The organism is Nocardioides iriomotensis (assembly GCF_004168035.1).
Classification (GTDB): domain Bacteria; phylum Actinomycetota; class Actinomycetes; order Propionibacteriales; family Nocardioidaceae; genus Nocardioides_B; species Nocardioides_B iriomotensis.
The window spans coordinates 113819-550998 of sequence record NZ_SDPU01000020.1 but is presented as its reverse complement, the minus strand read 5'-3'; the positions used below and the strand labels follow the sequence as shown (position 1 = coordinate 550998).

Here is a 437180-nt window from a genome sequence, read left to right as displayed (position 1 = left end):
GGCGCCCTGCTGACGTCAGCAGGGCGCCCCTCGAGGAAGACTTGCGGAGTCTCTAGGAAGCCGAGCTCACTCCGCGGTCGGGATGATGTTGATGACGCGACGGCCGCGCTTCGTGCCGAACTCGACGTTGCCGCCGACCAGCGCGAACAGGGTGTCGTCGCCGCCCCGGCCGACGCCGGTGCCCGGGTGGAAGTGGGTGCCGCGCTGGCGGACGATGATCTCGCCGGCGTTGACGAGCTGGCCGCCGTAGCGCTTCACACCGAGACGCTGCGCGTTGGAGTCGCGACCGTTCTTGGTCGAGGCCGCGCCCTTCTTGTGTGCCATGAGTTCAGTCCTTCAGACGGTGTGTGACGAGTGGGGAAAGCCGTGGGAGCCCAACGCCTCAGGCGTTGATCTCGGTGACCTTGACCTGGGTGTACTTCTGGCGGTGGCCCTGGCGCTTGCGGTAGCCGGTCTTGTTCTTGTACTTGAGGATCGTGATCTTCGGGCCCTTCGTGGCACCGAGGACCTCGGCGGTGACGGACGCCTTGGCGAGCGCGTCGGCGCCGGAGGTGACCTTCTCGCCGTCGACGAGCATGACCACGGGCAGGGTCACCGAGTCACCGACCTCGGTCGGAACCTTGTCGATCTCGATGACGTCACCGACAGCAACCTTCTGCTGCTGGCCGCCACTGCGCACGATCGCGTACACCGCGGACTCACTCTCATTCGTCGGACTACAAGACTTGGCTGCGTACTCGCCTGCCAGGCAGCTGCCGGCGGGGCCGGGCGCACGCAAGAGGACGCAGTAAGCGCCGAGGATCTAGTTTACGGACGGCCACCGGCCCGGTCAAAACGAGCCGGTGGCGTCGAGACCCGGGTCGGCCGCGGGCTCAGCGCTTGCGGCTGCCCTTCTTCTTCACCGGCACGTGCGCGGCGGCCGGCTCGGGGTGGCCGACCTCCCCTGGCTCGGTCTCCGCGTCGGCGCCCGGGGTGCCGGCACCGTCCTGGGCGGCCGGGCCGGCGTCGGCCACGGCCGTCGCCGGCGCGGTCGTGCTGGGCGGACCGGCGGGGCGGCGGGCGACCCGGCGCCGCGACGACGTCACGACCGTGGGCGCCGCCGGCGGGGCCGGGGGCTGCTCGGGCTCGGGCTCGGGCTGCGGCTCCGGTTCCGCGGCGGCCGGTGCGGGCTGCTCTGCCTCAACGGGCTGCTGCGGCTGCTCGGGCTGCTCGGGCTGCTCGGGGGCCGGCGCCTGGTCCGGGGTCTCGGGCGTCGGGGGCGCGTCGTCGGTGGGCGTCTCGGGTGCCTCGCCGACAGGCTTCTCGCCGCCCTGCTTGCCCGCCATCGCCGCGAACTCCGCGGGAGACGGGCCGTGCTTGCCGTTGCCGCTCGACCCGTTGCCGCCCTGGCCGCCCGAGCCGTTGCTCTGACTGCCGGAGTCCTGGCCCTGCTGCGCGGCACCGTCGCCGTCGCCCTTGCCCCGCCGCGAGCGCCGGCTGCGGCGCGCCGTACCACCGCCGCTGCTGTCGTCGTCGGCCTTCTTCCTCGGCTCGACCGGCTCGTGGTGCACGATCAGGCCGCGGCCCTGGCAGTGCTCGCAGCTCTCGCTGAACGCCTCCAGCAGGCCGGTCCCGATCCGCTTGCGGGTCATCTGCACCAGGCCGAGCGAGGTGACCTCGGCGACCTGGTGGCGGGTGCGGTCGCGGCCCAGGCACTCCACCATCCGGCGCAGCACGAGGTCGCGGTTGCTCTCGAGGACCATGTCGATGAAGTCGACGACGATGATCCCGCCGATGTCGCGCAGCCGGAGCTGGCGGACGATCTCCTCGGCGGCCTCGAGGTTGTTCTTGGTGACCGTCTCCTCGAGGTTGCCGCCGGAGCCGGTGAACTTGCCGGTGTTGACGTCGACGACCGTCATCGCCTCGGTGCGGTCGATGATCAGCGAGCCGCCGGAGGGCAGCCAGACCTTCCGGTCGAGGGCCTTCGCGATCTGCTCGTCGATGCGGTACGCCGAGAACGCGTCGTCGCCGTCGTACTTCTCGAGCCGGTCGGCCAGGTCGGGCGCGACGTGCTCGACGTAGCTCTCGACCATGTCCCACGCGTCGTCTCCGGAGACGACGAGCTTGCCGAAGTCCTCGGTGAACAGGTCCCGGACGACCTTGAGGGTCAGGTCGGGCTCGCCGTACAGCAGCTGCGCGGAGCCGCCCTTCTCGCCGCCCTCGGCCACCTTGGCCGAGATGTCGTCCCAGCGAGCGGTGAGCCGCTCGACGTCGCGGGTCAGCTCCTCCTCGCTGGCGCCCTCGGCGGCCGTGCGCACGATGACTCCGGCGGTGTCGGGGACGATCTCCTTCAGGAGCGTCTTGAGCCGGTTGCGCTCGGTGTCGGGCAGCTTGCGGGAGATGCCGCTGGTGGTGCCGTCGGGCACGTAGACGAGGAAACGGCCGGGCAGGCTGACCTGGCTGGTGAGCCGGGCGCCCTTGTGGCCGACCGGGTCCTTGGTGACCTGCACCAGGACGTTCTGGCCGGACTTGAGGACCTGCTCGATCTTGCGGGGGCCGTTGCCGGCGCCGAGCGCGTCCCAGTTGACCTCGCCGGCGTACAGCACCGCGTTGCGGCCCTTGCCGATGTCGATGAACGCCGCCTCCATGGAGGGCAGCACGTTCTGCACCTTGCCGAGGTACACGTTGCCGATCAGCGACGTCTGCGACTCGCGCGCGACGTAGTGCTCCACCAGGACCTTGTCCTCGAGCACCGCGATCTGGGTGAGGTCCTCCCGCTGCCGGATCACCATGACCCGGTCGACGGACTCGCGGCGGGCGAGGAACTCCGCCTCGCTCACGATCGGGGCGCGGCGGCGGCCGGCCTCGCGGCCCTCACGGCGGCGCTGCTTCTTGGCCTCGAGGCGGGTCGAGCCGCTCAGCGCGGTGATCTCGTCCTCGGGGCTGCGGGCCTTGCGGACCCGGGTGACGGTGTTCTCCGGGTCGTCGGAGGCGGTGGAGTCGCCCTCGTCGCCGGCCCGGCGGCGGCGCCGCCGGCGGCGGCTGGACGACGACGTGCCGCCCTCGCCGGACTGGTCGTCGCCGCCCTGGTCGCTGGTGCCGCCCTTGTCGTCGGCCTTGTCGCCCTTGTCGGCCTTGTCGGTCTTGTTGCCCTCGGCGGAGTCGTCGGCGTCGGAGTCGTCGTCGGACCCGTTGTCGGAGGACTGGTCGCCGTTGCTCTTGCGACGACGGCGTCCGCCCCGGCGACGGCGCCGCCGGGTGGAAGCGCCCTCCCCCTGCTCGGACTGCTCGGACTGGTCGGACTCGTCGGTCCGCTCGGCCTCGTCGGCCTTCTGGTCGTCGGCGAGAGCGTCGGCCTGCGCCGCGGAGTCGTCCGCGGGAGCCTCCGCGGCCGGGGCGGTCTTGGCGGCCGCGGCCTTCTTGGTGGTGCGCTTGCGGGCCGGCTTGGCCTGGCTCACGTCGGGAGCCTGGAACAGCGGCGCTGCCGTTGGCGCCGCGTCCGCTGGCTGCTCGGTCTGCTCGGCCGGCTCAGCAGCGTCCGCCGCGGTGGCGTCGCTGTCGGTGGGGGCGTCGGGTGCGGCGGCCTTCTTGGTGGTCCGCTTCGCCGGGGTCTTCTTGGCGGCGGTCTTCTTCGCGGTCGTCTTCTTGGCCGCGGCCTTCTTGGCGGTCTTCTTCGCGGCCGGCGCAGACGCGTCCGCGGCGGCCTCGCTCGGACCCTCGACCGGGAGCGTCGGCTGGTCGGCGTCCGGCGCGGCGTCGGCGGGGGCGGTCGCCTTCTTGGTGGTCCGCTTCGCCGCGGTCTTCTTGGCGGCGGTCTTCTTCGCGGGCGCCTTCTTGGCGGCCTTCTTCGCCGCCGTCGTGGCGGCGGGGGCGGCCTCGGTCGGCGTGTCGCTCGCCGGGGCCGGAGCCTGGGTGGTGTCAGTGCTGTCGGGGGTGGCCGGGTTCTCGGCCGGGGTGTCGCTGTCGAGCATCTGCTCTCCTCGGCTCCGACGGGTACGCCGGGCCGGTGACACCGGCCGTGCGCACGTGGAGCGTGTCAGTCGCCCGAGCCCGACCGGGTCGGGTGGACGCAAGCTTGCGATGGCGGCGACGCCCGACGGAGGTCGTCCGCCTCACGCGGTCCGCGGTCACCGGCCTGCGCGACCGAAGCTGTCACCTTCGATCAGGCCGTGTCGCGGTCGGGCGCGAACGGGTCTTCCACCGTGCCGAGCTCCGTGTCGAGGGGGCCCTGCGCCAGGCGCTCGTGCAACGGAGCCCCTGACACCTCGAGCCCGGCTGCCGCACGCAGTCCGGCCAGGATGTCGTCGGGTCTCACGGACGGGGTTCCGTGCCGCAGGACCACGTCGAGTATCGCACACTCCCCCGATCCCCCGTCGGATGCCGACTCGGACGGCGACACGGCGAGCGACACCACGGCGGCGCGGCAGTCGAACGTCCGCAGCCCCTTCTTGGTCATCCGCTCGACCGAGACCTCGTCTGCGGCCAGGAACGTGGCGACCGCCGCGGACGCCTCGTCGACGGGTACGTCGACCGTGATCCGCCAGTGGCTGGCCTCCAGCCGGTCCGCCAGCGAGCCGCCCGGCGAGACCACCACCTCCAGCACGTCCAGGCCCGGCGGCAGCGCCTCGTCGAGCGCCGTACCGAGGACCGCGGGGTCGACCTCGGCGGCCATCCCGATCTCGAGGTACTCCGCCTCGCTGGCTGCGCCGGTCGGCGAGGCGCCGGCGTAGGAGATGCGCGGGTGCGGGTTGAAGCCCGAGGAGTACGCGACCGGCACCTGCGCCCGCACGAGCGCCCGCTCGAACGCCCGCGAGAAGTCGCGGTGGCTGGTGAACCGCAACCGGCCGCGCTTCGCGTAGCGCACGCGCAGCCGCTGGACCGGCGGGGCCTGCTGCTCGGGTTGTTCGCGCACGCCAGAAGCGTAGGCGGCGACCGCCCGCGTCCCGACCTCCGGTCCCGGCCGGTACGGCGTCCGGGGCGGCTGCGACGATGGCGCCCGTGGAACGACCGGGGGAGCACCAGGACACCCGGCTGGAGCGACTGCTCGTCCTCGTCGGCATCGTCGCGGTGTCGTTCAACCTGCGACCGGCCGCCGTCGCGGTGGGCCCGGTGCTCGCGGAGGTCACCGACGAGCTGGGGATGAGCTCGACCGTCGCCGGCCTGCTCACGACGCTGCCGGTGCTCGCGTTCGCCACCTTCGGCATGCTCACCCCCGGCGTGGCGGCCCGGGTCGGCCTGCACCGGGTGACGCTCGGCTCACTCCTGTTCGTGGTCGTGGGCCTCGGACTGCGCTCCCGCACCGACGACGTACCGGCGTTCCTGCTGCTCTCGCTCCTCGCGCTCGCGGGCATGGCGGCGGCCAACGTGCTGCTGCCGTCGCTGGTCAAGCTGCACTTCCCGGAGCGGATCGGCCTCCTGACGTCGATCTACACGACGTCGATGGCCGTCGGGCTCACCCTCGCCTCGATGACGACCGTGCCGCTGAGTGAGGCGACCGGCAGCTGGCGCAACGGCCTCGGCGTGTGGGCGCTGACGGCGCTGGTCGCGGCCGTGCCCTGGCTGGTGCTGCTGCGCCACGACAGCGCGCTCGAGCGCGGCGCCGTCGAGGTGCGGCTCGGCCAGGTGGCGCGCACGAGGCTGGGCTGGCTGATGGCGGTCTTCTTCGGGCTCCAGTCGATGCAGGCGTACTCGCTGTTCGGCTGGTTCGCGCAGGTCTACCGCGACGCCGGCTTCTCGCCGACCACCGCGGGCCTGCTGCTCGGGGTCATCACGATGGTGAGCATCCCGCTGTCGCTGTGGCTGCCGACGCTGACGGCGCGGCTGGCCAACCCGGCCCCGGTGATCCTCAGCCTGGTGGCCCTCTACCCGGTCGGCTACCTCGGGCTCGTGGTCGCCCCCGTCGGGGGTGCGTGGCTCTGGGCGCTGGCCCTCGGCACCGCCACGGCCGTCTTCCCGGTCGTGCTCACGCTGATCGGCCTGCGCGCCCGGACCAGCGGCGGCACGGCGGCGCTGTCGGGCTTCACCCAGGGCGTCGGCTACCTGCTGGCCACCGCCGGGCCGTTCTCCGTCGGCCTCGTCCACGACCTCACGGACGGCTGGACGGTCCCCCTGGTGCTGCTCACGCTCCTGGCCCTGCCCCAGGCCGTCACGGGCTGGATGGTGTCCAAGCAGCGGTACGTCGAGGACGAGCTGCCCGCCCGCCCGTGAGCCGCTCCGGCGCGTGGGCCGCCCTGTGCCAGAATCTGCAGGCTGTCCCCGACCCGCACCGGTCCTCATCGTCGAAGGCACGCCCATGCACCGCACCGTCACGTCCGCCCTGGTGGCGCTGCTCAGCGCCCTCGCCCTCGTCGTCGGCGCGCCCACCGCGGCCAACGCCTACACGCCGGCGCCCGGGGCGATCTTCAACAACCCGCGCGGTCCGCTCGAGTCGAAGGACCGGATCCTCACCCACATCGTCAAGACGATCGACAGCACGCCGCGCGGCAGCGAGATCCGGATCGCGGCCTACTCCAACGACCGGCCCGACGTCGCCGAGGCGCTGATCCGCGCGCACCAGCGCGGTGTCGACGTGCAGGTCGTGCTCAACGACAACTGGACCTCGGGCGCGACGCGCCGTCTGGTCAAGGTGCTCGGCCAGGACGTCGACCGGCGCAGCTTCGTGTCGATCTGCGCGGGCTCGTGCCGCGGCGGTTTCGGCAACCAGCACATGAAGTTCTACCTGTTCTCCAAGGCCGGCCAGGCCTCCGACGTCGTGATGGTCGGCTCGGCCAACCTCACCGGCTACGGCGCCCGCGTGCAGTGGAACGACCTGTACACGACCAGCGAGGCGCCGCAGCTGCGCGAGCTCTACACGACGCTGTTCGAGCAGCTCGTCCGCGACCGCCGGGTCGCCTCGCCGTACGTCCACAAGGTGGTCGGCGACTACGAGAACGAGTTCTTCCCGATGCCGTCGATGGACCAGGCCAACGACCCCGTGATGCACCGCCTGGACGAGGTGCGCTGTGCCGCGTCCGGCGGCACCGGCATCAACGGGCACACGATGATCCGCGTCGTGATGTACGGCTGGGTGGACAGCCGCGGCCTGTACCTCGCGAAGAAGATGGCCGACCTCGACCGCGCCGGCTGCGACGTGCGCGTGATCCTCTCCTCCCCCGGCGGCCGCGTGGTGCGCAACCTGATCGCCGGCGGCGTGCTCGTGAAGACCGCCGACCTGGACCTCGACCACAACAAGGACACCGGGTTCGACGACACGCCGTTCGAGGTGTTCACGCACCAGAAGTACATGACGCTCAGCGGCTCGTTCCGCGGCGAGATGAGCAACCAGGTCTGGACCGGGTCGGAGAACTGGTCCAACCTCGGCCTCCGCAACGACGAGGTGACGATCCGGATCCCGGGTGCCGCGACGCACAAGTCGTACGTCGCGAACTTCGACTACCTCTGGAAGAACTGGACCAAGTGGCTCGACCCGAGCGACGACAAGACCAGCTGATTCCGGCCCTCCCGGGTCGTGGACCCGCGGCCGACGACCGATCGCCGATGCCCTAACCTCGTTCGGGCAATCCGCGCGCACGCACCACCACGGGGGACTCCGCCCCGCGCGCATGGCCACTCGGGACCAGGAAACGGGGACACCCTCTCGTGATCAAGAAGCTCCTTGCCGCGCTCGCGGCGGCTGCCCTGCTCGTCGGCGCGACTGCCACCGGCGCGGCGGCGTACAAGCCCGAAGACGGCGCCGTCTTCAACAACCCGTGGGGCTCGTTCCCCGAGAAGGACCGGCTGCTGGTCAAGATCGCCAGCACGATCGACGCCGCCGTCCCGGGTTCGACGATCCGCATCGCGGCGTACTCCAACGACCGCAAGGACATCACCGACGCCCTCATCCGCGCCAAGAAGCGCGGCGTGAAGGTGCAGGTCCTGCTCAACGGCAACTGGACGTCGCGCCAGACGGTGCGGCTGCAGAAGGCACTCGGCAAGAACACCGACCGCAAGAGCTTCCTGCACATCTGCCAGCGCTCCTGCCGCGGCACGACGGGCAACCTGCACTCGAAGTTCTTCCTGTTCACCGACATCGGTACGGCGCAGAACGTCGTGATGTTCGGCTCGGTCAACCTCACCGGCTTCGGCGCGAAGACGCAGTGGAACGACCTGTACACGACCACGAACCGAAAGTCCCTGCACGCCGTGCTGCGCGGCGTCTTCGACGAGATGAGGCGCGACCGACCCGTCAAGCGCCCGTACATGAACCGGCCCGTCGGCGACTTCGACGTCACCGTCTACCCGCGCGTGAACAACACCAAGGACAACGACCCGGTGATGAGCCGGCTCAAGCGCGTGCGCTGCAACGGCGCCACCGGCGCGACCGGCCGCGGCGGCAAGACGATCATCCGGGTCAACATGTACGGCTGGAACGGCACCCGCGGCGTCTACCTCGCCAAGAAGGTCGCCGACCTGTCCCGCAAGGGCTGCAACATCAAGGTGCTCGAGAGCGACGCCGGCGGCCGGGTCGTGCAGATCCTGGCGCGCAACGGGGTGCTGATCAAGAGCCCCGACTACGATCGCAACAACAACGGCGAGATCGACATGTTCACGCACTCGAAGTACATGATTCTGGGCGGCCGCTACGGCAAGGACACCTCCGGCTGGCACGTGTGGACCGGCTCGCAGAACTGGTCCGACCGCTCGCTGAACGGCGACGAGCTCACCGTGCACATCCCCCGCCGCGGCGCGTTCTGGGACTACCGGCAGAACTTCGACCACATCTGGCAGCAGCGTTCGAAGTGGGTGGCCGACACGCGTCCGGACGACTCGTCGACGTCGACCGCCACGCGCACGCGGGGTCTCGCGCTCGACGGCTTCTGAGCCACATCCGGTCCCCAAGGGCTGTCCGGCTCCTGTCGTGCACAGGGTCCGCCGCCGTCGGCTGACGATGGCGGCGGACCCGGCCAACCTGGAGCCGTGGACGACGTCGCGCGCCGAGGACGGGTCCGGTCGAAGGGCTGGACCCGGCTCAGCCACGGCCTGTACGTCGTCGACCTCGACGACCTGCACGCGTCGCTGGCGGCCTGGCAGCGCGTCCTGCCGCCGCGCGCGGCGTTCACGCACCTGACCGCCGCGCGGCTGCACGGCTGGTGGCTGCCGCCGGTCCCGGCGGGCACCCCGACCTTCGCGGCGGTGCCGCACGCCGGCTCACGCCCGCGGCGGGCCGGCCTCCGGGTGACCCGGCTGCCGCAAGCCTTCCGCATCGGCCGGGAGTCCGGCCTGCCGGTCACGTTGCCGCCTGAGACCCTGCTGGCCTGCGCGCACGACATCGGGCTGCTCGACCTCGTCGTGCTCGTCGACGCGGCGCTGCACCACGGCCACACCACCGTCGAGGAGCTCGCGGAGGCCGCAACCGCCCGCCGCCGCGGGGCGCCGCGGCTGCGGGAGGCGTTGCAGTGGTGCGACAGCCGGTCCGAGTCGGCCTGGGAGTCGCTCCTCCGCGTCCTGCACGTCTCCGCCGACGTGCCGGTCGTCCCGCAACACGAGGTGCGCCACCACGGCAGGTTCGTCGCCCGGGGTGACCTCTGGCTCGAGGGCACCACGACGCTGCACGAGTACGACGGCGTCCACCACCGCTCCCCCGCCCAGCAGCGCAAGGACCTCGCGCGCGACCGGCGCCTCGCCAACGCCGGCTGGACCCGGCGCGGCTACACCGCCGTCGAAGTCCTGCACGAGGCGACTGCGATCATCCGCGACTGCGACCAGGCGCTCGGCCGCGCGCACGACCCTCGTCGGGTGGCCCGCTGGCACTGGCTCCTCGCCGAGTCGACGTTCACGACACGCGGACGTGCCCGCCTTCTCGCCCGGGTCGCCAAGCCGCCGCGCTGAGGGTCGGCCCGGCCGACCCGGAATGGGTCACGAACGACACTCGACACGCCGGCAGACCTGTCGTTCGTGACCCATTTGCTTCGGGCTCGAGCCCACACGAGGCCTCAGCCCAGCGGCTTGACCAGCAGGCTCGTGGCGGGCACGAAACCCGCCCGAGTGTAGAGCGGCACGGACCGCTCCGAGGGGCTCAGCACGATCCGGGCGAACCGCTCGCGCTCGGCGTACGACGCCGCGGCGTCGAGCAGCAGCCGGCCGAGGCCGCGGTCGCGGTGGCCGGCGTCGACGTACACGTTCGCCACGTAGCCCCATCGCGTCGGCCGGCCGGAGGCGACGTCGCCGGGGCGCGGCATCCGCTCGAAGACCAGCATGTTCAGCATCCCCACGTCCGCACCGTCGACGTCGACGAGCCAGGTGACCCGGCGGGACTCCTCCCGCTCGGCCCAGCCGGCGAAGACGCTGTCGAAGTCGGGGTCGTCGATGACCTGGCCGGCCTTCTCCTCCGCCCACGCGCGGCTCAGCCCCGCCACGGCGGCGCGGTCGGCCGAGGCGGCGACGCGCACGCGCGCCGGTGACGAGTCGGGCACGTCAGACGACCGAGAGCGGCAGCAGCTTCTTGCCGGTGGGGCCGATCTGGATCTCGGTGTCCATCTGGGGGCAGACGCCGCAGTCGTAGCAGGGGGTCCAGCGGCAGTCCTCGACCTCGACGGTGGAGTCGGGGTCGACCGCGTCCTGCCAGTCCTCCCACAGCCAGTCCTTGTCGAGACCGGAGTCGAGGTGGTCCCAGGGCAGCACCTCGGCGTGCTCGCGCTCGCGGACGGTGTACCAGTCGAGGTCGACGGGCGTGTCGGCGAGGGCGCGCGCGGCGGCGGACTCCCAGCGGTCGAAAGAGAAGTGCTCGCTCCAGCCGTCGAAGCGGCCGCCGTCGCGCCAGACGGCCTCGATGACGCGGCCGACGCGGCGGTCGCCGCGCGAGAGCAGTCCCTCGATGATGCCGGGGCGGCCGTCGTGGTAGCGGAAGCCGATCGCGCGCCCGTAGCGCTTGTCGGAGCGCACGTCGTCGCGCAGCTTCTGCAGGCGCGCGTCGGTGGTCTCGTGGTCGAGCTGCGCGGCCCACTGGAACGGCGTGTGCGGCTTCGGCACGAACCCGCCGATCGACACCGTGCAACGGATGTCGTTGCGGCCGGAGACCTCGCGGCCCTTGGCGATGACCTTCTTGGCCAGGTCGGCGATCTCGAGGACGTCCTCGTCGGTCTCGGTCGGGAGGCCGCACATGAAGTAGAGCTTCACCTGCCGCCAGCCGTGGGAGTACGCCGTCGCGACGGTCCGGATGAGGTCCTCCTCGGTGACCATCTTGTTGATCACCTTGCGCATCCGCTCCGAGCCGCCCTCGGGGGCGAACGTCAGGCCGGAGCGGCGGCCGTTGCGGGAGAACTCGTTGGCGAGGGTGATGTTGAAGGCGTCGACGCGGGTGGAGGGCAGCGACAGCGAGACGTTGCTGCCCTCGTAGCGGTCGGCGAGGCCCTTCGCGACGTCGCCGATCTCGGTGTGGTCGGCACTCGACAGCGAGAGCAGGCCGACCTCCTCGAAGCCGGACTTCTTGATCCCGTTGTCGACCATGTCGCCGATCGTGGTGATCGAGCGCTCGCGCACCGGCCGCGTGATCATGCCGGCCTGGCAGAACCGGCAGCCGCGGGTGCAGCCGCGGAAGATCTCGACGGAGTACCGCTCGTGCACGGTCTCGGCGAGCGGCACGAGCGGCTGCTTGGGGTACGGCCACGCGTCGAGGTCCATCAGCGTGTGCTTGTGCACGCGCCACGGGACGCCGGAGGTGTTGGGCGCGACGCGCTTGATCCGGCCGTCGGGGAGGTAGTCGACGTCGTAGAACGCCGGCACGTAGACCGCGCCGGACACCGCGAGGCGGTAGAGCAGCTCCTCGCGCGGGGTGCGGCCCCCGAGGCCGGGCCGCCCCTCGGCCTTCCACTCGCGGACGACCTCGGAGATCTTCAGCACGATCTCCTCGCCGTCGCCGAGCACGGCGGCGTCGAGGAAGTCGGCGATCGGCTCGGGGTTGAACGCCGCGTGACCGCCGGCGAGCACGATCGGGTCGTCCTCGCCTCGGTCACGCGCGGGCAGCGGGATGCCGGCGAGGTCGAGGGCGGTCAGCAGGTTGGTGTAGCCGAGCTCGGTCGAGAACGAGATGCCGAAGACGTCGAAGGCACGGACCGGTCGGTGGTTGTCGACGGTGAACTGCGGGATCGCCCCCTGCTCGTCACCGGCCCGCATCACCTTCTCCATGTCGGGCCACACGGAGTAGGTGCGCTCGGCGACGATCCAGTCGCGCTCGTTGAGCACCTCGTAGAGGATCTGCACGCCCTGGTTGGGCAGCCCCACCTCGTAGGCGTCGGGGTACATCAGCGCCCAGCGGACGGTGGCGTCGTCGTCACCCCACTCCTTCGGGGTGGAGTTCAGCTCGCCGCCGACGTACTGGATCGGCTTCTGCACGGACGGCAGCAGCGGCTCCAGGCGTGGGAACAGCGACTCGGCCGACGGGGCCTGGGCGGCCGCGGTGGCGGTGGGCACGGTGCAACCTCGCAGAACATTGGGGGTGCTGGGGTGAGGGAACGACCTCCAAGGGTACGTCGTCAGACGGCCGCCGCCCACCGCGCGTCCCGGCCGAACGCCGCGAGCAGCATGGTCTGCGCGTCCCCCGTCACCTCGACGCGGGGCGCGACCACGCCGGCCTCGCGGTACATGTGCTCGCGCTCCTTGAACCACGTCGACACGCCGAGGACGAGCTCGGGCGCGAGGTGGGTGTCCGCGCCGACCGCGACCGCGAGGTCCCAGCCGTGCACCAGGTGGTCGGCGCTGAGCTGCAGGACGTACTCCTCGACGTTCTCGCGCCCGTAGGACAGGTGCACCATGCCGCCGAGCGGGGCGTAGCGGTCCACGGCGGCCACCGCCGCGAGCGCCGCGTCGCTGGCCCGGCGGGCGGCGGTCACCGGGTCGCCGAGCAGGTCGCCCTCGAAGCTGTCGCCGACGTCCTCGATGGTCGCGCCCTCGAGCAGCGGGACGGTCCACAGCTCCTCGCCGACCACGTGGTTCACGAGGTCGTGGACGTTCCAGCCGGCGCACGGGGTGGACCTCCCCCAGTCGTCCGGCCCGACGGCGGCCAGTGCCCGCTGCCAGTGGTCCACGGTCCCGCGGTGCAGGGTGGCGACGTCCATGGGGCTGCTCCCTCCCGGTGTCGAGCGAGGTGCGACGGCTCGCTACCAGCGTCCTCCCCCGTGCGGTGCCGCGGCAGACCCGGACGCACTAGACCGAGCAGCACACCGGGGCCCGCGCGATCGCGCGGGCCCCGGTGGGTGGGGAGAGGTTCGGCGGTCAGCTCGTGGTCAGCGACGTGTCGTCGATGACGAAGCTGGTGGCCAGGCTCGAGTCCTCGGTGCCGGTGAACGTGAGCGTGACCGACTTGCCGGTGTAGGCCGACAGGTTCAGCGTGCGCAGCACGTAGGACGAACCCTTGTTCAGGTTCGAGTACGTCGCCAGCGTGGTGGTGACGCCACCGGACGTGGCCTGCACCCGGAGGGTGTCGTAGGCGGTGCTGGTGGTGGTCTCCTGGCTGGAGACGTACAGGTAGAACGACAGCGACGCGCTCGACGCGGCCGGGACGGAGACCGTCTGCGACAGCGTGTCGGTGTGCGTGGTGCCGTAGCCGTCCAGCCACGCCTTCCAGGTGCCGGTGCGGGCCGCGGCGCCGGAGTCGTTGGTGATGACGCCGGACGAGGCGGACCAGCCGGTCGCGCCGGACTCGAAGCCCGGGTTGGCGAGCAGGTTGCCGCCGGTCGGCGGCGGGGTGGTGCCACCGGAGAGCAGCGAGTAGAGCAGGCGGTTCGGCGAGCCGGTGCCCGCACCGGTCACCACGCCGGAGGTGGCGCCGTTGACGACCGCGCTGCCGACCGTGGCGGCCGACGCGGTCGGGTTGCCCTGGAGGTACAGCGCGGCGACACCGGCGACGTGCGGCGTGGCCATCGACGTGCCGTTGATCGTGTTGGTCGCCGTGTCGCTGGTGTTCCAGGCCGAGGTGATGCTGGAGCCGGGCGCGAACAGGTCGAGGCAGGAGCCGTAGTTGGAGAAGCTCGACCGGGCGTCGGTGCTCGTGGTCGCGCCGACGGTGAGCGCGGCGCCGACGCGCGACGGCGAGCCGTTGCAGGCGTTGGTGTTCTCGTTGCCGGCGGCGACCGCATACGTCACGCCGTCGTTGATCGAGTTGGTGACCGCCGTGTCGAGCGCGGACGAGACGCCCCCGCCGAGGCTCATGTTCGCCACTGCCGGGGTGCCCGCGGCGTGGTTCGAGGTCACCCAGTCGACACCGGCGATGACGCCGGAATTGGCGCCGCTGCCGGCACAGTCGAGCACCCGCACGGGCTTCAGCGTGACCTGCTTGGCGACGCCGTACGTCGACCCGCCGACCGTGCCCGCGACGTGCGTGCCGTGGCCGTGGCAGTCGTTGGTGCCATTGCCGTCGTTGATCGCGGTGTAACCCGAGGTCACCCGGCCGCCGAACTCGCTGTGGGTGGCGCGGATGCCGGTGTCGATGATGTACGCCGTCACGCCGGAGCCGGTGGCGTTGTAGGTGTAGCTGTTGCTCAGCGGGAGGTTGCGCTGGTCGATCCGGTCGAGACCCCAGGTTGCCGGCGACTGGGTGGCGTCGATGCTGAACCGCTGGTCGGCCTCGATGAAGGCCACGTCCGGGCTGGTCCGGAGCCGCTCCACCGCCCGGTCCGGGAGCTTGGCCGAGAAGCCGTTGAGGACCTTGCCGTAGTTGTCGAGGATCTTGCCGCCGTTCTCCTTGGCGACTGTGCGGGCGTCCTTCTCGTCGGCCGCGGTGACCCGGTCGTTCATCACGACGATGTAGCGGCCGTCGATCGCGGTGGGCTTGGCGGTGCCGATGAGCGGCGCCTTGTCGGGCTTGCCCGCCTGGGGCACGGCGGAGGCGGCCGTCGCACCGAGGGCGGTGGCGGTGACGGTCGCCGCGGCGACCGCCCCGAGGAGGGCGGCCCGGAGCCGCCGGTGCTGCGCTGAGTGACTCTGATGCGTCACGAGTTCTCCCGAGAGGTGGAGGGTCCGGCCGGTTGCCGAGACCCGGTCCTGGTACCTGCGGCCGGTCCTGCGTCACTCGTGGCGACCGGGTCCGGTTGACCGAGGAACGTAGTGACAGCAGACGATTGCGGTCACCGAGAGCGGACGTTCATGTTCGTGCAGCGCACGAACCTGCAACCCGCGACAGCCTTGACGGCGCTGGTCTAGACAGTGGTTGGGTCGACCCTCGTGAGGATGCGCATCGGGGCGCGTCCTCCCGAACAGGGAGATCCCCCTATGAAGAAGATCCGTCCGCACCGCCGATCGGCGGTCGTGCTCGGTGCCGCGGCGCTCGCCACGGTCATGACCGGCTTCGTCGCCGCTCCCGGCTCCGCCGCACCCTCCGGCGGGCCCGAGGCCCGTACGGCGGCCGCGCCCGGCCAGGCCGCGGTCGCCGAGCAGCAGCGCACGGTCGAGGCCGCCCAGGACGCCCGGGCCGTCGCCCGTGACCTCGGCGCCGACGCCGCCGGCGTCTACTACGACAAGGCGGCCGACGCGATGGTCGTGGCCGTCTCGAACCGCGCCGCCGCCGACAAGGCCCGCCGCGCCGCCGGTGGCGAAACCGTCGTCAGGGTGGTGAAGCACAGCAAGGCCGACCTCGCCGCCGTCACGAGCGACCTCGAGCAGGAGGTCGCCACGCCCGGCAGCGGCTGGGCCGTCGACACCGCCGCCAACCAGGTCGTCGTGACGCTCGACTCGAGCGTCTCGGAGGCCGACGCCGCCCGGATCAAGGACGTCGTGGCGTCGTACGGCGACGCCGCCCGGGTCGAGGAGGTCAGCGGCACGTTCAGCACCCGCCTGTCCGGTGGCCAGGCCATCTGGACCAGCGGCGGCCGCTGCTCGCTCGGCTTCAACGTGCGCAGCGGGTCGTCCTACTACTTCCTGACGGCCGGCCACTGCACGAACATCGGCAGCACCTGGTACGCCGACTCGGCAGGCTCGACCTACGTCGGCAGCACGGCCGGCAGCAGCTTCCCGGGCAACGACTACGGCATCGTCTCCACCCCGTCGGCCGGCACCGGTAACGTCTACCTGTACGGCGGCGGCACGCGCGACATCACCGGCGCCGGCAACGCGTTCGTCGGCCAGTCGGTGACCCGCAGCGGCAGCACGACCGGCGTGCACAGCGGCACGGTCCAGGCGCTCAACGCGACGGTCAACTACGCCGAGGGACAGGTCCGTGGCCTGATCCAGACCAACGTCTGCGCCGAGGGCGGCGACAGCGGCGGCTCGCTGTTCTCCGGCAACACCGCCATCGGCCTCACCTCCGGCGGCAACGGCAACTGCACCTTCGGCGGTACGACGTTCTTCCAGCCGGTCACCGAGGCGCTCGGCGTCTACGGCGTCAGCGTCTACTGAGCCACCCGCTCGCTGGCCGGCGTCCCGACGGGGCGCCGGTCAGTAGCGCGAGCGGACCAGCCGCGACGGCGCCGCGCCGAGCCCCGAGCCGGAGCGGCGGGCGATGTTCTGCAGCAGGCCGACCGCCATCAGCGTCGCGAACATCGACGAGCCGCCGTAGGAGACGAGCGGCAGGGGCACGCCGGTGACCGGCATGATGCCCAGGCACATGCCGATGTTCTGGAAGGCCTGGAAGCCGAACCAGCAGGCGATGCCCGCCGCGGCGAGGCGGCCGAACAGGTCGTCGGCGCGCGCCGAGATCGCGAGGGCGCGCCAGATGAGGACGCCCAGCAGGAGGATCAGCACGCCGGAGCCGACCAGGCCGAGCTCCTCCCCCGCCACCGTGAAGATGAAGTCGGTGTGCTGCTCGGGCACGAAGCCGGCATGCGTCTGCGACCCGTGGAAGAGGCCCTGGCCCGTGACGCCGCCGTTGCCGATGGCGATGCGGGCCTGGGTGGTGTTGTAGCCGGCGCCGCGCGGGTCGAGCGACGGGTCGGTGAACGCGAGGAACCGGTCGAGCTGGTAGTCCTCGAGCAGCCCGACCTGCACCGCGACCACGGCCGCGACCACTCCCCCGGCGAACAGCCCGCCGAGCCAGGCGCGCGGTGCGCCGGACACGGCGATCACCCCGAACACGGTGGCGGACAGCACCAGCATGGTGCCGAGGTCCGGCTGCAGCAGGATCAGCACCGCCGGCAGCCCGGCGATCGTCAGCATCCCGACCACGTCGAGCCAGCGCACCTCGCGCGAGCGCAGCGATCCCTCCGTGCGCTCGGCCACGAGGAGCGCCATGCCGATGACGACGGCCAGCTTGGCGAACTCCGCCGGCTGGATGGACAGCCCCGCGAGCACGATCCACGACCGCGAGCCGTTGATCGTGCTGCCCATGACGAGCACGAGGACCAGCCCGACCACGCTGGCGACGTACACCAGCGGTGCGAGGATCCGCACCCACCGGTGGTCGGTCGCCATCACGAGCAGGCCGAGCACCACGCCGATCGCGATGTTGACCAGCTGCTTCTTGAGGTAGGCGCGCGGGTCGTCGCCGACCAGCAGCTCGCGGCTCGACGTCGCCGACCAGACCAGCAGCGCGCCGAGCACGAGCAGGCCGGCCGCGGCGAGCACGAGCAGCCAGTCGACGCGGCCGTCGCGCACGCGCGAGGTGGTCTCGACGCGGACGCGGGGACGGGTGGCCGTCGTCAGGCTCATTCCTTGCGTCCCTCCCTGCGTGAACGGGGGGCGACGGGCGGCAGGATCGCGCCGTCCTTGGCGAACGTCGGGAGCGCGGCGGGCGGGACGGCGCCGGGGATCGCGGCCTTGCGGCGGTCGACCTTCATGCCGTCGATGCCGTAGAGGGTCTCCCAGATCTTGCGGACCGCCGGACCGGACGTGCCGGAGCCGGTGCCGCCCTGCGACACCATCATCACCACGACGTACCGCTTGTCGTACGACGCCACCCACGACGTGCTCTGCTTGCCGTAGACCTCGGCGGAGCCGGTCTTGGACCGGATCTTGACCTGGTCGAGCGGGAAGTCGATCAGCCGCCAGGCCATCGTGCCGGTGCGCGAGGTGCCCTGCAGCGCGGTGTCGATGTAGCGCAGGTCAGCCTGGGAGACCTTCACCTTCGAGGCCTTCTTCGGCTTGATCCGCTTGACGACGTTGCCCTGGGGGTCGACGACGGCCTTCGCCACCCGCGGCTCCCACAGCGTGCCGCCGTTGGACAGCGCGGCGTACGCGCGGGCGAGCTGGAGCGGGGTGACGATCGTGTCGCCCTGGCCGATGGCGAAGTTCACGGCGTCACCGGCGCGGTAGGCGAAGCCCTCGAGGCAGAACTCGCGGGCGAAGCGGTGCAGGAAGTCGGTGCCAGGCTTCCTGCCGAGCTTGCAGTAGTAGTTCCTGTTCGACTTCCAGTAGGCGAGCTTCCACGTGCGGTCGGCGATCCGCCCGGACGCCTCGCCCGGGACGTCGATGCCGGTCTCCTTGCCGAAGCCGAACATCTTCGCCGTGCTCACCAGCGGGTCCTTGGCGTTCACGTCGTCCACGTCGGAGCCGAAGCGCTGCCAGAACGAGTAGCCGACCCGGTAGAAGAAGGTGTTGCAGGAGACCTGCAGCGCCTTGTCGAAGCCGATGTAGCCGTAGGCGCCGGACTCGTAGTTCTTGAAGTCGCGGTTGCCGACGCGGAACGCCGAGGAGCAGTTCAGCCGGGTGTCGGTGCCGAAGCCGTTCGACAGCGCGCCGGCGGTCATCACCGGCTTCCACGTCGAGCCGGGCGCGAACTGGCCCTGGGTCGCGCGGAACAGCAGCGGGGTGCCGGCCTTCTCGGAGTACAGCCGCTTGAGCGCCTTCGAGGAGATGCCGCCGACCCACACGCTGGGGTCGTACGTCGGGAAGCCGGCCATCGCGACCACGCGGCCGTTGGTGGCGTCGAGCACCACCGCGGCGCCGGAGTCGGCCTCGTAGTTGCGGTTGGTCACGGTGTCGCGCGTCTGGCGGGCGGTCCGGATCGTCTGCTCGAGCTGCTGCTCGACGACGGCCTGCACGCGAGCGTCGATCGACGTGACGAGGGTGTCGCCGACCTTGCCGGCCGTCTCCCCGGTGGTGCCGAGCACGCGGCCCATCGAGTCCACCGCGACGCTCTTGTAGCCCGGGTAGCCGCGGAGGTACTTGTCGTACTGCTTCTCCAGGCCGGCGCGACCGACCACCGACGCGCCGTGCACGGACTGGTCGTCCTTCGCCTCCGCGTCGTCCAGCTCGGACTCGGTGATCGGGCTGAGGTAGCCGAGGAGGTGCGCGGCGTTGATGCCGTACGGCGACGGGTAGGCGCGGACGTTCTGCTGCTCGACGAGCACGGCCGGGAAGTCCTCGCCCTGCTCCATGATCGAGATCGCGACCTGCTGCCGGACGTCGTCCGCGACCGGGACGGGCTGGTACGGCGAGCCGTTCCAGCAGGTGCCGGTGACCGAGTCGGGCTCGCCGCAGAGCAGCGTGCGCGCGTGGATCCTCTTGTACTTCCCGCCGACGGCGTGCGCCAGCCGGCGCAGCAGCGCCTCCTGGCCGGCCTCGTCCATCTTGTGCAGCAGGGTGCGGTCGACGCTCACCACCCACGACTGACGGCTGGCGACCAGCGGACGGCCCATGTCGTCGACGATCAGGCCGCGCGCCGGCTGCACGACGAGCTCGCGCACGGACTGCTCGGCCGCCTGGGCCTGGTAGGACTCGCCGCCGAGCACCTGGAGGTACCAGAGGCGGGCGAACAGGGTGAGGAACAGCGAGAGCACCAGCGCCTGCACGACGACCAGGCGCAGGGTGCCCTTGGTCGCCGAGCTCGCGCGGACTCGGGGCGCGGCCATCAGTACGCCACCTGGGGCGGGCGGAGCCGCCGCAGCAGGGCCATCGCCGGCGGCAGCACGAACGGGGTGAGCAGCAGGTCGTAGCCGACGGCCAGCGGAATCACCGTCAGCGCCTCGGCGACGGGCACGGCCGGGTCCTGCAGGACCATCCCGGACAGCGCGAACACCGACGTGCCGATGAACGACGACGCCGCGACGGTCACCAGGGCCGCGACGGGCGAGGACCCGGCGTCCTGCCGGACCCGGCCGGCGACGTACCCGACGACGACGAGCGCGAGCGCCCAGCGGCCGGCGACGTGGTCGGCCGGCGGGGCCAGGTCGACGGCCAGGCCGGCGAGGAATCCGAGGACGGCCGCGAAGTCCGGACCGCGCACCAGCGCGGCCGCCACCACGACGAGCAGCGCGAGGTTGGGCACCACGCCGTGGATCGACAGCAACGAGAAGCCGGCGACCTGGAGCACGACCGCGAGCGTGACGACGACGGCGAGGATCGCGGCGCGGACGGCGGTCATCGGGTCTCCTCCTGCCGTGCTCCGGCGCCGAGGACCGGCCGGTCGCCCTCGGTGTTCGGGTCGACGACCACGCCGACGAGGTCCAGCGAGGTGAAGTCGACGAAGGGCTTGATCACGGCCTGCGCCGACAGCGAGCCCGGGCTGCTGCGCACGTCGGTGACGCGGCCGATCGGGATCCCGGCGACGTACGGCGCGCCGTTGCGGCTGCCCCAGGTGACCAGGACGTCGCGACGTGCCGGCGTGACCGACTGGTCGGCCAGGTCGAGGTCGAGGCGGGCGTCGTCGCCCTGCTCACCGCGCCCGCGCAGGAAGCCGACCTCCATGGTCGAGCCGATCCGGCCGCCGACCACCGACTCCTGGTCGACCACCAGCAGCACGGTGGCGGTGCTGCGCTCGGCGCGGATCACCCGGCCGACGAGACCGTCGTTGTTGATCACGGTCATGTCGGGGCTGATGCCCGAGGACGTGCCGGCGTCGATGGTGACCGCGCGGCTGAACGACTGGGCGGGACCCATGGCGACGACGCGGGCCGGGACGACGGCGTACCCGGTGTCCTTCGCTCCGGCGAGCAGGCCGTCCAGCTCGGCGGCCCGGTTGCGGTCGACCTCGGAGGTGGCGAGCCGGCCCCGGAGCTGGGCGTTCTCGGCCTCGAGCCGGGCGACCTCGTCCCGCAGCCCGCCGGTGGTGCGGAAGAAGCCGGGCACGCCGATCACGGGACGCAGCACGGCGGACGTGCCGGTCTCGACCGGCCCCACGACCGCGCCGACCGCCGAGCGCAGCGGGTCGACCGGCGAGTCGTCCCCGCCGCGGGCGTCGAGGGTGATCACGGTGAGGCCGGCGAGCAGGAGCAGCACCACGACGGCGCGGCGCGGCCGCTGCTGCGGGGAACCCGGGGAAGGAGGTCGCATGGTTCGGTCGGTCTCCGTGGCTACCGGCGCCGCGGCTCGGAGACGAGCACCTGCTGGAGCGCCTCGAACTCCTCCACGCACTTGCCGGCGCCCATGGCGACGGAGTGCAGGGGGTCCTCGGCGACGTGGACGGGCATGCCGGTCTCGTGACGGATCCGCTCGTCGAGCCCGCGCAGCAGCGCTCCCCCGCCGGTCAGGACCACACCGCGGTCCATGATGTCGCCGGCGAGCTCGGGCGGGGTCTGGTCGAGCGTGGTGCGAACCGCGTCGACGATCGCGTGGAGCGGCTCCTCGAGCGCCATCCGGACCTCGGCGGACGAGACGACGACGGTCTTCGGCAGGCCGGAGACCATGTCGCGACCACGGACCTCGGCCTCGGGCTCGTCGGGGAGCGGGAAGGCGGAGCCGAGGGTCATCTTGATCTCCTCGGCCGTGCGCTCCCCGAGCATCAGGGAGTGCTCCTTCTTCATCCACGCGATGATCGCCTGGTCGAGGGTGTCGCCCGCGGTGCGCACCGACAGGCTGGTGACGATGCCGCCGAGGGAGATGACCGCGACCTCGGTGGTGCCCCCGCCGACGTCGACGACCATGTTGCCGGTCGCCTCGTGCACGGGGAGCCCGGCGCCGATCGCGGCGGCCATCGGCTCCTCGACGATGTAGACCCGGCGGGCGCCCGCCTGGTAGCCGGCCTCCTTGACCGCGCGCTGCTCGACGGCGGTGATCCCGCTCGGCACGCAGATCACCAACCGCGGCTTGGTGAAGTAGCGGCGGCGGTGCACCTGCTGGATGAAGAACCGGAGCATCTGCTCGGTCGACTCGAAGTCGGCGATCACGCCGTCCTTGAGCGGTCGGATCGCGGTGATGCTGTCGGGGGTGCGGCCGATCATCCGCTTCGCCTCGTGGCCGACCGCGACGATCTCGCCGGTGCCGGCGTGCAGCGCCACGACGGAGGGCTCGTCGAGCAGCACGCCCTTGCCACGCACGTACACGAGCGTGTTGGCGGTGCCGAGATCGACGGCCATGTCGCGGCCGATGATGCTGTTCGCCATGTGCTGGAGACCCTCGCTGCCCTGGCCGGCGGCTGCCGGCCCGTGAACCGTCGGGCGAGCACCGCGTGAGTCACACGCGTCCCACCCTTCACAGAAGGCTATGCGGGCACCAGCGCCGGACCCGGCAGGACACTCCGCGGGTCGCGCCGGAATTGGGGCGCGCGGTCGTCAGCCGCCCGTCGGCGCGGCGCGTCAGCGCAGCTCGTCGGCGCGGGCCGCCACGTGGGCGGGCACGGCCGTGCCCGGAGCGTCGGCGGAGGTCACCACGTCCCCCGCCCGCAGCCGCAGCGGCACGACTCCCGCCCAGTAGCCGGCGGCAACGTCCTCGGGCTCGTCGTCGGGATCGCCTTCGCGCACCTTGACCGACGCCTCGTGCAGCGGGAGCGCGAGCACGGTGGTCGCGGCGAGCTCCTTGCGGGTCGGCCGGCGCAGGGCGGCGGCGCGGCCGGGCACGACGTGGTCGACGAGCAGGTCCAGCGCGTGCGACAGCTCACCGGGCTCGGCGACCACGCGGGGACGGCCGATCACCACCGCGGAGCGGTAGTTCATCGAGTGGTTGAAGCCGGAGCGCGCGAGCACCATCCCGTCGAGCACCGTCCAGGTGACCGAGACGTCCTGGTCGGGGGCCTGCACCAGGCTGCGCGACGCCACGGACCCGTGCAGGTAGACCGTGCCCCCCTCGTCCGGGCCGTCGGGGTCGACGCCGAAGACGGTCGGGAGGGCCAGCGGGACGCCGTCGACGACGACGGCCAGGTGGCAGATCACGGAGGCGGCCAGGACGTCGTCCAGGCTCTCGCGCCCCGATCGGGCACGCTCCTTCTCGCGGCGCGGACTGCTGCGCTCCGTGGGCGAGAGCGGTGTCCCGGGCTCCACGGGCGGACCGGGGACGCTCAGGAGGAGAGCCGGATCTCGAACACGTCGTCGAGCCCGGTGATCTGGACCAGGCCGACCACCATCTTGCTCGGGTGGCGCAGCTCGAGGACGCCGCCGCGCTCGTCGAGCGCCTTGTGGGCGCCCAGCAGGGCCGCCAGGCCGGTCGAGTCGATGAACTCGAGGTCCGAGAGGTCCACGGCGACCCGACGGGGCGCGTCGGTGAGGTCGGCCAGCACGTCCTGCAGGTCCGGCGACGTGCTGATGTCCAGCTCGCCCGCCAGGTGCACGACGGCGTCGTCGCCCTCGCGCTGCACGTCGATGGACAGCTCCACCCGGGTCCTCCCCTTGATCCTGCGTGTGAACCGCGCGCACCATGCGTACGCCGGCCGATCCAATCTAACCCACCCTGGCGCAGCGGCCGGTGGTAGGTTCGGCGCCGGAACGGAAGGGGGTCTGTCGACGCGTGGAGGATGTTGTGCTGCCGGTCGAGCCCCCTGTGGGCGACACGACGTGGGAGGTCGTGCTCGACGCACCCCGCCAGGACGTCGGCCAGATCCTCGACATCGAGCTCAGCGGCTCCCTCAACCTCCGCCGCACCGTGATGCGGACGCTCGAGGTGACCCGGTCCCGGTTCGCCGACTGGGCCCTGGTGGTCGTGGCCGACCCCCGCTCCGACTCGCTGACCCTGTACGGCGGTGAGGACCCGCGGGCGACGACGACGGTCCGTCGCGCGGCCTCCGCCGACCTGCTGCAGCAGGTGATCGAGAGCGGCCAGCACGAGCTGCTCTCCGTCGACTCCGACGCGGTGCCGTTCGACGCGCTCACCGCGCTGATCCCGCACGAGCCGTTGCGCGACGAGGCCGCCCGGCTGCGCCCGGCCGACGTGCTCGCGCTGCCGATGGCCGCCCGGGGCGCCCCGCTCGGCGCGCTCATCCTGGTCCGCCGCTCCGGCCGCGGCTTCGACGAGACCGACGTCGCGCTGCTCGGCCAGTTCGCCGCCCGCGCCGCGCTCGCGCTCGACTCGGCCCGCATCTACGAGGACCACGCCCGGGTCACCCGCGTCCTCGAGGAGAACCTCCGCCCACCGGGCCTGCCCGTCATCCCGGGCGTCGAGCTCGCCACCAGCTTCCGCTCCGCCGCCGAGCACCTCGAGATCGGCGGCGACTTCTACGACGTCCACGGCGACGACGACTCCTGGCTGGTCGTGCTCGGCGACGTCTGCGGCAAGGGCGTCGACGCGGCCGTGCTCAACAGCCGCGCCCGCCAGAGCATCCGCACCGCGGCCCGCTACGACCGCTCTCCCGGCCGGATCCTCAGCACCCTCAACGACGTGCTCTACGACGACGCCTCCGACAAGTTCGTCACTGTCGTGTGCGCGCTGCTCACCCCGCGCGACGACGGCTCGGTGCTGGTCCAGGTCGCGGTCGCCGGGCACCCGGCTCCGCTGGTCGTCCGCGCCGGTGGCGAGGTCGAGCAGCCCGCGATCTCCGGGCGACTGGCGGGCGTGATCCGCCACGACGACCGCTACCAGGAGGTCGGTTTCGACCTGCTCCCCGGCGATTCGATGGTGCTGTTCAGCGACGGCATCTACGAAGCCAAGGGGCCGCGCGGCCTCTACGGCATGGACCGGCTGCGCACGGTGCTGGAGCGCTACGCCGGCAGCGGCGCCGTCGCGATGTGCGAGGCCGTCGAGCAGGACGTCGTCGAGCACCTCGGCGGCCACGGGCACGACGACATGACGGCGCTCGTCGTCGCGCCCCGACGGACGGGCGCCGGACAGGGGTGACCGGCCGATGACCGCCACGACACTCGATGACGTCGAGCGCTTCGACGCGGCGGTCGCCCGTGCCGACGTCGACGCCGCCCTCTCGGTGGTGCAGGACCTCCTCGACGGCGGGCTCGACCCGGTGGGCGTGATGGTGGACGTGATCGCCCCGGTGCAGACCCGGGTCGGCCGGCGCTGGCAGAGCGGGGCCTGGTCGGTCGCCCAGGAGCACGCCGCCACCTCGGTCGCGGTCTCCGCGCTCGAGGCGGTCGCCCGCGCCACCCAGCCGCAGGGCCGCGCCCGCGGACGCGTCGTGATCGCCTGCGCGGAGCGGGAGTGGCACGCCGTGCCCGCGATGATCGTCGCCGGCGCGCTGCGCACCCAGGGCTGGCAGACCATGCTGCTCGGCGCCTCCACGCCGACCGCGCGGCTGAGCCGCTACCTCCAGGACCTCGGTCCCGACGTGACCGCCGTGAGCTGCTCGGTCGCCGCCGGGCTGCCCAACGCGCGCGGCTTCATCGAGGCCAGCACCACCGCCGGCATCCCGGTCCTCGCCGGCGGCGCCGCGTTCGGTCCCGACTCGCTGCGCGCCGACCGGCTCGGCGCCACCGCCTGGGCGGCCGACGCCCGCGGCGCCGCCGCCGCGATCGAGGGCCTGCCGCTCGTCGTACCCGCGGTACCGCCGCTGCCGGGCGACCTCACCCGCGAGGTCGCCGCGCTGCGCACCGCCCACGACGCGGTCGTCGACGAGGCGCTACGCCGGACCGGCGTCGCGCCCGCCGCCGTCGACGGCGAGGACCCGATGCGCGAGTCCCTCGACCAGGCCGTCCACTCGGTCGCGGGCGCGGTGCTCACCGACGACCCGCGGTTGCTGGGCGACACCGCCGGCTGGGTGTCCGACGTGCTCCGGGCGCGCGGCTTCGACGACCCCGACGCGGCCGTCCGGGACGCGCTCGTGCACGCGATGCGGGAGTACCCACGCGCTGCGACCATGGTCGGGGACCACTGGCCCGACGTGGCGCCGCGGTCGGCCTGACCGGGCCAGGCTGCTCAGAGGTTCGGGAACCAGAGCGCGATCTCGCGCGACGCGGACTCGGGAGAGTCCGAGCCGTGCACGAGGTTCTCGCGGTTGGAGAGCGACAGGTCGCCGCGGATCGTGCCGGGAGCGGCCTTGCGGCCGTCGGTCGCGCCGTTGATCGCGCGGACCACCTCGACCGCCTCGTCGCCCTCGAGCACGGCGGCGACGAGCGCACCGCTGGTGACGAACTCGCGCAGCGGCGGGTAGAAGTCGCGCTCGACGTGCTCGGCGTAGTGAGCGTCGGCCTGCGCCGCGTCGATCTGCCGCAGCTCCAGCGCAGCGATGGACAGGCCCTTGGCCTCGAAGCGGGAGAGGATCTCCCCCACGAGTCCGCGCCGGACGGCGTCGGGCTTGAACAGGACGAGCGTGCGCTGGGTCTGCGTCGACATGGCGCGCAGCCTATCCAGCCTCAGGCGCGTCACCGTGCTCGGCCCGGTAACGCTCCTCCAGCACCGCGCGCTCGGCCTTCTCGCGGTCGATCCTCGCGCCGAGGAAGTACGACGCCGCCCAGAGCGCGCCGAACACGGCGCCGAGGAAGAACATCATCGGCACCACGAGGCCGAGCGCGACGGACACGACCTGCACGCCCCAGCCGAGGGCGTAGCCGCCGCGGCGGCCGAGCATGCCGGCCGCCAGCAGGCACAGCACCGCCAGCCCGAGGCCGATGCCGAAGGACGCCGCGAAGCCGAGGTCGGTCACGCCGGTCATCACCAGGCCGGCGAGGAACAGCACGACCGCCTGCAGCGTGAGCATGCCGGCGCACATCGACCGCTGGATCGAGCGGGTCACTCGCCACCGTCCCGCCCACGGCCCTTGAGCAGCGTGCGCGCCTCACCGACGGTGACCACCGAACCGGTGACCAGCACGCCGCCCGAGCCGTAGACGCCCTCGGTCTCGGCGAGGCCCGCCGCGACGTCGATGGCGTCGACGAGGCGGGGCGCCACGTGCACCCGGTCCTGGCCGAAGATCCCGGCGGCGACCTCGGCGAGCTCCTCGGCGGGCATCGCCCGGTCCGTGGAGTTCTGGGTGACCACGACGTGCGCGAACGAGCTCTCGAACGCCGCCAGCACGCCTTCGTAGTCCTTGTCCGCCATCACGCCGACCACCCCGACGAGCGGGTTGAACGCGAACGAGTCCTCCAGCGCCGCCGCCGTCGCCTCGGCGCCGTGCGGGTTGTGCGCGGCGTCGAGCACGATCGTCGGGCTGCGCCGGATCACCTCGAGCCGGCCCGGCGACGTCACCTGCGCGAACGCCTCGCGCACCAGCTCGACGTCCAGCGGCTCGCTCGAGTCGGGTCCGTTGAACGCCTCCATCGCGGCCAGCGCGAGCGCGGCGTTCTGCGCCTGGTGGGCGCCGTACAGCGGCAGGAAGACCTCGTCGTACTCGCCGCGCAGGCCGCGCAGGGTGAGCATCTGCCCACCCACGGCGGCGACCCGGTAGGCGACGCCGAAGTCCTGGCCCTCGGCGAGCACCGTCGCGCCGACCTCGGCGGCGCGCTCGGCGATCACCGCGGCGACCTCGGGCTCCTGCTCCGCGACGACGACCGTGCTGCCGGGCTTGATGATCCCGGCCTTCTCGCGGGCGATCTCCTCGGGCCGGTCGCCGAGGTACTTGGCGTGGTCGACGGCGATCGGCGTGATCACCGCGACGGTGGCGTCGGCGACGTTGGTGGCGTCCCACGAGCCGCCCATGCCGACCTCGACCACGGCGACGTCGACGGGCGCGTCGGCGAACGCGGCATACGCCATCCCGACGACGGTCTCGAAGAACGACAGCGGGTGGTCGACGCCCGCGTCACCCTCGGCGAGGGTGAGGTACGGCGCGATGTCGTTGTAGGTCTCGAGGAAGCGCTGCTCGCTCAGCGGCTCGCCGTCGACGCTGATCCGCTCGGTCATCGACTCGACGTGCGGGCTGGTGAACCGGCCGGTGCGCAGGCCGGTCGCGCGCACGAGCGTGTCGATCATCCGCGACGTGCTGGTCTTGCCGTTGGTGCCGGTCAGGTGGATCACCGGGTAGGCGCGCTGCGGGTCGCCGAGCAGCTCGCACAGGGCGGCGATCCGGTCGAGGGTGGGGTCGAGCTTGGTCTCCGGCCAGCGGGCGAGCAGCTGCTGCTCGGCCTCGGCGTAGGACGCGGCCCCGGTGGCGGCAGAGGGGGTCTCGGACATCGGGGCGAGTCTACGGGCGTCCGCGTCGTCGAGCCTGTCGAGGCCACGCCGGCGCACGAAGGAGGAATGCCTTCGCAGCCACGCGGGCGCGAACCGTAGGATTCCGGGTTATGACGAACCAGCCCAGTCCGCGCGACCTGTCCGAGACGACCGCACCTCCCGCGGTCGTCGTACCGGACAAGCCCGCACTGGAGGGGCTGGAGGCCCGCTGGGTCGAGCGGTGGTCGACCGACGGGACCTACGCGTTCGACCGGAGCAAGACCCGCGACCAGGTCTACTCGATCGACACCCCGCCGCCGACCGTCTCGGGGTCGCTGCACGTCGGCCACGTGTTCTCCTACACGCACACCGACCTCGTCGCGCGCTTCCAGCGGATGCGCGGCAAGGAGGTCTTCTACCCGATCGGGTGGGACGACAACGGCCTGCCGACCGAGCGCCGGGTGCAGAACTACTACGGCGTGCGGTGCGACCCGACGCTGCCCTACGACGCCGACTTCACCCCGCCGGAGAAGCCTGACGCGAAGAAGCAGGTGCCGGTCAGCCGCCGCAACTTCATCGAGCTGTGCGACGAGCTGGTGCAGGAGGACGAGAAGGTCTTCGAGTCGCTGTGGCGGACCCTCGGTCTGTCGGTCGACTGGTCGCAGCAGTACACGACGATCGGCCGCCGGTCGCAGACGGCGTCGCAGCGCGCGTTCCTGCGCAACTACGCACGCGGCGAGGCCTACCTGCAGGAGTCTCCGACCCTGTGGGACGTCACCTTCCAGACCGCGGTCGCCCAGGCCGAGCTCGAGGCGCGTGACTACGCCGGCGCCTACCACCGGGTCGCGTTCCATCGTGCCGACGGGCAGCCGGTGCACATCGAGACCACCCGCCCGGAGCTGATCCCGGCGGTGGTCGCGCTCATCGCGCACCCCGACGACGAGCGCTACCAGCCGCTATTCGGCTCGACCGTCACCTCGCCGGTGTTCGGCGTCGAGATCCCTGTGCTGCCGCACGCCGCCGCCGAGATGGACAAGGGCGCCGGCATCGCGATGTGCTGCACGTTCGGCGACCTGACCGACGTGATGTGGTGGCGCGAGCTGCAGCTGCCGGTCCGCACGGTCATCGGCCGCGACGGCCGGCTGCACCGCGAGACGCCCGAGTGGCTGTCGTCCGAGCGGGCCGCGGCGGCGTACGCAGAGCTGGCGGGCAAGACCACGTTCAGCGCCCGCGAGGCGATGGTCGCGGCCCTGCGGGAGTCCGGCGACCTCGACGGCGAGCCGAAGCCCACGCAGCGCATGACGAACTTCTACGAGCGCGGCGAGAAGCCGCTGGAGATCGTCTCCACGCGCCAGTGGTACATCCGCAACGGCGGCCGGGACGCCGAGCTGCGCAAGGAGCTCATCGACCGCGGCGGCGAGATCGACTGGCACCCCGACTACATGCGGCACCGCTACACCAACTGGGTCGAGGGCCTCAACGGCGACTGGCTGATCAGCCGGCAGCGGTTCTTCGGCATCCCCTTCCCGGTCTGGTACCCGCTCGACGACGAGGGCGAGCCCGACTACGACCACCCGCTGCTGCCGGCCGAGGCCGAGCTGCCGGTGGACCCGTCGGCGCAGGCGCCGCGCGGCTACGACGAGGCGCAGCGCGGCAAGCCGGGCGGCTTCATCGGCGACCCCGACGTGATGGACACCTGGGCGACCTCGTCGCTGTCGCCGCAGATCATCTGCGGCTGGGAGGACGACCCCGACCTGTTCGAGCGGACGTTCCCGATGGACCTGCGCCCGCAGGGCCACGACATCATCCGCACCTGGCTGTTCGCCACGGTCGTCCGCGCGCACCACGAGAACGGCGTCATCCCCTGGGCGCACGCCGCGATCTCCGGCTTCGTCATGGACCCCGACCGCAAGAAGATGTCGAAGTCCAAGGGCAACGTCGTCGTCCCGACCGAGATCCTCGAGAAGTTCGGCTCCGACGCCGTGCGCTGGCGGGCCGCGATGTCGCGGCCGGGCCTCGACTCGCCGTTCGACGAGACCCAGATGAAGGTCGGCCGGCGGCTGGCGATGAAGGTGCTCAACGCCTCGAAGTTCGTCCTGGGCAGCGTCGGCGCCACCTCGCTGCAGCCGTCGCTGGTCAGCGAGCCCGTCGACTGCGCGATGCTCGGCGGGCTGGCGAACGTGATCGACAAGGCGACCGACGCGTTCGACGCCTACGACTACACGACGGCGCTCGAGGTCACGGAGAAGTTCTTCTGGGAGTTCTGCGACGACTACCTCGAGCTGGTCAAGGAGCGGGCGTACGGCGCGCGCGGTGACGACGCCGCCGCGTCGGCCAAGGCCGCGCTCGCGATCGCGCTGCACGCCCAGCTGCGGCTGCTCGCGCCCTTCCTGCCCTACGTGACCGAGGAGGTCTGGTCGTGGTGGCAGGAGGGCTCGATCCACCGGGCGTCCTGGCCGACCGTGACCGAGCTCGGCTCCGCGGCCTCCGCCGAGCCGTCCATGCTGGCCGCCGTCGCCGCGGTCCTCACCGGCGTCCGCGGCGCGAAGTCGCAGGCGAAGGTCAAGATGCGCACGGCGCTCTCGTCGGTCACGGTCACGGGGCCGTCCGCGCAGCTCGCCGCTGCCGCGAAGGCCACCGAGGACCTGAAGGCCTCCGGCAACATCGTCGGCGACCTAGCGTTCACCCCGACCGACGACGCCGAGATCGCCGTCGCCGCGGAGATCGCTCCGGAGGACGCCGGGGCCTGAGGCCCCACCCCGATTCGTCCGTGAAACTGCGTCCGTCTCACGCGGAGGCATCGCGGACGAATCGGGTTTGGCGCGTGAGACGGCGCCTTGTGGCGGTCGTCACGCATGCGATAGACCCGATGTAACCGGTTTCTGGACCGCTTCTCGGGAGGTTCCAATGCGCGGCGTCCGCTCGACCCTGCTCTCCGTGACCCTGCTCCTCGGCACGCTCGTGCTCGTGCCGCCCCTGCCGGCGTCGGGCGCGGCGAGCGACGGGCCGCCCCGCTTCGCCGGTCCGCGCGAGACACCGTTCTTCTGCGAGTCGGCCGAGTTCCGCACCGCTGACGGGTCGATGCTCCCGCCGGCGACCGGGCCGGAGTGCGCCGTACCCACGGAGACGGACTACGTCTACCGCACCACCGGCGGTGGCTGGACTCCCCTGCCGGCCGACAAGCCGCGGCCGGCCGACCTGGCCTGGACCGACGTCGGGGGCGAGCGGGTGCCGTTCATCGTGCGGGTGCAGACCGGCACGGCCGACCGCGGCATCTACGAGATCGCCGTGCTCGACGACCCGAGCGACGGCGTGGAGCCGGACGCGACGACGCCCTCCCCCGGCTGGAACGAGCGGCTCGTCTACACGTTCGGCGGCGGCTGCCGCGGCGGCTGGTACCGCCAGGGTCCCGGCACCGGCGGCGTGCTGGTCCCCTCGATGCTGGAGCGTGGGTTCGCGGTGGCGTCGAGCTCGCTCAACGTCTTCGGCCACAGCTGCGACGACCTGCTCGCCGCCGAGGTGATGGCGCAGACCAAGCACGTCTTCGAGCAGGACTTCGGCGCGCCGCGCTGGACGATCGGCTGGGGCTGCTCGGGCGGCAGCTACCAGGGCCACCAGATCGCCGACAACTACCCCGGCCTGCTCGACGGCGTGATCGCGGGCTGCTCGTTCCCGGACGTCGGGTTCGGGACGTCGCAGATGCTGTTCGACAGCCGGGTGCTGAAGAACTGGTTCGACGCCCACCCCGGGTCGTTCACCAGCGCGCAGCAGCAGGCCGTCGCGGGCTTCGGCGTGCCCAACGCGCTGGCGTCGATGAGCGACGGCGCGAAGCGGCTCGACCCCGACGCCGAGTTCGACGGCTCGGTGCCGCCGGAGGTGCGGTACGACGCCGCGACCAACCCGACCGGCGCCCGCGGCACCGTCTGGGACCACGGCCGCAACACCTACGGCGTCGACCCGGCGACCGGGTTCGCGCGGATCCCGAGCGACAACACCGGCGTGCAGTACGGCCTGCAGGCCTGGCGCGACGGCGCGATCACCGCCGACCAGTTCCTCGACCTCAACGCCGGAGTCGGTGGGCTCGACGTCGACGCGAACCCGACCGCGAGCCGGACCACGGCGGACCCGGTGGCGCGGCACAACGCGTACGCCACCGGCCGCATGCTGTACGGCGGCAACGGGCTGGGCGACGTACCCCTGATCGACTACCGCGCCTACACCGACCAGCAGAGCGGCGGCGACATCCACATGCGCTACCAGTCGTTCAGCACCCGGGCGCGGCTGGTCGCGGCGAACGGCGACGCCGGCAACCAGGTGATGCTGACCGAGAGCGACGCGCGGGGCCTCTTCGACTCCGAGGCGCCGGTGATGACCTACGCGCTCGACGCGATGGACGAGTGGATCGCCAACGTCCGCCGGGACACGCGCCCCGGCTCCGCGCACGCCCGGGTCGCGCGCAGCAGGCCGGCGCACCTCGTCGACTCGTGCTGGACGCGCGACGGGGAGCGGGTCCGCGAGCGGCAGGTCTACCGCGGCGACACGCGCTGCAACCGGCTCTACCCGTCCTACGCCTCGCCGCGCATCGTCGCCGGCGGCCCGGTCGCGAGCAACGTGATCACCTGTCGCACCACCGCGCCGACCCGCTCGACGTACCCGACGACGACGGACGCCCAGTGGGCCCGCCTGCGCGAGGTGTTCGCGGGCGGGGTGTGCGACTACGGCCGGAAGGGTGTGGACCAGGCACCGCCCGACGGCACCTGGCTGGAGTTCACCGCGCCCGGCGTCTGGACGCGCTGACCCGACCCGATTCGTCCGCAATCGCTTCGCGTGCAACGCACGCCGTTCTGCGGACGAATCGGGGTCGGGTCGCACCTGTGGACGACGGCCGACGCCGCTGCGCCGGTCGGTGGACGATGCCGTCATGCCCACGTCCCGACGCCTCCCCGATTCGTCCGCGGACGCGTCGCCTGGCGACCCCGCGCTGTGGCGGACGAATCGGTACCCAGAGCTGCGTGACGCCGCCACTCGTCAGCTCGGCGTCCTCTCACGCGCCCAGCTGCGCGATCGCGGTTGGACCCGCCACCGGGTCGACGCCGAGCTGATGGCAGGTCGGTGGACAGCGGCCGCCCCCACGGTCGTCGCTCTGCAGAACGCCGCGCTGACCCGCGCGCAGCGCATGTGGCTCGGGGTCCTCCACGCCGGTCCGCTGTCCGCGCTCAGCCACATCACGGCGTGCGAGGTGGCCGGGCTGCGGTGGACGGTCGACCCGGTGATCCACGTGATCACCGCAAAGAGCGACGAGGTGTCGAAGCTGCCGGGATTCCACTTCAGGCAGACCCGCCGGCACTACCGCGACTGGATCGAGCGCGACTCGGCTCTGCCGCGTCTGCGGGTCCCGCACGCGGCGCTGCTCACTGCCGAACGCGACCGCTATCTTCGCCGCGCCATCGGTCTGCTGGCCGCCACCGTCCAGCAGGGCTTGGCGACCCCTGACGAGCTGCTGCTCGGCATCGACCAGATCCGCAAGCTGCGCCACGGGCGCACGTTCGCACTGACACTCGGCGACATCGCCGGAGGGGCCGAGTCGTTCGCCGAGATCGACATCGCCCGACGGTGCGAGGACGCGGGACTCGAGGCCCCGACGCGTCAGCGCATGCGTCGCGACGCAACCGGCCGGTGGCGCTTCCTCGACTGCGAGTGGGTGCTGCCCGACGGGCGGGTGCTCGTGCTGGAGATCGACGGGTCGTTCCACATGCGCAGTGACCACTGGTGGCGCGACATGCGCCGCGAGCGTGCCGTCGTGCTGACCGGACGCGCCGTCCTCCGATGCGCGAGCGTGGAGCTCCGCCTCGATCCGTCGGGCATCATCGACGACCTCCGGCAGTTCGGCGTACCGACCCGATTCGTCCGCAACCGCTCCGCGTAGGACGACCGCAGTTTCGCGGACGAATCGGGGTTGTCAGCCCGGAGGGCGCTGCAGCCAGGCCTCGAAGGCGTCGAAGTGGTAGGGGCGGCCGAGGAAGTCGGCGACGAGGTCGGCGGCGTCCTTGCTGCCGCCGGCGGCGAGGATCCGGTCGCGGTAGCGGTGCGCGACGGTGGTGTCGAACATGTCGTCGGGGTCGAAGGCCGAGAACAGGTCCTTGGCGATGACCAGGCTCCACATGTACGTGTAGTAGCCCGAGCCGTAGCCGTGCAGATGGCCGAACGACGTGTGGAAGTGCGTGTCGGGGACGTAGCCGAAGAGGTCGTACTTCGCCTGCAGCTCGACCATCAGCGCGGTGAGGTCGGCGGGCACCCGCTGGTGCAGGTAGTACGACGTCGCGGCGTAGAACATCTGGGTGCGGGCGTAGTAGCCCTTGCCGAACTCGTTGGCGGCGCGCATCTTGGCGACCAGCTCGGCGGGGATCGGCGCGCCGGACGCGTCGGTGGCGAACGTCTTCAGCACGTCGTGGTCCCAGGCCCACTCCTCGAGCATCTGGCTGGGCGCCTCGACGAAGTCCCACTCGGTCGCCACGCCGCTGAACCGGGCCCAGTCGTGGCCGCCGGCGAGCACGTGGTGGACGAGGTGGCCGAACTCGTGGAACAGCGTGACCACGTGGTCGTGCTCCATGAGCTGCTTGGAGAAGTTGCAGACCAGCACGCCCTGCGGCAGCTGCCGGCCGCGGATGCCCGGGACGAGGTCGAACTGCGCGGCGTGGGAGTACTTCCCCGGGCGCGGGTGCAGGTCGAGGTGGATCCGGCCGAGCCGCTCGCCGTCGCGGAGCACGTCGTACGTCGCCACGTCCTCGTGCCAGACGGGCACGTCGACCGGGACGTACTCGATGCCGAACAGCCGGCCGGTCACGTCCAGCAGGCCGGCGCGGACCTTCTGGAAGTCGAAGTAGGTGCGGACGAGCTGGGCGTCGACGTCGAAGTTCTCGCGCCGGATCACCTCGGCGTAGAACGACCCGTCGCGACCGTCGACCGCGGTGGCGTCGGGGTGGTCCTGCTGGAGCCGGGCGAGCAGCACCGCGACGTCACGCCGGCCGGGCGCCTCGGCCGCGTCGGCGATCCGGTCGATGAACTCCGGGATCGCCGAGCCCTTCCCGATCATCTTGACCTCGGCGTCGTACGACGGCCAGTCGGCGTAGCCGAGCAGCCGGGCCTGCTCGGCGCGGAGGGTGAGCAGCTCCTCGAGCACGCCGTCGTTCTCGGGCCAGGCGCGGTTGCGGAACTCGTGGAGCAGCGCGGCCCGGGCGTCGCGGTCGGTCGCGAACGTCATGAACGGGACGTAGTCGGGGTACTCCGTCGTGATCGTCACCTGACCGTCGTCACCGGGTGCGTGCGCCTCGACGTAGTCGGCCGGCAGCCCGTCGAGCCGGCCCGGGTCGAGGCTGATCGTGAGGACGCTGTTGCGGATGTTCTTGGAGAACTCCTGACCGACCTCGGTCTGCCGCTCCGACAGCTCCTTGAGCCGCGCTCGTACGTCGTCGTCCTGGTCGACACCGGCGCGGCGGAAGTCGCGCAGGGTCAGGGTGAGTACCCGGCGGCCGGCGTCGTCGAGCCCCTGCGGGTCGACGGCGTCGAGCACCTCGTACAGCTCACGGTCGAGCCCGATCTCGGTGAGCAGCTTCGACGCGGCCTGCTCCGCCGCCTCGGCGCGGTTGCGGACGGCCTCGTCGGGGTGCACGTTCGACATCAGCGACGCGACCGCGAAGGCGTTGCCGAGCGCGATGTTGACGTCGTTCCACAGCTCCAGCGCCGAGCCCTCGTGGCCGCCGGCCTTGATGGTGGCGACCAGCTCGGCCGCGCGGGCGAGCTCGGTGTCGGTCCGGTCGGCGACCCACGCCTCCGCGTCGCTCTCGGGCAGGGTCAGGGGGCTGAGGTTCGAGTCCGTCACGCGGCGAGCCTAGTCACGGCACGCCCCCGAGCCAACGCGATTGAAGACGCGGCTCGCGCCGGAAGTCGCGTCAGGCGGACTTCTTCTTCTTGGCCTCGGGCTCGCGCGGGATCAGCGTCGGGTTGACGTTGTCGGAGACGACCTCACCGGTGACGACGACCTTGGCGACGTCCTCGCGGGACGGCACGTCGTACATCACGTTGAGGAGGACCTCCTCGATGATCGCGCGGAGGCCACGGGCCCCGGTGCCGCGCATCATCGCGAGGTCGGCGACGGCCTCGATGGCGTCGTCGCTGAACTCGAGCTCGACGCCGTCGAGGTCGAACAGCTTCTGGTACTGCTTCACCAGCGCGTTGCGCGGCTCGGTGAGGATCTGGACCAGCGCCTCGCGGTTGAGCTTGTCGACGGTCGCGATGACCGGGAGGCGGCCGATGAACTCGGGGATCAGGCCGAACTTCAGCAGGTCCTCGGGCATGACCTCGGAGAAGATCTTGTCCATGTCGCGCTCGATCTTCGAGGGCGGCTCGGCGCCGAAGCCGAGGGTCTTCTTGCCGATCCGCTGCTCGACGATGTGCTCGAGGCCGGAGAAGGCACCACCCACGATGAACAGGATGTTGGTGGTGTCGATCTGGATGAACTCCTGGTGGGGGTGCTTGCGGCCCCCCTGCGGCGGGACGGAGGCGGTCGTGCCCTCGAGGATCTTGAGCAGCGCCTGCTGGACGCCCTCGCCGGAGACGTCGCGGGTGATCGAGGGGTTCTCCGCCTTGCGGGCCACCTTGTCGATCTCGTCGATGTAGATGATCCCGGTCTCGGCCTTCTTGACGTCGTAGTCGGCGGCCTGGATCAGCTTGAGCAGGATGTTCTCGACGTCCTCGCCGACGTAGCCGGCCTCGGTGAGCGCGGTCGCGTCGGCGATCGCGAACGGGACGTTGAGCATCCGGGCCATCGTCTGGGCGAGGTAGGTCTTGCCGCAGCCGGTCGGGCCGATGACCAGGATGTTGGACTTGGCGAGCTCGACGAGCTCGTCCTTGCCGTGCCGCTGGCTGCCAGCGGAGACGCCGGCCTGGACCCGCTTGTAGTGGTTGTAGACGGCCACGGCGAGCGACTTCTTCGCGGTCTCCTGGCCGATGACGTAGGAGTTGAGGAACTCGAAGATCTCGCGCGGCTTCGGCAGCTCCTCGAGGCCGACCTCGGTCCCCTCGCTGAGCTCCTCCTCGATGATCTCGTTGCAGAGGTCGATGCACTCGTCGCAGATGTAGACGCCGGGGCCGGCGATGAGCTTCTTCACCTGCTTCTGGCTCTTCCCGCAGAACGAGCATTTCAGCAGGTCGCCACCGTCACCGATGCGTGCCACAGGTGAGACTCCTCACGACTCGAGCCGGGCCGCGGCCTTGCCGCGGGGCCGGGGGCGGAACTGCGCCCCACCGGCTGGGTTGCGTTTGTACGTCGAACTCGAAGGTACCCCGTCGCGCCCCCAAATGGGACAGGACACGGCGAGTCGCCGGGCCGACCCGGTCCGGCCCGCGGGGGACGCGGTCCGGACCGGCTCGGACGGGTCAGATCTGGGCCGGCTGGCCCTTCAGCGACTCCAGCACGGTGTCGATCAGGCCGTACTCGACGGCGGCGGCCGCGGTGAGGATCTTGTCCCGCTCGATGTCCGCGCTGACCTCCTCCGGAGTCTTGCCGCTGTGCTCGGCGAGCATCGACTCGAGCAGCTCGCGCATGCGCAGGATCTCGTTGGCCTGGATCTCGATGTCGGAGCTCTGGCCGTAGGTGCCCTCGGTGTAGGGCTGGTGGATCAGGATCCGGCTGTTGGGCAGCGCCCGGCGCTTGCCGGGCGTGCCGGCGGCCAGGAGCACGGCGGCCGCGGAGGCGGCCTGGCCCAGGCAGACGGTCTCGACGTCGGGCTTGAGGAACCGCATCGTGTCGTAGATCGCCGTCATCGCGGTGAACGAGCCACCGGGCGAGTTGATGTAGATGCTGATGTCCCGGTCGGGGTCCATCGACTGCAGGCAGAGCAGCTGGGCCATCACCGCGTTGGCGATGTCGTCGCTGATCGGCGTGCCGAGGAAGATGATCCGCTCCTCGAACAGCTTGGCGTAGGGGTCGATGCGGCGGAAGCCGTAGGACGTCCGCTCCTCCCACTGAGGGATGTAGTAGTTCATGTCGGCACTCGCGTGCGCCGGGGCGCGGCCCGTGAGGCCGGGGATGTTGGTCGCAGTCATCGCGCGTCCCCTCAGTTCTCGTGGGCCGGACGGCCCTGGTCGGCGACCTGGCCGGCGTTCGCGACGACCTTGTCGATGAAGCCGTACTCCAGCGCCTGGTCGGCGGTGAACCAGCGGTCGCGGTCGGCGTCCTGCTCGACCTGCTCGAGCGGCTGGCCGGTGTGCTCGCTGATCAGCTTGAAGAGCACCGCCTTGATGTGCAGCGACTGCTGGGCCTGGATCTTGATGTCGGAGGCCGAGCCGCCCATGCCGCCCGAGGGCTGGTGCATCATGATCCGCGCGTGCGGCAGGGCGTAGCGCTTGCCCTTCGCGCCGGCGCAGAGCAGGAACTGGCCCATCGACGCGGCCAGGCCCATGCCCACGGTGGCCACGTCGTTGGAGATGTAGTTCATGGTGTCGTAGATCGCCATACCGGCGTCGACCGAGCCACCCGGGCTGTTGATGTACAGGAAGATGTCGGCCTTCGGGTCCTCGGCGTTGAGCAGCAGCATCTGCGCGCAGATCGCGTTGGCGTTCTGGTCGCGTACCTCGGAGCCGAGGAACACGATGCGCTCCTTGAGGAGCCGCTGGTAGATGTGGTCGTCGAGCCCGTAGGACTGTCCGGCCCCGTTCATCTGCGGAGTCGTCTCGATGTCGGTCACGCACCCGACCCTAGCCGCAACCCTCCGCCCAGCCACGGGGTATCCGGCCTTGTTCGCCAACAGCGGACGAGCGCCCACGTAGGGTGCGGCGGGTGACCCGCCCGCCCGCGCCGCTCCGCCTCCGGCCTGCCGTTCGCGTCGTCCTCGTGGACCCCGACGAGCGGGTGCTGTCGATGCGCTGGATGCTCGCCGACGGGGACAGCGTGTGGGGCATGCCGGGCGGCGGCATCGAACCCGGCGAGACCCACGTGGACGCCGTACGGCGGGAGCTGCGCGAGGAGGTCGGGCTCGACCTGGAGCCTGCGGAGATCGGCCCGTGCGTCGCGCACCGGACGCACGTGTTCGACATCGGGGAGCCGTGGGACGGCCAGGAGGAGTGGTTCTACCTGGCCCGGGTGCCGGCGTTCGAGCCACGCGGCGAGCTCGACGACGACGCGCTGGCCGCCGAGGGCATCGTCGAGGTGCGCTGGCAGACGCCGGCCGAGCTGCACGCGATCCCCACCGACGGACCGCTGCGGCTGCGCGCCGGTGCGGCCGCCTTCACCGAGCGGCTGGTCCGCGACGGCCACCCCGCCTCCCCCGTCGAGCTCGACTTCTGAGCGACGGGAACGACGAACGGCGCCGGGAGTCCCTGACTCCCGGCGCCGTCCGGTCTCTCAGGCACCCGCCGGGGGACGGCGGATGCCGGGTCTCACTTCTTCGACACCCTGATCTTCATCGTGGTGCCGTTCTGCTCCTGGATCTTGATCTCGGTGCCGGTGTTCGGCACCTTGACGCTGGCCGCGGGCTGCGCGGCGTCCCAGTAGGACTTGCTGTCCAGGAAGGTCGGCTGCGGCGCCTGGCCCCGGATGTAGTTGGCCTGGCCGTTCACGTGCAGCGTGAACGAGTCCGACTTCTCCAGCGAGAACGGCATGTCGTAGCCGGCGACGCGCGGACGCCAGAGCTGGCCGTCCAGGCGCACCAGCGGACGCGGGTTGGCGTCGATCGGCAGGATCAGCCCCTCACCCGGGTGGGTGCTGGTGTTGTTGTCCGACTGCGAGGTGTCGTAGTAGGAGATCAGCAGGCCGTCCTGGTACGGGAACCGCTCGACCCAGTCCGGCTTGGTGTTGAGGAAGCCGAAGTTGTACGGGCCGGACTGCAGGTACTTGTCGAACGACACGTAGTCGCGGTGCGACGCGAGGTAGTAGTTGTCGTACTGCTGCGTGACGGACGAGCCGACCGACGAGAAGCCGTTCAGGGTCCAGCCGTTCGGGCTGGTCTCGGCGCCGTCGGCGAGGACCGTCGTGCTGCCCGAGGTGACCTTCAGGTCGTCGGCGAAGAGGCCCGGCACGAGCGCCGGGTCGTTGCCCTGCACGCCGCCGTCGGTGACGTAGCGGAGGCGCAGGCCGATCGTCTTGCCGGCGTACGCCGACAGGTCGTAGGTCACGGGGACCCACTTGCCGTCGGTGTCACCGTCGACGCCGTTGTTCACGGCCGGGTCGGTGCCCGTGCCCGGGACGCTCTTCCAGCCGCTGCCGTCGTCGACCTCGACGTAGTAGTAGTCGAAGCCCTCCTCGATGCTGTAGTTCGCCTGGAAGGACAGTGCCGCGGAGGGACCGGCGGGCAGCGCCACCTGGCGGGCCATCGAGGCGGTGTAGTCGTCGGCCGTGCCGCTCCACCAGGACTTGGCCCCGGCGTACGGCGTCACCAGCGGCGAGGTGACCGCCTTCTTCGGCAGCACGACGACGGCGGCCTGCGCCTTGTCGGTGTTGTACTCGTGCGGGCCGATCTCCAGCGACCGGTTCTGCGACGGCAGCATGGTCTCGTAGTCGAGCCACCCCAGCATCAGCTTGTCCCACGCGCCGAGGTCCGCGGCGCGGGTGCCGAGGGCGTCGTCGTTCGGGCCGTCGACGCGGCTCTGCGCCATCAGCGACCAGTAGTTGACGCTGTTCTCGCCGCCGGCGGTGTCGTAGAGGTCCGGCAGGCCGAGGTCGTGGCCGTACTCGTGGGCGAACACGCTCATCCCGCCATTCTCCGGCTGGATGGTGTAGTCGCCGACCCAGATGCCGCTGTCACCGATCTGGGAGCCGCCCAGGCCGTGCTGGCCGCCGGTGCCGATCGGGGTGGTCTGGGTGTACCAGCGGTGCGACCAGATGGCGTCCTCGCCCTGGATCGGGTCGCCGTCGGCCTCGTCGCCGCCGGCGTGCACGATCTGGAAGTGGTCGATGTAGCCGTCGGGCTCGTTGAAGTTGCCGTTGCCGTTGTAGTCGTAGCGGTCCCACTGGTCGAACGTCGCGAGGTCGGCCTTCACCTGCTCGGGTGTCTTGCCCGCCGCGATCTGAGCGTCCCACCAGGTGTTGACGGCATCCTGCACGAGGTTCCACGTGTTTTGGCAGACGTGGCCCGAGCACACGGCCGGGTCGTTGCCATTGGTGGCGGGGTTGTCGCTGGAGCGGCCGTAGCGCGCCTCGTTGTAGCGGACCTTGACCCAGTCGGTCACGGTGCCGGCGATCGAGTAGCGGCCCGAGGACTGGCGCTCGTAGTACTGCTTGACCGACTCGTGCTCGGCGCCGGCGCCCTCGGCGCCGCCCTCACCGAAGTAGAGGTCCTGGTAGTGCTGCCGGCTGTAGTCCGGCTGCCAGACCGTCGAGTTGTCCTGGGTGCGGTCGGGCTGCGGGATCGCGTTGCGCGCCGGACCGTTGAAGGTCGTCGGGCCGGGGATGCTCGGCTCGAGGTCCTTGTCGGGGTACGACGGGTGCCGCTCGTTGCCGAACTCGGCGAGCACCACGAAGATCCGGTCGGTCTTCTCCCGGCCGAGCTCGACGTACTGCGAGTCCGTGCTCGCGGCCGCGGTGGTCGTGCCGGCGGCGTTCACGGCCGTGGGGCTCTTGACGTTGCTCACCTTGACGACGGTGCTGCCGTTGCGCCGCACCGGCGTGGCCTCGCCGTTCAGCACCTGGGTGAGCGCCTCCTCGCGCAGGGCGCGGCGCTTCTCCTCCAGCGGGTTGGGCAGCTCGTGCCCGGCGACCTCGTCGGGGTGGTCGGCGGTGACGGCCGGAGACTTCATGATGGGCGAGGCGTTGGCCGTGACAGCGGGTGCTCCGAGGGTTGTCCCCAGACCCGCAGCCAGGACCAGGCTCAACAGCCCGGCTGACTTCTTGCGCACAGTTCCTCCGTGGAATCAGCGATCGTGTCGCATCTGCGCAGCCAGAGAGGTCGGGAGGCTCAGCACCGTGGACCCGTGGACCACGACGAAGCGTTGCGGACCACGGGGTCGGAGGACCGGGTCCACGCCGAGAGACGCGCAGGGACGACCCGAGACTCACCTTGTTGCGCGGCCGCGACTTGCGGCCGACCGGAGTCAAACCCGGGGGGCGAATCCAGGCAAGACCGGACGAAGCGCCAGAGACCTCACATTTGTGCAGTGCAGAAACATGCACGGCACCGCGTCCGCTGACCGGACGATCCGCGGGTCCGCCGGCTAGCGCTCCACAGGATCCACGGCCGCGGCCGCCGCAGGCCGAGAGTCCTCCACCACCCGCTTGATCCGCGTCAGGGTGGCGGCGATCCCCGCCGCAAGCTCGCGGTCGTGTCCCTCCGCGCCGCCGATGATCGGTGCGAGCAGGGTGGTGCCGACCGTGAAGGCCGGCAGGTCGCGGCGACCGGTCAGCCGCGTGCGCCGGCCCTCGTCGAGCGCCTCCAGCCGGTAGCTCCACGTCGCGCCGCTCTCGCGGGTGCGCCACGCCACGGCTCGTTCCTCGTCGAGCACGGTCACCGTCGAGGTCGTGGGCCACGCGACGAGCCCGCGTCGGTTGAGCCCGACGAGCGTGCTGCCGACCCGGGGACGGCCGCCGCCGACGACGTACAGGCGGCGGAGCTCGGGGCTGAGCTCCGGCATCCGGAGCAGGTCGCCGACGACCGCCCAGACGGCGTGGGGCGGTGCGTCGACCTCGACGGTCGACTCGATCGGCAGCGGTGTGGGCACAGTGGGATCCTCCGGGTCAGGCGAGCCAGTCGCGGAGGGCGGCGTCGACCTCCGGGTGGTTGAGCAGGTCGAAGTGGTCCCCGTGGACGTGCAGCACGTCGGCCTCGGGGAACAGCGGGCGACCACGCCGCGGGCGGCCGGTCGCCGAGGGGAACCGCACCAGCATGTCGCCGAAGACGGCGCTGACGGGGTGTCGCGGCGAGCGGGCCAGCGTGGCGGCGACGAGGCGGTAGCGGGCGTGCGGCAGGTGCTGCAGGTCCGGTGCGAGACCGCCGCGCAGGTCGAGGATGCCGACGGAGCGGTACTCCAGGATCCGCGCGAACGGCGCGGACTCCGGGAGGACGCCGAGCGCGCGGGCGCCCGCGTGGACCGTGCGCTCCAGCGGGGCGCCCAGGTGCGGGGTGCCGAGCGTGACGACGTCGGTGACCAGCTTCGCCCACGGCTTGCGCGCCTCGGTGCGCACCGCGCAGGCGGCCCGGACGATCAGCCCGCCCATCGAGTGCCCGACGAGGGCGATCCGTCGCACCCGGACCGGCCAGGCGGCCACCAGGTCGTCGAGCAGCGACGCGAGCGCGACGCCGTTGGCGCTGATCGGCAGTCCGGTGTTGGCGCGCAGCACGACCGGCGACCAGGCGCCGTCGCGGGCGATCCGGTCGGCGTAGCTGCCGCCCCGCTCGTCGGCGTCCCGCCGCCAGGAGTCGTCACTCTCCCCCAGCCCGTGCAGGAAGACGACGACCTGGTCCGTCGCGTTCGGGTACGCCGCCGCCAGGGACGCGCGGTCGCACGGGACGTCGCGGCCCTCGACGCGCACGGACATCGTGATCGCGAGGTCCGGGGCGTCGTCGACGAGCCGGTCGCCGATCAGGCCGTTGACCGCGGAGACCAGAAGGCGGCCGCGCGGCGAGGCGTCGAGCCGCCCGCCCCAGCCGCGCTGGTCGGCGGCGCGCAGGGCCCGGGAGGTGAGCGCGAGGCCGGCGCCGACACCGGCGTACACGGTCCACGACACGGGTCCCGTCCCCGCGCCGGGAGCGCGTCCGCTGAGCCGGCGCACGCGGCGGGCGACGGCACCGTGCACGTCGCGGACGGTGCCGACGACGAGCTCGTCGGCGACGTCGGCGGCGAGCGCCGCGGCGCCGAGCAGGCCGGGTGACCCCGTCGCGGAGGGCATCCGCCGATGATGGGTGACATACCCGCGGTATGTCAACGCCGTGGCTACGGTTCGGACATGCACGACATCGTCCTCGTCGGGGTCGTCGACGCCCGCGGCCGGCTGCTCATGCAGGAGCGCGACGAGCACGCGCCGATCGACCCCGACCGGTGGAGCCTCCCCGGGGGCGGCATCGAGCCGGGCGAGACACCCTCGGCGGCGGCCGTCCGCGAGCTGGCCGAGGAGACCGGGCTGACCGGGCTGCCGCTGACGCTGCTCGCGACCCGGGTGCTGCCCTGCGAGGTCGACGGGGGCGAGGACCGCGTGAGCGTCTTCGCCGTCGCCACCGACGCCACCGACGACGACGTGGTGTGCGGCGAGGGCCGGCAGATGGTGTTCGTCGACCGCGACGCCGTGCCCGGCCTGGACCTCACCCACGTGACGCGCGACGTGCTCGCGCTCGTGCTCGCCGCGCACCCCTAGAACGGCGGCAGCCCCCGCCGGGGGCGGGGGCTGCAGCGCGTCGTGCGGGGGGGATCAGGCCTCGGCCTTCTCCTCGGTCGCCTCGCCGGCCTCGTCGACCTGCTCGGCCTCGTCGGCGGCGGCCTCGTCGGCCGGGTCACCGATGGTGCCGTCGGGACGGAGCAGCTTGAGCTCGACGTGGTTGCCGGAGGCGTCGGTCACGGTGGCGGACTCGACGATCAGGGCGAGCGCCTTGCCGCGGACGACCTCGGCCACCATCTCCGGGATGTGGTTGTGCTCCAGCATGTGCTGGATGAACTCCTGCGGGTTCTGGCCGGACTGCTGCGCGCGGCGCATCAGGTGCTCCTGGAGCTCGCCCTCGTTGACGGCGATCTCCTCCTTCTTGGCGACCTGGTCGAGCACGAACTGCGCGGCGACGGCGTCGCGGACCCGCTTCTCGAGGTCGGCCTCGAACTCGTCGACGGTCTGCTCCTCGGAGTCGAGGTACTGCTCCATCGTCATGCCGGCGAACGCGAGCTGCTGGGTGACCGAGTCGCGGCGGGCCTGGAGCTCGGCGTCGACGACGGCCTCGGGAAGCGGCACCTCGACGAGGTCGAGGATCTTCTCGAGGACGGCGTCGCGGGCCTCGGCGGCCTGCTCGAGGCGCTTGCCGTTGGCGAGGCGGGTGCGAACGTCGTCGCGCAGCTCGTCGACGGTGTCGAACTCCGAGGCGGTCTGGGCGAAGTCGTCGTCGAGCTCGGGGAGCTCCTGCTCCTTGACGGAGGTGACCTTGACCTCGACCTCGACGTCCTCGCCCTTGGCGTCGCCGCCGACCAGCTGGGAGGAGAACGTGGTGTCGGCGCCCGGCTCGAGACCGGTGAGCGCCTCGTCGAGGCCGTCGAGCATGCCGCCCTTGCCGACCTGGTAGCTCATCCCGCTGACCTCGGCGCCCTCGACGACCTCGCCGTCCTTGCGGGCGACCAGGTCGAGGGTGACGAAGTCGCCGTCGGCGGCGGCGCGCTCGACCTCGGTGAGGGTCGCGAAGCGCTCGCGGAGGTTCTGCACCTGGGCGTCGACGTCCTCGTCGGTGACGGCGACGTCCTCGACCGAGACCTCGAGGCCCTGGTAGTCGGGCAGCTCGACCTCGGGACGCACGTCCACCTCGGCCGTGAACTCGAGGGTGTCGTTGTCCTCGAGCCGGGTGATGTCGATCTCCGGCTGGGCGAGCGGCTCGAGCTCGTTGGCCTGGAGCGCGTCGACGTACAGCTTGGGCAGCGCGCTGTTGATCGCCTCGTCGAGCACCGCGCCACGGCCGACCTGGCGGTCGATGACCATCGGGGGCACCTTGCCGCGGCGGAAGCCGGGGACGTTGATCTGCTGGGCGATCTTCTTGTACGCCGCGTCGAGGCTCGGCTTGAGCTCCTCGAAGGGCACCTCGACGGTGAGCTTGGCCCGCGTGGGGCTCAGAGTCTCGACGGCGCTCTTCACAGGTGGTACTCCTCGTTCGGGGGAACAGCTTCGGTTGACGTGCTCGGACGTGCTGGGACGTGCGGGCGAGCGCCGATCGCTCGGCGGTGTGCTGCACGCGGTGTCGGGGCGACAGGACTCGAACCTGCGATCTCCTGCTCCCAAAGCAGGCGCGCTAGCCACTACGCTACGCCCCGCGGTCGGCCCCTCCAGGGGCCCCGGGCAGTCTAGAGGACACGCGGTGCACGTCCGAAATCGCCGTCGCAGCCGGACGGCCGGGCCGGGCCGCGTCGCGTGGTGCGCGTGTCATCGGCTGGTGCGCCGTGTGACAGAATGGGCGCGCTCTTCCGCACGGGTCTCGAGACCCGCGGAGCGCACGCGGATGTAGCTCAATGGTAGAGCCCTAGTCTTCCAAACTAGCTACGCGGGTTCGATTCCCGTCATCCGCTCCACGTCCCCCGTACGCCGGTCGGGCCGGCCTTCGAGCCGGCCGGTGAGCGGCGTCAGCGGCGGTGCAGCAGGAACAGCGCGCGGTCGTCGTTCATCGAGTCGTTCTGCACGATCAGCCGCCGGGCGCCGCCCTCGAAGCCGCTGCGCAGCAGCCGCTCTCCCTGGCCGAGCAGCTTGTCGATGCCGAGCGAGATGTCCCGCGTGGGTGTCTCGACCAGGCCGTCGGTGAACATCAGCAGAGCGTCGCCCTTGTTGAGCGTGCCGGTGACCGTGGTGAACTCGGCGTCGGACATCAGGCCGAGGATCGGTCCCTCGGCCTCGTGGACGGCCCAGCGGCCCGAGCCGGCCTTCATCTGCACGGCCGGCGGGTGGCCGGCGGAGCGGATCTCGAACTGCCCGGTGGCGAGGTCGAGCGACATGTGCACCGCGGTGGCGAAGCCCTCGCTCCAGTCCTGCCGGAGGAGGTAGTCGTTGGCGGCCGGGAGGAAGTTGGTGGCCGGCATCGAACCGAGCAGCCCGCCGAAGGCGCCGGACAGCAGCAGCGCGCGGGTGCCGGCCTGCTCGCCCTTGCCGGACACGTCGACGACCGCGACCTCGAAGTGCCGTCCGTCGCGCGAGAGCGAGGCGACCATGAAGTCGCCGGCGAACGACGAGGCGCCGGCCGAGCGGGTGACCGCCTCGGCGTACCAGCCCTCGGGGAGGTTCGGGATGTGGCCCTGCTTGGTGATCCGGTCCCGGAGGTCGACCAGCATCGACTCGCTGCGGGCGCCGGCGACGCCGAGCTGCGACCGGCGGAACGAGGACACGAGGATGATCAGGCCCACCGCGAACGAGACGACGACCCCGCCGACGCGGCGGCCGTCGAGCTGGTCGTTGGCCGTGGCCGCGACGACGATGACCATCACGCCGAGCACGTAGACCACGAACCACGGGAGGGTGCGCGGGTTGAGGGCGCTGCTGGCGAGCACCATCGGGATCATCAGCGAGGTGACCGGCACGACGTCGCTGCGCCACAGGGCGAACCCGAGCAGCAGGGTCACCAGCCCGAGGAACAGCAGCCAGGTGACCTCGGCGTTGCGGTAGCGCCGCAGCACCAGGCTCCACCGTCGCGACAGCGCCTGGCGTACGGGCACGGACGACAGGCGGTCGGATGCGGGGGCTGCGACCACGGTTGAACCATAGTGGCCACGCGGGTGCGACACGCTGGTTTCGCCCGGTGGCCCCGCAGCCGTCCGGGTCAGCGGGACGCGCGGGAGCGGAAGCGCGGCTGGCACCGCGGGCACCAGAACAGGTTGCGCCCCTCCAGCACCTCGGTGCGGACCTTGGCACCGCAGACCAGGCAGGGCAGGCCGTGCCGCCGGTAGACGTAGACCTCGCCGCCGTGGTCGTCGACGCGCGGCGGCCGCCCCATCGCCTCGGGCGTGTGCTCGGGCCGGACGGTGTCGATGCGCCCGGTGCGGACGCCCTCGTGCATCAGCGTCACCAGGTCGTCCCACATCGCCTGGAACTGGCCGCGCCGCAGCGTGTTGCCCGGCCGGTGCGGGTGCATCCGGTGCCGGTAGAGCAGCTCGGCGCGGTACACGTTGCCGACACCGGCAAGCACGCCCTGGTCCATCAGCAGCGCGCCGATCGGCTTGCGGCTGCGGCTGACCTTGGCCCAGGCGGCGGTCCAGTCGGCGTCGTCGCGCAGCGGATCGGGACCGAGCCTGTCGAGCACGGCCTGGCGCTGCTCGGCGGTGAGCAGGGCGCACGTCGTCGCGCCGCGCAGGTCGCCGTACGACGCCGGCGGCTCGACGCTCTCCAGCCGCAGGCGTACGGCGCCCACCGGAGGAGGCGCGGGCCCGTCGGCCAGGTCGAGCTGCCCGATCAGGCCGAGGTGCACGTGCACGAAGCGGCCGGCGTCGAACTCGACGAACAGCTGCTTGCCCCACGCCTGCGCGTCGAGAAGCGTCGTGCCGTCGATCAGCCGGGCGGCGTCGGCGAACCGGCCCTGGGGCGAGGAGGCGCGCACGGGGCGGCCGCCAAACCGGTCCCGCAGGCCGCCGGCGAGGCGGTGCAGGGTGTGGCCCTCGGGCACGGGCGGCCGCTCAGCCCTGGTCCGGACCGTGCCCGAGCGCCGAGGCGGGCAACGGCGGCAGGTTGCCGGTCTTCTCGTAGTCGGCGAGCATCCCGATCCGGCGGACGTGCCGCTCCTCGCCGGTGAACTCGGTGCCCAGGAAGACCTCCACGAACCGGGTCATGTCCTCGACCGTGTGCATCCGGCCGCCGACCGAGATGACGTTGGCGTCGTTGTGCTCGCGGGCGAGCACGGCGGTCTCCTCGCTCCAGACGAGGGCCGAGCGCACGCCCTTCACCTTGTTGGCCGCCATCTGCTCGCCGTTGCCGGACCCGCCGACCACCACCCCGAGGGCGCTCACGCCGTCCTGCTGGTCGGCGGCGACCGCCTCGGCGGCCCGGAGGCAGAACACCGGGTAGTCGTCGACGGCGTCGTAGACGAAGGGCCCGTGGTCGACGGCCTCGTGACCGTGATCGGCGAGCCAGTTGAGGAGGTGCTCCTTGAGCTCGAGGCCGGCGTGGTCGGAGCCGAGGTGAACGCGCATGGCCGGGATTCTCGCACCCGGGGTCGTCGATTCCGTCCGGGCCCGTCCGTCATCGGGGTGGAAGACTCACCCCACCGAGAGAGGAACCACCCATGACCAAGTCGACGACCTGCGCGGCCCTGCCGGCCGAGCGCGGGCACTCCGGCGACCCGGGCCAGGCCCGGTGAGGTACGTCGTCCTCCTGACCGAGACCGAGCCGGAGGCGTGGGACCACGCGACCGAGGCGGAGCGGCAGGCGGTGCTGGTGGCGCACCGGGCCTTCGACGACGAGGTGGCGCGCCGCGGCGAGGTCCTCGGCGGCCGCGCGCTCGACCGGTCCGACACCGCGACCACGCTCCGGTCCGTCGACGGCACCTGGACGGTCACCGACGGCCCGTTCGCCGAGTCGGCCGAGCAGCTCGGCGGCTTCTACGTGGTCGACATGCCGGACCTCGACGCGATGATCGCGGCGGCCAGGCTGCTGCCGACGGGCTACACGATCGAGATCCGTCCCGTCGTCGACGTCCCGGACTACTGAGCGGACCCGGTCGGAACGTGACGGCGCTCCTCGACGAGGTCTGGCACGACCACTGGGGCCGGCTGCTGGCCCTGCTGGTCGCGCAGTACCGGCGGCTCGACCTGGCCGAGGACGCCCTCGCCGACGCGTTCGAGGCGGCGGCGCGCACGTGGGGCGACGAGCCGCCGCGCAACCCGCCGGCGTGGCTGCTCACCACCGCGCGGCGCAAGGCCGTCGACCGGCTGCGCGCCGAGGCGATCGCCGCGCGCAAGCAGCCGCTGCTGGTCGTCGACGCGCGCACCCAGGAGGAGGCGGAGCGGCACATGGCCGATCCCGGCGAGCCCGTGCTCGACGAGCGCCTGCGCCTCGTGCTGATGTGCGCGCACCCCTCGCTCGCACCGGAGTCGGCGGCCGCGCTCACCCTGCGGCTGGTCCTCGGCGTGGCCACCGACGACGTCGCCCGGCTGTTCCTGGTGCCCCGGGCGACGATGGCGGCGCGGCTGACCCGGGCGCGCAAGAAGCTCGCGGCGACGGGCGTGCCCTTCGCGGTGCCCGGTCCCGACGACCTGGCCGCGCGGGTCCCGGTCGTGGCGCACGTGGCCTACCTCGCCTTCACCGCGGGCTACGCGCCGACCTCCGGCGACCAGCCGCTGCGGGCCGACCTCGCGGGCGAGGCGGTCCGGCTGGTGCGCGTCGTGCGCGAGGTGCTCCCCCGCGGCCCGGTGCTCGACGCGCTGCTGGCGCTCGTGCTGCTCCAGCACTCCCGCCGCGACGCGCGGGTGGGGCCCGACGGCGGCCTCGTGCTGCTGCCCGACCAGGACCGCTCGCGCTGGCGGCACGACGAGATCGCGGAGGCGCTGGCCCTGCTCACCCCGTGGGTCGCGGACGCACCGGCCGGGACGCCGTACCTCCTGGAGGCGCTGATCGCCGCCGAGCACGCCGTCGCGCCGACGGCGGAGGACACGGCGTGGCCACGGATCGCCGAGCTGTACGCCGAGCTGGAGGCGGTCACGGGCTCGCCGGTCGTCCGGCTCAACCGCGCGGTGGCCGTCGCGGAGGCGGAGGGACCGCTCGCCGGGCTGGCGCTGCTGGACGGGCTCGGCCTGCCCGGCAGCCACCGGCTCCCGTCGGTGCGGGCGGAGCTGCTGGCGCGGGCGGGCCGGGACGACGAGGCGCGGGCGGCGTACGACGAGGCGCTGGCGCTGTGCGGAAACGAGGTCGAGCGGCAGCACCTGGCCGCGCGGCGGTCAGCCCTCGAGGGTGGCGCGTAGGAACCTCGCGGCCTCGGCCAGCGCCTCCTCCGCGGCGTCGAAGGCCTGCGGGTGCCGCCAGAACCCGTGCACCATGCCGGGGTAGAGCGTCGTGCTGACGGTGCCGCCCGCCTCGGCGACCAGTCGGGCCAGCTCGACGTCCTCGCCGGCCAGCACGTCGTGCTCGGCCACCTGCACCAGGGTGGGCGGCAGGGTGCCGAGCCGGTCGGAGCGCAGTGGCGCGAGGTCGGGGTGGGACAGGTCGTCGGGGGTGGCGGCGTACTGCTGCCAGTACCAGGCGCACTCGTCGGCGGCCAGGCTCGCCAGCGACTCGGAGGCGTACGACGCCGCGGCCGCCTCGGGGTCGAGGAACGGGTAGACGAGCACGGCGGCCGCGAACAGCTGCGGGTTGCGCAGCGCGGCGACCAGCGCGAGGTTGCCGCCCGCGCTGTCGCCGATCACCGCCAGCCGGGTCGGGTCGACGCCCCACGACGCGCCCTGGGTGACGAACCAGGCGACAGCCGTGTCGACGTCGTCGGGCGCGGCCGGGAAGCGGTGCTCGGGCGGACGGCGGTAGTCGACGGCCAGCACGGCCATCCCGGTGCGGTTGGCGAGCCGGCGCGACTGGCCGTCGTGGGTGTCGAGGTCGCCGAACACGAAGCCGCCGCCGTGCACGAACACCAGCCCGCCCAGCTGGGCCGGCGTCCCGGTCTCGGGCACGTAGAGCCGGCAGCGCACGCCGTCGGCGTCGACGTCGACGACCTGCCCCACCGTCTCCCGGGGCTCCTCGGCCGCCACCGCGACCGCCTCGGCGCGCAGCCGGGCGATCTCAGCGGCACCGAAGCGGGGGTCCGTCACGTGCGGGCCGGCCGCCCACTGGGCGAGGACCGCCTCGGCCTGCGGGTGCAGCGCCACGTCAGCGACCGAGCCGCTCGAGCTCCTCGTCGACCACCGACGGATCGAGCTTGGTGAAGATCGGGGTCGGCTTCTCGACCGTCGTGCCGACCTCGACCGGGCGGCGCCCCCAGCGCGGCGTGCCGGAGTACTCCCCGGTGATGATCGGGTAGGTGCCGATGCCCGCCCCGTCGTCGGGGTCGAGGTCCTGCACGTGCTCGATGCGCGGCATCGGCATGAACTCGCCCTCGCCGCCGAACGTCGCCCACACCTTGTTGGAGGAGTGCGGCAGGAACGGCGCGAGAAGCACGTTGCAGTCGAGCACGCACTGCGCCGCGACGTGCAGCACGGTCGCGAGCCGGTCCCGCTGGTCGTCGCCCTTCATCTTGTAGGGCTCGGTCGCGGTCAGGTAGCGGTTGACCTCACCGACGACGCGCATCGCCTCGGCGATCGCGGCACGCTGGCGGTGCCGCCCGATCAGGTCGCCGACGGTCTCGAAGCCGGCGGCCACCGCGGCGAGCACCTCCTCGTCGACGGGCTCGAGGGCGACCGCCGCGGGCACCTCGCCGAAGTTCTTGGCGATCATGTTCGCGGTGCGGTTGACCAGGTTGCCCCAGCCGGCGACCAGCTCGGAGTTGGTGCGCTGCACGAACTCCGCCCAGGTGAAGTCGCTGTCGGAGGTCTCCGGCCCTGCGGCGCTGATGAAGTAGCGCAGCGCATCGGGCTGGTAACGGGCCAGCACGTCGTGGACGAAGATCACCACGCCGCGCGAGGACGAGAACTGCTTGCCCTCCATCGTCAGGAACTCGCTGGAGACGACCTCGGTCGGCAGGTTCAGCGCGCCGTACTCCCCGGGCTCGCCGCCACGGTCGCCGCGGCCGTCGTACGCCAGCAGCTCGGCGGGCCAGATCTGCGAGTGGAAGACGATGTTGTCCTTGCCCATGAAGTAGTACGACAGGGCATCCTCCCCACCGTGGGGCGCCGGGTTCCACCACTCGCGCCAGCGGTCGGCGTCGCCGAGCCGGCGGGCCCACTCGATCGAGGCCGAGAGGTAGCCGATGACCGCGTCGAACCAGACGTAGAGCCGCTTGGTCGGCTGGTCCTCCCAGCCGGGGACCGGGATGCCCCAGTCGATGTCGCGGGTCATCGCGCGGGGACGGATGTCCTCGAGGATGTTCTTGGAGAACTTGATGACGTTGGGCCGCCAGGTGCCCGAGGCCTCGCGGTCGTCGAGCCACTCCCCCAGCGCCTCGGCGAGCGCGGGCAGGTCGAGGAAGAAGTGCTGGGTCTCGACGAACTCCGGCGTCTCCCCGTTGATCTTGGAGCGCGGCTCCTTGAGGTCGGTGGGGTCGAGCTGGTTGCCGCAGTTGTCGCACTGGTCGCCGCGAGCCTCGGTGTAGCCGCAGATCGGGCAGGTGCCCTCGATGTAGCGGTCGGGCAGAGTGCGGCCCGTCGACGGGCTGATCGCCGACAGCGTGGTCTGCTCGACCATGTAGCCGTTGCCGTGCACCGTGCGGAACATCTCGCGCACCACGTTGTAGTGGTTGCCGGTGGTGGTCCGGGTGAACAGGTCGTAGGACAGCCCGAGGTCGACCAGGTCCTGCACGATCACGGTGTTGTTCTTGTCGGCCAGCTCGCGGGCGCTGACGCCCTCCTTGTCGGCGGCGACGAGGATCGGGGTGCCGTGCTCGTCGGTGCCGGAGACCATGAGCACGTCGTGTCCGGCCATCCGCATGTAGCGGCTGAAGACGTCGGAGGGCACGCCGAAACCGGCCACGTGGCCGATGTGGCGCGGGCCGTTGGCGTACGGCCAGGCGACGGCGGACAGGACTTTGCTCATGCGCAGAGCCTAGTGAGGAGCGCCACCGGGTTGCGCGTCGGTCGCGGGCGGCGGGACGCGGGTCACACGGTGCGGCCGGCGAACGCGGCGATCCGGTCGTACGCCGACCCGTCCGCCGGCGCCGGCTGCTCCGGGCCGAAGGCGACGGACCGGTTGTCGGCGGTGAGGTTCGCCTGCATGAACGCCAGGCCGCGTTCGGCCACCTCGGCGTCCAGGTCGTCGGTCGACCGGCCGATCGCCCGGGCCAGGTCCCACGTGTGGGTGGCGAGCTCGGCCGACTGCCAGTCGGCCGACGCGGTCTCGGCGTCGGGCCTGCCGTGCCAGGCGTGGATCAGGTCGTCCGCCGAGACCCGGAAGGCGCCGGCCCAGTCCCCGGTGATGCGGGGCGGCTCCGCGGCCCAGTCGGGCTGCTCGCCGTTCATCATCTGCAGGAAGCGCCCGGGCGTCGCGACGAGATGGTCGACCAGGTGCTGCACCGTCCAGTCGGGGCAGGGGGTCGCACGGCCCAGGTCGTCGGGATGCACCAGGGCCAGCAGGTCGCCCGTCTGGTCGAGCGCGTGCGAGAGCACTCGGACGGCGTCGTGGGTGGCGTTCACCCGTCCACCGTAGACCCGCCTCCGGGGCCGGCTCTAGGAGAAGTCGGGGCTCTTGTCGCGGGTGCGCTTGAGCTCGAAGAAGCCCGGCGTGCTCGCGACCAGCAGGCAGCCGTCCCAGAGCCGACCGGCGGCCTCGCCCTTGGGGGCGGGCGTGACGACCGGGCCGAAGAACGCGGTGCCGTCGACGGAGATGACCGGCGTCCCGACGTCCATCCCGACCTGGTCCATGCCCGCGTGGTGCGACTTCTTCAGGTCGTCGTCGTACTCCGTGGAGTCCATCGCATCGGCCAGCGACGTCGGCAGACCGACCTCGGCGAGCGCCTCCTCGACCAGCTCGCGGCTGATCTCGCGCTGCTGGAGGTGGATCCGCTCGCCCATCGCGGTGTACAGCGGCAGCAGGACGCCGTCGCCCTCGGCCTGGGCGGCGGCGATCGCCACGCGAACCGGGCCCCAGGCGGGCTCGAGCATCTGGCGGTACTCGTCGGGGATGTCCTTGTCCTGGTTGAGGTAGGCCAGGCTCATCACGTGGAAGGACGGAGCGATCCGGCGCACCTTCTCGACCTCGAGCAGCCACCGCGACGTCATCCACGCCCACGGGCAGAGCGGGTCGAACCAGAAGTCGACGGGGGTGCGGTCGTCGGTGCCGGTGGTCGTGGTGCGCGACTCGGACATGGTGCATGAGCTCCTCGGTGCAGGAACCGGACTGTCCGGTTCGATCGGTCCATACGACTATGTGTACAAACGGTCTCGATTCGTTTATTCCCCGAATCGGGTGTCAGGATGCGCACATGCCTGGAACGAACCTGACCCGGGAGGAGGCGCGCGCCCGCGCGGCCCTCCTGGACGTGGATTCCTACGTCGTCGACCTCGACCTGGCGACGGGAAGCACCAAGACCTTCCGCTCCACCACCACGCTGACCTTCCGCTGCCACGAGCCCGGCGCGAGCACCTTCGTCGACCTGGTCGGCGCCGACATCTCCGCGCTGACCCTCAACGGCCGCGAGCTCGACTGGACCGAGCTCTACGCCCAGGGCCGGATCGCGCTGCACGACCTCCAGGCCGAGAACGTCCTCCGCGTGACCGCCGACATGCTCTACAGCCACACCGGCGAGGGCCTGCACCGCTTCGTCGACCCGGCCGACAGCCGCGTCTACCTGTACTCCCAGTGCGAGGTCCCCGACGCGCGGCGCATCTACGCCACGTTCGAGCAGCCCGACCTCAAGTCCGTGTTCACGTTCAACGTGACCGCCCCGGCCGACTGGAAGGTCGTGTCCAACGCGCCGACCCCGGAGCCGGTCGCGCAGCCCGGCGGCACGGCGGTGTGGAACTTCCCGCAGACCGAGCGGATGTCGACCTACGTCACCGCCGTCGTCGCCGGCGAGTACCACGAGGTCCTCGACGTCTACGAGGGCAAGCACGGCACGATCCCGCTCGGCCACTACTGCCGCCAGTCGGTCGCGCCGTACCTCGACACCGAGGAGCTCGTGCTGGTCACGCAGCAGGGCTTCGAGTTCTTCGAGCAGGCCTTCGGCTTCCCGTACCCGTTCCACAAGTACGACCAGCTCTACGTGCCGGAGTTCAACAACGGCGCGATGGAGAACGCCGGCTGCGTGACGCTGCGCGACGAGTACCTCCCCCGCAGCCAGCAGGCCCGCTGGTTCTACGAGCAGCGCGCCAACACGATCCTGCACGAGATGGCGCACATGTGGTTCGGCGACCTCGTGACGATGAGGTGGTGGGACGACCTCTGGCTGAACGAGTCGTTCGCCGAGTGGGCCGCGCACCACGCCGCGGTGCACGCGACCCAGTACGACGAGGCCTGGACAGGCTTCACCAACCACCGCAAGAACTGGGCCTACCGCCAGGACCAGCTGCCGACCACGCACCCGATCGCGGCCGACAACTACGACCTCGAGGCCGTCGAGGTGAACTTCGACGGCATCACCTACGCCAAGGGCGCCTCGGTGCTCAAGCAGCTCGTGGCGTACGTCGGCGAGGAGGAGTTCCTCGCCGGCCTCCGCGCGTACTTCCAGAAGCACGCGTTCGGCAACAGCGAGTTCACCGACCTGCTCGACGCACTGGAGGCGACCTCCGGCCGCGACCTGCGCACCTGGGCCAACGCCTGGCTGCAGACGTCGGGCGTCAACACGCTGGCGGCCGACTTCACCCTCGACGCCGACGGCAGCTACGCGACGTTCGCGGTCGCCCAGTCCGCGGCGGCCGAGTTCCCGACGCTCCGCCCGCACCGGATCGGCATCGCGCTCTACGACCGGGCCGACCCTTCGACAGGCTCAGGAGGGCCGGCCCGCCTGGTCCGCCGCTCGTCGTTCGAGACCGACATCGAGGGCGCCTCCACCGAGGTGTCGAAGCTCGTCGGCGAGAAGCAGCCCGACCTGCTGCTGCTGAACGAGGGCGACCTCACCTTCGCCAAGATCCGCCTCGACGAGCGGTCGCTGGCGACCGTCGTGGAGTCGATCGACACGCTCGACGACTCGCTCGCCCGGGCGCTGTGCTGGTCGGCCGCGTGGGACATGACCCGCGACGCCGAGATGTCGGCCGGCGACTTCGTCGCGCTCGTGCTGCGCGGCATCGGCGCCGAGACCGACGACACCGCGGTCAAGCAGCTGCCGCAGTACGCCCAGGTCGCCATCGAGCAGTTCGCGCACCCGTCGAAGCGCGACGCGCTGCGGCTGGAGTGGGAGCAGGGCTTTTGGACCGAGCTGCGCAACGCCGCTCCGGGCAGCGACAACCAGCTGACGTTCATGAAGTGCTTCGCCGGCACCCACGGCAAGCGGATCCCGCCGTCGTCCTACACCGGCGCCGGCCGGAGCGACGAGGCCATGGCGTTCCTGGCCGGCCTCCTCGACGGCAGCGAGCAGCTCGAGGGCCTGCGCATCGACACCGACATGCGCTGGATCATCCTCACCGCGCTCGCGGCCGGTGGCCACGCCGACAAGGCCCGGATCGAGCAGGAGCTCGCGTCGGACAACACGATCTCCGGCCACGAGAAGGCCGCAGCGGCGTTCGCCGTGCTCCCGGACCCGGAGACCAAGGAGAAGTCCTGGGCGGACGGCGCGGTGCGCGACGGCACGCCCAACGAGACGCAGCGGCACATCGCCTACGTGTTCGACACCGCCGGGCAGCCCGACGTGCTGGCGCCGTACCTCGACAGGTACCTCGAGGTCGCCGACACCATCTGGGAGGACAAGGGCACCCAGATCGCGTCGACCGCGCTGGAGTACATGTTCCCGCGCGCGCTGACCAGCCAGGAGACGCTCGACAAGGTCGACGCCTGGCTGGCGTCGTCGGACGCCAACCCGGCCGCCAAGCGGTACGTCTCCGAGGTCCGCGCCGACATCGTCCGTGCACTGGCGGCGCAGGCGGCCGACGCCTGAGCGGCCCCGTCCACGCCTGACACGCACGAGGGCCCCGCACCGGTCGGTGCGGGGCCCTCGTCGTGTCGCGGGTCGCGTGCGGCCGCGGGTCAGCCGCCGTGCTGCAGCGTCGGGCGGCGGGCGTGCTCGGCGAGCTGGTGGACACCGGCGACGATGCCGCCGACCAGGTCGCCGGCCGCGAACGCGGACTGCATGGCCAGCGTGGCGAGCTTCACCTCGGCGTCGTCGAGGTCGCGCCGCGCGACGGTGCCGGTCACCACCTCGACGATCCGGGCGGCCGGGTCGACCAGGACCAGCACGGACCGGTCCGGCGCGGCCAGCGCGGCGTGCAGGCGCTGCGCGAACGGCCGCGTCTCACCGTCGGAGGCTCCGACGTACACGGAGAACTCGTAGCGGCTCATCTGCTCGGCGTCGCGGATCGCCTTGTCGATCTGGTGGCGCTGCGACGCGGTGAACGCGTCACCAGCGGCCACTGGCACCTCCCCGCTCGGGGGCGTCGCCGGCCGTCACCGTGGGCTGCTCGTCGACCTTGTCCAGACCGCCGCGGGGGCCGCCGAACCACTCCGGCTCGTTGCGCCACGCGAGGCCCGGCTGGTAGCTCGACTCGGACCGCATCATCCCGCCGAGGTACGACAGGAGAAAGATCACGAGGAACAGTGCGCCGGGGATGATCACCAGCACCAGCAGGAAGTCCAGCGCGGAGACCGGCTCCACGGGGTCCCACTGCGAGGGCGCCGCCGAAGCGGGGGCGGCGAGCGCCACGAGGGCGGCCGCGGGGGTCATGATAAGGGCGCGCCGGAGCTGGCGCGCGCGAGTCTTTCGGCGAGGCGTCGTCACGGTCACCAAGGGTATCGAACTCGGTTTGGGCACGGCGACGCCGTCTGGCTAGTGTCACGGCCCATGAGCTTCGCGACGACGTCCCTGCTGTCAACGGTCGAGGCGCCCACCTGCGCGACCGACGACGCCTGGTGCCGCGCCGTGCTGAAGGCGACCGGCAACGAGTGGCTGGCGACTGCCGCCGACTGGCTGGTCGCCAAGCCGATCGCCGTGCTCGTGATCCTGCTGATCGCGTTCACCGCGCGGTGGTTCCTGCACCGGATGATCGACCGGGTGACCAGCCGGGCCGCCGAGGGCCTTCCGACGCCGGTCCTCAAGCACCGGAAGAGCGTCGTCAAGGAGCACTCCGCCGCGGTCGTGGCGGGCCGCCGGGTGCAGCGGGCGCAGACCATGGGCTCGCTGCTCAAGAGCATCGCGTCGATCGTGATCTTCACCATCGCCGGCATCACGGTCCTCGCGGAGATCGGCGTCGCCGTCGGCCCGCTGATCGCCAGCGCCGGGATCGTCGGCGTGGCGCTCGGCTTCGGCGCGCAGAGCCTGGTCAGCGACTTCCTGTCCGGCATCTTCATGATCACCGAGGACCAGTACGGCGTCGGTGACGCCGTCGACCTCGGCGAGGCCGTCGGCACGGTCGAGGCCGTGGGTCTGCGGGTGACCCGGCTGCGCGACGTCGAGGGCACCGTCTGGTACGTCCGCAACGGCGAGATCCTTCGGGTCGGGAACCAGAGCCAGAACTGGGCGCGCACCGTGGTCGACGTACCCGTCTCGCACGAGCAGGACCTCTACCACGTGCAGGACATCCTCAAGGACGTCGCCCACGAGCTCTGGGAGGACGAGGACTTCCGCAAGGTGATCATCGAGGAGCCCGAGGTCTGGGGCGTCCAGGAGATGACGCCCGACTGGATCACCGTCCGGGTGACGCTGAAGACCGCTCCCCTGGAGCAGTGGGGCGTCGCCCGCGAGCTGCGCGAGCGGATCAAGGCCCGCTTCGACCACCTCGGCATCGAGCTCGCCCGCCCGGCCAGGGTGATCATCCACCGCGACCACCCGGCCAACGCGGGCAACGACCTGCGCGAGCCGGCGGGCGCCGCGGCCGGACGCGAAGGAACCCCGGACGGCGGGTCCGGGGCTCCCTCGACGTCGTAGCGCGAGGCCCGGTCAGGCCAGCGACGCGTCCAGCGTGATCGTCGTGCCGGTGAGCGCCTGCGACACGGGGCAGTTCTTCTTGGCGTCCTCCGCGGCCTCGGCGAACGCGTCGGCGTCGATGCCCTCGACGGTGCCCACCACGGTGATGTGCGAGCCGGTGATGCCCTTGCCGGGCTCGAAGGTCACGTCCGCGCGGGTGTCGAGCGCCTGCGGCGGCGTTCCCGCCTTGGCCAGGACGTTCGACAGCGCCATGTTGTAGCAGGACGAGTGCGCGGCGGCGATCAGCTCCTCGGGGCTGGTCTTGCCGTTCGCCTCCTCGGTGCGAGCCGGCCAGGAGACGTCAAAGGTGCCAAGGCCCGACGAGTCCAGGCTGACGCGTCCGGCTCCCTCGAACAGGGAACCTTCCCAGTGGGCGTTGGCGGTACGAGTGGCAGCCATCGGTGCTCCTTCACGTCGTGGATGTCAGGGGGTACGACGCAGAGCCTTGCCGGGTCCGGGACAATAGACAAGTGAGTGCTTCGACGGGTGAGCAGGGCGACACCTTCTACGACCAGATCGGTGGCTACGACACCATCGCCACGATCGTCGACCGGTTCTACGAAGGCGTCGCGACCGACGAGGTGCTCCGCCCCCTGTACCCCGAGGAGGACCTCGGCCCGGCGGCGGAGCGCTTCACGCTGTTCCTGGCGCAGTACTGGGGCGGGCCGACGACGTACTCCGACAACCGCGGCCACCCGCGGCTGCGGATGCGGCACGCACCCTTCAAGGTGACGCGGAAGGCCCGCGACCACTGGCTGCTGCACTTCCGGGCCGGCCTCGACGCCGCCGCGCTCACACCGGAGCAGGACGCGCAGTTCTGGGACTACGTCACGCACGCCGCGCAGTTCATGATCAACAGCTTCGACGAGGACTAGGCGCCCGGCCGGCTAACCGCCCGTGGCCCCGGTCAGGACGTCGCGCTCGCGCTCCGTGAGCGGACGCGACCGCTGCGACGACAGGTCGTAGGCCACCAGCACCGCGCTCGCCCGCGACAGCACGACGGCGGCGTCGCCCGAGCCGTCGACGATCTCGCTGTCGAGGGCGTAGGACGAGGTCCCGACCCGGGCGACGCGGGTGCGCACGACGTACGGCTCGGGCCGGAACAGGATCGGCCGCTTGTAGTCGACGTCGATCCGCGCGACCACCGTCGCGAGGTGCGGCTGGTCGGCCTCACGCATCACCTTCAGGAAGTCGATCCGCGCCTCCTGGTAGTACTCGAAGTACTTCACGTTGTTCACGTGGCCGTAGACGTCGACGTCGGAGAACCGGACGTGGCAGACGTACTCGTGCGCGCTCACGACGCGGCTCCCTCGTCGACGGTCTCGAGGAAGCGGCTCAGGACCTCGCGCTCCCGGTCGGTGACCCGGCGCGGCCGCTCCTGGGCGAAGACGTACGGCGTCAGCACGGTGCTGGCCCGCAGGTAGACCCGCCGCTCGCCGTCCGGCAGCTCGTCGAGGATCTCGTAGCCGAGCGTGAACGTCGCCGCCCGGATCCGGGTCACCCACGACTCGACCCGCACCGGCTCGGGCCGGAAGACCAGCGGCCGGACGTACTCCACCTCGTGGCGGACCACGACGACCCCCTCGGCGAGCTCCTCGCCGCCCTGGGCGGGGGCGTGCACGCGGAGCATGTCGACGCGCGCCTCCTGGAGATAGTCGACGTAGACGACGTTGTTCACGTGCCCGAGCGAGTCCATGTCGGCCCACCGCAGCGGGCAGTCGTAGATGTGACGAGCCACTCGTTCATCCTTCCAGTGCCTCGCCCTAGAGTGGCAAGGCGTCCACGGACGCATCCGATCGACCCCGACCGACCCCGACCGACCCCTCACGAGCGGAGTGCCCGATGCCCGAAGCAGTGATCGTCTCCGCGGCCCGCTCCCCCATCGGCCGCGCCAACAAGGGTTCGCTGAAGGACCTGCGGCCCGACGACCTCACCGCCACGATCGTGCGCGCCGCGCTCGACAAGGTGCCGGGGCTGGACCCGAAGGACATCGACGACCTGTACCTCGGCTGCGGCCTTCCCGGCGGCGAGTCCGGCTTCAACATGGCCCGGATCGTGTCGGTGCTGCTCGGCTACGACCACCTGCCGGGCGCCACCATCACCCGCTACTGCTCCTCGTCCGTGCAGACCACGCGGATGGCCTTCCACGCGATCAAGGCCGGCGAGGGCGACGTGTTCGTCAGCGCCGGCGTGGAGACGGTGTCGCGGTTCGCCAACGGCACCTCCGACGTGCCCGGCACGCAGAACCCGCTGTTCGCCGACGCCCGGGCGCGCACCGACGAGGCCGCGCAGGGCGGCACCACCTGGCGCGACCCCCGCGAGGACGGCAACGTCCCGGACGCGTACATCGCCATGGGCCAGACCGCCGAGAACGTCGCCACCGCCCGCGGCCTGAGCCGCAAGGAGCTCGACGAGTTCGGCGTGCGCAGCCAGAACCTCGCCGAGAAGGCGATCGACAACGGGTTCTGGGCCCGCGAGATCACGCCGGTCACCACGCCCGACGGCACGGTCGTGTCCACTGACGACGGTCCGCGCGCGGGCGTCACCTACGAGGCGGTCGCCGACCTGAAGCCCGTCTTCCGTCCCGACGGCGTCGTCACCGCCGGCAACTGCTGCCCGCTCAACGACGGCGCCGCCGCGGTCGTCGTCATGTCCGACACGAAGGCCGAGGAGCTCGGCCTCACCCCGCTCGCCCGGATCGTCTCCACCGGCGTCACCGGCCTCTCCCCCGAGGTCATGGGCCTCGGCCCGGTCGAGGCCACCAAGCAGGCGCTGGCCCGCGCCAGGATGACGATCGACGACATCGACCTCGTCGAGATCAACGAGGCGTTCGCCGCGCAGGTGGTGCCGTCATACCAGGACCTCGGCATCGACCTCGACCGGCTCAACGTCAACGGCGGCGCCATCGCGGTCGGCCACCCGTTCGGCATGACCGGCGCCCGGCTGCAGGCCACGATGCTCAACTCGCTCGACTTCCACGACAAGTCCACCGGCCTGATCACCATGTGCGTCGGTGGCGGCCAGGGCATGGCGCTGGTGCTGGAGCGGCTCTCCTGACGGTCCGGGATGATTGAACGTTCAAATACCTCGGGTTAGACTGGACGGATGACCGACACCCACGACGCGCTGTGGCTCGACGCCGCGCAGCAGCGCGCCTGGCGCGCGTACCTCGTGGGCAGCACGCTGCTCATGGACCGGCTCGACCGGGACCTGCGCGAGGCGCACGACCTGTCGCTGCCGGAGTACGAGATCCTGGTCCGGCTCTCCGAGGCACCCGAACGTCGCCTCCGGATGGCCGCCCTCGCCGACTCGCTGAGCCACTCGCGCAGCCGGGTCACCCACACCGTCTCGCGGATGGAGCGCGGCGGCCTGGTCGACCGGGTCGCCTGCGTGTCCGACGGGCGGGGCGTCGAGGCGCGCCTGACCGACAAGGGCTTCGCACTCCTCGAGACCGCGGCGCACACCCACGTCCGCGGCGTGCGGGAGTACCTCGTCGCGCTGTCCACCGACGACGACTTCGCGGCGGTCGGCCGCGTCTTCGACGCCGTCACCGACCGACTGGTCTCGGCCCAGCCCGGCCTCGACATCCGCTGACCGACCTCTGATCCACCGCTGGCGCGCCGCGGCCCGGCTCCGGTCGGTTCGTCGGACCCCGGCGGTGCCAGACTCGCGGTCATGACCGCCTGGCACCGGCACGTCCTCGACCCCGTCCACACCGTCGCACCGACGGCGAGCCCCTACGACACCCCGGCCCGCACCGACCTGGTCGCGCGGGTCCGCGCGTTCGCGATGGACGAGGTGCTGCCGGTCGCCAACCGGCTCGACGCCGCGCACGAGGACATCCCCGCCGAGATCCTCGACCGGATGGGCGAGCTCGGCCTGTTCGGGATCCTCATCCCCGAGGACGAGGGCGGGCTCGGCCTCGGCGTGCTGGAGTACTGCCTGGTCTCCGAGGAGCTCGCCCGCGCCTGGCTCAGCGTCGGCAGCATCATCGCCCGCGGCAACGGCACCGGCTGCGACTCCCCCGACCCCGACACCCGCGCCCGGCTGCGCCGGCTCTCCGCGCAGGGGAAGCGGATCGGCGCCATCGCCTTCTCCGAGCCCGACGCCGGCTCCGACCTCGCCAACGTCGCCTGCGCCGCCGAGCGGGACGGCGCCCCGGACGACCCCGACGCCGGCTGGGTCGTCACCGGCACCAAGCGCTGGGTCGGCCACGCCCGGTCGGCCGACTTCATCCACCTGCTCGCCCGCACCCGTCCCCCACGCGAGGACCGCGGCCCCTCCGACGGCCTGGAGCTGTTCCTCGTCGAGAAGGAGCGCGGCTCGTTCCCGGCCGGCGTCACCGGCACGCCGATCGACAAGATCGGCTACTTCGGCCTGACCACGTGGCAGCTCGACCTCGACGGGCTCCGGCTGTCCGCCGACGCCCTGCAGGACACCGGCGAGGAGGAGGGGCAGGGGTTCAAGCACAGCCTCGGCTGGCTCAACGTCGCCCGCGCCCAGACCGCCGCCCGCGCGGTCGGCCTCTCCCGCGGTGCCCTCGAGGACGCGCTCGTCTATGCCCAGCAGCGGGTGCAGTTCGGCCTGCCCATCGCCGAGCAGCAGGCGATCCGCCACCTGCTCGCCGACATGGCCGCGGAGGTCGCCGCCGCGCGGCAGCTCTACCAGTACGCCGCCTGGCTCGTCGACAGCGGCGCCCCCGCCAATGTGGAGACGTCGCAGGCCAAGCTGTTCGCGTCCGAGGTCGCCGAACGCGTGACCAGCAAGGCCCTCCAGGTCTTCGGTGGCAACGGGTACACCACCGACTACGCCGTCGAGCGCTACTGGCGCGACGCCCGGCTGACCACGATCTTCGAGGGCACCTCGGAGATCCAGCGCCGGATCATCGCCGACGGGCTGCTCACCGAGGCCCCGCTGTCGTGACCGGCGAGGCCTGGGACCCGGCCACGGCCCTGGAGGCGGACGAGGCTCTCACCCGCGAGCGCCTCGCCGAGCTCGTCGGCGACTACGCTGGCATCGTCGAGGCCTCCGAAGGCTCCAACGCCGACGACGAGCACGACCCCGAGGGCGCGACGATCGCGTTCGAGCGCTCCCAGGTCGGTGCACTGGTCGCCCAGGCGCGCGAGCACCTCGCCGAGATCACCGCCGCCCGCCAGCGGCTCGAGGACGGCAGCTACGGCACCTGCGCGTCCTGCGACGAGGCCATCCCCCAGGGACGGCTGGAGGCGCGGCCTACCGCACGGCTGTGCGTCGGCTGCGCCTCCAGGAGTGGTTCCTGAGCCTGTCGAAGGGCTCGACCAGCCGGTGTCAGTCGCGGGTCAGGCGGCGGTGCGTGACCCGGTGCGGCCGCGCGGCCTCGACGCCGAGGCGCTCGACCTTGTTCTCCTCGTAGGAGGCGAAGTTGCCCTCGAACCAGAACCACTTCGCCGGGTCCTCGTCGTCGCCCTCCCACGCCAGGATGTGGGTGGCCACGCGGTCGAGGAACCAGCGGTCGTGGGAGGTGACCACGGCACAGCCGGGGAAGTCGAGCAGCGCGTCCTCGAGCGACGACAGGGTCTCCACGTCGAGGTCGTTGGTCGGCTCGTCGAGCAGCAGCAGGTTGCCGCCCATCTTCAGCGTGAGCGCGAGGTTCAGCCGGTTGCGCTCACCGCCGGAGAGCACGCCGGCCTTCTTCTGCTGGTCGGGGCCCTTGAACCCGAACGAGGCGACGTAGGCCCGGGAGTTCATCTCGAAGTTGGCGACCTTGATGAAGTCGAGCCCGTCGGACACGACCTCCCAAACGTTCTTGTTGGGGTCGATGCCGCCGCGGGACTGGTCGACGTACGAGATCTTCACGGTCTGGCCGACCTTGAGCTCGCCGCCGTCGGGATGCTCCTGGCCGGTGATCATCCGGAACAGCGTCGTCTTGCCGACGCCGTTGGGGCCGATCACGCCGACGATGCCGGCGCGGGGCAGCTTGAACGACAGGTCGTGCATCAGGGTGCGGCCCTCGAAGCCCTTCTCGAGCTTCTCGGCCTCCAGCACGATGTCACCGAGGCGCGGACCCGCCGGGATGTTGATCTCGGAGGTGTCGATCTTGCGCATCCGGTCGGCCTCGGCCGCCATCTCCTCGTAGCGCGCCAGACGCGACTTGCTCTTCGCCTGCCGGGCCTTGGGGTTGGAGCGGACCCACTCCAGCTCCTTCTCCAGCATCTTGGCGCGCTTGGCGTCCTTCTGCCCCTCGATCTTGAGGCGGTCCTTCTTCGTCTCCAGGTAGGTGGAGTAGTTGCCGAGGTAGCCATGGATCTGGCCGCGGTCGACCTCCGCGATCCACTCGGCGACGTTGTCGAGGAAGTACCGGTCGTGGGTCACGGCCAGGACGGCGCCCGGGTAGGACTTGAGGTGTCCCTCCAGCCACTGCACCGACTCGGCGTCGAGGTGGTTGGTGGGCTCGTCGAGCAGGAGCAGGTCGGGCTGCTGCAGCAGCAGCTTGCACAGCGCGACGCGGCGACGCTCGCCACCGGACAGGGTGTCGACGACGGCGTCCGGCGGCGGGCAGCGCAGGGCGTCCATCGCCTGGTCGAGCCGGCTGTCGAGGTCCCACGCGTTGGCGTGGTCGAGGTCGGTCTGCAGCTCGCCCATCTCGGCCAGCAGCTTGTCGTAGTCGGCGTCCGGGTCGGCCAGCTCCTCGGAGATCTGGTTGAACCGGTCGAGCTTGCCCTTGATCTCGTGGACCGCCTCCTCGACGTTCTCGAGCACGGTCTTGCCCTCGGTCAGCGGCGGCTCCTGCTGGAGCATGCCCACAGTCGCCTCGGGGTCGAGCTTCGCGTCGCCGTTGTTGGCGTGGTCGAGCCCGGCCATGATCTTGAGCAGCGAGGACTTGCCCGCGCCGTTGGGCCCGACGACACCGATCTTCGCCCCGTGCAGGAACGACAGCGTGACGTTGTCGAGGACGACCTTGTCGCCGTGCGCCTTGCGGACGTTCTGCATCGTGAAGACATACTCAGCCATAGTCCGGCCAGCCTACGGCCGGGCGGGTCGCTCCCCGACATCGGTCCCACCACGCTCACGGCCTCACGCCGCGGCCGTCGCCGCGCCCACCTCGTCCTGCGGGTTGCCGAGGCTGTCGAACCCCGTCAGGTCGACCGGCTCCTGCCGGTTGAGCGAGTCCACCTCGGCGTCGACGTCGGTCTCGGGCCGCTCGGTCCGGACGGTGCGCTCGAACCGGGCGGTGCCGCGGTTGAGGTCGGGCCCGACCATGGTCGCGTCGATGCACAGCGTCGCGGCGGTCTGGCCGTCGGCGCGTTCCCAGACGTCGGTGCGCAGCCGGCCGTGCACGATCACCGCGTCGCCCTTGCGCAGCGAGTCGCGGACGTTGTCGGCCAGGGTGCGCCAGGCCGTGACGGAGTACCACGTGGTGTCGCCGTCGACCCACCGGCCGTCGCGCCTGAGCCGCGGGGTGCTGGCGACCCGCAGGTTGGCGACGCTGACGCCGTGCGGCTCGCGGAAGGTGACGTCGCTGCCGATCCAACCGTGCAGCGTGACGAAGGTGTCGCTCATGGGTGCCTCCTCGGGGTGAGGGACGCGGGCGGTCCGCGTCCGGCGGATGAGGAGAATCTGCCGGGACGGTCCCCCACGGGCCGGAGGGGCGAGGAACACCTGGGGACGACGGCCGCGGCGGACGGGCTGGGGACGGATCCCGGCTCGCTCAGGCGCCCTTCGTCGCGACCGCGAGGCCGTCGCGGACGGTGCGGTACGCATCGAGCTCCGCGTCGATCGGCGCGACGACCAGCCGGTCGGCCACGTCACCGATGGCCGCCCGGAGGCGACGGTCGACCGAGCGCGCGCGTGACCGGGCCGACCAGCCGACCAGCAGCCGGCAGAGACCCGCGAGCACCAGGCCGAGCACGACGCCGCCGACGAGCAGGACCGTCGGGACCGGAAGACCCCCGACGTCCGGCGTCGCCGGCTCCGGCAGCTGCAGGAACCCCATGGCGGCGAGCACGCCGAGCCAGGCCAGCCCGCCCACGCCGGCGAGCAGCAGCAGCCACTGCAGGACCCGGACGAGCTGCCACCACACCGGCGTGCGGTGCATGCCGAGGTCGGTGCCGGACACCGCGGCGTCGAGCCCGTCGTTGACGTCGCCGAAGCGGGAGACCGACGCGCGGCGCACGGCGTCGGACCAGGCGGCCGGCAGCTCGGAGGTGGCGTCGTCGGAGACCGCGCGTACGGCGGAGTCGACCTGCGCGCGCTGGACGGAGGAGGCCTCGGGCAGCGACGCCCGGGCCCGGCCGGTGAGCTCCTTGCCGCTGCTGCCGAGGTCGAGGTGCAGGCGCTTGAGCGGGTCGGGCCGCAGCTTGGACAGCCACGCCGTCACCGGCCAGCCGGTCGCACGGCGGGCGCGGACCCGGGTGGCGTGCTCGACCGCCTCGACGACGACGGGCACTCCGGCGGCGTCGGCGAAGGCGTCGACCAGCGCGTCGCGGCGCGGCTTGGCGACGCCGGACGGCTTCGCGTCGCCGTTGACCCGGCGCATCTTCCCGGCGACGTCCGAGACGTCGGCCAGGAGCCGCGCGTGCGAGGCCTTCTTGGCGGCGACGCGGTCGCCGATGAGCCGCTTGAGCTCGAGGATGCCGTCGCCGTTCCTGGCCGAGACCGCGACGACCGGCACGGACCCGAGCCCGTTCTCGCGCAGCAGCCGCTGCACGTCGGCGACCATCGCGTCGCGCTGCCCCTCGGGAACGAGGTCGATCTGGTTGAGCGCGACGAGCATGATCTCGTGATGGGAGGCCAACGGCTTGAGATAGCGGTCGTAGATCGCGGCGTCGGCGTACTTCTGCGGGTCGAGGACCCACACCAGCAGGTCGGTCATCGAGACCAGCCGGTCGACCTCGACGTGGTGCGCGACCTCGGTCGAGTCGTGGTCGGGCAGGTCGAGCAGGACCAGGCCCTGCAGGTCGCGGTCCTCGCGCGGGGAGCCGAGCATGCTGTCGCGGGAGACCTGGTGCCGCTGCGGCACGCCCAGCCAGGAGAGGAGCGGCCCCGCGCCCTCGGACCCCCAGGCGCAGGCCATGGTCCACGAGGTCGTCGGGCGGCGGACGCCGATGGCGGCGAGGTCGAGGCCGGCGAGGGCGTTGAACGTCGAGGACTTGCCGGAGCCGGTCGCGCCCGCGAGGGCGACGACGGTGTGGTCCGCGCCGAGGTCGAGCCGTTCGGCGGCGCGCTCGGCGACCTCGGCGGCCTCGTCGACGAGCGTGTCGTCGAGCCGACCCCGAGCCGCGTCGGCGGCGGCCCGCAGCCCGTCGACCCGGGCTCGTGTGTCGTCGCTCCGGCCGACGAGCCGCTTGGCTCCCTCCACCAGCGAGGTCACGTCGTGGCTCCCCCGGCGTGGTGGTGCGTGGAGGTGGCCGCCTCGGCCGCGGCGAAGCGCAGGTCGTCGACCTCGCGGGCGACGGCGCGGATGCGGTCGGCGTGACCGTCGCGGACCCCGAGGCGGTCGAGGACGTCGAGGTACCGGCGGCGCTCGCCGTCGATCAGCTCCTGCACGCGGGTGTTGAGGTCCTCGCGGGCGCGTTCGGCGAGGCGGCGTACCGCCTGGTCGCCGAAGACAGCCTCGAGCAGCTTCTGCCCGACGACCGCGCTGCCGGCGGCGACACCGGCCTCCGCCCCGACGAGGGCGCCGGCGGTGTGCGCGAACACGACGATCATCAGAGCGATGCCGAGGCCGTTGACCCCGAGGGCGAGGAAGCGTGCCGTGGTGCGCTTGTCGGCGCCCTCCTCGCGGACGAGGGTGAGGACGCCGTGCTGCCAGTCGCGTACGGCGCGCTCCACCTCGGCCCGGAAGCCGCGGGACGCGCGGCCGAGGCCGGCGCCGGAGTCCTCGACGAGGTCCTGCCCGGCCTTGGTCGAGCGCCAGGAGGCCTCGGCCCGCTCGGCCGCCGACTCGGCGTGCTCGACGATCAGCGACTCCAGGCCGGACTCGACGGCCACGGTGACCCGCTCGGCCTGGTGGGGCTTGCCGCGCACCCAGCCGACGACGCGGTCGCGGAGCCAGCCGACCTTGGTCTCCAGCGAGCGGAGCAGCTCGCCGGTGCCGACGAACTCCTGCCAGCGCGCCAGCACCTCGCCGCGCAGCAGGGTGCCGTCGGCGCTGGCCTTGTCGACCTGGGTGATCGCCTCGTCGTAGGCGTCGTCGACGGCGGTGCGCAGCCGGGCGACCATCGCGGCCTGGGCGGTGCTGGCGTCTGCGACGTCGTGGCTGCGCCGGGCCAGGCTGCGGATGGCGCCGTCGAGGGTCTGCTTGACGACGGCGGCCCGCGCGTCGGTGTCGGCGGCGAGGCCGTGCAGCCAGCCGCGCACCTCGGCCACCGCGTCCGGGGGCAGCAGGCCGGCGTCGTCGAGCCCGCCCTCGTGCACCGTGAACAGCGGCGAGTCGCGCAGGCCGCGGGCGGTGAGCATCCGGGCGAGGTGGCCGGCGACCTCGTCGACCGCCTCGGGGGCGGTCCGGTCGAGCACGATGGCCACGGCGGTGCTGCGCTCGGCGGCGGCCTTGAGGAAGCCCCAGGGCACCTGGTCGGCGTACCGCGCGGCGGAGGTCACGAACAGCCACAGGTCGGCGGCCGCCAACAGCTCGGCGGCGAGCGTCCGGTTGGCCTCCTCGATCGAGTCGATGTCGGGGGCGTCCAGGATCGCGAGGCCCTGCGGGACCGCGTCGTGGGCGACCAGGTGCAGCGAGCCGGCGTCGTCGGTGGCGCCGGTGGTGCGGGCGAGGTGCGGCAGGATCCGCGCACCCTGGAACCACTCCGCGTCGGCCGGGTTGTGCACCAGCACCGGCGAGCGCGTGGTGGGCCGCAGCACGCCGGGCTCGGTGACCCGGGCGCCGACCACGGAGTTCACCAGCGTCGACTTGCCCGCCCCGGTGGAGCCGCCGACGACCGCCAGGAGCGGCGCGTCGATCTGGATCAGCCGCGGCAGCACGTAGTCCTCGAGCTGGTCGACCATCTCGGTGCGGGTCGCGCGGCGCGACTCGGCGTCGGGTACGTCGAGGGGCAGGGCGGTGTCCTGCAGCGCCTCCCGCAGCCGGACGAGCGCGGTGATCATCGCGGTGGTGCCGGGGGCCGTCATCGGATCCCTCCGGCGGCCGGCGGATAGGTCACGTAGGGCCGGAGCGCCTGCATCCGCTGGACCATCGCCGTGCCGCGGGCCGCGAAGTCGTCGGGCGCGGTGCCGCGCAGGTAGCGGTCGTGGAGGAAGCCGAGCTCGACCGCCTGCTGCTGGTACTCCTTCATCACCTGCTCGGCTCGCCGGCCACCGACGGCTCGGGCGTACGTGCGGCACGCGCGGCGCGCGGGCAGCCGCACCAGCCACGGCACCTCGGCCTGGCCGAGGAAGCCGCGGGCCGCCGCGTCGCCGAGCGAGCGGGTGAGCATCGCGGCCTCCCGCTTGCGCGCCCACACCGCGAAGCCGACCACCACGAGGAACGCCGGCACCATGGCGAAGACGTAGGTGAGCAGGAAGAACTGGCCGCCGCCGAAGAACGCAGAGCCGTTCCAGGCCGCGTGCGCCGCGACGGCGAGGGCGTACCCCACGAGCGGCGCGAGCCAGCGCGTGGCCGAGCGGGAGACGACGGCGTACCCGACGCCGACGCCGATGAAGGCGGTGAACAGCGGGTGCGCGAACGGGCTGAAGATGCCGCGCACGACGAACACGCCGACCGCGGACCCGAGCCCGCCGGGGCCGTTCCCCTCGCCGCCGACGTAGGCCGCGCCGAGGTAGAGGATGTTCTCGGTGAACGCGAACCCGACGCCGACGAGCCCGGCGTAGACGAGGCCGTCGAGCACGCCGTCGATCGCCTGGCGCCGCGACCACACGAGCAGCACGACGAAGAGTCCCTTGAACAGCTCCTCGGTGAGCGGCGCGACGATCGCCGCCGACCACGTGTCGGGGGTGCCGAGGACGAACTGGTCGGCGGCCTGCAGCACCAGCGCGCCGGCGGTCGCGACCACGGCGCCCCACGCGAACGCGAGCGCGAGCAGCCGCACCGGCTCGGGCTCGTAGCGGTCGAGCCAGAGGAACGCCGCGATGACCGGACCCACCGGCAGCACCGCGAGCACGACCCCGATGACGAGGGCACCGGGCGCGTTGCTGGCGAGCAGCACCAGCGCCATCACGGCCGAGCCGATCAGCAGCGCGATCGTGAGGACCACGGTGAACGCACGGCTGCCCCGCCGGCGCGGCGACTCGAGGAGCGCGGGCGGGACGGGCGGCAGTGTCGGCGCGTGCCGCTGCCCGAAACCGCCTGCGCCGCTCATGGGTGAAAGCCTATCGGGACCGGTACTTCCAGCCGGTCAGGCGGGCGTGCTGCGTGGGGAGCCACCGACGTACAGTGACCGCGTGAGCGACACCCAGGACAGCAAGCACACCCAGGCCGACAAGACCGCGCAGGGCACGCAGGGGCACGACCAGCCCGTGCCGGAGGCCTACGCCGCGTTCATGCGGACGGGCTGGGGCGACCGCGAGCTCGACCTGCCGCAGCACCCGGTTGCGGCGTGGGCGTCCAAGCGGCGTGCGCGCCTGGCCGAGGCGTTCCCGGGCGAGCGCCTCGTGGTGCCGGCCGGGTCGTTCAAGGAGCGCTCCAACGACACCGACTACCGCTTCCGTCCCGCGACCGCGCACACCTACCTCACCGGCAACCAGACCAGTGACGCCGTGCTCGTCGTCGAGGGCGACCACGCCGTGCTCTACGCGCGGCCGCGCTCCCCGCGCGACACCGACGAGTTCTTCCGTGACCGGCAGTACGGCGAGCTCTGGGCCGGCCGGCGGCCGTCGCTGCACGAGCTGACCGGTTCGCTCGGCCTCACCGTGCGGCACCTCGACGAGCTGCCCGAGCACCTCGCCCAGGCCGGCAAGACCCGCGTGCTCCGCGGCGTCGACGCGGCGGTGGACTCCACCGTCGACGGCGACGAGGGTCGCGACCTCGAGCTGGCTCGCGTGCTGTCGGAGCTCCGGCTGCTCAAGGACGAGTGGGAGATCGGCGAGCTCACCGAGGCGTGCGACATCACGGCGCTCGGGTTCAGCGACAGCGTGCGCGAGTGGGACAACGTGCTCACCTACGGCGAGCGCTGGATCGAGGGCACCTTCTTCCGCCGCGCGCGGGCGATGGGCAACGACATCGGCTACGACTCGATCGTCGGCGGCGGTGCGCACGCGACGACGCTGCACTGGATCGACAACACCGGCCCGATCACCCCGGGCGAGCTGGTCCTGCTCGACATGGGTGTCGAGGGCCGCAACCTCTACACCGCCGACGTGACGCGCACGTTGCCGGTCGACGGCACGTTCACCCCGCTGCAGCGCGACGTCTACACGCTCGTGTACGACGCCCAGTCGGCCGGCATCGACGCCACCCAGCCGGGCAGCTCCTTCATGGCCCCGCACCACGCCGCGATGGAGGTGCTCGCGAACGGCCTCGCCGACCTCGGGCTGCTGCCCGTCCCCGTCGAGGAGGCGCTGCGCCCCGACAGCCAGGTCTTCAAGCGCTGGACGCTGCACTCGGTGAGCCACATGCTCGGGATGGACGTGCACGACTGCGCGAGGTCCTCGCGCGAGGCGTACCACGACGGCACCCTCGAGCCCGGCATGGTGCTCACGGTCGAGCCCGGCCTGTACTTCCAGGAGGACGACCTGCTCGTCCCGGAGGAGCTGCGGGGCATCGGCATCCGGATCGAGGACGACATCCTCGTCACGCCCGAGGGCAACACGAACCTCTCGGCGTCGCTCCCCCGCGAGGCCTCCGCGATCGAGGAGTGGATGGGCAGCCTGCGGGCCTGAGCCCGGTCAGATCGCGTGCGCGGCGCGCCAGTCCTCCCACGAGGTCGGCGCCGCGCCGTCCTCGAGCTGACCGCTGACCTCGTCGGTCATCCAGGCCCGCAAGTCGCGCAGGTCCTGGTCGGAGGCCAGCGTCAGCAGCCGGCGGTCCTCGCAGAGCCGGTCGGCCTCCTTCACCGCGGCCTGCAGGGCGCGGACCTGGGCGCCGAGCTCGCGCGGCATCGCCATGTCGACGTCGATGTGGGTGCGGCCCTCCGCGGCCGCCTGCTGCGCGATCCGTCGCCCGGTGTGGCGGGCGTGGGCCGGCGAGCTCAGCAGTCCCTCGAGCCGTTGCGCCAGCGCCTGGGACTCCGGCGCGGCCTGGTCGCCCTCGAGCAGCTGGAGCTCGCGCACCAGCTCGTCGAGGTGATCGTCCTGGCGCAGGCTGAGCAGCACCGGGCAGCCCATCAGCCGTACCAGCGCCCACCCCTCCGGCAGGGCCGCGTCGAGGTCGCGAGCGGGTGACGCCGTGCTGGTGCGCGGCGGACGGACGGGGTGCTCCAGGTCGTCGTCGGCGAGCGTCAGCCAGACCCGCTTGCCGGCGCCGGTGTCCTCGACACCCCAGTCCTCGGCGAGCACCGAGACGATGCCCAGCCCGCGGCCGGTCGTCGTCTCGTCGGCGAGCGCGAGGTCGAGGTCGAGGTCGGCGGCGTCGTCGTTGAAGACGTCGGCGGGCGGCGCTCCGAACGAAGCCCGTGGCACGACCGCGTCCCCCGGCACCACGCCGTCGTCCTCCACCACGATCTGCACCGAGCGGTCGAGCGCACGCAGGCCGACCTCCATGAACGTGCTCGCGCTGTGCAGGGCCGCGTTGGCGGCGAGCTCGGTGACGCAGAGCGCGGCGTCGTCGATGAAGCCCGTCCGGCCGAGCGAGGTCAGGCCGTCGGTGACGAAGCGCCGGGCGCCGGGCACGCTGGCGGGATCGGCGGCGAGCCTGATCCGCAGCTCGGCCGTTCCGCGATGGTCCAGCACGTCGTCCTGCACCTTCGAATGATGCACGACCACCCGCGGCGCTGTCCTCCGACTTCAGCGTTCGGACACGCGACGACGTCCCGCCCCACGAGACACCGCGTTGGGACCTCCTGGCTAAATCTACTAACCTGACTCATTCAGTCATATTTGCCTCACTCGGGAAGAGAGCCCTCCCCATGCCGTACGACCGACAGGTGCGCCGTCGCCTGCTCGCCACCGCCGCCCTCGCCCTCGTGCCCCTGCTCGGCGCCTGCGCGGCGCAGCAGTCCACCTCGATCGAGCAGCTGTCCTCCGAGCCGGTGCCGACCGAGGTCCCGGACGGCACCAAGCTGGTCTTCGCCGACCAGAACGAGGAGGTCCAGACCCTCATGAAGGCGTCCGGCGAGGGCGACGCGCTCGCCGGCGACACCGAGTTCGCGAACTTCATCGGTGGTCCGGAGATCCTCGAGGCGATCCGGGCCGACGCCGTCGACGTCGCGTACGTCGGCGACACGCCGCCGATCCAGGCCCAGGCCGCGGGCGAGCTCGTGCCGATCGTCGCCGCGGTGCACAGCAGCGCGCCGGACTACCAGTTCGCCGTCCGTCCCGGCCTCGAGGTGAACAGCCTCGAGGAGCTCGAGGGCAAGAAGATCGCGTACGCCGAGGGCACCGGCCGCCAGCCGATGGTGCTGCGCGCGCTGGCCAAGGCCGGCCTGAGCAAGGACGACGTCGAGCTCGTGCCGCTGGACGCCTCGGACTTCCCCGACGCGATCCGCAACGGCCAGGTCGACGTGGCCCCGCTCAACGAGCCGCACTTCACCCGCTACCTGGGTACCGAGGGCGCGTCGGCGGTGCCCGAGGAGGAGCTCGAGGGGCTCACCAACGGCCTGCACTACGTGTACGCGCGCGGCGACTCGCTCGCCGACCCGGCCAAGGCCGCGGCGATCCGCGACTTCGTCCAGCACTTCGTGGCGGCGTACCAGTGGTCGCTCGACAACCCCGAGGACTGGGTGCAGGCCTACCACGTCGACGCACAGCAGCTCTCCAAGGAGGAGGGCCTGAGCGTGGTCGAGGCGCAGGGCGAGGTCACCTTCCCGCCGCTCGACGACGCGCTGATCGCCCGTCAGCAGGACACGATCGACACGATCCACGACGCCGGCGAGCTGCCGGAGGAGCTCGACGCGAAGGACGAGTTCGCCACCCAGTTCGACGAGGCCGTCGCCGAGGCGGTCGAGGAGGCCGGCGCGTCGAGGGGGTCGCAGTGACCACCACCCCGATCCGCCAGCAGGAGCGCAGCCACGTCGGCACGCCGACCGGCACGACCGAGGAACGCTCGCACGTCCGCCTCGCGCGGCTCGCCCCGCGCCAGCTCGGCCCCGTCGGGCTGGCGATCGGACCGCTGGCCGCCCTCGTGCTGTGGCAGGTCAGCTCCAGCACCGGCCTGCTGCCGCCGCAGCAGCTCGCGTCGCCGTGGACGGCCGTGACGACCGGCCGGGAGATGTTCACCTCCGGCGAGCTGCTGCCGCACCTGGCGGCGTCCGCGAAGCGCGCGTACCTCGGGCTGGCCCTCGGCACCGTGCTCGGTCTCGGCCTCGCCCTGGCGTCGGGCCTGAGCCGGGCCGGCGAGGCGTCGATCGACAGCCTGGTCCAGGTCAAGCGGGCGATCCCGACGCTCGCCCTGATCCCGCTCGCGATCCTGTGGCTCGGGATCGGCGAGACCATGAAGGTCGCGGTGATCGCGACGAGCGTGCTGGTGCCGATCTACATCAACACCCACGCGGGTCTGCGCGGCATCGACCACCGGTACGTCGAGCTCGCCCAGACCACCGAGATGGGCCGCGCCGAGTTCGTGCGGCGCGTCGCGCTGCCCGGCGCCCTGCCGGGCTTCCTCACCGGCCTGCGGCTTGCCGTGACGATGTGCTGGACGGCGCTGGTCGTCCTCGAGCAGATCAACGCCACCGAGGGCATCGGCTACGTCATGAACCGGGCCCGCGACTTCGGGCAGACCGACGTGATCGTCGTCGGCCTCGTCGTCTACGCCGCCATGGGCCTGCTCTCCGACAGCGTCGTGAAGGCCGTCCAGCGGCGTGCACTCTCCTACCGGAAGGGACTCGGATCGTGAGCACCCACCATGCCCCGCCCGCCACGTCCGCCGTACACCTGCGGCGGCTGAGCCGCAGCTACGGCGAGAAGACGGCGCTGTCCGTCGACGACCTGACGATCGCGCCCGGCGAGTTCGTCTGCCTCATCGGCCGCAGCGGGTCCGGCAAGAGCACGCTGCTGCGCGCCCTGGCCGGGCTCGACAACGACGTCACCGGCAGCGGCCACATCGAGGTTCCCGAGCGCCGGTCGGTGCTCTTCCAGGACTCGCGGCTGCTGCCCTGGGCGAGCGTGGTCGACAACGTCACCCTCGGCCTCAAGGGCGAGGCGAGCCGGGTCGCCGCCCGCGACTCGCTCGCCGACGTCGGCCTGGCCGGCCGCGAGTCCGACTACCCGAGCCGGCTCTCCGGCGGCGAGCAGCAGCGCGTCGCGCTGGCGCGCTCCCTCGTCCGCGAGCCCCAGCTGCTGCTGGCCGACGAGCCGTTCGGCGCGCTCGACGCGCTCACCCGGCTGCGCATGCACGCCCTGCTGCGGCGGCTGGTCGCCGAGCACCGGCCCACCGTCGTCCTCGTGACGCACGACGTCGACGAGGCGCTCAGCCTCGGCGAGCGCGTGCTGGTGCTCGAGGACGGCCGGGTCGTCCTCGACCGCCGCCCGACCCCCCGTACCGCCCAGGACCGCCTCGACGAGCGGCAGCGGCTGCTGGCCGCGCTCGGCGTCGACGAGCGGAACGCCGACCAGCGATTGGACGTGCCTGCATGACCCGCCAGCTGCACCTGAACCTCTTCATCCACGGCCGCGGCCACCACGAGGCGTCGTGGCGGCACCCGCGCTCGACGGGCGAGGCGCTCACCGACATCGGCTACTTCCAGAAGCTGGCCACGACGGCCGAGCGCGGCAAGTTCGACTCGATGTTCCTGGCCGACCACCTCACGCTCAGCACCGAGCTCGAGCACCGCGCGGCCGCCGGGCTCGAGCCGATCACCACGCTCGCGGCGCTCGCGGGCGCGACCTCGCGCCTGGGCCTCATCGCGACCGCGTCGGCGACGTTCACCGAGCCGTTCAACCTCGCCCGCCAGTTCGCCTCCGTCGACCACATCAGCGGCGGCCGCGCCGGCTGGAACATCGTCACCTCGTGGTCGAAGGGCGTCGAGCGCAACTTCGGGCACGACGAGCCGATCCCGCACGACGAGCGCTACGTGCGCGCCCACGAGTACCTCGAGGTCGTCACCGCGCTCTGGGACAGCTGGGCCGACGACGCCGTCGTCGATGACCCGTCGACCGGCGTGTACGTCGACCGGTCGAAGATCCGCGAGATCGACCACCGCGGCACCTTCCAGCAGGTGCGCGGCCCGCTGAACCTCCCGCGCTCGCCGCAGGGCCACCCGGTGCTCGTCCAGGCCGGCTCGTCGGGTCCCGGCCGGGACTTCGCCGCCCGGTTCGCGGAGGCCGTGTTCACCGCGCACATGCACGTCGGCACCGCCCGCGAGTTCTACACCGACCTCAAGGCACGCGTCCGCGGGCGCGGCCGCGACGAGCAGTCGCTGCTCGTGCTGCCCGGCATCTCACCGATCCTCGGGTCGACCGAGGCCGAGGCCGAGCAGCTCCGTGCCGAGCTGCAGGAGCTCAGCCTGTCCTCCGTCGGCCTCGCCCACCTGTCCGCCCGGTTCGGCGGCGCCGACCTCTCGCACCTGGACCTGGAGCAGCGACTCACCACCGACGACCTGCCCGACCCCGGCAGCGTCCAGGGCGCCCAGAGCCGGGCCCGGCTGATCGCCGACTTCGTGCGCGCGGAGAAGCCGACGCTGCGCGAGCTGCTCGAGAAGCTCGCCGGAGCCCGCGGCCACTTCGTCGTGGTCGGCTCGCCGGAGAAGATCGCCGACGTCATGGAGGAGTGGTTCACCGGCGGCGCCGCCGACGGCTTCAACGTGATGCCGCCACTGCTCCCGGCCAGCCTCGATGACTTCGTGGAGTACGTCGTACCGCTGCTGCAGCGGCGCGGCCTGTTCCGGCGCGAGTACACCGGCACCACGCTGCGCGACCACTACGGCCTGGCGCGACCGGCCTCGACCTAGACGGTCAGCTCGCCGGGACCACGTTCCGCGACGACAGCGCGAACCGGCGCAGGTTGTCGGCCGCCGGGTGCCGGACCCCGGACGGCCCGCGCGCGAACTCGCGAAGCACGTTGACCGTGACCTGGCGGACGAACCGGCGGGTGCGGGACCCCAGGACGTGCGGCTGGCAGCGGGCGGCCAGCGCGCAGGTCCAGCGCAGGGTGCCGGCGTTGAAGACACCCGCGCCGGACCGGTGGCTGTAGTAGACCGACTGCGCCGAGGTGGACACCCCGCCACAGGAGTACTCCACGTGGGACAGCACCTGGAGCGGCCGCGGCGTTGCGGGGACGGGGTAGACCCGATCGGCCTCGACCCCGACCAGGTGCGGGAACGCGTCACCGCCGCGAACACCGGTGCCGACGAACCCCCACCAGCCCGGCGACACGACTCGGTACGACGCATCGACCGGGAAGCACTCGTACTGCATGCCGGTCAGGGTGTGCTCCCCGGCGCGTCGACGGGGGAGGTCGCGGAACAGACCGGTTCGGCGCGGCCCGACGACCGGGTCGAGGTGGGAGTCGGAGCGGTAGCCGACGACGACCCGGGCCGGATCGGACCCGTCGCCGTTCAGCCGGATCCTCCAGTACATGGTGTTCGCGCCGAGGAACGCGAGGTTCACGCCCCGGTCGCGGGCGCGCTCCACCGCGCGGCGCATCCGTGGGGTCCAGTACTCGTCATGCCCCATCGAGACGTACGCCCGCGCTGCTCGCAACGGATGGTGCTCGAGGTGGAGATCGAGGTTGGTCAGGTACGCCAACGGGAGCCGGGCACGCTCGGCCATCAGGACGACGGGCGCCACGCCGTACAGGAGCTCGCCGGACCCCGGTGCCGGATAGGGCCGGTCGAAGCTGACCGCCCAGCTGCGCCGGTCCCCGACGGGGCCGGTGTACAGGCTGTAGCCACCCCAGTCGTTGTAGGCCTGCCACGTCGTCACCGGCGCGACGAGGACGACCCGGCCGGCGACCGACGGCGAGCGAACGACGTACGGCACGTGTGCCTCCCAGCGCGCGGTGTGCAGCTTGAGCAGGTATACCCCTGGCAGCCACCCGTCGGTGTCCACCAGTGAGGTACGCCGCCACGGCGCCACCACGGTGCGCCGCTCCAGATCGGCGAACCGCGGCGCGGGCTGCTCATGTCCGCGCAGCGGGCCGGATCGCCAGACCACGAGGCCGGTGCCGCCGCGGTACCAGCCGAGCCGGTACGCCGTCACCCGGTACGTCCGGGCGACGGTGGAGACCCGCAGGTCCACCGGCACGCCCGGGAGCGCGCTCGCCCGCGTGGTGAACCCGGCGATCTGTCCCTCGCGGGCCGGGTGCCGCAGTCGCCACCGCTGGGTACCGCGCAGCGATGACGTCCGCTCCCACTCCTGAAGGCCCGGCACACTGGTCGGCGGTGGGGCGCCCGCGGCGCCGATCACCCCGCGGCCTCGGGTGTCGCCTTCGACCGGCCCCCGAATCAGGGTCGTGCTCGTGCACGCGCCGAGCGCGAGCAGTCCGACCAGGCCGAGCGGGCCGTAGCCACGGGGGCGGCGCATCCGGCCGACACATCGGTGCTCCCCCGTCATGGCCGTCCCTCCCCCTCGTCGAGCCGAGGCCGGGGGTGCGCCGTGCCTTGACCACAGGGTGTGGCGCCAACGGCACCCGGACAATCAGCAACATGACGTATCCGTCGGCCCGTCGAGCCGAGGCGCCCCGTGCGACCCGACTGGCCCAGGTGGCGGATCCGGGAGCATGCGCGTAACGTCGAAGAGCCGAGAGTTCTTAGCGCGTGTCAAATAGCCGGCACCCTCCTTCCGGTGAACCACGAGAGAAGCCCGCCAGACCGCGCGGCTTCGGAATCCGGACATGCCGCATGGCCGTATCGTCCCCACCCACCTCGCCCGATCCCTCACCGTCTCCGATGCGGTCGTCCGCCGGACTGCACCTGGAGACCCTGTTCCCCGACGCGTCGACCACCTGGCTCGTGTTCCACGGAGAGGCCGACCTGGCCACCCGGGACACGCTGCACGACCAGCTGGCGTCGGCGGCACGGCTCGACGCCAGGTTGGTGCACCTGCACCTGGCGGACCTGACGTTCGCCGACGCGCACGCCGTCATGGACCTGTCCGACTTCGCCGACGGCGCCCGTGGCCGCGGCGCGACGGTCGTCGCGTGCGACCCGACGGCACTCCTGCGCCGACTCGCCGGCCTCCTCGGCGTCGCGCTGGCACTCGGCGTCCGCTAGCGGGCTGGTTCCTTCGCCGGCCGGCCCTTTCGCGACGTCATCGCGGCGGTCCGTGTCCTCACCGACCGACAAACCCGCGCACGGCGAACACCGCACGACGTGCGTCACCGGTCAACGGACGGTGTTGCTCGCGAGCATCTCCGACGTCGCTGAGCTCAGGACGGTGTGTTCGTCAGCACCTCGGGCCCACGTGGGTCCGGCTGGTCTCGATCTTCGAGCAGCCGGTCCAGCACGAGGCCGGACAGCGCGGTGAACACGAGTGCCCCGGGCAACGCGAAGATCGTCAGGTGTTCGCTGAGTCGGTTCTCGCCGACGGTGCTGACCACCCAGCCGAGCGGCCAGAGCCCGGTCACCGCGACGGCCCACAGCCACCGAAGCCGTGTGCGCGGAGGCAGGGCGAACGTCTGGGCGGTGCCGAGCACCATGCCGGAGACCAGGCCCATCAGCGCGACGTACTGGAGTGTCGTGCCGTACTCGGCGTTGGCGGCGCCCAACGCCAAACCGACCCCCATGCCGACCGTGGTGGCCACGATCCACCGGCGCGGGTCGAGCCGGCCCCTGCCGGCCAGCACCTGTGCCACGCCGATGACGAATCCCGCGACGGATCCACCCAGGAGGGCGGCGAGGGCGCCGTCGGCCGGGCCGGCCGCCGCCGTCCCGGCGAGTCCCGCGACAGGGAAGGCGAGGAAGGAAGCAGTCCAGATGGCCCAACGACGCAGCGATGTGTCAGCGACGTGGCTCATCGCGAGGAGGGCGTGCCTGCGCCAGGGTTGTCGCACGAGGCTGCTCGGCTCTCGACGACCGAGACGGTCCCACGCAGCGGCGCCGGGTGCAGGCGTCTGAAGCTGAGGTGGACGGGTGGTGACGCGGGGATGGACGTCATGACGACGTCGCCTTTCCACCGACGATGAGAGTTGCTCCAGTCAGAGCCGCTCAACGGTCCGGTCAGACCAGGGTACCGCCGACGTGACAGCGTGACGTTGGACATCCGGTGTGACCTGCCGATACACGCGTACTCTGGTGCTGTCGGACCGTCGAGCCAACCGCACGGGCTGCTCTCATCACCGGCAGGAAAGGTGGCGGTCGGGATGATCATCGACTTCCACGAGTCCGCGGATGAGTTCCGTGGCATCGGCATCTCCGGACGCGAGTGGCGCATCACGCCCGCTTTCACCGGGTGGCGTCTCGAGTTCACCGACCCCGGTGACGCCGCGCCCACGTTCGCCGGCGTGCACGTCTCCGTCACCGCGGCAAAGGCGGAGGCGAACACTCCGCCGTTCACCCGACGACGGCGGTAGCGACGAGGCGTTCGACCAGGAGGACAGATGACGCCGAACCAGGGTGGGAGTGCGACCTCGTCCGAGCCGCCCCGGTGGGCGCTCGACCAGGCAGCGGCCGAGGTCGACGCAGGCGAGTCGATCGTGGATCACGCGTGGGCGCTCGTGCACGCGCAGCAGCAGAGGTACGACGAGAGACACGATCAGTACGACGACCCGGACGAAGGCGGCGAGGGCTGAGCCGGCCGCCTGCAGGCGATCCACTGGACCCAGCCGCCCTCGCCCGGTAGCGGACTGTCAGTGGACGTGTGCGGGCGGTACGCGCGCATCGTTCGCCACTGGCGGGCGATCCGCTGCTGAGTCGCGCGACCACCAGCGGCCCGCCAGAACGCGCGGCACACTCATCCGGCGCGACCCGGCTCGGGTCGGGGCCCCTAGACTCGTGCTCGGCGTGGGACGTGCAGCTCGGAACCACCCGGGTGTTGGCCCGATGTTTCCCGACTGTCATTCCTACCCCCGCCCTCGTAGCTCAGCTGGATAGAGCGTCGGACTTCTAATCCGGTGGTCGCAGGTTCGAGTCCTGCCGGGGGCGCTGCCAGCGAACCAGCACCCACCCCCTGGAGGCAGAGCCGTGCGCGCAGTCGTCGTCGAGCAGACCGGTGGCCCCGAGGCGATGCAGGTGGTCGAGCGACCGGCGCCCGAGCCGGGGCCCGGCCAGGTCACGGTCGACGTGGCCGCGAGCGGCGTCAACTTCATCGACGTCTACCAGCGCACCGGCGCGTACCCGAAGGACCTGCCGTTCGTGGTGGGCTCCGAGGGTGCCGGCACGGTCACGGCCGTCGGCGAGGGCGTCGACGGCGTCGCCGTGGGTGACCGGGTCGCCTGGGCGATGGTCGACGGCGGCGGGTACGCCGAGGCGACCGTGCTGGCGGCCGAGCGCGCCGTGCGGGTCCCCGACGGCGTCGACCTCGAGGTCGCGGCGGCGGCGATGCTGCAGGGCATGACCGCGCACTACCTGTGCGAGACGACCTTCCCCGCCGGGCCGGAGCACACCGCCCTGGTGCACGCCGCGGCCGGCGGCGTCGGCCTGCTGCTGACCCAGATGCTCGCGACCAAAGGGACGCGCGTCATCGCGACGACCGGCACCGAGGAGAAGGCGGCGCTGGCCCGCGCCGCCGGCGCGGACGAGGTCGTGCTGTACCGCGACACCGACCTCGTCGAGGAGGTGCGACGAGTGACCGACGGAGACGGCGTCCACGTCGTCTACGACGGCGTCGGCCGGACCACGTTCGACGACGGCCTCACCCTGCTGCGCACGCGCGGCATGATGGTGCTGTACGGCGCGTCGTCCGGGCCGGTCCCGCCGATGGACCCGCAGCTGCTCAACCGGCAGGGGTCGCTGTTCCTGACCCGCCCCACTCTCGGGCACTACATCGCCGACCGGGCGGAGCTCCTGGAGCGGGCCGGCGCCGTGCTCGGGCAGGTGGCCGCGGGCACGCTCGACGTCCGCATCGGCGGGCGCTACCCCCTCGCGGACGCGGGCCGGGCCCACGAGGACCTGGAGGCTCGTCGTACCACCGGCAAGCTGCTGGTCCTCCCCCGCGACTGACGGGTCCTAGCGTTCCCGCTCCTGCCAGGCGGCGAGATAGCCGGAGATCTCGCCGGCGAGCTCGGCCTTCCCGTCGTCGGGCAGGAACGACGCACGCACCGTGTTGGTGGCCAGGTCCGCGACGCCGGCCTCGTCGAGGTCGAGCAGGCCGGCCGCGATCTCGTACTCGCGGGTGAGCGTGGTGCCGAACATCGGCGGGTCGTCGCTGTTGATCGTGACGAACACCCCGGCGTCGTGCATCTGCCTGATCGGGTGCTCCTCGAGCGAGGCGACCGCCCGGGTCGCGATGTTGGACGTCGGGCAGACCTCGAGCGGGATCTGGTGCTCGACGAGGTGCTCGACCAGTCGTGGGTCCTGCACCGCCGACGTGCCGTGCCCGATGCGCTCGGCGCCGAGGTGCTCGAGCGCGTCCCAGATCGTCTGCGGGCCCGTCGTCTCCCCGGCGTGCGGCACGCTGCGCAGGCCTGCGGCGCGGGCGCGCGCGAAGACGTCACGGAACTGCGGCCGGTCGACCCCGATCTCCGGGCCGCCGAGCCCGAAGCCGATGAGGCTGTCGGGCGCGTGCTCGAGCGCGTAGCCGACCGTTGCCTCCGCGGCGGGCAGCCCGAACTCGCCGGGGATGTCGTAGACCCAGCGCAGCGTGATCCCCAGGTCGCGCTCGGCGGCCACCCGGGCGTCCTCGACCGCGTCGACGAAGGCCTCGATCGGGACCCCGGCCAGCACGGAGGTGTACGGCGTCAGCGTGAGCTCGGCGTACCGGACGTTCTGCGCCGCCATCTCGCGCGCTACCTCGAAGGTGAGCAGCCGGACGTCCTCGGGCTCGCGGATCAGGTCGACGACGGCGAGGTAGACCTCGACGAAGTGTGCGAAGTCGCGGAACCGGTAGAACTCGCGGAGCGCGTCGAGGTCGCTCGGCACCGTGCCCGGGTGGCGGGCGGCCAGCTCGGCGACGATCCGCGGCGACGCCGAACCGACGTGGTGGACGTGGATCTCGGCCTTCGGCAGGCCGGCGATGAAGGTGGCGAGGTCGTCGCTCTCGGGACGGGCGGACGGTTCGGACATGGCGACCATCCTGCCGCGTGAGAAGGGCCACGCCGCGCCGGGGTGTCGTGCGGCGTCGGACCGGGCACCTGGGGTACAAAAGGTGGGGCCCCGCAAAGTATGAGTTTGCGGGGCCTCGGCTTTGTCCGGGAGGCGACGCTCCCGCACTCACGGCCGGTCCGGTCGATCCGCGGCCTCGTCACTGGCCGGTCCGGCGGATCTCTCCGCCGGCGTGGATCCCGTCTCCGTCCGATCCCGCCTCCGGGTTGCCCCGGCGGCGTGGGAGATTTCTATCCCGGTCACGGGGGCGTCACAAGGGGTTCGACAGAACTTTCTCCCCTTTTCCGGGCGCCCGCGGCGTGTCGAGCTGGACACGCCGCGCGCCTCGGTCGTGTCCCCAGGCGTTGTCCCCAGGATCCACAGGTCAGCCGGCCTGCGCGGCCTCGACGGCCTTCTGCAGCTCGGTCACCAGCTCGTCGGTCGTCGTGTACTCGAGGGTCGTCCCGTCGACCTGGACGGTCGGCGTGGAGGAGACGCCGTCCTTGTTCGCGGCGTCGGTCGCGTTGACCACCCAGCCCTCGAAGGCGCGGTCCTCGATCGGCGCGCGCACCGTCGCCTCGGCGGCCCCGGACTCCACCGCGTACTTCACGAGCTGGTCGTCGGAGAGACCGTCGGAGCCCTCGGCGGGCTGGTGCTCGTAGAGCTTGTCGTGGAACGCGAGCGCGGCGTCGGTGCCGGCCGTGTCCAGCACCGCGCCGAGGGCGTTCATCGCGCGGGTGGAGTAGTCGGTGCCGTTGGAGGCGCGGTCGAGGAACGAGATGACCCGGTACTCGACCTTGACGTCACCGCTGTCGACGAGCGAGTCGAGGGTGTCGCGGGAGGCGGCCTCGAACTGCCCGCAGTACGGGCACATGAAGTCCTCGTAGACCGTCACGGTCACCTGCGCGCCGGCGTCACCGCGGACGAGGGCGTACTCGTCGGTGATCCCACTCGGCGGAGCCGCGGTCTCGCCGGTGGCGTCGCGGGAGGACTGGACGGCGTACCCGATCCCGCCGACCAGGAGGAGCACCACGAAGACCGCGATCCCGACGACCACGTTGCGGCGGCGGCGCTCGGCCCGCTCCTGCTCGCGGCGGACGGCGGCTGCCTTCTCGCGGGTGGCGAGCGTCTCTGCCCGTCTGGTGGCGTTGGACTTCTTCTTGGACATTCCTGCTCTTCCTAGCTGTCGGAGACCGGGTCTCCGTCGTACGTCGGGGCGAAGACGATGTTGTCGAGGGCGGCGGGCGTGCCCGGCCGCCAGACGAGGTACAGCGACGCGAGCATCAGCGCCGCGTCGCGGGCGATCTCCCAGGGGTATGCGGCGGTGGCGTTCTCGACGGGCCCGCCTCCCCCGCCGAAGCAGCCGCACTCGATCGAGAGCCCGCGTGCCCAGGCCGAGGCGATGCCGACGACGAACGCGCCCATCAGCACCGCTGACACGACCGCGGCCGGCCGGGTCAGCAGGCCCAGCAGCAGGCAGAGCCCGACCAGGATCTCGAGCACGGGCAGCGAGTGCCCGACGAATGGCACCACCGCCTCGGGCAGGAGCTGGTAGTTGCGGACGGCGCGGACGCTCTCGGTGGGGTCGGGAAGCTTCAACGCGCCCGCGACGATCCACACGCCGCCGACCACGAGGCGTGCCAACACCCCCACCCATCGCATACCGGCAGGGTAGGAAGGCGGTCTGAGAGAAGCCTGAGGCCGAGGTCCCGGGGTCGACGGGACGGAGGTCCCGATCTCGGGTCGAGTAGCCTCCTACGCGTGAACGACCGTCTGGTGTGGATCGACTGCGAGATGACCGGCCTCGACCTCGGCGCTGACGCGCTGATCGAGGTGGCGGCCCTCGTCACCGACTTCGAGCTCAACGTGCTCGGCGAGGGGATCGACGTCGTCGTGAAGCCCCCGCCGGAGGCGCTCGACCAGATGGTCGACTTCGTCCGGAACATGCACACGTCCTCGGGCCTGCTCGAGCAGCTCGACGGCGGCGTGACCCTGGAGGAGGCCGAGCAGCAGGTGCTCGCCTACATCCGCGAGCACTGCCCCGAGGGCAGCCGCCCGCCGCTGGCCGGGAACACGGTGGCCACCGACCGGTCGTTCCTCGCCCGGGACATGCCCGACCTGGAGGCATACCTGCACTACCGGATCGTCGACGTGTCCTCGATCAAGGAGCTGGCGCGGCGCTGGTACCCGCGGGCGTACTTCAACTCCCCCGCCAAGTCCGGCAACCACCGTGCGCTGGCCGACATCCAGGAGAGCATCGAGGAGCTGCGCTACTACCGCGCGGCCGTCTTCGTGCCGCCGCCCGGCCCGGACACCGACACCGCGAAGTCGCTCGCGGCCGAGCACGGCGGCTCCTTGACGGGCGTCGTCCCCGGGTCCGACGCCCCCGGCGAGAGCACGACCTGAGAACCGGTACACTTTCTGCCGCATGGTGGGCGTAGCTCAGTTGGTAGAGCGCTGCGTTGTGGTCGCAGATGTCGCGGGTTCAAGTCCCGTCGTTCACCCCACTCGTGCACGGGGCCCCGTCGATCGAGACGGGGCCCCGCGCCTTTCCGGGGCGGACTCAGCGCCGACGGCACGTTCGTACCGCTGATCCACGAGGACGCCTGGGCGGAAGCGGGCACGGACGGAGCGAAGCCCGCACGGTCCGCGATCCCGGGTCAGCCCGCGCTGCGCGCCTCCTGGGCGGTGGCGAGCAGCTCCTCGGCGTGGGCCAGGGCGGTCTCGGAGTCCTCCAGCCCGGCGAGCATGCGGGAGAGCTCCTTGACCCGGCCGCCGTCGTCGAGCGTGGTCAGCCCGGAGGTCGTCACGGTGCCGTCGTGGCTCTTGACCACGACGACGTGCTGGTCGGCGAACGCGGCGACCTGCGGCAGGTGCGTGACCACCAGGACCTGAGCGTGGCGGGCGAGCAGCGCCAGCCGGCGGCCGACCTCGACCGCCGCCTTGCCGCCGACGCCGGCGTCGACCTCGTCGAACACGAACGTGGGCACCGGGTGCGTCGCCGCGAGTGCGACCTCGACGGCGAGCATGACCCGGCTGAGCTCACCGCCGGAGGCGCCCTTGCCGAGCGGGCGCGGCTCGGCGCCCCGGTTGGCGGCCAGCAGCAGCTCGACGTCGTCGAGGCCCGACGGGCCGAACCGCAGGGTGCGCTCCCCCACCGCGAGACCGTCGGGGTCGTCGTGCTGGGTCACCGCGACGGTGACGACCGCGTGCGGCATCGCCAGTGCGGTGAGCTCGTCGGACACGACGCGTCCGAGCTTCGCCGCCGCCTTGTCGCGCAGGGCGGTGAGGGCGGCGCCCTGCTCGGCCAGGGTGGTCCGCAGCGAAGCGACCTGCGCGCGCAGCTCCTCGATGCGCTCGTCGGTGCCGTCGAGCTCGAGCAGCCGCCGGCTGCCCTGCTCGGCCCAGGCGAGGACCTCGTCGATGGTCTCGCCGTACTTGCGGGTGAGCGCGGTCAGCGCGGCCCGCCGCTCGGAGACCGCGGCCAGACGGACCGGGTCGGTCTCGAGGGAGGTGGCGTAGGAGGACACGTCGGCGGCGACGTCGGAGAGCAGGTAGCTGACCTCGGCCAGCCGGTCGGCCAGCGACGCGGCCTCGGCGTCATGGTCGCGGACGCCGTCGAGCAGCTTGCGGGCGGCGGAGACGGCGCCGAGCGCGTCGGCTCCAGCCTCGCCGGCCGTGGACTCCGATGACAGGCACTCGCGGGCCTGCTCGGCCGCGGTGCGCAGCGTGTCGGCGAAGCCGAGCCTGGCCTCCTCGGCGGCGAGCGCGCGGTCCTCGCCGGACTCGGGCGCGACCTGCTCCACTTCCCCGAGCCCGAACCGCAGCAGGTCGGCCTCGCGGGCCCGCTCGCGGGCGGTCTGCACGACCTCGGCGAGCTCGGCCTCGGTCGCCCGGAGCCGCTGGTAGGTGGCGGAGTAGCCGGCCCGCGCCTTGGCGGCCCGGGCGCCCGCGAACCGGTCGAGCGCGTCACGTTGGGCGGCCGGCTGGAGCAGCCGGTGCTGGTCGGACTGGCCGTGCACCGCGACGAGCGGGTCGATCAGGCCGGACAGAGCGCTGACCGGCACGCTGGCGCCGCCGGCGAAGGCCCGGGACCGGCCCTCGGCCGAGATCTGGCGGGCCACGACCAGGGCGTCGTCCTCCACCTCGCCGCCGAGCTCGTCGACCCGGGCGGAGAGCGGCTCGGACCAGCGCTCGGAGCCCTCGGTCAGGCGGACCAGGCCCTCGACCCGGGCGGTCTTGGCGCCGGTGCGGACGGCGCCGGAGTCGGCGCGGCCGCCGAGCAGCAGGCCGAGCGCGGTCACGACCATCGTCTTGCCGGCACCGGTCTCGCCGGTGATCGCGGTGAAGCCCGGGCCGAGCTCGAGCGCGCTCTCCTCGATCACGCCGAGGGAGGCGATGCGGATCTCCTCGATCATGCGGTGTCCTCCGGGAGTACGCCGTTGCTGCGGCGACGCCGCTCCGCGGCCCCCCGCCAGCCGGTGACGGGCAGGTCGAACTTCGCGACCAGCCGGTCGGTGAACGGTGCCTGGTGCAGCCGGACCAGCCGGACCGGGGTGCGGCCGCGGCGTACCTCCACCCGCGCCCCCGGCGGCAGGTCGACCGTGCGGCGGCCGTCGCACCACAGCACGCCGACGCCGTCGGTGCGCTCCTGGACCTCGACGGCCAGCACCGACGACGGCGCGGCCACCAGCGGCCGCGCGAACAGCGCGTGGGCGCTGATCGGCACCAGCAGCAGCGCCTCGACGTCGGGCCAGACGATCGGTCCGCCGGCGGAGAAGTTGTAGGCCGTCGACCCGGTCGGCGTCGCGCACACGACGCCGTCGCAGCCCCAGCGGGACAGCGGCCGGCCGTCGACCTCGACGACGACCTCGAGCATGCGCTCGCGGGCGGCCTTCTCGACGCTCGCCTCGTTGAGCGCCCAGGTCTCGGCGACCAGCTCGCCGTCGCGGTAGACGCGCACCTCGAGGGTCAGCCGCTCCTCGGAGGTGTACTGCTGCGCGACGACCGCGTCGATCGTGAACTCCACGTCGTCGTGCTCGGCCTCGGCGAGGAACCCGACGTGGCCCAGGTTGACCCCGAGCAGCGGCGTGCCGGTCTCGCGGGTCAGCTCCGCGGCGCGCAGGATCGTGCCGTCGCCGCCGACCACCACGACGATCTCGCACCCGGCCGAGGCGGCCGGCCCGGGATGGACGACGTCGAGGTCGGGCAGGTCGAGCGTGAGCTCCGCGGCCTCGTCGGCCAGCAGCCGCACGGCCAGGCCGTGCTGGGCGAGCGCGCGGCAGACGCGGGAGGCGACCTTGCGGGCCTCCTCCCGCCCGGTGTGCGCCACGACCAGCACGCGGCGGGAGCCGCGCGGGTCGGCCTGGGTCGGAGTCACGGTCCTACCTTGTCAGAGCGCTCCCCCAGGGTTGCGGTACGGCGTACCTCGTCGTCCACAGCCGCCGCGGCGACGGTGCCCGGGCCGCGGCGCAGCCAGAGGAAGAACTCCACGTTGCCCGAAGGGCCCGGCAGCGGGCTGGTGGTCACCGCCCGGGCGCCCCAGCCCCGCTCGGCGGCCGCGTCGAGCACGCTCACCACCGCCGCGGCGCGCAGCCCGACGTCGCGGACGACGCCACCCTTGCCGACCTTGTCCTTGCCCACCTCGAACTGGGGCTTGACCATCAGCGCGAGATCGCCGTCGGGGTCCGTCACGCCGAGCAGCGCGTCGAGGACCAGCCGGAGCGAGATGAAGGACAGGTCGCCCACCACCACGTCCACCGGGTCACCGATCAGGTCCAGGGTGAGGTCGCGGATGTTGGTGCGGTCGTGGACCGCGACGCGGTCGTCCTGCTGGAGCGACCACGCGAGCTGCCCGTGCCCGACGTCGACCGCCACCACCTCCGCGGCGCCGCGACGCAGCAGCACGTCGGTGAAGCCGCCCGTCGAGGCACCGGCGTCGAGGCACCGGCGGCCCTCCACCGACAGCCCGAGCGGGGCGAAGGCGTCGAGGGCTCCGGCGAGCTTGTGCCCGCCCCGGGAGACGTAGTCCGGCCCGTCGTCCCGATCCAGAACCACCAGCGCCACGTCGGTGGTCACGCCCGTCGCCGGCTTCGTGGCGACCACACCGGCGACCTTGACCCGCTTGTCCGCGATCAGCTCCGAGGCGTGCTCGCGCGATCGCGCCAGCCCCCGACGTACCAGCTCGGCGTCGAGGCGCAGGCGGCGTGGCGGCACGGGCGTGCGGTCCGGATCAGGCCTGCGGCGGCGGGGCGTCGCCGGCGTTGGCCAGGGCGCCGCGCAGGGTGTCGTGCGCGCTCTCGAACACGGCGACGTGCTCCTCGACCGGGGTGTCGTCCAGGCCGGCGAGGGACGCGAGCACGGCGTCCACCTGCGGGTGCCCGGTGGACTCCACGGCCTCGTCGGGCGCCCTGTCGACGGGCTCGGTCTCAGGGGTGGTGAAGGCGTCCTCGGTCACGGGGAAACGGTACTCGGCGCCGACACCCCGTCGACGGCACAGGGGGTCCCGGACGTGTCGAGGTGCTGCCAGGCCGCCACCGCCGCCGCGCGCCACCAGTCATCGCCGGCGCCGCCACCGGTCACGACGAGGCGACCGCGGTCGACCAGGGCGGTCCAGCCGCCGCAGCGGGCGGCGTCGCCCTCGCTCTGCTCCACCTCCGGGTGCGGCACGCCGAGGCCGGCCAGGTCGGAGGCGAGGTACGTCGGTCGCAGGTCCGGCGCGGCCGCGACCAGCTCGGCCAGCCCGGTCACGCCGGTCAGCACCAGCAGGCTGTCGTGGCCGGTGTTCGTCGCTCCCTCGATGTCGGTGTCGAGCCGGTCGCCGACGACGAGCGGGCGCCGGCCGCTCACACGCAGCACGGTCTCCTCGAACAGTGGCGCCATCGGCTTGCCCGCCACCGTCGGCGTGACCCCGGTGAACCGGCTCACCACCTCGACCAGCATCCCGTTGCCCGGACCCGTGCCCCGCGGCGTCGGCACGCTCCGGTCGGTGTTGGACGCTACCCAGGGCAGCCCGCGGCCGACCAGGATGGCGCCGTCGCTGACGGTGCCCCAGGCGAGCTTGCGGTGGTAGCCGCTCACCACGGCCGCCGGATCGTCGTCGAACTTCTGCGTGGGCACCAGGCCCTGCTCCTCGAGGGCCTCGAACAGGCCGTCCCCGCCGATCACGAACACCCGCGAGCCAGCCTCCAGCATCGAGGCCAGCAGCCGCGCGGCGGCCTGCGCGCTGGTCACGACGTCACCGGGTTCCGCCTCGATGCCGAGCTCGGTGAGGTGCTCGGCCACCACCGCGGGCGGGCGCGCGGCGTTGTTGGTGACGAACGCCAGCCGCATCCCGGCCGCCCGCGCCCGCGCCAAGTGGTCGGCCGCCCCCGGGACCGCGTCACGACCGACGTAGACGACGCCGTCGAGGTCGAGCATCGCCAGGTCGTAGGCGTCCCACAGCGCGTCGGCGCAGGCCTTCAGCACGACCGCTCCCCTTTCCGTACGATGCCCCGGTGGCCCAGGATCTCGCACCGCACCGGTCCGGCGGGCGCTCGTTCACGCTCGCGCCGTTCCGCGGTCTCCGGTTCGACCCGTCGACGGTCGGCGACCTCTCGACGGTCATCTCCCCGCCGTACGACGTGCTCGACGCGGACACGGTGCGCGCGCTGGAGAACGCCAACCGACGCAACATCGTCCGGCTGATCCTGTCACGGCGCTTCGAGAAGCCGTACGTCGCCGTCCGTGAGCGGCTCGAGAAGTGGCGCGACAAGTCCTACCTGCGCGCCGACGACGAGCCGGCGCTGTACCTGTACGAGTACACCGCCGAGGACGTCACGGTCCGCGGCCTCATCGGGCTGGTCGGGCTGCGCACCATGGACGAGCACGTGATCCTCCCCCACGAGGACGTCATGCCCGGCCCGGTGGACGACCGGGCCGTACTGATGCGCACCACCCGCACGAACCTCGAGCCGATCCTGCTCACCCACCGCGGCACCGACCGTCTCCGCGAGCTGCTCGACGAGGCCGGCGCCGACCGTCCCGCGGCCGACGTCGTGGCGCTCGACGGCAGCGCGCACAAGCTCTGGCCGCTCACCGACCCGCAGCTGCACGACGCCATCGCCGACGAGCTCGCCGCGACCCAGGCCCTGATCGCCGACGGGCATCACCGGTACGCGGCGTACCTGCGGCTGCAGGAGGAGCTCCGCGACGCCGGCAGCCCTCCGGACGCCTCGCCGTGGGACCACGGGCTGGCGATGCTCGTCGACGAGGAGCACGGGGCGCTCCGGGTCGGGCCCATCCACCGCTCGGTCGCGGCGCTGACCCTCTCGGACCTGCAGGACCTGGCCGACGACCGTGGAGACCGGCTCACGGCCTCTCGGGACCGCGAAGCCGCGTTCGCCGCCGTCGGCGGTGCCGACCCCGACCACGCGTCGTTCGTGGTCAGCGACGGACAGAGCTGGGGCGTGCTCACGGTCCCGCGGACGCACGCGATCGACGCCGCGGTCCTGCACGAGACCCTGCTGCCGGCCTGGCACATCGCCGAGGAGCAGGTGGGCTACCACCACAGCCTCGACCAGGCCCTGCACGCGACCAACCGCGCTCCAGGCCTCGTCGTCGCGGTGCGCCCGCCGACGGTCGCGGAGGTCCGCGCCAGCGCGGCGCTCGGCGTCCGGATGCCGCGCAAGTCGACGTCGTTCGGTCCGAAGCCGCGGATGGGCGTCGTGATGCGCGACCTGCGCGACGCCTGAACGTCTCCGGCCAGGGCCACGTCTCACGCACGAGCGCGTCCCGCCCGCAGCACCTCCACCTCGACCCGCGTCGCCGCCCCGTCGCCGGAGCGGTAGAAGCGCCGCCGCAGGGCGCCCTCGACCGTGACCCGGTCACCGACCGCCCACGCCGCGACGGACCGGCGTGCACGGGCACCGAAGGCCACGCAGTCGACCCAGTCGCTCGTCTGCCGCGACCCCTTGGTCATCGGTGACGGCTCCCGCGCCATCGACAGCCGGAACGTGACGATCACGTCCCCGCTGGGCAGCGCGCGCTCCTCCGGCGCGGACGTCACCCGTCCGGCCAGGCGCACCTCGTTGGTGGACACGACGGTCGTGTCCTCGTCACTCGTCCTCGTGGGCATGAGCACCACCTCCGAGACGAGCCTCGCTGCGACCGCCCCCGACCGTCCCGGCAACGAGGGCGGCCTGGGGACGACGCCCCGTCGACCGGCCCTGGGGACGGCATCCGGCTCAGCCCTCGGACGACTCGAGCTCCGCCGCGCGCTCGGCGGCGTCGGTGATCTCGTTGCCGTCGATGCCCACCGTCCGGTGGAACCACTCGACGGCCTCCTCGGTGCGGCCGGCGGCGGCGAGGGTGTCGGCGTAGGTGTACCGCAGCCGCACGACCCAGTCCGCGCGCGAGCGCGTCCGCAGCGGCGCCGCCTCGAGCGTGCGCAGTGCGGCGTCGATCTGGCCGAGGTCCCGGCGCGCGCCCGCCTCGACGATGGTCATCTCCGCCTTGAGCGGGTCCTCCAGGTTCACCACCGCGGGGTTGCGGGCGAGGTCGAGCGCCTTCTCGGGACGCCCGAGCGCACGCTCGCAGTCGGCGATCACCGGGAGGTAGTCGTTGTTGCCGTTCATCCGCTTCGCCGCGCGCAGCTCGGAGAGCGCCTCGGCGTACTCGCCGGCGTGGTACGCCGCCTCCCCGCACGCCTCGCGCACCACCGCGATGCGGGCGGCCCGCGCCCGGGCGGCCAGGGTGTGCTGGTAGGCGGTCCTGGGGTCGGTGTCGATGAGCTGCCCGGCGGCCACGAGGTGCCGCGCGACCCGGGCGGCGAGCTTCTCCGGCAGCCCCTTCAGCTGGGCGCTGACCGAGCGGTCCAGCTCCCGGCCGGTGATCTCGGGGTCGAGCGGAGGACCGTCGTACCGAGCCTGCTCCGCCGATCGCTCCGCCGGCGTGGTTGCGGCATCGCCGCGGCGCGGTGCCCGGTCGTCACGACGCGGGCCGCGCTGGGTTCCGCCGTCACCGCGGCGGGGGCCCTGGCCACGGCCGGAGCCGCCCTGCCCGCGCCCCGACGAGGCCTGCTGCCGGCCGGTGCTCCCGCCCTGGCCCCCGCGTCGGTCGCCCGACCGGCCGCCGCTGGGGCGGCCCTCTCCACGGGGACCCTGGGAACGCCTCTCGGCCACGACTGCTCCTTCGCGAGCTGCGGACTGTCGAACATCGGTTGCGCTGCCATCATCCTCGGCGGCAACCGCGGGTGCACACCGGGGTCCGGGTGCACGCCAAAACATCGAAAGGGCCACCTGAGACAGGTGGCCCTTTCGGAAAAGTTGTCCGGCGACGTCCTACTCTCCCACAACCTCCCGGTTGCAGTACCATCGGCGCTGAAAGGCTTAACTTCCGGGTTCGGAATGGAGCCGGGTGTTTCCCTATCGCTATGGCCGCCGAAACTCTATGGAGTTAGATCAACCAACTCATCAGTCATTCAGACTTTTGAAGTCGGTTCCCGACCGTAACTCGGGAACCACACAGTGGACGCGCAACATCTTTGAGGGACAAGCCCTCGGCCTATTAGTACCGGTCGGCTCCGTGTATCACTACCTTCGACCTCCGGCCTATCAACCCAGTCGTCTACTGGGGGCCTTACCCGGTTAACCCGGTGGGAAACCTCATCTTGAAACGTGCTTCCCGCTTAGATGCTTTCAGCGGTTATCACTTCCGAACGTAGCTAACCAGCCGTGCTCTTGGCAGAACAACTGGCACACCAGAGGTTCGTCCATCCCGGTCCTCTCGTACTAGGGACAGCCTTTCTCAAGTTTCCTGCGCGCGCGGCGGATAGGGACCGAACTGTCTCACGACGTTCTAAACCCAGCTCGCGTGCCGCTTTAATGGGCGAACAGCCCAACCCTTGGGACCTACTCCAGCCCCAGGATGCGACGAGCCGACATCGAGGTGCCAAACCATCCCGTCGATATGGACTCTTGGGGAAGATCAGCCTGTTATCCCCGGGGTACCTTTTATCCGTTGAGTGACGCCGCTTCCACATGCCAGCGCCAGATCACTAGTCCCGACTTTCGTCCCTGCTCGACATGTCTGTCTCACAGTCAAGCTCCCTTGTGCACTTACACTCGAAACCTGATTGCCAACCAGGCTGAGGGAACCTTTGGGCGCCTCCGTTACATTTTAGGAGGCAACCGCCCCAGTTAAACTACCCATCAGGCACTGTCCCTGATCCGGATAACGGACCTAGGTTAGATATCTAGTACGACCAGAGTGGTATTTCAACGTTGGCTCCACACGAACTGGCGTCCGTGCTTCAAAGCCTCCCACCTATCCTACACAAGCCGAACCAAACACCAATACCAAATTGTAGTAAAGGTCCCGGGGTCTTTCCGTCCTGCCGCGCGTAACGAGCATCTTTACTCGTAGTGCAATTTCGCCGAGTCCACGGTTGAGACAGCGCCCAAGTCGTTACTCCATTCGTGCAGGTCGGAACTTACCCGACAAGGAATTTCGCTACCTTAGGATGGTTATAGTTACCACCGCCGTTTACTGGGGCTTAAGTTCTGTGCTTCGCTCCGAAGAACTAACACGTCCCCTTAACCTTCCAGCACCGGGCAGGAGTCAGTCCGTATACATCGTCTTTCAACTTCGCACGGACCTGTGTTTTTAGTAAACAGTCGCTTGGGCCTGGTCTCTGCGGCCATCAACGCTTCCGGGAGCAAGTCCCATGACGTATCCGGCCCCCCTTCTCCCGAAGTTACGGGGGCATTTTGCCGAGTTCCTTAACCATGGTTCACTCGATCGCCTTGGTATTCTCTACCTGATCACCTGAGTCGGTTTGGGGTACGGGCGGCGCATAGCTCGCTAGAGGTTTTTCTCGACAGCATAGGATTATCGACTTCGTCCTTAAGGACTCCCCATCAGATCTCAGACATGTGAGACGCGGATTTGCCTACGTCTCGTCCTACATCCTTAGCCGTGGGCAACCATCGCCACGGTTCGACTACCTTCCTGCGTCACCCCATCGCTTGGCTACTACCAGTTCGGGTCATGCGCTCCACCATCACGTCCCCGAAGGGATCTAGATGGCTTTGGGCACTTAGCATCACTGGGTTCGCCATGGGCGCTATTTTGCCGGTACGGGAATATCAACCCGTTGTCCATCGACTACGCCTGTCGGCCTCGCCTTAGGTCCCGACTTACCCAGGGCAGATTAGCTTGACCCTGGAACCCTTGATCATTCGGCGGACAAGTTTCTCACTTGTCATTCGCTACTCATGCCTGCATTCTCACTCGTATCGCGTCCACGACTGGATCACTCCGCCGCTTCGCTCGCGATACGACGCTCCCCTACCCATCCACGCACCTGGACCACAAGGGCCTGGCTTACGCGTGAATGCCATAGCTTCGGTGGATAACTTGAGCCCCGCTACATTGTCGGCGCGGAATCACTTGACCAGTGAGCTATTACGCACTCTTTCAAGGGTGGCTGCTTCTAAGCCAACCTCCTGGTTGTCTGTGCGACTCCACATCCTTTTCCACTTAGTTATCGCTTAGGGACCTTAGCTGATGGTCTGGGCTGTTTCCCTCTCGACTACGGAGCTTATCCCCCGCAGTCTCACTGCCGCGCTCTCACTTACCGGCATTCGGAGTTTGGCTGATTTCGGTAAGCTTGTAGGCCCCCTAGACCATCCAGTGCTCTACCTCCGGTAAGAAACACGCGACGCTGCACCTAAATGCATTTCGGGGAGAACCAGCTATCACGGAGTTTGATTGGCCTTTCACCCCTATCCACAGGTCATCCCCCAGGTTTTCAACCCTGGTGGGTTCGGTCCTCCACGCGGTCTTACCCGCGCTTCAACCTGCCCATGGATAGATCACTCCGCTTCGGGTCTTGATCGTGCGACTCAGACGCCCTATTCGGACTCGCTTTCGCTACGGCTTCCCCACACGGGTTAACCTTGCCACACAACGCAAACTCGCAGGCTCATTCTTCAAAAGGCACGCCGTCACAAGACCGAAGTCTCGCTCCGACGGATTGTAGGCACATGGTTTCAGGTACTATTTCACTCCCCGCCAGGGGTACTTTTCACCTTTCCCTCACGGTACTTGTCCGCTATCGGTCACCAAGGAGTATTTAGGCTTAACGGGTGGTCCCGCCAGATTCACACGGAATTTCAGGGGTTCCGTGTTACTTGGGGTGACGTCTCAGAGCCATCGACTTACGTGTACGGGGGTATCACCCTCTACGCCGGGATTTTCCAATCCTCTTCAACTTCATCGATGGTTTCTTACTCTGTGTCGTCGCGGCAGCAACGACGTGACGGCCCCACAACCCTCAGACAGCAACGCCTGCCGGCTATCACACTGACTGAGTTTGGCCTCTTCCGATTTCGCTCGCCACTACTCTCGGAATCACTGTTGTTTTCTCTTCCTGTGGGTACTGAGATGTTTCACTTCCCCACGTTCCCTCCAACTGCCCTATGTGTTCAGGCAGAGGTAACTGGACATGACTCCAGCTGGGTTTCCCCATTCGGAAATCCCCGGATCACAGCTCGGTTGCCAACTTCCCGGGGCTTATCGCAGGCTCCTACGTCCTTCATCGGCTCTTGGTGCCAAGGCATCCACCATGTGCCCTTAGTAGCTTGTCTTGCTACAAAGATGCTCGCGTCCACTGTGTAGTTCTCAAGATACGGGCGGTGCCACCAGCTGGTCTGCGCTTGCCCGCGTCGGACGAGTCCGTCCTGGTGCGGGGAGTTCGCAGGGGTGATGGCCCACTGAGTGATCGGTCGCCCGATCCCTCAGGACCCAACAGTGTGCCTGATTCTCTTGCGCGCTCCTGCTCGAGGTTCCACTCCGACGAGTCGGAAGTACTGACGAGCTCTCGCTTGCGAGAGGACCAAATAATCGACGTTCCACTAGTGAGCGTCGTCTGCCGAAGGACGGATGCCTTCGCAACAGACAGCTGGACGCGCCGGCGATGCCGGTGCGCCAAATGCTCCTTAGAAAGGAGGTGATCCAGCCGCACCTTCCGGTACGGCTACCTTGTTACGACTTCGTCCCAATCGCCAGCCCCACCTTCGACGACTCCCTCCACAAGGGTTGGGCCACCGGCTTCGGGTGTTGCCGACTTTCGTGACGTGACGGGCGGTGTGTACAAGGCCCGGGAACGTATTCACCGCAGCGTTGCTGATCTGCGATTACTAGCGACTCCGACTTCATGGGGTCGAGTTGCAGACCCCAATCCGAACTGAGACCGGCTTTTTGGGATTCGCTCCACCTTGCGGTTTCGCAGCCCTTTGTACCGGCCATTGTAGCATGCGTGAAGCCCTGGACATAAGGGGCATGATGACTTGACGTCATCCCCACCTTCCTCCGAGTTGACCCCGGCAGTCTCTTATGAGTCCCCACCATTACGTGCTGGCAACATAAGACGAGGGTTGCGCTCGTTGCGGGACTTAACCCAACATCTCACGACACGAGCTGACGACAGCCATGCACCACCTGTATAGAGCCCTTACGGACCCCCTATCTCTAGGGGATTTCTCTATATGTCAAACCCAGGTAAGGTTCTTCGCGTTGCATCGAATTAATCCGCATGCTCCGCCGCTTGTGCGGGCCCCCGTCAATTCCTTTGAGTTTTAGCCTTGCGGCCGTACTCCCCAGGCGGGGCGCTTAATGCGTTAGCTGCGGCACGGAACTCGTGGAATGAGTCCCACACCTAGCGCCCAACGTTTACGGTGTGGACTACCAGGGTATCTAATCCTGTTCGCTCCCCACACTTTCGCTCCTCAGCGTCAGGTAATGCCCAGAGAACCGCCTTCGCCACCGGTGTTCCTCCTGATATCTGCGCATTTCACCGCTACACCAGGAATTCCGTTCTCCCCTGCATACCTCTAGTCTGCCCGTATCGGAAGCAGGCTCAGGGTTAAGCCCTGAGTTTTCACTCCCGACGCGACAGACCGCCTACGAGCCCTTTACGCCCAATAATTCCGGACAACGCTCGCACCCTACGTATTACCGCGGCTGCTGGCACGTAGTTGGCCGGTGCTTCTTCTGCAGGTACCGTCACTTGCGCTTCGTCCCTGCTGAAAGAGGTTTACAACCCGAAGGCCGTCATCCCTCACGCGGCGTTGCTGGATCAGGCTTTCGCCCATTGTCCAATATTCCCCACTGCTGCCTCCCGTAGGAGTCTGGGCCGTGTCTCAGTCCCAGTGTGGCCGGTCACCCTCTCAGGCCGGCTACCCGTCGTTGCCTTGGTGGGCCGTTACCCCACCAACAAGCTGATAGGCCGCGAGCTCATCCTTCACCGCCGGAACTTTCCACCACCATCAGATGCCTGAAGTGGTCGTATCAGGTATTAGCTTCGGTTTCCCGGAGTTATCCCTGTGTGAAGGGCAGATTGCTCACGTGTTACTCACCCGTTCGCCGCTCGTGTACTCCCGAAGGAGCCTTACCGCTCGACTTGCATGTGTTAAGCACGCCGCCAGCGTTCGTCCTGAGCCAGGATCAAACTCTCCGTTGAAATCTTTTGATGTCCCACCGAGGTGGGGTTCATCGACTCTTTTGGAGTAATCCCGGCAAGAGAGCCCTCCGAAGAGGGCGTCTTACCTAAAGGAATCAAACTAGTCGTCAGATACCGAGAAGCCGAAGCTCCTCGCAACCTGTCGACTGGCGTTACAAATTAATTCGTCGACTTTTGGCACACTGTTGAGTTCTCAAGGATCAAGCGCGCACCGCAGTCCAGCCTCTCGGCTTCGCTGGGGGGCAACCTGGTAAAACTTACCGGGTCTTGCTCGGCCCGTCAAATCGGGTTTCGCTCCTCCGGCCCCCGTCCGCGCCACAGCCACCGAGTCGATCCGGGGCCGCTTCTGCGCGCACCCGGGCCACCTCGGTTGAGGTGTGTGGGATGGGGTTCCGCCTGGGGCCGGTGGCCCGGCCTCTCGGCCTTGCCTCCCGCCGCTCCCTGGCGACGAAGAGAACATTAGCCAGACGTTCACGCGGCATGCAAATCGGGGGGTGGGTGTCCGCGGTCACATCGACGTTTCCGCAGGTCAGGGGCGGTTTTGGCGATGCGGGGCGTCCGGTGGACGCGGATCGGCGGCCAGGAACGGGCGCGGGGCCCGGGTCAGACGACCCGGACCCCGGCGATGTTCTTCTTCCCGCGGCGCACGACCAGCCACCCGTCGCCGACCAGGTCGGCCTCCCCCGGCGAGGCGTCGGGATCGGTGACGCGCGCGTTGTTGACGTAGGCGCCGCCCTCCCCCACGGTGCGGCGCGCCTCGCCCTTGGACTTGCAGAGGCCGGACTGCACCAGCAGGTCGACGACCGTCGGCAACCCGTCCCCGCGCGCCACTTCGGTCGCGCCCGCCTCCTGCAGGGCGGCGGCCAACGTCGCCGGTGACAGGTCGCGCAGCTCGCCGCCCCCGAACAGCGCGGCCGCGGCGGCCTTGGCCTGCTCGGTCTCCTGCTCGCCGTGCACCAGCGTGGTGACGGCGTCCGCGAGCGCCTTCTGCCCCGCGCGCAGGAACGGCTTCTCCGCGGTCTGCGCCTCGAGGTCCTCGATCTCCGCCCGGCTAAGGAACGTGAAGATCCGCAACAGCTCGCCGACCTTCTCGTCCTCGACGTTGAGCCAGAACTGGTGGAAGGCGTACGGCGACATCATCGCCGGGTCGAGCCACAGGGCGCCGCCCTCGGTCTTGCCGTACTTGGTGCCGTCGGACTTGGTGACCAGGGGTGTGGCGAACGCGTGCGCCTTGCCCCCGTCGGCCCGCCGCACCAGCTCCACGCCGGCGGTGATGTTGCCCCACTGGTCACTACCGCCGAACTGGAGCGTGACCCCGTGGTCGCGGTAGAGGTTCAGGAAGTCCATCGACTGCAGCAGGACGTAGCTGAACTCCGTGTAGGAGATGCCGCTGTCGAGACGGCGACTCACCACGTCACGGGCGAGCATCCGGTTGACCGGGAAGTGCTTGCCGACGTCGCGCAGGAAGTCGATGACCGACAGGCTGGCGGTCCAGTCGTAGTTGTTGACCATCGTGGCTGCGTTGGGGCCGTCGAAGTCGAGGAACGGCTCGATCTGCGAGCGCACGCGCTCGACCCAGTCCTTGACGATGTCGAGGGAGTTGAGCGTGCGCTCGCCGGACTCCTTCGGGTCGCCGATCATGCCGGTGGCCCCGCCGACCAGGGCGTAGGGGACGTGGCCGGCCTGCTGGAGCCGCCGGGCGGTGAGGATCTGGACGAGGTTGCCCATGTGCAGGCTGGGCGCGGTCGGGTCGAAGCCGACGTAGTAGCGGACCGGGCCTTCGGTCAACGCCGCGCGCAGCGCGTCGGGGTCCGTCGAGTGGGCGAGGAGTCCGCGCCACTCGAGGTCGTCGAGAAGGCCTGGGTCGATGCTCATGCGTCCAGCCTGCCTTACCTCAGGGCCTGGAGGGCAACCGGTTTGCGGGCGTGGACGCGCCCTGCTCCCCCGCGGTGCTCACAGCCACTGGCCGAACGCGAAAGGCTCGCGGGTGACGAGGTACGTCGCCCAGTTCATCTTCGTCACCGTGCCGTCGGCGGCCCTCGTCACGCGGAGCAGCTCGCCGTGCTCGCGGCCCGCCACGGTGCGGTAGACGTCCGTGTCGACCTTCTCGAACACCGACGACGGCTTGTGCTCGGGCAGCGCCTGGGCGCGCGCCTCGAGGCGACCCTGCTTGACCGAGAACACGAACGGGACGCCCTCGGAGTACCAGACGCCGGTGAGGCCGGCGAGGTCCTCGGGCACGGGCGGTCCGGGACGCCAGGGCTCGGGCAGCACCGGGTCGTGCTCGACGACGTGGTCGGCGAGCTCGATCGCGAACGCGGCCGGGTCGGGCGCGGACGTGGTGTTCATCAGGACCAGGCCGCCGGTGCCGCTCTCGCGGTGGGTGAACAGCCCGGTGATGTGGCCGGGCATGCCGCCGGTGTGGCCGACCCAGGTGCGCCGGCCGGAGCGGATGAGCATGAAGCCGAGGCCGAACGCGCCGGCCCACCGCTCGCGGTCGATGACGATCTGGGGCTCGCACATCTCCGCGAGCGTGTCGGCGGCCAGGACCTCCTCGACGGGCGAGGCGACGAACGACGACCAACGCGCCATGTCGTCGGCAGTGCTGGCGAGGCCGCCGCAGGGCGCGAGCGCCTTGAGGTCGAGGACGGGCTCGACGACCGGGACGTCGGTGTGCGGCGGCACGTAGTAGCCGGTGACCGCGCTGCCCGACGGGCCGACCGTCGTACGACGCATCTCCAGCGGGTCGAGGATGCGGGCGCGCAGCGACTCCCACCAGCTGCGCCCGTCGATCCGCGCGACCAGCTCCCCGAGGACGGAGAAGACCAGGTTGGAGTAGTGGAAGTACTGGTGCGGCCGGTGCACGCGCTCGGCGTCGTTGAACCCCGCCAGCAGCTGCTCACGGTCGGGGTTGACCAGGGTCTCCCAGACGTCGCCGACCGGTTCGCGCTGCAGACCGGTCACGTGCGCGAGGGCCTGCCGGACCGTGACGCCGCCGTGCGCCACCTCCGGAAGGTGCTGGTCGAGGGTGTCGTCGAGGGACAGCTTGCCCTCGTCGCGCAGCTGCATGACCAGCACGGCCGTGAACGTCTTGGTGTTGGAGGCGACCAGGAACTGGTCGTCGGCCGTCGGCCGCACCTGCGGGACGGTCACGTCGGCGGAGCCGATGCCCTCCTGCCAGACGAAGCCCCCGGCGCGCAGGACGCCGGCGAACAGACCGGGGACCCGGCCCTTCACCTGCTTGTCGAGCGCGATGCGGTGCAGCCGTTGGGTCGTGGTCTCCAGGAGGGCGGGCACGTCGGTGACCCTACCCACGCTGCTCGCGGCTCAGCCGAACAGACTCACCGTCTTGGCCAGGGTCTGGTAGACGCCGTACGCGAGCGGTACGCCGACGACCAGCCACGCCACGACGAGCAGCGCCGGGTGCACCTTGGTCCGCGTGGCGGTGCGGGTGTCGGTGGCGACGCCTCCCCCTCCCCCGCCGGCGGAGGACGCCCGGCCGGTGGGCTCGTCGGAGCCCGCCTCGTGGAACCGCTCGGCGACCGGCCGGACCAGGAGGTTGGCGACGAAGCCGACCGCGAGCACGCCGACCATCGTGAGCAGCGCGGGCCGGTAGGCCTCGGCGGTGAGCTCGCCGGGCGTTCCCTGGGCGTCGAGGAAGCCGTTGATGATCAGGGGTCCGGCGACGCCGGCGGCCGCCCAGGCTGTGAGCAGCCGGCCGTGGATCGCGCCGACCTGGAAGGTGCCGAACAGGTCGCGGAGGTACGCCGGGACGGTGGCGAAGCCGCCGCCGTAGAAGGAGATGATCACGCCCGCGAGCAGCACGAAGAGCACCGTGGCCGAGCTGCCGGTCAGGGCGAGCGCGGCGTAGAGCACCATGCCGACGCCGAGGTAGCCGAGGTAGATCGGCTTGCGGCCGACGACGTCCGACGTCGACGACCAGAGGAAGCGGCCGCCCATGTTGCAGATCGAGAGCAGGCCGACGAAGCCGGCCGCCGCGGCGGGGTCGACCGACGAGCCGCCGTCGGAGCGGAAGAAGTCCTGGATCATGGGCGCGGCCTGCTCGAGGATGCCGATGCCCGCGGTCACGTTGCAGAACAGCACGGTCCAGAGCAGCCAGAACTGCGGCGTCTTGATCGCGTTGGCGGCGGACACGCTCGCGGTCGTGACGAGGCGCTGGGACTTCACCGACGAGGGGTCGAAGCCCTCGGGCGTCCAGTCGTCGGCGGGCACCTTGATCAGCCAGGCGCCGAACAGCATCACGACGAGGTAGGCGAGGCCGAGGGTGACGAACATGGCGGCGACCGCAGAGCCGTGGGCGACCGAGGTCGTGTCGGTGGCGTCGAACGACGGGTCGTAGAAGGCGAGCAGCCGGCTCGAGATCGGGGAGGCGACCAGCGCACCGCCGCCGAAGCCCATGATGGCGAGGCCGGTCGCGAGCCCGGGACGGTCGGGGAACCACTTGATCAGCGTGGAGACCGGCGAGATGTACCCGATGCCCAGGCCGATGCCGCCGATCACGCCGTACCCGAGGTAGAGCAGCCACAGCTGCCCGGTGGCGATACCGGCCGCGCCGACGAGGAAGCCGACCGACCAGCACAGCGCCGACGCGACCATGGCGCGACGCGGGCCGCCGGTGTCGACCCAGGTGCCGAAGACGGCGGCGGACAGCCCGAGCATCACGATCGCGATCGAGAAGACGATGCCGATCGCGGTGAGGCTGGTGTCGAAGTGCGCGACGAGGGAGTTCTTGTAGACGCTCGTGGCGTAGGCCTGGCCGATGCAGAGGTGGATCGCGAGCGCGGCCGGAGGGATCAGCCAGCGGTTGTAGCCCGGCGGCGCGATCGTGCGGCTGCGGTCGAGGACGGCGAGCGTGGATGCCATGGGAACCCCCCGATGACCGAGACAGTGTGACCGCCCTCACTCGTGCCCATCCGGTTGAACGGCAAACCACCCGCCGTCACGAGGTGACGGCGGGTGGTCGTGTTGGTGCGGTGAACGGTCAGGTCAGCACGGTTTGACCGCGTCGACGGTGAAGCCCTGGGCGGTGACGCCCGCGTCGGTCACCAGGTTCAGCACGGCCGTCGGGGTGCTGATGCACGGTGTGTCGACCCCGCGCGTCCCCTTGGCCGCCCCGGTGTAGGTCGCCAGCAGCGTGCCGTTGGCGTCCTTCAGGTACAGGTAGTCGTAGTCCTTCTCCAGGTCGAGCACGGAGAAGTGCAGCTTGTACCCGCCACCGGCGGGGTTGGTGAAGGTGTAGTCGCAGTCACCGTTGTTGCCGTAGGGGTGCGGCGAGCCGAACGGCACGGACGACGTCGTGACGTCGGTGCACGGCGGCGGGGGCGGCGTGCCCGGGGCGCAGCCGTTCTTCACGCCGACGGCGTCCCAGGCCGCGCCGATGGCCGAGCGCTCCTTGCCGTTGGCGGTCGCCACCACCGTGGCGTTGCGGGCGTCGCAGAAGTTGGCGTACTCGGTGAGCGACGTGAAGCCGGTGTAGAAGATCTGCGTCGCGCGGGCCAGGCCGACGGCCGGGACGGTGATCGCGCAGTCCGGGCCGGTGTAGGTCTGGTACGGCGCGGTGCAGCCGGCGTTCTGCCCGCCGTTGACGGCCAGGTAGTAGGCGTGGTTGGCGATGCCGCTGTTGGTGTGCACGCCGCCGTTGTCGGCCGTGCCGGTGTAGCGGAGGCTGTAGTGCGCCGGGTCGCCGAACTCGCCCGGGTCGCCCATGTTGCGGAAGCCAGCGCCGGCCGTGCCCGGGTTGATGACGTCCTCGCCGATCCGGAAGTCGGGCTGCGCGGCCGGGTCGAGGCCCTTCGACTCGGCGTAGTACTCGATGGTGTTGCCCATCATGTCGCTGAACGCCTCGTTGAGCGCGCCGGACTCGTTCTCGTAGATGAGGCCCGACGTGAACTCGGTGACGCCGTGGGTCAGCTCGTGTCCGTCGACGTCGAGGCCGCCGGACAGCGGCAGGCAGCTGCGGCCGTCCCCGTCGCCGTACGTCATGTAGGCGCCGTTCCAGAAGGCGTTGCAGTAGTTGCGGTCGTAGTGCACGAAACTCTTGATGACCATGCCGTTGCCGTCGATGCTGTTGCGGCCGAACGTGTCGCTGTAGAAGTCGTCGACGACGTTCGCGTAGTAGTGCGCGTCGACCCCGGGCGCCTGGCTCGGCGACGTCATCTTGGTGTTGTTGGTGTCCCAGGTGTCGTCGGGGTCGGTCATCAGGCTGGCCGTCGTCGTGGTGTTGCCGACGTCGTAGGTGACCTGCCGTCCGTCGGCGCTCTTCAGCTCGTAGGCGGCGCCGTTCTGGGTGGTGTCGATCGTCTTGGTGTCGCCCTTGACGCCCTTGCCCGTGCCTTCGGCGATGGCGTTGTAGGCGTTGAGGATCTCGCCGTTGGCGGCGTTGACCCAGCGGACCGGGCGGGTCGCGTCGCGGATGGCGTCGACCTCGAAGAACTGCTTGCCGGTGCGCGGGTCGATGCGCAGCACGCTGGTCCAGTCGCCGCGGGCGCCGACGCGCTCCTGGACGACCTCGCGGGCATCGGCACGGTTCAGGCTCTTGGCGTTGGACGCGTCGAGGCCGGGGAAGTGCGCGCCGATCACGGCGCTGGCGGTGCCGGAGGCGTCACGGATGACCGTGACCTGGCCGCCGAGGACGGACGCGTTCCCGACGTACTGCTGGTAGCGGGTCTGGGTCAGCCCGCCGGGGAGCGTGGTGGACCAGACCTTCGTGACGTCGCCGGGCAGCCGGTAGGCCGCCGCGTCCGCGCCACTGAGGGCGAACGAGCCGGCCGTGGTGGCGGCCGGGCGTGAGGCGTCCTGCGGCTGGGCGTTCGACGACGTCGCGAGGACGAGCGACGACGCACCCAGCAGCAGGGACGCAGAGATCGCCGTGACAGAGCGATACCGCATGGGTGTCCCCTCCAGGGTTCCGAGATCGCGCCGCCGAGATGCGACGCGAGCCTCGTCACGCTATGTCGGGAACATGTGGACTTGGCAAGGGTCTGGACCGAAATTTTTCCGGCGGTCAGCCTTCCTGCAGCTCCGTCGGTGCGCCGTGGACGGCCGGGATCTGACCCATGCGGCCCTTCTGGAAGTCCTCGTAGGCCTGCATGACCTCGGCCTTCGTGTTCATCACGAACGGTCCGGCCCAGGCGACGGGCTCGCGGATCGGGCGGCCACCGAGGACGAGCACGTCGAGCTCCGGCGTCCGGCTGTCCTGCCGCGTCGACGCCTGCACGGTCACGAAGTCGCCGGCGCCGAGGACGGCGAGCTGGCCGGTGCTGACCGGACGCTGCTCGACCCCGACCGTGCCGTTGCCGTTGAGCACGTAGACGAGGGCGTTGAAGTCGACGTTCCAGGGCAGCTCGAGACGCGCCCCGGGCGCGAGCGTCGCGTGCGCCAGCGTGATCGGCGTGTGGGTGCTGCCGGGGCCGGGGTGGCCCGCGACGTCACCGGCGATCACCCGGACGAGCACGCCCGCGTCGTCGGTGGTGAGGGTGCCGAGCCGGCCGGCGCGGAGGTCCTGGTAGCGCGGGGTCACGAGCTTCTCGGCGCGGGGCAGGTTGACCCAGAGCTGGACGCCGTGGAAGAGGCCACCCTTCTGCACCAGCCACTCGGGCGGGGTCTCGATGTGCAGCAGACCGGAGCCGGCGGTCATCCACTGCGTGTCGCCGTCGGTGATCGAGCCGCCGCCGCCGTGGCTGTCGTGGTGGTCGAAGACGCCGTCGATGATGTAGGTGACGGTCTCGAAGCCGCGGTGCGGGTGCCAGGGCGTGCCCTTCGGCTCGCCGGGGGCGTACTCCACCTCGCCCATCTGGTCCATGTGGATGAACGGGTCGAGGTCGCGCAGGTCCACGCCGGCGAACGCGCGGCGGACCGGGAAGCCCTCGCCCTCGTATCCCGAGGGCGCGGTGGTGACGGTGCGGACGGGGCGCACGACGTCGCCCAGCCCGGGCGCGGGGATGCGGGGCAGGACGGTGAGGTCGGGGACGGTGAGGGCAGGCACGGGGTTCTCCCTTCCGGAGCGACGGATCCAGAGTAGTTGAATCTTGAACCGTCTGGAAGAGGGTTCTGTTCCCGAACCGCGGCACGACAAGCGCGGGGAACCTCCGTGGACGGGGGACGCCGACAGGTAGCGTGCTGCCGTGACTTCAGGGAGCGTGTCGGACAAGTACGACGTGATCATCGTCGGCGGTGGGCACAACGGCCTCGTGGCCGCGGCCTACCTCGCCGGTGCGGGCGTCTCCACCCTGGTGCTCGAGCGGCTCGACCACACCGGCGGCGCCGCCGTGTCCGCCAAGGCGTTCTCCGGCGTGCCGGCCCGGCTGTCCCGGTACTCCTACCTCGTCAGCCTCCTCCCCCAGCAGATCATCGACGACCTCCAGCTCGACCTGGAGCTCAAGTCACGCCCCACGGCGTCGTACACGCCGGTGGTGCGGGACGGCCACCACACCGGCCTCCTGGTCGAGCGGCGCGAGGCGTCCGCGACCGCCGAGTCGTTCCGCCAGCTGACCGGCGGCGACGCGGAGTACGACGCCTGGCGGCAGTTCTACGGCGAGATCGCCGACTTCGCGGGGGCCGTGGCGCCGACCCTGCTGGAGCCGCTGCGCACCGGGCGCGAGATGCGCGACCTGGTCGACGCGAAGACCTGGGACTACCTCGTCGAGGCGCCGATCGGGGCCGTGATCGAGGAGCGCTTCCGCGACGACACCGTGCGCGGCGTGGTCGCCACCGACGCGCTGATCGGCACCTTCGCCGACCTGCACGACCCGGGCCTGGTGCAGAACCGCTGCTTCCTCTACCACCTGATCGGCAACGGCACCGGCGAGTGGCGGGTGCCGGTGGGCGGCATGGGCGGCGTGACCGACTCGCTCGCCGTCGCCGCCCGCAACGCCGGCGCGACGATCGTGACCGGTGCGGGCGTGAGCGGCATCGAGGCCGACGGCACCAACGCGACGGTCACCTGGCACGACGGCGCCACCTGGCACTCCGCCGACTGCAGCTACGTGCTGTCCAACGTGGCGCCGTGGGTGCTGCAGGTGCTGCTGGGCGAGGAGCCGGCGGACCGGCCCGAGGGCGCACAGCTCAAGGTGAACCTGCTGCTCGAGGAGCTGCCGCGCTTCAAGTCGGGCGAGAGCGCCCGCAACGGCTTCGCCGGCACGCTGCACGTGGCCGAGGACTACAGCCAGCTCCAGACGGCGTACAAGGAAGCGTCGGCGGGGCAGATCCCGTCGACCATGCCCGGCGAGTTCTACTGCCACTCGCTCACCGACCCCTCGATCCTCGGACCGCTGGCGGCCAAGGGCATGCACACGCTCACCTACTTCGGCGTGCACACGCCGGCCCGGCTCTTCGAGAGCGACCGGGACGGCGCCCGCGACACCGCCGTGGGCCGCGCGCTCGACGCGATCAACGAGCACCTGGTCGAGCCGATCGAGTCGCTGCTGGCCGTCGACAAGCACGGCGAGCCCTGCCTGGAGGCCAAGGCCCCGCAGGACGTCGACGAGGCGCTGGCGATGCCCGGCGGCCACATCTTCCACGGCGACCTGTCCTGGCCGTGGGCGCCGAACCGGGCGCGGCTGGACACCCCGGCGCAGCGTTGGGGCGTGTCGACCGACGTCGAGAACGTCCTGCTGTGCGGTTCCGGCGCGCGCCGCGGCGGCGCGGTCAGCGGCATCGGCGGCCACAACGCGGCGCAGGCAGTGCTGGAGACGATCCGGGCGCGCTGACCGACGCGCCTGCCCGCCGGCCGTCAGACGGACGCCGGGTCGAGCTGGGCGATCGGGTCGGTCGTCGGCTGCTCCGAGCCGCCGGCCGGCTCGACGGTGATCGCGACCTCGGTGCCGGCCGCGGGCATGGCCATCGCCGCGCCCGTGCTCGGGTCGTCGAGGATGCCGACGGAGACCGGGCTGCCGTTCTCGATGGACCACAGCTGGTAGACGTGCGCGCTGTCGAGGCTGCGCAGGTCGCTGGTGTCGACGGCCATCTCCGCCTTGCCGGCCGACGTCGCCACGCGCAGCGGGCCATGGCTGGTCTCGACCTCGGCGACGTGGGCGTCGCCGGCCTGGAAGACCTGCACGACGGCGGCCTGCAGCCCGGACTCGTCGTCGCCGCCGAGCAGCGAGCCGACGCCGATCGCACCTCCGGCGAGCACGACGAGCGCGGCGGCCGCCGCTGCCAGTCGGGGTGCCCAGCGCCGTCGGGCGGGCGTCGTACCGGAGAGTGGGGTGACCTTCGGCGGCTTCTGTGGGGTGCGGTCGGCGGTGGCGAGCACCCGCACCTTGAGCTCCGGCGGCGGGGCGAGCGCCTCGACCTGCCCCATCCGGGCGGCGGCGTCGCGCAGCTCGCGGACCTCCTGGCGGCAGACGGCGCAGCCCTCGAGGTGGGTGCGGAACTCCCGGGCCTCCTCGTGGCTGAGGGCGTCGAGCGCGAAGGCACCCGACAGGGTGTGCAGCTCGGTGCTCATCGGGTCCCCTCCAGGCAGTCGCGGAGACGGATCAGGCCGTCCCTCATCCGGGTCTTGATCGTCGGCAGCGGTTTGTCGAGCAGCGAGGCGACCTCGCTGTAGGTGTAACCGTTGAAGTACGCGAGGCGGACGGACTCGAGCTGGAGTTCGGTCAGCGTCTCCAGGCACTCGCGCACCGCGCCCTGCTCCTCGGCCCGGATCACCCGCTCGACCGGCTCGTCGTGGCTGACCTCCTCCGGAGTCGCCCGGCCGTCGCTGCGCCGGGCCGCCTCGTTGCGGCGCACGGCGTCGACAGCGCGGCGGTGCGCGATCGTCATCACCCAGGTCTTGGCCCGGCCGAGCGCCGCGTCGAAACGGGCGGCCTTGCGCCAGACCTCGAGGAACACGTCCTGCGTGACGTCCTCGGCCCGGGCCGGGTCGCGGACGACGCGGCGGGCCAGGCCGTAGACGGAGGCGGACAGCTCGTCGTACAGGCTCTCGAAGGCCTGGGCGTCCCCGCGGGCGACCCGGCCGACCAGCGCGTCGACGTCGGGACCGTCGTACGACGGGACGAGACGCAACCCGGGCTCACCGCTCATCCGCTTGCCTCCTGCGTGGTGGGACGGCCGCGAGCGCAGCCGTGGATCGACCTTAGTTCGCACGAGCATGCGGTGTGGATGGGTCTCGAGGAGGGGGGTTTCGGAGGGGCTCTCCGGGCGTGCCTCACGTCACGTCGGGAAGCCCCGTCCTCGATTTCATCCCGGCCGCGGGGCGCTGCTACAGTTCCACACGCTTCGCGCGCCATTAGCTCAATTGGCAGAGCAGCTGACTCTTAATCAGCGGGTTCGGGGTTCGAGTCCCTGATGGCGCACAACCCCCAGGTCGGCGGCCCACACGGCTGCCGACCTTCTTCATTTCCATGGTCCTGCCAAGGGCGATGACGCGTCGCCGGCGCTGCAGGGCACGCGCGGCCGCCGCTCCCCACCCACCACCCTCCCGGGCCACCCTGTTGGTGCCATGGACCGGCTCCCGCGACGGGCGAAGAGTGAGGGGATCCCAACCCCGTCGGAGAGGAGATCCAGCCATGGGCAAGACGGTCGTCAGGACCGAGGCGAAGGGGGACGCGTACTGGATGCTCGGAGGGCTGTACGAGGTGCTCGCCTCGTCGGAGGACACCGAGGGCACGGCCACGGTCATGCAGATGACGGTCCCCGTCGCATCGGGACCGCCGCCGCACACGCACCCCGGCTCGGAGTCGGTGTACGTCGTGGAGGGGACGGCCCGGGTCCACGTCAACGGGGAGTCGCACGACGCCGGGCCCGGCGCGTTCTTCCACTTCCCGGCCGGCACGCTGGAGACGTTCGAGCCGACCTCCACCGTGAAGCTGCTGATCACCTACCAGCCGGGAGGGATCGAGCACTTCTTCGCCGAGGCCGGGGAGCGTGCCCCGCGCCGCGAGCTGCCTCCGCCGCCCGACACCCCGCCCGACCTGGCCCGGCTCGTCGAGATCGGCGAGCGCTACGGCATGCAGATCCAGGTGCCGCCGGGCTGACGGTCCGGGCACCGCTCGTGCCCCGGGCCGGCGGTCAGCCGGACTCGGGGTGCCGGTGCTTGTGCTCGAACACCTCGGCGTGGTCGTCGAACTTCGGGTCGGCCACGAGGTACTGCGCCATCAGGCTGTCGTGCTTGTGCGGCCGCGGCTTGACGGGGTCCGGGATCACCCGCCCCTCGGCGGCGTCCCAGAACCGGTCCGCCACCGCGAACACGCGCCGGGCCAGGTGGCCGAGGAGTCCCCGGTGCGGGAGGAGCGGGTGCGGTCGGGTGGGAGCGCGGGTCTCGGCCTCGAACACCGCGCGGGCCAGCCCGTCGAGGTCCCGGGGCTCGCCGTGCTGCGCGAGCCGGGCGACGAGCTCGTTCTCCAGGCGGTTGTGCCGGTCGAGCCGGCCTCGGACGCGGGTCCAGAGGTCGGCCCAGCCGAGGCTGGCCGCGTGCGCCTCGCCGTACAGCCGGGCCTTCAGCAGCGCGAGCGCCTGCTCCAGGTCGCGGGCCGCCTCGAGGTAGTCGCTCACCAGCGGCTCGTGGTCGGGAACCGTGTGCCGCACCTCGTCGACCAGGACCTCCTCGACCGCGGCCAGGTGCCGACTGGTCGCGGCGAGGAAGGTGTCGGTCGCGGCCTGCGCGTCGCGCGGACGGCCGGGGTCGTGGTGCGGCGACAGGGCCTCGCCGAGCCGCTCCTCGATGGAGTGGTGGGTGGCGGCGACGGTCATCGCCAGTGGGTCTCCGTACGTCATGGCGCTCACCTCGTGGGGGAGTACGGACCTGACGCCGGGCGGTCGTCAGACCGCTTCGACCCAGTCTTACCCTCGCCGTACGTCGTGACAAACGCCGTGGCGGGCGGGGCCGAGCCGGTCTAGCGTCCCGGTCATGGAGAGCAGCTTCGTCAAGTCGGTCACCTTCGACTGCGCCGACGCGGTGCGTGTCGCGACGTTCTGGGCGGCCGCCCTCGGGTCCGACGTCGACGAGGACTCGACGCCGGAGAAGGCGTTCGTCGAGCCGGCCGGCTGGGGCGGCCCGACCCTGTGGTTCCAGCGGGTGCCGGAGGCCAAGTCGGCGAAGAACCGGATGCACTTCGACCTGCGCGCGCCGGGCGGCCGGATCGACGACGAGGTGGCCCGGCTGAGCGGTCTGGGCGCGACCGTCGTGCGCGACGGCGGCGGCCTCGTGGTCATGCAGGACCCGGAGGGCAACGAGTTCTGCGTGGAGTAGGGCGCCCGGAGTGAAAAGTCCGGTGGGCCCCGGTTTCGGCGGGGGCGCGTCCGCTGAGCGACCATCCCGGCAGCCGTTCGGCGCACGAATCAACCTATTCCTCGCCAACGTCACCGGCGACGGGTACGGTCGAGGGACCGGGAGCAACTCGTGCACGCCACTCGAGACGTGTCGTTCCTGGTGAACGATGAACCGGAGCCGCGGGGGATCGCGCTCCACGAAAAACGTGCCTCATGGACGCTCACGTCCCCGCCCGACACCCCTCGATCTTCCGGCTGGTCGGTTCCTCGCGCGACGGCGACTACTGGCTCGACGTCAGCGGTGAGCTCGACCTCGCCACCGACGACGAACTGCGCATCGCCCTGGCGACCGTCCAGCCACACACCGAGGGCACGATCTGGCTCGGCGTGGGTGACCTCGACTTCGTGGACGCCGCGTCCCTGCACCAGCTGCTGACGTTCGTCCGCACCGCCCGGTTGTCGGGCCGCTCCGTCGGGGTCGACGGCGCCCGCGGCGTGGTACGGCGGATGGCCGGCCTGATGGGCTTCGAGGCCGAGCTGGCCGTGGCCTAGCCGGAGGCGACCGGTCGTCCCCACGTGACCGTGGCACGCACGGCCGGGTCGACGGTCTCCCCGAGCTCCTGGTCGGGGGCGGCACCGAGCGCCGCGTTGACGGTGGAGAACGCCATCCGCTGCGCGACGAACACCGTGACCGCGACGACCTGTGCGTCGTCGAACCCGGCCGCGCGGAGCGCCTCGACGTCGCCCGCAGCCGTGCGCCCCGACGCCCCGGCGACCTTCCGAGCCCAGGTCGCCAGCGCCCTCTGCCGGTCGTCGAGCGGACCGTCGTCCCCGGCGAGCACGGCCCGCGCCACGTCGGCCCCGGCCTTGTCTGTGACCTTGCGGCCCCACGCGAGCGAGCAGTAGGAGTCACCGATCGTGCTCGCGGTGGCGAGCACGAGGATCCCGCGCTCGACGAAGGACAGGCCGGCCTCGGCGGCTGCTGCGTCGAGCTGGTCCATGACGCGGTGGTGGGCGTCGGGCAGGTGCGCCCAGACGCCGGAGAGGTTCATGACGAAGCCCATCTGTGCGACGTCGCCGTCGTACATCGCCTGGACCTCGTCGTCGACCTGGGGTGCGGACAGGAACGTCATGGACGGAAGTGTCCGGACCGGGGCGTCTCGCGGCAAGACCCGGCATCGGGCGGGTTGGGCCGGGCCGGGAAGATGGTGGGGTCGCACCGGACTCGAGACAAGGACTGTGATGCGCAGGACCCGCACCGCCGTGGCCACCACGATCGCCGCCGCCCTGCTCCTCGGCGGCTGCAGCGCCGACGACTCCGCCCCCCAGGCCGACCAGGACCCGTCGCCCTCCGCGACGAGCACGGCGACGGACGAGGCGACCGGGTCCACGGACGAGGGTGAGGGCGAGGGGAACGACAAGCCGCTCCCCCAAGGTCTTTTCGCGGACCTGACGTTCAAGGGCGACACCGTCTCCCCCAACGGCGAGCGCGTCGACCTGGGGGTCGGCGAGAAGCTCACGCTGCGGATCGACTCGGACCGTCCCGGCGAGCTGCACGTCCACTCGACGCCCGAGCAGGAGATCTCGTTCCCCGCCGGCCAGTCCGAGCGCCCGCTCGTCATCGACCAGCCCGGCGTCGTCGACGTCGAGGAGCACGAGTCGGGCACGGTGCTGCTGCAGCTGGAGGTCCGATGACGGACATGGAGTACCGCCAGCTCGGCCGCAGCGGCCTGACCGTGTCGGCGCTCGGCCTGGGCTGCAACGCCTTCGGCGCGCGGATCGACGCGGACCGCACGCAGCAGGTCGTCGACGCCGCGATCGAGCACGGAGTCACGTTCTTCGACACCGCCGACACCTACGGCCTCGGCGAGAGCGAGGAGCTGCTCGGCCGCGCCCTCGGGAAGCGTCGCGACGACGTGGTCGTCGCGACGAAGTTCGGCATGGACATGGACGGCCGCAACGGGCCCGACTGGGGCGCCCGTGCGTCGCGTCGCTACGCGCGGCGGGCGGTCGAGGCCAGCCTGCGGCGTCTCGGCACCGACCACATCGACCTCTATCAGATCCACCAGCTCGACCTGGTCACCCCGCTCGAGGAGACGCTCGAGGTGATGAACGAGCTCGTCGACGAGGGCAAGGTGCGCTACCTCGGCTGTTCGAACTTCGCCGGCTGGGAGGTCGCGGACGCCGCCTGGATCGCCCGCACCCGCGGGCTGCGGCCGTTCGTCAGCGCGCAGAACGAGTACTCCCTGTACAACCGCGCCGCCGAGGAGGAGCTCGTGCCGGCACTCGAGCGCTTCGGCATGGGCCTGCTTCCCTACTTCCCGCTCGCGTACGGCCTGCTCACCGGCAAGTACCGCCGCGGCGAGCACGCCCCCGAGGGCACCCGACTGGCTCTGGCCGCGCAGGCGCACCGGCTGGAGAACGCCGACTTCGACCGCGTCGACGCGCTCCAGGGGTACGCCGACGAGCGGGGCGTGACGCTGCTCGACGTCGCGCTCGGCGGGCTCGCGGCCCAGCCCACCGTCGGCTCCGTGATCGCCGGCGCGACGTCGGCCGAGCAGGTGGCGAGCAACGTGCGGGCCGCCGCGTGGCGCCCTCGGGGTGACGACGCCGACGTGCTGGCCGGGCTCAACGCCGCCCGCGGACGGGGCATGCGGCACGCGTCGTTCTCCCTGCGCTGAGCCCCTGAGCGGAGCGAGGCTGGCCGCTGCTCCAGACCGGGCGACGAGTTTCCTTGAAACGTGAACGGGTCCACCCCCGGTCCACCAAGATGGCGCTGCGCACTCGCCGCTCCCTGCTTCGCGGCTGGTGTCCCGCTTGCGTCGTCCGACCTTGGAGGGGAAGGCCGAACGTCGTTCGACACGAGGGTGGCCGCCCCGGCGACCACCCTCGTGTCGCGCCGGGCCGGATGGTCCCGGTCGCGGTACCGTCCCGGTCCCGCAGAACCGGTTGTTCTGCTCGGCGCCCCCGGCCCCCAAACCCGGCGTTCCGAATGTCCGTTTCGTCGTCCAGACCAGCGGGACACGATGGTTTCCGTGCCCGGTCGCCCGGGGATGACGGCATGCAGGCGGGGGCTGGACACGGGCACGACCGGCTGATCCCCTGCCGGCAGGACCCGCTGATGGCGAAGGCGGAAGCAGCATGAGCGTGACGGTGGCGGAGCGGACCGGTCGGATCAGCCGGCAGCGGAGCGGGTCGGCGGCCCCCACGACGACCCCCGAGCCGGCCCGGACCGAGCAGTCCGACCTCGAGACGCCGCCGGGGTCCGCCACCGAGTCCCGCAGCGCGCTCAGCACCCGGCTGCTGACCCAGGCCGCCGCCGAGACCGACCCGGTCGAGCGCAAGCGGCTGCAGGACGAGGTCGTCGTCATGCACATGGGCCTGGCTCGCGCCATCGCCGTGCGGTACCGCGGCCGGGGCATCGCCGAGGAGGACCTCACCCAGGCCGCCTCGATGGCGCTGCTGAAGGCGGCGCGCAACTTCGACCCGAGCCACGGCGTCGAGTTCCTGTCCTACGCCGTGGTCACGATGAAGGGCGAGGTGAAGCGGCAGTTCCGTGACTTCGGCTGGATGGTGCGCCCGCCGCGGCCGATCCAGAAGCTGCAGGCCGACGTGGCCCGCGCCCAGGGCGAGCTGATCCAGACGCTCGGCCGCTCCCCGCGCGTGTCCGAGGTGGCCGCGCACCTCGGCGCCTCCGAGGAGGACGTGCTCGAGGCGCTGTCCGCCGACGGCTGCTTCACCCCGACCTCCCTCGACCTGCCGCTCGGCGACCAGGGCTCCGCGTCGCTCGGCGACACGCTCCGCCACGAGGACAACTCCCTCGACGAGGCCGAGGCCCGGGTCATGCTGATGCCGGCGGTGAAGGCCCTGCCCGAGCGCGAGCGGCAGGTGCTCTACCTGCGGTTCTTCCGGCAGATGAGCCAGTCGCAGATCGCCGCCGAGGTCGGCGTGACCCAGATGCAGGTGTCGCGGATCCTCTCGCGCGTGCTGACCCAGCTGCGCGGTCAGCTCTCGGAGGTCTGAGCTCGGTACGTCGTCAGCGGCCGCTGACGACGTACCGCCTGACCTGCTGGTGCGCGATCTGCGCGTCGGTCCATGGGAACCGCACCCACTTCTCCTTGCCGAACAGCCGGGTCTGGTCGCGCGAGATCGCGCGGGTCGGGTCCATCGACTGCCCGTAGGTGAGGATCGTGCGGGCCGCCAGCCGGCCCTTGTCCCGGAACGCGACGGCCTGGATGTGGGAGGAGCCGTAGCTGACCGGGTACAGGCGGTCGGTGTTGGCGGCGGGCAACCGGGACGAGACCGCGTTGGCGTTGCCGGCGAAGCCCTCGCCGCCGCCGACCGGGACCGGCGGGGCGCCGTCGTCCCCGGCCACCTGGAGCTGGCCCCAGGGCGTCGCGGGGGCGACGCCCTCGTCCGCCAGGATGGCGAGCGCGTCGCGCATCGCCTGGACGACCTGCGGGCTGGTCTCGGCGAGGTTGCGGGGCGTGCCGACCGGGTCGGCGGGGTCGAACGGCGTCTCCCAGAGGACGGCGGCGTCCTGGGCGCGCTTCCAGAACTCCTGGAAGATGTGCGTACCGACGCTGTCGACGTCGGAGCGGCCGTCCCAGGCGGCGAGCACGTCGCAGGAGGCGCCGCCGGACGCGGCCTGGCAGACCTTCTGCAGGTCGCCGTTCTCGCGGGCGAGCTCGGCGCCGAAGACCCGGTTCTCGTGCTCGGACCGGCTCAGCGTGCGCAGCGAGACCTTGCGGTCCTTCGAGAGCCCGTCGGTGCCGGCGAGCCGGTCCATCACGTAGCGGTAGACCATCCGCTGGCGCAGCGACCGCTCGCAGCGCTCGCAGCCGATGATCCCGGCGTAGCCCTCCAGCCGCTGGGCCGGGTTGGGCAGCCAGAAGCTGTCGTTGGCGTTGATCACCCAGTCCTTGCGGAGCGTCGACGGCAGGTGGGACGGCCCGAACACGCCGGGGCGCTGGGCGTCGGCGTCGGTGCGCCAGGCGCAGGTGGACTCGGCGCGGGTGCCGTCGAGCGCAGGCAGGCCGGCCGCCTGGCGCAGCACGACCCCGGTCGGGGTGATGCACTGGTCGACGAGGTCGTCGGGCACGTTGGGCACGACCGAGTGGTCGGCGTACAGCACGTTGCCCCTGCGGTCCGCGGCCGTGGTGTTCACCCAGGGCATGCCGCCGCCGTGGTCCTGGCGCCGGAGCAGGTCGCGCACGCCGTCGGCCTTCGCCATGGCGTGGAAGGTGTCGACGGTGCGCAGGTGCTCGGCGTTGGCGTCGCGCAGCGCGAACACGCTCGCCGCGCTCCATGGCATCAGCTGGTCCGGCGCGTCGACGACGTATCCCTGGCCGGTGCGCCAGACGTCCTCCTGCACGGTGCGCACCGAGCCGTCGGCCTGGCGCGCCTCGACGTAGACGGTGCGGTGCTGGAGGTCCCGGGGCCCGTCCTCGGTGAGGTACTGGGTGGTGCCCGGCACGAGCTTGTACTCGTACGGCGTGAACCGGTAGGCGGTGGAGACGGTGTGGCTCCAGGCGACGTCCTTGTTCCAGCCGATGTTGACGACAGGTGAGCCGATCAGGCCGGCACCGGCGACGTCGTACTTCCCGGGGATGGTCAGGTGCATCTGGGTGAACCGGTAGCGGCCGCGCCACGGGAAGTGCGGGTTGCCGAGCACCATGCCGCGCGCGTTGGTGGTGACGTCGCGGCCGACGGCGGTGGCGTTGGAGCCGAACGGCGACTGCGGGTCCTTGCCCAGCCCGGCGAGCAGGGCGTCGCGGTCGGGCACGGCGTCGGGGGCCGGCTGGGGCGCGAAGCGGGCGGTGGTCGGCAGGTTGGGCAGGCCGGGGTCGGCCGGGCTCGGGGGTGCGGCGTCGGCCACCTGGGGCACGAAGACCCCCGTGGAGGCGAGCAGGTTGGCGGCGTAGACGGCGTACCAGATGTCGAGGGCGGTGGCGTTCGGCCGGACCCAGCGGGCGCCCTGGCAGGCGGGGTCGGTGATGTTCCTGCTGCCGCCGATGTGGCGGAGGTAGGCGTTGACCCCGGCGGCGTACCCCTTGACCATCGCACGGGTCTGCTTCCCGGGTCCGCGGACCTTGTCCTTCAACAGCTTCTCGACCACGCGCCGGTTGCGGATGTCGGTGAAGAGCGTGTCGGTCTGCAGGTTGGTGGCGTCGAGGGTGACGTGGTCCTGGTAGCGCGCGTCGGGGCCGAGGAACTTCGAACGCTTGCCCCGGGCGGTGAGGACGGTGTCCGCGAGGTTGCAGATGCTGGTCTCGGCGGCGGCGTACCCGGACCCGTAGCCGAGCGAGCCCCAGTCGTCCGCGGTGACGTGCGGGATGCCGTGCTCGGTGCGCACGATCTCGGCGCGGTACCGGTCCGGGGCGGCCGTGGAGGGCGCGGTCAGGGCCGGGACGACGACCAGGCCGGGCACGAGGACCAGGGTGGCGAGCGCGGGCAGCAGGCGACGGGGCATGCCCGGATAACGGCCGGAACTGGAACGGGTTACGGCGCGAGGCGTGCGGAACGGTGTCGGCGGGTACCGGGAGCGCAGCAGCGAGAGGAGCTGACGTGGACACAGGCAGTGTGGTGCTGATCATCGTGGTGGCCGTCGTCCTGCTGGCGGGGATCGTCTTCGCCGTGCGGGCCTCGGGTGCCAAGAAGAAGGAACGGGACCGCGGCCGGGCCGCCGAGCTCCGCGAGCAGGCCGCCGCGCAGGCGACCGGGGTGCAGCAGCGCGAGGCGCACGCCGAGGATGCGTCCCGTGCCGCCGAGCGGGCACGGGAGGAGGCCGAGCGCCTCGAGGCGGAGGCCGCCGACCGTGCAGCAGCGGCCGAGCGGGAGCGCGCCGAGCACCAGGAGACCATGCGGGCGGCCGACGAGCTCGACCCGGACGTTCCGTCGGCGGCCCCGACCACGACGGACACCGAGGCCGAGACCCGGACCGGGACCCACCGGGCCACTCCGGCCGAGTCGTCGCGGACTGAGTAGCCCTACTCTGGCGCGACCGTCCCGCTGAGCGGGAGCGTGGAGCCATGACCAGTCACACCGCCCCCTCGACGGGGTCCGCACGTTCGCTGCGCCGGCCCGCCGTCCTCGGGTTCGTCATCGGCTTCCTGGCCGCGTTCGTGGTCACCATGCTCGCGCTCGTGACGGTCGTGGCCGAGGCGGTGCACCCGGTCCTGGTGCCGGCTGCACCGCTGCTCCGGCCGATCGCCGACCGGATGGCGGACTGGCCGGGCCTGGTCAACATGGTCATCGCGGGCACGGTGAACGGCGCCGTCTACGCCGCTGCCTTCGTGCTGGTCGCGCTGGTGCTGCGGCGAGGCCGCGGCGCCTGAGCGCTGCCTCGGACGGGACCTCACGCTCCCGGACGGTTCGCGTGGCCGAGCCGCAGCCGGCGGGAGTGCGCCGCCACCCGGTCGTCGGCAGCGGGGATCCGCACGCGGTAGGTGCCGGGTCGCTCACCGGCGAAGGCCACCCGTCCCTGCTTGCTCGAGGTGCTCCGCTCGACCCTCACCCAGCCGCCGTCGGCGCGGCGCTGGAGCGCCACCCTGGTGGCGACCTCCGGGTGGATCTGCCCGCGCACCGTGAAGCGGCCGGGCGCGGTCCGGTCGCCGGCGATCGTGACGCGGGGCTTCACGAGGAAGTCGAGCACGAGGCCCCTGGCTCCGGTGGCTGCGTCGATGACGGTGACCCGGGTGGGGTGCCGGTAGCCGCGGACGCGCACCCTCGTCCGGTCGCCGGCACTGGTGAGCTCCTGGCTGCGGTGCGCGCGGGTGACGGTGTCGCGCACGACGACGCCCAGCACGCGTCCGACGAGCGGCCGTCCCGCGCCGTCGCGGACGTGCAGCCGCAGCCAGGTCCGCCGGTGCGGTACCAGCCCTCTCGGCGGGTCCACAGCCGTGATCGTGACCCCACCCGGGACCGGCCCGGGACCAGGGACGACGACCGGCAGGCCGGTGGCGGTGAACTGTCCGTAGAAGATGTTGGAGTCGTCGTCCACGGTGGGCCCGACGTCGTAGGTGAACCCGACCTCGGCCCGGTCGCCGGACTGCCGCAGCACGTTGGGGTAGACGTACTGCACGTCGCTGGCGGTGCCCGTGCCGGTGTCGACCCGACGGGTGTCGGCTCCCCACTGGCCGCCGTCGAGCCGCTGGTCGCTGTAGACGTCGCCGTTCGCCGCGTCGGACCACATGGCGATGACGGTGGTCCCGACCACGGCCAGGTGGGCCACCGCCGCGTTGTTCGTGGTGGCGCCGGGGTCGATCGTGACCGGGGTGCTGCTGACGACCTGCTCCGGGCCGGGGACACCGTTGCGGACGTCGACCGATCGGAGGATCCCGTCGGGACCGGCGAAGAGCACGACGAGGACCTCGTCCCCGCCGGCGGCGTAGCTCACCACGTTGGTGAGCGGTGTCGGGATCGTGTTCGTGCCGCCGCTGTCGACCCGGGTCGGCGGGGAGAGTGCCCCGGTCGCGGAGAGGGCCCGGACGTAGATCCGGTCGTCGGCCTCGGTCTTGTAGAAGACGTACGTGCGGTCGCCCGTCCCCTTGACCAGCCGGGGCGCGGTGGTCGCGACCGCGGGGTCGACGACCACCGGGCTGGAGTAGGTGCCCTGCGGGTCGCGCCTGACCACGCCGGAGCGTGGACCGCCGGACGGCGGGGCGCCGTAGGCCACCCAGAGGCTGCCGTCGGCGTTCTCGGCCAACGAGGCGTACTGCCGTCGCCCGTCGGCCGTCGGCGAGACGACCTCGTTCTGGAACTGGTAGGTGTCCGGCGCGGTGGGGTGGTCCGAGGTGTTGAACCGCATCAGCCGGATGTCGGAGGACTGCCACGCGAACCAGATCGTGGGGCCGTCCTGCAGCGCCCAGCCGCCCTCGGTGTCCCCGATCGGCGGACGGTGCAGCGGGTCCTGCTCCACCCACGTGACGCCGCCGTCGGTGGACTTCATCACCTGCGGCTCGTTGCCGTTGGGCTTGATGTCCTCGGTGACCCGATAGAGGTTGCCGCGCCCGTCGATCATCGGCGGGACGTGGTCGTGGGACTCGATCTCCACCCCGGGGATCTCGTACGGCGCCGCCGCCGCGACCGTCCGGTTCGCGAGCTGCTCGTCACTCGTGCGCGAGGGAGCCTCGGCTGCCCACGTCACGGCGGACGCGACGAGCAGCGCCGGGACGAGCGCGGAGGTCGACAGGAGGACGCGGAATGACACCACCTCGACTGTCCCGGCCCGGCCGGTTCCCCGAATCCCTCGATCGTCGTAGTTCGGGGCCGACCCTGCCCGTGGCGCGCCGGGTCGGGCCAGAGGTGCCTAGAGGTACAGCCCGGTCTGGCTGTCGCCGAGCCGGTCGGCGGCGACGGCGTGCACGTCGCGCTCGCGCATCAGCACGTAGGTGTCGGCGTTGACCTCGACCTCGGCCTTGTCCTCGGGGTCGTAGAGGACCCGGTCGCCGACCTCGAGCGTGCGGACGTGCGGGCCGATGGCGGCGACGCGCGCCCACCCGAGCCGCCGGCCGCCCATCGCGGCGGTGGCGGGGATGACGATGCCGCCGGTCGACCGGCGCTCGCCCTGGTCGTCGACCTTGACGAGGACGCGGTCGTGCAGCATCCGGATCGGGGTCTTCTCGGTCATGTGAGGCCTCAGCGGGTGACCCGGCGCAGCACGACCATCAGCGCCACGAAGCCGACCACGGCGCCGGCGGTCTTCAGCATGTTGTCGGTGCGCGGCGACCCGTCCGGCGCGACGTACACGGCCTTGAGGGAGGCGATCTCGCGCCGGGCGATCGTCTTCGGGCTGGCCCGGTAGGCGAGCTGGTCGATGGTGTCGGCGAGGCGCGCCCGGGTGGCCTCGATCTCGCTCTCGAGCGACTCGAGACCGCGGTTCTCGGCCTTGCTCACGTCAGCTCCTCGGCTCGTGGTGGTTCGGGGCGGGACTTCGGGCACAGACTATCCACCACTACCGGCAACGCCCCGACCGGAGGCAGGATGGAACCTGCGTCCGAGGAGATGGTGGCGATGAACGCAACGGTCGGTGACTGGCTGCTCGTGCACAACGCCCACGTCGGCGAGCACAGCCGGGAGGGCGAGATCGTGGAGGTGCGGGGCAGCGACGGCGGCCCGCCGTACCTCGTGCGGTGGACGGACGACGGGCACGAGTCGCTGGTGTACCCGGGGCCGGACGCCGAGATCCGGCACGGCTGAGGGGCCGGTCGGCCGGTCAGCGCCGGCCGATGGCGCGCGGGTCGAACCCGAACGGCAGCTCGAGCCGGTGCGCCGCCATCAGCGCGTCGTCGGTCAGCACGTCGTACGTCGGCCCGTCGGCCACCACGACGCCGTCGGAGAGAACGACGGAGCGGGGGCAGAGCTCGAAGGCGTACGGCAGGTCGTGCGTGACCATCAGCAGGGTCACGTCGAGCCCGGTGAGGATCTCGGCGAGCTCGCGGCGCGAGGCCGGGTCGAGGTTCGACGACGGCTCGTCGAGCACCAGGATCTCCGGCTCCATCACGAGCACGGTCGCGACGGCCACGCGGCGGCGCTGACCGAAGCTGAGGTGGTGCGGCGGCCGGTCGGCGTAGTCGGCCATGCCGACCTTGTCGAGCGCCTCCATGACGCGCTTCTCGAGCTCGCCGCCGCGGATGCCGAGGTTGGCCGGGCCGAAGGCGACGTCGTCGCGCACGGTCGGCATGAACAGCTGGTCGTCGGGGTCCTGGAACACGATGCCGACCCGGCGCCGGATCTCCCTCAGGTTGTCCTTGGTGACCGGGAGGCCGCTGACCGCGACCGAGCCGGCTCCCGCGTCGAGGATGCCGTTGAGGTGCAGCACGAGCGTGGTCTTGCCGGCGCCGTTGGGCCCGAGCAGGGCGACCCGCTCGCCGCGGTGGACGTGGAGGTTGACGCCGTAGAGCGCCTGGTGGCCGTCGGGGTAGGCGAAGGCGAGACCCTGGACGTCGAGGACGGGCGTGCTCATCGGTCGCTCCCCTGCCGCAGGCTGCCGGTGTAGCCGCGGCTGACCATCGCGAGGTGGACCCGCTCGCCGCGCTCGTAGGACCGGATGAACAGCGCGCCGGCGCTGCGCGCGACGACGGGCCAGTGCTTGGGGTTGCGGGCGGTGAAGCCGCGCGACTCCCGGGCGATGCGCATCCGTCGCATCTCGTCGCCGACCACGTCGACGTACCGGATCATGAAGCCCATGATCTGCACGAGCTGCTGCGGCAGGCGCAGCCGCTCGAGGCCGAGCAGCAGGTCGCGCGGCTCGGTGGTGGCGGCGAGGGTGAGGCTGGCCAGCACGCCGAGCGTGCCCTTGGCGAGCAGCGCCCACCCGGCGAGCAGGCCGTGCTCGCTGAGGCTCACGCCGAGCACCTCGACCCGCGGGCCGGTCGCGATGAACGGCATCAGCAGCGCGAACACGACGAACGGGACCTCGACGACCAGCCGCTTGAGGAGGTACGTCGGGGGCACGGTGCTGACCACGACGACCGCCGCGAGCAGCAGCAGGTACAGGCCGTAGGCGGCGAACCAGTCCTTCGGGGTGGCCACGACGACCAGCGTGAAGCCGAGCAGGGCGAGCAGCTTGTGGTGCGGTGCGGCCCGGTGGACCGGCGAGTGGCCGTGAAAGTGGAGCTTGTGGCCGTGGCCCTGACCCATGTCAGGCGTCCGTCTTGTCCCGCGCGTCGGCCCGCTCGGACTGCCCGGCGCTGCCGCGGCGGCGGACCGCGAAGCCGAGGCCGCCGGCGAGGACGAGCACGACGAGGGTGCCGACGATGCCGGCGACACCACCGGACAGCCGCGCGTCGTCGACACCCTTGGTGGCGTAGTCGGCGAACGGGCCGTCGCCGGCGGCGTGGTCGTCGGCGCTGTCGAGGAAGCCGGTCTTCTCGGCGACGTACTCCAGGCCGTCGGGGTGGCTCGAGGCGTAGAAGCTCAGGCCGCCGGCGAGCAGCAGCGCGACGACGACGCCGGCGAGGACGAAGCTGCGGGTCCTCATGCGGAGACCTCCGTGTCGGTGCGGACCTCGAGCCGGCGGGCGGCGAGGACCGGGCGGGCGCCGTGGACGAGGTCGGGCCGGACCGCGACGACGCTGCTGACGACGAGCCCGGTGATCACCGCCTCGCCGACGCCGATGAGGACGTGCCACCCGAGCATCGCGGTGAGCACGGCGCCGAGGGAGACCGGCGCCTGGCCGCCGAACGCGAACAGCAGCACGAACGTCAGCGCCGCGACGGGCACGGTGGCCAGCGCGGCGACGCCGGCGGCGACCGGGACCAGGCTCGTGCGCTTGGGCAGCAGCTTCTGGACGAGGCGGAACACCAGCCAGCCGACCCCGACCCCGACGATGCCCATGAGCGTGATGTTGGTGCCCAGCGCCGTGATGCCGCCGTCGGCGAACAGCAGGGCCTGGACGAGCAGCACGACCGACAGGCACAGCACGCCGGTCCAGGGCCCGACGAGCACGGCCGCGAGCGCTCCCCCGAGCAGGTGCCCGCTGGTGCCCGCGCCGACCGGGAAGTTCAGCATCTGCGTGGCGAAGACGAAGGCGGCGACCAGGCCGGCCATCGGCGCGGTGCGGTCGTCGAGCTCACGGCGGGCTCCCCGGAGCGCGAGGCCGACGCCCGCGACGGCCACGGCGCCCGTGGCGACCGACGTCGGCACGTCGAGGAAACCGTCCGGGACGTGCATGCCGACCTCCGTTACCTTGGTGCTCCCCCGCGCCGCGGGGCTCTGTCGAGAAGGCTACGCTATTGCACATCGTTCGCAATAAGCCACCTGGGCAGATGGTTCCTGTGCGAACGGAGAGGTACCGACGATGCCCCAGACCCGCCTCGAGCCGGGCGACCGCGCCCCCGACTTCACGCTGCCGACCGACACCGGCGAGACGGTCACCCTGTCGGACCTCCAGGGCAAGAAGGTGATCGTGTACTTCTACCCGGCCGCGATGACCCCGGGGTGCACCAAGCAGGCCTGCGACTTCACCGACTCCCTCGACTCGCTGCACGCCTCCGGCTACGAGGTGCTCGGCGTCTCCCCCGACAAGCCCGAGAAGCTGGCGAAGTTCCGCGAGCGCGACGGCCTCACCATCACCCTGCTCTCCGACGCGGACAAGAAGGTCATGAAGGCCTGGGGCGCGTACGGCGAGAAGAAGCTCTACGGCAAGGTCGTCGAGGGCGTGATCCGCTCGACACTGGTCATCGGCGAGGACGGCAGGGTCGAGGTCGCGCAGTACAACGTCAAGGCGACCGGGCACGTCGCCAAGCTGCGCAAGGACCTCGGGCTCGCGTCCTGACCGACGGGTCGCGCGCCGGGAGTGCAGGGAGCGGGCGCTCGCTCCCTACACTGGCCGGGCGCGCCCGTAGCCCAATTGGCAGGAGGCAGCAGGTTTAGGTCCTGCGCAGTGCGAGTTCGAGTCTCGCCGGGCGCACCAGCCGTCGACGCCGGGGTGGGTCGGGCGTCGTGACCTAGGGTGCGAGTCGTGAGCACCGTGGATATCCGGCCGTTCGAGGACGGCGACGCCGCCGGGATCGCCCGGCTGTCGACGACCGTCCAGTGGCCCTCGCTCACCGACCCCGCCGTCGTCCGGCAGGTGTGCACGGCGCAGGGCGCGGCGGCGTACGTCGCGGTGGCCGAGGGCTCACTCGTCGGCTGGGCGCAGGCGCTGGGTGACGGGGTGCTGCAGTCCCACCTGTCGTTCGTGGCGGTGCACCCCGAGCACCGCCGGCGCGGGATCGCGCGGCTGCTGGTGACGGCGACGTTCCAGGCCACCGGCACCAAGCGGATGGACCTGATCACCGACTCCGCGCAGGGGTTCTACGCGGAGTTCGAGCACAAGCGGATGTCGGGCTTCCGGATCTACCCGGGCGCCTGAGCCAGCCACGCCCCGAGCGCGCGGGCGCTGCGCTCGATCATCGCCGGCCAGTCGAGCGCGGACTCGTCGGCAGCGTCGGAGACGTGCTTGACCAGCCGCACGGGTACGGCGAGCCGCCGGCACGCGTAGGCCACGGCGTAGCCCTCCATGTCGACGAGGTGGGCCCGCGCGGCCAGCGCGTCACGGACCGCGGGGTCGCTGACGAAGACGTCGCCGGAGGCGAGCACGACCGCCGACGGGCCGATCTCCAGCTCGTCCTCGGGGTCGTAGCCGAGCGCCCGGATCGCGGCGGCGCTGATGTCGTGGTTGAGCACGGTGCCGACCTCGTGCAGCCCCTCGACACCGGGCCGGAGCGCGCCGGCGGTGCCGATGTTGACGACGGTCAGGCCGGCGCGGTCACGCTCGAGCAGCGCGCAGGTCGTGGCGACGGCCGCGGCGGTCTTGCCGAGGCCGGTGACGACCACGTCGAACCCGGCGAGGACGTGGGCGGCCTCGGCCTCGGTGGCCGTGACGACGAGGACCGTCACAGCCCCGTGAGCACGTCGGCGACCACGGGCGCGATCGCACGCAGCGCCTTGCCGCGGTGGGAGATGGCGTCCTTGGCATCGGGGTCGAGCTCCGCGGACGTGTGGCAGTCGCCCCCCGCCACCGTGTCGTCGGCGACGAAGAGGACGTCGTACCCGAACCCGCCGTCGCCGCGCAGCTCGCGGATCACCCGGCCGCGCATCTCGCCGTGGACGACGTGCTCGGAGATCCCGCCGGCCCCGACCGGGTAGCCGAAGGCGACCGCGCAGGTGAAGTGCGCGCCGCGTCGCTCGTCGGGCACGTCCTCGAGCTGCTGCAGCAGGAGGTCGTTGTTGGCGGCGTCGTCCTTGGCCGTGCCGGCCCAGCGGGCGGACAGCACGCCGGGCATGCCGTTGAGCGCGTCCACGCAGAGGCCGGAGTCGTCGGCGATCGACGGTAGGCCGGTCGCCGCGACGCCGGCGCGGACCTTGATCAGCGCGTTGCCCTCGAACGTCGGCTCGGTCTCCGCCGGCTCGTCGTAGGGCGCGACGTCGTCGAGACCGAGCACCTGGATGTCGGGCACGTGCTGCTCGAGCAGGCGCTGCATCTCGGCGATCTTCTTCGCGTTGCGGGACGCCACGAAGACCTGGACCCGCTGGTCGCCGTCGGTCATCCGGCGAGCGCCGTGCGCTGGATCGCGGTCAGGTCGGCGCAGCCCTTCTCGGCGAGACCGAGCAGCCCGTCGAGGAGCGGGCGGTCGAAGGGGGCGCCCTCGGCGGTGCCCTGGACCTCGATGTACCTGCCGTCGCCGGTCATGACGACGTTCATGTCGGTCTCGGCGCGCACGTCCTCCTCGTAGGGCAGGTCGAGCCGCGGCTCGCCGTCGATGATGCCGACCGAGACCGCCGCCACGGAGCCGAGCAGGGGGTCGCCGGTGAGGGCGCCCCGGCCCTTGAGGTGGGCGACGGCGTCGGCGAGGGCGACGTACGCCCCGGTGATCGCGGCGGTGCGGGTGCCGCCGTCGGCCTGCAGCACGTCGCAGTCGAGGACGATGGTGTTCTCCCCGAGCGCCTTGTAGTCGATGACCGCACGGAGCGACCGCCCGATCAGCCGAGAGATCTCGTGGGTGCGCCCGCCGATGCGGCCCTTGACCGACTCGCGGTCGGAGCGGGTGTTGGTCGAGGCCGGGAGCATGGCGTACTCCGCGGTCACCCAGCCGAGCCCGGAGCCCTTGCGCCAGCGGGGCACGCCCTCGGTCGCGGACGCCGCGCAGAGGACGCGGGTGCGGCCGAACTCCACCAGCACGGACCCCGCGGCGTGGTCGAGCCAGCCGCGCGTGATCGTGATCGGGCGGAGCTCGTCGTTCTGGCGGCCGTCGGCACGTGTCATGCGCCGAGCCTAGTGACGGCCGGGTGGTGCGAGACGACAGGGCCGCGCGCCGGCCGGCTGGTCCCCCGTACCCGCCGGTCGCCGCGCGGCCCCTCGTGGGTGCCGCTCCGGGCTACTTCGCCTCGGAGCGCAGGATGCGCCACATGCCGATGGCGATCGGCACGACGATCCAGATGGTGGTGGCCGTCGCGAGGTGCAGCCACTGCTCCGCGCCGAGCGCGACGTCGACCGGCAGCCCGGTCTGGGTGTCGACACCGATCAGCGGCTGCTGCGCGGTGGCCAGGTCGATCCACGGGGCGGCGTCGCGCAGCCACGAGATCAGGTTCACCAGCACGTTGAACACGATCGGCACGACGAAGAACACGACGATCGCGACGGCGGAGTTGAGGAACAGCAGACCGAAGGCGAGACCCTGGAGGACGCCGAGCGACTGCAGCAGGCCGAACTTCGCGACGTCGTCCACACCGAACCCGTCGAACGCGCCGGGCGCGTCGGCGGCCACGGCCGCCACGGCCGCGAAGGCCATAGCCAGGACCAGTGCGGCGAGACCGATGACCAGCGCCGCCACCGTCTTCGCGGCGATCACGAACCCGCGTCGCGGCGTGAGCGTGAACGTCACCAGCACGGTGCGCTGGCTCCACTCGCTGGTCACGAGCAGGATCCCGAGGACGGGGAGCAGGAATCCCTGCGGCGTCGACGTCGTCCCGAGGAAGTTGACGAACGTGCGCTGGTCGGTCTCGCCGTTGTCCCCGAAGATGAACAGCAGCACGACGAACAGGGCGGTCATCACCGCGATGGTGACCATCAGCCAGAGGCCGGCACGGGTGTCGACCATCTTGCGGAGCTCGACGCCGACCTGCCGGACGAACGGGATCGGCTTGGTGCCGGACACGTCGAGCGTGCGCAGCGGGCCGTCCGTGGGGTGCGACGTGGGGGCGGGGGTCGCGGCGGCGCTCATGCGGCGTCTCCTTCGCGCTGGGTCTCGGCGGTGAGCTGGAGGAACATCTCCTCGAGGCCGGCGCCGTCGGCGGGGCGCAGCTCGACCAGCGCGATCCCCTCCTCGGCGGCGACCTTGCCGACCTGGGCCGGCTCGGCGTCGGAGCGGAAGCCACCGTCGCCGGACGGGAGGGCGGTCATCCCGTTGGTCTCGAGGGCTGCCGCGATCGCGGCGGAGTCGGCGGCACGGACGTAGGTGCCGGCGGTCTGCAGCAGCTCCGCCTTGGTGCCCTGGGCGACAATGCGGCCCTGGCCGATGACGATCAGCTCGTCGGCGATCACCTCCACCTCGTGCAGCAGGTGCGACGAGAGCAGCACCGTGCCGCCGCGGTTGGCGTAGTCGCGCAGCAGGCCGCGCATCCAGTGGATGCCGGCCGGGTCGAGGCCGTTGGCCGGCTCGTCGAGGATCAGCACCGAAGGGTCGCCGAGCAGGGCGTGGGCGATGCCGAGCCGCTGGCGCATGCCGAGCGAGTAGTTCTTCACCCGCCGCTTCGCCTCGACCGGCGTGAGGCTCACCAGCTCCAGCATCTCGTCGACGCGGGACGACGGCAGGCCCATCGTCCTCGCGCCCAGGGTGAGCACCTCGCGCCCGGTGCGGCCGCCGTGCTGCGCGGAAGCGTCCAGGAGGACGCCGACGTGCAGGCCGGGGTTGGGGATGTCGGCGTACCGGTGGCCGCCGATCGTCGCCGAGCCCTGGCTGGTCCGGGTGAGTCCGGTGAGGATGCGCATCGTCGTCGTCTTGCCCGCGCCGTTGGGGCCGAGGAAGCCGGTCACCCTGCCGGGGCGGCACTCGAACGACACGTCGTCGACGGCGACGAAGTCACCGAACGTCTTCGTGAGTCCCTCCACAGTGATCATGGCTCCACCCTCTCGTCTCCGGCGGCCCGGACGCATCGGTCCGAGGGCTGCGGTGCGCCGACGAAAGTAGGGGTCCGGGTACGGCGGGCGAGACCTCCGGCGGTGTCGGCCGGGCCGACGTCCTCCCTAGGGTGGACGTCGTGCACCGACCGGACCCGAGCGCGCCCTGGCAGCCGCCCCTCACGGTCTGGTCCCACGCCTGGCGGCTCGGCCTCTCCGTGGTCATCTCCGCGGTCGTGTGGAGCTCGGTCGCCCAGCGCCAGTGGCAGGAGGCGCGTGCCCTGTTCTGGGTCGACCTGCTGGTCGGCGTGGTGAGCTTCGGGGTCGTGCTGCTGCGCCGGCGGTACCCGTTCAGCACCGCCTTCTCGCTGGCCTGGGTCAGCGCCTTCTCGGGTTCGGCCGCGGGGCCGGCGACCCTGGCCGCGGTCTCGCTCGCCACCCGGCGCAGGTACGCGCAGATCGTCGCCGTCGCGCTGGCCAACTGGCTGTCCGTCGAGATCTTCGCGGCGGTCCAGCAGATCGACAACCCCGCACCGCGGTGGGTCTCGACCGGCATCAACGTCGCGGTGATCGCGGCGATGATGGCGTTCGGCATGTACATCGGCTCCCGACGCGAGCTGCTCTGGACGCTGCGCGAGCGGGCCCTGCGGGCGGAGACCGAGCAGGCGCTCCGGGTCGGGCAGGCGCGCGCGACCGAGCGCGAACGCATCGCCCGCGAGATGCACGACGTGCTCGGCCACCGGATCTCGCTGGTGACGATGCACGCGGGCGCGCTCGCCTACCGGCAGGACCTCGACCGCGGGCAGGTCGCCGCCAGCGCCCGGGTGATCCAGGACAACGCGCACCAGGCGATGGTCGAGCTGCGCTCCCTCCTCGGCGTGCTGCGCGGCACGGACGGCGACCCGGCCCCGGACCAGCCGCAGCCGACCCTGCGGGACGTGCCGTCCCTCGTCGCGGAGGCGGTCGCGTCGGGCACGGTCGTCGAGCTCGCCGTCGACGTGACCGGCGACGCCGACCTTCCCGAGCAGGTCGGCCGCACCGTCTACCGGGTCGTCCAGGAGGGGCTGACCAACGTGCGCAAGCACGCCGGCGCCGCCCACGTCGCGGTGCGCGTCACCGGCGACCGCGACAGCGGCGTCTCGGTGCGGCTGGACAACCCGCTGCCGCCCGGCCACCGGCGGCGCGGCGAGCCGGGGTTCGGCCTGGTGGGCCTGGCCGAGCGCGCCGAGCTGGCGGGTGGCACGCTGCGGTGGCGGGTGCAGGACGGCCGGTTCGTGCTGGAGGTGTGGCTGCCGTGGCAGCGGTGAAGGTGATGCTCGTCGACGACGACGCGCTCGTGCGTGCCGGTCTGGCGCTGATCCTCGGCGGCGCGCCCGACCTGGAGGTCGTCGCCCAGGCGTCGGACGGCGCCGAGGCCGTCGTCCGCGCCCGCGAGGTCAGGCCGGACGTCGTGCTGATGGACATCAGGATGCCGGTGATGAACGGGCTCGACGCCACCGAGCGCCTGCTCGCGCAGCCGCAGCCGCCGGAGGTCGTGGTGCTGACCACCTTCGACGCCGACGACCACGTGGTGCGCGCGCTCGCGGCCGGCGCGAGCGGCTTCCTGCTGAAGGACACGCCGCCCGAGCAGATCGTCGAGGCGGTACGGCGCGTCGCGGCCGGTGACCCGATGCTGTCGCCGAGCGTCACGCGGCAGCTCATCGCCCGGGTGCAGGACCTCGACGGCCACGACCGGGCCACCCGCGCCCGCGACCGTCTCGCCGAGCTCACGGACCGCGAGCGCGACGTCGCCCTGGCTCTGGCGCGCGGGCTGAGCAACGCCGACATCGCCGCCGACCTGCACCTGAGCGTGCCGACGGTGAAGGCGCACATCTCGCGACTGTTCGCCAAGCTCGAGGTCACCAACCGGGTGCAGATCGCGATCTGCGTGCACGACGCCGGGCTGGTCTGAGCGGCGAACCTGTCGGTGAGGCGTCCTAGCGTGTCCCCATGGCGTACGACGAGGAGCTCGCGGACCGCATCCGGGCGGTCGTGCAGGACGAGCCCGCACTCAGCGAGAAGAAGATGTTCGGCGGCCTGGCGTTCCTGGTCGGCGGCAACATGGCCGTCGCGGCCAGCGGGCAGGGCGGGCTGATGCTCCGCATCGACCCCGCCACCAGCGACGAGCTCGTCGACGACGTGCACGTGCACCGCATGGAGATGCGCGGGCGCGCGATGGACGGCTGGCTGCGCGTCGACGACGCGGCCGTCACGACCGACGAGGAGCTGGGGCAGTGGGTGGCGCACGGCGTCGGCTACGCCCGCTCGCTGCCACCCAAGTAGCCCACAGCATCCTCGCTCCTCAGTCCCCGGAGCGGCGACGCGTCAGGACGCCCTGGACGAGGGCGCCGGCGACGCCGAGGACCAGCCACCCGAGGGTCAGCAGCACCGTCTCGGTCGTGCCCGACGGCCGGTACAGCAGGCCGGCGTCGTCCTCCGCCAGCCGGCCCAGGCCGGACAGCACCAGGGCCGCGCCCGCGAACGCCGTGGCCCAACGGAGGAAGGCGCGCTGGTAGCGGCTGGCGAGGAACCCGCAGACGAACCCGACCGCCAGCACGAACACGACGGCGAGCAGCCAGCTCGGGTCGGAGCCGCCGAGGACGACGAAGAGCTTCGCGCCCAGCACCGCGCCCACGACCGCGCCGGTGAAGAACATCACCACGTGGGCCAGCACGAGTGTCAGCACCAGAGCCACGACCGCGCCGGCGAGGCCGATGAGGAGACCGGTCGCGAACGCGGCTCCGAAGACGTCCGCCAGCAGCCAGGACAAGCCGAACCCGGCCGTGACGACGGCGAGCCGGACCGACAACGCGCCGGCGAAGCAGAGGACGGCACCGACGGCGATCACGACGGCTGGTGACATCACGTCCCTCCCAGGACCGGCCGGACCGCACGGTCCGGGTGGACCCGACACGGTGCTGCCTGGTCGGCCCGGCGGCCTCGCCCGGCTCGGGTGAGCGGCCCGGTCGACCGGTGGTCCGGCGCGGCGCCGTCACCCCAGAATCACCCCCTGCGGACGAGTCGCCGGCCGGGCCGAAGGGCCATCGTGGGCAGCAGTGCACACCTGCGAAACGGAGGCAGCCATGCCCGATGCCCGCGTGTCCGGGAAAGACACCAAGGCGGACATCCTCGTGGTGTTCGGGATCACCGGAGACCTGGCGAAGGTGATGACGTTCCGGTCCCTCTACCGGCTCGAACGGCGCGGGCTGCTCGACTGCCCGATCCTCGGGGTCGCCGCCGACGACTGGACCGTCGACCAGCTCGTCCAGCGGGCGCGCGAGTCGATCGTGGGCACCGGCGAGGACCTCGACGAGACGGTCTTCGCCCGGTTCGCGAGACGCCTGTCGTACGTCAACGGCGACTTCACCGATCCCACGACGTACGACCACGTCGCCAAGATGATGGAGGGGGCCGCGCGGCCCGTCTTCTACCTCGAGATCCCACCGTTCCTGTTCGGCACGGTCATCGGTCGCCTGGCGGAGGCCGGCCTGACCGCGTCCGCACGGGTCATCGTCGAGAAGCCCTTCGGCCACGACCAGGCCTCCGCCCGGGCCCTCGCGGACGAGCTGCACCAGTACATCGACGAGTCCCAGCTGTACCGGATCGACCACTACCTCGGGAAGATGGGCCTCGACGAGATCCTGCACCTGCGCTTCGCCAACGAGGTGCTCGAGCCGGTCTGGAACCGCGACCACATCAGCTGTGTGCAGATCACCATGGCGGAGGACTTCGGGGTCGAGGACCGGGGCCACTTCTACGACCCGGTGGGGGCCCTGCGCGACGTCGTGGTCAACCACCTCATGCAGGTGGTCGCCGCCGCGGCGATGGAGCCTCCCGCCCGCGGGGACCCGGTCACGCTGAAGGAGGCGCAGGTGGCGCTGTTCCGCGCGGTGGTCGAGGCCGACCCTGCCCACTACGTCCGCGGGCAATACGACGGCTACACCTCGATCGACGGTGTGCGGCCGGACTCGCCGACCGAGACGTACGCCGCCCTGCGGCTCGACATCCAGAACTGGCGCTGGGCCGGCGTGCCGTTCCTGATCCGGACCGGCAAGCGGCTCCCGGCCACCCAGACCGAGCTGCGCGTGGTGTTCAAGCGGCCGCCCCACCTGGGGTTCCTCCCACGGGAGCGTCGGCTCGAGCGCAACCAGCTGGTGGTCAGGCTCGACCCCGCGACGGGGGTCCGTCTCGTCGTCGACGCCCGTCGCGCGGACGTCCCCCGCGGCGCGGGGGCCATCGAGCTCGACATGGAGTTCGCCGCCGAGGGCGGCGAGGGCCCGACGCCGTACGAGGTCCTCCTGGACGCCGGGCTGCGCGGTCAGAGCCTCCGCTTCTCCCGGCAGGACGCCGTCGAGGAGACCTGGCGGGTGATGCAGCCGCTGCTCGACGGCGCACCGCCCGTCCACCCCTACGCGCCGGGCTCGTGGGGTCCGGCCCAGGCCGACGCCGTGGCGGCGGGGTTCGGCGGCTGGCAGACGCCGTGGCTGACTCCGTGAGCCCGGGGCCGCCGGAGGCTGCCGCGCCGGAGCGCGACGGCCAGGCGCCGGCGCGTCAGGGCCTGGTCCTCGGCGCCCTGATCCTGGTCGCGGCCGTCGCCAACCTGAACCTGGCGGTGGCGAACGTCGCGCTGCCCTCGATCGGGGCGGCGTTCGACTCCTCGCAGACCACGCTGGACCTGATCGCCGTCGGGTACTCCCTCGGTCTCGCGGCGTCGGTGATCTACCTTGGTGGGCTCGGTGACCGCTACGGGCGCAAGCTGATGCTCGTCCTCGGCGTCTCGCTCGCGATCCCGGTGAGCGTGCTGGCCGCCTACGCACCGAACGACACGGTGCTGACTGCCGCCCGGGTGCTCGGAGGCCTGACCGCCGGCATGGCGTACCCGACCACGCTGGCGCTGATCACCGCCCTCTGGTCGGGGGCGGGCCGGACCCGGTCCATCGCGCTGTGGTCCGGCATCGGCGGCGCCATCGCCGCGCTGGGACCGCTGCTCTCGGGGTGGCTGCTGGAGAGCTTCTGGTGGGGCTCGGTCTTCCTCGTGACCCTGCCGCTCGCGGTCGTCGCACTGGCGCTCGCGGTCCTGTTCGTGCCCAGCCACGTGAACGAGACCACCGACCCGGTGGACCACCCGGGCGGCGTGCTGTCGATCGTGGTGGTGGCGGCCCTGGTGCTGGCCATCAACTTCGCTCCCGTGCCGGACCGGGGCCGGCTGAGCATCGGCCTCGCGGCCCTGGCGCTCGTGACGGCGGCCGCGTTCATCCTGCGGGAACGCCGCACGGCCCACCCGCTCTACGACCTCGCCATCGCCGGACGCCGGATCTTCTGGGTGGCGGCCGTCGCGGGGATCATCGTGTTCGGGACGCTGATGGGGGCGATGTTCATCGGGCAGCAGTACCTCCAGAACGTCCTCGGGTACTCGACGTTCGACGCCGGACTGGCGATCCTCCCGGCCGCCGCGCTGATGGTCCTCGTCGCCCCACGGTCGGCGAAGCTCGTCGAGAGCGTGGGCTCCAGGGTGACGCTGCTCGTCGGCTACGCCAGCTGCCTGCTGGGGTTCGTGACGATGCTGCTGCTGTGGGACGAGGGAACGGCGTACTGGGCGATCGGCCTCGGCTACGCGCTGATCGGCGCCGGCGTCGGCTTCGCCGGCACGCCCGCCTCCCACTCGCTGACCGGCTCCGTGCCGGTGAACCGGGCCGGGATGGCCTCGGGGACGGCGGACCTCCAGCGCGACCTGGGCGGGGCGATCATGCAGTCGATCCTCGGTGCCCTGCTGACCGCGGGATACGTCACTGCCGCCACGGCGGACATCTCCGGGGCCAAACCCAGCCCCGAGCTCACCGCCCAGGTCCAGGCCCAGCTGACCAAGTCCTTCGCCTCCGCCGAGGCGATCGGGCAGCGCTACCCGCAGTACGCCGACGCCATCACCGCGGGAGCCAAGCAGTCCTTCCTCGACGGCGCCGACTGGGCCTACCTGGCGGGGATCGTCGCCATCCTCCTCGGCGCGGCCATCGTGCTGCTGCGCTTCCCCGGCCGGGCCGAGGAGCGGCGTCTCCTCGGGGAGTACCACGCCCGGGACACCGCTGCCACGCCGACCGCCTCTCCGTCATCGGCGGACAAGCCTGTCTCGCCGGACGCACCGGTGCCGTCGGACGCACCGGTACCGCCCCAGAGGGCGGCGCCGGAGGGCGAGGCGACGAAGCCCGAGTCCGTCTAGGGAGCGCCGGGTCAGGACAGCCGCTCCAGCAGCCGGTCACCCACGCGCAGGGCATTGGCCATCGCGGTCAGGGCCGGGTTCACGGCACCGATGCTCGGGAAGAAGCTCGTGTCCACGACGTACAGGTTGTCCAGCTCGTGGGCCTTGCAGCTCGCGTCCAGCACCGACGTCGCCGGGTCGGTGCCGAAGCGGACCGTGCCCGCCTGGTGCGCGCAGCCGGCGAGCGGGATGTCGTTCTTCATGTAGACGTCACGCGGGATGAGGTGGTGCGGGTTCATGCCGAGGTGGCTGAGGTGCCGCTTCACCCGGCGGTAGAGCTGCTCCATCGGCTCCTGGTTGTTGGGGACGTAGCTGAGCACCACGTCCCCGTCGGCGTTCAGGGTGACCCGGTTGTCCGGGGTGGGCAGGTCCTCCACCGACAGCCAGAAGTCGACGGCGTGCTCGGCGACCCCCTTCAGCGCGAACGTCGGTGCCAGCTTCGACTCCAGCGGCTTCTCGCCGCGGTACATCGGTGCCGACGACTTGCCGACCATCTGCAGGTTGCCCATCGGGAAGTCGAAGTCCTCGTCGCCGAAGTAGAAGTCGTTCAGCCCCAGCGTCTTCTGGAAGCGGGTGTCGTTCCTCTCCTCGGAGACGGCGAGGAACGCGCGGGAGTTGTGGAACATGTAGTTGCGACCCACCTGGTCCGAGCCGTTGGCCAGCCCCCGGGGGTGGCGCTCGTCGGCACTCGCCAGCAGGACCTTGGCGGAGTTGACCGCGCCGGCCGACAGGACCACCAGCGTTCCACGGAAGTGCTCCGTGCTCCCGTTGACGTCGGCCACGACCGTCTCGACCGCCGACCCGGACGCGTCGGTCAGCAGTCGGCGCACCGTGGCGCCCCGGACCAGCGTGACGTTCTCGTGCAGGAGCGAGGGCCGGACGGCGATGACGTCGGCGTCGGACTTGGCGTTCACCAGGCAGGCGAAGCCGTCGCAGGTCGCGCAGCGGATGCACGCGCTGCGCTCGGGGTGCGCCTCGTCGAGCATGATCCCCGAGGGCGCGTGGAACGGGTGCAGGCCGACGGCGCGCAGGTCGTCGAAGAGCCGCTGGATGCGCGGCTCGTGCGACACCGGTGGGAACGGGTACTCGCGCGAGGCCGGAGGCTCGGTCGGGTCCTCGCCGCGCGCGCCGTGGACCTGGTACAGCGACTCGGCCTCGCTGTAGTACGGCTCCAGCTCGTCGTAGCTGATCGGCCAGGCCGGAGAGAGCCCGTCGTAGTGCTTGAGGTCCCCGAAGTCCCGTTCGCGGAGCCGGTACAGGGCGGCCCCGTAGAACTTCGTCGCGCCACCCACGAAGTAGTGGACCTGAGGCTGGAAGGGCCGACCGTCCTTGTCGTACCAGGTGTCCTGTGACACGTAGCGGTTGTCGACGAACACCGCCTGCGCGTCCCAGTTCTGCGGCTCGCGCGGCAGGAAGTCACCCCTCTCGAGGATCAGGATCTTCTTGCCGGAGGGAGCCAGGCGGTGCGCCAGCGTGCCTCCGCCGGCCCCGGACCCGATGATGATCACGTCGTACTGGTCGGTCATGGCTTGCTCCTCGGACGCCACGGACGATGGATGGACGGCAGGGCGCAATCAGGACGGCACGCCGGGTCGGCCGAGGTCCAGGTGCGGCCGGTCGGCCTCCTCGTCGTCCCAGGCGATCCGCGCGGGGTCGGCCGAGGCCTCGACGATCGCGGCGTGGTCGCGGTCGAAGTAGTCCCAGGCCCAGCTGAGGAAGGCGTCGGTCTTGCTGTGCGCGCCGCTGAGCAGCGTGGCGTGCACGCCCAGCCAGGCGGCGAAGGCGACCGGTCCGTCCACCTGGTGCCGGCGCTTGCCGACCTCGGCCACGGCGGCGTTGCGACCGATCATCGCCATGATGCCCTTGTCCTTGTAGTGGAACGGCTCCGTCGGCCGGCCGGCCTTCTCCCGCACGATGTTGTCCGCCACCCAGAAGCCCGACTGCTGCGCGACGGATCCCAGCTGCGGCAGCGGTACGCCTTTCGCGTCCGGGATGTTGGCGACGTCGCCCACGGCGTACGCCCCGGGGAACCCCGGCACGCTGAGGTCGGGCAGGACGTCGAGCCGGCCGCCCCGCCCGGGCTCCGGCCCGCAGTCGGCGGCCAGCTCGGCGGCGGACTCGCCACCGCCCCACACCACGGTCCTCGTGCGGATCTCGCTCCCGTCGGTGAGCTCGACCCGGTCGGGGTGCACGGCGCTGACGCCGACCCCCAGCCGGAGCTCCACGCCGGCGCGCTTCAGCTTCTTCGTGGCGTAGCGGCGCGACTTCTCCGAGAACGCCCCGAGGACCGTGTCGGCCCGGTCGACGAGGACGACCCGTCCCGGTGCGGCGAGCTGACCGTGCTTGTGCAGTGCCGCCATCAGCTCCGTCACCGCGCCGGCGATCTCCACGCCGGTGGGGCCGCCGCCCACCACCACCACGTCCAGGGGCGCCTCCTCGGGACTCGCGCCGGCCGCCACCTGCGCCAGCAGGTCGCGCAGGTGCAGCCGGAGCCGTTCGGCGTCCGGCACGGAGTACAGCGGGAAGGCGTGCTCGGCCGCCCCGGGTGTGCCGAAGAAGTTCGGGCGCGCACCGACGGCCATGACGATGTGGGACCCGGCCAGGGAGCGGCCGTCCTCGAGCTGCACGATCCGGTCGATGAGGCTCACCTTGGTCACCCGCGAGTTCACCGTCTCCACGGCCGGGTACTCGCGGAAGATCCTGCGGTGCGGGCGCGCGATGTCCTCCGCCGGCAGCTGGGCCGTGGCGACCTGGTACAGCAGCGGCTGGAACTGGTGGTAGTCGTTCTGGTCCAGCAGCACCACCTCGTGCCCCTCGTCCCCGAGCCGGTGGGCGCAGCCCACGCCGGCGAGGCCGCCGCCGACCACGAGCACAGGGTCGTTGTCGTTCACAGCGACAGCTCTGCCCGGTAGTCGGCCAGGATGATCCGCCCGGCCGCCTCGATCAGCGCGAGGTGGGAGAACGCCTGCGGGAAGTTGCCGAGGTGCCGGGACCGCTCCACCTCGAACTCCTCGGCGTACAGGCCCAGCGGCGAGGCGACCCGCAGCAGGCGCTCCATCAGCCCGGTGGCCTTCTCCATCTCACCGACGATGGCCAGCGCGGAGACCAGCCAGAACGAGCAGATCAGGAACGTGCCCTCCTTGCCGGACATCCCGTCGTCCGTCTCATCGGTGCGGTACCTGAGCACGAAGCCGTGCTCGGTCAGGTCCCGGTCGATCGCCGCGACCGTGTTGCGCAACCGCTCGTCGGTGCCGGGCAGGAACCCGAACATGCCGGCGAGCAGGGTCGAGGCGTCCAGTGCGTCGGTCTCGTAGTGCTGGCGCAGCACGCCGAGGTCGCTGACGCCCTTGGCGAGGATGTCGGACTTGATGTCGTCGGCCGCCTCGGCCCACTGTGCCCTGAGCGCCTCGTCGTCGCGGATGCCCGCCAGGCGGGAGGCGCGGTCCAGCGCCACCCAGCACATGAGCTTCGAGGAGACGTAGTGCTGGGGCGCGCCTCGCGCCTCCCAGATGCCCTGGTCCGGCTCGTGCCAGACGGCCAGCGCGCGCTCGGCCTGCGACTGCACGAGCGGCCAGAGCCGTCGGGGCAGCCGCTTGCTCCGGGCGGTGTGCAGGAGGATCGAGTCCAGCACGGCGCCGTACACGTCGTTCTGCCGCTGGTCGAAGGCGCCGTTGCCGATCCGCACGGGTCGGGCGCCCTCGTAGCCGGACAGCTCGTCGCGGGTGGTCTCGGTGAGGTCACGTCGCCCGTCGATGCCGTACATGATCTGGAGGCTGCCGTCCTCGACCGGCTCGACGTCGGCGACGAACTGGATGAACTCGTCCGCCTCCCAGTCCAGGTTCAGGTAGTGCAGCGCCTGCAGGGTGAACGTGGTGTCGCGCATCCACGTGTAGCGGTAGTCCCAGTTGCGCTCCCCGCCCGGGGTCTCGGGCAGCGACGTGGTGAGGGCCGCCACGGTCGCGCCCGTGGGCATGTAGGTCAGGCCCTTGATGGCCAGGGCCGACCGCTCCAACGGGTGCCGCAGCGCGTGGTCCGGGATCCGGGCGCGTGCCAGCCAGCGGCGCCAGAACGCGATGGTCGTCTTGACCCGCTGCACGGCGTCGTCGAGGTCGGCCGGCAGCGCGAGCCCCTCCGCCCACGACAGCGCGCACCACGCCCGCTCCCCCTTGTTGAGCACGTGCCGGGCCCGCGTCGCGCTGCCCTCGACGCCGAGCGCGAGCCCGGTGCCCAGACGGAGGGTCTGCCCGCCGCCCGAGGCGTCGGCGACGTGCCCGTCCTCGTCCTGCACGACCCACGTCGCGGGCTCGCGGCCGTAGTCGAACGCCGGCTCGCAGACGAGCTCCACCTCCACCGCCCCGTCGAGGCACTCGATGGTGCGGACCAGCAGGTGCTCGGCGTCGTCGTCCGCCGGCGGCCTGGTGTGCGGGGTCACCGTGTCGTTGCCCCGGCGTGGGCCCATGGTCAGCGCGTCGTGGACCAGCAGCCAACCCGCCGGGGTGTGCCAGGTGGTGGTGAGGACGTTCGTGCCGGGGACGTAGGTCCGCGCGGTCGGCTGGGTGATGCCGTACGGCCCGAACCGGAACGACCCCGCCCCGCGGTCGAGCAGGTTGCCGAAGGCACTCGGGGAGTCGAAGGCCGGCGTGCAGAGCCAGTCGACGGATCCGTCGGGCGCGACCAGCGCGCCGGTGTGGCAGTTGGAGAGGAACGCGTAGTCGGCGATCGGCGGGAAGGGCGAACCGGTGAGGCCCATGGTCCCTGCCTCCTTCGGGTGGGGTGGTCGCACGGACCTGTCCACGTTGCTCGACGCGAGGGACCCCTGGCATCACCCCGTAGTGATGAATCCGTTCGCCGCCTCAGTCCGCGGGCCGGGCCCGCGCCGGCGGAGGCGTCACCGGCTCGATCGTGTCGGCGATGTCCGGCACTCCCTCCTCCTCGAGGTCGCCGCGCTGGTCCAGGACGTAGAGCAGCGCGAAGCCCGGGACCACGAGGACCGCGGCGAGGACAGTGGCGAGCAGGAGCGCCGCCAGCGTCCCGCTGGGCGCGGCGGCGGCGGAGAACGTCAGCGAGGTGGGCAGCAGGTAGGGCCACTGGGCGACACCCCAGGCGACGACGGTCGCGGCGACGGTGAGCGCGGCCAGCACCCGGACCCCGTGCAGCACGTCCCTGGCCAGGAGGGTGAGGCTCGCGCCGGCGGCCAGCGCGGCGACGACCACCACGGGCAGGGCCCGTGAGGTGAGCTCGCCGAACACGTACGGCGCGTCCGAGCTCAGCACGACGAGGGCCACCACGGCCAGGGCGACACCGACGGCTCCGGCCGCGAGGGCGCGCACCCGGAAGTACCGCACCATCCCCGCCTCGCTCGCGGCGCCGGCCACCCGGACCAGGTAGGCGGCCGCGAGGTAGGCGACGAGTGCCACGCCCAGCAGGCCCACGGCGATCGACGAGGGGTTCACCCAGCTGTCCACCGGGTCGCCGGCGCGACCGCCGGCGGGCACCCGCCCGGAGAGGATCCCGCCTCCCACGGCGCCCAGGCAGTAGGGAACGAGCACCGACGAGATGGCGAACGCGCCCCCGAAGATGCGCCGGTACCTCGTCGTGACGACGGCTTTCCGGAACGCGAACCCGGCTCCACGGAGCACGATCCCGAGCGCCGCCAGCGTGAGCGGGACGAACATCGTCAACGTGATCGAGGCGAACGCCTCGGGGAAGGCCGTCCAGGTGATCACGAGCACGAAGATCAGCCAGACGTGGTTCGCCTCCCAGACGGGACCGATGCCGTGCTCGATGACGGCCCGCGGACGCGAGCCACGGTCGGCGCCGCCGGCCGCCAGGTCCCACAGCCCGGCCCCGAAGTCGGCACCACCGAACACCGCGTAGGCGGTGATCGCGAGCAGCAGCACGAGGACGACGGCGGTGGTCACGGCACCGGCTCCTTCTCCTCGGTCCGGTCGAGCGGACTGCTCGGCCCGTACGGCGCGTCGTGCTCGACGAATCCGCCGGCGCGGCGGAAGCGCCGGCTCATGCCACGCAGCACCCGCACGAGCGTGACGGCGCCGGTCAGGTAGAGCAGGCACACGACGATGAAGGTGGCCCAGACGCCCTGGTTCGCGGTCGCCGCGTCCTCGACCCGCATCCGTCCGTAGACGATCCACGGCTGCCGGCCGACCTCGGCGACCACCCATCCCGCCTCCATCGCGACCACGGCGAGCACGCCCGAGGCGGCGGCCACCAGCAGGAACGGCTTGCTCTGCGGCATCCGGCGACGGAACAGCCACGAGGCGGCGTACCAGGCCGACAGCAGGAACAGCAGCGTCCCGAGCCCGACCATCACGTCCCACGCCAGGTGGACGATGTTGACCTGCCGGGTGGTCGGACGTTGGTTCGCCGGCACGGCGTCCAGGCCCTGCACGACGGTCGACCGGCCCGTGCTCGGGTCCGACAGCCAGGACGCGAGCCCCGGGATGGGGATGCCGCCCGACACCGTGCCGGAGTCGTTCAGCTTGCCGAGCAACGTCTCCGGTACGTCCGAGCTGGTCTTCGGCACCAGCTCGATGGCGGCGAACTTGGTGGGCTGCTCGCTGTAGACCCACCGCGCCAAGGAGTCACCGACGCCCATCTGCACCGGCGTGACGATCGCGGCCAGGGTGAACGGGATGACGAAGCCGAGGTAGTGGTACCGGTCGCGGCGGCCGCGGAGCATGGCCGCGGCGTACACCGAGGCGACCATGAACCCGCCGACCATGTACGCGGCCACGAGCATGTGGGCGGCCTGCAGGGGCATGGCGTCGTTGAAGATCACCGCGAGCGGGTCGACCGAGACGACGTCGCCGGCGGCGTTCAGCGTGAAGCCCGAGGGCGTGTTCATCCACGCGTTGGCGGCGACCACCGAGGCGGCGCCGAACAGGCCGGCCACCACGATGGGGACGCCGGTCCAGAAGTGCGCCCACGGCTTGAGGCGCCGCCAGCCGAAGATGTAGATCGAGACGAAGATCGCCTCGGTGAAGAAGAAGATCCCCTCGAAGGCGAACGGCACGCCGAACACCTCACCCCACTGCCCCATGAACCGCGGCCACAGCAGGCCGAACTCGAAGCTCAGCACGGTGCCGGTCACCGCACCGACCGCGAACGTGACGGCCATGTACTTCGACCAGCGCTGCGCGAGCATCAGCGCGTCGGCGTCGTCGTGCCGCAGCGCGCGGTAGTTGGCGACCAGCGTCATGAACGCCCACGAGACGCCGAGGGGGACCAGGATGATGTGACAGGCCAGCGTGAACGCCATCTGGGCCCGGGCCCACGGAACGGGGTCCACCTGGGCGAGCGTCACCAGGACTTCCATGTCAGGCCTCCTCGACCTGGTCGACGGTTGAGCGCAGGGCTCGCGTCAGACGAGCCCGAGCTGCCGGGCCCGACGCACCGCCTGGTTGCGCCGGGAGACTGCGAGCTTGCGGAGAATGCTCCGGACGTGGGTCTTGACGGTGTTGACGGAGATGAACATCGCCGAGGCGATCTCCTCCGTCGTGAGCAGCGCGGCGAGGTGCTCCAGCACCTCGAGCTCCTTGACGGAGAGGCTCTGCCCGAGCTGGGACCCGCCCGCCGGCACGCCGTCGGGCCGGGCAGGCGGGGCGGCCACGGCCGGCGCGCCGTGCGTCGCCTCGGCGTACAGCGCCTGGCGGAGCAGCGGGTGCACGCGGAAGGTGGGTGGCGTGCCGCCGATCCGCTGCACGAACGCGTGCCGTCGGGACAGCTCCAGCAACAGGCTCTCGGCGTCGTCCTCCCCGGTCACGTCGTGGACGAGCGCGGGGTCGAGCTCCGGGCACAGGCAGGTGCTGACGAGGACGTCCTTCTCGTGCTCCGTCATCGGCTGCAGCACCTCGGCGACCAGGTAGTCGGCCATCAGGTTGTGGCTCGGCGTCAGGCAGGCGTCGATCTCGCCGGGGGTCATCGGCTTCGTCGTCCCCTGCATCGCCAGCGCGGCCATCCGGACCCCGGCCGCCCATCCCCCGGTGCGCCGGAGGAGCAACCGTGCGGTCGCGTCGGAGGCAGGGACGTCGTGCAGACGGAGCAGGTCGCGCACCTCGCGGCCGCTGAAGGCCAGGTCGTCGTTGCGCAGCTCGACGACGGAGCCGTCGACCCGGTGGCGATGCAGGGGGAAGCGCGGCTCGGCCCTGGTCAGCAGCACCACCCGTGGCGCGACGTGGCGGTCGCTCAGCACGTGCTCGCACAGGTCGGCCACGACCTCGTCCGTGAGGGCCTCGCCGTTGTCGATCACGACGACGTCCAGGTCGGCTGCCCTGCGGGCCGGCGCCTCCCCCTCGGGGACGAGACGTGGCCGCGTGCTGCGGTGCAGCGCCTGACCGACCTGGGACCAGGCGGCCGCCGACCCCGTCGCGTGGGGGTCGACACCGACCCAGGTGAGTCGAGCGGACCCGGGCAGCCGGGTCACCCAGGTCAGCGCCAGGCTGGTCTTTCCTGCCCCGGCCGGAGCCCACACGAGAGTCAGGGGTGTGCTGGAGACGGTCCGGGAGAGCCGGGCGAGCAGCCGTTCCCGGACGAGGAGCGGGAACAGCAGCCGGGGCGCGGCGGACCCGGGAGACCGCTGTTGCGGGAGCGGGTACTCCTCCGCGGACGGCGCCGGCCACGGCCCGGCGCTCGACCTCCGTGCGCGACTGACCGCGTCAGTCGTCATCGTCCTGCCCTTCGTCGCATCCTCACCACCGTCACCGGGCCGACGCGCGGGGGTCCATACCCATATCGGGTGAGCAAAGGCTGGTTAGCTCGGTGCTTCCCGGGCGTGGAATGGGGCGGTCTCCGGAGGTCGCGGGGCATGTCGGAAATTCGTGACGCGGGCCCGTTCGCGGCGGTAGGAACCGAAAGACCCCGCGCGGTGGGAGGCGTGACGAGCTCGACGGTCAGGGCGTGCCGGGGGCGCCGTCGGCGTCCCCGGGGGCGATCAGCCCGGACTCGTACGCGAACGCGATGGCCCTCGGCCGGTCGCGCAGGTCGAGCTTGTCGAGGACCCGGCCGAGGTGCGTCTTGACGGTGGTCTCCCCCAGGAACAGCTCCGCGGCGATCTCGGCGTTGCTGTAGCCGCGACCGACCATGCGCAGCACGTCGGTCTCGCGCGGGGTGAGGACGTCGAGCGCCGCGCTGCGCTCGCGCGCGGCGGGCGCGGCGCCGTACCGGGAGATGACGCCGGGCACGACGGAGGGGTCGATGACGCCTTGCCCTCGGGCGGCCCGGCGGACGGCCTCGACGAGGTCCTCCGGCGGGGAGCTCTTGAGCAGGAACCCCGTGACGCCGCGGCGCATCGCCTCGTCGACGACGGCATCCTCGTCGAAGGTGGTGAGGACCAGGACGCGGGTGCCGGGGGACGCGTCGAGGATCTGGCGGGCGGCGTCCAGACCGTTGAGCCGCGGCATCCGCACGTCGATCAGCACCACGTCGGGCGTGGTGGCGGCGACGACCCGGACGGCGTCCTCGCCGTCGACGGCCTCGCCGACGACCTCGAGGTCGGGCTCACCGTCGACCAGCAGGCGCAGCCCGGCGCGGACCATGGCCTCGTCGTCGGCGAGCACGACGCGGAGACTGCTCATGCGGGCACCACCTTCGGGGAGGGCGCGGTGACGGCCAGCGGCAGCACCGCCCGCAGGGCGTAGCCGCCCCCGTCGGACGGGCCCGCGTCGAGGGTGCCGCCGAGGACGGCGACGCGCTCGCGCATGCCGACGAGGCCGTTCCCGCCTCGCTCGCCGTGGCGTGCGAGCGGCCGCGTGGCGGGGGCGTTCGTGACGGAGAGGCGCAGGTCGTCGCGGGTGACGGTGACGGTCACCTCGGCCGGTGCCCCCGGGGCGTGCCGCAGCACGTTGGTGAGCGCCTCCTGCACGATCCGGTAGGCGGACATGTCGACGGCCTGCGGCACGGTCGCGAGGTCGCCCTCGACGGTCACCGTGACGTCGGCGTCGGTGCCTCGGACCTGCTCGACGAGCTCGTCGAGCAGCGCGAGCGACGGCAGCGGCGCGAGCGCGGCGGCCTCGCCCTCGCGGACGAGCCCGACGATCCGGCGCAGCTCGTCGACCGCCTGCCGGCCGAGCGTCTCGGCGCCGCGCAGCGTCTGGCCCTCGACCGACTCGTCGCCGAGCCGGCGGCGTACCACCCCGACCTGGAGGGTCATCACGCTGACGGTGTGCGCCACCGCGTCGTGCAGCTCGCGGGAGATCCGGGTGCGCTCGGCGGCGACCGCGACCTCGGCCTGCTTCTCGCGCTCGTGCTGCAGCGCCTCGGTGAGCCGTTCGAGCTCCGCGCTGCGCTCCTGCTCGCGGCGCAGCAGCAGCCCGACCAGCCAGGCGGGGCCGAGGATCAGCACGAAGAAGGCGAACTCCCAGGCCGACTGCCCGCTCTCCACGATCGAGGCGGCGGGGATGACGGCGGCGAGGAGGTAAGCGACCAGACCGGTGCGCAGCCCCGAGCGATAGGCCACGAGCCCCACCAGCAGCATCAGCGCGATCAGCTGCGTTCCGCCGACCGGCGGCAGCTCCGAGAACGGCATCATCGCCACGACCGAGGCGAGCAGCAGCCCGAGCCCGCCGACCGGCGACCAGCGCGCGGCCAGCATGGCGAGCCCGCACGTCAGCGCGCCGAACCAGGCGAGACCGACCTGCGCGACCTCCTCCATCCCGGCCTCCAGCACGGCGGCGCCGAGCATCACCAGGGCGGCGACGACGAAGGCGGGCGTCCCCAGACGGAGGCGGGCGCGGCGTGGCATGGCGCTCAATCTAGGCGGACCGGCACGTCCTGTACGTCGTTCCCGGACACGACCCGGGGTCCTCCCCCGGGACGACCCCGCGGCCGTCACGACGGCCCGGGATCGCACCGAGGACGGTCTCGTCGACCGATCCGGCGACCCCGTCGGCGTTCCTAGCGTTCTCGGCGTCGGCCCGACCGGGTCGGCGCCCCGGCCGGGGCATCGACCCGGCCCGACGACGAAGGAACACCGCCATGTCGACCACCGCTTCCGTCACCACCACGACCGCCGCTGCGAGCACCGGCGCCGACCCGACCACCGCGAAGGTGCTCGGGGTCCTCGGCGGGCTCTCCTCGATCGCCGCGCCGCTGCTGTTCGTGGCCGGCGCCGCGACGTCACCACCGCAGGAGAGTCCTGCGGCGGGCGACTACATCGCCTCGCTCGCCGCCGACCCGACGCTGTCGGGCATCTCGGCGAACCTCTTCCACTTCTCGTGGGTGCTGTTCGCATTCGCGGCGCTGGCCGCGACCGGGCTCGTCCGCGGTCGCCGCGGACGGGCGCTGACGCTGGTCGGCGGGCTCGCGGCGGCGTTCGGCTCGATCCAGTTCACCGGACTGCTGTACTCCGACTGGGTCAACGTCGCCACCGGCAACAACCTGGCCCTCGCCGACGCCGTGACGGTGTTCGAGGCGGTCAACGCGGCGCCGTCGATCGCGTTCTGGCTGCTCAGCGCCAAGGTGTTCGGCCTGCTCGGCTTCCCGGTGCTCTACGCCGGCCTGGCCCGCGCCGGCGTGATCAGCTGGTGGCTGGTGCCGCTGTCGCTGCTGCCGATGGTGGCGTTCGGCGTGCTCGGCGGCGCGCTCGGCATCGCGCTGGCGGTGGTGCTCTACGCGCCGTCGTACGTCGTCGGCCTCCGGCTGGTGCAGCGCGCCCGGCTCGCCCGCTGAGCCTGGAACGTCAGAGGTCGTACGTCGCGCCGGTGGCGGCGAGCTCGACGGGGCCGTCGAAGCCGGCGCGGGCCTCGCCCAGCGCCACCTGCCGGTCGTGCCACGGCGGGATGTGCGTGAGCACGAGCCGGCCGGCGCCGGCGGCCGTCGCGGCAGCGGCGGCGTCGGCGCCGGTCAGGTGCAGGTCGGTGGGGTTGTCGGCGCCGGACTGGAACGCCGCCTCGCACAGCAGCAGGTCGGCGCCCTTGGCGGCCTCGACGAGCGCGTCGCAGGGGCCGGTGTCGCCGGAGTAGGTGAGCACGGCACCGTCGGCCTCGACGCGGAAGGCGTAGGCCGGGACCGGGTGCACGACCCGGACCGGCCGGATCGTGAACGGGCCGATCGTGAGGGGACCGTCGGCGTACTCGTGGAACTCGAACTCCCCCGCCATGCCGGGGTCCTTGGCCAGGCCATAGGAGCGGGCCGCCTGGGCGGCGACGCCGGCGGGGCCGTGGACCGGGATGCGGGGACGCGGCCCGCCGGGGTGGTACTTCCACACGACGTACAGGCCGCTGAGGTCGAAGTAGTGGTCGGGGTGCAGGTGGCTGAACAGCACCGCGTCGACGTCGAGCGGCGACACGAACCGCTGCAGCGTGCCGAGCGCGCCGCTGCCCAGGTCCAGCAGGACGCGCCAGGTGCGGCTCGGGTCGTCGGGGTCGGCGGCCTCGACCAGGTAGCAGGAGGCCGGCGAGTCGGGGCCGGCGAACGAGCCGGAGCAGCCGATCACGGTCAGGCGCATCAGACCACCACCCACGACGTGGCCTGCGCGAGCTGGTGCACCGAGTCGAGCTCCGGGCCGAGGAAGCGGCGGCCGATGCCGGCGAACTCCTCCGGCTGGCCGGTGGTGAGGAACCGGTGCTGCGGCGCCGGCAGCGACGGGTCGCGCTCGAGGCCGCGCTGCACGAGCAGCTTGTAGACGTCCTTGGCGGTCTCCTCCGCGCTGGAGACCAGCGTGACCTGGTCGCCCATGACGTAGGAGACGACGCCGGTGAGCAGGGGGTAGTGGGTGCAGCCGAGCACGAGGGTGTCGATGCCCTCGGTGGTCAGCGGGTCGAGGTACTCGTGGGCCACCTCGAGCAGCTCGGGGCCGCTGGTGACGCCGGCCTCGACGAACTCCACGAAGCGGGGGCACGCGCGGGTGAACAGCGCGACGTGCGGGGCGGCGGTGAACGCGTCGTCGTAGGCCATCGACTCGGCGGTCGCACGGGTGCAGATCACGCCGATGCGACCGGTGCGGCTCGCGGCGACCGCCCGCCGCGTCGCGGGGTGGATCACCTCGACGACCGGCACCGGGTAGCGCTCGCGCGCGTCGCGCAGCACCGCCGCGCTCGCGGAGTTGCAGGCGATGACCAGCGCCTTGACGCCCTGGTCGACCAGGTGGTCGAGGCACTCGAGGGCGTACTCGCGCACCTCGCCGATCGACTTGGGGCCGTAGGGCTGGCGCGCGGTGTCGCCGAGGTACAGCACCGGCTCGTGCGGCAGCTGGTCGAGCACGGCGCGGGCCACGGTGAGTCCACCGAAGCCCGAGTCGAAGATCCCGACGGGTGCGTCTGCCATTCGCCCAGGCTAGTGCCAGGCAGGGACCGGAATCAGGCGTGAGCGACGGACGTCACGGTGCGATCCCGGTCACGCGCGTCCGTCATCCGCACGTCGCCGCCCGGCCCGACGACCAGGGTCGTGTAGGGGCAGGTGGCGGCCAGCCAGTCGGCGGCCGCGTCGCCGCGGGCGTAGCCGGCGGTCGCCCAGACGTCGGCCCACAGCAGGGTCGGGGCGACCACGGTCACCGACCCTCCTGCGCGGGCCGGGCGGCCGGTCCAGGGGTCGAGCACGTGGGCGCCGCGGTGGGCGTCGCCGGAGGTGGCGCAGCCGCCGTCGAGGAGCGGCACGACGGCGAGGGTACGGCGGGGGTCCGCGGGGTCCTCGACGCCGACCCGCCAGGGCACCCGGCCGTCGTGGGTGCGGCCGGTGCGCGCGACGAGGTCGCCGCCGGCCGCGAGGCACCAGTCGGTCCCGTCGAGCCGGTCGAGCGCGGTGGCGGCGCGCTCGACCGCCCAGCCCTTGACCAGGCCGGACGGGTCGAACCGGCGGCGGCCCGGCCGGTCGGCGTCGGGCAGCCAGACCGAGAACCACCCGTCGGTGAGCTCGTGGGCACGCTCGGCGAGCTCCACCACCTCCCGCACGACGGCGGGCGCGTCGTCGACGGTGAGCTCGCCCCGGTCGATCCGGCTGACCGCGGACCCGGGCCGGTAGGTGCTGAACGTCGTGTCGACGTACCGCAGGCAGGCGAGCACCTCGGACCAGGCGGCCGCGCCGGCGTCGGTGCCGGCGTGCCGGCCGCGGAGGACGAGCGTGACCGGCAGGCCCATGACCTGCTCGACGTACCGGTTCTCGTTCACACGCCCGCCTGGTCCAGGGCCGACTGGAGGGACTGCAGGTAGCCGACGCTGGTGACCGTCGCGCCGGACACCATGTCGATCTGGGCGCTCTGCCGGCCGAGGGTCTCCCGCACCAGGATCGGCAGCGCGTAGCTGTTGATCGCGTCGTCCTGCGGGTTGCCCGAGGGCTTCTGCAGCACGGACACGTCGGTGATCGTGCCGCCCTTCAGGGTCAGCTGCACCTGCACCGGCCCCCACTGGGTCTGCACGGTCGGACCGGTGACGGTGCGCGTGGCGCTGGGGTCGGTCCCACCCGCGGCACCCGCGGCACCCGCGGCGGGGGCCGCGGTCGCGCCGCTCGTCGTGGTCGAGGCGCTCGGGCTCTCGGCCGCGGTGACGAGCGCGCCCATCGTCGAGGTGTGGTAGCCGAAGAGCAGCACGAGGGCGGTGGCGGTGCTCGCACCGGCGACCACGATGCGCTGGAGCGGGTTCACGGTGTCACCATCCGAAGGACTCGACGTGGATCTGGTCGGCGGGGGTCCCGGCCGCCAGGGCGGTACGGCGGACGTCGGCGGCCCAGGCGTCGGGTCCGCAGACGTAGATGTCGCAGTCGGGCACGTCCGGCACCCAGTGCCGCAGCACCGCGACCGGGTCGTAGCCGTCGGCGGAGGCCGGCAGCCACCCGCCGTCGGCGCCGCGCGGGCCGGGCAGCCAGCGGACGTCGATGCCGCGCTCGGCGGCCAGGGTCCGGATCTCCTCGGCGAACAGCGGGGTGCCGGTGTACCGGTAGAGCAGGATCGCGCGGCCGGGTGCGACGTCGACGTCCTCGAGCAGGGCGCGCAGCGGGGTGATCCCGACGCCCGCGGCGACGAGGACGACGCCGCCGTCGCGCACCCGGGCCCGCGCGCTGAGCCGGCCGTAGGGCCCCTCGACGACGACGCGGGTGCCGGTCGGGATGCGCGGCACGTCGGCGCTGCCGTCGCCGAGGTCCTTGACGGTGATGCGCAGGCTGCGCCCGTCCGGGGCCGCGGACACCGAGTAGGGATGGGCCCGGGTCCAGCCCGCGCCGGTGAGGAACCGCCAGGTCAGGAACTGGCCCGACACCACCGGCAGCCGGTGCAGGTCGCGGCCGGTCACGTAGACCGAGGCGACGCCGGCCGCCTCGGGCACGACCGAGGCGACCCGCAGGTCGTGGCGCAGGGTGCGCCAGGCGGGCAGGCCGAGCCGGAACACGAGGACGGCGGCCGCGGCGGCGCCCCACAGCGTCCACCAGTAGGCGGTGGCGGCCGCCGAGGTGAGCAGCTCCTGGCCGGTCCACAGCTGGTGCGGCAGCGCGAGGCCGACGCCGAGGTAGGCGTAGAGGTGCAGCAGGTGCCACGACTCGTAGCGCAGCCGGGACCGCGCCGCCTTGATGCTGGTCACGACGACCATGACGAGGGCGGCGGTGCCGCCGGCGGCGAGCATCATCCCGGGGTAGTCGCGCACCAGCTGCCACAGCGTGCCGGGGGTGGCGAGGATCTTGCCGGCGGCGTACCCCCACGTGATGAGGGCGATGTGCAGCGCCATCAGCGTGAACGACGTGAAGCCGACGAGGCGGTGGGTCCGGGCCAGCCGGTCCTGGCCGAAGGCCCGCTCCAGCACCGGCACGCGGGCCATCAGCAGGACCTGCACGAGCAGCAGGTCGGCGGAGAGCAGACCCGTGAGCCGGCCGGCCGAGGTGAGGCCCGAGGCCCAGCCGGCGAGGTCCTGGACCCCGCCGCCGGCCACCCACCAGTAGGTGACCACGAGCAGGCCGGCCCAGAGGCCCAGCCCGGCGAGCAGCCGGGTCCGGGCGTCGCGGCGGGCCAGGGTCCCGACCGCCGGCACGGGGGTGTCGGTTCGCACGGCGGCGGGGACGAACGTGGGGGCGACGCTGGTCATGTCGTGGTGCCCGAGTCCTGGGTCCCGCCGTCGGAGCCGTCGAGACCGCCGGAGCCGTCGCCGTCCTCATCGGGGAACCCGGGCATCTGGTCGTCGGTGCCGGGCGGCGGGCCGGGGAAGACGCCGTGGCCGTCACCGTCCCCGCCGTCGTCGTCCCGGTCGCCCCAACCGCCCGGCCCGCCCTGCGGGAAGCCGCCGCGCTGGAACGACACCCGGTCGAGGTCGTTGCCGGAGGTGGTCGCGCCGAGGGCGTAGCCGCCGACGCCGCTCACGACGACGAGGCCAGCGGCGATCGCCGCGGCGGCGGGGAAGCCGACCGACCGGGCGCGCAGCCGCTTCTTCTCCGGCGCGGGTGCGGCGGGGGCGGCGTACGCCGGGGTGTCGGGAGGGGCGACGGGCTGTTCGGCCGTCTGGGGGGCCGGCTCGTCGGCGGGGCGGTCGTCCGCGATCCGCCGGGTCTCGTCGTCGGCGCCGGGCTCCCAGCGGGAACCGCTGTGCTCGGGGCTGTTCTTGTCGTCGGCCATGATGCGTCTCCGTGCGTGAGGGTCGTGGAACTGTTGACCTTCACGATGCGGGCCCGGCTTGAAGAGACGCCCTGGCCGGCCTGTGCGTGACCTGTGAGACGCAGAGCTCCTCAGACGGCGTCGCCGGCGTGGTCGTTGTAGACCCCGGCGAACTGCTGTCCCGACAGCCTCTGGATCGCGTTCATGACCTGGTCGGTGACCTCGCGGCGGGCCCGGCCGACCGGGACGCCGTCGTACTGCTGCTGGAACTGCAGCGGCTCGCCGAACTTCACGGTCACCTTGGCCAGCCGCGGAAGCGTCGAGCCGACCGGCTGGATGTGCTGGGTGCCGGCGAGACCCACGGGTACGACGGGGGCGCCGGAGGTGAGCGCGAGGTGGGCGACGCCGGTGCGACCGCGGTAGAGCCGGCCGTCGCGGGAGCGCGTGCCCTCGGGGTAGATGCCGAAGGCGCCGCCCTTGGCCAGGATGTCGAGCGCGATGTCGAGCGAGGCCAGCGCGGCCCTGGAGTCCTCGCGGTCGACCGGGATCATCCCGAGCCCGCCGAAGAAGCCCTTGGACACGGCGCCCTTGAAGCCGGTGCCGTTGAAGTACTGCGCCTTGGCCAGGAACGTCACCTTGCGCGTGGTGACGATCGGGATGACGAGGGAGTCGGCGAACGACAGGTGGTTGCTGGCGACGATGACCGGCCCGGTGTCGGGGAGGTTGTAGAGGCCCTCGACGGTGGGTCGCCAGATCACCTTGGCCAGCGGCGGGACCACCGCGTGCATCACCGGGTAGAGCATGCCGTCCGCCATGGGTTCAGCCTGCCAGGTCGGGGCGGGCGAGGACGAACGGCCCGCGCTACGGACGCGTAGCGCCGCCCGAGGACCCGGCTCAGGCCGGGAACGGCAGCTGCGGCTGCGGCGGGCCGAGCGTCGGGTCGACGCCGTCGAACATGCTGCTGATCGACTCGCCCGCGTGCACCCGGCTGATCGCCTCGGCGAACAGGTCGGCCACCGAGCGCACCTTGAGCTCGGGCCAGTCGGCCGGCGGGACCGTGTCGGTGGTGACGACCTCCTCGATGAAGGGGTGGTCGCGCAGCCGGTCGACCGCCTTGCCGACGAACAGCCCGTGCGTGCAGGCGACGGACGCGCCGGTGCAGCCGATCTCCTGGAGCTTGTCGAGCAGCTCGACGATCGACCCGCCGGTGGCGATCTCGTCGTCGAGGACGAGCGCCCGCTTGCCCGCGACGTCGCCGACGATGTCGTCGATGACCACGCGGTCGTCGGCCAGCCGGCGCTTGCTGCCGGCCGCGACCGGGACGCCGAGCAGCCGGGCGAACTGGGTCGCGGTCTTGGCGTTGCCGAGGTCGGGCGAGACCACGACGGTGTCGCTGAGGTCCTGGCCCGCGAAGTGGTCCGCGAGCACGCCGAGCGCCGTGAGGTGGTCGACCGGGACGCTGAAGAAGCCGTGCACCTGCGGCGCGTGCAGCGTCATCGTCAGCACCCGGGAGACGCCGGCCGTGGCGAGCATGTCGGCGACGAGCCGGCCGCCGAGGCTGATCCGCGAGGCGTCCTTCTTGTCGGAGCGGGCGTAGGCGTAGTGCGGGATCACCGCGGTGATCTGCGCGGCGCTCGCGCCCCGGGCCGCGTCGACCATGAGCAGCAGCTCCATGAGGTGCTCCTGGGTCGGCGGCACCAGCGGCTGGACGATGTAGACGTCGCGCTGGCGGCAGTTGGCCTGGAGCTGGGCCTGCAGGCAGTCGTTGCTGAACCGCTTGATCTCGACCGCGGACAGCTGCACCCCGAGGGAGTCGCAGATCGCCGAGGCGAGGGGACGGTGGGCCGAACCGCTGAAGACGACGATCTCTCGCACGTTGGGCGCTCCCCCGGATGGGTCGTGTGGGCGACGGGGCCGCTGGGCAACAGGTCCTCTGGGCGGCGCCACGATAACCCGCCGTACGCCGGCGTGACCATGACTCGTCCCAACCCGTTCACCGGGATCGGGTGGAGGGCCGGGCTACGCCCAAAGTTGGCCTTCGAGCTTGTCCTCGGCCTCGTCGATGGTGCCTTCGTAGGCGCCGGTGGAGAGGTACTTCCAGCCGCCGTCGCAGACGACGAACACGATGTCGGCGCGCTCGCCCGCCTTGACCGACTTGGCGGCCTGGCCGAGCGCGGCGTGCAGGATCGCGCCGGTGGAGATGCCGGCGAACAGGCCCTCGAGCTCGAGCAGCTCGCGCACCCGTCGTACGGCGTCGCGCGGGCCGACGGAGAAGCGGGCGTCGATGAGCGTCTCGTCGTACAGCTCGGGCACGAAGCCCTCGTCGAGGTTGCGCAGGCCGTAGACGAGCTCGCCGTAGCGGGGCTCGGCGGCGACGACCCTGACCTCCGGCTTGTGCTCGCGGAAGTAGCGGCCGGCGCCCATCAGCGTGCCGGTGGTGCCGAGGCCGGCGACGAAGTGCGTGACGGTCGGCAGGTCGGCGAGGATCTCGGGCGCGGTGCCCTCGTAGTGCGCGAGCGCGTTGGCGGGGTTGCCGTACTGGTAGAGCATCACCCAGTCGGGGTGCTCCTCGGCGATCCGCTTGGCGACGCGGACCGCCTCGTTGCTGCCGCCGGCGGCCGGCGAGGACACGATCTCGGCACCCCACATGCGCAGCAGCTGGCGGCGCTCCTCGGAGGTGTTCTCCGGCATCACGCACACGAGCCGGTAGCCCTTGAGCTTCGCGGCCATCGCCAGCGAGATGCCGGTGTTGCCGGAGGTCGGCTCGAGGATCGTGCAGCCGGGGCGGAGCAGGCCGTCCTTCTCGGCCTCCTCGACCATCTTCAGCGCGGCACGGTCCTTGATGGAGCCGGTGGGGTTCTGGTCCTCGAGCTTCGCCCACAGGCGTACGTCGGGCGTCGGGCTCAGCCGAGGCAGGCCGACGAGCGGCGTACCCCCGACCGAGGCCAGCAGCGAGTCGAAGCGCACCGTGGGATCAGCCCCCTGCAACGGCAGGCAGCACGACCACCTGGTCGCCGTCGTCCACCGACGTGTCCAGGCCCCCGGTGAAGCGGACGTCCTCGTCGTTGACGTAGACGTTCACGAAGCGGCGCAGGTCGTCCTGACCGTCCTTGTCCTCGACGAGCCGGTCCTTGATGCCGGGGTGGTTCGTCTCCAGGTCGTCGATCAGCTCCGAGAGCGTCGCGCCGGCGCCGGAGACGGCCTTCTCACCACCGGTGTACGTGCGCAGGATCGTGGGGATGCGGACCTCGACGGCCATGGGGCTGTCTCCTCAGCTCTTCTCGGGGGCGGCGACGACGACCTCTTCCTCGGTCACTTCGCCGTCGACGATTCTGTAGGACCTGAACTCCACCGGGCCCTCGTTATTCCCGTGCTCGCGTGTGCTGACCAGCACGTAGTGGGCCTGGGGCTCCATCGCGAGGCCGATGTCGGTGCGCGACGGGTACGCCTCGGTGGCGGTGTGCGAGTGGTAGACCACCACCGGCTCCTCGTCGCGCACGTCCATGTCCTTGTAGAGCGCGAGCAGGTCGTGCGAGTCGAACTCGTAGAACGTCGGCGACGAGGCGGCGTTCACCATCGGCACGAACCGGGTCGGGGTGTCGGAGCCCTCGGGGCCGGCGACGACGCCGCACGCTTCGTCGGGATGGTCCTTCTTGGCGTGCGCGACGATCGCGTCGTGGATCTCCTGGTCGATGCGCAGCACGTACCGAGGGTATTCGGCGGCCGGTGACCGCTCCGCCGCTGCGGAGCCTCGTCCGGATGCCGAGACGTGGTCTCGACCGGGCGGTTCCTGAGCATGTCGAAGGGCTCGACCACTCGGAACGTCAGCGCATCAGCGACTGGACCAGCGTCTCCTGCAGGTAGCCGACCCACTCGTAGATGTCGTGCACGTGGGTGCGCGGGTCGTCGTCGGGCAGCGCGAGCCAGTAGTCCTCGTCGCCCTCCTCGACGCCGAGCCGGGTGGCCAGCGCGAGTCGCACGTCGGTGAACGACCGCATCCAGGTGCCGGCCTCGGCCGGGTCGAGCTCGACGTCGATGACCAGGCCGTCCTCGGTGAGCTCCTCCGGGAGGCCGGCCTCCTCGAGGGTGTCGATGATCTGCACGGCGGACCGCGCCTTGGTGTCGCGCAGCGCGCCCTCGGTGAACCGGCGGAACTCCCCCGCCGCCTCCTCGTCGTCCGGGTACGCCGTCGGGAACAGCCGCGCCAGCACCGGGTCGTCGGGCTCGGTGGTCGGCCCGCTGAAGTCGAGGAGCTGCTCGAGCGGGTCGCCGGAGTCGGCCGGCGCGGCCACCTCGTTGCGCAGCAGCTCGACGAGCTGCGAGGCCAGCGACCGCAGCAGGTCGGCCTCGAAGCCGGTGAACGTCGCGACCGCGCCGCCCCCGCGGCGTCGCTCGAAGCCCGGGGTCATCGCGCGCCCTTCGTGGTCTCGACAGGCTCGACCACCCGGCGCGCGCTCACTCGGCCTTCTCCATCGTCGCCCAGAGGCCGTACTCGTGCATGGCCTGCACGTCGCGCTCCATCTCCTCGCGGGAGCCGTGCGACACCGTGGACTTGCCGTCCTCGTGCACCTCGAGCATGAGCTTCTCGGCCTTCTTCTTGGGGTAGCCGAAGTAGGTCTGGAACACGTAGGTGACGTAGCTCATCAGGTTGACCGGGTCGTTCCACACGACCGTCGACCAGGGACGGTCCACCCTGACGGCCTGCTCCGGCTCCTCCGTCTCGACGGGCATGGGCGTGGACACCCGACCATCCTAGGAGCCGGGACGGCGCGCGACCGGGCACCCCTACGCTGCACGGGTGACGACTGCGCTGCTCACCGACCACTACGAGCTGACGATGCTGCAGGCCGCCCTCGAGCACGGCACCGCGGAACGCCGGGCGGTGTTCGAGCTGTTCCCGCGCTCGCTGCCCGGCGGCCGCCGGTACGGCGTGGTGGCCGGCGTCGGCCGCGCGCTCGACGCGATCGAGGAGTTCCGGTTCGACGACGAGTCGCTGGCCGTGCTGCGCGACGGACACGTCGTCGACGAGCAGACCCTGGCCTGGCTGGCGGACTACCGCTTCGAGGGCGACATGTGGGGCTACGCCGAGGGCGAGGTGTACTTCCCGTACTCGCCGATCATGGTCGTCGAGTCCACGTTCGCCGGCGCCGTCGTCCTCGAGACCCTGCTGCTCTCGATCCTCAACCACGACTCGGCGATCGCGTCGGCCGCCTCACGCATGGTCGTGGCCGCCGCCGGCCGGCCATGCATCGAGATGGGGTCGCGCCGGACCCACGAGATGGCCGCGGTCGCGGCGGCGCGGGCGGCGTACGTCGCGGGCTTCGCGTCGACCTCCAACCTCGCGGCCCGGCACCGCTACGGCATCCCGTCGGTCGGCACCAGCGCGCACTCGTTCACGCTGCTGCACGACACCGAGCGTGACGCGTTCACCGCCCAGGTCGACGCGCTGGGCGCCGGCACGACCCTGCTGGTCGACACCTACGACGTGCGCGAGGCGGTGCAGACGGCGATCGAGGTCGCGGGGACCGGGCTCGGCGCGGTCCGGCTCGACAGCGGCGACCTCGGCGTGCTCGCCCACGAGGTGCGCGCACAGCTCAACGGTCTCGGCGCGGAGGACACCAAGATCATCGTCACCTCCGACCTCGACGAGTACGCCATCGCCGGACTGTCCTCCGCCCCGGTCGACGGGTACGGCGTCGGCACCTCGCTCGTCACCGGCAGCGGCCACCCCACCTGCGGCTTCGTCTACAAGCTCGTCGCCCGCGAGGGCGCCGACGGCGCGATGGTCGACGTCGCCAAGAAGAGCAAGGACAAGATCAGCGTGGGCGGCCGCAAGTACGCCCTCCGTCGCCGTACCACCCGCGGCGTCGCCGAGGCCGAGGTCGTCGGCATCGGCACCCCGCCGGTGGACGACGGCGACGACCGGTCGCTGCTCGTGCCGCTGGTCCGCGACGGCGCGGTGGTCGGCCGCGAGAGCCTCGAGCAGGCGCGTGAGCGGCACCATGCCGCGCTCGCCGAGCTGCCGCTGCCCGCACGCCAGCTCTCCCGGGGCGAGCCGGTCATCCCGACGACCCATGTCGGCGACCTGACAGGCTGAGGACATGGCGCTGCTCACCTGCGACTTCTTCTCCGAGGCCCTCGAGTTCGGGACGACGATCACGGTCGTGCTGCCGCAGCCCACGGTCGGCCAGGTCGGGGTCGACCCGGGCGCCGACGCGGACGCTCCCCCGCCGCTGCTCTACCTGCTGCACGGCCGCTCCGACGACCACACCGCGTGGCTGCGCTACACGTCGATCGAGCGCTACGCGACGGCCGCCGGGGTCGCGGTCGTGATGCCGGCGGTCGCGCGCAGCTTCTACGCCGACGAGGCCTACGGGCACCGGTTCTGGACCTACCTGTCCGAGGAGCTCCCCTCGGTGGTGCACCGGTTCTTTAGGGTCGGCGAGCGGCGCGAGGAGACCTTCGTGGCCGGCCTCTCGATGGGCGGGTACGGCGCGCTGAAGTGGGCGTTCCACCAGCCCGAGCGTTTCGCCGCGGCAGCGAGCCTGTCCGGGGCGGTCGACGTCGTCGGGCTCAGCCAGGACCCCGAGCGGCGCGACGAGCTCGTCGACCGGGTCTACGGCGGCGAGCCGGGTCCGGGCGAGGACCTCTACGCGCTGCTGGACAAGGCCGAACCGGAGGCGCTGCCGGACCTCTACCTCTCCTGCGGCACCGAGGACTTCCTGCACGACTACAACGTCCGCTTCGTCGAGGCGCTGCGCAGCCGCGGCCTCGACCCGGTCGTGGACTTCCGGCCCGGCGAGCACGAGTGGGGGTTCTGGGACACCGACATCCAGCGGGTGCTCGCCTGGCTCCCGCTGCCGGACCGCGCCGGCTGACCGCCTGGCCCGCGTGGTCCTGCTGGTCCTCGCGGCCTGACCTGACCCATCAGTCCAGCCCCTGGTGCCCACCCCAGAGCACGGCGGCCCGGTCGGCGGCCGCGGCGACCATCGCCCGCAGCTCCGGGCGGTCGGGCACCGGGAAGGACACGTAGGCGCCGCGGCCTCCCGCCGTCGGCCGGCCGTACGCCTTCGCCGCCAGCCGGCCGTCGGGCAGCAGCCGCACGTTCAGCGTCGTGAGGGTGAACTCCTCGCCGCGGCGCACGTCGGTCCAGCGCAGCTCCTCGGGGACGGTCACGTTGATCGCCAGGGCGCTGACCTCGGGCTCGGAGACGCTCATGCGGCGAGTCTCCCAGCAGTCGCCCCCGAGCGGTGGTCAGCCGATCAGGCGTACGGCGGTCGGCCGGCCCGGCGCGCCGTTCGCCAGCGGGCTGGCCAGGAACTCCTCGAGCGGGACGGGCGCGGCCCACAGGAAGCCCTGGCCGGTGTCGCAGCCGAGCTCGCGCAGCCGGTGTGCGGTCTCCTCGTCCTCGACACCCTCGGCCACGAGGTGCAGGCCGAGTGCGTGCACGAGGCCGACGGTGTGCTGGATGACGGAGTCCGCGTCGTCGTCGACACCGACGCCGATCGTGAACGAACGGTCGAGCTTGACCTCGTCCACCGGCAGCCGGCGCAGGTAGGCCAGCGACGAGTAGCCGGTGCCGAAGTCGTCCAGGGACACCCGGACGCCGAGCTCGCGCAGCGCGGAGAGCACGCCGGCGGCGGCGTCGGGGTCGGTGACGAGGCTGTCCTCGGTCAGCTCCACGACGAGCGCGGACGGGGCGACCTGCTCGCGGGCGAGCAGCGTGGCGACCCGGCCAGGCAGCGCCTGGTCGTGGATGTCGACGGCGGACAGGTTGACCGCCACCGGCACCTGGATGTCGTGCGACCGCAGCTCGCGGGCGATCCGGACCGCACCGCCCAGCACCTCGGCGGCGAGCGCCGGGAGCAGGCCGCCGCGCTGCACGAGCGGCAGGAACTCCGCCGGCGGCAGCAGCCGACCGTCCTGGTCGCGCCACCGCGCCAGCGCCTCGACCCCGTCGAGCCGGCCGTCGACCAGGGCGACCTTCGGCTGCAGGTGCAGCTCGACGTGACCGGCGGCGGAGCGGTGGCCGGCGTCCCCGGCCAGGCCCTCTCGCAGCCGGGTGAGCAGCGCCAGCCGTTCACCGCCGGCGTCGTCGTCGATGCCGGCGGTGGTGTCGAAGGCCGAGACCCGCTGCGGCGACCCCTTGGCCTGGTACATCGCGACGTCGGCCTGCCGCAGCAGGTCGCCGCGGCTTCCGCCGTGCGGGGCCAGGGTCGCGACCCCGACGGACACGTCGACGGAGAGCCGCACGTCGCTGACCTCGTAGGGCTCGCGCGTGGAGGCGACGAGTCGCCACCCGAGCTCGATCGCCGCTCGCGTGTCCGACCCGGAGGCCAGGATCGCGAACTCGTCGCCGCCGAGGCGGGCGAGCAGGTCGCCGGGCCGCAGCGCCGCTTCCGTCCGGCGGGCGAAGGCGACGAGGAGCTCGTCGCCCATGGCGTGCCCGAGGCTGTCGTTGACCTCCTTGAACCCGTCGAGGTCGATCAGCAGCAGCGACGTCGGCGTGTTCTTCCTGCCGGCGGCGTTGAGCGCGCGCTCGGCGGCCTCGTACAGCTCCCGTCGGTTGGCCAGACGAGTGAGGTCGTCGGTGCGGGCCTCGCGGTGCACGTCGGCGAGACGGGCGAGGTCCCGGAAGGTCAGCGCCGCGCGGATTCCCGCGCCGAGGATGCAGGCCGCGGCGAACACCCCGGAGACGGGCGGGAACCGGTCGCCCTGGCCGAGCTGCAGCAGCGCGAGGCTGCCCGCGGCGCTCGCCAGCGGCACCGCCATCACCCGCAGCGAACCCCCGGTCCGCTGCGTGACGAGGGCGAGCGCGTCGACCGACTCCACCTTCCGCCGGGGCAGGCAGGCGGCGGCGAGCAGCGCCACCGCCCACAGCCAGCCGGTGTCGATCCAGCCACCCTCGATGTACGTCCCGTCGACGATCTGGATCGCGGAGATGACGTCGGCGACCCCGGTGACGGCGAACCCGAGACCCAGGACGAGCAGCCACGCCTGCGCGGCCGTGCGCACGATGTAGGCCACGCCGAGGAGCAGGCAGACCAGCAGCAGGTCGAAGACCGGGTAGGCCATGTTGACGACGATCTCGACGAGCGGCGTCCCCGGCGACTGCGCGGTCAACGGCTCGAACCACACCGCGGCGGCCAGCGCCGCGGCGCCGGCACCCGCGACGAGCCCGTCGAGCCAGACGCTGAGCGGGAAGCGGCCGACCCGCGCGGTGAGGAGGAAGAAGATCGCGACGTACCCCAGCGGGTACCAGGCCAGGTAGAGGTAGTCGGCCGGCGACGGGTACGGGAACGTGTCGGCCGGCACCAGGACGAGCGTGTACCAGGCGTTCCCCGCCGTCGACGAGACGAGCGCCGCGGCCAGCGCCCACCAGCCGAAGCGCTCGCGGCGGGTGATCCCGCGCCGGACGGCGAGGACGCAGACGGCGGTGGCGACGTACACCAGGTTGAACACGCCGAAGTCGAGGACGAGGTCCATCGCGTCCGCGCCGAAGCGGGCGTCGAGGCGGGACCGGAACGGCACGGCGGCGGTGAACACCGCGCTGCCGAGGACGGCGACGACGAGCGCGCCCACGCGCACCCTGGTGCGCGCACTGCTCTGGCTGTGCACGGTTCCCTCCTCGCCCCCCGGCGCCGTCCGTGGCGCCGGGGGGTCCATCGGCAGGGACGCCGCGGACCTGAACGGACCGGTGCCGCTTTCCGGGTGTGGCCCGTATCGCTAGGGTCGGCGCATGAAGCGCGCGCTGGTCGTGGTCGACGTGCAGAACGACTTCTGCGAGGGCGGCAGCCTGGCCGTCGCGGGCGGCGCCGAGGTCGCGCACCGGATCGGCGAGCTCCTGCACCACTGGACCGAGAAGCTCCCCCAGGCCCCGTCGTACGACGCCGCGGTGGCGACCCGCGACCACCACATCGACCCGGGTGACCACTTCAGCAAGGAACCCGACTTCGTGGACAGCTGGCCGGCGCACTGCGTCGTCGGCACCGACGGTGAGGCGTTCCACCCCAACCTCGACCCGCAGCCCTTCGACGCGGTGTTCCTCAAGGGCGAGCACGCGGCCGCGTACTCCGGCTTCGAGGGCGTCTGCGCCGAGGGCACCGGCCTGGCCGACTGGCTGCGCTCGCACGAGATCACCCACCTCGACGTGTGCGGCATCGCGACCGACTACTGCGTGCGTGCGACCGCGCTCGACGCCGTGCGCAACGGCTTCGAGACCACGCTCCTGGAGTCGATGTGCGCCGGCGTCGCGCCCGAGTCCACCAAGGCCGCACTCGCCGAGATGACCGACGCGGGCGTGCGCATCAGCTGATCGACCGAGAGGCGGCACCGTGACGAAGGCACGACCGATGGTGGAGATGTTCGGCGAGCTGGCCGAGCGCCGTCGCGACCACCCCGCGCTGGTGGGCGCCGCGCGCACCGTCACCTACGGCGAGCTGTGGGAGCGGGCCAACCGGGTCGCCAACGCGCTGACCGCGGCCGGGATCGGCGAGGGGCAGCGAGTCGCCCACCTCGACCTGAACAACCCGGAGTTCTTCGAGCTGATGCTCGGCGCGGGCAAGGTCGGCGCCGCGATCGCCCCGCTCAACTTCCGGCTCACCCCGCAGGAGATGGGCCGGATCGTCGCCGACTCCGGGGCGACGGTGCTCGTCCTCGGCGCGCCGTTCGAGCCCGCGCTGCCAGCGATCCAGGCGGAGGCGCCGGGCCTGACCCGCGTCGTGCGGGTCGGCGAGGACTACGAGGCCTGGCTCGCCGAGGCGTCCGACGCCGACCCCGGCCGGACCAGCCGGCCCGGCGACGTCGTCCTGCAGCTCTACACGTCCGGCACCACGGGGCTGCCCAAGGGCGTGATGCTCACCAACGACAACTGCTCCGCGCTGCTCGACGTCGCCGACGCGTGGAACGTCGACGAGACCTCGGTGTCCCTGGTCGCGATGCCGCTGTTCCACATCGGCGGGTCCGGCTGGGCCAACGTGTCCCTGGCCCGGGGCGGCACCAACGTGCTGGTGCCGATGATCGACCCGGCCGCGCTGCTCGACACCATCGAGCAGCGCCGGATCACCAACGCGTTCCTCGTGCCCGCCGTGCTGCAGATGCTGTGCGCCGTACCCGGGGCGGACGACCGCGACTTCTCCAGCATCCGCTCGATCGCGTACGGCGCCTCCCCGATCACCTCCGCCGCGCTGAGCCGGTCGCTGCAGGTGTTCAAGGCGCCGCTGTTCCAGGTCTACGGCCTGACCGAGACGACCGGGGCGATCACCGAGCTGTCGTCGACCGACCACGACCCGGGCGGCCCGCGGCAGCACCTGATGCGCTCGGCGGGCAAGCCCTACCCCTGGGTGGAGATGAAGGCCGTCGACCCCGCCACCGGGAAGGACTGCGGGCCCGGCGAGGTCGGCGAGATCCGGATCCGCTCGGTGCAGAACTCCCCCGGCTACTGGCACCGGCCCGACGAGACCGAGAAGGCGTTCGACTCCGACGGCTGGCTGCACACCGGCGACGCCGGCTACTTCGACGACGAGGGCTATCTGTTCCTGACCGACCGGATCAAGGACATGATCGTGACCGGCGCGGAGAACGTGTACCCGATCGAGGTCGAGAGCGCGCTGTCCGAGCACCCCGACGTCGCCGACGTGGCGGTGATCGGCGTCCCCGACGAGCGGTGGGGCGAGACCGTCAAGGCGGTCGTCGTGCGGCGGCCCGGCTCGGAGCTCACCGAGGACGAGCTGCTCGCCTGGACCAAGGACCGGATCGCCGGGTTCAAGCGGCCGCGCTCGGTCGACTTCGCCGACGAGCTGCCGCGCAACCCGTCGGGCAAGCTGCTCAAGCGGGTGCTGCGCGAGCCCTACTGGGCCGGCACCGAACGCGCCATCGGCTAGCCGTCGCCCGGCCTCAGCGGCCGCGGAAGTCCGGACGGCGGCGCCCGCCGAACGCCCGCATGCCCTCCGCCGCGTCGTCGGTGCGCAGCAGGATCGTCTGACCGGTGCGCTCGCGGGTCATCGCGTCCTCGAGCATCGGCAGGGTGGCGGCGTTGACCGCCTTCTTGGTGGCGGTCTGGGCGAGCGGGGCACCACCCGCCACCCGGCGTACGACGTCCTCGACCGTGCCCGCGAACGCCTCGTCCGCGACGAGGTGGCTGACCAGGCCGGCGGCGTAGGCCTCGGCCGCGCCCAGCGCCTCGCCGAGCAGCGCCATCCGCATCGCCCGGGCCCGGCCGACCGACGCGGCCACGGTCGCCGTGGCGCCGCCGTCGGGCATCAGCCCGATGCGGGCGAAGGCCAGCACGAACGACGCCGACTCCGCCGCGACGACCAGGTCGCTCGCCAGCGCCAGGGAGCAGCCGACGCCGGCCGCCACGCCCTGGACCGCGGCGACGACCGGCCGGTCGAGCGTGGTGATCGCGCGGACCATCCGGTTGGCCCGGTCGAGCGCGCGCTCGTCGAGGTGGTCCTGCGGGTCGGGGCCGCCGATGTCGGCGCCCGAGCAGAACGCACCGCCGGCGCCGGCGAGCAGCACCACCCGCACGTCGTCGCGAGCTGCGGCCCGCTCCAGCTCGACCGCGAGCCGGTCGGCCATCGCGTCGGTCAGGGCGTTGAGCCGGTCGGGCCGGTCGAAGATCAGCCGCAGCACACCGTCGGCCGTGCGCACGTCGAGCCCCGGGGTGGCGTCGGTCATCGCGGCTCCTCCGTCATGGTGGCCAGGACGGCCCGGGTGTCCCACCGGCCCGGGTCGGTGGTGGAGCGCCACGTGTCGACCTGGGTGCGGGCCCAGCGGGTCCAGTCGAGCACGGCCCGCTCCTGGTCGTGCTGGAGCCGGAGGCACAGCGCCCCGAGGTGGCGACGCTCGGGGAACGGCCCCTCGGCCTCGGCCGCGAGCTCGGCCAGCGCGGCGAGCCGCTCGGCGGCCTCGGCCTCGAGCCGGCCGAGGGTGGTGCGGAGCTGGTCGAGGTCGCCCGCGTCGGCGAAGAACACCTTGACCATGCCCTCCGACTCGTGGCTGCGCGCGGCCGGCGGCTCGTCGAGCCAGCGCGCGAGGGCGGCCCGGCCGCCGTCGGTGATGGCGTAGGTGGTGCGCCGCCGCTTGCCGGTGAAGCCCTCCTCCGCGGTCGCCAGGCCGTCGGCGACGAGCCGCTTGGGCTCGTCGTACAGCTTCCGCTCGGCCCGCGGCCAGAACCAGTTGAGGCTGCGGCGCACCTGCTTGGCCAGCTCGTACGTCGTCCACGGGCGGAGCCGCAGCAGGCCGAGCACGGCGTAGGACGTGGTCGTCGGGTCGGAAGGCATGCCGCATCTTGACACACTGCCCTGAGCAGTATCTACTGCCGACCACCAGAGATACTGCACAAGGCAGTATGCGACCGGCGGGAGCCACCGATGAGCCCGTTCCTCGACCTCGCCCCCGGAAGCACCCTGCTCGCGGTCGTCGCCCACCCCGACGACGAGGCGTTCGGCTGCGGCGGCGCGCTGCTGCTCGCCGCCGACGCGGGGATCCGCACGGTCGTCGCCTGCGCCACGCGCGGCGAGGCGGGCGAGCCGGCGATCCCGCTCGACGACGCCGCCCTCGGCGAGGTCCGCGAGCGCGAGCTGCGCACGGCCTGCGCCGAGCTCGGGGTGGCCCGGGTCGACGTCTGGGCGTTCGCCGACTCCGGGATGACCGGCCCGCCGCCGGCCGGCTCGGTCGCGGCGACTCCGCCGGACCACCTCGCCCAGGCGGTACGGCGGGCCGTGGCGGGCGTCGCGCCGGACGCGCTGCTCACCCTCGACGCGAGCGACGGCCACCGCGACCACGCGGCGGTGCGCCGCGCGACCGAGGAGGTGGGCCGCGAGCACGACCTCGGCACCTGGCTGACCTGCCTGCCGCGCAGCCTGATGCGCCGCTGGGCGACGCACCGCGCGGGCACGGGAGGCGGCGAGGCCTACCGCGCGCTCGGCGACCTGGGCACGCCCGACGAGGAGGTCACGCACGTGCTCGACGCGATCGCGACCCTCCCCCGGCGGGAGCGGGCGATGGCGGCGCACGCCTCGCAGGCCAGCCCCTACGCGGGCCTGCCCGGGGACCTGCGAGAGGCGTTCCTGGGCGCCGTCCACCTGCGCCTGGCCCCGCCCGGGACAAACTCCCAAAGAAGTGCTTGACAGTCGCGCGACAGGGGGCGTACAACTATCCAAGAAGTCTTTGATAGTTACTCGGGGCCACCAGAAGGAGCTCGCCATGCGACGTATCACCCGCCCCACCACCCGCCTCGTCCCCACCCGGGAGCAGGTCCGCAACGCCCGGCGCCGTGACACCGAGCGCGCGACGTACCGCACCGGCACCTTCGTCCCCCGCCAGCTGACCACCCTCGGCTGACACCACCGCCTCTCGGGACCACCACCACCTCAAGGACCCCAAGGAAAGAGTCATGACCGAGCTCGTCACCCGCACCGCCGTCCCGACCGGCACCGCACCCACGCGCCTCGTCGCTGCGCTCCGCGCCGCCCTCCCCGGCAAGGTCGTCGCGCCCGACGACGCGATCTGGGACCTGGCCCGCCGGGGCTGGGTGCTCAACGTCGACCAGCGCCCGGCGGCGGTCGTCACCACCGACACCGCCGCCGAGGTCGCCGCCGCGGTCCGCACCGCCACCGCGCACGGCTACCCGGTCACGGCCCAACCCGTCGGCCACGGCGCCACCACCGCCCTGACCGGCAGCGTCGTGCTCCGCACCCGCGGGCTCGGCGGCATCGAGATCGACACCGCGGCCCGCACCGCGCGCGTCGGCGCCGGCGTGAAGTGGGGCGAGCTGCTCGCCGCCCTCGAGCCCACCGGCCTCGCCGCCCCGGCCGGCAGCAACCCCGACCCGACCGTCGTCGGCTACACCCTCGGCGGCGGCCTCTCGTGGTTCGGCCGGGCCTGGGGCCTCGCCGCGCACGCCGTCACCGCCTTCGACGTCGTCGACCACGACGGCAGACCGCTCCGCGTCGACGCGACCACGGACCCCGAGCGGTTCTGGGCGATGAAGGGCGGAGGCGGCGACTTCGGCATCGTCACCGCGATGGAGATGCGGCTCTTCCCTGCCCCCGAGCTGTTCGGTGGCCGGCTGATGTGGCCGATCGAGATGGCCCGGCCCGTGCTCCAGGCGTTCCGCGAGGTCACCGCCCAGGCCCCGGAGGAGCTGACCCTGTGGGCGCAGCTGTTCCGGTTCCCGCCCGACCCGGCCATGCCCGAGGCGATCCGCGGCCGGTCGTTCGTCTGCGTCGACCTGACCTTCCTCGGCAGCGAGACCGAGGCCAACCACCACCTCACCCGACTGCGCCAGCTGCCCGCGATGGTGCTCGACACGCTCGCACCCGTGCCGCTGGGCCGGCTCGGCGGCATCGCCGCGGAGCCGACCGACCCGATGCCGGGCCAGGAGTGGTCGGGCATGCTCGGCCGGCTCGACGCCAGCACGGTCGACCGGCTGGTCGACACCGTCGGGGCCGGCGCCGACGTGCCGCTGGCCGTCGTGCAGATCCGGCACCTCGGCGGCGCGCTCACCCGCGGCACCAGCGAGGACGGCCCGAACGGCGCGATCCACGAGCCCTACCAGGTGTTCGCTCTCGGGGTCCCGGTGAGCCCGGAGGTGTCGGCCGGCATCGAGGCCGCGTTCGGCACCCTGCGGGCCACCCTGGCGCCCGAGCTGACCGGCCGCACGTTCTTCAACTTCCTCGGCCAGGACTCCGACCCGGCGGCGGCCTACCCCGCCGGCTCGCTCGTGCGACTGCGCCAGGTCAAGGCCGACCTCGACCCGGCCGGCGCGTTCCGCAGCCACCGCCCGGTGCTCGCCTGACCGGCACGCCGACGCGGAGAAACACCCGACACCACACACGCCGCCCGGGTGTCCCCTTGCCCGGGCGGCGCGTCGGCGTCACACTGTCCAAGACTCCTTGGAGAGTCACTCGTCACCTCGATCTCGAAGGACCCCTGCGATGTCCGAAACCCGCCTCGGCCACATGCGCGCGACCGCCCACCCGTTGCGCCTCCAGATGCTGTCGCTGCTCACCAACCAGGCGCTCAGCGCCGCCGACGTCGCCCGCGAGCTCGACATCACGCACGCCAACGCGTCGTACCACCTGCGCACGCTCGCCGACGCGGGGCTGCTGGTCGTCGCCGGCGAGGAGAAGATCCGCGGCGGTGTCGCCAAGCGCTACCAGCACCCGTGGAACGAGACCAAGATGGTCGGCGTCGACGCGCCGGCGGAGGACTACGCCGGGTACGTCGGCGCGATGGCGGGCGAGCTGATCCGGCGCTACGGCGACCAGCGCCGGCCCGGCACGCTGGTCGACGCCGAGCTGTGGGTGACGCCCGAGGTCTGGCGGCAGGTGCGCGACCTCGTCATCGACGCGTCCAAGCTGATCCACGCGCAGGCTCAGCCACCCCGCACCGAGGGCACCATGCACGTCAACCTCACCGCCGCCGCCTTCGTGATGGAGGACGAGGCGTGACCTGGCGCGAGTCGATCACACCCCTCCGCAACAGCAACTTCGCCTGGTACTTCGGATCCCGCTTCGTCAACACGCTCGGCAGCATGATGGCCAACATCGCGCTGGCGTTCGCGGTGCTCGACATCAGCGACTCCCCCTCGGCACTCGGCCAGGTCCTCGCCGCGCACACCATCCCGATGGTGCTCTTCCTGCTGTTCGGCGGCGTCGTTGCCGACCGCTTCCCGCGCACGATGGTGCTTCAGCTGTCCAACCTGCTGTCGGCTCTCACCCAGGGCGCGATCGCGTTCCTCGTGCTCACCGGGACGGCCCAGCTCTGGATGGTGATCACCCTGACCGCGGTGCACGGCCTCGTCTCCGCGATCTCGTTCCCGGCGATGGCGAGCATGGTCCCCCAGCTCGTGCCGCGCGAGCAGCTGCAGAGCGCCAACGCGCTGCTGTCGCTCTCCCGCGGTGGCCTCACGATCATCGGGCCGACGATCGGTGCGCTGCTCGTCGTCACGGTCGGTTCGGGTTGGGCGCTCGCGGTCGACGCGCTGACCTGGCTGCTCAGCGCCGTCCTCCTCACCCCCGTCAAGGTTCCACCGCGCCCGGCGAGGGCCGAGCGGACGAGCACCGTCCAGGAGCTGCGCGAGGGCTGGGTGCTCTTCCGCACCACCACCTGGCTGTGGGTGATCGTGCTGGCGTTCGGCTTCCTCAACGCGATCCACACGGGCGCCTGGTTCACCCTCGGCCCGGCGATCGCCAAGGACACGATCGGCGAGCAGGGCTGGGGCTTCGTGCTCTCGGCCGAGTCGATCGGCCTGGTGCTGATGACCGTGATCCTGCTGCGGGTGCGGATCCGGCGGCCCCTGCTCTACGGGATGCTCGGCTGCTCCCTCATGGGCATCCCCATGATCGTGCTCGGCGTCGAGCCGCACCTGCTCACGCTGGTCATCGTCACGTTCGTCGCCGGCGCGGGCATCGAGGTGTTCAGCATGGGCTGGAACCTCGCGATGCAGGAGAACATCGACGACGAGATGCTGTCGCGGGCCTACTCCTACGACGCCCTCGGCTCCTTCGTCGCGATGCCGGTCGGCCAGCTGCTCTACGGCCCGCTCGGCGCCTGGTTCGGCTACCACGACGTACTGCTGTGGAGCGGCGTCGCCTACATCGCGATCGCGCTGCTCTCGCTGCTCTCGCGCTCGGTGCGCACGCTCGACCGCGCGCCGGCGACCGCGCCGGAGGTCACGCCCACTTCTCGGTGACCGCCACGAGCACCTTGGTGTTGCGGTTGGTGCCGGGCCACAGCGGCTTCTTGAACTCGGTCAGGATGCGCGAGGCCTGCGAGGTCCCGTCGATCCAGATGTGCACGGCCCGGCCCTTCACGACACCGGCCTCGCCGGGCGCGTCCCACGCGTCGATCGCCGCGGCGTCCTCGCCGGTCGGCGCCTCGCCGCGCTTGAACAGGGAGACGTAGCGCATCTCCCCCTTCACGCCAGGCGGCGCGAACGCCAGCGCGTCGTCGTACACCTCCCGCAGCTGCTCCGGGGTGAACACGATCGCGGGGATCTCGAAGCCGAACCGCCGGCCGAGCAGGTGCTCGAGCTCCTCCTCGACCTTGGCGACGCTGCGGGCCGGGGTCCGCAGCCGCACGTTGCCGGTCTGGATGTGCGTCTCGACATCGTCGTACCCGGCGTCGGTGAGGCAGGTGCGGAGCTCGGCCATGGGCACCTTGCGCTTCGCGCCCAGGTTGATCGCGCGCAGGAAGGCGACGTACGTCGGCATGACCGACATCCTGCCCCGAGCGGCGGCCCGGTGGTGCTCGATACGCCCGGGCGGGGCCTAGGAGTTCGAGAACACCGCCGGACCGCCGTCGTCCCCGGAGGAACCGGGGCCTCTGCCTGCCCAGGTCCAGGCGTACGCCGGGTCCTCCGCGGCCAGCGCTGCCTCTCCCAGGTCCAGCGGCTTGAACGTGTCGACCATGACGGCCAGCTCGTCGAAGTACTCCGCGCCGAGCGACGCCTCGATCGCCGACGGCTGCGGCCCGTGGGCGTAGCCGCCGGGGTGCAGCGACACCGAGCCGATGTTGATGCCCGAGCCCTTGCGGGCCTCGTAGTCGCCGCCCACGTAGAACATGACCTCGTCGCTGTCGACGTTGGAGTGGTAGTAGGGCACCGGCACCGAGTCGGGGTGGTAGTCCACCTTGCGCGGCACGAAGTTGCAGACCACGAAGTTCCAGCCCTCGAACACCTGGTGCACCGGCGGCGGCTGGTGGACCTTGCCGGTGATCGGCATGAAGTCCTCGATGTTGAACGTGTGCGGGTACAGGCAGCCGTCCCAGCCCACCACGTCGAACGGGTGGGTGGCGTAGGTCATCCGCGTGCCGACGATGCCGCCCGGCGCGTTGCCGCGGTGCTTGACCAGCACCTCGACGTCCTTGCCCTCGACCAGGAACGGCTCGTCGGGACCGTAGAGGTCGCGCTCGCAGTAGGGCGCGTGCTCGAGCAGCTGCCCGAACCGCGACAGGTAGCGCTTCGGCGGGTGGATGTGGCTGTTGGCCTCGATGGCGTAGAGCCGCGACGCCTCGGCCGGGACCCAGCGGTGCGTGGTCGCCCGCGGCACCAGGACGTAGTCGCCGGACCGGTAGGGCAGCACGCCGAACACCGTCTCGACCGTGCCGCTGCCCTCCTGCACGTAGACGCACTCGTCGCCCACGGCGTTGCGGTAGTACGGCGACGTGTCGGCGGCGACGACGTACGAGATCCGCACGTCGGCGTTGCCGAGCACCAGCCGGCGGTGCTCGACCGGGTTGCTGCCCGCGGCCCCCTCGGCCGCGTCGGGGAACAGCGTGTGCAGCTTGAGGTGCCGCGGCTTGAGCGGGTGGTTGGGCGTCGTGGACTGGTCGGGCAGGTCCCAGACCTGGCTGTCGACGATCGCCGACGGCACGCCGGCGTGGTAGAGCAGCGAGGAGTCGGAGGAGAAGCCCTCCTCGCCCATCAGCTCCTCGTAACGCAGCCGCCCCTCGGGGTCGCGGAAGACCGTGTGCCGCTTGCCCGGCACCTCACCGACCTGGCGGTAGAACGCCATCTCGCACCGTCCTGTAATCGGACACTCACGTCCGTTGAGCCGTACCTGCGTTAGCCTCGCACCGTGCCCGACTCCCCCGCAACCCCTGGCGCGCGCGTCCCGGAGCAGTACGTCGGCCTGGTCGACGACGCGGCCGTGTTCCCGCCCGGCGACGCCCCGCTGCCCGAGGCGCTCGCCGCGCACACCGCCCGCCGCAGCGAGCCGTGGAGCACGCTGGTCGGCAGCTTCGTGCTCAAGGACACCGACCTCCCGCAGGTGCGCGGCACGGCCGCCCGCCTCTCGGTGGTGTGCACCGGTGGCGCCGGTCAGGTGGCCGGCCCGCTCGGCCTCGCCGCCAAGCTCGGCCTCGACGTCGTCGCGCTGGAGATCGCGCTGCGCGACCTCGACGACCTGGCCGGCAACGCCCGCCGCGTGGTGGCCGCGGTCGACGAGGCGAAGTCCGGGCTCGACGACCCTGACGGTCTCGCTGTCTTCGTCGAGCTGCCCGGCCCGGCCACCCACGGCTGGCTCACTGCCGCCGACGAGGTGGCCGCCCGCGAGGACCTCGGCCTGCGGCTCAAGTTCCGCACCGGCGGCCTCGACGCCGGGCTGTTCCCGCCGGTCGAAGGGCTGGCGGCGTGGATCGACGCTGCTCTCGACCGCGAGACGCCGTTCAAGTGCACGGCCGGGCTGCACCACGCCGTGCGGCACACCGACCCGGAGACCGGGTTCGTGCACCACGGGTTCCTCAACGTGCTGGCCGCGACCCGCACCGCCCTCGACGGCGGCGACGCCGACGCGGTGCTCGCCGAGCAGGACGCCGCGGCGCTCGTCGCCGCGCTGCCCGACGCGGACACGCTCGCGCGCACGCGGCGCTGGTTCACGTCCTTCGGCTCCTGCAGCGTGACCGACCCGCGCGACGACCTGCTCGCGCTGGGCCTGATCTCCCCGGGCCCCGTCCCCGACGACACGGAGGTGTCCCCCTCATGACCGTGCCCACCTGGGTCGAAGGCGCCGCCGGCTCGCCGTACGACGTCGACAACCTGCCGTACGGCGTGTTCCGGCACGCGTCCTGGGACGGCGAGCCCGGCCGGGTCGGCGTGCGCATCGGCGACCAGGTGCTCGACCTGGCACCCGTGGCGGCCGCCGACATGCTCGAGGTGGCGCACGTCTTCGAGGCGCCGAGCCTCACGCCGCTGCTGGCGCTGGGCCGTCCGCACTGGCACGGCATCCGCCAGTGGGTCGTCTCGCTGCTGACCGACCCCGCCGAGCGCGAGCTCGTCGAGCCGCACCTGCTCCCGGTCGACGAGGTGGTGCTGGACCTGCCGTTCGAGGTGGCCGACTACGTCGACTTCTACTGCTCGCTCGACCACGCCACCAACGTCGGCCGCATCTTCCGGCCGGACGGCGAGGCGCTGCTGCCCAACTGGCGGCACCTGCCGGTCGGCTACCACGGGCGCTCGGGCACCGTCGTGGTCAGCGGCACCGACGTCGTCCGGCCGAGCGGCCAGCGGGTTTCGACAGGCTCAACCACCGGCGACGTGGTGCATGCACCGACAGCGCGGCTCGACATCGAGTGCGAGCTGGGCTTCGTGGTCGGCGCCCCGAGCACGCTCGGCGAGCCGGTGCCGGCCGACGCGTTCGCCGAGCACGTCTTCGGCGTGCTCCCCCTCAACGACTGGTCCGCGCGCGACATCCAGGCCTGGGAGTACGTCCCGCTGGGCCCGTTCCTCGGCAAGTCCTTCGCGACGTCGGTGGCCGGCTGGGTCACCCCGCTGGAGGCGCTCGAGGCCGCGCGGGTCGACCTGCCGGGCCAGGACCCGGCCCCGCTCGACTACCTGCGCGTCGGGCCGGGCGCCGGCTACGCGATCGACTTCGAGGTCCTGCTGGGCGGCGAGGTCGTGAGCCGGCCGCCGTACGCGTCGATGTACTGGTCCCCCGCGCAGATGCTGGCGCACATGACCGTCAACGGCGCGAGCCTGCGCACCGGAGACCTGTTCGCGTCGGGAACGGTCAGCGGCCCGGAGCGGGAGCAGCGCGGGTCCTTCCTCGAGCTGTCGTGGGGCGGGCGGGAGCCGTTCGGCGACGGGCGCACCTTCCTCGAGGACGGCGACACGGTCACGATCCGGGCCACCGCGCCCGGTGCGCTCGGCGGCCGGATCGCGCTGGGCGAGGTGACCGGCACAGTGGTGCCGGCGCGGTGAGCGGGGGCTACCGCACCGTCGTCGCCGAGGGCGTGCCGGAGCTCGACAAGCGACTCTCCGACGAGCTCGACGTCGTCAACGCCGCCGCGACCGTCGGCACCCCTGCCGCCCGCGAGCTCACCGTGCAGGTGCTCGACGCCGCTGGCGACCTGGCCGCCGGAGTGAGCGGCTGGACCTGGGGCGTCGCCGCCGGCATCGGCATGACCTGGGTGCGCGAGGAGGCCCGGGGCGAGGGTCTGGGCACGAGGTTGCTCGACGCGTTCGAGGCCGAGGCTCGCTCGCGCGGGTGCACGCACGTGTTCGTCACGTCGTTCACGTTCCAGGCGCCGGGGTTCTACGAGCGGCACGGCTACCGCGAGATCTTCCGCTGGGAGGGCGTCCCGACACCGGACGCCGCGGACGTGCACTTCCGCAAGGAGCTGTGAGAGACCGTCGGATTCCCTTGTGGACAAGGCGAAAACTGTCGGTGCCGCCTGGTTGAGTCTTCTCATGACGGCCCTCCTCGACGCACCGACCAGCCCCGCGGCTGCGGTCGCGGCCGCGCGAGCGACGCTGGCCGGGTTGGCGGAGGTGCTGTGGGCGGCGACGCGTCCGGAGGACTTGCTGGCAGTCACCGAGGAGCTGCAGGCCCTGCGCTCTGCCGTCGCAGCCGTCGAGGCGCGTGTCGCGGTCGAGGTCGAGGCTTCCGAAGCGGCGAAGACGGCCGGATGGGTGTCGCCGAGTGACTACCTGACCCATGTCGCCGGCGCGCGGCACGGCCACGGCTCCCGCGTGCTGCGCACCGCCCGCGGCCTGTGCGGCGACCGCACGACAACCCTGCTCGCGCTGCAGTCCGGTGACGTCTCGCCCGAGCACGCCGAGGTGATCGTCGGCGTGATCGACCGGCTGCCCACCTCACCCTCACTGCGGGACGAGGCCGAACGCATGCTGGTCGACCACGCCGCGACCCTGAACGCCTCCGAGCTCCGCAAGGTCGGCGACCGCCTGCTCGAGGTGCTCGACCCCGACGGCACCGCCCGTGCCGAGGAGCGGGCGCTGGAGCGGCTCGAGCGCTCCGCGCACCTCGGACGGTTCCTGACCATCGCCGATGACGGCATCGGCGGTGTGCGTCTGCGCGGCCGGGGCACGGTCGAGGACGCCGCGGCGATCAAGTCCGCGCTGCACGCCCTCGCCGCCCCGAGGCCCGGCACCGACCCTGACTGCGGCGAGAGCGCTCGGGACCTGCGCGACCACGGCGCCCGCTGCTGGGACGCCCTCGTCGAAACCTGCCTGAAGGCGCAGGAGACCGACGGGCTGCTGCCCGACCAGCACGGCGCCAAGCCGCGCGTGACCGTCACGATCGGCCTCGAGGACCTTCGAGAAGGTCTCGGCGCCGCGACGCTCGACACCGGCGACACGGTCTCCGTCAGCGCGGTCCGGCGGATGGCGTGCGACGCCGACGTGATCCCCGCTGTGCTCGGCTCGGCCGGCGAGGTCCTCGACGTCGGCCGGACCCAGCGGCTCGTGACCGCCGCGATCTGGAAGGCACTGGTGCTGCGCGACCAGCACTGCCGGTTCCCGGGCTGCCGCCGGTTGCCGCTCGCCTGCGACGCCCACCACCTCGTGCACTGGGTCGACGGCGGCTCCACGTCGCTCGACAACCTCGTGCTCCTGTGCCGCGGCCACCACACCCTGCTGCACGCGACACCCTGGCAGGTCCGGCTCGACCCTGTGACGCGTCGACCGGCCTTCCACCTGCGGCGCTAGGCGGCAGCCGGCATCAGCAGCGAACGCTTCCACACCGGCTTCTGCGCCGGACCGACGAGCCCCTGCTCGTCGAGGAACGCCAGCACCCGCTCGCCCATCCACGCCAACGTGGCCTGGTAGTGGGGGTTGCCCAGCGCCTGCCGCCGGGCCTCGCGCGGGTCGAGCCCCACGGCGGCGTACACGCGCGGGTTGACCAGGGTGCGCGCCACCATGAACCCCGTCTGCGCCGTGAGGGTCCGGTGCAGCGCCAGCGCCGGACGCGACAGGGTCGGCACCGCCCGCTCGACCTCCTCGCGGGCGAACGTCATGTGCCGGGCCTCCTCGAGCACGTGCACCCGCGACACCATCCTGATCAGCGGCTGGACCCGCTCGTCCTTCATCAGCTCGCGCTGCCAGCGGTCGAGGATCTCCTCCGCGACGAGGATCGAGGCGTACGCCGAGACGCCCGACGCGACCGCCTTGAAGCCGCGTCCGAGCCGGTGGACGTGCCGCGTCGCGCCGTAGGCCGGGACGCCGCAGGCGGCGATCGCGCGCCCGAACATGATCGAGTGCCGGCACTCGTCGCCGAGCTCGGTCAGCGCGTAGTGGGTCCGGGCCGAGGTGTGGTCCGCGTCGTAGAGCTCGCGGGCCATCATCTGCATGAGGATCAGCTCGAACCACAGCCCGACGCTGGCGATGCTCGACACCTCGTGCTTGGAGAGCTCGATCCGCTGCTCCTCGGTCAGCGCGTCCCACAGGGGCGTGCCGTAGAGCGACATCCGCTCCGGCTGCATGAACCACAGCCCGTCGACCAGCGGCGCGTCCCAGTCGATCTCGATCTCGGGGTCGTAGGACATGCGGGCGGAGGAGCCCAGCAAGCGGGTCGCGACGTCGGTCATGGAACCTCCCGAGTTATCTGTTACTTGAAGTAACGGTTATCGGCTAGGGTGCCCCTCGTGACGCGCAAGGTCAAGGGTTCCGACCCCCGGGACGGCCGCAGCACCCGGTGGAGCGCCCACCGGGAGGCCCGCCGCGACGAGCTGGTGCTGGCCGCGGTGGCCGCCATCGACGCGCACGGGCCGCAGGCGGGTGTCGGCGAGATCGCCGCAGCTGCGGGCGTGAGCAAGCCGGTCCTCTACCGCTACTTCGCCGACAAGGCCGACCTCCACGCGGCCGTCGGGACCTGGGGCGCCGGTGTCGTGATGGAGCGGCTGCTCCCCGCCCTGCTGTCCGAGGGCACGGTGAGGGAGCGGGTCGACCTCGGCTGCGAGGCCTACCTCGCCGCGATCGAGGAGCACCCCAACGTCTTCCTGCTGCTCGTCGCGCACCGCGTCGAGAGCGATGCCGACCCGCTCGCCGACGGCAAGGCCGCGATCGCCGCCGCGATGGCGCGGGTGCTCGGCGACACCCTGCGCGAGCTCGGCGTCGACGCCGCCGGCGCCGAGCCGTGGGCGCACGGCCTGGTCGGCCTCGGCCTCAGCACCGGCGAGTGGTGGCTGACCCGCCGCACGATGTCGCGCGCCGCCGTGCGCGGATACCTCGCTGCGTTCGTGTGGCACGCGTTCGAGGGTCTGGCGCGGGAGTACGGCGTCGACCTCACCGACTCCGCCCCCGACGACCCCGACGACCCCGACCGCGCCGACGAGCGAGGAGGCACGCCATGAGCGAGCACGAGCACCCCGGCCATGCCGACGGCGGCTACGACGGCCCCGCCCACCTGGTCACCGAGGGCGGCGACGTCCCGGTGCAGGTGACCGTCCGCGGGCTGTTCCAGCCGATCGACGGGCACTACCACTGGCACGGCCGGATCGCGCACGACGAACGGGTCGACCCGCTGGGCCAGGCCGGCGCCACGGTCGTGCTGCGCACGCCGGGTGGCGAGGCCGAGGGCCGGCTCTCCGACGTCGACCCCTGGGGCCGCTACCGGATCGCCGGCGTCGGCCGCCCGCCGTACCCCTGCACTGACGGCGACGATCCTCGCTGACCCGCCGCCGTGGAGATTTGCCACGACGGCCGGGTGGCGGCAGGGTGCAGCACATGAACCGACGCCTCGGGGCCATCGCCGCCGCTTGCACGCTCGCCCTCGCCGCCACCTCTTGCGCCGCCGACACGGAGACCACCGAGGTGGAGGGTGGCGCCAAGGTGATCAAGGAGGGCACGCTCACCGTCTGCACGCACCTGCCCTACAAGCCCTTCCAGTTCCCGCAGGGCGGCGAGACCGTCGGCTTCGACGTCGACATGATGGACCTGGTCGCCAAGAAGCTCGACCTCGAGCAGGAGATCTTCGACACCCCGTTCGAGGGCATCCAGTCCGGCGAGTCCCTCAACACCGGCAAGTGCGACATCGCCGCCGCCGGCATGACGATCACCGACGAGCGCAAGCGCGTCATCGACTTCTCCGACCCCTACTTCGACGCCACCCAGGCGCTGCTGGTCAAGAGCGACGCCAGCTACAGCTCGCTCGAGGACCTCTCCGGCAAGACGATCGGCGTCCAGGAGGGCACCACCGGCGAGCAGTACGCCAAGGACAACGCCCCCGACGACGTCGAGGTCCGGTCGTTCGAAGACCTCGCGCTGCTGTGCGCCGCCGTGAAGACCGGCCAGATCGACGCCGGCATCAACGACAACGGCGTGCTCTACGACTACGTCAAGGAGAACCCGGACACCGCGGTGGCGACCGAGTTCGACACCGGCGAGCAGTACGGCTTCGCGGTGAAGAAGGACGGCAACGACGGCCTGCTCGAGGTCACCAACAAGGTCATCGCCGACGCGAAGTCCGACGGGACCTACGACGAGATCTACAAGAAGTGGTTCGGCGACGCCCCGGCGAGCTGACCGACCGCTCCACCGTGACCCGACCGATCTCCAGAGAGGCCTGAGCCCGTGGCGCTGAGCCCACGCAAGCGTGCCCGGATCTCGCGGGGCATCCAGTACGCCGTCCTCGCCGTCCTCGTCGTGGCGATCCTGCTCGCGGTCGACTTCGGGGAGCTGAAGCGCGCGTTCTGGAACACCGAGGTCATCGCGGAGATGTTCCCGGACGTCCTCACGGTGGCACTGAAGAACACGATCATCTACACGGCGTGCGGCTTCTCGTTCGGCCTCGTCCTGGGCCTCGTGCTGGCGCTGATGCGACTGTCGTCGGTCGGCCCCTACCGGTGGGTGGCGACCGGCTTCATCGAGCTCTTCCGCGGGCTGCCCGCCCTGGTCGTCTTCATCGCACTGACGTTCGGCATCCCGCTGGCCTTCCCGGGCCGGCTGGTGCCGGGCGGCACGCTGGGCGTGGTCACGTTGGCTCTCGGCCTCGTCGGCGGCGCCTACATGGCCGAGACGATCCGGGCCGGCATCCAGGCCGTGCCGAAGGGCCAGATGGAGGCCGCGCGCTCGCTGGGCATGTCGCACACCCGCGCGATGGTGTCGATCGTGATCCCGCAGGCGTTCCGGATCATCCTGCCGCCGCTGACCAACGAGCTCATCCTGCTGACCAAGGACTCCTCGCTGATCTACGTCGTCGGTCTCGCCGCGGGCGCACAGGAGCTGACGAAGTTCGGCCGCGAGACGATGAACTCCACGAACAACATGACCGGCCTCGTCGTCGTGGGCCTGCTGTACCTGGTGATCACGGTGCCGCTGGCGATCGTCGTACGACGCATGGAAGCACGCGCGGAGAGGGCCCGATGATGACCGAACCCGCGATCGACCGCAGCGCGGCCGCCATCGACGTGCAGGACCTGCACAAGTACTTCGGCGACAACGAGGTGCTCAAGGGCATCGACTTCCACGTCGACCAGGGCCAGGTCGTCTGCGTCGTCGGACCGTCCGGCTCCGGCAAGTCGACGCTGCTGCGCTGCGTCAACCGGCTCGAGGAGCCGACCTCTGGCCGGATCGTCGTGGAGGGTGTCGAGATCACCGACCCCGACGTCGACGTCGACAAGGTGCGCAGCCGGATCGGCATGGTGTTCCAGCAGTTCAACCTGTTCCCGCACCTGACCGTGCTGCGCAACCTGACGATCGCCCAGCAGCGGGTCCGCCGCCGCAGCAAGGACGAGGCGGTCGAGGTCGCCCGCACCAACCTCGCCAAGGTCGGGCTCGCCGACCGCGAGGACGCCTACCCCGCCCACCTCTCCGGAGGTCAGCAGCAGCGGGTCGCGATCGCTCGGGCGCTGTCGATGAGCCCGGACATGATGCTGTTCGACGAGCCGACCAGCGCGCTCGACCCCGAGCTGGTCGGCGACGTCCTCGACGTCATGCGCGACCTGGCCAGCGAGGGCATGACGATGATGGTCGTCACCCACGAGATGGGCTTCGCCCGCGAGGTCGGGCACAAGCTCGTCTTCATGGACGGCGGCGTGATCGTCGAGGAGGGCGACCCGCGCAAGGTGCTCGCCGACCCGCAGCACGAGCGCACCCAGGCGTTCCTGTCGAAGGTGCTCTGACCGGACTGCTTGGGGCCCGGGGCGTCAGCGCACCCGGATGACGTTGGTCTTCGCGACCTTGTCGTGGATGGCCTGCTTCTTCGCGTCCCACAGCGGCCACAGGTGGTCGAGCAGCCAGAAGAGCGAGCCGAGGAAGCCGATCAGGGGCAGGAAGCCGGCCACGCGGTTGACGCTCTCCACGGCCCAGCGGGCGAGGATCGTCCCGTAGGCCAGCTGACCCGGCGTCTCGCGGAGCCGCACCCGGAGGCCGAGCGCGAGCTTGCCCGGGGTCGCCGCCTTCCACCGCAGGAACACGACGGTGTACACCAGCGACACCACGAGGGCGACGAGGCCGATCGTCATCAGCGGGCCGGCCATGTCCTCGGTCACCACCATCACCCCGGAACCGTCGGGGTTGCCGGACAGGATGTCGTCGGTCATCCGGTTCACTGCGTCGATGTAGTCGCGGGCCGCCGGGAACGCGATGATCCAGGACAGGACGTTGATGATGACGACGTCGATGACGTAGGCGACGGCTCGGCGCCACCAGCCCGAGAGCGGCTGCCCGTCGGGGGTCGTCGCCACCGCCACCTGGGTTCCGTAGCCGCCGGCGGCGGGGTACGACGCATATCCAGCGGGCGCGCCGGAGGGAACGGTGGCGCCGCCCGGGGTGGGCTGCGGGTAGCTGCCCGGTGCGGGCTGGAGGTGCTCGGTCCACTGCTGGCCGTCCCAGTAGCGCTGCCCCTTCGGCTCGGGCGCTTCCGGGTCGGGGTCGGGGTACCAGCCGGCGGGGATCTGCGTCATGGCCCGATCCTTCCATGCCGCGCCCAGCCGGGAGTGGCATCCGCCACGCCCCAGGGACTGAGGGTGACGGGTGGCGAGCCGGGTCCGCACGCGGCCCGCCACCCGTCGTGTGGGCACCGGTGGGTGCTTGCCGACTCCCTGGGAAGGGAAGGGAGAGGAGCCGGCGACGGTGCCCCGGGCCGCGGCCGGAGGGATGGCCGCGACCCGCGCCCACACCACCGGCGTGCTCGGCGCACCTCCCTTGGGCTTCGTGCGCGAGCAGCGCGGCGGCGTGGCGACCGGCTCTAGTCGGGCGAGGTCGCGGGCCGGAGCGTGAGCGGGTGCGGTCGTCGCCGCCGAAGTACGGCGACCCGGCCGGACGACCCGACGACGAGCAGGAGCGCGGCGGCGAGCGCGGCCACGACGAGCGGCTGCTGCCCCGGACCGAGGGCCCCGGCCGGAGCGCTCGCCGCGCGGAGAGGCGCAGGTTGCAGCGGGAGTGGCAGGCGGAGGGGCAGCGGCGGAGCCTGCAGGCGGTCCGCCGGGCCGGTCGCGGCGTCCACACCTCCCCTGGCGACCCACGGCGTGCTGTGGACCCGGGCCGGAGCCGGTCCGTCGACCGCGCGCGCAACCCCCGTCGCGCCGCGGTCGACGGGCCTGCCCGACCGGTGCCGTGCAGCGTGCGAGGAGCGCGGATCCCCTGGCAGGACGGGGGATCCGGCGTCCTCCACCGGTGTTGTGGGTGCGGGCGCGGGTGGGCGCGCACCCGGGGAAGTCGGGGTGGGGGCGACGGTCCGGCCCACGGCGTCGTTGACGTCGTTGACGTCGTCCCGGACGGTCCGCACGGCCTCGTCCGCCTGGCCGGTCGCCTGGCCGGTCGCCTCCACGGTGGCGTCGACCGCGGTCTCCACGGTGTCGTCGACAGCGGCGGCCGCCTGGTCCACCACCGGGGTGACGGGCTCGGGCACCGGCACCGCGTCGACCACGTCCGACACCGTGTCGCCCGGCAGCGGCGGGAGCGTCACGTCGGCATCGGCGCGGGTGGCCGACAGGACCAGCCAGAGTGCCGCGAGCGCGGCCAGCCCGATCAGCCGGAGGAGCAGGCCTCCGGTGGCGGTGCGGACCACCGCGCGTGCTTTCGGTGCGGACATCTCGACGCCCCCGAGCGCCTCGACAACTGGTGCAGTTCCCTTGAAGGTAAACGCTCCGGCGATATCGGACAAGGGGGGCGGTCCGGACAGCGCCGGACGCACGGGACGAACGATGACGGGCAGGTCTCCGTCATCAGGGACCGGAGACCTGCCCGTCGGCTCGGTGCCGCTCAGAGGTTGCCGCGGCGCTCCTGCTCGCGCTCGATGGCCTCGAAGAGCGCCTTGAAGTTGCCCTTGCCGAAGCCCAGCGACCCGTGCCGCTCGATCAGCTCGAAGAACACCGTCGGGCGGTCGCCGAGGGGCTTGGTGAAGATCTGCAGCAGGTAGCCGTCCTCGTCGCGGTCGACCAGGATCTTCCGCTTCTGCAGCTCCTCGATCGGCACCCGGACCTGACCGATGCGCGCGCGCAGCTCGGGGTCCTCGTAGTAGGAGTCGGGGGTGTCGAGGAACTCCACACCGTTGTCGCGCAGGGCGTCGACGCTGGCCAGGATGTCGTTGGTCGCCACCGCCAGGTGCTGGGCGCCGGCGCCCCGGTAGAACTCGAGGTACTCGTCGATCTGCGACTTCTTCTTGGCGATCGCGGGCTCGTTGAGCGGGAACTTCACGCGGTGGTTGCCGTTGGCGACGACCTTGGACATCAGCGCGGAGTAGTCGGTGGCGATGTCGTCGCCGATGAACTCCGCCATGTTCACGAAGCCCATGACGCGGTTGTAGAAGCCCACCCACTCGTCCATGTGGCCGAGCTCGACGTTGCCGACGATGTGGTCGAGGGCCTGGAACAGCCGCTTCGGCTGGCCCTCCTTGCGGACGTACGTCGACTCCGCGGCGACGTAGCCCGGGAGGTACGGGCCGTCGTACCGGCTGCGGTCGACGAGGGTGTGCCGGGTCTCGCCGTACGTCGCGATCGCGGCGATCCGGATCGTGCCGTGCTCGTCGGTGACGTCCTCGGGCTCGCGCACGACGGTCGCGCCGGCCGAGACGGCCTGGGCGATGCACTTGTCGACGTCGGGCACCTCGAGGGCGATGTCGACGACGCCGTCGCCGTGGCGGCGGTGGTGGTCGGCCAACGGGCTGTCGGGGTCGACGGCGCCGTTGACGACGAAGCGGATGGAGCCCGAGCGCAGCACGAACGACTTGTGGTCGCGGTTGCCGTTCTCCGGACCGGAGTACGCCTCGAGCCGCATCCCCCAGGCGGACTGGTAGTAGTGCGCGGTCTGGGTCGCGTTGCCGACGACGAACACGATGGCGTCCCACCCGGTCACCGGGAAGACGTCCTGCTCCTCGTCGTACTCGACCAGCCCGACGAGCTGGTGGAGCTGCTCCTCGGTCAGGCCGGCGGCCTTCTCGTCGCGGGTCAGGGACTCAGTGAGGGCGTCGGTCATGCCGCGAAGCCTGCCGGGTGCGCGCAGAGTGTGCAAGAGTACGGCGAAACACTGTGCAACTTGTCCATCCAGAGGTGGAGCATGGACGATCTCGATGTCACTTTGATCCGTCTGTTCGCCGCCGAGCCGCGCGTCGGCGTGCTGGAGGCGTCCCGGCGCCTCGGGGTCGCCCGCGGCACCGTGCAGGCCCGGCTCGACAAGCTGGTGGCGTCGGGCGTGATCGCCGGGTGGGGACCGGACCTGTCGAGCGAGGCCCTCGGCTACCCGGTCACGGCGTTCCTCACCCTGGAGATCCGGCAGGGGTCCGGCCACACGTCGGTGGCCGAGCACCTGGCCACGATCCCGGAGGTGCTGGAGGCGTTCACGATCACCGGTGCCGGCGACATGTGGGCCCGGGTGGTCGCGCGGTCCAACAACGACCTGCAGCGGGTGATCGACGCCGTGCTGTCCGAGCCGGGCATCGTGCGCTCGTCGACGGTGATCGCGCTGGCCACGCAGATCCCCTACCGGGTGCTGCCGCTCCTCGACGCCGGGTCGTAGTCGCCCGCCTCGACCGCGGTCGCCCAGGCGGCGACCTCCGCGCGCCGGGTGACCCCCAGCTTGGCCATGATGTGCTCGAGGTGGGAGCCGGCGGTGCGGGCGGTGAACCGCAGCTCCTCGGCGATCTCCCGGTTGGTCATCCCGCGCGCGACGAGCCGGGCCACCTCGTACTCCCGCTGGGTCAGCGGCGACCAGGGCTGGGGCGCGTCCCACCGGTCGAGCCGCGAGCCGACGTCGGCGGCCGCGGCGAGCAGGGGCGCCGCCCCGACCTCGACGGCGGCGGCGCGGACCGCCTCCACGTGCGTCGCCGCCTCGGTACGGCGGTTGGCGGCGATACCGCAGCGGGCGAGGTCGAGCGCGCACCACTGCGCCTCCCACCACCGCCGCCGCTGCGTCCAGCCGGCGTGTGCGCGACCGAGGAGGTCGCGGGCCTGGCCGGTGCGGCCGGCGGCCAGGCAGGCCAGCCCGGCGGCGTGGTCCACGGCCGGCAGCGTCCCCGGCACCCCGCGAGCGAGCAGGTCGGCCGAGACCCGCTCCGCCCAGTCCTGCGCCGCGGAGGGATCGCGCTGCAGCAGGCGGGCCCGGGTGCCGGTGACGAGGAACGGGAACAGGTTCGCGGTCTCGCGCACCTCGTGCGACGCGGCGTACCCGCGCTCGGTCAGCTCCACCGCGGTCGCCCCGTCTCCCTGCAGCAGCGCGCTCTCGGCGAGGCCCCACAGCGCCGGGGAGAAGCGCTGCAGCTCGCGCATCTCCTCGCCGGAGGCGCGCGCCTCACCGAGCACCTCCGCCGCCGCGTCGTGGTGGCCGCGGCCGAGCTCGACGAAGCCCGCCGCGTGCAGCGCGATGATCCGCGTGGTCACCCCGCCCTCGTCGTCGGCGAGCAGCCGGTGCGCGGCGACGTACGCGTCGTCCCAGCGTCCCGTGCACCACCACACGTGCGCCTGGTGGCTGAGCATGTAGTCGCGGTGGTTCCACTGCTCGGTGCGGGCGGTGTGCTCGATGCCCTCGTCGAGCCAGCGCTCGGCGCGGTCGTACTCCACCAGCGTCGACGCCGACGAGACCAGCATCCGGTAGCCGCGCGCCGCCTCCGCCTCGAGGTCCAGCTCGCGCGCCCGGACGGTGGCCTCCTCCAGCCGGGTCCAGCCCGGCTCGTCCCGGCCGGCGAAGACCTCGACGGTGCCGGCGGTGACGACGGTGTTGAGCCGCACCGGCTCGTCCTGGCTGCCGGCGGCGTCCAGGGCGTCGTCCGCGGCGGTCAGGGCCTCGTCGAGGTGGTCGGCGACGAGGTACGCCGCGGCGGTCCCGGCCAGCAGCGCCGCCCGTACCCGCTGCGGCACCTCCCCCGGCCGGTCCGCCACGTCGGCGAGCCCGCCGGCGAGCAGGGCGATGCGGGCGGGCAGCGGGTCGCCGAGGACGTGCCGGACCGCGACCAGTCCCGGCAGCAGCCCGGCCGCGGCGACCGTGTCACCCAACTCGGCCAGCAGCCGGCGTGCTTCCTCCAGGTCGGCGGCCGCGCGGGCGTTGTGGTCGGTGGCGGCGGCCTCGGCCGCGCGGCGCACCAGCAGGTCCGCGCGCCGGTCCGGGTCGGCGACCCGCAGGCATCGCACCGCACGGTCGAGCAGGTCGAGGGCCTCCTGGTGCGCGGAGAGCGCGCTCGCCCGGCCGGCCGCGGCCGACGCGGCGTCGACGGCCTCGGCGAGCTGCCCGGCGGCCTCGTGGTGGGCGGACCGGTAGGCGTCGCCGCCCAGCTCGGGCCGGTGCTGGGCCACCTCCGCCACCCGGGCGTGCAGGGCCCGGCGCGCCGCGAGCGGAGCGTTGGCCTCCACGGCGTCGCGGATCAGGGCGTGCCGGAAGCCGAACCAGCCCGGTGCCTCCTCGTGCACGAACTGGTGGTCGACCAGCTCGTCGAGCCTCGTCGCCGCCTCCTCGTCCGTCGTACCGCAGACGGCGACCAGCAGGTCGAGGTCGAAGCTGCGGCCCACGACGGCGGCCGCGACCGCGGTACGGCGGGTCGGCTCGCTGACCCGCGCGAACCGCTGGTCGATCGCGTCGGCCAACGTCTCGGGGACGTGCGCGGCCACGGTCGGATGGCCGTGCGCGACGGCCGTCACGAGCTCCTCGAGGTGCAGCGGGATGCCGCCCGACCGCTCGTGCAGCAGCCGGAGCAGCCGCGGCGGCACCGGGTCGACGGGCCGCAGCTCGCGGACCATCCGGGCAGACTCCGCGGCGGTGAGCGGCGGGAGGCGGAACTCCTCCGCGGCCCGCTGGAGGAGGAGCCGGGCGCGCCAGGCCCGCGCCGGCGCCGCCTGGTGCAGCTCGTCGGTGCGCAGGGTGCCGACGACGAGCATCGGCAGCCGGGCCAGCTGCCGGGTCAGGTGGGTGACCACCTCCAGGCTGAGGTCGTCGCACCAGTGCAGGTCCTCCAGCGCCAGCAGCACCGGAGCCTCGTCGGCCAGCGCGGCGACGCGCTCGACGGCGTCCAGCACCAGCAGCCGGCGGCGCCGGTGCGCGTCGCCCGCCGCGGCGTCCTCGACCACGTCGGCGAGGTCGGCGACCAGCGCGCGGCCGCGACCCGCGACGTCCGGGTCGTCCGCCCGCGCCATCGCGTGACCGAGGTCGAGCAGCAGCCCACCGGAGAGCTCGACGTCCTGCGGGTAGGCGCCGGCGGTCCAGACGCGCATGCCCGCGTCCCGCGCCGCACCCTCGAGCGCCTGCAGCAGCCGGGTCTTGCCGATCCCGGCGTCGCCGGACAGCAGCACGAGCCGGCCCGCCCCGGTGGCGGCCGCGTCCAGCCGTGTGCCCAGGGCTGCGAGCAGGTCGCCGCGGCCGTGCAGGCTGCGCCGGCCGCTGTCGCTGCGCTCGACGCCTTCGATGGCCGGCCCCCTCGTCAACCCACCGACATCGACGCCCGAGACCCGCCCGCCTTGTCGGGCGTTCGACCGATGACCGTCCCGTCGGGCTCCCGGAGGCTGTTCCGCACCAGCAGGAAACGCAACACGAGGAGCCTCCATGGCACGGTACATCGACACCCACCCCCGGCCGACCCGTCCGGACCAGCGACCGCACCGGCGCGGGCGGCGCAGCGAGCACGACGTCGTGGTCGTCGGCGCCCGCGTGGCCGGTGCCGCGACCGCCCTGCTGCTCGCCCGGGCCGGGCACGACGTCGTCATGGTCGACCGCTCCCGGCCCTCGCGCGACACCAGCTCGACCCACTCGTTCGCGCGAGCCGGCGTCGTCCAGCTGCAGCGCTGGGGGCTGCTCGACGAGGTCGTCGCCAGCGGCGCCCCGGAGATCCGCTCGGTGTCCTTCCACCACGCCGGCGAGGCCGTCCACCACACCCTGAAGGACCGGGCCGGCGTCGACTTCCTCGTCGCGCCCCGCCGGTACGTGCTCGACGACCTGCTCGCGCGCGCCGCCGTCGAGGCCGGCGCCCGCCTGGTCACCGACACGACCGTGTCCGGGCTGCAGTGGTCGGACGGCCGGGTCACCGGCGTCCACGCGCACGACCAGGACGACACCCCGCTCGAGCTGACCGGCCGGCTGGTCGTCGGCGCGGACGGCATCCGCTCCGGGGTCGCCCGCGAGGTGGGCGCCCCGATCGTGCAGCGCTACGCGCCCACCGGCTCGTGCTTCTACACGTACGTCAGCGGGGTGCCGTGGGACGGCATCGAGCTGTACGTCGAGGACGGCGCCTTCGCGGGCGTCTTCCCCACCCACCACGGCGAGGCCTGCGTGTGGCTGATCCGGCCGATCGAGCAGATGGAACCGGTCATCACCGCCGGCGCCCACCGTCTCGGCGCCTGGATGGCGTCCCTGGAGCGCGCCGTACCCGCGCTGGCCCGGAAGGTCCGGTCGGGCAACGTCACCGCTCCCCTGCGCGGGTACGTCGCCCTGCCCAACCACGTCCGGCGGGCCGCCGGGCCCGGCTGGTCGCTCGTCGGCGACGCCGGCTACCACCGCGACCCGATCACCGGGCACGGCATGACCGACGCGTTCCGCGACGCCGAGCTGCTGGCCGAGGCGGCCGACACCGTGCTCCGCGGGATCTGCCCCGAACGCGTCGCGATGCGGCGCTACGAGCAGGAGCGCGACGCCGCGCTCGCGCCGGTCTTCGAGATCACCCGGGCGCTGGGCGCGTTCCCGCCGGCCGCGGAGTTCCTCGACCTCCAGGCCCGCCTGAGCCGGGCGCTCGACGCGGAGGCGATGCGGATGGCCGACCGGCCGGCGCCGTACGCCCTCGCCTGACCCACCGACCACCCCGACGCACCCGCACCACACCCACCACGGATCCGACCGGATCCACCACCAGGAAAGGGACGATCATGTCCATCACGCAGGAGAACCGCACCAACGGTGTCGACACCGCCACCCTGTTCGCCACCATCGGCGCCGTCCGGGAGCAGCCGGAGCTGGCCGCGTTCCGGTTCCGCACCACCCACGACTGGGTCAGCGGCACGCACAGCGAGATCCGCTACCCGGGCTTCTACGGGGCCGGCCAGGAGCACACCCACCGCACGGACACCGTCGTCCACGCGGACCACCCCGCCGTGCTGGTCGGCGACGACCACGGGCCGACTCCGGCCGAGCTGCTGCTCAGCGCCCTCGGCGCCTGCCTGATGGCCGGCCTCGGCAACATCGCCGCGGCGCGCGGCATCGTGCTGCACGACGTGCGGTGCGACGTCGAGGGCGACATCGACCTGCGCGGCCTGCTCGGCATCGACGCCGGCGTGCGCAACGGGTTCGAGTCGATCCGCGCGGTGTTCAGCGTCGACGGCGAGGCCGAGTCGGAGGCGCTGGCCAGGCTCGTCGAGCAGTCCCGCAAGCGGTCGGCGGTCTACGACGTGCTCACGCACGGCACCTCGGTCAGCGTCGAGGTGGCCGGTCGCTGAACGGCCTCACCCGGTCGTGCGACGCGGAGGTCGGGCGTCGTCCCCGGTCAGCCTGGATCAGGCGAGCCGGGCGGCGACCCGACCGGCCGCGGCGACGACCAGCGGCCCCACCGTGCGGGCGTCGAGCTCGCCGAGCGTCACGATGCCGACGGACGCCTCCAGCCCGTCGACGCCGGTCACCGGAGCGGCGACGCCCCGCGCGCCGGCCTGCAGCTCGCCGGCCGTCTCGACGTACCCGTCGGTGCCGGGCTGCGCCTCACCCCGCCCGAGCAGGATCGCCCGACCGGCCGCGCCCTGGCCGAGCGGGTGCCGGGCGCCGACCCGGTAGCCCACGTGGAAGTCGGTCCAGGTCGGCTCGACCACCGCGATCGCCAGCGCCTCTCCCCCGTCGGCGACGGTGAGGTGGGCGGTCATGCCGAGCTCCTCGGCGAGGCTCCGCAGCACCGGTCCGGCCAGCTCGCGCAGCACCGGCTGCAGCCCGCGCGCCAGCGACAGCACGCCGAGCCCGACGTGCACGAGGCCGGCGGCGTCGCGGCGGGCCAGCCCGTGGCCCTCGAGGGTCGCGACGAGGCGGTAGACGACGGTGCGGTTGACGCCGACCTCGGCCGCGAGGTTGGTGATGGTGAGCCCGCCGGGCGTCCCGGCCAGCACCTCCAGCACGCGCAGCCCGCGGTCGAGCGTCTGCGAGGTCTCGGCGGCCATGCCGGAAATCTACAGCCCGGCCCGTGCACGACGGTTCGTCGTCACGAGCTGCGGCGCTGGGCGGCCCAGGTGCGGATCGTGTCGATGCGCTGCTGGAGCTGGGTGGCCGTCGCGGCCGCGGCCGCGGGTCCGCCGCACTCCTTGCGCAGCGCGGAGTGGGTCACGCCGTGCGGCTGGCCGGTGCGGTGGTTCCAGGCCGCGACGAGGCCGTTGAGCTCCCGGCGCAGCACCGCGAGCTGCTCGTGGGTGGACACGTCCCGCTCGACGTCCCGCTGGACGTCCTCGGGGGTGGACGAGGTGGCGCGCTGCCGGTCCTGCTGCTTGCGGCGCTCGGACTGGCGGAGCCGGAGCAGGTCGCGGACCTGGTCGGCCTCGAGCAGGCCGGGGATGCCGAGGAAGTCCATCTCCTCCTCCGACCCGACGTGCACCTCGCCCTCGTGGCCGAACTCGCCGCCGTCGTAGAGCACCCGGTCGAAGCGGGCCTCGGAGCCCATCGCCTCGAAGCTGCCCAGCTCGTCGTCGCTGGCGCCCTCCTCGGCGTTGGCCTGGGCGAGCAGCTGGTCCTCGGCGGCGAAGATGTCGCCGTCGTCGTTGATCCGGCGCCCGAGCACGTGGTCGCGCTGCAGCTCCATCTCGGAGGCGAACCCGAGCAGGTTGGGCACCGACGGCAGGAACACCGAGGCGGTCTCGCCGCGCTTGCGGGCCCGGACGAAGCGGCCGACGGCCTGCGCGAAGTACAGCGGCGTGGCCGTCGTGGTCGCCCACACGCCGACCGCGAGCCGGGGCACGTCGACGCCCTCGGAGACCATCCGGACCGCGACCATCCAGCGCTGGTCGCCCTCGGAGAACTGCGCGATCCGCTTCGATGCGAGCTTCTCGTCGGAGAGCACGACGACGGGCCGCTCGCCGGTGATGGTCTTCATCAGGCCGGCGTAGGCGCGTGCGGACTCCTGGTCGCTGGCGATCACCAGGCCGCCGGCGTCGGGGACGTGGCGCCGTACCTCCGTCAGCCGCTTGTCGGCGGCGGCGAGCACCGACGGCATCCAGGCCCCACCGGGGTCGAGCGCGGTGCGCAGCGCCTGCTGGGTGAGGTCCTTGGTGAGCGGCTCGCCGAGGCGGGCGGCGATCTCGTCGCCGGCGCGGGTGCGCCACTGCATCTCGCCGCTGTAGGCCATGAACAGCACCGGCCGGACGACGTGGTCGGCGAGCGCGTGGGCGTAGCCGTAGGTGTAGTCGGCCTCGCTGCGCGGGATGCCGTCGCCGCCGTTGGCGTAGCGGACGAACGGGATCGGGTTGACGTCGGACCGGAACGGCGTGCCGGTCAGCGCCAGCCGACGGTGCGCCGGCTCGAACGCCTCGCGGACCGACTCGCCCCACGACAGGGCGTCACCGGCGTGGTGCACCTCGTCGAGGATCACCAGCGTCTTGAACCGCTCGGTGCGGATCCGCAGGGCCAGCGGGTTGGCCGCGACGCCGGCGTAGGTGACGGCGACGCCGACGTAGTCCTTGCTGGTCGGCCCCTTCTTCCCGGAGTACGTCGGGTCGATCGGGATGCCCGCACGGGCGGCCGCCTCGGCCCACTGCGTCTTGAGGTGCTCGGTGGGCGCGACGACGGTGACCCGCTCGATGACGCGCCGCGACAGCAGCTCGGCCGCGGCGGTCAGCGCGAACGTCGTCTTGCCGGCGCCGGGGGTCGCGACGGCGAGGAAGTCCCGCGGCTGCTCCGCGAAGTACTTGTCCAGCGCCGCGGCCTGCCAGGCGCGCAGCGGGGTGGCGGTACCCCACGCGGCCCGGTCCGGGTAGGCAGGCGGGAGCACGGGCGCATGGTCGGGAGCGGCCGTGCTGAACAGGTCGGCAGGGTCGTTGGGGTCTGTCACGTCTCTCGGGTTCGTCCTCAGGGGGTGCGGTAGGCGAGCCAGTTGTCCTGCATCCGGGCCACCTGCCCGGGGGTGAAGCTGTTCATGCAGTCGTCGACGGAGTAGTCCATGAAGTTGTGCACCGGGTCGGTGCCCGGCTGGGCGAGGCAGGTGTCCTTGGCCTCGTCGCACGCACTGCTGGCCTCGGACTGCGCGGGGGTGTCGTCGACCAGGTCGCCCGGTCCCTCGCAGCCGCCCTCGAAGGTGTGGAACAGGCCGAGCCAGTGACCGACCTCGTGCACCGCGGTGTCGCCACGGTTGTACCCGCGGAAGTCTCCCCCGGGCAGGCTCTCCTGGTGGATCACCACGCCGTCGAGGACGGTCGTCTTGCGGGCCTCGTGGGGCGAGGTCGCCCAGCCGAGGACGGTGCCCGCCCCGGGGCTCTGCGGCCGGGAGATGTAGAGGTTGAGCGCGTCGGCCCCGCCCTGGTGCAGCGCCTTGCGCATCGCGACGTCGTCGCGGCCGCCGATGACCGAGGTGCGCCAGGTGTTGTTGCGGACGCGGTCGAACGACGCGAGGTAGAAGTCGAACCGGGTGACGCTGTTGTTCGGCGACTGTGCGCCGGCGTAGGCGGCGTCGAGGATCCGCAGCTGCTCGCGGACCCGCTTCTTGGTCGGTCCCTTCGAGCCCTTGCTGCCCAGCACGTGCACGTGCACCGGGATGTGGAGGGTGGCGCCTACCCGGGGCGCGGCGGAGCGGCCCTCCTGGCCGCGCTTCGCCAGCGCGCGCTGCAGGTCGCGGTCGATCCGGCGGCGCTCGGCGTCGGTGTAGCTGAAGCCGTCGTCGGGGCGGGTGCTGCGCGCGTCACCCGCCGGCGACGTACCCGAAGCGCAGGCGTGGGCGGCCCCGCCGCCACTGGTGGGTACGGCGGTCGCCGGGACGGCAGGCGTCAGCAGGGCGAGCCCGGTCACGGCCGCTGCGGCCGCACCGAGGCGGAGTCGGGCGATCACTCGTCGTCGTCGCTCTGGAGGTTCTCCCAGGCGTCCTTGCACTCAGGGCAGACCGGGTACTTCTCCGGATCGCGGCTCGGGACCCAGGTCTTGCCGCACAGCGCGACGACCGGCGTGCCCATGACCATCGCCTCGGTGAGCTTGTCCTTCTCGACGTAGTGCGAGAAGCGCTCGTGGTCCCCGGGCTCGACGGGCGTGTCGACCGGCGAGGTGCGGGTGTCCTGGATGGTCTGCACACCGGGACTCAGCTGGGTGCTCATGACAGGCCAGTGTAGGCGGTGCCGACTCCCCCGTATCGGTTCCCTGGCGTATCCAACGACCGCCGCACTGCCGATACCGGTTCGAGGCGGGCCTAGTTCTGCGTCGGGTCCATCGGCCGGGTGGACACCCAGGCCAGCTCGCCCGGCTGGCGGCGCAGGACGCGCGCCCACAGCCGCTCGGGATCGGCGTCGTACAGGTCGCCGGGGGCCGCGGGCAGGACGTACCAGGACCCCTCCTCGATCTCCGCCTCGAGCTGGCCGCTCCCCCAGCCGGCGTACCCGGCGAAGACCCGGAGCCGGCCCAGAGCCGGCGCCATGATCTCGGTCGGCGTGTCGAGGTCGACGATCCCGGTGCTGCCGAAGAGCCTCCGGAAGCCCACGGGCTCGTCGTCGTCGGCCCCGGCGCCGCGGAGGTCGGCGACGGCCAGCGCCGAGTCGGTCCCGACCGGTCCGCCCTGGAACAGCACGTCGGGGCCGGAGAGCACACCGTCCCACCCGGGCAGCACCTCGTCGACCGGCACGGGTGACGGACGGTTGAGCACGACCCCGAGCGCGCCGTCCTCGTCGACGTCGAGGACCAGCACGACGGTGTGGTCGAAGTTGGGGTCGACGAGCATCGGCGTGGCGACGAGCAGCCGACCGGGGGCCAAGTCGGCTCCCGGTCCGGCCGGCCCGCCGCCGGCACTCACCTGGTGACGCCCGTCGCGACGTCGACGACGCTGCCGCTGCGCTCCGCGGCGTGCCGGACCGCACCGGCGACGGCGCTGTGCACCTCGGCGTGGAAGACGCTCGGGATGATGTAGTTGGCGTTCAGCTCGTCGTCGGTCACCGCGGAGGCGATCGCGTCGGCCGCGGCGACCAGCATCGCGTCGTCGATCGCGGTGGCGGTCGCGTCGAGGAGGCCGCGGAACATCCCGGGGAACGCCAGCACGTTGTTGATCTGGTTGGGGTAGTCGGACCGGCCGGTCGCGACGACCGCGGCGTGCTTGCGCGCCTCCCCGGGGTCGATCTCGGGCACCGGGTTGGCGAGCGCGAAGACGATGGAGTCGTCGTTCATCCGGGCGACGTCCTCGCCGGTCAGCAGGTTCGGCGCGGAGACGCCGATGAACACGTCCGCCCCGTCGAGCGCGTCCTTGAGGTTGCCGGTGAGGTTGGCCTGGTTGGTCGCCTCGGCCAGCCACACCAGCGACTCGTGCAGGTGGGGCCGCTCGCGGTGGATAACGCCCTCGACGTCGGCGACGACGACGTCCTTGACGCCGGCCGCGAGCAGCAGCCGGAGGATCGCCGTACCGGCGGCGCCGGCTCCGGACATCACCACGCGCACCGACGACATGTCCTTGCCCACCACGCGGAGCGCGTTGCGGAGCGAGGCGAGCACGACGATCGCGGTGCCGTGCTGGTCGTCGTGGAAGACCGGGATGTCGAGCTCGTCGCGGAGCCGGGCCTCGATCTCGAAGCAGCGCGGGGCCGAGATGTCCTCGAGGTTGATCCCGCCGAAGCCGGGCGAGACGGCCTTGACGATCTGCACGATCTCGTCGGGATCCTGGGTGTCCAGGCACAGCGGCCAGGCGTCGATGCCGGCGAACCGCTTGAACAGCGCGGCCTTGCCCTCCATCACCGGCAGCGCGGCCGCCGGCCCGATGTTGCCGAGGCCGAGGACGGCGGAGCCGTCGGTGACCACGGCCACCGAGTTGCGCTTCACCGTGAGGCGACGGGCGTCCTCGGGGTTCGCGGCGATCGCCTCGCAGACACGGGCGACACCGGGCGTGTAGACCATCGACAGGTCGTCACGGTTGCGGATCGGGTGCTTGCTGGCCATCTCGATCGTGCCGCCGAGGTGCATCAGGAACGTGCGGTCGGAGACCTTGTGCACGGCCACGCCCTCGAGGCCGCGCAGCGCCTCGACGATCTGCTGGGCGTGGTCGGTGTCGCTCGCGGCACACGTGACGTCGATCCGGATCCGGTCGTGGCCGGATGCCGTGACGTCGAGGGCGGTGACGATGCCACCGGCCTCCTCGACGGCCGTGGTCAGCGCACTGATCGCGGTGCCGCCGGCCGGCAGCTCCAGTCGAACGGTTATGGAGTACGAGATGCTCGGTTGGGAAGCCACGAGCGTCATCGTGTCACGTCCGGCCGGAGCCGCCGACCGGGTGCGGCGGCGTGAGAGCCGGACGGGTCAGGCGGCCAGGACCGCCTTGAGCCGGCCGACGAGCGAGCGGCCCGCGCCGTCCGCGCGGTGCGCGCGCGGCGTCGCGGCCGGAGCGGGCGCCGGCGCCGGCGCCGGCGGGAGTCCCGCCCGCGCCTCGTCCTCCAGGACCCGGCCGATGGCCGGGGCCCGGTCGTCGTCCATCGCGGCGAGCCCGGCCATCGCGGCCAGGAGGGTGTGCTCCTTGGCGGCGGACCGGCGCAGCGCGGCGGCGAGCTCGTCGCTGGCCGGCTCAGCGGCGGCGCGGTCGAGGATCATCCGCACGCCGGGGAGCTCGGTCGCGGTGGCGCGCCAGGCGGAGACGACGGCGGCCTCGTGGTCGGCCGGCAGCTCCGCCAGCGTGCGCTCGATGCGGCCCGCGAGTCGGGTGTGCCAGCGCAGCTGGAGGGTGGTGACCAGGTCGGTCTCGTCGCAGAACGTCTCGGCGACGCCCGGAAGGTGGGTGGGCAGGAGTCCGTCGCGGTGCAGGTCGGCGTGGTCGACGACCGCCCGCAGGACGTCCCCGCGTCGGTGGTGGGCAGCCCAGGCGGCTCGGTTGGTGCGCGTCACTGGTTGCTCCTCTCGGGGGAGGTACCCGGCGGTTCACCGGTCGGTGTTCCGGGTACATACCGTTGGTACGTACTCAGAGTATTGCCACATACCGACGGTATGCAAACGTGGCTCCAGCCGGGCGAGGCGTGACCTGTCCCACGCGGCGCCGCAGCCCTGTGACGGTCCGCACCTATGCTTCGGCGCATGGTGAAGAAGGTGCACCGCCTGGTCTCCGGGACGTCCCGCCGGCAGGAGTACTCCGCCTCGACCAAGCGCGCCCTGGTCGAGGTGGCCGCGGAGCTGTTCACCGCGCAGGGGTACGCCGGCACCAGCCTCGACGAGATCGTCGCGGGCGCCCGCGTCACGAAGGGCGCGCTGTACCACCACTTCAGCGGCAAGCAGGCGCTGTTCGAGGCGGTGTTCGAGCAGGTCGAGGACGACGCGTCGAGCTCGATCAAGCGGGCCGTGCGCGACGAGAAGGACCCGTGGGAGAAGGCGCTGACCGGGCTGCGGGCGTTCCTCGACGTCCTGCAACGGCCGGAGTACCGCCGCCTGGTGATCCAGGAGGGGCCGGCCGTGCTCGGCTACGAGAAGTACCGCGAGCAGGAGGAGCGGTCGACGTACGGCATCGTGCAGGACATCGTCTCCTCGGTCCTGGCCTCCTACGACCTCGAGCCGTCCATGGTGGAGACGTTCAGCCGGGTGTTCTTCGGCGCGATGTCGGCCGCCGGCTCCGCGGTGTCGTCCGCGGAGGACACCGCGCAGGCCAGCGCCGAGGTGGAGGCGGCGATCGCCTTCATCCTCGCCGGCCTGCGGCAGCAGGCGGAGTCCGGCGGGACCCTGCCGGGTCCCGCCGACCTCGGCGCGGAGGGCTAGCGGGTCACCGACACGTTGCCGCCGTTCTTCGGCACCAGCTCCATCCAGACCTTGCCGGGCGGCAGCTGCAGCTCGCCGGCCTTGGTCTTGAGGGTGAGCTTGGCGTCGAGGCCCGGCTTCTCCCAGGTCGCACGGACCATGCGGCCCTTGTGGAAGACCATCGCGTCACCCGTCCCGGTGAACTTCGTCTCCGGGACCGGGTTGCCGGCCGGGTCGCGGTAGCCGGCATCGCCGACCTCGACCCGCAGCACCAGCAGGGTGTTCGGCGCGAAGTGGTCGCCCTGGGCGGCGTAGCTGTTGAGGTTGTCGTAGGTGCCGCCGGCGTAGCGCCAGTTGGTCGTGTGGCTGCCCGAGAACTGCGCGGCGACGCCCTTGGCCTTCTGGCCCTTCGGGAAGTCGTCCTCGTTGCCCCAGGGCAGGTAGCCCGACGGCGGCTCCGGCGCCTTGAGGGAGCGGGCGAGCACGGGCAGCTTCATCATCAGGTTGTACGGCGCCGAGCGGTCGGTCGCCCGGACGTAGCCACGGGCGCCCTCGGTGAACGTGTCGATGCCGGCGTCGGCAACGCGCCGGACAGTCGGGGGCGCCCCGCCGCTCGCGATGAGGGCGGCCTGCGCCGGCTGCACGATGCCGATGTCGGTGGCCCGCATCGAGCGCACCGGGCCGACCACCCGCGGGGTCTGTGAGTAGTAGAAGACGGCGAGCCGGGTGGTCCCGCCTTCGACGAGCTCCTCGGTGACCAGGTCGGCCTTCGACAGCCCGATCTGCGGGCTGCTGTTCGAGGAGTTGTCGATCTTGACGACCATCACGGGGTGCTTGGGCGCCTCGGTGTCGCCGGGCAGGCCGGTGAGCGGCCACTGCCCCATCAGGTCCACCCCCTCGGCCGTCTCCTGGCCCTCGGGGGCGTCGGAGCCGGCGGGGGTGGCGGAGTCGTCGCTGCTGCACCCGGCGAGGGTGAGCGAGGCGACGGCGGCAAGGGCGACGAACCCTCGGGCCGCGCGACGAGCAGGGGCGGGACGGTGCGAGAAGCGGGACAACATGAACTCCATTGTTAACCAGGGGGGTCGTCTTTAGACGCACCCCCCTCGTGTCGCGGGGACGGGAATACCGAGACTTTCCGGACCGCCTGAGCGGTCAGATCTTGGCGCCGCCGTCGACGTACAGCGTCTGGCCGGTGATGAAGCCGGCCTCGTCGGAGCAGAGGAACGCCGCCGCGGACGCGATGTCCTGCGGGTAGCCGACCTTGAGCAGCGGCGAGCGCTGCGCGGCCCCCTTGCGGAACTCCTCGGGCTCGACGCCGACGCGACGCGCGGTGGCGTCGGTCATGTCGGTGACGATGAACCCGGGCGCGACGGCGTTGACGTTGATGCCGTACCGGCCGAGCTCCAGCGCGAGCGTGCGGGTGAGTCCCTGCAGGCCCATCTTGGCCGCGGAGTAGTTGGCCTGACCGCGGTTGCCGAGGGCGGAGGTGCTCGAGAGGTTGAGGATCTTGCCGTACTCCGCCGGGACCATGTGCTTCTGCACCTCGCGGCTCATCAGGAAGGCGCCGCGCAGGTGCACGTTGATCACGGTGTCCCAGTCGTCGTCGGACATCTTGAACAGCAGGTTGTCGCGGATGACGCCGGCGTTGTTGACCAGGACGTCGATCTTGCCGAGGTCCTCGACGACACGCGCGACGGCCGCCTGGACCGAGGCGGAGTCGGAGACGTCGCACGCGATGCCGACCGCCTTGGCTCCGTCGGCGAGAGTCAGTGCGTCGGCGGAGGCCTGGGCCGCGGACTGGTCGAGGTCGAGAACCGCGACGCTCGCGCCCTCCTCGGCGAAGCGTTGGGCGGTGGCGGCCCCGATGCCCCGGGCTGCTCCGGTGACGACGACGACGCGGTCGGCGTAGCGGCTCATCTGCTGCGGTCCTCCTGCTGGGTGAGAAGCGATCCTTGCGAGTGTAGGGACGCCGTCCCGGCCGGGTTCAGCGGGCCGTCGCCCGGCCGTGGGAGACGTAGCCGAAGACCCGCGGGCCGACCGGCGCGTAGCCCTCCTCGACCTGGTCGATCCCGAACCCGGCCCGCTCCAGTGTCGCGACGACCGGGCGGTCGAGGTGGCAGCCGCCGGCCAGCCGCCGCTGGACCGGGGTGAGCCGGCGCTGCCAGCGCGCAACGCCCTCGTCGGGGGCCAGGCCGTGCTCGGCGAAGTGCAGCGTCCCGCCGGGGCGAAGCAGCCGCCGCGCCTCGGCCAGCGCCGCGGCCGCGTCCGGGATCGTGCAGAGGGTGAAGGTGACCAGCACGCAGTCGTACGTCGCGTCACCGGCCTCGATCCGCTGCGCGTCGAGCCCGACGCGGTCCACGTGGACGCCCGCGCCCGCGACCCGGTCGGCGGCGAGACGCCAGGCCAGCTCGCTGGGCTCGACCGCGCCGACCCGCCGTACCGACGGCGGGTAGTGGGCGACGTTGAGCCCGGACCCGAAGCCGATCTCGAGCACGTCCCCGTGCAGCCCGGCGCAGACGGGGGCGCGGAAGCGGTCCACCTCGTCGCCGCGACAGGTGAGCTCGACCAGCCGCGGCACGACGTGCCGCTCCCACCAGCTCATCCGGGGTCCCCGACGCGGTGCGAGCGCAGCGAGCAGCGTGGTGGGGTGGTCACGCCGAGAGCCCTGCCAGCGCCTCACGCAGCCGGTCGGCGTACTGCTCGGCCTCGCCGTCGGCGTACTTCGTGCGCGGCCAGAAGAAGCCCCTCAGCCCGTCGCCCTTGGTGCGGGGCACGACGTGCAGGTGGAGGTGCGGGACGCTCTGGCTGACGGTGTTGTTCATCGCGACGAACGACCCTTGCGCGCCGAGACCCTCGACCATCGCGGCGGCGAGCCGCTGGCCGGCGGCGAGGAACGGGTCCCGCAACCGGTCCGGCAGGTCCGGCAGCGTCACGACGTGCTCGCGCGGGACCAGCAGGGTGTGACCCTTGAACACCGGCCGGGTGTCGAGGAACCCGACCAGGTCGTCGGTCTCGAGCACGCGGACTCCCGGCACGTCGCCGGCGACGATGCTGCAGAACAGGCAGTCGGGCACGGCCCGAGCCTAGGGCGTGCCCGTGGTGCTACGCCGCGAGCTCGTAGTCGCCGGCGACGAGCAGCGCGGCCGGACGGACCCGGGCACGCAGGATGACGGTCTGCATGACCAGCGCGATGCCCGAGCACAGCAGCACGCCGACGTCCCCGGCGAGCGCGCCGTACACCGACCACAGCACCATGCCGGTCCAACCGAGCGCGAGGGCCAAGGGGTCGAGTCCCGACAGCGACGTGCCCGAGAGGGCGAGCCGGGCCTGGGGCACCATCCGGACCGAGCTGATCGCGGTCGCCGTCATCGCCAGGGCGAAGGCGCCGAGCATGTCGACGACGACCAGCGCGACGGCCGCGCTGTACAGGACGGCGCGCGGCGCGGCCCAGCCGGCACCCCCGGCGCCGCCGGCGCGGAGGACGGCCAGCGCCAGCGCGCCGAGCAGCGCGAAGGACAGCACGTTGTTGACCACCTGCACGCCGTCGGCGACCGCGAAGGCGTAGACGACCCACAGGCTGTAGGTCGCCAGCGACATCACGGCTGTCGCCCACGAGACGCCCGCGACGTCGCGGGTGCGCAGGGCCCGCAGCACCTGCGGGACGACGGAGGACAGGGAGAAGAACGACGCGACGGCGCCGAGCATGACGAGCACGGGCGTTGACCTAGCTGGACGTGGGGACCGGGGTGGTGCGACTTCGGTCCGACGTCGTGCTGTCGAGAGCTGGTTGGCATCCTTGCCGACCCGTGACCTGATCTGCGAAGCAATCCTAGGGATGACGAACGGGGCGCCGCCGGAGGACCCGGCGACGCCCCGTGCGAGACGCGTCACAGCTACTTGCGAGCGGAGGCTCCTTCGGCGACGCCGACCAGCAGGACGGCGGCGACCACGGCGAAGACGAAGCCGAGGAAGTCGAGCTCGAAGATGTTGCCCGTGCCGAGGAGGCTCGCGAGGAAGCCGCCGATCAGCGCTCCGACGACACCGAGCACGAGGGTCATCCAGATGCTCAGCTTCTGGCGACCGGGCTTGATGAGCCGGGCCAGCGCTCCGATGACCAGACCGATGAAGAGCAGACCGAGAATCTGGAAGATCATGACGCCTCCTGAGGGTGTCCACGGTGGACCGCTTCAAGCGTATCCGGCGGTCGCGGAGCGGGCGGGTAGCGATGGGCCCGCCGCACCGGCGCCCGGCAGCGGCTTGGCGGGGGCTTGGCACACTGGGGGCCCACTCCCCCGCACCCGAGGAGCCGCTCCGTGCTGCCGTCGCCCCATGTCCTGTTCCGCCGCCTCGCCGTCGCCGAGGCGGTGACGTGGGCGCTGCTGCTGACCGGGATGTTCGTGAAGTACGTCGTGGGCGCGACCGAGCTCGGCGTGCAGGTCGCCGGGCCGCTGCACGGCATCGCCTTCGTCGCCTACTGCGTCGGCGTGCTCGCGGTCGCGCACGACCAGCGCTGGCGGGCGCGCACGACGCTGCTCGCGCTGGCGTCCGCCGTACCGCCCTTCATGACGGTGTGGTTCGAGCGTCGCGCGGGACGTCGCGGCCTGCTCGCCGACACCTGGCGGCTCGGACCCGCCGGCGAGTCGCCGCGCACCGCCCCGGAGCGGCTGCACGCGTGGATGCTGCGCCGGCCCGGACTGGCGGTCGCCATCGGCCTCGCGGTGGTCGCGCTGCTCACCGGCGCGGCGCTGCTGGCCGGGCCGCCGGTGCCGTCCCCGAGCTGACTCGCGCCGACGAGCGACCGCGCGCCCGTGCCGGATGCGCGGTGATATGCCCCTGTCTGCCCCCCGCTGGGCCAGACATTCACCGAACCGATTCGCGAAATACTTGACCACGACCGACTTGACTCAATTTGACTACTCCTGACGGCGGCAACCGGCCGCCCTCCCCCGAAGAGGTCAAGTCATGGTCCGCGTCATCACCGCTCTCGTCGCCACCCTCGCCGCCGTCGTCACCCTGGGCGCCGCCAGCACCACTTCCGCCGCACCGGGGGAGTCGTCGAACACCGTCGTCGTGGCTCGCGACGGTCACTGGTGCTGCTGACGCCAACCGGAACGGGGAGGCGTCCGCCGGGCGCCTCCCGGGTGGGTCGCCGTCAGCGTCCGGCGGCCGGGGCGTGGGTGCCCTGCCGCCAGGTGCGACGCGACCACGCTTCCCAGGCCGCGGTGTCGGTCGAGGGCGTGGCGAGCAGGTAGCCCTGGGCGTGGTGCACGCCCAGGGCCCCGAGCGCCTCGAGCTGGTCGGGCGTCTCGACGCCCTCACCGGTCACGGACGCGCCGACCTCGAGGGCGAGCAGCACCAGGGCGGTGACCAGCGCACGCCGCGCCCCGTCGTGGCCGAGGTCAGCGATCAGGTCGCGGTCGAGCTTGATCACGTCGGGGCGAAGCCGCAGCACGTGGTTGAGCGAGGAGTACCCAGCGCCGGTGTCGTCGACGGCGAACCGGACGCCGCGCCGGCGCAGCGTCGTGAGCGCCGCCTCGAGGTCGTCGTAGTCGACGACCTGGGAGTGCTCCGTCACCTCGACGACGAGCCGGTCGAGAGGCCGGCCGCTGCGCAGCACGCGATTGCGGAACCCCGCGTCGAGCAGGAGCTCGGGGCTGGCGTTGACGGAGAGGAACGCCGGACCGGGCAGGTCGTCGAACGCCGACAGCGCGTTGAGGAAGGTCATCTCGTCGAGCTGGCGGGTGAGCCCGCCGACGCGCGCGTCGTCGAACCACGCCGTCGGCGGTCGTCCGTCCGAGAACCGGGACAGGGCCTCCGCCCCGATCAGGCGACCGGAGCCGACCTCGACGATCGGCTGCAGGGCCACGTCGACACGCACGCTCCCACCCAGGAGACTCGTGACGCGTCGCGCGGCCGCTTCGGTCACCAGGGCGGCCTCGGTCGGCTCCGATGCGCGCCAGCAGGCGCCGCGGTAGCCGACGACCCTGCCCCGGCGGTCGTGGAGCGGCGCCGCCGACCCGCGCAGCCGGACCGGCTGGCCGTCGGCGTGCCGCCACGCCAGCTCGAGGCCGCGGGGGGCGGAGGGGGCGCCGGGGGACACGGCGGCCTCGAGCTGCGTGCGGACATGGGTGCGGTTGGTGTCGTCGTACAGGAGCTCGTCGAGGTGCCGGCCGACGCACTGCTCGGGGCCGAACCCCAGCAGCTGTGACACGGCGTGGCCGCTGTCGGTGACGACCAGCCGCTCGTCGCACTCCCAGACCCAGTCGTGCCCGGTGAGCCGGGTGGCGGCGAGCGCGGCGTCCCGCGCCGCCAGGTCGCCTCGCGCCCGGTGCTCGCGCCGGACCAGGGCCAGCCCGGCCGTCAGCGCGAGGGCGGCCCAGGCGGCGATGACGACCCAGGAGGCGGTGCCGACGGAGTCCCGGACGAGCAGGCCGGCGAGCACAGGCAGGGCGACGAGGGTGAGCACGCCGGCGTCGACCAGCGCGAGCCCGAGCAGCGAGCCACGGTGCGTCATCGGTGGCCCCCTCTCACGCGTTCCGGCCCTGCGTCCAGTCCGGGCGCTGCCGCCCGGCATGACCTACCCCCGCCCGAGCGTCCTGCCCTCCGGGAGGGCGAACCCAACCGGAGTTGACTCATTTTGACACAGTTCGGACGTACTTGACAGGAGAACGCGGCAAAGTCGTACAGCCAGGCGTACGGGTGTGAACGGCGGCGGCCGAGAGTCAGCGCAGAGCGTGGCTGCGCACGGTGTGTCGCGCGTGCAGCCCGGCGGCGACCGCCGCGCTGCGGTAGGCGTCGCGGGAGGCCTCGACCTCGCCGACCGACTCGAGAAGCGCTCCGAGCTCGAGCCACATTTGACCGGCGTCGCGGTCGGCGCCGACCCCCGTGAGCATGAGCACGGCCTCCTTGTAGAGGGTGCGCGCATGCTCTGTGTCTCCCTCGGCCGCGGCCGCCTGACCTTCGAGCGTCAGCGCGTCGGCGGCCAGCACAGGCGCGAGCTCCCTGGTCTCCTCGTAGCTCCGATGCGCGGTCTCGCGTGCCTCGCGGGTTTCGCCGCCCATCAGCTGCGCGCGAGCGATGGCCACGCGGTTGCGCACCACGTCGACGACGCTCGCGCTCGACTCGGTCATGGCCGTCTCGGCGTCGTGCAGGTTGCGGGAGGCCTCGGCCAGCGCTGGCGGGTCGAGCTGCATCTGCATGATGCCGAGCTGCGAGCGGAGCCGGGCGAGGTTGCGGGAGTCGCGGCTCTCGCCGAGCAAAGCCAGCGCCTTCTCCGCCAGCGGAACGGCCGCCGCGACCATCCCTTGCTCGTGCTCCATCATGCTGGCGTTCCAGTAGGCCGACGCACGAGCACGCGGGGACCCAGTCACCTCGGCCGCTACGATCGCCTGCTTGCAGAGTCGCACTGCGTGGTGCGTGTCGCCGCGCTGGAAGTACGCCGCGGCGACCGTGACGGTGAGCTGCACGGCCTCGTCGCCGCCGCCCAGGTCGCGGTCCTCGAGGCCACGGAGGAGGTCCTCGCCGACGGAGATCGCGCGACCCAGGTCACCGGCCTCGCGGTGGCACCGGCTGAGCGCGATGCCGCAGGCCAGCGCGTGGGTGCCGTGCGGGTCCTCGGCCAGCAGCCCCTCCCAGGCGGCCACGGCCGTGTCGATGTCCCCGACAGTCTCGAGGGCGCGGGCGCGGAGGACCCGTGCGCGCTGCGACAGCTCACGGGGCGCCCCGTCGAGGCGCTCGGAGAGGGCCACGTCGAGGCGCTCGAGGGCGGCCTGCGGCTCGCCGGTCTCCAGCGACAGCTCGGCGAAGTCGACCTCGATCCTCAGGGCGGCCTCGTGGTCGTCGCCGGGGTCTGCGAGCAGCGAGTCGACCGGGATCCCGAGCCGGTCGGCCAGCTTGACCAGCACCCGGCCGTCGGGCCGGCGCTGGCCGGACTCGATGCGCGAGATGTAGCTGACGGTCACGTCGTCGCCGCCGAGCTGGCTCTGGGTGAGCCCACCGGCGCGCCGGGCCGCGCGCACGCGACGGCCCAGCAGGGCAGGGTCGATCACCTGCAGCAGGTCGGCCTGACGCGGGTCCACGAGGCAAGTCTGCACCAGGTGGGTGTCAAATTTCCGCAAGTTCGGCGCGGAGGTCCGCCGGCACGCGCTGACCGACCGTCCGGGGGCGCCCGGGACGGCTCAGACGACCTCGACCCTCCCGGCGTGCAGCCAGCGCAGGTCACCGCGGTGGGCGAACGTGTCCCAGGTCTGCGGGCTCGCCACCACGAGCGGGTGCGAGCTGCTCCGGCCGGCGTGTGCCGGATGCCCGCCGAGGCCGCTCGACTCGGCCCGGATCGCCAGCTCCGGGGCGACGCTCCGGGCCAGGTGGAGCGCCTCGTCCATGGTGGACATGCACGCGGCGGACGTGGTGCCGTCCGGGGCGAGCACGACGATCTCCAGCGGCAGGCGCGCCTCGCGGGCCGCCTCGCTCCCCCGCCGTACAACCGCGGCCACGGGCTCGGTCACGGCGACCAGGACCAGGATCGCGGTGCGCGGCGTGCGCTGGAGCGGGAGAGACGCCGCCCCCGCCCTTGCTCGGGGGCGCGCCTTGGCTCTCGGCATGGCGCCAGGGTGGTGGGGTCGACGGGCCTCAGACCTCACCCTCATTGGGTGAGCGACGAGGAACGCCCGAGACGCACACTCTCGATGCCATTCGTGGCTCGGCGTCCCGTCCGGGCCGGCTACGAGAAGGGAATGCACACAATGGATTTCTGGGAAGTGATGGTGTCCATCTTCTGGTTCATGCTGCTGGTCGCCTGGTTGACCCTGCTGATCCGGATCTTCGCTGACATCTTCCGGTCCGACGACCTCTCCGGCATCGCGAAGGCGGGCTGGTCGCTGTTCGTCATCTTCCTTCCCTGGATCGGCGTCCTGACGTACCTGCTGGTGCGCGGACGGTCGATGGGTGAGCGCGCGCAGGCGGACCAGGAGGCGTACGGACGGGCGATGGCCCAGCGGTACGGGCCGCCGAGCCTGGCCGACCAGCTGGGTCAGCTCAAGGACCTCCGGGACCAGGGCACGATCACGCCGGAGGAGTACGAGGTGGCACGGCAGCGGACTCTGGGGGCAGGAGCGACCATGACGGCCGCGACCGCTGCCCCGCCGCCCCAGCCCCGCAGCAACGTCGCGGACGACCGCCCGTTGACACCGATGAGCTGATCGGACCGATCGACGCCTCGTCGGGATCACGGTCCCGACGAGGCGTCGGCGTCCCGCTCGGCCTCGGCTGCGACCTCGGCCTCCGCCGCTCGCCGGCGGAGGCCTTGTCGCATCGCCCCCACGATGACCTGGGCGACGAGACCGAGGATGACCAGGTCCCCCACCATCTGGACGGTGGTCAGGGCCCGCGCGGGGTCAGAGACGGGGACGATGTCGCCGAACCCGACCGTGGCGAACACGGTGACGCTGAAGTAGAGGGCGTCCAGGCGGGAGAGCCCCTCGGAGTAGCTGCCGGGCGCGCTCTCGTCGAGCAGGAAGTGGGAGGACGCGAACACGACGACGAACAGCGGGATCGTGGTCGCCATGGCGGCGACCGCACGCACGCGCGGGTACGGCGAGACGATGATCGACCGCAGGTGCCACACGAGCAGCGCCGCCACCGCCGCGAGGCCGCCGATCACGGTCAGCCAGCCGACGGCGCTGCGCTGCGGTGACAGGGGCAGCGCGAAGTAGGCCGCCACGACGGCCACCGAGACCACGCTCGTCATGACCAGCGACCGCGCCACCGGGTGGCGCGGTCTGCGTGGCTCCCCGTGCCGAGTCACGGCGCGTTGTCCCCACACCTCGCCGTGACCCGGCCGCGAGTCAGGACTGGAGGATGCGCGCCTTCTCGGCGGCGAACTCGTCCTGCGTGAGCACGCCGGAGGAGAGCAGGCCGCCGAGGCGTTCGAGCTTCTCGAGCCGCTCCTCGGCCGACATGGCGGCCGGGGGGGCAGCCGGAGCCATCTGCTGCGGCGTCGCTTGCTGGGGCACCGTCTGCTGGTAGTACGCCTCCTGGCGCACCGCAGCGGTCTCGGCGTCGCGTTCCGCGAACTTCGCTGCCTGCCGGCGCTGCACCCGGCCGTTCACCGCGCTGGCGGTGCCGGCGACGACGGCCGTCCTGGCCACTCCTCGCAGAAGTCCTGGCATGACGATCCTCCTAGCTCGTGGGCTGGAGCGGCTCGGAGGCGCGCTCCAGGGCGTCGAGTGCGGCCATCACCTCGTCGGCGGGGATCCGCGCGGTCGCGACCATCTCCCCGCCGGACTCGCGTGCGGCGGCGATGAACGGGATGGCCCAAGCGTTCTCGTAGACGATCATCACAGCGAGCGTGCCGGGCATCATCGCCTCCGCGGCCGCGTTGATGTCGTCGTCCGCCAGCAGCCCGGACCGGGCGCCGGCGAGCCGCTCGACTCCCAACGCCTCCGCGAGTGCCTCCGCCGCCAGGTCGACGGCGTAGACCTCTCCGTCGGGGCTCTTGCCCACGAACATGACGTCGAAGAGGCGGATGGTGCCGTTGTCCGCCAGGCGGAGCACCTCCTCCGCGGCCCGGCCGGTCAGCTTGTCGCCGGTGAACTCCAGCAACACGAAGTCGATGGGGCCGTGTACGTCTACCTGTGTCATCGCGCTGGCTCCTCGTCCTGACGACGGTCGTCGGCACTCGATCACGAGCGCCGGAGGCCGTCCACGCTCCGGTCCACCGGCGGGTCCGGCATCCCCCGTTCCGGGCGAGTCACCAGGGCCGAGGCCGCGCCACGGGCGGGCGCCACAGTCACCGAATTCGGGTGACGTCCCCCACCCGGTCCGGGGCGACCTTTGCCCCGTGCCGACCGGGCTGCCCAGCGCAGCCGTCGTACGGCGCGGGGCTTCGCCCAGCGCCACTCAGGGACACGTGGGAGTACACCGTGACGGTCAGTCGAGACAGGACCAGCGACAGCGGCAGCGTGCAGTCCTCGGTGGTGACGGCACCGACGGCGTACGGCGCGGACGCGACGGTCGTCGCTCGTGAGCAGGGCGTCGTCGTCGAGCAGGGCCTGAGCAGCGAGGAGGCGCGCACGCGCCTGGCCTCGATGGGGCCGAACAAGCTGGCGGGCGCCAAGAAGGAGTCCGGGTTCCACGCGTTCGTCCGCCAGTACCAGGACTTCATGCAGATCATCCTGCTGGCCGCGGCCGTCATCAACTTGGTGGTCACGCAGGACGTCGGCACCTCGGTGGTGCTGGCCGGCCTGACCGTGTTCAACGCGGTCATCGGCCTCCGCCAGGAGTCGAAGGCCGAGGAGAGCGTCAAGGCCCTCGCCCAGATGATGAAGACGGTGGCGCGGGTACGGCGCGACGGGCAGGCCGTCGAGATCGACGCCGAGCAGGTCGTGCCGGGGGACGTCGTGCTGGTCGAGGCCGGCAACCGCATCCCCGCCGACGGGCGGATCTGCGTGGCCGCGACGCTCGAGATCGAGGAGGCCGCGCTCACCGGCGAGAGCCTGCCGTCCTCGAAGTCGGTGGCCGCCGTGCCCGGGGACGACGTCCCCCTCGGTGATCGCGTCTGCATGGCGTACATGAACACCTCGGTCACCCGGGGCCGGGGCGAGATCGTCGTGACCGCCACCGGCATGGACACCGAGATCGGTCACATCGCCGACCTGCTGTCGAAGACCGAGACCGACAAGACCCCGCTGCAGAAGCAGCTCGACTCACTCTCCAAGATCATCGCCACGATCGCCGGTATCGCGCTGGTCCTGGTCGTGGTCCTCGGTCTCCTGCGCGGCGAGTCGTTCGACACGCTCTTCATCACCGGCGTGGCCCTCGCGGTCGCCGCCATCCCGACTGGTCTCCCCGCCGTCGTGACGGCCCTGCTGTCTCTCGGAACGCGCGAGATCGCCCGCCGCAACGCGATCGTCAAGCGCCTGCCGGCGGTGGAGACGCTCGGCTCGACCTCGGTGATCTGCTCGGACAAGACCGGCACGCTGACGCTCAACAAGATGACCGCCCGCGAGCTCGCCATCCCGGGGCACAACCGGTTCACGGTGTCCGGGGAGGGCTACGGGATCCAGGGCGAGATCAAGCACGTCGGCGGCCTGCGCATCGACCTCGACCCGTACCTGCTGCCGATGGTCCTGTGCGCCGACGCCGTCCTCGACGGGGAGGGCCTCATCGGCGACCCGACCGAGGGCGCCCTCATCGTCCTTGGCGCCAAGGGTGGGCTCGACATCGACGACACCCGGCACACCTACCCCCGGATCGCCGAGGTCCCGTTCGACTCCGACTACAAGTTCATGGCGACCTTCCACGAGATGACGAGCTCCCGCGGCGAGCCAGTCGTCCGCTGCTACGTGAAGGGCGCTCCCGACGTGCTCATCGCCCGCGCGGCGTCGTACCGGAGCCCGGACGGCGCGGTCGTGCCGGTCACCAAGGACAACGTGCACCTGGCGCTCGACGCGAACGACCGCATGGCGGAGTCCGGCGAGCGCGTGATGGTGGTGGCCGAGCGTGACTTCCCGCGGGAGACCTTCTCCCCCGACGCGAACCTCATCGACCTCGTCGACGACCTCACCATGCTGGCGATGGTCGGCATCGTGGACCCGCCGCGCGCCGAGGCCCGGGCCGCCATCGCCGAGTGCAAGTCGGCCGGCATCCGGGTGCGGATGATCACCGGCGACCACGCCACGACCGCCGCCGCGATCGCCGCGGAGCTCGGCATCGAGGGACGTGCCGTCACCGGTACGGCGTTCGCCGCCATGAGCGACGAGGAGCTGCTCGCCCAGCTGCCCGACATCGGCGTCGTGGCACGCGTCGCCCCGGAGGACAAGATCCGCCTGGTCCAGCTGCTCAAGCGCAGCGGCAACATCGCGGCGATGACCGGCGACGGCGTCAACGACGCCCCCGCCCTCAAGGCCGCCGACATCGGCGTGGCCATGGGCATCACCGGCACCGAGGTCTCCAAGGAGGCCGCGGTGATGATCCTGACCGACGACAACTTCGCCACGATCGTGAACGCCGTGGCCTACGGTCGTGCGCTCTACGACAACCTGCTGAAGTACCTGCGGTTCCAGATGTCCACCCTGGTCGCCTACATCGCGATCTTCCTGGGCGCCGGCATCATCGGCATCGCCGACGGCGCTCCCATGAACCCGCTGCAGATCCTGTGGCTCAACATGGTGATCGACATCCCGATCGCCATCGCCCTGGGGTTCGACCAGCCCAGCGCCGGCCTCATGGACCGCCCGCCGCGGCCCGTGAGCGCGCCCGTGCTCTCCACGGCGAACTGGGTGCGCCTGTGCATCCAGGGCGCCGTCATGACGATCGGTGCGCTGGTCGCCTACCAGATCGGCGACAGCCAGGGCGACGCCGTCCTCGGCGCGACGTTCCTGCTGACCACGCTGTCGCTGTTCCACCTGGCGGCGGGCCTGCTCGCCCGCACCCCCGACGAGACGATCTTCGACCGGTCGTTCGTCCCCGGCGCGACGCAGCTGCGCCGCTACGGTGTCGCGCTGCTGGCCATCATCGCCGTGACGTCGCTCGACGTCCTCCAGCGGATCTTCGGCACGACGAGCCTCACCTTCGCGCAGTGGTCCATCTGCGTCGGGCTCGCCCTCACCCTCGTCGTCGTCGAGGAAGTCATCAAGCTCGTGATGCGGCTGCGGCACACCCGCCTCGCACCCGAGCTCGCCACGGTCTCGGCGCCCGCCTGAGGCCGCACACCTCCCATCGAAGGACACCCACCATGGCGTTCAACCTCCGAAACCGGCACTTCCTCAAGGAGCTGGACTTCACACCCGCGGAGCTCGAGTACCTGCTCCGGCTGTCGGCCGAGCTGAAGGCCGCGAAGTACGGCGGCTACGAGGTGCCCCGGCTCCAGGGCAAGAACATCGCGCTGATCTTCGAGAAGACCTCGACCCGGACCCGCACGGCCTTCGAGGTGGCGGCCAAGGACCAGGGGGCGCACGTCACCTACCTCGACCCGGGCGGCTCCCAGATCGGTCACAAGGAGTCGATGAAGGACACCGCCCGCGTGCTCGGCCGGACGTTCGACGGGATCGAGTACCGCGGCTTCAGCCAGCAGGGGGTCGAGACGCTCGCCCGGTACGCCGGCGTCCCGGTGTGGAACGGGCTGACCAACGAGTTCCACCCGACGCAGATCCTCGCGGACGTGCTCACCATGACCGAGCACAGCGACAAGAACCGGACCGACATCGCGTTCTGCTACATGGGCGACGCCCGCAACAACATGGGCAACTCGCTGATGGTCGGTGGGTGCAAGTTCGGGATGGACGTGCGCATCTGCGCCCCCGAGCACCTGTGGCCGGACGAGACCCTCGTCAAGGAGTGCCACGACATCGCCGGCGAGACCGGAGCCCGGCTCCACCTCACGTCCGACGTCGACCAGGCGGTTTCCGGCGTCGACTTCCTCTACACCGACGTCTGGGTGTCCATGGGCGAGCCGGCCGAGGTGTGGACCGAGCGGATCAAGCTCCTGATGCCCTACCAGGTCAACGCCGACGTCCTGCGCCGCACCGGCAACCGGATGGTGAAGTTCATGCACTGCCTGCCGGCGTTCCACAACCGCGAGACCAAGGTCGGCGAGCAGATCTTCCAGGAGCACGGCCTCGACGGGCTCGAGGTCACCGACGAGGTGTTCGAGTCCCCCGCCTCGATCGTGTTCGACCAGGCGGAGAACCGCTTGCACACGATCAAGGCCGTCATGGTCGCGACGCTGGGGTCCTGAGGGGAGCCGGACGTGCGAGTCGTGATCGCCCTGGGCGGCAACGCGCTCCTCAAGCGCGGTGAGCCGCTGACGGCCGCCGCCCAGCGGGACAACGTACGGGTGGCCGCGCCGGCCCTCGCCGGGGTCGCGCTGGACCACGAGCTGGTGCTGTCCCACGGCAACGGGCCCCAGGTGGGGCTCCTGGCGCTCCAGGCCGCGGCGTACACGGCCGTCGACCCGTACCCGCTGGACGTCCTCGGAGCCCAGACGGAGGGGATGATCGGCTACGTCCTCGAGCAGGAGCTGCGCAACGTCCTCCCCGACACGGAGGAGTTCGCGACCATCATGACGATGGTCGAGGTCGATCCCGACGACCCGGCGTTCACCAACCCGACCAAGTTCGTCGGCCCCGTCTACACGCAGGGTCAGGCCCACGCGCTGGCCGCCGAGAAGGGCTGGCCGTTCCGTCGGGACGGCGAGTCGTGGCGCCGGGTGGTCCCCTCGCCGCTCCCGCGGCACATCTACCAGATCGACCCGATCCGGGTCCTGCTCGACCGGGACGTCGTCGTCATCTGCGCCGGCGGCGGAGGTGTCCCGACCATGTCGACGCCGCACCCGGAAAGCCCGGACGGCCGTCCCACGCTGTCCGGCGTGGAGGCCGTCATCGACAAGGACCTCGCCAGCGAGCTCCTCGCCCGGGAGGTCGAGGCGGACCTCTTCGTGATGGCCACCGACGTCGACGGCGTCTACACCGGCTGGGGAACGCCGCAGCAGAAGCTGCTGGCCAAGGTCACGCCCGCGGAGCTCCGGGACCTGGACCTCCCCGCGGGGTCCATGGGGCCCAAGGTCGAGGCCGCCGCGCACTTCGTGGAGGCCACCGGACACCGGGCTGCCATCGGCAGCCTCGAGCAGATCGAGCACGTCGTCGCCGGCTCCGCCGGCACGCAGGTCGTCCCCGCCTGACCACACCAAGCGAACAGAAGGAGACCACGATGTCCGAGTTCGGTGTCCACTCCGAGGTGGGCCGACTGCGCAGGGTGATGGTCCACCGGCCGGAGCTGAGCCTGCAGCGGCTGACCCCGTCCAACCACGACGAGCTCCTCTTCGACGACGTCCTGTGGGTCGAGCGTGCGCAGTACGAGCACGACAAGTTCGACTCGGTGATGCGCGAGCGCGGGGTCGAGGTCTTCCTCCTGGAACGGCTCCTCGCCGAGGCGCTGGAGGCCAGCGAGCCGGGCCGGCGGCGCCTGATCGAGGTCGCTGCATCCGAGTACACCGTCGGCGTGTCGCTCGTCGACGAGGTGCGACAGCTCCTGACCGACCTGAAGCCGGACGCCCTGGCCGCCCACCTGATCGGCGGCCTCACCGTCGCCGAGTCCGGCCTCGACGTCGGCGCGCTGCGCTCGAGCTCGCTGCCCGCCGCCGCGATCGACGACCCGAGCATGTTCGTCCTTCCCCCGCTGCCCAACACGCTCTTCACGCGCGACTCGTCGTGCTGGATCTACGGGGGCGTCTCGATCAACCCGATGTACTGGCCGGCGAGACGGCTGGAGGCCTACAACGTCGCCGCCATCTACCGGTACCACCCGATGTTCGCCGACGCGTCCTTCGAGTTCTGGTACCCCGAGCTCGGTGACGAGGGTCGATTCGAGGCCCAGGACTTCGGGCGGGCGTCGATGGAGGGTGGCGACGTCCAGCCGATCGGCAACGGCACCGTCCTGATCGGCCTCAGCGAGCGCACCCAGGCACGGATGATCGAGCTCGTCGCGAAGCAGCTGTTCGCCAAGGGTGCCGCCGAGCGCGTGATCGCCGTGGTGATGACCAAGGACCGCGCCCACATGCACCTGGACACCGTCTTCACGATGCTCGACCGGGACGCCGTGACGCTGTACCCCAAGGTGATGGACAACGTCCGTGCGATCAGCCTGCGACCCGGGTCGGCGCCGGGCACGTTCCACGTCACGCAGGAGAAGGACTTCCTCTCGGCGGTGGCCGACGCGCTCGGCGTGAAGAAGCTGCGCGTGGTGGAGACCGGCGGTGACGCCTACCAGGCGGAGCGGGAGCAGTGGGACGACGGCAACAACGTCGTCGCCATCGAGCCCGGCGTGGTGGTCGCCTACGAGCGCAACACGTTCACGATCGCGAAGATGCGCGCGGCCGGGATCGAGGTCCTCCCCATCGAGGGCTTCGAGCTGGGCAAGGGTCGCGGCGGCGGTCACTGCATGACGTGCCCGCTCCTCCGCGACCCGATCTGACGAACGGAGGGGTGTCATGCGTGCGTTCGTCAGATGGACCATCATCGTCGTCGCCGCGCTGGTCGTCGTCGGACTGGTCGCGTACGCCCGCGGGCCCGATCACCACCGCGGGGACGAGGTCGGCGCGCTCGTGATCGGCGCCGGCACCTCCACGACGGGGTGAGCTCCCATGGCCAAGGCATCGTCACGCCACCGTGACAACGGGCCCCACGGGAACCCGCCCCCACCGCGGCTGCCGCGGCTGCCGCGCGAGCCCACCCTGGTCGACGCCCTGCTGCCGATCGTCGTGCTGATCGTGCTGCTGGCGACGACCATCGTGCTGTTCGGCATCGACGCCACCAACGGTCCGCTCCAGGTGGCCCTGCTGCTGAGCGCGGCGTTCGCGAGCCTGATGGCGTTCAAGAACGGGTTCACCGTGGCCGGCGTGGCCGACGCCGCGGTCGGCGGCGTGACCTCGGCGATCGGGGCCATCTTCATCCTGCTGGCCGTCGGCGCGCTGATCGGCACCTGGAACATGGCCGGCACGATCCCGACGGTGGTGGACGTCGGGATCCGCCTGCTGAGCCCCGCCTGGTTCTACCTGGCGACCGCGGTGATCTGCGCCCTGGTCGGCGCGGTGACCGGCAGCTCGTGGACCACCGCCGGCACGCTCGGCGTCGCGTTCGTCGGGATGGCGCGGGTCATGGGCCTCTCCGACGCGACGGCGGCGGGCGCCGTCATCTGCGGCGCGTACTTCGGCGACAAGATGACGCCCCTCTCCGAGACCACGATCCTGGTCCCCAAGCTGGTCGGCGGCGGGCTCACCGTCGGCCAGCACGTCCGGAACATGTTCTGGACCGCCGGGCCCGCGCTCGGCATCAGCCTCGTCATCTTCATGTTCCTCGGCTTCGCCGCCGAGCCCGAGGGCGCGATCAGCACCGACGTGGCACGCGAGGCCCTGGGGAACGCGTTCAACATCTCGGCCCTCAACATCCTGCCCCTGGTCGCACTGGTCGTGTTCGCCGCGCTCAGGTACCCGCCGTTCCTGTCGATCCTGGGGTCGTCGCTGCTCGCCGGGCTGATGGCTCCGTTCACGCAGTGGGAGGCCGTCAAGGCGTTCGTCGACAACCCGGACTACGGACCGGTCAGCACCTCCCTCCACGCGATCTACGCCTCGATGGCGACGGGCTTCGTCAGCCACTCGGGCGTGCCGCAGGTCGACGAACTCTTCTCCCGCGGTGGCATGGCGAGCCTGCTCACCACGATCTGGCTGGTGCTCGGCGCGCTGTCGTTCGCCGCGGTGATGGAGCACGCCGGCTTCCTCCAGCGACTGCTCGCGCCGATCGTGTCCCGGACCCGCCGCCGCGGGTCGCTGATCGCCGCCGTCAACGGCAGCGGGATCGGCCTCAACGTCATCGCGGGCGACCAGTACGTCGCCGACGTCCTGCCCGCCCGGATGTTCCGGGCGGAGTTCTCCAAGCGAGGTCTCGCCCCGCAGGTGCTGTCCCGCGCGGTCGAGGACTCCGGGACGGTGACGTCCGTCCTGGTCCCGTGGAACACGTGTGGCGCCTACATCTCCGGCGTCCTCGGTGTCTCCACCGCGGCGTACCTCCCGTACTGCTTCTTCAACATCCTCAGTCCCCTGCTCGACGTGCTCTACGGCTACCTCGGCTTCAAGGTCCCGAAGGCCGAGCAGCCCTGGCACGAGGACGCCGTGCCCGCGACCGCGACCGCGACGCAGCAGCCCGCCCCGGGCTCGATCCCGACCGAGAAGGAGGCGCCATGAGCGAGGACACGACGGTTCGGCAAGGACCGCCTCCCACCGAGCCCAAGCGGCGGAAGTTCTCGCTGCCGTCCGCCTACACGATCCTGTTCGCCCTGATCGTCGTCATGGCGATCGCCACCTGGATCATCCCCGCCGGCACGTACAAGCTCGACGACCAGGGGGCGCCCATCCCGGGGACGTACAGCGAGGTCGAGTCGAACCCCCAGCGGATCCTGCTCGACTCCCTGACCGCTCCGATCAACGGCCTCTACGGCATCGAGGACGCCAAGGGGACGATCAGCTACTACAACGAAGGCGTGCTCTTCGGCGCGATCGACGTCGCCCTGTTCATCATCGTGATCGGCGGCTTCCTCGGCGTCACGATGCGCACCGGAGCGATCCAGGCGGGCATCGGCCGGCTCGTGCGCCGGCTCGAGGGCCGGGAGCGCTGGATGATCCCGATCCTGATGTCGGTGTTCGCGCTGGGCGGTACGACGTACGGCATGGCCGAGGAGAGCCTGGCCTTCTACGCGCTGGTCATCACGGTGATGGTCGCCGCGGGCTACGACACGCTGACGGGAGCCGCGGTCCTGCTGCTGGGCTGCGGCATCGGCACGCTCGGGTCCACCATCAACCCCTTCGCGACCGGGATCGCGTCGGGGTTCGCCGGCGTCTCGATCAGTGAGGGTCTCGTCTCGCGGCTCGTGATCCTCGTCGTGGGCCTCGCGCTGGGGATCTTCTGGGTGCTGCGGTACGCCGACCGGATCAAGGCCGACCCGACCAGATCCGTCGTGAACGACCTCCGGGGGAACGCCGAGGCGGGCTTCCAGATGGGCCAGGAGGAGCAGACCGCGACCATGACCGGCACCCAGAAGACGGTGCTGGTGTTCTTCGGCCTCGCCTTCGTCCTGATGATGTACGGCGTCATCCCGTGGGAGGACCTCGGCCTGAACCTGCCGACACTGTGGTGGTGGTTCCCCGAGATGACCGCCTCGTTCATCCTGTTCTCGGTGATCATCGGGCTGGTGGCGCGCCTGAGCGAGGGCGAGCTCACCGAGTCGTTCGTCGCCGGCGCGCGTGACCTCCTGGGCGTCGCGCTGATCATCGGGATCGCGCGCGGCATCACGGTCATCATGAACAACGGCCAGATCACCGACACGGTGCTGCACTGGGCCGAGGTGGCGCTCGGTGACGTCGGTCAGGCGGCGTTCGCCGTCGTCATGTACCTGCTCTTCCTGCCGCTGTCGTTCCTCATCCCCTCCTCGTCCGGCCTCGCCACGGTGGCCATGCCGATCATGGCGCCGCTGGCCGGCTTCGTGGGGGTGCCGGCGGACCTCGCCGTGACCGCCTTCCAGACCGCGTCCGGCCTGATGAACCTGTTCATCCCCACGTCGGCGGTCGTCATGGGTGGGCTCGCGATCGCGAAGGTCCCCTACGGCACGTACCTCCGCTGGGTGTGGCCGCTGCTCGCGATGCTGGCGGGCATGACGATCGTGGTGCTGAGCGTCACCGCCCTCCTGACCTCCTGACCTCCCGACCCGGTGGCGCGCCGGGACCGGCCGTGGCCCGGCGTGACCCCCGGGTCACGGCTCCCGGTGCCGCCAGTCGTAGACGACCCGGCTCCGGACGACGAGGTCGTGGACGGCCCGCGACCGCACGTCGAGCGCGCACCAGACCAGGCCGAGCGGGAAGAGCGTGCACACGACGGCGCGCACGAGGGCCTGGGCGAAGCGGAGGTCGCGGTCACGGTGGCCGACGACCCGCAGTCCCATGACGGTGCAGCCGCAGGTGCGTCCGGCGGTCCACCACCCGACGGTCAGGTAGGACGTGGCGACGAACCAGGCCGTGGTCAGCGTGACGATCCCCGACCAGTCGGGGAAGTGGAACGAGCGGGGGTTCCACACGAAGAACGCGCCGGCGATCGAGACGTAGATTCCCAGCAGGACGGCCGAGACGACCGTGGCGTCGATGACCGCGGCGATCGCACGGCTGACCAGCCCCGCGGTCCTGCCCTGCAGCGCCTCTGCCTCGTCCGGGATCGACGAGGCGTGATGCTGGGTCACGGCCCGACCGAGCGGTCGGACGCCGGCACGCCGGCGCCGTTGTGACGCGAGCGCAGCCGGTCACGCATCCGCCCCAGGGCCTGGTCGGCCGCGGCGCCGCGGATCCGGGCACTGCGCACGGTGTCGGACGTCAGCGCGCCGCTCGACTCCCGGATGATGTCGGGGAGGTCGACCGACTCGATGACCTCCAGGGCGATGGCCTCGAGGTCGACGTGGTCCAGGACCGCTGCGACCAGGACGTCCCAGTCCAGGCGGCGGAGCGCGAGCTCGGTGAGGTCCATGCGGTCGAGCACGCCGTCCATGTCGAGGCGTGCGGCGACCGCATCGACGTCCACCCGCGCCGCCACTGCCTCGACGTCGACGCGGTCGAGGATCTGCTCGATGTCCACGCGCCCGACGGCGGAGTCGAGGTCCACCGCGGCGACCACCCGGTCGAGGTCGACGTTGTCGATCACGATCCGGGTGAGGTCCAGGCGGCGCAGCACCTCCACGACCACCGTGGGGAGCAGCCGGTCCAGCAGGTCGCCCGCGTCGGAGACGACCCGGCCGCGGAGCCGCGCACCCTGCTCGGCGAGGGCTCCGACCGCCCTCGACACGGGCGTGTGCTGCCGCGCGGTGTCCCCCACCCGGTCCGCGAGGGTCACGAACGGGGACCAGACGGGACGTGTCCGGCGAACCGTCCTGCTGCCCGCCGCCGCGACGACGAGCGCGAGGCCGAGCGTGGTGTCGGTGACCGCGCCGAGCCGGGGCACGAGCGAGTCCGCCCCGGGGAGCGTCTCGTGGCGAGAGAGCGTCACGGCACCTCCAGGGTTCAGCAACCGAGCCCTCAGACTCGTGCAGGACGGCTCGGGCCCGGGTCACCTGAATCGGACGGTTCGCACCAGTGCGTTCAGTGCAGCAGGGCCTTGGCGACGATCACCAGGACGCCGAACAGCCCGGCCGCGGCGCTGTCCAGGACCGCGGCCCATCCTTGCCGTCCGGCCGCTCGGGCGGTCAGGTAGCCCGCGCCGACCAGGACGGCGACCGAGAAGTAGACGGCGACCGCCGCGGCGCTGCCGACCGACAGGCCGGCCCGGTCCGCGACCACGAAGACGACGATGGCCGGCAGCCCGCCCTGGATGATGCTGAGCTCCCCGCGGGCGGTGTGCCCGAGCCGGTGGAGGTACCGGCGCCCGTCCCCCGACAGCTGCAGGCTCTGTGACTCGACGTAGACGTGGGCCAGCCAGTACACGCCGAGGACGAAGGTGGTCGCCACCGCCACGTGCGTGTACGCCTCGGCGTGGGCGCTCGCCGTCGCCAGCACGGAGGCCGCGATGAGCGCGCCGTACAGGAGCGCGGCCGGGTCGGCGACGTGCGCGAGGCCACCCGCGGACCGGCGGTCCCTGGTCTCGCTCATCGCTCGACGATCGGGGCGGGGCCGACCGCGATCGTCACCCGCATCGGGTGAGCAGGCGGCCCCCCGGCGTCGGTCATGGTCGTGCCTCGACCCGGTCGACGCCACGACGTCCGAGACGACGAGGCACCCGCGCCGGCTCCGACCTGCCCCCCTACGACTCGAGGAGACCCCTGATGACGACGGCAGCCACGCTCACGGTCTGGAAGTTCAACACCTCCCACGGCGCCGAGCACGCGTCCAAGACGCTGCACGACCTGGCCAGGGAGAACCTGATCGTGATCCACGACGCCGCCGTGGTGGAGTGGGAGGAAGGCAAGAAGAAGCCCAAGACGCGGCAGCTCAACAACCTCGCCGGCGCCGGAGCCCTGGGCGGCGCGTTCTGGGGCATGCTCTTCGGCCTGATCTTCCTGGTACCGCTCCTCGGCGCCGCGATCGGCGCGGCCACCGGCGCCCTGTCGGGGTCCCTCGCCGACGTCGGCATCGACGACACGTTCATCGACGAGGTCCGGGCCAAGGTCACGCCCGGGACCTCCGCGCTGTTCGTGCTCAGCTCGAACGCGGTGCTGGACAAGGTCACGGAGGCCTTCGGTGACGAGCGGCCAGAGCTGATGTTCACCAACCTGTCCAACGAGCAGGAACGAGCCCTCCAAGAGGCCTTCGGGGAGTGACCATGACCGGGCCGGTGCCCGTCGAGCAGCCGGCCGGGCAGGTCCCGGCCGGACGGCCCGACCGCGCGAGCGTCGAGGCGGGCCACCGGATCCACGACCTGCTGCCCGTGCTGATCCGGGCACCGAGGGTCGACCTCAGGTTCGTGGTGCCCGACGAGGTGCGACGGCCGGTCCACGACGCGCTCGGGATCGACCCGCTCCGGGGCCGGATCAGCCAGGTGTTCCTGCTGGACACGCCGGCCCTCGCCCTGACGTCGCGCGGCGTCGCCGTCCGGGCCCGACGCGTGCAGGACCGCCGGGGCCAGGCGACCGTCACGCACCGCCACCTCCCACCCAGCCAGGTGCCCACCGCCGTACGGAGCGCCTCGTCCTTCGACGCGTCGGTCGACGTCGTGCCTGAGGGGTTCGTCTGCTCCGCCTCCCTCGTCCACCCGGTCGACGACGCGCTGGTGCGACGGGCCGCGTGCGGGCGCACCCGCGTGACGAGGCTGTTCAGCAAGCGGCAGCGACGCTTCTACGCGGCGCACGACCCCGACGGGCCGGCCCTGCACCGGCTCGTGATGCTCGGCCCGCTGCACGTCGTGCAGCACAAGGCCAGGCTGCCGGAGCTCGACCGGCCGCTGCGCGCCCAGCAGTGGTTCTTCCCCGACGGCTCCCGCCGGGTCGAGCTCTCCGTGCGGTGCAGCCCGGACGAGGCGTTCGACGTCACGCGCGCCGTCAAGGACTGCGTGGCGAGCCGGGGCCTCGAGCTGACCGGCGACAAGGAGACGCTGGTACGGCGCGCCGTCATGCAGCTCCTCGCGAGCGGCGGCGCTCTCTAGGGCGTCTCACGCGACCGGGGAGCCCGCTCGCCGCAACGGCGCCGCCTCGGGACGGCGCACCGTCAGGCTCGCCCAGGCGATGGCGCCGGCCGGGATCGGCAACCAGAACGACACCAACCGGTAGAGCAGCGTCGCCAGCACGGCCGCGTCCGCGGAGACGCCGGCCAGCACGAGCGCGCCGGTCAGGCCTGTCTCGACGAAGCCCAGGCCGCCCGGGGTCAGCGGCACCATGCCCATCACCGCAGCGACGACGTAGGCCAGCAGGACGAGCGAGGGTCGCGCCTGGGCTCCCACGGCGACGAGCGCGGCCACGAGCGCTGCGTAGTCGAGCATCCGGTGGGCGGCCGCCGCCATCACCGATCGCCACCAGTTGCCGAAGAACGCCGCCCGCACCCGGGCCCGCTGGCGCGCCAGGGCGAGGCCGACCCCGGCCGCGGTCACGCGCACGCCCAGGAGGTGGAGCACGCCGCCGACCGCGAACCCGACGCTGACGAGCACGCGAGGGACGGTGAGCGCGAGCACGCCGAGGCCGACCACGACGACGGCGAGCACGAGGGAGACGACGAGCCCGAGCTGGAGCTCGTGGGCGGGAGGCGGCCCGATCAGCACGGCCGGGACGGTCAGCACGGGGAGGGTCGCGAGGACGCCCGTGGTGAGCAGACCGACCGCCGTGAGCGCACTGGCCACGCGGTCCGCGGGGTGTCCGCGCAGCAGCAGCATCCGGCCCTGGACGACGGTGCCCGTGGCCGCACCTCCGGGCAGCACCCGGCTGGCGGCGTTGCCGACGAGCTGGGCGCGGGCCACGTCGGCCCAGCGCACGGACCGCGCCCGGCGCCACCGGGCGTGGCCCGCGTGCGCGGGGACACCGTGACCCGCTCCGGCCGCGCCCGGGCCGGCCCGCCGGACGTGCCGCGGCCGCGACAGGGCGATCCGGGTCAGCCCCCACAGGGCGACGAAGCTCCCCACCTCGAGGGCGGCCAGCAGGACGAACCACCGTGGCCGCACCGCCTCCAGCTGCGGCCACGCGTCGAGCATGGCCAGCAGGCTGGGAGCCACGACGTACAGCCCGATCCCGGTGACGGCCAGGGCGACACCGCGCGGTCCCCACCGTCGCAGCCAGTGCCGGGCCGGTCGGCCCGCGTGGGACGGCCCCCGGTTCACGAACCCGCGCGTCGCGCCGCCGACCGCATGCTGAGGGCCGACACGATCATGATGAACCCGTACCCGAGGAGCCACACCTGCACGACGATCACCAGGAGCGCGAAGGATGCCTCCGGCCTCAGCACCAGGAAGGTCCCCACGGCCGTCGTGAACAGGGCGATCGCGACCGACCACCAGCGGTGGGGCGAGGCGTCGGTGGTCAGCGCCGCCACCAGCTCCACGAGCCCCTTGAGCACCCAGTACAGACCCAGGAGGAGCGCCACGACGACCACCGTCTGCTGGGGGGCGCGGAGCAGGACGAGGCCGACCAGGATGCTGAGGATGCCGGAGAGCACGACCAGCGTGCGCACGCCACGGTCGACGCTCCCGGCGGCAACCGCTCCGACGACGCTCACCAGGCCGGTCAGGAGGAGCTGGACCGCCACGATCACGGCGACGATCCGCAGCGTCTCCTCGGGCCAGAACGCCAGCGCGAGCCCGCACGCCGCGGTGACGATGCCCGCGATGAGGACCAGGGCCCAGGTGCTGTCCCGCAGGGCGCCGGTGGGCTCCTCCATGGTGCGAACGTCGGCCGTCATGACCCTCCTTCAGCGGAGACGTTGGGGCGCGGACCGGGTGCCCGTCCTCCCCCGTTTCCGGTGACGACGTCGACCTCGGGGACCGCAGCCGCGGCCGCGTCCTGGGGCTGCGGGTCCCGGTTCGACGTCAGTGCGTCGATCCAGGCGACCCGCGGGTCCACCTCGATCAGGGTGGCCTTCACGAACAGGGTCAGCGGGATGGCCAGCAACGCCCCGAGCGGGCCGAGCACGAACGTCCAGAAGACGAGGGACAGGAACGTGATCGTGGTCGACAGGCCGACCGCGTCGCCGACGAACTTCGGCTGGATGACGGTCTGCAGCACCACGTTGATGACGCAGTACACAGCGATCACGGCCAGCATCAGGCCGGGGCCCCCCTCGAGCAGGGCGAGGACCGCCGGGGGGATCAGCCCGATCACGAAGCCGATGTTGGGGATGTAGTTGGTCATGAAGGAGAGCAGGCCCCAGAGCACGGGGACCGGGATCCCGAGCAGCGCCAGCGCGATCGTGTCCAGCACCGCGACGATCAGCCCGAACACCGTCGACACCAGCAGGTAGGTGCGGGTGCCCACCGCGAAGCTGCTGAACGCCGCCCCGATGCCCGGCCGGTCGAGCGCGACGGCGGCCAGGTTGCCCGGGAACTTCTTCGCGTCGAAGGTCATGAACAGCACGAGCGTGCAGATGAACAAGAGGCTCGAGGCGATCCCGAGGAGTCCGCCCAGCAGGCCGGAGAACAGGTCGACCAGACGGGAGAAGTCGGTCGGTTCACGGAGCGCCGCGAGCTGGTCCGGACCCACACCGATCCCCTCGAGCCAGGCGGTGGCGCCGGCCAGGAGGTCGTCGAACGAGTCCTGGTACGTCGGCAGGATGGTCGCGAACCGTGCGGTCGCGCCCAAGAGGGTGGCCGCAAGGCCCAGGACGAGCAGGTACACCAGGACGATCAGCGCGGTGCTCGCCGCCCAGCCCGGCACGCGGCGGCCCTGCAGCCACGCGCGCGCGGGGTGCACGAGCACGGTGAGGACGAGGGCCAGGAAGACGGGTCCGACGATGTCGCCGATCGAGCGGAGGCCGGCGAGCACGACGGTCGCCGCCGCGGCGCCGAGGAGGACGCGCAGGCCACGCGGGATCAGGTCGTCGGAGCTGGTGGCCACCACGATGCGATGGTCGACGGGCGGGCACGGCGCGTGCTCACCCGCTGCGGGTGACTGGTGGGCTCCGGAACCACCCGACGATGGGGCCCTCGTCGAGCTCTGTCGGAGGTGCGCGCAGCCTTGGTCCCCATCCATCCCGGCGCCGTCCTCGCCATCAGCTGGCCCGGCGGGCTGGTCGCCGCGCTCTCCACGCTCGCGGTGCTCGTGCACGTCACGATCTGCGTCGCGGCGCTCTGCGTCATCCCGGGCGGGCGCAGGCCGTCCACCGGGATGGCCTGGCTCCTCCTGATCCTCGCCACCCCCTATGTCGGGTTCCTCCTCTTCCTGCTCCTGGGCAGCACCCATGTCGAGCGGCGCCGGCACCTCAAGCAGCTGCACGTCAACGAGCGGATCCAGGAGCGGACGGCGGCCGTGGCCGAGCTCCACGAGGACACCCCCCGGCTGGCGTACGTCGCGTCGGCGGCGCGGCTCAACCGCCACCTGGGCGCGCTCCCGGCCGTCGGGGGCAACGCGGTCGACTTCCTCCCCGACTACCAGGCCGCCATCCTGACGATGGCGGACGCGGTGCACGCAGCGACCGACTACGTGCACGTGGAGTTCTACATCACCGCTTGGGACGAGGTGACCGACCCGTTCTTCGACGCGCTGGTCCAGGCGACGGAGCGCGGCGTCCGGGTGCGGCTGCTGCTCGACCACCTCGGCTCGCGCGGCATCCCGACGTACAAGGAGACCGTCCGGCGGCTGGACAGCACCCGCATCGAGTGGCGGCCGATGATGCCCATCGACCCCCTGCACGGGCGGATGCGGCGGCCCGACCTGCGCAACCACCGCAAGATCCTCGTCGTCGACGGGCGCGTCGCGTTCGCGGGATCGCAGAACCTGATCGAGGCGACGTACGACAAGCCGAAGAACCGGAAGGCCGGCCGGGCGTGGGTGGACCTCGCGGTCCGCGTCGAGGGCCCCGCGGTGACGGCTCTGGACGCCGTCTTCCGCACCGACTGGTACAGCGAGACCGACGAGGTGATCGAGGTCAGCGGCGACACCCTGACACCGGTGCTCGACGGCACCGGGAGCTCGGTGGGCGACGTGGTCTGCCAGGTCGTGCCGAGCGGACCTGGCTTCCCCATGGAGAACAACCTGCGGCTGTTCACCACGCTGCTCTACTCCGCCCAGCAGCGGATCTCCCTGACGAGTCCCTACTTCGTGCCCGACGAGTCGCTGCTGTACGCCGTGACGACCGCGGCGCAACGGGGCGTGTCGGTCGAGCTGTTCGTCAGCGCCGTCGGCGACCAGTTCATGGTCTACCACGCGCAGCGCTCCTACTACGAGGCGCTGCTCGAGGCCGGCGTGCGCATCTTCCGCTACCCGGCGCCGTACGTGCTGCACTCCAAGCACTTCACGATCGACGACGACGTGGCGGTCGTGGGATCGAGCAACATGGACATGCGCTCGTTCGCGCTCAACTACGAGGTCAGCCTGATGCTCCTCGGGCCCGAGGTGGTCAAGCGGATGCGCGCCGTCGAGGACGCCTACCGCGCCGTCTCGTCCGAGCTGACCCACGCGGAGTGGAGCGGCCGCACCCGAGGCGCCCGCTACGTCGACAACGTCATGCGCCTGACGGCTGCGCTCCAGTGACGTCGTCGGCGGCCGGGGGACGCGCCAGCAGCTCGATCAGCAGGATCACCAACCCGGCCACGAGGAGCACCGTGAGGGCGAAGGCGCCCGTCGGGTGGGCCGCCATCACGTAGACCAGGACCGCGATGCCGAGCACGCCCGCCCGCAGCGGGGTGCGCATGTTGTAGAGGGCGACGCCGAAGGCCCCGGTGTTCAGGCCGGCCCGCTCCCCGCCGTGGCGCACCGTGTCGACGGCACGTCCGGTCGCACGACGGACCGCGAGTGCCGGAGCCCAGGGGCCGGTCAGCCACGCGATCAGCGCGACCGCGAGGAACACGACGAGGACGGCGCGCAGGTTGAGCCGGATGAACCCCACGAGCTGGTCGTAGATCGCCGCGGCCGCCGCGGGCGGGACCCGGTCCGGCGGTACGGCGTCGAGGTAGATGATGCGGAACGCGTTGAGCGCCGCACCGAGGAGGACCATCGACGCCGCGACCACGAAGGCTCCGATGACCAGCGCCTTGCGGCGGGAGGGTGCGAGCGCCACTGCGGCCGCGAGCAGGAGGAGGGCCACGATCGGGAGAGCCCGGGCCAGCGCGCTCAGCGTCCGGAACGCGGTCTGTGCCTTGGTGATGTCGGCCGACTGCATGATGGTGAACTGCGCGTTCACCTCGGGGATCTTGTCGGCGAGCGCGAAGCCTGCGTCCTGGAGGCGGGTCTTGACCGCGTCGATGACGGCGGCGAGGTTCACGCTGACCGTGTTGCCCTCGACCTGGATCGCCCCTCCGGTCTTGCCGGTCAGGACGGCGACCATCTGCGCGTGCGCCTCACGGTTGGCCGCGACCCAGGCCTCCTGGAACTGGTCGGAGCGGATGATCTTCCCGACCGCGTCCTCGACGAACCCGTGGATCCCGTTGACCAGGGGCGTCACGAGTGCCGACAGGCTCGCCGTCGCGCGGGGCGGCAGCCCCTGGTCGGCGAGGGCGTTGACGGCGTCCTGCGTGACCGCCTGGACGTCCAAGCGCGTGAAGATCGCGTCGGTGACCCGCGTGGTCACGGCGTTCTGCACCGCCGGGTCGGCGGCCAGGGGCGTGACGGTCTCGACGTAGCGGTCGGTGTCCGCGATCTCGTCATGGACCCAGGTGGCCACGATGGCCGTCGGTGCCAGCAGCGCGACGAGGGCGAGCAGCACGCCGACGCCGACCCAGCGCAGCGTGCCGCCCTTCTCGGGCGGGGGCGGCGGTAGGGCGGGCTGAGCGGGCGCCGCGTCCAGCGCGGTCTGCAGCCGCGCCACCTCCGCGCGAAGGTTCTCCAGCTCGGTTTCCTGAGCGACACGCTGATCGGGCACGGTCATCCGCCCACACCTCCGTCGGCTGCTGCTGTCCGGTCCAGCCTGGGATCGTGACGAGGCAACGACCGTCACCCGCATCGGGTGAGGCACGAAAGCAACCGGGGCCGCGGCCCTGGTGTGCGTGGGTCGACCGCCGGCAGTCAGGGGTCAGGAGTCAGGGGGTCTGCCGCTCGAACGTGACCAGCAGGCCCTCGACCGAACCGGGCCCGACCCGACCCTTGATGTCGGCCGCCGTGATGGCGCGCAGCTGCCATCCCCCGGCGGCGTGCTCGTTGAGGACCCGCTCCAGCTTCTCGCCGGACAGCTTGCCGCCCATGAGCTTCTCGCGAAGCTCGACCACCTTGTACGCATAACCCATGTCGCCGCTCCTCGTGATCGACTGGCGGGATGACGCTCGCCGTACGGACGGTCCGACGCGGGGCCTGTCCGGCACCTCGCCCGATCCAGGGGAACGGACCGGTCTCGCACGCGTCCGCCCCCTGAGGTTCTTGGCCCGGATCGGGTGAAGGAGGACGTCTCGGTCGGTGCCACCGTCGGGTCACCCGGAGGGATCCACCTCTCCCGACACTGAAGGGTTCCGCGATGACGACCACCCCGCAACGTGCCTTCGAGGACTCGACGAAGGGCGCGTTCGCCTACGGAATGACCATCTTTGCGGCAGCCATGCTCGTGACCATCGGCCTGTTCCAGTGCGTGGCCGGACTGGCCGCTCTGTTCGACGACGAGTTCTTCGTGACGACCCCGAACTACACGTTCAAGTTCGACATCACAGCCTGGGGATGGACGTACCTCATCATCGGGCTCCTCGCGATCGCCATCGGCGTCGCGCTGTTCCTCCGGCAGAGCTGGGCGATGGTGGCCGGCATCGCCCTGGCGATGCTCTCGGCCCTGTCGAACTTCGTCTTCCTCCCCTACTACCCCCTGTGGGCGATCGTGATCATCGCCTTCGACATCGCCCTGATCTGGGCGCTGACCGCGCAGCTGAAGAACCGCTGACGACGCACACACTCCGGGACGACAGTGCCCCCACCTCGTGAGGTGGGGGCACTCTGGCGTCGTCGTCAGGCGAGCTCGGCCCGCAGCACCGTCACGCCCGTCTCCTGACCGGCCACGACGGTGAGGAGATCCTCGTCGGGGCTGTCCACCAGCACCAGGAGCGCCGACCGCCCGGGCCGCATCTCGTCGCGCACGCTGGCGAGGACGTCGGCGGGCAGGTGCGCTCGACGCAGCCTGGAAGCCGAGCCGGCCACGGCCGCCCCGACGGCGGCACCGCCGACGGGGCCGCCGACGATGGTGCCGAGGATCCCGCCCCACAACGCGCCCTTGCCGACGGCATGCCCGCCCGAGGAGTGGCGCACGATCTTCGGCTGCTTCTCCCCCTGCAGCCACATGACGGTCGCCCGCTCCTTGACCGACAGCCGGTGCTGCTGCTCCAGGCCCTTGACCCGCAGCTCGGCCGCATCGACCGCCAGCGGCGTGGGGAACACCCAGGCGACGAACGTCGACCCGCCGTGGTCCGGAGCGGTCAGCTTCGACATCGGTCTCCCATGGCTCCTGGTCGCGCGTCGGGCAGCCCCTCGGCCCCCCGACGCGGTTCGCCGCACGGTCAGCTCTGGCCCATGGCCTCGAGCAGCATCTCGCGCTCGGCCGGGGTGAGGTTGGTGTCGATCAGCCGTGAGTGGACGCCACGGAACCGCTCGCCGAGCCGGTCGAGGTTCCCCTCCTCGGTCACGGCGAACAGGGCCGAGGTGCCCTCGGTGATCTCGCTGCGCAGCTGCTCCAGCTGCTCCTTGCTGATCCCGACGCCCTGGGTCATGTGGCCGAGCCCGGCCATGGCGGCGCCCGCGGCCGCACCGAGCAGGGGCACCATGAACAGGGCGCCGAACAGGAGGCCCCAGAACGCACCCCAGCCGGCTCCGCGGATCGCCTCCTCGTGCCCCTGCTCCACGGTGGGCTTCTTGGCGCCGACCGGCCAGGACACCACGGCGTGGTCGACGATCTTCACGACACCGTCGTTCGCCGCCTCCCTGAGCATCACCGCCGCGTGGCCCGCGCCCTTGGCGTCGTCGAACTTCCACACGGTGAATGCGGTCATGGGTGCCTCCTCGGCCGACGTGCCGCTCACCGTACGAACGCCGGAGCGGCAGCCCCTCGCCCGAAGCGGGCGAGGTCGGGGAGGCGGTGGCACGCTGCGCTGTCGACGTGGTGACCGTGACCTGGCTGGGCCACTCCACGATCGTGCTCGACGTCGCCGGTCGGCGTCTGGTCACCGACCCCCTGCTGGCCCGCCACAACGGGCCCCTCCGACGTCGCGGTCCGACCCCGGCCGCAGCAGCATGGGCCGGCACGGACGTCGTGCTCCTGTCCCACCTCCACCACGACCACGCCGAGCTCGGGTCGCTGCGGCGGCTGCCCGACGTGCCGGTGCTCACCGGGCCGGCCAACGCGCGATGGCTGCGCCGCAAGGGCCTGCGCGGCGTAGGTCTCCACGACGAGTGGTACGACGCGGGCGACGGCGTGCGCGTGCGGCTCGTCGATGCCGTGCACCACACGAGGCCCATGCCGCACCGGCCGAACGACGCGAACGGGCACCTGGTCACGACCCCGCACGGCACGATCTGGTTCGCCGGCGACACGGGCCTGCACGCCGGCATGGCGACCCTGCCCGACCTGGCCGACGCCACGTCCATCGACCTGGCGCTCGTGCCCATCGGTGGCTGGGGACCGCGACTTCCCGCGGGGCACCTCGGGCCCGAGGAGGCCGCCACCGCGTGTGCCCTGGCGCGAGTGCGGTGTGCAGTGCCCGTGCACTGGGGCACGTTGCACTTCCCCGTCGCGCAACGCTTCGGCAGCTGGATGGACGACGCCGCGCCCGCGTTCCGCGAGGCGGTGCGCCGCACCGCCCCCGACTGCCGGGTCCTGACGCTGGCGCCTGGCGGGAGTGCGCACGTGCCCCTCGCCGACGGTCCCGTGCCGTGAAGGGCGCCCAGCGGCCCCGGGGTTCGGCCCACGGGCCGGTCACTCCGGGATGGTGACGACCTCCACGACGGTGACGCCCATCAGGCTCAGGTAGTTGAGGACGCCCTGCAGCTCTTCCTGGTCCTCGATGTCGCCACTCAAGGTGGTCTGAGCGCTGTGCTTTCGCAGCTGCAGGTGCGGAAACTTCTCGGTGATGTCCTGCGACATGTCGGCATCCACCCGGATCATCGTCCTGGTCATCTTCGTCCGCGCCTCCAGAAAACCCGTGTGCGTCAGGCGCACAGCCGGCGAGCGGCTTCGGCTGCTCGACGGCGCACTCGGCTGGCGTCTCGATTCCGTCCTGCTGTCCCGCGAGAGTAGGCAACCTCGCATCGCACGCGGGTCACGCGAAACGGGCGAGGGCGTTCCGGTCCTTTTCTCGCCCCTCGTGCGACGGCGGACGACGTCGTCGTGTTCGGCGGTCACCCGCATCAGGTGAGCGCAGCAGGTCATGTCGACGACCATGCTCGGCTCATGAGTGGACACGAGCGCGAGCCGACATGACCGCCCTGTCGGCCTGGACGTTCAGCACGTACGAGGGCGCCTCGCACTCGGCCGCTGTGCTGCGCGACCTGATCGCTCGTGGGCGCGTGCGGGTGGTGGACGCCCTGGTGGTGGGTTGGACGTCCTCGGCTCGGTCGCCGCAGACCACGGTCGCGGCGTCGCCGGCCGGCGAGATGCGCCAGCCGGAGCTGCTCGACCTCGTCGTCGGGGTGACGTACGCCGTACCCCTGCTGCAGGCCGCGGTCGGCGACAGCCACCACGAGCAGGCCGCCGCTCTGACCGGCATCGGCGTCGACGAGACGTTCACCAACAAGATGCGCGACCGCCTCGTGCCCGGCACGTCCGCCCTGCTCGTGCTCTGCGAGGACGACGCCCTCGAGTGGTTGCGCACCGACCTCGACCAGCCCGACCACCCCGACCTGGTGACCATCGGGCTGGAGCACGGACTGGGCCTGGGAATCGACAGCCCGTAAAGACCCCTTTCTCATGGTCCGTTCGGGTCAACTTGTAGAAACCAGGGCGGTATGTCCAGTTGCGGCCTTGACCAGTCTCACAACCGATCTACCGTCGAAGACTGCTGCTGCACCGATCTAGGACGCGGGTGGGTGCCATCGACGAGTACGACGAGGTGAAGGTCGAGCCGTGGCTCCGCAGGACGGGCCCGGGTGACTCTCGCCTGCCACGACAGGTCCGGGCACGGTTCCCGATCCTCCCCCGGACGTTGGTTCCTCGCGAGGACCTCTGGAGCCGCCTCGACGCCGCCACGTCAGGCCCGCTCACGATGGTGGTCGCACCGGCCGGCGCGGGCAAGACACTCGGCACTGCCGGCTGGATCCAGAGCCGGGGTATCGGCGAGTCCACGGTCTGGGTGACCGTCACGCCGGACCTGGATGCCGAGGCCGTGTCGTCCCTGATGGCCACCGGCAGCCCCGGCCGGCCCGAAGGGCTGCTGGTCCTCGACGACGCCCACCGCCTGTCCCCCGACGCCGTGAGCCTCATCGACCACCTGCTGACCACGGACCCGGGCAGCCTGCACGTGCTCCTCCTGGCGCGCTGGGACCTGCCCCTGAGCCGTCTCGTCCCCGAGCTGCTCGGTCATCTCGCGGTCCTCCGTGGCGGCGCGCTCCGGCTGACGCCCCCCGAGCTCGCGGCACTGGTCCGGGAGCACGCGCGCACCGACTCGCCCGAGGTGGTGGAGGCCGTCGGCGAGCTCGCCGACGGGTGGTGCGCGATCGCCGTGCTGGCCGCCAAGGCGGTCCGGGCCGACCGGGACCCCGTCGGGGCGGCACGACGCATGCTCCACCAGGCCCTGCCCGTGGGCGACCGCGTCCTCGACGAGGCCTTCGCCTCGCTGACCTCGCGCCAGAGGCACCTGCTCCTGTGCGTGGCCGGCGAGCCGCAGGTGTCGGCCGCCACCGCACGGCACCTGACCCAGGACCCCGGCGCCGACCAGGCCCTCGACGAACTCGAGTCGACCGGGCTCCTCGTCACGCGGCACGAGCAGCGGGACGGTCCCTTCCCGTCCCGCAGGGGCGACCCGGAGAGCACGGTCTCCATCCACGCGTTGCTGCGCGAGGTGATCCAGCGGCGGATCCGCGCAGGAGGGGTCGACGTGGTCCGCGCGAGCGCCTCGGTGCGTCGGGCGGTCACCTCCGACGTCGCGCAGGGCGACGTGGCGGATGCCTTCCGCCGGCTGTCCGCGCTCGACTGCACGACCGACGTGGTCGGGCTGCTCGCCTCCCACGGGATCGACCTCGCCGAGCGTGGTGCGCTGGTCGGTCTCCGCGGCTTCCTGACCAGACGCGCGGCCACGGTGGACAAGGTGCCGCCGGCGTTCCTGCCGGTCGCCCTGGAACGATGGTGGGCTGGTGACAGCAAGGCGGCGGCACCATGGCTCCACCGCTACCTCTCCTGGGCGGCCGCGAACGTCGATGAGCCCGGAACCCCCCGCAGCGCCGGGTCCGCGTCCTTGCTCCCCGTGGCCTGCGCCCGCCTGCTGCTGGCACGCACCGGTGAGGGCGACCTCGCCGAGGCGGTGGTCCTCGCGGAGACCGCGCTGCTCGCCCCCGCCGAGCACCAGGCCGACGCCCGGGCCCTCCGGGACCTGGTCGTCTACCTGACCGGCGCCGGCCACCTCCGCCTCGGGCACGTCGGCGGAGCACAGCGCCACCTGGCCGCCGTCGCTGCCGACCTGAGCGAGCAGGGGCCGTCCGCGCTGTCACTGGCCGCCGGTGCCCAGCTCGCGCTCACCCAGTTCCTGCTCGGGCGTGAGCACGCCTGCCTCGACCTGGCGGAGGGTGTCTCGCGCGAGCTCCGGGTGAGCCGCCGCCGACGCGGAACCAACGAGGTGCGGCTGGCGGTGGACGTGGCACGGGGCCTGGCCGTGGTGCAGCGGGTCCTGGCGGAGGGGAGGGGCGCCGCCGCCGAGGAGGACACCGCCGCGCAGGTCGCCGTCCCGGAGGACCCGGTCGTCGCCGGTCTCGCCCGGCTGCTGAGGGCGAGGTCGCGACTGCTGCGCGGGGCGGTCGCCCAGGCCGAGCAGGCACTGCTGAGCGGCACCCCCCTGGAGTCGCTCCCCCCACCCGTCGCCCGGCTCGTCGCGTTCGAGCAGGCCCTCCAGTGCGTGCTGGCCTCCGACTGGCGCCGCCTCGGCGAGCTCGAGCTCGTGCTGACCGGGCTGGGAGCAGCGGCCGAGGCCACCTTGGTCGCCGGCCTGCGCGCCGACGGCGCCGACGACGTCCGGACGGCGATGAGCCACTACGCCGAGGTCGCTGCCGACGCGAAGAACGCCCAGCCCCCGGTCAGCGCCATGGGCCAGGTGTGCCTGGCGCAGCTGTCGGACGCCCAGGGCCGGGCCGACGAGGCTATGACGCACCTGATGGCCGCCGTGACCGCCACCGAGGCACGCCGGAACGCCGTGCCGTTCCTCGGGTGGAGCACGCACGGCACCCCGGTCGCGGCACTGTTCCAGCAGCACGCTCGGCAGCTGGGCACTCCCTGGGCACGTCACCTGGCGTCCGAGACGGCGCGGCACCCCGGCGGCATCATGGCCGCGGCCGAGCCGCTCACCCCGACGCCGCAGGAGCGGGCGCAGGTCCCCGACGGCGTCCTCCGCCCGTCACTGAGCCCCCGGGAGCGAGACGTGCTCCGCCAGCTGGCCCGCGGCGCCACGTATGCCGACATCGCGGCCCACCTGTACGTCAGCGAGAACACCGTCAAGACCCACGTCTCGAGCCTCTACGCCAAGCTGGCCGTCAGCCGGCGCAGCGACGCCCTGGCGGTGGCCCGGACGCTGCAGCTGCTCTGACTCCTCCGACGGCGTCCCGACGGTCGCTGACGATGGTGGTCAGCTCGCGAGGAACCGCATCGGGTTACCCGCGGCCCGCGCACCCGAGGCCAGCCACCGGGCGATCTCGGTGGGGTGCCTGCGGGTCAGCTCGTCCAGGTACTGCCCCCTCAGCTCGACCAGCTCGAGGACGCTCCGGGCGTCCCGGGTGGCGCTGAGGGAGACGAAGCTCTGCCGCCACGCGAGACAGAGCTCCGAGTCGTCCAGCTCGACGAGCCGGTCCGACCGGGGCAGCCGGCTGCGCAGCTCCGCGAGCCGACCGGCCGCGGAGCGCGTCTCCACATCGGTCCGGCCGCCGCTGCGCCTCACCGGGGGCGCGGGCCGGCGGTCGTCGAGGGTCTCGCTCTCGATCGCCTCCCCGCGGCTGCTGCGGCCGAGGAACCTGACGAACGGCGACGACACCACGACCAGGAGCAGCAGGACGAACCCGGCGACGCCACCCGAGGCGACGAGGCCGGCGGAGCCGGCGATCCCGAGGCCCGCCCGTCGCGCGAGCCGGCCCCGGCGTCGCCCCTTGACGCCGACGATGAGCAGGAGCCACCAGCAGAGCACCACGAGCGACAGCGCGGTTCCGACCACACCCGTCACGGACCAGACGAGGACGCCCCCCGCCAGCCCGATCGCGCAGGCCGCGCGTGCCGCGAGGGACCACAGGTCCCAGCGCCGTGGCGCTCCCCGTGGAGCCGGGTAGCCAGCCCTCGTCACGTCCACGGGTGTGCCTCCAGTCGCCTGATCGCGCCCATGGTGGGGGGCACCCGCCGGGGCTGGATCACCCGTAGAGGGTGACGACCCCGGGAGTGGCCGAATCGAGAGTCGGGGACGACCAACCCCAGGTCGGCAGGCGTCCGGAAAGGTCAGGGCGGGTGGCCGAGGCACCGAGTCGAACGCGCGGACAGGACGGGGACCGCACACCGCAGCGGTCCCTCACTCGTCGGCTGGTGGAGTGGACCGAGCACCTGGCCGACAAGATCCCGGGCCTGCACAGGTTCCTGACCGACCTGGCCTCCGTCGAGGTCTTCGACCGCTCCGTGGTCATCGCCGCCCAGGCGTTGCTGGGCCTCGTCCCGCTGCTGATCGTGCTGGTGGCGTTCCTCCCGCCCGAGCTGGCCGACGTCATCGTCGCCCGTTTCGAAGCGGCGACCGGGATGGACGCCGCACCGGTCGTCCGGACAACCCTGAGCTCGGACGCGGTCCGCGAGGCCACCGGGTGGGTCGGTCTCGTCATCGCGCTCCTGTCGGTGACCAGCTTCGCCGGAGCCATCCAACGGATGCTCGAGCACGTGTGGCGGCTGCCCCACCAGAGCGGACTGCTGATGCGCCTGCGCGGCCTGCTGTGGTTCGCCGGATGGTTGTCGGTCCTTCAGATGAGCTCGCTGCTGGAGCGGATCCTCGACCGCGTGCTCGGCGCACCTCTGCTGCAGCTGGTGACCCAGGGCACGACGGCCACCCTGGTGTGGTGGTGGTCGGCCCACATGCTGCTCGTGGGGCGCGTCCGCTGGGCGATGACCGCGCCGGCGGCGGTGCTGACCGGCGTCACCACGGCGGTCTACAGCCTCACGTCCGACCTGTGGATGCCCCGCTACGTCGTCGGCAGCATCGCCCAGTTCGGTGCGCTGGGCCTGTTCCTCACGGTCGCCTCCTGGCTGATCGGGTTCGCGCTCATCGTCACCGTCTGCGCGATCATCGGTCACGCATACGTGACCTCACCGAGTGGCGAGGCGCGGGTGCACCGGGGCCCCTTCCGGCGCAAGGCGGCCGGCCCCGACGTGGCTGCGTGACGACGGGCGTCGTACGGCTCAGGCGATGTCCTTCCGGTGCCCGGCCTGGATCAGCATCGAGACGAGCGCGTCGTGCAGCGCGTCCGCCCCCACGATCCTCGCCGGGAGCAGCGGGGCGAGCTCGCCCGGGACCATGAGCACGGCCCGGTCCTGCCACCCACCGAGCCCACCGTGGGCGCCGACCAGCTCCTCGAAGGGCGCCACCTCGTTGGTCTCCGGGTCGAACATGCTGTTGACGTACAGGTCCGGCGCCTCCGGCAGGAGGACGGCCCGGGCCAGCAGCCGCGCGGCGCCGGGGTCGAGCGACGCCAACGGGTCGTCGCCCAGCACCTCGTCGGTGGCGAGGTTGCGACGGCCGTTGCCGCCGACCGCCCACGGGGTCCCGTCGTCGTCCGTCCCCGCGACGAACATGACACCGGGGTGCTCGGCCAGTCCCGGGACCAGTCGGGGCCAGGCCTCGTCCAACCCCTGGAGCGTCAGGCGGCCCGGCCCCGGGAGGAACAGGAGCCCGAGGTTGCCGGAGCCGAGGACGACGGGCGACGGGGCGTCGAGGTCCTGCTCGCCGCGACGTCGTTCCAGGTCGGCGTCGGCGCGGGCGGCGAGCCGCCCGACGCCTCGGGACTTGCTCACCTCCCCGGTGACCGCCTGGGCGCGGCCCAGGCCCTCGACCGGGACGTCGACCGAGGTCACCTGCTGGGCCATGAGCGACTCGCACACGTCCGCCAGCGAGCTCCCGTACCGCTCGGCGAAGGGCTCGCCCTGGGACTGGCCGTGGTCGGACAGCACGACGATCTTGTACTCGCGCGCCCCCCGGGTGGCCAGCTGCTCCAGGGACGCGAGCACCCGGTCCAGCGCATCCAGCGCCGCCAGGGACTCGGGCCGGGACACCCCGGCGTGGTGGGCGACCTCGTCGTAGTCGACGTAGTCGACGTAGATCGACCGGGCGCCACGCCGCATCTCCTGGCTGACCAGGGCGGTGTTGAGGTCCCGGAGCACCCCGTTGGTCACGGCCCGGAGGAGCGCGAACGTCCAGCCACGGGCCACGCGCGGCTCCAGCCCCCGGATCCTCTGGTGGCGGGCCTGCCAGCGTTCCCGCGTGACCTCGACGAGCGTCCTTGTCATGCTGCGCGCCAGCCCGTTGGGCGAGGCCATGAAGCGCGCGAACATCCGTCGCCGCTCCGTGGAGCCCCGGCTCCGCTCCACCGAGCTCATCGTGAGGAAGGACCGGTCGGCGTCGCCGGTGAACAGGTTCGAGATGGAGACGCCGTCGTCCGCCAGCAGGCCCCGGCCGGTCCGGGCCCGTGCCTCGATGATCCGGGCGTCGGCCGGTCGGTTGGCCACGAGGACCCGGCCGAGCTCGCGGTCGTACCAGCGGAAGGCCGGCACCCCGGCCACCGTCCCGTGCAGGATGCCCAGCTGGCTGGCCGGCGTCGTGCACGGCATCTGGGGGGTCCACTCGTGGAGGACGTACCCCTCGGACAGCCATCGCCGGACGGTGGGCACCGCGCCCGACTGGATCGCCCACCGCAGGACGGGGAACGGCACACCGTCGAGCTGCACGAACAGGAAACCGGGTACGGAGCGGTCCTCGACCGCCTCGGGCCGCTTGCCCCGCATCAGGGTCATGACCAGCGCGTCGTCCGTGCCGGCGGTCGCCAGCCAGCCCACCGCCGTCGCGACCCCGGCCGAGATCCAGCTGGCGATGAAGGCCGCGGCGAACGTGGACTCGACGCCCGGGACCAGCAGCATCGCGCCCGCCAGGATGACGGCCTGACCGACGAGCGCGAGGAGCAGGACCGCGAACCACCCGAGCCGGGCGCTCACCTCGGTCAGCACCGGGCGCAGCAGCAACCCGACCGCCCCGGACACGGCGGACACCAGGACCCAGTCCCACGGCGTCCTCGCGTCCAGGTCGGGTAGGAGCCACGCGGAGAACGCGAGCGCGAAGGCCGACCCGGCCCAGGTGAGCAGCAACCGACCCGCGTCGGCGCTGTGGAGACGGCGCGAACGGGTCATGGGCACTCCTGGCTGCCGGGACGGCCCCCTGGCGCCAGCGGACCCGTCCGCAGGGGCGACGCTGATCACCGGAAACAGGTGAGCGGGGCGGTCGCACCGCGCTCGCCCGTTCTGGGGGAGGCCCGGCCCACCCCCGCTGCCGACGGTGGACTCACCGCTGCCTCGAGGCCTGGCGGCGACGAGCCTGGAGGCTGCCCGATGACGCTCTCGAGCCACGTCGACGAAAGCACCCTCGTCCGGGCGGCACGCACGGGCGTGCACCTGTCGTCGGCCGAGCGGGCCGAGCGCGGCCTCGCCGCCCGCAAGGTCGTGCCTCCCCGAAGTCACGAGCAGCTCGACCTCGCACCGGACCGTGCCCACCCGGCCGCGCTGGCCGAGCGGGTGGGACTCACGCGGATCCCCGACCTGGTGCCGCTGCGGCACGCCCGGATGGCGGCCTCGCCGTTCGCCTACTTTCGCGGCAACGCGCTGGGCATGGCCGAGGACCTCGCCGCCACCCCCACGTCCGGCCTGGTCACCCAGCTCTGCGGCGACGCCCACCTGTCGAACTTCGGGCTGTTCGGCTCCGCCGAGCGCCGGCTGCTGTTCGACATCAACGACTTCGACGAGACCTTCCCCGGGCCGTGGGAGTGGGACGTGAAGCGGCTCGCGACGAGCATCGTCGTGGCCGGGCGGGGGAACGGCTTCTCGCGCAAGCAGACCCGTGCCACCACCCAGCACGTGGTGCGGCGCTACGCCGAGACCACGGCCGAGTTCGCGGCCATGGGCGAGCTGGAGGTCTGGTACGCCCGGGCCGACGCCGACGAGCTGCAGACGATGCTGCGGAAGCAGCTGGGCAAGGCGGACAACAAGCGGGTCGACAGGATGCTGCGGAAGGCCCGCGCCAGCAACCAGATCCGGGCGATGGCGAAGCTGACCGAGCTCGACGGCGGTGTGCTGCGCTTCAAGGCGGAGCCTCCTGCTCTGGTCCCACTCGGCGAGCTCACCCACGACCTGGAGGCCGGGCAGGTCGCCGGGTTCCTGACCGACTTCCTGAAGCGGTACCGGCGCAGCCTGCCCCCGGACCGTCGTTTCCTCCTCGACCGGTTCGAGCTCCTCGACGTCGCACGCAAGGTCGTCGGCGTGGGCAGCGTCGGCACGAGGTGCTGGGTCCTGCTGATGCGTGGCCGCGACGAGGGCGACCCGCTGTTCCTGCAGGTCAAGGAGGCCCAGGCCTCGGTGCTCGCCGACGCGGTCCCCGGCACGGCGGGCCTGAGACGAGCACCGGCGAACAACGGCGCGCGCGTGGTCGCGGGACAGCGGCTCATGCAGACGGCGGGCGACATCTTCCTCGGCTGGAACCACCTGGACGACGTGGACGCGATCGAGCGGCACTACTACGTCCGGCAGCTGCGCGACATGAAGGGGTCGGCCGCCGTCGAGACGATGGATCCCACCACCATGGCGCACTACGGAGCTCTCTGCGCCTGGACGCTGGCCCGCGCTCACGCACGGTCGGGCGACTCGATCGCCATCTCGTCGTACCTCGGGAAGGGCGAGGCGTTCACCCGGGCCGTCGCCGAGTTCGCGGAACGCTACGCGGACGTCAACGAGCGGGACCACGCCGCGTTCACGAAGGCGATCGCCAAGGGTCGCCTCGCGACGGCCGAGCGGCCCCTCACCGCACCGGCCGGTGGGGACGGCCGGCGAAAGTCATGAAGACCGCCGAGCGAGACACCGTCGAGCAGGCGGCGCGGCCCGACCGTCTCCTGGCGGTGCTGCTGTCGATGGCGATGTTCGTCCTGGTGGTCGACACCTCGCTGATGAACGTCTCGATCTCGGCCGTCGTGCGCGACCTGGACGCGACCGTGAGCGGGGTGCAGGGAACCATCGCTCTCGAGGCCCTCGTGTCGGCGGCGTTCATCCTCATCGGCAGCAAGATCGGCGACCTCTTCGGTCGACGCCGCGCCTACGTGCTCGGGCTGCTCGGGTACGGCGCCGGGGCCGTCGCGATGACTCTCGCGCAGGACCTCCGCGCGGTCATCATCTTCTGGGCGGTGATCGGCGGCATCGGCGCCTCCCTGCTGCTGCCGGCGATGCAGTCCCTCGTCCACGGGAACTTCGAGGGCTCGGCCCAGAAGCAGGTGTACGCGATGGTCGGGGCAGCGGCTGCCATCGCGGCCGCGGTCGGCCCGCTGCTCGGCGGCTTCATCACGACGTACATGTCCTGGCGGGTGGGGTTCCTGCTCGAGGCCGTGATCATCGTCGTCGTGCTGTCCGGGGTGCGCCGGATCAAGGACGCGCCGTACACCGGCCCCCGCGAGATCGACCTCGTCGGAGCGGTGCTCTCCGTCGTCGGCATGGGCGGCGTCGTGCTCAGCATCCTGGTCTGGCAGGAGGGCGGCGAGTCCGTCGCGGCGCTGATGCTCCTCGGCCTGGTGGGTCTCGCGCTGCTGGTGACCTGGCTCCGCCGTCGCAAGCGTCACGGGCAGGTGACACTGATCGACCCCGACCTCTTCTCCCTGCCGCACTTCCGGCTGGGGATCTCCTCGCAGCTGCTGCAGCAGGTCGCCCTCGGCGGCGCGATGATCGTGCTGCCGATCTACACGCAGCTGGTGCTCGGGTACAACGCGATGTTGGCCGGACTCGCCATCGCGCCCCTGTCGCTGAGCATGTTCGCCGTCGCCCTCTACGCCGGCAAGAAGGCCAAGGAGCTCCGGTCGAGCCGCGTCATCAACCTGGGGTTCCTCCTCGTGACCGTGGGCCTGGCGCTGCTCATCCCGGTCGTGCCACGCGCGACCTCGGGGTGGGCGCTGGTCGTGCCGCTCGTCATCGCCGGTTGCGGCCTGGGCCTTCTGGTCTCCCAGCTGAACAACTACACGCTGTCGCCCATCTCCGAGGAACGCGTGAGCGAGGCGGCGGGCGTGAACTCGGCCGGCGGCTCCTTCGGGTTGTCGTTCGGTCTGGCCTTCGCCGGCGCCATCATGCTCGCCGTCCTCTCGCTGTCGTTCACCACGATGGCGAACGACAGCACGGTGCTGAGCGCGTCGGAGAAGGACCAGGTGGCCCAGAAGCTCGAGGACGACGCCCAGATCATGAGCACGGCCCAGCTCGAGGAGCTGCTCAGCGACGCCCCGGAGGCGAAGGCCGCCGAGATCGTGCAGATCAACGACGGGGCCCGTGACGTCGCGGTGCGGGTCGCCATCCTCGTGCCCGTCCTGGCCGGCGCCATCGGCTTCGTGGTGTCCCTGCGGATGCGACGCCTGGGCGACCTCGGGCCGTCCTCGCACGAGGACATGCTGATGGGCTGAGGGCCTGCTCGGAGCCGCTCGGCCTGCCGCTCGGCTTTCACCCGGATCAGGTGGCGGACCGTCCGCCGGGCGCGGGGATCCTGCTGGTCAAGGGAAGGGAGCTCGCCGTGGCCGGTCTGGATGCGTGGAGAGCACGACGGCTCGCGGCCGTCGTCATGTGTGTCGGCCTCGCCGTCGGCGGCTGCGGGGACGCCTTCAAGAGCAGCAGCGAGGGCGGCAGCAGCGGCGGCTCGTCGGACGTGTGCGACGCGCTGGCGCGCTTCGAGAACGCGTTCGAGTCGGCCGTCGACGCGGTCGCCTCCGGAGACACCAACGCGAAGATGGGGGCCGCGTCGACCCTCAAGCAGGAGGCCGTCGCCCTCCTGGACTCGCTGCAGACCGAGAAGGCCGACCTCGAGCCGCTGACCACCGCCGTCCGTGGCCTGACCAACACCGTGGCGCGGTTGCCGCACGACGCCACCCCTCAGCGGGCCAAGGCCGCGCTCGAGCCGCACATCCAGGCCGTCGGGGACGCCATCGGCGAGACCGCGTCCGGCCTGGGGTGTCCTTCGAGCTGAGAGGGACGGACACGGGGCGTGACATGGAAGCACCCGGACCCACGGGGGGTCCGGGCACTTCCTCGAGAGGCTTGCGTCGGTGGGGTCCCCGGGAAATGAAGCCGGGGATGTCGGCGGGGTCAGCGCGGTCGTGCGTAACGGGGTCGTCTCACCCCGCCGACAAGGTCCGAGATGTGGGGGTCGCGACTCGACGTTGCGCGTCGGTTGGCTACTTCCTGGATCTGCTGCCGCCTCATCAGCCGGACACCACTGCGGTGAGTAGCGAAGGGCAGTCTTCGCTCGGCCAGCATCATGCGGAGCTCGTCGCGCGAGACACCGAGAATGGCGGCGGCCTGACCTACCGTCACCCAGTAGGAGTTGGGATCACGCTGATGCACGCGCCACCGGTAGCACGCCAGGGCGACGGCCTCCACCTCCCCCGGAGTCACCACGTGCCCCCGCATGAGCCACTGGGCCTGCTCGAGATCACAGCCCAGAACGTTCGCCGGGTCGAAGTCAGCCTTCACGCTACTGATCCCCCAGATCTAGCAGGTCACTCACGCTCACGTGCGCCCTTGATGCGCGATAACCGGAACTCTAAGTCGGCCATTCAGTCTCGCAAAGGCGATTCGGGAACTTCGACGCAATTCGGCGCGAACCCGCGGGGTCGGCTGCGGAATCGGTTCCCGTCCGACCTCTCGGCGCGTGAACCGGTCACAGCCCGGTAGATCCGGGCGCACGGGTGGACGATCACCATGAGGATCCGGACTTCGCATCAAGACACAGAAGTGCCCGAGACCCTTTCGGGTCCCGGGCACTACTCTCAAGAGGCTTTCGGGAACATGCCTCGGTCGGTGGAGCTGGCGGGAATCGAACCCGCGTCCTCGAGCGCCGTACCAGGTCTTCTCCGGGTGCAGTCCGTGCTGTCGCTTTTCTCGGCCCAGGCGCTCCCACGAACAGGTCGCCTACGGGCTCAGCCACGAAAGTGTCCCGCTCAGCCCTCGTGGCCCGGGCTGGGCGGCAAGCCTCCTAGATGAGGCCGGCTACTGAGGCGGAGGCGCCCTCAGACCGACCCGTCGCTAATCGCCTCAGGCGGCGAGAGCGAACGAACTGCGCTTAGCGTTGGCAGTTATTGGTTCCCACGGATCGTTTACGAGATGACCGTGGATCCTCGACCCGCTTCCCCTGGGACCAACGTCCCAAGTCGAAACCGATCAGCCCCTCTTGAGTTGTCAACACTGCCACTGTACCGGTGGCAACGGAGGCCGGGCACGGCATATTCCGTGCCCGGCCCCCGTGGACGACTCAGGGCAGCCGCGTGCGGACGACGTCGTCGAGGACGCCGAGCGGCAGCGAGCCGTTGTCGAGCACCGCGGAGTGGAACGCCTTGATGCTGAACCCATCGCCCTGACGGGCCTCGGCCTCGGCGCGCATCCGCTGGATCTCGACCCGGCCGACCATGTACGACGTCGCCTGGCCGGGGCTGACGATGTAGCGGTCGATCTCCGGGCGGCACATCGACTCCTTCAGCGGCGAGTTGTCCACCATGAAGTCGATGGCCTGCTGCCGGCTCCAGCCCAGCGCGTGCAGGCCGGTGTCGACGACGAGCCGGCAGGCACGCATCGAGTCGGCGGCGTACATGCCCATCCGGTCGACCGGGCCGGAGTACAGCCCCATCTCGTCGGAGAGCCGCTCGGTGTAGAGGCCCCAGCCCTCGGCGTACGCCGAGTTGTGGATGTGCTTGCGGAACTCCGGCACACCTTGGAGCTCCCCGGCGATCGCGAGCTGGAGGTGGTGGCCGGGGATTCCCTCGTGGAAGGCCATCGACTCCAGCTCGAAGATGCCCCACGAGTCCGGGTCGTCGATGTTGACGAAGAACGTGCCGCCGCGGGAGCCGTCGGTGGCGGGTGGGAAGTAGAAGGCCTTCGGCCCGGTCATCGTGCCCGCGACGCCGCACGGCGCCTGCGGCAGCGTCTCGAACCAGTCGGGCATGGCGTCCCACGCCCGCTGCATGGCCACCTCGGACTGGTCGACGAGGTCCTGCCCGTTGCTGAAGTGCAGCTTGGGGTCGTTGCGCATGGCGTCGAAGATCGTCGCGAGGTCGTCGCTGCCGACGACCTCGGGACCGAGCGCGCGGTACTCGTCGGCGAGCTTCTCGACCTGGGCGAGCCCGAGGTCGTGGATCTCCTGGGCGGTCTTGGTGGTGGTCGTGAAGTAGCGGAGCGTCGCGTCGTACGCCGCGTCGCCGCCCTCGAGCCAGCGCAGGCCGACCTTGTCCTCCGGTCGGGCGTCGGCCAGCACCTCGTCGCGGAGCGCGTCGCGCAGGGCGGCCATCGCCGGCCGGACGTCGGACGAGATGACCTCCTCGAGCCGGGCGCGCCAGGCGTCGGCGTCGAACCCGTCGGGCGTCGGGGTGGTGCGCAGCAGGCCGTCGTCGGACACCGGCGAGTCGAGGATCGCGTCGATCTGCTTGACGGTGTCCTCGACCGCGAACGCGGCCGGCAGCCAGCCGCGGGCCTTGCCCTCGCGGAGCCGCTCGACCTGGTCGCGGTAGTGGGCGGCGACCCCGCGGTACGTGTCGGCCAGCGCCTCGGCGACCTCGGCGGTCGGCAGGGCGAGCATCCCGGTCACGATCGGCATCGACACCTGCATGCCGAAGATCGGGTCCGCCGGCGCGATCTCGGCCAGCCGCGCCTCGAGCAAGTCGGCCTTGCTGGTCGCGTCGGCGGCGAGCACGGCCCGGGTGATCCGCTGCTTCTCGTCGAGCGCGCCGTCGTCGAACGCGTCGGCGCGGCGGGCGAACTCGCGCAGCGCGTCGATCTCGCGGTCCTCCGCCGCCCGCGAGGCCTGCTCGAAGCGGCCGGCCTTCGCGTAGTCCCCGAGCAGGTGCGCCTCGGTCGGGTAGGTGTCGAGGTAGTGCGCCCAGTACTCGTCGGCCAAGGCGTCGATGTCGGTCAGCGGGTCGCTCATGCAGATCCTTCCGTCAGGTCAGTAGCGGGAGTCTCGAACAAGCGGACCCCGTTGTGCCAGCAGATATCGCGCAGCCAGTCGTCTCCGAGCCCGAGCCGCGCGAGGGCCTCGAGCTGGTGGGCGTACGCGTAGGGGATGTTCGGGAAGTCGGAGCCGAGCACGACCTTGGCCTGGAGGTCGCGCAGCCGCGGCAGCAGGTCGCGGGGGAACGGCGCCATCTCCTCCCAGAAGTCGGTGAACGCCATCGTCGTGTCGAGGTGGACTCGCTCGTACTTCTCGACCACCGCCATGAACTCGTCGTAGTGCGGCGCGCCCATGTGGGCGAGCACCAGCGTCAGCCGCGGGTACGCCGCCATCAGCGCGCGCAGCGGCTCCGGGCCGGTGCGGGGCGTGGCCACCGGGCCGGCGTTGACATGGATGACGACCGGCGTGCCGGCGTCCTCGAGCCGCCCCCAGACATCGCGCAGCAGCGGGTCGAGCACGTCGAAGTCGCCCACCTGCACGTGCACCTTGAACACCTCGGTGCCCTGGTCGATGCGCCGCGCGACGTACTCCCCCGCGCTCGGCTCGGGGTAGAACGTCGCCGACCGAAGCACCTCGGGGACGGCGTCGGCGAGGCCGGCCGCCCAGCCGTTGAGGTACTCCGCGATGTCGGGCCGGTGGGCGTAGGGCAGCGCGCTGAACCGCCGTACCCCCAGGTCGCGCAGCTGGGAGACGCGCTCGTCATCGTCGCCGCGGTAGCGCAGCGGCCACTCCCGCCCGATCAGCGGCCCCGCGCCGTCGAACTGCTCGCGCACCCGCGCCATGACCGGTGGCGGCAGGAAGTGCACGTGGGCGTCGTACAGCCCGGGCAGACCCAGACCGGACCACCAGGCGGGGACGTCGGCGTCCGTGAGCGTCACGGGGCGACGGTATCCGGTCGCTCGCGGTCAGTCCTGGTGGCCCTTGAGCCGGCGCCCGACCGCCTGCTCGGTCTCACGCTTGGCCTGCCGCTCGGCGATGGCGTGCCGCTTGTCGAACGACTTCTTGCCTCGGGCGAGCGCGATCTCCACCTTGGCGCGCCCGTCCTTGAAGTAGAGCGCGAGCGGGACGATCGTGAGCCCCTTCTCGTTCACCCGGCGCTCGATCTTGTCGATCTCGGCGCGGTTGAGCAGCAGCTTGCGCTTGCGGCGGGCGGAGTGGTTGGTCCAGGTGCCCTGGGTGTACTCCGGGATGTGGACGCCGTGCAGCCAGACCTCGTGGCCCTCGATGTCGGCGAAGCCGTCGACGAGCGACGCGCGGCCGGCACGCAGGGACTTCACCTCGGTGCCGACGAGGACCAGCCCGGCCTCGAAGGTGTCCTCGATGTGGAAGTCGTGGCGCGCCTTCTTGTTCTGCGCCACCATCTTCTGCCCCTGCTCACGTGCCATGGGCCCGATTCTCCCAGGTCCGGCAACCGGGTTACCGGGCCGGTACGGCGGTCAGAGCCAGTTCATCGGGTCGACCGGCGAGCCGTTCTGCATCACCGTGAAGTGCAGGTGGCAGCCCGTGGACCAGCCGGTGTTGCCGACGAAGCCGATGACCTGGCCGCGCTCGACCCAGTCGCCCGCGTTGACGGCGTAACCGCTGAGGTGGTTGGAGATCGTCGCCAGCCCGACTCCCTTGTGGAAGCCGTGGTCGATGATGATCCGGTTGCCCCACGCGGACTGGAAGTACTCCTGGAGCACGCGGCCCGCGGCGGGCGCCCGGATCGGGGTGCCGCAGCCGACGCCGAAGTCGATGCCGTCGTGGAGGGACCGGTAGCCGAAGATCGGGTGCCGGCGCCAGCCGAACGGCGAGGTGATGCTGCCCGGCACGGGGTAGTCGAGGTAGCCGTTGGAGTGCAGCGGGCCCACGCCGGCGCCGTTGGCGGCGGCGGCAGCGGCCGCGGCCCGGCGGCGAGCCGCCTCGGCGCGCTTCTTGAGGATCTCCGCGATCCGGTCCTGCTCCTTCTCGAGGCTCTTGAGGGTGGCGAGGTCGGCCTGGCGGGCCTCCTCGGCCTTGTCCTCGGCCTCCTGGCGCAGGCTGACGAGGTTCTGCACCTGGAGCTCGGCGGCGGCGGCCTGCTTCTCGAGGTCCTGCTTCTTGACGAGGTTCTCGGCCGCGGCCTGCCGCTGCACGGCTACCTCGTCCTTGGCGTCCTCGACCTCCTGCTCCTGGACCGCGAGCAGGACCTTGGACGCCTCGAGGCGCGAGAGGGTCGCGTCCTCCTTGTCCATGACGTTCTGGACGGAGTTGAGCTGGCCGGTGAGCTCGGAGGGGTCCTGGCTGGTGAGCACCATCGACAGGCCCATCAGGGCAGGGTCGCCGCCCTGGTAGTTGGCGACGACCAGCCGGCCGAGCTCACGCTCCTGCTCGGCGACCTTGACGTGGCCCTGCTCGAGGTCCGCCCGGGCCCGCTCGAGCTTGGCGATGGCCGCGTCGAGCTTGGCCTGCATCTGCCGGTCGAGCGCCTCGGCGGCGGCCAGCTCCCCGCGGGTCTTGGCGAGGTGCGCCTGCGCGGTGTCGAGCTGGGCCTGGGCGGCGGAGAGCGCCGCGGTGGCCTGCTGGAGGGCGGCGCTGGAGTGGTCGAGGTCCGTCTCGGCGCCCTGGACCTTCTCGTCGACCTTGTTCTTCTGGTGCTTGAGCTCCTTGTCGCGCGGCCCGGCGTAGGCGGGCGGCAGCGAGAGCGCGCCGGCGAGCATGCCGAGGGACACGAGCGCGACCGCCGCAGTCCTGACCCTCGTCCGGCTGACTGGGCGACGGGTAGTGCAGGGGAAGTTGCGTACCACCGGTCGTCTGCCTTGCTGTCTCGCGTGTTGCCGTCGGAAGGACTATCGGGACCGGCGGCTGATACCTGAGCGAGATCGACGGTAACGGAGGAACCTCACACTTTGAGGTATTTCCGGGTCATTACCAGGGTCGGGATCAAAGTGAGCGCCAGACCGAGCAGCGCGATGAGGCCGACGGCCCAGAGACCGTCGCCCCAGTCCACCCAGGCGACGATGTTGGAGGTCGGCCGGAGCGTGCCGTAGATGACCACGCCCATGAAGACCAGGAGGGCGCCGCTGGCGAGCCCGACCCCGATCAGGGCGGCGACCAGGGACTCCATCAGGAACGGCAGCTGGATGTAGAGGCTGGACGCGCCGACGAGGCGCATGATGCCGATCTCCCGCCGGCGGGCGAACGCCGCCAGCCGGATCGTGTTGCCGACCTGGAGGATCGCGGCGACGACGAGGAACGCGGCGATGCCGATGGCCCCCCACTTCATGACGTTCATCCAGAAGTAGATCGGCTTGAGCACCTCGCGGAGGTCGCGCACGGTGTTGACGCCGGGCAGGCCCTGGACGGCCGACTTGATGCCGAGGAACTTCTCCGGGTCCTTGAGCTGGACCCAGTAGGACTCCTGCATGTCGGAGGGCCGGATCGACTCGTAGACCCGGCTCTCGGTGTCGTCGTCGGCGACGTACGCCTCACGCCACTTGTCGTAGGCCTCCTGCTTCGACTGCAGCCGCCAGGACGCGACCTCGTTGTTGCTGTCGAGCGTCTTCTCGATCGTCGCCTTCTGGTCGTCGGTGGCCTCGCCGTTGACGCAGTTGGCGGTCGTGGAGTTCTCGTTGCAGAGGAAGACCGTGATCTGGAGCTTGCTGCCCCAGTACTGCTCCGCCTTGGTCGCCTGGGCGTTGAGGAGCAGGCCCATCCCCACGAGCGTGAGGGAGACGAAGATCGTCACGATCACGGCGATCGTCATGGACACGTTGCGCCTGAGCCCGTTGCCGAGCTCGGAGAACACGTACGTCAGCTGCATCGAGTGGAACCTCTGGTCGTCCTGGTCGGGTGCGTCGTCCTGGTCGGGTGCGGGCTGTTGCTAGTGCTGGTAGCCGTAGACGCCGCGGGACTGGTCGCGGACGATGTGGCCGCTGGACAGCTCGATGACCCGCTTTCGCATCTGGTCGACGATGCCCGCGTCGTGGGTCGCCATCATCACGGTCGTGCCGGTGCGGTTGATCCGGTCGAGGAGCTTCATGATCCCGACCGACGTGTTCGGGTCGAGGTTGCCGGTGGGCTCGTCGGCGATGAGGATCATCGGCCGGTTGACGAACGCGCGGGCGATGGCGACGCGCTGCTGCTCACCACCGGAGAGCTCGTCGGGCATCCGTCCGCCCTTGCCCTCCAGGCCGACGAGCTCGAGCGTCTCGGGCACCACCTTGTTGATGTGGCTGCGCGGCTTGCCGATCACCTGCAGCGCGAACGCGACGTTCTCCGTCACCGTCTTGTTGGGCAGCAGCCGGAAGTCCTGGAACACCGTGCCGATCTGGCGGCGCAGGCCGGGCACCTTCCAGGTGGCGAGCCGGTTGATCTCCTTGCCGGCGACGTACACCTTGCCGTGGGTGGGGCGCGCCTCGCGCAGCACCAGCCGGAGGAAGGTCGACTTGCCGGAGCCGGACGCACCGACGAGGAAGACGAACTCCCCCTTCTCGACCTCGACGGTGACGTCGTCGAGCGCCGCGCGGCTCTGGCCGGCGTACGACTTGGTGACATTCTCGAAGCGGATCACAGGCGTGGTGGCGGCCGGGTTCGGGGACACGGGGAGCATGCCACTGACGTGCACGTACCCCCAGGTGCGGGCGCAGCGGCATCCGACCGACATTTGAGTCTAGGTGACCGGGTGAAGCCGGGCGGGCACGTGGCAGGCGTCGGTGTGCCGAGGATCATGCTCACCGGCGGTGCCGCCCGCCCCGCGCCCACCCGTCCGGGATGATCGGGCGATGGCGAGACGGCGCGGGAGACGGGCGGCTCGGCGGTGGCTGGGGCTGCCGCCGCGGTACGTCGTGCTGGGTGTCGTCGTGCTGCTCCTGGCCGGTACGGTCGTGGCCGGGCTGCTCCGCGAGGACTCCCCCGGCCCGGCGGCCGACGCGCCGCGCGGCTCCTCCTCGGACCCGGGACCGGACCTGGCGGAGGCGGACCTCGACCTGAGCAACCTGCCGCTCCCCCGCTCGCCGTTCTGCGCGCTCGTGGACGACGACAGGGTCCCGGTCGCGCTCGGGTCTCCGGTGCGAGACAGCGACGCCTACGGCGTGGGCGACCGGGTCGACCTGGCCGGCGGAGCGGGCGACAACAGCGACGAGTACGCCTGCACCTGGACGGGGTCCGGAGGCACCGAGGCGCGGGCCTGGGTGTTCGCCCCCGCGGTGTCGCCGCGGCAGGCCCGCACCCTCGCCGCCGACGCCCGCGAGGAGGCAGGCTGCGAGGACCTCGCCGGCCGGACGACGTACGGCCGCCCGGGCCTGACCCGGGTCTGCTCCGGCGCGGGGACGGTCACCGCGAGCCTGCGCGGGCTGTTCGGCGACGCCTGGCTGACCTGCGAGGTCAGCGACGACGAGGCGAGCGAGGACGACGTCCGCTCACGGGCCGAGCAGTGGTGCGTGCACGTGGCGACGACGATCGGTGCGAGCTAGTTCTGCTCGGCCTTGTCGGCCCCGCGCCGCCAGCGGATGCCGGCCTCGAGGAAGTCGTCGATCTCGCCGTCGAGCACGGCCTGCGGGTTCCCGGACTCCTGCTCGGTGCGCAGGTCCTTGACCATCTGGTACGGGTTCAGCACGTAGCTGCGCATCTGGTCGCCCCACTCCCCCTTGACGTCGCCGCGGATCTCGTCGAGCTGGGCGCGCTCCTCGGCCTTCTTGAGCGCGAGCAGCTTGGCCTTGAGCACGACCATGGCCGAGGCCTTGTTCTGCAGCTGGCTCTTCTCGTTCTGGCAGGAGACGACCGTGCCCGTCGGGATGTGCGTGAGCCGGACCGCGGAGTCGGTGGTGTTGACCGACTGGCCGCCGGGGCCGCCGGAGCGGTACACGTCGACGCGGATCTCCTCGTCAGGGACGTCGATCTCGTCGGTCTGCTCGAGCACCGGGACCACCTCGACAGCGGCGAACGACGTCTGCCGGCGGCCCTGGTTGTCGAACGGGCTGATCCGCACCAGCCGGTGGGTGCCGGCCTCGACGCTGAGCGTGCCGTAGGCATAGGGCGCGTGCACCGCGAACGTCGCGGACTTGATCCCCGCCTCCTCGGCGTACGACGTGTCGAACACCTCGACGCCGTACTTGTGACGCTCGGCCCAGCGGGTGTACATCCGCATCAGCATCTCGGCGAAGTCGGCGGCGTCGACACCGCCGGCGCCCGAGCGGATCGTCACCAGCGCCTCGCGGGCGTCGAACTCGCCGGACAGCAGGGTCCGGACCTCCATCTGCTCGACCGACTTGTGCAGGCGGCCCAGCTCGGCCTCGGCCTCGGCCAGCGAGTCGGCGTCGCCCTCCTCGCGGGCGAGCTCGACCAGCACGCCGACGTCGTCGAGGCGGCCCTGGAGCGAGGTGAACCGCTCCAGCTCGCCCTGGAGCGTGGAGAGCCGGCCGGTCACCCTCTGGGCGTTGGCCTGGTCGTCCCACAGGTCGGGGGCGGCCACCTGCTCGCCGAGCTCGGCGATCTCGCGCTTCATGGCGTCGAGGTCGAGCACCTGCTCGATGGTGTGCATCGTCGCCTGGAGCTGCTTGATCTGGGTCTCGAAGTCGGGGCCTGCCACGATAGGGAGCCTACGCGGCACCGGACGGCGGGCGCATACCGAGACCGGCCCCGGGTACCGCCCGGCACAGGACGAGTTCCGGACAGGAGGAGGAGCCGTGCCGCAGCAGGCCTGGAGCGACAAGCGCGAACGTCAGTACGAACACATCAAGGAGGGGCTGGAGGACCGCGGCCGCTCCGAGGGCACCGCCGAGGAGATCGCCGCGCGCACCGTCAACAAGGAGCGCGCCAGGGCCGGCGAGTCCCGCGAGTCCAGCCGCAGCTCGACCGAGGACGTCTCCTCCGGCCACCGGGGCGGCAAGGGCTCGCACTCGGGTGCCGGTGGGCGCACCAAGCAGCAGCTGTACAACGAGGCCAGGCGCCGGGGTGTCTCGGGCCGCTCCACGATGACCAAGGCCGAGCTCGAGAAGGCGGTGGGACGCTGAACGCGCCCTCCGGCGGCGGCGCCGACGAGGAGGAGGGCCGCTCCGGTGAGAGCGAGACCCAGCGGCTCGCCCGCAACTTCAGCGAGCTCCTGCAGGAGCTGAGGGTCAGCCAGACGGGGGTGCAGATCCTCACCGGCTTCCTGCTCACGGTGCCGTTCACCCAACGGTTCCCCGAGCTCGACGCGGTCCAGCGCGATGGCTACCTGGCGGTGCTGACCGGCTCGGTGCTGGCGACCGGCTTCATCATCGCGCCGGTGCCGCTGCACCGGATGCTGTTCCGGCAGGGCGAGAAGGCCTGGATCGTGCACACCGCGGGCCGGCTCGCCCAGGCCGGGCTGACGATGCTGGGGCTGACCCTCGCCGGCGTCGTGTGGCTGGTGTTCGACGTCGTCGTGGGCCGCCCGGCCTCTCTCGTCGCCGGCGGGGTCGCGCTGCTCTTCCTCGCGCTGCTCTGGTTCGTGTACCCGCTGGCCAAGCGCGCCGACTGACCCCGCCGTACGAAGCAACCGAGACCGATCTCGGCACCCGGTCCGTCCGGTCCCTTTACCTGCGAGCCTCGCCGAGGCGCGGCATGATGGTGGGCGCCGCCCGCCGGGTGCAGGCAGCACGGGGACGTCGGGGACTTCGGGAACAAGGGGGCCGACCCATGTGGGACCAGGAGAGCCGGGCGCTCCTCGCCACCCACGCCCCGCTCGCCCTGATCGCGCTCGACGCCGAAGCCACCGTGACCCGAGCCGAGGGCGCCCTGCTCGACGTGGTCGAGCCGTACCCGGGCTTCCTGGCCGGGAGGCCCCTCACCGACGCCTTCGACGAGCCCTCCGTGGACGAGGCGGTGGCCGCGGCGCTGGCCGGGCTCGGCGGGGCCGCGTCCGTCACCCGCGCCGACCGCGCCCTGGAGCTGCTGGCGCGCCCGGCGCCCGACGGCGCGCTGGTGCTCCTGACGCTCACCGACCTGGCCGACCTGCGCGCGGCCCTGGTGGACCGCGAGGCCGAGCTGGAGCGGTTCCGGGCGCTGGTCGAGCTCTCCAAGGACTTCATCGCGATGGCCGACTTCGACGGCACCGTGACCTTCCTCAACCGAGCCGGGCGTGAGCTGGTGGGCTTACCGGCGGACGACGACGCGCTCGTGCTGCGCCGGCCCACGAACGACTTCTTCACCGACGCCGGCCGGGCCCGCTCCCACGAGATCGAGGACGCCGTGCGCACCCGGGGCTACTGGGAGGGTGAGAGCGAGCTGCACCACTTCGGCGGCGAGGGCTCCATCCCCGTGTCGGCGAACTCCTTCCTCGTCACCCGCGGCTCCGACGGCACCCCGCTGGCGCTCGCCACCGTGCAGCGCGACCTCCGGCACCGCGTCGAGGTCGAGCACCGGCTGTCGCGGGCGGAGGAGGAGCAGCGGCACCTGGCGGCGCTCGGGCGGCAGGCACTCACGCAACCGCTGGAGGCCTTGGCCGAGGAGGTCGTGCGCCGCCTCGACGACCGCTACCCCGGCTTGAGCACCGCGGTGAACCGCACCGTCGCGCACGACGTGCTGACCGTCGTCGACGGCGAGCTCGACTGCCCCGTGCCCGGAGTCGACGGGGCGTGGGGCACCGTGAGCGTCCACGGTCCGGCCGACCACGTCTGGTCCGACACCGACGTCGCGTTCGTGGAGTCCCTGGCGGCGGTCCTCGGTGCCGCCGTGCGCCGGGCCGCGCTCGAGGACCGGCTCGAGCACCAGGCGCTGCACGACGTCCTCACCGGGCTGCCCAACCGCCCGCTCGTGCAGGACCGGATGGACTCCGCGGTCGGCCGGGCCGAGCGGCACGGCACGCTCGTCGCGGTGCTGCTGCTCGACCTCGACGACTTCAAGGGGGTCAACGACTCGCAGGGGCACGCCGCAGGCGACGTGCTCCTGAACGAGGTCTCCCGCCGGTTCGAGTCCGCGCTGCCGCCCGGAGACACGCTTGCCCGGCTCGGCGGCGACGAGTTCGTGGTGGTCGCGGAGGACCTCACCTCGGTCGACGAGGCCGTGGCCGTCGCCGAGCGACTGCTGGCCGCCTGCACCGAGCCGTTCGACGTCGCCGGGGTGCGGCGCAGCCTCACGACCAGCATCGGCATCGCCGTCGCCGACGGGTCCGGCGACCCGGCCACGCTGCTCACCGAGGCCGACATCGCGATGTACGCCGCGAAGCGCGCCCGGCCCGGCAGCCACCGCTTCTTCGACGAGTCGATGCGCACCGAGGTGCTCGGCCGGGTCAGCCTGTCGGCCGAGCTACGCGCCGCGATCGACGACCGGGTCGTCGAGGTCTGGTACCAGCCCATCGTCGACGTGGTGAGTGCCCGGGTCGTCGCCCTCGAGGCGCTCGCCCGCTGGCGCCGCCCGGACGGCAGCTTCGTCCCGCCGCACACGTTCGTCCCGCTCGCCGAGGAGATCGGCGTCGTCGGCGAGCTGGGGACCCTGGTGCTCGAGCAGGCTGTCGCCGCCGCGGTCCGGTGGCGCGAGGAGTGGCCGGACGTGGCCCTCCGGGTGAACGCCTCGGCCGAGGAGCTGCGCGACCCCGGTTTCGCCGCCCGGGTCGACGCCGTACGCGCGGCCGCCGGGCTGCCGTCCGGCCATCTCGGCATCGAGATCACCGAGTCGGTGCTGGTCGACGAGGGCAAGCACACCCAGGCGAACCTGCACCGGCTCAAGGACGCCGGCATCAGCCTGCTCCTCGACGACTTCGGCACCGGCTACAGCTCGCTGAGCTACCTGCAGCGCTTCCCGCAGATCGACGTGCTGAAGATCGACCGGTCCTTCCTGCACGACCCGACGCGGGGCGCCGCGATCGTGCGGGCGCTGATCGAGCTCGGCGGCGCCTTCGGGTTCACCGTGTGCGCCGAGGGCGTGGAGACCGCGCCGCAGTTCACGATGCTGCAGGAGCTCGGCTGCGAGCTGGCGCAGGGCTACCTGTTCGCGCAGCCGGTCCCTGCCGGCGAGGTGGCCGAGCTGCTGGAGCGCCTCGACTGAGCGCGCCCGCCGACCCTGCCGGACTCGTCGACCGTGTCGAGCGGGTCTTCGCCGACGTGCCGCGGCCCGACGATGAAGCACTGCTGCACCCGGAGTGCTACGACATGGGCGACCTGCGCGAGGTCGCGGCGGTCCGGCACTGGCGGGACCTCGCGGACGCCGACGTGGTCTCCGCGTACGCCGCGCTCGCGTTCCTGAGCCCGGGCGGGTTCCGGCACTACCTGCCGGCGTTCCTGCGGTTCGTGCTGCGGCACCCCGACAGCGGCGAGGCCGTCGTGGACTCGACGGTGTGGGCGTTCCTGCCCGAGCTGTACCGGGAGGAGCTGCGGCCGTTCGTCCGCTCCAAGTGGACCGACCTCGCGGGTGAGGAGCGGGACGTCGTCACGGCGTTCCTCGACGTCATGACCGCCCACCACGACGATGCGGCCGCGGCGCTGGCGGCCTGGCGCGAAGCCGGCTGAGAGACGTCAGTCGCTGACCACGACGTAGGACGCCGCGGTCGAGCTGATCCGCGGGGTGCCGACCCACCCGGGCGGTGTGAACGGCAGGTCGAGCGGCGCCGACACCCGCACCACGACCCGGTCGACTCGTGCGTCGACGTCGACCCGCAGGCCGGGGAACTCGCGGGCGGCGCCGGACCGGGCCAGGTAGTCGGCGACGTAGGCTCGCGCGACCTCGGGGTCGACCAGCGCCACCTCGCCCAGGCCGCCCTCGTAGACCTGCGCGCCCTGCACCCCGTCGGCCGCCGCCAGCGCCGCGCCGTCGGCGAGGTTGTCGAGGCCCTGCCGGCGGAGGTACGCCGCCGACGCGTCGACCGTGACCCCGACGAGCAGCATGAGCACCACCGCCAGGCCGACCAGGAGCAGTGCGGTCTGGCCGCTCTCGTCGCGGGTGCGCGCTCTCATGAGCGATCCTCGCGGAACGTCCCGTAGGGCACCCGGTGCGCCGCGTCGACCCGGATGCTCGGCGCGCCGTCGCCCAGCACGCTCGGCATCAGCGGCAGCCGCACCTGCGTGCGCACGTCGACGACCACGACCGACCCGGGGCTGAGGCAGTCGCCGGCGGGCTCGCAGGCGATGTCGACCCGGACGTCGCCGGGGTCGACGCGCTGGTCGCCGAGCGCCACGGCGGCGGCCTCCCGGGCGTGCGCGGTGGCCTGCGCGACGTCGGGCGCCAGCACGAACGCGCGTCCGGCCGCCCGTGCGGCCGCGGTGGCGGCGAAGGCGTGCCGCTGGACGTCGTACACCGCGAGGACGACGTACACCAGCGGCACCATCAGCAGGATCGCCAGCCACGTCACCTCGATGAGCGCCGTGCCGTCCTCGCCGCGGCGCCTCACGACGCCGGCTCCTCGACCGCGTGCCCGGTCGAGACGAGGCGTACGGCGGGACCCCACAGGCCCAGCGGCGGCACCTCGGCGACCACCTGGACCTGCACGCCCGGCGCGCCCCGGACGGTGGCGGGACCCGCGACGACCTGCCGGGCGAACCGCGCCGCGAGCGCGCCGGTGATCTGGTCGCGGGTGCGCGCAGCGCCGTCCGCGAACGACCGGTCGGCGGTGGCGGCGTACCGCGCCCCCTCCGACGCCGCCGAGGTCAAGGTGTTGCGGACGTGCAGCACGAGCGCTACCTGGCAGATCCCGAGGAAGAGCGGCAGCACGACCACCAGCACGAGCACGAAGTCGACGACCGCGGAGCCGCGCTCCCCCGTGCCGCGGGCGTCAGCCCACCGAGCCCAGCGCGTCACGCAGCATCGCCACCAGCTCGGGGCCGGCGACGGCCCAGATCGCGGCGACCAGGCCGGCCGTCATCACCGTGATCATCACCCAGCCGGGAACGTCACCGCGTTCGCCCCGGCGGGCCGCTCGGAGTGCGGCGAGGCGTGCGGTCAGGAAAGCGCGGGTCATGGGTCCCCCTTGCGTGCGTGCTGGTGGGTCGTGTCATGGCGTGACCAGACGGAGTCCGACGACGCCGGGCCAGAAGGCGAACAGGATCGTGACGGGCAGGACGAGGAAGACGACCGGCACCATCATCAGCACCTCGCGCCGGGCGCCGGTCTCGATGAGCGCGCGGCGACCGGCCTCGCGGGCGTCGGCCGCCTGTGCGTGCAGGACGGCGGCGAGCGGGGTGCCGCGGTCGACCGCGACGGCCATCGCCTCCGCGAACCGCGCGACCGCCGGCAGCCCGGACCGGGCGGCCCAGCCGTCGAGCGCGGCCGCGACGGGCGTGCCGGTGCGGATGTCGGCGAGGACCCGGGCGATCTCGTCGCCCATCTCGCCACGGCACCGCGCGGCGACGCGGTCGAGCGCGGCGACCGGCCCTTCGCCGGCACCGACGGCCAGGGCGAGCAGCTCGGCGACGGTCGGGAACTGCGCCATGATCCGGCGCTCCCGCTCCACGGCCTGCGAGGTGAGGCGGTTCTCGCGCAGCAGGACGCCGAACGCGAACGCGATGACGCAGAGCACGAGCAGCGGCACCGTGCGACCGGGTGACCGGAGGGCGACGACCAGCGTGAGCGCGGCCGCGGCGGCGAAGCCGACAAGCCCCCAGAGCACCTGCTCGACGCGGAACTCCCGCAGCGTCAGGTCGAGGCCGGCGCGGTCCAGCCGCCGGCGGATCGAGGCCGACCCACCCAGCACCCGCTCGACGGAGCCGGCAGCGGCGCCGAGCACCGGCCCGAACACCGCGCGGAACGGCCCGGGCACCTTCGCGCCGGCCAATGCGCGGTCGCCGACCTGTGGCAGGTCACGGACGTAGGGCAGGACGCGCACCTCGAGCGCGGGCCGACGGCCTGCCACCGCCCGCGCGACGAGGACGAGGCCGAGCCCGAGCGCGACGCCGACGGCCGCGCCCCACACGCTCACGAGAGCACCCGCCGCTCGACGGGCAGCCGACCGATGCGGACCATCAGCCGGTAGGCCACCACCGACAGCCCGCCGCCGAAGGCGAGGACGAGCGCACCCTCGGGCGAGGCGTAGCGGCCGATCACCTCCCGCTGGAAGCTCAGCATCAGCAGCACCAGCCACGGCGCGGCCACGGCCAGGCGCGCGCCCACCACCGTCCAGGTCTGGCGCGACTCGAGCTCCGACCGGGTGCGCGCGTCGTCGCGCAGGAAGCCGGACAGGTTGCGCAGCACGCCGCCGAGCTCACCGCCGCCCACCTCGCGGGCGACCCGCAGGCCCTCGACGACGCGGTCTCCGACGGGATCGGCCAGGCGCTCCTTGAGCCGGTCGAGCGACTCCCCGAAGCGGCCGGTGAGCTGGTAGTCGGTCGCGAACGCGTCGAAGTGCGGCCGCAGCGGCTCGGGCCCGCGTCGGCCGAGCGCGGAGAGCGCCTCGGGCAGCGACAGCCCGGCCCGCACGGCGGACGCGAGGTTGTCGACCGCCTCCGGCCAGACGTCGAGCAGCTCGCGCTGCCGGCGTCGCGCCCGGCCGGTGAGCAGCGCGACCGGGAGGTAGCCGGCGAGCAGGCCGAACGCGATCGCCACGGTCGCCGTACGGGAGAGGAGCTGGACGAGCAGCGCCGCCGCTACCGCGCAGACGCCGCACACGACGACGAGCTGGCTCGGCGAGGTGGACTCGAGGCCGGCGCGCGACAGCAGGTCGGCGAGGCGACCCGGCCGCGCGTCGTCCTGCCGCCGCTCGGTCGGCGCCGAGGTGAGCGACAGCCAGATCAGCAGCAACCCGACGCCGACGCCGAGCCCGATCGCCAGTCCCACGTCAGCCGCCCGTCAGCAGGGAGGCGATGTCGAAGCCGGCGCGCTCGAAGTGCTCGCGGCGCGGCGGCATGCCCTGGGCGCGGACCAGCTCGTCGCCGCGGCGGACGAAAAGCGCCTCGGTCTCGATCACGTCGTTCTCCACGCGGCCCGGCACCGCCACGATCTCCTGCACCCGGCGGGCGCCGTGCCCGTCGATCCCGAGGTGGACCACGAGGTCGACCGACGCGGCGACAGTGGGGACGACGAACCGTGGACTGATGTTCTCCCCGGCCAGCAGCGGCAACGTGCACATCTTGACGAGCGCCTCGCGTGCGGAGTTGGCGTGCAACGACGCCATGCCCGGAAGCCCGGCGTTGAGCGCGAGCAGCAGGTCGAGGCACTCCTCGCTGCGCACCTCGCCCACGATGACGCGCGTCGGCCGCATCCGCAGGCTCTCCTTGACCAGGTCGCGCAGCCGGATCTCGCCGGTGCCCTCCAGGCCCTGCTGCCGGGTCTGCAACGCGACCCAGTCGGCGTGGTGGAAGCGCAGTTCGTAGACCTCTTCCACGGAGATCACGCGCTCGCGGCCGGGGATCGAGCCCGCCAGGCAGTTGAGCAGGGTGGTCTTGCCGGCCTGCGTCCCCCCGCTGACCAGCACGTTGAGCCCCGAGACGATCGCGGCGTCGAGGAACTTCGCGGCCTGCGCGGACAGGCTGCCCAGCCCGACCAGGTCCTCGAGCCGGGCGGCCTTCACGACGAACTTGCGGATGTTGACTGCGCTGAACCCGCGCGAGATCCCCTCGAGTACCACGTGAAGTCGATGGCCCTGCGGGAGCATCGCGTCGACGAAGGGCTGGCTGACGTCGACGCGCCGACCGCTGGACTTGAGCATCCGCTCCACGAGCTCGGTGACCTGGGCGGCGGTGAGGATCGTGTTGGTCAGCTCGTGCCGGCCGTTGCGGGCGACGAAGACCCGGCTCGGGTCGTTGATCCAGACTTCCTCGACCTGCGGGTCGTCGAGGTAGGGCTGCAGTGCGCCGAACCCGGAGACGCGCGCCACGAGCTCGTCGACGGCCGCGTCGGCGTCGGGCAGCGGCAGCACCGCACCGGTGAGCGAGCGCTCGTCGTGGTCGGCGACGATCCGCGCCGCGAGCACCCGGACCGTGGACCGGTCGCGCTGGGGATCGAGACCGTCCCGCCGGACCGCGGCACGCAGCGAGGCGTCGAGGTCCTCGATCTGCGCCTCGTGCGCATCCGTCCAGGTCAGGCTCATGCCCCCGCCGTTCCAGCACTGGTCCCGCCGAGCCGGGGACCGGTGCCGCGAGTCTTACCCATGGCGAATCCGGACGGAACCCCTTGAAACGGATCTGTGGAAACCGCGACGGATGGGGCGGCTGGGGCGGCGGCTCAGGACATCCGGAGCCCAGCGGCGTCGACCAGGAACGAGGCCCCCTTACGGGTGTGCTCGACCGTGGCGTCGAGGGCGATCCGGCGTGCGTATCCTCCGGACTTCAGGGACACGGTCACCCGCTTCCACGTGCGTGTCAGTCGCACGCTCGTGACTTCCTCGCGCTCGACGTAGCGGCCGGCGTACAGCTCTCGGATCCGGAACTGCAGCTCGTCACCTGGCGTGGTCGAGCGGACCCAGAGGCTGGCCTTGTAGGTGTGCTTGCGCTTCTTCACCTCCCAGGTCGGGACGACGGCGAGGGAGAGGTCGCCCTTCCCCTTGGTGCGCTCGACGCGGGCGGCCCAGGACCCGGAACGACCTCCGGCGACGCGGGTCAGCGTCCCCTTGTCCGGGGCCAACGCGGCGTTCCAGCCGCACAGGTCACGCTCGAACCCCGGGTTGCCGATCAGGTTGCGCCTGTCGCCCGAGGGCGGCTCGGACACCGGCCCGGACGCGCCGAGGCCGAACACGAAGAGAGCGTGGTCGAGGGGGTCGCCGGGCGTGCGCTTGTCGGAGCCGTCGGAGACCCAGAGCCGCTCCCCGATGACCTCGACCGCCCGTACGTCCTGCGGGCCCAGCCCCGCAAGGTTGAGGTCCCATCCGGGCACCACAGTCCGGGTCGCCCAGTCGACCCGAGTGACTCTCGTGTAGGGCTGCGCGACGAAGAGGTCCTTGCCGTCGTCGCTGAAGTCCATCCCGTAGAGCTCGGTGATCCCGGGGATGCCGAAGCCCCTCCCGAGCCTGTTGGTCAGGTAGTCGTGAGTCCAGATGCCGCCGTGGCTGCCGATGTACACACGCCCGTCGCACGGGTTGTAGGCCGCCCCTTCCACCTGGAGACCGAGTGGTAGGGCCTGGAAGGAGTCGGGCTTGAGGACACCGTCCTTGCGCGTCAGCCGGAAGGCGGTGGACAAGATCTTGGTCGGACAGCAGGTGCCGGAGTAGGCGTACAGTGCGTCCCTCGTCGGGTCGTAGGCGAGCCCCTGGATCTCGGCGATCCGCGACGCGCCCGCGCGAGGCCCGCCACCGAGCTCCTGAACCTTCGCCAGCCTGGAGCCGTGGATCGTGCGCTTGAGCGCACCGGTCGAGGGGTCGATCTCGTAGAGCGCGTGCCCGTCGTCGTCGGCGAGCCACAGGGAGTGGTCCCGTGGGACGTACGCCGATCCCTCGTGGTCCGTGGTGAAGACGCCGGACCCGACGAAGGGACGGGTCGGGATCGTGCGCTCCAGCGCGACGACCGGCGTCGCCGGCAGCGTCGCGGAGGCGATCGGGACCACCCCAGCCGTCGACAGGACCAGGGCGACCACTGCGAGGAGTGCCGGGGCAGGCCACGAAGGCAAGGACTTCACGTGCCAATAGCGCATCGCGGTCGTTCCTTCCCCGTCATCGGCAGGTTTGTCGGGTCTCCGACAGGCTGCTCCGCGGCGTGCACGAGCCGCCCCCGCAAGATGGGTGAGATGAGGTACGCCGGACGCATGGGACGTGTGAACGGGGTTCCGGAGCCAGCTCATCAACCGGGACGAGATGACCCGGGTACGGCGCTCCCGAGAGCGCCGTACCCGGGCCGTCTGTCAGCGGTCGGGACTACCGGTCAGGGCGTCGTGACCTCGGGACCACCCGCGGAGCGGTTGGTCGGGATGAAGCCGTAGGGCAGCAGGCCGTCGTCGCCGACGTTGCGGTCCACGACGCTGGTCGTGCCCTCGACGTCGATCCGGACGGTCGGGGCGAGCGTGCCGCCGCGGCGCCCGTCGACGTTGTCGATGAACGACTCGACCAGGCCGTCGGGCATCACGTAGTGCGAGTAGGACTGGTACTGGCGGGTGTTCTTGCGGTCGTCCGTCGGGCTGTAGTTCAGGTTCGACGGGTTGCCGAGGGCGAGGCCGGAGCCGTTGAGCGGCTTGAAGTCGCTGCGGATGCCGTCACCGACGAACCCGTAGACCCCGTCGGGGCCGCGCAGGCCGGCGGCGTAGGTGAACGCGTGGCTGATCGTGTACAGGTAGTACTGCCACTCGCCGTTGACCTTCTCGATCACGAACTGGGGCCGCTCGGTCTGGTCGTTGACGCAGTTGGCCGAGAGGATCGGGTCGAGGTAGCGCCACTCGGTGAGGTCGTCGTTCTCGGCGACGGCGAGGCCGATGTTGGCCATCTGGTGGTTCGCGCCCCTGGCCGTGACGTCCTCGGGCGTCTCACCGGAGTCGCCGAGGTCGGACTGCTGGCACTGGTAGTCGCCCTTCTGGCCCGCGGTGTTGCCCTCGAAGACCATGAACGTCTTGCCCGGCTGCGCGGGGTCCTCGAAGGTGAACGGGTCGCGGAAGTTGAAGTACGCGTTCTGCTCGACGTTCTGGTACCGCACGCCGTCCGGCTCGAGCAGCGGCGTGGTCTCGTCGAGCCCGTGGAACGACACGCCGTCCTGGTCGGCGTTGATCCGGCCCTCGCTCATCGCGATGACCGCCTTCGGCTTGTTGCGGTCGGCGAAGTCGAGGTCGGTGTAGAACAGCTTGATCGTCCCGTCCGGGTAGATCCGCGTCGAACCGGACCACTCGGCCTTGTGCGCCGGGGTGCGGTCACCGAAGACGTTGCCGCCGTAGATCCACTGGTCGTCCGCCCGGTTCTTCTTGCGGAACCAGTAGCCGATGCGCGCGTTCACGTGCCGGTCGTCGAACGTGTAGCCCGCCTTGGAGTCGGCGGTCAGCGAGAAGATCACGTCCCAGCCCTTGTAGCTGTACTGGTTGCCGTGCTCGTCGGTCATCGGCCAGGTGTCCCACACCCAGACCGGGTCGCCGTTCTCGTCCTTCATGGCGGGGAAGTCCGACGGGATGTCGGGCATCGAGACCTGGTCGGACAACGAGTTCTCGCCGGGGCCGGCGGTCGGGTCGTTGTGCTGGCTCATGATGCGCTGGACGTCCTCGCGGGTCCACTTCATCGTGTAGCTGCTCTCGACGGGGTACGCCTGACCGGTGTGGTCGGTCGGCGTCTCGGCGGGGTGGTCCACGCCGGGGGTGCTGCTGGCGGCCCCGCCGGTCAGGACGACCCCGGTCACGACGGCGGCCGCCGCGGTCAGGGTGGCGACGGTGCGCCGGGGGTTGATTCGGAGGTTCATGGGTCTCTCCCGAGTCGAAACGTATGTGAGGAAAGGGGGATGAAGGTCGGGGGCTGACGTGGTCAGGTCGTCCAGATGGCCTCCAGGTCGTGGATCTCGAGGGCGTGGACGGTCAGCGCTCCCCCGTCGGCGTACAGCTCGACGCCGTCGTGGGCGGGGTCGGTGAACACGAGGTTCGTGCCGACGTTCTGACCCTCGTCGAGGAACACCTCGACGGAGCTGGTGTCGACCAGGACCCGGATCTCGTAGGTCCGGCCCGGCGTGGTGTCCCCGGCCGCGGCGGTACGGCGCCCGAAGGCGACCGTGCTGCCGTCGCGGGCGGGCAGCGGCTCGGTCCCCGACGCGCTCCGGTCGAGGAAGACCTGCCCGTCGCGCGGCCGGAGACCGGTGGCGACGTGCGCGCCGGCGCCGTCACTGCGGACCCGGACGCCGACCTCCTCGACCGCGTCGTCCCACGACACGGTCGCGACGAGCTCGAAGGTGGTGCCGCGGTGCGCGAGGGTCGTCACGCCGGACAGCTCGAAGCCGGTCCAGCCCGTGGTCCCCGCGCGCAGCGGCTCGGTCGACAGGGGCCGCTGCACCAGCCGTGGCCGGCCCTGGCGGGTCTCCAGCGCGAGCTCGCGGGGCACCGACATCGCACCGTGCCAGTCACCGGTCGGCGCCTGGTACGGGTACCGCCAGTTCGCCATCCAGCCGAGCCACGTGCGGCCGCCGGTCGGGTCGTCGCTCCAGGTCTGCGCGGCATAGAAGTCCTGGCCGAAGTCGGTGACGTCCACCGCCGCCGGGTCGCCGTCGCGGACGAACGTGGTGCCGTCGAAGTCGCCGACGAACCACTGCGCCGTCGAGCCTTCGGTGGCGTCGCTGTCGCCGACGCTGACGTGCAGCACCCACTTCTCGCGCGCCGGGTCGCCGTCGAGCGGCAGCGGGAACAGGTCGGGGCACTCCCAGACCGCGCTGTGCAGGCCGATGCCCGCGCCGAAGTCGCTGAGGTGCTCCCAGTCGCGCAGGTCGGCCGACCCGAACAGGCTGACCTGGTCGCCGGTGGCGACGACCATCACCCAGCGCCCGGTCGCCTGGTGCCGGAACACCTTCGGGTCGCGGAAGTCCGTCCGGCCGTCGTTGGGAAGCACCGGGTTGGCGTCGTACGGGGTGAAGGTCCGGCCGTCGGGGCTGGTCGCGATGCTCTGCGCCTCGCCGGTGGCCGTGCTGGTGAACACGGTGACGAGGCCGGCGCCGCCACCGAACAGCCCGGAGGTGTCGTGGTGGTCGACGACCGCGCTGCCGGACAGGGCGAGGCTCGCCTCCGTCGACGGTACGGCGGTCGGCAGGTCACGCCAGTACCAGCGGTCGGCGCTGACCGCGTGCGACCACGAGCCGTCGCTCTGGTGGAACAGGTGGTACTCGCCGTCGAAGTGCACGAGGCCGTTCGGGTCGGCGAGGTTCCCGCTCGGCGGCGTGAAGTGGAACCGCGGACGGTAGCGGTCGGCCGTGCGACGCAGACCGGCGTCGGGAGCCGGGGCCGCCGTCGGCGCGGCGGGGCGGGGACCCGGACTGCCGACCGGCGAGCGCGTGCAGGCCCCGAGCGCCAGCAGACCGGCACCGGCGAGGAAGCCTCGACGGCCGAGCCGCGGCATCGAGGCGCGGTTGTGCTGGTCGTGGACGCGCATTGGCTGGGTCTCCCGAGAGGTTGGAGATCGGCCCCCGGCCGGACCATCCGGTCGGCGCGGGGTGTCTGCGAGGGGCGGCGACGGTGCCGCTCTCCGGTACTGCGACACCACCGTGGTGACCTGCGGACAACGTTGTCAACTGACCTCTTGGTAACCGACCGGTCGGTCGGGTGGACGCCGGCCCGGCGGCTACTCGCGAGTGCGACTCACGGGTAGCCGCCACCGCGTCACCGCTCACCACGCGGCGCCGCACCGGCGGGCCGCCGGCGCCTTCACGCAGGTCAGCGGCGCCTTCCGCGGGCCGCCGACGGGGCGCGTCGGAGCCGCTCCGGACTCACGCGACGGAGGGCGCCACGCGGCCGCCGACCGGCTCGCCGGAGACGCTGCGCGAACGGTTGCAGCACGACGGCCGATGTGACCGAGGACGCACCCTCACAGGTGCGGAGGGGGCACCTCGCCGCTTCCTCGAGGCACCAATCGGTGCGGCACGACGACGTGCCGGGGGGTGCTGTCATCGCCGTCGAGCCGGGCGAACAGCAGGTCGGCCGCGACCCGGCCGATCCGTGTGACGTCCTGCCGGACGACGGTGAGGTCCATCAGGTCGGCCGTCGGGAAGTCGTCGAAGCCGACCAGTGCGACCTCGCCGTCGCGGCCGGCGGCGCGCAGCGCCCGCAGCGCGCCGATGCTCAGGATGTTGCGGAGGGCGACGAAGGCGGTGGGCGGGTCCGGCCGCGAGAGGGCCTCGGCAACGGCTCGTTCGGCGTCGTCGTCCGCGCGGAGGTCGGCCCTGACCATCCACTCCTCGACGGGGATTCCCCTGTCCTGCAGTGCTTTCTCGGCTCCACGAAGCCTCAGCGCGGCGGTCTGGATGCTCGGCAGGTCGCTGAGGACGGCGATGCGCTCGTGCCCCCGGTCGAGCAGGTGGCGGACCGCGTCGTACCCGCCCTGGAGGTTGTCGGTGGTGACCGTGTCGGCGTCGATGCCGCGCGGGTGCCGGTCGACGAACACGGTCGGTAGCCCGGCGCGGCGCTCGACGTCGAGGTAGTCGTGCCGGTCCGAGGCGGGCATGATCACCAGACCGTCCACGCGGCGCGACACGAGGTCGGAGACGAGTGCGCGCTCGCGGTCCGGCTCCTCGTCGAGGCTGGCGGCGAGGAGAGCGACCTGCCGTTCGCGGCAGGCGTCCTCGAGCGCACGCAGCAGCTCGCTGGAGAAGCTGTTGGCGAGGTCCTGGACGAGCGCGCCGACGACACGGGTGCCGCCGGTCTTGCGGCGGAGGTTGCTCGCGGCGAGGTTGTGCCGGTAGTCCAGCTGCTCGACGGCGCGCAGCACCTTGTCGCGGACAGCGTCGGTCACGGGTTCGCCGTTGACCACACGCGAGACGGACTTGAAGCTGACGCCCGCGAGCGCGGCGACGTCCTTCATCGTGGGGCGGGGCTTGCCGGCGGCGGGCATACGCCCTTTCTACCACCGACAACGTTGTCGCGCGGCGCTCTGGTCTGGCCGCCTCAGACGCGCGTCAGCGGCAGGTGCGGACCGGGCGGCAGGGACACGGCCACCGGGTCGCCGGCTGCCACAACGCCGCCGCGCGACACGACTCCCATCACGCCGGCGAGCCGCTCGACCGTGCCGTCGTCGTGCCGGCGGACCACCCGCGCGAGCAGACCCGGCTGGAGCGCCTCGATCTGCCGGCACGGGTTGCGCAGCCCGGTCACCGTGACAACGGCCCCGCCGATCGACAGCCTGCTGCCCACCGGCAGCGCAAGCAGGTCGAGGTCGCGGGTGGTGACGTTCTCGCCGAGCAGCCCGGGCGTCACGGCGTGCCCGACCTCGGCGAGCAGGTCGAAGAGCTCGGCATGCATCAAGTGCACCTGGCGGAGGTTGGGCTGGGAGGGGTCGGCGCGTACCCGCGAGCGGTGCTGGACGGTGACTCCGCAGTGCGCGTCACCCTCCACGCCGAGACCCTCGAGCAGCCGGATCCGCTCGACGGTCGGCTTGGAGAACGAGTGGGTGGGGCTGCGGTGCACGGCCAGCACCCGAGCAGTCACCGGGTGGCCTCGCGCAGGCCCGCGTCGACGACGGCGGGGTTGAGCACGCCTTCGATGGCGAGCGCAGCACAGCCGACGAGCCCCGCACGGTCGCCGTGGGCGGCCGGCCGGAACTGCAGGTCGCGCGACCCGGTCGCCGTGGTGTCCGCGTAGACCGTCTCGCGGACGCCGGCGACGTACAGGTCGAACGCCGCGCCCATGTCGCCGCCGATCACCACGACCTCGGGGTTGAGCAGGTTGATCGCCACCGCGAGCACCTCGCCGAGGTGCCGTCCGCTCTCGCGCAGCAGGCCGCGCGAGTCGGGGTCGCCGGCCACGGCGCGGGCGACCAGGTCACGGATGTGCCCGACCTCGCCGCCCTGGTCCTGGAGCCGCGACACCAGCGCCCAGCCTCCGGCGACGGTCTCGAGGCAGCCGGCCGCGCCGCAGCGACAGGAGAGGCCGGTGGCGGCGGGGACCTTGCAGTGCCCGATCTCGCCGGTGGCGCCGGCGTGCCCGCGCACGACGTGGCCTTCGTCGACGATGCCGAGCCCGAGCCCGGTGGACGCCTTGACCACCAGCGCGTGCCGCGGAGCGTCCGGCCGGTGGAACAGCTCCGACTCGGCGAGCACCACCGCGTCGTTGGCCAGGAAGAGCGGTGCGTCCGTGACGGCGGCGAGGTACGGCGCCAGGGCGACCCCGTCCCAGCCGCGCATGACCGGCGAGTCGAGGCTCATGCCGCTTGCCGCGTCGACGGTGCCCGGCAGGCTCATCCCGATGCCGGCGACGGGACCGGGCGTGGTCGCGAGGAGCTCGGCGAGGCCGTGCGCCACCTCGGGCATGAGCTCGTCGGGGCCGACGCCGACCTCGTGGTCACGCGACAGGGCGACGACCTCCTGGCCGTCGAGGTCGAAGACGCCGAGCTGGGATCGCGACCGGCCGACCGCGACGGCGAGCACGACCGCGGCGTCGCGGTTGAACACCAGCGACCCGGGCGGCCGGCCGCCCGTGGAGGCCAGCTCCTCTCCCGGCGAGATCCAGCCGGCGTCGACGAGCGCGGTCACCCGCGACAGCACGGCCGTGCGGGACAGGCCGGTCAGCCGGGACAGGTCGGCGCGGGTCTGCGCCTGGCCGGTCCGGACCAGCTCCAACAGGTCGCCGGCGGTCGCGGGGACACCGGACAGGACGCTGTCGCGCGTGTCGGTCGAGGTCACCAGGCCCTCCTCCCCTCGGCTGACCCGCTACGGCACCGAGCGGGCACTCCGCAACGTAACGCAGTCGTGCGCAAGTCTTCACACTTATGTCTTCTCAAATCCGAAGATACGCTTGCATCGGTTCTAAGTTCTCCCTACCGTCGAGCGCGTGGACCTTGCACCCAGCCATCCCACGAGCGCCACGAGCGCATCGACGCAGCACGCCGCGGCGATCCCGCCGGCGTGCGACTTCGTCGTGTTCGGCGGCACCGGCGACCTCGCCCTGCGCAAGCTGCTGCCGGCGCTGTACCTCCGCGACCTCGAGGGCCAGCTCCCGGACACGACCCGCGTCATCGGCGTCTCGCACAGCCCGCTCGACGACGAGAACTACCGCTCCGACGTACGGCGGGCACTCCTCGAGCACGTGCCGACCGGCAGCTTCGACGAGGCCGCGGTCGACCGGCTGCTGGCCCGGCTGCACCACGTCAGACTCGACTTCACCGACCCGGCCGACTGGCACCTGCTGCACGGGCTGCTCAAGCGGCACGACCCCGGCGACGCCAACCCGGTCCGGGTCTTCTACCTCGCGGTCAGCCAGAGCCTGTTCGGCACGATCTGCCAGCGGCTCGACGAGCTCGGCGTGGTCGACGACCACGCGCGCGTCGTCATGGAGAAGCCGATCGGCCGCGACCTCGAGTCCGCCCGCGAGGTCAACGACGCGGTCGGCGCGGTCTTCGACGAGACCCAGATCTTCCGCATCGACCACTACCTCGGCAAGGAGAGCGTCCAGAACCTCCTGGTGACGCGCTTCGCCAACACCTTCCTCGAGCCGGTCTGGAACGCGCACTGGATCGACCACGTCCAGATCACCGTCGCCGAGTCCCTGGGCGTCGGCGACCGCGGCGGCTACTACGACACCGCCGGCGCGATGCGCGACATGGTGCAGAACCACCTGCTCCAGCTGCTCTGCCTCGTCGCGATGGAGCCGCCGACCGTGGCCTCGCGCGAGGACGTCCGCGACGAGAAGCTCAAGGTGCTCAAGGCCCTCAAGCCGATGAACCCCGACGACGTCGACCGCGCCACCGTGCGCGGCGTCTACGCCCAGGGCCTCGTCGACGGCGCCCCCGTCCCGTCGTACGCCGACGACGTGCCAGCCTCGGACGGGCGCACCGAGTCCTACGTCGCACTGAAGGCCGAGGTGAACAACTGGCGCTGGAAGGGCGTCCCGTTCTACCTGCGCACGGGCAAGCGGATGGACCGCCGCGTCTCCGAGATCGTCGTGGTATTCAAGAAGCCGCCGCACGCGATGTTCCCGCACAGCGAAGGTGCCCACGAGCCCAACCGCCTGCACATCCATCTCCAGCCCGACGAGGGCATGAGGATGCACATGACCGCCAAGGAGCCCGGCCCCGGCGGCATCCGCCTGCGGCCGGTCTCGCTGGACCTCTCGTACGCCGCGACGTTCGACCAGCGGCTGCCCGAGGCCTACGAGCGGCTGCTGATGAACGTCATCCGCGGCAACCCGACCCTGTTTATGCGCCGCGACGAGGTCGAGGCCGCGTGGACCTGGGTCGAGCCGATCCTCCACCGGTGGGCAGCGTCGCCCGACCGGCCGAAGAAGTACGCCGCCGGCACGACCGGCCCCACCGCAGCCGCCACGCTCCTCGAGCGAGACGGCCGAGCCTGGCAGGAGTCCGACCAGTGACCCGTCCCGCCCGCACCGTCCACCCCGTCGTCGCGGAGGTGACCGCGCGCGTCGCCGACCGCAGCGCGCCGCACCGCACGGCGTACCTCGCCAAGATCGACGCCGCCGCCGACCGCGGCCCGGCCCGCACCAAGCTCGCCTGCGCCAACCTCGCGCACGGCTTCGCCGCGTCGGAGCCGGCCGAGAAGAAGGCGCTGATCGGCCGCAGCAAGCCCAACATCGCGATCGTCACCGCCTACAACGACATGCTGTCGGCGCACCAGCCGTACGCCACGTACCCCGAGCAGCTCAAGAAGGCCGTGCTCCGCGCCGGCGGCATCGCCCAGGTCGCCGGCGGCGTGCCCGCGATGTGCGACGGCATCACCCAGGGCCGCGACGGCATGCAGCTCTCGCTGTTCAGCCGCGACCTCATCGCGATGTCCGCGGCGGTCGCGCTGTCGCACGACATGTTCGACGGCGCGCTGATGCTCGGCGTGTGCGACAAGATCGTCCCCGGCCTGCTCATCGGGGCGCTGTCGTTCGGTCACCTGCCGACGGTGTTCGTGCCGGCCGGGCCGATGACGTCCGGCCTGCCGAACGACGAGAAGGCCCGCGTGCGCCAGCTGCACGCCGAGGGCAAGGTCGGCCGCGACGAGCTGCTCGAGGCCGAGGCGGCGTCGTACCACTCCGCCGGCACCTGCACCTTCTACGGCACCGCCAACTCCAACCAGCTGCTGATGGAGGTGCTCGGCCTGCACCTGCCGGGCGCGTCGTTCGCGAACCCCGGCACGTCGGTCCGCGAGGCGCTCACCCGTGCCGCCGCGGCCCGGGTCACGGCGCTGACCCCACAGGGCGGCGAGCCGACGCCGGTCGGCCGGATCGTCGACGAGAAGGCCGTCGTCAACGCCTGCGTCGCGCTGCTCGCCAGCGGCGGTTCCACCAACCACACGCTGCACCTCGTCGCGATCGCGCGCGCCGCGGGCATCGTGCTGACCTGGCAGGACCTGTCCGACCTCTCGGCGGTCGTGCCGCTGCTCGCCCGGGTGTACCCCAACGGCAAGGCCGACGTGAACCACTTCCACGCCGCCGGCGGCATCGCGTACCTCGTGCACACCTTGCTCCGCGCGGGCCTGCTGCACGACGACGTGAACACCGTGATGGGTCGCGGCCTCTGGCGCTACACCACTGAGCCGCGCCCCTCGGGCGACGGTCTCGGCGCCGCCCCGGACGCGCCGGGCATCGCGTGGGAGGAGGGCCCGAAGGCCTCCCTCGACACCGAGGTGCTGCGCGGCGCCGACGAGCCGTTCGCGGTCGACGGCGGGCTGCGGGTGCTCACCGGCCCCCTCGGTACGGCGGTCGTCAAGACGTCCGCGGTCAAGCCCGAGCACCAGGTCGTGACCGCGACGGCGGCCGTGTTCGACGACCAGGCCGACTTCCTGGCCGCCTTCCAGGCCGGCGAGCTCGACGGCCGCGACCTGGTGGCGGTGATTCGGTACCAGGGCCCGGCCGCCAACGGGATGCCCGAGCTGCACAAGCTCACCCCGGCGCTCGGCGTGCTGCAGGACCGCGGCCAGAAGGTCGCGATCGTCACCGACGGCCGGATGTCCGGCGCGAGCGGCAAGGTGCCGGCCGCGATCCACGTGACACCGGAGGCCGCGCTCGGCGGCCCGCTGGCGCGCGTGCGCGACGGCGACCTGGTCACCGTCGACGCCGTCACCGGGCGGCTCGACCTCGACGTCTCCGACGCCGACCTGGCCGCCCGCCAGTCCACCGGCCGCGCGCCGAGCGGCGAGGAGTGGGTCGGCACCGGCCGCGAGCTGTTCGCCGGGTTCCGCGCCACGGTCGGCCCGGCCGACACCGGCGCCAGCGTGTTCCCCGGCCTGGTCACCCCCGAGGAGGTCCCCGTTGTCCAGCACGCCTGAGTCCCTGCTCGACCTGGTCCCGGTCGTCCCGGTCGTCGTCCTCGACGACCTCGACGCGGCGGTCCCGGTCGCCCGGGCGCTGGTCGCCGGCGGCCTGCCGGTGATCGAGCTGACCCTGCGCACCCCGGTCGCGCTCGACGCGATCCGGGCGATCGCCGACGAGGTCCCCGAGATCACCATCGGCGCCGGCACGGTCGTCGAGCCGCACCAGGCCAAGGAGGCGGCCTCCGCGGGCGCGTCCTTCCTGGTCTCCCCCGGCGCCACACCCACCCTGCTCGGCGCGATGCGCGACACCGGCCTGCCGTTCCTGCCGGGCACCGCGACGGTGTCGGAGGTGCTCGCGGCGCTGGAGCACGGCTGCACCGAGCTGAAGTTCTTCCCCGCCGAGCAGTCCGGCGGCGCGGCGTTCCTCCAGAGCATCAGCAGCGTCGTGCCGGCCGCGCGGTTCTGCCCGACCGGGGGGATCACCGCCGCGTCGGCCCCGACCTACCTCGCGCTGCCCAACGTCGGCTGCGTCGGCGGGTCGTGGATCACCCCGGCCGACGCCGTGCGCGCCGGCGCTTGGGAGCGGATCAGCGACCTCGCCGGCGAGGCCGCCGCGCTCGCTACGGCGTGAGCACGTAGCCCGCGACGCCGTCCGGGCCGAACACCTCGACGACCGGGCCGTCCACCAGGACGGTCCTGTCGCCGTCCTTCACCGTCCGGTCGGCGACGGCCGGGTGCGGCGACAGCACGACCCGGTCGCCGGCGAGCCCGAGCACGTGCGGCACCGAGTGCGCGCCGGCCCAGCCGGCCTCGAGGTCGGCGACGCCGCGGAGCCAGTGGATGAGGCACGGGCGGCCGTCGGCGTCGCGGAACGCCGAGGAGGCGTAGTGCGCGCCGTGCGTCAGCCGCTGCCACGAGCGCGCCTCGAACCGGTCACCGACGAGGTCACCGACGGCCGCCGCGACGTACCGCGTGTGCCCCTCGGACCACACGGACACGACCAGCACCCAGGCGTCGTCGACACGCAGCAGCTGCGGGCACTCCCAGGCCGTCCCCGTCCACACCGGGTCGCGGTCGGCGTCGCGGCGCGAGGTGAGCACGCCGGCGTAGGTCCAGCCTTCGAGGTCGTCGGAGGTCCAGGACAGGGCGGCCGCGGTGCCGTCGCTCAGGCCCGCGCCGACGACCATCCGCCAGGACGTGCCGTCGTGGAGCACGAAGGGGTCGCGGAGCTGCACCAGGTCGAGGTCGTCCGGCAGCGGGACGACCGCGCCGTCGACCTTCTTCCACGCCGTCCAGGTGTCGTCGGTGGGACGCGCCTCCTGGACCGTGCCGAGGTCCGGCGCGTCGACGGCGACCGAGGTGTAGAACATCCGGCCCACGTTGGCGTCGACCACGGTGCCGGACCAGATGCCGCCGTCGGCGTCGTCGGGCGCCAGCACGACCGGCTGCTCGGTCCAGTGCACGAGGTCGTCGCTGACCGCGTGCCCCCAGTGCTGCGCGACGTCCCAGACGAGGGAGCCGGGGACGTGCTGGAAGAACAGGTGGTAGCGGCCGTCGCGCCAGGTGACGCCGTAGGGGTCGTTGACCCAGCCGCTCGTGGGGGTGAAGTGCAGCTCGGGTCTCACACGGACTCCCGGGTCACGGTCGGGCAGGCGATCACGTGTCGCAGCGTCCCGGAGGGCTCGCCGGTGTCGAGCCCGAGCAGCACCTGCACCGCCCGCGCACCGATCTCGTAGTGCGGCAGCGCCACGGTCGTGAGCGGCGGGCGGACGTGGCCGGCGATGATCTCCTGGTTGTCGAAGCCGACCACGGCCATGTCGGCCGGCACCCGCAGGCCGCGCTCGCGCAGGGCGTCGTACAGGCCCATCGCGACGCGGTCGTTGTAGCAGAACACCGCGGTCGGCGGCTCGGTCATGGCGAGCAGCTTCTCGGCGGCGGTCCAGCCGCTCTCCTGGTGGCTGCCCAGCGTGAGCACGAGGCCTTCGTCGAACGGCACGTCACGCGCGGCGAGCGCTGCCTGGTAGCCCTCGAGGCGGCCGCGGGTCGCGGGCGCGTCCTCGACGGAGTTCACGAACGCGATCCGGGTGTGCCCGGCGTCGAGCAGCACGTCGGTCGCCGACCTGCCGCCCTGGACCTCGTCGGGGACGACGCACGGCAGGCTCGACCCCTCGGCGTAGCAGTTGGCCAGCACCACCTGGGCGTTGCGCAGGTCGGCGGGGACCTCCACCTCGCGGTGGTAGTACGTCGAGTAGAGGATGCCCGCGACCTGGTGCTCCAGCAGCATCCGCAGGGCCTGCGCCTCGACGTCCTTCTCCTCGTCGGTGTTGGCGACCAGCAGCACGTAGCCGTGCCGCCAGGCCTCGTCCTGCGCGCCCTGGATCAGCTGTCCGGCGAACGGCGTGGTGGCGATCGCGTCCGCGACCACGCCGATGAACCGCGAGCTGCCCGAGCTCAGGCTCTTGGCCAGCGCGTTGGGCCGGTAGCCCAGCTCGCGCACCGCCGCCCACACGCGCTCACGGGTGGCCTCGCTGATCCGCATCGTGTGCTTGTCGTTGATGACGAACGACACCGTCGCCGACGACACCTCCGCCAGGCGCGCCACATCGGCGATCGTCGCCCGGCGGGCGGGCGTGCTCGCCTCGGTCATGCCCTCATCCTCCCCCTCAGCCCTTGGTCGCACCGGACTCCAGCCCGTAGATGATCGCCTTGTTGAGGACGAGGAAGACCAGCAGGAGCGGCGTGACGGTGACACAGACTGCCGCGAACGTCGCCGTCCAGTCCATCGACCCCATCGCGCCCATGTAGTTCTGCAGCCCGAGCGGGATCGTCTTGAGGTCCTCGCTGAGCACGAACGTGTTGGCGAAGACGAAGTCGTTCCAGATGAAGATGCTGTTCACGAACACCACTGTCACCACGGTGTTCGCCGACAGCGGCGCGGTGATCTGGGCGAAGATCCGATACGGACCGGCACCGTCGAGCGCGGCCGCCTCGTAGGTCTCGCGCGGGATGTACTGGAAGAACGACGAGAACAGGTACACCGACATCGGCAGCGAGAAGCCCGCCAGCGGGATGATCATCGACTGGTACGTGTCGAGCAGGTTCACCTGCGAGTAGTTGAGGAACAGCGGCACCAGCGCGACGTGCACCGGCACGATGATCCCGATCAGGAACAGCCCGTGCACCACCTTGCTGCCGCGGAACTCGAGCACGGTCAGCGCGTACGCCGCCATCATCCCGAGCACCACGATCAGCGCGTTGGACACGACCGTCACGACCAGGCTGTTGAAGACGTAGCGCGGCAGCGGCGCGAGCTCCCAGGCGCGGCGGTAGTTCTCGAGCGTCAGCTCGCTCGGGAAGGCGAACGGGTTGCCGGCCGCGAACTCACCGGCCGGACGCAGGCTGGTGAGCAGCACCCACACGAGCGGGTAGACCTGCACCAGCACGATCGCCGCGACCAGCGCGGTGACGCCGTGCCGCGCCAGCCGGAGCCGGCGCACCCGCTCGGGGGCGGGCGGACGGGTGACGGCGTGCTCCTCAGTGGCACGCCGGCTCAGCGTGGTGGCGCTCATGACGCGTACCTCCCGGAGCGACGGACCAGCCCGATCAGCAGCACCGCGACGACGCACTGCAGGACGATGAACACCGAGAGTGTGCTGGCGTAGCCGAAGTTCGTGCTGGTGAAGGCGGTCTTGTACATGTACGTCGTCAGCAGCTCCGAGGCGTGGCCCGGGCCGCCGTTGGTCAGCAGGTAGGGGATGTCGAAGCCACGCAGGCTGTACGTCGCCGCCATGATCGCGGTGGTCAGGAAGACCGGCCGGATGTAGGGGAACCGGATCTGCGTGAAGATCCGCCACTCCGAGGCCCCGTCGAGCCGCGCGGCCTCCTCGAGCTCCTTCGGCACGGCGATGAGGGCGGCGTACAGGATCAGCATGTAGAGGCCTGCGAACCGCCACCCCTCCGGGGCGGACACGGCGACCAGCACGGTGTCGAGGTCGGAGAGCCAGGGCCGCTGCAGGCCGTCGAGCCCGACCGCGCCGAGCGCGGCGTTGACCAGGCCGAGCGGCTCCAGGGAGTAGATCCGGCGGAACATCAGGGCGATCGCGACGGTGCTGACGATCGCCGGCAGCAGGTACGCGGTCTTGACCAGCTCCCGCCCGCGCCGCACGTAGGTGAGCAGGTTGGCCAGCAGGAGCGCGACGACGAGCTGGAAGAACAGGCTGACGGCCAGGTAGACCAGGCCGTGGCCGGTCGCCTTCCAGAAGATGTCGTCGTCGAAGAGCATCTGGCGGTAGTTGTCGAGACCGACGAAGGTCATCGCGGACAGGCCGTCCCACTCGAAGAAGCTGAGCACCAGCGAGTGCAGGATCGGGCCGACGACCGCGACCAGGTAGAGCCCGAGAGGCGGCAGCAGGAACACCAGCACCGCGGTCCGGGAGCGGTTCGTGAGCATCGTGGTTCCTCCTGTTCGGTGTCGTAGGTGGGGCGGGGTTCAGGGTTCCGCGGAGCCGGCCGGGCGACCGGAGGATCACCCGGCCGACCGGTCCGCGGGTGGCTACTCGAAGTACTTCGGGGCGTTCTCGGAGATCGTCTCGTCGACGGTCGCCAGGAACTCGTCCGGCGTGGTCTCACCCTGCGCGAGGAGGGTGAGCTCCTGCTGGAGGCGCGAGTTGGACGTGGGGTCGAGCTGGGTGTCCCACGGCATCGCGGTCTGGTCGCCGAGGTCGTCCATCTGGGCCACGACCTTGTCGAACAGCTCCGACCCGCTCTCGGGGGCCGCGGTCTCGACGTTCGTCGTCGAGCTGAACCGGCCCTGGGCGGCGTACCGCTTCGGGTACTCCTCCAGCAGGTAGGTCACGAAGTCCTTGACCAGCGGGTCGAAGGTGCGCGAGTTGATCGCGGTGCCGATGCCGGAGACCACGGTGAACTCGTTGGGGTCGGTGACAGCACCGTCGGTCGTCGGCAGCGTGAAGTAGTCGATCGCCCCCGCGGTCGCGGGCGGCAGGTCCCCGAGGAACGTGGGCAGCTCCCACGTGCCGATCTGGTAGATCGCGGCCTTGCCCGTCGTGAACAGGTCCCGGGCGTCGGTGTAGCCGGTGGACGAGAAACCGTCGGGGAAGCAGCCTGCCTGGCCGAGGTCGTGGATCCACCCGGCGGCCTGGCGCCCGGGCTCGTCGGTGATCGACGCCTCGCCCTTCTTGAGCTCCTTGACGTAGTCGGGGCCGGCGGTGCGGAACGGGTAGTAGGACATGTACCGCTCGAGCGGCCACTGGTCCTGGCCGTCGAGGGCGATCGGCACGACCCCGGCGTCGCGGAGCGGGCCGCAGGTGTCGACCAGGTCGTCGAGCGTCTCAGGCACGTCGATGCCGGCCTTGTCGAAGAGCTTGGTGTTGAACCAGAAGGCCTCGAGCTCGAACTCGAACGGCATCAGGAACAGCCCGCCGTCGTCGAAACGCTGGTAGTCCAGGGCCAGCGGCCGGTAGTCGTCGAGCATGCCGAGCTCGTCGAGCAGCTTCTCCACGTCGACCATGTCGCCGCGGGCGCGGAGCTTGTCGGCGAAGGGCGTGGCGTCGGTGTCGAAGAACTCCGGCAGCTTCTTGGCGGTGGCCAGCGTCTCCAGCTTCTGCAGGTACGACGGCCGGTCGGGCGTCGTGATCAGCTCCAGCGAGAAGCCCGGGTGCTCCTTGCCGTAGTCGGCCGCGATGTCCTGCACGGTCGTGATGACGGCGCCGTCGGCGGGTCGCGACAGCAGCCACGAGATCGCGCGCGGCTCGATGTCACCGCTCACCTTGGTCGGGTCGGTGTTGCCCGTGCCGCTCGCGCCCCCGCAGGCCGTGAGGGCCAGGGCCAGCAGGAGTGCCAGGCCCCATCGTGTGTACTTCATCCTTCGTTCCTCCATGAAGAGCACGCCATCGACCGGCGTGGGGACAGTGTCAGGGACGACGCCGGAGGCGCACGTCCGTGAAGGTCGCGTGACCCTCGGTGACGAACAGCCCGAGCCCGCCGTCGCGCTTGTCGTACAGGCGGCCGCTCATCGCGACCCGGTCGTCGAGGTACGCCGTGAACGCGGTGCCGTCCACGAGCACCTCCAGCCGGTGCGGCCCGGGCGCCAGGTCGACCGCCCGCTCGAGCTCGAGCACCTGCGGCACGTCGCCGCTGATCTGCCACTGGGCGTCGCCGGTGCGCAGCCGCGGCCACCGGTCGAAGGTGAGCCGGCCGGCGCGCGGCTCCAGGCGGACGGCGTACCCCTCGTCGCCGTCCTGTCCCGACCGCAGCACGACACCGACCGCCGAGGTGCCGGCGCCGACCTCGACGTCGACGGTGAGCAGGAACGTGTCGGGCAGCGGACCCGCCACGGCACAGGCGTGCCCGTCGGGAACGTCGACCCCGAGCCGGTCCCAGTCGCCCAGCACCGGAGCGAACGTGACGCGGTCCTCCTCGGTGAACGACGCCCGGACGGTGTCGGGGAGCCGGACGTCGAGGGCGCCGTCGGGGCGCTGCACCAGCTCGTGCACGGTCATCGCGCCGGCCCACTCCCACGCGCCGTCGTCGGTCTCGCCGGCCTTGGTGGGGATCCAGCCGATCGCGAAGCGGCGGCCGTCCTCGTCCGCCGCGCTCTTGGCGGCGTAGAACGCGCGGCCGTCCAGCGAGTCGTCGGCGGCCGGCAGCAGCCAGGGCCCGAGCGGGTCGCGGCTCATCCGGTAGCGGGTGGTGAACCGCTCGGAGAACTCGGAGTACACCAGGTACCACCAGTCCCCCATCCGGAACACCTCCGGGCACTCCTGGGTGACGTAGAGCGCCGGGTCCCAGAACGGCTCGACGACCTCCCAGTTGGCGAGGTCCCACGAGGCGCACTGGGCGACGACGCCGCGGCGACGGTCGGGGCCGGTCAGATGCCGCGCGGCGAGCAGCATCCGCCAGGGGCCCTCCGGGTCCGGCCGGAACACGAACGGGTCGCGCCAGTCGGCGCGGTCGTAGCGGTCGCCAGGGGCGGCGAAGGTGTCCTGCGGCTGCTTCACCCAGGTGGCCATGCCGTCGTGGCTCACCGCGTGCATGACGACCTGGAGCGGGACGCCGGTGGCCTCGTCCACGATCTTGGGGTTCTGACCCGTGTAGAAGACGTGGTGCACGCCGTCGGACTCGACCACGCTGCCGGTGTAGGCGTTGAAGTCGTCGGCCGCGGCGTCGCCGTTGGCCAGCCCGGTGCCGGCCTCGTCGTACGTCACGAAGTCGCGGGTCCGCAGCAGCTGCCAGGGCGTGCCTTCGCCGGGGTGCCGGTCGAGCAGGTAGAAGAGCCAGAACTCGCCGCCGTGGCGGAACGGGATCACGTCGCCGACGAAGCCGTCGGACGGCGTGTAGAAGACGCGGTGGTCTTCCTTCTGCGGGTGCGGCACGGTTCCTCCGGTGCGTTTAAGCGTTTTAGTTATGCGCTTTAGCAGACCGTAGAGGTCATCCGCTGTGACGTCAAGCACACCGGGCGAACTCGTCCCGATCGGTGCGTGCGAGGATGCGCGCGTGCGGAAGAGCGGCCTGTCGATGGACGACCTCGCCCGCCACCTGGGGCTCAGCCGGGCGACGGTCTCCTTCGCGCTCAACGGCCGCACCGACGTCCGGATCAGCGAGGCGACCCGGGCGCGGGTGGTCGCCGCGGCGCGCGAGCTCGGCTACCGGCCGCACGCGGGCGCCCAGTCCCTCGCCGCGCAGCGCACCGACCTCATCGGGTTCGTCACCGACATCCCGGCCAGCCCGTTCGGCGGCGGCATCATCCACGGCGCCCAGGCGGCGGCGTGGCGGAGGCACAAGCTGCTGCTGATCGTCAGCTCGGAGGGCGACCCGGAGATCGAGGCCACCGGTGTCGAGATGCTCCTCGATCGCCGTGTCGAGGGTCTGGTCTACGCGACCCAGATGCACCGGGTCGCGACGCTGCCCGCCGCCGTCGAGGCGGTCCCCACCGTGCTCGTGCACTGCACCAGTGACCGACCCGGCGCCGTCAGCGTGCTTCCCGACGAGGTCGAGGGCGGGTACGCCGCCACCCGGCGGCTCCTCGCCGCCGGCCACCGCCGGATCGGCCTGGTGAACCTCGCCGCCGGCTTGCCGGCCAGCACCGGTCGCCGGTCCGGCTACGAGCGGGCCCTCACCGAGGCCGGGCTGGAGCTCGAGCCCGCCCTGGTCCGGCAGGGCGACGCGACGGCGACGACCGGCTACGACCTCGCGGCCCGGCTCCTCGACCTCGCGGACCCGCCGACCGGGCTGTTCTGCGCCACGGACCGGATGGCGATGGGCGCCTACGACGCGGCCAAGGAGCGCGGGCTGCGCATTCCCGAGGACGTCGCGGTCGTCGGCTTCGACAACCAGGAGATCGTCGCCGCCTACCTGCGTCCGGCGCTCACCACCGTCGCCCTGCCCTTCGCGGAGATGGGGGTCGCGGCGGTCGAGATGCTGGCCGCGACGGCGGCCGGGGAGCGGGTCCTGGATCGCACCCTGACCGGCCGGCTGGTCGAGCGCGCCTCCGTCTGACTCCTCGCCCGCGCGTCGTCCCCGTCCCTTGACGCACCGATGTGACGACCGTTACGTTCCGCTGCTAACGCGCGTTAGTTCCGTCACATCCACTCGGACAGGGAGTCAGGAACCGCCATGCCGACCAGGCCCGCGACACACTCCGGATCGCCCCGGCGACGACGCGCTCGGTGCGCGTCGGCCGCCCTCGCGACCATCACCACCCTGCTCACCAGCGCGCTCGCCACGCTGACGACGACCCCGGCCGACGCGACCGCGCCGCCCGAGGACTCGCTGCGCGCCCGCTACCACCTGACCGGTCCGCCGGGCTGGCTCAGCGACCCGCAGCGCCCGGTCTGGGCCGGCGGGAGGTACCACCTCTACTACCTCTTCAGCGACGCGCCCGACACCGGCCAGGGCGACTGGCACCACGCCACGACCACCGACAACGTCGTCTTCACCGACCAGGGCACCGCGATCCCCAAGGGGCCGGACTTCCCGGTGTGGACCGGGTCCGCGGTCGTCGACACCGGCAACACCGCCGGCTTCGGTGCGGGCGCGGTGGTCGCGCTCGCCACCCAGCCGACCGGTGGCGACCGCTACGACCAGGAGCAGTACCTCTGGTACTCCACCGACGACGGCCACACCTTCACGCCGTACGGCGCCCCGGTGATCGACAACCCGGACCCCGGCAACGAGGACTGGTTCCGCGACCCCAAGATCGAGTGGGACCCGGCCCGCGACGAGTGGGTCGCGGCCATCGGCCGCAACCAGTTCATGAGCTTCTACACGTCCCCCGACCTCAAGCACTGGACCTTCCGCTCGGACTTCGAGTACCGCACCCCCGACATCGGCGGCATGGAGTGCCCCGACCTGTTCCGCATCCGCGCCGACGACGGGACCGTCAGGTGGGTGCTGGCCGCCAGCACGCAGGGCGACCGCAGCGGCCTGCCCGACACCTACGGCTACTGGACCGGCGAGTGGAACGGCACCGCGTTCGTCCCGGACCACCCCGACCCGAAGTGGCTCGACTGGGGCTGGGACTGGTACGCCGCCGTGAGCTGGCCCGACCACACCCAGCCGCTCGACCGGCGGTACGCCGTCGGCTGGATGAACAACTGGCGCTACGCCTCGCTCAGCCACACCCCGACGTACGCCACCGACGGCACCAGCGGCCAGATGTCGCTGGTCCGCAGCATCCGGCTGGCCAAGCGGGGGCCGGGTGCCGGCGACTACCACCTGCTCTCCGAACCGGTCCCCGGGCTGGCCGACCACGTCGCCGAGACCCGCGCACTGCCGGACCGGATCGTCAACGGGCAGGTCGAGCTCGACTACCGCGGCACCGCCTACGAGCTCGAGGCCGACGTGTCGTGGACCCAGCTCGAGAACGTCGGCGTGACCGTGGGCGTGCCGCCGGACCGCAGCCGCGGCACCAACATCGGCGTGTGGCAGGGCGACCGGCTCTACGTGGACCGCTCCGGCTCCGACCGGCCGGGCGAGGCGCCGGACCTGTCGTTCGGGCCCTACCAGCAGTCGGAGTCGCCCTTCGGACCCGATGCCACCTCGGTCCACCTGCGCATCTTCGTGGACAGGACGAGCGTCGAGGTCTTCGCCGACGAGGGCAAGGTCGTGCACTCCAGCCTGGTGCACTTCCGGCGGGGCGACGACGGCATCCGGCTCTACGCCTCCGGCGGCGCCGCCCAATTCACGAACATGCGGATCCGCGAGTGCGACGACGTCACCGCGGCGACGTCCCGGCCGGCGCCGTACGCCGGGTTCGAGGGCACCGGCTGGGACGGCTGGTCGACGACCGGCGCGGCGTTCGGCACCGGGCCGGCGGCGGGCACGCTTCCCGACCAGCAGCCGGTCACCGGCTTCTCCGGCCAGCGGCTGGCGAACAGCTACCACGGCGGTGACGCCGCGACCGGCCTGCTGAAGTCACCGGACTTCACGGTCACCGAGCCGTTCGTGAACTTCCTGATGGGCGGCGGCCACAACCCGGCGCCCGCCGAGCTCGTCAACGATTTCGAGGGCAGCGACTGGGGCCCCGGCTGGTCCGGCACCGGCAGCTTCGCCGGGCAGGGACCGACGGCGTCGTCGCTGCCGAACCAGAGCGGCGCCCAGGTGCTCGACACCTTCGTCAACGGCGGCGACTCCTCGACCGGCTCGGTGTGGTCGCCGGAGTTCACGATCACCCGCGACCAGGTCGACCTGCTCGTCGCCGGCGGCAACCACCGGTGGGGCGAGCCGGCCACGACGTCGGTGAACCTCCTCGTCGACGGCGAGGTACGCCGCACCGCGACCGGCCGCAACGACGACGTGCTCCGACGCGTCACCTGGGACGTGCACCAGCTCGTCGGGAAACGGGCCCGGATCGAGGTCGTCGACGACAACACCGGCGGTTGGGGCCACCTGATGGTCGACCGGGTGGTGTTCACCGACGACGCCACCCTGGGTCTCGGCGACCCCGATGCGCAGACCACGGTGAACCTCGTCGTCGACGGGAAGGTCGTCCGCACCGCCACCGGCCAGGACGAGGAGCGGCTGCGCTGGGCGTTGTGGAACGTCGCCGACCTCGAGGGGCGCACCGCCCACCTCGAGGTCATCGACCGGGCCACCGGCGGCTGGGGGCACGTGACCGCGGACGAGATCTCGTTCGACGACCGACCGGCCTCCTGACGCTCGACGACCGCGGCCCGATGTTTCGAGAGGGTTCGGTCGGGAATCCTGACTGACGAACCGCGCTACCCCGCCGTCTCTCGGGAACGGCGGGTTTCGCGCGTCTCGGGCCCCTCAGCCGTGCAGCAGGTCGCCGAAGACGTCGCCCTCGTCGTCGATCCGGGCGAGCACCTCGTCGAGCAGCAGGTGGTCGATCTCCTCGGCGTCCTCGGCGCCGGCCTCGATCTCGTCCCAGGTCCGCGGGGCGGCGACGTACGGCCGATTGCGCCCGCGCAGGGAGTACGGCGTGATGGTGGTCTTGGCGGCGGTGTTCTGCGACCAGTCGAGGAACACCTTGCCGGGGCGGAGGGTCTTGGTCATCTTCCAGACCACGAGGTCACCGCGCTCGTCGGTAAGCTCGCGCGCGACCTCCTGCGCCGCGTCGCGGACCTCGTCGGCGGTCTTGTCGCCCGGGAGGGCGGCGTACAGGTGCAGGCCCTTGCTGCCCGACGTGACCGGCGCGCAGGACAGCCCGCGCCCCTCGAGCTTGTCGCGCACGAGGAGCGCCACCTGGCAGCACTCCCCCAGGCCGGCGGGCGCGCCGGGGTCGAGGTCGATGACCAGCCGGTCGGGGTGCAGCGGCTGCTGCTTGCCGTTGAACTTCCACTGGTGGACGTGCAGCTCGAGCGAGGCGAGGTTGGCGAGGTAGGTGAGCCCGGCGGTGTCGTCGACGAGGGGGTAGGTGATCCGGTCGCCGCCGCCCCGGGACCCGGTCGAGGAGACCGTCACCGAGCGGAGCCACTTGGGCGCGCCGTTGGGCAGGTTCTTCTCGAAGAACTGGTGGCTCGCCGTGCCGTCGGGCCAGCGGATCCGGGTCACCGCGCGGTCGGCCAGGTGCGGCAGCAGCACCGGCGCCACCTGCGCGTAGTAGTTGAGCACCTCGCCCTTGGTCGTGCCGGACTCGGGGTAGAGCACCTTGGCCAGGTTGCTGATCTTGAGCGTCCGCCCGTCGACCTCGACCATCACCTCGTCAGGCATGCGGGACCACCTCCTCCGGCGTGAGGTCGGTGCGTACCCCGAGGAAGGCCGGCTGACGCAGCCGCCCGGCGGGCGTGAAGCCGAGCGCGGCGACCTCGACGACGACCTCGGGCACCAGCCAGGTCGTGCCGAGCGCGTCGACCTTCGGCACCTCGTCGACGAAGGGCGAGACGTCGGTCTCGTACGGCGCCAGCACGTCGAGCAGCCGCTGCCCGGCCTTCCCGGCGATGCCGCTGCCGACCCGACCGCGGTAGCGCAGGCCGCCGCCCGCCGGCTCGCCCACGAGCACGGCGCCGATCCGGGTCCGGCTGTCGGTCTCGCGGCGCCAGCCGCCCACGACGTACGACCCGCTGGCCCGGTGCGGGAACTTCAGCCAGTCCGCGCTGCGCCGCCCGGGGTGGTAGCGCGAGCTGCGCTTCTTGGACACGATCCCCTCGAGGCCCTGCTGCTCGGTGGCCGCCATCAGCATCAGGCCGTCGTCGTACGCCGCAGGCACCTGCCAGTGCACGTCGGCGAGCCCGAGGCCCTCCAGCCGAGCCCGCCGCTCGGTCAGCGGCAGCCCCATCAGGTCCTCGCCGTCGAGACGCAGCAGGTCGAAGGCGAGCAGCGTGACCGGGTTCCTCTCCGCGAGCGCGCGGGCGCGCGCGGCCTGGCTGACGTGCATCCGGTCGGCGAGCGCGCCGAACTTCGGCACACCGTCGAGGAACGCGACGACCTCGCCGTCGAGCAGCACCTCGTGGTCGAGGTCCGCGAGCGCGTGCAGCTCGGGGAACGTGACGGTGACGTCGTTCTCGTTGCGCGACCAGAGCCGCACCTTCCCGCGGCCCGCCTCGACGACGACCCGCATGCCGTCCCACTTCACCTCGTGCATCCAGGCGTCGTCGGCGGGTACGCGGCTGCCACGGGTAGCCAGCATCGGACGCATGGGTCCATCCTGACGCAACGGCGTCAATCCCATGCGACCGTGGCCGATCCACCTAGGTTCGAGCCATGACCCGCGTCCGCACCGCGCTCTATCTCGACTTCGACAACGTGTTCAGCGGCCTGCACCGGTTGGACCCCGCGGCGGCGAAGTCATTCGCCCAGGACCCGGGCGCGCTTCTCGAGCGGCTGGCGACCTCGTCCACGCTCGACGGGCAACGAGCCTGGCTCGTGCGTCGCTGCTACATGAACCCGAACGGATGGATCGCGCCACCGGGCTCATCGTCGCGCGCTGACCGCATCTACTTCTCGGGCTTTCGGCCCTACTTCACGCGCGCCGGCTTCGACGTGGTCGACTGCCCCTCCTTGACACAGGGAACCAAGAACGCGGCCGACATCCGACTGGTTCTCGACGCCTTCGAAGCCCTGTCCGCCCCGACGCGGTACGACGAGTTCGTACTCGCGTCCGGCGACAGCGACCTCACTCCGCTACTCGTGAGGATCCGCGCCGCCGACCGGCGCACGACCATCCTCTCGCCGTTCGACGCTGCAGCTGCCTTCACGGCCGTTGCCGACAAGCTCATCGACGGGCAGCGCACCCTCGAGCTCCTGCAGGAGGAGGACGACTCGGATCCAGCCGTCATCGCCTCAACAGCGGGGACCGAGACGAACGAGCAGACCTTCGACTCCTTCGGACGGTTGGTTCGTGAGAAGTACGCCTCCGCGGCACAGCCGATCAACCTGGCGACACTGGCGCACGAGCTGAACCAGGAGCTCGGTACGTCCACGTCTGGCTGGTTCGGCCACGGGAGCTTCGCCGCGGCCCTGCGCGGTCTCGATCTACCGGGCCTGACGATCGATCAACACCTCCTCTGGGACGCCCGCCGACACGAACCCCCCGCGCTCGGCGAGTCGGTCGCACGCTTTCCGGGCGAGCCCCCTGCGATCGCCAGACTGGCGGCCCTGCAGAACCTCCCACGGCTCGATTCTCAAGACTGGCGGCGCGTCTACGGCGTCCTCGCGGAGTTCGCTGCCACGCATCCGTTCTCCGCAACCGAGGCAACGAAGTGGTCCAGGGATCAACTTACGGAGGCCGGGGCTCCCGTCAGCCGTGGCTCGATCGGTTTCGTCATGAACGGAGCGGCTTACGGCGGGTCGCCGCTGCACCGGTCGCCAGCTCCGACTGCGGACGAGATCGCCGGGGCCTTCGTCAAGAATGCGCTGTCGCGTGCGCGCGCCGCCGGCATCGAGCTCTCCGATGAGGAGGAAGTGGCGGTCGCTGACTGGCTGGGTCGCCCCTAGGACAGGTGCGTTCGCACCCATGACGCCTCCCTTGCCGATGAGTACGGTGATCACTGACGGTCTACGTACGTGACCGGAGGTTTGGGCCGGTCGGGACCACCACGAGACGAGGGAGACGAGCATGCCGAGGGCGATCTGGAAGGGCGCGGTGTCGTTCGGGCTGGTCAGCGTGCCCGTCAAGCTGTACGCCGCCACCGAGAGCCACGACATCTCGTTCCGGCAGGTGCACGCGAAGGACGGCGGCCGGATCCGCTACCAGCGCGTGTGCAGCGTCGACGGCGAGGAGGTCGAGTACGCCGACATCGCCAAGGGCTACGAGACCGACGACGGCGAGATGGTCGTGCTCACCGACGACGACTTCGCCGACCTGCCGGCGAGCAGCAGCCGCGAGATCTCGGTCGAGAAGTTCGTGCCGCGCGAGCAGATCGACCCGATGTGGCTGGAGAAGAGCTACTACCTCGAGCCCGACGCCGCCGCGGCCAAGCCCTACGCCCTGCTGCGCGAGGCACTGACCGAGGCCGACCGGGTCGCGGTGGTGACCGTGTCGCTGCGCAGCCGGATGACCACCGCGGTGCTGCGCGTGCGCGACGACGTGATCGTGATGCAGACGATGATGTGGCCCGACGAGGTCCGCAAGCCCGAGTTCTCCGGGCTCGACGCGGCCGACATCGACGTGAAGCCGCAGGAGCTGCAGATGGCGCGGATGCTCGTCGAGACCCTCGCCGGCGACTACGACCCCGACGAGTTCGAGGACGACTACCAGGAGGCGCTCGAGGCGCTGGTGCGCTCCAAGCTCGAGGGCGGCGAGGTCACCCACGTCGAGAGGAAGGAGGCCACCGGAGGCGAGGTGGTCGACCTGCTCGCGGCGCTGCAGAAGTCCGTCGACGCGGCCAAGACCGCGCGCGGCGAGAGCACCTCGGAGACGACGAAGGCGCCGGCCAAGAAGACGGCGAAGCAGACCGAGAAGAAGGCCGAGAAGAAGGCTCCGGCCAAGAAGACCGCCACGAAGACGGCGAGCAAGACGGCGAAGAAGACCACCGCGAAGAAGGCGGCGAAGAAGGCGTCCTGACCTCTGATCGCCGAGGGGTCACTCAGCCCGCGACACGCCGACCACGAGCAGGACTTCCTGACTCCTCGGCGTGGGCGCGGGCCGCGGCCGAGTCGGGGAACCGGCGGTCGACGGCGCTGAACACCGCGTCGGACAGGCGCGGCGCGACCAGGTTGAACACCTCGCCGAGCGAGCCGGCCAGCACGTTGACGGTCAGCGGCCGGTCCTCCAGCGCGCGCACGATCCGGGCCCCCGCTTGCTCGGGCGAGAGCGCCGGCAGCTTCGCGTAGGCCTCGGTCGGCCCGATCATGTCGGTGCGCACCAGCGCCATCCGGACGTTGGTGAAGGTCACGCCGTCCGCGTAGAGCTCGCGGCCGGCGATCCGGCTCCAGGTGTCGAGCGCGGTCTTGGAGGCGATGTACGCCGAGAACTTCGGCGCCTTCACCTGCACGCCCCAGGTCAGCACGTTGACGACGTGGCCGTCGCCGCGCTCGGCCATGCCGGGCAGCAGTCCGAGCAACAGCCGCACCGGGCCGAAGAAGTTGACTGCCATCGTGCGCTCGACGTCGTGCATCCGGTCGTAGGACAGCCGGATGGAGCGACGGATCGAGCGGCCGGCGTTGTTGACCAGCATGTCGACGCCGCCGTGCCGGTCGACCACGTCGCGCACGAGCGCGTCGACCGCGTCACCGTCGGTGAGGTCGCAGGGGTGGGCGTACGCCGTACCGCCGAACGCGGCGATCTCGTCCCGGACCCGCTCCAGCGCGTCGGCGCGACGCGCGACCAGCAGCACCGTGGCACCCCGCTCGGCGCACAGCAGAGCGGTCGCCTCGCCGATCCCGGACGACGCACCCGTGACGAGGATCCGCTTGCCCTGCAGGGGGTTCCGCGGCTGCGCGCCCGGGAGCCGGTCGAGCAGGTGCCGTCGCACGAACGCCTTCGGGGTGGTGAGGAGCAGGCTCACAGCACGGGCCTCCGGTCCGCCCAGGGCTGCGCCTTCTCGACCTGAGCCGCGAGCGAGAGCAGCGTCGTCTCGTCGTCGCGCCGGCCGACGAGCTGCACCCCGAGCGGCAGGCCGTCGGTGCCGAACCCGACCGGGACGTTGGCGGCGGGGTTGCCGGTGACGTTCCAGAGCGCGGCGTATGCCGACGCCGGGAGGGACTTCAGCAGGCTCCGCACCGTGCCGAGGCCCTGCACCGACCCGGCGACGGGCGGGCGGTGCGCGATCGTCGGGGTCAGCAGCACGTCCACGTCGTCGAAGACCTGGTTGACCTTGCGGGCGACTGCCTCGCCCTGCCGGATCGCCCACTCCACGGCGCCCGGGCGCACCCAGGCGCCGAGGCGCGCGGTCTCGCGGGTACGGCGCTCGAGCAGGTCGCGCCGCTCGACCATGTCGCACTCGCGGCGGATGGCGCCGAAGTACTGCACGAGGAAGGGCGCGGTGGCGTCCGGGTAGTGCGGGTCGACCTCGGCGACGTCGTGGCCGAGCCCGGCCAGCAGCTCCGCCGTCGCGGCGACCGCGCGCACGTGCTCGGGGTGCGGCCGGACCCCCGGCGCGGGCGACCGGGTCGCCCAGCCGATGCGCAGCCGACCGGGATCGGTGGCCGCCGCCTCGGCGAACGTCGTGTGCGGCTCCGCGGCGTGCCAGCGGTCGGTGGGCAACGCGCCCCGGATCACGTCGTAGACGAGCGCGCTGTCCGCGACCGACCGCGCGAGCGGGCCGGTGGTGCCCAGCGCCCACCAGGGGTGCTGGAAGGGCGCGTCGGTCACGCGTCCGCGCGCGGGCTTGAGGCCGAAGAGCCCGCAGGCCGCCGACGGCACGCGGATCGAGCCGCCGCCGTCGCCGCCGATGGCGACCGGCACCAGTCCCGCGGCGACGGCCGCCGCGGAGCCGCCGCTGGAGCCGCCGGGCGAGCGGACCGTGTCCCAGGGGTTGCGCGTGATGCCGTGCGCGCCGGAGTCGGTGTAGGGCACCTGGCCGAACTCGGGCATGTTCGTCTTGCCGACCACCACCGCCCCGGCGGCACGCAGCCGCCGCACGACCTCGGCGTCCTGCGCCGCCGGCGTGCGGTTGGCCCGGCCGCCGAACGTGGTCACGCAGCCCGCGACGTCGACCTCCTCCTTGATCGCGACGGGTACGCCGTGCAGCGGCCCACGCTCGCCGGCCGGCGTCTCGTCGCGCGCCGACGCCTCGTCGAGCGCCCGCTCGCCGAGCACGACGGTGAACGCGTTGAGGGCGCCGTCGTACCGGTGGATCCGCTCGATGGTCGCCGCGACGAGGTCGCGAGAGGTGACGCTGCCGTCGCGGACCGCCGCGGCCTGGCCGGTGACGCCGGAGAAGAAGAGATCGTCGTCCACGCGGCCGAGGTTACTCACCAGTCACGTCCGTCGTGACCATGGCGTCGGTCACACCGCAGGCGGGACAGTGGGCACACGTGCGAGGACAGGGGGTCTGCGATGGGCAAGCCGTGGCGGTGCCGGTTCGGCTTCCACCAGGACGAGCGGAAGCACGCGGTCGACGGCGAGGGCTACTACGCCAGGTGCCGCCGCTGCGGCCGCGAGCGCGACATCCGGCCCAAGATCGCGGGCTGAGCGGTCAGGCGGGCCCGGCCAGCAGCCGGTCGAGGGTCGCCGCGTGGGCGGCCTGGTCGCCGTCGGGATCGAACAGCCAGCGCACCGCCTTCCAGAGCGCCCAGCCGCGCCCCCGGTCCCAGGTGTCGTCGTCGAGGCCGGCGGCCTCGCGGAACACCGCGCGCTCGTCGGTCTCCAGGAACGTCCAGGCGACCACCAGGTCGCAGGCCGGGTCGCCGACGCCGCAGGTGCCGAAGTCGATGACGGCCGACAGCGACCCATCGGACGTGAGCAGGTTGCCGGCCGCGACGTCGCCGTGGAACCAGACCGACGGTCCGGTCCACACCGTGCGAACGGCGCGGTCCCACACGGCTCGGCACGCGTCGGTGTCCACGGCATCGCCCAGCCGGGCGAGCGATTCCTGCACCTGGTCGCCGTACACGCTCACGTGGCAGCCCCGGTAGAACGAGTGCAGCCCCGCGACCGGGCCGCCGTCGGTCGGCACCTCCCGCAGCTCGCGGAGAAAGCCGCCGAGGTCTGACGCGAAGCGCCGCCGGTCGAGCGTCGCGTCGAGGTCGGGGTGCTCGCCGTCGGTCCAGCGCCGGACCGACCAGGGGTGCGGGAAGTACGCCGTCGGCGAGCCCGTCGCGACCGGCTCGGGCACGCGCACCGAGACGTGGCCGGCGATCAGCGGGAGGGCGTGGTCCTCCTTCGCGACGCCGGCGACGTAGCGCTCGTGGCTGGGCAGCCGCACGGCCAGCTCGTCGCCGAGCCGGAACGTCCGGTTGTCGTTGCCCTGCCGACCGACCGTCCGCACCGGGAGGTCGGCCCACTCCGGCATCTGGTCGGCGACGAGCCGGCGCGCGACGTCGGCGGTGGGCTCGTCGTTCACGCCGCCACGCCGCAGCGACGCAGCGCCAGGACCAGGAGCGCCCGCGTCACCTGCACCAGCTCGTCGAGGTCGACCCGCTCCCCTGGGGCGTGCGCCCATCGGATGTCGCCCGGACCGTAGTGCAGGGTCGGGATGCCGCCGATGTTGGTGTAGAGCCTGAGGTCGCTGCCGTAGACACCGGCGACGTTGGGCGGTGCGTCCGCTCCCCCGGCCGCGGCGACCGCCTCGACGGTCTCGCCGACCAGCGGGTGGTCGTCGTCCAGCCAGCCGCTGGCGAACTGGCCGCCGGGCCACGTGACGAGCGGGCGGTTCTCCTGCAGCCACGGGTCGCGGGCGGCGACCTCGGCGACGACGTCCTCGAAGAGCAGCCGAGCCGCCCGCGGGTCCTCGTCGAGCTGCACCCCGAACCGGCCCTCGGCGACGAGCTTGTCGGGGACGTTGGACGACCACTCGCCGGTCTGCACGATGCCGAACGACAGGGCGTAGGGCAGGTCGCTGACGAAGACGCGGTCGATCTCCTTGTTGCGCTCGGCCTCCAGGTCGAGCAGCGCGGCGTGGATCGGCAGGAACGCCTCGAACGCGCTGACCCCCTCGCGGCGCATCGAGCCGTGTGCGGACCGGCCGATCACCTCGATCCGGAAGGTGAGCGCTCCGGCGGTCGCGGTCATCATCTGCGCGCTGGTCGGCTCGGTGATCACGCACGCGTCGCCGCGATGGCCCCGGCGCAGCGTCGCGAACGCGCCCAGGCCCCCGTCCTCCTCGCCGATCACGGAGTGGATCGCGAGCGGCCGCTCCAGCCGGATGCCGGCGTCGCGGATGGTGCGCAGGACGGCGAGGTTGGCGGCGACACCGGCCTTCATGTCGCACGCGCCGCGGCCGTGGAGCGCGTTGTCGCGGATCTCCGCCGAGAACGGGTCGGAGCCGCCCCAGGTCTCGACGTCGCCCGCCGGTACGACGTCGGTGTGGCCGCACAGGACCAGGCCGGGCGCGCCCTCGCCGGCCGTCGTACCGACGACCCCGACGGCGCTGCTGCGCTCCACCTCGACACCGGGGAACCACGGGTCGGCGGCCAGCTCGTCGAGGTCGATGTCCCAGCGGTCGACCTCGGTGTCGAGGTCGCGCAGGGCGGTGGCGACGTGCTCCTGGACCTCGACCTCGGCGTCGGACCCGCCGACGCTGGGGATCCGGACGAGCTCGACGAGGCTCTCGACCAGGGCGTCGGGATCGAGCCGGTCGAGGACGGCGCGTTCGGGTGCCGACAGCGGGACGCTCATGTCCGCGAGTCTGGCACCCCGCGTCCACCGTGCGCCGCGCGGGCTGCGAAGGCCGGGCGGCTCAGTCGGCGTCCCAGCGGAACAGCTTGGCGGCGAGGGCGGTCATCGCCACCGTGAACGCCAGCAGGACCACGGCCGGCTGCACGACGGCCTCGGGTCCCGCGCCCCGCACCATGACGTCGAGCATGCCGTCGTTGAGGTGCCGCAGCGGCAGCACCAGCGAGACGTTCTGCAGCCAGGCCGGCGCGGCATCGAGCGCGAAGAAGGAGCCGCTGAGGAACGCCATCGGCAGGACGAGGAAGTTCGCCATGTTGACCGCTCCCTCGGTGGTCTTGGCGACCGCCCCGGCGAGCAGGCCGAGCGACATGAAGCAGAGCGTGCCGAGCACGAGCAGCGGGACGCTGAGCCACCACCAGCCGGTCAGCTGCAGCCCGAACGCGAAGAAGCCGAGGCCGAGGAAGATCGCCATCTGCACCAGCGCGATCAGCACGGTGACCAGCACCCGCGCGCCGACGATGGTGCGTGCCGGCACCGGCGAGAGCTGCAGCCGGCGCATCAGCTTGCTCTGCCGCCAGCCTTGCAAGGTCGCGGCGGCCCCGAACGAGGCGCTCATCGCGATCGCCCAGCCGAGGAGGCCGGGCGTGACGAACTGGATGGCCTCCAGGGACTCGTCCTCGACCCGCTCGCTCTCGAAGGAGTACGTCGGGGGCTGCCCCGAGGCCGCGACGTTGGCCCCGTCGACGAACGCCCGGAGCGTGCCCTGCGTGACGGCGGCCTTCACCTGGTCCGCCTGCGTGTAGTGCGCGACGAGGGCGTCGCCGTCCTGCTCGATCATCACGTCGGCGTCACCCTTGCGCACGTCCTCGAGCGCCGCGGCCCGGTCGCGGGACCGGGTCACGTCGAACGTCTCGTCGAACGCCTCCCGGGCGCCGGCCGGCAGGTCGTCGACCAGCGAGACCTCACCGACCTGCACCACGGTGATCTTGGCGCTGCTGTCGAAGTTGAAGAGGCCGCCGAACAGCACGAGGAACATCAGCGGGAAGATCAGCGCGAAGAACACCGACGCCTTGTCGCGGAAGAACCCCTTCACGATGGCGACGGAGATCGCCCAGAACGGGGACCGGGCTCGGCCGCGCGCGCGTGGGGTGTTCACGCGGGGTCCCCGCGGCGGTGCGAGCGAAGCGAGCAGCGGCGTGGGGTGCTCATGCGGGATCCCCGCGGCTGTGCGAGCGAAGCGAGCAGCGTCGTGGAGTGCTCATGCCCGGTACTCCCGGCCGGTGAGGTCGAGGAAGACGTCCTCGAGCGTCGCGGCCCTGACCTGCAGGCCCTCGAGGGCGCCACGTGCCGCGAGCTCGGCGAGCACCTCCGACGGCCGCCGGGTGGAGACCACGATCGTCGACTCGTCGTCGACCGCCTCGTCGACGCCCTCGATCGCGGCGGCCTCGTCGAGCGTGACCTGGTGCGGCGCGACGAAGATGCGCACCGGGGCGTCGAGGCCGCGCACCAGCGCCGCCGGCGCGTCGAGCTGCAGGATGGACCCGCGGTCCATGATCGCGACCCGGTCACACAGCGCCTCGGCCTCGTCGAGGTAGTGCGTGGTGAGCACGAGCGTCCGGCCCTCGGCGTTGAGCGAGCGCAGCAGGTCCCACAGGTTGCGGCGCGCCTGCGGGTCGATCGCGGCGGTCGGCTCGTCGAGGAAGACCAGCTCCGGCTCGTGCACCAGCGCGCAGGCGATCGCGAGCCGCTGCACCTGGCCGCCGGAGAGCTTCTCGGTGCGGGTGTCCGCCTTCTCGCCGAGCCCCACGCGCTCCAGCCACGCGTCGGCCTGCGCGGGACCCACGCCGTACAGCGAGGCGAAGGTGCGCAGCTGCTCGCGCGCGGTCAGCCGCTCGAAGAACGCCGACGCCTGGAGCTGCACCCCGATCCGCGGCAGCAGCCGCTGGTTGCGCGGCCAGCTCGCCTCGCCGAGCAGCGTGCACGACCCGGCGTCGGGCCTGCGCAACCCCTCGACCATCTCGAGGATCGTGGTCTTGCCCGCCCCGTTGGGCCCGAGGATCCCGAAGATCTCGCCGGACCCGACCGAGAACGAGACGTCGTCGACGGCGACGAGGTCGCCGTACACCTTGCGCAGCCCCGTCGCCTCGATCGCCACTCCGGACTGCGCGGTCTCGGACGTCATGGTGTGGCGAGCATAGTCCTCACCACGCGCAGCCCGACCGAGAGCCGGGCCAGGTCGGCCTTCTCGTCGGAGCAGATCTCGTCGAGGGTGCCGACCGCGCGGGAGACGACGACCTCGTCGTCCTCCTCCCAGTCGGCGATCCGCACCGGCGCCGGCTGCGCGGAGTCGGTCTCGGTCAGCACCTGCGCGGTCAGCTGCGCGTGGACGGTGTGCAGGTCGTCGCGCAGCGCCGCCCGCGCCATCGTCTGCCACCGGTCGTCGCGCGGCAGCGCGAGGATCCGGGCCACCAGGGCGGACAGGCCGAGCCGCTCGCCGAGCGCGAAGTGCACCCGGGCGACCTCGACCGCGTCGACGTCGTCGCGCTTGGAGGTCTCGACGATGCCGAGCGCCATGTAGGCCGGTGGCAGCACCGCCACCCGGACGGCGAGCTCCTCGGGGACGCCCTTCTCCACCAGCGAGTCGCGCCGGTGCTCGAACGCCGCGAGCTCCCGTCCGGTGAGCAGCTCGGGCAGCGCCTGGACGACCTTCTGGACCGTCACGCCGAAGTAGTCGACGGTGCCCTCGCTGTCGAGCGGGGGCCGCCGGTTGTTGATCAGCCAGCGCGACGCGCGCTCGACGAGCGTGCGCATCTCCAGCCGCATGTGGGTCTGGACGTCGGCCGGGATCTGGTTGTCGAAGGCGTTGACGTCGTGGATGAGCTCCTTGGCGCCGAAGATCTCGCGGGCCACGAAGTTGGCGCGCACCAGCTCGTCGACGGCGGCGCCGGTCTCCTCCGACAGCCGGTGGAAGAACGTGATGCCGGCACCGTTGACGAGCTCGTTGACCACCTGGGTCACGACGATCTGGGTGCGCAGCGGGTGGCTGTTCATCTGCTCGCGGTAGGTGTGCCGCATCGCCGTCGGGAAGTAGCCGAACAGCTCGTTGCGCAGGAACGGGTCGTCCGCGAGGTCGGTCTCGAGCAGCTCGTCGGCCAGCACGATCTTGGTGTAGGCGAGCAGCACCGACAGCTCGGGGACGGTCAGACCCTCCTTGCGCTCGATCCGCGCCGCGACCTCCTTGCGGCCGGGCAGCGCCTCCAGCTCGCGGTCGACCAGGCCGTGCCGCTCGAGCCGGCGGATCCAGTCCTCGTGGACGTGCATCAGGGGTACGGCGTTCGCGGCCGCCGAGGCGAGGGCGAGGTTCTGCTCGTAGTTGTCGTCGAGCACGAGCCGGCCGACCTCGTCGGTCATCGACGCGAGCAGGTCGTTGCGCTGCTTCTGGGTGAGGTCCCCGTTGGCGACCACCTGGTCCAGCAGGATCTTGATGTTGACCTCGTGGTCGGAGGTGTCCACACCGGCGGAGTTGTCGATGAAGTCGGTGTTGATCCGCCCACCGTTGCGGGCGTACTCGATCCGGCCGCGCTGGGTGAGGCCGAGGTTGCCGCCCTCGCCCACCGCCTTGCAGCGCAGCTGGGCGCCGTTGACCCGGATCGGGTCGTTGGCCTTGTCGCCGACCTCGGCGTCGGTCTCGCCGGCCGCCTTGACGTAGGTGCCGATGCCGCCGTTCCAGAGCAGGTCGACGTCGGCGAGCAGGATCGCCCGCATCAGCTCGGCCGGGGTCATCTGGGTGACGTCGGCGTCGAGCGCGAGGGCCCTGCGTACCTGCGGGGTGATCGGGATCGACTTCGCGGAGCGGGGGAAGACGCCGCCACCCTCGGAGATGAGGGACGTGTCGTAGTCCTGCCAGCTCGACCGGGGCAGGTCGAAGAGCCGGCGCCGCTCGACGAACGACGCGGCGGCGTCCGGCTCGGGGTCGAGGAAGATGTCGCGGTGGTCGAAGGCGGCCACCAGGCGGGTGTGCTCGGAGAGCAGCATGCCGTTGCCGAACACGTCTCCGGACATGTCTCCCACGCCGACGCAGGTGAAGTCCTGGGTCTGGCAGTCGATGCCGCGCTCGCGGAAGTGCCGCTGGACCGAGACCCACGCGCCGCGAGCGGTGATGCCCATCGCCTTGTGGTCGTAGCCCACCGAGCCACCGGAGGCGAACGCGTCACCGAGCCAGAAGCCGTAGTCCTGCGCGACCCCGTTGGCGATGTCGCTGAACGTCGCCGTGCCCTTGTCGGCCGCCACGACGAGGTAGGAGTCGTCACCGTCGTGCCGGACGACGTTCGTCGGCGGCACGACCTCGTCGGAGACGAGGTTGTCGGTGATGTCGAGCAGGCCGGAGATGAACGTCTTGTAGCAGGCGACGCCCTCGGCCATCCACGCCTCGCGGTCGCCGGGGTCGGGCAGCTGCTTGCAGAAGAACCCGCCCTTGGCGCCGACCGGGACGATGACGGCGTTCTTCACCATCTGCGCCTTGACCAGGCCGAGGACCTCGGTGCGGAAGTCGTCGCGACGGTCGGACCAGCGCAGGCCGCCGCGGGCGACCGCGCCGAAGCGCAGGTGCACGCCCTCGACGCGCGGGGAGTACACGAAGATCTCGTACTTCGGCCGCGGCTCGGGCAGGTCGGGGATCCGGGAGGGCTCCAGCTTGAACGAGATGTAGGGCTTGGGCCGCCCGTCGTCACCGACCTGGAAGTAGCTCGTGCGCAGGGTCGCCTCGAGGACCGTGAGGTACGAGCGGAGGATGCGGTCGTGGTCGAGGCTGACGACGTCGTCGAGCGCCCGGCTGATCCGCTCGTGCAGCTCCTCGCAGCGCGCGACGCGGGACTCGGAGTCGCTGGCGAGGTCCCCGTTGCGCCCCGGGTCGAAGCGGGCCTCGAACAGGTCGACGAGGTACCGGGTGATGTCGACGTTCTGCTTGAGGGCGTCCTCGATGTAGTCCTGGGCGAACGGCGTGCCGCCCTGGCGCATGTACTTGGCGTAGGCGCGCAGCAGCGTCGCCTGCCGCCAGGTCAGGCCGGCGGCGAGGACGAGGGCGTTGAACCCGTCGATCTCGTTGCGGTCGTCCCACACGGCGGTGACGGCGTCCTGGAACAGCTCGCGGCCGCTCGCCGGCAGCTGCCGGTGGTAGCGCAGTCCGAAGTCGTAGACGTGGCTCTCCCGCGCCAGGCCGACGAGGTCGTAGGGCCGCTCGTCGATCACCTCGACGCCCATCGAGCTGAGCACGGGCAGCACCTGGCTCAGCGACAGCGGGCCTCCCACCCGGAAGACCTTGAGCCGCGCCTCGTGCGGCCCTGAGTCCATCTCCTGGTAGAAGCTCAGGCAGACGCCCTCGTCGCCGCTGAGGCTCTCGAGCCGGCCGAGGTCCACGGCGCCGGTGCGCGGCGGGTAGTCCTCCTTGTAGGCCTCGGGGAACGCGTCGGCGTAGGCCCGCCCGATGCGGGCGCCCTCCTCCTCGCCGTACTCCGCGTGGATCGCCTGGATGAGGTCGTCACGCCAGGACCGGGCGGCGTCGGCGAGCCGGCGCTCGAGGTCCTCCTGGTCGAACTCCGCGATGGTCGCGCCCCTCGGCGGCCGCACCACGAAGTGCAGGCGGGCGAGCATCGACTCGCTGACCCGGGCGGTGTACTCGATCGACTCGCCGCCGAGCTGGTGCTTGAGGATCGCGGCGATCCGCTCGCGCACCTGCGTGGTGTAGCGGTCGCGCGGGAGGTACACCAGGCAGGACAGGTAGCGGCCGTAGGTGTCGCGACGGACGAACAGCCGCAGCTGGCGCCGCTCGCGGGTGTGCAGCACCGCCTCGGCGATCGGCACGAGCTCCTCGATCGGGGTCTGGAAGAGCTCGTCGCGCGGGTAGGTCTCGAGCACGTCCATGAGCGCCTTGCCGGTGTGGCTCAGCGGCTCGAAGCCGGCCCGGTCGATGACCTCCTGCGCCTTGCGCCGGATGACCGGGATGCGGGTCAGGGACTCGGTGTACGCCGCGGACGAGAACAGCCCGAGGAAGCGGCGCTCGCCGTCGACGTCGCCGTTGGCGTCGAAGGTCTTGACGCCGACGTAGTCGAGGTAGACCGGACGGTGCACGGTGGCCTTGGAGTTGGCCTTGGCCAGCACCAGCAGGGTCTTCTCGCGCGCCTTGGCGCGCACCAGCGGCGGCAGCTTGCCGAACGACGAGGACATGTCCTGGTCGGAGCGCAGGATGCCGAAACCCGTGCCGGGGACGGCGCGGAGCATCATCTCGGCCTCGCCGTCGGCGCCGGGGTCGCCCTCCTCGAGCTTGTACTCGCGGTAGCCCAGGAAGGTGAAGTGGTCGTCCGCGAGCCAGGTCAGCAGGGCCTTGCCCTCCTCGACCTCGCGCTCCGGGAGCGGCGGCGGGTCGGCCTCGAGGTCGGAGACGATGTCGCGGGCCTGGGCGCGCATCCGCTCCCAGTCCTCGACCGCCTCGCGCACGTCGAGCAGCACCTTGGTGAGGTTCTGCTCCATCGCCGCGACCTCGTCGGGGCTGGTCTCGCGGTCGATCTCGATGTGCATCCACGACTCGCGGAACACGTCGTGGGGCAGCTCGCTCGACGGGGTCATCTCGTCGTCGACGAGGACCTCCAGGAGCACGCCGGTCATGTCACGGCGGACGAGCAGCTGCGGGTGCACGATGACGTGGACGTCCCGGTTGTCCTCGGTGAGCGCCATGGTCACCGAGTCGACGAGGAACGGCATGTCGTCGGTGACGACCTCGACGACGGTGTGCCCGCCGGCCGACCAGCCGTGCTCGGCGACGGTCGGGGTGAAGACGTGGATGCTGGCGGTGCCCTGGGCCCGGTTGCCGGCCAGCTTGTACTGGCTCATCGCGCCGCCGTAGAGGTCGACCTCGCTGCGGTCGTTGATGTCCTCCGGCGCCACGTGGCGGTAGAAGAGCCGGAGCAGCTGGCCCGCGTCCTCACCCGGCGGACTGCCGGCGCCCTTGCGGCTGACCGCGAGAGATGCGGCCTTGTCGATCAGGTCGTCCTTGGTCTCTTCCAGCGTCGTACGCACGCAGCACTCAGCCCTTGTCACGTCTCGTGAACGGCACGCCGTTGTGCCGCCAAGGCGACACTATTCCCCGCGCTCCGGACCCACCAACAGGGGCACGCGGGCCGCCTCCGGAACGGGCCTACAGGTGGCTGCGCAGCTCCCACAGCAACGGGTAGTAGCGCAGGTCGAGCCGGCTGCGCAGGTACTCCGCGCCCGACGACCCGCCGGTGCCGGTCTTGGTGCCGATCATCCGCTCGACCATCACCACGTGCCGGGCCCGCCAGGCGGCGGCGTTCTCGTCGTGCTGGAGCAGCGCCTCGGCGAGCGCCCAGACGTCGGCGTACCGGCTGCGGTCGTGGGCGGCACGCCGTACGGCGTCCGTGATCTCGGCGTCCGAGCCGGTCGGGAGCCCCTTGCTGTCCAGCACGTGCACGAAGGCGTCCCACAGGGTCGGCTCCTCCAGCCGGCGCCGGAGCCGGTCCCTCTCGGCCTCGGTCAGGCCGCGGAAGCGCTGCACGAACGACGGGTCCTTGGCGCCGGAGAGGAACTCGAGCTCGCGGAACTGGACCGACTGGAAGCCGCTGGCGGGCGCCAGCTTCTGCCGGAACTGGAGGAAGTCCTGCGGCGTCATGGTCTCGAGCACGTCGACCTGCTGGACGAGCACGCGCTCGACGACGTGCATCCGGCCGAGGAGGTGCTGGGCCCACCACAACCGGTTGTCATCGGTCTGCCCGGAGCGCGCCGACAGCATCGCGTCGCGGGCGGCGGTGGCCTCGTGGAGGAGCTGCTGGAACCACAGCTCGTAGACCTGGTGGATGGTGATGAACAGCAGCTCGTCGTGCGCGGGCGGGTCGGACTCCAGCGTCTGGGCGGAGAGGAGCCGGCCGAGCTGCAGGTAGCTGCCGTAGGTCAGCCGGGCACCCTGCTCGCCGAACTGGACGTCGACGCCGCCCCACTCGCCCGCGTAGTCAGCCTGGTCCCGGTCCGTGTCGTCGGTCACGGCGGACACCGTAGTCTCCCGCCATGAAGTTCAGCCACGAGATCCGCTACGCCGCGAGCGCGGCGGACGTCTACGCCATGCTCGCCGACGAGTCGTTCCGCGAGCAGGTCTGCTCCGCCGGCGGCGCGCTGCGCTCGTCCGCCGCCATCAGCCAGAACGGCGGCGGCATGGCGGTCGAGGTCGACCAGACGCTGCCCGCCACCGGCATCCCGTCGTTCGCCACGAAGTTCGTGGGCGACGAGATCCGGGTCGTGCAGAAGGAGTCCTGGAAGGACGGCTCGCGCGCGGACCTCGAGGTGCTGATCCCCGGCAAGCCCGGCCACATGCGCGGCACCGTCACCCTGGCCGAGAACGGCGGCGAGACCGTCGAGACCGTCATCGGCGACATCAAGGTGTCGATCCCCCTCCTCGGCGGCAAGCTCGAAGCCCTGATCGGCGATCTGCTCGCCTCCGCGCTGCGCAACGAGCAGCGGGTCGGCCGCACCTGGCTGGCCGGCTGACGGTGCCCACGGCCGCCGGCGACCCGGTCGTGCCGCGCGGCGGCGACCGCAACACGTCAGTGCGCGCGGTGGCCGTCGTCGTGCGCGACCGGAGGGTGCTCGTGATGAAGCGGCACTACCGCGGCGAGGACTATGCCGTGCTGCCCGGAGGCGGTGTCGACGAGGGCGAGTCGCAGGAGGCGGCCGCCGTGCGCGAGCTGCTCGAGGAGACGACCCTGCGCGGCTCGGTCGCCGGTGTGCTGCTCAGCGGGACGCACAACGGCCGGCCGGCGACGTACTTCCTGCTGGCGGACGTGACCGGCGAGCCGGTGCTGTCGGGGCCGGAGGCCGACGCGCAGGCGGAGGACAACCGGTTCGAGCTGGTCTGGGCGGCCGCGGCCGACCTGGAGCGGCTGGGCCTGCACCCGCCGCACCTGCGCGACGACCTGCCTCGCCTGCTCGGACTCACCTGAGCGGGTCAGCGCCCTCGTCGCGCTCGACCTCGGCGCGCTCCTCCTCGATCGCGCGCCGGCGCTGGAGCGCGACCACGATGCCGAGCACGACGAACGGGCCGAAGGCGAGCAGCAGCACCAGCACCTGCTCGTAGGCGTGCAGCGCCCCGAGGTGCAGGGGGACCGGCGTGACCATGCCGTCATTGTCCCGCCGGGCGTGCGTCCGGCGTCCGGCGGGCCGTCCGGTGTGACCTTCGCGACCCGAACGCCCGGAATGTCCCCCCACCGGTCGCTGTTGTGGCTTCAAGCAAGCGCACCCGACCCCTCTGGGAGGAACTCCCGCATGTCCGAGCTGTTCGCCCCGCTCACGATGAAGTCCTGGGACCTGCCGCACCGCATCCTGCTCGCGCCGATGACCCGCTCCCGCGCCGCGGAGGGCATGGTGCCGACCGAGCTCACCGCGGAGTACTACGCCCAGCGCGCGTCCGCGGCCCTCATCGTCACCGAGGGCACCCAGCCCAGCGCCGTCGGCCAGGGCTACCTGACCACGCCCGGCCTCCACACCGACGAGCAGGTCGAGGGCTGGCGCCGCGTCGCCGACGCCGTGCACGCCCGCGACGGACGCATCGTCGCCCAGATCATGCACGCCGGCCGCGTCGCGCACCCCGACAACAAGGGCGGCCTCGAGACCGTCGCGCCCAGCGCGGTGCAGGCGCCCGGCCAGATGTTCACCGCCCACGGCATGCAGCCGATGGCCCTCCCCCGCGAGCTCGCCACCGAGGAGATCCCCGGCGTGGTCGAGGAGTTCGCCCAGGCCGCGCGCAACGCCGTCGCCGCCGGGCTCGACGGGGTCGAGGTGCACGGCGCCAACGGCTACCTGATCCACCAGTTCCTCGCGCCCAGCACCAACGTGCGGACCGACGGGTACGGCGGCAGCCCCGCCGCCCGCGCCCGCTTCGCGATCGAGGTCGTCACCGCGGTCGCCGAGGCGATCGGCCCCGACAAGGTCGGCCTGCGCATCTCCCCCGGCAACGGCGCGAACGGTGCCGTCGAGGACGACGCCGACGACCTCGAGGCGACGTACTCCGCGCTCGTCGAGGGGATCGCCCCGCTCGGCATCGCGTACCTGTCGGTGCACAACGACCCCCGCGAGGACCTCGTCAAGCGGCTGCGCGGGATCTTCGGCGGCACGCTGGTCGCCAACGACGGCTTCGCCAACATGACGTCGAAGGAGAGCGCGCAGCAGATGCTCGACCTCGGCCTCGCCGACGCCGTCGCGGTCGGCCGCCAGTTCCTGGCCAACCCCGACCTGCCGCGCCGCTGGGAGCTCGACGCCGAGCTCAACGAGCCCGACCCGGCGACCTTCTACGGCGGCGACCACCGCGGCTACACGGACTACCCGGCGCTCAGCGCCTGACGCACCGCAACCGAGCACTACCGATATCGGTAGTCCAGGAGTGACCCCGGGGTCACCCTGCGACTACCGATATCGGTATGTCGGGGGTCAGCCCAGGTCCATGAAGGGGTAGCGGTAGTCGGTCGGCGGGTCGAAGGTCTCCTTGACCGAGCGCGGCGAGGTCCAGCGCAGCAGGTTGGACGCAGCGCCGGCCTTGTCGTTGGTGCCCGAGGCGCGACCGCCACCGAACGGCTGCTGGCCGACGACCGCGCCGGTCGGCTTGTCGTTGACGTAGAAGTTGCCCGCGGCGAAGCGCAGCCGGTCGGTCGCCCAGGCGATCGCGCGCCGGTCCTGCGCGATGACGGCGCCGGTGAGGGCGTACGGCGCGATGGACTCCATCTGGTCCACGACCTTCTCGAAGTTCGCGTCGTCGTAGACGTGGACGGCGAGGATCGGGCCGAAGTACTCCGTGGTGAACATCTGGTCGGTCGGGTCGCCGCCCTCGACGACGGTGGGCCGGACGAAGTAGCCCACCGAGTCGTCGACCTTGCCGCCGGCCACGACGTCGAGCGTCTTGGAGCGCTTCGCCCGCGCGATCGCCTTCTTGTGCTTGGCGAACGCCCGGTCGTCGATGACGGCGCCCATGAAGTTGGAGAAGTCGGTGACGTCGCCGACGTGGATCGACTCGACCTCGTCGATGAACCGGTCGCGGACCTTCTTCCACACCGACCGGGCGACGTACGCCCGCGAGGCGGCCGAGCACTTCTGGCCCTGGAACTCGAAGGCACCGCGCAGCATGGCGACCCGCAGCACGTCGGGGTCGGCCGAGGGGTGCGCGACGATGAAGTCCTTGCCGCCGGTCTCGCCGACGATGCGCGGGTAGGAGCGGTACGACGCGATGTTGGCGCCCACCGTGGACCACAGGTGCTGGAACGTCGGGGTGGAGCCGGTGAAGTGGATGCCGGCGAGGTCGGGGTGCTTGAGCGCGACCTCCGACACGGCGAGTCCGTCGCCGGGGAGCATGTTGATGACGCCGGGCGGCATCCCGGCCTCCTCGAGCAGCTCCATCGTCAGGTGCGCGGCGAGCTGCTGCGTCGGCGACGGCTTCCAGATCACCGTGTTGCCCATCAGCGCCGGGGCGGTGGGCAGGTTGCCGGCGATCGCGGTGAAGTTGAACGGCGTGATCGCGTAGACGAAGCCCTCGAGCGGCCGGTGGTCGGTGCGGTTCCAGATGCCGCGCGAGTTGGCGATCGGCTGCTCGGCCAGGATGCCGCGCGCGTAGTGCACGTTGTAGCGCCAGAAGTCGATCAGCTCGCAGGCGCTGTCGATCTCGGCCTGGAACGCCGTCTTCGACTGGCCCAGCATCGTGGCGGCGTTGATCCGCTGGCGCCACGGCCCGGCGAGCAGGTCGGCGGCCTTGAGCAGCACCGCCGCGCGGTCGTCGAACGACATCGCCGCCCACTCCGGCGCGGCCTCCTGCGAGGCCTTGATCGCCGCGCGGGCGTCGGCCTGGGTGGCGTTCTTCAGCACGCCGAGCACGTGCCCGTGGTCGTGCGGCTGGACGACCGGCGTCTCCGCGCCACCACCCATCTTCTTCGTGCCGCCGATCGTGGCGGTCAGCTCCAGCTGAATGTCCTCCTGGCGCTTGAGCTCCAGCTCCAGGGCCGCCCGCTCGGGGGTGCCCGGGGCGTAGGTGAGGTTCGGCTCGTTGACGGGAGCCGGAGGGGTGGTGATGGCGTCCATGCCGCCGATGGTGTCAGACCGCCGTACCACGACCAACCCCGGCCAACTCCGCCCGGGGCCGCGGGTACGGCGCCGCATAGGGTGGGCCGCATGCCGCACCAGCCGCACCCGCGCACGTTCCAGGTCACCCCGCGCAACACCTGGGTGCTGCCGGAGCAGAAGGTCGTCTACGTGTCGGCCGCCAAGGTCGCCTGCACGACCCTGAAGTGGATGGTGTCGGACCTCGCGGGCGAGGACCACCGCCGCATCGACACCGTCGCCAGCGGCATGCAGAGCCGGCTGATGACCATCCACCCGGGGCGGTCGCTCCTGCAGCACGTGACGTCGGTGCACACGATGCCGGTCGACGAGGTGGCGCGGATCAGCCCCGACAACGGGTGGTTCGTGTTCGGCGCGCTGCGCGACCCGTGGAGCCGGCTGTGGTCGGCCTGGCAGTCGAAGTTCCTCGTCCGCGCCAACCGGTACGTCCGCAACTACCGCGACGAGCCGTTCTTCCCGCGGGTGCCGCAGCGGGCCGCCGACATCGTCGAGGACTTCCGCACCTTCGTCGAGCTCGCCCCCTGGACGACCGACCCGCGCCTCGCCGAGGACCTGCACTTCCGGCCGCAGGTGCGCGCGCTGCAGCCCGAGGCGATCCCGTTCACCCGCATCTACGACCTGCGCGAGTTCGGCACGATGACCGCCGACCTGCACGCGCACCTGCAGTCGATCGGCAAGGACAAGGAGCTCTACGTCCCCCGCGCCAACGAGACCCCGGTCCCGATGTCCAGGGAGGTCTGGGCGGGTGGGCTCAAGGAGCGCGTCGAGCAGCTGTACCGCGAGGACTTCGACGCCTTCGGCGAGCGGTGGGACTTCGACCGGCTCAAGTTCGCTCCCGACGGCTGGACCCAGGACGCCGTCAACCACGCGGCGTTCCAGACCGAGGCCAACGACTGGATCGGCCAGGTGTGGGCGTCCGGCAAGCGGTGGCGCCGGCAGCGCGACGAGGTCGCCCGCAGGCTGCGCGCGACCGAGCGCCGGATCGACAAGGCGGAGCAGCGCGTCAAGCGCCTCCAGGCCCGGCACGACCGGCTCCGGGCCAAGGCGTGACCGCGGCGGCCGGGACCTAGACTGCCCGTCATGTCCACCGCCCAGCCGACGCCTGCACCGTCGCCGTCCGGGACACCGACCGAGCCGCACACCGACCGGTTCCTGAAGACCCCGGGCAACTCCTTCGTGCTGCCCGAGCACCGGCTCGTCTACATGTCGACGACGAAGGTCGCCTGCACGAGCCTGAAGTGGATGGTCGCCGACCTCGCCGGCGAGGACCTCGACGTGTTCCGCAACGGGTCCAGCGGCGTGCAGAGCCGGCTGATGACGATCCACCGCGGGCGTGGCCGCTTCAAGCACGCCACCGGTCTCAACAAGCTCACCGCCGCGCAGGTCGAGGAGATCGCCGCGGAGAACGGCTGGTTCGTGTTCGGCCTGCTGCGCGACCCGTGGAGCCGGCTGTGGTCGGCCTGGCAGTCGAAGTTCCTCGTGCGCCACCACCGCTACCGCACCAACTTCGCCGACCAGCCGTTCTTCCCCCGGGTGCCGAGCAAGGCCTCCGACGTGGTCGAGGACTTCCGCCGGTTCGTCGAGCTGCACCCGTGGACGACCGACCCGATCCTGAAGAACGACAACCACTTCCACACCCAGATGCGCTGGCTGAAGCCGGACGAGATCCCCTACTCGCGCGTCTACGACCTGCGCGACTTCCGCACGTTCACCGACGACCTGCACCTGCACCTGCGCGGGCTCGGCAAGGACCAGGAGCTCTACCTGCCGCGGGCCAACGAGACCCCGCTGCCGATGACCCGCGAGGTGATGGCAGGCGGCGTCAAGGAGGCGATCGAGGAGCTGTACGCCGAGGACTTCGCCGCCTACGGCCACCGCTGGGACTTCGAGCGGCTCAAGTTCGCGCCGGACGGCTGGAACGACGACGCGATCGCCCACGCGGCGTACCACACCGTCGCCAACGACTGGATCGACCAGGTCAACACCACCGGCAAGCAGTGGCGCGACGAGCGGGACGCCGTACGCCGCAAGCACCGCCAGGCGCGCAAGCGGCTGCGCCGGCTCGAGGCCCGGGCCGAGCGGCTCAAGGCCGACAACCAGCGGCTCGGCGGCGGCACCGGTTCGCTGGCGGGACGCGTCGTGGGTGCCGCCAGGCACCCGCGGGCCGCGGCCGGCAAGGTCGCCCGCCGCCTGCGCGGCTGAACCGCTAGTCGGTCACCCCGAGCAGGTCGCCGATCTCCTGGGTGGCGAACCACGCCAGCTCGTGGTCGAGCGCCCGGTCGGCGAGCGCCTCGGCCTCCTGCTCGTCGGCGTCCTCGGACCGCAACGCCGCCGCGGCCGCGCGGACGTCGTCCCCGGCCTCGGGCAGGTCGACCAGCACGGACTCGACCTTCCGGAACGGCACGACCTCCTCGACGCTGACCAGCGTCGGGTCGTCGGCTCCCTCGGCGGGCCGCACGGTCTCGGCGTCCACCGCCAGCACGACCCGGCGTGGGTCGTCGTCCTCTCGGATCAGCACGAGCGAGGCGCGCGAGGCGGCCGCGGCGGCGGCGTACTCCCACTCCTCCTCGGCTCCGTCGTCGTAGGCCGCCCGCAGGGCATCGGTCACCGCGTGCGCCACGAACGGCGCCGGTCCGATCCCGTCGGCGGTCACGAGGTCGCGCAGACCGGTCATCGAGCTGGGCACGTAGACCCGGGTCGTCATGTCGTCGTCACCTTCTTGCGGCCGCGCGGGGCGCGCGGCCGGCTGTCGCTGGCGGAGTCGACGAGCTCCTCGAGCGCCTCGACCAGGCACTGCGCGAGAACGTCGAGGTCGGGCACGGCGTCACGGTCGCCGTTGAGCCCGAAGTACACGTGGCCGTCGTACGACGTCACCCCGATCGCGAGCGCGTGCCCCGGCAGCAGCGGCGGGACGGGGTAGCTCTCGAGCATCGGCGCACCGGCGGCGTACAACGGGAACTGCGGTCCCGGCACGTTGGTGATCACCAGGTGGAAGCCCCGGCGCGTCTGCGCCGCGGCGACCCGAGCGCCGAGGGCGTGGAACGTCGTCGGGGCGAACCCGGCGACGCCCGCGAGCCGGTCGGCCGCGACCGCGCGGCCGGTCTCCTTGTGCGCCTTGAGCGCGTAGGACACCTGGTGCAGGCGCACCACCGGGCTCGACTCGCCGACCGGGAGGTTGAGCAGGTGCCCGGCGACCTGGCTGCCGAGCGAGGTCGGCTCGAGGTCGTTGTCGATCACGCCCATCGGCACCATGGCGCGGAACGTGCGGCTGCCGTGGACCGACTCGGCGCGGGTCATCAGCCAGGCGCGCAGGGCGCCGGTGATGGTCGCGAGGATCACGTCGTTGACGGTGCCGCCGTGCCGACGGCGGACCTTGCGGTAGTCCTCGAGCCGGGTCTTGACGGTCGCGAACCGGCGCTGCTCGGAGAGCGCAGCGCTGAGCGGCGAGTCCGGCGACGCGCGGCGGCTCGACAGGGCGCCCAGCGCGTCCAGGGCACGCACCCCGGCCGACCCCGCCGAGCGCAGCGTGCTCTCGGCGTTGTCGCGCGCGGTCGCGACCGCCGTACGCGGATGGCGCAGGGTGTCCCCGATCGCGTCGGCCAGCATCCGCGCCGGGCTCGGGGAGTCGAGCGGGCGCCAGTCGTCGTGGACGGTGTCGCCCAGCTCGGGCTCGACGTCCAGGATCACCTGGCCGAGGTCCACGGTCGAGACACCGTCGACCAGCACCTGGTGGGACTTGGTCAGGATCGCGAACCGACCCTGGTCCAGCCCTTCGATCAGGTACACCTCCCACAACGGCCGGTTGCGGTCGAGCTGTCGCGAGACGATGCGCGCGGTCAGCTCGCGCAGCTGCTCGATCGAGCCCGGCTTCGGCAGCGCCGAACGGCGCACGTGGAAGGTCAGGTCGAAGTCGTCGTCGTCCACCCACACCGGGCTGGCGAGCCGGCCCGGCACCGTCCGCAGCCGCTGGCGGTAGCGCGGCACGAAGGCGATCCGGTCGGCGATCAACCCGACCAGCGTGTCGTAGTCGAAGCCGGCCCGGTCCCCTTCCGGCTGCGAGAAGACCTCGAGGGTCGCGTTGTGCATCGGCGTGCTCGCCGACTCGGTGACCAGGAAGGCCATGTCCTCGGAGCGGAGTCGCTCGCTCATCGCACTCCTCCCGCCTCGGTCCGGTCGCGCCTCGGGCGCCCGGCTCGGGGACGCCTTGTCCGTTATGGGATTCTGGCACGGTGCTGCTGACGACTCACGGAGGGTGCTGAGGTGGTCTTCGCCCACGGCATCGGCGGCGCGAAGGACCTGCCGATCCCGGCCGAGTACGCCATCGCGGGCGCGGGCGCCGCCCTCGCGGTCTCGTTCATCGTGCTGGCACTCGCCTGGCGCACGCCGCGCTTCGACGGTCGCAACGGCGGACGCCCGGCACCGCGCTGGCTCGCCACGGTCGTCGACTCGCCGGTCTTCGCGTGGACGCTGCGGCTGCTCGGCCTGGTGTTCTTCCTGTACGTCGGTTGGGCCGCCGTCGCCGGCCCCGACCTGCTCGTCAACCCGACGTTCGGCGTCTTCTACGTCTTCCTGTGGGTCGGGATCGTCCCGGCGTCGCTGGCGTTCGGGCCGTTCTACCGGGCGGTGAACCCGGTTCGCACCATCCACCTGCTGTTCTCCAAGGCGACCGGAGGCGACCCCGAGGAGGGTCTCGTCGAGCTCCCCCGCTGGGTCGGCTACTGGCCGGCGGCCCTGGGGTTGTTCGCGTTCGTCTGGTTCGAGCTGGTGTACCCGTCCTCCACCTACCTCGGTCCGCTGCGGCTCTGGGTCGCGGTGTACGTCGCCGTCGGCGTCCTCGGCGGCGCGGTCTTCGGCAGCCGGTGGATCGCCCAGGCCGACCCGTTCGAGGTGTACTCCACGCTGGTCGGGCGGCTCTCCTTCTTCGGCCGGCGCGAGGAGGACGGCGCGCTGGTGCTGCGCAGCCCGCTGAACAACCTCGACGGTGTCCGCCCCCGACCCGGGCTGGTCGGCGTCGTGGCGGTGCTGTTCGGCAGCACGGCGTTCGACTCGTTCAAGGACTCCAGCGCGTGGCTGCAGTTCTCCCAGTCGTCACCGGTCGACTCGACGCTGCTCAACACCACGGCTCTCGTGGTGTTCTGCGCCATCGTCGCCGGTTCGTTCGCGCTCGCCACGATGGCCACCGGCGTCGGCGACGGCGTCGAGCGGCGGTCGCTGCCGAACCGGTTCGCGCACTCGGTCGTGCCGATCATCGTCGGCTACATCGTGGCGCACTACCTGAGCTACTTCGTCGAGGTCGGCCAGCAGACGCTGGTGCTGCTCAGCGACCCGTTGGGACGCGGCGACGACTTCCTCGGCACCGGCGACTGGCAGACGAGCTACTGGCTCTCGTCGCACCCGACGTTCCTGTCGGTCTCGAAGGTCGTCGCCGTCGTGACCGGCCACGTGCTCGGCGTCATCGCCGCGCACGACCGCGCGATCAAGCTGCTCCCGCCGCGCCACCAGCTCACCGGCCAGCTCCCCCTGCTGTTCGTGATGGTGTTCTACACGGTCAGCGGGCTCTACCTGCTGTTCGGCGCCTGAGCCTGCGACCACCTCCCTCGGGTCGTTCGCCGAGCACGCCGTCGGCCACCGCGGCCACGGCACGGCGTAGGGTCGAGTCGCCCGCCTCGACCAGGCTGCGTCCGGCCATCAGCGCCCGGTCGGCGCCGGCGCGGTCGTCGGGCACGAAGTGCACGTCGCGGGGACGGACGAAGCCCTCGACCATCCCGTGGATCTCGCTCTCGCTCCAGCCCAGGGAGGCACGGGTGCGGTTGACCACGACCCGCACCGCGGCGTCGGGCCGCAGGTCGTGCAGGTCGACCAGGCCGCGGGCGAGCCGGGACAGCCCGACCGGGTCGGCGGCACCGACGACCACGACCTCGTCGGCCCGCGCCAGGGCCGCGGTGGTCATCAGGTTTCGCTGCGGTCCGGTCGCGAACGGGTCGTCCTGGTCGCCTTCGAGGCTGAACCCGACGTCGACGAGGACCCAGTCGGCCAGTGTCGCCGCGGCGTCCAGCACGTCGTCGTAGGTCGCCGGCCGGACCTCGAGCCAGCGGTCGGGGCGGGGCAGCCCGGTGAGCACCCGCAGCGGCGAGCCGTCGGACCCGACGCAGCGCGCGAGCGCGGCCAGACGGGTCGCGTCGAGCTCGCCGGCGTTGGCGGCGCGGGCGGCGGCGAGCAGCCCCGAGGCACCGTCGAGGACGCCGAGGTGCTGCGCCACGGCACCGCCGTAGGGGTCGGCGTCCAGCAGCAGCACCGACCGGTCGCGGTGCGCGATCTCGGCGGCGAGCCCGACCGCGAGCGTGGTGCGCCCGGGGGCACCGGCAGGCCCCCAGACCACGACGAGACGCGCGGCGGCCCCGCGCCCGGCCGCGACACCGGAGGGCTCGAACACCTCCTCGATCGGCGCGCCGCCCCCGCCCGGCGGCCCGGCACCGGCGCCGGCGCTCGCCGCGGCGTCACGCAGCGCGTCGTCGACCCCGCCGAGGTCGGGACCGACGATGCCGCGGACCCCGAGCCGGTGCAGCCGGTCACGGACGGCAGCGCCGCCGTCGGCGGTGTCGACGGCCACGACGCCGACGCCCGAGCGGGCGAGCACGGACACCGTGTCGGCGTCGAGGCCGGGCAGACCCGCGTCGACCAGCGCCGCGCGGGCGAGTCCGGTGGAGGCGGAGGCCACCAGGTCGGTGAGGTCGACGCAACGCTTGTGCACGGCCACGCCGCCACCGCGGCGCCCCAGCCGCTCGACCGCGCTCGACTCCCACGTCGCGGAGCCGGCCGCCACGAGCACCGGCACGTCCCCCGTGGCGGCGTTCACGGCCGGCGCACCAGCACCACGTGGCCGGAGGACAGCCGGGCCAGCGCCTCGGGAAGCCCGCTCTCCTGGGACGGCTCGACGCCGACGATGACCTGCCGGGCCGCGGCGGGACCGAGCGCCGTACCGCCGCGGGAGAGGCTGACCACGCGCACGCCCTCGAGCACGAGCGCGGCCCGCGAGCCGGCCGCGTCGTCGAGCGCGCCTTCGGGGCCGGGCGCGACCCAGACGTCGACCACGGAGCCCGACCGCACCGTCGCCGGGACCGACTCGCCGGGCACGCTGAGCGGCACCTCGAGCACCTCGGGACGCTCCCCCACCACGAGCGCTCCCCGCGGCAGCAGCTCGCCGGCCCCGACGTCGCGCGCCAGCGTCATGTCGGCGGGGAGGGGCTGGTCGGCGGAGACGTAGGAGTCGGCGTCGGCCTGGTCGGTGAACCGGACCTCGCGCCGCTCGAGGGCGTCGAGCCCCACCGGCTCGCCGGCCGAGAGGTCGTCGCGCACCGCCCAGACGTCCACGGTCTCCTCGCCGGTGAGCAGCAGCGCACCGGCGAGCCCGGAGGCGGCGACGACCACGACGCCGACGAGCAGCCGCGGGTCGCGCCAGACGCTGCCGCGGTGCCGGGTGGCCCGCGGCGACGCCGGGAGTGCGCGGCTGTCGGTGAGGGTCATGCGGCACATTCTGCTCACAAACGCCGACATCGAACCGTCGTCATCCACAGGCCCCCGCCCCGTCGACGGTTCCGGCGCCGGCGCGCTGGCATCATGTGCTCCGTGCCCGACCAGCCGACCGAGCCGCCCGGCGCGCGCGAGCCGCGGTTCCTGACGCTCGCCGACGTCGCCGAGATCCTCGCGACGAGCGTGTCACAGGTGCGTGCCCTGGTGCGCAACCGAGAGCTGCGCGCGATCCAGATCGGCGGCCGAGGCCAGTGGCGGGTCGAGACGGTGGAGCTGGAGAAGTTCATCGCCCGGATGTACGCCGAGGCCGACGCCCGCGACCCCGAGCACCAGCACGACCCGGTCGACTAGCTGCTCTCGGGGGCTCAGCCCCGTCGTGCGCCGGCCACAGCGCCCAGGGCGACGACCACGACCCCACCATCGGGGTCGGCGAGCTCGACGAAGTCGGCACCCACCCGGCGGGGCGTGCCGCGCACGGTGCCGCCGTCGAGGAGGTGGACGAGCACCGGGTCGCGCTCCTCGGCGACCCCGCGCAGCGCGGACCCCAGCCCGAGCCGAGCGGTCGGCGCGCGGTGGCGCGGGTCCACGGCCCGCTCCCCCAGCCCGCGCACCTGGTCGAGCGCGGCGATGCGGACCAGCCACTCGTGCGGGTCCGTCTCGAGCAGCATCCAGTCGGAGCCGACCCGGGCCAGCCGGCCGTCGAGCGCGCCGACACCGCGCACGCCGAGACGCACCCGGGAGCCGACCGCGCCGTGCAGGCGTGAGGCGAGGTCGACCGCGGCGTACTCCGAACGGCCGAGCTCGGCCAGCTCGGCGTCGCGGGTACCGAGCGCGAGCCCCTCGGCCTGCTGCTCGAGGTCGTCGAAGACGGCGAGCAGGCGCTCCTCCCAGTGCATGCGCCGACCGTACCCGCGCCTCCCTGTGGACGAACGGTTGACGAACCACACCCAACTGCGGCTGAATGCATCAAACGACATCAAACGCAAAGGTTGGGCCATGACGCGTCTCCGGGGACTCCTCGCGCTGCTGCTCGGCGCGCTGGCCGTCCCGGCGGGAGTGCAGCTCGGGCTGGACCCGGCCCTGCGGCTGCTCACCGACGCGCGCCCGCCGACGCTCCGCCCCCTCGACGACGTGCTCGCCGGCGTCCTGGGCCTCCTGCTCGTCACCGCGTCCCTGCTGTGGGGCCTGAGCCTGGCACTGGCCGTGATCGAGGCCCTGGCCTCGCCACGCGTGGCGGCCTGGGTACGCCGGCTGCCGCGACCCCACCTCGCCCGCGGGGTGGCCCTCGGCCTGCTCGGCACCGTGGCGGTCGGCGTCCCCGCCCACGCCGGCACGACGGTGCCGGAGCCCGCCGCAGAGCCGCTCGCGGGGCTGCCGCTGCCCGACCGTGTCGCAACGGCCGCGCCCCGACAGCCCGTGGCTCCGCCGACCCGGCTCGTGGCGCGGGTGCCCACCGGCAGCGTCGAGGTGCGCCCCGGCGACAGCCTCTGGGCGGTCGCCGAGCGGGCGCTCGGCCCCGGCGCGTCGGACGCGGCGGTCGACGCGGCCTGGCGGGCGATCGCCGCCGCCAACGCACGGGTCGTCGACGACCCGGACCTGATCTTCCCCGGCACCGAGCTGGCCCTGCCGCCGCTCCCGCACCGAAAGGAACACCCGTGAACCAGCCGACCGTCCCTCGTCCCCCGGTCCCGACCCGGGGTCTCGCCTCGGTGAGCCGGATCTCCCCGCCCCGCGTGCCGGAGCAGGGCACCCAGCCGCTCGACGCCGTGCAGGGCACGCTCGCCCTCGACCTGGACTGCCTGCCCGCGCCGGGCGACCGACCACTCCCGCTGCCCCCGGCGCCCCTCGTCGCCGTCGACGGTGGTGGCGGCGCCACCGTCGACCCGGCTGAGGCGGAGGTGCGGGTCTGGGCGCACCGGTTCGCGCAGGCCGTCGTGGAGGTGACGGCGGGCGACCGGCCGCTGACGCAGCTGCTGCGCTGGACGTCGGCGCGCGTCTACCAGGACCTGGCTCGCCGGGTGCAGGTCATGGCGCGCACCCGCAACGCGCCGGTCCGCCGGCGGACGATCCGGGCCCAGGTGCGCAGCGTGCACGTCTTCCAGCCGTCGACGGCGACGGCCGAGGTGAGCGTGCACGTGCGGTACGGGCAGCGCTCGCGCGCCATCGCGGCCCGGCTGGAGCTCCGGCGCGGCGCGTGGACCTGCACCGTGCTCCAGCTCGGCTGAGGCTGTGGCCCGCTCAGCGCAGCCGGGTGACGCGGACGTCGACCTCGAGCTCCGACGTACCCCCGCCGGAGTAGACGCCGCTGAGCGGTGGCACGTCGGCGTAGTCGCGGCCGCGCGCGACGACGACGTGCCGGTCGCCCGGGTCGAGGTTGTTGGTCGGGTCGAACCCGATCCAGCTGCCGTCCCACCACTCGACCCAGGCGTGCGACTCGCCGACGACGGTCTCGCCGGTCACCGGCTGCTCGGTCGGGTGGAGGTAGCCGGAGACGTAGCGGGCCGGGACACCGACGGACCGGAGCCCGCCGATGACGATGTGCGCCATGTCCTGGCAGACGCCGCTGCGGGCGGCCCAGGCGTCGGCGGCGTGGCCGTGCACCTCGGTCGAGCCGTACTCGTAGCTGACCTCGTCGTGGACCAGGCGGCAGAGCGCGTGCGCGAAGTCGGTCGGGCCCGGTGTCGTGGCGACGAGGTCGGCGATCCGGACGGCGAGCTCCTCGTCGGGCGCGACCCGTGGCGTGACCACGAGGCTCTCGCACTGCCGGTCGGCGACCTCCGGCGAGCGGACCTCGTCCCAGGTCAGCCCGCCGGGCAGCGGCGCCGGCCGGTCCACCTGGACGGTCGACGTGGCGGTGACGACGAGCTCCTTGTGCGTGTCGAGCACCTCGAAGGCGGTGACCTCGGTGCCCCAGTAGTCGCGATACGTGTGGCTCCACGGCGTCGGGCTGACCTCGAGCCGGGTGTGCAGCACGAGCTGGTGAGCGCTGGTGAAGGGGGTCATCCGGGCCTCGTTGTACGACGCCGCGGCCTCGCCCTCGTAGCCGATCCGGGTGCGGTGCACCACGCGGAACTGCATCATCGGGCCGCACCTCCCTGCCACGTCATGGCGACCGCATGGGCGAAGTAGCGCTGCGTGACCGCGTCGCTGGCCGACGCGCAGGTGCGCTGCAGCCGCTCCATCTCACCGGGCAGGTCGGTGACGATGTCGCCGATGGACCGGTACTCCAGCTCGGCGCGGGTGCGCCCCAGCAACCTCTGCGCCTCGTCCTGGAAGCCGACGCGCTGGCCGCTCGCCTCGAGGTTCGCCAGACACTGCTCCGCGCGGGTGAGCGCGTGCACGACCGAGCGCGGGAAGAGCCGGTCGAGGAGGAGGTACTCCGCGGCCTCGCGATCGGTCTCCTGCCCGCGGTAGGCGCGCAGGAACGACTGGTAGGCGCCGCACGCGCGCAGCGTGACCGGCCACGCCGAGTTGGGGCCAGGGGTCAGCGCGGAGGTCGCGACGAGCCGGGCGGTCATGTCGGCGCGCTCGAGCGAGCGGCCGAGGACCAGGAACTGCCAGCCCTCGTCGCGGCTCATCGTGGCGTCGGCGGTGCCGTTGATGACGGCGGCGCGCTCGCGGACCCACTTGAAGGCGTCAGGAAGGCGCATCGTCCGGAACCGCCCCGAGGACATGTGGCGGAAGGTGCTGTTGATGACCTCCCACATCTCGGTCGACAGCGTCTCGCGGGCGCGGCGGGCGCTCTCGCGGGCGCCGCCGATGGCCGAGGCGATCGAGGTGACCTCGGACCCGTCGAAGGCCATCCGGTTGAAGGTGCCGGTGAGCGAGAGCGGCTTGCCGTCGTCGGGGATGCGCGCGCCCATGACCGAGAGGAGCGTCAGCACGCCGGCGTCGATGTCGACGGTCGGGTCCTCGACCATCATCTGCATCTGCACGTCGAGGATGCGCGAGGTGTCCTCGGCGCGCTCGACGTAGCGGCCGATCCAGAACATCGACTCCGCGATCCGGCTCAGCACGTCGGCACCTCCCCCGCCGCCCCCGCCGCCCCCGCCGCTCGCGGAGACCGGTGCTGCGCCCGTTGCTGCTGTTGCTGCTCCTGCTGGGCGAACCGCGACTCCAGCGCCGGTCCGGTCTCGGGCGGCGGTGAGTGCAGGTCGACGGTGGCGACCGGCGGTGCGGCGGCACTGGGCGCGCTGACCCGCCCGCCGGCCATCACCCAGGTGTCCTTGGAGCCGCCGCCGCGGGAGGAGTTCACGATCAGCTCGCCCTCCGGCAGCGCGACCCGGGTCAGCCCCCCGGGCAGCACCCAGACCTTGGAGCCGTCGTTGACGGCGAACGGCCTGAGGTCGACGTGGCGCGGACGCATTCTCCCGTCGATGAGGGTCGGGACCGTGGAGAGCTGGACGACCGGCTGGGCGATCCAGGCCCGCGGGTCGGCGACGACCTTGGCGCGCAGCTCGTCGAGCTCCGCGCGGCTCGCGTCGGGACCGATGACGATGCCCTTGCCGCCCGAGCCGTCGACCGGCTTGAGCACCAGCTCGTCGAGCCGGTCGAGGACCTCCTCGCGGTGGTCGGGCTCGCCGCAGCGCCAGGTGTCCACGTTGGCGAGGATCGGCTCCTCGTCGAGGTAGTAGCGGATCAGGTCGGGCAGGTAGGTGTAGACGAGCTTGTCGTCGGCGACGCCGTTGCCGACCGCGTTGGCGATCGTGACGTTGCCCGCCCGGGCGGCGTTCATCAGACCGGGGCAGCCGAGCATCGAGTCGGCCCGGAAGTGGACCGGGTCGAGGAACTCGTCGTCCACGCGCCGGTAGATCACGTGCACCTGCTCGAGCCCGCTGGTGGTGCGCATCATGACGCGACCGCGCCGGCAGACCAGGTCGCGGCCCTCGACGAGCTCGATGCCCATCGTGCGCGCGAGCAGGGCGTGCTCGAAGTAGGCGCCGTTGAAGACGCCCGGGGTCAGCACGACCACGGTCGGGTCGTCCACGCCGGCCGGGGCGGAGGCGCGCAGCGCGGCGAGCAGCTTGCGGGGGTAGGACTGCACCGGCCGGATCCGGTGGCTGGCGAACGCCTCCGAGAGCGCCGCGGAGATTGCGCGCCGGTTGGTCATGACGTAGGAGACCCCGGACGGCACCCGGACGTTGTCCTCGAGCACCCGGAAGTCGCCGTTGTCGTCGCGGATCAGGTCGATCCCGGCGACGTGCACGCGGACGCCGTTGGGGCTCTCGATCCCGGCCGCGACCCGGTGGAAGTGCGAGGAGGTCGTGACCACCCGGCGCGGCACCACCTCGTCGTCGAACACCCGGCCGGCGTCGTACACGTCGTCGAGGAACAGCTCGAGCGTCCTGACCCGTTGCTGGACGCCGCGGTCGATGGTGTTCCAGGCGTCCTGCTCGATGACCCGCGGCATGATGTCGAGCGGGAAGGCGCGCTCCTCGCCGCCGATGTCGAAGGTGACGCCCTGCTCGAGGTACGACGCGGCGAGCGCCTCGGCGCGGGCGCGCACCTCGGGGCCGGTGACCTCGGCGAAGGACCGGGCGAGGCCCTGGTACGGCCCGCGCAGCCGGCCGTCCTGGAACATCTCGTCGTAGGCACCCCGGCGACCGGGCTGGTAGTCCTCGAAGAGCTCCATCACCCGCGTCACCCTAGTGGGACTCGATGACGCGGGTGTTGCGGCTCAGCCGTTGACGCGCGTCGTGAGCCCGGTGGGTCCGCCGGGGGCGCCGTGACACTTCTTGTACTTCTTGCCGGAGCCGCACGGGCACTCGGCGTTGCGGCTGACCCCGGCGAACGGGTCGTCGGCGTTGGACACGGTGCGGCCCTGCACCTCGGCCTCGCCGGTCTCCGACGGGGCGGAGTAGGAGAGGGCCTGCGGCTGCTTGGGCTTGTCGAGTCCCTTGGCGCTGATGACCGGGTGCTCGTGACCGGCCTGGGCCGAGGCGGCGGCCTGGCTGAGCGCGGCGCCGGCGGCGAGCGCGGCGGCCTCCTCGTCGAGCTCGGCCGGCTCGGGCTCCTCCTGCTCGACCTGGACCTCGAGGTTGAACAGGAAGCCGACGGCCTCCTCCTTGATGCCGTCCATCATCGCGGTGAACATGTCGAAGCCCTCGCGCTGGTACTCCACGAGCGGGTCGCGCTGGGAGTAGGCGCGCAGGCCGATGCCCTCGCGGAGGTAGTCCATCTCGTAGAGGTGCTCGCGCCACTTCCGGTCGAGGACCGAGAGCAGCACGCGGCGCTCGAGCTCGCGCATGACCTCGTCGCCGAACTGCGCCTCGCGGGCGTCGTAGGCGGCCTGGGCGTCGGCGCGCAGCTCCTCGATGAGGCTCTCGCGGGTGAGGCCGTCGCGGCCGCCGGCCTCCGCCTCGACGTCGGCGAGCTTCAGCGACACCGGGTAGAGCTGGCGCAGCGCCTGCCAGAGCTGGTCGAGGTCCCACTGCTCAGGGAAGCCCTCGGTGGCGGCGGTGACGTAGCCGGTGACGACGTCGTCGATCATCGAGCGGACCTGCTCGTGCACGTCGGCGCCCTCGAGCACCGCGCGGCGCTCGGAGTAGACGACCTTGCGCTGGCGGTCCATCACGTCGTCGTACTTGAGGACGTTCTTGCGGGAGTCGAAGTTCTGCGCCTCGACCTGGCCCTGGGCGGAGGCGATCGAGTTGGTCACCGACTTGTTCTCGATCGGGACGTCGTCGGGCACCTTGAGCGTGGTGAGCACGCGGTCGACCCAGTCGGACTTGAACAGCCGCATCAGGTCGTCCTGCAGGGACAGGTAGAAGCGGGACTCGCCGGGGTCGCCCTGGCGGCCGGAACGACCGCGCAGCTGGTTGTCGATGCGGCGGGACTCGTGGCGCTCGGTGCCGAGGACGTAGAGGCCGCCGAGGTCGCGGACCTCGTCGTGCTCGCTGGAGACCCGCTCGCGGATCCGCTCGAGCATGGCGGGCCAGGCGGCGTCGTACTCCTCCTGGTTCTCCACCGGGTCGAGGCCCTGCGCGCGCAGCTCCTGGTCGGCGAGGAACTCCACCGAGCCGCCGAGCATGATGTCGGTGCCGCGACCGGCCATGTTGGTGGCGACGGTGACGGCGCCCTTGTGGCCCGCGAGCGCGACGATCTTGGCCTCGTCGGCGTGCTGCTTGGCGTTGAGGACGCTGTGCGGGACGCCCTGCTGCTTGAGCAGCCCGGAGAGCAGCTCGGACTTCTCGACGGAGACGGTGCCGACGAGGACCGGCTGGCCCTTCCTGTTGCGCTCGGCGATGTCCTGGACCACCGCGAGGTACTTGGCCTCCTCGGTGCGGTACACGAGGTCGCGCTGGTCGGCGCGGGCCATCGGGCGGTTGGTCGGGATCGGCACGACGCCGAGGCCGTAGATCTTGTCGAACTCCGACGCCTCGGTCATCGCCGTACCGGTCATCCCGGAGAGCTTCTCGTAGAGGCGGAAGTAGTTCTGCAGCGTGACGGTGGCGAGGGTCTGGTACTCCTCGCGGATCTGCACGCCCTCCTTGGCCTCGATCGCCTGGTGCAGGCCCTCGTTGTAGCGACGGCCGGCCAGCATGCGGCCGGTGTGCTCGTCGACGATGAGCACCTCGCCGTTCATGACGACGTACTCCTTGTCGTTCCTGAACAGCTCCTTGGCCTTGATGGCGTTGTTCATGAACGAGATGAGCGGGGTGTTGACCGAGTCGTAGAGGTTGTCGATGCCCAGCCAGTCCTCGACCTTGGTGATGCCGGGCTCGAGGACGGAGATGGTGCGCTTCTTCTCGTCGACCTCGTAGTCGACGTCGATGCTCATCGTGCGCGCGATCTTGGCGAACTCGGCGTACCACTTCACCTCGTCCTGCGTCGGACCGGAGATGATCAGCGGGGTGCGGGCCTCGTCGATGAGGATCGAGTCGACCTCGTCGACGATGGCGAAGTTGTGACCGCGCTGGACACAGTCCTCGATGGAGTTGGCCATGTTGTCGCGCAGGTAGTCGAACCCGAGCTCATTGTTGGTGCCGTAGGTGATGTCGGCGGCGTAGGCGACACGCCGCTCGGCCGGCCGCATCTCCGGCAGGATCACGTCGACGGTCAGGCCGAGGAAGTGGTGCACGCGGCCCATCTGCTCGGACTGGAACTTCGCGAGGTAGTCGTTGACCGTGACGACGTGGACGCCCTTGCCCTCGAGCGCGTTGAGGTACGACGGCAGCACGGCGACGAGGGTCTTGCCCTCACCGGTCTTCATCTCGGCGATGTTGCCGAGGTGCAGCGCCGCGGCACCCATGACCTGCACGTCGAACGGGCGCATGCCGAGCACCCGCTTGCTCGCCTCGCGGACCGTGGCGAACGCCTCCGGCATGATGTCGTCGAGCGTCTCGCCGTCGGCGAGCCGCTTGCGGAACTCCTCGGTCTGCGCGCGCAGCTCTTCGTCGGTCATCGCGACGAAGTCGTCCTCGATGGCGTTGACCGCCTTGGAGATGGTCTCCAGCTGCCGAAGGATCTTGCCCTCGCCGATGCGGAGGATCTTGTCGAGGATGGCAGGCACGAGCGTGGACTCCCTGTTCGTCTGCGTCGGTGGTGCTGTGCGTGGTGCGTCGTGGGTGGGCCCGAGACCCTGGAGGTCCGCGGTCGCGGGTCAGCCCGGGCCGCCTGCCATCGTACCCACCGGGTGATCAGGGGCAGCCGTGTCGGGTCTTCCACCGGGCAACGGCCGCGGCGGGCGAGCGGTTCCCGCCCTGCTGCCAGCTCCGCAGGAAGGGGTACGGCGAGACCACGCCGCGCCGGATCCGCCACTGGCCCGATCCGCGGCAGACCGGGCTCAGCCCGACGTGGACGTGGCAGGAGGTCCCCCGCGCACTGCCGGTGTGGCCCACCCAGGCGACGTGCCGGCCGGCCCGGACCCGGTCGCCGGGCCGCACGTCGGGCCGGACGCCCGCGAAGTGGCTCAGGTAGTAGCGGACGCCGTCGTCGCCCCGGATCGAAACGAACCGGCCGCCGCGCTGCCAGCCGCGGTCGGTCGCCGGGTCCCACCTGTCGACCCGGCTGACCTCGAGGACGACCCCGTCGACCGGGCTGCGGGCGCGGGCGCCGCATCGCGCGAAGACGTCGGTGGCCGGGTAGTCGTGGTGGCTCGCGCCGTAGTCGGCCCGGACGCCGGGCGCGACCGGGAACGCGCGGTCGACCCGCGCCGCACCGGCCGACGTCTCCGCAGGAACCGGCGCCGGTGGCGCGAGGGGCACCCCGAGCAGCACGGCGGCGAGAAGCGACGCGAGCAGCTGACCCACGGCTCAGCCCCCGTCGAGCGCCTTGACGGACAGCGTGAGCGCGTCGGCGAGGTCGCCGCGCGGCTCGACCGCGACGCCGTCGAGTCCGAGCCAGCCGGCCAGGTCGAACAGCTCGGCCGCGAGCTCGTCGGCGGTCTCGTCGGGTGCGCCGGGCTCGGCGTACGCCCCGTGCACCCGCACCACGCCCTCCTTGCGGTCGGCCTTGAGGTCGACGCGGGCGGCGATGCGCTCGCCGAGCAGGAACGGGAGGACGTAGTAGCCGTGCACCCGCTTGTGGGCCGGGGTGTAGATCTCGATCCGGTAGTGGAAGTCGAAGAGGTGCTCGGTGCGGGCGCGCTCCCACACGAGCGGGTCGAACGGGCTCAGCAGCGCCCGGGCGTGCACCCGGCGCGGGAGCGCGGCGTCCTTGTCGAGGTACGACGTGTGCGCCCGGCCCTCGACCTGGACCGGGAGGAGCTCCCCTGCCTCGACCAGTGCCTCCAGCGCGGGCGTGGTGAGCTCGGGGCGCATCCGGTAGTAGTCGCGCAGGTCGAACTCCGTGCCGACGCCGTGCGACACGGCCGCGCGGCGCAGCAGCTCCATCGAGGCCTCCAGCACGGTGGGCTCGGGCGTCTCGAGGTGCTCGCGCGGGATCACCCGCTCCGGGAGGTCGTAGAGCCGCTCGAAGTGCTGGTTGCGACCGGCGACCGCGAGCCGGCCGGAGGCGAAGAGGTACTCCAGCACCTTCTTGGTGTCCGACCAGTTCCAGCCCCAGTGCACCTTCTTGCGCGGGAGGCCGTCGTCGAGGTCGCGCGGTGTCGAGGCGCCGCGCTCGGTCACCTCGGCGATCAGGGAGTCGACCAGCTCGGGGTTGTGCCGGATCGCGACCCACTCGTGGCCGCGCTCCTCGTAGGACCGCATTCGGTGCCGCATGTGCGGCCAGAGGTCGACCGGCATGAAGGCGGCGACGTGGGCCCAGTACTCCACGAGCCGGCGGGGGCTCCGCTCCGACGCCCGGCGCAGCAGGTCGACGTCGTAGGGCCCCATCCGCGAGAACAGCGGCATGTAGTGCGCCCGCTGGAGCACGTTGACGGAGTCGATCTGCAGCACGCCGGTGCGGCGCAGCGTGCGGTCGAAGGTGCGCATCGTGGCCTTGGCGTGCCGCGGGTCGCGGAAGCCCTGCGCGACGAGCGCGATCCGTCGCGCCTGTGCGCGGGAGAGCGTCGGTACCGAGGTCACCGGGTCATCATGTCCGGCAGCACCGACAGTCCGGTGCGCGCGTCCTACGGGATGTCCAGGAGCTTCTCGCGGACCGCGTACATCACGGCCTCCATGCGCGAGTGCAGCTGGAGCTTCTCGAGGATGTTGCGGACGTGGTTCTTGACGGTGTTCTCGCTGATGAACAGCCTCTTGGCGATCTCGCGGTTGTTCAGCCCCTGCGCGACGAGCTTGAGCACCTCGAGCTCACGGTCGGTCAGGCGCGGGCTCGGCACCTGCTGCCGGTCGGTGCGCGACATCTGCTTGAACTCGTCGAGCAGCTTGATCGCCATCGACGGGCTGATCAACGACTGGCCGTCGGCCACCACGCGGATCGCCTGCGCGACCTCGTCGATCGAGGAGTCCTTGAGCAGGTAGCCCGAGGCGCCGTTCTTGACGGCGTCGTACAGGTCGGCCTCCTCGTCGGAGACCGTGAGCATGATGATGCGCGCAGTCGGCGCGACGTCCTTGATCGCGACGCACGCCTCGATACCCGAGCGCTTGGGCATCCGCACGTCCATCAGGATCACGTCGGGAACGGCGGAGGCGGCGAGCTCGGTGGCGGCGACACCGTCACCGGCCTCCCCGACCACCTCGATGTCGTCCTCGACCCCGAGAAGCATGGTCAAGCCGCGACGGAAGAGCTCCTGGTCGTCGACGACGGCCACGCGGATCGGCTCTCCGCCCTGCTTCGCCCGCACTTCTGGTCCAGCCACGCGAGCATCATGGCACGCACGACCCATCCGGTGGGTGGTTATTGCGTAGGACGCCTCTCGACCCTTCGGTCGGCGGGGCTCCCCGACCGAGCCAGGGACGGTGACCCGCCCAGGCGTCGGCTGTCCCGCTCAGCGGACGTCGAGGCAGATCACGCCGTAGTCGTAGCCCCGGCGGCGGTACACGACGGACGGCCGGTCGGTCTCCTTGTCGACGAACAGGAAGAAGTCGTGACCCACCAGCTCCATCTCGTAGAGGGCCTGGTCGAGAGTCATCGGCTCGGCCGCATGGGTCTTCTCGCGGACCACGAGCGGCCCGTCGCCGAGCACGGTGATCGGCCCGACGTGGCGCTCGCGCTCCTCCTCGCCCGTGGACGTGGTCACGCTGCCGTTGGGCTCCGGCTCGATCCCCTTGAGCGCCTGCGCGACGGACGTGGGGGTGTGCCGGCCGCGGTGCACGCGGCGGCGGTCGGCCGCACGGCGCATCTGGCTCGCCATCTTGTCCACGGCCTGGTCGAGCGCCGCGACCTTGTCCTCGGCGGAGGCCTCCGCCCGGACGACCGGGCCCTTGGAGAACGCCGTCAGCTGGAGCCGGATCGCCCGGTCCTGCTGGCGCGGGTTGCGCTCCTTGTCGACCTCGACCTCGACGCGGATCACGCGATGGTCGTGCTTCTCCAGCCTGGCCAGCTTCTCCTCCACCAGATCGCGGAAACGATCGGTGAGCTCCAGGTGGCGGCTCTTGAGCACGATGTCCACTTCATACCTCCGGTGCTAGACGACATGGTCGTGGTGGGTCCTCCCCGGCCCCGGCCGGTCACCGCACCGCGCTCGCGATGCCCCGGTCGCGCCGCCCCGGTGCCCGAGGCGGGTACGCGAACGCGCCCGGGACGCGTCTGCGCCACGGGAACGACGAGGAGGACAGGAGGAGTCCGTCCGGCCGACCTGGTCTTCGACCCCACAACCGCCTGCTGAGGCTCTCGCAGCTCGCTGCCACTACTGGCCTTCTCCTCCGACCCCGACGTGTCTGACGTCAGGAGGAGGGCAGGACTTACCTCTAAGCCGCACCGTGATCGACGGCCGGAGGACTCGCGGCGACCGGTCGATGACGACCGGCTGCCGAGAACGTCCGGACGCGCCTTACGTGGACCGTTTCGCCTGCGACTGGCATCGGCTAGCCGGTGGCTCTCCGGTGGGCGAGTGCTCACCGGTCCGCCGGCGCAACCACGGACCCGGACGGACTCCATGCACAGACGCTACCGACCGTCCGGTGAAAGCGGTAGGTCGGGGGCGGTCAAGGAACCTGGTCCGGACCGGACCCCGTGGACCGGGACGGGTGCCGTCGGCGGGTGGCTGCGACGGTGGCGATCCCGAGCACGTCGTGACCGGCCTCCTCGAGGGCGCGCTGCGCCTCCCGGGCGGTGGCCCCGGTGGTCAGCACGTCGTCGACGACGACGAGCGACGGGTCGCCCGGGCGTGCCCGACGCGGGCACGCGAACGCGCCACGGAGGTTGGCGGCCCGCTCGCCGGCGCTGAGCCCCGCCTGGTCGCGCACCCGGCCCCGGGGGCGCAGCAGCCGGCGCACGACGACCGGCCGACCGCCGCGGCGCAGCACCACGGCGGCGCGCCGGCTCACCCGCAGCAGCGGGTCGTGGCCGCGGGCGCGGACCACCGACGGACGCGAGGGCACGGGGACGAGGGCGACGAGCGAGTGCGGCGGTGACGGCGGGTCGCGGGCCGGGTCGGCCAGGACCAGCAGCTCCCGGACCGCGTCGGCCAGCAGCCCGGCGAGCGGCGTCGCGAGGGCGAGCACCTGCTGCTCCTTGTGAGCGAGCACGAGCGCCGTGACCGCTGCCTCGTAGCGGGCGGCGGCGACGGGCAGCACCAGCCCGTGCGGCGTCGGGTCGGGCCAGGCGACGTGCGGCTCGCGGGGCAGGTCGTCGCGGCAGGCCCGGCACAGCGGCCGCCCGCCGCGCCCGCAGACGGCGCAGCGGCTGCCGAGCAGCAGGTCGACCAGGGCGTCGTACATGCGTCCGAGGCTCCCGCGCCGGGTCGACAGGTGCCGGCCGGAGGAGGAGGCTCTGTGGACGACCGGTCGTGCCCGGAGGCTGTGGACGGCAGCGGGTCAGCCGACGAACGTCGGCGACTGCAAGCCCGCCCGGATGCCGGAGCTGGTCCAGCGACCGTTGGAGGCGAGCGCGAACAGATCACCCGCGGGTGTGCCCAGCAGGAACGGCGCTCCGCTGACCAGGGACGTCACGAGCTCGGAGGTCCGGTCGTGGAACACCTCGGCGTCGCTGGTGGCCTCGCTCGCCGTCGAGGAGCCGTCGACCTTCGCCAGCAGGACCTGCGAGGTACCCCGGCTCGGCGTGGTCAGCACGGCGACGGTGCCGGGCGTGCGCCAGGCGACGTCACGGATGCGAGCCCCGTCGACCTCGGGCACGCGCAGCGGTACGACGGGCGTGGTGCCGCGGACGCGGCCCACGTCGTCGCGCTCGATGCGGGTCACGACCAGCTCCTGCGTGCCGTCGCGCGACACGACGGCGACGAGCCGGCTGCCGTCGCGGGACAGGATGAACGAGCGGACCCGCTCCCCCGACAGTCCGGGCACGTCGAGCGTCCGGGTTTCGCCGTCCCGCACGAGCAGCACCCGGGCGCCGGACCGGGTGCGGTCGACGAGCCAGAGGATGCCGTGCAGGTCCCAGGCGGGTGCCAGGAGGTCGGTGCCGCCCTCGAGCACGGTCGTGGCGTCCTCGGTGTCGGGCGAGGTGCCGGGCAGCCGGGACCGCGGCGCCACCAGCACCCGGCCGTCGTTCGTCGTCCCCGCGATCTCCTCGCCCGCGAGGTCGACGCCGATCCGTTGCAGCCCGAGGTCGACGGAGCCGAAGACGCCGGAGACGCGGCGCTCCTGGCCCCCGATCAGCGTCACCACGCGGCCGTCGCGCAGCCCGAACAGGGAGGAGGAGGCCCAGGACACGGCGGGGTCGTACTCGCTCCACGCGTTCACCTGGACCTCGGTGCCGTGGCCGGGCAGGTCCAGCGGGCTGCCGTCGACGCTGACCCGCATCCGCTGCACGCCGGTGACCTGCCGCAGGGTCCACGACAGCTGGGCGAACGCCTTGGCGAGCTCCTCTGGCTCGAGGTCGAGGACGTCGTCGGTGAGGGGGACGTCGGCGACACCGTCGTTGACCACGACGGCGATGTCGTCGAGGCGGGTGCGAGCCGGGAGGTAGGTGCGCTCGACGCCCAGCATGTCCTGGCCGGGGCCTGCGAGCAGACCGTTCGCGAGGAACGTCGTGGCCTGCGCCCCGGTCGGCACGTAGACCGGTTCGGGGATCAGCACCTCGGAGGTCTTGTCGAAGAAGTACAGGAAGTACTGCTGGAAGCGGGTCTCGAAGTGCGCGGTCGGGATGACGAGCCGGTCGGGCGGCGCGTCGATCCGCCACTGGCCGCCCTCGCGCTCGAGGTCGAAGTCGTAGGTCTTGTCGCCGGACTGACCGAGCCACGCTCCCCGGCCGTCCAGGCGGACGGTGTCGGTCAGGGAGAGCCGCACGTCGTTGCCCGAGCGCAGGATCATCGCCTGCGCGTCGTAGACGACCGTTCCCTCCTCGGGCAGCCACGAGGCGCTGCTCTCGGAGGTGAGGTACTGGCGGGCGACGGAGGTGTTGAGCGGTGTCGCGCGCATGGCGTCGAGGAAGCCGCGCACGATCTCGACGGGTTCCGCACCCGGCTTGGGCCCACCGGGTGTGAAGTCGACGGGCGTGTCGTCGGAGAGCTGCTCGCGCAACGGCTCGGTGCGCACCGCCCCGGTCGAGGGCAGCCCGACGCAGCCGCTGGCGAGCAGCAGCAGGGCGAGCGCGGCGAGGAGCGGGCGGAGCCGCCGGACGGCGGTGCTCATGGCTGCCTCGCCCGTCGTCGGTCCACCCGGGCGTAGTCGCGGCCGACCCGCTCGACCGTCCGGGACGCCGCGTCGGCGGGCACGAGCGGCAGCGGGCTGTGGCGCAACGGGTCGCCGGCGCGCCGCGGAAGCGTGAGCCGGAACTGCGAGCCTCGGCCGGGCTCGCCCCAGGCCTGCAGCCAGCCGCCGTGCAGGTGGGCGTCCTCGAGCGAGATCGAGAGACCGAGCCCCGTGCCGCCGCTCGTCCGCGCACGGGACGGGTCGGCCCGCCAGAAGCGGTTGAACACCATCGCGGACTCGCCCGGCTTCAGCCCGATGCCGTAGTCGCGGACGGCCAGCGCGGACGACTCGTCGTCGCTGTCGAGGAGGACGACGACGTCGCGGCTGTCGGCGTAGTCGATGGCGTTGGTGACGAGGTTGCGGACGATCCGCTCGACCCGGCGTGGGTCGACCTCGGCGATGCACGGCCGCTCCGGCGCGCGTACGACGACCGTGGTGTCACGCGCCTCGGCGAGCGGACGGGTCGCGTCCACGACGCGGTGGGCGACGTCGAGGAGGTTCACGTCCTCGAGCTCGAGGACGGCGGCGCCGGCGTCGAAGCGACTGATCTCCAGCAGGTCGCTGAGCAGCAGCTCGAACCGGTCGAGCTCCTTCTGCAGCAGCTCGGCCGACCGCGCGGTCACGGGGTCGAACCGGTCCCGCGCGTCGTGCAGCACGTCACCGGCCATCCGCACCGTGGTCAGCGGGGTGCGCAGCTCGTGGGAGACGTCGGAGACGAACCGGCGCTGGACGCGCGAGAGCTCCTCGAGCTGGCGGATCTGCTTCTGCAGGCTCGCGGCCATCTGGTTGAACGACGTGCCCAGGCGGGCGATGTCGTCCTGCCCGCGGACGTGCATGCGCTCCTCGAGTCGTCCCGAGGCGAGCCGCTCGGCGACGCGGCGCGCGAGCCGCACCGGCGTGACGACCTGGCGCGTCACCAGCCAGGTCAGGCCGGCGACCAGGACGAGCAGCAGCGAGCCGCCGGTGAAGAGCGCGCGGCGGACGAGCGAGAGCGTGCCGGCCTGCTCGGTCATCGGGAAGAGGCAGTACAGCGTGTAGGTGCCGCCGTCGGCGGGCAGCACGAGCTGCGACCCGGTGACGACGCCTTCGACGTCGGGCCGGTCGGCGAGCGGGTCGTACTGGATCTCGGTGTAGGTCCAGGAGACACCGTCGGCGTCCGGCGACTCGACCTCGCGGCGCAGCCCGTCGGGGATGCTGTCGAGCTGCACGCCGGTCGTGTTGCGGATGCTCTGGCCGGCCGACACCTCGGTGGTGGCGATCGGGCCGGTGAGGACGACGTCGTACCCCTGGACGATGCCGCGCTGGACGATGCTGCGCGCGAGCTGGTCGAGCTGGGTGGTGGCGTCGAAGTCGGTGCCGCTCGCGCCGGAGAGCCGCCGCTGAGCGTCGATCGCGCTGCGGGTGGCCTCCGCGACCGACGAGGTGGTCTTGGTGTCGACCAGGCCGTCGGCCACCTGGCGCAGCAGCACCATGCCGACGATTGCGACGACGACGGCGGACAGCAGCAGCGTGCTGACCACGACGCGGGCCTGGATGGAGCGTCGCCAGAACGTCAGGGCGTCGCGCGGGGAGAAGCGCCGACCGGAGCGGTCGGCGGCGTCCCCGGTGGTCCTGTCGAACATGGGTGGGCTACGCGCGTTCGGTGGCGGGAGTCCCGGCCTTGTAGCCGACGCCGCGGACGGTCACGACGATCTCGGGGTTCTCCGGGTCGTGCTCCACCTTGGAGCGCAGACGCTGTACGTGGACGTTCACCAGGCGGGTGTCGGCGGCGTGCCGGTAGCCCCACACCTGCTCGAGCAGCACCTCGCGGGTGAACACCTGCCACGGCTTGCGCGCGAGGCAGACGAGCAGGTCGAACTCCAGCGGCGTGAGTCCGATGGCCTGCCCGTCGCGGGTGACGTTGTGCCCGGCGACGTCGATGGCGAGGTCGCCGATCGTCAGCGCCTCCGGGCTCGGGTCGTCGTACCGACGGACCCGGGCGCGGATCCGCGCGACGAGCTCCTTGGGCTTGAACGGCTTGACGACGTAGTCGTCGGCCCCGGACTCGAGGCCGACGACCACGTCGACGGTGTCGCTCTTGGCGGTGAGCATGACGATCGGCACGCCGGACTCGGCGCGGATCTCCTTGCACACGTCGATGCCGTCCTTGCCGGGCAGCATCAGGTCGAGGAGCACCACGTCGGGCTTGTAGTCGCGGAAGTCGGCGAGCGCACGCTCACCCGACGCGCTGACCCGCGAGTCGAAGCCCTCGTTGCGCAGCACGATGGTGAGCATCTCGGCGAGCGCCGCGTCGTCGTCGACGACGAGGATCCTGCCGCGCCCTGCTGATTCGCTGTTCACCATCTCGCTCCTCCCCCGGCTCGTGTGCCGCTGAACCGTACCGGCGTGCCGGCGCCCCCCGCGCCGGAATCGCCAGGTAGCGCCTCAGTAGCGGTAGTGCTCCGACTTGTAGGGGCCCTCGACCTGCACGCCGAGGTACGACGCCTGGTCGTCGGTCAGCTGCGTGAGGCTGACGCCCAGCGACGCCAGGTGCAGGCGGGCGACCTCCTCGTCGAGGTGCTTCGGCAGGACGTAGACGCCGGTGGGGTACTCACCCGTCTTGGTGAACAGCTCGATCTGCGCGAGAACCTGGTTGGTGAAGGAGTTCGACATGACGAACGACGGGTGGCCGGTCGCGTTGCCGAGGTTCATCAGCCGGCCCTCGGAGAGCACGATGATGCTGTTGCCGCCGGGGAAGGTCCAGACGTCGACCTGCGGCTTGACGTTCTTCCGCTCGGCGACGCCCGGGGCCTCGAGGCCGGCCATGTCGATCTCGTTGTCGAAGTGACCGATGTTGCCGACGATCGCGTTGTGCTTCATCCGCTTCATCTGGTCGACCGTGACGACGTCCTTGTTGCCGGTGGCCGTGATGATGATGTCGGCGACCGGCAGCGACTCCTCGAGCGTGGAGACCTGGTAGCCGTCCATCGCCGCCTGCAGCGCGCAGATCGGGTCGATCTCGGTGACGATGACGCGGGCGCCCTGGCCGCGCAGGGACTCGGCGCAGCCCTTGCCGACGTCGCCGTACCCGCAGACGACCGCGACCTTGCCGCCGATCAGGACGTCGGTGGCGCGGTTGATGCCGTCGATCAGGGAGTGGCGGCAGCCGTACTTGTTGTCGAACTTCGACTTGGTGACCGAGTCGTTGACGTTGATGCCCGGGAAGAGCAGCGAGCCCTCGCGCATCATCTCGTAGAGACGGTGGACGCCGGTCGTGGTCTCCTCGGTGACACCCTTGATCTCGTTGGCGACCGCGGTCCAGCGGTTGCCGTCCTCGGCGAGCGAGGCGTTGAGCACCTCGAAGATCACGCGCTGCTCGGTGCTGGTCGCCGACGCGACGTCGGGCGCCTGGCCCTTCTTCTCGGCCTCGACACCGAGGTGCACGAGCAGGGTCGCGTCACCGCCGTCGTCGAGGATCATGTTGGGGTGCTCCTCGCCCGGCCAGAGCAGGATCTGCTGGGTGCACCACCAGTACTCCTCCAGCGTCTCGCCCTTCCAGGCGAAGACCGGGACACCCTGGGGGTCCTCGGCGGTGCCGCCGGTCTCGGGGCGCCCGACGACGACCGCCGCGGCGGCGTGGTCCTGGGTGGAGAAGATGTTGCAGGACGCCCAGCGCACCTCGGCGCCGAGCGCGGTCAGCGTCTCGATCAGCACGGCGGTCTGGATGGTCATGTGCAGCGAGCCCGCGATCCGCGCGCCGGCCAGCGGCTTGCTGTCGCCGTAGCGCTCGCGCATCGCCATCAGGCCGGGCATCTCGTGCTCGGCGAGCTCGATCTCGGCGCGGCCGAAGTCGGCCAGGCTCAGGTCGGCAACCTTGAAGTCCATGTGTTGGGTCCTCGAAAAACGTCGGGAACTGCGTCCGCAGCGCGTCTGCGCTCCGTCGGGATCTCCCGCGGACAGCACCGCCAGCGTACCCGCGGGAGGCCCCGGACCCCGAAACGACGGGGAGGCGCCCGGCGCTAGTGCTTCTTGCCGAAGGGCAGGACGTGCATCACCGCGACGACGACGGCGCCGACCGCGAGGCCGACGACCGCCGAGGCGCCGGTGTTGACCAGCCACGCCAGAACGGCGCCCACGCCCTCGACGGCGTGGTGCACGGCCTCCTCGGCGTGGTGGACGAGGTCGTACGGCGCGTGCCAGCCGAGGTCGTCGACGCCGACGAGCAGGATGTGGCCGCCCACCCAGAGCATCGCGGCGGTGCCGACGACCGAGATCACGGCGAGCAGCCGGGGCATCGCGTGGACGAGACCGCGGCCGACCTTCTGCGCGCCGGCCGACGGCCGCTGCGCGAGGGCGAGGCCGGCGTCGTCCATCTTCACGATGGCGGCCACCACGCCGTACACGAGGAGCGTGATCGCGATGGCCACGACGACCAGGATCAGCGCGCGGGACACGAACGGCTCCTCGGCGACCTCGTTGAGCGCGATCACCATGATCTCCGCGCTCAGGATGAAGTCGGTGCGGATCGCGCCGGAGACCACGGTCTTCTCGGCGTCGGGACCCTCGAGGGCCGCGGGTTCGTCGTGGTCGTGGTGGCCCCGGAGGGTGCCCCAGACCTTCTCGGCGCCCTCGTAGCAGAGGTAGGTGCCGCCGAGCATCAGCAGCGGTGTCAGCGCCCACGGCAGGAACTGGCTGAGCAGCAGCGCCGCCGGGAGGATGAACAGCAGCTTGTTGCGCAGCGACCCGATCGCGATGCGCTTGACGATCGGGAACTCCCGGTCGGCGGTGACCCCGCGGACGTACTGCGGGGTGACGGCCGTGTCGTCCACGACCACGCCGGCGGCCTTGACGCTGGCACGTCCCGCGGCGGCGCCGATGTCGTCGACCGAGGCCGCCGCCATCCTGGCCAGGGCGGCGACGTCGTCGAGCAGCGCGAACAGACCGCCGCTCACCGGGCTGACCTCACGGGGGACATGCGGCCCAGCCTATCGGCGGCTCGGGGCCGGCCCGCCCCGCGAGGTCAGGCCCGACCCAGCCCGATCTTGACGTACGTCGCGGCCCAGGTGCCGGTGGACAGCAGGGTCGCGTAGCGGGCCACGTCGTCGCCCTCGTGGGCGTCGATCGTCTCGACCCGCACGTCCTGCTCCTGGGCGGTGGTGACCAGGCGGGCGCGCTGCTCGCGCACGGGCAGCTCGTCGGAGCCGTCGTCGAGGAGGAGCAGCACGGGCCGCGCCTCGGCGCTGTCCTCGTCGTCGGCGAAGGGGTCCGCGAACAGGTCCCTCGGCCGGGATGCCCGGAGCACCGGCAGGAGGTGCTCGGCGTCGCCGGCGAGGGCCGCGCGGCCGCTGGCGCGGCGCAGCGACTCGGCGATCCGCCGGGCGGCACGGGCGGCGAGCACCGACCCGCCCCAGACCACGGGCGATCCGTCGGCGAGGGCGATCGCGAGCATCTTGGCCGGGTTGACCGACAGGTCGCGGTAAGGGGAGCAGGCGACCGCGACGTCGTCGAGGGCGCTCGCGACGCCCTCGGCGCTGGCGTGCGGGCCGAGGTCGAGCTGGGCGAGCAGGTCGAGCACGACGACGGCGCTCGCGAGCTGGTCGCCGGCCGAGGTGGGCAGCACGGTCGTGTCGCGGCCGACGGCGTGCTGGCCGACGAGCGAGGCCGGGTCGCAGGCGACGACGAGGCGGCAGCCGCGCCGGACCGCCTCGGCCACCGCCGACGCGGCCCCCGTGTCGGAGCCGTCGGGGGCGAGCACGACGACGAGGTCGAGTGCGCCGGCCCAGCCGGGCAGCCCGGGACCGGGCCACGCGACGAACGGCACCGGGCACCACGGCTCGAGCACCGCCCGGAGCAGGCGGGAGTCGGGTCCGGCCGCGACGACGGCGCGCGGTCGCGCCTCGCCGTCGGCCTCCACGACGGCGGCCTCGAGTGCGTCGGCGGCGGCCTCCGCCTCCCGCCGCACGCGCGAGCCGGCCTCGGCGAGGGGACGCAGGTGGGGGTCGGCCGACGCGAGCGCGGCCTCGTCGTCGAGGCGTGTGTCGTCGAAGACCTCGGCCACCGGTTCCCCTAGGCCTGGGTCGCCCGGTCGCCGGGGCGGCGGGCCTCGTCGACGAGGAGCACGGGGATGTCGTCGCGGACCGGGTAGGCCAGGCCGCACTTGGTGCAGACCAGCTCCGACGCCGCCTCGTCGGCGGCGAGCGTCCCGTGGCAGTCGGGGCAGACCACGATGTCCAGGAGGGCGGGGTCGAGGTTCATGGCTGCATTCTGGTGCATCAGGCCCGGATGCGCTCCAGCACCTCGTCGCGCAGGCGCGCCATCCCGTCCGCGTCGGCCGCCTCGGCGTTGAGCCGGAGCAGCGGCTCGGTGTTCGACGGCCGCACGTTGAACCACCAGTCGTCGTGGGTGACGGTCAGGCCGTCGAGGTGGTCGACGGTCACACCGTCGCGGGAGGAGTACTCCTGCTCGATCGCGGCCATCACCGCGCTCGCGTCGTCGACGGTCGAGTTGATCTCGCCGGTGGCGTGGAAGCGGGTGTACTCCGCGAGCAGCTCCGACAGCGGACGGTCGGTCTCGGCCAGGGCGGCGAGCGCGTGCAGCGCCGCGAGCATGCCGGAGTCGGCGCGCCAGAAGTCGCGGAAGTAGAAGTGGCCGGAGTGCTCGCCGCCGAAGACGGCGTCGGTCTCGGCCATCGTCGCCTTGATGAACGAGTGGCCGACCCGGGTGCGCACCGGGCTGCCGCCGCGCTCGGTGACGATCTGCGGCACGGCGCGCGAGGTGATCAGGTTGTGGATCACGGTGGCGCCGGGCTCCTTCGCCAGCTCGCGTGCCGCGATCAGCGCGGTCAGCACCGACGGGCTGACCAGCTCGCCCCGCTCGTCGACGAGGAAGCAGCGGTCGGCGTCGCCGTCGAAGGCGAGGCCGATGTCGGCGCCGGTCTCGCGCACCTTGGCCTGGAGGTCGGCGAGGTTGGCCGGCTCGATCGGGTTGGCCTCGTGGTGGGGGAACGTGCCGTCGAGCTCGAAGTACATCGGCACCACCTCGACGTCGAGGCGGCCCAGCACGGCCGGTGCCGTGTGGCCGGCCATGCCGTTGCCCGCGTCGACCGCGACCTTGAGGCGTCGGCCGGAGACCGGCGCGAGCGCGACGAGGTGGGCGGCGTACGCGTCGAGGAGGTCGGTGCTGCCGATGCTGCCGGGCGCTCCGTCGTACGACGGGACGGCGCCGCCGGCGCCATCGGCCACGAGGTCGCGGATCGTGGCGAGGCCGGTGTCGAGGCCGACCGGGACGGCGTGCGCGCGGCACATCTTGATGCCGTTGTAGGCCGCCGGGTTGTGGCTGGCGGTGAACATCGCACCGGGCCGGCCGAGGTGGCCGGAGGCGAAGTAGAGCTGGTCGGTCGACGCGAGCCCGATGAGCGTGACGTCGGCCCCGGCGGACGCGGCGCCCTCGGCGAACGCCTGGGCCATGCCCGGCGACGAGGGCCGCATGTCGTACCCGACGACGATCCCTTCCTCGCGGCCGACGACCTCCACGAACGCGGCGCCGACGGCGCGGGCGAGGTCCTCGTCGATCTCGGAGCCGACGAGCCCGCGGACGTCGTAGGCCTTGAAGACGCGGTGGACGTTGTCGGGGCTGGTGGTGCCGCTCATGCGGCAGACCCTAGCGAGCGGGTCGGGACGTCAGTCGTCGTAGGTCGGGACCGAGCGCAGGTGGCCGCGGCGCACCGTCTCGCGCTCGGGCGCGGTGAGCGTCCCGCCACCACGGGAGGCCGGCAGGCCGGTCGGGCGGGCCGGCTCCATCGGGGGCAGCGGCCGCGCCGCCTCCCGGACCGCGTCGGCCAGCGCGAGCAGGTCGTCGGTGCTCGGACCGCCGGCGTTCGGGTCGGGTGCGAGCCGCAGGACCTCCCAGCCGCGGGGCGCGCTCAGCCGCTCGCTGTGCGTCTCGCACAGGTCGTAGGCGTGCGGCTCCGCGTACGTCGCCAGGGGTCCGAGGACCGCTGTCTGGTCGGAGTAGACGTAGGTCAACGTGGCCGTCGCCGGGCGCCCGCACGCCGTCTTGGAGCATCGGCGGGAGGGACTCACGGGGCAGACGGTACCCGCTGCCCGACCCGGTCACGACTAGGCTCGCTCAGGTGTCGTCCCCGCTGTCTCCCGTCGGCCCGCGCCGCGGCCGCCGCCGTGACCTGAGGGGTCGTGGCAGCCGTGGTCCGCAGGTGCTCCCGGGCCCGCTCTCCCCGCACGGCGTCCCCGCGCAGCTGAGCCGGCGCGCGCAGTTCGACGAGCTGGTGCTCGGCGTCGTGCAGGACCTCGAGGACCGCTGGCACGACGAGCTCGGCCTGGTGGAGTTCGCCGTCGAGGAGACGCCGTGGATGCCCGACGACTGGTCGTCCGGCACCGTGCCGCTGGCATCGCTGGTGCGCGGCGCCGGTACGACGCCGACCCGACTGGTGTTGTTCCGCCGGCCGATCGAGCTGCGGTCGGAGACGCGCGACGACCTGTCCGCGATGGTGCTGACCGTGCTGGTCGAGCAGGTCTCCGAGCTGCTCGGCCGGCCGCCGGAGGACATCGACCCGCGCTACGAGCCGCACGACGACTGAGCCCCCGCCGACAGCCAGGATCGGCCCGGGCTCAGGCGTTCCAGAGCACCGACTCCGCGGCGAGGTCGGCCGGACCGTGCACGCCGGCGAGGTCGGGCCGGTGCCGCAGCAGCTCGTCGAGGGCAGCGGCGCGCTCGGCGACGCGGCGCTCCTTGAGGAGCAGGAGGCGGGCAGGGTCGCGTCGCGAGGTGTCCGCGTTCCGCGCGGTCGTCGTGTGCACGGGCCTGGTCGTGCCCATCGGTGTCGCCGTCATGCCTTAAGTGTAGCAATTCGATCGACTTAAACCAGGAGCCTAGTCAGCGTGGGCCGGGAACGACCTCGGGCAGCCGCACGCGGACCGGGACGGCCTCCAGCGTGCTGGTCGACAGGCCGGCGCCCTCGTCGTACACCGCGGCCCCGAAGACGGCGCCCTCGGTCGGCCGGACGACGACGTACGCGGTCCCCCGCGCCGGCCGCCAGGTCGCGGTCGCCGTGGCGTCGACGGAGACGTCGTCGCTGCCGGTCGACCTCCCGCTCGCGTCGAAACCCTCGACGGTGACGGCGCCGGCCTCGGCTCCGGCGGTGAGCTGGATCGTCGTGCGGGCGCCGGTCAGCACGGGCGCGACCGCGGACCCGGTGAGCGGCGTGGCGACGTCGGCGTACGTCACGTCGTTGCGGGTGGCGGCGCGCATCGACGCGAGGACCGGCACCTGGGCGTGCACCCGCAGGGCGACGGCCTCCTCGGCGGGCAGCACGTCGGTGAGGTCCAGCGTCTCGACGGTCCCGGGCGCCACGCTGAGGTCCTCGAGGTCGGTCGGCGTGAACGACCCGTTCTTCCCGGCCACCTCCACGGAGACCAGCGCCTCCGAGTCGCCGGGGTTGCCCACGACCAGGGTCGAGGACGTGGCGGTCGCGGGCACGCCGGCCAGCCGCACTCGGCGGCTGGGCCGGGTCGCGTCGCCGACCCAGGCGAAGCCGACCGGGGCCGCCGGGCCCACGGCGTAGCGGTCGGACGCGGCGACGGCCACCCGGCCGCGCGAGGCCTCGACGTTCACCATCAGCTCGGGGCTCTGCGGGGCGATGTCTGCCAGCGGGACCGTGGTGGTCTCACCGGGCGCGACGGTGATGCCGCGGGTGCCGACCGTGTCGACCTCGCCGTCGGGGCCGTAGACGTTGACGTCGACGACGGCGGGGCCCGGGTCGAGGTTGGTCAGGACCAGCTCGGAGGTGTGGTCGAGGTCGGCGCCGACGCCGGTGAACCACCACGAGGCCCGCGGTGCGACGCAGGCGCCGACGGCGGACGCCGCGCTCGCGCCGCTGCGGCGGTCGGTGCGGAACCCGAACAGGCCGGCCGCGAGCTCGCCGCGGGCGTCGAGGTAGGGACCCTCGGCGGCGTCGTCGAGCGGCACGAGCTCGCCGCGCCCCACGTCGAGGCGGCTCGGCTCGTCGCCGGGCAGCCCGGTGCCGAGCTCGCCGCCGTCGCCGAGCTCGGTGCCCTTGTCGTCGGTGGCGAGCAGCCCGGCGGACGCCGTCGCCTTGACGCCGGCCCCGGTGAGGTCGGGCAGGTCGGAGGTCGGGCAGGCCAGCTGGGCGCGGTCGACGAGAGCGCCTTCGGTGCCACCGAGGACGTCCTCGGGCTCGCTCCCCCGGGTGAGCGCGAGGGCCAGCGCGGCGACGAGCAGCAGCGCCACGGGCACCAGTGCCCCGCGGTCGCGTGGGGTCCGCTCAGGTCGCTTGGGCCGCTCGGCCACCCTGCGGCCGGCCCGCTTGCCGGGACTCGGGGCGCTCATCGGCTCGCCTGCCTGCTCGGGGCCGCCAGGACGACGACGACCAGGATCGCGAGACCCTGGACGGCGAGCAGCCACGGCCGGTACGACGAGGAGGGGGTCGCCGGCGCGGTGGCCGCGTCGCCCGCGTCGACGAGCCACGCCCGCGAGCCGGGCCGTACGGCGCTGCCGGGCGTCACGCCGCTGAGGCTGTCGAGGTTCCCGGCCAGCCGGATGTCGGCGGGAGCGGGAGCGTAGATGGAGCCGATCCCGAGCCGGCCCAGCTCGTCGACGTCCTCCGGCTCGGGCGCCGAGACGAGGCGCTCGACGAGGTCGGTCAGCTCCGCCTGCTCCTCCACACGAGGGATCACGGTGTCGTCACCGGTGCGCAGGCCGGGGCCGCGCAGCAGCAGGTGCGCGAAGCCCTCCCCCCGTCGGCCCTGCACGACGAGGACGCCGCGGGCGGGGTCGGTGGCGGCGGTGTCGGTCATGTACGTCGGGACCGGGTTGGCCTCGCGACGGGTGAGCGGCCCGTCGGTACCGGCGATCCCCCACCAGACCAAGCCGGCGACCGGCGCGAGCAGCGCGACCACGACGACCACGGCACCCACCGGCTGCCGCCAGCCGAACGACGACCGCGACAGCCGCGACGTGATCCCCGTGGCGGCCAGGGTGGCGGCACAGATGGCGGCACCCTGCACGACGACGAGCGGAAACCCGAGCCACAGCGGCTGCGGCTGCACCGAACGCTCGAGGTGGTGGCTCACCGCGGCGAGCGGCACCACGACGAGGAGGGCGACGACGAGGACCCACCAGCACCGCAGGACCTGGCGGCGGGTGTCCGGGCGGGCCAGGGAGAACACCGCCGCCACCACGACGCCGACGCCCAGCCACCAGGGCGCCGACCCGCCCGGCCGGGCGAACAGCGCGGTGAGCGGCGTGAGCGGCTCGGTGATCCGGGGGGACGGCAGGCCGGCCTCGAACAGCCAGGACTGCGGACCCTGGTGCACCCACGTCAGCGCGGTCCAGGGCAGCAGCAGCACGAGGGAGACGAGCAGGGGCACGACCACCGGGAGCCAGCCGCCGGTGCTCTCGGGGCGGCTGCGGCGGGCCCCGGCGAACGCCAGCACCGCCAGCGGCAGTGCGATGACGATGGCCAGCGGGACGAAGGCGGTGAGCACGGCCAGCCACAGCGCGGTGCGCCAGGACGCCCGCCACCGACGGTCGGCGGAGTACCACGGGGCGAGGAACGAGGCGGCGTGCACCAGCCACGGCAGCACGATCGTGCCGACCACCGTGCCGAGCCGTCCCTCCTGCACGGCGCCGGTGAGCACCGGAAGCAGGGCGTACGACGTCGCCGCCCACAGCGCGGCGGCCGGCGAGTCGGTGAGGAGGCGCGCCAGGCGGTACGCGCCGACGAGGGACAGCGGCACCGCCAGCAGGAACAGCAGGTCGACGACCAGGCCGGCGTGGCCGAGGAAGAGGGAGCCGAGCATCGCGAGAGGCAGGACGTACGGCGCCGTGGGAGCCGCCGAACCGGTCCCGATGGCGTGGCCGGACTCGAGGTAGAGCCGCCACCAGTCCCCCGCGCCGTCGGGAGCGGGCAGCAGGGCGCCCCCGGCGAGGGCGCCGCCGCCGAGGAGGTCGCGGCCGGCGACGAAGGACAGGACGACGGTGACCAGCAGGACGCCGGCGAACGGGCTGCGCAGCAGCCGGGCCACGAAGCCGGTGTCCTCCGGGAGGTTCTGCGCCTCGGCGGGGACCGGCCCGGTCTCGCTCGCCTCGGCCGAGCGGACCCGGGCCCGGCGCGCCGCGGACATGTCGGTGGCCTGGCTGGTCAGCGCGGCGGCCAGGTCGGAGAGGAAGTCGAGCCCGTGCCGGTAGGGCAGCCAGGGCGGGGCGAGCAGGTGCTTCACGTCGGCGTGCCCGACGGTCGCGGTCCTCCGTCGCTGCCGGCGGGCGGAGAGGATCCGGAACGGCCGCGAGTACACGCGGACCAGGGCGGACAGCTCGTCGCGGGCCTCCCCCGGCGAGCGGACCAGCAGGAAGCCGAGTGCGCGCACCAGCGACCCGAGCAGCAGCCGCACCCACAGGAACGGCAGCCAGCGGCCTGAGGTGTTCGCGAGCAGCGTGTAGAGCGCGGCCTGCCGCTCGTTGCGGTGGAAGTGCCGGCCGGTCAGGTCGGTGCGGCGCACGCCGCGGTGTGCGGCCTCGACGTGGAAGACGACGGCATCGGGCACGACGAGCGTGCGGTGGCCGGCCCGCGCGGCGCGCCAGCCGAAGTCGAGGTCGTTGCCGAACATCGGCAGCCGCTCGTCGAAGCCGAGCTCCTCCAGCACCGAGCGGCGGACCAGCATGCCGGCGGTGTTGACGGCGAGCACGTCGCGCTGGCGGTCGTGCTGGCCCTGGTCGTACTCGCCGCGCTCGAGACCGGTCTCGCGCCGTCCCGTGCCACTGATCGTGACGCCGACCTCCAGCAGCCGGCGCAGCGACGGCCACTCGCGCAGCTTGGGACCGAGCACGTCGACGCTCGGCTGGTCGGCGGCCTTCGCGAGCAGCTGCTCGAGCGCGTCGGGGGCCGGGGCGCTGTCGTCGTGCAGCAGCCAGATCCAGGCGTCCTCGCCCGGCCCGGGCTGCGGGAGGGCCTCCAGACCACGCGCGACGGCGGCGCCGTACGAGACGTGGGCCGGCGCGGTGACGAAGCCGTCGTTGCCGAGCCGGCGGTGGAGGAGGTCGACGCACCCGTCGGTGCTGCCGGTGTCGACGGCCAGGACGCCGTCAGGGCGGTGGGTCTGCGCGGCGACCGCGTCGAGCACGGTCTCGAGCCAGCGCGACCCGTCGTGGCTGACCACGAGCACCGTCACCGACGTGCTCGTTGCAGGGTCAACCGGGGTCGTCACGGCGCTCAACCCTAGGGGGTGCGCCCGGGCAACCGAGAATCGTCGGCCCGTCAGATCGGCCACACCGGCTGCGACGCCGGGTGCGGCGCCTCAGCCGGGCGGACCGATCCGGACCGGCGACGCGGTCCGGTTCAGACCGCGCGCTTCTTCAGCTTCCGGCGCTCCCGCTCGGAGAGGCCGCCCCAGATGCCGAACCGCTCGTCGTGACCGAGTGCGTACTCCAAGCACTCCGCCCGCACGTCACAGGTCAGACACACCCGCTTGGCCTCCCGCGTCGATCCACCCTTCTCGGGGAAGAACGCCTCGGGGTCCGTCTGCGCGCACAGTGCGCGCTCCTGCCAACCCAGCTCCTCGGCGCTTCCATCGAGGAGAAACAGTTCTCGCACGATTCTCGCCCTTTCGACCCGTGGACCCCGGTGGGGTCCCGCTCCACTCACCCGTCGACAATGACGTCGGGAGAAATCCCGTGAACTCCGGGCCCGAAGGCCCAGCTCCCGATGCCTTGTGCCTCTCGTGTCGCCACGCTAGTGCCGGTGGTACCCGGGCGTCCCGGGAACAAACAACACTGTGGGAATTACACGTCTGTCGTACCAGGGAAGTCAAGCCGCGGTCTGCTATAGGCACGTTCGGAGACCAGCGGTGACCCGAACGGGCCATGGCGCTTCCTGTGCCCCTTCTGCCAAAGGAGATCCATGCCGCACGACGCGCCGACCGGCACCCGCGTCACCGTGCTGTCCGGAGGGGTCGGCGGAGCCCGGTTCATGCAGGGGCTGCTGCAGCACCTGGCCGCCCGTGACCCGGCCGCCACGGTGACCGTGGTCGCCAACACGGCCGACGACATCTGGCTGCACGGGCTCAAGGTCTGCCCCGACCTCGACACCGTGATGTACACGCTCGGCGGCGGCATCGACACCGCCCGCGGCTGGGGTCGCACTGACGAGACCTGGCACGCCAAGGAGGAGCTCGCGGCGTACGGCGTCGAGCCGACCTGGTTCGGGCTGGGTGACCGCGACCTGGCCACGCACCTGGTGCGCACCCAGATGCTCGACGCTGGGTACCCGCTGTCCGACGTGACCCGCGCGCTCTGCCGACGCTGGCAGCCCGGCGTCGAGCTGCTGCCGATGTCCGACGACCGGGTCGAGACGCACATCGTGGTCGACGACGCCGACGAGCCGTCGGGGCAGCGGGCGATCCACTTCCAGGAGTACTGGATCCGGCTCGGCGCCCAGGTGCCCGCCCGCGCCGTGGTCCCGGTCGGCCTCGACGCCGCGACGGCTGCGCCCGGGGTGGTCGACGCGATCACGGCGGCCGACGTCGTCGTGCTGCCGCCGTCGAACCCGGTCGTGTCGATCGGCACGATCGTCGGCGTCCGCGAGATCCGCGATGCCCTGGCGGCGACCCCGGCACCGGTCGTCGGCCTCTCCCCCATCGTCGCCGGCGCCCACGTGCGCGGCATGGCGGCCCAGCTGCTCACCGGCCTCGGCATCGAGGTGAGCGCCGCCGGCGTCGCCGAGCACTACGGCAGCCGCCGAGACGGCGGGCTCCTCGACGGCTGGCTGGTCGACGAGCGCGACGCCGGGGACGTCGCCCGCATCGAGGCGGCCGGCATCCCGTGCCGCGCCGTACCGCTGATGATGACCGACCACGACGCGACCGCCGCGATGGCCGCCGCCGCGCTGGAGCTGGTGGGCCGGTGAGCGGCGGGGCCGTCGTCCTGCTGCCGGTGACCGGCATCGGCGAGGTGGTCGAGGGCGACGACCTCGCCGTCCTCCTCGTCGACGCCCTGCGCGACGAGCCGCTGCGCGACGGCGACGTCCTCGTGGTCACCAGCAAGGTGGTGAGCAAGGCCGAGGGCCGCGTCCGGTACGACGACAGGGACACCGTGGTCATGGCGGAGACCGACCGCGTCGTCGCCACCCGCGGCGGCACGCGCATCGTGCGCACCGCCCACGGTCTCGTGCTCGCCGGCGCCGGCGTCGACGCGTCCAACGTCGCCGTGGGCAGCGTGCTGTCGTTGCCGGTCGACCCCGACGCGTCGGCGGTCCGGCTGCGCGAGGCGCTGCTGCACCTCGTCGGCGTCAACGTCGCTGTGGTGGTCACCGACACGGCCGGCCGTGCCTGGCGCGAAGGACAGACCGACATCGCGATCGGCGCGGCCGGGCTCGACGTCCTCGACGACCACGCCGGGAAGACGGACGACTACGGCAACCCGCTCGCCGTCACCGCCCCCGCCGTCGCCGACGAGATCGCCGCGGCCGGCGACCTGGTCAAGGGCAAGCTGGCGCGGCGCCCGGCGGCGGTCCTGCGCGGGCTCGCGCCGCGCGTCCTGCCCGCCGGCTCGCACGGCCCGGGGGCCCGCGCGCTCGTCCGGCCCGAGGCGACGGACATGTTCGGCCTGGGCGCCCGCGACGCGGTGCAGGCGGCCGTCGACGCGGACCCGGCGGCGTTGCGCGGCGTGGGTGCCCCGGCCGCCGCCGACCTCGTCGCCGGCCGGCTCGGCGGCATCGCCGGCACGACGGTCTCGCCGGTCGCGGGTGGCCTGCACGTGCCCCTCCCCCACGACGACCCGCGCGCGCTGGGCCGGCTCGAGGCCCGGCTCGCTGTCGCGGCGTACGGCCTCGGCTGGGTCGTCCGGTCCGCTGGGGCCGACTTTGTAGACTTCGCCCCGTCCGCGGCACCCGCCGCAGCCGATGGCTGACCACGATCCGAGCAGCCCCGAGAGAGAACTGAGCCGAGAGACCCCCATGGCGAAGAGCACCAAGGACAAGGACCGCCGCGCCGTCGTCGAGGAGATGCGTAAGCAGCAGCAGCGCGCCGAGAAGCGCCGCACCCGCACCATCTTCATCGCCTGCGCTGTCGTCGCCCTCGTCATCGTGGGCCTCGGCGCCTACCCGCTGATCAAGCAGAACCAGGCGCAGGCCGGCGACCTCGAGACGCTCGGCGTCTCCGCGAGCCAGGCCGCCTGCCAGGACATCGTCAAGAAGGATGCGTCGGGCAGCAGCGACCACAAGGACGTCGGTACTCCGATCCCGTACCAGGACGCGCCGCCGGCGTTCGGCCCGCACTACCCGCAGCCCGCGGGCTTCGACCGCAAGTTCTACGCGCCCTCCGAGCGCGACGACCTGCCCTACTACGTGCACAACCTCGAGCACGGCTACAACCTGCTCTGGTACGACGAGACCGTCGCCAAGAACGCCGACCAGCTTGCCGCGGTCAAGGCGATCGCCAGCAAGTTCGAGGGCAACGACCTCACCGACAAGTTCATCGCCCTGCCGTGGACCGAGGAGGACGGCAAGGCCTTCCCGGACGGCGCGCACGTCGCGCTGACGCACTGGTACGCCGACCCGTCCGACCTGTCCAAGCAGGAGGGTGTCTGGCAGTACTGCGGCAAGCCGAGCGGCGAGGTCGTGGCGAAGTTCGTCGAGGACTACCCCTACACCGACTCGCCCGAGCCCAACGCGATGTGACCCCCGCGCGGGCAGCCGCCCGCGCGGGCCACGCGGCTCACGGATCCACGGAAGGGGTGGGCCGTGCGTGACCTGCTGGCCGTGGCCGGCGTGGGCTTCCTGTCCGCGCTCTTCCCGGTCGTCAACATCGAGACCCTGCTCGCGGTCCGCTCCGCCGTGGCCGGCGTCGACGAGATGTGGGCGCTCGCGCTCGTGGCCGCGATCGGCCAGATGGCCGGCAAGCTGATCTGGTACTACCTCGGCGCGAACTCGCTCCACTGGGGCTGGGTCCGGCGCAAGGTGGAGCAGCCGAAGAGCGCCGCCCGCCTCGAGCTGTGGCGTTCCCGCGTGCACGACCGGCCGGTGCTCACCGGCCTGCTCACCCTCGTGTCGGCGGCGGTCGGGGTGCCGCCCTTCGCGATCCTGTCGGTGCTCGCGGGTCAGCTGAAGATGAACCTCTGGCTGTTTGTCTCGCTCGGGCTTTTCGGCCGGTGGGTGCGGTTCCTCGCCGTGCTCGGCGGTGGCGAGTGGCTCGGCGGGATGCTCGGGAGCTAGAGGGGCTGGACCTCGCAGTCCACGCGCGAGCCCGGCTCGACCGCCACCTCGACGGTGGCACCGTCGCCGACCGTGACCCGCTCCAGCGCGACGCCCGCACCGATGCGGGCACCCGGCCCGACCACGCAGTCGAGCAGCTCCGCACCGCGTCCGACGACCACGTCGGCCATGAGCACGGTGCCGTTGACCACCGCGCCGGCCCCGACCTGCGCGCCCGCGGCGACGACGCTGCCGCCGTTGACGACGGCGTCCTCCTCGACCTTCGCGGTCTCGTCGATGTGCGCGGCCGTCGGCTCGGCGTCGACGGCCGGGCTCGGCGCGAGGCCCAGCACGAGGTCGCGCGACGCGGCGACCAGCGCCTCCGGGGTGCCGACGTCACGCCAGTAGGCGTTCTCGACGTAGCCGACGACGAGCGCGCCCTCGGCGACCAGGTCGGGGAAGGTCTCGCGCTCGACGGAGACGACGGTGCCGGCGGGGATCGTGTCGACGACGCGGCGGCGGAAGACGTAGCAGCCGGCGTTGACCTGGCGGGTGACGGGGTTCTCGGACTTCTCGTGGAAGCCGGTGACGCGTCCGGCCGCGTCGGTCGGCACGCACCCGAACGGGCGGGCGTCCTCGACCTCGACGAGGTGCAGCGAGACGTCGACCGGCCGGCCGTCGCGCGGGGTCTCGAAGTCGGCGAGCTGCTTGTCGAGGCGGTGCCCGGACAGCACGTCGCCGTTGAGCACGACGATCGCCGCGTCCGGGTCGTCGGTGAGTGCGTCGGCGACGTTGCGGATCGCGCCGCCGGTGCCGAGCGGTTCCTGCTCCTGCACGTAGCTGAGCCTGATCCCCCAGGCGCTGCCGTCGCCGAGCACGGGCTCGAACAGGTCGGCGCGGTACGACGTCGCCAGCACGACGTGCTCGACGCCCGCCGCCGCGAGTCGGCTGATCTGGTGCGCGAGGAACGGCACCCCGCCGACCTCCAACAGGTGCTTCGGCCGGTGCGTGGTCAGCGGCAGCAGCCGCGTCCCGAAGCCCCCGGCGACGATGACCGCCTCACGAGGACGTGCGACGGACGGGTCGGGGGTGGGGTGAGGCATGGGCGGCATCATGCCAGCCCGTTACGGTGACCCGGTGCCCGCCTCCACCTTCCCGGACGCCCTGGCCGAGCAGCTCCGCGCCGACCCCGGCCGCCCGGTCGTCACGTTCTACGACGACGCCACCGGTGAGCGGATCGAGCTGTCTCTGACCACCTACGCCAACTGGGTGGCCAAGACCGCCGGGCTGCTGCAGGACGAGCTCGGCCTGGAACGCGGCGGTCTCGTGCTGCTCGACCTGCCCACCCACTGGCTCGGGCCGGTGTGGCTCGGCGCGGCGTGGGCGATGGGGTTGACGGTCACGACCGACCACGACCGCCGTACCGACGCGGACGTGGTTGTCTGCGGCCCGGACGGCGTCGCGACGTACGGCGAGGACGCCGGTCGCGCGCCGGTCGTGGCGCTGTCGTTGCGCCCGCTCGGAGCGCCCTTCGCCGAGGCGCTGCCGCCGGGGGTGGTCGACTACTCCGCCGTCGTGCTCGGGCAGCCGGACGCCTTCGCCGCCTACGACCCGCCGCAGCCCGGCGATGCCGCCTGGCAGGAGGCGGGCGGCGCGGCACGCACGCAGGAGGACCTGCTCGCGACCGATCGGTTGCCCGGCCGGCTGCTCACCGACGTCAACCCGTGCGCCGACGCCGGGCTCGACACGCTGCTCGGCCCGTTGCTCGGGGGCGGCGGCACGGTGTGGGTGCGCAACCCGGTCGCCGACGGCTGGGACCGTCGGGCCGAGGCCGAGCGCGCGACCGCGACGCGGCGCGCCTGACCGGTCGGCCGGTCAGCCGGCCAGGTCGTAGCCCTTGAAGCCCGACGCGACGTACTGGCGCTTGTCGAACGTGCCGCCGGAGAGACCGGGCAGCAGCCAGAGCTTGCCGGACTTCGCCGCCCGGACGAGGACGTCCTTGCGCTTGTCGCCGTTGACGTCGCCGAGGGGCAGCAACCAGTCGTACTTGTCGCTGGCGACGACCCGCGCGAGGTTCTTCGGGCCCTTGGCCGGGTAGCTGGAGCCGAAGCCGCTGCTGCCGTTGCCGGGGTAGATCCGGGCCGAGCCGCCGGACGGCTGGCCCGCGAGGTCGGGGTTGCCGTCGCCGGTCACGTCGCCGACGGCGCGCAGCTCGGAGACGGAGCCGAAGCCCTCGCCGGCGAGCACCGGTGCGGCGAACCCGTCGGCGCCGTTGCCGGCACGCAGGTAGAGGTTGCCGTTGGAGGTGCTGCGGGTGAGCACGTCGGCGTTCCCGTCGCGGTTCCAGTCACCGACCGTCAGGACGAGGTTGGTGTCGTCGAACGTCGCGCCGGTCGCCACGACGCCCTCGAGCGGGCGTCCCTGGCGGTTGGCGAACTGGACGAGGAAGCCCTTGGCGTTGATCCCCGCGAGGTCGACACCGGGGCCGTTGAGCTCGCCGACCGGCACCAGCTGGCGCACGTCGGCGAAGCGCGACCAGCCGCCGAGGCGCTGGCCGAAGCCGGCGCGGCCCTTGGCCGGGTAGACGAACGTGCGCTTGGTCTTGGCGTCGCGGGCGAGCAGGTCGGGCTTGCCGTCGTTGTCGAGGTCGCCGAAGCCGGCGACCACGTCGAACCCGTTCCAGCTGCCGTTCATCTTCAGTGCGTTCTTCTTCAGCGTGCCCTTGCCGTCGCCGCGGAGCAGCCACAGCCGGCCGTCGGCGTCGCGGGCGTAGAGGTCGCGGTTGCCGTCGCCGTTGGCGTCACCGGCCGCGATCACCTGCTGGTAGGTCCACGGGTTCGCGAGCACCTTGGTCTTCTTGAAGGACCCGTCGCCCTTGCCGCGGAACAGCAGCAGCTTCTGCTTCTTCGCCTTCTTGCCGACGACGTCGTTCTTGCCGTCCCCGTCGAGGTCGCCGACCCCGACGAGCTGGACCATGCCCTTGAAGCGCTTGCTGGTCGCGCCCGGGGTCACCTTGCCCGCGCCGTCGCCCTTGTAGAACCGCGTCCAGCCGGTCTTCTTGTTGCGGGCGAGCACGTCGGCGAGACCGTCGCCGTCGAGGTCCTGCGTGCCGATCAGCTTGTCCACGTCGCCGAAGCCGGTCGCCGCGCGGTTGCCGCCCTTGAAGCCGACCTGGCCGCCGGTGCGCACGACGAACGCCTGCTGCGAGGCCGCGTCACGGACCACGAAGTCGGGCCAGGAGCTGCCGGAGATGTCGGTGTCCAGCGGGGTCGGCTTGACCGCCGGCGGCGGGGGCTGCGGGGTGCTCCCCGCGGTCTGGTACGTCCCCGCGAGGGTGCGGATCTCGGGCAGCTTGGCGTAGAGGTACTTGCCGGGGCAGGCCGTCGAGCCGGCGTCGCGGTGGCCGTTGATCGCCTGGAAGGCCTTGCCGTTGACGACCTGGTGGGTCGAGGTGGCGTTGACGCCGGAGATCGCGAGCTTCCAGGCGAAGAGCCGGCCGTAGGCGTCGATCATCGCGGACGTCGGCTGCGCCGTCTCGAAGTTGCCGATCGCCGACATCGCGAACGACGACTCGTTGTAGTTCAGCGTGTGCGCGCCCACGACGGGCTTGTCCACCCCGCCGTACCGGCCCTCCCAGATGCGTCCGAACCGGTCGACGAGGAAGTTGTAGCCGATGTCGCTCCAGCCCCGCGACTGCGTGTGGTACGCGTAGATGCCGCGGATGATCGCGGGCACCTGCTCGGCGGAGTAGTCGTTGGCGTTGACGGTGTGATGCACGAAGCCGGCGGTGATCTTGCCGTAGCGCAGCGAGCTCTTGTCGCGCATCCGCTCGTCGGCGCCCCACTGCGCGCGGGAGAAGATCTCCGGCTGCGGAGCGGTCAGCGCGGCGGTGGGAGCGATCGCCGGGTCGGTCGGAGCCGGCGTGGGCGCCGGGGTCGGAGCCGGCGTGGGCGTCGATGTCGCGGCCGGGTCGGTGGGCGTGGCCGGCAGGGTGCCGGTGGACGCGCTGCTCAGCGTCGCCGCGCTCTCGAGGCGGGCGGTGTCGATCGCCGGCTTCGCGCGCTCGACGGCCGTGGTCTCCCCCGGGTCGATGATCGCGAGCCGCATGTCGGAGGGCAGGTCGACGCCGTCGGTGGTGGCGCGGACCTGCACGTCGTCCACGTCGCCGACGACGACCGCGTCGGTGCCGGCGCGGAAGGTCTCGGGGCTGGCCGGGTCGGGGCCGTGGTTGTCGTCGTAGTGCATCTCCTGCCAGCGCGACCAGGCGCCGTCCTGGAGGGTGCGCACCTCGATCTCGATCGCGTCGTGGTCGATCTCGTCGTGACCGTCCCACGTCACGCCGATCGAGCCGAAGCCGGTGACCTGCTCGACGCCGCTGGTGGCGCTGGCATCACTGGTGGGCTGGGCGGCGACGGTCTGCGACGCCGTGGCCGTCCAGCGGTTCAGGCCGTCCTCGATCCCCTGCTTGCGGGCCGAGCCGGCCTGGGCCTTCGTCTCGGTGAGCTTCACCTCGCGGACGTCCGGCTCCACCGGCTCCGAGGCCACCAGCGCGGCCGGGGCCGGGACGGCCGACGTACCCGGGACAGCGGGACCGGCGACCCCCGGGGCGCTCCCCGCGGCCCCCGGCAGGGTCGGCTCCACGATGTCGAGGGTGACGATGCCCGCGGACGACGCCGCCACGGCGCCCACCACGGCGCATGCCAGGACGTGCTGGCACACCAGCACGAAGCGGCGTCGGTTCAGACTCATCAGGGGCTCTCCGGCGGGGCTTGATTCACACGAGTCTCAACTTTCACACCCGTTACTTGAGCCTCGCAATAGGTTCCGTTGAACTACAAACTTGTAATTCGTCGGGACATGTCGGGAACGTCGTTTCCCTTGTCCTGCAAGGAAAATCGGCCCGCCGAGCCGCGACCTGAACCATGCCGCGCACCGTTTGTGATTCGTCGGCGCCACGCCGCGCGACGGCCCCGTCGCGGCCGGGGCGCTGTGGGGTCAGTCGTGCCTCGACGCACCCGCACCCACCCACCTTCCGGCGTGCCAGAAACGGGTCACGAACGACAGGCGGCACGGCCAGTCACGTGTCGTTCGTGACCCAATCCCGGCGGGCTCGACCGCCCCGTATGCCGAGGGGTCACTCGTGCAACGACACGCCGCCCACGAGCAGGAGGACCTGACGCCTCGCGCCCCTCCCCCGACGACGCGCCCAGCGACCGCACTCGGCCGGCGTCGCAGGGGCCTCGGCCCGACCGTGGCGGGTCTGGCGGGAGGGCCGAGCGAAGCGAGGCCCGGATGGTAGGTCGGGCCGAGGGACCGGAGACGGCGTCAGCCGAGCGAGAGGAGCAGGGCGCAGACGCGCGCTACACGTCGGAGCCGAGCTCCTCGTCCTGCTCCTCCTCGGAGCTGACGTCGTCCTCGGTGTCGTCGTAGTGCAGGAACTTGATGCCCTCGTCGGCCGGGCCGTCGAAGGCCTTGCGGCCCTTCTCGAGCACGATGACGCGGTCGCACATCTTCCGGACCGAGCCGGCGGCGTGGGAGACGTAGAAGAGCGTGCGGCCGCTCGCCTTGATCTCCTTCATCTTCTCCATGCACTTCTTCTTGAAGGGCTTGTCACCGACGGCCAGCACCTCGTCGACGAGGAAGATGTCGGAGTCGGTGTGCACGGCGACCGCGAAGCCGAGCCGCGCGAACATGCCGGAGGAGTAGTGGCCGACGGGGGTGTCGAGGAACCTGCCGATGTCGGCGAACTCCACGATGTCGTCGAAGCGGGCCTTGGTCTCCTTCTCGGTCATCCCGAGGATCGCCGCGTTCAGGTAGACATTGTCGCGGCCGGTGAGCTGCGGGTGGAAGCCGGCACCGGTCGCGATCAGGCCCGCGATGCGGCCCCGGGTGAGCACCTGGCCGGCGTCGGGCGCCATCACCCCGTTGATGACCTTGAGCAGGGTCGACTTGCCGGACCCGTTGAGACCCATCAGCCCGATGGACTCGCCCTGGTCGACGGTGAAGGAGACGTCGTCGACGGCGAGGAAGCTGTCGCTGATCTCCTGGCCGCGCAGCCGCGCGATCGACATCTGCTTGATGGTGCGGTGGTAGCGCATCGTGAAGCGCTTCGACACGTGGTCGACGACGATGGACTTGGTCATGCTCTAGAGACGCTCCGGGAACTTCCGCTCCAGCCGGGTGAAGACCAGCTGGGCGATCAAGAGGAACACCAGGCAGCACGCGAGCTGGATCAGCCCGCGCGTGAACAGGTTGTCGGGCATTTGGGTGAGGGCGGTCTGCTCGGGATCGCTGGTGACGCCCACCCAGAAGCAGCGCTGGATGAGCAGCACCGCCTCGGCGAGCGGGTTGGCGAGGTACAGGTTGACGTGGTCGGCGCCGAACCGCGACGCGACCAGCGTGTAGGGGTAGATCATCGGCACCGCCAGGTGCACGAAGTTCGTCAGCGTCTGCACGATGTTGGAGAAGTCGCGGGCGAACACGTTGGCGGCGCTGAACAGCAGCGCCAGCGACGTGCCGAGCACGGCGACGATCGCGAACCCGAGCAGCCCGGCGAACATCCCCGCCATGTCGGGCGCCCAGCCGACGATCATGCAGACGGTGATGAGGATCACCAGCTGCGGGATGATGTGGTACGCCGACACGAGCATCGAGGCGACCGGGAACATCTCCCGCGGCATCGCCATCTTCTTCACGATCGACGAGTTCCGCATGATCGACCGCGTGCCGGCGGTGAACGTCTCGGTGAAGTAGTGGACGAACACCATGCCGGCGAACATGTGGATGCCGAAGTACTCCACGCCACGGTCGAGGCCGATGACCATGCCGATGACGAAGTAGTACATGACGAACCGCGTGAGCGGCTGGACGTACGACCACAGCAGGCCCAGCACCGAGCCCTGGTAGCGCGCGCTGATCTCGCGGCGCACCAGCAGCTTGAGGATGTAGCGGTGGCGGAAGACGTCCACCAGGCCGCCCTGCGGCGCGGGCGCGCGCATCCCCGCGAGGTCGTCCTCGGGCACCTCGGCGTGTTCGCGGTCGACGGTGGTCGTCATCACCCGTCCTGTCGCTCGGCGGCGTTGGCCTCGAACGTCTTCGCCCAGGCCTCGGGCGAGGTGATGTCGGCGAGCGAGTCGCGGTAGCGCTGGGCGAGCTGCGGCCACTCGCGGTGCAGCCGCTGGTGGATCTCGATCGTCCGCGCGAGCAGGCTCTTGAACTCGTCCTGGTCGCGCTTGTACCAGGCCGAGCTGGTGCCGTCGGGCATCGAGACGACGACCGAGTCGAACTGCGCGATCATCCACCACTTGGCGTCCATCGCGGCGAGCCGTGCCTCGGGGTGCCGCTGGGCCAGCTCGCGGACCGGCCGCGCCTGGCGTACGGCGGACGTGGCCGCCGAGACCAGCTGGCCGAACCGGTTCTTCGGCAGGGTCGGGTCCTGACCGCGCTTCGGCGGCTTCTTGCGCTCGACCGACGGGAAGTAGTCGGGCTGCGCCTGCGTGCGGGCGTCGTCGTACTGCTGCCGCAGGGCGCGCAGCTCGGGCAGCTTGGTCAGCAGCTCACCGTGCAGCCGCTCCGGGCCGGCGAGCACGTCCTCGAGCGCGAGGTGCCGCAGCTCCGCGGTGGAGTACTGCATCGAGAACAGGTGCTTGATCTGGTGGTTGAAGCTCTCGCGCACCACCCGGCCGCCGTGCTCGTAGGGCGAGTGCAGCAGCGCCGCGATGGTGCGGTTGCGCTGGTGGAAGTACGACTGCCAGTCGAGGGCGTCGTTCTTGTCGGTCCACGGCACGTGCCAGACGGCGGCGCCGGGCAGCGTGACGGTCGGGTAGCCGTGGCTGCGGGCGCGCACGCCGAACTCCGAGTCGTCCCACTTGATGAAGACCGGGAGGCTGAGGCCGACCTCGCGCAGCACCTGCGTCGGGATCAGGCACATGAACCAGCCGTTGAAGTCGACGTCGATGCGCCGGTGCAGCCAGCGCGACGAGCGCAGGTTGCGCTCGGCGAAGTCCCAGTCGGTCTCGACGGTCGGCGGCGAGTGCCACCAGAAGCGGTACGGGTTGATGATCTCGCCGAAGCTGTGCAGCCGCGACTTCGCGTAGAGGCTGAACATGTGCCCGCCGACGATCGTCGGCTTGCGGCACAGGTCGCCGAACGTGACGGCGCGGACGATGCTCTCCGGCTCGCAGACGACGTCGTCGTCCATGCACATCATGTACGTCGAACGCCCGGCCTCGAGGGTCTCGAACTGCGCCCGGGCGTAGCCGCCGGAGCCGCCCATGTTGCCCTGCTCGATGATCCGCAGCTTGTCGCCGAGCGCCTCCTGCGCAGCGGCGAAGCCCGGGTCGTCCACGACCTTCTGGGTGCCCTGCTCGGCGACGATCACCTCGTCGAGCACCGAGTGCACGTCCGCGTCGCCGCCGATCTGCGCGAGCAGCTTGGCGCAGAAGTCGGGGCGGTTCATCGTGGTGATGCCGATGCTCAGCGTGCCGGGCTCGGCCCGGTCGGCCGGCACCTCGGCCACCCACGAGGCCTCCTCGAGGGTGGCGCCGTCGGGGCCGGCGACGATGTCGAACCAGTACCAGCCGCCGTCGCCGAACGGCGAGAGCGACAGGTCGAAGCTGAAGTCGCCGGAGGCGCCCTCGACGATGGCCGAGTCGACCCGCTGCGCGCGGCCGTTGGGCATCGACCGGTAGACGAGGACCGACGCGTCGGCACCGGTGACGCGCACGTTGAGGGTGACGGAGGTGACGACCGTCCACATCCGCCAGTACGACGCCGCGAAGCCGTTGAAGTAGGTGCCGAAGGACACGCGCTGGTTCTCGGTGACCTGGTAGCGGTAGCGGCCGAGCACGGCGTGCGGGTCGGGCTCGACCTGCGCGTTGGGCTCGGTCGGCGGCAGCTTGCCGCGCTGGGTCATCGTCAGCGGCGACTTGTCGACGTCGAGCTGCGGCCGGTCGGGGTCGACGTACAGCGGCAGCACGTCCATGTCGCGGTCGACGGGCAGCACGACCCGCTGCAGCACACGGCGGACCGTGCGCTTCGTCTCGGTCTGGGGGTCGGTCTGGGTGGCGGTCACTCGTCCACGCCTCCGCTCTCGAGGGTCGCGCCGGACTCGAAGTGCGGCTTGAGCTTGTTGTCGTACATGGAGAGGGCCGAGCCGATCGCCATGTGCATGTCGAGGTACTTGTAGGTGCCGAGGCGGCCGCCGAAGAGCACCATCGGCTCCTTCTTGGCGAGCTCGCGGTACTTGAGCAGCTTCTCGCGGTCCTCGGCGGTGTTGATCGGGTAGTACGGCTCGTCGCCCTCCTCGGCGAAGCGGCTGTACTCGTGCACGATCACGGTCTTCCCCGGAAGGTGCGTCTTCACCCGCTCGGGGTGGAAGTGCTTGAACTCGATGATCCGGGTGAACGGCACTTCCTGGTCGTTGTAGTTGACCACCCCGGTGCCCTGGAAGTCGTCGACCTCCTCGACGGACTCCTCGAGGTCGACGGTGCGCCACGACAGCCGACCCTCCGAGTTGCCGAAGTACTCGTCGATCGGGCCGGTGTAGACGACCGGCACCTGGCCCAGGAGCTCGTCCTTGACGTCGAAGAAGTCGGTGTCGAGCCGGACCTCGATGTTCGGGTGGTCGGCCATCTTCGTCAGCCACGCCGTGTAGCCGTCGACGGGCAGGCCCTCGTGGGTGTCGTTGAACCAGCGGTTCTCGAACGTGTAGCGGACCGGAAGCCGCGTGATGATGTCGGCGCTCAGCTTGGTGGGGTCGGTCTGCCACTGCTTGGCGGTGTAGCCCTTGATGAACGCCTCGTAGAGCGGGCGGCCGATCAGGCTGATCGCCTTCTCCTCGAGGTTCGTGGCGTCCTCGGTGGCGATCTCGCTCGCCTGCTCCTTGATCAGCTCCCGCGCCTCGTCGGGCGTGTGGGACTTGCCGAAGAACTGGTTGATCAGGCCGAGGTTCATCGGCAGCGAGTAGACCTGGCCCTGGTACTTGCCGAACACCCGGTGCTTGTAGTCGGTGAACGACGTGAAGCGGTTGACGTACTCCCAGACCCGCTCGTTGGAGGTGTGGAACAGGTGGGCACCGTACTTGTGAACCTCGACCCCGGTGGTGGGCTCCTTCTCGGAGTAGGCGTTGCCTCCGAGGTGGGAGCGCCGGTCCAGCACGAGCACCCGGAGCCCGAGCTCGGAGGCGCAACGTTCGGCGATCGTCAGCCCGAAGAATCCGGAGCCGACGACGACCAGGTCATGGTTCAGCACAGAGTTGTCCACGTTTCTTTGTCGGGCCGGCAGCGCTCCGGATGGTCGGCGAACCCCCGGAAGTCTACCGGCCGATGGTCACTGTTCCTTGTTCCCGTGGGCCGCCTCACCCTCCGCGTGATCCCCACCACGGTTGGCGATCAGGGCGCGGTACGCCGTCTTCCGCACGGCCTCCGGCACCAGGCGGTAGCCGCCCCGGACCAGGACGTTCCGCGCGTACTGCCGACGCGTGGTGATGCCCAGGTCGCGGAACCGCCGCTGCAGGGCGAGCTCGGACCTCAGCAGCCCGGTGCCGCCCCGGCGCGCGTAGGCGCCGGCCCCCACGCGGTAGTTCACGAGGGGCTCGGCGAGGTTCGCCGGGCGCGCGCCGCCGTCGACCATACGCGTGAAGAGGAGATAGTCCTCCATCAGCGCCATGTCGGTGTAGCCGCCGGCCGCCTGCACCGCCGACTTGCGGTAGACCACCGTCGGGTGGTTGAACGGGTCGCGGAACCTGATCACGCGGCGGATCTCGTCGGGGTCGGTGGGCGGCGTACGGCGGCCGACGACGTCGCCGACGTGCTCGCCGAACTCGGTGAGTCCCGAGCCGACGATGTCGGCCCCGGCCTCGATCACCGGGAGCTGCTTGACGAACCGGTCGGGCACGCTGACGTCGTCGGCGTCCATGCGCGCGACGATCTCGTGCCGGCAGGCCTGGAGGCCGCGGTCGAGCGCGGGTCCGAGGCCGAGGTTGGCGTCGATCACCACGTGCCGCACCGGGACCGGGCTGGTCTCGGCCAGGTGCGCGATCTCGGCGGCCAGCTCGGGCGGCACCGGGCCGTCCTGCACGAGCACGACCTCCCCGGGACGCCGGAACTGCTGCTGCACGCTGCTGTGGAACGCCTCACGCAGGTAGCCCGGGTCGTCGTTCCAGTAGGTCGAGACCAGCAGCGAGAACGGCTGTCCGGGCGGCAGCACCCGCGGCGCGTCGGCGCGGGTCTCGCGGGACCAGCCCGCCGGTGCGAGCACGGCGTCGTTGGGCCTCGGCGCGGTGAGCAGGCCGGTGCGGAGGCCGCGCAGCAGCCCGCGGCGCAGCACGGCCCGGTCCGACGAGGCCGCGAACGTGCGGGCCCAGCGGCGCAGGGTGGCGGCGCCGTACACGGCCTTCTCGGCGAGTGACAGCGAGCGGCTGCGGGTGAACATCCAGGCCTTGTTGCGGACCTCGTAGAAGAACCGCTCCCCCGGGTCGGCGTCGGTCGAGCCGAACACCTTCGTCTTGTGCTCGACGACGCTGGCGGGGACGGAGAGGCCGACGTTGCCGCGGATCAGGCGCGTGGAGTACTCGAAGTCGTCGTTCCAGAGGAAGTAGTCGGCGACCGGCAGCCCGCGGTCGCGCACGACCTGCGCGTCGCACATGATCGAGACGAACGACGCCGAGCGGATCGGCACGCAGCCGATGGCCGCGGCGGCGTGGCGCTCGGCGCGGGTGGCGCCGGGCTTGGCGCGCGGCGTGTTCATCGGGTGGTCGCGCCCGTCGGTCCAGACCACCCGGCTGGCGAGGACGGCCGGCCGCCGGACCGCTGAGTACGACGTCCACGCGGCGACGAGCTCGGCGGCGGCGGTGCGGGTGGGGATGGTGTCGTCGTCGAGCATCCAGACCAGGTCGGGCTCGTGCGTGAGCGCCTGCTCCAGGCCGACCGCGAAACCACCGGCGCCGCCGGTGTTGCTGCGCAGCGTCACGACGTCCCAGCGCTCGTGTGCCTTGGCCTCGACGGCGAGCCAGTCGGTCGTACCGTCGGTGCTCGCGTTGTCGACCACCACGATCCGCGCCGGGGGGTGCGACTGGGCGTCGAGCGCGGCCAGCGACTCCTCGAGGAGGTCCCGCCGGTTCCACGTCACGACGACAGCGACGACCCGGGTGTCCACCCGGCGACCCTACCGATGTCGGTAGTCCGGGAGTGACCGGTGGGTCACGGTCGGGCTACCGATATCGGTAGGGGTCAGCACGCCGAGGACAGGTCGTTCGACTTGTTGGCGGCGTAGCCCTCGGAGTAGCTGCCGATCGAGCCGCCGACGGTGGACGAGCCGGCCCGGGAGAAGCCCTTCTGCTTCTTGGCGGCCGCCGCCTTCGTGGTGGTGGCCTTGCCCTCGGCCTTGTCGATCGCGCGCTGGACCATCGCGTGGATCTTCTCGATGTCCGGGGCGCCGGTGTTGATGGCCGGTGGCACGAACGACACCGAGGAGACCGGCTGGCCGCGGGTCTTCATCGCGAGCTCCGCGAACGTGCCGAGCTCGGAGGCGGGCAGGTCGGTGGTGATCAGCTGCTCGCTGGCCGAGGCGATGTCCTCGAACTTCGTGATGACCGTCTGCGGCGAGAGCTGCTGGAGCATCGCGTTCATCACGCACTTCTGGCGGGCCATCCGCGAGTAGTCGTCGGCGCTCTCGCGCGACCGCGCGAACCACAGGGTCTGGAAGCCGTTGAGCCGCTGGACCCCGGGTTCGATGTAGCCGGTGACCGGGCCGCCCACGCCGCCGATCGGGATGCGGTCACGGACGTTGAGCTCCAGGCCGCCGACGGCCTGGACCAGGCTGCGGAACCCGTCGAGGTTCACCATCGCGTAGTAGTTGATCTTCAGGCCGGTGATGCCCTCGACGCCCTCGATGGTGGCGGCGACGCCGGGGTTGTCCTCGCCGGGGAACAGCGCCTTGTTGTCCTGCGCCCAGGTGCTGAGGCTGTTGAGCTCGCACTCGGGTCCGCAGTCGTAGCCGTCGGGGAACTGCTCGGCCATGACCGAGCCCTCGGGGAACGGGAAGTTCGTCATGTTCCGCGGCAGCCCGAAGAGGATCGCCTTCCCGGTCTCCTGGTCGATGCTGGCCACCGAGATGCTGTCCGGCCGCAGCCCCCAGCGGTCCTGGCCGGAGTCGCCGCCGAGCAGCAGCACGTTGTAGCGGCCGTGGGTCGCCTCGCTGACCGTGCCGCTGCCGAACATCGTGGCGATGAAGCCGCGCTGGACCGCGACGACGTGCGAGGCGAACAGCAGGCCACCGGCGACGGAGAAGCAGAGCACGCCGTTGAGACCGACCATGGCGAGCCGCTGCTTGCGCAACAGCTCGAGCGGCTGCCCGAGCCGCCAGGCGTCGAGGAACAGCACCGCCCAGCCGACGGCGAGGGCGGCGAGCAGGAGGCGGAGGAAGCCGAGGGCGACGGTGTTGCTGGCGAGGAAGTAGACGACCCCGTGCCACTTCCAGCCGACCAGCCCGACGAACACGGTGACCGCAAGCAGCGTCAGCACGACGCGCAGCGCGACCCGGCCGACCCGCTTGTTGCCGGCGACGAGCTGCGCGGACCCGGGCAGGACCAGGGTCATCAGCAGGAGGGCGAGGGCGCGGCGGAAGCGCACGCGCGCGGCCTCCCGGTCGCCGAAGCGCGGGTGCGGGCGGGCGGTCGTGGGGTGGTGGGGGGCGTGGCGGTCGCGGAGCAGCTGGTCCGACCCGGGGGAAGTGACGGGTGGCATGGGCGTGACCCTTCGGTGGTGACGCGGTCGGTGCAGAGGGGGCAAGTATCACCAGTCACACGAGTCACAGCGGTCTCGCCACGCCGGGCACCGCCAGACGGGTCAGTGCACGTGCTGCTCCCGGGTGGCCTCGATCTCGGCACGCCGCGCCAGCCGGTGCGCCCGCCGGATCTCGGCCTCCCGGGCCCGCCGTACCTCGTCGGGGGTCTGTGGCGCGAGCCGCGGGATCTCGCGCGGGTGGCCGTCGTCGTCGATGGCCACGAAGACGAGGTACGCCGACGCGACGTGCAGCGGCTCGCGGCCGGCCTCGTTCCAGGGCTCCGACTCGACCCGCACGCCGATCTCCATCGACGTCCGGCCGGCCCAGTTGACCTGCGCCACCGTGCGCAGGATGTCACCGACGTGGACCGGCTCGAGGAACGCCATCTCGTCCATGGCGGCGGTCACCGCCGGACCCCCGCTGTGCCGCTGCGCGACCGCGCCGGCGGTCGAGTCGACCAGCCGCATGACCACGCCTCCGTGCACGTTGCCGAGGAGGTTGACGTGGCTCCCGTCGGCCAGCAGCGACAGCGAGGTGCGCGCGTGTGACGGAGACAATGCCTCCGGCCCGTCTGAACGGGGGGTCATGGGGGGCACGGTAGCGTCATGGCCATGTCCGAACCCCCGCAGGGCTCGCGTCGCACCCCCGGCAACCAGGGTGGGGACGAGGGCGACTACCACTGGCTGTACGGCGGCGACGCCGGCCAGGGTTCCGGAGGGTCGAGGTCCGGCGCGGGGGCCGGCCAGGACCCGGAGCCCACCCGCATGCTGCCCACGATGGGGCGGCCCGGCGGGCGCCGCGGCCAGCCCTACGAGCAGCCGGCAGCACCCCGGACGCAGTCCGGACGAGGCGGACCGGGCGGTCCGCGCGGGGGCGTGGCCACCGCGAGCCCGCCGCCGAGCCGTCCGCCGCGCGCCCCGCGCCGCCGGTTCCGCCTCGGCTGGCTGAAGATCGCCCTGCTGCTGTGGCTGGTCTTCCTGGTCGCCGTTCCCCTGTGGGCGTGGTCGAAGGTGGACAAGGTGGGCACCGACCCGGGCGGCGACCGCCCGGCGGCCCAGGAGGGCACGACGTACCTGCTCGTCGGCAGCGACAGCCGGGAGGGGCTCTCCCGCAAGGAGCAGCTGCAGTACGGCACCGGCAAGGGCTCGGGGCGCCGCACCGACACGATCATGCTGCTGCACACCGGACAGGGCCCGAACCTGCTGATGTCGATCCCGCGCGACAGCATCGTCGAGGTGCCGGGCTACGGCGACACCAAGATCAACGCCGCGTTCGCGTACGGCGGCCCGAAGCTGCTCGTCGAGACCATCGAGCTCGCCACCGGCATCCGCATCGACGACTACGTCGAGATCGGCTTCGGCGGCTTCGTCAACGTGGTCGACGCGGTCGGCGGCATCGAGATCTGCCCCAAGCAGGCGATGAAGGACCCGCAGGCCAACCTCGACGTCGAGAAGGGCTGCCAGGAGGCCGACGGCACCACCGCACTCGGCTACGCCCGATCACGGCACACCTCGTCGCTCGGCGACATCGACCGCGCGCGGCACCAGCGCGAGGTGGTCAGCGCCGTCGGCCACGAGGCCGCCTCCCCCTGGTCGGTGATCAACCCGGTCCGCTACCTGCGGCTGGCCTCCGCCGGCTCCGACTCGCTGCGCGTCGGCAAGGACACGTCGATGATCTCCACGATGAAGTTCGCGTGGGCGATGACCAGGGTCGACGGCAAGACCGGCCTGACCTGCGGCGTGCCGATCGCCGACCTCGCGGTGCACTGGGACCAGGAGCGCGCCGACCGGCTCTTCGAGCTGATCCGCGAGGACCGCACCGCGGACGTGTCCAAGCAGCTGTGCCGGGCGTCGGGGCTGGCGAACCAGTAGCCCGACGCCGGCCGCGGCTCAGTCGACCAGCGTGCGCCGGACGGCGACCGCCTTGGAGCGGTTGCCCGCGGCGTCGCGCGCGAACGTGCGCACGACGAGCCCGCCGGCGCGGACGCCCTCGAGGGCGACCTTCCAGGCGCCGTTGGTGGTGGTCGGCACGCGGACCGCGACCGCGGCGGCCTTCGCGCGCGCCTCGGAGTCGGTGCGGACCCAGCCACGCTCCTCGCCCTGGTAGGCGTACCAGCCGCGGGTGCGCTGCTGCCACGACTTGACCCGGACGAAGTCCATGCCGGCCAGACCGACGTCGCGGGCGTAGCCGCGCACCGCCCGCCAGGCGGTACGTCGGTCGGAGGCCGGGCGGTTGACCGTGAGCTTCGGGGCGAAGGAGTCGGAGACGACGACGGTGCCGAGGTCCTCGACGCTGCTGTTGCCGGCCCGGTCGGTGACGCGGACCCGGAGGTCGTAGCGGCCGACCGAGGTGTAGGCGAACGAGATCGACGTGCCCTTGCGCCAGGGCTCGTATCCGACGCCGGTGCCCCAGCTGACCTCGCGGACGATGTCGGCGGTCGGCGTGCGGTCGTCCTTGAGCGAGTTCTGCACGACCTCGACGGTCAGCGGCCCGGGGTCGTCGGAGCTGGACGCCGACAGCACGACGAAGGAGCCGACGGGCGGCTCGGTGTCGCCCGCGGCGGCCGTCGCCCCGCCGGGGACGAGGACGCCGAGCAGGACCGTCGCCGAGGATGCGGCGGTCAGGGCGCGGGCACGCTGGGACACGGTCATGACGGACCCCCCTCTCGGCGAGCAGCGTAGTGGCCGCGGCCCGCCGCACGGCCGATCCCGCGCGCGTCGGAGTGTCCCGTGCGTCACTCCCGTCACACGGCGTCGCGCCGCCACCCGGCCTCGGTGTGGTCGGCGAGGTCGGCGACGACCCGCGTGAGGTCGCCGGTCGCCTCGTGCACGGCCCGCTGCCGGACCGCGCCGTTGCCGCGGGCGACGAGCTGCTCGAACAGGTCCGCCACCAGCACCTCGTCACCCGTGTCGGCGAGCGCCGGGCGCACGTGCGCGAGCAGCGCCGAGACGACCGGGCGCGTCGGGGTCAGCTCGCGGGTCGCGGGGTGCACCAGCGGGCCGGCGAGACCGTGGCGGGCCGCGCGCCACGACATCGCCCTGAGCTCGTCGACCCGCCAGGGGTCCACCGGCTCGCCGGCGTGCCAGGCGCGGGCGGCGGTCTCGACCAGGCCGCGGCACAGCAGGCCGAGCAGGACCGCGTCCTCGGCCTCCAGGCAGACGTCGGCGACGCGGATCTCGACGGTCGGGTACCGCTCGGCCGGCCGCACGTCGAGGTAGAGCATGCCGGGGTCGAGCGCGGCGCCCCAGGACTGCAGCCGCTCGATCGAGGCGCGGTAGCCGGCCGGGTCGCCGAACGGGTCCGACGGTCCCCCGGTCGGCCAGCGGGTCCAGATCTGCGACCGCCACGAGGCGTGGGCGGTGTCCCGGCCGCGCCAGTACGGCGAGTTGGCGCTCAGCGCCAGGAGGACCGGCAGCCACGGGCGCAGCCGGTCCGTGACGGCGACCGCCTCCTCGGCGTCGTCGACCTCCACGTGGACGTGCATGGCGCAGGCGAGGGCCTGGTCGGCGAGCTCGCCGTACTCAGCACGGATGCGCCGGTAGCGGTCGTCCGGCGTGACGTCGGCACCGTCGTCGGCGAGCACCGGCAGCCCGAGGGCCACCGCGCGGACACCGGCGGCGGCCGCCGCCTCCCCCACCTCGCGGCGCCCGGCGCGGACGATGCGCGCCAGGTCGTCCGCCGTCCGCGCGGGCTCGGTCGACGTCTCGATCTGCTGGAGGAACAGCTCCTTCTCCACGCCGTCGCGTTCGTCGGCCCGCAGCGCGTGGTGGGCGACGGCCGCGAGCGCGAGGGTGTCGGGGTCGACGAGCATCAGCTCCTCCTCGACCCCGATCTGGCGCAGCGTCATGCGGGACTCCTGCCCGGGAGGCGCCGGGACCATGCCTCCGGGGCGCCGTCGGGCGCTACATCTCCTCGTGGGTGTCCGGGTCGCCGCCGAAGAGCCGGCCGTCGGGGCGTCCGAGGGCGGTGATCGCGGCGACCTCGTCGTCGGTGAGCTCGAAGCCGTCGAGGTCGAGGTTCTGCCGCTGCCGCTCGGGGGTGGCCGACTTGGGGATCGGCAGCGAGCCGAGCTGGACGTGCCAGCGGAGGATCACCTGGCCGGGCGTGACGCCGTGCCGCTCGGCGGCCCCGGCGACGGCGGGCTCGCCGAACGGCGCCTGCCGCTTGCCCATCGGGCTCCACGCCTCGGTGCGCACGCCGAGCCGCTCGTGGACCGCGCGCGCCTCGACCTGCGGGAAGTACGGGTGCAGCTCGACCTGGTTCACCGCGGGCGTCACGCCGGTCGCCTCGATGATGCGAGCGAGGTGCTCCTCGGTGAAATTCGAGACGCCGACGGACCGCACCAGGCCCGCCTTCTGCAGGTCGACGAGCGCCTGCCAGGCCTCGACGTACCTGCCGACGCGCGGGTTGGGCCAGTGGATGAGGTGCAGGTCGAGGTGGTCGAGCCCGAGCCGGTGCAGCGAGTCCTTGGTCGAGGCGACCGCGTCGTCGTACCCGTGGTGCCGGCCGGGGATCTTACTGGTGACGAGCAGCTCGTCGCGCGGCACGCCGGCTCGGCGGATCGCCTCGCCGACCTCCTCCTCGTTGCCGTAGTTCACGGCCGTGTCGAGGAGCCGGTAGCCCACCTCGATCGCCGAGGCGATGGCGGTGACGCCGTCGGCCCCGGTCAGCGGGTAGGTGCCGAACCCGATCGCCGGGATCGTGCTGCCGTCGTTGAGCGTGTAGGTGCCGGGCATGGGCCCCACGCTAACGAGGCGGCCTAGCCGGCCAGCCGGCCGAAGCCCGAACGGTGGAACACGAGCGGCAGCGACGTGTCGGCGTGCTCGACCGCGTGCAGCTGGAGCAGCACGATCGTGTGGTCGCCGGCGACGACCTCGTCGTGGATGGAGCAGTCGTAGCGGACCAGGCCGTCGTCGAGGGTGACCGCGCCGTCCTCGGAGGTGCTGACGGCGAGGCCGTCGAAGCGGGTCTCGACCGGCCCGGCGAGCTGGCGGCACACGTCGTGGTGGTGGTCGGCGAGGACGGTCAGGCCGAGCCGTGCGGAGGTGCGCAGGGCGGGCCACGTCTTCGACGTGTTGGCGATCGAGAACGACACCAGGGCCGGGTCGAGGCTCACCGAGGTGAACGAGCTGGCGGCCAGGCCGACGAGCTCGCCGTCGACCTGGGCCGCGACGGCGACGACGCCGGTCGGGAAGACGCCGAACGCCTCGCGCAGGCGCTGCGGGTCGAGGTCCTGGTTGGTGGTCAGCGGGGTGATCGCGCTCGTGCTCATGGGGGACTCCTGTCAGGGGCGTGTCAGGACGGTCGTGGAGGAAGCGGGGCGGTCAGGACGCGGCGGCGCGGCCTCCGAAGGGCACGGACACCGTGCCGGTGGGCGGGGCGGGGTGCTGCCAGAGGCCGCGCTCGGTCAGCACCGGCAGGACACCCTCGCCGAACCAGTACGCCTCCTCGAGGTGCGGGTAGCCCGAGAGGATGAACTCGTCGATGCCGAGGTCGTGGTACTCCGCGATCCGCTCGGCGACCTCCTCGTGGCTGCCGACGAGCGCCGTACCGGCGCCGCCACGGACGAGCCCGACGCCGGCCCACACGTTGGGATAGATCTCGAGGTCGTCGCGGCTGCCGCGGTTGAGCTCGAGCATCCGGCGCTGGCCCTCGGACTCGCTGCGCTTCAGGCCGTCCTGGACCCGCTTGATCGTCTCGTCGTCGATGCCGTCGAGCAGACGGCGCGCCTCGGCCCACGCGGCCTCGGAGGTGTCGCGGGCGATGGTGTGCATCCGGATGCCGAAGCGGAGCTCGCGGCCCTCCTTGGCGGCGAGCTCGCGGATCCAGGCGATCTTCTTGGCGACGGCCTCCGGGGGCTCGCCCCAGGTGAGGTAGACGTCGGCGTGCTTCGCGGCGATCTCGCCTGCGATCGGCGAGGACCCGCCGAAGTAGATCTCCGGCTGCGGGTCGGGCAGCTGCTGGAGCTGGGCGCGCTCGACGCGGACGTGCTCACCCTCGAAGGTGACCTCCTCGCCGGTCCACAGCCGGCGGACCACCTCGAGGAACTCGCCGCAGCGGACGTAGCGCTGCTCCTTGTCGAGGAAGTCGCCGTACGCGCGCTGCTCGTGGCTCTCACCGCCCGTGACGACGTTGAGCAGGAGCCGGCCGCCGGACATGTTCTGGAACGTCGCGGCCATCTGGGCGGCCAGCGTCGCGGACGTGAGGCCGGGCCGGAACGCGACCAGGAACTTCAGCCGGTCGGAGACCTGCGACAGCATCGCGGTGCTCAGCCAGGCGTCCTCGCACCACGCACCGGTCGGGGTGAGCGCGGCCTCGAAGCCGAGCTGCTCGGCGCTGCGGGCGATCTGGCCGAGGTACGGCACCGAGGCCGGCCGGCCGGACGCGCCGGCGCGCACGCCGTGCCCGCCGCCCACGACCTGACGGCCGTCGCCGCCGTTGGTGGGCAGGAACCAGTGGAACTTCAGGGACATAACTTCCTTCCGGACCGCTTACTCGTCAATGTCCACTAGGTTGCAATACTTTGGTGGTGCGTTCAAGGCAGCACGCACGAACCCGCCGACGGAAGAGCCGACCGCGCGACAGGGAATCCCTGTCACCCGGGTCGGCGTCACCCCACCCCACGACAGGACGACGATGCGCATCGAGCAGCTCGAGCAGCTCGCCGCGGTGACCCAGCACGGGTCGCTGCGCCGGGCCAGCGACCACCTCCACCTCTCCCAGCCCGCCCTGAGCGAGTCGCTGCGCAACCTGGAGCGCGAGCTCGGGATCACGCTTCTCGACCGGCGGCGCACCGGCGCCAGGATCAGCCGCGAGGGCCGCGACCTGCTGCCGGCGATGGTGGAGGTGATCGAGGCCGTCGGGCGGCTGCGCGAGGCGGCGGGCGACCAGACGCTCTCGACCCGCGCCGTGCGCGTCGGCACCGTCAACGCGGGCACCTCGCGCGTGCTGGTGCCGGCTGTGCGCGACGTCAACGCCGCCTTCCCGCACACGACGGTCGAGGTGGTCAGCGCCCAGCAGGTGGAGATCACGCAGGCCATCGACGAAGGCGGGCTCGACGTCGGCCTGGTGAACCTCCTGGGCGGTGACGACGTACCGGCGGAGCTGGCGGGGACCGAGCTCGTGCGCGGCCGGCCGGCGGTGTGCTGCCGCGTGGACCACCCGTTCGCCGCCCTCGAGGAGGTGCCGGTCGAGCAGCTGCGGAAGGAGCCGTTCGTCGCGATGCGGTCGGGGTACCTGATGCACCGGTTCGCGCACCGGCTGTTCGGCGGGGAGCTGCCGCCCGTCGCGTTCTCCACCGACGGCGCCGACATGGGCAAGCTGATGGTCGCGCGGGGGCTCGGCGTCACCGTGCTGCCGGACTACTCGATCGACGGCCACCCGCTCGTCGACAGCGGCGTGCTCACGCACCGGCCGATCCGGCACGACCTCACCGTCGTGCGGCTACACGCGCTCACCCGCCGCGGCGACCACCTGCCGCCCGCGGTGCGCGCCATGCGCGACGCGCTGGTGCGGCACGCGGCGGCCTACGAGCGCGTCCGCGCGACTCCGGCCTGACCCGTCCAGACCAGCGGTTTGCGCCGTGACTTCGCGGCCTATCTATAGTTGTTCGATTGAATTTGTCGATGAAAGGACTCTGATGGCTCTCGGGACCACCACGGACGCGCCGCCGTCCCCGCAGCGCGTCGCGATGGCCTCGGCCGTCGGCGCGACGATCGAGTGGTACGACTTCTTCCTCTACGGCACGGCCGCCGGGCTCGTGTTCGACAAGCTGTTCTTCAACGGCCTCGACGGGCCGGCCGCGCAGTTCGCGGCGTTCGGCACGTTCGCCGTCGGCTTCCTGGCGCGGCCGGTGGGCGGCTTCATCTTCGGCCACTACGGGGACCGGATCGGGCGCAAGAGGATGCTCGTGCTGACCCTGCTGATCATGGGCCTCGGCACCGCGGCGATCGGCCTGCTCCCGTCGTACGACTCCATCGGCGTCTGGGCCGCGATCCTGCTGATCGTGCTGCGCGTGCTGCAGGGCATCGGCATCGGCGGTGAGTACGGCGGCGCCGTGCTGCTGGCCGTCGAGTACGCGCCGGCCGAGAAGCGCGGCTTCTTCGGCTCGTTCGCGCACATCGGTGTGCCGGGCGGCCTGCTGCTCGCGAGCGGCGCCTTCTCGGTCGCGAGCCTGCTGCCCGACGACGCGTTCCTGGCCTGGGGCTGGCGCGCCTGCTTCCTGTTGAGCATCGTGCTCCTCGCGATCGGCGCCTACATCCGGCTGTCGGTGATGGAGACGCCGTCGTTCGCGCTGGTCCAGGAGCGCAAGCAGGTCTCGAAGATGCCGATGCTCGACCTGGTCAAGGCGCAGCCCAAGCCGCTGCTGCTGGGCATGGGCACCCGCTTCGTCGAGGGCTTCACCTTCAACCTGTTCTCCGTCTACCTGCTCGCGTACGTCGTCACCAACGTCGGTCTGCCCAGGAGCACGGCGCTGCACGGCGTGCTCGCCGGCGCCGCGATCGGCGTGCTGCTGGTGCCGATCACCGGCGCGTTGTCGGACCGGATCGGCCGCAAGCCGGTCTACAACGTCGGCGCCTGGCTCGCGCTGCTGTTCGCCTTCCCGGCCGCGATGCTCGTGCATACCGGCGGCACTGCCGCGATCGTCGCGACGTTCGTGTTCGGGCTCGGCATCCTCTACGGCACCGTCTACGGCCCGCTCGCGGCGTTCTGGTCGGAGCTGTTCGACACCCGCTACCGCTACACCGCGCTGTCGACGCTGTACCAGATCAGCGGCGTCGTCGCCTCCGGCCTGACCCCGCTCATCGCGGCCTGGCTGGTCACGAAGGGCGACGGCACGCTCTGGCTCGTGGCGGCGTACAACGCCCTGGTCGCGGCGATCAGCCTCGTCTCGATGCGGTTCCTGCCCGAGACCCGCGGCCGCGACCTCGACGAGGTCAGCCCGCCGGAGGCCGAACGTCGTACGGAGCTCGTGGACGCCTGACAACCCCGATTCGTCCGCGATCCTGCGTCCGTCCCAGGCGGAGTGATCGCGGACGAATCGGGTCGGGCATGCTGGGGGGCGTGGCCGACATCGAGATCGTGAAGGACGCCGACGCGCACCGGTACGTCGCGACGCTGGACGGGGAGCGGGTGGGCTTCGCGCAGTACCAGCTGACCGACGAGCTCGTGGTGTTCACCCACACCGAGGTCGAGGACCGCTGCGAGGGCCTGGGCATCGGCTCGGCTCTCGCGCGGTTCGCCCTCGACGACGTGCGCGCCGACGGCTCACGCCGCGTGCTGCCGCTGTGCCCGTTCATCAAGGGCTGGATCGGGCACCACCCGGACTACCGCGACCTGGTGTACGGCGCGCCGCTGAGCACGGCGAAGGACTGACCTTCCGCTCGCGCTCTACAGGTCGGACTGGATGCCGGCGAGGAGCTGGCGGGCCATTACGATGCGCTGGACCTGGTTGGTGCCCTCGTAGATCTGGGTGATCTTCGCGTCGCGCATCATCCGCTCGACCGGGTAGTCGCGGGTGAACCCGTAGCCGCCGAGCACCTGCACCGCGTCGGTGGTGACCTGCATGGCGGTGTCGGAGGCGAAGCACTTCGCGGCCGCGCCGAAGAACGTCAGGTCCTTGTCGCCACGCTCGGACCGGCCGGCCGCGGCATAGGTGAGCTGACGGGCGGCCTCGACCTTCATCCCCATGTCGGCCAGCAGGAACTGCAGGCCCTGGAAGTCGGCGATCGGCTTGCCGAACTGCTGCCGCTCCTTGGCGTAGGCCAGCGCGTAGTCCAGCGCCCCCTGCGCGATCCCGACCGCCTGGGCGGCGATCGTGACCCGGGTGTGGTCCAGCACCCGCATCGCGGTCGCGAACCCGGTGCCCTCCGCGCCGATCATCCGGTCGGCCGGGACCCGCACCTTGTCCAGGTACACCTCGCGGGTCGGGGAGCCCTTGATGCCCAGCTTCTTCTCCGGCGCACCGAACGAGACACCCTCGTCGGACTTCTCCACCACGAACGCCGAGATGCCGGTGCCCTTGCGGGCCGCCGCGGCGGCCGGGTCGGTCACCGCGAACACCGTGTAGAACTCCGAGACACCCGCGTTGGTGATCCACCGCTTCGTCCCGGAGATCACCCAGTCCTCGCCGTCGCGGACCGCGCGGGTCTTCATCGCCGCCGCGTCCGAACCGGCCTCCGGCTCGGACAGGCAGTAGGAGAACATCCCGTCGTTGGCCGCCAGCCGGGTCAGGTACTTCTTCTTCAGCTCCTCCGAGCCGGCCAGCACCACCGGCATCGAGCCCAGCTTGTTTACCGCCGGGATCAGCGACGACGAGGCGCACGCCCGGGCGACCTCCTCGATCACGATGCACGTCGCCAGCGCGTCCGCGCCCGCCCCGCCGAACTCCTCCGCCACGTGCGGCGCCGCGAAGTCGCTCGCCGCCAGCGCGTCGTACGACGCCTGCGGGAACGCCCCCGCCTCGTCCACGTCGGCCGCGCCCGGCGCGACCTTGGCGTCGCACACGGCCCGGACGGCCTCACGGATCGCCTGGTGCTCCTCGGACAGGGCGAACAGGGGGTACTCGTTCATGCCGCTCATGCTACTCGCGGGTAGCCCGCGCTCGGCCGTGGAGTGGGTCACGTGGGGGAGGTCGCGAGATAGGTTCGCGACATGACCGAGCGCACCCCTCGCCCCTGGCTCGACCGCGAGCAGATCCGCTTCATGCTGGAGGACTGCGAGACCTGGGCCGTCGTCGGCCTCAGCGGCAACCCGGACCGTACGGCGTACCGCATCGCCCGCTTCCTGCAGGCGCGTGGCAAGCGGGTCGTGCCGGTCCACCCGGACGCGCCGACCGTGCTCGGCGAGCAGGGTTACGCCAGCCTCGCCGACGTTCCATTCCCGGTCGACGTGGTCGACGTGTTCCGCCGCTCCGAGGCCGCCGGCGAGTTCGCCGACCAGGCCGTCGCGATCGGCGCCAAGGGCGTCTGGTTCCAGCTCGGCGTCCTCGACCCCGACGCCTACGAGCGCACCGCCGCGGCCGGCGTCCCGATGGTCATGGACACCTGCCCCGCGATCGAGTGGCCGCACCTGGCAGGCTCGGTCGCCTGATGAGCACACCTTTCGACGGGGTCTACCCCGAGACGCGCCGCGACGACACCGTCGACACCCTGCACGGCCAACGCGTCGAGGACCCGTACCGCTGGCTCGAGGACCCCGACTCCGCCGAGACCGCCGCCTGGGTGAAGGCGCAGAACGAGGTCTCCCGCGCCCACCTCGACACGCTCGCGTCGCGCCCGTGGTTCCACGAGCAGGTCACCGCGATCGTGACGCGCCCGCGCGCCGGCACCCCGGACAAGCTCGGCGGCCGGTACGTCGCCCTCCGCAACGACGGCACGGCCGAGCAGGACGTGCTGTACGTCGGGGACACCCTCGAGGAGCTGCGCGACGCGCCGCGGGTGCTGCTCGACCCCAACACGTTCTCCGAGGACGGCACGTCGTCGCTGTTCGCCCGCAGCGCGAGCAAGGACGACGCCCTGCTGGCCTACCTGGTCAGCGACGGCGGCAGCGACTGGACGTCCGTGCGCCTGCTGGACCTCACCACGGGCGAGCCGACCGGCGAGACGCTGACCAACGTGAAGTTCAGCTACGCCACGTGGCTGCCGGACCGGTCGTTCCTCTACCTCCACTACGACGTCGACGGCACGGGCACCGGCACCGACGCCGAGGCGCTGCCGGGCGGCAAGCTCAAGCGGCACCGGGTGGGCACCCCGCAGGCCGACGACGAGCTGGTGCTCGAGTTCCCCGACAACGACCGGATCGGCGTCACCCCTGAGCTCTCCCACGACGGCCGCTGGGTGGTCTGCAACATCCACGAGGGCACGTCGGAGAAGAACCGGCTCTGGGTCTACCCCGTCGAGCGCGCCGGCGACGACGTGACCCTGGGCGAGCCGCTCAAAGTCGTCGACGAGGTCTACGCGACGTTCGACTTCGTGCGCACCGACGGCGACCACCTGTACGTCCGCACCGACCACGAGGCGCCGCTGGGCAAGGTCGTGCGGATCGACCTCGCGGCGTTCCCCGAGGACGGCCTCACGACCGAGGACGTCGTGCCGGAGTCGGAGTCGGCGCTGTGGCACGCCCAGGGCGCCGGCGACGAGATCCTGACCATCCACCTCGTCGACGCGCAGCCGCGGATCACCCGCCACGGCCTCGACGGCGCCGAGCGCGGCGCGCTCGCCATCGACGGCGGCAAGGTGGTCGAGCTCAACGCCGAGGCCGGCGACCCCGAGGTGTTCGTCGGGATGTCGTCGGTGACCTCACCGCTCACGGCGTACCGTGCCGACCTCACCGACGGCTCGGTCACCGAGGTCACCGGCCTGGCGCCGGGCGAGAGCACCTGGGCGCCGCCGAGCGTCGTCACCGAGCGGCGCCGCGCGACCAGCCTCGACGGCACCGAGGTGCCGTACTTCCTCGTGCGCCGCGCCGACGTCACCCTCGATGATCCGCGCCCGACACTCGTCTACGGGTACGGCGGCTTCCACATCCCGATCCTCGCGGAGTTCCGAGGCTCGTTCGCCGGCTGGCTGGCGGCGGGAGGCGTGCTGGCGATCGCGAACCTGCGCGGCGGCAGCGAGTACGGCCAGGAGTGGCACGACGGCGGCCGGCTCGCGGTGAAGCAGAACGTCTTCGACGACTTCGCCGCGGTCGCCGACCACTCGTCGCCGAGGGCGTCACCACGCACCCGCAGATCGCGCTGCACGGCGGCAGCAACGGCGGCCTGCTGGTCGGCGCCACGATCACCCAGCGTCCGGACATCTGCGGCGCCGCACTCCCGGCGGTCGGCGTGATGGACATGCTGCGCTTCCACCTGTTCACGATCGGCGCGGCCTGGATCGCGGACTACGGCTCGCCGGAGAACCCGGAGGAGTTCGCCGTGCTACGGGCGTACTCCCCGCTGCACAACGTCGAGGACGGCACGGCGTACCCCGCGACCCTGGTCCTGACCGGGGACCACGACGACCGGGTGGTGCCGGCGCACAGCTTCAAGTTCACGGCCGCGATGCAGCGCGCGCAGGTGGGCGACGCGCCGGTCGTCGCGCGGATCGAGACCTCGACGGGCCACGGCCTGGGCAAGCCCGCCTCGGTCATCGCCGACGAGGTCGCCGACCTGCTGGCCTTCGCGGCCGAGCACACCGGGCTGACCCCGGCCTGACACCGATATCGGTAGTCCGGGAGTGACCCCTGGGTCACGCTCGGGCTACCGATATCGGTAGTGCGGCGACGGACGGGAGCTAGAAGCCGAGGCGGTGGCCGGACTCGCCCCGGACGGTCTTGCCCTTCTCGCGCGCGGAGGCGGCGAGCGACTCCTGGAACTCGACCATCTTCTGCCGGAGCCCGGCGTCCGAGGCAGCAAGGATGCGGACGGCGAGAAGCCCGGCGTTGCGGGCGTTGCCGATCGCGACGGTCGCGACCGGGACACCGGCGGGCATCTGCACGATCGAGAGCAGCGAGTCCATGCCGTCGAGGTACTTCAGCGGCACCGGCACGCCGACCACCGGCAGCGGCGTGACGGACGCGAGCATGCCGGGCAGGTGGGCCGCTCCCCCGGCGCCGGCGATGATCACCGACAGACCGCGGTCCGCGGCGCCCTCGCCGTACGCGATCATCTCCGCGGCCATCCGGTGCGCGGACACGACGTCGGCCTCGTAGGCGACACCGAACTCCTCGAGCGCCTCCGCGGCGTCCTTCATCACCGGCCAGTCGGAGTCGGACCCCATCACGATGCCGACGCGCGGGGTCGTCTCGACGTTGCTGGTCACTCGCTCTCCTCACCCAGGTCGCCGCGGAACCACGCGGCCGCGTGGAGGGCCCGCTCGCGGACCTCCTCCAGGTCGTCGCCGTACGCCGTGACGTGGCCGACCTTGCGGCCGGGCTTCACGGACTTGCCGTAGAGGTGCACCTTCAGCCGCGGGTCGCGGGCCAGCGCGTGCGGGTAGCCGGCGTAGAGGTCACCGGCCAGCCGCGCGTCGTCGCCACCCAGGATGTTGACCATCACGGTCCACGGGGCGCGGGCGTCGGGCGAGCCGAGGGGCAGGTCGAGGACCGCGCGGAGGTGGTTCTCGAACTGGCCGGTGACGGCGCCGTCCATGCTCCAGTGCCCGGTGTTGTGCGGGCGCATCGCGAGCTCGTTGACCAGCACGCGACCGTCCTGGGTCTCGAACAGCTCGACGGCGAGGATGCCGGTGACTCCGAGCTCGCCGGCGACCTTCATCGCGATCTGCTGCGCCTCGACGGCGAGGCCGGCGGCGAGGTCGGGCGCCGGGGCGACGACCTCCCAGCAGATGCCGTCGCGCTGGACGGACTCGACGACGGGGTAGGCCGCCACCTGGCCCGACGGGCTGCGGGCGACCAGCGCGGACAGCTCGCGGCGGAAGTCGACCTTCTCCTCGGCGAGGATGCGGACGCCCGTGGCCTCGGCGGTCGCGAACGCGTCGGCGGACTCCTCCGCGGAGCCGACGACCCACACGCCCTTGCCGTCGTAGCCGCCGCGGGTGGTCTTGAGCACGACCGGGAAGCCGCCGACGGAGGCGGCGAACCGCTCGACCGCCTCGGCGTCCTCGACCACCGCGTGCCGCGGGCAGGGCACGTCGAGCGCGGTCAGCCGCTCGCGCATCACCGCCTTGTCCTGGGCGTGCACCAGCGCCTCGGGCCCGGGCCGGCAGGCGTGGCCGTCGTCGGCGAGGGCGTGCAGGTGCTCGGTCGGGACGTGCTCGTGGTCGAAGGTGACGACCGCGCAGCCGTCGGTGACCTTCCGCAGCGTGTCGAGGTCCCGGTAGTCGCCGACGAGCGTGTCGGGCACGACCTGGGCCGCGGAGACGCCGTCGGCCTCGGCGAGCAGGCGCAGCGGTACGCCGAGCGCGACGGCGGACTGAGCCATCATGCGGGCGAGCTGGCCGCCCCCGATGATCGCGACGGTGGGCGTGCTGGACCCGTGGCTGGACACACGGTGACCCTACCGAGGGCCGCCGCGGTCACGAGCAGGGCGTCAGGAGGCGGACTTGGCCTGGTCGACGGCGTGAACCGGCGGGATCACCTCGAACCGGAGACCCCGGCCGCGGATCGTGGTGATCAGCGTCGGGCGACGGGTGTCGTCGCCGAGCTTGCGGCGGACCCAGCCGAGGTGCACGTCGATGGTCTTCGCGGACGTCCAGAACGTCGTCTGCCACACCTCGCGCATGAGCTCCTCGCGCGACACCACGGTGCCGGCGCGGGCGATCAGGTAGCTGACCAGGTCGAACTCCTTGTTCGACATGCGGATCTCCTGCCCGTCGCGCCACACGCGGCGGGCGGCGAGGTCCACGTCAACCCCCTGCACACTCATCATGTGGACCACGGTAAATGGACAAATCGGACACGGCGCACGCTTCGTGACGGGTTGGTCCGAAATGACTAGTCCGCGGTCTAGTCACCGCCTGGTCACCCGCTCCACCCGGCTCGTTCAGGTACGTCGAACGGCTACCGGCTCGACCACGCCGAAGCCGCGCAGCGGCCGGGGCGGCAGCGGCCGCCACTCGAACCGGTCGGGCGGCAGCAGCGAGGCGGTGTCCCGGTCGGTGATCACCCGGTTGCGGCGGGCGACCCCGGTGAGCCGCGCGGCCATGTTGACCGGCGGCCCGAACACGTCGCCGAGCCGCATCACGACCGCGCCGGTGGCGATGCCGAGCTTCACGTCCGGCAGCCGCTTGTCGTTGCCGATGACGTCGATGATCGACAGCGCGATGTCCATGCCGTCGACCGGGTGCTCGGAGACGAACAGCACCGAGTCGCCGAGGGTCTTGATCACCCGGCCCTTCTTCGCGGCGACCACGTCGGCGCAGCGGGACTCGAAGATCTCGACCATGTCGCCGATCCGGTCCTCGTCCATCTCGTTGGAGAGCGCCGTGAACTGGACCAGGTCGGCGAAGCCGACGGTGACCTCGACAGTGTGCAGGTCCTCGTCGTTGGCGCCGAGCGCCTCGACCCGGGCGACGGCGGCGGCGAGGTGCCGGCGCCAGGCGTAGATCAGCAGGTTCTCGAACGGGATTCCGACCTGCTCGGTGAGCCGGAGCGCGCTGCCGATCCGGCTGCCGGTGGCCTCGTCGGACCGCTCGAGGTCCTCGACGCGGCTGGCCAGCGTGGCGACCTGCCAGTCGGCGAGCCGGGCCATGGTCTGTCCGACCGCGCGGGTGAGCCGGACCGCGGTGTCGAAGTCGATCGCCCCGGAGGTGACCGAGCCGGTGACCGCGCTCAGCGCGGCCTGGTCGGTGTCGGTGAAGGCGGCGCCGTCGCCGAGGTCGGGGAACCCCAGCGCGCGCCACAGCCGGCGGGCGTCGTCGACGGACACCCCGGCAGCCGTGGCGATCTCCTCGCTGGTGAGCTGCGGCAGGTCACCGAGCAGCGCCTGCTCGAGCTGCTCGCTGGTGAAGGCCCCCGGGTCAGGCGCCGTCATCGGCCCGTTCGTGGTACCCCGGGCTGGCGATCCGGTGCAGCTCCTCCGACACCTGCATCTGCACCCGCTCGACGTTCGGGATGTCGTGCAGCAGCACCGTTCCGTTCTCGCTGGCGTCCGACACGACGAGCGTGCCGCAGCCGAACAGCCGGTCGACGATGCCGATGTCGAAGTCGACGCCGCTGATCCGGTTGAGCGGGATCGTCCGGCCCTGCTTGGCGACGAAGCCGCTGCGCTTGATGAAACGACGGTTGGTGAACGTGTACGTCGTGGTCAGCCAGGCGACGAACGGCTTGACCACCCACCAGATCGCGACCAGCCCGGCGAGCAGCCACACCACGAGCTGCACCAGCGGCTGGGCGCTCGACGCGGGCACGATCGACACCAGGAAGCCGCCGACGGCGGCCAGCACGATCAGCAGCAGGGCGGGGACCAGCAGTGCCTTGACGTGCGTGCGCGTGCTGACGACGACGTGCTCGCCGTCGTTGAGGAGCCTGCTGGGGAACGCCACGGGGCGATCATGTCACGCAGGTGGAAGCGATCGCCGGACGTGGACGACGTCGCCCGCACCCAGCGCGACCGCTCCGGACGGCCCGGCGACGAGCAGCCGGCCGTCCTCGTCGATGCCGGTCGCCTCGCCGATCAGCACCTCGTCGCGGGGCAGCTCGACCCGCACCTGCAACCCGACCGTGGCGCACAGCCCGGTGTACGTCGCCAGCAGGCCCGAGGCCCCCGCGTCGCCGGCCGCCGCGCACCAGTCGTCGTAGCCGCGGCCGAGCTCGTCGGCGATCGCCGCCAGCAGCGCCACCCGGTCGACGGGGCGTCCCGCGGCGACGGCGAGCGAGGTGGCGGTGTCGACCGGCAGCTCGTCGCGGGTCTGCAGCACGTTCACGCCGATGCCGATCACGGCCGACGCGTGACGGGGGCCCTCGACCCGCTCGACGAGGATGCCGGTGGTCTTCGCGTCGTCGACGAGCACGTCGTTGGGCCACTTGAGCCGCGCGTCGACCCCGGCGGCCCGCCGTACCGCGTGGGCGACGGCGACCCCGGCCAGCAGCGGCAGCCACGGCCAGCGCGCGACCGGCACGTCGCCGGGCGCGACGAGCATCGAGAACGTCAGCGCCACCCCGGCGGGCGTGACCCAGGTCCGGTCGAGCCGGCCGCGGCCGGCGGTCTGGTGGTCGGTGACCACCAGCAGGCCGGGCGACTCGCCCGCCCGGGCGCGGTCGGCGACCACGGCGTTGGTCGACGGCGAGGAGGCCAGCACCTCGGGCCGCCACCGCGACCCGGCCAGCGCGGTGGCGACGGCGTCGGTCCGGAGTGGCAGGCGCCACATCTCGTCGGTCGTCACAGCGACTAGTCTCCCGTGAGACCGACTAGGAGGCGATCGACCCCGTGAGCGAAGCAGCGGTGAGCAAGCCCGGCCAGGGCACCGAAGTCCCCGCCGACATCGACATCCACACCACGTCCGGCAAGGGCGAGGACCTCGCCCGGCGCCTCGACGAGGCGGTGCACGCCGGTTCGGCGCGGGCGATCGAGAAGCAGCACGCCAAGGGCAAGAAGACCGCCCGCGAGCGGATCGAGGAGCTGCTCGACGAGGGCTCCTTCATCGAGCTCGACGAGCTGGCGCGGCACCGGTCGACGGCGTTCGGCATGGAGGGCAACCGCCCGTACGGCGACGGCGTGGTCACCGGCTACGGCACCATCGACGGCCGCCAGGTGTGCGTGTTCGCCCAGGACTTCACCGTGTTCGGCGGCTCCCTCGGTCAGGTGTTCGGCGAGAAGATCGTCAAGGTCATGGACCTCGCCATGAAGACCGGCTGCCCGGTCATCGGCATCAACGACTCCGGCGGCGCGCGGATCCAGGAGGGCGTGGTCTCGCTCGGCCTGTACGGCGAGATCTTCCGCCGCAACGTGCACGCGTCCGGCGTGATCCCGCAGATCTCGCTGATCATGGGCCCCTGCGCGGGCGGCGCGGTCTACTCCCCCGCGGTCACCGACTTCACCGTGATGGTCGACCAGACCTCGCACATGTTCATCACCGGCCCCGACGTGATCAAGACGGTCACCGGTGAGGACGTGTCGATGGAGGACCTCGGCGGTGCGCGCGCCCACAACTCCAAGTCCGGCAACGCGCACTACATGGGCCACGACGAGTCCGACGCGATCGAGTACGTCAAGGCGCTGCTGTCGTACCTGCCGCAGAACAACCTCGACGAGCCGGTCGTCTACGACGAGGACGTCGACCTCGAGGTCAACGAGACCGACCGGGCGCTCGACTCGCTGATCCCGGACTCGCCGAACCAGCCCTACGACATGCACACCGTCATCGAGTCCGTGCTCGACGACGAGGAGTTCCTCGAGGTGCAGGCGCTGTTCGCGCCGAACATGGTCGTCGGCTTCGGTCGCGTCGAGGGCCGCCCGGTCGGCGTGGTCGCCAACCAGCCGATGCAGTTCGCGGGCACCCTCGACATCGACGCCTCCGAGAAGGCGGCCCGCTTCGTCCGCACCTGCGACGCCTTCAACATCCCGGTGCTGACCTTCGTCGACGTTCCCGGCTTCCTGCCCGGCACCGACCAGGAGTGGAACGGCATCATCCGCCGCGGAGCCAAGCTGATCTACGCCTACGCCGAGGCGACCGTCCCGCTGGTCACGATCATCACCCGCAAGGCCTACGGCGGCGCGTACGACGTGATGGGGTCCAAGCACCTCGGGGCCGACATCAACCTCGCCTGGCCGACCGCGCAGATCGCGGTGATGGGCGCGCAGGGCGCGGTCAACATCCTGTACCGCTCGGAGCTCAAGGAGGCCGGCGACGACGCCGAGGCCAAGCGGGCCGAGCTGATCACCGAGTACGAGGACCACCTCGCCAACCCGTACCTCGCCGCCGAGCGCGGCTACGTCGACGCGGTGATCCACCCGCACGAGACCCGGTCCGAGGTGGTCCGGGCGCTGCGGCTGCTGCGCACCAAGCGCGAGTCGCTGCCGCCGAAGAAGCACGGGAACATCCCGCTCTGATGACCGGCGAGAACGAGGAGACCCGGCCGCCGCTGTTCGCGATCAAGGGTGACGCGAGCCCCGAGGAGATCGCGGCCCTGGTCGCGGTCCTCCAGGGGATCGCGGCCTCGACCGCCCCGCCCGCGCCGCGACGGCGGTCGCAGTGGGCGTCGCCCGCCCGGGCAGTGCGTTCGACGCTGCTCAGCGGGCCCGGTGGGTGGCGGTCGAGCGCCCTGCCGCGCTGACCCTCCGCCACGCCTCGCGCACCGCGACGACGAGCAGCGCGGCCAGCAGCAGGTTGCGCGCGGCCAGCGCCAGCACCGGGACCGCGACCGGCGGCCCGTAGCCGGTCGTGAGGGCGCCGTACCCGGACGGGAAGACCACCTGCGTCAGCGCCGCCGCGACCAGCAGCCACCCGACCCACTGCCGCAGCAGCGGGCTGTCCGCGACGACCAGGCCGGCGACGGCGAGCGGCAGCACCCACAGCAGGTACTGCGGGCTCAGCACCTTGCCGGTCACGACGAAGCCGAGCACCCCGACCAGCCCGGACCAGACCAGCGTGGGCGCGTCGACCACCCGGTGCCGGCGCCAGATCGACACCAGCGCCGCGGTCCCCGCGACCACCAGGACGGCGTACAGGACGGTCGCGAGCGTGGTCACGGAGAGCACCACCCCGACCGCCGGGCCCACCACCTCGAACGACTTGCTCGGTGCGTAGGAGATCGTCCAGGCGTCCGGCCGCAGCCACCACGCCAGCATCACCGGCGTCGCCGCGACGGACTCGATCTGCAGCCCGCGGTCGGCCTGGTAGGTCAGCGGCGTGAGCAGACGGGCCGGTCCCGCGACCAGCGCCGTGGCCGCCGCCAGGACGAGGCCGGTGCCGACGTACCACCCCACCGCGGTACGGCGCGCCGTCGCCGCGAGCAGCGGCGGGGCCAGCACCACCGGCCACAGCTTCACGGAGGTCGCGACCGCCAGCAGCACCGCGGCGAGGCGGGGGCGGGAGCCGACCGCGAGGACGGCGCTGCCCACCAGCACACCGGGCAGCAGGTCGAACCGCGCGAACGCCGTCGCACCGATCGCCGGCACCGCGACCAGCCACGCCACGGCCGGCCACCAGCCGGTGCCGTGCGCGCGGCTGGTCACCGCCAGCAGCACGGTGAAGGCCAGGTCGGTGGCCGCAGCGAGGAGCAGCAGCACCGCGCCGTACCCCAGGCCGGTCGCGGTGGCCAGGAGCCACGGGACGGCCACGACGACCACGGCCGGGAACGGGTACTCCACCAGCGTCGCGTCCCAGCCGGCACCGCCGTCGACCGCGGCCTGGAGGCTCGCGGCGAAGTAGCCCACGTCGCCGCCGACCCACGCCTGCGGCCCGACGAGCAGCCAGACGACCATCGCCCGGCTGGCCAGCCAGCCGACCGCCAACACCGCCGCGCCGCGACCGGTCAATCGCTTTCCCTCCGTCCCGGGCCCGCATCTAGGGTGTGCCTCTCAATTCTGGGCGGCGCGCAGCAGGCCACCGGAATTGAGAGTCACGCCCTAGGGTGCTCCTGTGACCCCCGACCACAACACCGTGCGTCCCGTGGACGCGATCGCCGACGCGTACGTCGAGGACTCCTGCGCGCTCGATCCCGTCTCGGCCACGTACCTCGGGGTGTCCGGCCACGAGAACCGTCTCACCGACTACTCCCCCGACGGCTTCGCCGCGCGCGAGGAGCTCACCCGGTCCACCCTCGCCCGTGCCCGCGCGGCCACGCCGTCGGACGACGCCGAGCAGGTCGCCAAGGACGCCTTCCTGGAGCGGCTCACGCTCGACGTCGAGCTCTACGACGCGAAGGTGCCTCAGTCGCAGGTGTCGGTGGTGTCGAGCGGGCTGTACGAGATCCGCTCCGTGCTCGACCTGATGGACACCTCCGACGACCCCGGCTGGGAGAACGTCGACGCCCGGCTCGCGGCGTTCCCCCGCACCCTCGACGGCTACCGCGCGACGCTGCTCGACGCGGCCGACACCGGCCAGGTCGCCGCTCGGCGGCAGCTCGCGGAGGTGGCCGAGCAGATCAAGTCGTGGACCGGCCAGGTCGGCAGCAGCGGCAACTTCTTCCTCTCCTTCGTCGAGGGCTCGGGCCGCGAGGGCGCGCTGCGCGGGCAGCTCGAGCAGCACGCCCGCGAGGCCAGCGACGCCGTCGCCGCGTTCGGCCGGTTCCTCACCGATGAGCTCGGCCCCCGCGGCCGCGAGGTCGAGGCGTGCGGCGAGGAGCTGTACTCCCTCGGCTCGCGCTACTTCCTCGGCACGACGGTCGACCTGCACGAGACCTACGCGTGGGGGTGGCAGGAGCTCGCCCGCATCGAGGACGAGATGGCCCGCGTGGCCGACAAGATCATCCCCGGCGGCTCCGTCGACGACGCGGTCGAGGCGCTCGACGCCGACCCGGCGCGGACGATCACCGGCAAGGAGGCCTTCGCGGCCTGGATGCAGGAGCTCGCGGACCGGACCGTGTCCGAGATGGCCGACGTGCACTTCGACATCCCCGAACCGGTCCGCCGCATCGAGTGCCGCATCGCGCCCACGTCCGACGGCGGCATCTACTACACCGGCCCGTCCGAGGACTTCAGCCGCCCCGGCCGCATGTGGTGGGCGGTGCCGGACACGCAGACGGAGTTCTCGACCTGGCGCGAGGTCACGACCGTCTTCCACGAGGGCGTCCCGGGCCACCACCTGCAGGTCGCCCAGACCGCCTACCGGCGCGAGACGCTCAACCGCTGGCAGCGGCTGATGTGCTGGGTCTCCGGCCACGGCGAGGGCTGGGCGCTGTACGCCGAGCGGCTGATGGACGACCTCGGCTACCTCGCCGACCCCGGCGACAAGCTCGGCATGCTCGACGCCCAGGGGTTCCGCGCCGCGCGCGTCGTCATCGACATCGGCATGCACCTGCAGCTCGAGATCCCGCGCGACAACCCGTTCGGCTTCCACCCCGGCGAGACCTGGGGCCGCGAGCTCGGCACCCAGTTCCTCCGCGAGCACACCCGGATGGAGGAGGAGCTGATCAAGTTCGAGATCAACCGGTACCTCGGCTGGCCCGGCCAGGCCCCGTCGTACAAGGTCGGCGAACGGATCTGGCTGCAGGCTCGCGACGACGCCCGGGCGCGACTCGGCGACCGGTTCGACCTCAAGGCGTTCCACCGCGCGGCGCTCGACCTCGGCTCGATCGGGCTCGACCCGCTGCAGGCCGCGCTCGCCCGGATCCAGTGACCGCCCCGCTGGCCGGCCGCTTCGTCCTGGCCTCGGCCTCGCCCGCCCGCCTGGCCACCCTGCGCAGCGCGGGGGTGCACCCGCGCGTGGTCGTGTCCGGGGTCGACGAGTCGCAGGTCGACGACCCCGACGCCGCCGTGGTCGCCGTCCGTCTGGCCGAGCTCAAGGCCCGGGCCGTCGCCGCCGCTGTCGACGCGGGCGACACCTCCTGGGTGCTCGGCTGCGACTCCGTGCTCGCCTTCGACGGCGCCGTCCTCGGCAAGCCCGACGACGCGGCCGACGCCGTCGCCCGGTGGCGTCTGATGCGGGGTGGGTCCGGCGTCTTGCACACCGGCCACTGCCTCGTCGACGTCGACTCCGGGCGCGAGGTGCTGCGGGCCGCCGCGACCAGGGTGTACTTCGCCGACGTGACCGACGCCGAGATCGCGGCGTACGTGGCCAGCGGCGAGCCCCTGAACGTCGCCGGCGCCTTCACCGTCGACGGTCTCGGCGGCGCCTTCGTGCGCGGGATGGAGGGCGACCCGCACAACGTGGTGGGGATCAGCCTGCCCGTCGTGCGGGAGATGTTCGCCGAGCTCGGCGTCCGCTGGACCGACCTCTGGAACGGCACCGGCGACGGCTCCTGACCCGCTCCCGTCCGGCCCTGGCCCGTGGGTCGGGCCCGGGAGGGTGAAGGTCAGGTGAAGGTACGGCGTTTGCCGGACGCGGAGGCACCCCCGCCACTACCGTCGAGGAGCGTCCCTGGGGATGACCGGCTCCCACATCCGGCCCGAGGACGCAGCGGTGCCCCTGGCGAGTCAATCCCAGGAGCCAGGGGTGCCGCACCCCGACGCACCCGGGCCGCCGCCCGGCCGCTCCGGCTGCTCAGCCGTCCTCGTCGGGCTCCTCGACCAGCCGCTTCCCGATGAACACCACGTCGTCGGCGACGTACCCGCGGCGCGCGTAGAACTCCAGCACGTCGGCGTTGGACCGCTGCACGAGCAGGTTGACCTTGGTGCAGCCCTTGGCCCGCAGCGCGTCCTCGAGCCGGTCCATCAGCGCACGCGCCACGCCCTCGCCGCGACGGTCCGGGCGCGTCGCCAGCCGGTTGACCCAGCCGCGCCGTCCGTCGAACGCGCCGAACACCGACCCGACCAGCCCCGACCCGTCCTCGGCGACCAGCACGATCTCCGGGTCCCGGGAGGTGACCGACGCCAGCTCCCCGGCGACCTCGTGCGGCCGGAACCGCAGGCCTGCCGCGTGCCACAGCTCGACCAGCGCGTCCGCGTCGCCCGGCGTGCCGGGCCGGATGGTGAGCGGCATGCGGGGACCCTATGACTCGTCTCAGGTCGCCGAGAACGCCACCTCCTCCGTCGCGGCCGTCCCCGCGGTCCGTCCCGGCGCCTCGTGGAAGCCCCAGTAGAGGTTGGTGTGGGCGATCACCTGCGCCGGCGGCGGGGCGCCGTAGTCGGTGAGGTCCTCGGTGGTGTGGGCGTCGCTCACCAGGAGCGCGTCGTAGCCGCGGGCGATCGCGCCGTGCAACGTCGACCGGACGCACTGGTCGGTCTGTGCCCCCGAGACGACGAGCCGACCCACGCCGAGGCTGCTCAGCACCTGCTCGAGGGTGGTGTCCTCGAACGAGTCGCCGTAATGCTTGTGCACCACCGGCTCGGTGTCGTCGGGCCGCAGCTCCGGCACGATCTGCCAGGCATCGCTGTCGCGGGCGAGGTTGTCGTCGGAGTGCTGGACCCACACGACGGGGACGTCCTCGTCGCGGGCCTTGTCGACGAGCGTGCCGATGTTGGCGATGACCCGGTCACGGTCGTGGTTGCCCTCGACCACGCCGACCTGGACGTCGATCACCAGCAGGGCGCTGTGCGGGCGTTGCTCGAGCGTTGTCATGACGGCACGCTACGGGCGGCCACCGACAGTTTCCGGTGGCTCGATGCGGGGCCGGGTCAGGTCGCGAGCACCGCGGGCGCGGCCGTCTCCCACCGCTCCCGCCAGTCGCCGATCGGCTCGACGCCCGCTCGCACGAGGGCGTCGTGCCCGAGCACGCTGTAGGCCGGACGCGGGGCGGGCCGCACGAAGGCGTCGCTGGTCGTCGGCGTCACGGCTTCCGGGTCGAGGCCGGCCGAGGCCACCACGGCACGGGCGAGGTCAAACCACGAGCACTGCCCCGTCGAGGTCGCGTGGTAGCTACCGGCCGGGGCGTCGGCGAGGACGAGGCGGACGACGAGGTCGGCGACGTCCGCGGTCCACGTCGGCTGGCCGACCTGGTCGTCGACGACGCTGACGGCGCCCCGCTCGCGCACCAGCCGCGCCATGGTCTTGGGGAAGCAAGGCCCGTGCGCGCCGTACAGCCAGGCGGTGCGCACGACGTGGTGCCGGTCGGGCAGAGCGGTGCGCACGGCCTCCTCGCCGGCGGCCTTGGTGCGGCCGTAGGCGGAGCGCGGCGCGGTCGGCGCGTCCTCGGCGTACGGCGTCGCAGCGAGGCCATCGAAGACGTAGTCGGTGCTGATCTGCACCAGCCGCCCCGGGCCCTCGGCGACGGCCCGGGCGAGGATGTCGGGGATCGTGCCGTTGGCCTCGAGCGCCTCGGCCTCGTGCTCCTCGGCGTCGTCGACCCGGGTCCAGGCGGCACAGTTGACGACGACGTCGTGTCCCGCGACGACCCGCGCGACGGCCTCCGGGTCGTGCAGGTCGGCGTCGGACCGGACCAGCGGCGTGACGTGCTCGCCGCGACGGAGAAGCAGGTCGACGAGGTCGGTGCCGAGCATCCCGGCGGATCCGGTGACGAGCCAGCGCAACGGGCTCCCCCTTCAGGGTCGAGGACGTGGCCGGGAGGCGACCCGGCCGGACCGATTTGTACCCTAGCCGCCATGCAGATCCGCGAACTGAAGGTGCCGGACGCCTACGAGATCACCCCCGTGGTGCACGGCGACAGCCGCGGCGCGTTCCTGGAGTGGTACCGGGCGGACAAGCTCGAGGAGGCCACCGGCCGCCACCTCGACCTGCGCCAGGCCAACGCCTCGGTGTCGGCCGCGGGGTCGATCCGGGGCATCCACTTCGCCGACGTCCCGCCGAGCCAGGCCAAGTGGGTCTTCTGCCCGCGCGGTGCCCTGCTCGACGTGGTCGTCGACATCCGGGTCGGCTCGCCGACCTTCGGGCAGTGGGACTCCGTGCTGCTCGACGACGTCGACCGGCGCGCGGTGTTCGTGACGGAGGGTCTCGGCCACGCGTTCGTCGCGCTCGAGGAGGGCACGACGATCAACTACCTGTGCTCCGCGACGTTCAGCCCGGGTCGCGAGCACGGCATCAACCCGCTCGACCCGGCGATCGGGATCGAGTGGCCGACGGTCGGCCGCGACGGCTCGCCGTTCGAGCCGCTGCTGTCGGCCAAGGACACCGCGGCCCCGTCGCTGGCCCAGGCGGAGGCCGACGGGCTGCTTCCGCAGTACGACGAGGTCCAGGCGTTCCTGCAGTCGCTGCGCGGCTGATCCCCGCTCAGCGCCGCGGGCGCAGGTCGAGCCCGTAGAGCGTGGTCGTCTCGGTGAGGTCGGCGAGCGGCTGCCATCCGAGCTGCTGGTACAGCCGCGGGGCCGGCCCGTCCTCGCGGTACGTCGTGAGCAGCGCGCGCTCGTGCGGGAGGCCCTCGAGGAGCAGGTCGTGCACCCGCGCGCCGAGGCCCTCCCGTTGCCGGGCGGGGTCCACCGCGAGCTCGACGAGCTCGAAGTGCCCGCCGACCCAGGTCTCGACGAGCCGGGCCGGCGCGAGGCCGGCGACCCAATCCGACGACCACTGGCCGCGCTCGCCGGTGTAGCCGTAGCCGAGCGCGACCGCCTCGTCACCGTCCTCCACCACGACGAGCCGGAACCCGTCCCGCTCGGCGTGCCGCGGCAGCTGCTCGTCGACGAAGCGGCGGACCTCGTCGTCCCCCTCGCCGGCGCCCGCGAACGCGACCCGGTAGACCCGGGCCAGGGCGGGCGTCGCCACGGCGACCTCGGCCGGGTCGGAGAGCACCCGGAGGCGGAAGGTGCTCACGCGCGGTCCGCGGCCGGCTCGTCCACCTCGGACGACCCGGACGCCTCGGCCGCCTCGGCCGCGCGGCGCTTCTCCAGCCGCCGCGGGCTGAGGAAGATGAACCGGCGGATCGCCCAGAAGCGGGCCGCCGTACCGAGGCCCAGGCCGACGACGTTCGCCGCGATGTTGTCCGAGAGCGGGTCGGTGAGGCCGAGCACGTAGCGGGTGATCGCCAGGCAGCCGAGCGGGATCCCCATCGACAGGACGTTGATCACGAAGAACGCGACCCGGCCACCGGTGGGCCCGACGGCCTCGCGGTCGCGGAACGCCCACGACCGCGAGCCGCGGTAGCTGACGACCATGCCGACCGTGTTGGCCAGGACGAAGGCGACCAGCGGCTGCTCGTGCAGCGGCCCGGGTCCCCCGAAGTAGCCGTGCACGAGGGCGTTGAAGATCAGGAGGGCCACCAGCGTGGCCACGCCCCCGACGGTCAGGAACTTCGAGGCCTCGGCAGTGAACCGTTTCCACCGTCGTCCCATGCGCTCGAGGTTAGACGAGGCCTCCCAGCGGGCTCACTCGACGGGCAGGCCCTTGCCCCGCGCGATCAGCATCCGCTGCACCTCGGAGGTGCCCTCGCCGATCTCGAGCACCTTGGCGTCGCGGTAGAAGCGCGCGACGGGGTACTCCTCCATGAAGCCGTAGCCGCCGAAGACCTGCGTGGCGATGCGCGTGGCGGTGACGGCCGACTCGGTGGCGTAGAGCTTGGCGACCGCGGCGGCCTGCTTGAACTCCTTCATCGGCCGGCCGGCGTCCTTCATGGCGGCGGCCTGGTAGGTCAGCAGCCGCGACGCGCGCAGCATGACCTCGAGGTCGGCGATCTGGAACGCGACGCCCTGCTTGGCGCCGATCGGCACGCCGAAGGTGGTGCGCTCACCGGCGTACTGCAGGCTCATGTCGAGGCAGGCCTGGATGCAGCCGACCGCCAGCGCGGCGATCGCGACCCGGCCGTCGTCGAGGGTGGCGAGGAACTGCGCGAAGCCGCGCCCGCGCTCGCCGAGCAAGTTGGCCTCGGGCACCCGGGCGTCGGTGAAGGTCAGCGGGTGCGTGTCGGAGGCGTGCCAGCCGAGCTTGTCGTACGCCGGCTCGGCGATGAACCCGGGCGTGTCCGACGGGACGATGATCGTGCTGATCTCGGCGCGGCCGTCGGCGCGCGTGCCGGTGCGCGCGGTGACGGTCACCAGCGAGGTGATGTCGGCGCCGGAGTTGGTGATGAACTGCTTCGAGCCGTTGACGACCCACTCCTGGCCGTCGGGGCCGTCGACGAGCTCCGCCTTGGTCTTCGTGGCACCCGCGTCGGAGCCGGCCCCCGGCTCGGTCAGGCCGAATCCGGCGAGCGTGCGGCCGGCGACCAGGTCGGGCAGCCAGGCCTGCTTCTGCTCCTCGGTGCCGAAGGTCAGGATCGGGTTGATGCCCAGGCCGACGGCGGCCTCCAGGGTGATGCCCATCGACTGGTCGACCCGGCCGATCTCCTCGATCGCCAGGCACAGCGACGTGAAGCCGCCGTCCTCGCCCGACAGGCCGGCGCCGCCGTACTCCTCGGGCGCGGTGAGACCCATCAGCCCGAGCGAGCCCATCTTCTGCACGACGTCGGAGGGGAAGTGGTGCTTGCGGTCCCACTCGGCGGCGTGCGGGGCGATCTCGGCCTCGGCGAACTCGCGGACGGACTTGCGGAACGCCTCGTGCTCGGCGGACAGCTCGTAGGTCATCGGGGGCCTCCCAGGAGGGTCGGTCGGGTTTACGCTTACGTCAACGTAAGCACGCTTCCGTAGCGGAAGGGCAAGCCCGTGGAGCAGCGCGACGGCGACCTCGCGGACCCGACGAACCTGACGGACCCGACGGACCCGTCGGACCTCTGGACGATCAGCCGGCTCGCCGAGGAGCACGGCGTGACCCTGCGGACGATCCGGCACTACGAGGACGTAGGGCTGCTCTCCCCCGCTCGGCGCGGCAGCCAGCGGCTGTACGACGCGCGGCAGCGGATCCGGCTGCAGCTGGTGCTGCGCGGCAAGCGACTCGGCTTCTCGCTGCCGGAGATCGCCACGATCGTGAACATGTACGACGAGCAGCCGGGCGAGGCGGGGCAGCTGCGCTACCTGCTGGACCAGATCGAGGTGCGACGGGCCGAGCTCGAGCAGATGCGCCGCGACATCGACGAGACGATGACCGAGCTCGACCGGGTCGCTGCCCGGTGCCACGAGGACCTGGCGAGGCTGGCATGAGCGGGTTCACCACCCAGGCGCTCACGCCGGAGACGTGGGCCGACCTCGAGACCCTGTTCGCGAAGCCGGGCGGCTCGATCGTGCGGGGCTGCTGGTGCATGTTCTACCGGCGCAGCGGCTCCGGCCACGGCGACGCCCGGCAGGCGCTGTGCGACCTCGTCGCGGGCGGCACCGTGCCGGGGCTCGTCGGGTACGTCGACGACGACCCCGTCGGCTGGATCAGCCTCGGCCCGCGCGAGGAGTACGACAAGCTCCGCCGCTCCCCGGTCATGAAGCCGGTCGACGACGCCGAGGTGTGGTCGGTGGTCTGCACGTACGTCGCCAGGACCCACCGCGGCCAGGGGCTGCAGCACCGGCTGCTCGCGGCCGCGCTCGACCATGCCCGCGACAACGGCGTGCGGCTGGTCGAGGCGTATCCGGTCGACAAGCCCGAGCGCAGCCACGACGACTTCATGTTCTTCGGCTCGCGCAGCCTCTACGAGCGGGCCGGCTTCCACGAGGTGGTCCGCCGGTCCCCCACGCGTGTGGTGATGCGCCGCCGGCTGCGGCCTCGCCGTACCCCGGACTGAACTCGCGCGACACGGGCCGTCGCGGCGGTGATGATGACGCCATGACCGCCCAGCACCACGGCATCGTGATCACCGCCCTCGCCGACCGGCCGGACCTCGAGCCGGCGATGTGGCGGATGCCGGACAGCTGGCCGGAGTTCATGGGCCACGACGACACCGCCGCGGCGTACTTCGGCCGGGTGCCGTCGACCTTCGGCCACCTGTGCCTCGTCGCGCTGGACGGCGACGAGGTCGTCGCGCGCGTGTTCGCCGCGCCCTTCGAGCTGCACGGGCACCGCGGGGGCGAGCTCCCGCCCGGTGGCTGGGACCGCGTCCTGCTGTGGGCGTTCCGCGACCACGAGAACGGCACCCGGACCGACACCGTCAGTGCGCTGGAGATCGCGGTGCGGCCCGACCACCTCGGCCGCGGGCTGTCGCACCGGATGCTGGCCGCGATGCGCGCGGCCGCCGCGGAGGCCGGGTACGCCGAGCTCGTCGCCCCGGTGCGGCCCAACGAGAAGCACCTGGACCCGCACGAGCCGGCCACCGCGTACATCGCGCGCACCCGCGACGACGGGCTGCCGGTCGACGCCTGGCTGCGCACCCACGCCCGGGCCGGCGCGACGATCCACGGCGTGGCGCCCCGGTCGATGGTGGTCGCCGGCTCCCTCGGGCAGTGGCGGGAGTGGACCGGGCTGCCGTTCGACACCCCGGGCGAGGTCGTCGTACCCCTGGCACTGGTGCCGGTGGTCTGCGACCCCACGCACGACTACGCGGTGTACGTCGAGCCGAACGTGTGGGTGCGGCACCGGCTCTGAGCCGGGCCCGCCCGATCTGGTTCGATCGGTCCATGCGTTACGCGATGACGGGTGCGACCGGTTTCGTCGGAGGTGCGCTCGCGCGCCAGCTGCGCGAGGCGGGGCACGAGGTGGTCGCGCTGGTGCGCGACCCGGCTCGTGCCACCGCGCTGACCGAGCTCGGCGTCGAGCTGAGACCCGGCGACCTCGACAGCACCGCGGCGCTCGACGCGCTCACCACCGGCGTGGACGGCCTGTTCCACGTCGCGGGCTGGTACCGCCTCGGCGAGCGCGACGGCTCCGTCGGTGACCGGGTCAACGTCGAGGGCACCCGCAACGTGCTGCTCGCCGCGCTCCGCAACCGGGTACGGCGCGTCGTCTACACGAGCACGGTCGCGGTCAACTCCGACACCCAGGAGCAGGTCGTCGACGAGACCTACCGGTTCACCGGCACGCACCTGTCCAACTACGACCGCACCAAGGCCGAGGCCCACGACATCGCGCTCGACCTGGCCCGCGAGGGCCTGCCGGTCGTCATCGTCCAGCCCGGTCTCGTCTACGGCCCGGGCGACACCGCGCAGACCGGCCAGCTGATCGCCCAGGTCGTGCGCGGCGGGCGCCCGCTCGTGCCGGCGGCGGGCGGGGTCTGCTGGGCCCACGTCGAGGACGTCGCACGCGGCCACGTGCTGGCCATGGAGCGCGGCGAGCCCGGCCGCTCCTACATGCTCACCGGCCCGCACCTGCGGCTCGTCGACGGGCTGAAGCAGGTCGCCGCGATCGCCGGCACGAAGGGACCGCGGGTGCTCCCCGAGCGGGCGGTCCGCGCGACCGCCCGCGCGCTCGGCGCCGCCGAGAAGGTCGTGCCGCTGCCGCCCGGGTACGCCGCCGAGACCATGCGTGCCTCGCTCGCCACCTACTACGGCACCTCCCTCAAGGCGCAGTCCGAGCTGGGCTGGACGCCGCGACCGCTGGACCAGGGGCTGCGCGAGACCGTGGACGCGCTGCGACGCGGCTGACCGCCGTCAGCGGTCCAGCCAGGCGACGACCTCGGGCGGCGCGAGCGCGCGCACCCGGGCGTCGTACCGCGCCAGCTCGTCGGCGCTGAGCACCTCCCGACCGGCACCGGATCCGCCGCGCCGGAAGAACGCCTCCTTGCTCCGCAGCACGCCGAGCGTGTCGGGGGTGAGGTCGGCCGAGCGAGCGCGCATGGACGCGAACGTGGCGGCCTCGACCAGCGCCGGCCAGCGGTCCTCGACGACCGTGATGCCGAGCGCGGCGGCGACCCGGCGCATCTCGCCCTCCAGGTCGGCCAGCAGGTCCGCGTAGTGCACCAGCAGCACGTCGACCTCGCCCGCCTCGCGCCGTCGCCAGGCATCCGTCACGTGGTGCAGCACCCCCACGAGCGAGTCGAGCGACTCCTGCGGGGTGGTCTCGCGCTCGGTCCACGCCACCAGCCACGCGTGCAGGTCCGGGCGGGGCGGGCCCGGCGTGGTCGGCTCGGGCTCTCCGGTGAGCTCGCGCAGCCGGCGACGGTCGATGTTGGCGCCCTGGTGGTAGAGCGACACCGCCATGTCGAGCGGGGACCGGGCGACCACGACGTACGTCGCGCGCGGGTCGAGCGGCAGCCCGTCCAGCGGGGTGTGCGTCTTGACGAACCGGCGGTGGCGCTGCGCCTCGAGCCGGGCCAGCACGTCCGCCACCGGCTCGACCCGGTGGTCGACCCACGGCGAGATCGTCGTGAGCGGCGCGGGGAGGTCCGGCGTACCCAGGACGAGCAGGGCGCAGATCATCTGCATCCACGTCGTACCCGACTTCGAGCGCGTCGAGATGACGATGTCGCCCTCGCGGAACGGGAAACCCACCCAACGCCCGTTGTCGTCGTCGGACGACCGGTAGTCGCGCAACCCCGGCTCCCTCCGATGTCGGCCGTGCGGGGCGGTGTGGCCGTGGTCACCTGCTCGCCCACGACGCGGGGCCCTAGACTCCCGAACGACACACGCGAGGCGCAAGGAGAGAACACCCGTGGCCGCTACGGCGAACGTCAAGCCGCTCGAGAAGGTCCTCGTCGCCAACCGCGGCGAGATCGCGGTCCGGGTCATCCGGGCCTGCAAGGACGCCGGGATCGGCAGCGTGGCGGTGTACGCCGAGCCCGACCGCGACGCGCTGTTCGTCCGGCTCGCCGACGAGGCGCACGCCCTCGGGGGCGCTACCCCGGCCGAGTCGTACCTCTCGATAGAGAAGATCGTCGACGTCGCGAAGAGGTCCGGCGCCGACTCGGTCCACCCGGGCTACGGGTTCCTCGCCGAGAACGCCGACTTCGCCGCGGCGGTCATCGACGCGGGCCTGACCTGGATCGGCCCACCGCCGTCCGCGATCGAGGCGCTCGGCGACAAGGCGAAGGCCAAGCACATCGCGGAGGCCGCGAACGCCCCCCTCGCCGCGGGCACCAAGGACCCGGTCAAGGACGCCGACGAGGTCGTCGCGTTCGCGAAGGAGCACGGCCTGCCGGTCGCGATCAAGGCGGTCTTCGGCGGCGGCGGCCGCGGCCTCAAGGTCGCCCGCACGATGGAGGAGATCCCCGACGCCTACGAGTCGGCGGTGCGCGAGGCCGTCGGGGCGTTCGGTCGCGGCGAGTGCCTGGTCGAGAAGTTCCTCGACCGCCCGCGGCACGTCGAGACCCAGTGCCTCGCCGACCAGCACGGCAACGTCGTCGTGGTCTCCACCCGGGACTGCTCGCTGCAGCGCCGCCACCAGAAGCTCGTCGAGGAGGCGCCCGCGCCGTTCCTCAGCGACGAGCAGGTCGAGCGGCTCTACGAGTCGTCGAAGGCGATCCTGCGCGAGGCCGGCTACTACGGCGCCGGCACCTGCGAGTTCCTCGTGGCGGCCGACGGCACGATCTCCTTCCTCGAGGTCAACACCCGGCTCCAGGTCGAGCACTGCGTCTCCGAGGAGGTCACCGGCATCGACCTGGTGCGCGAGATGTTCCGCATCGCCGCCGGTGAGGAGCTCGGGTACGACGACCCCGAGATCCGCGGCCACTCGATCGAGTTCCGGATCAACGCCGAGGACGGCGGCCGCAACTTCATGCCGGCCCCCGGAACGCTGACCCGCTGGCACCAGCCCTCGGGCCCCGGCGTCCGCCTCGACGGCGGCTACGACCAGGGCGAGACCGTGCCCGGCTCGTTCGACTCCCTCGTCGCCAAGCTGATCGTCACCGGACGCGACCGCACCCAGGCGCTGGAGCGGTCTCGCCGGGCGCTCGACGAGTTCGTCGTCGAGGGCATGCCGACGGTGCTGCCGTTCCACCGCGCGGTCGTCTCCGACCCGGCGTACGTCGCCGCGTCCAACCCGTCCGGCGAGGGCTCGTTCGACGTCTACACGACCTGGATCGAGACCGACTTCGACAACCAGATCGAGCCGTACGGCGGCGAGCAGGGCGAGGCGGCAGACGGCACGGGGGCCGACGAGCGACAGGCCGTGACCGTCGAGGTCGGCGGCCGTCGGATCGAGGTGGTCCTCCCGGCCGGCCTGGGCGGCATCGCCGCGGCCGGCGGAGCCGGTGGCGGTGCGAAGAAGCCCAAGCGCGCCAAGGGCAAGAAGGCCGGTGCCGCCGCGAGCGGCGACTCGGTCACCTCGCCGATGCAGGGCACGATCGTCAAGGTCGCGGTCGAGGACGGCCAGGAGGTCGCCGAGGGCGACGTCATCGTGGTCCTCGAGGCGATGAAGATGGAGCAGCCGCTCAAGGCGCACAAGGCCGGCACCGTCAGCGGCCTCGACGCCGAGGTCGGCGCGACGGTGACCAGCGGCGGGGTCATCTGCGAGATCAAGGACTGAGCCGCTGCGCGTCCACGTCCTCGTCTTCGACGCGTTCGGAGGCGGGGGCGTCGCGCGCACCGTCGTCAACCTGGCCAATCACCTCGCGGCGGCCCACGACGTCACGCTGCTGAGCCTGTTCCGCAGCCGGCGGGTGCCCCGGTTCGCCCACGACCCGCGGCTGGCCGTCCGGGTGCTGCACCCGACCCCGCGCCGGCGCAGCGCCCTGCGCGCGGAGCTCGAGGCCCGGCCGAGCCGGCTGCGGCCCGCGCCCGCCGAGGCCCGGATGAACCACCTCACCGACCTCGTCCTGCGCCGCGGGCTCGCCGGGGTGACGGAGGGCGTGCTGCTCTCGACCCGCCCGTCGCTGCACCTCGCCGCCCTCCAGCTGCGGCCCACGACCGCCGTACCGGTGGTCGGGCAGGACCACGGCCACTTCGAGAACCGCTTCGCCCCGGACCGCTCCACCGCCGTGCTAGACGCGGCGGTGCCGGGCCTCGACGGGTTCGCGGTGCTGACCGCGGCCGACGCCGCCGACTACCGGGCGCGCTACCCCGACGCCGCCGCGCGGATCCACCACCTGCCCAACGCCCTCCCGTGGCCGGTTGCCGAGGCGCCTGCACCGCTCGACGCGCCCGTGATCGTGACCGCCGGCCGGCTCGACGCGGCGAAGGGCCACGCGCGGATGATCCGCGCCTTCGCGCCCGTGGCGGCCGCGCACCCCGACTGGCAGCTGCACGTGTACGGCGCCGGGCCCGAGGACCGCGCTCTCGAGGCCCAGGTCGAGCAGCTCGGCCTCGCCGGACGGGTCCGGCTGCGCGGCTACTCGCTCGACCTGCGCAGCGTGCTGGCGAGCGCCTCGGTCTACGCGCTCGCCTCCCACACCGAGAGCTTCTCCATGTCGCTGATCGAGGCGATGAGCGTCGGCCTGCCCACCGTCGCGATGGACTGCCCGCGCGGCCCGCGGGAGATCGTGCGCGACGGCGAGACCGGCTTTCTGGTGCCCGACGGCGACGAGGCCGGGTTCACCGCGGCGCTGCTGCGGCTGGTCGAGGACGCGGACCTGCGGCGCCGGATGGGTGCCGCGGGACTGGCCCGGTCGCACGAGTGGTCGATGGAGACGGTCGGCCACCGCTGGGAGACGCTGCTGGAGTCCCTCGCGGCCGGCTCCCCGCCGCGCACCATCCCCTGAACCGTCGGGCTGCGGTCACGCGTCGTTCACCCTGCCTCGCCACGCTGGCCGGGTGGCCCGACGAGACGTGCACACCGTGGTCCTCCACGTGGGACTGCCCAAGAGCGGCACCACGTACCTCCAGCGCTCCCTGGAGGCCAACGCCGTCGCCCTCGGCGACCGGGGAGTCCTCCACCCGCGCGGACGGGCCGGGGGCGACGACCCGGTGTTCCGCGCCGCGCTGGACCTGCGCGGCAACCACAAGGCCTGGGGCCGGCGCCGCGCGGACGTCGACGGCGCCTGGGACCAGGTCTGCTCCCTGGCCCGCGCCCACGTGGGCACGACGGTGATCAGCCACGAGCTGCTCGCCGCCGCGTCGCGTCGGCAGGTGGTGGCCGCGACGACGATGCTCAAGGACCTCGACCTGCACGTCGTGGTCACCGCGCGCGACCTGGCGCGGCAGCTCGTGGCCGAGTGGCAGGAGGGCGTCAAGCACGGCCGGGCGGTCCCGTTCGCGGAGTACCAGCAGCGCGTGGCCCGCGGCGAGGACGCGCTCGGCCGGCACTTCCACGCCGCCCAGGACCTGCCCGACGTGCTCGCCCGCTGGGGCCACGGCCTGCCGCCCGACCGGGTGCACGTGGTCGTCGCGGAGCCGGAGGGCGCGGACCCGTCCCGGCTGTGGGCGCGGTTCGCGCAGGCCGTCGGCTTCGACCCGGACGGCTACCCACCCGCCGCCCCGGACGCCCTCAACCCCTCGCTCGGCGTCGCCGAGATCGACCTGCTCCGCCGGGTGAACACGGCGCTGGACGGGCGCCTCCGCCAGCCGGCGTACGGACGCCTGGTGAAGCACCGCCTCGCCCACACCGTCCTCTCCCCCAGCGCCTCGCCCCGACCGCGGCTGCCGCTGCCGCTCCACGACGACCTCGTGCCCGTCGCCGAGCGGTGGGTGAAGGAGATCCAGAAGGCCGGGTACGCCGTGCACGGCGACCTCGAGCACCTGGTGCCCGTGCCGCCGCGCGAGACCGTCCCGCACCCCGACCACGTGACGCCGGAGACCCGCGACACCGAGGTCGACGTCGCAGCCACCGCGATCGCCGCCCTGCTGCTCGACCTCGAGGCGGCCGAGGCACGGGCGGAGGAGCGCGACGAGAAGCGCCGCTCGTGGAAGAAGCGGGCGAAGAAGCTGCGCGTCCGGCTGGCGGAGCTCACCGACTGACCGCCCCGCATGACGGACGCCCGACAGCGCGGGGTCCTCGGAGCACTAGCCTGCCAGTCATGTTCTCCAAGGTGCTGGTGGCCAACCGCGGCGAGATCGCGATCCGTGCGTTCCGCGCGGCGTACGAGCTCGGGGCGGAGACCGTGGCGGTGTTCCCCTACGAGGACCGCGGGTCCGAGCACCGGCTCAAGGCCGACGAGGCCTACGAGATCGGTGAACGCGGCCACCCCGTCCGGGCGTACCTCGACCCCGACGTGATCGTGCGGGCCGCCGTGAACGCCGGCGCCGACGCGGTCTACCCGGGCTACGGCTTCCTGTCGGAGAACCCCCGGCTGGCCGAGGCGTGCGCCAACGCCGGCATCACGTTCATCGGCCCGACCGCCGACGTGCTCACGCTCACCGGCAACAAGGCGCGCGCGATCGCGGCCGCGAAGGCCGCGGGCGTCCCGACGCTGGCCTCGGTCGATCCGTCGACCGACGCGGACGCGCTGGTCGAGGCGGCCTCCGCGCTGCCCTACCCGCTGTTCGTCAAGGCGGTCGCCGGCGGTGGTGGCCGCGGCATGCGCCGGGTCGACGAGCCCGGCCCCGACAGCGCGAACCTGCGCGAGGCCGTCGAGACCTGCATGCGCGAGGCCGAGGGCGCGTTCGGCGACCCGACGGTCTTCATCGAGCAGGCCGTGGTCGACCCGCGGCACATCGAGGTGCAGATCCTCGCCGACGGCGCGGGCAACGTGATCCACTTGTTCGAGCGCGACTGCTCGGTGCAGCGGCGGCACCAGAAGGTCGTCGAGATCGCGCCCGCGCCGAACCTCCCCGAGGAGCTGCGCGACCGGATCTGCGCCGACGCGGTGCGCTTCGCCCGGGAGATCGGCTACCGCAACGCCGGCACCGTCGAGTTCCTGCTCGACCCGCAGGGCAGCTACGTGTTCATCGAGATGAACCCGCGGATCCAGGTCGAGCACACCGTGACCGAGGAGGTCACCGACGTCGACCTCGTGCAGTCGCAGATGCGGATCGCGTCCGGCGAGACCCTCGACGACCTCGGCCTGTCCCAGGACACCGTCCGGCTGCGCGGCGCCGCCCTGCAGTGCCGGATCACCACCGAGGACCCCGCCAACGGGTTCCGCCCCGACACCGGCAAGATCACGACCTACCGCTCCCCCGGCGGTGCGGGCGTCCGGCTCGACGGCGGTACGACGTACACCGGTGCGGAGGTGTCCGCGCACTTCGACTCGATGCTGGCCAAGCTGACGTGCCGCGGCCGCGACTTCTCGATCGCGGTCGACCGCGCGCGGCGGGCCGTCGCGGAGTTCCGCATCCGCGGCGTCTCCACCAACATCCCGTTCCTGCAGGCCGTGCTCGACGACCCGGACTTCCGCGCCGGCCGCGTGACCACGTCGTTCATCGAGGACCACCCGCAGCTGCTGACCGCGCGCTCGTCGGCGGACCGCGGCACCAAGCTGCTCAACTACCTCGCCGACGTGACGGTCAACCAGCCCTACGGCGCCGCGCCGGTGTCGATCGACCCGGTGACCAAGCTGCCCGACGTCGACCTGACCGTGCCCGCGCCGGACGGCACGAGGCAGGCGCTGCTCTCGCTCGGCCCCGAAGCGTTCGCCCGCGCGCTGCGCGAGCAGACCCCCGTCGCGGTCACCGACACGACGTTCCGCGACGCGCACCAGTCGCTGCTCGCCACCCGCGTGCGCACCCGCGACCTGCTCGCCGTCGCCGGGCACGTCGCGCGCACCACCCCGCAGCTGTGGTCGCTCGAGGCCTGGGGCGGGGCGACGTACGACGTCGCGCTGCGCTTCCTCTCCGAGGACCCGTGGGAGCGGCTCGCCGCGCTGCGCCAGGCGGTGCCGAACATCCAGCTCCAGATGCTGCTGCGCGGCCGCAACACCGTCGGCTACACGCCGTACCCGACCGCCGTGACCGAGGCCTTCGTGCAGGAGGCCGCCGCGACCGGCATCGACGTGTTCCGGATCTTCGACGCGCTCAACGACGTCGAGCAGATGCGGCCCGCGATCGAGGCCGTGCGCGCCACCAGCACCACCCTCGCCGAGGTCGCGCTCTGCTACACCGGCGACCTCTCCGACCCGAACGAGACGCTCTACACGCTCGACTACTACCTGCGCCTGGCCGAGCGGATCGTCGACGCGGGTGCCCACGTGCTCGCGATCAAGGACATGGCCGGCCTGCTCCGCGCACCCGCCGCCCGCGTCCTCGTGCGCGCGCTGCGCGAGCGGTTCGACCTGCCGGTGCACCTGCACACCCATGACACCCCCGGCGGACAGCTCGCCACGCTGCTCGCCGCGATCGACGCCGGGGTCGACGCCGTCGACGCCGCCTGCGCGGCCGTGGCCGGCACGACCAGCCAGCCCGCGCTGTCCGCTCTGGTTGCGACCACCGACCACTCGGCGCGCGCCACCGGGCTCGACCTGACCGCGGTCAACGCGCTGGAGCCCTACTGGGAGGCGACCCGCCGCGTCTACGCCCCGTTCGAGTCCGGGCTGCCGTCCCCGACAGGCCGCGTGTACACCCACGAGATCCCCGGCGGCCAGCTCTCCAACCTGCGCCAGCAGGCGATCGCGCTCGGCCTCGGCGAGAAGTTCGAGCAGATCGAGGACATGTACGCCGCCGCCAACGACATCCTCGGCAACATCGTCAAGGTGACGCCGTCGTCGAAGGTCGTCGGCGACCTCGCGCTGCACCTCGTCGCCGTCGGCGCCGACCCGAAGGAGTTCGAGGCCGAGCCCGGCAAGTTCGACGTGCCCGACTCCGTCATCGGCTTCCTCAACGGCGACCTCGGCGACCCGCCCGGCGGCTGGCCCGAGCCGTTCCGCACCAAGGCGCTGGAGGGCCGCAAGGTCAAGCCCGTCGCGGCCGACCTCGACGCCGACCAGCAGCAGGGCCTCGTCGACGACCGCCGCGGCACCCTCAACACGCTGCTGTTCCCCGGCCCGACCAAGGAGTTCCTGGAGTCGCGCGAGAAGTACGGCGACCTCTCGGTGCTGCCCACCCGCGACTACCTCTACGGCCTGCGCACCGGCGAGGAGCACCAGGTCGACCTGCAGGAGGGCAAGCGGCTGCTGTTCGGCCTGCAGGCCGTCAGCGAGCCCGACGAGCGCGGTTTCCGCGCGGTGCTGTGCACGATCAACGGCCAGCTCCGGCCGGTCAACGTGCGTGACCGGTCCGTCGAGTCCGACGCCCCCACCGCCGAGCGCGCCGACACCTCCAAGCCCGGCCACGTCGCCGCACCCTTCGACGGCGTGGTCAGCCTCGTCGTGTCCGAGGGCGACACCGTCGAGGCCGGCGCCACCGTGGCGACGATCGAGGCGATGAAGATGGAGGCCGCCATCACCGCACCCGTCGGCGGCACCGTCGAGCGCATCGCGCTCTCCGGCACCCAGCAGGTCGACGGCGGCGACCTCGTCCTCGTGCTCTCGACCTGACCCCGGCCCTCGAAGGCGCGGGTGCTAGCGGGGCTGGTCGATCGCGAACCAGGTGGAGCGGAGCCCGAACGCCCAGCGGAAGCTGTCGCCGCTGATCGTCCGGTCGGCCTTGGTGCCGTCGAGCTGCAGCGAGATCACCCGGCCGAACCACTCGCCGTTGCCGTCGCGCGCGGTCACCCGGATCCGGCGCAGGTCGCCGATGGCCGGGTAGGCCTTCTCCAGGCGGCGCACGTCGACGGTGACCGCCCAGGTGTTCATCGGGTTCGCGTCGTGGGCGTCGTAGGGGTCGGCCTGGGCCGGCAGGTACGGCACCGACCCCGCGGCCGTCCAGCCGCCGCTCGACGAGGAGAACTGCGTGAACGCCGGCTTCCCCTCGAACGTTAGGACCTGTCCGGCCGTCGCCGCCACGGCCGCGCTGGCCGCCGGGTGCTCGGCCGCGACCCCGCCGTACACCTGGCAGGAGGTGGTGTCGCAGATCTGGTAGTAGCGCTTGCGGTTCTCGGCGCGCGACCAGGCGGCGTAGGTGCGCGCGGCGATCGCCTGCGCCTTGACCGCCTCGGGGTGCCACGACGCCGGCATCTCGTCGGCGATCACACCCTTGAGGTAGTCGTCGAGCTTCACCACGTTGACGGTGTCGCGCGCGGTCGACCCCGGGGACGGCGTGGCGGCACGGAGCTTGCCGCGGTAGCTGCGCTCACCCGCGGGGGTCCACAGCGTCATCAGCTGACCGGGCGCCTGGAGCTGCAGGTCGCCGGTGAACGCCGCGACGCCGTCGGGCAGCCACGGCCGGTACGTGCCGCCGACGCGGTACTCGACGACCGGCGCGCGCCCGACGACGTTCAGCCGCCACCGGGTCGCGCCGTCGACGACCGGGAGGGGGTACGTCGCCCGTGCCCCGCGGTCCCGGACGGCGAGGCCGGCGACGGGGCTGACCACGACGTCGTCGGAGGTGTCGGCCGTGATGAGCACGCGGATCCGGCCACCGACGACGGTCGGGGTCGTGCCCGGGTAGTAGAACCCGACGATCTGGGCGGCGGTGAGGCCCTGCCGGGCCGCGCCGTACGCGCCGTACTGGCTCATCCCGTGGCCGTGCCCGTAGCCGTGCCCGCGCACGACGACCTTGTCGCCCGCCGGGATCCAGTAGGACTGGTCGACGGTGACGGCCGGTGCCTGCGACCCGACGGCGCCGACGAGCAGGACCGTGACCACGCCGACCACACCCGCGACGCTCGAGGCGGCGCGGGACGGCCAGGCGCGGACGGCCAGCCGGTCGCGCCTGCGGCGTGACTGCATCTGGTCTTCCCCTTGCATCCGCCCAGACAGCGCACCGGCCGCGGGGTCCGGACCGTCCGGCTTCCCATCCGGAGGGGCCGACGCGGCAGGCAGGACTTCCCGATCCGGCCCGTCGCGACGCGACAAGTGTGACGAATGAGCATTCAGTTGTGCGTGTGGCTGATGATTCTGGCAGATTCCCGGCGTTTCGCGCCACGGAATCCCCCAGTCCTCGTGCTACACGCATCGGCCGGGTGGGGACGTCCCCGTAGGCTCGACGCATGGAGATCCTCGTCCTGCTGCTGGTCATCGGCGTGGTCGTCTTCGGGACCCAGGCGGTGGCCGCGCGTCGCCGCCAGGCGGAGCTCGAGTCGCGGCAGGCCAGCGAGCTCGCCGCGGTGCGCACCGTCACCGAGGAGGACGTCACCCGCTTCGGCGAGGAGCTCCAGCGGCTCGACAGCGACATGCTCACCGCGCAGCTCGACGAGGCCGCCCGGCAGGACTGGCAGCGCGCCCTCGACTCCTACGAGTCGGCGAAGGAGTCGCTGCGGCTCGCCACCCGCAAGGACGACATCAAGCACGTGACCGAGGCGCTCGAGGACGGCCGGTACGCCATCGCCTGCGTGACCGCGCGCGTCGAGGGCAGGCCGCTGCCCACGCGACGCCCGCCGTGCTTCTTCAACCCGGCCCACGGCCCGTCCACCGCCGACATCGAGTGGGCGCCGCCCGGTGGCCAGAAGCGCCAGATCCCGGTCTGCGCCGCCGACGAGGACCGCGTCCAGCAGGGCGCCGAGCCGGACATCCGCACGGTCCGGCAGGGCGCCGGCCGGGTGCCCTACTGGCAGGGCGGCCCCGCCTACTCGCCGTACGCCTCGGGCTACTTCGGCGGGTACGCCATGAGCGGCCTGCTCCCCGGCTTCCTGCTCGGCTCGCTGCTCGCGTCCGACTGGGACGGCGGCGACATGTCCGGCGGCGCCGACGGCTTCGACACCGGCGGCGGTGATAACGGGGGCGGGGACGGCGGCGGCTTCGACGACGGGGGCGGCGGCTCCGACTTCGGCGGCGACGGCGGCGGGTTCGACGGCGGCGGGTTCGACTTCGGCGGGGACTTCGGCGGCTTCTGACCGGAACCCCGCGGACCCGGGCCACGTCGAACCGGCGTGGATCCGGTCGAGCGACGACGACGCGTCACGATCACGGCAGGTGGGGTCGGCTTCGTGGTCGGCTGCGGCATTCCGTTCCCCTGGCTGGCCAGCCTGTACGGACCGTTCGGCGAGCGGGGTGACAGCGTCGGCTTCCTGGTCGCCCTGACCGTCGGCGGGGGTCTCGCGGTTGTCCTCGCCGCGTCCGCGTGGCTCGGCGCCGCGCGGAGCCAGGTCGGCACCTGGCTCGGCCTGGTGGCGCTGGTCGCGGTCGGGGTCGTGCTCTGGCCGGTGGGGATCGACCGGACGGACAGCTTCGTGGCCCGGTCTGCGCGAACAGCGACCTGCCGGGGCTGGGCGGTCGACTACTACCCGCCGGGCACGATGGACGGCAGCAGCACGGAGTTCTGCGTCGGCCTGGAGGACCCGGTCGACGCGCCCTGAGCCCTAGTCCACCCGGTGCAGGCGGCGGGCGGCCTCGGCGACCGAGCCGCTCATCGACGGGTAGACCGTGAACGCGTGCGCCAGCTGGTCGGCGGTGAGGTTCTCCGCCACCGCGATCGACACCGGGTGGATCAGCTCGCTCGCGCGCGGCCCGACCACGACGCCACCGACGATGATCCCGGTGCCGGGGCGGGCGAAGAGCTTCACGAAGCCGTCGCGGACGCCCTGCATCTTGGCGCGCGGGTTGCCCGACAGCGGCAGCATCACGCTCTCGGCCTCGACCTCGCCGGCGTCGACGCCGGCCTGGGTGTAGCCGACCGTCGCGATCTCCGGGGCGGTGAAGACGTTGGATGAGACCCGCTTGAGGTCGAGGGGCTGCACCGCGTCGCCGAGGAAGTGCCACATCGCGATCCGGCCCTGCATGGCCGCGACGGAGGCGAGCATGAGCACGCCGGTGCAGTCGCCGGCGGCGTACACGCCTCGCGCCGACGTGCGCGAGACCCGGTCGACGACGACGTTGCCGGACGCGTCCAGGTCGATGCCGGCCTCCTCGAGGCCGAGGTCCTTGGTGTTCGGGATCGAGCCGAGCGCGAGGAGGCAGTGCGAGCCCTCGACCGTGCGGCCGTCGGTGAGCGTCACGGTGACCGTGTCGCCGTCGCGGGCGACCGAGGCCATCCGGGACTTCGACAGCACGGTCATGCCCCGCCGGGTGAAGACCTGCTCGATCACCTCGGCCGCGTCGGCGTCCTCGCCGGGCAGCACCCGGTCGCGGCTGGACACGAGGGTGACGTCGATGCCCAGGGCGTTGTACGCCGACGCGAACTCCGCGCCGGTCACGCCGGAGCCGACCACGATGAGCTTCTCGGGCACCTCGTCGAGGTCGTAGACCTGCTCCCAGGTCAGGATCCGCTCGCCGTCGGGCCGGGCGGTGTCGAGCGTGCGCGGCGAGGCGCCGGTGGCGACCAGCACCGCGTCGGCCTCGACCACCTCGCGCCCACCGTCGTGCAGGTCGACGACGACCTTGTCGGGCCCGTCGAGACGGCCGCGGCCGGCGAGCACCCGTACACCGTCGCGGGTGATCCGCCGCTCGATGTCGGCCGACTGGGCGAGCGCGAGCCGCTTCACGCGGGCGTTCACGCGGGCCAGGTCGACGCCGGGCGCGGTGCCCATCAGGCCGAGCTCGTCGGCCTCCTCCATGTCGGCCATCAGCTCGGCCGTCGCGATGAGGGTCTTGCTCGGGACGCAGTCGGTGATGACCGCGGAGCCGCCGAGGCCGTCGGAGTCGACGACGGTGACGTCGGCCCCGAGCTGTGCGGCCACCAGCGCCGCCTCGTAGCCGCCGGGTCCGCCACCGATCACCACGACACGATTCACGTGCCTGATTCTCGCATCCGGGCGGTTCCCCGGGAGGCGGCGGTCCAGCCACTACGCTCGGCGCGTGCCCCTGTACGCCGCGTACGGGTCCAACCTGGACCCCCACCGCATGATGGAGCGCTGCCCGCACTCGATCCTGCGCACGACGGGCTGGCTGCTCGGCTGGCGGCTCACGTTCGGCGGCGAGGACCTCGGCTGGGACGGCGCGCTGGCGACCATCGTCGAGGACCCGCTGGAGCAGGTCTTCGTCGCGGTGTACGACGTCACCGAGGAGGACGAGTCGACGCTCGACGGGTGGGAGAGCGCCGACACGGGCCTCTACCGCAAGACAAAGGTCCGAGTGACCACGATGCTCGGCGAGCAGGTGGCGTGGGCGTACGTGCTCGACGCCTACGAGGGCGGACTCCCCTCCGCGTCGTACCTCGGGATCCTCGCCGAGGCCGCCGACGCGGCCGACGCGCCGGCCGACTACGTCGAGGCGCTGCGCAACCGGCCCTGTCGGAGCATCGGTCACTGACGACTACGCTCACCGCGTGAGCAACCCCGCAGGCGAACCTCAGCAGCTGGCCGCCCAGGCCGCCGACCGGCTCCGCGAGCTGACCGGCGTCGACAAGCACGACGTCGCACTCGTGATGGGCTCGGGCTGGCTCCCGGCCGTCGACGCCCTCGGCGAGGCGACCGCCGAGCTGTCCACCACCGACCTCCCCGGCTTCTCCGCCTCGGCCGTGCAGGGGCACGCCGGCAAGATCCGGTCGGTCCGCGCGGGCGACAAGAACCTCCTTGTGTTCCTGGGCCGCACCCACTTCTACGAGGGCCGCGGCGTCCGCGCGGTCGTGCACGGTGTCCGCACCGCGGCCGCCGCCGGCTGCGACGTCATGGTGCTCACCAACGGCTGCGGCGGGCTCAAGGACACCTGGACGCCCGGCACGCCGGTCCTGATCAGCGACCACATCAACCTCACCGCGACCTCACCGATCGAGGGCGCGAACTTCGTCGACCTGACCGACCTCTACAGCTCCCGCCTGCGCACGCTGTGCCAGGAGGTCGACCCGAGCCTCGACGAGGGCGTCTACGTCCAGTTCACCGGGCCGCACTACGAGACCCCCGCCGAGATCCGGATGGTCCGCACGATCGGCGGCGACCTGGTCGGCATGTCCACCGTGCTCGAGGCGATCGCCTCCCGCGAGGCCGGCATGGAGGTGCTCGGCATCTCGCTGGTCACCAACCTGGCCGCCGGCATGACCGGTGAGGCGCTCAACCACGAGGAGGTGCTCGAGGCCGGCCGGGCCGCGGCCACCCGCATGGGTGAGCTGCTCGGCGCGATCGTCCCGAAGGTCTGAGGGCCGCCGTGCGCGTCCTCGTCACCGGCGCGGCCGGCAGCATCGGCACCGTCCTGCTCCCCGGCCTGACCGCCCTCGGCCACGAGGTGATCGGTCTCGACCGCAGCACGGCGCCCGACGGCTCCGACACCGCGTGGTACGCCGTCGACTGCACCGATCCCGACGCCGTCGAGGCGGTGTTCGCCGACCTCGCCCGCTCCGGCGGCGTGGAGGCGGTCGTGCACTTCGCCGGCCGGGCGGACGAGGCGTCGCTGACCGACGAGCTCGACAGCCACGTGGTCAGCACCGCGGCGCTGCTCGACGCGATGGTCCGGCACGGCGTCGACCGGTTCGTGTACGCCAGCAGCAACCACGCGGTCGGCCGCACGCCGCGCAGCGACCTGCTGACGACCGACGTACGCCCGCGGCCGGACACGTTCTACGGCGTCGCCAAGGTCGCGGCGGAGGCGCTCCTCAGCCTGTACGTCGACCGGCACGGCATCGACGCGGTGGCGCTGCGCATCGGGTCGTTCCTGCCGCAGCCGGAGACCCGCCGCGGCCTCTCCACCTGGCTCTCCCACGACGACGCGGTCCGCCTGGTCGACGCCGCGATCAGCGCACCGGCGCCGGGCTTCTCGGTCGTCTACGGCATCTCCGCCAACACGCGCGGCTGGTGGGACCTCGAGCCCGGTCACGCCCTCGGCTACCGGCCCGAGGACGACGCGGAGGCGCACGCCGCCGACGTGCCCGACCGCGCCGAGGACGAGGTCGAGGCCGCCCACGTCGGCGGGCCGTTCGTCACCGAGCGGTTCTACCGACCCGCGTTGTGAGTCGGTCGCCGGCGGCGACACGTCCTAGTGTTCGGACCATGACCGACCAGTCCGACCTGCTCGCCCGCGCACGCGCCTGGGCGGCCGACGACCCCGACGCCACCACCCGCGCCGAGGTCGAGGCCCTCGTCACCGCGGTCGCTGCGGACCCCGACGGCGACGCGGCAGCCGACCTCGCGGACCGGTTCGACGGCACCCTCGAGTTCGGTACGGCGGGCCTGCGCGGCGCGCTGGGCGGCGGCCCCAACCGGATGAACCGGGTCGTCGTGATCCGCGCCGCGGCCGGTCTCGCGGCGTACCTGAAGGACAACGGGGCCGGCCCCGAGGACGCCGTCGTGATCGGCTACGACGCCCGCTACAGCTCCGACGTGTTCGCCGAGGACACCGCGGCCGTCATGCGCGGCGCCGGGCTGCGCGCGCTGGTGCTGCCGCGGCCGCTGCCGACGCCCGTGCTCGCCTACGCGATCCGCAAGCTCGGCTGCGTCGCCGGCGTGATGGTCACGGCGTCGCACAACCCGCCGCAGGACAACGGCTACAAGGTGTACCTCGGCGACGGCAGCCAGATCGTGCCGCCCGCCGACGCCGGGATCGCCGAGCGGATCGCCGCCGTCGGCGCTGTCGCCGACGTACCCCGGGGCGAGGGCTGGGACGTCCTCGGCGACGACCTGCTGGAGTCCTACCTCGCCGACACGGCCGAGCTCGTCGCCCCCGGCGGCCCGCGCGACATCACCACGGTCTACACGCCCTTGCACGGCGTCGGCGGCGAGTCCGTCGGCCTGGTGCTGGAGCGTGCGGGCTTCCCGGCGCCGCACGTCACGACCGCGCAGGCCGAGCCCGACCCCGACTTCCCCACCGTCGCGTTCCCGAACCCGGAGGAGCCCGGCGCGATGGACCTCGCGATGGAGCTGGCCGCCGAGGTCGGAGCCGACCTGGTCGTCGCCAACGACCCCGACGCCGACCGCTGCGCCGTCGCGGTCCCCGGCCCGCACGGCTGGCGGATGCTGCGCGGCGACGAGGTGGGCGCGCTGCTCGCGGACTTCCTGCTGCGCCGCGGCACCGAGGGCGTCTACGCCGCCTCGATCGTCTCGTCCTCGTTGCTCGGCGTCCTGGCGGACGCACACGGGCAGCCGCACGCCGAGACGCTCACCGGCTTCAAGTGGATCGCCCGCGTCGACGGGATCGCGTTCGGCTACGAGGAGGCGCTCGGCTACTGCGTCGCCCCCGCCCTCGTGCGCGACAAGGACGGGGTGTCCGCGCTGCTGCGCGTCGTCGAGCTCGCCGCCGAGCTCAAGGCGGAAGGCCGCACCCTCGTCGACCGGCTCGACGACATCGCCCGCGAGCACGGCCTGTTCGCCACCGACCAGCTCTCGGTGCGGGTCACCGACCTCGCGCAGATCAAGGACGCGATGGCGCGGCTGCGCACCACGCCGCCGTCGTCGCTGGGTGGGCTGACCGTCGAGCAGGTCGACGACCTCGCCGCCGGCAGCGCCGACCTGCCGCCGACCGACGGGCTGCGCTACCGGCTCGCCGAGCGGGCGCGGGTGATCGTGCGGCCGTCGGGCACCGAGCCCAAGATCAAGGCCTACCTGGAGGTCGTCGTACCCGTCGATTCTGACGACGACGGAGGCGTCGACGCGGCCCGGATCGCCGCCGCCGGACGGTTGGACGCGATCCGGGCCGACCTCGCCGCGGCCGCGGGGCTCTGACTACCGATATCGGTAGTCCGAGAGTGACCCCTGGGTCACGCTGTGACTACCGATATCGGTCGTCACAGGAAGAGCGACACCACGAAGGCGAGGCCGCTGACCGCGAGCAGCGCCACCTCGGGCCACGCCGTCGTGTGGCGTGGGGTGCCGGGCTGGTGACCGAGCTCGCGGAGCTCGCGCTTGGCCGTCTCGACCAGCTCCTCGAGCCGCGTGACGACGAAGGTCTGGTAGCTCATCGCCCGCTCGTCGAGGTTGGCCCGCTCCGCCTTGGCCCGCAGCTCCGAGAACCGGCTCCGACCCACGTCGGCCTCGTCGACCGCCCGGCGGCGACGCTCCTTCATGTCGCCGCGGATGGAGTTGCCGATCCCGATGCAGCTGTAGCGCTCGTCGCCCACCCACAGCGACAGCGTCTGGCCGATCGTGACCTCGTCGACGGCCGCGAGCGGCACGTGATGGTCACGGACGGCGTTCTTGAGCACCACGTGCCGCGGGTACGCCGTCGCCCGCGGGCGGACCTGCGTCACCCAGATGAGCGTGCCGAAGAACACCGCGCCGAGGGCGATCCGCACGCCGGTCGTCGTGTGGACGGTCCAGACCACGTAGACCAGCGCGAGCGCGGCGAACGCCAGCCCGAACCAGCCGAGGGCCTGCCCGCTGGTCGGCTTGAACCGCTCCACGGGTCGAGGTCGCGCAGAAGCGGCGTCGGGACTGACGTCGGGACCGGTCATGAGCACGATTCTGCCTTCCCCGCCTCGTTTTCCCACAACGCGCGGTGGTCCCTATGCTGGTGCGAGTGACCACGCTGAGCTCAACGACGAGCTCGTACGGCGTCCCGGCCGATCTGGCTGAAGCGACCTCGTCCGACTCCTCGTTACGTCGATTCCTCCACGGACTGCCGGGGGTGGACCAGGTCGGGGCCGAGGCCCGTGCCGCGTCGCTCGGCACCCGCTCCATCAAGACCACCGCCAAGGCGTTCGCGCTCGACCTGGCGGTCCGGATGGTCGACCTCACCACGCTGGAGGGGCAGGACACCCCCGGCAAGGTGCGGGCCCTCGCCTCCAAGGCGCTGCGGCCGGATCCGGCCGACCCGACCTGCCCGCAGGTCGCCGCCGTCTGCGTCTATCCCGACATGGTGGCGACCGCCAAGGAGGTCCTCGGCGACAGCGGCGTCAACGTCGCGGCGGTGGCGACGGCGTTCCCGTCCGGCCGTGCCGCACGCGACATCAAGCTGATGGACACCCAGGACGCCGTCGAGGCCGGCGCCGACGAGATCGACATGGTCATCGACCGCGGCGCGTTCCTGGCCGGCCGCTACATGCAGGTGTTCGAGGAGATCGTCGCGGTCCGCGAGGCCTGCGCGCGGCCGGATGGCAGCACGGCGCACCTCAAGGTCATCTTCGAGACCGGCGAGCTGCAGACCTACGACAACGTCCGCCGTGCCTCCTGGCTGGCGATGATGGCCGGCGGTCACTTCATCAAGACCTCCACCGGCAAGGTGCAGCCGGCCGCGACGCTGCCCGTCACGATGGTCATGCTCGAGGCGGTCCGCGACTACCGCGAGCTCACCGGCCAGATGGTCGGCGTGAAGCCCGCCGGCGGCATCCGCACCGCCAAGGACGCGATCAAGTACCTCGTCACGGTCAACGAGGTCGCCGGCCAGGACTGGCTCGACCCCGACTGGTTCCGCTTCGGCGCGTCCACGCTGCTCAACGACCTGCTGATGCAGCGGACCAAGATGCGCACCGGCCGCTACTCCGGCCCCGACTACTTCACCCTGGACTGATCGCGATGGCTACCAAGAAGACCACCAGCAGCCCCGCGGCTGCGTTCGAGTACGCCCCCGCGCCCGAGTCGCGCGCGATCGTCGACATCAAGTCGTCGTACGGCCTCTTCATCAACGGCGAGTTCGTCGACCCGACCGACGGGACGACGTTCAAGACGATCTCCCCCGCGACCGAGGAGGTGCTGGCCGAGGTCAGCGAGGCCTCGGCGGAGGACGTCGACCTCGCGGTCAAGGCCGCGCGGCGCGCCTACACCCGCGTGTGGTCGCGCATGTCGGGCCGCGAGCGCGGCAAGTACCTCTTCCGCATCGCCCGGATCCTCCAGGAGCGCGGCCGCGAGCTCGCGGTGCTCGAGTCGATCGACAACGGCAAGCCGATCAAGGAGTCGCGCGACGTCGACGTCCCGCTCGCCGCGGCGCACTTCTTCTACTACGCCGGCTGGGCCGACAAGCTCGAGTACGCCGGGCTGGGCCCGGACCCGAAGGCGCACGGCGTCGCGGGTCAGGTCATCCCGTGGAACTTCCCGCTGCTGATGCTGTCGTGGAAGATCGCCCCGGCCCTGGCCGCCGGCAACACCGTCGTGCTCAAGCCGGCCGAGACGACACCGCTGACCGCGCTGCTGTTCGCGGAGATCTGCCAGCAGGCCGACCTGCCGCCGGGCGTGGTCAACATCGTCACCGGCGCGGGCGAGACCGGCCGGGCGATCGTGGCGCACCCCGACGTCGACAAGGTCGCGTTCACCGGCTCGACCGAGGTCGGCCGGATGATCGCGAAGACCGTCGCCGGCACCGACAAGAAGGTCACGCTCGAGCTCGGCGGCAAGGCCGCCAACATCGTCTTCGACGACGCCCCGGTCGACCAGGCCGTCGAGGGCATCGTCAACGGCATCTTCTTCAACCAGGGCCACGTCTGCTGCGCGGGCTCGCGCCTGCTGGTGCAGGAGTCCGTCGCCGACGAGGTGCTCGAGCGCCTCAAGCGGCGGATGTCCACGCTGCGCGTGGGTGACCCGCTCGACAAGAACACCGACGTCGGCGCGATCAACTCCGCCGAGCAGCTCGCCAAGATCAAGGAGCTGTCCGACATCGGCGAGGCCGAGGGCGCGGGCCGCTGGAGCCCGGCGTGCGAGCTGCCGACCCACGGCTTCTGGTTCCCGCCGACGGTGTTCACCGGCGTCTCGCAGGCGCACCGCATCGCGCGCGAGGAGATCTTCGGCCCGGTGCTGTCGGTGCTGACCTTCCGCACCCCGGCCGAGGCCGTCGAGAAGGCCAACAACACCCCGTTCGGCCTCTCCGCCGGCGTCTGGACCGACAAGGGCTCGCGCATCCTCTGGATGGCCGACCAGCTCCGGGCCGGCGTCGTCTGGGCCAACACGTTCAACAAGTTCGACCCGACCAGCCCGTTCGGCGGCTACAAGGAGTCGGGTTACGGCCGCGAGGGCGGCCGCCACGGTCTGGAGGCGTACCTCAAGTGAGCACCCGCATCGACGTTCGCAAGACCTACAAGCTCTACATCGGCGGCGCGTTCCCGCGCTCCGAGTCGGGCCGCTCGTACGTCGTCGAGGACAGCAAGGGCACGTTCCTCGCCAACGCCTCCTACGCCTCCCGCAAGGACGCCCGCGACGCCGTCGTGGCCGCGCGCAAGGCGTTCGGCGGCTGGTCCGCCCGCACGCCGTACAACCGCGGCCAGGTCGTCTACCGGATCGCCGAGGTGCTCGAGGGCCGGCGCGCGCAGTTCGTCGACGAGGTACAGCGCTCCGAGGGTGGCACCAAGCGGCAGGCCGAGGCCGCCGTCGACGAGTCGGTCGACCGCCTGGTCTGGTACGCCGGCTGGGCCGACAAGCTCGCCCAGGTCGTCGGCGGCACCAACCCGGTTGCGGCGCCGTACTTCAACTTCTCCGTGCCCGAGCCGACCGGCGTCGTCGCCGTGCTGGCGCCGCAGCAGTCCTCGCTGCTCGGCCTGGTCTCGGTCGTCGCACCGGTGATCGTCACCGGCAACACCGTCGTCGTCGCGACCTCGGCGACCCGGCCGCTGCCGGCCATCACGCTGTCCGAGGTGCTCGCCACCTCCGACGTGCCGGGCGGCGTGGTCAACGTGCTCACCGGCGCGCTCGGCGACACGGCACCGACGCTGGCGAGCCACATGGACGTCAACGCGATCGACCTCACGGGCGCCGCGGGTGCCGAGGGCGTCGACCCGACCGCCCTCGAGGTGGCCGCGGCGGAGAACCTCAAGCGGGTCGTGCGCGCGGCGGCCGAGGAGCCCGACTGGACCGAGGCGCCCGGGCTCGACCGGATGACGGCGTTCCTGGAGACCAAGACGGTCTGGCACCCGGTCGGCATCTGACCGGCCCCTGACGACGTACGGACGAGTGACAGCCCAGGTCATCGTGCTTGCCGGGCCCTCGGGGTCCGGCAAGTCCCGTCTCTGCCGGCGGCTCGGGCTGCCGTTCGTCAACCTCGACGACTTCTACAAGGACGGCGACGACCCCGGTCTCCCGCACCTGAGCCTCCCCGGCGGCGAGGTGATCGTCGACTGGGACGACCCGGCCTCGTGGCTGTGCGAGGAGGCCGCGGACGCGCTGGAGACGCTCTGCCGCACGGGCGCCGCCGACGTGCCGGTCTACGAGATCGCGAGGAACGGGCGCACCGGTCACCGGACGGTCGACATCGGCGACGCGCTGTACGTCGTCGCGGAGGGCATCTTCGCCCAGGAGGTCGTGGCGTCCTGCCGCGGGCGCGGGATCCTCGCCGCCGCGATCTGCGTGCGCAACCACCCGATGCTGACGTTCTGGCGGCGGCTGACCCGCGACCTGCGCGAGCGCCGCAAGCCGCCGCACGTGCTGGTGCGGCGCGGCTGGCTGCTGATGCGGCAGGAGCCGCGGATCGTGGCGCACGCGGTCGCTCTCGGCTGCGATCCGATGACGCCCGACGAGGCCTACGACCGGGTCCGGGTGCTGACCGGCGCCCGCGTCTGATCAGCTCATCGTCGCGAGCACGGCGTACGCCGGCTTGATCACCTCGTCGATGATCGCGAGCCGCTCGTCGAACGGAAGGAACGCCGACTTCATCGCGTTGATAGCGAACCACCGCAGGTCCGCGAAGTCGTAGCCGAACGCGTCCACGAGCAGCTCGAGCTCGCGGGACAGCGACGTGCCGCTCATCAGCCGGTTGTCGGTGTTGACCGTGACCCGGAAGCGCAGGTCCTTGAGCAGGCCGATCGGGTGCTCGGCGATCGACGCGGCCGCCCCGGTCTGGATGTTCGACGACGGGCACATCTCCAGCGGGATCCGCTTGTCCCGGACGTACGACGCCAGCCGGCCGAGCTGCACCGAGCCGTCGGGCTGCCGGGTGACGTCGTCGATGATCCGCACGCCGTGGCCGAGCCGGTCGGCGCCGCACCACTGGATCGCCTGCCAGATCGACGGGAGGCCGAACGCCTCGCCGGCGTGGATGGTGAAGTGGGCGTTCTCGCGCTGGAGGTACTCGAACGCGTCGAGGTGCCGGGTGGGCGGGAAGCCGGCCTCGGCCCCGGCGATGTCGAAGCCGACCACGCCGTCGTCGCGGTAGCCCACCGCCAGCTCGGCGATCTCCATCGAGCGGGCCTGGTGCCGCATCGCGGTGAGCAGCTGCCGGACCGTGATCGGCGAGCCGTCGGCCTCCGCCGCGGCCTCTCCCTCGGCGAACCCGTCGCGCACCGCCTCGACCACCTCGGTCAGCGACAGCCCGCCGTCGAGGTGCTGCTCGGGGGCGTAGCGCACCTCGGCGTACACGACGCCGTCGGCGGCGAGGTCCTCGACGCACTCGCGCGCGACCCGGCGGAGGTTGTCGGCGGTCTGCATGACCGCGACGGTGTGGTCGAACGTCTCGAGGTAGCGCTCGAGCGACCCCGAGCTGGCGGAGTCCTCGAACCACTGTCGGAGCGCGTCGGCCTCGGTCGCCGGCAGCACGTGCCCCTCCGGCGCGAGGTCGATGATCGTCTGCGGGCGCAGCCCGCCGTCGAGGTGGTCGTGCAACAGGACCTTGGGCGCCCGGCGGATGCGCTCCCCGATAGGTTCGGACATGCGGCACATCCTCGCACCGCGAGGTCGGACTTTTCTCAGGAGGCACGGCCCATGCGCACGTTCACGTCCCTCGACGAGCTCACCGCGGCCGTCGGCGAGGAGCTCGGCAGCAGCGGCTGGCTGCAGATCGACCAGGACCGGGTCAACGCCTTCGCCGACGCCACGCTCGACCACCAGTGGATCCACGTCGACGAGGAGCGCGCCGCGTCCGGGCCGTTCGGCGGCACGATCGCGCACGGCTACATGACGCTCGCGCTGATCCCGTGGATCGCCAACGAGGTGTTCCGCCTGGACACCCCGGGCGCGAAGCTCAACTACGGCGTCAACAAGGTGCGCTTCCCCAGCCCGGTCAAGGTCGGCTCCCGCGTGCGCGGGCACGTGACGCTGACCGGGGTCGAGGACATCCCGACCGGCAAGCAGATGACGCTGAAGTACGTCATCGAGATCGAGGGCGAGTCGAAGCCCGCCTGCGTCGCCGAGACGGTCGTGCTGCTGGTCGGCTGACCTACTCCCCGGACGCGACCTCGCCGGCCGGGAGCAGCTCCTCCACGAGGGCGTCGGTCTCGGCCTCGATGTGCGCCTGGCGCGAGCCGAGCACGTCGGCCATCCGGCCCGCGGCCTCGGCGGCGGCGTCGTTGCCTCCGGCGTGGTGCTCGGCCCGGATCAGGTCGCGCCAGAGCAGCTGTGAGCCCGGCGCGGCGCGCAGGCCGGCGGTCGCCGCGCCAGCGGCGCCGACCGGGTCGCCGTCGTCGAGGCTGAGCTCGACGAGCCGGTGGGCGGCGTCGACGACGACGTCTTCGACGAGCGTCTCGAGGCGGGTGCGCGGCAGCCAGGAGTACCGCCCGGCCGGGCGGCCGTCCATCAGCTCGCCGCGGACCAGCTGGAGCGCCCGGCGCAGCAGCTCGCGCTCCTCGCGCGGCTGGGCGTGCCGGGAGCGCTGGGCGAGGTCGCACAGCGCGGCCCAGTCGACCGCCACGTCGGAGCTGAGGCTGAGCCGGCCGTCGTCGTCCTGACGGAGCAGGTGGGTGCCCTCGGCGTCGGTGCCGATCCACTCCCGGACGCGCTCGATGCTGGCGTCGCGCACCTCGGGGGTCACGCCGCGCGGCCACACGGAGGCCGCCAGCACGGTCGGGTGGACGGGGGCGGACTGCAGGGCGAGGAACGTCGCCATCTCGACGGCGAGGTCGACGCGGGTCGGGTCGAGGTCACCGGGGGTGCGGGTCTCGATCCGGCCGAGGACACCGACGCGGACGGCCGCGGTGCTCCAGTGGCCGTCGTCGCCGGGCCGGGATGGCGCCGGCACGCGGACGCGGCCGTCGACGACCGCGGGTGCTTCCTCGCGGGCCTTCTCGAACAGCTCGGCGACCAGCTCGGTGGACCGCTCGGTGAGGCGGACGGCCTCGACCTGCAGGTCGAGCAGCGGCACCCTGAGCGTGCCGGACTCGTCGACGTCGAGCCGCCAGCGGGTGCCGGCGGCGTCGCCCGCGACGACGACACCGAACCCGCGCGCGCCCTGGCCGGTCAGCGCGGCGAACCGCTCGGCGAGGACGTCGGACGGGCTGGCGCCGAGGACGGCGTACTGCGGCGTGACACCCGGGCGGCGCGCGAGGCGGCCGGTGAGGACGTCCTGGGCGGCGCGCTGCGGGAGGCTGGTCTCGAGCCGCTCGAGCAGCGGCGCGTAGTCGTCGACCAGCACGAGCCGGTCGCCGGCGAGGTCGGCCAGCACCTCGGAGAGCTGGTGGCCGTAGACGCGCTGCTCGTCGGTCCAGGGCGCGGTGGCGAGCTGGACGGCGAGCGCGGAGACCACCTGCGTCGCGGTCGCCTCGTGGCCGGTCACCGCGACGGCACCGCCGACCGACTCCAGGTCGACCAGGACGTCGGCGCCCTCGAGGGTGCGGCCCAGGCAGACCAGGCCGGGGTACGGCGCGTGCCCGAGCTCGGCGGGGGCGTCGGCGTCGCGGGACAGCCGCCAGGTGCGGCCCTCGTCGAGCGGGGTCCATGGCGCGGGCGCGTCGGGACGGGCCGGCGCGAGCCGGAGGTCGAGGTGCTCGTCGTCGACCACCACCGCGAACACCGGCGGCAGCGGCACCTGCTCGGTGCGGCTGCTGGCCGCGAGGCCGCGCAGGGCGGTGTCGAGCCAGGCCGCGCGCTCCCGGTCGGCGCCGACGAGCAGGCCGACCTCGGCCTCGAGGGCCTCGTCGTCGGGGGCGGCGCCGCGACGGCGGCGGCGCTCGGCGACGAGCGCGGCCAGCAGGCCGGCCGCGACGATGCCGCCGCCGGCGAGGTCGCGGGCGAGCGTCGACCCGGTCGCCGCGTCGGCCTGGTCCCCGTCGACGACGTCACCGCCGGCGTCGGCGACGTCGTGGTCGCCACCGGCCTGGCTGCCGGGGACCGGCGGCGTGCTGTCGGGGGGGGCCGGGGCGGCCTCGACCCGGTCGAGGCCCTTGGCGTCAGCGGGCATGACCAGCACCCAGCCGGGCTGGATCAGCCGGCCGAGCACGAGCTCGCCGCCGTCGGGCTGGAGCCGGCCCTTGTTGAGGTCGAAGATCTCCTGCCAGCGGCGGCCGTTGTCGAGGTGCCGCTCGGCGATGTCCCAGAGGTTGTCGTGGTAGGAGCCGTCGGGCGGCTGCACGACGTAGACCTTCTTGCCGATCACGTCGGTCATGTCGCTGGGGACGCCGGCCTGCACGGCCCGGCGCTCGACCCGCTGGTCGTCGTCGGCCTGCGGCGTCGAGCGCTCCTGCACCAGGTCGGCCTTGGCGGCGCCGCCGTCGACGGAGGCGGCCACGTCGCCGGTGGGCTGGTCCATCGCGGACACGGTCGCCGCGACCGACGTACCGGCGCTGCCGGCGAGCACGCCACCGACGAGCAGGGTGCTGACCAGGACGCGGGCGAGCTGCTGGGACCGGCCGGACAGCGGCACCGGCCGGGGCAGGCCGCGGCCACGGACCAGGCTGACGGTCTCGATCAGCGTGCAGACCGCGAACTGCAGCCAGGCGAGCCACACGACCGCCCGGAGCACGGCGAGGACGGTGTCCATCGTGACCGGCTGCGTGAGGGTGTCGCGGCCGGGCACGGAGTGCGGGTACGGCGGCGGGCCGGTGAGGAGCCACAGGGCGACGGGGACGCCGACGACGAGGAGCAGCAGCGCCAGACCGGCGCCGAGCGCCTTGAGCGCCGAACCCTCGGTGTGCTCGACGCCACGGGCGGCGAAGCGCTCGGGTCCCCGCTGCGTCGGGTCGGGCTCGGTCATGGTCATGGGTGCCTCCGTGTTGTCACTGGGTCACGGCTTGCGCCGTGGCCGTCGCCGCGATGTCGAAGTCGTCGACCCCGATCAGGCTCAGCAGCTTCGTGGTGGTCACGTCCTCGGCGTGGACGGTGATGCTGTCGCCGGTCACGGCGGGGATCGTGACCCGGCCGTAGCCGAGGGCGTTGAGGTAGCCGCGCGCCCGCGCCTCGGCGGCCCGGCCGTCGAGCCGGACCACGTCGCTGCTGCGCAGCGCCTCGATGTCGATCTCCTGCGCGCCCGCGCGAGCGGCCTGCTCGACGTCGTCGGCGAGCTTCATGCGGGCGTTGATCGCGTTGCCGCCGTCGATCACCAGGCCGGCGCACGCGAGCAGCACGACGGCGAAGCCGACCACGAAGACCGTGGCCGTGCCGCCCTCGTCGCGCCGGGCCAGCCGGGCGCGGACCGCCGACACCAGCCGCCTCATCCGGTCCTCCGGTAGATGTCGATCGGTGCCTGGCTCATGGTCTGGACGCGCACGCTGCCGGGGAGCCCGATCAGACCCAGCCCGCGGTAGGACACCTCGCAGTCGAGGTCGACCCGCACGACGCCCCCGGCCGCGAAGCCGCTCAGGCCCAGCGGCCGGCACGTGGTGCCGTCGTCGAGCGACTGCTGGACGATCCGGGTCGCGGCGACGTGGGCCGCGTCGACGGTGCGCTCGAGCGAGGCGGCGCGTACGGCGTCGCGGGCGGTGGCCTGGATGTCGCCCTGGACGGCGACGTACCGGCCGCACGCGGCGATCAGCATCACGAACATCATCAGGACCGGGGTGAGGATCACGACCTCGACCGCCATCGAGCCGGACTCGTCCCGGCGGAGTGGCCGCCTCACTGGTCGACCTTGAACTCTTCGAGCGGACCCTCGACGGTCTGCCGCACACCGGGCACGAAGAGCGGCGAGACCTCCTGGGCCTTGCCGGTGACGACGGCACGCATCCGGTCACCGACCGGCACGACCTGCACGTCGACCTGCACGAGGACGCCGCGACCGACGTTGGCGGCGTACTGGTACCCGGCGAGCTCGCCGGCGGCCCGGTCGCCGCTGATCCGCGCGACGCGCGCGGCCTCACGCGCCACGGCCGAGGCCGCAGCGTTCCCGAGGTAGTTCAGGGAGAACTGCACCGCGATCAGGATGACCAGCATGAGGAGCGGCATGTAGAGCGCCAGCTCCACGGCGCTCGCGCCGCGCTCGTCCCGCCGCCGGCAGCGTGACCGGGAGACCCGGTCAGCGGGACCCGGGCTCAACTGCCGAGGTCGATCCCATCGGCCTTGCTCTTGATCTTGTTGGTCAGAACGAGGCCGACGGCGATCGTCACCGAGACGAGGATGGCCGTGATGACCACCCACTCGACGGCGGAGGCCCCGGCCTCGGACCGCCGGGCCTTGGCGATCCGTCCTCGGAGCATGATGGTCATGAGGGTTAGGTGCTGTGTGTTCATTGCTGAGAGTGCCTTTCTCATCGGGCGTGGTGATGATCCCCGTCTTCATCCCCGGTCAACTCCCGAGGACTCTCGCGACGGCAGGATACGTGAGGAACAGCAGGAAGCCGACGCACAGCAGGAGCTGGGCGACGAGCATGGACTGGGACTGTGCGGCGGCGCGGCCCTCGGCGTCGGCGAGCTCCTTGCGGCGCATCGACGCGGCGCGGGCGGCGAGCGAGTCGCGCACCTTGGCGCCGTCCTCGGCGACCAGCGCGAGCGCGGCGGCGAGGTCGCGCAGCTCGTCGACGTCGACGTCGTCACCGAGCTGACCCAGGGCCGCCCACGGCGTGGTGCCCTGCAGGCGCGCGGCCTCGATGGTGTCGCGGATGCGAACCATCGCCCAGCCGTCGCTGATCGACGTGGCGGAGGCGAGGGCCTCGGGTACGCCGCGGCCGCCGGCGAGGTTCATCGCGACGAGGTCGAGGAACGAGCTGACGACGTGCCGGAAGTCGCGGCGGCGCTCGTCGGCGTCGTTGTTGAGCTGCGCCCAGGGCAGGATCCCGCCGAGCAGGGCGCCGAGGGCGGAGAGCCACAGCGGCACGACCGGGGTGCCGAACATGCCGGTCACCAGCGGGAAGGCCAGCACGATCACCGGCACGAACATCCCGACGACGGCCGACAGGAGCGTGCGGGCGATGAACGTCTCGCGCGACTGGCCGACGATGCCGAGGTTGGCGGTGATCGACGACGACAGCCGGACCCCGCGGGCGGCCAGGAGGTCGCTGACGCTCGCGCCGAACTTGCGCATCCGGACCGACTCGTCGCTGTGCCGGCGGTCGGCGGTCAGGCTGGCCGCGCGGACACCGCGCTCGCGGCGGGCGTCGATCTGCGCGAGCGCCGCCGCGCCCGACGTCGTCGTGCGGCTGAACATCGAGACGAGGAGCAGCACCCCGGCGCCGGCGACGCCGCCGACGAGCATGACCAGGACGAGGCTGTTCATGGCAGCGTCCGGAAGTGGAGGAAGCGCTCGGGCGTCTCGAAGCGCGACAGGCGGCGCAGCCAGAAGATGCCGGCGCCGAAGATCGCGATCACGAGGAGGAGCATGATCTGCCCGAACGCCGTGCCGTAGGGCTCGACGTACGACGGGTTCAGGATGCGCAGGCCGAGCACGAAGGCCAGCGTCACGCCGACGACGATCTGCACCGACCGGCGGGTGCTGCGCCGGCCCGCGCTCACGCGCTGGCGCATGTCGAGCTCGGCGCGGGCGGACTCCGACAGCGAGGTCAGCACCTCACGCAGGCCGGGGCCGCGCAGCCGGGAGTTGAGGATGAGCGCGGCGATGATCAGGTCGGCGCTGGCGTCGTCCATGTCCTCGGCGAACCGCTGCAGGGCGACCGGCAGCGGCACGCGGACCCGGAGCCGGTCGGCCATCGTCGCCAGCGGTCCCTGGATGGCGGGCGCGGCGGCGTAGGCCGTGGCCGGGATCGCCTGCTCGAGTCCGACGGCGCCGGCCACGGTGTCGCGCAGCGACTCGGTCCAGGCCGCGAGGGCCTCGATCTTGGCGATCGCACGGCGCTCGCCGCTGGCCCCGCCGAACAGCGCGTCCCACATCATCACGAGCAGGCCGGTGCCGACCGCGGCCACGACCCACCGGGTGAGCAGCAGCACCAGCAGGCCGGCGCCGATGGCGAACGGGAGCTGGGTGCCGTAGCGCTGGAGCCGGTCCTTGATGCTCTTCTGCGGGACGGCGACAGCGCTCGGCTCGTCGCCGCGGATGCCCTTCCAGAGCAGCACGAAGCCCGCCCCGACGACGGCACCGAGGCCGACGAGGAGCAGCAGTGTGGGACTCAGGGTCATGAGGCGGTCACCCACGTCGCGGCCGCGCCGGGCAGGTAGCCGACGGCCTCCAGCTCGTCGAGGCATGACACCGCGGCGGCCGGGACGGCGTTGCCGTCGCTGCCGGCGGCGAACACCTCGCTGGACAGCACCCTGCCGTCGACGCCGTTGACCTCGCGGACCGAGGTCACCATGCGGCGCAGCTTGCCGCCGGAGGAGAAGTCGTTGACGCGCTCGACGAACACCACGAAGTCGATCGCGCCGGCGATCAGCATCATCGTCGCGTCGGCGGGCAGCCGCTCGACCGACTGGATGGCGTAGGTGCAGATGCGGTTGAACACCTCGAGCGAGGAGTTCGCGTGGATCGTCGACAGCGAACCGTCGTTGCCCTGGCTCATCGCGTTGAGCATCGTGACGATCTCGTCGCCGAGCACTTCGCCGACGATGACCCGGCTGGGGTTCATGCGGAGCGAACGCCGTACCAGCTCGGACATCTGGATCGCGCCGGTGCCCTCGGAGTTGGGCAGCCGCTCCTCGAAGGCGACCACGTTGGGGTGCAGGTCGGCGTACTCGCCGAGCCCCAGCTCGAGCGCCCGCTCGACCGTGATCAGCCGCTCCTGCGGCTCGATCTCGTTGGCGAGCGCCCGCAGCAGCGTCGTCTTCCCGGCGTTGGTGGCGCCGGCGATCATGATGTTCTTGCGGGCGCGTACGGCGGCCGACAGGAACGCCGCGAGCTCCGGGGAGATCGACCCGTAGTCGACGAGCATGTCGAGCGACGCCCGGCTGATGCGGGCGCGGCGGATCGACAGTGCGGGCCGCTGCGTGACGCCCATGACGGCCGACAGCCGGGAGCCGTCGGGCAGCCGGATGTCGAGCTGCGGGTTGGCGGTGTCGAACGGACGGCTGGTGAGGCCGGAGTAGGCGCCGAGGATCTGGACGAGCTCGACCAGCTCGTCGTCGTTGTCGGCGACCGGCAGGCCCCGCTCCTCGCGCCCGTCGGCGTACCCGATGAAGACGTTGTCGCAGCCGTTGATGTCGATGTTCTCGACGTCGGGGTCGTCGAGCAGCGGCTGGAGCCGCCCGACGCCGAACAGCGCGGCGTGGATGCCCTCGGCGATCGCCTGCTCGTCCTCGTGGCTCGGGGGCTTGCGACCGGCGGTGACCTCCTCGCGGGCGTAGCCGTCGAGCACGCGGCTGACGACGGCGCGGGCGAACTGCCGCTCGTCCTCGGCCGTCATCGGCGGCAGGCCGTTGGCGGCGTCCTCGCGGCGCTGGCGCGCGAGGATGTCGGCGACCTCCTCGCGGAGCCGGCGGATCAGCTGCTGGTCCATCGGGTCCCTCTCCCCCTCGTCGTCGTCGTGTCCGGCTGCCGCGTGCTCACTCGGCGGCCGTCGCGTAGCGGCTGCCGGCGAGGGCCTGCAGGCCGCCCGCGATCTCGGCGGCCGAGCGGAACAGCAGCGACTTGCGCACCCCACGGGTCCAGCGCACCCCGCGCAGGCTGTCGGCGGCGCGGTCGTCGTCGGCGATGACGCCGAGCACCTGCGCCCGAAGGCCCTGCGAGTCGAGCAGCTGCTGGAGGTCGGGGGCCGAGCGCGTGTCGCGGTACGACGTCACGACGGCGACGCCGATCGGCACCCCGCCCGCGCCGGTCTCGAGCACCTCACGCAGCGACCTGAGCCGCTCGCGCAGGTGGGCCATCCCCTCGATCGTCGGCCGCACGACGAACAGCACGGCGTCGGCGCGCTGCAGCACCGGCAGCGACGCCGAGCCCGGGACCACGCGTCCGCAGTCGGCGATCACGTCGGAGCGGTAGCGGGAGTACACCGCCGGGATCGCGCTCCAGGCGGCGCCGAGGCCGGCCACCTGCCCGGGCGACGCGACACCGGCGAGCACGCGGATGCCACCGTCGACGTCCTGGAGGTGCTCGTCGAGGTCGACCTCGTCCGCGCCGCGCCGTACTCCCGCGCCCAGGGACAGCAGGCCGCGGTTGACGTCGAGCGGGTCGCCCTCGCGCGTGCGGCACCACCAGGTGAGGTCGCTGCCGGCCGGGTCCATGTCGGCGACGACCGGGTCGGTCGGCCACACGGTGGCGAGCGCCAGGGCGGTCACGGTCGTGCCGGGAGCGCCCTTGGCGGAGGCGAGTGCGTACAGGGCCATCAGAACCCCGTGAGCGTGACGTCGTCGATGGTGTTGCCGCGGGAGATCAGCGCGATGCCGGCGACGTTGGCGCTGGACGCGTCGATGACGTCGGCCGCCACGGCGGACGGGACCAGGATGTTGGCGCTCGCGGCCGCACCGCCACCGAGGTCCTCCTCGTCGGGCTCGTTGATCGACGTCACGAGGCCGCGCGTGAGCCGCTCGGCCGCGGCCCCGCCGCCGCTGGTGCCCGCGGCGCGCACGATCTCGACGAGGTCGCCCTCGCGCAGGTTGTCCGGCGCCAGCGCCGGGCTGAGCACGATGCTGACCACGGCCCGGTCCTGGCCGATCGGGTCGGTCTCGGTGAGCAGCCGCTGGTCCAGGATCTGGTTCTTGTAGATGCGGGCCCGCGCGAAGGCGCCGACGATCTGGTCCTCGAACTCCGCCGGGATCAGCTTGTCGCCGTCGTCGGTGGCCACCTGCACGACCGTGAGGTCGTCGGCCTCGATGACCGCGCCGGGCTCGATGTCGACCTTGGCGGCGAGCATCGGCACGCGGCTGTCCATCCGGATCGCGAGCAGGCCGGCGACAAGCGCGCCGCCGACGATCAGCAGCACGGCGATCGCCGCGAGCGCCGGACGGCGCTGCCGCGGCGGCGAGGGCAGACGGTTGGCGGTGCCGGGGGCCTTTACGCCGGTCCCCCGGGCGGCCCGCAGACGCTGTCGGTCCGCGGTCGTCTCCCCGGTGCTGGTCGTGCTCATCCGTCGCTCCCTCGTAGCCAGAAATGTAGGCAAGGGACCGGAGCACGGTCGTCCGAGTTCTCCCCCGCTCTGCGCCCGGCAGTTTATTACCCGTCTTGGCCGGGCATGAACCCGCCCGAAGGGCGGCATTTGCGGGGGATCTCAGCGCCACGCCTGGTTCCCAATGCTCCGAATGTCGGCTTAGGGTAAACACAAGGCCGTCAGGCACAAGATCATAAGGAGACCAGGAATGGCCCACGGGGACCACAAGATCGGCATCGACGACATCATCGCCACCGCCGACATGATCGAGAAGACCGTCGGACAGCTCGAGGACGCCCAGCGCACCGCCAACACCAAGTCGCAGGACCTGGTCACCGGCGCCTGGCAGACCCCCGGCGCCTCCGCCACCTTCCAGGGCAAGTGGACGGAGTGGAACGACGGGCTGACCAAGATGATGGCCGTCGGTCCGGAGTTCGCCCAGTGGCTGCGCAACTACGCGCGCGACGCCGAGGGCCTCGACTCGGCCTACTCCAAGGCCTGAGCGCCTCACCACGCTTCGCGACAGCGCCCCCGGCCGACCGGCCGGGGGCGCTGTCGCGTTCCGGCCCCGGATCTGCTGTAACGCGGGGTTATGGACGCTCAGCAAGCGGAATTCCGGGCGGGGTGCGTCCATCTCACGTGGGAAGCTCCGCCCGTCGCCCCGACTCGTCGTCCACCGCCCCCGCCCGCAACGATCCCCACCCACGCCGAACGGCGCGCCGTCCACATGCGCCGGGTCACGGGCCCACGGCTGTCGTCGGCTCGTGCAACGTCGAGCCATGCACCTCGAGCTCCGCGCGCTCGCCGCGCTTCAAGGAGGCGCGTTCACCCGCGCCCAGGCCCGTGAGGCCCGCTACACAGAACGTCAGCTCAAGACGCTGCTCCGTCCGGGCGGGGAGTGGTGCGTGCTCCGCCACGGCGTCTATGCCGAACGCGTGCTGCTCGACAGTCTGGACACGACCGAGCGCTACGTTCTCGGCGTGCACGCGATCGTCCTGTCGACGCGACCCGGGAACGCGATCAGCCACACGAGCGCGGCGGCGCTGCACGGCGTCCCGCTGCGGCCCCACTGGCTGAGCCTCCACCACGTCACCCGGCCGGGTGCGCTCGGCGGGCGCACCGACAACGGTGTCACCCATCATCGGGCCAGGCTCGAGGACCTCGACCTGGCCGAGCGAGACGGGTTCGTCGTCACGTCGCTGGCGCGTACGGCGGTCGACGTGGCCCGCCTCCACGGCTTCGAGGACGGCGTGGTCGCGGCGGACGCGGCGCTCCGGCTCGGAGCCACGCGGGACGAGCTGACGACCATGCTCGAGCGCTGCCGCTGCTGGCCGCACAACACGCGGGCCCGCGGCGCGGTCCGGATCGCCGACGGGGGCGCGGAGACAGTCGGCGAGACCCTGATGCGGCTCATGGTCCTCGAGCTCGACATCGGCGTGCCGGAGACACAGTTCCGCGTGTCTGACGGCCATCGAACGGCGTACGTCGACCTTCGCGTGGGCCGACACCTCTTCGAGTTCGACGGCCGGGTGAAGTACGTCGGGCGAGACCGCGGTGGTGTCGCCGACCGGCCGGTCGAGGACGTGCTGTGGGACGAGAAGCGCCGCGAGGACTGGCTGCGCGGGATCGACGGCGGTTTCGGGCTGTCCCGCGTCGTCTGGGCCGACCTCTTCGGTGCGGCGCGGAAGCGCGCGCTTCGCCGACTCGGCGACGAGTACGCCGCAACTGTCCGCCGCTTCGGCCGGGCCGCCTGACCCTCACATCCCACGCGACATCGACGCCTCCCACGTGGAATTTCCCTTGTTGAGCGTCCATAACCCCGCGTTACAGCTGGGATCCGGCCGCTCACTCCACCAGCGGGACCTGGACCTGGACCTGGCCACCGCCGGGATCGATGACCAGACCGCGGCCGGGGTGGACGCGGGGCACCAGGCTGCTGCGCATCAGCCGGGCGCTGAAGATGTCGCCGTCGGCCATGCCCTGCGGCGACATCAGGAAGCCCTGGCGCGACTTGCGGGCCTCGTAGATCCATCCGCTGTAGCCCGCGCCGACCTCGGCGGTCGCGCCGGCGACCAGCACCCGCCACTTCTTGCCGCGCGCCTGCTGCACGAGGGCGAGCAGCGCCTGCGAGAGCGGGCCCTCCTTGAGCATCTCGGCGTCGTCGACCAGCACGACGGTGCCCTCGGGCAGCGACCGGAACCGCTCGACCAGGTCGGCCTCCTCCAGCCCGTCGGTGAGCAGTGCGTCGTCACCGAGGTCGCGGGAGAGGGCGTTGGCCATCGGGCACAACGCGAGCACGGGCTGCCCGGCCGCGCGGACGGCGCGCGCGACGAACCGGAGGGTGTTGGTGCGGCCGGCCTTCGGGGGCCCCGCGAGTACGGCGACCGCGGTACCCGACAGGTCCAGGCCGACCGGCAGCAGGTCGTCGCCGCCGAGGCCGACCGGGATCACACCGGCCGCGATCCGGTCGGCCTGCGCGGCCAGCGCGGCGAGGACGGCGTCGTCGAGCGGCGCGACGGCGGGCATCTCCTCGAGGCGGAACGGCCTGCGCTCCCGAGGTACGGCGGCGTCCCGGTCGGCGTGCCGGGCGGCGATGTCGCGCAGCGCGGTGTTCTGGCCGGCCCCGGAGATGTCCGAGGACAGCACGGCCACCTGCGACTCGACGACCGGGTCGGGGGTGAGCGCGCGGCCGTCGACGAGCGTGTCCGGGACCTCCTTCGGCGGGATGCCGACGGCGCCGAAGTCGGCGCGGTCCGAGAGTCGCAGCACCACCCGGTTGTCCACGAGCGTCGACATCCGGCCGGTCACCAGCGTGCGGTCGCCTGACAGGACCACGTGCAGCCCGACGCTGGTGCCATCACGCAGCAGCGCCATGACCTGGTCGGTCATCCGTCCGCTGTCGACCTCCCCGAGCGAGGACACGAAGCCGTCCCAGCGGTCGAGCAGGAACAGCAGGTAGGGCGGCTTCTCGCCGTCGGGCCGCGCGGCGCGCAGCTCGGCGAGGTCGGCGTACCCGCCGGCGCCGAGCATCGCCTGCCGCTCCTCCACGACCGAGACCAGCCGCGAGAGCAGCCGGCCGGCCCGGTCGACCTGGGTGCGGCTCACGACGGCGCCGGTGTGCGGCAGGTTCGACAGGCCGAGCAGGGCGCCGTTGCCGCAGTCGAGGCCGTAGACGTGCAGGTCCTCGACGCCGACCTCGTCGGCGAGCGCGCCGGCGATCGTGCGCATCGCGGTCGAGCGGCCGCTGCGCGGGCCGCCGATGACGTACAGGTGCCCGTCGCGGCCGAGCTCGAAGGTCTTGGCGCGCTGCTCCTGCAGCGCCGGCAGGTCCTCCAGCGCCCACGCCGCGGCAAGGTGCTCCCCCGTGTCCGGTACGGCGAACGCCGGGAGGTCCGCGACCTGCACGAGGTCCGGCAGCGCGTCGAGCCACGGCCGGTGCTGCGGCGGGATGGACAGCGAGGCGTTGAGCGTCCCGATGGCGTCGACGACGGCGGCCAGGTCGGTGTCGGCCTCGTCGGTCTGCACCGACTCCTGCTTGGGCCGGGCCGGCGCGGGCAGGCCGACCCGCTCCCACGGCAACGGCCAGGCCAGCGCCTCCGGCGCCTCCTTCGGCCCCTGGTCGGCGTCGGGGCTGCGGCCACCGACCCGCCCGCTCTGGAACGGCATCAGCGTGGACGCGCCGCTGCGCACGAACGCCCGGCCGGGCTGGTTCTTCTGGATCCGCGCGGCGTCGGGCGCGTCGATGACGTCGCGGGAGTCGTTCTCGTCGGTCACCCGCAGCGAGATGCGGAGGTTGGTGTTGGCGCGGATGTCGGCCGACACGACGCCGCTCGGGCGCTGCGTCGCGAGCACGAGGTGGATGCCGAGCGAGCGACCGCGCTGGGCGATCGACACCAGGCCGCTGACGAAGTCGGGCAGCTCGGCGACCATGCTCGCGAACTCGTCGATCACCAGCACCAGCCGCGGGATCGCCGGCAGGTCGGGCTGAGACCTCTGCAGCGCCCAGTAGTCCTCGAGGTCCTTCGCCCCCGGTACGGCGAGCAGGTGCTCGCGGCGACGCAGCTCGGCGGCGAGCGACACGAGCGCACGGCCGACGAGGTGGTTGTCGAGGTCGGTCACCATGCCGACGGTGTGCGGCAGCCGGGCGCAGTCCTTGAAGGCCGAGCCGCCCTTGTAGTCCACGAGCACGAAGGTCAGCTCGTCGGGCCGGTTGGCCACCGCCAGCGACGCGACGAGCGTCTGCAGGAACTCCGACTTGCCGGAGCCGGTGGTGCCCGCGATCAGGGCGTGCGGGCCGTCGCGGCGCAGGTCGATCCGGAACGGGCCGTCGTACCCGGCACCGACGACCACCTCGGTCGTGCGTCCGCGCAGCCAGCGCGGCGCGATGCCTTCGGGCGTGGGCGGGTCGAGCCTGATCTCCTCGAGCAGGCGCGCGGAGGCAGGCAGGCCGGTCGCCTCCTCCTCCGGGGTGGTGTCGCGCAGCGGCGAGAGGGCGCGGGCGACGGTCTCGCACCAGGGGACCTCGACCAGGTCCGGCGTGATGCCGGCCGTGCCCTCCGACGCGGTCTCCTGGATCCGTATCTCGCCCGCCGCGCAGGCGACGACCGCGCGGCACTCCTCGGGGAGCTGCCGGACCTCGTCCTCGACGCACAGCACCATCACGCCGACGGCCGGGCCGCGGCGGAGCAGGTCGACGACGGCGGGGAGGGTGCGCAGCCGCCGCGCGCCGTCGAGCACGACGAGCACGTCGGGCGTGGCGCGCACCTTGTCGCGGATGTTGGCCTGCCGCTGCTCGACCAGCGCGGTCAGCTCGGCGAGGCGACGGCCCACGGAGTCCTGCTGGGTGCCGAGCGCGAGCGCCTCGGGGTCCCCGCCGATGCGGGCGTGCGGGAGCCACCGCACCCAGCTCCAGTCGCTCTCGCCCTCGGCGTCGCTCAGCACGGTGATGCGGACGTCGCGCGGGCTGTGCAGCAGCGCCGCCTGCGCGACCATCCAGTGCGCGATCGGCGGCGCTGTCTCGAGGTCGCCGGCCACGCCGACGACGCCGAGCTGCTGGACGTCGAGCCAGACCGGCACCAGGTCGAGCGTGCGCGGCGCGGCCTCCGCGTCGGTCTTGTCGCGGCGCTCCTCGACCTTGATGCTCGCGGGCAGCTCACCGAGGCCGACGCGCAGCCGCAGGTAGTCGGGGTCGTTGTGCCGGCGCTCCCAGAGGCGCGCCCCCGGGCCGATCGCCTGCATCAGCATCGTGGCGGGGTCGGGGCACGAGAGCCGGCGCTCCGCCTGCTCGGCGAGCAGTCCGGCCTCGATCCGCTCGGTGACGGAGGCGAGCGTCTCGTCGTACTTCTGCTGACGCTCCTTGACGTCCTTGCGGTTGTTCTTCCGGTCGCTGAAGAAGTTGGCCAGGATCATCACCGGCGACAGCAGCGCGAAGACCAGCATCCGTGGGCCGAAGATGTACGCCATCGGCATCGCGACGACGAGGGGTACGACGACCATCACCCAGGGGATCGGGCGCTTGCGCAGCTCCTGCGGCGGGTCGGGCAGGTGGAAGCTGCGCTCGCGGTCCGGCGGCAGCATGCGCGGCGGCCGGTTGAAGTCGACCAGCGCCTCGTCGGGACGAGCCTCGACGTCAGCGGCGGGCTCGCCCACCTCCGCGCGCACCAGGACCGTCCCGCCGGCGGCGAGGTAGCCGCCGACCGGCCAGTCGGCGCCGCCCTCCTCGACCTCCGTGCCGTCGAGCTCCACGGCGAACCCGCTCGCGGGGGTGACGGTGACCGAGCCGTCGGCGCCGACGGCCAGCGTCAGCGCCTTCGACGGCAGCCGCAGGTCGGGCAGCGACCAGCCGGTCGCCCCGTTGCCGACGACCGTCTCCCCGAGCGGCAGCCGGTGGATCCGGCCGGCGCCGGGCCCGGACACGACCCGCAGCTCGGCGACGCCGGCGGGCGCGGTGCGCGCGACCCGGTCGGCGGGCTCGAACAGGCTGAGCACGGCACCGCTGTGCACCCCCGCCGCGCCGGCCGGGGTCTGCGGCTCGACCTCCTCGCCGTCGACCCAGACGGGCACGCGGCGCGCGAACGAGTCGTGCACCTGCTCCCCCAGCAGCCGCACCAGCGCGGGCACCAGGTCACCGACCGGCTGGGAGGTGTCGAAGTCGACGAGGGCGTCGACCGGCCGGCCGTTCCTGCCGTCGACGAGCGTCAGGCTCAGCCGCACGTGTCCCCCGCTCGGTCCAGGATCAGGTCCTGGCCATTATGTCCCGACCGCCCGATCTGCACCGAGGGCTACGGGGCCACCCGGTCGATGACCAGCGGCGAGGCCGTGTACGACGCCGCGTCCCCGACGTCGACGCCGCCCTCGAGCGAGGCGAGGGCGCGCTCGAAGCGGTCGGGCTCGTCGGTGTGCAGCGTGAGCAGCGGCTGGCCGGCGGTGACCTGCTCGCCGGGCCGGGCGTGGACCTCGACGCCGGCCCCGGCCTGCACCGGGTCCTCCTTGCGCGCCCGGCCGGCGCCGAGCCGCCAGGCCGCGAGCCCGACGGCCATCGCGTCCATCCGGGTGACGACGCCGTCCGTGTCCGCGGTGACGACGTGGGTCTCGCGCGCGGTCGGCAGCGTCGCGTCGGGGTCGCCGCCCTGGGCCGCGATCATCCGTCGCCAGGCGTCCATCGCCGAGCCGTCGGCGAGCTTGTCGGCCGGGTCGACGTCGCTGCGGCCGGCGCCGGCGAGCATCTCGCGGGCGAGCGCGAGGGTGAGCTCGACGACGTCCTCGGGGCCGCCGCCGGCCAGCACCTCGACGGACTCCCGGACCTCGAGCGCGTTGCCGGCGGTGCGACCGAGCGGGGTCGACATGTCGGTCAGCAGCGCGACGGTGGTGACGCCGGCGTCCGTCCCGAGCGCGACCATCGTCTCCGCGAGCTCCCGCGCGGTGGCCTCGTCCTTCATGAAGGCGCCGGTGCCCACCTTGACGTCGAGCACGAGCGTGCCGGTGCCCTCGGCGATCTTCTTGCTCATGATCGAGCTGGCGATCAGCGGGATCGCCTCGACGGTGCCGGTGACGTCGCGCAGGGCGTAGAGCTTCTTGTCGGCGGGGGCGAGACCGGCGCCGGCGGCGCAGATGACCGCGCCGACGTCCTCGAGCTGGTCGAGCATCTCCTGGTTGGTGAGGTCGGCGCGCCAGCCCGGCACGGACTCCAGCTTGTCGAGGGTGCCGCCGGTGTGGCCGAGGCCGCGTCCGGACAGCTGGGGGACGGCGACCCCGCAGGCGGCGACGAGCGGCGCGAGCGGCAGCGTGATCTTGTCGCCGACTCCGCCCGTGGAGTGCTTGTCGGCGGTCGGCCGCGACAGCGAGGAGAAGTCCATCCGCTCCCCCGACGCGATCATCGCGGCGGTCCAGCGGGAGATCTCGCGGCGGTTCATGCCGTTGAGCAGGATCGCCATCGCCAGCGCCGACATCTGCTCGTCGGCGACGACACCGCGGGTGTAGGCGTCCACCACCCAGTCGATCTGCGCGTCGGTCAGCTCGCTCCTGCCGCGCTTGGCGATGATCACCTCGACGGCGTCGTGCGCCTCGCTCATCGGTCTCCCTCGCTTGTCGTGGGGTTGGTCATGGTCCCCGAAACCGTGACGCGGTGGTAGCCGCGGAGCACGAAGGTACCCCGGGGCTCGGGCTCGGCCGCGAGGGTCAGGTGGGGGACGGTGCGCAGGAGGTGGCCGAGGGACTCGACCAGCTCCATCCGCGCCAGGGGCGCCCCGAGGCAGAAGTGCACGCCGGCCCCGAACGCCAGGTGCGGGTTGGGGTCGCGGTCGGCCCGGAACGTGTCGGCGTCGTCGAAGACCGCCGGGTCGCGGTTGGCCGCGCCGAGCAGCGCGGCGATCTTCCGGCCGGGCTCGACCCTCACGCCCGCCACCTCGACCTCGGCGGTCGCGGTGCGCTCGAACAGCTGGAGCGCGGAGTCAAAGCGCAGCATCTCCTCGACGCACGTCGCCACCTCGTCGGCCGTGTCGCCGGGCGGGCGGACCCCGGCACGCAGCATCGCCGCGAGGCCGTTGCCGAACACGTTGACGGACGCCTCGTGGCCGGCGTTGAGCAGCAGCACCGCGGACGCGACGACCTCGTCCTCGCTCAGCCCGCCGCCGCGGACGAGGTCGGACACCAGGTCGTCACGCGGGTCGGCGGCACGCTCGCGAGCCACCTCGCGCACGGTCGCGGCGAAGTCGGTGGCTGCCCGGACGGCCGCGGCGACGACGGCCTCGCTGGGTGCGACCTCGTACATCTTCACGATGGCCTGGGACCAGTCGCGCAGGTCGGGCGCGAGCGCGGCCGGGACGCCGAGGAGCTCGGCGATCACCAGCACGGGCAGCGGTTCGGCGTACTGCCCGATCACGTCGAAGCCGTCCGGGTCGACCTCGGCGAGAAGTCCCGCGGCGAGCTCACGGACCCGCGGCCGCAGCCGCTCCACGTGGCCGCGGTTGAACGCGGACGAGACGAGCCGGCGCATCCGGGTGTGCTCGGGCGGCTCGTTCTCCATCATCTGGTGCCGGTGGAGCAGGTTGAACGGCTCGAGGTACGCCGCCGGCTCCCTGTCCCTCCAGATCCGGCCGAGCCGACGGTCGCGGAGCACGGCCCCGGCCGCGGCGTGGTCGAAGGTGAGGTACATCCCCGACGCCTCGTGCCAGGCGACCGGTCCCTGCGCGCGCTCCTCGGCGAGGAACGGGTAGGGGTCGGCGACGAAGGCCGGAGCGCTCAGGTCAAGCGTTGTCGAGCGCATCGGGACCGAAGGCATCAGGGAGCACCTCGCTCATCGGCTTGACGCCCGAGACGGTCCAGAGCAGCAGGTCGGGCCCGCCGTTCTCGAACAGCACCTGGCGGCACCGGCCGCACGGCATGATCACCGCGCCGCGGCCGTCGACGCACACCGCGTGGGTGAGCCGGCCGCCGCCGGTGGCGTGCAGCGACGAGACCATCCCGCACTCCGCGCACAGGCCCACGCCGTACGCGGCGTTCTCGACGTTGCAGCCCACGACCACCCGGCCGTCGTCGACCCGGGCGGCCGCGCCGACCTTGTAGCGGGAGTACGGCGCGTAGGCGCGCTGCATGACCTCGACGGCCTGCGCCTTGAGCTCCTCCCAGTCCTGCTGGGTGAAGTCGGCCGCGCTCATCCAGCGCTGCCCTTGCGGTAGACCTGGCCGTCGGCCTTGGGCATCCGCAGCCGCTGGGCGGAGAAGGCAAGGACCAGCAGGGTCGCGATGTACGGCGTCATGCCGGTGAACTCCCGCGGCACCTGGTCGGTGGTGAGGAACCACACCAGGAACAGCAGGCCGATGACGCCGAACACGATCGCCTGCCGGGTCTGCTTGCGGGTGAACCGCCAGATCGCCAGCGCGAACAGGCCGATCGCGACGAGCAGCAGCAGCGCGTGGATGGTGTCGGCGGAGCGCAGCGGAAGGCTGTCGGTGTAGCCGAACATGAGGGAGCCGGCGAGGATGCCGCCCGGACGCCAGTTGCCGAAGATCATCGCGGCGAGGCCGATGTAGCCGCGGCCACCGGTCTGGCCGGTCACGAACCCGCTGGACGCGACCAGGGCGAGGAAGCCGCCGCCGACGCCGGCCAGCGCGCCGGAGACCACGACCGCGATCCACTTGTAGAGGATCACGTTGACGCCCAGGGACTCCGAGGCCTGGGGGTTCTCGCCGCACGAGCGCAGCCGCAGGCCGAAGCTCGTGCGCCACAGCACCCACCCGCTCACCCCGACCAGGGCGAAGACGAGCACCGTCAGGATGCTGAGGTTGGTGCTCAGCGCGGACACGAGCGACGCGACGTCGCTGACGAAGAACCAGCCCTTGTCCGACAGCGACTCGGCCCCGTCGGCGAGCCCCGGCACGGTGATGGACAGCGGCCGGTCGAGGCCGCTGAGCTGCCGGGGGCCACCGCCGGGCAGTCCCGTGAAGTAGGCCTCGGCCAGGAACGCCGCGGCACCGAGGCCGATGATGTTGACCGCCACACCGCTGACGATGTGGTCGACCCCGAAGGTGACGGTGGCGAGCGCGTGCAGCGCGCCCCCGACGGCACCCATCAGCGCGGCGCCGAGGATCCCGACCCACGGGCCGTAGTAGTAGGTGAAGTACGCCGCGCCCCAGGTGCCCAGGATCATCTGACCCTCGAGGCCGATGTTGACGACGCCGGCGCGCTCGCTCCACATGCCGCCGATCGCGGCCATCAGGATCGGGCAGGTGGCCAGGATCGCCGCGCGGAGGCTGCCCGACGAGTCGAGCTGGTCCTGGCCGGTGATCAGCCGGACGGCCGAGACCGTGACGATGGCGCCCAGCGCCAGCAGCAGCCAGAAGTAGGAGAACCGGGCCGCGCGCGGCTCCTGGGGAGCGGCGCCGGGCGTGCCGGTCGAGGTGGCCGTCTGGCTCATGCCTTCACCTCCGTGGTGTCAGAGGGGCCGGTGCCGGAACCTCGCGGTTCGGCCTGCAGCTTCTGGGTGACCGCACGCTGCTCGGCGGCCGCCTGGCGACGGCGCACGACCTCGTAGGCGACGACCACCGCGAGCACGATGACGCCCTGGGTGATCAGCACGACGTTCTGCGAGATGTCGCTGTTGAGCGTCAAGCGGTTGGACTGCTCGTTGAGGAAGGCGAACAGCAGCGCGCCGAACATGATGCCGAGCGGCCGGTTGCGGCCCAGCAGCGCGACGGCGATGCCGGTGAAGCCGAGGCCGGCCTGGTAGGCGGTGCCGTAGCTGTACGCCGACCCGAAGAAGGCGGGCATCCAGATCAGTCCGGCGATGCCGCCGGAGATCAGCATCGAGATCACGATCATCCGGCTGACCTTGACGCCGGACGCGACGGCCGCGGTCTCCGACATGCCCGTGGCGCGCAGGTCGAAGCCGAACCGGGTGCGGTTGAGCACGAACGAGAACGCGATGCCGGCCAGGACCGCGATCAGGACCAACGACCAGATCGCACCGTCACGTTCCAGGAACGGTGTGAAGCCCGGGACGCGGCTGCTCTCGGGGATCGTCGCGGTCTGCCGGGCGTTGCCCGTGCGGATGCCGTAGGTGCTCATGAAGTAGCCGACGAGGGTGCCCGCGATCGCGTTGAGCATGATCGTCGAGATGACCTCGCTGACGCCGCGGGTCACCTTGAGGACACCGGCGATGCCGGCCCAGAGCGCGCCGGTCACGACGGCGACGACCAGGCCCAGCACCACGTTGAGCGGGCCCGGGACGAAGGCGGCGCCGACGACGACGGCGGAGACGTAGGAGGCCATCTGGTACTGGCCCTCGACGCCGATGTTGAACAGGTTCATCCGGAAGCCGATGGCCGCCGCGAGAGCGGACAGGAAGATCATCGACGACTGGTTGACGATGTTGACGTAGACGCGGTCGGCCGGCGGCTCGAAGATGATCTGCCAGAACTCCATCGGGCTGCTGCCGGACAGGGCCACGACCACGCTGGTGATCAGCATGGCCGCGACCACGGCCACCAGCGGCGCCACCAGCGAACCGACGGCCTTCCTCAGCGGGGTCACTGCTGCGCCTCCGTCTCGTCGTCATGGCCACCGGTCATCGCGGAGCCCAGGTCCTGCGGGGTGATCTGCTTCGGGTCGAACTCGCCGACCAACCGACCGCGCAGGATCACCTCGATCCGGTCGGACAGTCCGATCAGCTCGTCGAGGTCGGCCGAGACCAGCAGCACCGCGAGTCCCTGGCGGCGGGCCCGCTTGATGTGCTCCCAGATCGCGGCCTGCGCCCCGACGTCGACACCGCGGGTCGGGTGGGCGGCAATCAGCAGGACCGGGTCGCCGCTCATCTCGCGGCCCACGATCAGCTTCTGCTGGTTGCCGCCGGAGAGCGCCCGGGCAGCGGTGTCGATCCCGGGGGTGCGGACGTCGTACTCCCGGACGATGCGTTCGGTGTCCTCGCGGGCCGCTCCGCGGTCGATCATGATGCCCTTCACCGCCGGAGGGCGGTCCTGGAAGCCGAGCACGCGGTTCTCCCAGAGCGGGGCGTCGAGGAGGAGGCCGTGCCGGTGGCGATCCTCGGGGATGTAGCCGATCCCGGCCCCGCGGCGCTCGCGGGTGTCCCAGTGGCTGATGTCCTGGCCGCCGACGGAGATCCTGCCGGCGCTGGGCTTGCGCATGCCCATGATCGCCTCGACGAGCTCGGCCTGGCCGTTGCCCTCGACGCCGGCGATCCCGACGACCTCACCCTTCCTGATCGTCAGGTCGATGTCGGAGAGCAGGGCGCGGCCGAACGAGTCGTGCAGGGTCAGGTCGACGACCTCGAGGAGGACCTGGTCGGTGACCGTCGACTCCTCGGTCTCGGGCGAGGGGAGCTCGGAGCCGACCATCAGCTCGGCGAGCTGGCGCTTGGTGGCGCCCTGGGGCTTCGCCTCCCCCACCGTGGTGCCGCGCCGCATGACGGTGATGTCGTCGGCGATCGCGAGGACCTCGTCGAGCTTGTGGGAGATGAACAGGATCGTGTTGCCCTGCGCCTTGAGCTCGCGCAGGTTGGCGAAGAGCGCGTCCACCTCCTGCGGCACGAGCACGGCGGTCGGCTCGTCGAGGATGATGATCTTGGCGCCGCGGTAGAGCACCTTGAGGATCTCGACCCGCTGTCGCTCACCGACGCCGAGGTCCTCGACGAGCTCGTCGGGGTCGAGGCCGAAGCCGTAGGCCTGGGAGATGCGGACGATCTCGGCCCGGGCCTTGTCACCGATGCCGTACATCTTCTCGGCGCCCAGCACGACGTTCTCGAGCACGGTGAGGTTGTCGGCCAGCATGAAGTGCTGGAACACCATGCCGATGCCCTGGGCGATCGCGTCGGTGGGCGAGGAGAACGAGACGTCCTTGCCGTTGACGGTCAGCGTGCCCTCGTCGGGCTTCTGCACGCCGTACAGGATCTTCATCAGCGTGGACTTGCCGGCGCCGTTCTCCCCGATCAGCGCGTGCACGGTGCCGCTGCGGATGGTGATGTCGACGTCGTGGTTGGCGATGACGCCGGGGAACCGCTTGCCGACCCCGCGGACGCGGACGGCGTCGGTCGCGTGGGTGGCGCCGGGTTCGGTGTCGGTGGCCGTCACGGGCTTCCCTCTCGTTGCACGTCGTTGTGCTCCCCCGCCTGCGCTCCCCGATCACGGGGCTCCCTGTCCATGGGACAGGCCCGGGGCCACACGCTATCGCGTGGCCCCGGGCCCGTGTGTCATGCCGTGCGGGTCCGTCAGGCCGTCACTTGACGGTCGACGGGACCTCCACCTCGCCGCTCTTGATCTTCTCGGCCCACTCGTCGATCTGGTCCTTGATGTCGTCGATGTAGCCACCCGAGGTCGAGTAGCCGACACCGTCGGCGGCCAGGTCGTAGGACTGGTACGAGGACAGCGGCTTGTCGTCGGCGACCGACTTGATCTCGTTGAAGGTCGCCGTGTCGACGCGCTTCAGCATCGAGGTGAGGATGTGCTCCTTCTGGTCGTCCGACGCGGTGAGGTACTGGTCGGAGTCGACACCGATGGCCCACATGTCGTCGCCGGCCTCGACCGCGGCGTCGAAGACACCGGAGCCCGAGCCGCCGGAGGCGTGGTAGACGATGTCCGCGCCGTTCTCGTACATCGCCGCGGCGGCGGCCTTGCCACCGGCCGGGTCGGCGAACCCGGAGAGGTCCTCCTCCTCGATATAGGTGACGTCGACCGTGATGTCGGGGTTCACGGCCTCGACACCCGCGGTGTAGCCGGCCTCGAACTTCTTGATCAGGTCGTTGTGCACGCCACCGACGAAGCCGACGTGGTCGGTCTGGGTCTTGAGCGCGGCCGCGACGCCGACGAGGAAGGAGCCCTCGTTCTCGGCGAAGCCGAGGTAGGCGACGTTGTCGTTGGCCTCGTCACCGGTCGGGTCGAAGCCGTCGACCACGCCGAAGCTGGTGTCCGGGAAGTCCGGGGCGACCGCGTCGACCGCCAGGCTGTAGGCGAAGCCGGTGCCGATGATCGGGTCGTGACCGTCCTCGGCCAGGGTGCGGAGGCGGTCCTCGCGGGCCGACTCGGGCTCGCCGTCCTGGGCCTGGGCCTCGGTGCAGGTCGCGCCGAGCTCCTCCTTGGCCTGCTCCATGCCGCGCGCGGCGGCGTCGTTGAACGACTGGTCGCCGCGACCACCGACGTCGTAGGCGAGGCCGACGTTGGGCCCGTCGCCGCCGCCGCCGCAGAGGTCGTCCTCGGCCGCCGTGTCACTGTCGTTGGCGCAGGCCGTGAGCGCGAGGCTCAGGACTGCGGATGCTGCTGCGATCTTGGTCAGGCGACGCAAGATGCCTCCTCATGGTTGCTGCGCCACCTATTAGGCGCCGAAATCAGGGGTCACCCTAGTGCCTGAACCCGGACACCTCAGCAAAAAACGAGCCGCCGGAGGGAAGTGTTACCGAGCGGTGACCCCAGGCGCCACAAGGCCTCCCGGACCGGTGACGGTGGTCATGCGTCCAGGGTCGTGAGCGCCACCGCGGCGAGCACCTTGGCGCCGACGGCGACGGACCGCTCGTCGACCACGAGGTCGCCCTGGTGAAGGTCGTAGGTGTGCCCGCCTGGCGTGCGGGTGCCGAGCCGGCCCATGGCGCCGGGCACGGACTCGACGTACCAGGCGAAGTCCTCCCCGCCGAGGCTCTGCGGCGTCGAGACCAGCCCGGTCGGGCCGAGCACGGAGGACACGGCGCCCGCCAGCAGCGCGGTGGACACCGTCTCGTTGACGACCGGCGGCACACCCCGGACGTAGGTGATCTCGGCGCCCACGCCGTACGGCGCGAGGATGTGGGCGATCAGCTCGCGGACGAGGTCCTCGGCGTCCGCCCAGGCGACCGCGTCGAGCATGCGCAGGGTGCCGGCGACCTCGCCGCTGGCGGGGATGACGTTCTTGGCGGAGCCGGCCCGGACCATGCCCCAGACCAGGCTGGCGCCGGCGCGCGGGTCGAGGCGACGCGACAGGGCGCCGGGCAGCTCGGTGACGAGCTTGCCGACCGCGTAGGTGAGGTCCTCGGTGAGGTGCGGGCGGGAAGTGTGGCCGCCGCGCCCGGACAGCCGGATGGTGAGCGCGTCGGCCGCGCCGGTGATCGGTCCCTCGCGGAGGCCGACCTCGCCGACGTCGACGGACGGGTCGCAGTGCAGGCCGAAGACGTGCACGACGTCGTCCAGCGCGCCGCCGGCGATCAGCTCCAGGGCACCGCCGGGCATGATCTCCTCGGCCGGCTGGAAGAGCAGCCGCACCCGGCCGGGCAGCTCTCCGGCCTGGTCGAGCTCGGCCAGGGCGAGCCCGGCACCCACGAGTGCGGCGGTGTGCACGTCGTGGCCGCAGGCGTGCGCGACGCCGGGGACCGTGCTGGCCCACGGCTCGCCGCTGCGGTCCTCGACCGGGAGGGCGTCGAGGTCGGCGCGGAGCGCGACCGCCGGGCCCTCACGCTTCCCGATCTCGGCGATCAGTCCGCTGCGAGGGAGCATCCGCACCCGGATGCCCTGCTCGTCGAGCCGCTTGGCGACGAGCGCGGTGCTGCGCTCCTCCTCCCACGCGAGCTCCGGGTGGGCGTGCAGGTCGCGCCGCAGGTCGACCAGCTCGTCGCGCGCGGCCGTGACGGCACGCTCGAGATGCGCGAGGTGGTCGGGTCGTAGCACTCCCCGGAGGTTACCCGTTCAGGAGACGTTGCGAACCAGCGCCTGCGACTCCGAGACGGGAACGTCGACCGTGGTGCTCGTCGTCACCGGCGGGAGTCCCTGTGGCGCCGTCGGCGCCGGCGTGCCGGTCCACGTGGCGCCCCAGGTGGCCGTCGCCAGCACCGGGAACCCGCTGTCGTACCCGAGCGAGGCGCGGGTGAACGGGAACGCGCAGCCGCCGGAGGTGTCGCTGCCACCGGCGTACGGCGTCGTGAACTGCTCGTAGGTGCAGGTCTGCCCGCCGGCCGGCGAGGTCAGCACGAAGTCCTGGGCCTCGGCGACGACGGTCGCGGAGACCGGACCGACTCTGGCGGTGATGTCCCAGGTGTCGGCGTAGCCGTCGGCCCAGAACATCGTGTCGAGGTTGACCAGGGTCGCGCCGGACCCGGTGACCTCGGGGTTGCGGTTGATCTCGGGCTCCGGGATGTCCATGGAGTCGTAGGCCGCGTCACGCAGCACCTCGACGTCGACGGCCGGGGCCGGCGGCTCGCCACCCGGGCCCACCAGGGTCGTGTAGTTGGGGATGAACCCGAGGTCGTCGGGATACTTCAGCGCGATGCCGGCGTACTCGCCCACGCGGTCGTCGGACATGCTCACGGAGCACTTGAGGAGGTACCACATGCTCCCCTCGGGAGCGTTCTTCTTGGCCTCCTCGTAGCGGTCGACCGAG

At 72.2% G+C, this 437180-nt stretch carries 414 protein-coding genes, 6 tRNA genes, 3 rRNA genes, 1 other RNA gene and 1 pseudogene (1 of these 425 cut by a window edge); 158 read left to right on the top strand and 267 right to left on the bottom strand.

Features of this window, described 5'->3' with window-relative positions; all coding sequences use genetic code 11:
• Positions 1-66: 66 nt before the first annotated feature.
• From rpmA to ETU37_RS09285, 4 genes are all read right to left on the bottom strand, one after another.
• Complete coding sequence (gene rpmA / locus ETU37_RS09300) at positions 67-324, bottom strand: 50S ribosomal protein L27 (RefSeq protein WP_129986922.1); 258 nt, start codon at positions 322-324, stop codon at positions 67-69.
• Between the two features lie 58 nt (positions 325-382).
• Positions 383-691: a 50S ribosomal protein L21 gene (rplU, locus tag ETU37_RS09295; protein ID WP_129986921.1), complete on the bottom strand. Its 309-nt coding sequence runs from the start codon at positions 689-691 to the stop codon at positions 383-385.
• Positions 692-872: 181 nt separating this feature from the next.
• A complete protein-coding gene (locus ETU37_RS09290; protein WP_129986920.1) occupies positions 873-3950 on the bottom strand; it encodes an Rne/Rng family ribonuclease in 3078 nt (1025 codons plus the stop codon).
• 191 nt (positions 3951-4141) lie between these two features.
• Positions 4142-4891 (bottom strand): TIGR03936 family radical SAM-associated protein, encoded by a 750-nt coding sequence (locus ETU37_RS09285; protein ID WP_129986919.1) that lies wholly within the window; start codon positions 4889-4891, stop codon positions 4142-4144.
• Between the two features lie 77 nt (positions 4892-4968).
• Here ETU37_RS09285 and ETU37_RS09280 point away from each other — a divergent pair, with 77 nt between their 5' ends.
• The 4 genes from ETU37_RS09280 (at position 4969) to ETU37_RS09265 (ending at position 9846) form a co-directional block, all read left to right on the top strand.
• Positions 4969-6186, top strand: a complete 1218-nt coding sequence (locus ETU37_RS09280; protein ID WP_129986918.1) for a CynX/NimT family MFS transporter — start codon at positions 4969-4971, stop codon at positions 6184-6186.
• A gap of 85 nt (positions 6187-6271) precedes the next feature.
• Positions 6272-7468: a phospholipase D-like domain-containing protein gene (locus ETU37_RS09275; RefSeq protein ID WP_129986917.1), complete on the top strand. Its 1197-nt coding sequence runs from the start codon at positions 6272-6274 to the stop codon at positions 7466-7468.
• 149 nt (positions 7469-7617) lie between these two features.
• Entirely contained in the window at positions 7618-8838 is a 1221-nt protein-coding gene (locus ETU37_RS09270; protein ID WP_129986916.1) for a phospholipase D-like domain-containing protein, read from the top strand.
• A 96-nt stretch (positions 8839-8934) separates the two neighbouring features.
• The gene (locus ETU37_RS09265; protein WP_129986915.1) at positions 8935-9846 is read left to right on the top strand and encodes a hypothetical protein; all 912 of its coding nucleotides are present in this window, start codon (positions 8935-8937) and stop codon (positions 9844-9846) included.
• A 104-nt stretch (positions 9847-9950) separates the two neighbouring features.
• Here ETU37_RS09265 and ETU37_RS09260 read toward each other — a convergent pair whose 3' ends face one another.
• The 4 genes from ETU37_RS09260 to ETU37_RS09245 all read right to left on the bottom strand — a co-directional run bounded on the left by ETU37_RS09260 (position 9951) and on the right by ETU37_RS09245 (position 14946).
• A complete protein-coding gene (locus ETU37_RS09260) occupies positions 9951-10430 on the bottom strand; it encodes a GNAT family N-acetyltransferase (RefSeq protein WP_129986914.1) in 480 nt (159 codons plus the stop codon).
• Between the two features lies 1 nt (position 10431).
• On the bottom strand, positions 10432-12426 hold the full coding sequence (locus tag ETU37_RS09255) for a TIGR03960 family B12-binding radical SAM protein (RefSeq protein WP_129986913.1): 1995 nt from the start codon (positions 12424-12426) through the stop codon (positions 10432-10434).
• A 62-nt stretch (positions 12427-12488) separates the two neighbouring features.
• A complete protein-coding gene (locus tag ETU37_RS09250; protein ID WP_129986912.1) occupies positions 12489-13070 on the bottom strand; it encodes a TIGR03086 family metal-binding protein in 582 nt (193 codons plus the stop codon).
• A 157-nt stretch (positions 13071-13227) separates the two neighbouring features.
• A complete protein-coding gene (locus tag ETU37_RS09245; protein ID WP_240755638.1) occupies positions 13228-14946 on the bottom strand; it encodes a S8 family serine peptidase in 1719 nt (572 codons plus the stop codon).
• Between the two features lie 276 nt (positions 14947-15222).
• On the opposite strand from ETU37_RS09245, the gene ETU37_RS09240 reads away from it, so the two are divergent.
• Positions 15223-16344, top strand: a complete 1122-nt coding sequence (locus tag ETU37_RS09240; protein WP_129986911.1) for a S1 family peptidase — start codon at positions 15223-15225, stop codon at positions 16342-16344.
• A gap of 39 nt (positions 16345-16383) precedes the next feature.
• Here the strand turns inward: ETU37_RS09240 and rodA are convergent, their stop codons facing one another.
• The 7 genes from rodA to ETU37_RS09205 all read right to left on the bottom strand — a co-directional run bounded on the left by rodA (position 16384) and on the right by ETU37_RS09205 (position 23407).
• Positions 16384-17592 (bottom strand): rod shape-determining protein RodA, encoded by a 1209-nt coding sequence (gene rodA / locus ETU37_RS09235; protein ID WP_129986910.1) that lies wholly within the window; start codon positions 17590-17592, stop codon positions 16384-16386.
• Positions 17589-19733, bottom strand: a complete 2145-nt coding sequence (gene mrdA, locus ETU37_RS09230; protein ID WP_129986909.1) for a penicillin-binding protein 2 — start codon at positions 19731-19733, stop codon at positions 17589-17591. Before mrdA ends, rodA begins: the two co-directional genes overlap by 4 nt.
• A complete protein-coding gene (gene mreD / locus ETU37_RS09225) occupies positions 19733-20245 on the bottom strand; it encodes a rod shape-determining protein MreD (protein WP_129986908.1) in 513 nt (170 codons plus the stop codon). The genes mrdA and mreD overlap by 1 nt, the downstream gene beginning before the upstream one ends.
• On the bottom strand, positions 20242-21153 hold the full coding sequence (gene mreC, locus ETU37_RS09220; protein ID WP_129986907.1) for a rod shape-determining protein MreC: 912 nt from the start codon (positions 21151-21153) through the stop codon (positions 20242-20244). Before mreC ends, mreD begins: the two co-directional genes overlap by 4 nt.
• Before the next feature lie 20 nt (positions 21154-21173).
• A complete protein-coding gene (locus tag ETU37_RS09215) occupies positions 21174-22202 on the bottom strand; it encodes a rod shape-determining protein (protein ID WP_129986906.1) in 1029 nt (342 codons plus the stop codon).
• Between the two features lie 192 nt (positions 22203-22394).
• Positions 22395-23075, bottom strand: coding sequence for a pyridoxamine 5'-phosphate oxidase family protein (locus ETU37_RS09210; protein ID WP_129986905.1), 681 nt, complete (start codon positions 23073-23075; stop codon positions 22395-22397).
• 17 nt (positions 23076-23092) lie between these two features.
• Positions 23093-23407, bottom strand: a complete 315-nt coding sequence (locus tag ETU37_RS09205; RefSeq protein ID WP_129986904.1) for an STAS domain-containing protein — start codon at positions 23405-23407, stop codon at positions 23093-23095.
• Positions 23408-23571: 164 nt separating this feature from the next.
• Here ETU37_RS09205 and ETU37_RS09200 point away from each other — a divergent pair, with 164 nt between their 5' ends.
• Entirely contained in the window at positions 23572-24861 is a 1290-nt protein-coding gene (locus ETU37_RS09200; RefSeq protein ID WP_129986903.1) for a PP2C family protein-serine/threonine phosphatase, read from the top strand.
• Positions 24862-24868: 7 nt separating this feature from the next.
• On the top strand, positions 24869-25876 hold the full coding sequence (locus tag ETU37_RS09195; protein ID WP_129986902.1) for a cobalamin B12-binding domain-containing protein: 1008 nt from the start codon (positions 24869-24871) through the stop codon (positions 25874-25876).
• Between the two features lie 14 nt (positions 25877-25890).
• Here ETU37_RS09195 and ndk read toward each other — a convergent pair whose 3' ends face one another.
• Genes ndk through ETU37_RS09180 form a run of 3 tightly spaced genes read right to left on the bottom strand, consistent with a single transcriptional unit; the run spans position 25891 to position 28083 of the window.
• Positions 25891-26307: a nucleoside-diphosphate kinase gene (gene ndk / locus ETU37_RS09190; RefSeq protein WP_129986901.1), complete on the bottom strand. Its 417-nt coding sequence runs from the start codon at positions 26305-26307 to the stop codon at positions 25891-25893.
• A gap of 10 nt (positions 26308-26317) precedes the next feature.
• On the bottom strand, positions 26318-26707 hold the full coding sequence (locus ETU37_RS09185; protein WP_240755637.1) for a DUF4233 domain-containing protein: 390 nt from the start codon (positions 26705-26707) through the stop codon (positions 26318-26320).
• Complete coding sequence (locus tag ETU37_RS09180; protein WP_129986900.1) at positions 26704-28083, bottom strand: bifunctional folylpolyglutamate synthase/dihydrofolate synthase; 1380 nt, start codon at positions 28081-28083, stop codon at positions 26704-26706. Before ETU37_RS09180 ends, ETU37_RS09185 begins: the two co-directional genes overlap by 4 nt.
• Positions 28084-28193: 110 nt before the next feature.
• Between ETU37_RS09180 and valS the strand changes: the two genes are divergently transcribed.
• The 3 genes from valS (at position 28194) to ETU37_RS09165 (ending at position 33988) form a co-directional block, all read left to right on the top strand.
• Positions 28194-30812, top strand: coding sequence for a valine--tRNA ligase (gene valS / locus ETU37_RS09175; protein WP_129986899.1), 2619 nt, complete (start codon positions 28194-28196; stop codon positions 30810-30812).
• A gap of 187 nt (positions 30813-30999) precedes the next feature.
• Positions 31000-32859 (top strand): DUF6351 family protein, encoded by a 1860-nt coding sequence (locus ETU37_RS09170; RefSeq protein WP_129986898.1) that lies wholly within the window; start codon positions 31000-31002, stop codon positions 32857-32859.
• Positions 32860-32983: 124 nt separating this feature from the next.
• The gene (locus tag ETU37_RS09165) at positions 32984-33988 is read left to right on the top strand and encodes a PDDEXK family nuclease (protein WP_129986897.1); all 1005 of its coding nucleotides are present in this window, start codon (positions 32984-32986) and stop codon (positions 33986-33988) included.
• A 33-nt stretch (positions 33989-34021) separates the two neighbouring features.
• Here ETU37_RS09165 and ETU37_RS09160 read toward each other — a convergent pair whose 3' ends face one another.
• The 4 genes from ETU37_RS09160 to ETU37_RS09145 form a co-directional block, all read right to left on the bottom strand.
• Positions 34022-35941, bottom strand: a complete 1920-nt coding sequence (locus tag ETU37_RS09160; RefSeq protein WP_129986896.1) for a M3 family metallopeptidase — start codon at positions 35939-35941, stop codon at positions 34022-34024.
• A 70-nt stretch (positions 35942-36011) separates the two neighbouring features.
• Positions 36012-37295 carry an ATP-dependent Clp protease ATP-binding subunit ClpX gene (clpX, locus tag ETU37_RS09155; protein ID WP_129986895.1) on the bottom strand — a complete coding sequence of 428 codons (1284 nt, stop codon included), beginning with the start codon at positions 37293-37295 and terminating at the stop codon, positions 36012-36014.
• 202 nt (positions 37296-37497) lie between these two features.
• Positions 37498-38106 carry an ATP-dependent Clp protease proteolytic subunit gene (locus tag ETU37_RS09150; RefSeq protein ID WP_129986989.1) on the bottom strand — a complete coding sequence of 203 codons (609 nt, stop codon included), beginning with the start codon at positions 38104-38106 and terminating at the stop codon, positions 37498-37500.
• 71 nt (positions 38107-38177) lie between these two features.
• Positions 38178-38780, bottom strand: coding sequence for an ATP-dependent Clp protease proteolytic subunit (locus ETU37_RS09145; RefSeq protein ID WP_129986988.1), 603 nt, complete (start codon positions 38778-38780; stop codon positions 38178-38180).
• Positions 38781-38899: 119 nt separating this feature from the next.
• On the opposite strand from ETU37_RS09145, the gene ETU37_RS09140 reads away from it, so the two are divergent.
• Complete coding sequence (locus ETU37_RS09140) at positions 38900-39406, top strand: NUDIX hydrolase (RefSeq protein ID WP_165372467.1); 507 nt, start codon at positions 38900-38902, stop codon at positions 39404-39406.
• 92 nt (positions 39407-39498) lie between these two features.
• Here the strand turns inward: ETU37_RS09140 and ETU37_RS09135 are convergent, their stop codons facing one another.
• The 3 genes from ETU37_RS09135 to ETU37_RS09125 form a co-directional block, all read right to left on the bottom strand.
• Positions 39499-41853 carry an immune inhibitor A domain-containing protein gene (locus ETU37_RS09135; RefSeq protein WP_240755636.1) on the bottom strand — a complete coding sequence of 785 codons (2355 nt, stop codon included), beginning with the start codon at positions 41851-41853 and terminating at the stop codon, positions 39499-39501.
• A 414-nt stretch (positions 41854-42267) separates the two neighbouring features.
• Entirely contained in the window at positions 42268-42771 is a 504-nt protein-coding gene (locus tag ETU37_RS09130; RefSeq protein WP_165372466.1) for an SRPBCC family protein, read from the bottom strand.
• A gap of 16 nt (positions 42772-42787) precedes the next feature.
• Positions 42788-43939: a lipase family alpha/beta hydrolase gene (locus ETU37_RS09125; RefSeq protein WP_129986891.1), complete on the bottom strand. Its 1152-nt coding sequence runs from the start codon at positions 43937-43939 to the stop codon at positions 42788-42790.
• A gap of 57 nt (positions 43940-43996) precedes the next feature.
• On the opposite strand from ETU37_RS09125, the gene ETU37_RS09120 reads away from it, so the two are divergent.
• The gene (locus ETU37_RS09120) at positions 43997-44401 is read left to right on the top strand and encodes an NUDIX domain-containing protein (protein WP_165372465.1); all 405 of its coding nucleotides are present in this window, start codon (positions 43997-43999) and stop codon (positions 44399-44401) included.
• 54 nt (positions 44402-44455) lie between these two features.
• On the opposite strand, the gene tig is transcribed toward ETU37_RS09120, so the two are convergent.
• Together tig and ETU37_RS09110 are read right to left on the bottom strand one after the other, a co-directional pair.
• A complete protein-coding gene (tig, locus tag ETU37_RS09115) occupies positions 44456-45868 on the bottom strand; it encodes a trigger factor (RefSeq protein ID WP_165372464.1) in 1413 nt (470 codons plus the stop codon).
• 103 nt (positions 45869-45971) lie between these two features.
• A tRNA-Pro gene (locus ETU37_RS09110) sits at positions 45972-46044 on the bottom strand.
• A 181-nt stretch (positions 46045-46225) separates the two neighbouring features.
• On the opposite strand from ETU37_RS09110, the gene ETU37_RS09105 reads away from it, so the two are divergent.
• Positions 46226-46299, top strand: a tRNA-Gly gene (locus tag ETU37_RS09105).
• Positions 46300-46350: 51 nt separating this feature from the next.
• Here ETU37_RS09105 and ETU37_RS09100 read toward each other — a convergent pair.
• The 3 genes from ETU37_RS09100 to ETU37_RS09090 form a co-directional block, all read right to left on the bottom strand.
• Complete coding sequence (locus tag ETU37_RS09100; RefSeq protein ID WP_240755635.1) at positions 46351-47466, bottom strand: PP2C family protein-serine/threonine phosphatase; 1116 nt, start codon at positions 47464-47466, stop codon at positions 46351-46353.
• Between the two features lie 68 nt (positions 47467-47534).
• Positions 47535-48374 (bottom strand): Fpg/Nei family DNA glycosylase, encoded by an 840-nt coding sequence (locus tag ETU37_RS09095; protein WP_129986889.1) that lies wholly within the window; start codon positions 48372-48374, stop codon positions 47535-47537.
• 10 nt (positions 48375-48384) lie between these two features.
• On the bottom strand, positions 48385-48897 hold the full coding sequence (locus ETU37_RS09090) for a ribose-5-phosphate isomerase (protein WP_129986888.1): 513 nt from the start codon (positions 48895-48897) through the stop codon (positions 48385-48387).
• Positions 48898-49060: 163 nt separating this feature from the next.
• Between ETU37_RS09090 and ETU37_RS09085 the strand changes: the two genes are divergently transcribed.
• Both ETU37_RS09085 and ETU37_RS09080 read left to right on the top strand, forming a co-directional pair.
• Positions 49061-49414 (top strand): YciI family protein, encoded by a 354-nt coding sequence (locus ETU37_RS09085; protein ID WP_165372463.1) that lies wholly within the window; start codon positions 49061-49063, stop codon positions 49412-49414.
• 17 nt (positions 49415-49431) lie between these two features.
• Positions 49432-50664, top strand: coding sequence for an RNA polymerase sigma factor (locus ETU37_RS09080; protein ID WP_129986886.1), 1233 nt, complete (start codon positions 49432-49434; stop codon positions 50662-50664).
• Here the strand turns inward: ETU37_RS09080 and ETU37_RS09075 are convergent.
• From ETU37_RS09075 to ETU37_RS09060, 4 genes are all read right to left on the bottom strand, one after another.
• Positions 50641-51558 carry an alpha/beta hydrolase gene (locus ETU37_RS09075; protein ID WP_240755634.1) on the bottom strand — a complete coding sequence of 306 codons (918 nt, stop codon included), beginning with the start codon at positions 51556-51558 and terminating at the stop codon, positions 50641-50643. The genes ETU37_RS09080 and ETU37_RS09075 overlap by 24 nt on opposite strands.
• Position 51559: 1 nt before the next feature.
• A complete protein-coding gene (metG, locus tag ETU37_RS09070; RefSeq protein WP_129986885.1) occupies positions 51560-53377 on the bottom strand; it encodes a methionine--tRNA ligase in 1818 nt (605 codons plus the stop codon).
• A gap of 62 nt (positions 53378-53439) precedes the next feature.
• The gene (locus ETU37_RS09065) at positions 53440-53973 is read right to left on the bottom strand and encodes a TIGR03086 family metal-binding protein (protein ID WP_129986884.1); all 534 of its coding nucleotides are present in this window, start codon (positions 53971-53973) and stop codon (positions 53440-53442) included.
• Positions 53974-54006: 33 nt separating this feature from the next.
• The gene (locus ETU37_RS09060; RefSeq protein ID WP_129986883.1) at positions 54007-54645 is read right to left on the bottom strand and encodes a mycothiol-dependent nitroreductase Rv2466c family protein; all 639 of its coding nucleotides are present in this window, start codon (positions 54643-54645) and stop codon (positions 54007-54009) included.
• A 116-nt stretch (positions 54646-54761) separates the two neighbouring features.
• Between ETU37_RS09060 and pepN the strand changes: the two genes are divergently transcribed.
• A complete protein-coding gene (gene pepN / locus ETU37_RS09055; RefSeq protein ID WP_129986882.1) occupies positions 54762-57368 on the top strand; it encodes an aminopeptidase N in 2607 nt (868 codons plus the stop codon).
• 89 nt (positions 57369-57457) lie between these two features.
• Here pepN and ETU37_RS09050 read toward each other — a convergent pair whose 3' ends face one another.
• Both ETU37_RS09050 and ETU37_RS09045 read right to left on the bottom strand, forming a co-directional pair.
• Positions 57458-57841: a DUF5130 family protein gene (locus tag ETU37_RS09050; RefSeq protein ID WP_129986881.1), complete on the bottom strand. Its 384-nt coding sequence runs from the start codon at positions 57839-57841 to the stop codon at positions 57458-57460.
• On the bottom strand, positions 57828-58151 hold the full coding sequence (locus ETU37_RS09045; protein ID WP_129986880.1) for a hypothetical protein: 324 nt from the start codon (positions 58149-58151) through the stop codon (positions 57828-57830). The genes ETU37_RS09050 and ETU37_RS09045 overlap by 14 nt, the downstream gene beginning before the upstream one ends.
• A 117-nt stretch (positions 58152-58268) precedes the next feature.
• On the opposite strand from ETU37_RS09045, the gene ETU37_RS09040 reads away from it, so the two are divergent.
• Entirely contained in the window at positions 58269-59351 is a 1083-nt protein-coding gene (locus ETU37_RS09040) for a mechanosensitive ion channel family protein (RefSeq protein WP_129986879.1), read from the top strand.
• Between the two features lie 12 nt (positions 59352-59363).
• Here the strand turns inward: ETU37_RS09040 and ETU37_RS09035 are convergent, their stop codons facing one another.
• Entirely contained in the window at positions 59364-59789 is a 426-nt protein-coding gene (locus tag ETU37_RS09035; RefSeq protein ID WP_129986878.1) for an OsmC family peroxiredoxin, read from the bottom strand.
• Positions 59790-59860: 71 nt separating this feature from the next.
• Here ETU37_RS09035 and ETU37_RS09030 point away from each other — a divergent pair, with 71 nt between their 5' ends.
• On the top strand, positions 59861-60265 hold the full coding sequence (locus ETU37_RS09030) for a globin (RefSeq protein WP_129986877.1): 405 nt from the start codon (positions 59861-59863) through the stop codon (positions 60263-60265).
• 12 nt (positions 60266-60277) lie between these two features.
• Here the strand turns inward: ETU37_RS09030 and ETU37_RS09025 are convergent, their stop codons facing one another.
• Positions 60278-60688 (bottom strand): acyl-CoA thioesterase, encoded by a 411-nt coding sequence (locus tag ETU37_RS09025; RefSeq protein WP_129986876.1) that lies wholly within the window; start codon positions 60686-60688, stop codon positions 60278-60280.
• Complete coding sequence (locus ETU37_RS09020) at positions 60685-61128, bottom strand: acyl-CoA thioesterase (RefSeq protein WP_129986875.1); 444 nt, start codon at positions 61126-61128, stop codon at positions 60685-60687. The genes ETU37_RS09025 and ETU37_RS09020 overlap by 4 nt, the downstream gene beginning before the upstream one ends.
• 104 nt (positions 61129-61232) lie before the next feature.
• On the opposite strand from ETU37_RS09020, the gene ETU37_RS09015 reads away from it, so the two are divergent.
• From ETU37_RS09015 to ETU37_RS09000, 4 genes are all read left to right on the top strand, one after another.
• Positions 61233-62447, top strand: a complete 1215-nt coding sequence (locus ETU37_RS09015) for an acetyl-CoA C-acetyltransferase (protein WP_129986874.1) — start codon at positions 61233-61235, stop codon at positions 62445-62447.
• 48 nt (positions 62448-62495) lie between these two features.
• Positions 62496-62984: a MarR family winged helix-turn-helix transcriptional regulator gene (locus ETU37_RS09010; RefSeq protein WP_129986873.1), complete on the top strand. Its 489-nt coding sequence runs from the start codon at positions 62496-62498 to the stop codon at positions 62982-62984.
• A gap of 81 nt (positions 62985-63065) precedes the next feature.
• A complete protein-coding gene (locus tag ETU37_RS09005; RefSeq protein WP_129986872.1) occupies positions 63066-64313 on the top strand; it encodes an acyl-CoA dehydrogenase family protein in 1248 nt (415 codons plus the stop codon).
• Positions 64310-64669: a TraR/DksA family transcriptional regulator gene (locus ETU37_RS09000; RefSeq protein ID WP_129986871.1), complete on the top strand. Its 360-nt coding sequence runs from the start codon at positions 64310-64312 to the stop codon at positions 64667-64669. Before ETU37_RS09005 ends, ETU37_RS09000 begins: the two co-directional genes overlap by 4 nt.
• Before the next feature lie 28 nt (positions 64670-64697).
• Here the strand turns inward: ETU37_RS09000 and ettA are convergent, their stop codons facing one another.
• The 5 genes from ettA to ETU37_RS08975 all read right to left on the bottom strand — a co-directional run bounded on the left by ettA (position 64698) and on the right by ETU37_RS08975 (position 71680).
• Positions 64698-66380: an energy-dependent translational throttle protein EttA gene (gene ettA, locus ETU37_RS08995; protein WP_129986870.1), complete on the bottom strand. Its 1683-nt coding sequence runs from the start codon at positions 66378-66380 to the stop codon at positions 64698-64700.
• A 63-nt stretch (positions 66381-66443) separates the two neighbouring features.
• Entirely contained in the window at positions 66444-66929 is a 486-nt protein-coding gene (locus ETU37_RS08990) for a single-stranded DNA-binding protein (protein WP_129986869.1), read from the bottom strand.
• Positions 66930-67077: 148 nt separating this feature from the next.
• Positions 67078-68739, bottom strand: coding sequence for a P-loop NTPase family protein (locus ETU37_RS08985; protein ID WP_129986868.1), 1662 nt, complete (start codon positions 68737-68739; stop codon positions 67078-67080).
• Entirely contained in the window at positions 68736-70493 is a 1758-nt protein-coding gene (locus ETU37_RS08980) for a dynamin family protein (RefSeq protein ID WP_240755633.1), read from the bottom strand. The genes ETU37_RS08985 and ETU37_RS08980 overlap by 4 nt, the downstream gene beginning before the upstream one ends.
• Positions 70490-71680 (bottom strand): PrsW family intramembrane metalloprotease, encoded by a 1191-nt coding sequence (locus ETU37_RS08975; protein ID WP_129986867.1) that lies wholly within the window; start codon positions 71678-71680, stop codon positions 70490-70492. The genes ETU37_RS08980 and ETU37_RS08975 overlap by 4 nt, the downstream gene beginning before the upstream one ends.
• Positions 71681-71762: 82 nt before the next feature.
• Here ETU37_RS08975 and ETU37_RS08970 point away from each other — a divergent pair, with 82 nt between their 5' ends.
• A complete protein-coding gene (locus ETU37_RS08970; protein WP_240755632.1) occupies positions 71763-73199 on the top strand; it encodes an aminopeptidase P family protein in 1437 nt (478 codons plus the stop codon).
• Between the two features lie 6 nt (positions 73200-73205).
• Here ETU37_RS08970 and ETU37_RS08965 read toward each other — a convergent pair whose 3' ends face one another.
• A complete protein-coding gene (locus tag ETU37_RS08965) occupies positions 73206-74219 on the bottom strand; it encodes an ATP-binding protein (protein ID WP_165372462.1) in 1014 nt (337 codons plus the stop codon).
• A gap of 164 nt (positions 74220-74383) precedes the next feature.
• Here ETU37_RS08965 and ETU37_RS08960 point away from each other — a divergent pair, with 164 nt between their 5' ends.
• From ETU37_RS08960 to ETU37_RS08945, 4 genes are read left to right on the top strand one after another with little or no spacing between them, the layout of a single operon-like run.
• The gene (locus tag ETU37_RS08960; protein WP_129986864.1) at positions 74384-75451 is read left to right on the top strand and encodes an ABC transporter substrate-binding protein; all 1068 of its coding nucleotides are present in this window, start codon (positions 74384-74386) and stop codon (positions 75449-75451) included.
• Positions 75448-76308: an ABC transporter permease gene (locus ETU37_RS08955; protein WP_240755631.1), complete on the top strand. Its 861-nt coding sequence runs from the start codon at positions 75448-75450 to the stop codon at positions 76306-76308. Before ETU37_RS08960 ends, ETU37_RS08955 begins: the two co-directional genes overlap by 4 nt.
• Positions 76305-77048 carry an ABC transporter ATP-binding protein gene (locus ETU37_RS08950; RefSeq protein ID WP_240755630.1) on the top strand — a complete coding sequence of 248 codons (744 nt, stop codon included), beginning with the start codon at positions 76305-76307 and terminating at the stop codon, positions 77046-77048. The genes ETU37_RS08955 and ETU37_RS08950 overlap by 4 nt, the downstream gene beginning before the upstream one ends.
• Positions 77045-78361 (top strand): LLM class flavin-dependent oxidoreductase, encoded by a 1317-nt coding sequence (locus ETU37_RS08945; RefSeq protein WP_129986863.1) that lies wholly within the window; start codon positions 77045-77047, stop codon positions 78359-78361. Before ETU37_RS08950 ends, ETU37_RS08945 begins: the two co-directional genes overlap by 4 nt.
• Before the next feature lie 4 nt (positions 78362-78365).
• Here the strand turns inward: ETU37_RS08945 and ETU37_RS08940 are convergent, their stop codons facing one another.
• Complete coding sequence (locus tag ETU37_RS08940; RefSeq protein WP_129986862.1) at positions 78366-79934, bottom strand: N,N-dimethylformamidase beta subunit family domain-containing protein; 1569 nt, start codon at positions 79932-79934, stop codon at positions 78366-78368.
• A gap of 365 nt (positions 79935-80299) precedes the next feature.
• Here ETU37_RS08940 and ETU37_RS08935 point away from each other — a divergent pair, with 365 nt between their 5' ends.
• Complete coding sequence (locus ETU37_RS08935; protein ID WP_129986861.1) at positions 80300-80623, top strand: hypothetical protein; 324 nt, start codon at positions 80300-80302, stop codon at positions 80621-80623.
• Between the two features lie 155 nt (positions 80624-80778).
• Here the strand turns inward: ETU37_RS08935 and ETU37_RS08930 are convergent, their stop codons facing one another.
• Positions 80779-81366: a hypothetical protein gene (locus tag ETU37_RS08930; protein WP_129986860.1), complete on the bottom strand. Its 588-nt coding sequence runs from the start codon at positions 81364-81366 to the stop codon at positions 80779-80781.
• A gap of 231 nt (positions 81367-81597) precedes the next feature.
• On the opposite strand from ETU37_RS08930, the gene ETU37_RS08925 reads away from it, so the two are divergent.
• From ETU37_RS08925 to ETU37_RS08910, 4 genes are all read left to right on the top strand, one after another.
• On the top strand, positions 81598-81921 hold the full coding sequence (locus tag ETU37_RS08925) for a hypothetical protein (protein ID WP_129986859.1): 324 nt from the start codon (positions 81598-81600) through the stop codon (positions 81919-81921).
• A gap of 27 nt (positions 81922-81948) precedes the next feature.
• Positions 81949-82140: a hypothetical protein gene (locus tag ETU37_RS08920; protein WP_129986858.1), complete on the top strand. Its 192-nt coding sequence runs from the start codon at positions 81949-81951 to the stop codon at positions 82138-82140.
• A 278-nt stretch (positions 82141-82418) separates the two neighbouring features.
• A tRNA-Arg gene (locus ETU37_RS08915) sits at positions 82419-82492 on the top strand.
• A 39-nt stretch (positions 82493-82531) separates the two neighbouring features.
• Entirely contained in the window at positions 82532-83509 is a 978-nt protein-coding gene (locus tag ETU37_RS08910) for a quinone oxidoreductase family protein (protein WP_129986857.1), read from the top strand.
• Positions 83510-83515: 6 nt separating this feature from the next.
• Here the strand turns inward: ETU37_RS08910 and ETU37_RS08905 are convergent, their stop codons facing one another.
• The 3 genes from ETU37_RS08905 to ETU37_RS08895 form a co-directional block, all read right to left on the bottom strand.
• Positions 83516-84571, bottom strand: a complete 1056-nt coding sequence (locus tag ETU37_RS08905) for an adenosine deaminase (protein WP_129986856.1) — start codon at positions 84569-84571, stop codon at positions 83516-83518.
• A gap of 403 nt (positions 84572-84974) precedes the next feature.
• Positions 84975-85757, bottom strand: coding sequence for a DsbA family protein (locus ETU37_RS08900; RefSeq protein ID WP_129986855.1), 783 nt, complete (start codon positions 85755-85757; stop codon positions 84975-84977).
• 11 nt (positions 85758-85768) lie between these two features.
• A complete protein-coding gene (locus ETU37_RS08895) occupies positions 85769-86251 on the bottom strand; it encodes a MauE/DoxX family redox-associated membrane protein (RefSeq protein WP_129986854.1) in 483 nt (160 codons plus the stop codon).
• A gap of 99 nt (positions 86252-86350) precedes the next feature.
• Here ETU37_RS08895 and orn point away from each other — a divergent pair, with 99 nt between their 5' ends.
• Positions 86351-86995: an oligoribonuclease gene (orn, locus tag ETU37_RS08890; RefSeq protein ID WP_129986853.1), complete on the top strand. Its 645-nt coding sequence runs from the start codon at positions 86351-86353 to the stop codon at positions 86993-86995.
• Between the two features lie 25 nt (positions 86996-87020).
• A tRNA-His gene (locus tag ETU37_RS08885) sits at positions 87021-87096 on the top strand.
• Between the two features lie 153 nt (positions 87097-87249).
• Here ETU37_RS08885 and recN read toward each other — a convergent pair.
• The 5 genes from recN to ETU37_RS08860 are packed head-to-tail and all read right to left on the bottom strand — an operon-like array spanning position 87250 to position 92056.
• Complete coding sequence (gene recN, locus ETU37_RS08880; protein ID WP_129986852.1) at positions 87250-89007, bottom strand: DNA repair protein RecN; 1758 nt, start codon at positions 89005-89007, stop codon at positions 87250-87252.
• Positions 89004-89969, bottom strand: a complete 966-nt coding sequence (locus ETU37_RS08875; protein WP_206053807.1) for an NAD kinase — start codon at positions 89967-89969, stop codon at positions 89004-89006. Before ETU37_RS08875 ends, recN begins: the two co-directional genes overlap by 4 nt.
• Entirely contained in the window at positions 89966-90805 is an 840-nt protein-coding gene (locus tag ETU37_RS08870; RefSeq protein ID WP_129986851.1) for a TlyA family RNA methyltransferase, read from the bottom strand. Before ETU37_RS08870 ends, ETU37_RS08875 begins: the two co-directional genes overlap by 4 nt.
• Before the next feature lie 16 nt (positions 90806-90821).
• A complete protein-coding gene (locus tag ETU37_RS08865) occupies positions 90822-91046 on the bottom strand; it encodes a hypothetical protein (protein ID WP_129986850.1) in 225 nt (74 codons plus the stop codon).
• A complete protein-coding gene (locus ETU37_RS08860; protein WP_240755629.1) occupies positions 91043-92056 on the bottom strand; it encodes an HAD-IIA family hydrolase in 1014 nt (337 codons plus the stop codon). The genes ETU37_RS08865 and ETU37_RS08860 overlap by 4 nt, the downstream gene beginning before the upstream one ends.
• Before the next feature lie 29 nt (positions 92057-92085).
• On the opposite strand from ETU37_RS08860, the gene ETU37_RS08855 reads away from it, so the two are divergent.
• Positions 92086-93321 carry a DUF1015 family protein gene (locus tag ETU37_RS08855; RefSeq protein WP_129986849.1) on the top strand — a complete coding sequence of 412 codons (1236 nt, stop codon included), beginning with the start codon at positions 92086-92088 and terminating at the stop codon, positions 93319-93321.
• 23 nt (positions 93322-93344) lie between these two features.
• On the opposite strand, the gene ETU37_RS08850 is transcribed toward ETU37_RS08855, so the two are convergent.
• The 10 genes from ETU37_RS08850 to ETU37_RS08805 form a co-directional block, all read right to left on the bottom strand.
• Positions 93345-93704 carry a single-stranded DNA-binding protein gene (locus ETU37_RS08850; protein ID WP_129986848.1) on the bottom strand — a complete coding sequence of 120 codons (360 nt, stop codon included), beginning with the start codon at positions 93702-93704 and terminating at the stop codon, positions 93345-93347.
• 109 nt (positions 93705-93813) lie between these two features.
• On the bottom strand, positions 93814-94749 hold the full coding sequence (locus tag ETU37_RS08845; protein ID WP_129986847.1) for a tetratricopeptide repeat protein: 936 nt from the start codon (positions 94747-94749) through the stop codon (positions 93814-93816).
• Positions 94750-94895: 146 nt separating this feature from the next.
• Positions 94896-95012: ribosomal RNA gene (gene rrf, locus ETU37_RS08840) — 5S ribosomal RNA — on the bottom strand.
• A 102-nt stretch (positions 95013-95114) separates the two neighbouring features.
• A 23S ribosomal RNA gene (locus tag ETU37_RS08835) occupies positions 95115-98217 on the bottom strand.
• 355 nt (positions 98218-98572) lie between these two features.
• Positions 98573-100091, bottom strand: a 16S ribosomal RNA gene (locus ETU37_RS08830).
• The 16S, 23S and 5S rRNA genes sit together here, the layout of an rRNA operon.
• Before the next feature lie 603 nt (positions 100092-100694).
• Entirely contained in the window at positions 100695-101966 is a 1272-nt protein-coding gene (gene tyrS / locus ETU37_RS08825) for a tyrosine--tRNA ligase (protein WP_129986846.1), read from the bottom strand.
• A 78-nt stretch (positions 101967-102044) separates the two neighbouring features.
• On the bottom strand, positions 102045-103388 hold the full coding sequence (locus ETU37_RS08820; protein WP_206053805.1) for a serine hydrolase domain-containing protein: 1344 nt from the start codon (positions 103386-103388) through the stop codon (positions 102045-102047).
• Between the two features lie 30 nt (positions 103389-103418).
• A complete protein-coding gene (locus ETU37_RS08815) occupies positions 103419-104975 on the bottom strand; it encodes an OFA family MFS transporter (RefSeq protein WP_129986845.1) in 1557 nt (518 codons plus the stop codon).
• A 123-nt stretch (positions 104976-105098) separates the two neighbouring features.
• Entirely contained in the window at positions 105099-107000 is a 1902-nt protein-coding gene (locus ETU37_RS08810) for a M4 family metallopeptidase (protein ID WP_129986844.1), read from the bottom strand.
• A gap of 115 nt (positions 107001-107115) precedes the next feature.
• Positions 107116-108096 (bottom strand): pirin family protein, encoded by a 981-nt coding sequence (locus ETU37_RS08805; protein ID WP_129986843.1) that lies wholly within the window; start codon positions 108094-108096, stop codon positions 107116-107118.
• 139 nt (positions 108097-108235) lie between these two features.
• Between ETU37_RS08805 and ETU37_RS08800 the strand changes: the two genes are divergently transcribed.
• Positions 108236-109819: a phytoene desaturase family protein gene (locus ETU37_RS08800; protein WP_240755628.1), complete on the top strand. Its 1584-nt coding sequence runs from the start codon at positions 108236-108238 to the stop codon at positions 109817-109819.
• A 23-nt stretch (positions 109820-109842) separates the two neighbouring features.
• On the opposite strand, the gene ETU37_RS08795 is transcribed toward ETU37_RS08800, so the two are convergent.
• Positions 109843-110556, bottom strand: coding sequence for an anti-sigma factor (locus ETU37_RS08795; protein WP_129986977.1), 714 nt, complete (start codon positions 110554-110556; stop codon positions 109843-109845).
• Positions 110553-111134, bottom strand: coding sequence for an ECF RNA polymerase sigma factor SigK (gene sigK / locus ETU37_RS08790; protein WP_129986842.1), 582 nt, complete (start codon positions 111132-111134; stop codon positions 110553-110555). The genes ETU37_RS08795 and sigK overlap by 4 nt, the downstream gene beginning before the upstream one ends.
• A gap of 199 nt (positions 111135-111333) precedes the next feature.
• On the opposite strand from sigK, the gene ETU37_RS08785 reads away from it, so the two are divergent.
• A tRNA-Lys gene (locus ETU37_RS08785) sits at positions 111334-111406 on the top strand.
• 213 nt (positions 111407-111619) lie between these two features.
• Complete coding sequence (locus ETU37_RS08780) at positions 111620-112087, top strand: cupin domain-containing protein (RefSeq protein WP_165372461.1); 468 nt, start codon at positions 111620-111622, stop codon at positions 112085-112087.
• 34 nt (positions 112088-112121) lie between these two features.
• Here the strand turns inward: ETU37_RS08780 and ETU37_RS08775 are convergent, their stop codons facing one another.
• Positions 112122-112826, bottom strand: a complete 705-nt coding sequence (locus ETU37_RS08775) for a hypothetical protein (RefSeq protein WP_129986840.1) — start codon at positions 112824-112826, stop codon at positions 112122-112124.
• Between the two features lie 133 nt (positions 112827-112959).
• On the opposite strand from ETU37_RS08775, the gene ETU37_RS08770 reads away from it, so the two are divergent.
• Positions 112960-113301: a VOC family protein gene (locus ETU37_RS08770; RefSeq protein ID WP_129986839.1), complete on the top strand. Its 342-nt coding sequence runs from the start codon at positions 112960-112962 to the stop codon at positions 113299-113301.
• 233 nt (positions 113302-113534) lie between these two features.
• A complete protein-coding gene (locus tag ETU37_RS08765; protein WP_129986838.1) occupies positions 113535-113873 on the top strand; it encodes an STAS domain-containing protein in 339 nt (112 codons plus the stop codon).
• Here ETU37_RS08765 and ETU37_RS23150 read toward each other — a convergent pair.
• Positions 113870-114454: a carboxymuconolactone decarboxylase family protein gene (locus tag ETU37_RS23150; protein WP_165372460.1), complete on the bottom strand. Its 585-nt coding sequence runs from the start codon at positions 114452-114454 to the stop codon at positions 113870-113872. The genes ETU37_RS08765 and ETU37_RS23150 overlap by 4 nt on opposite strands.
• A gap of 109 nt (positions 114455-114563) precedes the next feature.
• On the opposite strand from ETU37_RS23150, the gene ETU37_RS08755 reads away from it, so the two are divergent.
• The 3 genes from ETU37_RS08755 (at position 114564) to ETU37_RS08745 (ending at position 117344) form a co-directional block, all read left to right on the top strand.
• Entirely contained in the window at positions 114564-115016 is a 453-nt protein-coding gene (locus tag ETU37_RS08755; RefSeq protein ID WP_129986837.1) for a hypothetical protein, read from the top strand.
• Entirely contained in the window at positions 115013-116002 is a 990-nt protein-coding gene (locus ETU37_RS08750; protein ID WP_129986836.1) for an aldo/keto reductase, read from the top strand. The genes ETU37_RS08755 and ETU37_RS08750 overlap by 4 nt, the downstream gene beginning before the upstream one ends.
• 460 nt (positions 116003-116462) lie before the next feature.
• Positions 116463-117344, top strand: coding sequence for a sigma-70 family RNA polymerase sigma factor (locus ETU37_RS08745; RefSeq protein ID WP_129986835.1), 882 nt, complete (start codon positions 116463-116465; stop codon positions 117342-117344).
• Positions 117345-117357: 13 nt separating this feature from the next.
• Here the strand turns inward: ETU37_RS08745 and ETU37_RS08740 are convergent, their stop codons facing one another.
• Positions 117358-119793 carry a penicillin acylase family protein gene (locus ETU37_RS08740; protein ID WP_129986834.1) on the bottom strand — a complete coding sequence of 812 codons (2436 nt, stop codon included), beginning with the start codon at positions 119791-119793 and terminating at the stop codon, positions 117358-117360.
• Positions 119794-119888: 95 nt separating this feature from the next.
• On the opposite strand from ETU37_RS08740, the gene ETU37_RS23145 reads away from it, so the two are divergent.
• Positions 119889-120308, top strand: coding sequence for a hypothetical protein (locus ETU37_RS23145; protein ID WP_165372459.1), 420 nt, complete (start codon positions 119889-119891; stop codon positions 120306-120308).
• Between the two features lie 44 nt (positions 120309-120352).
• Positions 120353-120658 (top strand): hypothetical protein, encoded by a 306-nt coding sequence (locus ETU37_RS08730; RefSeq protein ID WP_129986832.1) that lies wholly within the window; start codon positions 120353-120355, stop codon positions 120656-120658.
• Positions 120659-120678: 20 nt separating this feature from the next.
• Here the strand turns inward: ETU37_RS08730 and ETU37_RS08725 are convergent, their stop codons facing one another.
• From ETU37_RS08725 to ETU37_RS08715, 3 genes are all read right to left on the bottom strand, one after another.
• Positions 120679-122532, bottom strand: a complete 1854-nt coding sequence (locus tag ETU37_RS08725; protein ID WP_129986831.1) for a hypothetical protein — start codon at positions 122530-122532, stop codon at positions 120679-120681.
• A 99-nt stretch (positions 122533-122631) separates the two neighbouring features.
• Positions 122632-122952: a GroES family chaperonin gene (locus tag ETU37_RS08720; protein WP_129986830.1), complete on the bottom strand. Its 321-nt coding sequence runs from the start codon at positions 122950-122952 to the stop codon at positions 122632-122634.
• Positions 122953-122960: 8 nt separating this feature from the next.
• Complete coding sequence (locus ETU37_RS08715; RefSeq protein WP_129986829.1) at positions 122961-123218, bottom strand: DUF3618 domain-containing protein; 258 nt, start codon at positions 123216-123218, stop codon at positions 122961-122963.
• 117 nt (positions 123219-123335) lie between these two features.
• Between ETU37_RS08715 and ETU37_RS08710 the strand changes: the two genes are divergently transcribed.
• Positions 123336-123521, top strand: coding sequence for a DUF1918 domain-containing protein (locus ETU37_RS08710; protein ID WP_129986828.1), 186 nt, complete (start codon positions 123336-123338; stop codon positions 123519-123521).
• 16 nt (positions 123522-123537) lie between these two features.
• Here ETU37_RS08710 and ETU37_RS08705 read toward each other — a convergent pair whose 3' ends face one another.
• The 4 genes from ETU37_RS08705 to ETU37_RS08695 are packed head-to-tail and all read right to left on the bottom strand — an operon-like array spanning position 123538 to position 125996.
• Positions 123538-124287: an energy-coupling factor ABC transporter ATP-binding protein gene (locus tag ETU37_RS08705; RefSeq protein ID WP_129986827.1), complete on the bottom strand. Its 750-nt coding sequence runs from the start codon at positions 124285-124287 to the stop codon at positions 123538-123540.
• Positions 124284-124964, bottom strand: a complete 681-nt coding sequence (gene cbiQ / locus ETU37_RS08700; protein WP_129986826.1) for a cobalt ECF transporter T component CbiQ — start codon at positions 124962-124964, stop codon at positions 124284-124286. Before cbiQ ends, ETU37_RS08705 begins: the two co-directional genes overlap by 4 nt.
• A gap of 1 nt (position 124965) precedes the next feature.
• The gene (locus tag ETU37_RS23140; RefSeq protein WP_165372458.1) at positions 124966-125304 is read right to left on the bottom strand and encodes a PDGLE domain-containing protein; all 339 of its coding nucleotides are present in this window, start codon (positions 125302-125304) and stop codon (positions 124966-124968) included.
• Complete coding sequence (locus ETU37_RS08695; protein ID WP_165372457.1) at positions 125301-125996, bottom strand: energy-coupling factor ABC transporter permease; 696 nt, start codon at positions 125994-125996, stop codon at positions 125301-125303. The genes ETU37_RS23140 and ETU37_RS08695 overlap by 4 nt, the downstream gene beginning before the upstream one ends.
• A 127-nt stretch (positions 125997-126123) precedes the next feature.
• On the opposite strand from ETU37_RS08695, the gene bcp reads away from it, so the two are divergent.
• The 3 genes from bcp to ETU37_RS08680 all read left to right on the top strand — a co-directional run bounded on the left by bcp (position 126124) and on the right by ETU37_RS08680 (position 127179).
• On the top strand, positions 126124-126600 hold the full coding sequence (gene bcp / locus ETU37_RS08690) for a thioredoxin-dependent thiol peroxidase (protein ID WP_129986825.1): 477 nt from the start codon (positions 126124-126126) through the stop codon (positions 126598-126600).
• A gap of 60 nt (positions 126601-126660) precedes the next feature.
• Positions 126661-126738 (top strand) — tRNA-Leu (locus ETU37_RS08685).
• A 48-nt stretch (positions 126739-126786) separates the two neighbouring features.
• Positions 126787-127179, top strand: coding sequence for a GNAT family N-acetyltransferase (locus ETU37_RS08680; protein WP_206053804.1), 393 nt, complete (start codon positions 126787-126789; stop codon positions 127177-127179).
• On the opposite strand, the gene ETU37_RS08675 is transcribed toward ETU37_RS08680, so the two are convergent.
• The 5 genes from ETU37_RS08675 to ETU37_RS08655 all read right to left on the bottom strand — a co-directional run bounded on the left by ETU37_RS08675 (position 127164) and on the right by ETU37_RS08655 (position 130926).
• Positions 127164-127706 (bottom strand): nucleosidase, encoded by a 543-nt coding sequence (locus ETU37_RS08675; RefSeq protein WP_129986824.1) that lies wholly within the window; start codon positions 127704-127706, stop codon positions 127164-127166. The genes ETU37_RS08680 and ETU37_RS08675 overlap by 16 nt on opposite strands.
• Positions 127703-128356 carry a non-canonical purine NTP pyrophosphatase gene (locus ETU37_RS08670; RefSeq protein ID WP_129986823.1) on the bottom strand — a complete coding sequence of 218 codons (654 nt, stop codon included), beginning with the start codon at positions 128354-128356 and terminating at the stop codon, positions 127703-127705. The genes ETU37_RS08675 and ETU37_RS08670 overlap by 4 nt, the downstream gene beginning before the upstream one ends.
• Positions 128353-129072, bottom strand: a complete 720-nt coding sequence (gene rph, locus ETU37_RS08665) for a ribonuclease PH (protein WP_129986822.1) — start codon at positions 129070-129072, stop codon at positions 128353-128355. Before rph ends, ETU37_RS08670 begins: the two co-directional genes overlap by 4 nt.
• A 112-nt stretch (positions 129073-129184) precedes the next feature.
• A complete protein-coding gene (locus ETU37_RS08660) occupies positions 129185-130030 on the bottom strand; it encodes an ABC transporter permease (protein ID WP_129986821.1) in 846 nt (281 codons plus the stop codon).
• Positions 130027-130926 carry an ABC transporter ATP-binding protein gene (locus tag ETU37_RS08655; protein ID WP_129986820.1) on the bottom strand — a complete coding sequence of 300 codons (900 nt, stop codon included), beginning with the start codon at positions 130924-130926 and terminating at the stop codon, positions 130027-130029. The genes ETU37_RS08660 and ETU37_RS08655 overlap by 4 nt, the downstream gene beginning before the upstream one ends.
• A gap of 140 nt (positions 130927-131066) precedes the next feature.
• Here ETU37_RS08655 and ETU37_RS08650 point away from each other — a divergent pair, with 140 nt between their 5' ends.
• Genes ETU37_RS08650 through ETU37_RS08640 form a run of 3 tightly spaced genes read left to right on the top strand, consistent with a single transcriptional unit; the run spans position 131067 to position 133248 of the window.
• The gene (locus ETU37_RS08650) at positions 131067-132233 is read left to right on the top strand and encodes a sensor histidine kinase (RefSeq protein ID WP_129986819.1); all 1167 of its coding nucleotides are present in this window, start codon (positions 131067-131069) and stop codon (positions 132231-132233) included.
• Between the two features lie 5 nt (positions 132234-132238).
• Positions 132239-132877, top strand: coding sequence for a response regulator (locus tag ETU37_RS08645; RefSeq protein WP_129986975.1), 639 nt, complete (start codon positions 132239-132241; stop codon positions 132875-132877).
• Between the two features lie 38 nt (positions 132878-132915).
• Positions 132916-133248, top strand: a complete 333-nt coding sequence (locus ETU37_RS08640; RefSeq protein WP_129986818.1) for a TfoX/Sxy family protein — start codon at positions 132916-132918, stop codon at positions 133246-133248.
• A gap of 19 nt (positions 133249-133267) precedes the next feature.
• On the opposite strand, the gene ETU37_RS08635 is transcribed toward ETU37_RS08640, so the two are convergent.
• Positions 133268-133828 carry a TM7S3/TM198-like domain-containing protein gene (locus tag ETU37_RS08635; RefSeq protein WP_129986817.1) on the bottom strand — a complete coding sequence of 187 codons (561 nt, stop codon included), beginning with the start codon at positions 133826-133828 and terminating at the stop codon, positions 133268-133270.
• Between the two features lie 220 nt (positions 133829-134048).
• Between ETU37_RS08635 and zwf (ETU37_RS08630) the strand changes: the two genes are divergently transcribed.
• On the top strand, positions 134049-135461 hold the full coding sequence (gene zwf / locus ETU37_RS08630) for a glucose-6-phosphate dehydrogenase (protein WP_129986816.1): 1413 nt from the start codon (positions 134049-134051) through the stop codon (positions 135459-135461).
• Positions 135446-137179, top strand: a complete 1734-nt coding sequence (locus tag ETU37_RS08625) for an MFS transporter (protein WP_206053803.1) — start codon at positions 135446-135448, stop codon at positions 137177-137179. The genes zwf (ETU37_RS08630) and ETU37_RS08625 overlap by 16 nt, the downstream gene beginning before the upstream one ends.
• Positions 137180-137190: 11 nt before the next feature.
• On the opposite strand, the gene ETU37_RS08620 is transcribed toward ETU37_RS08625, so the two are convergent.
• The 8 genes from ETU37_RS08620 to ETU37_RS08585 all read right to left on the bottom strand — a co-directional run bounded on the left by ETU37_RS08620 (position 137191) and on the right by ETU37_RS08585 (position 147977).
• Positions 137191-138744: a GMC oxidoreductase gene (locus ETU37_RS08620; RefSeq protein WP_129986815.1), complete on the bottom strand. Its 1554-nt coding sequence runs from the start codon at positions 138742-138744 to the stop codon at positions 137191-137193.
• Between the two features lie 48 nt (positions 138745-138792).
• The gene (locus ETU37_RS08615; protein ID WP_129986814.1) at positions 138793-140109 is read right to left on the bottom strand and encodes an NAD(P)/FAD-dependent oxidoreductase; all 1317 of its coding nucleotides are present in this window, start codon (positions 140107-140109) and stop codon (positions 138793-138795) included.
• Complete coding sequence (locus tag ETU37_RS08610; protein WP_129986813.1) at positions 140106-141968, bottom strand: glycoside hydrolase family 15 protein; 1863 nt, start codon at positions 141966-141968, stop codon at positions 140106-140108. The genes ETU37_RS08615 and ETU37_RS08610 overlap by 4 nt, the downstream gene beginning before the upstream one ends.
• 103 nt (positions 141969-142071) lie before the next feature.
• Entirely contained in the window at positions 142072-143139 is a 1068-nt protein-coding gene (locus tag ETU37_RS08605) for a cytochrome d ubiquinol oxidase subunit II (RefSeq protein WP_129986812.1), read from the bottom strand.
• The gene (locus tag ETU37_RS08600) at positions 143136-144554 is read right to left on the bottom strand and encodes a cytochrome ubiquinol oxidase subunit I (protein WP_129986811.1); all 1419 of its coding nucleotides are present in this window, start codon (positions 144552-144554) and stop codon (positions 143136-143138) included. The genes ETU37_RS08605 and ETU37_RS08600 overlap by 4 nt, the downstream gene beginning before the upstream one ends.
• A gap of 45 nt (positions 144555-144599) precedes the next feature.
• A complete protein-coding gene (locus tag ETU37_RS08595) occupies positions 144600-145904 on the bottom strand; it encodes a winged helix-turn-helix domain-containing protein (protein WP_129986810.1) in 1305 nt (434 codons plus the stop codon).
• Positions 145905-146127: 223 nt separating this feature from the next.
• The gene (locus ETU37_RS08590) at positions 146128-146811 is read right to left on the bottom strand and encodes a response regulator (RefSeq protein ID WP_129986809.1); all 684 of its coding nucleotides are present in this window, start codon (positions 146809-146811) and stop codon (positions 146128-146130) included.
• Positions 146808-147977 carry a sensor histidine kinase gene (locus ETU37_RS08585; protein WP_129986808.1) on the bottom strand — a complete coding sequence of 390 codons (1170 nt, stop codon included), beginning with the start codon at positions 147975-147977 and terminating at the stop codon, positions 146808-146810. The genes ETU37_RS08590 and ETU37_RS08585 overlap by 4 nt, the downstream gene beginning before the upstream one ends.
• Before the next feature lie 233 nt (positions 147978-148210).
• Between ETU37_RS08585 and ETU37_RS08580 the strand changes: the two genes are divergently transcribed.
• Positions 148211-148903 carry a hypothetical protein gene (locus ETU37_RS08580; RefSeq protein WP_129986807.1) on the top strand — a complete coding sequence of 231 codons (693 nt, stop codon included), beginning with the start codon at positions 148211-148213 and terminating at the stop codon, positions 148901-148903.
• Positions 148904-148913: 10 nt separating this feature from the next.
• Here ETU37_RS08580 and ETU37_RS08575 read toward each other — a convergent pair whose 3' ends face one another.
• The 13 genes from ETU37_RS08575 to clpS form a co-directional block, all read right to left on the bottom strand.
• Positions 148914-149681, bottom strand: coding sequence for an MBL fold metallo-hydrolase (locus tag ETU37_RS08575; RefSeq protein ID WP_129986806.1), 768 nt, complete (start codon positions 149679-149681; stop codon positions 148914-148916).
• Positions 149681-150499, bottom strand: coding sequence for a glutamate racemase (gene murI / locus ETU37_RS08570; RefSeq protein ID WP_129986805.1), 819 nt, complete (start codon positions 150497-150499; stop codon positions 149681-149683). The genes ETU37_RS08575 and murI overlap by 1 nt, the downstream gene beginning before the upstream one ends.
• A gap of 32 nt (positions 150500-150531) precedes the next feature.
• On the bottom strand, positions 150532-151338 hold the full coding sequence (locus ETU37_RS08565; RefSeq protein ID WP_129986804.1) for an FAD:protein FMN transferase: 807 nt from the start codon (positions 151336-151338) through the stop codon (positions 150532-150534).
• Entirely contained in the window at positions 151335-151811 is a 477-nt protein-coding gene (locus ETU37_RS08560; RefSeq protein WP_240755627.1) for an FMN-binding protein, read from the bottom strand. The genes ETU37_RS08565 and ETU37_RS08560 overlap by 4 nt, the downstream gene beginning before the upstream one ends.
• Before the next feature lie 4 nt (positions 151812-151815).
• A complete protein-coding gene (locus ETU37_RS08555; protein ID WP_129986803.1) occupies positions 151816-153237 on the bottom strand; it encodes a ferredoxin reductase family protein in 1422 nt (473 codons plus the stop codon).
• Positions 153234-153761: a hypothetical protein gene (locus tag ETU37_RS08550; RefSeq protein ID WP_129986802.1), complete on the bottom strand. Its 528-nt coding sequence runs from the start codon at positions 153759-153761 to the stop codon at positions 153234-153236. The genes ETU37_RS08555 and ETU37_RS08550 overlap by 4 nt, the downstream gene beginning before the upstream one ends.
• A 110-nt stretch (positions 153762-153871) precedes the next feature.
• Complete coding sequence (locus ETU37_RS08545; RefSeq protein ID WP_240755626.1) at positions 153872-154555, bottom strand: lysophospholipid acyltransferase family protein; 684 nt, start codon at positions 154553-154555, stop codon at positions 153872-153874.
• 79 nt (positions 154556-154634) lie between these two features.
• Positions 154635-155615, bottom strand: coding sequence for a ribose-phosphate diphosphokinase (locus ETU37_RS08540; RefSeq protein WP_129986801.1), 981 nt, complete (start codon positions 155613-155615; stop codon positions 154635-154637).
• A 144-nt stretch (positions 155616-155759) separates the two neighbouring features.
• On the bottom strand, positions 155760-156707 hold the full coding sequence (locus tag ETU37_RS08535; RefSeq protein ID WP_129986800.1) for a PLP-dependent cysteine synthase family protein: 948 nt from the start codon (positions 156705-156707) through the stop codon (positions 155760-155762).
• Between the two features lie 7 nt (positions 156708-156714).
• Positions 156715-156999, bottom strand: a complete 285-nt coding sequence (locus ETU37_RS08530; RefSeq protein ID WP_129986799.1) for a MoaD/ThiS family protein — start codon at positions 156997-156999, stop codon at positions 156715-156717.
• A 12-nt stretch (positions 157000-157011) separates the two neighbouring features.
• Positions 157012-157443 (bottom strand): M67 family metallopeptidase, encoded by a 432-nt coding sequence (locus tag ETU37_RS08525; protein ID WP_129986798.1) that lies wholly within the window; start codon positions 157441-157443, stop codon positions 157012-157014.
• 121 nt (positions 157444-157564) lie between these two features.
• Positions 157565-158149: a DUF2017 domain-containing protein gene (locus ETU37_RS08520; protein ID WP_129986797.1), complete on the bottom strand. Its 585-nt coding sequence runs from the start codon at positions 158147-158149 to the stop codon at positions 157565-157567.
• A gap of 46 nt (positions 158150-158195) precedes the next feature.
• Positions 158196-158471: an ATP-dependent Clp protease adapter ClpS gene (gene clpS, locus ETU37_RS08515; protein WP_129986971.1), complete on the bottom strand. Its 276-nt coding sequence runs from the start codon at positions 158469-158471 to the stop codon at positions 158196-158198.
• A gap of 67 nt (positions 158472-158538) precedes the next feature.
• On the opposite strand from clpS, the gene ETU37_RS08510 reads away from it, so the two are divergent.
• Together ETU37_RS08510 and ETU37_RS08505 are read left to right on the top strand one after the other, a co-directional pair.
• Positions 158539-159837 (top strand): nicotinate phosphoribosyltransferase, encoded by a 1299-nt coding sequence (locus ETU37_RS08510; RefSeq protein ID WP_129986796.1) that lies wholly within the window; start codon positions 158539-158541, stop codon positions 159835-159837.
• A gap of 4 nt (positions 159838-159841) precedes the next feature.
• A complete protein-coding gene (locus ETU37_RS08505) occupies positions 159842-160618 on the top strand; it encodes an alpha/beta hydrolase (protein WP_129986795.1) in 777 nt (258 codons plus the stop codon).
• A 49-nt stretch (positions 160619-160667) separates the two neighbouring features.
• Here the strand turns inward: ETU37_RS08505 and ETU37_RS08500 are convergent, their stop codons facing one another.
• Both ETU37_RS08500 and ETU37_RS08495 read right to left on the bottom strand, forming a co-directional pair.
• The gene (locus ETU37_RS08500) at positions 160668-160958 is read right to left on the bottom strand and encodes a hypothetical protein (RefSeq protein WP_129986794.1); all 291 of its coding nucleotides are present in this window, start codon (positions 160956-160958) and stop codon (positions 160668-160670) included.
• 36 nt (positions 160959-160994) lie between these two features.
• Positions 160995-163358, bottom strand: coding sequence for a putative bifunctional diguanylate cyclase/phosphodiesterase (locus ETU37_RS08495; protein WP_129986793.1), 2364 nt, complete (start codon positions 163356-163358; stop codon positions 160995-160997).
• Between the two features lie 121 nt (positions 163359-163479).
• On the opposite strand from ETU37_RS08495, the gene ETU37_RS08490 reads away from it, so the two are divergent.
• On the top strand, positions 163480-164055 hold the full coding sequence (locus ETU37_RS08490) for a nicotinamidase (protein WP_129986792.1): 576 nt from the start codon (positions 163480-163482) through the stop codon (positions 164053-164055).
• Between the two features lie 19 nt (positions 164056-164074).
• Positions 164075-165622, top strand: a complete 1548-nt coding sequence (locus ETU37_RS08485) for a long-chain-fatty-acid--CoA ligase (RefSeq protein WP_206053802.1) — start codon at positions 164075-164077, stop codon at positions 165620-165622.
• A 13-nt stretch (positions 165623-165635) separates the two neighbouring features.
• On the opposite strand, the gene ETU37_RS08480 is transcribed toward ETU37_RS08485, so the two are convergent.
• Both ETU37_RS08480 and ETU37_RS08475 read right to left on the bottom strand, forming a co-directional pair.
• Positions 165636-166418 carry an enoyl-CoA hydratase-related protein gene (locus tag ETU37_RS08480; RefSeq protein ID WP_129986791.1) on the bottom strand — a complete coding sequence of 261 codons (783 nt, stop codon included), beginning with the start codon at positions 166416-166418 and terminating at the stop codon, positions 165636-165638.
• Positions 166415-167023, bottom strand: coding sequence for a PadR family transcriptional regulator (locus ETU37_RS08475; protein WP_129986790.1), 609 nt, complete (start codon positions 167021-167023; stop codon positions 166415-166417). The genes ETU37_RS08480 and ETU37_RS08475 overlap by 4 nt, the downstream gene beginning before the upstream one ends.
• A gap of 90 nt (positions 167024-167113) precedes the next feature.
• Between ETU37_RS08475 and ETU37_RS08470 the strand changes: the two genes are divergently transcribed.
• From ETU37_RS08470 to ETU37_RS08455, 5 genes are all read left to right on the top strand, one after another.
• On the top strand, positions 167114-167872 hold the full coding sequence (locus ETU37_RS08470) for a PIG-L deacetylase family protein (protein WP_129986789.1): 759 nt from the start codon (positions 167114-167116) through the stop codon (positions 167870-167872).
• 76 nt (positions 167873-167948) lie between these two features.
• Entirely contained in the window at positions 167949-168086 is a 138-nt protein-coding gene (locus tag ETU37_RS23135) for a hypothetical protein (RefSeq protein ID WP_165372455.1), read from the top strand.
• A 52-nt stretch (positions 168087-168138) separates the two neighbouring features.
• A complete protein-coding gene (locus tag ETU37_RS08465) occupies positions 168139-169542 on the top strand; it encodes an FAD-binding oxidoreductase (RefSeq protein ID WP_129986788.1) in 1404 nt (467 codons plus the stop codon).
• A gap of 139 nt (positions 169543-169681) precedes the next feature.
• On the top strand, positions 169682-170197 hold the full coding sequence (locus tag ETU37_RS08460; protein ID WP_206053801.1) for a winged helix-turn-helix domain-containing protein: 516 nt from the start codon (positions 169682-169684) through the stop codon (positions 170195-170197).
• Entirely contained in the window at positions 170194-171441 is a 1248-nt protein-coding gene (locus tag ETU37_RS08455) for an MFS transporter (protein ID WP_129986787.1), read from the top strand. The genes ETU37_RS08460 and ETU37_RS08455 overlap by 4 nt, the downstream gene beginning before the upstream one ends.
• Here ETU37_RS08455 and ETU37_RS08450 read toward each other — a convergent pair.
• Together ETU37_RS08450 and ETU37_RS08445 are read right to left on the bottom strand one after the other, a co-directional pair.
• On the bottom strand, positions 171422-171961 hold the full coding sequence (locus ETU37_RS08450; RefSeq protein ID WP_165372454.1) for a DUF1697 domain-containing protein: 540 nt from the start codon (positions 171959-171961) through the stop codon (positions 171422-171424). The genes ETU37_RS08455 and ETU37_RS08450 overlap by 20 nt on opposite strands.
• A 57-nt stretch (positions 171962-172018) precedes the next feature.
• On the bottom strand, positions 172019-173263 hold the full coding sequence (locus ETU37_RS08445; protein WP_129986785.1) for a homogentisate 1,2-dioxygenase: 1245 nt from the start codon (positions 173261-173263) through the stop codon (positions 172019-172021).
• A 63-nt stretch (positions 173264-173326) separates the two neighbouring features.
• Between ETU37_RS08445 and ETU37_RS08440 the strand changes: the two genes are divergently transcribed.
• The 4 genes from ETU37_RS08440 to ETU37_RS08425 all read left to right on the top strand — a co-directional run bounded on the left by ETU37_RS08440 (position 173327) and on the right by ETU37_RS08425 (position 177192).
• Entirely contained in the window at positions 173327-174232 is a 906-nt protein-coding gene (locus tag ETU37_RS08440; RefSeq protein ID WP_240755625.1) for a hypothetical protein, read from the top strand.
• Positions 174229-175446, top strand: a complete 1218-nt coding sequence (gene fahA / locus ETU37_RS08435) for a fumarylacetoacetase (protein WP_129986784.1) — start codon at positions 174229-174231, stop codon at positions 175444-175446. Before ETU37_RS08440 ends, fahA begins: the two co-directional genes overlap by 4 nt.
• Positions 175443-175871 (top strand): GNAT family N-acetyltransferase, encoded by a 429-nt coding sequence (locus ETU37_RS08430; RefSeq protein WP_206053800.1) that lies wholly within the window; start codon positions 175443-175445, stop codon positions 175869-175871. The genes fahA and ETU37_RS08430 overlap by 4 nt, the downstream gene beginning before the upstream one ends.
• Before the next feature lie 64 nt (positions 175872-175935).
• A complete protein-coding gene (locus ETU37_RS08425) occupies positions 175936-177192 on the top strand; it encodes an HNH endonuclease signature motif containing protein (protein ID WP_129986783.1) in 1257 nt (418 codons plus the stop codon).
• Here the strand turns inward: ETU37_RS08425 and ETU37_RS08420 are convergent.
• Positions 177189-178070 carry an AurF N-oxygenase family protein gene (locus tag ETU37_RS08420; protein ID WP_129986782.1) on the bottom strand — a complete coding sequence of 294 codons (882 nt, stop codon included), beginning with the start codon at positions 178068-178070 and terminating at the stop codon, positions 177189-177191. The genes ETU37_RS08425 and ETU37_RS08420 overlap by 4 nt on opposite strands.
• Before the next feature lie 57 nt (positions 178071-178127).
• Here ETU37_RS08420 and ETU37_RS08415 point away from each other — a divergent pair, with 57 nt between their 5' ends.
• From ETU37_RS08415 to ETU37_RS08395, 5 genes are read left to right on the top strand one after another with little or no spacing between them, the layout of a single operon-like run.
• A complete protein-coding gene (locus tag ETU37_RS08415) occupies positions 178128-178835 on the top strand; it encodes a TetR/AcrR family transcriptional regulator (RefSeq protein WP_165372453.1) in 708 nt (235 codons plus the stop codon).
• Positions 178832-179155, top strand: coding sequence for a DUF4873 domain-containing protein (locus tag ETU37_RS08410; protein ID WP_129986780.1), 324 nt, complete (start codon positions 178832-178834; stop codon positions 179153-179155). Before ETU37_RS08415 ends, ETU37_RS08410 begins: the two co-directional genes overlap by 4 nt.
• A 53-nt stretch (positions 179156-179208) precedes the next feature.
• Positions 179209-180006 carry a basic amino acid ABC transporter substrate-binding protein gene (locus ETU37_RS08405; RefSeq protein WP_129986779.1) on the top strand — a complete coding sequence of 266 codons (798 nt, stop codon included), beginning with the start codon at positions 179209-179211 and terminating at the stop codon, positions 180004-180006.
• Positions 180007-180054: 48 nt separating this feature from the next.
• Positions 180055-180849: an amino acid ABC transporter permease gene (locus ETU37_RS08400; protein ID WP_129986778.1), complete on the top strand. Its 795-nt coding sequence runs from the start codon at positions 180055-180057 to the stop codon at positions 180847-180849.
• A complete protein-coding gene (locus ETU37_RS08395) occupies positions 180846-181604 on the top strand; it encodes an amino acid ABC transporter ATP-binding protein (protein ID WP_129986777.1) in 759 nt (252 codons plus the stop codon). The genes ETU37_RS08400 and ETU37_RS08395 overlap by 4 nt, the downstream gene beginning before the upstream one ends.
• A gap of 24 nt (positions 181605-181628) precedes the next feature.
• Here ETU37_RS08395 and ETU37_RS08390 read toward each other — a convergent pair whose 3' ends face one another.
• The 3 genes from ETU37_RS08390 to hppD form a co-directional block, all read right to left on the bottom strand.
• A complete protein-coding gene (locus ETU37_RS08390) occupies positions 181629-182387 on the bottom strand; it encodes an RDD family protein (RefSeq protein ID WP_129986966.1) in 759 nt (252 codons plus the stop codon).
• A 284-nt stretch (positions 182388-182671) separates the two neighbouring features.
• Positions 182672-183517 carry a hypothetical protein gene (locus tag ETU37_RS08385; protein WP_129986776.1) on the bottom strand — a complete coding sequence of 282 codons (846 nt, stop codon included), beginning with the start codon at positions 183515-183517 and terminating at the stop codon, positions 182672-182674.
• A gap of 170 nt (positions 183518-183687) precedes the next feature.
• The gene (gene hppD / locus ETU37_RS08380; RefSeq protein WP_129986775.1) at positions 183688-184899 is read right to left on the bottom strand and encodes a 4-hydroxyphenylpyruvate dioxygenase; all 1212 of its coding nucleotides are present in this window, start codon (positions 184897-184899) and stop codon (positions 183688-183690) included.
• Between the two features lie 81 nt (positions 184900-184980).
• Here hppD and ETU37_RS08375 point away from each other — a divergent pair, with 81 nt between their 5' ends.
• On the top strand, positions 184981-185439 hold the full coding sequence (locus ETU37_RS08375) for an Lrp/AsnC family transcriptional regulator (protein ID WP_129986774.1): 459 nt from the start codon (positions 184981-184983) through the stop codon (positions 185437-185439).
• On the opposite strand, the gene ETU37_RS08370 is transcribed toward ETU37_RS08375, so the two are convergent.
• Positions 185403-188330 carry an ATP-binding protein gene (locus ETU37_RS08370; RefSeq protein ID WP_165372452.1) on the bottom strand — a complete coding sequence of 976 codons (2928 nt, stop codon included), beginning with the start codon at positions 188328-188330 and terminating at the stop codon, positions 185403-185405. The two genes, ETU37_RS08375 and ETU37_RS08370, sit on opposite strands and share 37 nt — an antisense overlap.
• Before the next feature lie 118 nt (positions 188331-188448).
• On the opposite strand from ETU37_RS08370, the gene ETU37_RS08365 reads away from it, so the two are divergent.
• Entirely contained in the window at positions 188449-189684 is a 1236-nt protein-coding gene (locus ETU37_RS08365) for an NAD(P)/FAD-dependent oxidoreductase (RefSeq protein ID WP_129986772.1), read from the top strand.
• Between the two features lie 77 nt (positions 189685-189761).
• Positions 189762-190328, top strand: a complete 567-nt coding sequence (locus ETU37_RS08360) for an OsmC family protein (RefSeq protein ID WP_129986771.1) — start codon at positions 189762-189764, stop codon at positions 190326-190328.
• Positions 190329-190385: 57 nt separating this feature from the next.
• Here ETU37_RS08360 and ETU37_RS08355 read toward each other — a convergent pair whose 3' ends face one another.
• The 7 genes from ETU37_RS08355 to ETU37_RS08325 all read right to left on the bottom strand — a co-directional run bounded on the left by ETU37_RS08355 (position 190386) and on the right by ETU37_RS08325 (position 196911).
• A complete protein-coding gene (locus tag ETU37_RS08355; RefSeq protein ID WP_129986770.1) occupies positions 190386-191030 on the bottom strand; it encodes an IclR family transcriptional regulator in 645 nt (214 codons plus the stop codon).
• 41 nt (positions 191031-191071) lie between these two features.
• On the bottom strand, positions 191072-192847 hold the full coding sequence (locus ETU37_RS08350) for a DEAD/DEAH box helicase (protein ID WP_129986965.1): 1776 nt from the start codon (positions 192845-192847) through the stop codon (positions 191072-191074).
• 77 nt (positions 192848-192924) lie between these two features.
• The gene (locus tag ETU37_RS08345; RefSeq protein ID WP_129986769.1) at positions 192925-193896 is read right to left on the bottom strand and encodes a zinc metalloprotease; all 972 of its coding nucleotides are present in this window, start codon (positions 193894-193896) and stop codon (positions 192925-192927) included.
• On the bottom strand, positions 193893-194156 hold the full coding sequence (locus tag ETU37_RS08340; protein ID WP_129986768.1) for a DUF3039 domain-containing protein: 264 nt from the start codon (positions 194154-194156) through the stop codon (positions 193893-193895). Before ETU37_RS08340 ends, ETU37_RS08345 begins: the two co-directional genes overlap by 4 nt.
• Before the next feature lie 92 nt (positions 194157-194248).
• Positions 194249-194806 (bottom strand): YqgE/AlgH family protein, encoded by a 558-nt coding sequence (locus ETU37_RS08335; protein ID WP_240755624.1) that lies wholly within the window; start codon positions 194804-194806, stop codon positions 194249-194251.
• A gap of 35 nt (positions 194807-194841) precedes the next feature.
• A complete protein-coding gene (locus ETU37_RS08330) occupies positions 194842-196275 on the bottom strand; it encodes an NAD-dependent malic enzyme (protein WP_206053799.1) in 1434 nt (477 codons plus the stop codon).
• 57 nt (positions 196276-196332) lie between these two features.
• Positions 196333-196911 carry a hypothetical protein gene (locus ETU37_RS08325; RefSeq protein ID WP_129986766.1) on the bottom strand — a complete coding sequence of 193 codons (579 nt, stop codon included), beginning with the start codon at positions 196909-196911 and terminating at the stop codon, positions 196333-196335.
• A 186-nt stretch (positions 196912-197097) separates the two neighbouring features.
• Here ETU37_RS08325 and ETU37_RS08320 point away from each other — a divergent pair, with 186 nt between their 5' ends.
• Positions 197098-197769: a TetR/AcrR family transcriptional regulator gene (locus ETU37_RS08320; RefSeq protein WP_129986765.1), complete on the top strand. Its 672-nt coding sequence runs from the start codon at positions 197098-197100 to the stop codon at positions 197767-197769.
• On the opposite strand, the gene ETU37_RS08315 is transcribed toward ETU37_RS08320, so the two are convergent.
• The 6 genes from ETU37_RS08315 to ETU37_RS08290 all read right to left on the bottom strand — a co-directional run bounded on the left by ETU37_RS08315 (position 197766) and on the right by ETU37_RS08290 (position 201902).
• On the bottom strand, positions 197766-198806 hold the full coding sequence (locus ETU37_RS08315) for a DUF3048 domain-containing protein (RefSeq protein ID WP_129986764.1): 1041 nt from the start codon (positions 198804-198806) through the stop codon (positions 197766-197768). The two genes, ETU37_RS08320 and ETU37_RS08315, sit on opposite strands and share 4 nt — an antisense overlap.
• 94 nt (positions 198807-198900) lie before the next feature.
• Complete coding sequence (locus ETU37_RS08310) at positions 198901-199665, bottom strand: SDR family NAD(P)-dependent oxidoreductase (protein ID WP_129986763.1); 765 nt, start codon at positions 199663-199665, stop codon at positions 198901-198903.
• A gap of 67 nt (positions 199666-199732) precedes the next feature.
• Entirely contained in the window at positions 199733-200350 is a 618-nt protein-coding gene (locus tag ETU37_RS08305) for a class I SAM-dependent methyltransferase (protein ID WP_129986762.1), read from the bottom strand.
• Between the two features lie 49 nt (positions 200351-200399).
• Positions 200400-200822, bottom strand: coding sequence for an HIT family protein (locus tag ETU37_RS08300; protein ID WP_129986761.1), 423 nt, complete (start codon positions 200820-200822; stop codon positions 200400-200402).
• A 28-nt stretch (positions 200823-200850) separates the two neighbouring features.
• Positions 200851-201453 carry a PQ-loop domain-containing transporter gene (locus ETU37_RS08295; protein WP_240755646.1) on the bottom strand — a complete coding sequence of 201 codons (603 nt, stop codon included), beginning with the start codon at positions 201451-201453 and terminating at the stop codon, positions 200851-200853.
• A gap of 188 nt (positions 201454-201641) precedes the next feature.
• Positions 201642-201902, bottom strand: coding sequence for a GlsB/YeaQ/YmgE family stress response membrane protein (locus ETU37_RS08290; protein WP_240755623.1), 261 nt, complete (start codon positions 201900-201902; stop codon positions 201642-201644).
• Positions 201903-202061: 159 nt separating this feature from the next.
• On the opposite strand from ETU37_RS08290, the gene ETU37_RS08285 reads away from it, so the two are divergent.
• Both ETU37_RS08285 and ETU37_RS23130 read left to right on the top strand, forming a co-directional pair.
• The gene (locus ETU37_RS08285) at positions 202062-202529 is read left to right on the top strand and encodes a DUF3817 domain-containing protein (RefSeq protein ID WP_206053797.1); all 468 of its coding nucleotides are present in this window, start codon (positions 202062-202064) and stop codon (positions 202527-202529) included.
• Positions 202530-202710: 181 nt separating this feature from the next.
• Positions 202711-202848, top strand: coding sequence for a hypothetical protein (locus tag ETU37_RS23130; protein ID WP_165372451.1), 138 nt, complete (start codon positions 202711-202713; stop codon positions 202846-202848).
• A 52-nt stretch (positions 202849-202900) separates the two neighbouring features.
• Here ETU37_RS23130 and ETU37_RS08280 read toward each other — a convergent pair whose 3' ends face one another.
• The 3 genes from ETU37_RS08280 to ETU37_RS08270 form a co-directional block, all read right to left on the bottom strand.
• A complete protein-coding gene (locus ETU37_RS08280) occupies positions 202901-204262 on the bottom strand; it encodes a sensor domain-containing phosphodiesterase (protein WP_165372450.1) in 1362 nt (453 codons plus the stop codon).
• Positions 204263-204470: 208 nt separating this feature from the next.
• A complete protein-coding gene (locus ETU37_RS08275; protein ID WP_165372449.1) occupies positions 204471-205826 on the bottom strand; it encodes a helix-turn-helix domain-containing protein in 1356 nt (451 codons plus the stop codon).
• Positions 205827-205925: 99 nt separating this feature from the next.
• Complete coding sequence (locus tag ETU37_RS08270) at positions 205926-206348, bottom strand: hypothetical protein (protein ID WP_129986757.1); 423 nt, start codon at positions 206346-206348, stop codon at positions 205926-205928.
• 141 nt (positions 206349-206489) lie between these two features.
• Between ETU37_RS08270 and ETU37_RS08265 the strand changes: the two genes are divergently transcribed.
• The gene (locus tag ETU37_RS08265; protein WP_129986961.1) at positions 206490-206945 is read left to right on the top strand and encodes an SHOCT domain-containing protein; all 456 of its coding nucleotides are present in this window, start codon (positions 206490-206492) and stop codon (positions 206943-206945) included.
• Between the two features lie 26 nt (positions 206946-206971).
• On the opposite strand, the gene ETU37_RS08260 is transcribed toward ETU37_RS08265, so the two are convergent.
• The 3 genes from ETU37_RS08260 to ETU37_RS08250 all read right to left on the bottom strand — a co-directional run bounded on the left by ETU37_RS08260 (position 206972) and on the right by ETU37_RS08250 (position 208386).
• Positions 206972-207493: a potassium channel family protein gene (locus ETU37_RS08260; RefSeq protein ID WP_129986756.1), complete on the bottom strand. Its 522-nt coding sequence runs from the start codon at positions 207491-207493 to the stop codon at positions 206972-206974.
• A gap of 97 nt (positions 207494-207590) precedes the next feature.
• Complete coding sequence (locus tag ETU37_RS08255; RefSeq protein ID WP_129986755.1) at positions 207591-207914, bottom strand: SHOCT domain-containing protein; 324 nt, start codon at positions 207912-207914, stop codon at positions 207591-207593.
• Positions 207915-207924: 10 nt separating this feature from the next.
• Positions 207925-208386 carry a DUF6325 family protein gene (locus ETU37_RS08250; protein ID WP_129986754.1) on the bottom strand — a complete coding sequence of 154 codons (462 nt, stop codon included), beginning with the start codon at positions 208384-208386 and terminating at the stop codon, positions 207925-207927.
• 281 nt (positions 208387-208667) lie between these two features.
• On the opposite strand from ETU37_RS08250, the gene ETU37_RS08245 reads away from it, so the two are divergent.
• From ETU37_RS08245 to ETU37_RS08220, 7 genes are read left to right on the top strand one after another with little or no spacing between them, the layout of a single operon-like run.
• Positions 208668-211448 carry a cation-translocating P-type ATPase gene (locus ETU37_RS08245; RefSeq protein ID WP_240755622.1) on the top strand — a complete coding sequence of 927 codons (2781 nt, stop codon included), beginning with the start codon at positions 208668-208670 and terminating at the stop codon, positions 211446-211448.
• A gap of 32 nt (positions 211449-211480) precedes the next feature.
• A complete protein-coding gene (gene argF / locus ETU37_RS08240; RefSeq protein WP_129986753.1) occupies positions 211481-212482 on the top strand; it encodes an ornithine carbamoyltransferase in 1002 nt (333 codons plus the stop codon).
• 12 nt (positions 212483-212494) lie between these two features.
• Positions 212495-213424 carry a carbamate kinase gene (arcC, locus tag ETU37_RS08235; RefSeq protein WP_129986752.1) on the top strand — a complete coding sequence of 310 codons (930 nt, stop codon included), beginning with the start codon at positions 212495-212497 and terminating at the stop codon, positions 213422-213424.
• A gap of 29 nt (positions 213425-213453) precedes the next feature.
• Positions 213454-214716, top strand: a complete 1263-nt coding sequence (locus tag ETU37_RS08230; protein WP_129986751.1) for an arginine deiminase — start codon at positions 213454-213456, stop codon at positions 214714-214716.
• A 16-nt stretch (positions 214717-214732) separates the two neighbouring features.
• Positions 214733-214879 (top strand): hypothetical protein, encoded by a 147-nt coding sequence (locus ETU37_RS23125; protein WP_165372448.1) that lies wholly within the window; start codon positions 214733-214735, stop codon positions 214877-214879.
• A 6-nt stretch (positions 214880-214885) separates the two neighbouring features.
• The gene (locus tag ETU37_RS08225) at positions 214886-216481 is read left to right on the top strand and encodes a Na+/H+ antiporter NhaC family protein (RefSeq protein WP_129986750.1); all 1596 of its coding nucleotides are present in this window, start codon (positions 214886-214888) and stop codon (positions 216479-216481) included.
• Complete coding sequence (locus tag ETU37_RS08220) at positions 216478-217989, top strand: YfcC family protein (RefSeq protein WP_129986749.1); 1512 nt, start codon at positions 216478-216480, stop codon at positions 217987-217989. The genes ETU37_RS08225 and ETU37_RS08220 overlap by 4 nt, the downstream gene beginning before the upstream one ends.
• A 54-nt stretch (positions 217990-218043) precedes the next feature.
• On the opposite strand, the gene ETU37_RS08215 is transcribed toward ETU37_RS08220, so the two are convergent.
• From ETU37_RS08215 to ETU37_RS08205, 3 genes are all read right to left on the bottom strand, one after another.
• Positions 218044-218523, bottom strand: coding sequence for an RDD family protein (locus tag ETU37_RS08215; RefSeq protein WP_129986748.1), 480 nt, complete (start codon positions 218521-218523; stop codon positions 218044-218046).
• Positions 218520-219320, bottom strand: coding sequence for a hypothetical protein (locus tag ETU37_RS08210; protein ID WP_129986747.1), 801 nt, complete (start codon positions 219318-219320; stop codon positions 218520-218522). The genes ETU37_RS08215 and ETU37_RS08210 overlap by 4 nt, the downstream gene beginning before the upstream one ends.
• A gap of 92 nt (positions 219321-219412) precedes the next feature.
• The gene (locus tag ETU37_RS08205; protein WP_129986746.1) at positions 219413-219919 is read right to left on the bottom strand and encodes a hypothetical protein; all 507 of its coding nucleotides are present in this window, start codon (positions 219917-219919) and stop codon (positions 219413-219415) included.
• 173 nt (positions 219920-220092) lie between these two features.
• On the opposite strand from ETU37_RS08205, the gene ETU37_RS08200 reads away from it, so the two are divergent.
• Both ETU37_RS08200 and ETU37_RS08195 read left to right on the top strand, forming a co-directional pair.
• The gene (locus ETU37_RS08200) at positions 220093-220587 is read left to right on the top strand and encodes a DUF1269 domain-containing protein (protein ID WP_129986745.1); all 495 of its coding nucleotides are present in this window, start codon (positions 220093-220095) and stop codon (positions 220585-220587) included.
• Between the two features lie 2 nt (positions 220588-220589).
• The gene (locus ETU37_RS08195) at positions 220590-221408 is read left to right on the top strand and encodes a hypothetical protein (protein WP_129986744.1); all 819 of its coding nucleotides are present in this window, start codon (positions 220590-220592) and stop codon (positions 221406-221408) included.
• 6 nt (positions 221409-221414) lie between these two features.
• Here ETU37_RS08195 and ETU37_RS08190 read toward each other — a convergent pair whose 3' ends face one another.
• The 3 genes from ETU37_RS08190 to ETU37_RS08180 are packed head-to-tail and all read right to left on the bottom strand — an operon-like array spanning position 221415 to position 224301.
• Positions 221415-222569: a lysylphosphatidylglycerol synthase transmembrane domain-containing protein gene (locus ETU37_RS08190; protein WP_129986743.1), complete on the bottom strand. Its 1155-nt coding sequence runs from the start codon at positions 222567-222569 to the stop codon at positions 221415-221417.
• On the bottom strand, positions 222566-223147 hold the full coding sequence (locus tag ETU37_RS08185) for an HdeD family acid-resistance protein (protein ID WP_129986742.1): 582 nt from the start codon (positions 223145-223147) through the stop codon (positions 222566-222568). The genes ETU37_RS08190 and ETU37_RS08185 overlap by 4 nt, the downstream gene beginning before the upstream one ends.
• Positions 223144-224301 carry an AI-2E family transporter gene (locus ETU37_RS08180; protein ID WP_206053795.1) on the bottom strand — a complete coding sequence of 386 codons (1158 nt, stop codon included), beginning with the start codon at positions 224299-224301 and terminating at the stop codon, positions 223144-223146. The genes ETU37_RS08185 and ETU37_RS08180 overlap by 4 nt, the downstream gene beginning before the upstream one ends.
• Before the next feature lie 117 nt (positions 224302-224418).
• Between ETU37_RS08180 and cls the strand changes: the two genes are divergently transcribed.
• Positions 224419-225933, top strand: a complete 1515-nt coding sequence (gene cls, locus ETU37_RS08175; protein ID WP_240755621.1) for a cardiolipin synthase — start codon at positions 224419-224421, stop codon at positions 225931-225933.
• Here cls and ETU37_RS08170 read toward each other — a convergent pair.
• Positions 225905-227266, bottom strand: a complete 1362-nt coding sequence (locus ETU37_RS08170) for a hypothetical protein (RefSeq protein WP_165372447.1) — start codon at positions 227264-227266, stop codon at positions 225905-225907. The two genes, cls and ETU37_RS08170, sit on opposite strands and share 29 nt — an antisense overlap.
• 151 nt (positions 227267-227417) lie before the next feature.
• Positions 227418-227621, bottom strand: a complete 204-nt coding sequence (locus ETU37_RS08160; RefSeq protein ID WP_129986738.1) for a DUF4177 domain-containing protein — start codon at positions 227619-227621, stop codon at positions 227418-227420.
• 224 nt (positions 227622-227845) lie between these two features.
• On the opposite strand from ETU37_RS08160, the gene ETU37_RS08155 reads away from it, so the two are divergent.
• On the top strand, positions 227846-228259 hold the full coding sequence (locus ETU37_RS08155) for a DUF7144 family membrane protein (RefSeq protein WP_129986737.1): 414 nt from the start codon (positions 227846-227848) through the stop codon (positions 228257-228259).
• Between the two features lie 65 nt (positions 228260-228324).
• Here the strand turns inward: ETU37_RS08155 and ETU37_RS08150 are convergent, their stop codons facing one another.
• Both ETU37_RS08150 and ETU37_RS08145 read right to left on the bottom strand, forming a co-directional pair.
• Positions 228325-228801 carry a DUF1269 domain-containing protein gene (locus tag ETU37_RS08150; RefSeq protein ID WP_129986736.1) on the bottom strand — a complete coding sequence of 159 codons (477 nt, stop codon included), beginning with the start codon at positions 228799-228801 and terminating at the stop codon, positions 228325-228327.
• Between the two features lie 68 nt (positions 228802-228869).
• Positions 228870-229358, bottom strand: a complete 489-nt coding sequence (locus tag ETU37_RS08145; RefSeq protein ID WP_129986735.1) for a DUF1269 domain-containing protein — start codon at positions 229356-229358, stop codon at positions 228870-228872.
• Between the two features lie 107 nt (positions 229359-229465).
• Here ETU37_RS08145 and ETU37_RS08140 point away from each other — a divergent pair, with 107 nt between their 5' ends.
• A complete protein-coding gene (locus ETU37_RS08140) occupies positions 229466-230242 on the top strand; it encodes an MBL fold metallo-hydrolase (protein ID WP_206053794.1) in 777 nt (258 codons plus the stop codon).
• Between the two features lie 39 nt (positions 230243-230281).
• On the opposite strand, the gene ETU37_RS08135 is transcribed toward ETU37_RS08140, so the two are convergent.
• The gene (locus ETU37_RS08135; RefSeq protein ID WP_129986733.1) at positions 230282-230482 is read right to left on the bottom strand and encodes a hypothetical protein; all 201 of its coding nucleotides are present in this window, start codon (positions 230480-230482) and stop codon (positions 230282-230284) included.
• A 299-nt stretch (positions 230483-230781) separates the two neighbouring features.
• On the opposite strand from ETU37_RS08135, the gene ETU37_RS08130 reads away from it, so the two are divergent.
• Positions 230782-231258, top strand: a complete 477-nt coding sequence (locus ETU37_RS08130) for a DUF1269 domain-containing protein (RefSeq protein ID WP_129986732.1) — start codon at positions 230782-230784, stop codon at positions 231256-231258.
• Between the two features lie 128 nt (positions 231259-231386).
• Complete coding sequence (locus tag ETU37_RS23630) at positions 231387-234092, top strand: LuxR C-terminal-related transcriptional regulator (RefSeq protein WP_240755620.1); 2706 nt, start codon at positions 231387-231389, stop codon at positions 234090-234092.
• A 39-nt stretch (positions 234093-234131) separates the two neighbouring features.
• Here the strand turns inward: ETU37_RS23630 and ETU37_RS08120 are convergent, their stop codons facing one another.
• Positions 234132-234719 carry a hypothetical protein gene (locus tag ETU37_RS08120; RefSeq protein ID WP_129986731.1) on the bottom strand — a complete coding sequence of 196 codons (588 nt, stop codon included), beginning with the start codon at positions 234717-234719 and terminating at the stop codon, positions 234132-234134.
• A 350-nt stretch (positions 234720-235069) separates the two neighbouring features.
• Between ETU37_RS08120 and ETU37_RS08115 the strand changes: the two genes are divergently transcribed.
• Positions 235070-235909, top strand: coding sequence for a YihY/virulence factor BrkB family protein (locus tag ETU37_RS08115; protein ID WP_165372446.1), 840 nt, complete (start codon positions 235070-235072; stop codon positions 235907-235909).
• A gap of 18 nt (positions 235910-235927) precedes the next feature.
• Here the strand turns inward: ETU37_RS08115 and ETU37_RS08110 are convergent, their stop codons facing one another.
• A complete protein-coding gene (locus ETU37_RS08110; protein ID WP_129986729.1) occupies positions 235928-237925 on the bottom strand; it encodes a phage holin family protein in 1998 nt (665 codons plus the stop codon).
• Between the two features lie 198 nt (positions 237926-238123).
• Between ETU37_RS08110 and ETU37_RS08105 the strand changes: the two genes are divergently transcribed.
• Genes ETU37_RS08105 through ETU37_RS08095 form a run of 3 tightly spaced genes read left to right on the top strand, consistent with a single transcriptional unit; the run spans position 238124 to position 241772 of the window.
• Positions 238124-239623 (top strand): DUF2252 domain-containing protein, encoded by a 1500-nt coding sequence (locus ETU37_RS08105; protein ID WP_129986728.1) that lies wholly within the window; start codon positions 238124-238126, stop codon positions 239621-239623.
• Positions 239620-241215, top strand: coding sequence for an MFS transporter (locus tag ETU37_RS08100; protein WP_129986727.1), 1596 nt, complete (start codon positions 239620-239622; stop codon positions 241213-241215). Before ETU37_RS08105 ends, ETU37_RS08100 begins: the two co-directional genes overlap by 4 nt.
• Positions 241216-241265: 50 nt before the next feature.
• Positions 241266-241772: a hypothetical protein gene (locus tag ETU37_RS08095; RefSeq protein ID WP_129986726.1), complete on the top strand. Its 507-nt coding sequence runs from the start codon at positions 241266-241268 to the stop codon at positions 241770-241772.
• A 119-nt stretch (positions 241773-241891) separates the two neighbouring features.
• Here ETU37_RS08095 and ETU37_RS08090 read toward each other — a convergent pair whose 3' ends face one another.
• From ETU37_RS08090 to ftsE, 8 genes are all read right to left on the bottom strand, one after another.
• Positions 241892-242278: a helix-turn-helix domain-containing protein gene (locus ETU37_RS08090; RefSeq protein WP_129986725.1), complete on the bottom strand. Its 387-nt coding sequence runs from the start codon at positions 242276-242278 to the stop codon at positions 241892-241894.
• A gap of 325 nt (positions 242279-242603) precedes the next feature.
• Positions 242604-242973: a transfer-messenger RNA gene (gene ssrA / locus ETU37_RS08085) on the bottom strand.
• An 83-nt stretch (positions 242974-243056) separates the two neighbouring features.
• Entirely contained in the window at positions 243057-244721 is a 1665-nt protein-coding gene (locus ETU37_RS08080) for a DUF885 domain-containing protein (RefSeq protein WP_129986724.1), read from the bottom strand.
• On the bottom strand, positions 244718-245623 hold the full coding sequence (locus ETU37_RS08075) for an amidohydrolase family protein (protein ID WP_240755619.1): 906 nt from the start codon (positions 245621-245623) through the stop codon (positions 244718-244720). The genes ETU37_RS08080 and ETU37_RS08075 overlap by 4 nt, the downstream gene beginning before the upstream one ends.
• Before the next feature lie 27 nt (positions 245624-245650).
• Complete coding sequence (gene smpB / locus ETU37_RS08070) at positions 245651-246130, bottom strand: SsrA-binding protein SmpB (protein ID WP_129986723.1); 480 nt, start codon at positions 246128-246130, stop codon at positions 245651-245653.
• A gap of 51 nt (positions 246131-246181) precedes the next feature.
• Entirely contained in the window at positions 246182-247435 is a 1254-nt protein-coding gene (locus ETU37_RS08065; RefSeq protein WP_129986722.1) for a M23 family metallopeptidase, read from the bottom strand.
• A gap of 170 nt (positions 247436-247605) precedes the next feature.
• Entirely contained in the window at positions 247606-248526 is a 921-nt protein-coding gene (gene ftsX, locus ETU37_RS08060) for a permease-like cell division protein FtsX (protein ID WP_129986721.1), read from the bottom strand.
• Positions 248527-248586: 60 nt separating this feature from the next.
• On the bottom strand, positions 248587-249276 hold the full coding sequence (ftsE, locus tag ETU37_RS08055; protein WP_129986957.1) for a cell division ATP-binding protein FtsE: 690 nt from the start codon (positions 249274-249276) through the stop codon (positions 248587-248589).
• Between the two features lie 211 nt (positions 249277-249487).
• Here ftsE and ETU37_RS08050 point away from each other — a divergent pair, with 211 nt between their 5' ends.
• Positions 249488-250177: a hypothetical protein gene (locus ETU37_RS08050; RefSeq protein WP_129986720.1), complete on the top strand. Its 690-nt coding sequence runs from the start codon at positions 249488-249490 to the stop codon at positions 250175-250177.
• On the opposite strand, the gene prfB is transcribed toward ETU37_RS08050, so the two are convergent.
• Positions 250174-251292 carry a peptide chain release factor 2 gene (gene prfB, locus ETU37_RS08045; protein ID WP_129986719.1) on the bottom strand — a complete coding sequence of 373 codons (1119 nt, stop codon included), beginning with the start codon at positions 251290-251292 and terminating at the stop codon, positions 250174-250176. The two genes, ETU37_RS08050 and prfB, sit on opposite strands and share 4 nt — an antisense overlap.
• Positions 251293-251389: 97 nt before the next feature.
• On the opposite strand from prfB, the gene ETU37_RS08040 reads away from it, so the two are divergent.
• The 4 genes from ETU37_RS08040 (at position 251390) to ETU37_RS08025 (ending at position 255169) form a co-directional block, all read left to right on the top strand.
• Positions 251390-251716, top strand: coding sequence for a plasmid stabilization protein (locus ETU37_RS08040; protein ID WP_129986718.1), 327 nt, complete (start codon positions 251390-251392; stop codon positions 251714-251716).
• Positions 251713-252204 (top strand): DUF6328 family protein, encoded by a 492-nt coding sequence (locus ETU37_RS08035; protein ID WP_129986956.1) that lies wholly within the window; start codon positions 251713-251715, stop codon positions 252202-252204. The genes ETU37_RS08040 and ETU37_RS08035 overlap by 4 nt, the downstream gene beginning before the upstream one ends.
• A 158-nt stretch (positions 252205-252362) precedes the next feature.
• Positions 252363-254708, top strand: a complete 2346-nt coding sequence (locus ETU37_RS08030; RefSeq protein WP_165372445.1) for a putative bifunctional diguanylate cyclase/phosphodiesterase — start codon at positions 252363-252365, stop codon at positions 254706-254708.
• Positions 254627-255169, top strand: coding sequence for a DUF6714 family protein (locus tag ETU37_RS08025; RefSeq protein WP_338068610.1), 543 nt, complete (start codon positions 254627-254629; stop codon positions 255167-255169). The genes ETU37_RS08030 and ETU37_RS08025 overlap by 82 nt, the downstream gene beginning before the upstream one ends.
• Positions 255170-255175: 6 nt before the next feature.
• Here the strand turns inward: ETU37_RS08025 and ETU37_RS08020 are convergent, their stop codons facing one another.
• The 13 genes from ETU37_RS08020 to ETU37_RS07960 all read right to left on the bottom strand — a co-directional run bounded on the left by ETU37_RS08020 (position 255176) and on the right by ETU37_RS07960 (position 267856).
• Complete coding sequence (locus ETU37_RS08020; RefSeq protein WP_129986715.1) at positions 255176-255613, bottom strand: pilus assembly protein TadG-related protein; 438 nt, start codon at positions 255611-255613, stop codon at positions 255176-255178.
• A complete protein-coding gene (locus tag ETU37_RS08015) occupies positions 255610-256047 on the bottom strand; it encodes a hypothetical protein (protein WP_240755618.1) in 438 nt (145 codons plus the stop codon). Before ETU37_RS08015 ends, ETU37_RS08020 begins: the two co-directional genes overlap by 4 nt.
• A complete protein-coding gene (locus ETU37_RS08010; RefSeq protein WP_129986713.1) occupies positions 256044-256454 on the bottom strand; it encodes a TadE/TadG family type IV pilus assembly protein in 411 nt (136 codons plus the stop codon). The genes ETU37_RS08015 and ETU37_RS08010 overlap by 4 nt, the downstream gene beginning before the upstream one ends.
• The gene (locus ETU37_RS08005; RefSeq protein WP_129986712.1) at positions 256429-256614 is read right to left on the bottom strand and encodes a hypothetical protein; all 186 of its coding nucleotides are present in this window, start codon (positions 256612-256614) and stop codon (positions 256429-256431) included. Before ETU37_RS08005 ends, ETU37_RS08010 begins: the two co-directional genes overlap by 26 nt.
• Before the next feature lie 33 nt (positions 256615-256647).
• Positions 256648-257571 (bottom strand): type II secretion system F family protein, encoded by a 924-nt coding sequence (locus tag ETU37_RS08000; RefSeq protein ID WP_129986711.1) that lies wholly within the window; start codon positions 257569-257571, stop codon positions 256648-256650.
• Complete coding sequence (locus ETU37_RS07995; protein ID WP_129986710.1) at positions 257568-258425, bottom strand: type II secretion system F family protein; 858 nt, start codon at positions 258423-258425, stop codon at positions 257568-257570. Before ETU37_RS07995 ends, ETU37_RS08000 begins: the two co-directional genes overlap by 4 nt.
• 1 nt (position 258426) lies before the next feature.
• A complete protein-coding gene (locus tag ETU37_RS07990) occupies positions 258427-259677 on the bottom strand; it encodes a TadA family conjugal transfer-associated ATPase (protein ID WP_129986709.1) in 1251 nt (416 codons plus the stop codon).
• Between the two features lie 134 nt (positions 259678-259811).
• The gene (locus tag ETU37_RS07985; RefSeq protein WP_129986708.1) at positions 259812-261155 is read right to left on the bottom strand and encodes a YncE family protein; all 1344 of its coding nucleotides are present in this window, start codon (positions 261153-261155) and stop codon (positions 259812-259814) included.
• A gap of 284 nt (positions 261156-261439) precedes the next feature.
• On the bottom strand, positions 261440-262948 hold the full coding sequence (locus ETU37_RS07980) for a glycoside hydrolase family 68 protein (RefSeq protein WP_129986707.1): 1509 nt from the start codon (positions 262946-262948) through the stop codon (positions 261440-261442).
• Between the two features lie 62 nt (positions 262949-263010).
• Positions 263011-264615, bottom strand: coding sequence for a glycoside hydrolase family 32 protein (locus ETU37_RS07975; RefSeq protein ID WP_129986706.1), 1605 nt, complete (start codon positions 264613-264615; stop codon positions 263011-263013).
• Between the two features lie 432 nt (positions 264616-265047).
• Positions 265048-266070, bottom strand: a complete 1023-nt coding sequence (locus ETU37_RS07970) for a LacI family DNA-binding transcriptional regulator (protein WP_129986705.1) — start codon at positions 266068-266070, stop codon at positions 265048-265050.
• A gap of 53 nt (positions 266071-266123) precedes the next feature.
• On the bottom strand, positions 266124-266663 hold the full coding sequence (locus ETU37_RS07965) for an MOSC domain-containing protein (RefSeq protein WP_129986704.1): 540 nt from the start codon (positions 266661-266663) through the stop codon (positions 266124-266126).
• A complete protein-coding gene (locus ETU37_RS07960) occupies positions 266660-267856 on the bottom strand; it encodes an ROK family transcriptional regulator (protein ID WP_240755617.1) in 1197 nt (398 codons plus the stop codon). Before ETU37_RS07960 ends, ETU37_RS07965 begins: the two co-directional genes overlap by 4 nt.
• A gap of 148 nt (positions 267857-268004) precedes the next feature.
• On the opposite strand from ETU37_RS07960, the gene zwf (ETU37_RS07955) reads away from it, so the two are divergent.
• From zwf (ETU37_RS07955) to eda, 3 genes are read left to right on the top strand one after another with little or no spacing between them, the layout of a single operon-like run.
• On the top strand, positions 268005-269540 hold the full coding sequence (gene zwf, locus ETU37_RS07955) for a glucose-6-phosphate dehydrogenase (protein WP_240755616.1): 1536 nt from the start codon (positions 268005-268007) through the stop codon (positions 269538-269540).
• Positions 269537-271441 (top strand): phosphogluconate dehydratase, encoded by a 1905-nt coding sequence (edd, locus tag ETU37_RS07950; RefSeq protein WP_129986703.1) that lies wholly within the window; start codon positions 269537-269539, stop codon positions 271439-271441. Before zwf (ETU37_RS07955) ends, edd begins: the two co-directional genes overlap by 4 nt.
• Positions 271425-272057: a bifunctional 4-hydroxy-2-oxoglutarate aldolase/2-dehydro-3-deoxy-phosphogluconate aldolase gene (gene eda, locus ETU37_RS07945; protein WP_129986702.1), complete on the top strand. Its 633-nt coding sequence runs from the start codon at positions 271425-271427 to the stop codon at positions 272055-272057. Before edd ends, eda begins: the two co-directional genes overlap by 17 nt.
• Here the strand turns inward: eda and ETU37_RS07940 are convergent.
• From ETU37_RS07940 to ETU37_RS07915, 6 genes are all read right to left on the bottom strand, one after another.
• On the bottom strand, positions 272047-273051 hold the full coding sequence (locus tag ETU37_RS07940) for a glycoside hydrolase family 32 protein (RefSeq protein ID WP_129986701.1): 1005 nt from the start codon (positions 273049-273051) through the stop codon (positions 272047-272049). The two genes, eda and ETU37_RS07940, sit on opposite strands and share 11 nt — an antisense overlap.
• Positions 273048-274073 carry a LacI family DNA-binding transcriptional regulator gene (locus ETU37_RS07935; RefSeq protein WP_129986700.1) on the bottom strand — a complete coding sequence of 342 codons (1026 nt, stop codon included), beginning with the start codon at positions 274071-274073 and terminating at the stop codon, positions 273048-273050. Before ETU37_RS07935 ends, ETU37_RS07940 begins: the two co-directional genes overlap by 4 nt.
• 16 nt (positions 274074-274089) lie before the next feature.
• Positions 274090-274995: a carbohydrate ABC transporter permease gene (locus ETU37_RS07930; protein ID WP_129986699.1), complete on the bottom strand. Its 906-nt coding sequence runs from the start codon at positions 274993-274995 to the stop codon at positions 274090-274092.
• Positions 274992-275876, bottom strand: coding sequence for a carbohydrate ABC transporter permease (locus tag ETU37_RS07925; RefSeq protein WP_129986698.1), 885 nt, complete (start codon positions 275874-275876; stop codon positions 274992-274994). Before ETU37_RS07925 ends, ETU37_RS07930 begins: the two co-directional genes overlap by 4 nt.
• A gap of 102 nt (positions 275877-275978) precedes the next feature.
• Positions 275979-277307: an ABC transporter substrate-binding protein gene (locus ETU37_RS07920; protein ID WP_129986697.1), complete on the bottom strand. Its 1329-nt coding sequence runs from the start codon at positions 277305-277307 to the stop codon at positions 275979-275981.
• Positions 277308-277356: 49 nt separating this feature from the next.
• Positions 277357-278817, bottom strand: a complete 1461-nt coding sequence (locus ETU37_RS07915; protein WP_129986696.1) for a GH32 C-terminal domain-containing protein — start codon at positions 278815-278817, stop codon at positions 277357-277359.
• 121 nt (positions 278818-278938) lie between these two features.
• Between ETU37_RS07915 and ETU37_RS07910 the strand changes: the two genes are divergently transcribed.
• Positions 278939-279940 (top strand): LacI family DNA-binding transcriptional regulator, encoded by a 1002-nt coding sequence (locus tag ETU37_RS07910; protein WP_206053793.1) that lies wholly within the window; start codon positions 278939-278941, stop codon positions 279938-279940.
• A 117-nt stretch (positions 279941-280057) separates the two neighbouring features.
• On the top strand, positions 280058-282598 hold the full coding sequence (locus ETU37_RS07905; protein ID WP_129986695.1) for a glycoside hydrolase family 32 protein: 2541 nt from the start codon (positions 280058-280060) through the stop codon (positions 282596-282598).
• Between the two features lie 114 nt (positions 282599-282712).
• Here ETU37_RS07905 and ligD (ETU37_RS07900) read toward each other — a convergent pair whose 3' ends face one another.
• Together ligD (ETU37_RS07900) and ligD (ETU37_RS07895) are read right to left on the bottom strand one after the other, a co-directional pair.
• Positions 282713-283615, bottom strand: a complete 903-nt coding sequence (gene ligD, locus ETU37_RS07900; RefSeq protein ID WP_129986694.1) for a non-homologous end-joining DNA ligase — start codon at positions 283613-283615, stop codon at positions 282713-282715.
• On the bottom strand, positions 283608-284540 hold the full coding sequence (gene ligD / locus ETU37_RS07895; RefSeq protein WP_129986693.1) for a non-homologous end-joining DNA ligase: 933 nt from the start codon (positions 284538-284540) through the stop codon (positions 283608-283610). The genes ligD (ETU37_RS07900) and ligD (ETU37_RS07895) overlap by 8 nt, the downstream gene beginning before the upstream one ends.
• Positions 284541-284605: 65 nt before the next feature.
• Here ligD (ETU37_RS07895) and ETU37_RS07890 point away from each other — a divergent pair, with 65 nt between their 5' ends.
• Positions 284606-285838, top strand: a complete 1233-nt coding sequence (locus tag ETU37_RS07890; RefSeq protein WP_129986692.1) for an NYN domain-containing protein — start codon at positions 284606-284608, stop codon at positions 285836-285838.
• Positions 285839-285959: 121 nt separating this feature from the next.
• Entirely contained in the window at positions 285960-286907 is a 948-nt protein-coding gene (gene ku, locus ETU37_RS07885; RefSeq protein ID WP_129986691.1) for a non-homologous end joining protein Ku, read from the top strand.
• Between the two features lie 22 nt (positions 286908-286929).
• On the opposite strand, the gene ETU37_RS07880 is transcribed toward ku, so the two are convergent.
• Together ETU37_RS07880 and ETU37_RS07875 are read right to left on the bottom strand one after the other, a co-directional pair.
• Positions 286930-287850 (bottom strand): SDR family NAD(P)-dependent oxidoreductase, encoded by a 921-nt coding sequence (locus ETU37_RS07880; RefSeq protein WP_240755615.1) that lies wholly within the window; start codon positions 287848-287850, stop codon positions 286930-286932.
• Positions 287847-289244: an amidase gene (locus ETU37_RS07875; RefSeq protein WP_129986690.1), complete on the bottom strand. Its 1398-nt coding sequence runs from the start codon at positions 289242-289244 to the stop codon at positions 287847-287849. The genes ETU37_RS07880 and ETU37_RS07875 overlap by 4 nt, the downstream gene beginning before the upstream one ends.
• Positions 289245-289343: 99 nt before the next feature.
• Here ETU37_RS07875 and ETU37_RS23850 point away from each other — a divergent pair, with 99 nt between their 5' ends.
• Entirely contained in the window at positions 289344-289478 is a 135-nt protein-coding gene (locus tag ETU37_RS23850; RefSeq protein WP_276319680.1) for a hypothetical protein, read from the top strand.
• Between the two features lie 4 nt (positions 289479-289482).
• On the opposite strand, the gene ETU37_RS07870 is transcribed toward ETU37_RS23850, so the two are convergent.
• The 6 genes from ETU37_RS07870 to ETU37_RS07845 form a co-directional block, all read right to left on the bottom strand.
• A complete protein-coding gene (locus ETU37_RS07870; RefSeq protein ID WP_206053792.1) occupies positions 289483-290349 on the bottom strand; it encodes an aminoglycoside phosphotransferase family protein in 867 nt (288 codons plus the stop codon).
• Positions 290346-291623: an ArgE/DapE family deacylase gene (locus ETU37_RS07865; RefSeq protein WP_129986688.1), complete on the bottom strand. Its 1278-nt coding sequence runs from the start codon at positions 291621-291623 to the stop codon at positions 290346-290348. The genes ETU37_RS07870 and ETU37_RS07865 overlap by 4 nt, the downstream gene beginning before the upstream one ends.
• A 61-nt stretch (positions 291624-291684) precedes the next feature.
• Positions 291685-292776, bottom strand: coding sequence for an ABC transporter permease (locus tag ETU37_RS07860; protein WP_206053791.1), 1092 nt, complete (start codon positions 292774-292776; stop codon positions 291685-291687).
• Between the two features lie 102 nt (positions 292777-292878).
• Positions 292879-293802, bottom strand: a complete 924-nt coding sequence (locus ETU37_RS07855; RefSeq protein WP_129986687.1) for an ABC transporter ATP-binding protein — start codon at positions 293800-293802, stop codon at positions 292879-292881.
• Positions 293799-298691, bottom strand: coding sequence for an NAD-glutamate dehydrogenase (locus ETU37_RS07850; RefSeq protein ID WP_129986686.1), 4893 nt, complete (start codon positions 298689-298691; stop codon positions 293799-293801). The genes ETU37_RS07855 and ETU37_RS07850 overlap by 4 nt, the downstream gene beginning before the upstream one ends.
• Before the next feature lie 118 nt (positions 298692-298809).
• On the bottom strand, positions 298810-299670 hold the full coding sequence (locus ETU37_RS07845) for a tryptophan 2,3-dioxygenase (protein WP_129986685.1): 861 nt from the start codon (positions 299668-299670) through the stop codon (positions 298810-298812).
• 23 nt (positions 299671-299693) lie between these two features.
• Between ETU37_RS07845 and ETU37_RS07840 the strand changes: the two genes are divergently transcribed.
• Together ETU37_RS07840 and ETU37_RS07835 are read left to right on the top strand one after the other, a co-directional pair.
• A complete protein-coding gene (locus ETU37_RS07840; protein WP_129986684.1) occupies positions 299694-300170 on the top strand; it encodes a DUF2505 domain-containing protein in 477 nt (158 codons plus the stop codon).
• A 2-nt stretch (positions 300171-300172) separates the two neighbouring features.
• Positions 300173-300622: an NUDIX domain-containing protein gene (locus tag ETU37_RS07835; protein WP_276319679.1), complete on the top strand. Its 450-nt coding sequence runs from the start codon at positions 300173-300175 to the stop codon at positions 300620-300622.
• On the opposite strand, the gene ETU37_RS07830 is transcribed toward ETU37_RS07835, so the two are convergent.
• Positions 300615-300797, bottom strand: coding sequence for a hypothetical protein (locus ETU37_RS07830; RefSeq protein WP_129986683.1), 183 nt, complete (start codon positions 300795-300797; stop codon positions 300615-300617). The genes ETU37_RS07835 and ETU37_RS07830 overlap by 8 nt on opposite strands.
• A gap of 147 nt (positions 300798-300944) precedes the next feature.
• Here ETU37_RS07830 and ETU37_RS07825 point away from each other — a divergent pair, with 147 nt between their 5' ends.
• On the top strand, positions 300945-302018 hold the full coding sequence (locus tag ETU37_RS07825) for an alkene reductase (protein ID WP_129986682.1): 1074 nt from the start codon (positions 300945-300947) through the stop codon (positions 302016-302018).
• An 87-nt stretch (positions 302019-302105) separates the two neighbouring features.
• Here ETU37_RS07825 and pruA read toward each other — a convergent pair whose 3' ends face one another.
• Entirely contained in the window at positions 302106-303740 is a 1635-nt protein-coding gene (gene pruA, locus ETU37_RS07820) for an L-glutamate gamma-semialdehyde dehydrogenase (RefSeq protein ID WP_129986681.1), read from the bottom strand.
• Between the two features lie 90 nt (positions 303741-303830).
• Here pruA and ETU37_RS07815 point away from each other — a divergent pair, with 90 nt between their 5' ends.
• Both ETU37_RS07815 and ETU37_RS07810 read left to right on the top strand, forming a co-directional pair.
• The gene (locus ETU37_RS07815; protein WP_129986680.1) at positions 303831-304829 is read left to right on the top strand and encodes a sulfotransferase family 2 domain-containing protein; all 999 of its coding nucleotides are present in this window, start codon (positions 303831-303833) and stop codon (positions 304827-304829) included.
• Positions 304830-304859: 30 nt separating this feature from the next.
• Positions 304860-305981 (top strand): sulfotransferase family 2 domain-containing protein, encoded by a 1122-nt coding sequence (locus ETU37_RS07810; protein WP_129986679.1) that lies wholly within the window; start codon positions 304860-304862, stop codon positions 305979-305981.
• A gap of 4 nt (positions 305982-305985) precedes the next feature.
• Here the strand turns inward: ETU37_RS07810 and ETU37_RS07805 are convergent, their stop codons facing one another.
• Together ETU37_RS07805 and ETU37_RS07800 are read right to left on the bottom strand one after the other, a co-directional pair.
• Positions 305986-306483 (bottom strand): DUF6912 family protein, encoded by a 498-nt coding sequence (locus ETU37_RS07805; protein WP_129986678.1) that lies wholly within the window; start codon positions 306481-306483, stop codon positions 305986-305988.
• Positions 306480-307928: a WS/DGAT/MGAT family O-acyltransferase gene (locus ETU37_RS07800; RefSeq protein ID WP_129986677.1), complete on the bottom strand. Its 1449-nt coding sequence runs from the start codon at positions 307926-307928 to the stop codon at positions 306480-306482. Before ETU37_RS07800 ends, ETU37_RS07805 begins: the two co-directional genes overlap by 4 nt.
• A 111-nt stretch (positions 307929-308039) precedes the next feature.
• On the opposite strand from ETU37_RS07800, the gene ETU37_RS07795 reads away from it, so the two are divergent.
• Positions 308040-309359, top strand: coding sequence for a hypothetical protein (locus ETU37_RS07795; RefSeq protein ID WP_129986676.1), 1320 nt, complete (start codon positions 308040-308042; stop codon positions 309357-309359).
• On the opposite strand, the gene ETU37_RS07790 is transcribed toward ETU37_RS07795, so the two are convergent.
• Together ETU37_RS07790 and ETU37_RS07785 are read right to left on the bottom strand one after the other, a co-directional pair.
• Complete coding sequence (locus ETU37_RS07790) at positions 309328-310635, bottom strand: CpaE/TadZ family protein (protein ID WP_240755614.1); 1308 nt, start codon at positions 310633-310635, stop codon at positions 309328-309330. The genes ETU37_RS07795 and ETU37_RS07790 overlap by 32 nt on opposite strands.
• Entirely contained in the window at positions 310632-311303 is a 672-nt protein-coding gene (locus ETU37_RS07785; RefSeq protein ID WP_129986675.1) for a CpaB family protein, read from the bottom strand. The genes ETU37_RS07790 and ETU37_RS07785 overlap by 4 nt, the downstream gene beginning before the upstream one ends.
• A 102-nt stretch (positions 311304-311405) precedes the next feature.
• Here ETU37_RS07785 and ETU37_RS07780 point away from each other — a divergent pair, with 102 nt between their 5' ends.
• On the top strand, positions 311406-311660 hold the full coding sequence (locus tag ETU37_RS07780) for a helix-turn-helix domain-containing protein (RefSeq protein WP_240755613.1): 255 nt from the start codon (positions 311406-311408) through the stop codon (positions 311658-311660).
• Between the two features lie 14 nt (positions 311661-311674).
• On the opposite strand, the gene ETU37_RS07775 is transcribed toward ETU37_RS07780, so the two are convergent.
• A complete protein-coding gene (locus tag ETU37_RS07775; RefSeq protein WP_129986673.1) occupies positions 311675-312205 on the bottom strand; it encodes a hypothetical protein in 531 nt (176 codons plus the stop codon).
• Positions 312206-312305: 100 nt separating this feature from the next.
• Here ETU37_RS07775 and ETU37_RS07770 point away from each other — a divergent pair, with 100 nt between their 5' ends.
• Positions 312306-312968, top strand: a complete 663-nt coding sequence (locus ETU37_RS07770) for a LysM peptidoglycan-binding domain-containing protein (protein ID WP_165372444.1) — start codon at positions 312306-312308, stop codon at positions 312966-312968.
• The gene (locus tag ETU37_RS07765) at positions 312965-313534 is read left to right on the top strand and encodes an Rv3235 family protein (protein WP_129986671.1); all 570 of its coding nucleotides are present in this window, start codon (positions 312965-312967) and stop codon (positions 313532-313534) included. The genes ETU37_RS07770 and ETU37_RS07765 overlap by 4 nt, the downstream gene beginning before the upstream one ends.
• A 13-nt stretch (positions 313535-313547) precedes the next feature.
• Here ETU37_RS07765 and ETU37_RS07760 read toward each other — a convergent pair whose 3' ends face one another.
• From ETU37_RS07760 to ETU37_RS07675, 18 genes are all read right to left on the bottom strand, one after another.
• On the bottom strand, positions 313548-314390 hold the full coding sequence (locus tag ETU37_RS07760) for a transglutaminase family protein (protein WP_129986670.1): 843 nt from the start codon (positions 314388-314390) through the stop codon (positions 313548-313550).
• Complete coding sequence (locus tag ETU37_RS07755; protein ID WP_129986669.1) at positions 314387-315325, bottom strand: alpha-E domain-containing protein; 939 nt, start codon at positions 315323-315325, stop codon at positions 314387-314389. Before ETU37_RS07755 ends, ETU37_RS07760 begins: the two co-directional genes overlap by 4 nt.
• Entirely contained in the window at positions 315319-316941 is a 1623-nt protein-coding gene (locus tag ETU37_RS07750) for a circularly permuted type 2 ATP-grasp protein (RefSeq protein WP_129986948.1), read from the bottom strand. The genes ETU37_RS07755 and ETU37_RS07750 overlap by 7 nt, the downstream gene beginning before the upstream one ends.
• A 45-nt stretch (positions 316942-316986) precedes the next feature.
• Positions 316987-319821, bottom strand: coding sequence for a preprotein translocase subunit SecA (gene secA, locus ETU37_RS07745; RefSeq protein WP_129986668.1), 2835 nt, complete (start codon positions 319819-319821; stop codon positions 316987-316989).
• Positions 319822-319948: 127 nt separating this feature from the next.
• On the bottom strand, positions 319949-320560 hold the full coding sequence (locus ETU37_RS07740; RefSeq protein ID WP_129986667.1) for a M23 family metallopeptidase: 612 nt from the start codon (positions 320558-320560) through the stop codon (positions 319949-319951).
• 3 nt (positions 320561-320563) lie between these two features.
• Entirely contained in the window at positions 320564-321778 is a 1215-nt protein-coding gene (locus ETU37_RS07735; RefSeq protein ID WP_240755612.1) for a winged helix-turn-helix domain-containing protein, read from the bottom strand.
• Positions 321779-321822: 44 nt separating this feature from the next.
• Positions 321823-322512, bottom strand: coding sequence for a response regulator (locus tag ETU37_RS07730; protein WP_240755611.1), 690 nt, complete (start codon positions 322510-322512; stop codon positions 321823-321825).
• A 129-nt stretch (positions 322513-322641) separates the two neighbouring features.
• A complete protein-coding gene (hpf, locus tag ETU37_RS07725) occupies positions 322642-323265 on the bottom strand; it encodes a ribosome hibernation-promoting factor, HPF/YfiA family (protein ID WP_129986665.1) in 624 nt (207 codons plus the stop codon).
• Between the two features lie 535 nt (positions 323266-323800).
• Entirely contained in the window at positions 323801-324535 is a 735-nt protein-coding gene (locus tag ETU37_RS07720) for a ComF family protein (RefSeq protein WP_129986664.1), read from the bottom strand.
• Between the two features lie 96 nt (positions 324536-324631).
• Positions 324632-326404 (bottom strand): LpqB family beta-propeller domain-containing protein, encoded by a 1773-nt coding sequence (locus tag ETU37_RS07715; RefSeq protein ID WP_129986663.1) that lies wholly within the window; start codon positions 326402-326404, stop codon positions 324632-324634.
• Entirely contained in the window at positions 326401-328086 is a 1686-nt protein-coding gene (gene mtrB / locus ETU37_RS07710; protein WP_129986662.1) for an MtrAB system histidine kinase MtrB, read from the bottom strand. The genes ETU37_RS07715 and mtrB overlap by 4 nt, the downstream gene beginning before the upstream one ends.
• A gap of 7 nt (positions 328087-328093) precedes the next feature.
• Positions 328094-328804, bottom strand: coding sequence for an MtrAB system response regulator MtrA (mtrA, locus tag ETU37_RS07705; protein WP_276319678.1), 711 nt, complete (start codon positions 328802-328804; stop codon positions 328094-328096).
• Positions 328805-328888: 84 nt separating this feature from the next.
• On the bottom strand, positions 328889-330328 hold the full coding sequence (gene ahcY / locus ETU37_RS07700) for an adenosylhomocysteinase (protein WP_129986660.1): 1440 nt from the start codon (positions 330326-330328) through the stop codon (positions 328889-328891).
• Between the two features lie 134 nt (positions 330329-330462).
• Positions 330463-331395: a DUF808 domain-containing protein gene (locus ETU37_RS07695; RefSeq protein WP_129986659.1), complete on the bottom strand. Its 933-nt coding sequence runs from the start codon at positions 331393-331395 to the stop codon at positions 330463-330465.
• A 68-nt stretch (positions 331396-331463) separates the two neighbouring features.
• Complete coding sequence (locus tag ETU37_RS07690) at positions 331464-332501, bottom strand: SIS domain-containing protein (RefSeq protein ID WP_129986658.1); 1038 nt, start codon at positions 332499-332501, stop codon at positions 331464-331466.
• Between the two features lie 8 nt (positions 332502-332509).
• Positions 332510-332698 carry a Trm112 family protein gene (locus ETU37_RS07685; RefSeq protein WP_129986657.1) on the bottom strand — a complete coding sequence of 63 codons (189 nt, stop codon included), beginning with the start codon at positions 332696-332698 and terminating at the stop codon, positions 332510-332512.
• A 17-nt stretch (positions 332699-332715) separates the two neighbouring features.
• Positions 332716-334092 (bottom strand): phosphomannomutase/phosphoglucomutase, encoded by a 1377-nt coding sequence (locus ETU37_RS07680; protein ID WP_129986656.1) that lies wholly within the window; start codon positions 334090-334092, stop codon positions 332716-332718.
• A gap of 30 nt (positions 334093-334122) precedes the next feature.
• Positions 334123-334524: a DUF3499 domain-containing protein gene (locus ETU37_RS07675; protein ID WP_129986655.1), complete on the bottom strand. Its 402-nt coding sequence runs from the start codon at positions 334522-334524 to the stop codon at positions 334123-334125.
• A gap of 50 nt (positions 334525-334574) precedes the next feature.
• Here ETU37_RS07675 and ETU37_RS07670 point away from each other — a divergent pair, with 50 nt between their 5' ends.
• A complete protein-coding gene (locus tag ETU37_RS07670; RefSeq protein ID WP_240755610.1) occupies positions 334575-335039 on the top strand; it encodes a metallopeptidase family protein in 465 nt (154 codons plus the stop codon).
• A 31-nt stretch (positions 335040-335070) separates the two neighbouring features.
• Here the strand turns inward: ETU37_RS07670 and ETU37_RS07665 are convergent, their stop codons facing one another.
• The 4 genes from ETU37_RS07665 to ETU37_RS07650 form a co-directional block, all read right to left on the bottom strand.
• Complete coding sequence (locus ETU37_RS07665; RefSeq protein WP_129986654.1) at positions 335071-335292, bottom strand: hypothetical protein; 222 nt, start codon at positions 335290-335292, stop codon at positions 335071-335073.
• Positions 335293-335335: 43 nt separating this feature from the next.
• The gene (locus ETU37_RS07660) at positions 335336-336808 is read right to left on the bottom strand and encodes a DUF5719 family protein (RefSeq protein ID WP_129986653.1); all 1473 of its coding nucleotides are present in this window, start codon (positions 336806-336808) and stop codon (positions 335336-335338) included.
• A complete protein-coding gene (locus tag ETU37_RS07655; protein WP_165372443.1) occupies positions 336805-339684 on the bottom strand; it encodes a glycosyltransferase in 2880 nt (959 codons plus the stop codon). The genes ETU37_RS07660 and ETU37_RS07655 overlap by 4 nt, the downstream gene beginning before the upstream one ends.
• A 131-nt stretch (positions 339685-339815) precedes the next feature.
• Positions 339816-340070 (bottom strand): WhiB family transcriptional regulator, encoded by a 255-nt coding sequence (locus ETU37_RS07650; protein WP_129986651.1) that lies wholly within the window; start codon positions 340068-340070, stop codon positions 339816-339818.
• 306 nt (positions 340071-340376) lie between these two features.
• On the opposite strand from ETU37_RS07650, the gene cofD reads away from it, so the two are divergent.
• The 4 genes from cofD to ETU37_RS07630 all read left to right on the top strand — a co-directional run bounded on the left by cofD (position 340377) and on the right by ETU37_RS07630 (position 343685).
• Complete coding sequence (gene cofD / locus ETU37_RS07645; RefSeq protein ID WP_129986650.1) at positions 340377-341381, top strand: 2-phospho-L-lactate transferase; 1005 nt, start codon at positions 340377-340379, stop codon at positions 341379-341381.
• Positions 341378-342382: a coenzyme F420-0:L-glutamate ligase gene (gene cofE, locus ETU37_RS07640; RefSeq protein ID WP_129986649.1), complete on the top strand. Its 1005-nt coding sequence runs from the start codon at positions 341378-341380 to the stop codon at positions 342380-342382. The genes cofD and cofE overlap by 4 nt, the downstream gene beginning before the upstream one ends.
• 46 nt (positions 342383-342428) lie before the next feature.
• A complete protein-coding gene (locus ETU37_RS07635; protein WP_129986648.1) occupies positions 342429-343151 on the top strand; it encodes a DUF3105 domain-containing protein in 723 nt (240 codons plus the stop codon).
• A 63-nt stretch (positions 343152-343214) separates the two neighbouring features.
• The gene (locus ETU37_RS07630) at positions 343215-343685 is read left to right on the top strand and encodes a VTT domain-containing protein (RefSeq protein WP_129986647.1); all 471 of its coding nucleotides are present in this window, start codon (positions 343215-343217) and stop codon (positions 343683-343685) included.
• Here the strand turns inward: ETU37_RS07630 and ETU37_RS07625 are convergent.
• Complete coding sequence (locus tag ETU37_RS07625) at positions 343682-344767, bottom strand: nucleotidyltransferase family protein (RefSeq protein WP_129986646.1); 1086 nt, start codon at positions 344765-344767, stop codon at positions 343682-343684. The two genes, ETU37_RS07630 and ETU37_RS07625, sit on opposite strands and share 4 nt — an antisense overlap.
• A gap of 34 nt (positions 344768-344801) precedes the next feature.
• Here ETU37_RS07625 and ETU37_RS07620 point away from each other — a divergent pair, with 34 nt between their 5' ends.
• Positions 344802-345527 carry a TIGR03089 family protein gene (locus tag ETU37_RS07620; protein ID WP_165372442.1) on the top strand — a complete coding sequence of 242 codons (726 nt, stop codon included), beginning with the start codon at positions 344802-344804 and terminating at the stop codon, positions 345525-345527.
• 12 nt (positions 345528-345539) lie between these two features.
• Here ETU37_RS07620 and ETU37_RS07615 read toward each other — a convergent pair whose 3' ends face one another.
• From ETU37_RS07615 to ETU37_RS07580, 8 genes are all read right to left on the bottom strand, one after another.
• Positions 345540-348413 carry an FG-GAP-like repeat-containing protein gene (locus tag ETU37_RS07615; protein WP_129986644.1) on the bottom strand — a complete coding sequence of 958 codons (2874 nt, stop codon included), beginning with the start codon at positions 348411-348413 and terminating at the stop codon, positions 345540-345542.
• A 611-nt stretch (positions 348414-349024) separates the two neighbouring features.
• The gene (locus tag ETU37_RS07610) at positions 349025-349807 is read right to left on the bottom strand and encodes an ABC transporter ATP-binding protein (RefSeq protein ID WP_129986643.1); all 783 of its coding nucleotides are present in this window, start codon (positions 349805-349807) and stop codon (positions 349025-349027) included.
• Positions 349808-349810: 3 nt separating this feature from the next.
• A complete protein-coding gene (locus ETU37_RS07605) occupies positions 349811-350719 on the bottom strand; it encodes an ABC transporter permease (protein ID WP_240755609.1) in 909 nt (302 codons plus the stop codon).
• Entirely contained in the window at positions 350719-352737 is a 2019-nt protein-coding gene (locus tag ETU37_RS07600; RefSeq protein ID WP_240755608.1) for a glycosyltransferase, read from the bottom strand. Before ETU37_RS07600 ends, ETU37_RS07605 begins: the two co-directional genes overlap by 1 nt.
• Positions 352734-353912, bottom strand: a complete 1179-nt coding sequence (gene glf, locus ETU37_RS07595; RefSeq protein WP_206053817.1) for a UDP-galactopyranose mutase — start codon at positions 353910-353912, stop codon at positions 352734-352736. Before glf ends, ETU37_RS07600 begins: the two co-directional genes overlap by 4 nt.
• 81 nt (positions 353913-353993) lie before the next feature.
• The gene (locus tag ETU37_RS23625; protein ID WP_129986641.1) at positions 353994-355820 is read right to left on the bottom strand and encodes a glycosyltransferase family 2 protein; all 1827 of its coding nucleotides are present in this window, start codon (positions 355818-355820) and stop codon (positions 353994-353996) included.
• A 74-nt stretch (positions 355821-355894) separates the two neighbouring features.
• On the bottom strand, positions 355895-357409 hold the full coding sequence (locus tag ETU37_RS07585) for an LCP family protein (RefSeq protein ID WP_129986640.1): 1515 nt from the start codon (positions 357407-357409) through the stop codon (positions 355895-355897).
• A gap of 102 nt (positions 357410-357511) precedes the next feature.
• Positions 357512-358036, bottom strand: a complete 525-nt coding sequence (locus ETU37_RS07580) for an acyl-CoA thioesterase (RefSeq protein WP_129986639.1) — start codon at positions 358034-358036, stop codon at positions 357512-357514.
• Between the two features lie 24 nt (positions 358037-358060).
• On the opposite strand from ETU37_RS07580, the gene ETU37_RS07575 reads away from it, so the two are divergent.
• The gene (locus tag ETU37_RS07575; protein ID WP_129986638.1) at positions 358061-359320 is read left to right on the top strand and encodes an LCP family protein; all 1260 of its coding nucleotides are present in this window, start codon (positions 358061-358063) and stop codon (positions 359318-359320) included.
• Between the two features lie 18 nt (positions 359321-359338).
• Here the strand turns inward: ETU37_RS07575 and ETU37_RS07570 are convergent, their stop codons facing one another.
• The 5 genes from ETU37_RS07570 to ETU37_RS07550 all read right to left on the bottom strand — a co-directional run bounded on the left by ETU37_RS07570 (position 359339) and on the right by ETU37_RS07550 (position 363922).
• Positions 359339-360100, bottom strand: coding sequence for a PKD domain-containing protein (locus ETU37_RS07570; RefSeq protein WP_129986637.1), 762 nt, complete (start codon positions 360098-360100; stop codon positions 359339-359341).
• A gap of 92 nt (positions 360101-360192) precedes the next feature.
• Positions 360193-361296, bottom strand: coding sequence for a carboxylate-amine ligase (locus ETU37_RS07565; protein WP_129986636.1), 1104 nt, complete (start codon positions 361294-361296; stop codon positions 360193-360195).
• A 55-nt stretch (positions 361297-361351) separates the two neighbouring features.
• Positions 361352-362185 carry an aldo/keto reductase gene (locus ETU37_RS07560; protein WP_129986635.1) on the bottom strand — a complete coding sequence of 278 codons (834 nt, stop codon included), beginning with the start codon at positions 362183-362185 and terminating at the stop codon, positions 361352-361354.
• Between the two features lie 23 nt (positions 362186-362208).
• Positions 362209-362721, bottom strand: coding sequence for a flavin reductase family protein (locus tag ETU37_RS07555; RefSeq protein ID WP_206053788.1), 513 nt, complete (start codon positions 362719-362721; stop codon positions 362209-362211).
• 52 nt (positions 362722-362773) lie between these two features.
• On the bottom strand, positions 362774-363922 hold the full coding sequence (locus ETU37_RS07550) for an LLM class flavin-dependent oxidoreductase (protein WP_129986634.1): 1149 nt from the start codon (positions 363920-363922) through the stop codon (positions 362774-362776).
• A 163-nt stretch (positions 363923-364085) separates the two neighbouring features.
• Between ETU37_RS07550 and ETU37_RS07545 the strand changes: the two genes are divergently transcribed.
• The 3 genes from ETU37_RS07545 (at position 364086) to ETU37_RS07535 (ending at position 366824) form a co-directional block, all read left to right on the top strand.
• A complete protein-coding gene (locus ETU37_RS07545; protein WP_129986633.1) occupies positions 364086-365006 on the top strand; it encodes a LysR family transcriptional regulator in 921 nt (306 codons plus the stop codon).
• Between the two features lie 82 nt (positions 365007-365088).
• Positions 365089-366432: an MFS transporter gene (locus ETU37_RS07540; protein ID WP_129986632.1), complete on the top strand. Its 1344-nt coding sequence runs from the start codon at positions 365089-365091 to the stop codon at positions 366430-366432.
• A gap of 80 nt (positions 366433-366512) precedes the next feature.
• The gene (locus ETU37_RS07535) at positions 366513-366824 is read left to right on the top strand and encodes a GNAT family N-acetyltransferase (RefSeq protein ID WP_240755607.1); all 312 of its coding nucleotides are present in this window, start codon (positions 366513-366515) and stop codon (positions 366822-366824) included.
• Positions 366825-366839: 15 nt separating this feature from the next.
• Here ETU37_RS07535 and ETU37_RS07530 read toward each other — a convergent pair whose 3' ends face one another.
• Positions 366840-368021 carry an acyl-CoA dehydrogenase family protein gene (locus ETU37_RS07530; protein WP_129986630.1) on the bottom strand — a complete coding sequence of 394 codons (1182 nt, stop codon included), beginning with the start codon at positions 368019-368021 and terminating at the stop codon, positions 366840-366842.
• Between the two features lie 81 nt (positions 368022-368102).
• Between ETU37_RS07530 and ETU37_RS07525 the strand changes: the two genes are divergently transcribed.
• Both ETU37_RS07525 and ETU37_RS07520 read left to right on the top strand, forming a co-directional pair.
• On the top strand, positions 368103-368540 hold the full coding sequence (locus ETU37_RS07525; RefSeq protein ID WP_206053785.1) for a CoA-binding protein: 438 nt from the start codon (positions 368103-368105) through the stop codon (positions 368538-368540).
• Positions 368540-370644, top strand: a pseudogene (locus ETU37_RS07520) (prolyl oligopeptidase family serine peptidase). Before ETU37_RS07525 ends, ETU37_RS07520 begins: the two are co-directional and overlap by 1 nt.
• A gap of 79 nt (positions 370645-370723) precedes the next feature.
• Here ETU37_RS07520 and purE read toward each other — a convergent pair.
• From purE to ETU37_RS07490, 6 genes are all read right to left on the bottom strand, one after another.
• Positions 370724-371251: a 5-(carboxyamino)imidazole ribonucleotide mutase gene (gene purE / locus ETU37_RS07515; protein WP_276319677.1), complete on the bottom strand. Its 528-nt coding sequence runs from the start codon at positions 371249-371251 to the stop codon at positions 370724-370726.
• A complete protein-coding gene (locus tag ETU37_RS07510) occupies positions 371248-372435 on the bottom strand; it encodes a 5-(carboxyamino)imidazole ribonucleotide synthase (RefSeq protein ID WP_129986629.1) in 1188 nt (395 codons plus the stop codon). The genes purE and ETU37_RS07510 overlap by 4 nt, the downstream gene beginning before the upstream one ends.
• A gap of 42 nt (positions 372436-372477) precedes the next feature.
• The gene (locus tag ETU37_RS07505) at positions 372478-372816 is read right to left on the bottom strand and encodes a winged helix-turn-helix domain-containing protein (protein WP_129986628.1); all 339 of its coding nucleotides are present in this window, start codon (positions 372814-372816) and stop codon (positions 372478-372480) included.
• A 114-nt stretch (positions 372817-372930) separates the two neighbouring features.
• On the bottom strand, positions 372931-373920 hold the full coding sequence (locus ETU37_RS07500; RefSeq protein ID WP_129986627.1) for an adenylate/guanylate cyclase domain-containing protein: 990 nt from the start codon (positions 373918-373920) through the stop codon (positions 372931-372933).
• Complete coding sequence (locus ETU37_RS07495) at positions 373907-374431, bottom strand: PH domain-containing protein (protein ID WP_129986626.1); 525 nt, start codon at positions 374429-374431, stop codon at positions 373907-373909. Before ETU37_RS07495 ends, ETU37_RS07500 begins: the two co-directional genes overlap by 14 nt.
• 12 nt (positions 374432-374443) lie before the next feature.
• Complete coding sequence (locus tag ETU37_RS07490) at positions 374444-375271, bottom strand: biotin--[acetyl-CoA-carboxylase] ligase (RefSeq protein WP_240755605.1); 828 nt, start codon at positions 375269-375271, stop codon at positions 374444-374446.
• A 59-nt stretch (positions 375272-375330) separates the two neighbouring features.
• Between ETU37_RS07490 and ETU37_RS07485 the strand changes: the two genes are divergently transcribed.
• Positions 375331-376938 (top strand): acyl-CoA carboxylase subunit beta, encoded by a 1608-nt coding sequence (locus tag ETU37_RS07485; RefSeq protein WP_420819102.1) that lies wholly within the window; start codon positions 375331-375333, stop codon positions 376936-376938.
• Entirely contained in the window at positions 376938-377162 is a 225-nt protein-coding gene (locus tag ETU37_RS23845; protein WP_129986625.1) for an acyl-CoA carboxylase subunit epsilon, read from the top strand. The genes ETU37_RS07485 and ETU37_RS23845 overlap by 1 nt, the downstream gene beginning before the upstream one ends.
• On the opposite strand, the gene ETU37_RS23840 is transcribed toward ETU37_RS23845, so the two are convergent.
• Entirely contained in the window at positions 377119-378366 is a 1248-nt protein-coding gene (locus ETU37_RS23840; protein ID WP_129986624.1) for a glycosyltransferase 87 family protein, read from the bottom strand. The two genes, ETU37_RS23845 and ETU37_RS23840, sit on opposite strands and share 44 nt — an antisense overlap.
• Positions 378367-378469: 103 nt before the next feature.
• Between ETU37_RS23840 and ETU37_RS07470 the strand changes: the two genes are divergently transcribed.
• Both ETU37_RS07470 and ETU37_RS07465 read left to right on the top strand, forming a co-directional pair.
• Complete coding sequence (locus ETU37_RS07470; RefSeq protein WP_240755604.1) at positions 378470-380167, top strand: DUF885 domain-containing protein; 1698 nt, start codon at positions 378470-378472, stop codon at positions 380165-380167.
• Positions 380168-380175: 8 nt separating this feature from the next.
• Positions 380176-380793 carry a Maf family protein gene (locus tag ETU37_RS07465; protein ID WP_206053814.1) on the top strand — a complete coding sequence of 206 codons (618 nt, stop codon included), beginning with the start codon at positions 380176-380178 and terminating at the stop codon, positions 380791-380793.
• A 238-nt stretch (positions 380794-381031) separates the two neighbouring features.
• On the opposite strand, the gene ETU37_RS07460 is transcribed toward ETU37_RS07465, so the two are convergent.
• The 3 genes from ETU37_RS07460 to rfbD are packed head-to-tail and all read right to left on the bottom strand — an operon-like array spanning position 381032 to position 382956.
• Positions 381032-381469, bottom strand: coding sequence for a GNAT family acetyltransferase (locus ETU37_RS07460; protein ID WP_129986622.1), 438 nt, complete (start codon positions 381467-381469; stop codon positions 381032-381034).
• A 21-nt stretch (positions 381470-381490) separates the two neighbouring features.
• Entirely contained in the window at positions 381491-382048 is a 558-nt protein-coding gene (locus ETU37_RS07455; RefSeq protein WP_129986621.1) for an isochorismatase family protein, read from the bottom strand.
• Positions 382049-382104: 56 nt separating this feature from the next.
• On the bottom strand, positions 382105-382956 hold the full coding sequence (rfbD, locus tag ETU37_RS07450; protein ID WP_129986620.1) for a dTDP-4-dehydrorhamnose reductase: 852 nt from the start codon (positions 382954-382956) through the stop codon (positions 382105-382107).
• Between the two features lie 72 nt (positions 382957-383028).
• Between rfbD and ETU37_RS07445 the strand changes: the two genes are divergently transcribed.
• On the top strand, positions 383029-383646 hold the full coding sequence (locus ETU37_RS07445) for a dTDP-4-dehydrorhamnose 3,5-epimerase family protein (protein WP_129986619.1): 618 nt from the start codon (positions 383029-383031) through the stop codon (positions 383644-383646).
• 7 nt (positions 383647-383653) lie between these two features.
• Here the strand turns inward: ETU37_RS07445 and ETU37_RS23120 are convergent, their stop codons facing one another.
• Genes ETU37_RS23120 through ETU37_RS07430 form a run of 3 tightly spaced genes read right to left on the bottom strand, consistent with a single transcriptional unit; the run spans position 383654 to position 385935 of the window.
• The gene (locus ETU37_RS23120) at positions 383654-384190 is read right to left on the bottom strand and encodes a GNAT family N-acetyltransferase (RefSeq protein WP_165372441.1); all 537 of its coding nucleotides are present in this window, start codon (positions 384188-384190) and stop codon (positions 383654-383656) included.
• Positions 384187-384708 (bottom strand): GtrA family protein, encoded by a 522-nt coding sequence (locus ETU37_RS07435; RefSeq protein ID WP_129986617.1) that lies wholly within the window; start codon positions 384706-384708, stop codon positions 384187-384189. The genes ETU37_RS23120 and ETU37_RS07435 overlap by 4 nt, the downstream gene beginning before the upstream one ends.
• Before the next feature lie 33 nt (positions 384709-384741).
• A complete protein-coding gene (locus tag ETU37_RS07430; protein WP_129986616.1) occupies positions 384742-385935 on the bottom strand; it encodes an acyl-CoA dehydrogenase family protein in 1194 nt (397 codons plus the stop codon).
• A gap of 78 nt (positions 385936-386013) precedes the next feature.
• On the opposite strand from ETU37_RS07430, the gene ETU37_RS07425 reads away from it, so the two are divergent.
• Genes ETU37_RS07425 through ETU37_RS07410 form a run of 4 tightly spaced genes read left to right on the top strand, consistent with a single transcriptional unit; the run spans position 386014 to position 388809 of the window.
• Positions 386014-386448 (top strand): MerR family transcriptional regulator, encoded by a 435-nt coding sequence (locus ETU37_RS07425; protein WP_240755603.1) that lies wholly within the window; start codon positions 386014-386016, stop codon positions 386446-386448.
• The gene (locus ETU37_RS07420; RefSeq protein ID WP_129986615.1) at positions 386445-387017 is read left to right on the top strand and encodes a GNAT family N-acetyltransferase; all 573 of its coding nucleotides are present in this window, start codon (positions 386445-386447) and stop codon (positions 387015-387017) included. The genes ETU37_RS07425 and ETU37_RS07420 overlap by 4 nt, the downstream gene beginning before the upstream one ends.
• Positions 387018-387058: 41 nt before the next feature.
• On the top strand, positions 387059-387814 hold the full coding sequence (locus ETU37_RS07415) for an N-acetyltransferase (protein WP_129986614.1): 756 nt from the start codon (positions 387059-387061) through the stop codon (positions 387812-387814).
• Positions 387815-387846: 32 nt separating this feature from the next.
• The gene (locus tag ETU37_RS07410; RefSeq protein WP_129986613.1) at positions 387847-388809 is read left to right on the top strand and encodes an NAD-dependent epimerase/dehydratase family protein; all 963 of its coding nucleotides are present in this window, start codon (positions 387847-387849) and stop codon (positions 388807-388809) included.
• Positions 388810-388815: 6 nt separating this feature from the next.
• Here ETU37_RS07410 and ETU37_RS07405 read toward each other — a convergent pair whose 3' ends face one another.
• Positions 388816-389655, bottom strand: a complete 840-nt coding sequence (locus tag ETU37_RS07405; protein WP_206053783.1) for a sulfotransferase domain-containing protein — start codon at positions 389653-389655, stop codon at positions 388816-388818.
• A gap of 160 nt (positions 389656-389815) precedes the next feature.
• On the opposite strand from ETU37_RS07405, the gene ETU37_RS07400 reads away from it, so the two are divergent.
• The 4 genes from ETU37_RS07400 to ETU37_RS07385 are packed head-to-tail and all read left to right on the top strand — an operon-like array spanning position 389816 to position 397445.
• Positions 389816-391627 (top strand): acetyl/propionyl/methylcrotonyl-CoA carboxylase subunit alpha, encoded by a 1812-nt coding sequence (locus ETU37_RS07400; RefSeq protein WP_129986611.1) that lies wholly within the window; start codon positions 389816-389818, stop codon positions 391625-391627.
• Positions 391628-391631: 4 nt separating this feature from the next.
• Positions 391632-392798 (top strand): glycosyltransferase, encoded by a 1167-nt coding sequence (locus ETU37_RS07395; RefSeq protein WP_276319681.1) that lies wholly within the window; start codon positions 391632-391634, stop codon positions 392796-392798.
• 52 nt (positions 392799-392850) lie between these two features.
• Entirely contained in the window at positions 392851-393993 is a 1143-nt protein-coding gene (locus ETU37_RS07390; RefSeq protein WP_129986609.1) for a hypothetical protein, read from the top strand.
• Between the two features lie 59 nt (positions 393994-394052).
• Complete coding sequence (locus ETU37_RS07385) at positions 394053-397445, top strand: pyruvate carboxylase (protein WP_129986608.1); 3393 nt, start codon at positions 394053-394055, stop codon at positions 397443-397445.
• A 24-nt stretch (positions 397446-397469) separates the two neighbouring features.
• Here ETU37_RS07385 and ETU37_RS07380 read toward each other — a convergent pair whose 3' ends face one another.
• A complete protein-coding gene (locus ETU37_RS07380) occupies positions 397470-398738 on the bottom strand; it encodes a SpoIID/LytB domain-containing protein (RefSeq protein WP_129986607.1) in 1269 nt (422 codons plus the stop codon).
• Between the two features lie 260 nt (positions 398739-398998).
• Here ETU37_RS07380 and ETU37_RS07375 point away from each other — a divergent pair, with 260 nt between their 5' ends.
• Entirely contained in the window at positions 398999-399841 is an 843-nt protein-coding gene (locus ETU37_RS07375; protein WP_129986606.1) for a hypothetical protein, read from the top strand.
• A 36-nt stretch (positions 399842-399877) separates the two neighbouring features.
• Positions 399878-400303 carry a hypothetical protein gene (locus ETU37_RS07370; RefSeq protein WP_129986605.1) on the top strand — a complete coding sequence of 142 codons (426 nt, stop codon included), beginning with the start codon at positions 399878-399880 and terminating at the stop codon, positions 400301-400303.
• Between the two features lie 3 nt (positions 400304-400306).
• Here the strand turns inward: ETU37_RS07370 and ETU37_RS07365 are convergent, their stop codons facing one another.
• Positions 400307-401677, bottom strand: coding sequence for an NAD(P)H-quinone dehydrogenase (locus tag ETU37_RS07365; protein WP_129986604.1), 1371 nt, complete (start codon positions 401675-401677; stop codon positions 400307-400309).
• Between the two features lie 64 nt (positions 401678-401741).
• Here ETU37_RS07365 and ETU37_RS07360 point away from each other — a divergent pair, with 64 nt between their 5' ends.
• The 4 genes from ETU37_RS07360 to ETU37_RS07345 are packed head-to-tail and all read left to right on the top strand — an operon-like array spanning position 401742 to position 405532.
• Positions 401742-402194: a gamma-glutamylcyclotransferase family protein gene (locus ETU37_RS07360; protein WP_129986603.1), complete on the top strand. Its 453-nt coding sequence runs from the start codon at positions 401742-401744 to the stop codon at positions 402192-402194.
• Between the two features lie 16 nt (positions 402195-402210).
• On the top strand, positions 402211-403017 hold the full coding sequence (locus tag ETU37_RS07355) for a purine-nucleoside phosphorylase (RefSeq protein WP_129986602.1): 807 nt from the start codon (positions 402211-402213) through the stop codon (positions 403015-403017).
• Positions 403018-403025: 8 nt separating this feature from the next.
• Complete coding sequence (locus ETU37_RS07350; RefSeq protein WP_129986601.1) at positions 403026-403826, top strand: NAD-dependent epimerase/dehydratase family protein; 801 nt, start codon at positions 403026-403028, stop codon at positions 403824-403826.
• 38 nt (positions 403827-403864) lie between these two features.
• Positions 403865-405532, top strand: coding sequence for a phospho-sugar mutase (locus ETU37_RS07345; protein WP_129986600.1), 1668 nt, complete (start codon positions 403865-403867; stop codon positions 405530-405532).
• Between the two features lie 62 nt (positions 405533-405594).
• Here ETU37_RS07345 and ETU37_RS07340 read toward each other — a convergent pair whose 3' ends face one another.
• Positions 405595-406260, bottom strand: coding sequence for a hypothetical protein (locus tag ETU37_RS07340; RefSeq protein ID WP_129986599.1), 666 nt, complete (start codon positions 406258-406260; stop codon positions 405595-405597).
• Between the two features lie 173 nt (positions 406261-406433).
• Here ETU37_RS07340 and deoC point away from each other — a divergent pair, with 173 nt between their 5' ends.
• From deoC to ETU37_RS07320, 4 genes are read left to right on the top strand one after another with little or no spacing between them, the layout of a single operon-like run.
• Positions 406434-407315, top strand: coding sequence for a deoxyribose-phosphate aldolase (gene deoC, locus ETU37_RS07335; protein WP_240755602.1), 882 nt, complete (start codon positions 406434-406436; stop codon positions 407313-407315).
• A 5-nt stretch (positions 407316-407320) separates the two neighbouring features.
• Positions 407321-408784, top strand: coding sequence for an aldehyde dehydrogenase family protein (locus tag ETU37_RS07330; protein ID WP_129986597.1), 1464 nt, complete (start codon positions 407321-407323; stop codon positions 408782-408784).
• Positions 408781-409656 carry an aldehyde dehydrogenase family protein gene (locus ETU37_RS07325; RefSeq protein ID WP_129986596.1) on the top strand — a complete coding sequence of 292 codons (876 nt, stop codon included), beginning with the start codon at positions 408781-408783 and terminating at the stop codon, positions 409654-409656. The genes ETU37_RS07330 and ETU37_RS07325 overlap by 4 nt, the downstream gene beginning before the upstream one ends.
• 25 nt (positions 409657-409681) lie before the next feature.
• Positions 409682-410287 (top strand): ATP-binding protein, encoded by a 606-nt coding sequence (locus tag ETU37_RS07320; RefSeq protein WP_129986595.1) that lies wholly within the window; start codon positions 409682-409684, stop codon positions 410285-410287.
• On the opposite strand, the gene ETU37_RS07315 is transcribed toward ETU37_RS07320, so the two are convergent.
• Positions 410288-411373, bottom strand: a complete 1086-nt coding sequence (locus ETU37_RS07315; RefSeq protein ID WP_129986594.1) for an adenosine deaminase — start codon at positions 411371-411373, stop codon at positions 410288-410290. It abuts the gene before it with no gap.
• A 51-nt stretch (positions 411374-411424) separates the two neighbouring features.
• Here ETU37_RS07315 and ETU37_RS07310 point away from each other — a divergent pair, with 51 nt between their 5' ends.
• Positions 411425-411877 carry a MaoC family dehydratase gene (locus tag ETU37_RS07310; RefSeq protein ID WP_129986593.1) on the top strand — a complete coding sequence of 151 codons (453 nt, stop codon included), beginning with the start codon at positions 411425-411427 and terminating at the stop codon, positions 411875-411877.
• Position 411878: 1 nt separating this feature from the next.
• Here the strand turns inward: ETU37_RS07310 and ETU37_RS07305 are convergent, their stop codons facing one another.
• From ETU37_RS07305 to ETU37_RS07265, 10 genes are all read right to left on the bottom strand, one after another.
• Complete coding sequence (locus ETU37_RS07305; RefSeq protein ID WP_129986592.1) at positions 411879-414632, bottom strand: hypothetical protein; 2754 nt, start codon at positions 414630-414632, stop codon at positions 411879-411881.
• Between the two features lie 16 nt (positions 414633-414648).
• Complete coding sequence (locus ETU37_RS07300; protein WP_129986591.1) at positions 414649-415086, bottom strand: TadE/TadG family type IV pilus assembly protein; 438 nt, start codon at positions 415084-415086, stop codon at positions 414649-414651.
• Positions 415083-415490, bottom strand: a complete 408-nt coding sequence (locus tag ETU37_RS07295) for a TadE/TadG family type IV pilus assembly protein (protein WP_240755601.1) — start codon at positions 415488-415490, stop codon at positions 415083-415085. Before ETU37_RS07295 ends, ETU37_RS07300 begins: the two co-directional genes overlap by 4 nt.
• The gene (locus ETU37_RS23605; protein WP_240755600.1) at positions 415487-415831 is read right to left on the bottom strand and encodes a TadE/TadG family type IV pilus assembly protein; all 345 of its coding nucleotides are present in this window, start codon (positions 415829-415831) and stop codon (positions 415487-415489) included. The genes ETU37_RS07295 and ETU37_RS23605 overlap by 4 nt, the downstream gene beginning before the upstream one ends.
• A gap of 68 nt (positions 415832-415899) precedes the next feature.
• Positions 415900-416073 carry a hypothetical protein gene (locus tag ETU37_RS23600; protein WP_240755599.1) on the bottom strand — a complete coding sequence of 58 codons (174 nt, stop codon included), beginning with the start codon at positions 416071-416073 and terminating at the stop codon, positions 415900-415902.
• A gap of 79 nt (positions 416074-416152) precedes the next feature.
• Positions 416153-417079, bottom strand: a complete 927-nt coding sequence (locus ETU37_RS07285) for a type II secretion system F family protein (protein WP_129986589.1) — start codon at positions 417077-417079, stop codon at positions 416153-416155.
• A complete protein-coding gene (locus ETU37_RS07280; RefSeq protein WP_129986588.1) occupies positions 417076-417936 on the bottom strand; it encodes a type II secretion system F family protein in 861 nt (286 codons plus the stop codon). Before ETU37_RS07280 ends, ETU37_RS07285 begins: the two co-directional genes overlap by 4 nt.
• Entirely contained in the window at positions 417933-419246 is a 1314-nt protein-coding gene (locus ETU37_RS07275; protein WP_129986587.1) for a TadA family conjugal transfer-associated ATPase, read from the bottom strand. Before ETU37_RS07275 ends, ETU37_RS07280 begins: the two co-directional genes overlap by 4 nt.
• Before the next feature lie 46 nt (positions 419247-419292).
• On the bottom strand, positions 419293-420072 hold the full coding sequence (locus ETU37_RS07270; protein WP_129986586.1) for a CpaE/TadZ family protein: 780 nt from the start codon (positions 420070-420072) through the stop codon (positions 419293-419295).
• Positions 420072-420812, bottom strand: coding sequence for an SAF domain-containing protein (locus ETU37_RS07265; protein ID WP_165372440.1), 741 nt, complete (start codon positions 420810-420812; stop codon positions 420072-420074). The genes ETU37_RS07270 and ETU37_RS07265 overlap by 1 nt, the downstream gene beginning before the upstream one ends.
• Positions 420813-421041: 229 nt before the next feature.
• On the opposite strand from ETU37_RS07265, the gene ETU37_RS07260 reads away from it, so the two are divergent.
• Entirely contained in the window at positions 421042-421335 is a 294-nt protein-coding gene (locus ETU37_RS07260; RefSeq protein WP_129986584.1) for a WXG100 family type VII secretion target, read from the top strand.
• 277 nt (positions 421336-421612) lie between these two features.
• Positions 421613-422587, top strand: a complete 975-nt coding sequence (locus tag ETU37_RS07255; RefSeq protein ID WP_129986583.1) for a hypothetical protein — start codon at positions 421613-421615, stop codon at positions 422585-422587.
• 91 nt (positions 422588-422678) lie between these two features.
• Here the strand turns inward: ETU37_RS07255 and ETU37_RS07250 are convergent, their stop codons facing one another.
• From ETU37_RS07250 to ETU37_RS07205, 10 genes are all read right to left on the bottom strand, one after another.
• Complete coding sequence (locus tag ETU37_RS07250) at positions 422679-427046, bottom strand: FtsK/SpoIIIE domain-containing protein (RefSeq protein ID WP_129986582.1); 4368 nt, start codon at positions 427044-427046, stop codon at positions 422679-422681.
• A 68-nt stretch (positions 427047-427114) separates the two neighbouring features.
• Positions 427115-428404: a thymidine phosphorylase gene (locus ETU37_RS07245; protein ID WP_129986581.1), complete on the bottom strand. Its 1290-nt coding sequence runs from the start codon at positions 428402-428404 to the stop codon at positions 427115-427117.
• Positions 428401-429612: a cytochrome P450 gene (locus ETU37_RS07240; protein WP_129986580.1), complete on the bottom strand. Its 1212-nt coding sequence runs from the start codon at positions 429610-429612 to the stop codon at positions 428401-428403. Before ETU37_RS07240 ends, ETU37_RS07245 begins: the two co-directional genes overlap by 4 nt.
• On the bottom strand, positions 429578-429988 hold the full coding sequence (locus tag ETU37_RS07235; RefSeq protein ID WP_129986579.1) for a cytidine deaminase: 411 nt from the start codon (positions 429986-429988) through the stop codon (positions 429578-429580). The genes ETU37_RS07240 and ETU37_RS07235 overlap by 35 nt, the downstream gene beginning before the upstream one ends.
• Positions 429985-431247: an ABC transporter permease gene (locus ETU37_RS07230; protein WP_129986578.1), complete on the bottom strand. Its 1263-nt coding sequence runs from the start codon at positions 431245-431247 to the stop codon at positions 429985-429987. Before ETU37_RS07230 ends, ETU37_RS07235 begins: the two co-directional genes overlap by 4 nt.
• Positions 431244-432362, bottom strand: coding sequence for an ABC transporter permease (locus ETU37_RS07225; RefSeq protein WP_240755598.1), 1119 nt, complete (start codon positions 432360-432362; stop codon positions 431244-431246). The genes ETU37_RS07230 and ETU37_RS07225 overlap by 4 nt, the downstream gene beginning before the upstream one ends.
• The gene (locus ETU37_RS07220; RefSeq protein ID WP_129986577.1) at positions 432359-433915 is read right to left on the bottom strand and encodes an ABC transporter ATP-binding protein; all 1557 of its coding nucleotides are present in this window, start codon (positions 433913-433915) and stop codon (positions 432359-432361) included. Before ETU37_RS07220 ends, ETU37_RS07225 begins: the two co-directional genes overlap by 4 nt.
• Positions 433916-434060: 145 nt before the next feature.
• Positions 434061-435122, bottom strand: coding sequence for a BMP family lipoprotein (locus tag ETU37_RS07215; RefSeq protein WP_129986576.1), 1062 nt, complete (start codon positions 435120-435122; stop codon positions 434061-434063).
• A 161-nt stretch (positions 435123-435283) separates the two neighbouring features.
• Positions 435284-436471 carry an amidohydrolase gene (locus ETU37_RS07210; protein WP_129986575.1) on the bottom strand — a complete coding sequence of 396 codons (1188 nt, stop codon included), beginning with the start codon at positions 436469-436471 and terminating at the stop codon, positions 435284-435286.
• 18 nt (positions 436472-436489) lie between these two features.
• Positions 436490-437180 carry the 3' portion of a hypothetical protein gene (locus ETU37_RS07205; protein WP_129986574.1) on the bottom strand. The gene runs 320 nt beyond the window's last position, so the window shows 691 of its 1011 coding nt (coding positions 321-1011); its start codon lies beyond the right edge, outside the window; its stop codon occupies positions 436490-436492.

Coding starts and splice junctions, on each gene's coding strand:
- rpmA (WP_129986922.1), bottom strand. CDS start 324: ATGGCACACAAGAAGGGCGCGGCCTCGACCAAGAACGGTCGCGACTCC.
- ETU37_RS09290 (WP_129986920.1), bottom strand. CDS start 3,950: ATGCTCGACAGCGACACCCCGGCCGAGAACCCGGCCACCCCCGACAGC.
- ETU37_RS09280 (WP_129986918.1), top strand. CDS start 4,969: ATGGCGCCCGTGGAACGACCGGGGGAGCACCAGGACACCCGGCTGGAG.
- ETU37_RS09275 (WP_129986917.1), top strand. CDS start 6,272: ATGCACCGCACCGTCACGTCCGCCCTGGTGGCGCTGCTCAGCGCCCTC.
- ETU37_RS09250 (WP_129986912.1), bottom strand. CDS start 13,070: ATGGACGTCGCCACCCTGCACCGCGGGACCGTGGACCACTGGCAGCGG.
- ETU37_RS09240 (WP_129986911.1), top strand. CDS start 15,223: ATGAAGAAGATCCGTCCGCACCGCCGATCGGCGGTCGTGCTCGGTGCC.
- rodA (WP_129986910.1), bottom strand. CDS start 17,592: ATGAGCCTGACGACGGCCACCCGTCCCCGCGTCCGCGTCGAGACCACC.
- mrdA (WP_129986909.1), bottom strand. CDS start 19,733: ATGGCCGCGCCCCGAGTCCGCGCGAGCTCGGCGACCAAGGGCACCCTG.
- mreD (WP_129986908.1), bottom strand. CDS start 20,245: ATGACCGCCGTCCGCGCCGCGATCCTCGCCGTCGTCGTCACGCTCGCG.
- mreC (WP_129986907.1), bottom strand. CDS start 21,153: ATGCGACCTCCTTCCCCGGGTTCCCCGCAGCAGCGGCCGCGCCGCGCC.
- ETU37_RS09215 (WP_129986906.1), bottom strand. CDS start 22,202: ATGGCGAACAGCATCATCGGCCGCGACATGGCCGTCGATCTCGGCACC.
- ETU37_RS09195 (WP_129986902.1), top strand. CDS start 24,869: ATGACCGCCACGACACTCGATGACGTCGAGCGCTTCGACGCGGCGGTC.
- ndk (WP_129986901.1), bottom strand. CDS start 26,307: ATGTCGACGCAGACCCAGCGCACGCTCGTCCTGTTCAAGCCCGACGCC.
- ETU37_RS09180 (WP_129986900.1), bottom strand. CDS start 28,083: ATGTCCGAGACCCCCTCTGCCGCCACCGGGGCCGCGTCCTACGCCGAG.
- valS (WP_129986899.1), top strand. CDS start 28,194: ATGACGAACCAGCCCAGTCCGCGCGACCTGTCCGAGACGACCGCACCT.
- ETU37_RS09165 (WP_129986897.1), top strand. CDS start 32,984: ATGCCCACGTCCCGACGCCTCCCCGATTCGTCCGCGGACGCGTCGCCT.
- ETU37_RS09150 (WP_129986989.1), bottom strand. CDS start 38,106: ATGAACTACTACATCCCTCAGTGGGAGGAGCGGACGTCCTACGGCTTC.
- ETU37_RS09145 (WP_129986988.1), bottom strand. CDS start 38,780: ATGAACGGGGCCGGACAGTCCTACGGGCTCGACGACCACATCTACCAG.
- ETU37_RS09135 (WP_240755636.1), bottom strand. CDS start 41,853: ATGAAGTCTCCGGCCGTCACCGCCGACCACCCCGACGAGGTCGCCGGG.
- ETU37_RS09125 (WP_129986891.1), bottom strand. CDS start 43,939: ATGCCCTCCGCGACGGGGTCACCCGGCCTGCTCGGCGCCGCGGCGCTC.
- ETU37_RS09120 (WP_165372465.1), top strand. CDS start 43,997: ATGCACGACATCGTCCTCGTCGGGGTCGTCGACGCCCGCGGCCGGCTG.
- ETU37_RS09090 (WP_129986888.1), bottom strand. CDS start 48,897: ATGCGCGTTCACCTCGGCTCCGACCACGCCGGCCTCGAGCTCAAGGAG.
- metG (WP_129986885.1), bottom strand. CDS start 53,377: ATGAGCAAAGTCCTGTCCGCCGTCGCCTGGCCGTACGCCAACGGCCCG.
- ETU37_RS09060 (WP_129986883.1), bottom strand. CDS start 54,645: ATGTCCGAGTCGCGCACCACGACCACCGGCACCGACGACCGCACCCCC.
- pepN (WP_129986882.1), top strand. CDS start 54,762: ATGCCTGGAACGAACCTGACCCGGGAGGAGGCGCGCGCCCGCGCGGCC.
- ETU37_RS09045 (WP_129986880.1), bottom strand. CDS start 58,151: ATGACCCCCGCGGCCGCCCTCGTGGCGCTCGCCGCCCCCGCTTCGGCG.
- ETU37_RS09040 (WP_129986879.1), top strand. CDS start 58,269: ATGAGCTTCGCGACGACGTCCCTGCTGTCAACGGTCGAGGCGCCCACC.
- ETU37_RS09035 (WP_129986878.1), bottom strand. CDS start 59,789: ATGGCTGCCACTCGTACCGCCAACGCCCACTGGGAAGGTTCCCTGTTC.
- ETU37_RS09015 (WP_129986874.1), top strand. CDS start 61,233: ATGCCCGAAGCAGTGATCGTCTCCGCGGCCCGCTCCCCCATCGGCCGC.
- ETU37_RS09010 (WP_129986873.1), top strand. CDS start 62,496: ATGACCGACACCCACGACGCGCTGTGGCTCGACGCCGCGCAGCAGCGC.
- ETU37_RS09005 (WP_129986872.1), top strand. CDS start 63,066: ATGACCGCCTGGCACCGGCACGTCCTCGACCCCGTCCACACCGTCGCA.
- ettA (WP_129986870.1), bottom strand. CDS start 66,380: ATGGCTGAGTATGTCTTCACGATGCAGAACGTCCGCAAGGCGCACGGC.
- ETU37_RS08990 (WP_129986869.1), bottom strand. CDS start 66,929: ATGAGCGACACCTTCGTCACGCTGCACGGTTGGATCGGCAGCGACGTC.
- ETU37_RS08980 (WP_240755633.1), bottom strand. CDS start 70,493: ATGACGGCCCCCGGCACCACCGCGATGATCACCGCGCTCGTCCGGCTG.
- ETU37_RS08975 (WP_129986867.1), bottom strand. CDS start 71,680: ATGAGCGGCGCAGGCGGTTTCGGGCAGCGGCACGCGCCGACACTGCCG.
- ETU37_RS08960 (WP_129986864.1), top strand. CDS start 74,384: ATGCCGTACGACCGACAGGTGCGCCGTCGCCTGCTCGCCACCGCCGCC.
- ETU37_RS08945 (WP_129986863.1), top strand. CDS start 77,045: ATGACCCGCCAGCTGCACCTGAACCTCTTCATCCACGGCCGCGGCCAC.
- ETU37_RS08940 (WP_129986862.1), bottom strand. CDS start 79,934: ATGCGCCGCCCCCGTGGCTACGGCCCGCTCGGCCTGGTCGGACTGCTC.
- ETU37_RS08935 (WP_129986861.1), top strand. CDS start 80,300: ATGCGGTCGTCCGCCGGACTGCACCTGGAGACCCTGTTCCCCGACGCG.
- ETU37_RS08930 (WP_129986860.1), bottom strand. CDS start 81,366: ATGAGCCACGTCGCTGACACATCGCTGCGTCGTTGGGCCATCTGGACT.
- ETU37_RS08920 (WP_129986858.1), top strand. CDS start 81,949: ATGACGCCGAACCAGGGTGGGAGTGCGACCTCGTCCGAGCCGCCCCGG.
- ETU37_RS08905 (WP_129986856.1), bottom strand. CDS start 84,571: ATGTCCGAACCGTCCGCCCGTCCCGAGAGCGACGACCTCGCCACCTTC.
- ETU37_RS08900 (WP_129986855.1), bottom strand. CDS start 85,757: ATGTCCAAGAAGAAGTCCAACGCCACCAGACGGGCAGAGACGCTCGCC.
- ETU37_RS08895 (WP_129986854.1), bottom strand. CDS start 86,251: ATGCGATGGGTGGGGGTGTTGGCACGCCTCGTGGTCGGCGGCGTGTGG.
- recN (WP_129986852.1), bottom strand. CDS start 89,007: ATGATCGAGGAGATCCGCATCGCCTCCCTCGGCGTGATCGAGGAGAGC.
- ETU37_RS08850 (WP_129986848.1), bottom strand. CDS start 93,704: ATGCCCACGAGGACGAGTGACGAGGACACGACCGTCGTGTCCACCAAC.
- tyrS (WP_129986846.1), bottom strand. CDS start 101,966: ATGAGCATCGACCCAGGCCTTCTCGACGACCTCGAGTGGCGCGGACTC.
- ETU37_RS08815 (WP_129986845.1), bottom strand. CDS start 104,975: ATGGCATCCACGCTCGCCGTCCTCGACCGCAGCCGCACGATCGCGCCG.
- ETU37_RS08810 (WP_129986844.1), bottom strand. CDS start 107,000: ATGCGGTATCGCTCTGTCACGGCGATCTCTGCGTCCCTGCTGCTGGGT.
- ETU37_RS08795 (WP_129986977.1), bottom strand. CDS start 110,556: ATGAGCACCGAGCTGCACACCCTGTCGGGTGCCTTCGCGCTCGACGCC.
- sigK (WP_129986842.1), bottom strand. CDS start 111,134: ATGAGCGGTGAGCCCGGGTTGCGTCTCGTCCCGTCGTACGACGGTCCC.
- ETU37_RS08780 (WP_165372461.1), top strand. CDS start 111,620: ATGGGCAAGACGGTCGTCAGGACCGAGGCGAAGGGGGACGCGTACTGG.
- ETU37_RS08775 (WP_129986840.1), bottom strand. CDS start 112,826: ATGACGTACGGAGACCCACTGGCGATGACCGTCGCCGCCACCCACCAC.
- ETU37_RS08770 (WP_129986839.1), top strand. CDS start 112,960: ATGGAGAGCAGCTTCGTCAAGTCGGTCACCTTCGACTGCGCCGACGCG.
- ETU37_RS08765 (WP_129986838.1), top strand. CDS start 113,535: ATGGACGCTCACGTCCCCGCCCGACACCCCTCGATCTTCCGGCTGGTC.
- ETU37_RS23150 (WP_165372460.1), bottom strand. CDS start 114,454: ATGACGTTCCTGTCCGCACCCCAGGTCGACGACGAGGTCCAGGCGATG.
- ETU37_RS08755 (WP_129986837.1), top strand. CDS start 114,564: ATGCGCAGGACCCGCACCGCCGTGGCCACCACGATCGCCGCCGCCCTG.
- ETU37_RS08750 (WP_129986836.1), top strand. CDS start 115,013: ATGACGGACATGGAGTACCGCCAGCTCGGCCGCAGCGGCCTGACCGTG.
- ETU37_RS08745 (WP_129986835.1), top strand. CDS start 116,463: ATGAGCGTGACGGTGGCGGAGCGGACCGGTCGGATCAGCCGGCAGCGG.
- ETU37_RS08740 (WP_129986834.1), bottom strand. CDS start 119,793: ATGCCCCGTCGCCTGCTGCCCGCGCTCGCCACCCTGGTCCTCGTGCCC.
- ETU37_RS08730 (WP_129986832.1), top strand. CDS start 120,353: ATGACCAGTCACACCGCCCCCTCGACGGGGTCCGCACGTTCGCTGCGC.
- ETU37_RS08720 (WP_129986830.1), bottom strand. CDS start 122,952: ATGACCGAGAAGACCCCGATCCGGATGCTGCACGACCGCGTCCTCGTC.
- ETU37_RS08710 (WP_129986828.1), top strand. CDS start 123,336: ATGAACGCAACGGTCGGTGACTGGCTGCTCGTGCACAACGCCCACGTC.
- ETU37_RS08705 (WP_129986827.1), bottom strand. CDS start 124,287: ATGAGCACGCCCGTCCTCGACGTCCAGGGTCTCGCCTTCGCCTACCCC.
- cbiQ (WP_129986826.1), bottom strand. CDS start 124,964: ATGGGTCAGGGCCACGGCCACAAGCTCCACTTTCACGGCCACTCGCCG.
- ETU37_RS23140 (WP_165372458.1), bottom strand. CDS start 125,304: ATGAGGACCCGCAGCTTCGTCCTCGCCGGCGTCGTCGTCGCGCTGCTG.
- ETU37_RS08695 (WP_165372457.1), bottom strand. CDS start 125,996: ATGCACGTCCCGGACGGTTTCCTCGACGTGCCGACGTCGGTCGCCACG.
- bcp (WP_129986825.1), top strand. CDS start 126,124: ATGCCCCAGACCCGCCTCGAGCCGGGCGACCGCGCCCCCGACTTCACG.
- ETU37_RS08670 (WP_129986823.1), bottom strand. CDS start 128,356: ATGACCGACGGCGACCAGCGGGTCCAGGTCTTCGTGGCGTCCCGCAAC.
- rph (WP_129986822.1), bottom strand. CDS start 129,072: ATGACACGTGCCGACGGCCGCCAGAACGACGAGCTCCGCCCGATCACG.
- ETU37_RS08660 (WP_129986821.1), bottom strand. CDS start 130,030: ATGAGCGCCGCCGCGACCCCCGCCCCCACGTCGCACCCCACGGACGGC.
- ETU37_RS08655 (WP_129986820.1), bottom strand. CDS start 130,926: ATGATCACTGTGGAGGGACTCACGAAGACGTTCGGTGACTTCGTCGCC.
- ETU37_RS08645 (WP_129986975.1), top strand. CDS start 132,239: ATGCTCGTCGACGACGACGCGCTCGTGCGTGCCGGTCTGGCGCTGATC.
- ETU37_RS08640 (WP_129986818.1), top strand. CDS start 132,916: ATGGCGTACGACGAGGAGCTCGCGGACCGCATCCGGGCGGTCGTGCAG.
- ETU37_RS08635 (WP_129986817.1), bottom strand. CDS start 133,828: ATGTCACCAGCCGTCGTGATCGCCGTCGGTGCCGTCCTCTGCTTCGCC.
- zwf (WP_129986816.1), top strand. CDS start 134,049: ATGCCCGATGCCCGCGTGTCCGGGAAAGACACCAAGGCGGACATCCTC.
- ETU37_RS08620 (WP_129986815.1), bottom strand. CDS start 138,744: ATGACCGACCAGTACGACGTGATCATCATCGGGTCCGGGGCCGGCGGA.
- ETU37_RS08610 (WP_129986813.1), bottom strand. CDS start 141,968: ATGGGCCTCACCGGTTCGCCCTTCCCGCCGATCGCCGACTACGCGTTC.
- ETU37_RS08600 (WP_129986811.1), bottom strand. CDS start 144,554: ATGGAAGTCCTGGTGACGCTCGCCCAGGTGGACCCCGTTCCGTGGGCC.
- ETU37_RS08595 (WP_129986810.1), bottom strand. CDS start 145,904: ATGACGACTGACGCGGTCAGTCGCGCACGGAGGTCGAGCGCCGGGCCG.
- ETU37_RS08590 (WP_129986809.1), bottom strand. CDS start 146,811: ATGAGCAGTCTCCGCGTCGTGCTCGCCGACGACGAGGCCATGGTCCGC.
- ETU37_RS08585 (WP_129986808.1), bottom strand. CDS start 147,977: ATGCCACGCCGCGCCCGCCTCCGTCTGGGGACGCCCGCCTTCGTCGTC.
- ETU37_RS08580 (WP_129986807.1), top strand. CDS start 148,211: ATGTCGACCACCGCTTCCGTCACCACCACGACCGCCGCTGCGAGCACC.
- ETU37_RS08575 (WP_129986806.1), bottom strand. CDS start 149,681: ATGCGCCTGACCGTGATCGGCTGCTCCGGCTCGTTCGCCGGCCCCGAC.
- murI (WP_129986805.1), bottom strand. CDS start 150,499: ATGGCAGACGCACCCGTCGGGATCTTCGACTCGGGCTTCGGTGGACTC.
- ETU37_RS08555 (WP_129986803.1), bottom strand. CDS start 153,237: ATGACCAGCGTCGCCCCCACGTTCGTCCCCGCCGCCGTGCGAACCGAC.
- ETU37_RS08550 (WP_129986802.1), bottom strand. CDS start 153,761: ATGGCCGACGACAAGAACAGCCCCGAGCACAGCGGTTCCCGCTGGGAG.
- ETU37_RS08545 (WP_240755626.1), bottom strand. CDS start 154,555: ATGGCGGACGGCATGCTCTACCCGGTGATGCACGCGGTGGTCCCGCCG.
- ETU37_RS08530 (WP_129986799.1), bottom strand. CDS start 156,999: ATGGCCGTCGAGGTCCGCATCCCCACGATCCTGCGCACGTACACCGGT.
- ETU37_RS08520 (WP_129986797.1), bottom strand. CDS start 158,149: ATGACCCCGGGCTTCGAGCGACGCCGCGGGGGCGGCGCGGTCGCGACG.
- clpS (WP_129986971.1), bottom strand. CDS start 158,471: ATGCCCGTCGAGACGGAGGAGCCGGAGCAGGCCGTCAGGGTGGACCGT.
- ETU37_RS08505 (WP_129986795.1), top strand. CDS start 159,842: ATGGCGCTGCTCACCTGCGACTTCTTCTCCGAGGCCCTCGAGTTCGGG.
- ETU37_RS08500 (WP_129986794.1), bottom strand. CDS start 160,958: ATGAGCGTCTCCGAGCCCGAGGTCAGCGCCCTGGCGATCAACGTGACC.
- ETU37_RS08490 (WP_129986792.1), top strand. CDS start 163,480: ATGAAGCGCGCGCTGGTCGTGGTCGACGTGCAGAACGACTTCTGCGAG.
- ETU37_RS08480 (WP_129986791.1), bottom strand. CDS start 166,418: ATGACCGACGCCACCCCGGGGCTCGACGTGCGCACGGCCGACGGTGTG.
- ETU37_RS08475 (WP_129986790.1), bottom strand. CDS start 167,023: ATGCCTTCCGACCCGACGACCACGTCCTACGCCGTGCTCGGCCTGCTG.
- ETU37_RS08470 (WP_129986789.1), top strand. CDS start 167,114: ATGAGCCCGTTCCTCGACCTCGCCCCCGGAAGCACCCTGCTCGCGGTC.
- ETU37_RS23135 (WP_165372455.1), top strand. CDS start 167,949: ATGCGACGTATCACCCGCCCCACCACCCGCCTCGTCCCCACCCGGGAG.
- ETU37_RS08465 (WP_129986788.1), top strand. CDS start 168,139: ATGACCGAGCTCGTCACCCGCACCGCCGTCCCGACCGGCACCGCACCC.
- ETU37_RS08460 (WP_206053801.1), top strand. CDS start 169,682: ATGTCCGAAACCCGCCTCGGCCACATGCGCGCGACCGCCCACCCGTTG.
- ETU37_RS08450 (WP_165372454.1), bottom strand. CDS start 171,961: ATGCCGACGTACGTCGCCTTCCTGCGCGCGATCAACCTGGGCGCGAAG.
- ETU37_RS08445 (WP_129986785.1), bottom strand. CDS start 173,263: ATGGCGTTCTACCGCCAGGTCGGTGAGGTGCCGGGCAAGCGGCACACG.
- fahA (WP_129986784.1), top strand. CDS start 174,229: ATGACCGTGCCCACCTGGGTCGAAGGCGCCGCCGGCTCGCCGTACGAC.
- ETU37_RS08425 (WP_129986783.1), top strand. CDS start 175,936: ATGACGGCCCTCCTCGACGCACCGACCAGCCCCGCGGCTGCGGTCGCG.
- ETU37_RS08420 (WP_129986782.1), bottom strand. CDS start 178,070: ATGACCGACGTCGCGACCCGCTTGCTGGGCTCCTCCGCCCGCATGTCC.
- ETU37_RS08410 (WP_129986780.1), top strand. CDS start 178,832: ATGAGCGAGCACGAGCACCCCGGCCATGCCGACGGCGGCTACGACGGC.
- ETU37_RS08405 (WP_129986779.1), top strand. CDS start 179,209: ATGAACCGACGCCTCGGGGCCATCGCCGCCGCTTGCACGCTCGCCCTC.
- ETU37_RS08395 (WP_129986777.1), top strand. CDS start 180,846: ATGATGACCGAACCCGCGATCGACCGCAGCGCGGCCGCCATCGACGTG.
- ETU37_RS08390 (WP_129986966.1), bottom strand. CDS start 182,387: ATGACGCAGATCCCCGCCGGCTGGTACCCCGACCCCGACCCGGAAGCG.
- ETU37_RS08385 (WP_129986776.1), bottom strand. CDS start 183,517: ATGTCCGCACCGAAAGCACGCGCGGTGGTCCGCACCGCCACCGGAGGC.
- hppD (WP_129986775.1), bottom strand. CDS start 184,899: ATGACCGACGCCCTCACTGAGTCCCTGACCCGCGACGAGAAGGCCGCC.
- ETU37_RS08375 (WP_129986774.1), top strand. CDS start 184,981: ATGGACGATCTCGATGTCACTTTGATCCGTCTGTTCGCCGCCGAGCCG.
- ETU37_RS08365 (WP_129986772.1), top strand. CDS start 188,449: ATGGCACGGTACATCGACACCCACCCCCGGCCGACCCGTCCGGACCAG.
- ETU37_RS08360 (WP_129986771.1), top strand. CDS start 189,762: ATGTCCATCACGCAGGAGAACCGCACCAACGGTGTCGACACCGCCACC.
- ETU37_RS08355 (WP_129986770.1), bottom strand. CDS start 191,030: ATGGCCGCCGAGACCTCGCAGACGCTCGACCGCGGGCTGCGCGTGCTG.
- ETU37_RS08340 (WP_129986768.1), bottom strand. CDS start 194,156: ATGAGCACCCAGCTGAGTCCCGGTGTGCAGACCATCCAGGACACCCGC.
- ETU37_RS08330 (WP_206053799.1), bottom strand. CDS start 196,275: ATGACGCTCGTGGCTTCCCAACCGAGCATCTCGTACTCCATAACCGTT.
- ETU37_RS08320 (WP_129986765.1), top strand. CDS start 197,098: ATGGTGAAGAAGGTGCACCGCCTGGTCTCCGGGACGTCCCGCCGGCAG.
- ETU37_RS08315 (WP_129986764.1), bottom strand. CDS start 198,806: ATGTTGTCCCGCTTCTCGCACCGTCCCGCCCCTGCTCGTCGCGCGGCC.
- ETU37_RS08310 (WP_129986763.1), bottom strand. CDS start 199,665: ATGAGCCGCTACGCCGACCGCGTCGTCGTCGTCACCGGAGCAGCCCGG.
- ETU37_RS08305 (WP_129986762.1), bottom strand. CDS start 200,350: ATGAGCTGGTGGGAGCGGCACGTCGTGCCGCGGCTGGTCGAGCTCACC.
- ETU37_RS08295 (WP_240755646.1), bottom strand. CDS start 201,453: ATGCTCGGCGCCGTCGCGTCGTTCTTCTCCCTGTCCTCCGTCGTCCCG.
- ETU37_RS08290 (WP_240755623.1), bottom strand. CDS start 201,902: ATGATCTTCCAGATTCTCGGTCTGCTCTTCATCGGTCTGGTCATCGGA.
- ETU37_RS23130 (WP_165372451.1), top strand. CDS start 202,711: ATGGTCCGCGTCATCACCGCTCTCGTCGCCACCCTCGCCGCCGTCGTC.
- ETU37_RS08280 (WP_165372450.1), bottom strand. CDS start 204,262: ATGACGCACCGTGGCTCGCTGCTCGGGCTCGCGCTGGTCGACGCCGGC.
- ETU37_RS08270 (WP_129986757.1), bottom strand. CDS start 206,348: ATGCCGAGAGCCAAGGCGCGCCCCCGAGCAAGGGCGGGGGCGGCGTCT.
- ETU37_RS08265 (WP_129986961.1), top strand. CDS start 206,490: ATGGATTTCTGGGAAGTGATGGTGTCCATCTTCTGGTTCATGCTGCTG.
- ETU37_RS08260 (WP_129986756.1), bottom strand. CDS start 207,493: ATGACGAGCGTGGTCTCGGTGGCCGTCGTGGCGGCCTACTTCGCGCTG.
- ETU37_RS08255 (WP_129986755.1), bottom strand. CDS start 207,914: ATGCCAGGACTTCTGCGAGGAGTGGCCAGGACGGCCGTCGTCGCCGGC.
- ETU37_RS08250 (WP_129986754.1), bottom strand. CDS start 208,386: ATGACACAGGTAGACGTACACGGCCCCATCGACTTCGTGTTGCTGGAG.
- argF (WP_129986753.1), top strand. CDS start 211,481: ATGGCGTTCAACCTCCGAAACCGGCACTTCCTCAAGGAGCTGGACTTC.
- ETU37_RS08230 (WP_129986751.1), top strand. CDS start 213,454: ATGTCCGAGTTCGGTGTCCACTCCGAGGTGGGCCGACTGCGCAGGGTG.
- ETU37_RS23125 (WP_165372448.1), top strand. CDS start 214,733: ATGCGTGCGTTCGTCAGATGGACCATCATCGTCGTCGCCGCGCTGGTC.
- ETU37_RS08225 (WP_129986750.1), top strand. CDS start 214,886: ATGGCCAAGGCATCGTCACGCCACCGTGACAACGGGCCCCACGGGAAC.
- ETU37_RS08220 (WP_129986749.1), top strand. CDS start 216,478: ATGAGCGAGGACACGACGGTTCGGCAAGGACCGCCTCCCACCGAGCCC.
- ETU37_RS08205 (WP_129986746.1), bottom strand. CDS start 219,919: ATGAGCGAGACCAGGGACCGCCGGTCCGCGGGTGGCCTCGCGCACGTC.
- ETU37_RS08200 (WP_129986745.1), top strand. CDS start 220,093: ATGACGACGGCAGCCACGCTCACGGTCTGGAAGTTCAACACCTCCCAC.
- ETU37_RS08195 (WP_129986744.1), top strand. CDS start 220,590: ATGACCGGGCCGGTGCCCGTCGAGCAGCCGGCCGGGCAGGTCCCGGCC.
- ETU37_RS08185 (WP_129986742.1), bottom strand. CDS start 223,147: ATGACGGCCGACGTTCGCACCATGGAGGAGCCCACCGGCGCCCTGCGG.
- ETU37_RS08170 (WP_165372447.1), bottom strand. CDS start 227,266: ATGACCGTGCCCGATCAGCGTGTCGCTCAGGAAACCGAGCTGGAGAAC.
- ETU37_RS08160 (WP_129986738.1), bottom strand. CDS start 227,621: ATGGGTTATGCGTACAAGGTGGTCGAGCTTCGCGAGAAGCTCATGGGC.
- ETU37_RS08155 (WP_129986737.1), top strand. CDS start 227,846: ATGACGACCACCCCGCAACGTGCCTTCGAGGACTCGACGAAGGGCGCG.
- ETU37_RS08150 (WP_129986736.1), bottom strand. CDS start 228,801: ATGTCGAAGCTGACCGCTCCGGACCACGGCGGGTCGACGTTCGTCGCC.
- ETU37_RS08145 (WP_129986735.1), bottom strand. CDS start 229,358: ATGACCGCATTCACCGTGTGGAAGTTCGACGACGCCAAGGGCGCGGGC.
- ETU37_RS08135 (WP_129986733.1), bottom strand. CDS start 230,482: ATGACCAGGACGATGATCCGGGTGGATGCCGACATGTCGCAGGACATC.
- ETU37_RS08130 (WP_129986732.1), top strand. CDS start 230,782: ATGACCGCCCTGTCGGCCTGGACGTTCAGCACGTACGAGGGCGCCTCG.
- ETU37_RS08110 (WP_129986729.1), bottom strand. CDS start 237,925: ATGACCCGTTCGCGCCGTCTCCACAGCGCCGACGCGGGTCGGTTGCTG.
- ETU37_RS08105 (WP_129986728.1), top strand. CDS start 238,124: ATGACGCTCTCGAGCCACGTCGACGAAAGCACCCTCGTCCGGGCGGCA.
- ETU37_RS08100 (WP_129986727.1), top strand. CDS start 239,620: ATGAAGACCGCCGAGCGAGACACCGTCGAGCAGGCGGCGCGGCCCGAC.
- ETU37_RS08080 (WP_129986724.1), bottom strand. CDS start 244,721: ATGAGCGACCCGCTGACCGACATCGACGCCTTGGCCGACGAGTACTGG.
- smpB (WP_129986723.1), bottom strand. CDS start 246,130: ATGGCACGTGAGCAGGGGCAGAAGATGGTGGCGCAGAACAAGAAGGCG.
- ftsX (WP_129986721.1), bottom strand. CDS start 248,526: ATGCAGCTGACGTACGTGTTCTCCGAGCTCGGCAACGGGCTCAGGCGC.
- ETU37_RS08050 (WP_129986720.1), top strand. CDS start 249,488: ATGGCGAGACGGCGCGGGAGACGGGCGGCTCGGCGGTGGCTGGGGCTG.
- ETU37_RS08030 (WP_165372445.1), top strand. CDS start 252,363: ATGTGGGACCAGGAGAGCCGGGCGCTCCTCGCCACCCACGCCCCGCTC.
- ETU37_RS08020 (WP_129986715.1), bottom strand. CDS start 255,613: ATGAGAGCGCGCACCCGCGACGAGAGCGGCCAGACCGCACTGCTCCTG.
- ETU37_RS08005 (WP_129986712.1), bottom strand. CDS start 256,614: ATGACCCGCGCTTTCCTGACCGCACGCCTCGCCGCACTCCGAGCGGCC.
- ETU37_RS07990 (WP_129986709.1), bottom strand. CDS start 259,677: ATGAGCCTGACCTGGACGGATGCGCACGAGGCGCAGATCGAGGACCTC.
- ETU37_RS07980 (WP_129986707.1), bottom strand. CDS start 262,948: ATGAACCTCCGAATCAACCCCCGGCGCACCGTCGCCACCCTGACCGCG.
- ETU37_RS07975 (WP_129986706.1), bottom strand. CDS start 264,615: ATGCGCGTCCACGACCAGCACAACCGCGCCTCGATGCCGCGGCTCGGC.
- ETU37_RS07970 (WP_129986705.1), bottom strand. CDS start 266,070: ATGCCCGCCGCCGGCAAGCCCCGCCCCACGATGAAGGACGTCGCCGCG.
- ETU37_RS07935 (WP_129986700.1), bottom strand. CDS start 274,073: ATGACCGAGGCGAGCACGCCCGCCCGCCGGGCGACGATCGCCGATGTG.
- ETU37_RS07930 (WP_129986699.1), bottom strand. CDS start 274,995: ATGAGCGCCACCACGCTGAGCCGGCGTGCCACTGAGGAGCACGCCGTC.
- ETU37_RS07925 (WP_129986698.1), bottom strand. CDS start 275,876: ATGCTCACGAACCGCTCCCGGACCGCGGTGCTGGTGTTCCTGCTGCCG.
- ETU37_RS07920 (WP_129986697.1), bottom strand. CDS start 277,307: ATGAAGTACACACGATGGGGCCTGGCACTCCTGCTGGCCCTGGCCCTC.
- ETU37_RS07905 (WP_129986695.1), top strand. CDS start 280,058: ATGCCGACCAGGCCCGCGACACACTCCGGATCGCCCCGGCGACGACGC.
- ligD (WP_129986694.1), bottom strand. CDS start 283,615: ATGCCTGACGAGGTGATGGTCGAGGTCGACGGGCGGACGCTCAAGATC.
- ligD (WP_129986693.1), bottom strand. CDS start 284,540: ATGCGTCCGATGCTGGCTACCCGTGGCAGCCGCGTACCCGCCGACGAC.
- ETU37_RS07890 (WP_129986692.1), top strand. CDS start 284,606: ATGACCCGCGTCCGCACCGCGCTCTATCTCGACTTCGACAACGTGTTC.
- ku (WP_129986691.1), top strand. CDS start 285,960: ATGCCGAGGGCGATCTGGAAGGGCGCGGTGTCGTTCGGGCTGGTCAGC.
- ETU37_RS23850 (WP_276319680.1), top strand. CDS start 289,344: ATGGGCAAGCCGTGGCGGTGCCGGTTCGGCTTCCACCAGGACGAGCGG.
- ETU37_RS07865 (WP_129986688.1), bottom strand. CDS start 291,623: ATGAGCGTCCCGCTGTCGGCACCCGAACGCGCCGTCCTCGACCGGCTC.
- ETU37_RS07855 (WP_129986687.1), bottom strand. CDS start 293,802: ATGACGTCCGAGACCGCGCAGTCCGGAGTGGCGATCGAGGCGACGGGG.
- ETU37_RS07840 (WP_129986684.1), top strand. CDS start 299,694: ATGAAGTTCAGCCACGAGATCCGCTACGCCGCGAGCGCGGCGGACGTC.
- ETU37_RS07830 (WP_129986683.1), bottom strand. CDS start 300,797: ATGGTCACGCCGGTCCCCCTGCACCTCGGGGCGCTGCACGCCTACGAG.
- ETU37_RS07825 (WP_129986682.1), top strand. CDS start 300,945: ATGTCCGAGCTGTTCGCCCCGCTCACGATGAAGTCCTGGGACCTGCCG.
- pruA (WP_129986681.1), bottom strand. CDS start 303,740: ATGGACGCCATCACCACCCCTCCGGCTCCCGTCAACGAGCCGAACCTC.
- ETU37_RS07815 (WP_129986680.1), top strand. CDS start 303,831: ATGCCGCACCAGCCGCACCCGCGCACGTTCCAGGTCACCCCGCGCAAC.
- ETU37_RS07810 (WP_129986679.1), top strand. CDS start 304,860: ATGTCCACCGCCCAGCCGACGCCTGCACCGTCGCCGTCCGGGACACCG.
- ETU37_RS07805 (WP_129986678.1), bottom strand. CDS start 306,483: ATGACGACCCGGGTCTACGTGCCCAGCTCGATGACCGGTCTGCGCGAC.
- ETU37_RS07800 (WP_129986677.1), bottom strand. CDS start 307,928: ATGAGCGAGCGACTCCGCTCCGAGGACATGGCCTTCCTGGTCACCGAG.
- ETU37_RS07785 (WP_129986675.1), bottom strand. CDS start 311,303: ATGACCCTCACCGACAGCCGCGCACTCCCGGCGTCGCCGCGGGCCACC.
- ETU37_RS07775 (WP_129986673.1), bottom strand. CDS start 312,205: ATGCACTGGGAGGAGCGCCTGCTCGCCGTCTTCGACGACCTCGAGCAG.
- ETU37_RS07770 (WP_165372444.1), top strand. CDS start 312,306: ATGACGCGTCTCCGGGGACTCCTCGCGCTGCTGCTCGGCGCGCTGGCC.
- ETU37_RS07760 (WP_129986670.1), bottom strand. CDS start 314,390: ATGATGCAGTTCCGCGTGGTGCACCGCACCCGGATCGGCTACGAGGGC.
- ETU37_RS07750 (WP_129986948.1), bottom strand. CDS start 316,941: ATGGAGCTCTTCGAGGACTACCAGCCCGGTCGCCGGGGTGCCTACGAC.
- ETU37_RS07720 (WP_129986664.1), bottom strand. CDS start 324,535: ATGTACGACGCCCTGGTCGACCTGCTGCTCGGCAGCCGCTGCGCCGTC.
- ETU37_RS07715 (WP_129986663.1), bottom strand. CDS start 326,404: ATGAGCACCGCCGTCCGGCGGCTCCGCCCGCTCCTCGCCGCGCTCGCC.
- mtrB (WP_129986662.1), bottom strand. CDS start 328,086: ATGTTCGACAGGACCACCGGGGACGCCGCCGACCGCTCCGGTCGGCGC.
- ahcY (WP_129986660.1), bottom strand. CDS start 330,328: ATGGACTTCAAGGTTGCCGACCTGAGCCTGGCCGACTTCGGCCGCGCC.
- ETU37_RS07685 (WP_129986657.1), bottom strand. CDS start 332,698: ATGAACCTCGACCCCGCCCTCCTGGACATCGTGGTCTGCCCCGACTGC.
- ETU37_RS07680 (WP_129986656.1), bottom strand. CDS start 334,092: ATGAGCGGCACCACCAGCCCCGACAACGTCCACCGCGTCTTCAAGGCC.
- ETU37_RS07665 (WP_129986654.1), bottom strand. CDS start 335,292: ATGACGGCGACACCGATGGGCACGACCAGGCCCGTGCACACGACGACC.
- ETU37_RS07660 (WP_129986653.1), bottom strand. CDS start 336,808: ATGAGCGCCCCGAGTCCCGGCAAGCGGGCCGGCCGCAGGGTGGCCGAG.
- cofD (WP_129986650.1), top strand. CDS start 340,377: ATGCCGCACGACGCGCCGACCGGCACCCGCGTCACCGTGCTGTCCGGA.
- ETU37_RS07635 (WP_129986648.1), top strand. CDS start 342,429: ATGGCGAAGAGCACCAAGGACAAGGACCGCCGCGCCGTCGTCGAGGAG.
- ETU37_RS07625 (WP_129986646.1), bottom strand. CDS start 344,767: ATGCCTCACCCCACCCCCGACCCGTCCGTCGCACGTCCTCGTGAGGCG.
- ETU37_RS07615 (WP_129986644.1), bottom strand. CDS start 348,413: ATGAGTCTGAACCGACGCCGCTTCGTGCTGGTGTGCCAGCACGTCCTG.
- ETU37_RS07610 (WP_129986643.1), bottom strand. CDS start 349,807: ATGACCAAGTCCATCGTCGTCGACCACGTGTCGAAGCGCTTCACGATG.
- ETU37_RS07605 (WP_240755609.1), bottom strand. CDS start 350,719: ATGACGACCACCGTCGACCGCGAACACGCCGAGGTGCCCGAGGACGAC.
- ETU37_RS07585 (WP_129986640.1), bottom strand. CDS start 357,409: ATGCCACCCGTCACTTCCCCCGGGTCGGACCAGCTGCTCCGCGACCGC.
- ETU37_RS07580 (WP_129986639.1), bottom strand. CDS start 358,036: ATGACCCCCCGTTCAGACGGGCCGGAGGCATTGTCTCCGTCACACGCG.
- ETU37_RS07575 (WP_129986638.1), top strand. CDS start 358,061: ATGTCCGAACCCCCGCAGGGCTCGCGTCGCACCCCCGGCAACCAGGGT.
- ETU37_RS07570 (WP_129986637.1), bottom strand. CDS start 360,100: ATGACCGTGTCCCAGCGTGCCCGCGCCCTGACCGCCGCATCCTCGGCG.
- ETU37_RS07565 (WP_129986636.1), bottom strand. CDS start 361,296: ATGACGCTGCGCCAGATCGGGGTCGAGGAGGAGCTGATGCTCGTCGAC.
- ETU37_RS07560 (WP_129986635.1), bottom strand. CDS start 362,185: ATGCCCGGCACCTACACGCTCAACGACGGCAGCACGATCCCGGCGATC.
- ETU37_RS07555 (WP_206053788.1), bottom strand. CDS start 362,721: ATGAGCACGAGCGCGATCACCCCGCTGACCACCAACCAGGACCTCGAC.
- ETU37_RS07550 (WP_129986634.1), bottom strand. CDS start 363,922: ATGTCCCTGAAGTTCCACTGGTTCCTGCCCACCAACGGCGGCGACGGC.
- ETU37_RS07545 (WP_129986633.1), top strand. CDS start 364,086: ATGCGCATCGAGCAGCTCGAGCAGCTCGCCGCGGTGACCCAGCACGGG.
- ETU37_RS07540 (WP_129986632.1), top strand. CDS start 365,089: ATGGCTCTCGGGACCACCACGGACGCGCCGCCGTCCCCGCAGCGCGTC.
- ETU37_RS07530 (WP_129986630.1), bottom strand. CDS start 368,021: ATGAACGAGTACCCCCTGTTCGCCCTGTCCGAGGAGCACCAGGCGATC.
- ETU37_RS07525 (WP_206053785.1), top strand. CDS start 368,103: ATGACCGAGCGCACCCCTCGCCCCTGGCTCGACCGCGAGCAGATCCGC.
- ETU37_RS07505 (WP_129986628.1), bottom strand. CDS start 372,816: ATGATGAGTGTGCAGGGGGTTGACGTGGACCTCGCCGCCCGCCGCGTG.
- ETU37_RS07500 (WP_129986627.1), bottom strand. CDS start 373,920: ATGACGGCGCCTGACCCGGGGGCCTTCACCAGCGAGCAGCTCGAGCAG.
- ETU37_RS23845 (WP_129986625.1), top strand. CDS start 376,938: ATGACCGGCGAGAACGAGGAGACCCGGCCGCCGCTGTTCGCGATCAAG.
- ETU37_RS07460 (WP_129986622.1), bottom strand. CDS start 381,469: ATGCCGCTCACCATCCGGCCCGGCACGCCGGGCGACGCGGACGCGCTG.
- ETU37_RS07455 (WP_129986621.1), bottom strand. CDS start 382,048: ATGACAACGCTCGAGCAACGCCCGCACAGCGCCCTGCTGGTGATCGAC.
- ETU37_RS07445 (WP_129986619.1), top strand. CDS start 383,029: ATGCAGATCCGCGAACTGAAGGTGCCGGACGCCTACGAGATCACCCCC.
- ETU37_RS07435 (WP_129986617.1), bottom strand. CDS start 384,708: ATGGGACGACGGTGGAAACGGTTCACTGCCGAGGCCTCGAAGTTCCTG.
- ETU37_RS07430 (WP_129986616.1), bottom strand. CDS start 385,935: ATGACCTACGAGCTGTCCGCCGAGCACGAGGCGTTCCGCAAGTCCGTC.
- ETU37_RS07420 (WP_129986615.1), top strand. CDS start 386,445: ATGAGCGGGTTCACCACCCAGGCGCTCACGCCGGAGACGTGGGCCGAC.
- ETU37_RS07415 (WP_129986614.1), top strand. CDS start 387,059: ATGACCGCCCAGCACCACGGCATCGTGATCACCGCCCTCGCCGACCGG.
- ETU37_RS07410 (WP_129986613.1), top strand. CDS start 387,847: ATGCGTTACGCGATGACGGGTGCGACCGGTTTCGTCGGAGGTGCGCTC.
- ETU37_RS07385 (WP_129986608.1), top strand. CDS start 394,053: ATGTTCTCCAAGGTGCTGGTGGCCAACCGCGGCGAGATCGCGATCCGT.
- ETU37_RS07380 (WP_129986607.1), bottom strand. CDS start 398,738: ATGCAGTCACGCCGCAGGCGCGACCGGCTGGCCGTCCGCGCCTGGCCG.
- ETU37_RS07375 (WP_129986606.1), top strand. CDS start 398,999: ATGGAGATCCTCGTCCTGCTGCTGGTCATCGGCGTGGTCGTCTTCGGG.
- ETU37_RS07345 (WP_129986600.1), top strand. CDS start 403,865: ATGACCGACCAGTCCGACCTGCTCGCCCGCGCACGCGCCTGGGCGGCC.
- ETU37_RS07340 (WP_129986599.1), bottom strand. CDS start 406,260: ATGACCGGTCCCGACGTCAGTCCCGACGCCGCTTCTGCGCGACCTCGA.
- ETU37_RS07330 (WP_129986597.1), top strand. CDS start 407,321: ATGGCTACCAAGAAGACCACCAGCAGCCCCGCGGCTGCGTTCGAGTAC.
- ETU37_RS07315 (WP_129986594.1), bottom strand. CDS start 411,373: ATGTCCGAACCTATCGGGGAGCGCATCCGCCGGGCGCCCAAGGTCCTG.
- ETU37_RS07310 (WP_129986593.1), top strand. CDS start 411,425: ATGCGCACGTTCACGTCCCTCGACGAGCTCACCGCGGCCGTCGGCGAG.
- ETU37_RS07305 (WP_129986592.1), bottom strand. CDS start 414,632: ATGACCATGACCGAGCCCGACCCGACGCAGCGGGGACCCGAGCGCTTC.
- ETU37_RS07300 (WP_129986591.1), bottom strand. CDS start 415,086: ATGAGGCGGCTGGTGTCGGCGGTCCGCGCCCGGCTGGCCCGGCGCGAC.
- ETU37_RS23600 (WP_240755599.1), bottom strand. CDS start 416,073: ATGACCATCATGCTCCGAGGACGGATCGCCAAGGCCCGGCGGTCCGAG.
- ETU37_RS07285 (WP_129986589.1), bottom strand. CDS start 417,079: ATGAACAGCCTCGTCCTGGTCATGCTCGTCGGCGGCGTCGCCGGCGCC.
- ETU37_RS07280 (WP_129986588.1), bottom strand. CDS start 417,936: ATGACCCTGAGTCCCACACTGCTGCTCCTCGTCGGCCTCGGTGCCGTC.
- ETU37_RS07275 (WP_129986587.1), bottom strand. CDS start 419,246: ATGGACCAGCAGCTGATCCGCCGGCTCCGCGAGGAGGTCGCCGACATC.
- ETU37_RS07270 (WP_129986586.1), bottom strand. CDS start 420,072: ATGGCCCTGTACGCACTCGCCTCCGCCAAGGGCGCTCCCGGCACGACC.
- ETU37_RS07265 (WP_165372440.1), bottom strand. CDS start 420,812: ATGAGCACGACCAGCACCGGGGAGACGACCGCGGACCGACAGCGTCTG.
- ETU37_RS07260 (WP_129986584.1), top strand. CDS start 421,042: ATGGCCCACGGGGACCACAAGATCGGCATCGACGACATCATCGCCACC.
- ETU37_RS07255 (WP_129986583.1), top strand. CDS start 421,613: ATGCACCTCGAGCTCCGCGCGCTCGCCGCGCTTCAAGGAGGCGCGTTC.
- ETU37_RS07245 (WP_129986581.1), bottom strand. CDS start 428,404: ATGAGCGAGGCGCACGACGCCGTCGAGGTGATCATCGCCAAGCGCGGC.
- ETU37_RS07240 (WP_129986580.1), bottom strand. CDS start 429,612: ATGCCTTCGGTCCCGATGCGCTCGACAACGCTTGACCTGAGCGCTCCG.
- ETU37_RS07235 (WP_129986579.1), bottom strand. CDS start 429,988: ATGAGCGCGGCCGACTTCACCCAGCAGGACTGGGAGGAGCTCAAGGCG.
- ETU37_RS07230 (WP_129986578.1), bottom strand. CDS start 431,247: ATGAGCCAGACGGCCACCTCGACCGGCACGCCCGGCGCCGCTCCCCAG.